453 protein-coding genes, 15 pseudogenes, 4 riboswitches and 4 other annotated features (2 of these 476 running past the window's edge) are annotated in these 461,373 nt (G+C 44.4%); of the genes and pseudogenes, 330 read left to right on the top strand and 138 right to left on the bottom strand.

Annotated elements, in window-relative coordinates; genetic code table 11:
* Positions 1-431 carry the 5' portion of an RDD family protein gene (locus MHB62_RS20665; protein ID WP_019712603.1) on the bottom strand. Its footprint begins 25 nt before the window's first position, so only the first 431 of its 456 coding nucleotides appear in the window; its start codon is at positions 429-431; the stop codon falls past the left edge of the window.
* A gap of 256 nt (positions 432-687) precedes the next feature.
* Between MHB62_RS20665 and MHB62_RS20660 the strand changes: the two genes are divergently transcribed.
* Both MHB62_RS20660 and MHB62_RS20655 read left to right on the top strand, forming a co-directional pair.
* Positions 688-1,113 carry a DUF5391 family protein gene (locus tag MHB62_RS20660; protein WP_003242533.1) on the top strand — a complete coding sequence of 142 codons (426 nt, stop codon included), beginning with the start codon at positions 688-690 and terminating at the stop codon, positions 1,111-1,113.
* Between the two features lie 100 nt (positions 1,114-1,213).
* On the top strand, positions 1,214-2,446 hold the full coding sequence (locus MHB62_RS20655) for a PQQ-binding-like beta-propeller repeat protein (protein ID WP_032722767.1): 1,233 nt from the start codon (positions 1,214-1,216) through the stop codon (positions 2,444-2,446).
* A gap of 43 nt (positions 2,447-2,489) precedes the next feature.
* On the opposite strand, the pseudogene MHB62_RS20650 reads toward MHB62_RS20655, so the two are convergent.
* Together MHB62_RS20650 and MHB62_RS20645 are read right to left on the bottom strand one after the other, a co-directional pair.
* Positions 2,490-2,956, bottom strand: a pseudogene (locus MHB62_RS20650) (RDD family protein).
* Between the two features lie 186 nt (positions 2,957-3,142).
* Positions 3,143-4,480 carry an aldehyde dehydrogenase family protein gene (locus tag MHB62_RS20645; RefSeq protein ID WP_029726142.1) on the bottom strand — a complete coding sequence of 446 codons (1,338 nt, stop codon included), beginning with the start codon at positions 4,478-4,480 and terminating at the stop codon, positions 3,143-3,145.
* Positions 4,481-4,622: 142 nt separating this feature from the next.
* On the opposite strand from MHB62_RS20645, the gene MHB62_RS20640 reads away from it, so the two are divergent.
* Positions 4,623-5,765, top strand: coding sequence for a TetR/AcrR family transcriptional regulator (locus MHB62_RS20640; protein WP_029726143.1), 1,143 nt, complete (start codon positions 4,623-4,625; stop codon positions 5,763-5,765).
* A 29-nt stretch (positions 5,766-5,794) separates the two neighbouring features.
* Here the strand turns inward: MHB62_RS20640 and MHB62_RS20635 are convergent, their stop codons facing one another.
* A complete protein-coding gene (locus MHB62_RS20635; protein ID WP_029318577.1) occupies positions 5,795-6,616 on the bottom strand; it encodes an SDR family oxidoreductase in 822 nt (273 codons plus the stop codon).
* A 116-nt stretch (positions 6,617-6,732) separates the two neighbouring features.
* Here MHB62_RS20635 and MHB62_RS20630 point away from each other — a divergent pair, with 116 nt between their 5' ends.
* Both MHB62_RS20630 and htpG read left to right on the top strand, forming a co-directional pair.
* Positions 6,733-6,984 carry a hypothetical protein gene (locus MHB62_RS20630; protein ID WP_014481429.1) on the top strand — a complete coding sequence of 84 codons (252 nt, stop codon included), beginning with the start codon at positions 6,733-6,735 and terminating at the stop codon, positions 6,982-6,984.
* A 167-nt stretch (positions 6,985-7,151) separates the two neighbouring features.
* A complete protein-coding gene (gene htpG, locus MHB62_RS20625) occupies positions 7,152-9,032 on the top strand; it encodes a molecular chaperone HtpG (RefSeq protein WP_003243561.1) in 1,881 nt (626 codons plus the stop codon).
* 41 nt (positions 9,033-9,073) lie between these two features.
* Here htpG and MHB62_RS20620 read toward each other — a convergent pair whose 3' ends face one another.
* The 5 genes from MHB62_RS20620 to iolR all read right to left on the bottom strand — a co-directional run bounded on the left by MHB62_RS20620 (position 9,074) and on the right by iolR (position 13,662).
* Positions 9,074-10,459, bottom strand: coding sequence for a sugar porter family MFS transporter (locus MHB62_RS20620; RefSeq protein ID WP_015715023.1), 1,386 nt, complete (start codon positions 10,457-10,459; stop codon positions 9,074-9,076).
* 237 nt (positions 10,460-10,696) lie between these two features.
* Entirely contained in the window at positions 10,697-11,005 is a 309-nt protein-coding gene (locus tag MHB62_RS20615; RefSeq protein WP_003227046.1) for a YxcD family protein, read from the bottom strand.
* Positions 11,006-11,008: 3 nt separating this feature from the next.
* Positions 11,009-11,659 carry a hypothetical protein gene (locus MHB62_RS20610; protein ID WP_029726144.1) on the bottom strand — a complete coding sequence of 217 codons (651 nt, stop codon included), beginning with the start codon at positions 11,657-11,659 and terminating at the stop codon, positions 11,009-11,011.
* Between the two features lie 261 nt (positions 11,660-11,920).
* The gene (locus MHB62_RS20605) at positions 11,921-12,853 is read right to left on the bottom strand and encodes an aldo/keto reductase (protein ID WP_003227049.1); all 933 of its coding nucleotides are present in this window, start codon (positions 12,851-12,853) and stop codon (positions 11,921-11,923) included.
* A 53-nt stretch (positions 12,854-12,906) separates the two neighbouring features.
* Entirely contained in the window at positions 12,907-13,662 is a 756-nt protein-coding gene (iolR, locus tag MHB62_RS20600; RefSeq protein WP_003227050.1) for a myo-inositol utilization transcriptional regulator IolR, read from the bottom strand.
* Positions 13,663-14,078: 416 nt separating this feature from the next.
* Between iolR and iolA the strand changes: the two genes are divergently transcribed.
* From iolA to MHB62_RS20525, 15 genes are all read left to right on the top strand, one after another.
* On the top strand, positions 14,079-15,542 hold the full coding sequence (gene iolA / locus MHB62_RS20595; protein WP_032676940.1) for a methylmalonate-semialdehyde dehydrogenase: 1,464 nt from the start codon (positions 14,079-14,081) through the stop codon (positions 15,540-15,542).
* Positions 15,543-15,616: 74 nt separating this feature from the next.
* On the top strand, positions 15,617-16,432 hold the full coding sequence (gene iolB, locus MHB62_RS20590) for a 5-deoxy-glucuronate isomerase (RefSeq protein ID WP_003243247.1): 816 nt from the start codon (positions 15,617-15,619) through the stop codon (positions 16,430-16,432).
* A gap of 23 nt (positions 16,433-16,455) precedes the next feature.
* The gene (gene iolC / locus MHB62_RS20585; protein ID WP_003243753.1) at positions 16,456-17,433 is read left to right on the top strand and encodes a 5-dehydro-2-deoxygluconokinase; all 978 of its coding nucleotides are present in this window, start codon (positions 16,456-16,458) and stop codon (positions 17,431-17,433) included.
* 32 nt (positions 17,434-17,465) lie between these two features.
* Complete coding sequence (gene iolD, locus MHB62_RS20580) at positions 17,466-19,379, top strand: 3D-(3,5/4)-trihydroxycyclohexane-1,2-dione acylhydrolase (decyclizing) (protein ID WP_003242642.1); 1,914 nt, start codon at positions 17,466-17,468, stop codon at positions 19,377-19,379.
* A 15-nt stretch (positions 19,380-19,394) separates the two neighbouring features.
* Positions 19,395-20,288 (top strand): myo-inosose-2 dehydratase, encoded by an 894-nt coding sequence (gene iolE, locus MHB62_RS20575; protein WP_019712599.1) that lies wholly within the window; start codon positions 19,395-19,397, stop codon positions 20,286-20,288.
* Positions 20,289-20,302: 14 nt separating this feature from the next.
* Positions 20,303-21,619, top strand: a complete 1,317-nt coding sequence (gene iolF / locus MHB62_RS20570) for a myo-inositol transporter IolF (RefSeq protein ID WP_026009840.1) — start codon at positions 20,303-20,305, stop codon at positions 21,617-21,619.
* Positions 21,620-21,641: 22 nt separating this feature from the next.
* On the top strand, positions 21,642-22,676 hold the full coding sequence (gene iolG / locus MHB62_RS20565; protein WP_014481414.1) for a bifunctional inositol 2-dehydrogenase/D-chiro-inositol 1-dehydrogenase: 1,035 nt from the start codon (positions 21,642-21,644) through the stop codon (positions 22,674-22,676).
* Positions 22,677-22,695: 19 nt separating this feature from the next.
* Complete coding sequence (locus MHB62_RS20560; protein ID WP_015250852.1) at positions 22,696-23,565, top strand: sugar phosphate isomerase/epimerase family protein; 870 nt, start codon at positions 22,696-22,698, stop codon at positions 23,563-23,565.
* An 85-nt stretch (positions 23,566-23,650) separates the two neighbouring features.
* Complete coding sequence (iolI, locus tag MHB62_RS20555; protein WP_019712597.1) at positions 23,651-24,487, top strand: 2-keto-myo-inositol isomerase; 837 nt, start codon at positions 23,651-23,653, stop codon at positions 24,485-24,487.
* A 20-nt stretch (positions 24,488-24,507) separates the two neighbouring features.
* Positions 24,508-25,380, top strand: coding sequence for a 6-phospho-5-dehydro-2-deoxy-D-gluconate aldolase (gene iolJ / locus MHB62_RS20550; protein WP_019712596.1), 873 nt, complete (start codon positions 24,508-24,510; stop codon positions 25,378-25,380).
* A 107-nt stretch (positions 25,381-25,487) separates the two neighbouring features.
* Entirely contained in the window at positions 25,488-26,177 is a 690-nt protein-coding gene (yxdJ, locus tag MHB62_RS20545; RefSeq protein ID WP_003243527.1) for a two-component system response regulator YxdJ, read from the top strand.
* Positions 26,174-27,151, top strand: coding sequence for a two-component system sensor histidine kinase YxdK (yxdK, locus tag MHB62_RS20540; RefSeq protein WP_019712858.1), 978 nt, complete (start codon positions 26,174-26,176; stop codon positions 27,149-27,151). Before yxdJ ends, yxdK begins: the two co-directional genes overlap by 4 nt.
* Positions 27,152-27,294: 143 nt before the next feature.
* Positions 27,295-28,068, top strand: a complete 774-nt coding sequence (gene yxdL / locus MHB62_RS20535; protein ID WP_003243557.1) for an ABC transporter ATP-binding protein YxdL — start codon at positions 27,295-27,297, stop codon at positions 28,066-28,068.
* Positions 28,043-29,911, top strand: a complete 1,869-nt coding sequence (gene yxdM, locus MHB62_RS20530; RefSeq protein ID WP_032722764.1) for an ABC transporter permease YxdM — start codon at positions 28,043-28,045, stop codon at positions 29,909-29,911. The genes yxdL and yxdM overlap by 26 nt, the downstream gene beginning before the upstream one ends.
* A gap of 13 nt (positions 29,912-29,924) precedes the next feature.
* Positions 29,925-30,272, top strand: coding sequence for a YxeA family protein (locus MHB62_RS20525; protein ID WP_003227084.1), 348 nt, complete (start codon positions 29,925-29,927; stop codon positions 30,270-30,272).
* Positions 30,273-30,312: 40 nt separating this feature from the next.
* Here the strand turns inward: MHB62_RS20525 and MHB62_RS20520 are convergent, their stop codons facing one another.
* Complete coding sequence (locus tag MHB62_RS20520) at positions 30,313-31,278, bottom strand: iron-hydroxamate ABC transporter substrate-binding protein (RefSeq protein WP_032722763.1); 966 nt, start codon at positions 31,276-31,278, stop codon at positions 30,313-30,315.
* 177 nt (positions 31,279-31,455) lie between these two features.
* On the opposite strand from MHB62_RS20520, the gene MHB62_RS20515 reads away from it, so the two are divergent.
* Positions 31,456-31,854 carry a hypothetical protein gene (locus tag MHB62_RS20515; RefSeq protein WP_003243293.1) on the top strand — a complete coding sequence of 133 codons (399 nt, stop codon included), beginning with the start codon at positions 31,456-31,458 and terminating at the stop codon, positions 31,852-31,854.
* A gap of 43 nt (positions 31,855-31,897) precedes the next feature.
* On the opposite strand, the gene MHB62_RS20510 is transcribed toward MHB62_RS20515, so the two are convergent.
* On the bottom strand, positions 31,898-32,251 hold the full coding sequence (locus MHB62_RS20510; RefSeq protein WP_003236356.1) for a hypothetical protein: 354 nt from the start codon (positions 32,249-32,251) through the stop codon (positions 31,898-31,900).
* A 246-nt stretch (positions 32,252-32,497) separates the two neighbouring features.
* Positions 32,498-32,863 carry an inner spore coat protein CotNE gene (gene cotNE / locus MHB62_RS20505; protein ID WP_003227093.1) on the bottom strand — a complete coding sequence of 122 codons (366 nt, stop codon included), beginning with the start codon at positions 32,861-32,863 and terminating at the stop codon, positions 32,498-32,500.
* Between the two features lie 89 nt (positions 32,864-32,952).
* Here cotNE and MHB62_RS20500 point away from each other — a divergent pair, with 89 nt between their 5' ends.
* From MHB62_RS20500 to MHB62_RS20420, 17 genes are all read left to right on the top strand, one after another.
* Complete coding sequence (locus MHB62_RS20500) at positions 32,953-33,387, top strand: DUF3255 family protein (RefSeq protein ID WP_032722762.1); 435 nt, start codon at positions 32,953-32,955, stop codon at positions 33,385-33,387.
* On the top strand, positions 33,368-33,925 hold the full coding sequence (locus MHB62_RS20495) for a hypothetical protein (protein ID WP_032722761.1): 558 nt from the start codon (positions 33,368-33,370) through the stop codon (positions 33,923-33,925). Before MHB62_RS20500 ends, MHB62_RS20495 begins: the two co-directional genes overlap by 20 nt.
* A 39-nt stretch (positions 33,926-33,964) precedes the next feature.
* Positions 33,965-34,777, top strand: a complete 813-nt coding sequence (yidA, locus tag MHB62_RS20490) for a sugar-phosphatase (RefSeq protein WP_003243315.1) — start codon at positions 33,965-33,967, stop codon at positions 34,775-34,777.
* Positions 34,778-34,931: 154 nt separating this feature from the next.
* On the top strand, positions 34,932-35,918 hold the full coding sequence (yxeI, locus tag MHB62_RS20485) for a penicillin V amidase (RefSeq protein WP_032722760.1): 987 nt from the start codon (positions 34,932-34,934) through the stop codon (positions 35,916-35,918).
* A 428-nt stretch (positions 35,919-36,346) separates the two neighbouring features.
* Positions 36,347-37,672 (top strand): LLM class flavin-dependent oxidoreductase, encoded by a 1,326-nt coding sequence (locus MHB62_RS20480; RefSeq protein WP_003227105.1) that lies wholly within the window; start codon positions 36,347-36,349, stop codon positions 37,670-37,672.
* A gap of 13 nt (positions 37,673-37,685) precedes the next feature.
* The gene (snaB, locus tag MHB62_RS20475) at positions 37,686-38,183 is read left to right on the top strand and encodes a sulfur-containing aminoacid acetyltransferase SnaB (protein WP_003227107.1); all 498 of its coding nucleotides are present in this window, start codon (positions 37,686-37,688) and stop codon (positions 38,181-38,183) included.
* Positions 38,184-38,207: 24 nt separating this feature from the next.
* Positions 38,208-39,002 carry an amino acid ABC transporter substrate-binding protein gene (locus MHB62_RS20470; RefSeq protein ID WP_003227109.1) on the top strand — a complete coding sequence of 265 codons (795 nt, stop codon included), beginning with the start codon at positions 38,208-38,210 and terminating at the stop codon, positions 39,000-39,002.
* Between the two features lie 22 nt (positions 39,003-39,024).
* Positions 39,025-39,699: an amino acid ABC transporter permease gene (locus MHB62_RS20465; RefSeq protein WP_024572311.1), complete on the top strand. Its 675-nt coding sequence runs from the start codon at positions 39,025-39,027 to the stop codon at positions 39,697-39,699.
* Positions 39,700-39,711: 12 nt separating this feature from the next.
* Positions 39,712-40,461, top strand: a complete 750-nt coding sequence (locus MHB62_RS20460) for an amino acid ABC transporter ATP-binding protein (protein WP_003243284.1) — start codon at positions 39,712-39,714, stop codon at positions 40,459-40,461.
* 16 nt (positions 40,462-40,477) lie between these two features.
* Positions 40,478-41,620 carry an N-acetyl-sulfur-metabolite deacetylase SndB gene (gene sndB, locus MHB62_RS20455; RefSeq protein WP_032722759.1) on the top strand — a complete coding sequence of 381 codons (1,143 nt, stop codon included), beginning with the start codon at positions 40,478-40,480 and terminating at the stop codon, positions 41,618-41,620.
* Positions 41,617-42,954, top strand: coding sequence for an MmgE/PrpD family protein (locus MHB62_RS20450; protein ID WP_032722758.1), 1,338 nt, complete (start codon positions 41,617-41,619; stop codon positions 42,952-42,954). Before sndB ends, MHB62_RS20450 begins: the two co-directional genes overlap by 4 nt.
* A gap of 69 nt (positions 42,955-43,023) precedes the next feature.
* Positions 43,024-44,136, top strand: coding sequence for an ethanolamine utilization protein EutH (gene eutH / locus MHB62_RS20445; protein ID WP_032722757.1), 1,113 nt, complete (start codon positions 43,024-43,026; stop codon positions 44,134-44,136).
* 72 nt (positions 44,137-44,208) lie between these two features.
* Positions 44,209-45,036 (top strand): DUF1206 domain-containing protein, encoded by an 828-nt coding sequence (locus MHB62_RS20440; RefSeq protein WP_032722756.1) that lies wholly within the window; start codon positions 44,209-44,211, stop codon positions 45,034-45,036.
* A gap of 133 nt (positions 45,037-45,169) precedes the next feature.
* The gene (gene deoR, locus MHB62_RS20435) at positions 45,170-46,111 is read left to right on the top strand and encodes a DNA-binding transcriptional repressor DeoR (RefSeq protein WP_014478458.1); all 942 of its coding nucleotides are present in this window, start codon (positions 45,170-45,172) and stop codon (positions 46,109-46,111) included.
* 105 nt (positions 46,112-46,216) lie between these two features.
* Positions 46,217-46,888, top strand: a complete 672-nt coding sequence (gene deoC, locus MHB62_RS20430) for a deoxyribose-phosphate aldolase (RefSeq protein ID WP_032722755.1) — start codon at positions 46,217-46,219, stop codon at positions 46,886-46,888.
* Positions 46,889-46,968: 80 nt separating this feature from the next.
* Complete coding sequence (nupC, locus tag MHB62_RS20425) at positions 46,969-48,150, top strand: nucleoside permease NupC (RefSeq protein ID WP_003244143.1); 1,182 nt, start codon at positions 46,969-46,971, stop codon at positions 48,148-48,150.
* 29 nt (positions 48,151-48,179) lie between these two features.
* The gene (locus MHB62_RS20420; RefSeq protein WP_032722754.1) at positions 48,180-49,481 is read left to right on the top strand and encodes a pyrimidine-nucleoside phosphorylase; all 1,302 of its coding nucleotides are present in this window, start codon (positions 48,180-48,182) and stop codon (positions 49,479-49,481) included.
* Between the two features lie 42 nt (positions 49,482-49,523).
* On the opposite strand, the gene MHB62_RS20415 is transcribed toward MHB62_RS20420, so the two are convergent.
* The 6 genes from MHB62_RS20415 to hutP form a co-directional block, all read right to left on the bottom strand.
* Positions 49,524-50,951, bottom strand: coding sequence for an amino acid permease (locus MHB62_RS20415; protein WP_032722753.1), 1,428 nt, complete (start codon positions 50,949-50,951; stop codon positions 49,524-49,526).
* A 75-nt stretch (positions 50,952-51,026) separates the two neighbouring features.
* Complete coding sequence (gene hutG / locus MHB62_RS20410; protein ID WP_003243908.1) at positions 51,027-51,986, bottom strand: formimidoylglutamase; 960 nt, start codon at positions 51,984-51,986, stop codon at positions 51,027-51,029.
* Positions 51,979-53,244 (bottom strand): imidazolonepropionase, encoded by a 1,266-nt coding sequence (gene hutI, locus MHB62_RS20405; RefSeq protein ID WP_032722752.1) that lies wholly within the window; start codon positions 53,242-53,244, stop codon positions 51,979-51,981. The genes hutG and hutI overlap by 8 nt, the downstream gene beginning before the upstream one ends.
* A gap of 12 nt (positions 53,245-53,256) precedes the next feature.
* A complete protein-coding gene (gene hutU, locus MHB62_RS20400; protein ID WP_032722751.1) occupies positions 53,257-54,915 on the bottom strand; it encodes a urocanate hydratase in 1,659 nt (552 codons plus the stop codon).
* Positions 54,912-56,438 (bottom strand): histidine ammonia-lyase, encoded by a 1,527-nt coding sequence (hutH, locus tag MHB62_RS20395; RefSeq protein ID WP_003243255.1) that lies wholly within the window; start codon positions 56,436-56,438, stop codon positions 54,912-54,914. Before hutH ends, hutU begins: the two co-directional genes overlap by 4 nt.
* 112 nt (positions 56,439-56,550) lie before the next feature.
* Positions 56,551-56,997, bottom strand: a complete 447-nt coding sequence (hutP, locus tag MHB62_RS20390) for a hut operon transcriptional regulator HutP (protein WP_003243875.1) — start codon at positions 56,995-56,997, stop codon at positions 56,551-56,553.
* A 317-nt stretch (positions 56,998-57,314) separates the two neighbouring features.
* Between hutP and MHB62_RS20385 the strand changes: the two are divergent.
* From MHB62_RS20385 to dbpA, 23 genes and pseudogenes are all read left to right on the top strand, one after another.
* Positions 57,315-57,478, top strand: a pseudogene (locus tag MHB62_RS20385) (hypothetical protein).
* A gap of 135 nt (positions 57,479-57,613) precedes the next feature.
* On the top strand, positions 57,614-59,023 hold the full coding sequence (gene abnB, locus MHB62_RS20380) for an arabinan endo-1,5-alpha-L-arabinosidase AbnB (protein WP_015714993.1): 1,410 nt from the start codon (positions 57,614-57,616) through the stop codon (positions 59,021-59,023).
* Between the two features lie 305 nt (positions 59,024-59,328).
* Entirely contained in the window at positions 59,329-59,694 is a 366-nt protein-coding gene (locus MHB62_RS20375) for a DUF5082 family protein (RefSeq protein WP_014478447.1), read from the top strand.
* 11 nt (positions 59,695-59,705) lie between these two features.
* On the top strand, positions 59,706-59,975 hold the full coding sequence (locus tag MHB62_RS20370; RefSeq protein WP_032722750.1) for a YwqI/YxiC family protein: 270 nt from the start codon (positions 59,706-59,708) through the stop codon (positions 59,973-59,975).
* A 19-nt stretch (positions 59,976-59,994) separates the two neighbouring features.
* The gene (locus MHB62_RS20365; protein ID WP_032722749.1) at positions 59,995-61,611 is read left to right on the top strand and encodes a T7SS effector LXG polymorphic toxin; all 1,617 of its coding nucleotides are present in this window, start codon (positions 59,995-59,997) and stop codon (positions 61,609-61,611) included.
* A 16-nt stretch (positions 61,612-61,627) separates the two neighbouring features.
* Entirely contained in the window at positions 61,628-61,966 is a 339-nt protein-coding gene (locus MHB62_RS20360) for a hypothetical protein (protein WP_015250873.1), read from the top strand.
* A 419-nt stretch (positions 61,967-62,385) separates the two neighbouring features.
* On the top strand, positions 62,386-64,215 hold the full coding sequence (bglP, locus tag MHB62_RS20355) for a PTS beta-glucoside transporter subunit IIABC (RefSeq protein WP_049140884.1): 1,830 nt from the start codon (positions 62,386-62,388) through the stop codon (positions 64,213-64,215).
* 21 nt (positions 64,216-64,236) lie between these two features.
* Entirely contained in the window at positions 64,237-65,646 is a 1,410-nt protein-coding gene (gene bglH, locus MHB62_RS20350) for an aryl-phospho-beta-d-glucosidase (protein ID WP_032722747.1), read from the top strand.
* Positions 65,647-65,748: 102 nt separating this feature from the next.
* Positions 65,749-66,195 carry a universal stress protein gene (locus MHB62_RS20345; RefSeq protein ID WP_015714985.1) on the top strand — a complete coding sequence of 149 codons (447 nt, stop codon included), beginning with the start codon at positions 65,749-65,751 and terminating at the stop codon, positions 66,193-66,195.
* Between the two features lie 151 nt (positions 66,196-66,346).
* Positions 66,347-67,282 carry a DMT family transporter gene (locus MHB62_RS20340; protein ID WP_032722847.1) on the top strand — a complete coding sequence of 312 codons (936 nt, stop codon included), beginning with the start codon at positions 66,347-66,349 and terminating at the stop codon, positions 67,280-67,282.
* A gap of 164 nt (positions 67,283-67,446) precedes the next feature.
* On the top strand, positions 67,447-74,451 hold the full coding sequence (wapA, locus tag MHB62_RS20335) for a tRNA nuclease WapA (protein ID WP_032722746.1): 7,005 nt from the start codon (positions 67,447-67,449) through the stop codon (positions 74,449-74,451).
* Positions 74,452-74,512: 61 nt separating this feature from the next.
* Positions 74,513-74,941, top strand: coding sequence for an immunity protein WapI (wapI, locus tag MHB62_RS20330; protein ID WP_003227169.1), 429 nt, complete (start codon positions 74,513-74,515; stop codon positions 74,939-74,941).
* 325 nt (positions 74,942-75,266) lie between these two features.
* Entirely contained in the window at positions 75,267-75,737 is a 471-nt protein-coding gene (locus MHB62_RS20325; RefSeq protein ID WP_003243092.1) for a hypothetical protein, read from the top strand.
* Positions 75,731-76,099 (top strand): hypothetical protein, encoded by a 369-nt coding sequence (locus MHB62_RS20320; protein ID WP_009968394.1) that lies wholly within the window; start codon positions 75,731-75,733, stop codon positions 76,097-76,099. The genes MHB62_RS20325 and MHB62_RS20320 overlap by 7 nt, the downstream gene beginning before the upstream one ends.
* Before the next feature lie 50 nt (positions 76,100-76,149).
* On the top strand, positions 76,150-76,566 hold the full coding sequence (locus tag MHB62_RS20315; protein WP_003227174.1) for a hypothetical protein: 417 nt from the start codon (positions 76,150-76,152) through the stop codon (positions 76,564-76,566).
* A gap of 122 nt (positions 76,567-76,688) precedes the next feature.
* Positions 76,689-77,015 (top strand): annotated as a pseudogene (locus MHB62_RS20310) (DNA-binding protein); the annotation flags it as partial.
* A 72-nt stretch (positions 77,016-77,087) separates the two neighbouring features.
* Positions 77,088-77,540, top strand: coding sequence for a hypothetical protein (locus MHB62_RS20305; RefSeq protein WP_003227178.1), 453 nt, complete (start codon positions 77,088-77,090; stop codon positions 77,538-77,540).
* A gap of 17 nt (positions 77,541-77,557) precedes the next feature.
* A complete protein-coding gene (locus MHB62_RS20300) occupies positions 77,558-78,046 on the top strand; it encodes a DUF2716 domain-containing protein (RefSeq protein ID WP_080265407.1) in 489 nt (162 codons plus the stop codon).
* Positions 78,047-78,072: 26 nt separating this feature from the next.
* On the top strand, positions 78,073-78,369 hold the full coding sequence (locus tag MHB62_RS20295) for a YxiJ family protein (RefSeq protein ID WP_029318612.1): 297 nt from the start codon (positions 78,073-78,075) through the stop codon (positions 78,367-78,369).
* Positions 78,370-78,384: 15 nt separating this feature from the next.
* The gene (locus MHB62_RS20290) at positions 78,385-78,837 is read left to right on the top strand and encodes a hypothetical protein (RefSeq protein WP_029318613.1); all 453 of its coding nucleotides are present in this window, start codon (positions 78,385-78,387) and stop codon (positions 78,835-78,837) included.
* Between the two features lie 17 nt (positions 78,838-78,854).
* A pseudogene (locus tag MHB62_RS20285) lies at positions 78,855-78,983 on the top strand (hypothetical protein); the annotation flags it as partial.
* Between the two features lie 351 nt (positions 78,984-79,334).
* Positions 79,335-80,483, top strand: coding sequence for a rhamnogalacturonan acetylesterase (locus tag MHB62_RS20280; protein ID WP_032722744.1), 1,149 nt, complete (start codon positions 79,335-79,337; stop codon positions 80,481-80,483).
* A gap of 82 nt (positions 80,484-80,565) precedes the next feature.
* Positions 80,566-82,005 (top strand): ATP-dependent RNA helicase DbpA, encoded by a 1,440-nt coding sequence (gene dbpA / locus MHB62_RS20275; RefSeq protein ID WP_032722743.1) that lies wholly within the window; start codon positions 80,566-80,568, stop codon positions 82,003-82,005.
* Between the two features lie 18 nt (positions 82,006-82,023).
* Here the strand turns inward: dbpA and MHB62_RS20270 are convergent, their stop codons facing one another.
* Complete coding sequence (locus MHB62_RS20270) at positions 82,024-83,310, bottom strand: MFS transporter (protein ID WP_080287638.1); 1,287 nt, start codon at positions 83,308-83,310, stop codon at positions 82,024-82,026.
* A 207-nt stretch (positions 83,311-83,517) separates the two neighbouring features.
* Here MHB62_RS20270 and MHB62_RS20265 point away from each other — a divergent pair, with 207 nt between their 5' ends.
* The 3 genes from MHB62_RS20265 to bglS all read left to right on the top strand — a co-directional run bounded on the left by MHB62_RS20265 (position 83,518) and on the right by bglS (position 86,151).
* The gene (locus MHB62_RS20265) at positions 83,518-84,198 is read left to right on the top strand and encodes a hypothetical protein (RefSeq protein WP_032722741.1); all 681 of its coding nucleotides are present in this window, start codon (positions 83,518-83,520) and stop codon (positions 84,196-84,198) included.
* A gap of 94 nt (positions 84,199-84,292) precedes the next feature.
* Entirely contained in the window at positions 84,293-85,126 is an 834-nt protein-coding gene (licT, locus tag MHB62_RS20260; RefSeq protein WP_003242598.1) for a transcriptional antiterminator LicT, read from the top strand.
* A 296-nt stretch (positions 85,127-85,422) separates the two neighbouring features.
* Positions 85,423-86,151 carry a beta-glucanase gene (gene bglS / locus MHB62_RS20255; protein ID WP_024571825.1) on the top strand — a complete coding sequence of 243 codons (729 nt, stop codon included), beginning with the start codon at positions 85,423-85,425 and terminating at the stop codon, positions 86,149-86,151.
* Positions 86,152-86,308: 157 nt separating this feature from the next.
* On the opposite strand, the gene citH is transcribed toward bglS, so the two are convergent.
* Complete coding sequence (gene citH, locus MHB62_RS20250; protein ID WP_003227205.1) at positions 86,309-87,589, bottom strand: citrate transporter CitH; 1,281 nt, start codon at positions 87,587-87,589, stop codon at positions 86,309-86,311.
* Positions 87,590-87,790: 201 nt separating this feature from the next.
* Between citH and MHB62_RS20245 the strand changes: the two genes are divergently transcribed.
* The 3 genes from MHB62_RS20245 (at position 87,791) to MHB62_RS20235 (ending at position 91,007) form a co-directional block, all read left to right on the top strand.
* A complete protein-coding gene (locus tag MHB62_RS20245; protein ID WP_032722738.1) occupies positions 87,791-89,851 on the top strand; it encodes a catalase in 2,061 nt (686 codons plus the stop codon).
* A 49-nt stretch (positions 89,852-89,900) separates the two neighbouring features.
* A complete protein-coding gene (locus tag MHB62_RS20240; RefSeq protein WP_014478421.1) occupies positions 89,901-90,191 on the top strand; it encodes a hypothetical protein in 291 nt (96 codons plus the stop codon).
* Between the two features lie 144 nt (positions 90,192-90,335).
* Positions 90,336-91,007 (top strand): DUF3298 and DUF4163 domain-containing protein, encoded by a 672-nt coding sequence (locus MHB62_RS20235; RefSeq protein ID WP_032722737.1) that lies wholly within the window; start codon positions 90,336-90,338, stop codon positions 91,005-91,007.
* Between the two features lie 41 nt (positions 91,008-91,048).
* Here MHB62_RS20235 and MHB62_RS20230 read toward each other — a convergent pair whose 3' ends face one another.
* Positions 91,049-92,242, bottom strand: a complete 1,194-nt coding sequence (locus tag MHB62_RS20230) for a NupC/NupG family nucleoside CNT transporter (RefSeq protein WP_032722736.1) — start codon at positions 92,240-92,242, stop codon at positions 91,049-91,051.
* Positions 92,243-92,369: 127 nt separating this feature from the next.
* Positions 92,370-92,471, bottom strand: a riboswitch (purine riboswitch).
* Between the two features lie 386 nt (positions 92,472-92,857).
* Between MHB62_RS20230 and MHB62_RS20225 the strand changes: the two genes are divergently transcribed.
* The 5 genes and pseudogenes from MHB62_RS20225 to MHB62_RS20205 all read left to right on the top strand — a co-directional run bounded on the left by MHB62_RS20225 (position 92,858) and on the right by MHB62_RS20205 (position 97,458).
* Positions 92,858-93,706 carry a methyltransferase domain-containing protein gene (locus MHB62_RS20225; protein ID WP_032722735.1) on the top strand — a complete coding sequence of 283 codons (849 nt, stop codon included), beginning with the start codon at positions 92,858-92,860 and terminating at the stop codon, positions 93,704-93,706.
* A 156-nt stretch (positions 93,707-93,862) separates the two neighbouring features.
* Positions 93,863-95,281 (top strand): annotated as a pseudogene (locus tag MHB62_RS20220) (GntP family permease).
* Between the two features lie 23 nt (positions 95,282-95,304).
* Positions 95,305-96,021, top strand: coding sequence for a succinyl-CoA--3-ketoacid CoA transferase subunit A (locus MHB62_RS20215; RefSeq protein WP_014481335.1), 717 nt, complete (start codon positions 95,305-95,307; stop codon positions 96,019-96,021).
* Entirely contained in the window at positions 96,018-96,668 is a 651-nt protein-coding gene (locus MHB62_RS20210) for a succinyl-CoA--3-ketoacid CoA transferase subunit B (protein ID WP_003243049.1), read from the top strand. The genes MHB62_RS20215 and MHB62_RS20210 overlap by 4 nt, the downstream gene beginning before the upstream one ends.
* A gap of 16 nt (positions 96,669-96,684) precedes the next feature.
* Positions 96,685-97,458 (top strand): 3-hydroxybutyrate dehydrogenase, encoded by a 774-nt coding sequence (locus MHB62_RS20205; RefSeq protein WP_029726181.1) that lies wholly within the window; start codon positions 96,685-96,687, stop codon positions 97,456-97,458.
* 52 nt (positions 97,459-97,510) lie between these two features.
* On the opposite strand, the gene MHB62_RS20200 is transcribed toward MHB62_RS20205, so the two are convergent.
* The 9 genes from MHB62_RS20200 to MHB62_RS20160 all read right to left on the bottom strand — a co-directional run bounded on the left by MHB62_RS20200 (position 97,511) and on the right by MHB62_RS20160 (position 105,321).
* Positions 97,511-98,647 (bottom strand): 5-methyltetrahydropteroyltriglutamate--homocysteine S-methyltransferase, encoded by a 1,137-nt coding sequence (locus MHB62_RS20200; RefSeq protein WP_032722734.1) that lies wholly within the window; start codon positions 98,645-98,647, stop codon positions 97,511-97,513.
* 77 nt (positions 98,648-98,724) lie between these two features.
* Positions 98,725-98,831: riboswitch (SAM riboswitch) on the bottom strand.
* 68 nt (positions 98,832-98,899) lie between these two features.
* Positions 98,900-100,033 (bottom strand): 5-methyltetrahydropteroyltriglutamate--homocysteine S-methyltransferase, encoded by a 1,134-nt coding sequence (locus tag MHB62_RS20195; protein ID WP_014481331.1) that lies wholly within the window; start codon positions 100,031-100,033, stop codon positions 98,900-98,902.
* 82 nt (positions 100,034-100,115) lie between these two features.
* Positions 100,116-100,222: riboswitch (SAM riboswitch) on the bottom strand.
* Between the two features lie 65 nt (positions 100,223-100,287).
* Positions 100,288-100,776, bottom strand: a complete 489-nt coding sequence (locus MHB62_RS20190; RefSeq protein WP_014481330.1) for an LURP-one-related/scramblase family protein — start codon at positions 100,774-100,776, stop codon at positions 100,288-100,290.
* Between the two features lie 128 nt (positions 100,777-100,904).
* Positions 100,905-101,168, bottom strand: coding sequence for a hypothetical protein (locus MHB62_RS20185; RefSeq protein WP_072173222.1), 264 nt, complete (start codon positions 101,166-101,168; stop codon positions 100,905-100,907).
* Between the two features lie 283 nt (positions 101,169-101,451).
* A complete protein-coding gene (locus MHB62_RS20180; RefSeq protein ID WP_003227241.1) occupies positions 101,452-101,580 on the bottom strand; it encodes a hypothetical protein in 129 nt (42 codons plus the stop codon).
* A gap of 104 nt (positions 101,581-101,684) precedes the next feature.
* Positions 101,685-102,917 (bottom strand): peptidase T, encoded by a 1,233-nt coding sequence (gene pepT, locus MHB62_RS20175; RefSeq protein ID WP_003244314.1) that lies wholly within the window; start codon positions 102,915-102,917, stop codon positions 101,685-101,687.
* Between the two features lie 49 nt (positions 102,918-102,966).
* Positions 102,967-103,623 carry a two-component system response regulator YxJL gene (yxjL, locus tag MHB62_RS20170; RefSeq protein WP_029318626.1) on the bottom strand — a complete coding sequence of 219 codons (657 nt, stop codon included), beginning with the start codon at positions 103,621-103,623 and terminating at the stop codon, positions 102,967-102,969.
* Positions 103,610-104,830 carry a two-component system sensor histidine kinase YxjM gene (gene yxjM / locus MHB62_RS20165; protein WP_032722732.1) on the bottom strand — a complete coding sequence of 407 codons (1,221 nt, stop codon included), beginning with the start codon at positions 104,828-104,830 and terminating at the stop codon, positions 103,610-103,612. Before yxjM ends, yxjL begins: the two co-directional genes overlap by 14 nt.
* Before the next feature lie 17 nt (positions 104,831-104,847).
* Entirely contained in the window at positions 104,848-105,321 is a 474-nt protein-coding gene (locus MHB62_RS20160; protein WP_032722731.1) for a DUF1453 family protein, read from the bottom strand.
* A 227-nt stretch (positions 105,322-105,548) separates the two neighbouring features.
* Between MHB62_RS20160 and galE the strand changes: the two genes are divergently transcribed.
* Positions 105,549-106,568 (top strand): UDP-glucose 4-epimerase GalE, encoded by a 1,020-nt coding sequence (galE, locus tag MHB62_RS20155; RefSeq protein ID WP_029318629.1) that lies wholly within the window; start codon positions 105,549-105,551, stop codon positions 106,566-106,568.
* A 71-nt stretch (positions 106,569-106,639) separates the two neighbouring features.
* On the opposite strand, the gene MHB62_RS20150 is transcribed toward galE, so the two are convergent.
* Positions 106,640-107,179 (bottom strand): DUF4352 domain-containing protein, encoded by a 540-nt coding sequence (locus MHB62_RS20150; protein WP_121549361.1) that lies wholly within the window; start codon positions 107,177-107,179, stop codon positions 106,640-106,642.
* Positions 107,180-107,567: 388 nt separating this feature from the next.
* A riboswitch (guanidine-I (ykkC/yxkD leader) is annotated at positions 107,568-107,670 on the top strand.
* A gap of 76 nt (positions 107,671-107,746) precedes the next feature.
* Here MHB62_RS20150 and MHB62_RS20145 point away from each other — a divergent pair.
* Positions 107,747-108,583 (top strand): YitT family protein, encoded by an 837-nt coding sequence (locus tag MHB62_RS20145; protein ID WP_019712849.1) that lies wholly within the window; start codon positions 107,747-107,749, stop codon positions 108,581-108,583.
* A gap of 41 nt (positions 108,584-108,624) precedes the next feature.
* Here MHB62_RS20145 and MHB62_RS20140 read toward each other — a convergent pair.
* A pseudogene (locus MHB62_RS20140) lies at positions 108,625-110,077 on the bottom strand (aldehyde dehydrogenase family protein).
* Positions 110,078-110,260: 183 nt separating this feature from the next.
* On the opposite strand from MHB62_RS20140, the gene MHB62_RS20135 reads away from it, so the two are divergent.
* The 3 genes from MHB62_RS20135 (at position 110,261) to MHB62_RS20125 (ending at position 113,315) form a co-directional block, all read left to right on the top strand.
* Positions 110,261-111,154: a CdaR family transcriptional regulator gene (locus tag MHB62_RS20135; protein ID WP_019712848.1), complete on the top strand. Its 894-nt coding sequence runs from the start codon at positions 110,261-110,263 to the stop codon at positions 111,152-111,154.
* Between the two features lie 120 nt (positions 111,155-111,274).
* Positions 111,275-112,372 (top strand): maltodextrin ABC transporter ATP-binding protein MsmX, encoded by a 1,098-nt coding sequence (gene msmX, locus MHB62_RS20130; RefSeq protein ID WP_003242648.1) that lies wholly within the window; start codon positions 111,275-111,277, stop codon positions 112,370-112,372.
* A 103-nt stretch (positions 112,373-112,475) separates the two neighbouring features.
* On the top strand, positions 112,476-113,315 hold the full coding sequence (locus MHB62_RS20125; RefSeq protein ID WP_019712847.1) for a polysaccharide deacetylase family protein: 840 nt from the start codon (positions 112,476-112,478) through the stop codon (positions 113,313-113,315).
* A 13-nt stretch (positions 113,316-113,328) separates the two neighbouring features.
* Here the strand turns inward: MHB62_RS20125 and MHB62_RS20120 are convergent, their stop codons facing one another.
* From MHB62_RS20120 to cimH, 3 genes are all read right to left on the bottom strand, one after another.
* Positions 113,329-113,529 (bottom strand): hypothetical protein, encoded by a 201-nt coding sequence (locus MHB62_RS20120; protein ID WP_019712846.1) that lies wholly within the window; start codon positions 113,527-113,529, stop codon positions 113,329-113,331.
* A 57-nt stretch (positions 113,530-113,586) separates the two neighbouring features.
* Positions 113,587-115,275, bottom strand: a complete 1,689-nt coding sequence (locus tag MHB62_RS20115) for a M56 family metallopeptidase (RefSeq protein ID WP_010886639.1) — start codon at positions 115,273-115,275, stop codon at positions 113,587-113,589.
* 121 nt (positions 115,276-115,396) lie between these two features.
* Positions 115,397-116,749, bottom strand: coding sequence for a citrate/malate transporter CimH (gene cimH, locus MHB62_RS20110; protein WP_003227271.1), 1,353 nt, complete (start codon positions 116,747-116,749; stop codon positions 115,397-115,399).
* Positions 116,750-117,304: 555 nt separating this feature from the next.
* Between cimH and cydA the strand changes: the two genes are divergently transcribed.
* From cydA to MHB62_RS20085, 5 genes are all read left to right on the top strand, one after another.
* Positions 117,305-118,711 carry a cytochrome ubiquinol oxidase subunit I gene (cydA, locus tag MHB62_RS20105; RefSeq protein ID WP_003243795.1) on the top strand — a complete coding sequence of 469 codons (1,407 nt, stop codon included), beginning with the start codon at positions 117,305-117,307 and terminating at the stop codon, positions 118,709-118,711.
* Positions 118,695-119,711, top strand: coding sequence for a cytochrome d ubiquinol oxidase subunit II (gene cydB / locus MHB62_RS20100; RefSeq protein WP_003244559.1), 1,017 nt, complete (start codon positions 118,695-118,697; stop codon positions 119,709-119,711). The genes cydA and cydB overlap by 17 nt, the downstream gene beginning before the upstream one ends.
* Entirely contained in the window at positions 119,711-121,414 is a 1,704-nt protein-coding gene (gene cydD / locus MHB62_RS20095) for a thiol reductant ABC exporter subunit CydD (protein WP_032722730.1), read from the top strand. The genes cydB and cydD overlap by 1 nt, the downstream gene beginning before the upstream one ends.
* A complete protein-coding gene (cydC, locus tag MHB62_RS20090; RefSeq protein WP_003244401.1) occupies positions 121,411-123,138 on the top strand; it encodes a thiol reductant ABC exporter subunit CydC in 1,728 nt (575 codons plus the stop codon). Before cydD ends, cydC begins: the two co-directional genes overlap by 4 nt.
* Positions 123,139-123,223: 85 nt before the next feature.
* Positions 123,224-124,054, top strand: coding sequence for an NAD(P)H-hydrate dehydratase (locus MHB62_RS20085; protein WP_003244033.1), 831 nt, complete (start codon positions 123,224-123,226; stop codon positions 124,052-124,054).
* A 14-nt stretch (positions 124,055-124,068) separates the two neighbouring features.
* On the opposite strand, the gene MHB62_RS20080 is transcribed toward MHB62_RS20085, so the two are convergent.
* Positions 124,069-125,442: a cytosine permease gene (locus MHB62_RS20080; RefSeq protein ID WP_003244111.1), complete on the bottom strand. Its 1,374-nt coding sequence runs from the start codon at positions 125,440-125,442 to the stop codon at positions 124,069-124,071.
* A 211-nt stretch (positions 125,443-125,653) separates the two neighbouring features.
* On the opposite strand from MHB62_RS20080, the gene sigY reads away from it, so the two are divergent.
* From sigY to MHB62_RS20050, 6 genes are read left to right on the top strand one after another with little or no spacing between them, the layout of a single operon-like run.
* Positions 125,654-126,190: an RNA polymerase sigma factor SigY gene (gene sigY, locus MHB62_RS20075; protein WP_032722729.1), complete on the top strand. Its 537-nt coding sequence runs from the start codon at positions 125,654-125,656 to the stop codon at positions 126,188-126,190.
* On the top strand, positions 126,183-126,503 hold the full coding sequence (locus MHB62_RS20070; RefSeq protein ID WP_032722728.1) for a YxlC family protein: 321 nt from the start codon (positions 126,183-126,185) through the stop codon (positions 126,501-126,503). Before sigY ends, MHB62_RS20070 begins: the two co-directional genes overlap by 8 nt.
* Entirely contained in the window at positions 126,500-126,706 is a 207-nt protein-coding gene (gene yxlD / locus MHB62_RS20065) for a sigma Y negative regulator YxlD (RefSeq protein ID WP_003242917.1), read from the top strand. The genes MHB62_RS20070 and yxlD overlap by 4 nt, the downstream gene beginning before the upstream one ends.
* On the top strand, positions 126,703-126,891 hold the full coding sequence (gene yxlE, locus MHB62_RS20060) for a sigma Y negative regulator YxlE (protein WP_003227293.1): 189 nt from the start codon (positions 126,703-126,705) through the stop codon (positions 126,889-126,891). The genes yxlD and yxlE overlap by 4 nt, the downstream gene beginning before the upstream one ends.
* A 6-nt stretch (positions 126,892-126,897) precedes the next feature.
* Positions 126,898-127,785, top strand: a complete 888-nt coding sequence (locus tag MHB62_RS20055) for an ABC transporter ATP-binding protein (protein ID WP_032722727.1) — start codon at positions 126,898-126,900, stop codon at positions 127,783-127,785.
* Positions 127,782-128,558, top strand: a complete 777-nt coding sequence (locus MHB62_RS20050) for an ABC transporter permease (protein WP_032722726.1) — start codon at positions 127,782-127,784, stop codon at positions 128,556-128,558. The genes MHB62_RS20055 and MHB62_RS20050 overlap by 4 nt, the downstream gene beginning before the upstream one ends.
* Here the strand turns inward: MHB62_RS20050 and MHB62_RS20045 are convergent.
* The gene (locus MHB62_RS20045; protein WP_019712845.1) at positions 128,555-129,757 is read right to left on the bottom strand and encodes an MFS transporter; all 1,203 of its coding nucleotides are present in this window, start codon (positions 129,755-129,757) and stop codon (positions 128,555-128,557) included. The two genes, MHB62_RS20050 and MHB62_RS20045, sit on opposite strands and share 4 nt — an antisense overlap.
* Positions 129,758-129,860: 103 nt before the next feature.
* The gene (katX, locus tag MHB62_RS20040) at positions 129,861-131,504 is read right to left on the bottom strand and encodes a catalase KatX (RefSeq protein WP_015250908.1); all 1,644 of its coding nucleotides are present in this window, start codon (positions 131,502-131,504) and stop codon (positions 129,861-129,863) included.
* 128 nt (positions 131,505-131,632) lie between these two features.
* On the opposite strand from katX, the gene MHB62_RS20035 reads away from it, so the two are divergent.
* The 7 genes from MHB62_RS20035 to licH all read left to right on the top strand — a co-directional run bounded on the left by MHB62_RS20035 (position 131,633) and on the right by licH (position 137,985).
* Entirely contained in the window at positions 131,633-132,223 is a 591-nt protein-coding gene (locus tag MHB62_RS20035) for a DNA-3-methyladenine glycosylase (RefSeq protein WP_003227303.1), read from the top strand.
* Between the two features lie 28 nt (positions 132,224-132,251).
* A complete protein-coding gene (locus MHB62_RS20030; RefSeq protein WP_009968374.1) occupies positions 132,252-132,410 on the top strand; it encodes a hypothetical protein in 159 nt (52 codons plus the stop codon).
* A gap of 162 nt (positions 132,411-132,572) precedes the next feature.
* Complete coding sequence (licR, locus tag MHB62_RS20025) at positions 132,573-134,498, top strand: transcriptional regulator LicR (protein WP_032722725.1); 1,926 nt, start codon at positions 132,573-132,575, stop codon at positions 134,496-134,498.
* A 128-nt stretch (positions 134,499-134,626) separates the two neighbouring features.
* Positions 134,627-134,935: a PTS lichenan transporter subunit IIB gene (gene licB, locus MHB62_RS20020; RefSeq protein ID WP_003218755.1), complete on the top strand. Its 309-nt coding sequence runs from the start codon at positions 134,627-134,629 to the stop codon at positions 134,933-134,935.
* A 15-nt stretch (positions 134,936-134,950) separates the two neighbouring features.
* Positions 134,951-136,309, top strand: a complete 1,359-nt coding sequence (gene licC / locus MHB62_RS20015) for a PTS lichenan transporter subunit IIC (protein WP_032722724.1) — start codon at positions 134,951-134,953, stop codon at positions 136,307-136,309.
* An 18-nt stretch (positions 136,310-136,327) separates the two neighbouring features.
* Complete coding sequence (gene licA / locus MHB62_RS20010) at positions 136,328-136,660, top strand: PTS lichenan transporter subunit IIA (RefSeq protein WP_003227313.1); 333 nt, start codon at positions 136,328-136,330, stop codon at positions 136,658-136,660.
* Complete coding sequence (licH, locus tag MHB62_RS20005) at positions 136,657-137,985, top strand: 6-phospho-beta-glucosidase LicH (protein ID WP_003244285.1); 1,329 nt, start codon at positions 136,657-136,659, stop codon at positions 137,983-137,985. The genes licA and licH overlap by 4 nt, the downstream gene beginning before the upstream one ends.
* Before the next feature lie 33 nt (positions 137,986-138,018).
* On the opposite strand, the gene MHB62_RS20000 is transcribed toward licH, so the two are convergent.
* From MHB62_RS20000 to MHB62_RS19970, 7 genes are all read right to left on the bottom strand, one after another.
* Entirely contained in the window at positions 138,019-139,110 is a 1,092-nt protein-coding gene (locus MHB62_RS20000; protein ID WP_003244231.1) for a branched-chain amino acid aminotransferase, read from the bottom strand.
* A gap of 140 nt (positions 139,111-139,250) precedes the next feature.
* Positions 139,251-140,009 (bottom strand): SDR family oxidoreductase, encoded by a 759-nt coding sequence (locus MHB62_RS19995; protein ID WP_029726191.1) that lies wholly within the window; start codon positions 140,007-140,009, stop codon positions 139,251-139,253.
* Positions 140,010-140,099: 90 nt separating this feature from the next.
* The gene (gene dltD, locus MHB62_RS19990; RefSeq protein WP_003227323.1) at positions 140,100-141,278 is read right to left on the bottom strand and encodes a D-alanyl-lipoteichoic acid biosynthesis protein DltD; all 1,179 of its coding nucleotides are present in this window, start codon (positions 141,276-141,278) and stop codon (positions 140,100-140,102) included.
* Positions 141,278-141,514 (bottom strand): D-alanine--poly(phosphoribitol) ligase subunit DltC, encoded by a 237-nt coding sequence (dltC, locus tag MHB62_RS19985; protein WP_003227325.1) that lies wholly within the window; start codon positions 141,512-141,514, stop codon positions 141,278-141,280. Before dltC ends, dltD begins: the two co-directional genes overlap by 1 nt.
* 16 nt (positions 141,515-141,530) lie before the next feature.
* Complete coding sequence (gene dltB / locus MHB62_RS19980) at positions 141,531-142,718, bottom strand: D-alanyl-lipoteichoic acid biosynthesis protein DltB (RefSeq protein WP_015250914.1); 1,188 nt, start codon at positions 142,716-142,718, stop codon at positions 141,531-141,533.
* Entirely contained in the window at positions 142,715-144,226 is a 1,512-nt protein-coding gene (gene dltA / locus MHB62_RS19975) for a D-alanine--poly(phosphoribitol) ligase subunit DltA (RefSeq protein ID WP_015250915.1), read from the bottom strand. The genes dltB and dltA overlap by 4 nt, the downstream gene beginning before the upstream one ends.
* Before the next feature lie 17 nt (positions 144,227-144,243).
* Positions 144,244-144,393, bottom strand: a complete 150-nt coding sequence (locus tag MHB62_RS19970) for a teichoic acid D-Ala incorporation-associated protein DltX (RefSeq protein ID WP_003227330.1) — start codon at positions 144,391-144,393, stop codon at positions 144,244-144,246.
* A gap of 149 nt (positions 144,394-144,542) precedes the next feature.
* Here MHB62_RS19970 and MHB62_RS19965 point away from each other — a divergent pair, with 149 nt between their 5' ends.
* The 6 genes from MHB62_RS19965 (at position 144,543) to MHB62_RS19940 (ending at position 149,169) form a co-directional block, all read left to right on the top strand.
* The gene (locus tag MHB62_RS19965) at positions 144,543-144,677 is read left to right on the top strand and encodes a hypothetical protein (protein WP_003227332.1); all 135 of its coding nucleotides are present in this window, start codon (positions 144,543-144,545) and stop codon (positions 144,675-144,677) included.
* Positions 144,678-144,839: 162 nt separating this feature from the next.
* Positions 144,840-145,775: a 1,4-dihydroxy-2-naphthoate polyprenyltransferase gene (locus MHB62_RS19960; protein WP_009968370.1), complete on the top strand. Its 936-nt coding sequence runs from the start codon at positions 144,840-144,842 to the stop codon at positions 145,773-145,775.
* Between the two features lie 141 nt (positions 145,776-145,916).
* Entirely contained in the window at positions 145,917-146,549 is a 633-nt protein-coding gene (gene ywaC / locus MHB62_RS19955) for a GTP pyrophosphokinase YwaC (protein ID WP_003244564.1), read from the top strand.
* A 129-nt stretch (positions 146,550-146,678) separates the two neighbouring features.
* Positions 146,679-147,872, top strand: coding sequence for an MFS transporter (locus MHB62_RS19950; protein ID WP_017697251.1), 1,194 nt, complete (start codon positions 146,679-146,681; stop codon positions 147,870-147,872).
* A gap of 6 nt (positions 147,873-147,878) precedes the next feature.
* Complete coding sequence (locus tag MHB62_RS19945; RefSeq protein ID WP_019712843.1) at positions 147,879-148,262, top strand: carboxymuconolactone decarboxylase family protein; 384 nt, start codon at positions 147,879-147,881, stop codon at positions 148,260-148,262.
* A 46-nt stretch (positions 148,263-148,308) separates the two neighbouring features.
* A complete protein-coding gene (locus tag MHB62_RS19940; protein WP_211197316.1) occupies positions 148,309-149,169 on the top strand; it encodes a helix-turn-helix transcriptional regulator in 861 nt (286 codons plus the stop codon).
* Between the two features lie 48 nt (positions 149,170-149,217).
* Here the strand turns inward: MHB62_RS19940 and ywaD are convergent, their stop codons facing one another.
* The 3 genes from ywaD to ywaE all read right to left on the bottom strand — a co-directional run bounded on the left by ywaD (position 149,218) and on the right by ywaE (position 152,748).
* Positions 149,218-150,585: an aminopeptidase YwaD gene (ywaD, locus tag MHB62_RS19935; RefSeq protein WP_015250921.1), complete on the bottom strand. Its 1,368-nt coding sequence runs from the start codon at positions 150,583-150,585 to the stop codon at positions 149,218-149,220.
* Between the two features lie 155 nt (positions 150,586-150,740).
* The gene (gene tyrS / locus MHB62_RS19930) at positions 150,741-151,982 is read right to left on the bottom strand and encodes a tyrosine--tRNA ligase (RefSeq protein WP_072692793.1); all 1,242 of its coding nucleotides are present in this window, start codon (positions 151,980-151,982) and stop codon (positions 150,741-150,743) included.
* A gap of 41 nt (positions 151,983-152,023) precedes the next feature.
* Positions 152,024-152,238 (bottom strand) — a binding site (T-box leader).
* The gene (ywaE, locus tag MHB62_RS19925; protein WP_019712840.1) at positions 152,233-152,748 is read right to left on the bottom strand and encodes a tyrZ transcriptional regulator YwaE; all 516 of its coding nucleotides are present in this window, start codon (positions 152,746-152,748) and stop codon (positions 152,233-152,235) included. (Overlaps the previous feature by 6 nt.)
* Positions 152,749-152,898: 150 nt before the next feature.
* Here ywaE and MHB62_RS19920 point away from each other — a divergent pair, with 150 nt between their 5' ends.
* Both MHB62_RS19920 and MHB62_RS19915 read left to right on the top strand, forming a co-directional pair.
* Complete coding sequence (locus MHB62_RS19920; RefSeq protein WP_019712839.1) at positions 152,899-153,612, top strand: TIGR02206 family membrane protein; 714 nt, start codon at positions 152,899-152,901, stop codon at positions 153,610-153,612.
* Between the two features lie 109 nt (positions 153,613-153,721).
* Positions 153,722-154,582 carry a glycosyltransferase family 8 protein gene (locus tag MHB62_RS19915; RefSeq protein ID WP_019712838.1) on the top strand — a complete coding sequence of 287 codons (861 nt, stop codon included), beginning with the start codon at positions 153,722-153,724 and terminating at the stop codon, positions 154,580-154,582.
* A 52-nt stretch (positions 154,583-154,634) separates the two neighbouring features.
* Here the strand turns inward: MHB62_RS19915 and sacY are convergent, their stop codons facing one another.
* From sacY to epr, 3 genes and pseudogenes are all read right to left on the bottom strand, one after another.
* Positions 154,635-155,477, bottom strand: coding sequence for a transcription antiterminator SacY (gene sacY, locus MHB62_RS19910; protein ID WP_003227349.1), 843 nt, complete (start codon positions 155,475-155,477; stop codon positions 154,635-154,637).
* 53 nt (positions 155,478-155,530) lie between these two features.
* Positions 155,531-156,910: a SacY negative regulator SacX gene (gene sacX / locus MHB62_RS19905; RefSeq protein WP_003227351.1), complete on the bottom strand. Its 1,380-nt coding sequence runs from the start codon at positions 156,908-156,910 to the stop codon at positions 155,531-155,533.
* 432 nt (positions 156,911-157,342) lie between these two features.
* Positions 157,343-159,279, bottom strand: a pseudogene (epr, locus tag MHB62_RS19900) (minor protease Epr).
* A 226-nt stretch (positions 159,280-159,505) separates the two neighbouring features.
* Between epr and celB the strand changes: the two are divergent.
* The 3 genes and pseudogenes from celB to MHB62_RS19885 all read left to right on the top strand — a co-directional run bounded on the left by celB (position 159,506) and on the right by MHB62_RS19885 (position 163,271).
* Positions 159,506-160,837, top strand: coding sequence for a PTS cellobiose transporter subunit IIC (gene celB / locus MHB62_RS19895; RefSeq protein ID WP_019712837.1), 1,332 nt, complete (start codon positions 159,506-159,508; stop codon positions 160,835-160,837).
* A gap of 81 nt (positions 160,838-160,918) precedes the next feature.
* Positions 160,919-161,597: pseudogene (locus MHB62_RS19890) on the top strand (DUF2711 domain-containing protein).
* 372 nt (positions 161,598-161,969) lie between these two features.
* Positions 161,970-163,271 (top strand): DUF1668 domain-containing protein, encoded by a 1,302-nt coding sequence (locus MHB62_RS19885; protein WP_223257631.1) that lies wholly within the window; start codon positions 161,970-161,972, stop codon positions 163,269-163,271.
* 249 nt (positions 163,272-163,520) lie between these two features.
* Here the strand turns inward: MHB62_RS19885 and glxA are convergent, their stop codons facing one another.
* Positions 163,521-163,901 carry a glyoxalase GlxA gene (gene glxA / locus MHB62_RS19880; RefSeq protein ID WP_003227362.1) on the bottom strand — a complete coding sequence of 127 codons (381 nt, stop codon included), beginning with the start codon at positions 163,899-163,901 and terminating at the stop codon, positions 163,521-163,523.
* 120 nt (positions 163,902-164,021) lie between these two features.
* On the opposite strand from glxA, the gene MHB62_RS19875 reads away from it, so the two are divergent.
* Positions 164,022-165,209 carry a class I SAM-dependent rRNA methyltransferase gene (locus MHB62_RS19875; RefSeq protein ID WP_019712835.1) on the top strand — a complete coding sequence of 396 codons (1,188 nt, stop codon included), beginning with the start codon at positions 164,022-164,024 and terminating at the stop codon, positions 165,207-165,209.
* A gap of 33 nt (positions 165,210-165,242) precedes the next feature.
* Here the strand turns inward: MHB62_RS19875 and MHB62_RS19870 are convergent, their stop codons facing one another.
* From MHB62_RS19870 to MHB62_RS19855, 4 genes are all read right to left on the bottom strand, one after another.
* Positions 165,243-165,440, bottom strand: a complete 198-nt coding sequence (locus tag MHB62_RS19870) for a YwbE family protein (RefSeq protein ID WP_003227367.1) — start codon at positions 165,438-165,440, stop codon at positions 165,243-165,245.
* Positions 165,441-165,473: 33 nt separating this feature from the next.
* Entirely contained in the window at positions 165,474-166,676 is a 1,203-nt protein-coding gene (locus MHB62_RS19865; protein WP_019712834.1) for a major facilitator superfamily domain-containing protein 6, read from the bottom strand.
* A 103-nt stretch (positions 166,677-166,779) separates the two neighbouring features.
* Positions 166,780-167,457, bottom strand: coding sequence for a CidB/LrgB family autolysis modulator (locus MHB62_RS19860; protein WP_003227371.1), 678 nt, complete (start codon positions 167,455-167,457; stop codon positions 166,780-166,782).
* Positions 167,439-167,825 (bottom strand): CidA/LrgA family holin-like protein, encoded by a 387-nt coding sequence (locus MHB62_RS19855; protein WP_003227375.1) that lies wholly within the window; start codon positions 167,823-167,825, stop codon positions 167,439-167,441. Before MHB62_RS19855 ends, MHB62_RS19860 begins: the two co-directional genes overlap by 19 nt.
* A 105-nt stretch (positions 167,826-167,930) precedes the next feature.
* Between MHB62_RS19855 and cidR the strand changes: the two genes are divergently transcribed.
* The 7 genes from cidR to MHB62_RS19820 all read left to right on the top strand — a co-directional run bounded on the left by cidR (position 167,931) and on the right by MHB62_RS19820 (position 175,043).
* Positions 167,931-168,836 carry a cidABC operon transcriptional activator CidR gene (cidR, locus tag MHB62_RS19850; protein WP_003227377.1) on the top strand — a complete coding sequence of 302 codons (906 nt, stop codon included), beginning with the start codon at positions 167,931-167,933 and terminating at the stop codon, positions 168,834-168,836.
* Positions 168,837-168,843: 7 nt separating this feature from the next.
* The gene (gene thiM / locus MHB62_RS19845; protein ID WP_015250932.1) at positions 168,844-169,662 is read left to right on the top strand and encodes a hydroxyethylthiazole kinase; all 819 of its coding nucleotides are present in this window, start codon (positions 168,844-168,846) and stop codon (positions 169,660-169,662) included.
* Positions 169,659-170,327, top strand: a complete 669-nt coding sequence (gene thiE, locus MHB62_RS19840) for a thiamine phosphate synthase (protein ID WP_029318655.1) — start codon at positions 169,659-169,661, stop codon at positions 170,325-170,327. The genes thiM and thiE overlap by 4 nt, the downstream gene beginning before the upstream one ends.
* Before the next feature lie 156 nt (positions 170,328-170,483).
* A complete protein-coding gene (gene efeU, locus MHB62_RS19835; protein WP_029318656.1) occupies positions 170,484-171,929 on the top strand; it encodes a ferrous ion permease EfeU in 1,446 nt (481 codons plus the stop codon).
* The gene (gene efeM / locus MHB62_RS19830) at positions 171,926-173,083 is read left to right on the top strand and encodes an iron uptake system lipoprotein EfeM (protein WP_032722722.1); all 1,158 of its coding nucleotides are present in this window, start codon (positions 171,926-171,928) and stop codon (positions 173,081-173,083) included. The genes efeU and efeM overlap by 4 nt, the downstream gene beginning before the upstream one ends.
* 18 nt (positions 173,084-173,101) lie before the next feature.
* Positions 173,102-174,352, top strand: coding sequence for an iron uptake transporter deferrochelatase/peroxidase subunit (gene efeB / locus MHB62_RS19825; protein WP_029318658.1), 1,251 nt, complete (start codon positions 173,102-173,104; stop codon positions 174,350-174,352).
* Positions 174,353-174,440: 88 nt separating this feature from the next.
* Entirely contained in the window at positions 174,441-175,043 is a 603-nt protein-coding gene (locus tag MHB62_RS19820) for a DsbA family oxidoreductase (protein WP_003227388.1), read from the top strand.
* Between the two features lie 30 nt (positions 175,044-175,073).
* Here MHB62_RS19820 and MHB62_RS19815 read toward each other — a convergent pair whose 3' ends face one another.
* The 3 genes from MHB62_RS19815 to slrA all read right to left on the bottom strand — a co-directional run bounded on the left by MHB62_RS19815 (position 175,074) and on the right by slrA (position 177,521).
* Positions 175,074-176,615 (bottom strand): cation acetate symporter, encoded by a 1,542-nt coding sequence (locus MHB62_RS19815; RefSeq protein ID WP_003227390.1) that lies wholly within the window; start codon positions 176,613-176,615, stop codon positions 175,074-175,076.
* Positions 176,612-176,920 (bottom strand): DUF485 domain-containing protein, encoded by a 309-nt coding sequence (locus MHB62_RS19810; RefSeq protein WP_032722721.1) that lies wholly within the window; start codon positions 176,918-176,920, stop codon positions 176,612-176,614. The genes MHB62_RS19815 and MHB62_RS19810 overlap by 4 nt, the downstream gene beginning before the upstream one ends.
* A 442-nt stretch (positions 176,921-177,362) precedes the next feature.
* On the bottom strand, positions 177,363-177,521 hold the full coding sequence (gene slrA / locus MHB62_RS19805) for a transcriptional regulator SlrA (protein ID WP_003243648.1): 159 nt from the start codon (positions 177,519-177,521) through the stop codon (positions 177,363-177,365).
* Between the two features lie 355 nt (positions 177,522-177,876).
* On the opposite strand from slrA, the gene slrC reads away from it, so the two are divergent.
* From slrC to galT, 4 genes are all read left to right on the top strand, one after another.
* Positions 177,877-178,548, top strand: a complete 672-nt coding sequence (gene slrC / locus MHB62_RS19800) for a transcriptional regulator SlrC (protein ID WP_003227396.1) — start codon at positions 177,877-177,879, stop codon at positions 178,546-178,548.
* A 17-nt stretch (positions 178,549-178,565) separates the two neighbouring features.
* Positions 178,566-178,949: a GtrA family protein gene (locus MHB62_RS19795; RefSeq protein WP_003227398.1), complete on the top strand. Its 384-nt coding sequence runs from the start codon at positions 178,566-178,568 to the stop codon at positions 178,947-178,949.
* Positions 178,950-179,029: 80 nt separating this feature from the next.
* Positions 179,030-180,202, top strand: coding sequence for a galactokinase (locus MHB62_RS19790; protein ID WP_003227400.1), 1,173 nt, complete (start codon positions 179,030-179,032; stop codon positions 180,200-180,202).
* Positions 180,203-180,205: 3 nt separating this feature from the next.
* A complete protein-coding gene (gene galT / locus MHB62_RS19785) occupies positions 180,206-181,747 on the top strand; it encodes a UDP-glucose--hexose-1-phosphate uridylyltransferase (RefSeq protein WP_032722720.1) in 1,542 nt (513 codons plus the stop codon).
* 70 nt (positions 181,748-181,817) lie between these two features.
* Here the strand turns inward: galT and MHB62_RS19780 are convergent, their stop codons facing one another.
* Positions 181,818-182,063: a GlsB/YeaQ/YmgE family stress response membrane protein gene (locus tag MHB62_RS19780; RefSeq protein WP_009968363.1), complete on the bottom strand. Its 246-nt coding sequence runs from the start codon at positions 182,061-182,063 to the stop codon at positions 181,818-181,820.
* Between the two features lie 515 nt (positions 182,064-182,578).
* Here MHB62_RS19780 and qoxA point away from each other — a divergent pair.
* Genes qoxA through qoxD form a run of 4 tightly spaced genes read left to right on the top strand, consistent with a single transcriptional unit; the run spans position 182,579 to position 186,525 of the window.
* The gene (gene qoxA, locus MHB62_RS19775) at positions 182,579-183,544 is read left to right on the top strand and encodes a cytochrome aa3 quinol oxidase subunit II (protein WP_010886637.1); all 966 of its coding nucleotides are present in this window, start codon (positions 182,579-182,581) and stop codon (positions 183,542-183,544) included.
* A 27-nt stretch (positions 183,545-183,571) separates the two neighbouring features.
* Positions 183,572-185,521, top strand: coding sequence for a cytochrome aa3 quinol oxidase subunit I (qoxB, locus tag MHB62_RS19770; RefSeq protein WP_003227407.1), 1,950 nt, complete (start codon positions 183,572-183,574; stop codon positions 185,519-185,521).
* 13 nt (positions 185,522-185,534) lie between these two features.
* A complete protein-coding gene (gene qoxC / locus MHB62_RS19765) occupies positions 185,535-186,149 on the top strand; it encodes a cytochrome aa3 quinol oxidase subunit III (protein ID WP_003227409.1) in 615 nt (204 codons plus the stop codon).
* A 1-nt stretch (position 186,150) separates the two neighbouring features.
* Positions 186,151-186,525, top strand: coding sequence for a cytochrome aa3 quinol oxidase subunit IV (gene qoxD / locus MHB62_RS19760; RefSeq protein ID WP_003227410.1), 375 nt, complete (start codon positions 186,151-186,153; stop codon positions 186,523-186,525).
* Positions 186,526-186,567: 42 nt separating this feature from the next.
* Here qoxD and ywcE read toward each other — a convergent pair whose 3' ends face one another.
* Positions 186,568-186,831 carry a spore morphogenesis/germination protein YwcE gene (ywcE, locus tag MHB62_RS19755; protein ID WP_003227411.1) on the bottom strand — a complete coding sequence of 88 codons (264 nt, stop codon included), beginning with the start codon at positions 186,829-186,831 and terminating at the stop codon, positions 186,568-186,570.
* A gap of 494 nt (positions 186,832-187,325) precedes the next feature.
* Here ywcE and rodA point away from each other — a divergent pair, with 494 nt between their 5' ends.
* The 3 genes from rodA to MHB62_RS19740 all read left to right on the top strand — a co-directional run bounded on the left by rodA (position 187,326) and on the right by MHB62_RS19740 (position 190,537).
* Positions 187,326-188,507, top strand: coding sequence for a cell shape-determining peptidoglycan glycosyltransferase RodA (gene rodA / locus MHB62_RS19750; protein WP_015250943.1), 1,182 nt, complete (start codon positions 187,326-187,328; stop codon positions 188,505-188,507).
* 105 nt (positions 188,508-188,612) lie between these two features.
* Positions 188,613-189,362 (top strand): oxygen-insensitive NADPH nitroreductase, encoded by a 750-nt coding sequence (gene nfsA / locus MHB62_RS19745; protein WP_017696211.1) that lies wholly within the window; start codon positions 188,613-188,615, stop codon positions 189,360-189,362.
* Positions 189,363-189,535: 173 nt separating this feature from the next.
* Entirely contained in the window at positions 189,536-190,537 is a 1,002-nt protein-coding gene (locus MHB62_RS19740; protein ID WP_032722719.1) for an LLM class flavin-dependent oxidoreductase, read from the top strand.
* 37 nt (positions 190,538-190,574) lie between these two features.
* On the opposite strand, the gene vpr is transcribed toward MHB62_RS19740, so the two are convergent.
* Positions 190,575-192,995, bottom strand: coding sequence for a serine protease Vpr (vpr, locus tag MHB62_RS19735; protein WP_032722717.1), 2,421 nt, complete (start codon positions 192,993-192,995; stop codon positions 190,575-190,577).
* A 529-nt stretch (positions 192,996-193,524) separates the two neighbouring features.
* On the opposite strand from vpr, the gene MHB62_RS19730 reads away from it, so the two are divergent.
* The gene (locus MHB62_RS19730) at positions 193,525-193,827 is read left to right on the top strand and encodes a hypothetical protein (RefSeq protein WP_003222155.1); all 303 of its coding nucleotides are present in this window, start codon (positions 193,525-193,527) and stop codon (positions 193,825-193,827) included.
* Between the two features lie 39 nt (positions 193,828-193,866).
* Positions 193,867-194,697, top strand: coding sequence for a sac operon transcriptional antiterminator SacT (gene sacT / locus MHB62_RS19725; protein WP_003227423.1), 831 nt, complete (start codon positions 193,867-193,869; stop codon positions 194,695-194,697).
* 38 nt (positions 194,698-194,735) lie between these two features.
* Here the strand turns inward: sacT and MHB62_RS19720 are convergent, their stop codons facing one another.
* Entirely contained in the window at positions 194,736-195,506 is a 771-nt protein-coding gene (locus tag MHB62_RS19720; RefSeq protein WP_003243563.1) for a formate/nitrite transporter family protein, read from the bottom strand.
* A gap of 301 nt (positions 195,507-195,807) precedes the next feature.
* On the opposite strand from MHB62_RS19720, the gene scrA reads away from it, so the two are divergent.
* From scrA to MHB62_RS19705, 3 genes are all read left to right on the top strand, one after another.
* Positions 195,808-197,193, top strand: coding sequence for a PTS system sucrose transporter subunit IIBC (gene scrA / locus MHB62_RS19715; RefSeq protein WP_003227426.1), 1,386 nt, complete (start codon positions 195,808-195,810; stop codon positions 197,191-197,193).
* Positions 197,190-198,629 carry a sucrose-6-phosphate hydrolase gene (sacA, locus tag MHB62_RS19710; protein WP_003227428.1) on the top strand — a complete coding sequence of 480 codons (1,440 nt, stop codon included), beginning with the start codon at positions 197,190-197,192 and terminating at the stop codon, positions 198,627-198,629. Before scrA ends, sacA begins: the two co-directional genes overlap by 4 nt.
* 93 nt (positions 198,630-198,722) lie before the next feature.
* A complete protein-coding gene (locus MHB62_RS19705; protein WP_003243437.1) occupies positions 198,723-198,971 on the top strand; it encodes a hypothetical protein in 249 nt (82 codons plus the stop codon).
* A gap of 89 nt (positions 198,972-199,060) precedes the next feature.
* Here MHB62_RS19705 and MHB62_RS19700 read toward each other — a convergent pair whose 3' ends face one another.
* On the bottom strand, positions 199,061-199,876 hold the full coding sequence (locus MHB62_RS19700; RefSeq protein ID WP_003242645.1) for a bifunctional hydroxymethylpyrimidine kinase/phosphomethylpyrimidine kinase: 816 nt from the start codon (positions 199,874-199,876) through the stop codon (positions 199,061-199,063).
* A gap of 190 nt (positions 199,877-200,066) precedes the next feature.
* Here MHB62_RS19700 and MHB62_RS19695 point away from each other — a divergent pair, with 190 nt between their 5' ends.
* Together MHB62_RS19695 and MHB62_RS19690 are read left to right on the top strand one after the other, a co-directional pair.
* Positions 200,067-200,873, top strand: a complete 807-nt coding sequence (locus MHB62_RS19695; protein WP_017696218.1) for a glycosyltransferase family 2 protein — start codon at positions 200,067-200,069, stop codon at positions 200,871-200,873.
* A 13-nt stretch (positions 200,874-200,886) separates the two neighbouring features.
* The gene (locus MHB62_RS19690; protein ID WP_015384978.1) at positions 200,887-201,564 is read left to right on the top strand and encodes a uracil-DNA glycosylase; all 678 of its coding nucleotides are present in this window, start codon (positions 200,887-200,889) and stop codon (positions 201,562-201,564) included.
* 24 nt (positions 201,565-201,588) lie between these two features.
* Here MHB62_RS19690 and MHB62_RS19685 read toward each other — a convergent pair whose 3' ends face one another.
* Positions 201,589-202,959, bottom strand: coding sequence for an aldehyde dehydrogenase (locus MHB62_RS19685; protein ID WP_032722715.1), 1,371 nt, complete (start codon positions 202,957-202,959; stop codon positions 201,589-201,591).
* 167 nt (positions 202,960-203,126) lie between these two features.
* On the opposite strand from MHB62_RS19685, the gene MHB62_RS19680 reads away from it, so the two are divergent.
* From MHB62_RS19680 to MHB62_RS19670, 3 genes are all read left to right on the top strand, one after another.
* A complete protein-coding gene (locus MHB62_RS19680) occupies positions 203,127-203,444 on the top strand; it encodes a YwdI family protein (protein ID WP_003243806.1) in 318 nt (105 codons plus the stop codon).
* 19 nt (positions 203,445-203,463) lie between these two features.
* Positions 203,464-204,786 (top strand): purine/pyrimidine permease, encoded by a 1,323-nt coding sequence (locus MHB62_RS19675; RefSeq protein WP_032722714.1) that lies wholly within the window; start codon positions 203,464-203,466, stop codon positions 204,784-204,786.
* A gap of 61 nt (positions 204,787-204,847) precedes the next feature.
* Complete coding sequence (locus tag MHB62_RS19670) at positions 204,848-205,219, top strand: DUF423 domain-containing protein (protein ID WP_003227446.1); 372 nt, start codon at positions 204,848-204,850, stop codon at positions 205,217-205,219.
* A 43-nt stretch (positions 205,220-205,262) separates the two neighbouring features.
* Here the strand turns inward: MHB62_RS19670 and gerQ are convergent, their stop codons facing one another.
* A complete protein-coding gene (gerQ, locus tag MHB62_RS19665; protein WP_014481253.1) occupies positions 205,263-205,808 on the bottom strand; it encodes a spore coat protein GerQ in 546 nt (181 codons plus the stop codon).
* Positions 205,809-206,127: 319 nt separating this feature from the next.
* On the opposite strand from gerQ, the gene spsA reads away from it, so the two are divergent.
* The 23 genes from spsA (at position 206,128) to bacF (ending at position 230,962) form a co-directional block, all read left to right on the top strand.
* On the top strand, positions 206,128-206,898 hold the full coding sequence (gene spsA, locus MHB62_RS19660; RefSeq protein WP_015250957.1) for a spore coat dTDP-glycosyltransferase SpsA: 771 nt from the start codon (positions 206,128-206,130) through the stop codon (positions 206,896-206,898).
* A 4-nt stretch (positions 206,899-206,902) separates the two neighbouring features.
* Positions 206,903-208,327 (top strand): CDP-glycerol glycerophosphotransferase family protein, encoded by a 1,425-nt coding sequence (locus MHB62_RS19655; protein WP_032722713.1) that lies wholly within the window; start codon positions 206,903-206,905, stop codon positions 208,325-208,327.
* A 20-nt stretch (positions 208,328-208,347) separates the two neighbouring features.
* Positions 208,348-209,517: a DegT/DnrJ/EryC1/StrS aminotransferase family protein gene (locus tag MHB62_RS19650; RefSeq protein ID WP_003243878.1), complete on the top strand. Its 1,170-nt coding sequence runs from the start codon at positions 208,348-208,350 to the stop codon at positions 209,515-209,517.
* Positions 209,518-210,387, top strand: coding sequence for a GNAT family N-acetyltransferase (locus MHB62_RS19645; protein ID WP_003243179.1), 870 nt, complete (start codon positions 209,518-209,520; stop codon positions 210,385-210,387). It begins immediately after the preceding gene.
* The gene (locus MHB62_RS19640; protein WP_003243135.1) at positions 210,387-211,508 is read left to right on the top strand and encodes an N-acetylneuraminate synthase family protein; all 1,122 of its coding nucleotides are present in this window, start codon (positions 210,387-210,389) and stop codon (positions 211,506-211,508) included. The genes MHB62_RS19645 and MHB62_RS19640 overlap by 1 nt, the downstream gene beginning before the upstream one ends.
* Positions 211,501-212,223 carry a spore coat polysaccharide biosynthesis protein SpsF gene (locus MHB62_RS19635; protein ID WP_003243421.1) on the top strand — a complete coding sequence of 241 codons (723 nt, stop codon included), beginning with the start codon at positions 211,501-211,503 and terminating at the stop codon, positions 212,221-212,223. The genes MHB62_RS19640 and MHB62_RS19635 overlap by 8 nt, the downstream gene beginning before the upstream one ends.
* Before the next feature lie 2 nt (positions 212,224-212,225).
* Positions 212,226-213,245, top strand: coding sequence for a PseG/SpsG family protein (locus MHB62_RS19630; protein ID WP_003244190.1), 1,020 nt, complete (start codon positions 212,226-212,228; stop codon positions 213,243-213,245).
* 24 nt (positions 213,246-213,269) lie between these two features.
* Entirely contained in the window at positions 213,270-214,010 is a 741-nt protein-coding gene (locus tag MHB62_RS19625; protein ID WP_003243368.1) for a sugar phosphate nucleotidyltransferase, read from the top strand.
* The gene (gene rfbB, locus MHB62_RS19620) at positions 214,010-214,957 is read left to right on the top strand and encodes a dTDP-glucose 4,6-dehydratase (RefSeq protein ID WP_003244201.1); all 948 of its coding nucleotides are present in this window, start codon (positions 214,010-214,012) and stop codon (positions 214,955-214,957) included. The genes MHB62_RS19625 and rfbB overlap by 1 nt, the downstream gene beginning before the upstream one ends.
* Before the next feature lie 13 nt (positions 214,958-214,970).
* Positions 214,971-215,822, top strand: coding sequence for a dTDP-4-dehydrorhamnose reductase (rfbD, locus tag MHB62_RS19615; RefSeq protein WP_003242585.1), 852 nt, complete (start codon positions 214,971-214,973; stop codon positions 215,820-215,822).
* Entirely contained in the window at positions 215,815-216,270 is a 456-nt protein-coding gene (locus MHB62_RS19610; protein ID WP_003242881.1) for a dTDP-4-dehydrorhamnose 3,5-epimerase family protein, read from the top strand. Before rfbD ends, MHB62_RS19610 begins: the two co-directional genes overlap by 8 nt.
* Positions 216,271-216,593: 323 nt before the next feature.
* Positions 216,594-217,058 (top strand): biofilm surface layer hydrophobin BslB, encoded by a 465-nt coding sequence (gene bslB / locus MHB62_RS19605; protein ID WP_003242493.1) that lies wholly within the window; start codon positions 216,594-216,596, stop codon positions 217,056-217,058.
* A gap of 176 nt (positions 217,059-217,234) precedes the next feature.
* Entirely contained in the window at positions 217,235-218,509 is a 1,275-nt protein-coding gene (rocG, locus tag MHB62_RS19600) for a glutamate dehydrogenase (protein ID WP_003227482.1), read from the top strand.
* 226 nt (positions 218,510-218,735) lie between these two features.
* Positions 218,736-220,283, top strand: a complete 1,548-nt coding sequence (gene pruA / locus MHB62_RS19595; RefSeq protein WP_003243454.1) for an L-glutamate gamma-semialdehyde dehydrogenase — start codon at positions 218,736-218,738, stop codon at positions 220,281-220,283.
* A 73-nt stretch (positions 220,284-220,356) separates the two neighbouring features.
* Positions 220,357-222,057 carry a M20 family metallopeptidase gene (locus MHB62_RS19590; protein ID WP_003227487.1) on the top strand — a complete coding sequence of 567 codons (1,701 nt, stop codon included), beginning with the start codon at positions 220,357-220,359 and terminating at the stop codon, positions 222,055-222,057.
* Positions 222,057-223,469: an amino acid permease gene (locus tag MHB62_RS19585; RefSeq protein WP_003244348.1), complete on the top strand. Its 1,413-nt coding sequence runs from the start codon at positions 222,057-222,059 to the stop codon at positions 223,467-223,469. The genes MHB62_RS19590 and MHB62_RS19585 overlap by 1 nt, the downstream gene beginning before the upstream one ends.
* Positions 223,470-223,678: 209 nt before the next feature.
* A complete protein-coding gene (locus MHB62_RS19580; protein WP_003242790.1) occupies positions 223,679-224,917 on the top strand; it encodes an MFS transporter in 1,239 nt (412 codons plus the stop codon).
* Between the two features lie 151 nt (positions 224,918-225,068).
* Positions 225,069-225,683 (top strand): prephenate decarboxylase, encoded by a 615-nt coding sequence (gene bacA / locus MHB62_RS19575; protein WP_009968341.1) that lies wholly within the window; start codon positions 225,069-225,071, stop codon positions 225,681-225,683.
* On the top strand, positions 225,673-226,380 hold the full coding sequence (bacB, locus tag MHB62_RS19570; protein ID WP_003244300.1) for a 3-((4R)-4-hydroxycyclohexa-1,5-dien-1-yl)-2-oxopropanoate isomerase: 708 nt from the start codon (positions 225,673-225,675) through the stop codon (positions 226,378-226,380). Before bacA ends, bacB begins: the two co-directional genes overlap by 11 nt.
* A 2-nt stretch (positions 226,381-226,382) precedes the next feature.
* Entirely contained in the window at positions 226,383-227,144 is a 762-nt protein-coding gene (bacC, locus tag MHB62_RS19565) for a dihydroanticapsin 7-dehydrogenase (RefSeq protein ID WP_003243359.1), read from the top strand.
* An 18-nt stretch (positions 227,145-227,162) separates the two neighbouring features.
* Positions 227,163-228,581 carry an alanine--anticapsin ligase gene (bacD, locus tag MHB62_RS19560; protein ID WP_032722711.1) on the top strand — a complete coding sequence of 473 codons (1,419 nt, stop codon included), beginning with the start codon at positions 227,163-227,165 and terminating at the stop codon, positions 228,579-228,581.
* Positions 228,578-229,762 carry a bacilysin exporter BacE gene (gene bacE / locus MHB62_RS19555; RefSeq protein WP_003227502.1) on the top strand — a complete coding sequence of 395 codons (1,185 nt, stop codon included), beginning with the start codon at positions 228,578-228,580 and terminating at the stop codon, positions 229,760-229,762. Before bacD ends, bacE begins: the two co-directional genes overlap by 4 nt.
* Entirely contained in the window at positions 229,763-230,962 is a 1,200-nt protein-coding gene (bacF, locus tag MHB62_RS19550) for a transaminase BacF (protein WP_032722710.1), read from the top strand.
* Positions 230,963-230,976: 14 nt separating this feature from the next.
* Here the strand turns inward: bacF and bacG are convergent, their stop codons facing one another.
* The gene (gene bacG / locus MHB62_RS19545; RefSeq protein WP_003227505.1) at positions 230,977-231,756 is read right to left on the bottom strand and encodes an NADPH-dependent reductase BacG; all 780 of its coding nucleotides are present in this window, start codon (positions 231,754-231,756) and stop codon (positions 230,977-230,979) included.
* A 132-nt stretch (positions 231,757-231,888) separates the two neighbouring features.
* Positions 231,889-232,653: a hydrogen peroxide-dependent heme synthase gene (hemQ, locus tag MHB62_RS19540; RefSeq protein ID WP_003242896.1), complete on the bottom strand. Its 765-nt coding sequence runs from the start codon at positions 232,651-232,653 to the stop codon at positions 231,889-231,891.
* Between the two features lie 269 nt (positions 232,654-232,922).
* Here hemQ and pta point away from each other — a divergent pair, with 269 nt between their 5' ends.
* The 4 genes from pta (at position 232,923) to MHB62_RS19520 (ending at position 236,892) form a co-directional block, all read left to right on the top strand.
* Positions 232,923-233,894 (top strand): phosphate acetyltransferase, encoded by a 972-nt coding sequence (gene pta, locus MHB62_RS19535; protein ID WP_003243393.1) that lies wholly within the window; start codon positions 232,923-232,925, stop codon positions 233,892-233,894.
* Between the two features lie 146 nt (positions 233,895-234,040).
* A complete protein-coding gene (cysL, locus tag MHB62_RS19530; RefSeq protein WP_029726229.1) occupies positions 234,041-234,940 on the top strand; it encodes a cysJI operon transcriptional regulator CysL in 900 nt (299 codons plus the stop codon).
* A gap of 48 nt (positions 234,941-234,988) precedes the next feature.
* Entirely contained in the window at positions 234,989-235,834 is an 846-nt protein-coding gene (gene ywfL / locus MHB62_RS19525) for an octanoyl-[GcvH]:protein N-octanoyltransferase (RefSeq protein ID WP_003227511.1), read from the top strand.
* A 167-nt stretch (positions 235,835-236,001) separates the two neighbouring features.
* Positions 236,002-236,892: a carboxylate/amino acid/amine transporter gene (locus tag MHB62_RS19520; RefSeq protein ID WP_029726230.1), complete on the top strand. Its 891-nt coding sequence runs from the start codon at positions 236,002-236,004 to the stop codon at positions 236,890-236,892.
* 143 nt (positions 236,893-237,035) lie between these two features.
* Here the strand turns inward: MHB62_RS19520 and rsfA are convergent, their stop codons facing one another.
* Positions 237,036-237,812 (bottom strand): prespore-specific transcription regulator RsfA, encoded by a 777-nt coding sequence (gene rsfA / locus MHB62_RS19515; RefSeq protein WP_029726231.1) that lies wholly within the window; start codon positions 237,810-237,812, stop codon positions 237,036-237,038.
* 214 nt (positions 237,813-238,026) lie between these two features.
* Between rsfA and MHB62_RS19510 the strand changes: the two genes are divergently transcribed.
* From MHB62_RS19510 to MHB62_RS19480, 7 genes are all read left to right on the top strand, one after another.
* Complete coding sequence (locus MHB62_RS19510; RefSeq protein WP_404978341.1) at positions 238,027-238,251, top strand: DUF1450 domain-containing protein; 225 nt, start codon at positions 238,027-238,029, stop codon at positions 238,249-238,251.
* Between the two features lie 161 nt (positions 238,252-238,412).
* Entirely contained in the window at positions 238,413-239,714 is a 1,302-nt protein-coding gene (locus MHB62_RS19505) for an HD domain-containing protein (protein ID WP_014665786.1), read from the top strand.
* 35 nt (positions 239,715-239,749) lie between these two features.
* On the top strand, positions 239,750-240,250 hold the full coding sequence (locus tag MHB62_RS19500; RefSeq protein ID WP_003227524.1) for a YwgA family protein: 501 nt from the start codon (positions 239,750-239,752) through the stop codon (positions 240,248-240,250).
* A gap of 111 nt (positions 240,251-240,361) precedes the next feature.
* Positions 240,362-240,832, top strand: a complete 471-nt coding sequence (locus MHB62_RS19495; protein ID WP_003227526.1) for an Rrf2 family transcriptional regulator — start codon at positions 240,362-240,364, stop codon at positions 240,830-240,832.
* The gene (locus tag MHB62_RS19490) at positions 240,832-242,232 is read left to right on the top strand and encodes an MFS transporter (RefSeq protein ID WP_003227528.1); all 1,401 of its coding nucleotides are present in this window, start codon (positions 240,832-240,834) and stop codon (positions 242,230-242,232) included. Before MHB62_RS19495 ends, MHB62_RS19490 begins: the two co-directional genes overlap by 1 nt.
* 54 nt (positions 242,233-242,286) lie before the next feature.
* Positions 242,287-242,515, top strand: a binding site (T-box leader).
* 33 nt (positions 242,516-242,548) lie between these two features.
* Positions 242,549-242,770 (top strand) — a binding site (T-box leader).
* Positions 242,771-242,801: 31 nt separating this feature from the next.
* Positions 242,802-243,023, top strand: a binding site (T-box leader).
* Positions 243,024-243,076: 53 nt separating this feature from the next.
* On the top strand, positions 243,077-244,993 hold the full coding sequence (gene thrS / locus MHB62_RS19485; protein WP_032676970.1) for a threonine--tRNA ligase: 1,917 nt from the start codon (positions 243,077-243,079) through the stop codon (positions 244,991-244,993).
* Between the two features lie 119 nt (positions 244,994-245,112).
* Positions 245,113-245,532, top strand: a complete 420-nt coding sequence (locus MHB62_RS19480) for a MarR family transcriptional regulator (RefSeq protein ID WP_003227535.1) — start codon at positions 245,113-245,115, stop codon at positions 245,530-245,532.
* Between the two features lie 42 nt (positions 245,533-245,574).
* Here MHB62_RS19480 and MHB62_RS19475 read toward each other — a convergent pair whose 3' ends face one another.
* The gene (locus MHB62_RS19475) at positions 245,575-245,763 is read right to left on the bottom strand and encodes a 2-hydroxymuconate tautomerase (RefSeq protein WP_003222038.1); all 189 of its coding nucleotides are present in this window, start codon (positions 245,761-245,763) and stop codon (positions 245,575-245,577) included.
* A gap of 108 nt (positions 245,764-245,871) precedes the next feature.
* Between MHB62_RS19475 and MHB62_RS19470 the strand changes: the two genes are divergently transcribed.
* Both MHB62_RS19470 and MHB62_RS19465 read left to right on the top strand, forming a co-directional pair.
* Entirely contained in the window at positions 245,872-246,531 is a 660-nt protein-coding gene (locus MHB62_RS19470) for a site-2 protease family protein (RefSeq protein ID WP_003227536.1), read from the top strand.
* A 13-nt stretch (positions 246,532-246,544) separates the two neighbouring features.
* Positions 246,545-247,063, top strand: a complete 519-nt coding sequence (locus tag MHB62_RS19465; protein ID WP_003227538.1) for a YwhD family protein — start codon at positions 246,545-246,547, stop codon at positions 247,061-247,063.
* A gap of 292 nt (positions 247,064-247,355) precedes the next feature.
* Here MHB62_RS19465 and MHB62_RS19460 read toward each other — a convergent pair whose 3' ends face one another.
* Positions 247,356-249,431 (bottom strand): transglycosylase domain-containing protein, encoded by a 2,076-nt coding sequence (locus tag MHB62_RS19460; RefSeq protein WP_003227540.1) that lies wholly within the window; start codon positions 249,429-249,431, stop codon positions 247,356-247,358.
* Positions 249,432-249,632: 201 nt separating this feature from the next.
* Between MHB62_RS19460 and speE the strand changes: the two genes are divergently transcribed.
* Positions 249,633-250,463: a spermidine synthase gene (gene speE, locus MHB62_RS19455; RefSeq protein ID WP_003227543.1), complete on the top strand. Its 831-nt coding sequence runs from the start codon at positions 249,633-249,635 to the stop codon at positions 250,461-250,463.
* Between the two features lie 60 nt (positions 250,464-250,523).
* On the top strand, positions 250,524-251,396 hold the full coding sequence (speB, locus tag MHB62_RS19450) for an agmatinase (RefSeq protein ID WP_032722706.1): 873 nt from the start codon (positions 250,524-250,526) through the stop codon (positions 251,394-251,396).
* Positions 251,397-251,427: 31 nt separating this feature from the next.
* On the opposite strand, the pseudogene MHB62_RS19445 reads toward speB, so the two are convergent.
* The 3 genes and pseudogenes from MHB62_RS19445 to rapF all read right to left on the bottom strand — a co-directional run bounded on the left by MHB62_RS19445 (position 251,428) and on the right by rapF (position 253,240).
* Positions 251,428-251,878: pseudogene (locus tag MHB62_RS19445) on the bottom strand (YbaK/EbsC family protein).
* Positions 251,879-251,991: 113 nt separating this feature from the next.
* Positions 251,992-252,111 carry a phosphatase RapF inhibitor PhrF gene (gene phrF, locus MHB62_RS19440; protein ID WP_009968329.1) on the bottom strand — a complete coding sequence of 40 codons (120 nt, stop codon included), beginning with the start codon at positions 252,109-252,111 and terminating at the stop codon, positions 251,992-251,994.
* On the bottom strand, positions 252,095-253,240 hold the full coding sequence (rapF, locus tag MHB62_RS19435; RefSeq protein ID WP_003227549.1) for a response regulator aspartate phosphatase RapF: 1,146 nt from the start codon (positions 253,238-253,240) through the stop codon (positions 252,095-252,097). The genes phrF and rapF overlap by 17 nt, the downstream gene beginning before the upstream one ends.
* A 2-nt stretch (positions 253,241-253,242) precedes the next feature.
* Between rapF and MHB62_RS19430 the strand changes: the two genes are divergently transcribed.
* From MHB62_RS19430 to MHB62_RS19420, 3 genes are read left to right on the top strand one after another with little or no spacing between them, the layout of a single operon-like run.
* Positions 253,243-253,473, top strand: coding sequence for a hypothetical protein (locus MHB62_RS19430; RefSeq protein ID WP_009968328.1), 231 nt, complete (start codon positions 253,243-253,245; stop codon positions 253,471-253,473).
* Positions 253,470-254,825: a YncE family protein gene (locus tag MHB62_RS19425; RefSeq protein WP_032722703.1), complete on the top strand. Its 1,356-nt coding sequence runs from the start codon at positions 253,470-253,472 to the stop codon at positions 254,823-254,825. The genes MHB62_RS19430 and MHB62_RS19425 overlap by 4 nt, the downstream gene beginning before the upstream one ends.
* A gap of 38 nt (positions 254,826-254,863) precedes the next feature.
* Positions 254,864-256,240 (top strand): YncE family protein, encoded by a 1,377-nt coding sequence (locus MHB62_RS19420; protein ID WP_032722701.1) that lies wholly within the window; start codon positions 254,864-254,866, stop codon positions 256,238-256,240.
* A gap of 5 nt (positions 256,241-256,245) precedes the next feature.
* On the opposite strand, the gene albG is transcribed toward MHB62_RS19420, so the two are convergent.
* Genes albG through sboA form a run of 9 tightly spaced genes read right to left on the bottom strand, consistent with a single transcriptional unit; the run spans position 256,246 to position 263,183 of the window.
* Entirely contained in the window at positions 256,246-256,947 is a 702-nt protein-coding gene (gene albG / locus MHB62_RS19415) for an antilisterial bacteriocin subtilosin biosynthesis protein AlbG (RefSeq protein WP_015250988.1), read from the bottom strand.
* Positions 256,944-258,224 (bottom strand): pitrilysin family protein, encoded by a 1,281-nt coding sequence (locus tag MHB62_RS19410; RefSeq protein WP_032722698.1) that lies wholly within the window; start codon positions 258,222-258,224, stop codon positions 256,944-256,946. Before MHB62_RS19410 ends, albG begins: the two co-directional genes overlap by 4 nt.
* 4 nt (positions 258,225-258,228) lie before the next feature.
* Positions 258,229-259,389: an antilisterial bacteriocin subtilosin biosynthesis protein AlbE gene (gene albE / locus MHB62_RS19405; protein WP_080287644.1), complete on the bottom strand. Its 1,161-nt coding sequence runs from the start codon at positions 259,387-259,389 to the stop codon at positions 258,229-258,231.
* Positions 259,379-260,689: an antilisterial bacteriocin subtilosin biosynthesis protein AlbD gene (gene albD, locus MHB62_RS19400; protein WP_019712818.1), complete on the bottom strand. Its 1,311-nt coding sequence runs from the start codon at positions 260,687-260,689 to the stop codon at positions 259,379-259,381. Before albD ends, albE begins: the two co-directional genes overlap by 11 nt.
* Entirely contained in the window at positions 260,682-261,401 is a 720-nt protein-coding gene (locus MHB62_RS19395) for an ATP-binding cassette domain-containing protein (RefSeq protein ID WP_032722693.1), read from the bottom strand. Before MHB62_RS19395 ends, albD begins: the two co-directional genes overlap by 8 nt.
* Positions 261,398-261,559: an antilisterial bacteriocin subtilosin biosynthesis protein AlbB gene (albB, locus tag MHB62_RS19390; protein ID WP_003222006.1), complete on the bottom strand. Its 162-nt coding sequence runs from the start codon at positions 261,557-261,559 to the stop codon at positions 261,398-261,400. Before albB ends, MHB62_RS19395 begins: the two co-directional genes overlap by 4 nt.
* Before the next feature lie 12 nt (positions 261,560-261,571).
* Positions 261,572-262,918, bottom strand: coding sequence for a subtilosin maturase AlbA (gene albA, locus MHB62_RS19385; RefSeq protein ID WP_032722691.1), 1,347 nt, complete (start codon positions 262,916-262,918; stop codon positions 261,572-261,574).
* Positions 262,919-262,942: 24 nt separating this feature from the next.
* Positions 262,943-263,095: a bacteriocin-like protein SboX gene (gene sboX, locus MHB62_RS19380; protein ID WP_010886632.1), complete on the bottom strand. Its 153-nt coding sequence runs from the start codon at positions 263,093-263,095 to the stop codon at positions 262,943-262,945.
* Positions 263,052-263,183, bottom strand: coding sequence for a subtilosin A (gene sboA, locus MHB62_RS19375; protein ID WP_003222002.1), 132 nt, complete (start codon positions 263,181-263,183; stop codon positions 263,052-263,054). Before sboA ends, sboX begins: the two co-directional genes overlap by 44 nt.
* 311 nt (positions 263,184-263,494) lie before the next feature.
* On the opposite strand from sboA, the gene MHB62_RS19370 reads away from it, so the two are divergent.
* The 4 genes from MHB62_RS19370 to fnr all read left to right on the top strand — a co-directional run bounded on the left by MHB62_RS19370 (position 263,495) and on the right by fnr (position 267,728).
* Positions 263,495-263,923: a DUF1934 domain-containing protein gene (locus tag MHB62_RS19370; protein ID WP_003243604.1), complete on the top strand. Its 429-nt coding sequence runs from the start codon at positions 263,495-263,497 to the stop codon at positions 263,921-263,923.
* Positions 263,920-265,590 (top strand): arginine--tRNA ligase, encoded by a 1,671-nt coding sequence (gene argS / locus MHB62_RS19365; protein ID WP_015250994.1) that lies wholly within the window; start codon positions 263,920-263,922, stop codon positions 265,588-265,590. The genes MHB62_RS19370 and argS overlap by 4 nt, the downstream gene beginning before the upstream one ends.
* Positions 265,591-265,725: 135 nt before the next feature.
* Positions 265,726-266,913 (top strand): nitrate transporter NarK, encoded by a 1,188-nt coding sequence (gene narK / locus MHB62_RS19360; protein ID WP_032722689.1) that lies wholly within the window; start codon positions 265,726-265,728, stop codon positions 266,911-266,913.
* A gap of 98 nt (positions 266,914-267,011) precedes the next feature.
* A complete protein-coding gene (gene fnr, locus MHB62_RS19355) occupies positions 267,012-267,728 on the top strand; it encodes a fumarate/nitrate reduction transcriptional regulator Fnr (RefSeq protein WP_003227573.1) in 717 nt (238 codons plus the stop codon).
* 31 nt (positions 267,729-267,759) lie between these two features.
* Here the strand turns inward: fnr and MHB62_RS19350 are convergent, their stop codons facing one another.
* Positions 267,760-268,479 (bottom strand): YwiC-like family protein, encoded by a 720-nt coding sequence (locus tag MHB62_RS19350; protein WP_003243773.1) that lies wholly within the window; start codon positions 268,477-268,479, stop codon positions 267,760-267,762.
* Between the two features lie 143 nt (positions 268,480-268,622).
* On the opposite strand from MHB62_RS19350, the gene arfM reads away from it, so the two are divergent.
* The 9 genes and pseudogenes from arfM to MHB62_RS19305 all read left to right on the top strand — a co-directional run bounded on the left by arfM (position 268,623) and on the right by MHB62_RS19305 (position 280,026).
* Entirely contained in the window at positions 268,623-269,099 is a 477-nt protein-coding gene (gene arfM, locus MHB62_RS19345; RefSeq protein ID WP_003243032.1) for a Crp/Fnr family transcriptional regulator ArfM, read from the top strand.
* 195 nt (positions 269,100-269,294) lie between these two features.
* On the top strand, positions 269,295-272,981 hold the full coding sequence (locus MHB62_RS19340) for a nitrate reductase subunit alpha (protein WP_032722688.1): 3,687 nt from the start codon (positions 269,295-269,297) through the stop codon (positions 272,979-272,981).
* Entirely contained in the window at positions 272,971-274,434 is a 1,464-nt protein-coding gene (gene narH / locus MHB62_RS19335; RefSeq protein ID WP_019712381.1) for a nitrate reductase subunit beta, read from the top strand. Before MHB62_RS19340 ends, narH begins: the two co-directional genes overlap by 11 nt.
* A gap of 25 nt (positions 274,435-274,459) precedes the next feature.
* The gene (gene narJ, locus MHB62_RS19330) at positions 274,460-275,014 is read left to right on the top strand and encodes a nitrate reductase molybdenum cofactor assembly chaperone (protein WP_003227586.1); all 555 of its coding nucleotides are present in this window, start codon (positions 274,460-274,462) and stop codon (positions 275,012-275,014) included.
* Positions 275,011-275,682 (top strand): respiratory nitrate reductase subunit gamma, encoded by a 672-nt coding sequence (gene narI, locus MHB62_RS19325; protein WP_003227587.1) that lies wholly within the window; start codon positions 275,011-275,013, stop codon positions 275,680-275,682. Before narJ ends, narI begins: the two co-directional genes overlap by 4 nt.
* Positions 275,683-275,825: 143 nt before the next feature.
* Positions 275,826-276,043, top strand: a pseudogene (locus MHB62_RS19320) (YitT family protein); the annotation flags it as partial.
* Between the two features lie 130 nt (positions 276,044-276,173).
* Complete coding sequence (gene cls, locus MHB62_RS19315) at positions 276,174-277,676, top strand: cardiolipin synthase (protein ID WP_003227591.1); 1,503 nt, start codon at positions 276,174-276,176, stop codon at positions 277,674-277,676.
* An 88-nt stretch (positions 277,677-277,764) separates the two neighbouring features.
* Complete coding sequence (locus MHB62_RS19310) at positions 277,765-279,492, top strand: ABC transporter ATP-binding protein (RefSeq protein ID WP_003227593.1); 1,728 nt, start codon at positions 277,765-277,767, stop codon at positions 279,490-279,492.
* A gap of 9 nt (positions 279,493-279,501) precedes the next feature.
* Positions 279,502-280,026 carry a dihydrofolate reductase family protein gene (locus MHB62_RS19305; RefSeq protein ID WP_003227595.1) on the top strand — a complete coding sequence of 175 codons (525 nt, stop codon included), beginning with the start codon at positions 279,502-279,504 and terminating at the stop codon, positions 280,024-280,026.
* 41 nt (positions 280,027-280,067) lie between these two features.
* Here MHB62_RS19305 and MHB62_RS19300 read toward each other — a convergent pair whose 3' ends face one another.
* The 3 genes from MHB62_RS19300 to cls (MHB62_RS19290) form a co-directional block, all read right to left on the bottom strand.
* Entirely contained in the window at positions 280,068-280,340 is a 273-nt protein-coding gene (locus tag MHB62_RS19300; protein WP_003227597.1) for a hypothetical protein, read from the bottom strand.
* Between the two features lie 80 nt (positions 280,341-280,420).
* Entirely contained in the window at positions 280,421-281,383 is a 963-nt protein-coding gene (uvsE, locus tag MHB62_RS19295; protein WP_003227599.1) for a UV DNA damage repair endonuclease UvsE, read from the bottom strand.
* Positions 281,384-281,395: 12 nt separating this feature from the next.
* Complete coding sequence (gene cls, locus MHB62_RS19290) at positions 281,396-282,592, bottom strand: cardiolipin synthase (RefSeq protein ID WP_032722687.1); 1,197 nt, start codon at positions 282,590-282,592, stop codon at positions 281,396-281,398.
* 154 nt (positions 282,593-282,746) lie between these two features.
* Here cls (MHB62_RS19290) and MHB62_RS19285 point away from each other — a divergent pair, with 154 nt between their 5' ends.
* The 4 genes from MHB62_RS19285 (at position 282,747) to pyrG (ending at position 288,553) form a co-directional block, all read left to right on the top strand.
* Positions 282,747-284,864, top strand: a complete 2,118-nt coding sequence (locus MHB62_RS19285; protein WP_029318706.1) for a heterodisulfide reductase-related iron-sulfur binding cluster — start codon at positions 282,747-282,749, stop codon at positions 284,862-284,864.
* Entirely contained in the window at positions 284,861-286,000 is a 1,140-nt protein-coding gene (gene acdA / locus MHB62_RS19280; RefSeq protein WP_032722686.1) for an acyl-CoA dehydrogenase AcdA, read from the top strand. The genes MHB62_RS19285 and acdA overlap by 4 nt, the downstream gene beginning before the upstream one ends.
* Positions 286,001-286,182: 182 nt before the next feature.
* Positions 286,183-286,704, top strand: a complete 522-nt coding sequence (gene rpoE / locus MHB62_RS19275) for a DNA-directed RNA polymerase subunit delta (protein ID WP_014665742.1) — start codon at positions 286,183-286,185, stop codon at positions 286,702-286,704.
* A 241-nt stretch (positions 286,705-286,945) separates the two neighbouring features.
* On the top strand, positions 286,946-288,553 hold the full coding sequence (gene pyrG, locus MHB62_RS19270) for a glutamine hydrolyzing CTP synthase (RefSeq protein WP_003227612.1): 1,608 nt from the start codon (positions 286,946-286,948) through the stop codon (positions 288,551-288,553).
* A gap of 81 nt (positions 288,554-288,634) precedes the next feature.
* On the opposite strand, the gene MHB62_RS19265 is transcribed toward pyrG, so the two are convergent.
* The gene (locus MHB62_RS19265) at positions 288,635-289,156 is read right to left on the bottom strand and encodes a DUF2529 domain-containing protein (protein WP_014481199.1); all 522 of its coding nucleotides are present in this window, start codon (positions 289,154-289,156) and stop codon (positions 288,635-288,637) included.
* Between the two features lie 165 nt (positions 289,157-289,321).
* Here MHB62_RS19265 and spo0F point away from each other — a divergent pair, with 165 nt between their 5' ends.
* The 11 genes from spo0F to MHB62_RS19210 all read left to right on the top strand — a co-directional run bounded on the left by spo0F (position 289,322) and on the right by MHB62_RS19210 (position 299,869).
* Positions 289,322-289,696, top strand: coding sequence for a sporulation initiation phosphotransferase Spo0F (gene spo0F, locus MHB62_RS19260; RefSeq protein ID WP_003227621.1), 375 nt, complete (start codon positions 289,322-289,324; stop codon positions 289,694-289,696).
* Between the two features lie 180 nt (positions 289,697-289,876).
* Positions 289,877-290,734, top strand: a complete 858-nt coding sequence (locus MHB62_RS19255) for a class II fructose-bisphosphate aldolase (RefSeq protein WP_003243339.1) — start codon at positions 289,877-289,879, stop codon at positions 290,732-290,734.
* A 119-nt stretch (positions 290,735-290,853) separates the two neighbouring features.
* Positions 290,854-291,492 carry a fructose-6-phosphate aldolase gene (fsa, locus tag MHB62_RS19250; RefSeq protein ID WP_003227626.1) on the top strand — a complete coding sequence of 213 codons (639 nt, stop codon included), beginning with the start codon at positions 290,854-290,856 and terminating at the stop codon, positions 291,490-291,492.
* A 378-nt stretch (positions 291,493-291,870) separates the two neighbouring features.
* On the top strand, positions 291,871-293,160 hold the full coding sequence (locus MHB62_RS19245; RefSeq protein ID WP_003227628.1) for a UDP-N-acetylglucosamine 1-carboxyvinyltransferase: 1,290 nt from the start codon (positions 291,871-291,873) through the stop codon (positions 293,158-293,160).
* A gap of 30 nt (positions 293,161-293,190) precedes the next feature.
* A complete protein-coding gene (glpX, locus tag MHB62_RS19240) occupies positions 293,191-294,156 on the top strand; it encodes a class II fructose-bisphosphatase (RefSeq protein ID WP_014481197.1) in 966 nt (321 codons plus the stop codon).
* Positions 294,157-294,370: 214 nt separating this feature from the next.
* Positions 294,371-294,532: a hypothetical protein gene (locus MHB62_RS19235; RefSeq protein WP_003227632.1), complete on the top strand. Its 162-nt coding sequence runs from the start codon at positions 294,371-294,373 to the stop codon at positions 294,530-294,532.
* Between the two features lie 30 nt (positions 294,533-294,562).
* Positions 294,563-295,846 carry a transcription termination factor Rho gene (rho, locus tag MHB62_RS19230; protein ID WP_003221939.1) on the top strand — a complete coding sequence of 428 codons (1,284 nt, stop codon included), beginning with the start codon at positions 294,563-294,565 and terminating at the stop codon, positions 295,844-295,846.
* Positions 295,847-295,964: 118 nt separating this feature from the next.
* Positions 295,965-296,165: a 50S ribosomal protein L31 gene (gene rpmE, locus MHB62_RS19225; protein WP_003151132.1), complete on the top strand. Its 201-nt coding sequence runs from the start codon at positions 295,965-295,967 to the stop codon at positions 296,163-296,165.
* 88 nt (positions 296,166-296,253) lie between these two features.
* Positions 296,254-296,841 carry a thymidine kinase gene (locus MHB62_RS19220; RefSeq protein WP_014478269.1) on the top strand — a complete coding sequence of 196 codons (588 nt, stop codon included), beginning with the start codon at positions 296,254-296,256 and terminating at the stop codon, positions 296,839-296,841.
* Between the two features lie 289 nt (positions 296,842-297,130).
* Positions 297,131-298,828: an oxaloacetate-decarboxylating malate dehydrogenase gene (gene malS / locus MHB62_RS19215; protein WP_003244309.1), complete on the top strand. Its 1,698-nt coding sequence runs from the start codon at positions 297,131-297,133 to the stop codon at positions 298,826-298,828.
* Between the two features lie 81 nt (positions 298,829-298,909).
* Positions 298,910-299,869: an AEC family transporter gene (locus MHB62_RS19210; protein ID WP_003242497.1), complete on the top strand. Its 960-nt coding sequence runs from the start codon at positions 298,910-298,912 to the stop codon at positions 299,867-299,869.
* Between the two features lie 33 nt (positions 299,870-299,902).
* On the opposite strand, the gene racA is transcribed toward MHB62_RS19210, so the two are convergent.
* Together racA and MHB62_RS19200 are read right to left on the bottom strand one after the other, a co-directional pair.
* Positions 299,903-300,457, bottom strand: a complete 555-nt coding sequence (gene racA, locus MHB62_RS19205; protein WP_019712586.1) for a chromosome-anchoring protein RacA — start codon at positions 300,455-300,457, stop codon at positions 299,903-299,905.
* A gap of 121 nt (positions 300,458-300,578) precedes the next feature.
* Entirely contained in the window at positions 300,579-300,965 is a 387-nt protein-coding gene (locus tag MHB62_RS19200) for a VOC family protein (protein ID WP_019712587.1), read from the bottom strand.
* A 125-nt stretch (positions 300,966-301,090) separates the two neighbouring features.
* Here MHB62_RS19200 and prfA point away from each other — a divergent pair, with 125 nt between their 5' ends.
* From prfA to MHB62_RS19185, 3 genes are read left to right on the top strand one after another with little or no spacing between them, the layout of a single operon-like run.
* Entirely contained in the window at positions 301,091-302,161 is a 1,071-nt protein-coding gene (gene prfA / locus MHB62_RS19195) for a peptide chain release factor 1 (RefSeq protein ID WP_003227645.1), read from the top strand.
* 1 nt (position 302,162) lies between these two features.
* Complete coding sequence (prmC, locus tag MHB62_RS19190; RefSeq protein ID WP_003227647.1) at positions 302,163-303,029, top strand: peptide chain release factor N(5)-glutamine methyltransferase; 867 nt, start codon at positions 302,163-302,165, stop codon at positions 303,027-303,029.
* Positions 303,030-303,088: 59 nt separating this feature from the next.
* A complete protein-coding gene (locus MHB62_RS19185; RefSeq protein WP_003244050.1) occupies positions 303,089-303,376 on the top strand; it encodes a DUF5316 family protein in 288 nt (95 codons plus the stop codon).
* A gap of 16 nt (positions 303,377-303,392) precedes the next feature.
* On the opposite strand, the gene MHB62_RS19180 is transcribed toward MHB62_RS19185, so the two are convergent.
* The gene (locus MHB62_RS19180; RefSeq protein ID WP_014478265.1) at positions 303,393-303,755 is read right to left on the bottom strand and encodes a UPF0715 family protein; all 363 of its coding nucleotides are present in this window, start codon (positions 303,753-303,755) and stop codon (positions 303,393-303,395) included.
* 140 nt (positions 303,756-303,895) lie between these two features.
* On the opposite strand from MHB62_RS19180, the gene spoIIR reads away from it, so the two are divergent.
* From spoIIR to MHB62_RS19090, 18 genes are all read left to right on the top strand, one after another.
* Entirely contained in the window at positions 303,896-304,570 is a 675-nt protein-coding gene (gene spoIIR, locus MHB62_RS19175) for a stage II sporulation protein R (RefSeq protein WP_003227654.1), read from the top strand.
* A 66-nt stretch (positions 304,571-304,636) separates the two neighbouring features.
* Positions 304,637-305,080 (top strand): GNAT family N-acetyltransferase, encoded by a 444-nt coding sequence (locus MHB62_RS19170; RefSeq protein WP_003244265.1) that lies wholly within the window; start codon positions 304,637-304,639, stop codon positions 305,078-305,080.
* Positions 305,081-305,236: 156 nt separating this feature from the next.
* Positions 305,237-306,277 carry an L-threonylcarbamoyladenylate synthase gene (locus MHB62_RS19165; protein WP_019712588.1) on the top strand — a complete coding sequence of 347 codons (1,041 nt, stop codon included), beginning with the start codon at positions 305,237-305,239 and terminating at the stop codon, positions 306,275-306,277.
* Positions 306,278-306,355: 78 nt separating this feature from the next.
* Entirely contained in the window at positions 306,356-306,913 is a 558-nt protein-coding gene (locus MHB62_RS19160; RefSeq protein ID WP_003227661.1) for a manganese efflux pump MntP family protein, read from the top strand.
* 75 nt (positions 306,914-306,988) lie between these two features.
* The gene (prpB, locus tag MHB62_RS19155; protein WP_015384897.1) at positions 306,989-307,441 is read left to right on the top strand and encodes a protein arginine phosphatase PrpB; all 453 of its coding nucleotides are present in this window, start codon (positions 306,989-306,991) and stop codon (positions 307,439-307,441) included.
* A 156-nt stretch (positions 307,442-307,597) separates the two neighbouring features.
* A complete protein-coding gene (gene rpiB / locus MHB62_RS19150) occupies positions 307,598-308,047 on the top strand; it encodes a ribose 5-phosphate isomerase B (protein ID WP_003221910.1) in 450 nt (149 codons plus the stop codon).
* 12 nt (positions 308,048-308,059) lie between these two features.
* Complete coding sequence (locus MHB62_RS19145) at positions 308,060-308,602, top strand: TIGR01440 family protein (protein ID WP_003227667.1); 543 nt, start codon at positions 308,060-308,062, stop codon at positions 308,600-308,602.
* A 206-nt stretch (positions 308,603-308,808) separates the two neighbouring features.
* Positions 308,809-310,056: a serine hydroxymethyltransferase gene (gene glyA, locus MHB62_RS19140; RefSeq protein ID WP_003227669.1), complete on the top strand. Its 1,248-nt coding sequence runs from the start codon at positions 308,809-308,811 to the stop codon at positions 310,054-310,056.
* 134 nt (positions 310,057-310,190) lie between these two features.
* Complete coding sequence (upp, locus tag MHB62_RS19135) at positions 310,191-310,820, top strand: uracil phosphoribosyltransferase (RefSeq protein ID WP_003227670.1); 630 nt, start codon at positions 310,191-310,193, stop codon at positions 310,818-310,820.
* Between the two features lie 422 nt (positions 310,821-311,242).
* Positions 311,243-311,626, top strand: coding sequence for an ATP synthase subunit I (gene atpI / locus MHB62_RS19130; protein WP_003243159.1), 384 nt, complete (start codon positions 311,243-311,245; stop codon positions 311,624-311,626).
* Positions 311,627-311,633: 7 nt separating this feature from the next.
* On the top strand, positions 311,634-312,368 hold the full coding sequence (gene atpB / locus MHB62_RS19125) for a F0F1 ATP synthase subunit A (protein ID WP_003242621.1): 735 nt from the start codon (positions 311,634-311,636) through the stop codon (positions 312,366-312,368).
* 45 nt (positions 312,369-312,413) lie between these two features.
* The gene (gene atpE / locus MHB62_RS19120) at positions 312,414-312,626 is read left to right on the top strand and encodes a F0F1 ATP synthase subunit C (RefSeq protein ID WP_003151167.1); all 213 of its coding nucleotides are present in this window, start codon (positions 312,414-312,416) and stop codon (positions 312,624-312,626) included.
* A 162-nt stretch (positions 312,627-312,788) separates the two neighbouring features.
* On the top strand, positions 312,789-313,301 hold the full coding sequence (gene atpF, locus MHB62_RS19115; protein WP_003244051.1) for a F0F1 ATP synthase subunit B: 513 nt from the start codon (positions 312,789-312,791) through the stop codon (positions 313,299-313,301).
* Complete coding sequence (locus tag MHB62_RS19110; protein WP_404978340.1) at positions 313,298-313,843, top strand: F0F1 ATP synthase subunit delta; 546 nt, start codon at positions 313,298-313,300, stop codon at positions 313,841-313,843. Before atpF ends, MHB62_RS19110 begins: the two co-directional genes overlap by 4 nt.
* Before the next feature lie 16 nt (positions 313,844-313,859).
* Entirely contained in the window at positions 313,860-315,368 is a 1,509-nt protein-coding gene (gene atpA / locus MHB62_RS19105; RefSeq protein ID WP_003227681.1) for a F0F1 ATP synthase subunit alpha, read from the top strand.
* A gap of 76 nt (positions 315,369-315,444) precedes the next feature.
* Positions 315,445-316,308 (top strand): ATP synthase F1 subunit gamma, encoded by an 864-nt coding sequence (gene atpG, locus MHB62_RS19100; protein ID WP_003244388.1) that lies wholly within the window; start codon positions 315,445-315,447, stop codon positions 316,306-316,308.
* 25 nt (positions 316,309-316,333) lie between these two features.
* On the top strand, positions 316,334-317,755 hold the full coding sequence (gene atpD, locus MHB62_RS19095) for a F0F1 ATP synthase subunit beta (RefSeq protein ID WP_003227686.1): 1,422 nt from the start codon (positions 316,334-316,336) through the stop codon (positions 317,753-317,755).
* A 23-nt stretch (positions 317,756-317,778) separates the two neighbouring features.
* Positions 317,779-318,177: a F0F1 ATP synthase subunit epsilon gene (locus tag MHB62_RS19090; RefSeq protein ID WP_014478254.1), complete on the top strand. Its 399-nt coding sequence runs from the start codon at positions 317,779-317,781 to the stop codon at positions 318,175-318,177.
* A 33-nt stretch (positions 318,178-318,210) separates the two neighbouring features.
* On the opposite strand, the gene MHB62_RS19085 is transcribed toward MHB62_RS19090, so the two are convergent.
* On the bottom strand, positions 318,211-318,684 hold the full coding sequence (locus MHB62_RS19085; protein ID WP_026009837.1) for a hypothetical protein: 474 nt from the start codon (positions 318,682-318,684) through the stop codon (positions 318,211-318,213).
* A 169-nt stretch (positions 318,685-318,853) separates the two neighbouring features.
* On the opposite strand from MHB62_RS19085, the gene MHB62_RS19080 reads away from it, so the two are divergent.
* The 20 genes from MHB62_RS19080 (at position 318,854) to MHB62_RS18985 (ending at position 333,779) form a co-directional block, all read left to right on the top strand.
* Positions 318,854-319,084, top strand: coding sequence for a DUF1146 family protein (locus MHB62_RS19080; RefSeq protein ID WP_003227691.1), 231 nt, complete (start codon positions 318,854-318,856; stop codon positions 319,082-319,084).
* 134 nt (positions 319,085-319,218) lie between these two features.
* On the top strand, positions 319,219-319,959 hold the full coding sequence (locus MHB62_RS19075) for a YwmB family TATA-box binding protein (RefSeq protein ID WP_032722683.1): 741 nt from the start codon (positions 319,219-319,221) through the stop codon (positions 319,957-319,959).
* 33 nt (positions 319,960-319,992) lie between these two features.
* Positions 319,993-321,303 carry a UDP-N-acetylglucosamine 1-carboxyvinyltransferase gene (murA, locus tag MHB62_RS19070; RefSeq protein WP_003227695.1) on the top strand — a complete coding sequence of 437 codons (1,311 nt, stop codon included), beginning with the start codon at positions 319,993-319,995 and terminating at the stop codon, positions 321,301-321,303.
* Between the two features lie 195 nt (positions 321,304-321,498).
* Positions 321,499-322,530, top strand: a complete 1,032-nt coding sequence (spoIID, locus tag MHB62_RS19065) for a stage II sporulation protein D (RefSeq protein ID WP_019712591.1) — start codon at positions 321,499-321,501, stop codon at positions 322,528-322,530.
* Positions 322,531-322,915: 385 nt separating this feature from the next.
* The gene (locus MHB62_RS19060; RefSeq protein ID WP_019712592.1) at positions 322,916-323,599 is read left to right on the top strand and encodes a VWA domain-containing protein; all 684 of its coding nucleotides are present in this window, start codon (positions 322,916-322,918) and stop codon (positions 323,597-323,599) included.
* Positions 323,600-323,729: 130 nt separating this feature from the next.
* On the top strand, positions 323,730-323,870 hold the full coding sequence (locus MHB62_RS19055; RefSeq protein ID WP_003227702.1) for a hypothetical protein: 141 nt from the start codon (positions 323,730-323,732) through the stop codon (positions 323,868-323,870).
* A gap of 52 nt (positions 323,871-323,922) precedes the next feature.
* Positions 323,923-324,597 (top strand): VWA domain-containing protein, encoded by a 675-nt coding sequence (locus MHB62_RS19050; RefSeq protein WP_003243553.1) that lies wholly within the window; start codon positions 323,923-323,925, stop codon positions 324,595-324,597.
* Between the two features lie 94 nt (positions 324,598-324,691).
* Positions 324,692-324,853, top strand: coding sequence for a hypothetical protein (locus MHB62_RS19045; protein WP_003227706.1), 162 nt, complete (start codon positions 324,692-324,694; stop codon positions 324,851-324,853).
* A gap of 232 nt (positions 324,854-325,085) precedes the next feature.
* A complete protein-coding gene (fdhD, locus tag MHB62_RS19040) occupies positions 325,086-325,874 on the top strand; it encodes a formate dehydrogenase accessory sulfurtransferase FdhD (protein WP_003227709.1) in 789 nt (262 codons plus the stop codon).
* Positions 325,875-325,889: 15 nt separating this feature from the next.
* Positions 325,890-326,915, top strand: coding sequence for a GTP 3',8-cyclase MoaA (gene moaA / locus MHB62_RS19035; protein ID WP_015483814.1), 1,026 nt, complete (start codon positions 325,890-325,892; stop codon positions 326,913-326,915).
* A gap of 191 nt (positions 326,916-327,106) precedes the next feature.
* Positions 327,107-328,240 (top strand): response regulator aspartate phosphatase RapB, encoded by a 1,134-nt coding sequence (gene rapB, locus MHB62_RS19030; RefSeq protein ID WP_003227715.1) that lies wholly within the window; start codon positions 327,107-327,109, stop codon positions 328,238-328,240.
* Positions 328,241-328,395: 155 nt separating this feature from the next.
* On the top strand, positions 328,396-328,875 hold the full coding sequence (locus tag MHB62_RS19025; RefSeq protein WP_003244390.1) for a hypothetical protein: 480 nt from the start codon (positions 328,396-328,398) through the stop codon (positions 328,873-328,875).
* A gap of 72 nt (positions 328,876-328,947) precedes the next feature.
* Positions 328,948-329,136 carry a stress response protein CsbD gene (csbD, locus tag MHB62_RS19020; protein WP_003227718.1) on the top strand — a complete coding sequence of 63 codons (189 nt, stop codon included), beginning with the start codon at positions 328,948-328,950 and terminating at the stop codon, positions 329,134-329,136.
* A gap of 296 nt (positions 329,137-329,432) precedes the next feature.
* Positions 329,433-329,615: a transporter substrate-binding protein gene (locus MHB62_RS19015; RefSeq protein WP_029318717.1), complete on the top strand. Its 183-nt coding sequence runs from the start codon at positions 329,433-329,435 to the stop codon at positions 329,613-329,615.
* A gap of 171 nt (positions 329,616-329,786) precedes the next feature.
* Positions 329,787-329,945: a hypothetical protein gene (locus MHB62_RS19010; protein WP_142395482.1), complete on the top strand. Its 159-nt coding sequence runs from the start codon at positions 329,787-329,789 to the stop codon at positions 329,943-329,945.
* A gap of 194 nt (positions 329,946-330,139) precedes the next feature.
* A complete protein-coding gene (gene ureA, locus MHB62_RS19005; RefSeq protein ID WP_003227724.1) occupies positions 330,140-330,457 on the top strand; it encodes an urease subunit gamma in 318 nt (105 codons plus the stop codon).
* Positions 330,454-330,828, top strand: coding sequence for an urease subunit beta (ureB, locus tag MHB62_RS19000; protein ID WP_015251023.1), 375 nt, complete (start codon positions 330,454-330,456; stop codon positions 330,826-330,828). The genes ureA and ureB overlap by 4 nt, the downstream gene beginning before the upstream one ends.
* Positions 330,825-332,534, top strand: a complete 1,710-nt coding sequence (gene ureC, locus MHB62_RS18995; RefSeq protein WP_003243090.1) for an urease subunit alpha — start codon at positions 330,825-330,827, stop codon at positions 332,532-332,534. Before ureB ends, ureC begins: the two co-directional genes overlap by 4 nt.
* A gap of 134 nt (positions 332,535-332,668) precedes the next feature.
* Positions 332,669-333,070, top strand: coding sequence for an Rrf2 family transcriptional regulator (locus MHB62_RS18990; RefSeq protein ID WP_003227734.1), 402 nt, complete (start codon positions 332,669-332,671; stop codon positions 333,068-333,070).
* Between the two features lie 67 nt (positions 333,071-333,137).
* Positions 333,138-333,779 (top strand): NAD(P)-dependent oxidoreductase, encoded by a 642-nt coding sequence (locus tag MHB62_RS18985; RefSeq protein WP_032722681.1) that lies wholly within the window; start codon positions 333,138-333,140, stop codon positions 333,777-333,779.
* A 34-nt stretch (positions 333,780-333,813) separates the two neighbouring features.
* On the opposite strand, the gene MHB62_RS18980 is transcribed toward MHB62_RS18985, so the two are convergent.
* Positions 333,814-334,197 carry a DUF5362 family protein gene (locus MHB62_RS18980; RefSeq protein ID WP_014478231.1) on the bottom strand — a complete coding sequence of 128 codons (384 nt, stop codon included), beginning with the start codon at positions 334,195-334,197 and terminating at the stop codon, positions 333,814-333,816.
* A gap of 142 nt (positions 334,198-334,339) precedes the next feature.
* On the opposite strand from MHB62_RS18980, the gene mta reads away from it, so the two are divergent.
* Positions 334,340-335,113 (top strand): transcriptional activator Mta, encoded by a 774-nt coding sequence (gene mta, locus MHB62_RS18975; RefSeq protein ID WP_032722680.1) that lies wholly within the window; start codon positions 334,340-334,342, stop codon positions 335,111-335,113.
* Between the two features lie 20 nt (positions 335,114-335,133).
* Here the strand turns inward: mta and cls (MHB62_RS18970) are convergent, their stop codons facing one another.
* Complete coding sequence (cls, locus tag MHB62_RS18970; RefSeq protein WP_003243311.1) at positions 335,134-336,582, bottom strand: cardiolipin synthase; 1,449 nt, start codon at positions 336,580-336,582, stop codon at positions 335,134-335,136.
* A gap of 242 nt (positions 336,583-336,824) precedes the next feature.
* Here cls (MHB62_RS18970) and MHB62_RS18965 point away from each other — a divergent pair, with 242 nt between their 5' ends.
* Positions 336,825-337,259, top strand: coding sequence for a DUF5392 family protein (locus tag MHB62_RS18965; RefSeq protein ID WP_003244359.1), 435 nt, complete (start codon positions 336,825-336,827; stop codon positions 337,257-337,259).
* On the opposite strand, the gene MHB62_RS18960 is transcribed toward MHB62_RS18965, so the two are convergent.
* The 3 genes from MHB62_RS18960 to MHB62_RS18950 all read right to left on the bottom strand — a co-directional run bounded on the left by MHB62_RS18960 (position 337,256) and on the right by MHB62_RS18950 (position 338,552).
* Complete coding sequence (locus MHB62_RS18960; protein WP_003227748.1) at positions 337,256-337,387, bottom strand: hypothetical protein; 132 nt, start codon at positions 337,385-337,387, stop codon at positions 337,256-337,258. The genes MHB62_RS18965 and MHB62_RS18960 overlap by 4 nt on opposite strands.
* A gap of 158 nt (positions 337,388-337,545) precedes the next feature.
* On the bottom strand, positions 337,546-338,064 hold the full coding sequence (locus MHB62_RS18955) for a DUF5362 family protein (protein WP_003227749.1): 519 nt from the start codon (positions 338,062-338,064) through the stop codon (positions 337,546-337,548).
* Positions 338,061-338,552, bottom strand: a complete 492-nt coding sequence (locus tag MHB62_RS18950; protein WP_010886629.1) for a GNAT family N-acetyltransferase — start codon at positions 338,550-338,552, stop codon at positions 338,061-338,063. Before MHB62_RS18950 ends, MHB62_RS18955 begins: the two co-directional genes overlap by 4 nt.
* A gap of 140 nt (positions 338,553-338,692) precedes the next feature.
* Between MHB62_RS18950 and spoIIQ the strand changes: the two genes are divergently transcribed.
* Together spoIIQ and MHB62_RS18940 are read left to right on the top strand one after the other, a co-directional pair.
* Complete coding sequence (gene spoIIQ / locus MHB62_RS18945; RefSeq protein WP_003227751.1) at positions 338,693-339,544, top strand: stage II sporulation protein spoIIQ; 852 nt, start codon at positions 338,693-338,695, stop codon at positions 339,542-339,544.
* A 110-nt stretch (positions 339,545-339,654) separates the two neighbouring features.
* Positions 339,655-340,077 (top strand): VanZ family protein, encoded by a 423-nt coding sequence (locus MHB62_RS18940; protein ID WP_003227753.1) that lies wholly within the window; start codon positions 339,655-339,657, stop codon positions 340,075-340,077.
* Positions 340,078-340,117: 40 nt separating this feature from the next.
* Here the strand turns inward: MHB62_RS18940 and bcrC are convergent, their stop codons facing one another.
* From bcrC to amtB, 3 genes are all read right to left on the bottom strand, one after another.
* The gene (gene bcrC, locus MHB62_RS18935; protein WP_003243362.1) at positions 340,118-340,699 is read right to left on the bottom strand and encodes an undecaprenyl-diphosphate phosphatase BcrC; all 582 of its coding nucleotides are present in this window, start codon (positions 340,697-340,699) and stop codon (positions 340,118-340,120) included.
* A 180-nt stretch (positions 340,700-340,879) separates the two neighbouring features.
* Complete coding sequence (locus MHB62_RS18930; protein WP_003221829.1) at positions 340,880-341,230, bottom strand: P-II family nitrogen regulator; 351 nt, start codon at positions 341,228-341,230, stop codon at positions 340,880-340,882.
* A gap of 11 nt (positions 341,231-341,241) precedes the next feature.
* On the bottom strand, positions 341,242-342,456 hold the full coding sequence (amtB, locus tag MHB62_RS18925) for an ammonium transporter AmtB (protein ID WP_003227757.1): 1,215 nt from the start codon (positions 342,454-342,456) through the stop codon (positions 341,242-341,244).
* A 281-nt stretch (positions 342,457-342,737) separates the two neighbouring features.
* Between amtB and MHB62_RS18920 the strand changes: the two genes are divergently transcribed.
* The 5 genes from MHB62_RS18920 to MHB62_RS18900 all read left to right on the top strand — a co-directional run bounded on the left by MHB62_RS18920 (position 342,738) and on the right by MHB62_RS18900 (position 348,476).
* Positions 342,738-343,202 carry a hypothetical protein gene (locus MHB62_RS18920; RefSeq protein ID WP_003227759.1) on the top strand — a complete coding sequence of 155 codons (465 nt, stop codon included), beginning with the start codon at positions 342,738-342,740 and terminating at the stop codon, positions 343,200-343,202.
* A gap of 183 nt (positions 343,203-343,385) precedes the next feature.
* Positions 343,386-343,955: an isochorismatase family protein gene (locus tag MHB62_RS18915; RefSeq protein ID WP_032722679.1), complete on the top strand. Its 570-nt coding sequence runs from the start codon at positions 343,386-343,388 to the stop codon at positions 343,953-343,955.
* Entirely contained in the window at positions 343,955-345,313 is a 1,359-nt protein-coding gene (locus tag MHB62_RS18910; protein ID WP_032722846.1) for an MFS transporter, read from the top strand. Before MHB62_RS18915 ends, MHB62_RS18910 begins: the two co-directional genes overlap by 1 nt.
* 178 nt (positions 345,314-345,491) lie before the next feature.
* Positions 345,492-346,964: an allantoin permease gene (gene pucI / locus MHB62_RS18905; protein WP_032722678.1), complete on the top strand. Its 1,473-nt coding sequence runs from the start codon at positions 345,492-345,494 to the stop codon at positions 346,962-346,964.
* Positions 346,965-347,069: 105 nt separating this feature from the next.
* Positions 347,070-348,476: a nitrous oxide reductase family maturation protein NosD gene (locus MHB62_RS18900; protein WP_032722677.1), complete on the top strand. Its 1,407-nt coding sequence runs from the start codon at positions 347,070-347,072 to the stop codon at positions 348,474-348,476.
* Positions 348,477-348,568: 92 nt separating this feature from the next.
* On the opposite strand, the gene MHB62_RS18895 is transcribed toward MHB62_RS18900, so the two are convergent.
* Together MHB62_RS18895 and MHB62_RS18890 are read right to left on the bottom strand one after the other, a co-directional pair.
* Positions 348,569-349,759: an MFS transporter gene (locus MHB62_RS18895; RefSeq protein ID WP_032722676.1), complete on the bottom strand. Its 1,191-nt coding sequence runs from the start codon at positions 349,757-349,759 to the stop codon at positions 348,569-348,571.
* A gap of 21 nt (positions 349,760-349,780) precedes the next feature.
* On the bottom strand, positions 349,781-350,194 hold the full coding sequence (locus tag MHB62_RS18890) for a MarR family winged helix-turn-helix transcriptional regulator (RefSeq protein WP_032722675.1): 414 nt from the start codon (positions 350,192-350,194) through the stop codon (positions 349,781-349,783).
* A 224-nt stretch (positions 350,195-350,418) separates the two neighbouring features.
* On the opposite strand from MHB62_RS18890, the gene MHB62_RS18885 reads away from it, so the two are divergent.
* From MHB62_RS18885 to flhP, 5 genes are all read left to right on the top strand, one after another.
* Positions 350,419-350,529, top strand: a complete 111-nt coding sequence (locus tag MHB62_RS18885) for a protein usd (protein ID WP_010886628.1) — start codon at positions 350,419-350,421, stop codon at positions 350,527-350,529.
* A 14-nt stretch (positions 350,530-350,543) separates the two neighbouring features.
* Positions 350,544-350,825: a sporulation transcriptional regulator SpoIIID gene (gene spoIIID / locus MHB62_RS18880; RefSeq protein ID WP_003221804.1), complete on the top strand. Its 282-nt coding sequence runs from the start codon at positions 350,544-350,546 to the stop codon at positions 350,823-350,825.
* Between the two features lie 165 nt (positions 350,826-350,990).
* A complete protein-coding gene (mbl, locus tag MHB62_RS18875; protein ID WP_003227776.1) occupies positions 350,991-351,992 on the top strand; it encodes a cell shape-determining protein Mbl in 1,002 nt (333 codons plus the stop codon).
* Positions 351,993-352,154: 162 nt separating this feature from the next.
* Entirely contained in the window at positions 352,155-352,967 is an 813-nt protein-coding gene (flhO, locus tag MHB62_RS18870; RefSeq protein ID WP_032722674.1) for a flagellar hook-basal body complex protein FlhO, read from the top strand.
* Between the two features lie 32 nt (positions 352,968-352,999).
* Positions 353,000-353,809 carry a flagellar hook-basal body complex protein FlhP gene (gene flhP, locus MHB62_RS18865; RefSeq protein ID WP_032722673.1) on the top strand — a complete coding sequence of 270 codons (810 nt, stop codon included), beginning with the start codon at positions 353,000-353,002 and terminating at the stop codon, positions 353,807-353,809.
* Between the two features lie 22 nt (positions 353,810-353,831).
* Here flhP and rapD read toward each other — a convergent pair whose 3' ends face one another.
* The gene (gene rapD / locus MHB62_RS18860) at positions 353,832-354,896 is read right to left on the bottom strand and encodes an aspartate phosphatase RapD (protein WP_014481149.1); all 1,065 of its coding nucleotides are present in this window, start codon (positions 354,894-354,896) and stop codon (positions 353,832-353,834) included.
* Between the two features lie 191 nt (positions 354,897-355,087).
* Here rapD and fabZ point away from each other — a divergent pair, with 191 nt between their 5' ends.
* Both fabZ and mscL read left to right on the top strand, forming a co-directional pair.
* Positions 355,088-355,513, top strand: a complete 426-nt coding sequence (gene fabZ / locus MHB62_RS18855) for a 3-hydroxyacyl-ACP dehydratase FabZ (RefSeq protein WP_003221796.1) — start codon at positions 355,088-355,090, stop codon at positions 355,511-355,513.
* Positions 355,514-355,584: 71 nt separating this feature from the next.
* Positions 355,585-355,980, top strand: coding sequence for a large conductance mechanosensitive channel protein MscL (gene mscL / locus MHB62_RS18850; protein WP_021445844.1), 396 nt, complete (start codon positions 355,585-355,587; stop codon positions 355,978-355,980).
* 47 nt (positions 355,981-356,027) lie between these two features.
* On the opposite strand, the gene MHB62_RS18845 is transcribed toward mscL, so the two are convergent.
* Positions 356,028-356,864, bottom strand: a complete 837-nt coding sequence (locus MHB62_RS18845) for a sensor histidine kinase (RefSeq protein ID WP_032722844.1) — start codon at positions 356,862-356,864, stop codon at positions 356,028-356,030.
* 33 nt (positions 356,865-356,897) lie between these two features.
* Here MHB62_RS18845 and MHB62_RS18840 point away from each other — a divergent pair.
* Both MHB62_RS18840 and MHB62_RS18835 read left to right on the top strand, forming a co-directional pair.
* A pseudogene (locus tag MHB62_RS18840) lies at positions 356,898-357,050 on the top strand (prealbumin-like fold domain-containing protein); the annotation flags it as partial.
* A gap of 73 nt (positions 357,051-357,123) precedes the next feature.
* A pseudogene (locus tag MHB62_RS18835) lies at positions 357,124-357,516 on the top strand (class A sortase); the annotation flags it as partial.
* Between the two features lie 139 nt (positions 357,517-357,655).
* Here the strand turns inward: MHB62_RS18835 and MHB62_RS18830 are convergent.
* On the bottom strand, positions 357,656-358,066 hold the full coding sequence (locus tag MHB62_RS18830) for a YwpF-like family protein (RefSeq protein WP_003227794.1): 411 nt from the start codon (positions 358,064-358,066) through the stop codon (positions 357,656-357,658).
* A 174-nt stretch (positions 358,067-358,240) separates the two neighbouring features.
* Here MHB62_RS18830 and ywpG point away from each other — a divergent pair, with 174 nt between their 5' ends.
* From ywpG to ywpJ, 4 genes are all read left to right on the top strand, one after another.
* Positions 358,241-358,624: a DynA interaction protein YwpG gene (gene ywpG, locus MHB62_RS18825; protein WP_014478204.1), complete on the top strand. Its 384-nt coding sequence runs from the start codon at positions 358,241-358,243 to the stop codon at positions 358,622-358,624.
* A gap of 76 nt (positions 358,625-358,700) precedes the next feature.
* Positions 358,701-359,042, top strand: a complete 342-nt coding sequence (gene ssbB / locus MHB62_RS18820; protein ID WP_029726038.1) for a single-stranded DNA-binding protein SsbB — start codon at positions 358,701-358,703, stop codon at positions 359,040-359,042.
* Between the two features lie 224 nt (positions 359,043-359,266).
* On the top strand, positions 359,267-360,043 hold the full coding sequence (glcR, locus tag MHB62_RS18815) for a transcriptional regulator GlcR (RefSeq protein ID WP_003244075.1): 777 nt from the start codon (positions 359,267-359,269) through the stop codon (positions 360,041-360,043).
* Between the two features lie 5 nt (positions 360,044-360,048).
* Entirely contained in the window at positions 360,049-360,906 is an 858-nt protein-coding gene (gene ywpJ / locus MHB62_RS18810; RefSeq protein ID WP_032722672.1) for a phosphatase YwpJ, read from the top strand.
* 125 nt (positions 360,907-361,031) lie between these two features.
* On the opposite strand, the gene MHB62_RS18805 is transcribed toward ywpJ, so the two are convergent.
* Both MHB62_RS18805 and MHB62_RS18800 read right to left on the bottom strand, forming a co-directional pair.
* On the bottom strand, positions 361,032-363,800 hold the full coding sequence (locus MHB62_RS18805) for a DEAD/DEAH box helicase (RefSeq protein ID WP_015714840.1): 2,769 nt from the start codon (positions 363,798-363,800) through the stop codon (positions 361,032-361,034).
* Positions 363,787-365,397, bottom strand: coding sequence for an SWIM zinc finger family protein (locus MHB62_RS18800; RefSeq protein ID WP_032722671.1), 1,611 nt, complete (start codon positions 365,395-365,397; stop codon positions 363,787-363,789). The genes MHB62_RS18805 and MHB62_RS18800 overlap by 14 nt, the downstream gene beginning before the upstream one ends.
* A gap of 203 nt (positions 365,398-365,600) precedes the next feature.
* On the opposite strand from MHB62_RS18800, the gene MHB62_RS18795 reads away from it, so the two are divergent.
* The 12 genes from MHB62_RS18795 (at position 365,601) to MHB62_RS18740 (ending at position 374,913) form a co-directional block, all read left to right on the top strand.
* The gene (locus tag MHB62_RS18795; protein WP_003242876.1) at positions 365,601-365,744 is read left to right on the top strand and encodes a hypothetical protein; all 144 of its coding nucleotides are present in this window, start codon (positions 365,601-365,603) and stop codon (positions 365,742-365,744) included.
* 233 nt (positions 365,745-365,977) lie between these two features.
* The gene (tkmA, locus tag MHB62_RS18790; RefSeq protein WP_003227811.1) at positions 365,978-366,724 is read left to right on the top strand and encodes a protein-tyrosine kinase activator TkmA; all 747 of its coding nucleotides are present in this window, start codon (positions 365,978-365,980) and stop codon (positions 366,722-366,724) included.
* Positions 366,714-367,430, top strand: coding sequence for a tyrosine-protein kinase PtkA (gene ptkA / locus MHB62_RS18785; RefSeq protein WP_032722670.1), 717 nt, complete (start codon positions 366,714-366,716; stop codon positions 367,428-367,430). Before tkmA ends, ptkA begins: the two co-directional genes overlap by 11 nt.
* 48 nt (positions 367,431-367,478) lie before the next feature.
* Positions 367,479-368,243, top strand: a complete 765-nt coding sequence (locus MHB62_RS18780) for a tyrosine-protein phosphatase (RefSeq protein WP_032722669.1) — start codon at positions 367,479-367,481, stop codon at positions 368,241-368,243.
* Between the two features lie 194 nt (positions 368,244-368,437).
* Complete coding sequence (uglF, locus tag MHB62_RS18775) at positions 368,438-369,760, top strand: UDP-glucose 6-dehydrogenase UglF (RefSeq protein WP_032722668.1); 1,323 nt, start codon at positions 368,438-368,440, stop codon at positions 369,758-369,760.
* Positions 369,761-369,959: 199 nt separating this feature from the next.
* Positions 369,960-370,745, top strand: coding sequence for a YwqG family protein (locus tag MHB62_RS18770; protein ID WP_029726030.1), 786 nt, complete (start codon positions 369,960-369,962; stop codon positions 370,743-370,745).
* Between the two features lie 49 nt (positions 370,746-370,794).
* A complete protein-coding gene (locus MHB62_RS18765) occupies positions 370,795-370,920 on the top strand; it encodes a hypothetical protein (protein ID WP_128441894.1) in 126 nt (41 codons plus the stop codon).
* Between the two features lie 216 nt (positions 370,921-371,136).
* Positions 371,137-371,559 carry a DUF5082 family protein gene (locus MHB62_RS18760; protein WP_010332155.1) on the top strand — a complete coding sequence of 141 codons (423 nt, stop codon included), beginning with the start codon at positions 371,137-371,139 and terminating at the stop codon, positions 371,557-371,559.
* A gap of 9 nt (positions 371,560-371,568) precedes the next feature.
* Complete coding sequence (locus MHB62_RS18755) at positions 371,569-371,829, top strand: YwqI/YxiC family protein (RefSeq protein WP_032722664.1); 261 nt, start codon at positions 371,569-371,571, stop codon at positions 371,827-371,829.
* Positions 371,830-371,847: 18 nt separating this feature from the next.
* On the top strand, positions 371,848-373,713 hold the full coding sequence (locus MHB62_RS18750) for a ribonuclease YeeF family protein (RefSeq protein ID WP_032722661.1): 1,866 nt from the start codon (positions 371,848-371,850) through the stop codon (positions 373,711-373,713).
* 12 nt (positions 373,714-373,725) lie between these two features.
* Positions 373,726-374,079, top strand: a complete 354-nt coding sequence (locus tag MHB62_RS18745; RefSeq protein WP_019712173.1) for a hypothetical protein — start codon at positions 373,726-373,728, stop codon at positions 374,077-374,079.
* A 120-nt stretch (positions 374,080-374,199) separates the two neighbouring features.
* Positions 374,200-374,913: an endonuclease V gene (locus MHB62_RS18740; protein ID WP_032722658.1), complete on the top strand. Its 714-nt coding sequence runs from the start codon at positions 374,200-374,202 to the stop codon at positions 374,911-374,913.
* Positions 374,914-374,999: 86 nt separating this feature from the next.
* On the opposite strand, the gene MHB62_RS18735 is transcribed toward MHB62_RS18740, so the two are convergent.
* A complete protein-coding gene (locus MHB62_RS18735) occupies positions 375,000-375,881 on the bottom strand; it encodes a LysR family transcriptional regulator (RefSeq protein WP_029726024.1) in 882 nt (293 codons plus the stop codon).
* Between the two features lie 122 nt (positions 375,882-376,003).
* Here MHB62_RS18735 and MHB62_RS18730 point away from each other — a divergent pair, with 122 nt between their 5' ends.
* Both MHB62_RS18730 and MHB62_RS18725 read left to right on the top strand, forming a co-directional pair.
* Positions 376,004-376,549 carry a flavodoxin family protein gene (locus MHB62_RS18730; protein WP_032722656.1) on the top strand — a complete coding sequence of 182 codons (546 nt, stop codon included), beginning with the start codon at positions 376,004-376,006 and terminating at the stop codon, positions 376,547-376,549.
* Positions 376,546-376,767 (top strand): hypothetical protein, encoded by a 222-nt coding sequence (locus MHB62_RS18725; RefSeq protein ID WP_032722655.1) that lies wholly within the window; start codon positions 376,546-376,548, stop codon positions 376,765-376,767. The genes MHB62_RS18730 and MHB62_RS18725 overlap by 4 nt, the downstream gene beginning before the upstream one ends.
* 26 nt (positions 376,768-376,793) lie before the next feature.
* Here MHB62_RS18725 and chrA read toward each other — a convergent pair whose 3' ends face one another.
* From chrA to chrS, 3 genes are read right to left on the bottom strand one after another with little or no spacing between them, the layout of a single operon-like run.
* Positions 376,794-377,330, bottom strand: a complete 537-nt coding sequence (gene chrA, locus MHB62_RS18720) for a chromate resistance efflux protein ChrA (RefSeq protein WP_014665634.1) — start codon at positions 377,328-377,330, stop codon at positions 376,794-376,796.
* Positions 377,327-377,920, bottom strand: coding sequence for a chromate efflux transporter subunit ChrB (gene chrB / locus MHB62_RS18715; RefSeq protein WP_014481123.1), 594 nt, complete (start codon positions 377,918-377,920; stop codon positions 377,327-377,329). The genes chrA and chrB overlap by 4 nt, the downstream gene beginning before the upstream one ends.
* Before the next feature lie 13 nt (positions 377,921-377,933).
* Positions 377,934-378,410 (bottom strand): chromate efflux transcriptional regulator ChrS, encoded by a 477-nt coding sequence (chrS, locus tag MHB62_RS18710; RefSeq protein WP_014478181.1) that lies wholly within the window; start codon positions 378,408-378,410, stop codon positions 377,934-377,936.
* Positions 378,411-378,623: 213 nt separating this feature from the next.
* On the opposite strand from chrS, the gene ggt reads away from it, so the two are divergent.
* A complete protein-coding gene (ggt, locus tag MHB62_RS18705; RefSeq protein WP_032722652.1) occupies positions 378,624-380,201 on the top strand; it encodes a gamma-glutamyltransferase in 1,578 nt (525 codons plus the stop codon).
* Between the two features lie 4 nt (positions 380,202-380,205).
* On the opposite strand, the gene MHB62_RS18700 is transcribed toward ggt, so the two are convergent.
* The 3 genes from MHB62_RS18700 to cotG all read right to left on the bottom strand — a co-directional run bounded on the left by MHB62_RS18700 (position 380,206) and on the right by cotG (position 382,096).
* Positions 380,206-380,541: a DUF4181 domain-containing protein gene (locus MHB62_RS18700; RefSeq protein WP_014481121.1), complete on the bottom strand. Its 336-nt coding sequence runs from the start codon at positions 380,539-380,541 to the stop codon at positions 380,206-380,208.
* A gap of 176 nt (positions 380,542-380,717) precedes the next feature.
* Positions 380,718-381,335: a flavin reductase family protein gene (locus MHB62_RS18695; protein WP_003227852.1), complete on the bottom strand. Its 618-nt coding sequence runs from the start codon at positions 381,333-381,335 to the stop codon at positions 380,718-380,720.
* 173 nt (positions 381,336-381,508) lie between these two features.
* A complete protein-coding gene (cotG, locus tag MHB62_RS18690) occupies positions 381,509-382,096 on the bottom strand; it encodes a spore coat protein CotG (RefSeq protein ID WP_080287634.1) in 588 nt (195 codons plus the stop codon).
* A 141-nt stretch (positions 382,097-382,237) separates the two neighbouring features.
* On the opposite strand from cotG, the gene cotH reads away from it, so the two are divergent.
* The 3 genes from cotH to MHB62_RS18675 all read left to right on the top strand — a co-directional run bounded on the left by cotH (position 382,238) and on the right by MHB62_RS18675 (position 385,334).
* Positions 382,238-383,326, top strand: a complete 1,089-nt coding sequence (gene cotH / locus MHB62_RS18685; RefSeq protein WP_032722649.1) for a spore coat protein CotH — start codon at positions 382,238-382,240, stop codon at positions 383,324-383,326.
* Positions 383,327-383,454: 128 nt separating this feature from the next.
* On the top strand, positions 383,455-384,597 hold the full coding sequence (gene cotB, locus MHB62_RS18680) for a spore coat protein CotB (protein WP_032722647.1): 1,143 nt from the start codon (positions 383,455-383,457) through the stop codon (positions 384,595-384,597).
* Positions 384,598-384,656: 59 nt separating this feature from the next.
* Positions 384,657-385,334: a DUF2642 domain-containing protein gene (locus MHB62_RS18675; protein WP_003242695.1), complete on the top strand. Its 678-nt coding sequence runs from the start codon at positions 384,657-384,659 to the stop codon at positions 385,332-385,334.
* Positions 385,335-385,390: 56 nt separating this feature from the next.
* Here the strand turns inward: MHB62_RS18675 and MHB62_RS18670 are convergent, their stop codons facing one another.
* Both MHB62_RS18670 and alsR read right to left on the bottom strand, forming a co-directional pair.
* Complete coding sequence (locus MHB62_RS18670; protein ID WP_010886626.1) at positions 385,391-386,719, bottom strand: arsenic transporter; 1,329 nt, start codon at positions 386,717-386,719, stop codon at positions 385,391-385,393.
* A 210-nt stretch (positions 386,720-386,929) separates the two neighbouring features.
* Positions 386,930-387,838, bottom strand: coding sequence for an acetoin biosynthesis transcriptional regulator AlsR (gene alsR / locus MHB62_RS18665; RefSeq protein ID WP_003227859.1), 909 nt, complete (start codon positions 387,836-387,838; stop codon positions 386,930-386,932).
* Positions 387,839-387,995: 157 nt separating this feature from the next.
* Between alsR and alsS the strand changes: the two genes are divergently transcribed.
* The 3 genes from alsS (at position 387,996) to MHB62_RS18650 (ending at position 391,164) form a co-directional block, all read left to right on the top strand.
* Positions 387,996-389,708 carry an acetolactate synthase AlsS gene (gene alsS, locus MHB62_RS18660; protein WP_014478171.1) on the top strand — a complete coding sequence of 571 codons (1,713 nt, stop codon included), beginning with the start codon at positions 387,996-387,998 and terminating at the stop codon, positions 389,706-389,708.
* 61 nt (positions 389,709-389,769) lie between these two features.
* Positions 389,770-390,537, top strand: a complete 768-nt coding sequence (gene budA / locus MHB62_RS18655) for an acetolactate decarboxylase (protein ID WP_003244457.1) — start codon at positions 389,770-389,772, stop codon at positions 390,535-390,537.
* A 99-nt stretch (positions 390,538-390,636) separates the two neighbouring features.
* The gene (locus tag MHB62_RS18650) at positions 390,637-391,164 is read left to right on the top strand and encodes an NAD(P)H-dependent oxidoreductase (RefSeq protein ID WP_032722645.1); all 528 of its coding nucleotides are present in this window, start codon (positions 390,637-390,639) and stop codon (positions 391,162-391,164) included.
* A 39-nt stretch (positions 391,165-391,203) separates the two neighbouring features.
* Here the strand turns inward: MHB62_RS18650 and MHB62_RS18645 are convergent, their stop codons facing one another.
* From MHB62_RS18645 to MHB62_RS18610, 8 genes are all read right to left on the bottom strand, one after another.
* Positions 391,204-391,500 (bottom strand): DUF3892 domain-containing protein, encoded by a 297-nt coding sequence (locus MHB62_RS18645; protein ID WP_003243460.1) that lies wholly within the window; start codon positions 391,498-391,500, stop codon positions 391,204-391,206.
* Between the two features lie 155 nt (positions 391,501-391,655).
* The gene (locus MHB62_RS18640; RefSeq protein ID WP_015251071.1) at positions 391,656-392,192 is read right to left on the bottom strand and encodes an SH3 domain-containing protein; all 537 of its coding nucleotides are present in this window, start codon (positions 392,190-392,192) and stop codon (positions 391,656-391,658) included.
* An 81-nt stretch (positions 392,193-392,273) separates the two neighbouring features.
* The gene (gene rbsB, locus MHB62_RS18635) at positions 392,274-393,191 is read right to left on the bottom strand and encodes a ribose ABC transporter substrate-binding protein RbsB (protein WP_024572245.1); all 918 of its coding nucleotides are present in this window, start codon (positions 393,189-393,191) and stop codon (positions 392,274-392,276) included.
* A gap of 12 nt (positions 393,192-393,203) precedes the next feature.
* Entirely contained in the window at positions 393,204-394,172 is a 969-nt protein-coding gene (rbsC, locus tag MHB62_RS18630) for a ribose ABC transporter permease RbsC (protein WP_032722642.1), read from the bottom strand.
* Position 394,173: 1 nt separating this feature from the next.
* Positions 394,174-395,655 (bottom strand): ribose ABC transporter ATP-binding protein RbsA, encoded by a 1,482-nt coding sequence (gene rbsA, locus MHB62_RS18625; RefSeq protein WP_014478164.1) that lies wholly within the window; start codon positions 395,653-395,655, stop codon positions 394,174-394,176.
* A 15-nt stretch (positions 395,656-395,670) separates the two neighbouring features.
* Positions 395,671-396,066: a D-ribose pyranase gene (rbsD, locus tag MHB62_RS18620; RefSeq protein ID WP_032722640.1), complete on the bottom strand. Its 396-nt coding sequence runs from the start codon at positions 396,064-396,066 to the stop codon at positions 395,671-395,673.
* Positions 396,063-396,944: a ribokinase gene (gene rbsK, locus MHB62_RS18615; RefSeq protein WP_024572787.1), complete on the bottom strand. Its 882-nt coding sequence runs from the start codon at positions 396,942-396,944 to the stop codon at positions 396,063-396,065. The genes rbsD and rbsK overlap by 4 nt, the downstream gene beginning before the upstream one ends.
* Position 396,945: 1 nt before the next feature.
* Positions 396,946-397,926 (bottom strand): LacI family DNA-binding transcriptional regulator, encoded by a 981-nt coding sequence (locus MHB62_RS18610; RefSeq protein WP_032722637.1) that lies wholly within the window; start codon positions 397,924-397,926, stop codon positions 396,946-396,948.
* Positions 397,927-398,709: 783 nt separating this feature from the next.
* On the opposite strand from MHB62_RS18610, the gene pgsB reads away from it, so the two are divergent.
* From pgsB to pgdS, 5 genes are all read left to right on the top strand, one after another.
* A complete protein-coding gene (pgsB, locus tag MHB62_RS18605) occupies positions 398,710-399,891 on the top strand; it encodes a poly-gamma-glutamate synthase PgsB (protein WP_003227883.1) in 1,182 nt (393 codons plus the stop codon).
* Between the two features lie 14 nt (positions 399,892-399,905).
* On the top strand, positions 399,906-400,355 hold the full coding sequence (gene pgsC / locus MHB62_RS18600; RefSeq protein WP_003227889.1) for a poly-gamma-glutamate biosynthesis protein PgsC: 450 nt from the start codon (positions 399,906-399,908) through the stop codon (positions 400,353-400,355).
* An 18-nt stretch (positions 400,356-400,373) separates the two neighbouring features.
* On the top strand, positions 400,374-401,516 hold the full coding sequence (gene pgsA, locus MHB62_RS18595; RefSeq protein ID WP_003243306.1) for a capsular polyglutamate synthetase PgsA: 1,143 nt from the start codon (positions 400,374-400,376) through the stop codon (positions 401,514-401,516).
* Between the two features lie 14 nt (positions 401,517-401,530).
* Complete coding sequence (edmS, locus tag MHB62_RS18590) at positions 401,531-401,698, top strand: extrachromosomal elements maintenance protein EdmS (protein ID WP_003227896.1); 168 nt, start codon at positions 401,531-401,533, stop codon at positions 401,696-401,698.
* A gap of 140 nt (positions 401,699-401,838) precedes the next feature.
* Positions 401,839-403,080 (top strand): gamma-DL-glutamyl hydrolase, encoded by a 1,242-nt coding sequence (gene pgdS, locus MHB62_RS18585; RefSeq protein ID WP_032722842.1) that lies wholly within the window; start codon positions 401,839-401,841, stop codon positions 403,078-403,080.
* A gap of 33 nt (positions 403,081-403,113) precedes the next feature.
* Here the strand turns inward: pgdS and ywtE are convergent, their stop codons facing one another.
* Both ywtE and tagT read right to left on the bottom strand, forming a co-directional pair.
* Positions 403,114-403,974 (bottom strand): 5-amino-6-(5-phospho-D-ribitylamino)uracil phosphatase YwtE, encoded by an 861-nt coding sequence (gene ywtE / locus MHB62_RS18580; protein ID WP_029318756.1) that lies wholly within the window; start codon positions 403,972-403,974, stop codon positions 403,114-403,116.
* Positions 403,975-404,129: 155 nt separating this feature from the next.
* A complete protein-coding gene (gene tagT / locus MHB62_RS18575) occupies positions 404,130-405,098 on the bottom strand; it encodes a polyisoprenyl-teichoic acid--peptidoglycan teichoic acid transferase TagT (RefSeq protein ID WP_032722634.1) in 969 nt (322 codons plus the stop codon).
* A gap of 332 nt (positions 405,099-405,430) precedes the next feature.
* On the opposite strand from tagT, the gene MHB62_RS18570 reads away from it, so the two are divergent.
* Complete coding sequence (locus MHB62_RS18570; RefSeq protein ID WP_015251080.1) at positions 405,431-406,804, top strand: sugar porter family MFS transporter; 1,374 nt, start codon at positions 405,431-405,433, stop codon at positions 406,802-406,804.
* A gap of 36 nt (positions 406,805-406,840) precedes the next feature.
* Here MHB62_RS18570 and gerBC read toward each other — a convergent pair whose 3' ends face one another.
* From gerBC to gerBA, 3 genes are read right to left on the bottom strand one after another with little or no spacing between them, the layout of a single operon-like run.
* Positions 406,841-407,965, bottom strand: a complete 1,125-nt coding sequence (gene gerBC / locus MHB62_RS18565) for a spore germination protein GerBC (RefSeq protein WP_032722632.1) — start codon at positions 407,963-407,965, stop codon at positions 406,841-406,843.
* Positions 407,962-409,068, bottom strand: a complete 1,107-nt coding sequence (gerBB, locus tag MHB62_RS18560) for a spore germination protein GerBB (protein WP_032722630.1) — start codon at positions 409,066-409,068, stop codon at positions 407,962-407,964. The genes gerBC and gerBB overlap by 4 nt, the downstream gene beginning before the upstream one ends.
* A gap of 5 nt (positions 409,069-409,073) precedes the next feature.
* The gene (gerBA, locus tag MHB62_RS18555; protein WP_032722629.1) at positions 409,074-410,525 is read right to left on the bottom strand and encodes a spore germination protein GerBA; all 1,452 of its coding nucleotides are present in this window, start codon (positions 410,523-410,525) and stop codon (positions 409,074-409,076) included.
* Positions 410,526-410,789: 264 nt separating this feature from the next.
* Between gerBA and manA the strand changes: the two genes are divergently transcribed.
* Together manA and lytD are read left to right on the top strand one after the other, a co-directional pair.
* A complete protein-coding gene (gene manA, locus MHB62_RS18550) occupies positions 410,790-411,740 on the top strand; it encodes a mannose-6-phosphate isomerase, class I (RefSeq protein WP_032722626.1) in 951 nt (316 codons plus the stop codon).
* A gap of 128 nt (positions 411,741-411,868) precedes the next feature.
* Positions 411,869-414,511, top strand: a complete 2,643-nt coding sequence (gene lytD, locus MHB62_RS18545) for a beta-N-acetylglucosaminidase LytD (protein WP_032722624.1) — start codon at positions 411,869-411,871, stop codon at positions 414,509-414,511.
* Positions 414,512-414,570: 59 nt separating this feature from the next.
* Here lytD and MHB62_RS18540 read toward each other — a convergent pair whose 3' ends face one another.
* From MHB62_RS18540 to tagA, 3 genes are all read right to left on the bottom strand, one after another.
* Positions 414,571-415,899 (bottom strand): major teichoic acid biosynthesis protein C, encoded by a 1,329-nt coding sequence (locus MHB62_RS18540; protein WP_003243411.1) that lies wholly within the window; start codon positions 415,897-415,899, stop codon positions 414,571-414,573.
* Between the two features lie 119 nt (positions 415,900-416,018).
* Entirely contained in the window at positions 416,019-417,164 is a 1,146-nt protein-coding gene (gene tagB / locus MHB62_RS18535) for a teichoic acid glycerol-phosphate primase (RefSeq protein ID WP_009968271.1), read from the bottom strand.
* Between the two features lie 32 nt (positions 417,165-417,196).
* The gene (gene tagA, locus MHB62_RS18530) at positions 417,197-417,967 is read right to left on the bottom strand and encodes an N-acetylglucosaminyldiphosphoundecaprenol N-acetyl-beta-D- mannosaminyltransferase (RefSeq protein ID WP_003227919.1); all 771 of its coding nucleotides are present in this window, start codon (positions 417,965-417,967) and stop codon (positions 417,197-417,199) included.
* Positions 417,968-418,366: 399 nt separating this feature from the next.
* On the opposite strand from tagA, the gene tagD reads away from it, so the two are divergent.
* The 5 genes from tagD (at position 418,367) to tagH (ending at position 425,785) form a co-directional block, all read left to right on the top strand.
* Positions 418,367-418,756 carry a glycerol-3-phosphate cytidylyltransferase gene (tagD, locus tag MHB62_RS18525; RefSeq protein ID WP_003227921.1) on the top strand — a complete coding sequence of 130 codons (390 nt, stop codon included), beginning with the start codon at positions 418,367-418,369 and terminating at the stop codon, positions 418,754-418,756.
* 160 nt (positions 418,757-418,916) lie between these two features.
* Positions 418,917-420,938 carry a poly(glycerol-phosphate) alpha-glucosyltransferase gene (gene tagE / locus MHB62_RS18520; protein ID WP_032722623.1) on the top strand — a complete coding sequence of 674 codons (2,022 nt, stop codon included), beginning with the start codon at positions 418,917-418,919 and terminating at the stop codon, positions 420,936-420,938.
* 11 nt (positions 420,939-420,949) lie between these two features.
* The gene (gene tagF, locus MHB62_RS18515; RefSeq protein WP_032722621.1) at positions 420,950-423,190 is read left to right on the top strand and encodes a teichoic acid poly(glycerol phosphate) polymerase; all 2,241 of its coding nucleotides are present in this window, start codon (positions 420,950-420,952) and stop codon (positions 423,188-423,190) included.
* Between the two features lie 164 nt (positions 423,191-423,354).
* A complete protein-coding gene (gene tagG / locus MHB62_RS18510; protein ID WP_003227928.1) occupies positions 423,355-424,182 on the top strand; it encodes a teichoic acids export ABC transporter permease subunit TagG in 828 nt (275 codons plus the stop codon).
* Between the two features lie 19 nt (positions 424,183-424,201).
* Positions 424,202-425,785: a teichoic acids export ABC transporter ATP-binding subunit TagH gene (tagH, locus tag MHB62_RS18505; RefSeq protein ID WP_003227930.1), complete on the top strand. Its 1,584-nt coding sequence runs from the start codon at positions 424,202-424,204 to the stop codon at positions 425,783-425,785.
* Positions 425,786-425,823: 38 nt separating this feature from the next.
* Here tagH and MHB62_RS18500 read toward each other — a convergent pair.
* A pseudogene (locus tag MHB62_RS18500) lies at positions 425,824-426,455 on the bottom strand (UTP--glucose-1-phosphate uridylyltransferase); the annotation flags it as partial.
* 490 nt (positions 426,456-426,945) lie between these two features.
* On the opposite strand from MHB62_RS18500, the gene MHB62_RS18495 reads away from it, so the two are divergent.
* The 4 genes and pseudogenes from MHB62_RS18495 to ggaB all read left to right on the top strand — a co-directional run bounded on the left by MHB62_RS18495 (position 426,946) and on the right by ggaB (position 432,140).
* Positions 426,946-427,047, top strand: coding sequence for an adenylyltransferase/cytidyltransferase family protein (locus tag MHB62_RS18495; RefSeq protein WP_009968268.1), 102 nt, complete (start codon positions 426,946-426,948; stop codon positions 427,045-427,047).
* A 556-nt stretch (positions 427,048-427,603) separates the two neighbouring features.
* A pseudogene (locus MHB62_RS18490) lies at positions 427,604-427,933 on the top strand (CDP-glycerol glycerophosphotransferase family protein).
* Positions 427,934-427,973: 40 nt separating this feature from the next.
* Positions 427,974-429,314, top strand: a complete 1,341-nt coding sequence (locus MHB62_RS18485; protein WP_009968267.1) for a glycosyltransferase family 2 protein — start codon at positions 427,974-427,976, stop codon at positions 429,312-429,314.
* Between the two features lie 123 nt (positions 429,315-429,437).
* Positions 429,438-432,140: a poly(glucosyl N-acetylgalactosamine 1-phosphate) glucosyltransferase gene (gene ggaB / locus MHB62_RS18480; protein ID WP_032722619.1), complete on the top strand. Its 2,703-nt coding sequence runs from the start codon at positions 429,438-429,440 to the stop codon at positions 432,138-432,140.
* Between the two features lie 149 nt (positions 432,141-432,289).
* Here ggaB and MHB62_RS18475 read toward each other — a convergent pair whose 3' ends face one another.
* On the bottom strand, positions 432,290-432,508 hold the full coding sequence (locus MHB62_RS18475) for a hypothetical protein (protein ID WP_119123078.1): 219 nt from the start codon (positions 432,506-432,508) through the stop codon (positions 432,290-432,292).
* Positions 432,509-432,728: 220 nt separating this feature from the next.
* Between MHB62_RS18475 and MHB62_RS18470 the strand changes: the two are divergent.
* Positions 432,729-432,803: pseudogene (locus MHB62_RS18470) on the top strand (hypothetical protein); the annotation flags it as partial.
* A 38-nt stretch (positions 432,804-432,841) separates the two neighbouring features.
* Here the strand turns inward: MHB62_RS18470 and galU are convergent.
* A complete protein-coding gene (gene galU, locus MHB62_RS18465) occupies positions 432,842-433,720 on the bottom strand; it encodes a UTP--glucose-1-phosphate uridylyltransferase GalU (RefSeq protein ID WP_003227944.1) in 879 nt (292 codons plus the stop codon).
* A 245-nt stretch (positions 433,721-433,965) separates the two neighbouring features.
* On the opposite strand from galU, the gene wecB reads away from it, so the two are divergent.
* Positions 433,966-435,108, top strand: a complete 1,143-nt coding sequence (gene wecB / locus MHB62_RS18460; RefSeq protein WP_029726000.1) for a non-hydrolyzing UDP-N-acetylglucosamine 2-epimerase — start codon at positions 433,966-433,968, stop codon at positions 435,106-435,108.
* Between the two features lie 39 nt (positions 435,109-435,147).
* On the opposite strand, the gene lytR is transcribed toward wecB, so the two are convergent.
* Positions 435,148-436,068 (bottom strand): transcription antiterminator LytR, encoded by a 921-nt coding sequence (lytR, locus tag MHB62_RS18455; RefSeq protein ID WP_014478144.1) that lies wholly within the window; start codon positions 436,066-436,068, stop codon positions 435,148-435,150.
* A 183-nt stretch (positions 436,069-436,251) separates the two neighbouring features.
* Between lytR and lytA the strand changes: the two genes are divergently transcribed.
* The 12 genes from lytA (at position 436,252) to MHB62_RS18395 (ending at position 450,721) form a co-directional block, all read left to right on the top strand.
* Entirely contained in the window at positions 436,252-436,560 is a 309-nt protein-coding gene (gene lytA / locus MHB62_RS18450; RefSeq protein WP_003242772.1) for a membrane-bound protein LytA, read from the top strand.
* A 23-nt stretch (positions 436,561-436,583) separates the two neighbouring features.
* Positions 436,584-438,701, top strand: coding sequence for a SpoIID/LytB domain-containing protein (locus MHB62_RS18445; protein WP_015714810.1), 2,118 nt, complete (start codon positions 436,584-436,586; stop codon positions 438,699-438,701).
* 38 nt (positions 438,702-438,739) lie between these two features.
* A complete protein-coding gene (gene lytC, locus MHB62_RS18440) occupies positions 438,740-440,230 on the top strand; it encodes an N-acetylmuramoyl-L-alanine amidase LytC (RefSeq protein WP_014478142.1) in 1,491 nt (496 codons plus the stop codon).
* A 226-nt stretch (positions 440,231-440,456) separates the two neighbouring features.
* On the top strand, positions 440,457-441,116 hold the full coding sequence (locus MHB62_RS18435) for a sugar transferase (protein ID WP_003242561.1): 660 nt from the start codon (positions 440,457-440,459) through the stop codon (positions 441,114-441,116).
* Positions 441,117-441,171: 55 nt separating this feature from the next.
* Positions 441,172-442,623 carry a teichuronic acid biosynthesis protein TuaB gene (gene tuaB / locus MHB62_RS18430; protein WP_015483771.1) on the top strand — a complete coding sequence of 484 codons (1,452 nt, stop codon included), beginning with the start codon at positions 441,172-441,174 and terminating at the stop codon, positions 442,621-442,623.
* Entirely contained in the window at positions 442,620-443,789 is a 1,170-nt protein-coding gene (gene tuaC / locus MHB62_RS18425; protein WP_019712701.1) for a teichuronic acid biosynthesis protein TuaC, read from the top strand. The genes tuaB and tuaC overlap by 4 nt, the downstream gene beginning before the upstream one ends.
* A gap of 61 nt (positions 443,790-443,850) precedes the next feature.
* Positions 443,851-445,236, top strand: coding sequence for a UDP-glucose 6-dehydrogenase TuaD (gene tuaD, locus MHB62_RS18420; RefSeq protein ID WP_032722841.1), 1,386 nt, complete (start codon positions 443,851-443,853; stop codon positions 445,234-445,236).
* A gap of 84 nt (positions 445,237-445,320) precedes the next feature.
* Positions 445,321-446,787: a teichuronic acid biosynthesis protein TuaE gene (tuaE, locus tag MHB62_RS18415; RefSeq protein ID WP_032722617.1), complete on the top strand. Its 1,467-nt coding sequence runs from the start codon at positions 445,321-445,323 to the stop codon at positions 446,785-446,787.
* 28 nt (positions 446,788-446,815) lie between these two features.
* A complete protein-coding gene (tuaF, locus tag MHB62_RS18410) occupies positions 446,816-447,496 on the top strand; it encodes a teichuronic acid biosynthesis protein TuaF (RefSeq protein WP_017695313.1) in 681 nt (226 codons plus the stop codon).
* A 23-nt stretch (positions 447,497-447,519) separates the two neighbouring features.
* Positions 447,520-448,278 (top strand): teichuronic acid biosynthesis protein TuaG, encoded by a 759-nt coding sequence (gene tuaG / locus MHB62_RS18405; RefSeq protein ID WP_003242619.1) that lies wholly within the window; start codon positions 447,520-447,522, stop codon positions 448,276-448,278.
* A gap of 28 nt (positions 448,279-448,306) precedes the next feature.
* Positions 448,307-449,500, top strand: a complete 1,194-nt coding sequence (gene tuaH, locus MHB62_RS18400) for a teichuronic acid biosynthesis protein TuaH (protein ID WP_080287643.1) — start codon at positions 448,307-448,309, stop codon at positions 449,498-449,500.
* A 144-nt stretch (positions 449,501-449,644) separates the two neighbouring features.
* Positions 449,645-450,721, top strand: coding sequence for an MraY family glycosyltransferase (locus MHB62_RS18395; protein WP_003227975.1), 1,077 nt, complete (start codon positions 449,645-449,647; stop codon positions 450,719-450,721).
* A 72-nt stretch (positions 450,722-450,793) separates the two neighbouring features.
* Here MHB62_RS18395 and tagV read toward each other — a convergent pair whose 3' ends face one another.
* Together tagV and MHB62_RS18385 are read right to left on the bottom strand one after the other, a co-directional pair.
* A complete protein-coding gene (gene tagV, locus MHB62_RS18390; RefSeq protein WP_015714802.1) occupies positions 450,794-451,969 on the bottom strand; it encodes a polyisoprenyl-teichoic acid--peptidoglycan teichoic acid transferase TagV in 1,176 nt (391 codons plus the stop codon).
* On the bottom strand, positions 451,969-452,622 hold the full coding sequence (locus MHB62_RS18385; protein ID WP_003227979.1) for a YigZ family protein: 654 nt from the start codon (positions 452,620-452,622) through the stop codon (positions 451,969-451,971). The genes tagV and MHB62_RS18385 overlap by 1 nt, the downstream gene beginning before the upstream one ends.
* A gap of 216 nt (positions 452,623-452,838) precedes the next feature.
* Here MHB62_RS18385 and degS point away from each other — a divergent pair, with 216 nt between their 5' ends.
* The 11 genes from degS to flgL all read left to right on the top strand — a co-directional run.
* On the top strand, positions 452,839-453,996 hold the full coding sequence (gene degS / locus MHB62_RS18380; protein WP_003227983.1) for a two-component sensor histidine kinase DegS: 1,158 nt from the start codon (positions 452,839-452,841) through the stop codon (positions 453,994-453,996).
* Positions 453,997-454,078: 82 nt separating this feature from the next.
* The gene (degU, locus tag MHB62_RS18375; protein ID WP_003219701.1) at positions 454,079-454,768 is read left to right on the top strand and encodes a two-component system response regulator DegU; all 690 of its coding nucleotides are present in this window, start codon (positions 454,079-454,081) and stop codon (positions 454,766-454,768) included.
* A 97-nt stretch (positions 454,769-454,865) separates the two neighbouring features.
* Positions 454,866-455,711 carry a DegV family protein gene (locus MHB62_RS18370; protein ID WP_003244125.1) on the top strand — a complete coding sequence of 282 codons (846 nt, stop codon included), beginning with the start codon at positions 454,866-454,868 and terminating at the stop codon, positions 455,709-455,711.
* A gap of 105 nt (positions 455,712-455,816) precedes the next feature.
* The gene (gene comFA, locus MHB62_RS18365; RefSeq protein ID WP_089172669.1) at positions 455,817-457,208 is read left to right on the top strand and encodes an ATP-dependent helicase ComFA; all 1,392 of its coding nucleotides are present in this window, start codon (positions 455,817-455,819) and stop codon (positions 457,206-457,208) included.
* Positions 457,209-457,267: 59 nt separating this feature from the next.
* On the top strand, positions 457,268-457,564 hold the full coding sequence (gene comFB, locus MHB62_RS18360; RefSeq protein WP_015483764.1) for a late competence protein ComFB: 297 nt from the start codon (positions 457,268-457,270) through the stop codon (positions 457,562-457,564).
* Positions 457,528-458,250 (top strand): comF operon protein ComFC, encoded by a 723-nt coding sequence (gene comFC / locus MHB62_RS18355; RefSeq protein WP_014481051.1) that lies wholly within the window; start codon positions 457,528-457,530, stop codon positions 458,248-458,250. The genes comFB and comFC overlap by 37 nt, the downstream gene beginning before the upstream one ends.
* A 72-nt stretch (positions 458,251-458,322) precedes the next feature.
* Positions 458,323-458,742 (top strand): TIGR03826 family flagellar region protein, encoded by a 420-nt coding sequence (locus MHB62_RS18350; RefSeq protein ID WP_003227995.1) that lies wholly within the window; start codon positions 458,323-458,325, stop codon positions 458,740-458,742.
* Positions 458,743-458,822: 80 nt separating this feature from the next.
* Complete coding sequence (gene flgM / locus MHB62_RS18345) at positions 458,823-459,089, top strand: flagellar biosynthesis anti-sigma factor FlgM (RefSeq protein ID WP_014478128.1); 267 nt, start codon at positions 458,823-458,825, stop codon at positions 459,087-459,089.
* 15 nt (positions 459,090-459,104) lie between these two features.
* Entirely contained in the window at positions 459,105-459,587 is a 483-nt protein-coding gene (flgN, locus tag MHB62_RS18340) for a flagellar protein FlgN (RefSeq protein WP_032722609.1), read from the top strand.
* Positions 459,588-459,605: 18 nt separating this feature from the next.
* Entirely contained in the window at positions 459,606-461,129 is a 1,524-nt protein-coding gene (flgK, locus tag MHB62_RS18335) for a flagellar hook-associated protein FlgK (protein WP_003228001.1), read from the top strand.
* Positions 461,130-461,139: 10 nt separating this feature from the next.
* Positions 461,140-461,373 carry the 5' portion of a flagellar hook-associated protein FlgL gene (flgL, locus tag MHB62_RS18330; protein ID WP_003228004.1) on the top strand. Its footprint extends 663 nt past the window's final position, so only the first 234 of its 897 coding nucleotides appear in the window; the start codon lies at positions 461,140-461,142; its stop codon lies beyond the right edge, outside the window.

Below are 461,373 nucleotides of genomic sequence, written 5' to 3'. Positions count from 1 at the left end.
CAAATGATGTCATGCAGGCCTTTTTTCTCTCCAAAGGCGATCATGATAAACCCGATATAAAAGATGATTCCAGATAAGATATAGGCAAAGTAACGGCCAATTGCCTGTCCGACAGAAACCCGTTCGCCTTGTTCATTGACCACTTTCAGGCCAAGAATTTTTTTGCCAAGTGTGCCTTGCATTTTAGAAGCTGTGAGCAGCCCGTAATATAACACACTGATGACGATCATGATCAGCATAGTAGGCAAAAATGCAAGCGTCATGTATTTTACTAAATACTCTTCTTCCGTCATGTAAGGGTTTGTTGCCACAGCCCCAGCTACAAAAACAGAATTGATCACAAATAGAATAATATAACTAGGAACAGATACAATAATGCCATCAATAAAATAAGCTAAAAAACGAATCCAAAATCCTGCTGGTTTTTCCATGTATTTTTCTCTCTCCTCTGAATTAATCTGGAATAGTATACTTTGAAAAACAAGTACATGCAATATGGTATGGTGATAAAATCCTGATATTACAGAAAAATGAGTCTTTTATCCTTTGTTTTTTACTATATAAATATACTAGAAAGAAGCATAGCATTTGTGTATGTATTCTGGAATTTTTTAAAAATATAATGAATATAACATTCAACTTACTTATAATAAAAAAGGTTAATATTTCTATTAAAGGAGGAGTTTGATGTCAAAAAAAAATAGCGTGGCGATCATGACAACCATTTCTGCGTTTCTTTTTTGCGCCGTGATTGTGGCGGCTTCACTTTCGCCGCTGGCCGGAACGGGAGCGGCGGCCAATCAGTTTAATTCAGCTGGCATGTGGTCAGCTGTCGGTATGATCCTTGTCTTGTATTTCATTCCATTTCTCGTTTATATGCTCGGAGTCGATGCAATGAGGTATGTCATGGCGGTGCTTTGCGGCTTCGGGCTTTTGATTCATTTGTCTTCGGCCGGTTTTATCTTGATGTTTAGTTTCTTTAGTGACCATCTGCTTTCTGAGGTGATCTTTGTTTTGGGAGTTAGTCTCGCTGCGGCTGCTGTCAACGTCATTTGGTTTGTGGCTGCATTTCGATCGGGTGCTGAAAAAACGTCCGTGAATACTCTTACATAGTTTTCTAGTTTGTGATGTTTTTGTGAAATAGATTTATAAAATGGATGAATATGTTATGATGGTCACAAATTAGAAGTTACATATAATGGGGGTCTCAATGATGGTCAAGTCATTTCGTATGAAAGCTTTGATTGCGGGAGCTGCGGTGGCGGCGGCTGTTTCGGCCGGCGCTGTTTCTGATGTGCCCGCTGCCAAAGTGCTTCAGCCGACAGCTGCTTATGCGGCGGAAACGGTGTTTTCTCAAAATAATGGAGCATCTGGCTTTTTGCCAGGAAGATATGATGTACAAGCGATGGCGCCTGCCATGTTTAACTGGTCACGCGAAAGCCGGTTCGCCGGAAATACAGACGGGACGCTGAAATGGCAAAACGACATCAGAACGACTCCGCAAAATGGAGCGGGGGCTGTGATTGACGGAGACGGCACAGTATATTTTCATTCCAGAGACGGGGAAATGAAAGCCTTTAATCCAGACGGCTCAGTCAAATGGGTGACTGGCAATCTTGGAAAAACATATACGCAATCTCCTGTACTTGGGACCAACGGCGTTATCTATTTGGCATCCTATGACAAAAAGATTTATTTTATTGACAAAGAAACGGGAGAAATTTTAACAACGGTTCCGTTAAGCGGCGGGCCAAGCTCTGAAACGGTGATCGGTTCAGACGGGACGTTGTATTTCTCAACACTTGATAATTATGTTCACGCGATCAAACCGACGTCAAAATCAACCTGGACAGAGCGCTGGAAGTTGAAAACAAATGGTGTCGTCAGCTCTGTGCCGGTGCTTGCCAAAAACGGCACCGTGTATGTCGGCACATATAATTACGTGTTTTATGCGATCAACTCCGGAACCGGACAGGTGAAATGGTCCAGAACGACGTCAAATGCGTTTAAAGGATATCCGGTGATTGATAAGGACGGAAACATTTATGCCGGCAACCAAGATGGACAGCTGTATGCCTATACATCAACAGGCAGTTTGAAATGGACATTCCCGTTAAACGGGTTCTCCAGCTCATCTCCTGCGATTGATCATAATGGCAATATCTACATCGGCTCAGGAAGCGGCGAGCTGTTTTCCATCAGCAAAAACGGGGATATGAACTGGTCATTCTATACAGACGGTCCTGTCAGAACGGCGCCGCTGATTGACGCGAAGGGAACGGTGTATTTCGGGTCAGATGATATGAAGGTTTATGCGGCAGACGCAAACGGCAATGAATTATGGAGCTATCAAACCGACAGCAACGTCGTGTCTTCTCCTCAGCTCGCTGAGGACGGAACGCTTTATATTGGAAGTTATACGAAGCTGATGGCTTTTGGGAAATAGTAAAACAGGCTGGCGAGGTTAACTCGGCAGCCTGTTTTTTTGATCAATCAAGATATTTATTTTTATAGACAACCTTTGTCCCGCAAATATAATCATGTAATGCCAGTTTAGAGGGAAAGGCCGCCATGATAAAACCGATATATAAGATCTTAGATAATGTGTAAGCGAAGAAACGGCCGAAGCTGTGCCAAAAAGAAATACGCTCGCCATACTGATTGACAACGATGATGCCCATGAGTTTTTTCCCAATGTTGCTTGCATGTTTGAGGAAGTCAGCAAGCTATAGTAAAGAATAGCGAAAATAAATATGATGGCCAAAACAGGGATTGTGCCAATGATCAACATGAAAAACTCATATTGGGCTTCTGACATGTGTGTACCTGCTGCATCAATGAGTGGCAACACAATGAAGGTGTTAATGAAAATCATAATGAAAGAGAATATAGCTATAATAAATACATCAATAATCGAGGCGGCTGCCCGAATCCAAAATCCTGCTGGTTTTTCCATGTATCATTTTACTCCTTTAAAGTTTTCTGGGTATTATACGTTAGGGGCTGCAGGGTTTCAATGAGATAGACTAGAGGAATTTTGTCTCGTTTGAAAATTGTATTTTATCACTTTTAATCTCTTTATTTAGGTGATATAAAGATAAAAAAAGAACCTGCAAGATGATGCAGATTCTCTTCATTACGATTATTTAGAGGCCTGAATAAATACACCCTTCTCATGAGAAAACTCTTTGAATCCGTATACACCATGATAGGAGCCGATTCCGCTTGTGTTTACGCCGCCGAATGGCAGGTTGACGTCACTGAAATGGACGACGACATCATTGATGGCGGCATTTCCTGATGTCGTGTGCTGAAGGACGTTGTCAATCAGGTCTTGGTTTTTGCTGAACACATAAAGTGCAAGCGGTTTATCGCGGTCATTTACGTAATCGATGACCTCGTCGATGTCTTCATAGTTCATCATTGGCAGAATCGGTGCGAAGATTTCCTCCTGCATGATTTTCATGTCAGACGTGACGTTTTTCAAAACGGTTGGCGAGATCGTGCGGTCGCTGGCATCAAATACGCCGCCGAACACCACTTCCGCCCCTTTTTCGATGGCATCGTCGAACAGATCTTTGACGCGGTTGAAGTTGCGGTCATTGACGATCTGCGTAAATTTGCTGCGGTCTGGGGTATGATCATCCTCCATAAATCCAGCGTTGACGACTGTTTGTAAAATCCCCGCGAACCTGTCCTGAACGTCTTTTTTAATGAACAGGTAATCAGGTGCGATGCAGGTTTGGCCGGCGTTTACGAATTTCCCGACGGCGATCTTTTTCGCTGCGTCCATCAGATCGTATTCACTGTCAATGATCGTCGGGCTCTTGCCGCCAAGTTCAAGTGTGACAGATGCCAAGTGTTTGGCAGCCGCTGTCATGACAATTTTCCCGACATTTGTGCTTCCAGTGAAGAAAATATGGTCGAACGGCTGATCAAGTAGTTCGGTTGCCACCTCAACCTCTCCTTCAAAAATCGCGACTTCTTTTTCATCAAAAGCGTCTCTTATCACTTTAGCGGCAATGTTGCTCGTGTTCATCGTGAAATCGGACAGCTTCACAATCGCGCTGTTTCCGGCTGCGAGAGAAGCGGCAAGCGGCGCCATCGTCAGCATAAACGGATAGTTCCACGGGCCGAGAATGAGTGTGACGCCTTTAGGCTCGTACATAAGAATTCCGTTTGCGTCAGGGCTTAACGATGAACCGACTTCTTTAGGCGCCATCCATTGTTCCAGGTTATTCATATTATCTCTAATCGCTTTTTTTGTTCCTTCAATTTCCGCTTTTTTGACTTCATGATATGGTTTGCGGACGTCTTTACGGATCGCTTCGATGATTTCTTCTTCATGGGCGATGACGGAATCTAAAAAGCGCTGAAGCTTTTCTCTGCGCTGTTCCGCTGTTGAAGCACGCAAGGCTTTTTGCTGTTTTTTCTGAAGCAGAAAGACACGCTGGATGTCGTCCTTTACTTGCTGTTCCATTGTAAAATCCCCCTCATTTGCTTTCTTCTTTTCTCGGACCTATTATAAGGTGGTACCTTTTCTGTAAGAAAGACAACGGTGAACCATCTATACGTTACCGTACATATATCGAACATTTGTCTAATGATTGGGGGTGTCTTTTGTGCCGGAATCTGCCGAAGCTCAAGTGAAAGAGGCGCTGCTGGCCTTATTGAAAGAAAGAGATATTCAACACATCACAATGAAAGAAATCGCTGAGAAGGCCAAAGTGAGCCGCGGATCGCTCTACCTTTATTATGAGGATAAGTTTTCAATCATTGAGGATTTAATCGAAGACAAGAAGGAAGGGCTGGGCAAAGCGCTTTTTGACGCCTTCAGTCATATGGATACCCTCCATTTGAACAAAAAACGGCAAACGGTGCATCCGACGCTGTCCTTTGTTCATGAGCATCGATCCTTTTTTTCTGTGATGATGAACAGAGAGCATTTCCATCGTTTTTTTAAGGATGTGTTTCAGCAGGATGTGCTGCTGACTCCGGTCCATGTGAATTTGACGCCGATCGAACGGGAAATTTACGGACATTACCGGGCCTTGTACACGTACGCGATTATCCTGTATTGGCTGAATGAGGATGCGGCCGCGACTCCGGAAGCTATCAGCCAAAAGGTATGGGAGCTTGTTTCTCAAAAGAGATTTTATTGGCTGTTTGGACAGGCTGTGCCAGGAGAGCGAGAGAAGAACAAGCAAATCGACAGGCGTGTGATTCGAACGAGAGAGGCGCTCCAGAAGGCATTTCTGGACGTGCTGGCGGAGAAAAAAGACTACGCAGCCATCACGATTTCGGATATTACCCGGAAAAGCAATATCCGCCGTGCAACCTTTTATGATCACTATGCCAATAAGGAGGAATTGCTCCAAACCATGATACAGCGATCATGTGCGGGGATCATTGATCACCTGACGATTGCCTCCAGCCCGAATGAATTTCCCTTAAAGGAAGCGGAGAAGGCGCTCGCCAGTCTGCTTTCTGCTTTGTCAAATATGCCCATTGTCCATTTTCTCAATCGGGAATGGGGTGTTCCTCATGTGATACCTGATATGTTCAAAGCGCTGGAATCGTTTTATCTGCATCAGCAAACTGATATTCACGCAGAGAAAAAGCTTTATGCCCATTATGTATCCGCAATGATTATCGGGTTGCTTTTGTATCGGCTGGATGAAGGAAAGGTGCATCCGCCTGAAGTGCTGGCGAGGGAATTTTTGCAGTTTTTGGATGTGAAAAAGTATAAGGTTGTATTGCTTTGAAAGACAAAAAGAGAGGGATATCCCCTCTCTTATTTCGTTTCTTTCTTCCATTTCTCATCAATCAGCATTTTCCCTGGCCATGTGTATGCCATGATGCCGCCGTCTGCGGTGATGTCCTCTCCTGTGACATATGAGCTGTCGTCTGACGCGAGGAACAGGGCCACTGTCGCCATTTCCTTCGGCTGGCCGAGGCGGCCGAGCGGTGTGATCCATTTGTTGGCTTCGCGGAATTTTTCACCCATTTCCTGTTCTTTGGTGCCTGCTAATTTGTCAATCAGCGGGGTTTCGATCGTACCCGGTGAAATGGAATTGACGCGGATGCCGTTTCGTGCGTAGTCGATTGCCATTGCCTTTGTCAGGTTGGTGATACCGCCTTTTGCGGCGTTGTAGCCGGAGCGGTCAAGGTCCGCGGCACGGCCTGACATGGAGGAGGTGTTGATGATGGAGCCTCCATTTTCGAGCATGAGCGGAATCAAATATTTGCTGCAAAGGAACGTGCCGCGCAGGTCGACGGCGATAATGCGGTCAAACAGGTCAACCGGATATTCGTGTACCTTTCCGCCTTCCTGATCAACGCCGGCATTATTAAACAGAATATCAATCGTTCCGCATGCATCCTTGATTTGATCAGCAAATGCTTTCACACTGTTTTCATCTGACACATCGAGGTGAAAGGATTCGGCCTGTCCTCCGTTTTTTCTGATTGCGTCAACTGTTTCTTCCATTTGATCTTTATTGATATCTCCGATGATCACACGCGCGCCTTCATTGGCAAAAACCTCTGCCGTCGCTTGCCCAATGCCTGTCGCGGCGCCTGTGATCACTGCTGTTTTGTTTTCAAGTCTTCCCATGATACGAGACCTCCTTTTTCTATTTGTCTTCCCGCTATGTGCAGTGATAAACATGCGAGAAAAGAAAGGCCAGCATATGTTAAGATGAATTAGAAATTGTTGGGAGGTTTGTATGTTTGAAGGTACAGCATAAGAAGGAGCTCAAGTTTTATTGCTTTATTACCATTCCATCTGCATTTGTTGTGCTGACTGTCATCTCTTTTTTATTGCAAGAGATTACGTTTCCGGTGACTGCAAGCGCATTTCTGAATGCTTCATGGCATAATCTATTGTTTTTGATACCGTTCGGTTTGTTTTTCTACCCGGTGCATATATGGATGAAGCGGGAGTTTGGCCGCTGGAATGACACAGAAAAAAAGAGAGGATGATGAAGCCTCTCTTTTTTATGAGAATGAGTGAGAAAAAGAGTGAAAACAAATCCAACTAATGTTAAATTTACATATATATGCATCTATCAATCTAATTGACAATTGTCATCTTATGTGATAAATAGATGCTGAAAAGGGTTTACATAATGGTAAAGGAGCGATCAAGAGTGGCGAAAAAAGAGTTTAAAGCAGAGTCTAAACGCTTGCTGGATATGATGATTAACTCCATTTATACCCAAAAAGAAATTTTCCTGCGCGAGTTAATCTCCAATTCGAGTGATGCGATTGACAAAATCTATTACAAAGCGCTTACGGACGATGCGCTTACGTTTGATAAAGACAGTTACTACATAAAGGTCGCAGCTGACAAAGATGCGAGAACATTAACCATCTCTGATACGGGGATCGGAATGACAAAGGATGAGCTTGAACAGCATCTTGGAACAATTGCAAAAAGCGGTTCCCTCGCGTTTAAAAAGGAAAACGAGCTGAAAGACGGACATGACATTATCGGGCAGTTCGGTGTCGGTTTTTACGCGGCATTTATGGTTGCCGATGTCGTGACAGTCATCAGTAAAGCGCTTGGCAGCGAAGAGGCTTATAAATGGGAGTCTGCGGGTGCAGACGGCTATACGATTGAGCCGTGTGAAAAGGATTCTGTCGGTACAGACATTATCCTGAAAATCAAAGAGAACACAGAAGATGACAGCTATGACGAGTTTTTAGAGGAATATCGTTTAAAAGCGATCATCAAGAAGTACTCCGACTTCATTCGCTACCCGATCAAAATGGATACAACCATTAATAAGCCGAAGGAAGGCAGCGAAAATGAATTTGAAGAGGTGCAGGAAGAGCAGACGGTCAACAGCATGGTGCCGATCTGGAGAAAAAACAAAAGCGAGCTGACAGATGAGGATTATGAAAAATTCTATGCTGAAAAGCATTACGGGTTTGATAAACCGCTGACACACGTTCATATCAGCGTGGATGGAGCGGTTCGCTACAACGCGATTCTATTCGTCCCTGAAAACATGCCGTTTGACTACTATTCCAAGGAATATGAGAAAGGCTTGGAGCTGTATTCCAATGGCGTGCTGATCATGAATAAGTGCGCAGACCTGCTACCGGACCACTTCAGCTTTGTGAAGGGCATGGTCGATTCTGAGGATCTGTCGCTGAATATTTCCAGAGAAATGCTGCAGCATGACCGCCAGCTGAAGCTGATCGCGAAAAACATCAGCAAGAAAATCAAAAGCGAGCTGCAAAGCCTGTTGAAAAAAGACCGCGAGAAATACGAGACGTTCTACAAGTCGTTCGGCAGACAGCTGAAATTCGGCGTGTACAATGATTTTGGCGCGAATAAGGATCAATTGAAGGATCTCCTCTTATTCTACTCTTCAAAAGAGAAAAAACTGGTCAGCTTAGACGAGTATGTTTCCAGAATGCCAGAGGAGCAGAAATTCATTTATTACGCGACCGGTGATTCTTACGACCGCATTGAGAAACTGCCGCAAACGGAAATGGTGGCGGACAAAGGCTATGAAATCCTCTACTTTACTGAGGACATCGATGAGTTTGCAATTAAAATGCTGGCTTCTTATCAGGAAAAAGAATTCAAGTCCGTATCAAGCGGAGACCTTGGCATAGACACGGATGAGGATCAAAAGCAGTCCGAGGAAGAGGAAAGCAAGTATAAGGATCTGTTTGAGGAAATGAAAAACATTCTGTCAGACAAAGTGAAAAACGTCAGAATCTCAAAACGGCTTAAATCACATCCAGTCTGCCTTGCTGCTGACGGCGAAGTGACAATTGAGATGGAAAAAATCTTAAATGCGATGCCTGACAGCCAAAATGTGAAGGCGGAAAAAGTGCTGGAAATCAACCCAAATCACGAGGTATTCCAAACACTGCAGGACGCGTTTGAACAAGATAAAGAGAAGCTGAGCCTGTACACAAACCTTCTGTACAATCAGGCGCTCCTCATCGAAGGCCTGCCGATTCAGGACCCTGTGGAATTTACGAACAATATTTGCAAGGTCATGGTGTAAACAGAAAAAGGAATCGTCTCATAAGGAGACGATTCCTTTTTTTATAATGTACGCTCATTCAGCACTTGGTTTTGGGTGCTTTTCTTCTTTTTAAACCGTTTTTTCAGGCTTGCTTCAATTTCCTCCAAGCTTTTCCCTTTGGTTTCCGGTACCATGTAGAACGCGAAGAAAAATGAGAGAAGACAAATGACTGAGAAAACCATAAAGACCCATGCGATGCCCATCGCGCTTAGCATCAGCGGGAAGACAAGCGACACGATCAGGTTAGCTGCCGATAACACCAAAGTCGTGAACCCTGTCGCGGCTCCGCGTGCTTTGGACGGGAAGAGCTCAGGCATGAGCACCCACACTACCGGACCCCATGTCGCCTGGTAAAAGACGATATAGACACCGAGAAAGACTACTGTCATCCACGCTGTTGATGCGGAAAGCCCCAGTGTCAGGAGCACGCCTGATAAAGCAGCAAGGCTCAGTGTGATGCCGACACTTCCCCAGATCAGAAGTTTTTTGCGTCCGACACGGTCAATTAAAATCATGGCAGTGATACACATGATGACGTTAAGGACGCCGATTCCCATTGTGCCGAGTGCGGAAGCTGACGTGCCAAGACCGGCCTTCGTAAAAATGGTCGGCGCGTAGTAGATGACCGTGTTAATGCCGACAGCCTGCTGAAAAATGGCAAGACCGACGCCAATCAGAAGCATAGGGCGAATCCATTTGGCTTTTAGGACGCTGAGTGTTGTTTCTTTTTTCTCTGCTTCTCCTTGCTTCATCTCTGCCAATTCCATTTCGATGTCTTTGGGATCATGAGTGATGTTCATGATTCGTCTCGCTTCTTCTTCACGGCCGCGCTTCACGAGCCATCTTGGCGATTCCGGCATGAATGCGATGCCGATTAATAAAAGCACGGCAGGCACCGCGGCCAGACCGACCATCCAGCGCCACGCTTCAAACGGTGTGAACAGGTAGTTCACGATATAGGCGAGCAAAATTCCTGTGACGATCATTAAGTTGTTCATTGTGCCGAGTGTACCGCGAATTTTTGTCGGTGCCATTTCTGAAAGATATACGGGCACAAGCGCCGTTGAACCGCCGACGGCCAATCCGAGAATCACCCTAGATGCAATCAGCATGCCGATTGTTTGAGAAAATGCGCAAGCGAGCGCTCCGATAATGAAAATGATGGAAAGGACAAATACAACCTTTCTCCTGCCCCAGCGGTCTGAGCATGTACCGCTCAAGGCCGAACCGAAAATCGCGCCAAGGAGCAACATGCTGACAACCAATCCTTCTGTCAATGTCGTTAAAGGAATATCGTTATTGATAAACAGGAGTGCCCCGGAGATAACGCCTGTATCGTAACCGTAAAGCAGTCCCCCTAAAGCGCCGAAAAAGTAGATCATATATTTCCTTGTGTCTTTCTTCACAAATGTCTCCTCCTCAGTTGTTGAGCCAATGAGTATCTAAAATGTATAACAAAGTTAATAGATTAGTACCCATTTCCTATCTCATTTGAAACATTTGTTTTGAACAAACGGAAACGTTAAAGCCAAAAGAGATGATCACAGATCCGCTGAGTTTAGGAAAAACGAAATAACTTTATGCTCAGAGAAACCATTAAAAAAACCTTACCCGCGCGGAGTAAGGTTTTGATTAAGACATTTTTATTCTTCTGCTTCGTTGACGAAAACCAAGGCGGAGAAGCCTTTTTTCTTATCAAATTGCAATTCAACGACGGTAACGTCCGGATTGAAGTTGTGGTATTCCTCTAAGAACTGAATAATGCCTTCTGAAATGTCATCTGACATAAGCTGCTTGTGGTGCAGGCCAAATGTAGCTTCAGCGAAGAACCCTGTACGCTTGTTATAAGATAGCTCCTTTACTTCAACGTCTTCAGGGTAGATATCTTCTTCATTGGAAATATACACGCAAATTCCGTCTACAATTTCTTGCTCATTTAATATTAATCTCATCGCCTAAAATCTCCTTCTGTACGTCTTCGGTGCTTTAAATGCGCGAATCAATGCGATGACAATGATTAAAATAATGATCAAAGCGATGATATCAACGATCCAGGCAATGGGTGAAGCGCCATAAGAAACATAGCCTGGTCCTCCGACTGGATGATAGGTGTAACCCCATGGGTGCATCATGCTGATCATGAACATACCCATTGTAAATCCGCTATAATATCCAAACCATCCTGATGGTGCGAAACCTGCGTGATAGTAATGATTCACTGAAACATAACGTCCGCCAACATAAGCTTTAGACGTTTTTCCGCTGTATGTCTTTCCGCTTACTTTTGATGTAGCGCCGGAAAAGGTCCCTGACGATTTTTTAGAGCTTGATGAGCTTGCCTTTTCCGAAGGCTTCTTTTTAAGCGAAATCGATGATGATGAATCGTCAGGCGTCTTGGATTTTTTGCTAGAAGAGCCTGATCCTGAGCTGTAGCTTGATTTCGGGCTTGATTTATAGCTTCCGCTGTATGACGAGCTTGAACTTCGGCTGCTGTAACTAGATGATGAGCGGCCGCTAAAGCTCTTTGCATGAGAAATCGTTGATGGCAGCAGTACACCTAAAGCAACGGTTACTGCAACTAAGGCTTTTACATATTTAAGTTTCATTCTGTTTCCTCCATAGACCGCCGAAAAGGTCCGCTATTCTGACCAGCAAATAAAAGAAGCTGGGTCAGCTTTATTTCATATGAGCTAGATGATATGAACGTTTCATACTTTTGCTTTCTCAATCACTTTCTTTCTGAGATAAACTACCTTTATTTTATCGGATTTATGGCTCATTTTGTAAGGTTTTGCTTCAAAATCAGTTATTTAGGAATTTATCGCACAAAAAAACAGCCTTCTCCAATGGAGAAGGCTGTTTTCTTCTTATGCGAACAGCTTATCAATAAATGAAATATCCTCTTGAGAAAGCGTCACGTCGGCTGTTTTGATGTTATCAATCAGCTGATCGGCACGTTTTGCTCCCGGGATTAAAATATCAATTTCCGGTCTTGCTAAATACCAGGCCAATACGATGTGAGGGATATCCACGTTGTGTTTTTCGGCAATCGGCGCAAGCTTGTTGACCTTTCTGATATTTTCTTTGAAACGCTCGCCCTTGAAGTGTTCCTGTTCGTTTCGCAGGTCGCCTTCTGGGAACGTTGTATCTTCTGTATACTTTCCTGCCAATAAACCTGATACGAGCGGGAAGTAAGGGATAAATGAAATATTATGCTCCTTCGTATACGGGAAGAATGTTTTTTCCGCTTCACGGTTTAACAGGTTGTATTCGCCTTGCAATACATCTACCAAACCGTCTTTGTTTGCTTCTTTCAATTGCTCTAAAGAGAAGTTGGATACACCGATGGAGCGGATTTTTCCGGCTTTCTTCATCTCATTCAGCGCGTTAACAGCTTCATCCTTAGGCGTATGTTCGTCAGGGAAGTGAATGTAGAACAAATCGATATAATCGGTATTCAAGCGCTTCAGGCTTTCATCAACTGATTTTTTAAGAAATTCTGGTGAATTATCAAAGACAAAGTCATTGCCTTGTTTTCTGTGAGCGGCTTTTGTCGCGATGACAACATCTTCACGGTTGAATTCACGCAGCACTTCACCAATTAATTCTTCGGAACGGCCGATCCCGTAAATATAAGCGGTGTCTAACATTGTCACGCCATTACGGATCGCCTCGCGCACCAATTCTTTTCCGGTTTCTTCATTTAGGTTCGGATAGAGGTTATGTCCTCCGACAGCATTTGTTCCTAATCCGATAGGGAATACCTGCAAGTCTGATTTTCCGAGCTTCGCTTTTTTCATGATCTGCCTCCTAGAATAAAATGGATGATAGACTCTCAACACTATTGTAAACGTTAGGCTAGATGAATGCCGATTTGATGCTCATTGCAGTACTGCGTGTACTCGTCGTCTAATGGCTGAGAGGTTACAATGCAATGCAGCCTGTCAAACGGTGCATACGTCAGAAGCGTTGATTTTCCGAATTTAGAATGGTCAGCCAATAGATACACTTCTTTTGCTTTTTCCGAAATCCTCTTTTTAATTTCATACTCCAGCAGATCCGAGTTGGTCAATCCGTGTGTCAGCGTCGTTCCGGTAGCGGACATAAAGGCTTTGTTGATATTGTACTTATCAAGCATAGCCGGGTCGTCCATGCCGACAAAGGAGCGGGTTTTTCTCTTATAGTTGTTTCCGATAATGATTAAGTTGATATTCTTCAAAGCTGACGCCGCATTGATAATGTCTAAACTGTTGGTTAAGATGGTGACATTTTTGGCTGGATCAAGCGTATCAAGAATAGACTTTGTCGTCGTTCCTGAATCAATGAAGACCAAATCGTGATCTTCAATAAATCGGGAAGCATAATGAGCGATTTTTGTTTTTTCATCCTGGTGCTGAATGGTGCGATTTTCAAAAGGAACTAATGCGGTTTTTTCAATAGATGTTACGCCGCCGTATACTTTTTCAATCGCACCCTTTTCTGTTAGCTTGTTGATATCACGTCTGACTGTGTTTTTGGAGACATTGAACACCTGGCACAGCTCATCTAAGGAAACAGTGCCATGCGATAAAATGTACTCCTCCATTTCCTGAATCCGCATCAGTTTCATATAAAAAACTCCTTCTTGAATCTTTACGTAACATAAATATATAATAAAAACCAAAAGTTAATCAATAGTTGCTTAAAAAATGATAACATCGGTGTATATCTTTTGCAAGATTGGACGGCCTTCTCTTACCTCTCTTACTTGATTAAAAGATTAATATAATAAAAATAATGAAAAAATGTAGTGTTTATGATTGACTTATGGGTATTATGCGATTAGAATATAACCAAGAAATGACCAAAAAGTAACCTGTTGTGCATGAAATGGTTGCTTGTATGTAAATATGCATCCGCCATTTATTTTTTTGGTTTTTTTGAAAGCGTTTAATTCTTGGCTTACTGAAAAGTGGATATTGATATGAATCTATCCGGAACCATCCATACAAGTGTATGTGTTTACTAATGAAGGAGGCAATAAGAATGGCAGAAATCAGAAAATTAAAAAACTATATCAACGGTGAATGGGTTGAAAGCAAAACAGATCAATATGAAGATGTCGTCAATCCGGCGACGAAAGAAGTGCTATGCCAAGTGCCGATTTCTACAAAAGAGGATATTGATTACGCAGCGCAAACGGCGGCTGAAGCATTTAAAACATGGTCAAAGGTGGCGGTTCCGCGCCGTGCCAGAATTCTATTTAACTTTCAGCAGCTGCTGTCCCAGCATAGAGAAGAACTGGCTCATCTAATTACCATTGAAAACGGAAAAAACACAAAAGAAGCTTTAGGTGAAGTGGGACGCGGGATTGAAAACGTAGAGTTCGCCGCTGGAGCACCTTCCCTGATGATGGGTGACTCGCTTGCTTCCATCGCAACGGACGTTGAAGCGGCGAACTACCGTTACCCAATCGGAGTTGTCGGCGGAATCGCGCCATTCAACTTCCCGATGATGGTTCCTTGCTGGATGTTCCCGATGGCGATCGCGCTCGGCAACACATTTATTTTAAAGCCATCTGAGCGGACTCCGCTGTTAACAGAGAAATTGGTTGAGCTTTTTGAAAAAGCGGGCCTTCCGAAAGGGGTATTCAACGTCGTATACGGTGCGCATGACGTTGTAAACGGGATTCTCGAGCATCCCGAAATTAAAGCGATTTCATTTGTAGGCTCCAAGCCAGTAGGCGAATACGTCTACAAAAAAGGAAGCGAAAACTTAAAACGCGTTCAATCTCTGACTGGCGCGAAAAACCATACGATTGTCTTGAACGATGCGAATCTTGAAGACACGGTTACAAACATCGTTGGAGCTGCCTTCGGTTCTGCCGGTGAACGCTGCATGGCTTGTGCGGTTGTGACAGTTGAAGAAGGAATCGCCGATGAATTTATGGCGAAGCTGCAGGAAAAAGTGGCGGACATTAAAATCGGTAACGGCCTTGATGACGGCGTGTTCTTAGGACCGGTGATTCGCGAAGACAACAAGAAGCGCACGCTCAGCTATATCGAAAAAGGTCTTGAAGAAGGTGCCAGACTCGTATGTGACGGACGTGAAAATGTGTCTGACGACGGCTACTTTGTCGGCCCGACGATCTTTGACAATGTCACAACAGAAATGACGATCTGGAAAGATGAAATTTTCGCTCCGGTCTTATCTGTCATCCGTGTGAAAAACCTGAAAGAAGCGATTGAAATCGCCAATAAGTCTGAGTTTGCGAACGGCGCCTGCTTGTTCACATCCAACTCAAACGCAATCCGCTACTTCCGTGAAAACATTGATGCGGGAATGCTAGGCATCAACCTTGGTGTGCCGGCTCCAATGGCGTTCTTCCCATTCTCAGGCTGGAAATCTTCATTCTTTGGAACGCTGCATGCGAACGGAAAAGACAGCGTCGACTTCTATACACGTAAAAAAGTGGTGACGGCAAGATATCCGGCACCTGATTTCAACTAAACGACGAACAGCCGAACGGCGTCCATGTGCGCTGTTCGGACTCATTCTGCCAATAGAAAGAGGAGGGCTTCTCTATGAGTTATTTGTTGCGTAAGCCGCAGTCGCATGAAGTGTCTAATGGGGTCAAACTCGTGCACGAAGTAACGACATCCAACTCTGATCTCACTTATGTAGAGTTTAAAGTGTTAGATCTTGCATCAGGTTCAAGCTATACAGAAGAATTGAAAAAACAAGAAATCTGTATTGTGGCGGTAACGGGGAAAATTACAGTGACAGATCATGAGTCGACTTTTGAGAATATCGGCACGCGCGAAAGCGTATTTGAACGAAAACCGACAGACAGCGTCTATATTTCAAATGACCGTGCATTTGAGATCACAGCGGTCAGCGACGCAAGAGTGGCGCTTTGCTATTCTCCATCGGAAAAGCAGCTTCCGACAAAGCTGATCAAAGCGGAAGACAACGGAATTGAGCATCGCGGGCAATTTTCAAACAAACGTACTGTTCATAACATTCTTCCGGATTCAGACCCTTCAGCTAACAGTCTATTAGTAGTTGAAGTCTATACAGACAGCGGCAACTGGTCCAGCTACCCGCCTCACAAACATGACCAAGACAACTTGCCGGAAGAATCTTTCTTAGAAGAAACGTACTACCATGAGTTAGACCCGGGACAGGGCTTTGTGTTTCAGCGCGTATACACAGATGACCGTTCTATTGACGAGACAATGACTGTGGGAAATGAAAACGTTGTCATCGTTCCTGCGGGATACCACCCGGTAGGCGTTCCGGACGGATACACATCCTACTATTTAAATGTCATGGCAGGGCCGACGCGAAAATGGAAGTTTTATAACGACCCGGCGCATGAATGGATTTTAGAACGCTAACAAGTGAGGAGTGGCTGTTTACGATGAAGTATACATTCAATGAAGAGAAGGCTTTTGATATTGTTGCCATCGGCCGGGCATGTATTGATCTGAACGCAGTCGAATACAACCGCCCAATGGAAGAAACGATGACATTTTCGAAATATGTCGGCGGTTCACCTGCGAATATCGCGATCGGCAGCGCGAAGCTTGGCTTAAAAGCGGGCTTCATCGGCAAAATTCCGGATGACCAGCATGGAAGATTCATAGAGTCCTATATGAGAAAGACCGGCGTGGATACTACACAGATGATTGTTGATCAAGATGGACACAAAGCAGGCCTTGCATTTACAGAAATCCTCAGCCCTGAAGAATGCAGCATCTTAATGTATCGCGATGATGTGGCGGATCTTTATCTTGAGCCTTCAGAGGTAAGTGAGGACTATATCGCAAATGCGAAAATGCTGCTTGTCTCCGGGACAGCGCTCGCCAAAAGCCCGTCACGGGAAGCGGTGTTAAAAGCTGTTCAATACGCGAAAAAGCATCAGGTTAAGGTGGTATTCGAACTGGATTACCGGCCATATACGTGGCAGTCATCAGATGAAACAGCCGTTTATTATTCTTTGGTTGCCGAGCAGTCTGATATCGTCATCGGCACACGCGATGAATTTGATGTGATGGAAAACCGCACAGGCGGAAGCAATGAAGAATCCGTCAATCATTTATTTGGCCATTCAGCCGACCTCGTTGTCATCAAACACGGCGTCGAAGGCTCTTACGCATACAGCAAATCCGGCGAGGTATTCCGCGCTCAAGCGTACAAGACAAAAGTGCTGAAAACCTTTGGGGCCGGTGACTCCTATGCGTCAGCCTTTATCTATGGCCTTGTCAGCGGAAAAGACATTGAAACGGCATTGAAATACGGCAGTGCTTCAGCCTCCATTGTGGTGAGCAAGCACAGTTCGTCAGAAGCGATGCCGACTGCGGAAGAAATCGAACAGCTTATTGAAGCACAGTCATAATTGAAAAAGATCGAGTAAAGGTGGGATCGTTTGTGGGTAAGAAAATTCGCTTAACAACTGCGCAGGCGCTGATTAAATTCTTAAACCAGCAGTACATCCATGTAGATGGAAAGGAAGAGCCTTTTGTCGAAGGGATCTTCACGATTTTCGGTCATGGAAACGTATTAGGGATCGGGCAGGCGCTTGAGCAGGATGCAGGCCATTTGAAAGTCTATCAAGGGAAAAATGAACAAGGAATGGCGCATGCGGCCATGGCGTACAGCAAGCAAATGCTGAGAAGAAAAATATATGCGGTGTCTACATCCGTCGGACCTGGAGCGGCTAACTTGGTGGCGGCAGCCGGCACTGCATTGGCAAATAATATCCCAGTTCTCTTGATTCCGGCAGACACATTTGCGACAAGACAGCCAGACCCTGTACTGCAGCAAATGGAGCAAGAATACAGTGCGGCGATTACGACAAACGATGCATTGAAGCCTGTATCGAGATACTGGGACCGCATTACGCGCCCTGAGCAGCTGATGAGCAGTTTGCTGCGCGCGTTTGAAGTCATGACTGATCCGGCAAAAGCAGGTCCGGCAACGATTTGTATTTCTCAGGATGTTGAAGGGGAAGCATACGATTTTGATGAAAGTTTCTTCGTCAAACGGGTTCACTATATTGATCGCATGCAGCCGAGCGAGCGCGAGCTTCAAGGTGCGGCGGAGCTGATTAAATCCAGCAAAAAACCTGTGATTCTCGTCGGCGGAGGCGCAAAATATTCCGGTGCGCGCGATGAATTGGTTGCCATTTCTGAAGCCTATAACATTCCGTTAGTTGAAACGCAGGCAGGAAAGTCTACCGTTGAGGCAGATTTTGCGAACAACCTTGGCGGAATGGGCATCACAGGTACACTTGCGGCAAACAAAGCGGCCCGCCAAGCTGATTTGATTATCGGCATAGGCACAAGGTATACAGATTTTGCGACATCCTCTAAGACCGCTTTTGATTTTGATAAAGCGAAGTTTTTGAACATTAACGTCAGCCGAATGCAGGCGTATAAACTTGATGCATTCCAAGTGGTGGCGGATGCGAAAGTGACGCTTGGCAAACTGCACGGCTTGCTTGAAGGCTATGAGAGCGAGTTCGGCACAACGATCCGGGAGCTGAAGGACGAATGGCTAGCTGAACGCGAGCGTCTCAGCAAAGTGACGTTTAAGCGGGAAGCATTTGATCCGGAAATCAAAAATCACTTTTCTCAAGAGGTCCTGAATGAATATGCTGACGCGTTGAATACGGAGCTTCCGCAAACAACGGCATTGCTGACAATCAACGAGACGATTCCTGAAGACAGCGTCATCATCTGTTCAGCAGGCTCACTCCCAGGAGATTTGCAGCGTCTGTGGCATTCTAATGTTCCGAATACGTATCACCTGGAGTATGGATATTCTTGCATGGGCTATGAAGTGTCCGGGACACTCGGTCTTAAACTGGCCCACCCTGACAGAGAAGTGTATTCAATCGTCGGAGACGGCAGCTTCCTGATGCTTCATTCTGAATTGATCACGGCGATTCAGTACAACAAGAAAATCAATGTGCTGCTCTTTGACAACTCAGGATTCGGATGCATCAACAACCTGCAAATGGATCACGGCAGCGGCAGCTACTATTGCGAGTTCCGCACAGATGACAACCAAATCCTGAATGTCGATTACGCGAAAGTCGCTGAGGGATACGGCGCGAAAACCTACCGCGCAAACACAGTAGAAGAATTAAAAGCGGCGTTAGAGGATGCGAAGAAACAGGATGTATCAACATTAATTGAAATGAAGGTGCTGCCTAAAACAATGACGGACGGCTATGATAGCTGGTGGCATGTCGGGGTGGCAGAGGTATCTGAACAAGAAAGCGTTCAGAAGGCATACGAAGCAAAAGAGAAAAAGCTGGAATCTGCGAAGCAGTATTAGAGGGGAGGCACCAAGATGGGCAAAAATGAAATCCTGTGGGGAATCGCTCCCATTGGGTGGCGGAATGATGACATGCCTGAAATTGGAGCGGGAAATACACTTCAGCATTTGTTAAGTGATATCGTTGTCGCACGTTTTCAAGGCACGGAAGTCGGGGGCTTTTTCCCCGAACCTGCCGTCCTGAACAAAGAGCTGAAGCTTCGGAACTTACGCATTGCAGGAAAATGGTTCAGCAGTTTTATTTTGCGTGACGGACTTGGTGAAGCGGCAAAGACATTTACCCTGCATTGTGAGTATTTGCAGCAAGTAAACGCGGATGTCGCAGTTGTCTCTGAACAAACGTACAGCGTGCAAGGCTTGGAGAAAAACGTGTTCACAGAGAAGCCGCACTTTACGGATGATGAATGGGAGCGGCTTTGCGAAGGGCTGAATCACCTTGGCGAAATTGCCGCTCAGCATGGCTTGAAGCTTGTCTATCATCATCATCTCGGCACTGGTGTCCAAACAGCGGAAGAAGTGGACCGCCTGATGGCAGGAACAGACCCTGCGCATGTACACCTCCTCTATGATACAGGGCATGCGTATATTTCTGACGGCGATTACATGGGGATGCTTGAGAAGCATATCGGCCGCATTAAGCATGTGCACTTTAAGGATGCCCGCCTGAATGTCATGGAACAATGCAGGCTCGAAGGACAATCGTTCCGGCAATCATTTTTAAAAGGCATGTTTACGGTTCCCGGTGACGGCTGCATTGACTTTAGAGAAGTATATCAGCTGCTGTTGAAGCACAGTTATTCCGGATGGATTGTCATTGAAGCTGAACAAGACCCCGATGTTGCAAACCCGCTGGAGTATGCATTGATTGCGAGAAACTATATTGATCAGCAGTTGTTGGATATGGCTTAATGGGGAATGAACATATGGGCAATACCAATGGAGATTCAGCCTTCAATAAACGGACAATCGCGGCAGCATTGGCCAACTATATTGATGCCGGTTCAATTGTGGCAGGCTCCGCCGGTTTATCATTATGGGTCAGTTACCTTAAGCTATCCGATACACAAATCGGGCTGCTCGGCGCGCTGAGCGCAAATGCGATTTCTGCAGCTGTCGGCGCGCTGCTTGGCGGGTTTCTGGCTGATAAAGTCGGACGGAAGGCTGTTTATACCAATAGTATGCTGGTTTATGCACTAGGGATTTGTTTGGTTTTGTTCGGGGTTAATTTCCCCATGTTGTTAAGCGGTTACATCATTATCGGTTTATCAGTAGGAGCTGATATAACCGCGTCATGGACCATTATTGCGGAAAATGCGCCAAAGAAGAATCGGGCCAGGCATTGTGGCGTAGCACAAGTCGCTTGGGCCGCGGGCGCTGTCGTTGTACTGCTCCTCTCCGTACTGGCCGGTGACTTGGGACTCTTGGGGAATAAAATCGTATTTGCCCATCTGCTTGTGATTGCGCTGATTACATACATCCTGAGAATCAGGCTTCCGGAATCAGACGCCTGGCAGACAAAAAATCAGCCGGAGGATGCTCAGGCAGCAAAGCCGGCTGTATTGAATAAGACATCGTATTTTGATTTGCTCAAGCCTATGTATCTAAAAAGCATCCTGTTTTTGATGGGTGTGTACTTGGTTTGGAACTTAGCCGCCGGGGTCATGGGCTTCTTTATGCCATACATTTATCAGCAGGTCGGCGGTGTATCTGCCAACATGGCCAACCTTTTGCAAATGGGGCTGTTTATCTTCACAGGATTGGGGGTCGCTTTGATCTTCATGCCCTTTGCCGACAAATATAGAAAAACCGTATTTGGAATTGCCGCTTTCATGGCGGTGATCGGGTGGACACTGTTTCTGCTGCCAGTTGAAGGCCTGCCGATTCTGCTCCTGTTTATTGTCGTGATCGGCATCAATAACGGAGCCGGGCAGCAAGCGAACTATCAGTTATGGGCCAGCGAAATCTTTCCTACGCAATATCGTGCTTCCGCACAAGGACTGATGTTTTTCCTTGTCCGTATTTCAATAGGGATTTGGAGTCTGTTTGTCCCAATGATTATCACCAATTTCGGCATTGGAACGATGGCTGCAATTCTTCTCGGATGTGTGACGGCCAGTATGATCATCGGGCTGCTCTTTGCGCCGAATACGTCTGGCAAGTCGCTTGAACAAATTCAAGAGGAACTCTACGGATCTCCTCAGAGCCAAGTAAAGCAAGAAACAGAAAGCAAAATTATGTAATCAACAGAAGGAGTGGCTGTCAATGAGTTTACGTATTGGCGTAATTGGAACTGGAGCAATCGGAAAAGAACATATTAACCGCATCACCAACAAGCTGTCCGGCGCAGAAATTGTAGCTGTAACGGATGTCAATCAAGAAGCTGCACAAAAGGTCGTTGAGCAATACCAATTAAACGCGACGGTTTATCCGAATGATGACAGCCTGCTTGCAGACGAAAATGTAGACGCTGTCTTAGTGACAAGCTGGGGGCCTGCGCATGAGTCAAGCGTGCTGAAAGCCATTAAAGCCCAGAAATATGTGTTCTGTGAAAAACCGCTCGCGACAACGGCTGAAGGATGCATGCGAATCGTCGAAGAAGAAATCAAAGTGGGCAAACGCCTTGTTCAAGTCGGATTCATGCGCCGTTATGACAGCGGTTACGTACAGCTGAAGGAAGCACTCGATAACCATGTGATTGGCGAACCGCTTATGATTCACTGCGCGCACCGCAACCCGACTGTAGGAGATAACTACACAACCGATATGGCCGTAGTCGACACGCTTGTTCATGAAATTGATGTGCTGCACTGGCTCGTCAACGATGACTACGAGTCCGTTCAAGTCATCTACCCGAAAAAATCGAAAAACGCGCTGCCGCATTTAAAAGATCCGCAAATCGTCGTAATTGAAACAAAAGGCGGTATCGTCATCAATGCTGAAATCTATGTGAACTGTAAATACGGCTATGACATTCAATGCGAAATCGTCGGAGAAGACGGCATCATCAAGCTTCCCGAACCATCAAGCATCAGCTTGAGAAAAGAAGGCAAATTTAGCACTGATATTTTGATGGATTGGCAGAGACGCTTTGTCGCTGCGTACGATGTGGAAATCCAAGACTTTATTGATTCGATTCAAAAGAAAGGCGAGGTCAGCGGACCGACGGCATGGGATGGCTATATTGCTGCTGTCACGACTGACGCGTGTGTAAAAGCCCAGGAATCTGGACAAAAAGAAAAGGTTGAATTGAAGGAAAAACCGGAATTCTATCAATCTTTTACAACAGTTCAAAACTAAAAAACAGAGGAGTGAAAATATGAAGTTAGCATTGGATCCATCCATGTATCGTGATGATTTAACTTTAGAGGAAACGGTCTATAAAACGGCGGAGCTTGGCTATGAATATATCGAATTGTCTCCGCGCGAGGATTTTTGCCCGTTTTATAAATATCCGAAAGTCGATTCAGCAAAGATCAAACAATTAAAGCGTCTTTTAAGAGATACAGGTGTTAAGCTTTCATCGCTTCTTCCTCTTTACCACTGGGCGGGACCCGATGAAGACCGCCGCCAGGCAGCAGTGCGCAACTGGAAACGGGCAATCGAAATTGCGGTTGAACTTGAAGTCGATTTGATGAACAGCGAATTCAGCGGTTCAAAATATGATCCTTTAACAAGTGAAGAAAAATTTATCAAATCCATGGATGAGCTTCTGCCAGTCTTTGAAAAAGAAGGTATTAAACTCAATCTTCAAGCCCACCCATACGATTTTATCGAAACGCACAAGGGTGCGATGGATATGATCCGCGCGCTTGACAAGGATTGGATCAATCTTGTCTACTCGACTGCGCATACGTTCTTCTATGATGACGGCAAAGGCGACATCGAGACCATGTTTGACGAAGCCGGCGACCGCCTCACACATGTTTTATTTGCAGATACCTATAATCATAAAGCGGCTCATGGCCTTCGCTACATCGTCAATCCGCCTGACGCAAAAGTAACGGTTCACCAGCATTTGGACATTGGCCAAGGCGAGGTTGATTTTGATACGATTTTCAGAAAACTGAGAGAGATGAAGTTCGACGGAATTGCGACGAATGCCGTATTTGCTTGGGTCGATGAAAGAGCGGATGAATCAAGCCGATTTATGCTTAAGAAAATGAAAGAAGAATTAGGTCTGGCATAAGCTGAGCATGGAGTTCGGCGGGATATGACGACAGCCTTCCTGCCGAACTCCCTTCATATCTAAAACGCAGATGGGGGAGTCTGGCATGAAACTTTGTTTTAATGAAGCGACAACATTGGAAAACTCAAACCTTAAACAGGATTTAGAACTATGCGAAAAGCACGGCTATGATTATATTGAAATCCGCACAATGGATAAGCTGCCCGAGTACTTAAAAGATCATTCATTGGCAGATCTTGCGGAATATTTTCAAACCCATCACATCAAACCGCTTGCTTTAAACGCGCTTGTTTTCTTCAACAACCGTGATGAAAAGGGCCACAACGAGATCATCACTGAATTTAAAGGCATGATGGAAACATGCAAAACCCTCGGTGTGAAATATGTGGTGGCCGTTCCGCTTGTGACAGAGCAGAAGATTGTAAAAGAAGAGATCAAAAAGAGCAGTGTAGACGTGCTGACTGAGCTGTCAGATATCGCGGAGCCGTACGGCGTAAAAATCGCGCTTGAATTTGTCGGCCATCCGCAATGTACGGTCAATACGTTTGAACAGGCGTATGAGATCGTAAACACAGTTAACCGTGACAATGTCGGGCTTGTCTTTGATAGTTTTCACTTCCATGCAATGGGTTCAAATATTGAGAGCTTAAAGCAGGCGGACGGAAAGAAAATCTTCATCTATCATATCGATGATACAGAAGATTTCCCAATCGGCTTTTTAACAGATGAGGATCGTGTATGGCCGGGACAAGGGGCAATTGACTTAGATGCCCACTTATCAGCACTGAAGGAAATCGGCTTCTCTGATGTTGTATCGGTTGAGCTCTTCCGGCCTGAATACTATAAGCTGACTGCTGAGGAAGCCATTCAAACAGCGAAAAAAACAACAGTGGACGTCGTATCAAAATACTTCAACATGTAATGGATAAAGGAGGGGTGGACATGGCTTTTGTATCGATGAAAGAGCTTCTTGAAGATGCAAAGCGGGAGCAATATGCAATTGGCCAGTTTAATATCAACGGCCTGCAATGGACGAAGGCGATTTTGCAGGCGGCGCAAAAGGAGCAATCAGCGGTCATCGCCGCGGCTTCCGATCGCCTGGTCGACTATTTAGGCGGATTTAAAACGATTGCCGCCATGGTAGGCGCGTTAATGGAGGACATGGCGATTACCGTTCCGGTCGTGCTTCATCTCGATCACGGCAGCAGTGCGGAACGCTGCAGACAGGCCATTGATGCCGGATTCAGCTCAGTGATGATTGACGGCTCCCATCAGCCGATTGACGAGAATATCGCGATGACAAAAGAAGTCACCGATTATGCCGCAAAACACGGCGTGTCAGTAGAAGCCGAAGTCGGCACGGTCGGCGGAATGGAAGATGGACTGGTCGGCGGGGTCCGCTATGCCGATATCACGGAATGTGAGCGGATCGTTAAAGAAACCAATATCGACGCGCTGGCCGCCGCCCTCGGCTCTGTACACGGCAAATATCAGGGTGAGCCGAATCTCGGATTTAAGGAAATGGAGGCTATCTCCCGCATGACTGATATTCCCCTCGTTCTTCACGGGGCATCCGGGATTCCGCGGGATCAGATCAAAAAAGCCATCACGCTCGGCCACGCGAAGATCAATATCAATACGGAATGTATGGTAGCGTGGACAGACGAAACACGCCGCATGTTTCAGGAAAACAGCGATCTGTACGAACCGCGCGGCTATTTGACACCCGGCATTGAAGCCGTGGAAGAGACAGTGCGAAGCAAAATGAGAGAGTTCGGATCAGCCGGTAAAGCAGCTAAGCAGCAGGTCGGCTAAAGAGACCAGAAACCGCCGAGATGGCGGTTTTTTTGTGCGGTGTTGCGTCCATACGCCCAAAACGATTATGATGATGGCAGCAGTGTAAGAAACGGGAGTGGTTCAGTTTGAATAAAATCATGATTGTGGAAGACAGTGAAGACATTCGCGGACTATTGCAGAATTACCTTGAAAAATACGGATATCAAACAGTGGTCGCCGCGGATTTTACAGCTGTTCTTGATGTCTTTTTGCGGGAAAAGCCCGATGTGGTGCTGCTTGATATCAATTTGCCGGCATATGACGGATATTATTGGTGCCGGCAAATCCGCCAGCACTCCACAAGCCCGATCATCTTTATTTCTGCCAGAAGCGGGGAAATGGATCAGGTGATGGCGATTGAAAATGGGGGAGACGATTATATCGAAAAACCGTTTTCTTATGATATTGTGCTGGCGAAAATCAAAAGCCAGATCCGGAGGGCGTACGGGGAGTACGCCGCAAAGCAGGGAGAGAAAGTGGTTGAATATGCCGGCGTTCAGCTCTTTGTGGAACGGTTTGAACTGCGTTTTCAGGATGAAAAAAGCGAGCTTTCTAAAAAAGAAAGCAAGCTTTTGGAAGTGCTGCTTGAGCGGGGAGAAAAGGTGACGAGTCGGGACCGTCTCATGGAAAAGACGTGGGACACCGACATATTCATCGATGATAATACACTTAACGTGTATATCACGCGGCTCAGAAAAAAACTGCGGGAGCTGAATGCGCCTGTTTCTATTGAAGCGGTGCGGGGCGAAGGCTACCAGCTGAGGGCGCAGTCATGAAGCTGTTTCTCCGGTCTCATGCAGTGCTGATTCTGCTTTTTCTCCTTCAAGGGCTGTTTGTCTTCTTTTATTACTGGTTTGCGGGTCTTCATTCTTTTTCTCACTTGTTTTACATATTGGGCGTGCAGCTTCTTATTTTGGCGGGCTATCTTGCCTATCGCTGGTACAAAGACCGCGGCGTGTATCATTGGCTCAGCTCGGGGCAGGAAGGGACGGATATCCCGTATCTCGGTTCTTCAGTGTTCTGTTCAGAGCTGTATGAAAAGCAGATGGAGCTGGTCCGGCTGCAGCACCAGAAGCTCCATGAGACCGAAGCCAAGCTTGACGCGCGGGTGACGTATATGAATCAATGGGTGCACCAAGTGAAGACACCGCTGTCGGTCATTAATTTAATCATTCAAGAAGAGGATGAGCCCGTTTTTGAACAAATCAAAAAAGAAGTCCGGCAGATTGAATTCGGGCTGGAGACGCTTCTTTATTCTTCAAGGCTCGACCTGTTTGAACGGGATTTTAAAATCGAAGCGGTTTCCCTGTCCGAGCTTCTCCAATCAGTCATTCAAAGCTATAAACGATTTTTTATTCAATATCGCGTTTATCCGAAAATGAACGTTTGCAATGATCATCAGATTTACACCGATGCCAAATGGCTCAAATTTGCGATTGGCCAAGTGGTCACAAATGCGGTCAAGTATTCAGCGGGCAAGAGTGACAGACTTGAGCTGAATGTCTTCCGCGATGAAGACAGGACGGTGCTTGAAGTTAAAGATTACGGTGTCGGGATTCCCTCACAAGACATCAAGCGGGTGTTTGACCCTTATTACACCGGTGAAAACGGGCGGCGTTTCCAAGAATCTACGGGAATCGGCCTCCATCTCGTCAAAGAAATTACAGATAAGCTCAATCATACGGTGGACATCAGCTCGTCTCCCGGTGAAGGGACATCAGTTCGATTTTCATTTCTTACAAAAATGTAAGGCTGCGTTAAGAAAACAACATAGCCCGCTTTGTTTCCCCTTGATAACATGGATTTATGTCAAGGGGATTTTTATGTTGAACGTCCCGGCACTACATGAAAGCAGCCCAGATCAACAAGAATAAAACCATAAGGAGGATTTTCATGGCGAATATGCTTGAAGTCAAACATATAAATAAAACCTATAAAGGACAAGTGTCCTATCAGGCCTTAAAGCAAATTTCATTTTCAATAGAAGAAGGCGAGTTCACGGCGGTGATGGGGCCGTCCGGGTCCGGAAAAACAACGCTTTTGAATATCATTTCAACGATTGACCGTCCAGATTCAGGCGATATCCTGATTAACGGAGAAAACCCGCATCGCCTGAAGCGGACAAAGCTCGCTCATTTCCGCCGCAAGCAGCTCGGATTTGTGTTTCAGGATTTCAACCTTCTGGACACGCTGACGATCGGTGAAAATATCATGCTGCCGTTAACGCTTGAAAAAGAAGCGCCGTCTGTCATGGAAGAAAAACTGCACGGCATCGCGGCAAAGCTCGGTATCGAAAACCTGCTCAACAAACGGACGTTTGAAGTATCCGGAGGCCAGCGCCAGCGGGCCGCCATCGCAAGAGCGGTCATTCATAAGCCGTCACTCATTCTGGCCGATGAACCAACTGGAAACCTTGATTCCAAAGCGACAAAAGACGTCATGGAAACGTTGCAGAGCCTGAATCGGGATGATCATGTCACGGCTTTGATGGTGACCCACGATCCGGTTTCGGCAAGCTACTGCCGCCGCGTCATCTTTATAAAAGACGGCGAATTGTTTAATGAGATTTACCGCGGGGAAAACCGCCAAGTCTTTTATGAACAAATTCTTGATGTGCTGTCTATGCTGGGGGGAAACGCAAATGACCTTTCTTCAGTTCGCTTATAAAAACGTCACGAGAAACAAAAGGGCCTATCTTGCATTCTTTTTAAGCAGCGCCTTTTCCGTTTTGATTTTCTTTACCTTTGCGATGTTCCTGTTTCATCCGGCATTAAAGGAAGGCTACCTGAATAACATCGCCAAAAAAGGCTTAACCGCCGCGGAATGGATGATCTTTGTTTTTTCTTTCTTATTTGTTCTGTATTCGGTTAATGCATTTTTGAAATCGAGAAATAAAGAATTCGGCATTCTGCTCATGCAGGGCATCACGCCGGGGCAGCTGAGAAAGCTCATTACGGCGGAAAATATGATCATCGGCGTCATGTCAATTGCAGCCGGCATTATCGGAGGGTTCATTTTTTCAAAGACGTTCTTTACGGTCGGCGCTTATATTTTAGAAATGGACGCGCTGCCTTTGTATATGCCTTGGAAAGCGCTCGGTATTACGGCCAGCGGATTTCTGCTCTTATTTTTCTTTTTATCGCAGTTTACGATCCTTTTTGTCAGATCAAATACGGTTATCAAATTAATAAAGGGCACTGGCAAGGTTAAACCGGAGCCTAAGCCGTCCGTGCTTCTGTCCTTATTCGGCATCGCCTGTCTGTGCGGCGGGTACGGCATGGTCCTTAAAGGCAATGTCCACGGGGCCGAACCGTTTATCATTTTACTGCTCACCGTCATCGGAACATATTTCTTTTTCAGCCAAAGCAGCATATGGATTCTGCGCGCGCTGAAGAAGTGGAAAACCTTTTATCTGCGCGGGAAAAACGTCATTTGGGTTTCTGACCTTGTCTATCGTTTAAAAGACAACGCCCGCCTGTTCTTTATTGTCAGCATTATTTCCGCGGTTGCGTTTACTGCGACAGGCGTGCTCGCAATGTACAAATCGACCGTCGGAGCGGAAGAGTCCGCTTATGAAATGGAGTATTTATCTTACAGCAACAATCCAAAAGAACAGACTCATTTGAAAGATATTGACCATGAATTGAAAACACACGGCTTTACGTATAAGAAAGACAAAATAGATGTTTCCTATGTTCGCTATCAGGAAGGAGAAACTGTTCCCCCTGTTTACATGATCAGTGAATCGGATGCGGCAAAATACTTCCATGTCAAAGTGAACGGCCTGAAAGAAGACGAGGCTGTCTATTTCCCGGGAACGTATGACCGCAATTTCAAAAACGAAGCGCCGGATCAGCTGAAGCTGCTGAACCAAAAAGGGGAGCTGTCTGATCAAAAACTGTCGGTAAAAGAAGTCAAAAAACCGCTGATCTCATTGAATGCTATCATCGCGGTGAATGATCAAACCTTTGATCAGCTGAAATCACTCGGTGATAAAGCGTCATTATACGGCTACAGCTATGATCATTGGAAAGACAGTCTTGAGATCAGCCAATCCTTGCAAAATGAGATTTACGGCAATTATATCGACGTGCATTCTGATTTTGCTTCAAAAGCGGGGACTTACTATGATACGGTGCAGCTGCCGAGCCTGAGTTTATTTATCGGCCTGTTTATCGCAATTGTATTCTTTGTCGCGGCAGCAAGTTTCTTATATTTCAGGCTGTTCACTGATTTAGATGAAGACCGGGAGCGCTACCGTTCACTGGCCAAAATCGGCCTGAGTGAGCGTGAAATGGCACAAAGCGTGACAATACAATTGGCCATTCTTTTCTTCTTTCCATTTGTCATTGCCGTCATGCATACACTGTTTGCCTTGAGAACATTGGCTGTGGAAGGCTATTCCGATGTCGCGGGGCCGCTCAGTCTCACCATCGGAGGGTTTTTCATTTTTCAGCTTCTATTCTTCCTCGCGGTGCGGTCAAGCTATTTGAAAAAAATGAACAAGTAAGGGGAGTGCAAAGATGAAAAAAGCAATGGCAATCCTGGCCGTCTTGGCGGCTGCTGCCGTAATATGCGGGCTTCTCTTTTTTCATAACGATGTTACAGACAGATTTAATCCGTTTATTCACCAGCAAGATGTCTATGTTCAGATTGATCGAGATGGCAGACATCTTAGTCCGGGCGGTACTGAATATACATTAGACGGATATAATGCATCCGGAAAAAAAGAAGAAGTGACCTTTTTCGCCGGCAAAGAGCTTCGGAAGAACGCGTATTTGAAGGTGAAGGCGAAAGGAAAGTATGTCGAGACTTGGGAAGAAGTCAAGTTTGAAGATATGCCGGACTCCGTACAATCAAAATTAAAGTGAATCATAAAAAACGGCACAGCGTCATGACTGTGCCGTTTTTTTATTTTTTATTTTCTTCGGCCCGTTTGATCAGCATGTCGGTGATGATATCCACCTGTTTGCTGACAGAAATCGGGTCGTACGGGTAGAACGAGTCAAAGTCATTGATAAACACGCGATTATGTTTAACAGCGTCAAGATTTTTCCAAATGGAGGAATTCTCCAGCTTGTCGAGTGTTTTGCTTTCGCCTTTCGGGTTGTAATCCGTAATGAACATATAATCTGCGGCATACTCAGGAATAACCTCTTGAGAGAGCTGTTTCATCTCTCCTTTTTTGATGACATCTTGCTCAATTTTTTCAGGCGCTTTTAACCCAAGTGCATTGTATACAGCTTGGCCGCCGCGTCCGCCATTGTCATTGAACACCCAGAATTCGCCCTTGTCTGTGTTTTCATAAATGCCGAAGGTTGCATCTTTGTCGATGACGCCGGCAATTTTCTTCTTAGCTGCTTCCGCTTTTTTGTTAAAGTCAGCCATAAAGGATTTTGCTTGGTCTTTCGCTCCGGCGATATCTCCGAACATGCTGACTGTGTCTTCTACGTTTTTCGCTGTGTTATAAGGTATGACAACAGTCGGAGCGATTTTCTTTAATTTATCAACATTCTCTTCATTCATGACAACAATTAAGTCAGGCTGAAGCTCCATCACTTTTTCAACGCTTATTGGATCACCAACATCCTTCACATTTTTCAGCTTTGATTTTAAAAACGGATTATCAAATGACCATGAGCCTGAGCCGACCACATTGGCCCCGACAGACAGCAATTCACCGGCATAAAAATCAGTAACGATGCGTTTCGGATGTGCAGGAATGTTGACGTTCCCTTTTGGTGATTTGTATGTTCTCATTTCTGTTTTTTCGGAAGCAGAATCGCTTGAGCTCCCTTTAGAAGCCGTGCCGCTGCAAGCGCTGACAAACATGAGAAGCAGCACAAGCAAGCCCACGAGCAATATGTTCTTTTTCATCAAGAACCCTCCCACTATGTATCTCAATAGATTAGTAATGATTATCATTATCAATTAATAATATAGCAAGAAACCTGTTCTCCGTCTATCACTATTTTTAAGGGAGAAAGTTTTTCCCGTTTATGGGTGACGCGGTATGCCTAATCGATTATTATAGGTAAATAGGAGGAGAAAAATATGGGAATTACAAAAAGAGGTGCCGCTTGGGAATGGCTGCATAGCTGGTGGATGCTGTTTATTTTCATGCCTTTTGCCATTACCAGTTTTTTTGCCTTTTTATTTATTGGCATCAAGGTTAGAAATAGAAAGTGGATCATGTACGGCATCATTTATTTTTTCATTTTTGCATTTGGTTTTGTTTTGCCCGATCTGCCCGGTGTTTTTATTGTGGTCCCGTTATGGGCGGTGACCATTATTCATGGATTTAAAGTGCGCCCGCTGTATTTGATTCAGCTGGATGTCTACAAAGATCATGTGGAGGCGCGGGCTTTTGCCGAGGCAAGAAGTGAAGCCGAGAGCAGATTTCATGCACCGAAACAGTCTATTCAGGATATACATATTCGCAAAGAACAGTAAGAAAAAAAGCTCAACACTCGCATTGTGTTGAGCTTTTTATATGTTACTGCTGGTAGGATTGCTGCTGAAATGGCGTGTTTTGGCCGAATGGAAGTGTAGACACATTCGTATTCATGACGCTGGATTGTCCAGTAAGTTCCTGTTGCATTTGGTTGCACATGTTGACAACCTGCTGGCACTTTTGAATCGCCATATCATGCCCGTGCAGTGCTTGCTGAATGGTATGTGCAGCTTGTTGTTCGTGGTTTAGAATCTGCTGCAGCATTTGGATGTTTTGCTGTTCCTGATGAAGCATTTGGCGATATTGCTGGCTGCTTTGCTGTGTCTGCTGAATGAGCTGCTGAGCAGTTTGGCGGCATTGGTTCAGCTGCTGCAAGCCGTGTTGTGTATTATGCATGAATGATCCCTCCATGTATCGATTGACGTGAGTCGGTATTATCATGCAACTTGAATGAAAAGAAATTCCGTCAAAGAGGAACTACAATTATTTTCCTCAGCCCCTCTATCTTTGAATGAAAACGGTAAAGATTGTATACTGGGTACAAACCCTTTTTATGTAAATGTTCCGTTTTAACATATAAGAATTGCGGAAAACGAAACCCTGAAATGGGAGAATCGTATTCCGCTTTTTTTCTTTGTTTGCTCAGAAACCGCCTTCCCCTGCAGTAAATGGGATATTCAGCCTGTTTTCTACTGTGCGGAGGCGCTGATTGAGCCGATTTAGGCGGCGTGTATGGCGTTCAACAGCCTGGCTTAACTGATTGACCTGTTCGGCAATCCGTGCAATTTCCCGATTTTGACGGCGGTCTTCGTTTGTCAGACGGGTTAATTCTCTTGACTGCTGTTCATTTTGCCGTTCAAGTGCTGCGATTCTTCTTTCCAATGCCGGTTGTCTGTCCATTTGGTATGGATCGTATACATCCTGCTGCGGATAAGGATTGTACTCATAGTGGCTATAGTAAGGTTCCTGCTGAGGCAGCTGAGGGCTGTAATATTGATAAGGGTTCATTATGATCAATCTCCTTGTGGGTGAATTCCTTATAACTTATGTAGTCATTGGCACAGTGGCACGGCATTTGCCCAAAAAAGGAGGAAAGAATGGTGATCCCCTTGAGAAACAAATATGGCATTTTGTTTTTAATTGCTGTATGCATTATGGTATCGGGCTGCCAGCAGCAAAAAGAAGAGACGCCGTTTTATTACGGAACGTGGGATGAGGGACTTGCCCCCGGGCCAGCGGATGGCGTGAAATCAGCAACAGTCACATTTACCGAAGACGAGGTTGTGGAAACGGAAGTGATTGAAGGAAGAGGAGAGGTACAGCTGCCTTTTATGGCATACAAGGTGATTTCCCAAAACACTGACGGGTCTATCGAGATTCAGTACCTCGGCCCCTATTATCCGCTCAAAAGCACGCTGAAAAGAGGAGAAAACGGGACATTGATATGGGAGCAAAATGGCCAGACAAAAACGATGACAAGAATCGAATCAAAGACCGGCAGGGAGGAGAAAGATGAGAAATCAAAAAGCTGAAAGACTGGTGGCAGCGGGGCTTGTTTTACATATTATTCAGTGGATATTTATATTATGGGCTTTTCTCAAAGTCAAACATTTATTTAGTGACTATACGATCTATAACCCCAATGTCATCAGCGGCTCCATGCAGTCCTTATCGTTTATACAAATGATGCGCGCTATGATGTACTCAGGGGCAATCGTGAATTATGTATTGTTTTTTGCCCTTGTATTGCTGATTTATGGCATAGTGCTTCATGCCATCCTGATTGTTCTGGAAATGGCGGCTTACGTCATGATCAGACGGAATCCATCATCTTCATGGGGGTTCTTTTTCATCGCGGCGGGTGTGAAGCTTGCCATCTTGAATATAACCGGCATTCCTTTTCTAGCTGCCGGCTTTCTGCTGATGAAACAGAAAAAAGCAGAAAACGGCGTCAAGGCAGAAAGAAAGCGGAAACCGCGCTTTCGTATCCGAAGACAAGGGCGGCGTCTAAACAGAATCCGGAGAAAACCATCTCTTCCGGTTGAATATCAAAAAGAAAAAACGATATGATGGGACTATAGCCTGAAAACGACATGAAGGAGATGCAGGATGTACAAACTAATTGCAATTGATATGGATGGAACACTTTTAAATGATCATCATGAAGTAACAGAGGAGGTCCGCGACGCCCTTCACGCGGCAAAAGCGGAAGGTGTCAAAATTGTGCTTTGCACCGGCCGGCCTATCGGGGGTGTGCAGAGATATTTAGATGAACTGAATTTAATTGAAGAAGGCGACTATGTTATTGCGTATAATGGAGCACTTGTTCAAAATACGCATACAAATGAAGTGGTCTCGGAGCTGTCTCTCGGTTATGATGATTTGACTTCATTATATGACCTGAGCTTAGAGCTGAAGACGCCGATGCATTTCTTTGACTCATCTAATTTGTATACGCCTAACCGGGACATTAGCGAATTTACCGTATACGAATCCTATGTGACACAGGTGCCGCTTCATTTCCGCAAGATTGACGAGGTGCCAAAAGATATCCTCATCCCGAAAGTGATGTTTATTGATAAACCGGAGAACTTAAGCCGCGTCATTACATCGATTCCAAAAGACGTGAGAGAAAAATATACAATGGTCAGAAGCGCGCCTTTCTTTTATGAAATTCTGCACTCGGAAGCCAGCAAAGGAAATGCTGTACGCCAGCTGGCTCAGCTGCTTGGAATTGAACAGGCGGAAGTCATGTGCATAGGCGACAACGGGAACGACCTGACAATGATCGAATGGGCGGGCTGCGGGGTTGCCATGGCAAACGCCATCCCAGAAGTATTGGAAGCAGCAAACTTTCAAACACGCTCCAATAATGAACATGGCGTTGCACATGCGATTCACGAGCTTGTTTTGGCTAAATAATAAAAAATCCAGCCTTCTAAAGGCTGGATTTTTTCGTTTTATTTGATGTAATGTCAATTCTTTGACGAATCGATTTGACTTTCGTTATGCTGATAAAACCAATTCGTTCACAATATGTATGATATTAATCTGAATTGAAAAGGGGACTGATCAAATGTGCACAAGTCTTACATTGGAAACTGCTGACCGTAAACATGTATTAGCAAGAACAATGGATTTTGCATTTCAGCTGGGGACAGAGGTGATTCTCTATCCGCGCCGTTACAGCTGGAACAGTGAAGCTGACGGAAGGGCCCATCAGACACAGTACGCGTTTATCGGTATGGGGAGAAAACTTGGAAATATATTATTTGCCGACGGCGTTAATGAAAGCGGTTTATCTTGTGCGGCGCTTTATTTTCCGGGCTATGCGGAGTACGAAAAAACGATACGGGAAGATACCGTTCACATTGTCCCGCATGAGTTTGTGACATGGGTGCTGTCAGTCTGTCAGTCTTTGGAAGACGTAAAAGAAAAGATTCGATCTTTAACGATTGTAGAGAAAAAATTAGATCTATTGGATACAGTTTTACCGCTTCACTGGATATTGTCAGACCGGACGGGCCGAAGCCTGACGATAGAACCAAGAGCAGACGGCCTCAAAGTCTATGATAATCAACCTGGTGTCATGACGAACAGCCCCGACTTTATATGGCATGTAACCAATCTGCAGCAATATACAGGAATCAGACCGAAGCAATTAGAGAGCAAAGAGATGGGCGGATTAGCCCTTTCTGCTTTTGGCCAAGGCTTAGGAACTGTTGGTCTGCCGGGGGATTACACACCGCCTTCCCGGTTTGTCAGAGCTGTTTATTTGAAAGAACATCTAGAGCCGGCGGCCGATGAAACGAAAGGTGTAACAGCCGCTTTTCAAATTTTGGCAAATATGACGATACCAAAGGGCGCAGTGATAACGGAAGAAGACGAAATTCATTATACGCAATATACTTCCGTGATGTGCAACGAAACTGGAAACTACTATTTCCACCACTATGACAATCGGCAAATCCAAAAAGTGAGTTTATTTCATGAAGACCTAGACCGCCTTGAGCCTAAAGTGTTTTCTGCTAAAGCAGAAGAGAGTATTCTAGAACTTAATTAAGATTCAAGTAGCTGATTTCGGTATGAATCCGGGATCAGCTTATTTTTTTATGTGATGTCTCAGCTTCTGAATGAGTGGGAAAATGAACCGTTCTACGACGGCGATCACGCGCGTTTATTAGCAAAGAGCAAAAGCGGCGGCAAAATGCGTATGGTCGGAAGTAGAGATAAGGTGCAAGCTACATTTATATAAAACTTTGGATCAAAACGAGTCTCAGCATCAGACTGGTTTTGCCAGTATACAGGTTGCACAAATGCCGCCCCATGATCCCGCGAGTTTTCAGCTTAAAAAGAAAAATTTAATCTTAACTCATTGACAAACGTCCAAGACAAAGGTACATTTTGATTTATTCATATTAAACGACTAGGAATATAGGAGTTTATTTTTCGGATTATTCAGCCTAAAAACATGATAAAAGGAGTATCGTCATGACAAGCAAAAAGAAACAAATCAAATTAGGGGTATTTTTAGCAGGTACAGGCCATCATGTTGCGTCTTGGCGGCACCCGGACGCGCCGTCAGATGCGAGCATGAATTTGGATTATTTTAAAGAGCTTGCGAAAACAGCGGAGCGGGGCAAGCTGGATATGCTGTTTTTAGCGGACAGCCTTTCAATTGACAGCAAATCACATCCAAATGTATTAACAAGGTTTGAGCCATTCACCCTGCTCTCTGCTTTGGCGCAGGTCACATCAAAAATCGGACTGACAGCAACAGCCTCCACTACATACAGCGAGCCATTCCATATTGCCAGACAGTTTGCGTCATTGGATCATCTCTCCAATGGCCGTGCCGGATGGAACGTCGTCACTTCATCTATTGAATCAACAGCACTGAATTTCAGCGGTGAAAAGCACCTTGAACACCATTTGCGCTATCAGCGGGCAGAGGAATTTGTCGAGGTTGTAAAGGGGCTTTGGGATTCATGGGAAGAGGACGCCTTTATCCGTAATAAAGAAACGGGTGAATTCTTTGACAAAGAAAAAATGCACGAGCTGAACCACAAAGGAGAATATTTCTCGGTTCGCGGACCTCTGAACGTTTCAAGAACCCCGCAGGGCCAGCCGGTCATTATCCAGGCAGGATCATCAGGAGACGGAAAAGCGCTGGCTGCCAAAACAGCCGAAGTGATCTTCACAGCACAAAACCACCTGGAATCAGCTCAAGAATTTTATCAATCCATTAAAGAACAGGCTGCGGAATTCGGACGTGATCCAGAAAAAATTGCCATCATGCCGGGTATTTTCCCAATCATTGCCGATACAGAAGAAGCAGCGCAAGCCAAATACAAGGAGCTTCAAGATCTGATTATCCCATCTGTCGGTCTGCAAATTCTCCAAAATTACTTAGGCGGAATTGATTTGTCGGCATATCCGCTTGATGGGCCGCTGCCGAAGCTTGACGCAGAAGCTTCCAATGCGGTGAAGAGCCGCTTCAAGCTTGTTCAGGAGATGGCTGAACGTGACAATATGACGATACGAGAGCTTTACAAATACGTTGCAGGCTCCAGAGGCCACCATATCTTTGTCGGCACGCCGGAGCAGCTCGCCGACAAGATGCAGGAATGGGTGGATACGAAAGCGTGTGACGGGTTTAACATCATGCCTCCGCTTCTTCCAGAAGGAATTGAAGTGTTTGTTGATCAAGTGGTTCCGATTTTACAGGAGCGCGGCGTGTTCAGAAAAGAATATGAAGGCACAACATTACGAGAGCACTTCGGTTTGGAAAAGCCGGTAAACCGCTATGCAAAGTAAGGAGGAACGCTAGATGAAGCCACAATACCGCCTTGCAGTTGAACGTGATGCCGAACAGCTTCTCGAGCTGACATTGCGGGCTTATGAACCGATTCGAAAGCTCGGCATTCGTTTTGCTGCCGCTCATGCGGATTTGGATTTGGTGCTGAAAAATATTCGGGAAAATGCTTGCTACGTCATGGAAGAAGACGGGCGGATCATCGCGACCATCACCTTGAGAATGCCTTGGGGAAAACAGCCGGGACCGTATGGCGTTCCGCATATCTGGTGGTTTGCTGTGGACCCCGACACCGGAAAAAAAGGAATCGGAACAAAGCTGCTTCAATGGCTGGAGGAAACAATCCTTCGCGATACGTTAAAGGTTCCGTTTGTCTCACTCGGAACAGCGGATAAGCATCCGTGGCTGATTGAGATGTACGAACGAAAAGGATATGTCCGCTCAGGTGAACAAGACCTTGGAAAAGGGCATATCACAGTCTATATGAAAAAACAATTGCGACATGATCTATAAAAATAGAAAAGGCGGGAAAATCAAATGAAGATGAAAAAATGGACAGTGCTGGTCGTTGCTGCATTATTAGCGGTGCTCTCAGCTTGCGGCAATGGAAACAGCAGCAGTAAAGAGGATGACAATGTGCTTCATGTCGGTGCGACAGGACAAAGTTACCCATTTGCTTATAAAGAAAACGGAAAGCTGACAGGTTTTGACGTGGAAGTGATGGAAGCAGTCGCTAAGAAAATTGACATGAAACTGGACTGGAAGCTGCTTGAATTCAGCGGGCTGATGGGAGAGCTTCAAACAGGCAAGCTTGACACCATTTCTAACCAGGTAGCTGTGACAGACGAACGTAAGGAAACGTATAACTTTACGAAACCATACGCTTATGCGGGAACACAGATTGTCGTCAAAAAAGACAATACAGACATCAAATCAGTAGACGATTTAAAAGGCAAGACAGTCGCAGCCGTTCTCGGTTCAAACCACGCGAAAAACCTTGAAAGCAAAGATCCTGATAAAAAAATCAATATCAAAACGTACGAAACACAAGAGGGTACGCTGAAGGATGTTGCGTACGGCCGTGTAGACGCTTATGTCAACAGCCGAACTGTATTGATCGCGCAAATCAAGAAGACCGGTTTGCCATTAAAGCTTGCAGGAGATCCGATTGTTTACGAACAGGTTGCATTCCCATTTGCCAAGGACGATGCGCACGACAAGCTCCGCAAAAAAGTCAATAAGGCGCTAGATGAATTGCGTAAAGACGGAACACTGAAAAAACTCTCTGAAAAATACTTTAATGAAGATATCACAGTAGAACAGAAGCATTAAGAAACGGCGGTGACTCACCAGAATGAACACGATTGATTGGGAATTCATGATATCAGCGTTCCCGACTTTAATTCAGGCCCTTCCGATCACGTTGTTTATGGCTATAGCGGCTATGATTTTTGCCATTATCGGAGGACTTATTCTCGCACTCATCACAAAGAACAAAATTCCAGTGCTTCATCAGCTGTCAAAGCTGTATATATCCTTTTTCCGAGGCGTGCCGACACTGGTGCAGCTGTTCTTAATCTATTACGGGCTGCCGCAGCTGTTTCCAGAGATGAGCAAAATGACAGCTCTCACAGCTGCCATCATCGGGTTAAGCTTAAAAAATGCAGCATATTTGGCAGAAATCTTCCGGGCTGCCCTCAATTCTGTTGATGACGGGCAACTGGAGGCGTGCCTGTCTGTCGGTATGACAAAATTTCAGGCATACAGACGGATTATTTTGCCGCAAGCGATCCGAAATGCGATTCCGGCAACGGGCAATACATTTATCGGGCTCCTGAAAGAAACGTCACTGGCCTTTACATTAGGGGTCATGGAGATGTTCGCCCAAGGGAAGATGTACGCTTCAGGAAACCTCAAATATTTTGAGACGTACTTGGCGGTTGCGATCGTCTATTGGGTTCTTACCATGATCTACAGCATTTTGCAGGACTTGTTTGAACGTGCCATGAGCAAGCCATACCGGACTTAGAGGTGAAATCAGTTGATAACAGTAAAAAATATTCGCAAAGCGTTTAAAGATCTCGTCGTGCTCGACGGAATCGATCTAGAAGTGAAACGCGGAGAAGTGGTGGCAATCATCGGTCCGTCCGGTTCCGGAAAATCAACGCTTCTCCGGTGCTTAAATCTATTAGAGCGTCCGGATCAAGGCCTTATTGAAATCGGAGAAGCCAAACTGAATGCGGAAAAGTTTACACGCAAGGAAGCACATCGGCTTCGCCAGCAAACGGCCATGGTCTTTCAAAACTACAATCTGTTTAAAAATAAAACGGCTCTGCAAAACATTACAGAAGCTTTAATCGTGGCTCAACATAAACCACGCGACGAAGCGAAACGTATTGGAATGGAGATTCTGAAACAAGTCGGTCTGGAGCATAAGGCTGACAGCTATCCAATCACAATGTCCGGCGGCCAGCAGCAGCGAATCGGCATTGCGCGGGCGCTTGCGGTCAATCCGCATGCGATTTTGCTGGATGAACCAACGTCAGCGCTTGACCCTGAGCTCGTCACAGGGGTGCTTCAGGTCATCAAGTCCATTGCGGAAAAACAAACAACGATGATCATTGTTACACACGAAATGGCGTTTGCAAAAGAGGTTGCTGATCAAGTGATTTTTATGGCAGACGGCCATATTATCGAGCAGGGAACGCCAGAGGAATTGTTTGACCATCCGAAAAACGAACGGACGAAACGATTTATCAAGCAGGTGGGAGAGCCTGCAGAGCTTATATAAGAAGGAGAGAAGAACAATGGCCGACAAAACGTTTCATACCCGTTTAATCAATATGCGGCGTGATCTTCATGAACATCCTGAACTGTCATTTCAAGAGATTGAAACGACGAAAAAAATCCGCCGCTGGCTTGAGGAGGAGCAAATCGAAATACTTGATGTTCCTCAATTGGAGACTGGCGTGATTGCAGAAATCAAAGGACGGGAAGACGGCCCCGTGATAGCAATACGAGCGGATATTGACGCGCTCCCGATCCAAGAACAGACGAATCTCCCATTTGCATCTAAGGTTGATGGCACAATGCATGCATGTGGACACGATTTTCATACTGCTTCTATTATTGGCACAGCGATGTTGCTGAATCAAAGAAGGGCCGAGCTGAAAGGTACAGTCCGCTTTATCTTTCAGCCGGCCGAAGAAATTGCCGCAGGAGCAAGAAAGGTTCTAGAAGCTGGCGTACTTAATGACGTTACTGCGATTTTCGGCATGCACAATAAGCCGGATCTGCCTGTCGGAACCATTGGTGTAAAGGAAGGTCCGCTTATGGCAAGTGTTGACCGGTTTGAGATCGTCATCAAAGGGAAAGGCGGACACGCCGGCATCCCGAATAACAGTATTGATCCAATCGCTGCAGCCGGACAAATCATCAGCGGGCTGCAATCTGTGGTCAGCCGCAATATCAGCTCACTGCAAAACGCAGTCGTCAGTATCACAAGAGTACAGGCGGGCACCTCGTGGAACGTAATTCCAGACCAAGCTGAAATGGAGGGGACGGTTCGAACCTTTCAAAAAGAAGCGCGGCAGGCTGTTCCGGAGCATATGAGACGAGTGGCTGAAGGAATTGCAGCGGGCTATGGGGCACAAGCAGAATTCAAGTGGTTTCCTTATTTGCCTTCCGTTCAGAATGACGGCACATTTTTGAATGCGGCATCCGAAGCTGCGGCACGGCTTGGCTATCAAACCGTTCACGCTGAGCAGTCTCCGGGCGGAGAAGACTTCGCTCTGTATCAAGAGAAGATTCCGGGATTTTTTGTCTGGATGGGAACGAACGGGACGGAGGAGTGGCATCATCCGGCCTTTACACTGGATGAAGAAGCCCTTACGGTTGCCTCTCAATACTTTGCGGAGCTGGCGGTTATTGTATTGGAGACCATCAAATGAGCAAACAAGGGCTGACAGCAGGTCTTGCAGCGGCTGTGAGAACGTCACAACCTGAGTATTCAGTTGACGCGATTCGCGAAGCAAAAAAAGGATTACTTGATTTTATTGCCGCTTCATTCGCAGGAAGAGAAGATAAAGGCATTCAAAAGCTCCTCCGTCTGATAGAGGATGAAGGAGGCCGGCCCCTTGTTCCTATTATCGGACAGGGCAAAAAGGCCGCGCCATTACAATCCGCGATGCTGAATGGATTTATCGCCCATGCATTGGATTTTGATGATGTCCACTCCGATGTAAGAGGACACCCCAGTGCAGTCATTGTACCGGCCCTTATTGCTTCTGCCGCTCGCGGACATGACGAGCGGCTTCTTGGCGCTTATATTGTTGGTATTGAAGTGATGGCACGGCTGGGAGAATCAATTGGCAGCCGCCACTATGAAAAGGGCTGGCATAATACAGGAACGCTTGGTGCCATCGCTGCTGCCTGCGCCGTAGGTTATGCTGAGGAGCTGACTCAGGAAGAGCTGGAAAAAGCAATTGGTTTTGCGGCTACGCAATCTGCTGGGATGAGGGTGCAATTTGGAACAGAAATGAAACCGCTGCACGCCGGTTTGGCGGCTCAGGCTGGCTTGCTGGCCGTTAAGCTGGCCCAATCAGAATTTGGCGGGTCCCGCACGGCATTTGATGGAGAAACTGGTTTCTTCAGTCTGTACGGTGACGTTGAGAAAGCACAACACACTTTGCTAAACGATTGGGGGGCACCGTGGAGAATTGTGCAGCCGGGTCTATGGTTTAAAATCTATCCATTTTGTTCCGCGGCACACCATGCTGCAGATGCGGTACGACAGCTTATCTCCGAAGAAACCATTTCTGCTGCCAATACCGAACGTATTGAAGTGATATTTCCGCCAGGCGGAGATGCTGCATTGACGGAAAGATCTCCAAAAACTGGAGAGGAAGGCCGTTTCAGCGTTGAATATGTGATTGCTCTTGCTTTGCATGGACACGGCCTGACCGTTGAACATTTCAGCAGCCAGCCGATCCCAAGCGGGGTTCAAACGACAATGGGGCGAATTCAGCGCGTATATGACAATGCTATTCAGCCGGCTCCTCATGCCGTTCCAAAAGGCCGTTTCACGATTGTCCGGGCCTATTTATCAGACGGCCGGATTTGCGAAGCGCGTGTGGACTGCCCAAAAGGGGCGCCAGGAAATGAGCTGTCTGAAGAAGACATAAAAGAAAAATTGACATTAACGGTCCCGCAAGAAAAAGCGCGGAGAATCATAACAGCCGTTGAAAAAGCCGATATAACAGAATTTTTAGCTCATATTGAATAAGATCAACTCTATTCGGTGATTTCAGATGATATGATAAAACCAATCATACGTTTGAAAAAGGAGAAAACCATGACGGTGAATGACGCGGTTGTATTCATTTTGGCTGCCTTTTTACTATGGGGAGCGGCGGATTATTGTTTGGGAAACAGATGGGGGCTAGGCGAGCGGTTTGCGGACGGCTTTAAGGCTATGGGGCCGCTGGCGCTGTCCATGATCGGAATTGTGTCGCTGGCGCCCGTGCTGGCAGCAATCCTGATTCCCATTGTTGCTCCGTTTTACACAGCGATTGGCGCGGATCCTTCTTCCTTTGCGAACACCATTTTGGCGATTGATATGGGAGGATATGCGCTGGCTGGAGAAATGGCGAAAGATCCGCAGGCCGGGCTGTTTTCATGGGTGTTTTTAGGAACAATGATGGGGCCGGCAATCGTCTTCACGATTCCCGTCGCTCTTGGCATCATCGAAAAAGAGGATCATCCGTATTTTGCGAAAGGCATATTAATCGGGCTGTGCACAGTGCCGATCGGTTGCTTAATCGGCGGATTATGCGCAGGCTTTGACATCGGCATGATAGGTAAAAATCTTCTGATCCCGAGTCTGTTATCTGCTGTCATCGCTTTTGGGTTATGGCGATACACCGACAGAATGATTCAGTTGTTTCATCTCTTCGGGAAAGCGGTCAGTGTTGTTGCGATTATCGGGCTTGCAGCTGTTTCTGTTGAAACGATGACCGGCATTGTGCTGATTCCGGGAATGGAGAATGTCGAGACAGGGATACAAACGACAGGGACCATCGCCATTGCTCTGGCAGGGGCGTTCCCGATGACGGCATTTATTACAAAAACCTTTAAAAAACCGCTTCATGCTCTGGGGAAATGCCTTCATTTAGATGAGACAGCAACAGCAGGCTTAGTGACCTCTTTGGCGCATCATATCCCAATGCTGGCTTCATTAAAGGATATGACGCCGAGAGGAAAGGTCATCAATGTCGCGTTTGCGGTCAGCGGCGCCTTTGTACTCGGCAGCCATCTCGGTTTTGTAGCTGGAATGAAAAAAGAAATGGCGGCGGCCATGATCATTGGGAAATTAGCAGGCGGAGTCACAGCTGCCGCAGCGGCTGCTTGGATGACACCTGCACAATCAGCTAAACAGCAAAAACGTATCTCAGCCAGCCATAGCTGAGGCAGAAGCTGTTTCAACTTTGTCCAATCGGGAATGTTACAGTAAAGATTTCTGTGAAAGAGGGTTGGACACATGGCGGTGAAAGACCGGTACATGTCAAAAATAAAACAGGAAACCAAGCCTTGGATCAAACGATTCGGGAGGCTTGGTTATTTTGCATTCGGCGGCGTTTTTATTCTGCTTGGGGTTTTGGCTTTTCTGACGGCTGCCGGGGCAGGCCGCGCCAAAGATTCGAGCGGAGCTCTCCAAACGCTATCACGCATGCCGTATGGGTCACTATTGCTTTTTTTTATAGGCATCGGCCTTATCGGCTATGTGATCTGGATGGTGTTAAGCGCGATCAAGGACACGGAGGGGCACGGAAACAGCAGGCGAGGCCTGTCGCGGAGAATAGGAAACTTTTTCAGTGCCGCTGTTTACACATCCATCGCTTGGAATGCCTTGCGATTTGTGTTTGGCCAAGGGGACGGCGGCACTTCAGAACAGACGTGGTCCGCTTATGTATTGGCGCAGCCGTTCGGCCAATGGCTCACAGGGCTTACGGGTGCGGGTTTTATCGTATTTGCGATTGTTCAATTTATGAAAGGCGTTCGGGCTGCTTTTATGAAAGAATTCGATACATCAAAAATGAACAAACAGATGATATGCATCACGAAAAACACAGGACGCGCAGGCAATATCGCCCGGGCCATTATTTTCTCGGCTATCGGCTATTTTCTCATCAAGACAGCCATGACCGCTGATCCCGACGACACAAGAGGCTTTGACGGCGCGCTCGCCGAACTCGCGCAGCAGCCGCATGGCAAATTGATTCTGTCTATATTGGCATTAGGCCTGATCCTATATGGAATGTACGCCATTATGAAAGGCATTTATCAGCATATGACCTGGGAGAAGTAAGCTCTGGGCAGGTCCGCGCCCAGAGCGTTTTTCAGTTTCTTAGAAATCAGGTGGATGAAAGCCGGCGCCAGCCTGTATAATAAAAGCAAATCAAAAGCAGTTTTATCAGGACTGATCCACAGGGAGGTGCAGAATGGATCGGGAAAAACAACAATTAAGCATAGAAGCGGCAAGGCTTTACTATCAGTCTGACTACAGTCAGCAGCAAATTGCTGAGCAGCTCAACATTTCAAGGCCAACCGTTTCCCGGCTGCTGCAATATGCAAAGGAAAAAGGGTATGTCCAGATTCGCGTCATGGACCCTTTTGAGGATTTGGATGCGCTCGGTTCCATACTTGAAGAGAAATACGGGCTCCTTGAGGCGCATGTTGTGTTTTCCCCGACACCCGATTATGCAGGAATTACACATGACCTAAGCCGCTATGGTGCAGAATATATGCATGAAACGGTAAAAGACGGCGACATTGTCGGCGTCAGCTGGGGAACCACCATGTATCAAATCGCGCAAAACATGCAGCCGAAGCAGGTAAAAGGCGTCGAGGTCGTCCAGCTGAAAGGCGGTATCAGCCATTCCCGGGTAAACACGTATTCGGCTGAAACGATTCAGCTGTTTGCGGAGGCTTTTCAAACGATGCCGCGCTATCTCCCGCTTCCCGTCGTGTTTGATAATGCGGATGTGAAGCGAATGGTGGAGAAAGACCGTCATATTGAGCGGATTATTGAGATGGGCAAGCAGGCGAATATCGCTCTCTTTACGGTCGGGACTGTCCGTGATGAAGCGCTGTTGTTTCGGCTCGGATATTTTAACGAAGAAGAGAAAGCCCTGCTGAAAAAACAGGCCGTCGGGGATATTTGTTCACGCTTTTTTGATGCGAAAGGGAATATTTGCAGCAGTGCCATCAATGACCGGACCATCGGTGTTGAGCTTGAAGACCTCAGGCTGAAGGAACGCTCCATTTTAGTTGCCGGCGGAAGCAGAAAAGTATCTTCCATTCACGGAGCATTAACCGGAAAATATGCCAACGTTTTAATCATTGACCAGCATACCGCGAGGGCGCTTGTTAATGATTTGTGACACGTTCAAACCTTTCGTTGAACAAAATTTCAATTACCAATTTACATATGTTCAAAAGTCGGTTATGCTAAAAAATATCTTAACAAAAAAGGAAGTGTGCGAAGGATGTCATTAGCCAACATAATTGATCATACAGCTTTGAAACCGCATACACAAAAAGCGGACATTCTAAAACTAATTGAAGAAGCGAAAACATACAAATTTGCTTCAGTATGTGTCAATCCGACATGGGTGGAGCTTGCTGCAAAAGAGCTTAAGGGAACTGGAGTCGACGTTTGTACGGTCATCGGCTTCCCGCTCGGTGCCAATACAACTGAAACAAAAGCGTTCGAAACAAAAGACGCCATTTCAAAAGGCGCCACTGAAGTGGATATGGTCATTAATATTGCCGCTTTAAAAGACAAGGAAGACGATGTGGTGGAAGCTGATATCCGCGGTGTAGTGGAAGCTGCAGCCGGAAAAGCGCTTGTCAAAGTCATTATCGAAACGTGCCTTCTGACTGATGAAGAAAAAGAACGTGCATGCCGTTTAGCGGTGTCTGCGGGAGCGGATTTCGTAAAAACATCAACAGGCTTTTCTACAGGCGGCGCAACGAAGGAAGATATCGCCTTAATGCGCAAAACAGTAGGACCTGATATCGGCGTGAAAGCATCTGGCGGCGTCAGAACGAAAGAAGATGTAGACATAATGGTAGAGGCCGGAGCAAGCCGAATTGGCGCCAGCGCAGGCGTTTCTATCGTAAAAGGAGAAAATGCATCAGGCGGAGACAACTATTAAGAGCTGACGGAAGGCAGACTGCTTTCCGTTTTCTGAGGAAACAGTGATTGTAAGCGAATACAAATAAAGGAGAAACACATATGAAGTATTTGATTGGGATTATCGGTTTAATCGTGTTTTTAGGCCTCGCGTGGATCGCGAGCAGCGGCAAAAAAAGAATTAAGATCCGCCCAATTGTTGTTATGCTCATTTTGCAATTTATTCTTGGCTACATTCTCCTCAATACCGGGATAGGGAATTTCCTCGTAGGAGGATTTGCAAAAGGTTTCGGTTACCTGCTTGAATACGCGGCAGAGGGAATTAACTTTGTGTTTGGCGGCTTGGTGAATGCGGACCAAACGACATTCTTTATGAATGTTCTCTTGCCGATCGTGTTTATTTCCGCTCTGATCGGGATTCTGCAAAAGTGGAAAGTCCTCCCGTTTATTATTAGATATATCGGCCTTGCCCTCAGCAAGGTAAACGGTATGGGAAGATTGGAATCGTATAACGCAGTGGCTTCTGCGATTTTAGGGCAGTCAGAAGTATTTATCTCCTTGAAGAAAGAACTCGGTCTTTTAAATCAGCAGCGCTTGTACACGCTTTGCGCATCTGCGATGTCAACTGTATCAATGTCGATTGTCGGCGCGTATATGACAATGCTGAAACCGGAATATGTTGTAACAGCGCTGGTCTTGAACTTATTTGGCGGTTTCATAATTGCTTCTATTATTAATCCGTACGAGGTTGCAAAAGAAGAGGATATGCTTCGTGTTGAGGAAGAAGAAAAACAATCTTTCTTCGAAGTGCTCGGAGAATACATCCTTGACGGTTTCAAAGTAGCGGTTGTCGTCGCTGCGATGCTGATTGGATTTGTCGCGATTATTGCATTGATCAATGGCATTTTTAATGCAGTATTCGGTATTTCGTTCCAAGGCATTCTTGGATATGTGTTTGCTCCATTCGCTTTTCTTGTCGGTATCCCATGGAATGAAGCTGTTAATGCGGGAAGCATTATGGCAACAAAAATGGTATCGAATGAATTTGTCGCCATGACGTCGCTTACGCAAAACGGTTTCCATTTCAGCGGCCGTACAACAGCGATCGTATCGGTATTCCTTGTGTCATTTGCGAACTTCTCCTCAATCGGAATCATTGCCGGTGCCGTAAAAGGACTGAATGAAAAGCAAGGAAATGTCGTCGCTCGTTTCGGCTTGAAATTATTATACGGTGCTACGCTTGTCAGCTTTTTATCAGCAGCAATTGTGGGCTTGATTTACTGAACTTAATCGAAAAGGATCGGTGACCAAACATGAGAATGGTAGATATCATCATCAAAAAACAAAACGGAAAAGAACTCACCACTGAAGAAATTCAATTTTTCGTGAACGGCTATACAGACGGAAGCATTCCTGATTATCAGGCAAGCGCGCTTGCTATGGCGATTTTCTTCCAGGATATGAGTGACCGTGAACGCGCGGACTTGACGATGGCTATGGTGAACTCCGGTGAAACGATTGATCTTTCTGCCATTGAAGGAATTAAAGTGGATAAACACTCCACTGGCGGCGTCGGCGACACGACAACACTCGTTCTCGCTCCGCTTGTTGCGGCTCTTGACGTGCCGGTTGCCAAAATGTCCGGCCGCGGCCTCGGCCATACGGGCGGCACGATTGATAAGTTAGAGGCAATCGACGGCTTCCACGTGGAACTGACGAAGGATGAATTTATTAAACTTGTGAACCGCGACAAGGTTGCGGTCATCGGCCAAAGCGGCAATTTAACGCCGGCTGATAAAAAACTGTACGCGCTTCGTGATGTAACGGGAACGGTCAATTCCATTCCGCTCATTGCAAGCTCGATTATGAGCAAAAAAATCGCTGCCGGGGCGGACGCCATCGTGCTTGACGTAAAAACGGGAGCGGGCGCCTTCATGAAAACAGAAGAAGACGCAGCTGAACTTGCCAAAGCGATGGTACGCATCGGAAATAACGTCGGCCGTCAAACAATGGCTGTCATTTCAGACATGTCCCAGCCGCTCGGCTTTGCGATCGGAAATGCGCTTGAGGTCAAAGAAGCGATCGACACACTCAAAGGCGAGGGGCCTGAGGATCTTCATGAGCTTGTCTTAACGCTCGGCAGCCAGATGGTTGTGCTTGCGAAAAAAGCCGATACATTGGACGAAGCGAGAGCGAAGCTGGAAGAAGTCATGAAAAACGGCAAAGCACTTGAGAAATTCAAGGATTTCTTGAAAAACCAAGGCGGCGACAGCTCAATTGTTGACGATCCGTCTAAGCTTCCGCAAGCCGCATATCAAATTGATGTGCCTGCCAAAGAAGCGGGTGTCGTCTCTGAAATCGTTGCGGACGAAATCGGCGTCGCGGCGATGCTGTTAGGTGCCGGTCGCGCCACAAAAGAAGATGAGATCGATTTAGCCGTCGGCATCATGCTCCGCAAGAAGGTCGGCGACAAAGTAGAAAAAGACGAACCGCTCGTGACGCTTTACGCCAACCGCGAAAATGTTGATGAAGTCATTGCAAAAGTCTATGACAACATCCGCATTGCCGCGGAAGCGAAGGCGCCGAAGCTGATTCATACGTTGATTACTGAATAAAAATAAAGCACATCCCATCCTGAGTGGGGTGTGCTTTTTTGATTACAGGATGTGATCAGCCTGATATTCCTCTTGGCTGATTTTTTTCGCTTTTGTAACATTTCTTTTGATATGATAGATCAGATAGCAAAGGATGATACAAGGAACTCCGCAGAAAAGTGCGATTCTTTGATTGGGATCAAAAGCAAGACCGATACAAGAAGCAGAACATAATAAGAGAGCGGCTATAGGCATAAGAGGATAAAGCGGCGTGCGAAATGTCAGATCTTTTACATTCCCCCCTTTTTTCAGAAATCTCTTTCGAAACAAGAGCTGGGACAAGGCAATGCTCATCCAGACCACGACTCCTGCAAATCCAGCAATTGCTACCATCACCACATAGACAGTTCCAGGGGCCACGATACTGGAAACGAGAGATAAACAAGATACAGCCATACTGATCATTAAGGCATTTAAAGGAATGCCTTTAGATGTCACTTTCTTAAAACGGGAGCTGATCATGTTTTCATTTGCTAAAGACCACATCATACGGGTCGAAGCATATAAGCCTGAGTTGGCGACAGACAGCAAGGCTGTTAATATCACGAAATTCATAATATCAGCAGCGTAAGGGATTCCGATCTCCGCAAATACGGCTACAAACGGGCTTTCAATCACGCCTGCGTCCTTCCATGAAATCAACCCGGATAATATGAAGACAGCGCCAATGAAAAAAATCACGGTTCTCCATGCGACATTACGGATGGATCGCGGTATATCCTTTTGAGGATTTGCTGATTCTCCTGCTGTAACGCCGATTAACTCTGTACCAGAAAAGGCGAAGCTCACAGATATCATCGCGATAAAAACGGCGAGAAAGCCATTTGGAAACAGCCCGCCATGATCTGTGAAGTTTGACAACATAGGAGCATCCGCCGTTCCGTTTAAAGAGATCAGGCCAAACATGGCGGCTCCTCCTAAAATGATAAATAAAATAATGGTGACAATCTTTACGCTGGAAAACCAAAATTCAGTTTCCGCAAATAACTTAACTGAAAATGCGTTGCATATAAAAAGAAGGGCTGCAAAAATCGCACTCCACATCCATACACTGCTGTCAGGGAACCAGCGCTGCATGAGAATACCGGATGCGGTAAACTCAGAGCCTACCGTCACCACCCAATTGATCCAGTACATGATGCCGACCATAAAACCGGTAGATGGACCGATAAATGTTGTAGCATATTTTTGAAAAGAGCCGGTCACCGGCATGGCAACCGACAATTCGCCGAGACATTGCATGACGAGGTACATCATCAACCCGCCGATTACATAAGCGAGTATCGTACCGCCGGGTCCGGCTTGATGTAGCGTATAGCCGGTACTGAGGAAAAGTCCTGTGCCTATGACGCCTCCCAATGAGATCATAAATAGGTGCCTGCTTTTCATTGTGCGTTTTAGCTGTTGGCTGCTGTTCTCCTGAAGATTCACTGTCTCGCCCTCCTTTTAACTGCCATTCATTAGGCAGATGAGTTTCCTATACCCAAAATACAACCTGCCAGAAGATCACTTGAATGGGGAGAGTTTCATTCCTTTTAATGCGTGTAACAGAACATGAGCTGCAGCTCTGCTTGTCATATCTCGAAAATCGAGGGTAGGGTCGACTTCAACAATTTCAATCCCGGCAACATTGGGCTGTTGTGCGATGTACTTGACTGCTTCAAGCAATTCGTCTGTATAGAGGCCGCCCGGGCCAATCGCTGGACAGCCGGGTGCATGGGACTGGTCTAAGACATCCATGTCAACAGATATAAAAATGAAATCTGTTTTATCTTGAACAACAGGCAAAATCTCTTTTATCGTTGGGATTAGTCCTTTTTCCCGGATCATGTCCATCGTGTGAATGTTCACGTTATGTTTTTTTGCATATGCTTCATAGGCCTGGCTGTTGCTGAATTCTCTGATACCCAGCTGGATCAAATGTTGACCTTCAATGATCTCTTCATCCAAAAGGCGGCGGAAGGGGGTGCCGTTTGTCGGCCCCCCGTCCTCCGTATTGCGAACATCGTGATGGGCATCAAATTGAATCACCGCTGTCGTTCCTTTTGTTTGTGCTATCGCTTTTATGGTGGAGTAGCTGATAGAGTTATCTCCCCCAAGTATGAGCGGCACCCAATCCGGATGATCCGAAAGCAGAGCGTGCATGGTTTGGAAAATGTGATGATGTGACTTTACGATATCAGTGACATGAATATCGATATCCCCCAGGTCATATAGAAGCTCTGATACGACGTGCTCTCCAAGCTCAGCAGAATAGGCTGATGAATGTTTCAGAGCCTGGCGTATTGTTCCGGGTGCAAAGGAAGCGCCTGAATGACTGATGGAGGATTTTGATAGGGGGACACCTATCAACGCCGGTCCCTTAATGTCCTGGCCGTCCCATGTTGCGATCAGGTCGCTCATTTTTGTGACATCCCGGTCTTTAAACGAAGATCCGGCCTCTCTGAGAAAAGGGTACTTATCCAAGAATGGCTCCCTCCCTGTTGACAACAATTGTTCCATTTTTCATGACTTGATGTACATGATTGACCCCGTAGTGATACGGAATATACATATAGTTCGGGGCTTGCCAAATGACAAGATCAGCTGAGCGGCCAGCTTTGAGCTGACCGGCTTCTTCTCCTTTTCCTATGGCATATGCGGCATTGACTGTGACCGCGTGCCATATTTCTTCTGCAGTCATCTTCAGATGAAGCGCGGCAATCGACATGATCAGCTGGATATTTTCAGTCGGCGAGCTGCCAGGGTTAAAATCCGTTGCCAAGCTGACACATACCCCTTCATCAATCATAGCTCTTGCCCTGGCGTATGTGCTTTTGCCAAGATAAAATGTCGTGCCCGGCAAGAGGACGGCGATCGTTCCTGCCTCAGCCAATTTCTTTATGCCTTCGTCCGATGCCCCTACCAAATGGTCGGCTGAGACGGCCTTTAGCTCACCTGCTAATTCAGCACCTCCAAGCGGATCGATTTCATCTGCGTGTATTTTTAATCCGAAGCCTGCCTCAGCTGCTTTTTGTAAATAACGGCGGGATTGGCTGACTGTAAAAACGCCTGTTTCTGTAAAAATATCAGCAAAGCTGGCGAGCTCCTGCTCTTTGATTTCCGGCAAAAGGGAAAGCATTTGATCCAGAAATTGATCTGGATCGTTTTGATATTCGGGAGGAATCGCATGGGCTCCCATAAATGTGGAAACAAGATCAACAGGCTGGCTTTCATGCAGTTTTTTTGCGACACGCAATTGTTTGAGCTCTGTCTCTTTTTCCAAGCCGTAGCCGCTTTTCACTTCTGCTGTGGTTGTGCCGTAGGACAGCATTCTTTGCAGATGAAAATGGGCTTTTTGCAGCAGCTCTTCTTCTGAAGCCGCCCTGGTATCCTTGACTGTAGACAGAATCCCGCCGCCCTGCGCCAGAATATCCAAATATGAAATGCCCTGAAGCTTAAGGTTCATCTCCTTTTCACGAGATCCGCCAAATACAAGATGGGTGTGCGGATCAACGAGGCCAGGCGTTACAAGGCGTCCCGAACAGTCAATGATTTCGTCTGCCTCGTAACCGGCTTCAGCCCCTTTTTGTCCGGCGAACACAATTTTCTGTTCATGGATGCCGACAACAGCGTCTTCGATCACATGAAGATCCTGCATGCTTTTGCCTGCCCGCGGACCGTTGCTTTCCATCGTCAAAAGCTGACCGATGTTGATGAGAATCGTATCAATTTGCTTTGGCATGTCATCACTCCTTTATTTTTGCATCGGCACGATAATGTCCTGTTCCTTCGCTACTTCAACGGCACGTTCATAACCCGCATCCGCATGACGGATAATGCCCATTCCTGGGTCGCTCGTTAAGACCCGCGCGAGCCGCTCGTCAGCCAGCTCACTTCCATCGGCCACTGCAACCATGCCGGCATGCAGGGAATAGCCCATTCCGACGCCGCCGCCATGGTGGAAGGAAACCCAGCTTGCACCCGCCGCCGTGTTGACAAGCGCATTTAGCACAGCCCAGTCACCAACAGCGTCACTTCCGTCCTTCATCGCTTCTGTCTCCCGGTTTGGAGAGGCGACAGACCCGCAGTCCAAATGATCTCTCCCAATAACGACAGGCGCTTTTAGCTCCCCGCTTCTAACCAGCTCGTTAATGGCGAGGCCCATCTTTTTTCGTTCTCCATATCCAAGCCAGCAGATACGGGACGGCAAACCTTGGAAGGTGACTTTTTCCTGTGCCATATCAATCCAGCGGTGAAGGGCTTTATTTGTCGGGAACAGCTCTTTTAATAACGCATCCGTACGGTAAATATCTGCCGGATCTCCGGAAAGCGCCGCCCAGCGGAACGGCCCTTTTCCTTCACAGAATAAGGGGCGGATGTAGGCAGGGACAAAACCCGGAAAATCGAAGGCATTCTCCAGCCCTTCATCCTTTGCAACTTGCCGGATATTGTTGCCGTAGTCAAATACAATAGAGCCCTTTTGCTGAAAGGCCAGCATGGCTTCGACATGTTTTTTCATGCTTTGCTTCGCAAGGCGCACGTAAAGCTCTGGATTGTCTTGACGCAAACGGTCAGCTTCATCAAGGGAATAGCCCTCGGGAACATAACCGATTAAAGGGTCATGGGCAGATGTCTGATCTGTCACAATATCAATTTTGACGCCTCGGTTCAATAGTGTGTGATGCACCTCAGCTGCGTTTCCGAGAAGTGCAATGGACAAAGGTTTTCCTGCCAGCTTTGCCTCTTCAGCCCAAGCTAAGGCTTCCTCAATCGATGCAGTTTTTCGATCGCAGTATTTTGTTTCGATCCGCTTGTCGATGCGTTTCTCGTCAACCTCGACGGCAATCACGACGCCTTCATTCATCGTGACTGACAGCGGCTGGGCGCCTCCCATTCCGCCGAGACCCGCTGTCAGCGTCAACGTTCCTTTTAAGCTGCCCCCGAAGTGCTGTCGCGCCAGCTCAGCGAAGGTTTCATAGGTTCCTTGCAATATGCCTTGTGAGCCAATGTAAATCCAGCTGCCAGCCGTCATCTGTCCGTACATCATTAACCCTTTTTTCTCAAGTTCGTGGAAATGCTCCCAGTCTGCCCACTTCGGAACAAGAACAGAATTTGCTAGGAGCACGCGCGGGGCCTGCGGGTGTGTACGGAACATGCCAACGGGCTTTCCGGATTGCACGAGCAATGTTTCATCATTTTTTAATGTTTTCAAGGAATGCTCAATGGCGTGAAAAGCGTCCCAATCCCGTGCGGCTTTGCCAATCCCGCCATATACGATGAGGTCCTCCGGCTTCTCGGCGACTTCTGGATCAAGGTTGTTTCGAAGCATCCGAAGCACTGCCTCTTGCTCCCATCCTAAGCATTCAAGCTCTGTTCCTCTGTTGGCACGGATTGATTTTTTTACATCAGTCATATGTTCATCCCCCTTAGTTCTTTATTCTGATGATCAGGTATTAAAGATTCTTTCTTCAGCCAGTCAGTCAAGCGTTCAATGTCATAGGAAAAAACACGATCCTGCTGAATGGACGGCACGACTTTTCTCATTTCTTGAAAAAGCTGTTTCGTATAGGACGCTGCATGTTCTATGCCTCTGTATTCAACCGCCTGTAATGCGCAAATCGCTTCGATCGCAATGACTCTCCTTGTATTTGCGATCACCTGATAAGCATGCCGAGCGGCGATGGTTCCCATGCTGACATGGTCCTCTTGGTTGGCGGATGACGGAATGGAATCCACACTTGCAGGATGGGCCAGTGTTTTATTTTCAGAAACGAGTGAGGCCGCGGCGTACTGCATGATCATTGCACCGGATTGCAGACCGGGATGAGGGCTCAGGAACGGCGGCAGGTCATTCAGCTGCGGATTCACAAGTCGTTCGATCCTACGCTCTGCGATATTCGCAAGCTCTGATATTGCGATTTTCAGAAAATCCATGGCAAAGGCGATTGGCTGTCCGTGAAAGTTTCCGCCGGAAATCACTTTGTCACCGTCATTGAAAATGAGTGGATTGTCTGTAGCTGCGTTCATTTCAATCTCTAATTTTTCTTTGACATATCCTAGTGTCTGCCAAGTCGCACCGTGTACTTGCGGAATACAGCGCAATGAATAGGCATCCTGTACCCGCAGTTCTCCCTGGGAGGTTGTCAGGCCGCTGTCAGATAGATAAAAGCGAATTCGTTCTGCGACATCGATCTGCTCCTGATAGCCGCGGGCTAAGTGAATATCCTCGTCAAATGCATCGATAATTCCCTGCAACCCCTCAATCGTTAAGCTGGCAATTCGTTCTGTTTGATAGGCTAGTTTCTCAGCTTCGATGTAGGCGACCACCCCCATTGCAGTCATGGCCTGAGTCCCGTTAATCAAGGCAAGCCCTTCCTTGGATGTCAGCGTTACCGGTTGAATACCTGCTTTTTTCAAGCCTGTCATTGCCGGCATTCTTTCCCCCTCAAAAAAGACTTCTCCTTGTCCGATCAGCGCAAGCGCCAGGTGGGAAAGCGGCGCCAGATCTCCGCTTGCGCCAAGTGATCCTTGCTGAGGGATGACAGGATGGACGCGTTTATTTAAAAAAGCAAGCAACTGTTCGATCAGCTCAGCGCGGACACCGGAAAAGCCTTTTAACAGCGCATTGGCGCGCAAAAGCAGCATTGCCCTGGAAACACACTCGGGAAAAGGATCGCCGACTCCGCAGGCATGAGAAAGGATTAAATTCAGCTGCAGCGCCGCCGAGTCTTCTTTCTGAATCAGGACATCGCTGAATTTGCCAAATCCGGTGTTGATGCCGTAGATTGTCTTTTCGTCGCGTACAATCCGTTCCACTGCCGCTCTGCTTTTTTTCACGCGCTCCATACTTTCCTCAGAAGCCGCTGCCTCCTCAAAATCAAACAGCACACGAGCGACGTCGGCTGTTGTCAATGAAGAACCGTCTAAAGTCACCATAAGCCCAACTCCTTTTTCTTTACTTTGGTAAAGCGCCCATACAAAAAGGAGCTATGCTGTGAAAATTTGATTTCACGCATAGCCCCCTATCGTCTAAGATCTATGGGCTGTTTCATATGTGATTAATCCCAACACCGAATGTCTCGTGCTCAAGACCTTTAATCGGCGCCCCGATTGTTCCGTAAAGCGAGACAGCAATCCAATCGCCTTCCGCTTCACTTTCATAAGGATTTCCCCTCAAAACGGCAAACCTCAAGCCCACCGTCCGAAGCAGCGATCCCAGCAGCATTTCACCTCTGGTCACGCCATGCAAAGCTTCCATCGTCGCATGATAAAGCGCATGTGACTCCCGATAACCCTCAGATTGAATGACACCGCTCTTTTTGGAAGCGGTTTCAATTGCGGCTACTACTTTATGCGCGTCCATTGATCCTACCTTGCCAAGACAGACCTTCCATCCGTCTCGCTCCAGCTCCTCAACCTGCGTACTTTCTTCCGCCTCATTCAGCAGCAGGAGAACAGACAGCCGGCCGATCCGACGCTCTTTATGCAGTGTCATATGAATCACTCAATTCCTAAAAATTCTGATAACTATTAACTGAGTATTATATTAATTGGTTCAGCAGCAGAAGTCAAAAGGTTTTTTACAGTCTTTAACAAGTTAGATTGCTATTGTAATAGCGTGACGCAGAAAGCAGAACAGGTTTTTTCAGCGATTGCACACGATATCCAGACAAGGAGGCAAGCGCCGCTGTCTAACTCTCAATATGCGTTTACTAAGTCGTATTTTTCGCAAGGCGTTTTATAAAGAGCCAGCCGAATGACTCTGGTGTTGACGGGCAATCAGGCATCATCTTAAAAAACGCCGACAACGAAATGGCTGTATCACAGTTGATGCAAAACCTGACAAAGCAGTTATTACATGTACGCGAAAGAAAAACAGACGTGATGCAAGAAGGAGAAACAGCAAAAGAGTTGAACTATGAAGGAGAGGATATGCAAGCAGCAGTTCCGCGCAAAACAGACAGACATCAGTCTGACAATGTAAGAGAACAGTGAGAAATCACCTATCTGTTTGAATATGAAAACATTCGGCTGTTTTAATAGGCCGGGGTATCTTCATAGAGAAATGTAAGCGTTTAAAATTTAATAAAAAAGAGAGGCGGATTGTTTAGATGTTCAACCGATTGTTTCGTGTATGTTTTCTTGCAGCTCTTATCATGGCCTTCACCCTCCCAAACTCCGCCAATGCACAAAAACCTGTATTTAAAGAAGTCAGCGTCCATGACCCTTCCATCATTGAAACAAATGGCACTTTTTATGTTTTTGGATCTCATCTCGCTTCAGCTAAATCGAATGACCTCATGCAATGGCAGCAGCTGACCACCAGCGTAAGCAATGACAACCCACTTATCCCGAATGTCTATAAAGAATTAAAAGAAACCTTCGAATGGGCGCAATCCGATACTCTTTGGGCGGCTGACGTCACGCAGCTGGCGGACGGCAAATACTACATGTACTACAACGCCTGCCGCGGCGATTCGCCAAGATCCGCCATGGGTGTTGCCGTTGCTGACAACATCGAAGGCCCATACAAAAACAAAGGCATCTTTTTGAAATCAGGAATGGAAGGCACAAGCAACGATGGAACACCGTATGACGCAACCAAACATCCGAATGTCGTCGACCCGCATACCTTCTTTGATAAAGACGGCAAGCTGTGGATGGTGTACGGATCATACTCAGGCGGCATTTTCATACTTGAAATGAATCCGAAAACGGGCTTCCCGCTTCCTGGACAGGGATACGGGAAAAAACTGCTCGGCGGCAACCATAGCAGAATCGAAGGCCCGTATGTTCTCTACAATCCAGACACCAAATACTACTACTTATACCTATCATATGGCGGTCTTGATGCAACAGGCGGCTATAACATCCGTGTGGTCCGCTCCAAGAAACCAGACGGCCCTTACTATGATGCAGAAGGCAATCCAATGCTTGACGTCCGCGGCAAAGAAGGCACATTCTTCGACGACCGTTCCATCGAACCATACGGCGTCAAACTCATGGGCAGCTACACTTTTGAAACAGAAAATGAAAAAGGCACCGGGTACGTCTCACCAGGCCACAACTCCGCATACTATGATGAAAAAACCGGGCGTTCCTATTTAATCTTCCACACCCGCTTCCCGGGCAGGGGTGAAGAACACGAAGTCAGAGTCCACCAATTGTTCATGAACAAAGACGGCTGGCCGGTAGCAGCACCATATCGTTATGCGGGCGAAACATTGAAAGAAGTAAAACAAAAAGACATCACAGGAACATACAAACTTATCCAGCACGGAAAAGACATCTCAGCCGACATCAAACAAACCATCATTATCCAGCTCAACAAAAACCACACCATTTCCGGGGAAATGACCGGAACATGGCAGAAAACCGGAAAAAACACAGCCGACATCACGTTAGCTGGCAAGAAGTATAACGGGGTATTTTTACGCCAGTGGGATTCGGTGAGAGAGAAGAACGTCATGACGTTTAGTGTTTTGAATGGCAACGGTGAGGCTGTATGGGGATCTAAATAAGATGGAGAAGGCGCCTTCTAGAGAAGGCGCTTTTTTATGAGCTTTATTGACTATAAGAAATGGTTGAGCGAGAGAAAAAACAGAAGTGATTGCGGGGTTCAAGACCTAAACGAAAAGTCCCCATTATGATGATTCTCCCTCTTACAAAGTTATGAAATTGAATTTTTAGCTATTTAGAACCGGTATAAAGTTCCTCAAGGCAATCCTTTTTACCTATTTATCCAATATGACCCATCATGTAATATGAAAATAGTCTGTATTGTAAAGAATTGACACAGTTTGATAGAAACACGAGGTGTTGCGGCATGCATAGTGAAATGTTGTTACATTCGGTCAAAGCCGACTTACATGAAAAGCAGGAACAGATCCATCAATTAAAACGAGTGCTGCACGAAATTAGGCAAATCAAACACGATTTCTCTGAGGCCCAGCATCTCATTCACCGGCCTCATCTTAACCGGGAGGCATGGAGAGGAACACATGCTCAGCGGTTTGAAGATATTCGTGAAGGAATGAACAAAGCATATCAGCAAATCAAAAGCGATCAAGTCAGCGGAATCATCGAAAGCATAGAAGGAAAAATCCACTCATTAGAGGGCGATGTCTATTCCATAAGACGCCAAATTACGAGGATAGAGCATGAAATAGAGAAGGAAAAACATAAAAAGTGAGGTGAGCACAAATGGCACAGGAAATCAAAATGGTCTATGGCACAGTGAAGCAAGGGCTTTCTCAGCTTAAGAATTCAGCTGAACTCAAATCCTCCTTGCCCGGTCATCTCTCAGGCAGAAACCATTTGAATATTGTGAAGACCATCGAGCAATTAAATAAGGACATCAAAGAGCTCACTGAAGCATATGCGTCTGTTCTGGCCAAGCATATCGCACAAACGGAAAGCGCGGTAAACGCCATGAAGGAAACGGACGAAAACATATCATCTTCCATGAAATAAAGCGCGGGAGGACAAGGGATTGAAAACATTAGATGTCCACGCTCTTCACGAGGGCATTCAGCATACGATTGAGAAACTGGACAAGCAAAAACAACAGCTGGAGAAGCTGGAAAAAAGCGTTGAGCATCTGGCAGGCATGAAGGATGCGCTAAAGGGAAAAGGCGGAGATGCCATCCGGACCTTTTACGAGGAGTGCCACAAGCCTTTTCTCCTTTTCTTTGGCATGTTTATCGACGAATACAAAAAAGTGCTGAAACAAACACAGCATGCGATTTCCTCTGTAGAATCTGACTCTCACGGCATGATTGCAGAGGCTTTTCTCTCACACGATGCGAGACATGGGGTCAAGCATGCACGAGAAGTGACAGAGCAGCTCACTGATGCAGTCAATCGCCAGACGTCGGCCATAGATCACATCGTCAGCCTGCCGACAGTCAATGATTCCTTTTTTCGGATGGAAACAGAACAGGCTGAGCGGCTGATTACAGACACCCTGCATAAGCTCTTTCAATTTGACGGCCAGCAAACCCAAGCACTAGAAACCGCAAAATCAGATTTTCAAACGATGAAAAAATATATAGACCAGCTCGAAACCATGTACACCGATCCGAAAATTGAAATCACAGGCTACAAAAGCGGCTCCATCCTGAAATCACAGGAAGAAGAAAACATCAACCAAACCTTCGGCGCGATTAACCCGCAAATGAAGCAGTCGGATGATTCACCGATGGAGATGATGCTGAAGAAACTAGCCGAGAATGAAAAGTCTAAAGTGGATTCAGTTGTCAAAACGGGTCATTCTAAAAAGGTAAGTAAAAATATCATCGTTATCAATGGTAAAGTGTATAATACGAGTGAACATAGAGAACATATAAAAACTGATTTCTCAAATGCAGAGGTTAAGCAAGTCGTTTATAATGATACACTTTACAATGTATACATATCTGGTAATGACATGAAGCTTGAACCTGTCGTCTCGCTTTCGGACATTAAAGTGGATGAGAATGGATATGTGAAAATTTTGGAGACGGCTGTAGAACTTACCGGCGTGTATGATCTTTTTAAGGCAGCCACGGGCAGAGATCCGGTATCAGGCGAAAAAGTCACAGGGAAAGACCGTGTTGTTGCCTCCATAAACTCAGTACCATTTGCCAAAATAGCTAAGTTAGAAAAGTTAATATATATTAATAAACTTATTAATGATGGGAAAAAGGCTAAGAAGGCTGCGGAAGTTAAAAACGTTGCTAAGGATACGGGTAATGGTGTACCTTCTTATGGAAAGAAGTCAGTACCTAAAGGACCTTACAGAGAAGTACATGGATTCCCAGTTAAAGTAAAGCCAGGTGCTCAAGAGAAACATATTCCTAATACGCCAAATTACAAACAAGAAATAGCAAATGGTAAAAACAAGAGTATTTTCTATGGTGATAATAAAACAGCACAGGAATTGCTTGATAAGTTTGCAGGAAAAGGTCAACTACTACCAAACGGTAAAAAAGAAAGAGTAGACTTTGGTAAACCAATTGGAAAATACTATGATCGTGATACTGGTGAATACATTGAAACTACTAGAGGAATGATTCATTACGGAAAAGACGGAGCGCATATAGTGCCTTCAGAACCATTAAAGAAGTAATAAGAGGAGGATATACATGGAATATGATCCTTTAATAAAAGCGTTAAAAGAGTATAAAGATAGTGACTTGATAATAGAGTGGGATAGTGGATTAAAGATTATTGGTGAACCAGACACACTCTTTGAAACAGACAATGGGTTGGATGACGATGATGTGAATTTTATCGAATATTATGCAGTTACATTTCAAGTAAATGATATTTTAGCTCATCCTACTAGTGAAGAAAGTAGTTTATATAATTGGTTAATACAAAAGAAAGGTTCATTAGTTGAAATTTCACTTTATGATGATCCGCCAAGTGCAGTTTTTTTAACTGACGGAGAAAGTATATGGAAAAGGGATAGTCAAAAATAAAACATATACCTTGATGGGCTAATGCCTTTCAAGGTTTTTTACTTTTATATTAAGTCAGCTGATATATTTGATAGTATTTTCGGAAAAATAAAACAAAATATACAAAATGGCTTACCGTTATAAAAAATAGTCCTTATTGAGCAATCACCTTAGTCAACACCAAAAATGAAAGCGTTGACATCCCGCAAATCTAGTGCTAAAGTATACCTACAAACAAATAAAACGACCCGTCAGGATTGTTACTGTGAAAGCAGGCAAAACCTAAATGGTGCAGGTGCAGGAGGAGACTCTCGCAATCTGTGTCATTTAGGTTTTTTTTATTCTCTTTTAGGAGGTGATGCGGCATTTGATACAAAAAAAGCTGGTGAAAGGCGGCCACCTTTCATCCAGCAGTCCCCCCATAAAAAGGAGGTATACACATGGATTATGATAAATTATCGAAGGACATATTACAACTCGTAGGCGGTGAAGAAAACGTTCAGCGCGTGATCCACTGCATGACGAGGCTGCGTTTTAATCTTCATGACAACGCGAAGGCGGATCGCAGTCAGCTGGAGCAGCTGCCTGGAGTGATGGGCACCAATATCAGCGGCGAGCAGTTTCAAATCATTATCGGAAACGATGTGCCGAAGGTGTATCAGGCGATTGTGCGGCACAGCAATCTCAGTGATGAAAAGAGCGCTGGTTCATCCTCTCAGAAAAAGAATGTGCTGAGTGCGGTCTTTGATGTGATTTCTGGTGTGTTTACCCCGATTTTGCCTGCGATTGCGGGAGCGGGGATGATCAAAGGGCTTGTTGCGCTGGCAGTTACGTTTGGCTGGATGGCGGAGAAGAGCCAGGTTCATGTCATTTTAACGGCTGTCGGTGACGGCGCGTTCTACTTCCTGCCGCTCCTGCTAGCGATGAGTGCGGCGAGAAAATTCGGAAGCAATCCGTACGTAGCGGCAGCCATTGCGGCGGCGATTCTGCATCCGGATTTGACAGCCCTGCTCGGTGCGGGGAAACCGATTTCCTTTATCGGGCTTCCTGTAACCGCTGCCACTTATTCGTCAACGGTCATCCCGATTTTGCTGGCGATTTGGATTGCTTCATACGTGGAAAAATGGATTGACCGTTTTACACACGCATCTCTCAAATTGATTGTGGTTCCGACATTCACGCTATTGATTGTCGTGCCGCTGACATTGATTACAGTCGGTCCGCTTGGCGCTATTTTAGGAGAATACTTGTCTTCTGGAGTCAATTATTTGTTTGATCATGCAGGGCTTGTGGCGATGATTTTGCTGGCGGGTACATTCTCTTTAATCATTATGACGGGCATGCACTATGCCTTTGTGCCGATCATGATCAACAACATCGCTCAAAACGGCCACGATTATTTACTGCCGGCTATGTTTTTGGCGAATATGGGGCAGGCGGGAGCATCATTTGCCGTCTTCCTTCGCTCCAGAAACAAAAAATTTAAATCACTTGCGCTTACCACAAGCATCACGGCGCTGATGGGGATTACAGAACCTGCGATGTACGGCGTGAATATGCGATTGAAAAAGCCGTTTGCGGCCGCTTTGATTGGCGGTGCAGCCGGTGGCGCGTTTTACGGCATGACGGGTGTTGCTTCCTATATCGTCGGGGGGAATGCAGGTCTCCCGAGCATCCCTGTCTTTATCGGCCCAACGTTTATTTACGCGATGATCGGCCTTGTGATTGCGTTTGCGGCGGGAACAGCAGCTGCGTATTTGCTTGGATTCGAGGATGTGCCTTCTGACGGCAGCCAGCAGCCGGCAGTGCATGAAGGCAGCAGAGAGATCATTCACAGCCCGATTAAGGGAGAAGTGAAAGCCTTAAGTGAAGTCAAAGATGGAGTATTTTCTGCCGGGATCATGGGAAAAGGATTTGCCATTGAGCCTGAAGAAGGAGAAGTTGTGTCGCCTGTTTGTGGAAGCGTTACCACCGTTTTTAAAACAAAACACGCAATTGGCATTACGAGTGATCAGGGAGCTGAAATACTCATACACATTGGATTGGACACGGTAAAGCTGGAGGGACAATGGTTCACGGCTCACGTCAAAGAAGGCGACAAGGTCGCACCGGGAGATCCGCTCGTGTCCTTTGATCTGGAGCAAATCAAAGCAGCGGGATATGACGTCATTACCCCGGTGATTGTGACCAACACAGACCAATATTCGTTTTCGCCGGTGAAAGAGATCGGTAAAGTGCAGCCAAAAGAAGCGCTGCTTGCTTTATCTTAAAAAACTGATGGGGTGATCAATATGAGTTCAAATGCAAAACGATTTCCAGAAGGATTTTTATGGGGCGGCGCAGTTGCTGCCAACCAAGTGGAGGGTGCTTATAACGAGGGTGGTAAGGGGCTTTCGACAGCTGACGTATCGCCGAACGGGATCATGTCTCCATTTGATGAATCAATGACTTCCTTGAATCTGTATCACAACGGGATTGACTTTTATCATCGTTATAAAGAGGATATCGCCTTATTTGCAGAAATGGGATTTAAGGCGTTCCGCACATCGATTGCGTGGACGAGAATTTTTCCGAATGGCGATGAAGAGGAGCCCAATGAAGAAGGCCTCAGATTTTATGATGATCTGTTTGATGAGCTGTTAAAGCATCATATTGAGCCTGTCGTAACCATCTCTCATTATGAGATGCCGCTCGGTTTAGTGAAAAATTATGGCGGCTGGAAGAATCGCAAAGTCATAGAGTTTTATGAACGCTACGCCAAAACGGTTTTCAAACGCTATCAACACAAAGTGAAGTATTGGATGACGTTTAATGAAATTAACGTAGTGCTCCATGCGCCATTTACCGGAGGCGGTCTTGTTTTTGAAGAAGGAGAAAACAAATTAAACGCGATGTACCAGGCGGCACACCACCAATTTGTGGCCAGTGCTCTTGCTGTCAAAGCGGGTCACGACATCATTCCTGATTCGAAAATCGGCTGTATGATAGCGGCAACGACAACCTATCCGATGACTTCTAAGCCGGAGGATGTCTTCGCGGCAATGGAGAATGAGCGCAAAACACTTTTCTTCTCAGATGTTCAGGCAAGAGGCGCATACCCGGGATATATGAAACGCTATCTGGCAGAAAACAATATTGAAATTGAAATGGCTGAAGGCGATGAAGAGCTCTTGAAAGAACATACGGTGGATTATATTGGATTCAGCTACTACATGTCGATGGCGGCGAGCACAGATCCGGAAGAGCTTGCAAAATCAGGGGGCAACCTGCTGGGCGGAGTCAAAAACCCTTACCTCAAATCATCAGAATGGGGCTGGCAAATTGATCCGAAAGGCTTGCGCATCACGCTCAACACCTTATACGACCGTTATCAGAAGCCGCTGTTCATTGTTGAAAACGGCCTTGGCGCTGTAGACAAGGTTGAAGAGGACGGCACGATTCAGGACGATTACAGAATCAACTATCTGCGTGATCATTTAATTGAAGCGCGCGAAGCCATTGCGGACGGCGTTGAATTAATCGGATACACATCATGGGGGCCAATTGACCTTGTCAGCGCATCTACTGCGGAAATGAAAAAACGCTACGGTTTCATTTATGTGGACAGGGACAATGAAGGAAATGGAACATTTAACCGCATCAAGAAAAAAAGCTTCAACTGGTATCAGCAGGTCATCGCCACAAACGGAGAGAGTATCTGACAAATTTTTGAAAACTCATGCGCTTCAATTGACAATAACAAAATGCAGGCGGACAATAAAAGAGAAAGATGAACCACCCACAGTCCGAAAGGCGGGAAGAGCATGTTTAACAAAATGTTAGTAGCGATTGACGGATCAGACATGAGTGCAAAAGCGCTTGATGCCGCAGTGCATTTGGCAAAAGAGCAGCAAGCGGAACTAAGCATTCTTCATGTGGGGAGAGAAGCCGTCGTCACGACTTCTTCTCTGACGGGAATTGTCTATGTGCCTGAACACTTTATTGATGAAATCAGGAACGAGGTTAAAAAAGAGGGCCTGAAAATCCTTGAGAATGCAAAAGAAAAAGCAGCCGAAAAAGGCGTTCAAGCTGAAACCATTTACGCGAATGGCGAGCCGGCGTATGAGATACTAAATCACGCAAAAGAGAAAGGCGTCAGCCTGATTGTAGTTGGCAGCCGGGGGATCAGCGGCCTGAAAGAAATGATGCTTGGAAGCGTCAGCCATAAAGTGTCTCAATTATCAACATGCCCGGTTTTGATTGTTCGATAGATTTGTAAAAAAAGCGCCCAAGGGCGCTTTTTTTTATTTAGAATAGAAGTGTTATAATATCTACATGTAAAAAAGAGGAATTCTATGTGTAGATTTCTGAATTCATAAAAAACAGTTTAAGCTATGCAGTACTGGAGGTAGAATACGTTTGATGCAACAGGATCTTTCCATATCGTCAAAACAAAAATCAACAGCCGTAATCAAAATGGTCATCTCTATGGTGATTTTCGGTTCTATCGGCTTTTTCTCAGAGCATACCAATCTGCCGTCATTTGAATTGGTCTTTGTCCGCTGCCTTTGCGCGACGCTGTTTTTAGGTCTTTGCTGGCTGGCGTCCGGCCAGTATAAAACTGAAAAATGGAGCAAGAGAGACGTGCTGCAAACATTGGCGTGCGGTTTCTTTCTTGTATTCAACTGGGTGTTTTTATTTAAGTCTTTTGAAGAAACGTCCGTTACAATTGCCATCTCCGTTTATCATCTAGCGCCGGTGCTTGTTCTTCTTCTGGGGAGCTTCTTCTACAGAGAGAAATTAAATGTGATCTCCGTCAGCTCCATTATCATCTGCTTTCTGGGAACTGCGCTGATTTCCGGGATTAACGGCAGCACTTCATTGACACAGCTGATGGGATCAGGGATCATATGGGCCGTTCTCGCCGCGCTGTTTTATGCGTTCACTACTTTATTGGGAAAAGGCATTCAAAACCTCAGTCCTTATACGACCACCTTCCTGCAAACGGGTTTAGGGGTTATCATCCTGATTCCGTTTATTCGCTTTGGCGCTTTTGCTGACCTATCTCAGGGAAACTGGATTATGGTGGTATCTACCGGCATCATCCATACGGGTATTGTATATTTGTTGTTTTTTGACAGTTTACGATTTTTATCAACGAAATTTATTTCAATCATTGTATTTCTCGACCCCGCTGTCGCGATCGTGCTCGATACCGTCTTCACAGGCTTCCGCCCTGACCTCTATCAAACGCTTGGCATCGTGCTGATCTTTGCGGGCATGGCCTTGACGCTTGTCAGGAGGCAGGGGAAGGCGAATGTGGCAGCTGAGGGTACGGATATTGAACAAATGCAATAATGGAAAAAGTAAAAAGGCCTATGCGGCCTTTTTTTATTTTAGGTCAATAGACTCTCGTTAATCCTTAAAATAAGATAAATTTTCTAGAAAAATATTGTAATAATATTTCAGTCTAGTTAAGATTATTGAGTGAATATTACTTTTATTACAAAAGGAGAGAGAAAATGAAAAAAAGAAAGAGGCGAAACTTTAAAAGGTTCATAGCAGCATTTTTAGTGTTGGCTTTAATCATTTCATTAGTGCCAGCAGATGTACTGGCAAAAACCACAGAAGAAGAGAATGGAAATCGTATTGCTGCCGATGATCCAGAAGAAACTCTTCAGAAAGAACAAACTGAGGAAGCTGTACCTTTTGATCCAAAAGATATAAACAAAGAGGGTGAGATCACCTCTGAAAGAACAGAAAATACAAAACTCTATTATGAAGGTGACGGTGTCTATAAACAGGAAGTATATCTTGATCCTATTCATACAAAGGAAACACCTGATGCCGACTGGGAAGACATTTCTCCTGAGTTAAAAGAGTCGACAAGCAAACAAGTCGAGACAGAGAACGCCATTTTGAATTCAGATTTTCAAAAGCAAATGAAGAACGGGCTTTACGCGACTTTTGAGCATAATGACCATAAGGTTACATATTCACTTGTAGAAGCGAAAGGCCCGAATAAAACTTCACTTACTCCGAAAGATACCTCAGCAGATTATAAGACTGACAGTAATGAGATTGTGTATCCGGATGTGTTTCCGAATATTGATCTCCAGACTTTCACATTCAATGAAAACATAAAAGAAGATTTAGTCCTTCATCAGTATAATGGATACAACACATTTACATTTCAGTTAAAAACCGATTTGCAGGCTAAAGAACAAGAGGATGGATCCATTGATTTTTCTGATGAAAAAGGCAAAGTTGTTTTTTCTGTGCCTAAGCCTTTTATGACGGATTCAAAACTAGATGAGCTTTCCGGCGAGGTTGAACGGTCAGACAAAGTCAGCTATAAGCTGGAAAAGAATGAAGAAGGGTATTTGCTTCATCTTACGGCAGACGAGAACTGGCTGAAAGACCCAGAACGCGTATATCCAGTATCTATCGACCCGTCAACTTCTTTATCTGTTTCATCGGATACGTTTGTCATGAGTGCCTACCCGACGACGAACTATTCGGCCTCCTCACAAAAATGGGATGCTAATTTAAAGGCCTATGTACTGAAAACGGGCTATTATGACAAAACAACAGGCACAAACTATGCGTTCATGAAATTTAACAACCTAAAGCCAATTCAAAATATGACTGTCACTAAAGCTACATTAAAAACATACGTAGCCCATTCCTATTATGGAACAAAGGCAACCGGTCTTTGGCTGGATACGGTCAACAGCAATTATGATAATGCAAAAGTGACATGGAACACCAAACCGGCATCTAAAAATATCGGAAAAGCCGACGTCCATAAAGGACAGTGGGCGAGTTATGATGTGACCGCTGCTGTAAAGTCATGGAACTCCGGCGGGGCCAACTATGGATTTAAGCTTCATACAAACGGAAACGGCAAGGAATATTGGAAAAAACTAATTTCTTCAGCGAACTCCGCCAATAAACCATATATTGAAGTGACGTATACCATTCCAAAGGGAAACACACCTACAATCAAAGCCTATCACAACGGCGATTCCACTGGTTATTTCGATATCAGCTGGAAAAAGGTTGAAGGCGCAAAAGGATATAAGGTATGGATTTACAATGGTAAGGAATATCAAGCGATTTCTGCAGGCAACGTCACGTCGTGGAGCACAAAAGGGAAAAAAATCTGGCCTACGAGCGCAGAAATTGCCTCCAAGAGATATAAACTGCATCTGGACGGCAAGGATGGAGCTGAATTGGCATTAGATCCATCCCCGGTCTATAAGAATTCCGGCGGAAGCTATGCTACAAGCAAAAACTATTGGATTGGCGTCAGTGCGATATTTGACCAAGGTGAAGGAGCGATGTCCGCACCGGCAAAGCCCGTTATCCCTAATGTAGGAAAAGCACAAGCACCGTCTGCAAAGGGCTACAATAATGGGAATGCCACAGGATACTTCGACCTTTCTTGGAAAGCTGTATCTGGTGCAACCGGCTATAAGGTTCAGGTGTTCAATGGGAAAGGCTTTGAGACACTTGATCTCGGAAATCAGACGTCTTGGACCACAAAAGGGAAAAAGATCTGGCCGACAAGTGCAGAAATCAAGGCGGGAAAATATGCTCTTCACCTAAAGGACGGAAGCGGAGCAGAGCTGCCGATCAATCCCGGACCAACCTATAAAAACGCCGGGGGAGATGGAGCCAAAAAAAATTACTCGTTTAAAATTATCGCATACAACAAAGATGGCGAAGCCATTGCATCCCCGGCTGCTAACCCGGCACTTCCTGATATCGCTAGGCCAAAGAATGTAACTGGCTATTTGTATACAAATACAAAATCGAGTCAAACGGGTTATGTGAATTTGATATGGGAAAAGGTTCAAAATGCGAAAGGCTATAAAGTTAACATTTACAACGGTAAGGAATATCAGTCCTTTGATGTGGGTGACGCGGATCATTGGACAACCCAAAATAAAAACATTTGGCCGACTTCTGAGGAAATCAAAGCCGGAAGCTATAAGCTTCATACAGATGGAAAAGGCGGGGAATTAGCCCTCGATCCATCACCTGTCTATAACAATGCAAATGGGAATTACAAAGGGAAGAAGAATTATTCTTTCACGCTTGTCGCCTATGATGCGAATGGTGAAACGATTCCAACGGCGCCCTTTAACCCAACGTTCCATGAAGGCGCAGAATTCCTTGGGACAGAAGAATACTGGTCTATCATTGATATCCCAAGCGGCCAGTTAAATGGTGCGACAGGCAATGTCATTGTGAATGAAGAAGATTTGTCAATTGACGGACGCGGTCCGGGACTTGGCTTATCGAGAACCTACAACAGTCTTGACAGCTCTGATCACTTATTTGGACAAGGCTGGTATGCTGATGCAGAAACATCTGTCATCTCAACGGATGGCGGGGCAATGTATATCGATGAAGACGCTACGACACATCGATTCACGAAAAAAGCCGATGGCACGTATCAGCCGCCGACCGGTGTATATCTTGAATTAACAGAAACAGCTGATCAGTTCATATTAAAAACAAAGGATCAAACCAATGCTTATTTCAATAAAAAAGGCGGTAAGCTTCAAAAGGTAGTGGATGGCCACAACAATGCAACCGTCTACACTTACAACGACAAAAATCAACTGACCGCCATTACAGATGCATCAGGCCGCAAGCTTGCATTTACCTATGATGAAAACGGCCATGTGACTTCCATCACCGGACCTAAGAATAAGAAAGTCACCTACTCATATGAGAATGATTTGCTGAAGAAGGTTACAGATACAGACGGGACTGTCACAAGCTATGACTATGATGGCGAAGGGCGCCTTGTCAAACAATATTCAGCCAACAGTACCGAAGCAAAGCCTGTCTTTACCGAATATCAGTATAATGGACACCGTCTCGATAAAGCGATTAACGCTAAGAAAGAGACATATGTCTATAGCTATGATGCTGATAAAAAGACGCTTCTCATGACACAGCCGAATGGCCGGAAAGTACAGTACGGCTATAATGAAGCGGGAAATCCGATTCAGGTCATTGATGATGCGGAAGGGTTAAAAATTACAACGAATACAAAGTATGAAGGCAACAATGTTGTAGAAGATGTCGATCCAAACGACGTCGGCACCGGAAAAGCAACGGAAAGCTATCAATATGACAAAGATGGCAACGTTACGTCTGTTAAAGACGCATATGGAACTGAGACATACGAATACAACAAAAACAACGATGTCACAAAAATGAAGGATACCGAGGGCAATGTCACGGATATTGCTTATGACGGACTGGATGCTGTATCCGAAACCGATCAGAGTGGAAAATCATCGTCAGCAGCCGTTTATGATAAATACGGAAATCAGATTCAATCCAGCAAAGATTTATCAGCTTCAACTAATATTTTGAAAGATGGAAGCTTTGAAGCACAAAAATCCGGCTGGAATATGACTGCTTCTAAAGACAGCGGCAAAATCTCAATTATCACCGATAAAAGCGGGGTTCTTTCCGGATCAAAGGCATTGGAAGTCTTGAGCCAATCAACGTCTGCCGGAACAGATCATGGGTATTCGTCAGCAACACAAACAGTTGAGCTGGAGCCGAATACAACCTATACATTAAGCGGGAAAATCAAAACAGATCTTGCGAAATCAAGAGCCTACTTTAACATTGATTTGCGAGACAAAGATCAAAAACGAATTCAATGGATTCACAATGAATACAGTGCATTAGCCGGAAAAAATGACTGGACAAAACGGCAAATCACTTTTACGACTCCAGCGAATGCAGGAAAAGCTGTTGTGTATATGGAAGTCGATCATAAAGATAAAGATGGCAAAGGAAAAGCATGGTTTGATGAAGTCCAGCTGGAAAAAGGCGAAGTATCATCGAGCTATAACCCAGTTCAAAACAGCAGCTTCACATCAGCAACGGAAAACTGGAATGTAAGCGGGACATCCGTTGATTCTGAAGAAGGCTTTAATGATGATGTATCGTTAAAAGCTGCCCGGACCAGTGCGTCCCAAGCCGGATCAGTAACAAAACAAACCGTTGTCTTAGGGCAGAGCGCAAATGACAAACCGGTTTATCTCACACTGACAGGCATGTCGAAAGCAAGCAGTGTCAAGTTTACAGATGAAAAAGACTATTCTCTGCAGGCTAATGTCACTTACGCGGACGGCAGCACAGGTGTATACAATGCCAAATTCCCTTCTGGAACACAGGAATGGAACCGGGCTGCAGTTGTTATACCGAAAACAAAGCCGATTAATAAAGTGGACGTTAGCATTCTGTTCCAAAAGAGTGCGACAGGCACAGTCTGGTTTGATGATATCCGTCTGATTGAAGGAAGCCTTCTGACAAAAAGCACGTACGACAGTAATGGCAACTATGTGACCAAGGAAGAGGACGAACTAGGTTTCTCCACTTCAACTGATTATGATGAAACTGGTAAGAAAACGTCTGAAACGGATGCAAAAGGTGAAAAAACAACCTATACGTATGATCAGGCAGACCAATTGACAAACATGACGCTCTCTAACGGCACGTCTATCCTTCACAGCTATGATAAGGAAGGCAATGAGGTAAGCAAAACCATCCGGGCGGGAGCAGATCAAACCTATAAATACGAATATGATGTGATGGGCAAGCTTGTCAAAACAACTGATCCTCTGGGCAATGTGTTGGCAAGCGAATATGATGCCAACAGCAACCTGACCAAAACCATTTCACCAAATGGCAACGAAGTGTCTCTTTCTTATGATGGAACAGACCGGGTGAAATCAAAGTCGTATAACGGTACAGAAAAGTACAATTTCACGTATGACAAAAATGGAAATGAAACGTCGGTCGTTAATAAAGAGCAGAACACCACAAAGAAACGGACATTTGACAATAAAAACCGTTTAACCGAATTGACTGACCGCGGCGGCAGCCAAACTTGGACATATCCTAGTGACTCCGATAAGCTGAAAACCTTCTCGTGGAGCCATGGGGATCAAAAAGGAACGAATCAATTTACGTATAACAAGCTGGACCAAATGATTGAGATGGAAGACAGTACATCTTCCTATTCATTTGATTATGATGAAAATGGAAACGTCCAAACCTTTATTACGGGCAACGGCGGTGGAACAAGTTTTTCATATGACGAAAGAAACCTTGTAAGCTCGCTGCATATCGGCGACAAAAATGGCGGAAGCATTCTGACAGAAAGCTATGAATACGACGCCAACGGCAATCGCACAACGATAAACAGCTCAGCAAGCGGCAAGGTGCAATATGAGTATGGGAAGCTGAATCAGCTTGTCAAAGAAACCCATGAAGACGGTACTGTTATTGAATACACATATGATGGATTCGGAAACCGGAAAACCGTTACAACTATAAAAGACGGTTCGAGCAAAACGGTGAACGCCTCTTTCAACATCATGAACCAGCTGACAAAAGTCAATGAAGAAAGCATCTCGTACGATAAAAACGGCAACCGCACATCCGACGGCAAATTCACATATACGTGGGATGCAGAAGACAACCTGACCGCCGTTACCAAAAAAGGCGAAGACAAGCCATTCGCAACGTATAAGTATGATGAAAAAGGAAACAGAATCCAAAAAACGGTCAACGGAAAAGTCACGAATTACTTCTACGACGGAGACAGCTTGAACGTCTTGTATGAAACAGACGCAGACAACAACGTCACAAAATCATACACGTACGGAGACAGCGGCCAGCTGTTTTCCTACACAGAAAATGGCAAGAAATATTTCTATCACTACAACGCACACGGCGATGTCATCGCGATCTCAGACAGCACTGGAAAAACGGTTGCCAAATATCAGTACGACGCATGGGGAAATCCAACAAAAACCGAAGCAAGCGACGAAGTGAAAGACAACCGCTACCGCTACGCAGGCTACCAATACGACGAAGAAACCGGCCTGTACTATCTCATGGCCCGCTACTACGAGCCAAGAAACGGCGTGTTCCTATCGCTCGACCCAGACCCAGGCAGCGACGGAGACTCATTGGATCAGAATGGGTATGCTTATGGAAATAATAACCCTGTGATGAATGTTGACCCGGACGGGCATTGGGTATGGCTTGTGGTAAATGCCGGATTTGCAGCCTATGATGGATATAAGGCATATAAATCAGGTAAAGGATGGAAAGGTGCTGCTTGGGCAGCTGCTTCTAATTTTGGTCCTGGGAAGATATTTAAGGGTGCTAGTCGCGCCTATAAGTTTACGAAGAAGGCAGTTAAAATCACAGGTCATACAAGACATGGACTTAATCAATCTATAGGAAGAAATGGAGGCCGTGGAGTCAATTTAAGGGCCAAACTGAATGCTGTGCGAAGCCCTAAAAAAGTAATAAAACAACCTAATGGGGCAACGAAATATGTTGGAAAAAAAGCTACAGTTGTTTTAAATAAAAGGGGTAAAGTAATCACAGCTTATGGAAGTTCAAGAGCTAAGGGTTCTAAACACGTATTCCATACACACGGAAAAGGAAATAAATCTAAGAGAAGGCGTTAATAAGGTTAAGCGAGGGGGGGATGACAACTACCCTCACTTAAACTTTAAATGAGGAGGAAATATGGCCAAAATAAAAGATGATTGTATAGAACTTGAATTAACACCGAGAAGGTATCAAGAGTTGGACGATGATCCATTTATTTTATCTGTATTTGAATTGTTGGAAAATAAGAAAGCCGTCGTTCGCGATTTTTCTGCTGTTTTATTAGAAAGTGAATATAAGGTGTTGATATCTGGGATCGAAACTATGATAAAAGGAAATCAAGACAGTATCAGTTTAGAGACTATTGAACCATTCTTATTTCTTAGTATTGATCAAGAAAACGGAAATTACAGAATTAAGATTAAAATTATATTTGATGATTATAAAGAAAGTAAGTCGAACTCCAACTTGTTCGAAATTAATTGTAATGAAGAAAAGCTAGAGTCTTTTGTGACCGCTTTAAAATTAAATCTTGAAAATACAAAAAATCCTTCTAAACTTCCTTAATTATAAATAATTTCTGCATTGGATAAAAATGGGGCATTTATTGATGGAACATTAAATAAGAGATGTTACCATCCTCTCTTATTTGTATGACAAAAGAATCTAAAAATATAGAATTGATTGGGATGAAGAGGATTTGCCAAAAAGGTTCCCAGCGTTTTGTGAAAAGCCCACTGGGTGAGTTTTAAGCAGTTGAAGATAAAGCTTGTATCGATAAGCGATACAAGCTTTTTTAGAACAAATCTAAACATGAACGACAACGAAAACAAGAGAATGATGAATCAATTTAAAAGAACTTGAGAAATTGACAGCGGAGGGAATGCGGCTCATGCAAAAAAGATTGATCGAAAAACTCGCCGAGAATAAAAGACGTTTATTGATGAGCGAAATCAAAGAAAAACTAGTCCCTTGTGCAGAAAGAGGCTTCACTTATCGTTTTGCTGATCTGGCGCAAAGCAGGCAATTGCTTGAGCTGGTTTTATCAAATTCAATACCAGCCAACACCCGTGAGGTTGATGCCCTCGAAAAAACGGAAGCGAAACAGCTGATCTGGAAAATATCTCAGTCATATGTTGCTTACGATGACCGGGACGTTCTGCTGTTTCATCAATACAGCAGCGAAATTGGTGCGTTAGTTTGTTCTTTTGGAAAATGTCTCGAGCACCTTGACTGCTTATTGGAGTGTATTGAGTTCGATGAAGGGATTCTCAATCATAGTTTTATTTTGGTTGAGCCTAAGTGCCAGTTTGGTTTATGTATATTGCACACGGAATACGGATGTGAGCTTGTTTATTGGTAGATTGGAAACCTTTTGGAACATATCTTTTACGGAAAAAGCTTCAATATCTAAATATCAGTACGGTGCTTTGCATACTAATAAAAAATCATTTAGTACTTGAATACGTGGTGATCAAATTGAGCGAGACAAATCTAATAGAATGCATAAATAAAATCAAAAGTGTCTTAAATGGACAAACAACAAGAGAAGAAGTGTCGGATTGGGCTGGAACTTATGTTTATGCGGATGACCCCGAAGTAGAAGACGATAGAGTCTGGGATATGTTAATCCTTCTAAGTGGGATTGATTTGAAAGATTCATCAGAAACTTATTTGCATTCAACAGATGATTTAAATGATTGGATCAAACAATATACGGAGTAATTTGTTTTCTGCTTGGTGGCAAGGCGTTATTGTTTAAAAAGAGGCAGGGGATGACAATGTATCAAACGATTAATGAATGGGTTGATTATATAGATAAGGGGTGCAGTGTCCTTCATTTAGATTTTAATGTGTTTAAAAAAGAACTCTCACTTGATATTAAGGTTTTTGAAGATGAAGGTGAATATACGCATAAAATTTCATTTCAAAATGTGGCATCCGCTTATTATAGTGCAGATGTTGGCGACATGAGATTGGAAAAAATAGATCCGGAAGAATACAATTGGCAAGTATTTGAGATGAGTTATCATCCAGAAGGAATCGGGAATCTATCAAATTCTATAATTCCGGAGTATCAATCAAATGCTAACTTTCTTATTGACATGAACAGAATGCTGATTGCTATAGAAGCTGAAACAGTTCGCTTTGATGATCAATCGTTTTATGCATACCAATTAAACACTAAATGATTTAAGGCTGAATTGGAAAGTAGATTTATCCCAAAACGATTAATGAAACTAGGCTGTCCGTTACTAATAGCTAATAAATGGTTTATTCTTATCATTTCATTTCGAACCTAGGAGCATAACCAATGAAAAAATTAAAATTGAATAAAATCATCAACGAGAACACCCAAGATTGTTTTTTCCATGCTGATCCACAGGGGCGTGTCTACATTGGAAAAGGGTTGAAAGGTGGTATCACCATTACAATCTATGATCCTTCCGGTGATGTTCGGGATTTTAGAGTGAAAGAGCAGATTTCATACAGTGATATTCTGCTCTTTCAACAATGTGCAGATGGCTATGTCTTCGTTTATTACGAATCGTACGAGCCGAAGGTAAAGGTTTTTTCAGAAGAGGGAAGGGTGAAAAGTGTTTTTCACTTGCCTTCAGGGGTTTCCTGCTGTCTTTTGGATGAGAAACAACAGCTTTGGGTCGGTTTATGTGATGAAGGGATTTATCATGATGAGAATCCCAACGGCCATAGTGTGTGGTGTTTTACGTTAGATGGTCAGCAGAAGGAAATACACATTGATAGAAAGCTTGAAGAAATGGATGCGCCTGCTGTAGATGATTGTTATGGACTTGCAGAAAAAAACGGCTTGATTTATATGCTGTATTACGGAGATGCAGTCATTGCCGCATTTGATGAAACGGTCGTGAGACGGGTGTGGATTCTGTCGGATAAAGAGCCGGACTCAGAAGCATTTGATCAGCTCGCGATATCCGAAGAAGGTTTTTTGGTTGGGACGTTCAATTGTTACAGTGCAGACCTTAAGTCGTCTCTTTATTTGATTTCTGCCGATGTGAGTCAAGAGATGGAAGAGATAACATGCTGTGATTCGAACGGTGAAGGCCTAGATGTTCAACAGCTGAAACTGACAAGTTACGCTGTTTACGCAGTGGCCTCTTCTGGTGTTTATAAGCAGGATATCCAATAAGGTGTAGGGATGAGATTATGATGAATTGGCGCGCTTTAAGTCAGACAAAACAAGACCGCATCTGGTCAGAAGTGAACAAGATCATAAAATGGAAGCCCGGAAGCAGATGTCATCACATCATCCCGCCTGATCCATATCGAGTGTTTGATATCTCAAGCGCGATGAGCAGTAAAGCTGGTCATAATGATGTGAGCGGAGTGCTAAGTGATTTAGAGACTTCTATTTTAAAAGCATTTCAATTAGGTACTGGAAAGAACGATGTAATGTACGCACTAGATTGGCAGCATGACGGATATACCTTTAGTCCTCATCAGGCAATGCCTAAGGATGAATTTGGCGAATGGCCTGTTCCCGTATTTCCAAATGGAGACTATTATTTCTTTTTTCATCAGGACTTCTCCTGGGGACTTTTGGGAGACCCGTGGAAATTGACAATCACTGTGTTTGGTGAAGAGCTGTTGGAGGCGATAGATAATGATCCGCCTATCCTGTTTCAAGATAAATGAGTTTGTTGCGGAGGGAGAGGATCAACGTGCTTCAAAAGCTGAGAAAAAGACAGCGAGAGCTTGAAGAAAAGCAGTACCCTGATGAATTGTACGGCTTTGAAGCGGAAATCTATGAGTTTTTTATGCTTGTTGCTGGCAGTTTGGATTATGTGCTGGCGAATAAAAGGATACCCCGGCACCAGCGGCGTTTGTTGGAGAAAAGCTTTTTTGAGCTGTATCCTGACATACTTCCGGATATGATCAAAAACGATAAGGGTCTGTATCATCACATTCTCTTGTATGAACAAGTCAGACAAGAGATTTCCGTTGCGCTATCCAACTGATAAGGGGAAGATTTTATGGAAATAACCGCTATAAGCAGTATCGGCAATTTGGACATGATCGCTCTTAAGCCTTACCAAGTTGTTATGTCATGTGAGCTTGAAGATGCAGAGTCATTTTATCGTATTTGGCAAGGGCTTGACTATGAGCAAATCATGATACAAGTGATAACGACTGGTTCATTTATAGAAGACCTGTCCGAGTACTTTGAAGGTTATGCTTACAAGGTGACGAAGTTGGCGAAACGAGAATTCCATTTCCAATGCATATTACATGATGCAGACCGGGACATTGCAGGCTTTCTCTTTCTGTTAGCTTCTATAAATGACGATGTTTTTCTGATCACTGATCCTCAACCGGATAAAAGCTATTTTTCAGAAGGGAAGCTCCATTGTCTAACGGACTCAGGCGAAGGGATCATGTGGTTTGAATATGATGCTGTTGACATCTATATGGTTAGCGGTAACTAAAAATAGGAGGAATCCATTTGAATATCACACAATACGAAAAAGTGAAAAAACATCTTTCTGATGCGGATACAGGTCCATTTACATTCAACGAGTTTTCTTTCTATATGAAAGAAGATGATCGTTATATTCATATTCCTGTGTTTGAATTAAAACTATCTGCTCAAACCTGTGACATTCATTTGCGGTTTGAAGACATTAGTGCATCAAGGCTGGATGACCTTGAATCCATCGATGCGGTTGAGTTGGAGATTGAACCGACTGACGATCAATGGGAAAGACTCCGTTATTATGTGTATGACGAAGCAGATCAAATAAGCTTCTATTGCGGAGGTTGGGATGTGATCAAGTGTGACAAGAAGTCACACTGATTTTCCCCTTCTTGAGACTCTCCCCTCATTTTTATTCCTCAACGCCATTTTTTTCTCCCTTCAGCCATCATAAAGAAACAATCACCGAGTATGCATTAATGTATGCGTTTTCATAGAGGGGGAGTCTTGATGAAAAAATGGATGGCAACGGTTTTTGTGATGATGTTGATGTTGGGTTTTGACGGGATTGAGAGTGTGAAGGCAGTGGAGCCGAAGGTGTATCAGTTTGACTTTGGAAGCGGTTCGGTGGAGCCTGATTATATTGGTGTCAGGGCGTCTGATCGGTATGACCGATCAAAGGGCTACGGTTTTCAAACACCGGAGAATATGAAGGATGTGGCGGCATCCGGGACTGGTGTGAAGAGTGATGCGGTTCAGTTTTTAGCGTATGGGACGAAAAGCAATAACACGTTTAATGTGGATCTCCCGAACGGCCTTTATGAGGTGAAGGTGACGCTTGGCAATACGGCAAGGGCCAGTGTGGCAGCGGAGGGCGTGTTTCAGGTCATCAATATGACAGGGGATGGCGCGGAGGATACGTTCCAAATTCCCGTCACCGACGGGCAGCTGAATCTGCTGGTGACAGAGGGGAAAGCTGGCACCGCTTTTACGCTTAGCGCCTTGAAAATAAAGAAATTGTCTGATCAGCCGGTGACGAACCGAACCATTTATATCGGCGGCGACTCGACGGTGTGCAATTATTATCCGCTCAACAGCAGCAAGCAGGCGGGCTGGGGGCAGATGCTGCCTCACTATATCGATAAACACACCTTTCAAGTGAGAAACATGGCGTCTGGCGGGCAGATCGCGAGAGGGTTCAGAAATGATGGACAGCTTGAGGCGATCTTGAAGTACATCAAGCCGGGGGATTATTTTATGTTGCAGCTCGGCATTAATGACACAAATCCGAAGCATAATGAATCTGAAGCGGAATTTAAAGAGATGATGCGTGATATGATTCGTCAGGTGAAAGCGAAAGGAGCGGACGTCATCCTATCAACACCCCAGGGCCGGGCGACCGATTTTACTTCTGAGGGCATCCATTCGTCTGTAAACAGATGGTACAGGGCTACTATTTTAGCTTTGGCCGAAGAGGAAAAAACACACCTCATTGACTTAAATGTCCTCAGCTCGGCATACTTTACATCGATCGGTCCGGAAAAAACACTTGGGCTTTATATGGATGGAGATACGCTGCACCCGAACCGCACGGGGGCCGACGCACTGGCGCGATTGGCTGTTCAAGAGCTAAAACGCCAGGGAATCGATGGCTTTTAACACGTCATTTTTTCGACAAAACACATACGCCTTCGTCAATTAGAGTATAATGAGAACATCTGCAAGAGACAGGAGTTTATACATGAGTCATTTTAAAAACTATCAAATCAGTCATGACATTTTACGAGCACTGGAAGGACTAGGATATACAGAACCAACCAAGGTGCAGCAGAGCGTGATCCCCGCTGCCCTTGAACGAAAGGATCTTGTCGTCAAATCACAGACGGGAAGCGGGAAAACGGCTTCGTTCGGGATTCCTCTCTGTGAGCTGGCGGATTGGGATGAAAACAAGCCGCAGGCGCTTATTTTAACTCCAACCCGTGAGCTTGCGGTGCAAGTAAAGGAAGATATCACGAATATCGGACGATTTAAACGGATCAAAGCGACAGCCGTATTTGGAAAATCCTCCTTTGATAAACAAAAAGCTGAGCTTAAGCAAAAAAGCCACATTGTTGTCGGCACGCCGGGACGTGTTCTGGATCATATCGAAAAAGGCACGCTGCCGTTGGATCGTCTCTCTTATTTGGTCATTGATGAAGCGGATGAGATGCTGAATATGGGCTTCATTGAGCAGGTGGAGGCGATTATCAAGCATCTGCCGACTGAGCGTACGACGATGCTGTTTTCAGCGACGCTTCCGCAGGATATCGAGAAGCTGAGCCGTCAATATATGCAAAAACCGGAGCATATCGAAATCAAAGCGGCCGGGCTTACCACAAGAAATATTGAACATGCGGTGATTCAAGTAAGAGAAGAGAATAAATTTTCATTGCTGAAAGATGTGCTGATGACGGAGAATCCTGACAGCTGCATCATTTTCTGCCGAACGAAGGAGCACGTCAATCAGCTGACCGATGAATTGGATGACTTAGGATATCCATGCGATAAAATTCACGGCGGAATGATTCAGGAAGACCGATTCGACGTCATGAATGAATTTAAACGTGGCGAGTACCGTTACTTAGTGGCGACGGATGTCGCCGCGCGCGGGATTGATATTGAAAATATCTCCCTTGTCATCAACTATGATCTGCCGCTTGAAAAAGAAAGCTATGTCCACCGCACGGGCCGAACGGGACGCGCAGGGAACAAAGGGAAGGCCATTTCGTTTGTCACGGCCTTTGAAAAACGGTTTTTAGCCGACATTGAAGAATATATCGGATTTGAAATTCAAAAAATAGAAGCACCTTCTCAAGAGGAAGTAGCAAGGAAAAAACCTGAATTTCTAGCTAAAATGAATGACCGTCCGAAAAGCAAAAAAGACAAAAGCGAAGAGCTGAATAAAGACATTATGAAGCTGTATTTTAACGGCGGAAAGAAAAAGAAAATCAGAGCCGTTGATTTTGTAGGAACGATTGCCAAAATTGACGGTGTGTCAGCTGACGACATCGGCATCATTACGATCATGGATAACGCCTCATACGTTGAGATTTTAAATGGTAAAGGCCCTCATGTTCTCAAAGTGATGAAGAACACAACCGTCAAAGGGAAACAGCTGAAGGTGAATAAAGCGAATAAATGATGAATGACCTGCTCCCAGTTAAAGGGGCAGGTCATTTTGCTGCTGGCTGACATTGGCGCTGGTCTCCTCCGGAACAAAGGCAAGAATCACAATACCAATTACAAACAAAATGATCAGACTGAACACCGCAGTCGAGGATTTCCCGGTCAGCTGGGCGGTAACGGCAATGAGCAGCGGCCCCATAATTGAGGCGAATTTTCCGAAAATGTTGTAAAAACCGAAGAATTCATTAGCGTGGTGCTTTGGCACAAGCTTGGCGAAATAGGAACGGCTCAGGGCTTGAATACCGCCTTGCGAGGTGGCGACAAGCATAGCCAGTATCCAGAAATCAAGCGTTGTCTTCATAAAATAGGCATACACGCAAACGATCATATAAATGACGATCCCGACGTACAGCATGGTCTTCCCCGTGAAGCGTTCTGCCAGTTTTCCGTATATAATCGAAAACGGTGCAGCGACCACCTGAGTGACAAATAGGATGATCAGAAGGCTTGAGGAGCCGATCCCTAAATCTGATCCATAGGATGTCGACATCGTAATAATCGTGCCGACTCCGTCGATATAAAAGAAATAAGCGAGCAAGAAGAGGAAAAGTGCCCGGTATTGTCTGATCCGTTTCATCGTTTGGCCGAGCCGCTTAAAGCTGTTGATGACAATATGAGGTTCTTTTTTGATGTAATAGCGTTGATGGACATGTTTAATCATTGGGATGGTGAACAGCCCCCACCAGGCAGCCGTTATGAAGAAGGACAGCTGGCTTGCGGCCGATACAGACACTGGAATCGTCTCTGCTTGTGCGAGCAGGATGACAGCAATACTGATGATAAATGGAATCGTGCTTCCAATGTATCCTAAGCCAAAACCCCGTGCCGAGACGAGATTCATCCGCTTCTCAGGCGTAACGTCCACGAGAAAGGCATCATAAAACACATTGGCGCCGGAAAAACCGATAGCCGATATCGTATAAAACAGCAACAATAGCAGCCAATGTTCACTAGGGATAAAGGCGAGCATCGCGGTGCTGGCGACACCGGCTGACACAAAGAAACCGAAGAACTTTTTCTTGCACCCTTCATAGTCGGCGATTGTGCCTAAAATAGGGCCGAGCATCGCAAGAATAAACGTTGAAATCGCAATGGTATAGCCCAAATAGGCAGTCGATTGAGCGGCGCTGACACCGCTTTCCGCAGCAGCTGATTTATAAAATAACGGAAATACCGCGGTGGTCACGACAATTGAGTAAGCAGAATTTGCCCAGTCATATAATACCCAGCTGTTTTCTTGTTTCGTAAAACGTTTCATCATCAGAGCCCCCTCTCCGGTAACGATACTTCTATTGTACGAGAATTGGGCCTGAAAAGAATGGAATGCACGTCAATTTTTACAAAATATTTATGCTTTTGCGCTTCAAATCATACTTTTGATTTATTGCTGGGGTTAGGTGAATCTGGTACCATTTAACTATATTTTATGGTATTTTCCAGAAGGGATTCAGCAGAGAGGAGACAGAGCATGAGGCGAATAGGCTTGTGTATAAGCCTGCTGGTCACAGTTCTTGTGATGAGCGCATGCGAAAGTGAAGGTGAGGCTCAGATGTTCGCAGACTGTGATCAAAAGACAGTAAAACAAACCGAAGCCAAACCGATGAGCAGTAAGAAAAAGCAGGATTTCCAAGCCCTCGCAAGCGACAGGCAGCTGGCCATTGTGTTCAGTTCCATGATACAAGTGAGCGAAGCATTTGATTATGGAATCGGCAATCCAGAATACTTCGTGCGAAGCAGCATGACTGAAGAAGAAGCAGACATTGCGAAGGAGAATCTCGAATCGATTAAGCTTGAGAACAAATCGCTCAAAAAACAAAACAGCGAGGCGGTCGCCTTGCTTCAAAAAACGCGTAATCAAGACATGAGCCGCATCGAAATTCAGCAGCTGACAGAAAATAGAGCCGCTTTTTTTGAGACCGCAGACAATATGATCAAACTCATCGGCCAAGTCACACCGAAAAACGCGAAGAAGACAAGACAGCAGCTGGATCAGCTGAAAAAACAATATACACAATACAGCGCCGAAAGCGTCAAAATCATGAACAGCATTGTCAAAAAGCAGAAAGCTGACAAGGCATCATTTGAACGCCATCTGGAGGCGCTGCTTCAAAAACAGCCCGGGCAGCAGGTACGGAGTGAATTGTACTGATCAGCTTCCGTCTTTCCCTGATGATATTGACCTAGTACAAAAAGAATGTACAATCAAGATATAGTCTGTTCTTAGTTGATTGGAGGGACATGTCATGAAAATTGCGAAGGTGATCAACAATAATGTGATCAGCGTGGTCAATGAACAAGGGAAAGAATTGGTCGTCATGGGCAGGGGGCTCGCGTTTCAGAAAAAGTCCGGCGATGATGTCGATGAAGCCCGCATTGAGAAAGTGTTCACGCTCGATAACAAGGATGTATCAGAAAAGTTCAAAACCCTTTTGTATGATATACCGATCGAGTGTATGGAAGTATCCGAAGAGATTATCAGCTACGCAAAATTACAGCTCGGCAAAAAGCTCAACGACAGCATCTATGTGTCGCTGACCGACCATATTAACTTTGCCATCCAGCGCAACCAGAAAGGGCTTGATATCAAAAACGCCTTGCTGTGGGAAACAAAACGGCTGTACAAAGACGAATTTGCGATCGGCAAAGAAGCGTTGGTTATGGTAAAAAATAAGACTGGTGTGTCTCTGCCAGAGGATGAAGCAGGCTTTATTGCTCTGCATATTGTAAATGCCGAGCTGAACGAAGAGATGCCCAATATCATCAACATTACAAAAGTCATGCAAGAGATTTTGAGTATTGTAAAATACCATTTTAAGATTGAATTCAACGAAGAATCGCTTCACTATTATCGGTTCGTCACCCACTTAAAGTTTTTCGCGCAACGTCTATTTAACGGCACTCACATGGAAAGCCAGGACGATTTTTTGCTGGATACAGTGAAAGAAAAGTATCATCGCGCGTATGAATGCACGAAGAAAATCCAAACCTACATTGAGCGGGAGTATGAGCACAAGCTCACAAGTGACGAGCTGCTGTATTTAACCATTCACATAGAAAGGGTAGTTAAACAAGCATAATGAGAGCGCTGACATTTTTATTTTCGTGTGTTCGTTTTTTTCTTACATTTCCATATGATAATGTTAGGATTGTTACTGATAAAGCAGGCAAAACCTAAATTACAATGAGTGCGGATCATCTCTGTCTGTGCTGATGGTAATTTAGGTTTTTATTTTTTTCAGGGGGAAGATGAAGATAGTTACAGGATTCAAGTAAGTAAGATTCGGTATTATCATTATTTTGACCGATGTTCCCTTTTAAAAGAATCATGTAAGATCAACATAGAAAACGCTTTCAATGAAAGGGGAATGCCAATATGCCTTATCTGAAACGAGTGTTGCTGCTTCTTGTCACTGGATTGTTTATGAGTTTGTTTGCAGTCACTTCTACTGCCTCGGCTCAAACAGGTGGATCGTTTTTTGACCCTTTTAACGGCTATAACTCCGGTTTTTGGCAAAAAGCAGATGGTTATTCGAATGGAAATATGTTCAACTGCACGTGGCGGGCTAATAACGTATCAATGACGTCATTGGGTGAAATGCGTTTAGCGCTAACAAGCCCAGCTTATAACAAGTTTGACTGCGGGGAAAACCGTTCTGTTCAAACATATGGCTATGGACTTTATGAAGTCAGAATGAAACCAGCTAAAAACACAGGGATCGTTTCATCGTTCTTCACTTACACAGGTCCAACAGATGGAACTCCTTGGGATGAGATTGATATCGAATTTTTAGGAAAAGACACAACGAAGGTTCAATTTAACTATTATACAAATGGTGCAGGAAACCATGAGAAGATTGTTGATCTCGGGTTTGATGCAGCCAATGCCTATCATACGTATGCATTCGATTGGCAGCCAAACTCTATTAAATGGTATGTCGATGGGCAATTAAAACATACTGCAACAAACCAAATTCCGACAACACCTGGAAAGATCATGATGAACTTGTGGAACGGCACGGGTGTCGATGAATGGCTTGGCTCCTACAATGGTGTAAATCCGCTATACGCTCATTATGACTGGGTGCGCTATACAAAAAAATAATGCCAAATGTGAAAGAGCCTGCTGCAATATAGCAGGCTCTTATGATTGTAATGAGAAGTTGTTGGCGTGAATCTTCTATTCACTCATAATATCCTATTTGATCTTCTCCCCTCTGTAAATCACGTACTCACTCAATGCTACGATCAAGCTCATACATTTAGAAAGAAATAATCCCAATCAAAAGTGCGGCAATCGTCATCACAATCGTTGTTCCCACGGCCCATTTAATAGTGAATTTTTGATGGTCGCCAAAGCTGACGCCTGCCATTCCTACCAATAGATAGGTGGAAGGCACAAGTGGGCTGAGCAGATGCACAGGCTGCCCCAGCAAGGAGGCCCTTCCGATTTCAGCGGCGTCTATTCCGTAAGCGGAAGCGGCTTCGGCGATGATGGGAAGGACACCGAAGTAAAAGGCGTCATTCGACATGAAAAAGGTGAATGGCATGCTGACGATCGCAGTGATCAACGGCAGGTGCGGGCCCATGGCATCAGGGATGAGTGAAACGAGAGAATGCGCCATGGCATCGACCATTTTTGTGCCGGAGAGAATGCCTGTGAATATGCCCGCAGCAAACACCATTGAGACAACGTTTAACGCATTACCCGCATGCGCCGAGATTCGTTTCTGCTGCTCTTTGACATTTGGATAGTTGACCATCAAGGCGACGGCGAACGCAGTCATAAAAAGAACAGGGAGCGGCAGCAGGCTGGTGATCAGTGCGGCCATCAGAGCGACAGTCAGCAGCAGGTTAAACCATTGAAGAGCGGGGCGCTTGAGCGGTGCGGCCTCCGGATCGGAAGACGGTGCGTGATCAATCGAAATGACGCCGAGCCGCTTCCGCTCTTTCTTTCCGAGGATATAAGCAACGGCGATCACCCAGAGAATGCCGGCGATCATAGCGGGAATCAGGGGCGTGAAGACCTCTGACGTGTCCAATTTTAAGGAAGCCAAAACCCTCGCAGTCGGCCCGCCCCACGGGATAATATTCATAACCCCCGAACCGAGCATCGCTATTCCCGCTAACACCAAACGGTTCATGCCGAGCCGTTTGTAGAGAGGCAGCATCGCTGCAATGGTAATCATATAGGTTGTTGTCCCATCTCCGTCCAGCGAAATGGTCATGGTCAGAACCGCTGTGCCTACGGCGATTTTTAACGGATCTCCTTTGACAAACGATAAGATTTTGGCAATGAGAGGATCAAACAGGCCTGAGTCAATCATAATGCCGAAATACAGGATGGCGAATAACAGCATGATACCGGTAGGGGCGAGGTCTGTAACGCCCTGAATCATCATCTCGCCGAGATCTTTGCCAAATCCGCTGATCAGGGCGAACACAATAGGAACGACAATCAAGGCAATAAGAGCGGAAAGCCGGTTAGACATAATAAGGTACATAAAGACAATCATCATCACAAAACCGAGTATGGCAAGCATGATATGACCTCCCCTATTCAACAGCTTTTTTTGGTAAGCGCTTCCATCCTTTCTTTCTGTGAAGAAGGCTTATTTCAAATGTGTATGACCGCATATTTATATGTAGACCAAAAATCCTAATGAGCGGATTAGCAGTTTATATGAAGAACGCCACGGGTAAATGTGCTGTAGAATGTTTCGTTTTAAAAAGGGGGAGCAGACATGAGTGATGACCAAAACAAACGTGTAAATGAACACTCAAAGGACGAGCAGCTTGAGCAGTACAGGACCGATAACAGCGGGAAGAAAATGACGACAAATCAAGGCTTGCGAGTATCAGAGGATGAGCATTCGTTAAAAGCCGGGGTTCGCGGCCCGACGCTGATGGAGGATTTTCACTTTCGGGAGAAAATGACGCACTTTGACCATGAGAGGATTCCGGAGCGCGTTGTGCATGCACGCGGGTATGGCGTGCATGGCTTTTTTCAGGTTTACGAACCAATGACAGAATATACACGGGCCAAATTTCTTCAGGACCCTTCGGTGAAGACACCGGTATTTGTCCGTTTCTCTACGGTTGCGGGTTCTAAAGGCTCCGCAGACACGGTGCGGGATGCCAGAGGCTTTGCGACAAAATTTTATACTGAAGAAGGAAACTATGACCTTGTGGGAAATAACATTCCGGTGTTTTTCATTCAAGACGCAATCAAATTTCCGGATTTGGTTCATGCGTTTAAGCCTGAGCCACACAATGAAATGCCTCAGGCCGCGACTGCCCATGATACGTTTTGGGATTTTGTCGCCAATAACCCTGAGTCTGCCCACATGGTGATGTGGACGATGTCTGACAGAGGCATCCCCCGCAGCTACAGAATGATGGAGGGCTTCGGCGTGCACACGTTCCGTTTTGTCAATGAACAAGGAAAGGCACGTTTCGTGAAATTTCACTGGAAGCCGGTGCTCGGCGTGCATTCTCTCGTATGGGATGAAGCGCAGAAAATTGCAGGGAAAGATCCGGATTTCCATCGCCGTGACCTGTGGGAAACAATTGAAAACGGCGGCAAGGTTGAATACGAGCTTGGCGTGCAGATGATTGATGAGGAAGATGAATTCAAGTTTGATTTTGATATTCTTGATCCGACTAAGCTGTGGCCGGAAGAGCTTGTGCCGGTGAAGATCATTGGGAAAATGACGCTGAACCGCAACCAGGATAATGTGTTTGCGGAAACAGAACAAGTCGCATTTCACCCGGGAAATGTCGTGCCGGGCATCGACTTTACAAATGACCCGCTCCTGCAGGGACGGCTTTTCTCTTATACAGACACACAGCTCATCCGTCTTGGCGGTCCGAACTTCCATGAACTTCCGATTAACCGGCCGGTATGTCCATTCCATAACAATCAATACGACGGCTATCACCGGATGACGATCAATAAGGGACCTGTCGCTTATCATAAAAACTCACTGCAAAACAATGATCCGTCGCCTGCGACAGCTGAAGAAGGCGGCTACGTCCACTATCAGGAAAAAGTCGAGGGCAAAAAAATCCGACAGCGAAGCGACAGCTTCAACGATTATTACTCACAGGCGAAGCTTTTCTGGAACAGCATGTCTCCTGTGGAGAAACAGCATATCATTTCTGCTTTCTGCTTCGAGGTCGGGAAGGTCAAAAGCAAAGACGTACAGCGGCAGGTCGTTGATGTCTTCAGCAATGTCGATGCAGATTTAGCAGAAGAAATCGCCAAAGGAGTAGGCGTGGCGGCGCCCGCGAAGCGTAAAGCATCTAAAGAAATTCTTACTTCGCCTGCGTTAAGCCAAGCCCGTACAGTGAAAACCGCGTCAACAAGAAAAGTCGCTGTACTCGCCGGAAACGGATTTCATGAAAAAGAGCTGCAAACAGTGCTGGAAGCCTTAAAGCAAGAAGGAATCACAGTAGATATCATCAGTCAAAATCTGGGGTATATGACAAGCGGCAGCGGACAGCAGCTTGAGGCCAGCGGCACGTTCCTGACGGTTGATTCTGTTCTGTATGATGCCGTCTATGCCGCAGGAGGGCCGGGGTTAAAAGACAACAAACAAGCGATGGCGTTTATCAGAGAAGCTTACAATCACTACAAGGCGATCGGTGCGGCAAATGAAGGAATTGACCTTCTTCAATCCTCTGTCGGGACAACAGAGGGGCCAGGCATCGTAACGGCTAAAGATGAACCTGACTACACCGCTTTCAGCAAGGCATTTATCGATGCGGTTTCTGCTCATCGCCATTGGGATAGACGAATTTGATCGGCTCCTGTATCTTTAAGGAAGATACTTTTCATAAGGAGCATGACAAATGAACGAAAAACAGCTCGCTGAAGCTTACGAACGCGATGAAAATATGATGATTTTGGTGTTTGCCCAGTGGTGCGTGAACCATGATCTTGATCCGATGGAGCTGTACGCCAAAGCGTATCCGCAGCAAAAGCTGAATGAAAGCTTGAAAAAAACCATGGACGATCTGGTCGTGCCAAAACACGAAGCAGAGCACATTCCGGACCAGACTGTCATTGCGGTATTAGAAATGTTCGGAAATACAGATTTGGCACAGGCCGTTCATGAAGCGATTTCTGGGCGCAAACAGTAAAAAAAGAGACATCCTGTGTCTCTTTTTTTATTGGAAAAATCATGCTGTTAGACCTAGAAACTTCTTTCGATTTAATCAGTCTATAAAAGTGTGTATTGCTTAAATAAGGGAATGATAAACAACGACATCAAAGGAGGAGATTGTATGAAATGGAATAAAATGCTGAAAGCCGCGGGGATTGCAGTCTTGCTTTTTTCCGTAGTTGCATATGCGGCCCCATCTTTAAAAGCAGTTCAAGCGAAAACACCGACTGTCAGCACCCATACGTACAAAAAGATCAAGGAGTTAACGTATCCACAAGTGCATCACGTCGGGAATGCCGCGTTTGAAAAGAAAATCAATCAAGAGCTGAAAGTCTACATTGAACAATCGTATCAGGAATATCTGAAAAACAAAAAAGCAGGCGAACAGCAGGGCTTTAAAACGGAATATCAAACATCCTTCAGCGTCAAATACAATGCGGCAGGCAAGCTCAGCATTCAAACACTCAATTATATCTATTCAGGGGGCGCCCACGGTTTAACGTCTGTCCAGTCCTTCAACTATGACTTGAAAGCACAAAAGCGGGTGACGCTGGATCAGATTCTGAACACCAAAACAAAAGTCAGCAAAACGAGAGATTACCTATATAGCTATATCAAAAAACACGATGAGCTGTTTTTCCCTGATGTAAAGAAAGAGGATATAACCCTAAACAAAGACACAATGTTTTACTTTACGGCAAACGGGATCGCCATCGTCTTCGGCCAGTATGACTTGGGGCCTTATGCAGCGGGAATCCGGGATGTGCAGGTGCCAGCCTCTATTTATCAATAATGAAAAGAGCCATATCCGAAAAGGGATATGGCTCAATGTTTCTACCACACAAACAGGCCGACAATCGCAGCACTTAATAAAGATACCGCAATTCCGCTGACGAGCAGCTTCCACACGTTTTTCCCGATGACCGTTGACTTTTCTCCGTCAAGGATCGAATTGTACGTGCCGTAAATCATGCCGACCGTACTGAAGTTTGCAAAGGACGTCAGGAATGTCGTCGCCACCGCAACGGTGTGAGGCGGAAGGGATTTGAGATTGTTTTTCAAGTCAAGCATCGCAACAAACTCGTTCGTTGCTAATTTCATGCCCATCAGCTGAGCAACATACATCGCATCGTGCAGCGGCAATCCAAGCAGGAATGCGAACGGACTGAACAGATAAGCAAAAATCGTCTGGATGGTCAGGCCGTGTACGAAAACGCCAAGAATGCCATTAACTGCTGACGTTAATGCGACATATCCGATCACCATTGCCAAAATAACGATAACCATGTTCATACCGACAAGCATACTGTTAGAAATCGTAGAGAAAAAGTCTTTCTTCTCTTCTTTAGGCGGTGTATAGATGATATCTTCATCCTCCGGCACGTGAACAGGATTCAGCAGGTTTGCGATAATCAGCGCGTTTAAGCAGTTCAAAGGAATGGCTGTAAACACGTATGTCGCAGGCACCATTGACAGATAAGATCCGATAATGGAGCCGCTGATGCTGCTCATGCTCATTAAGCCGAATGTGAGCAGGCGGTTGTTGCTTAAAACCGTTAGCTGCTGGCGGATAACCGCAAGTGCTTCGGTATTTCCAAGAAACATCATTTGAATAGAGAAAAAGCTTTCTAATTTCGGCAAGCGGGAAGCCTTTGAAATCACCCATCCGATTTTATCAATCAGCCAAGGCAAAATGCCGAAATACGTTAAAATATCAAAGAATGTGACGATAAAAATAATTGGAAGAAGCGCACTAAAGAAAAAGTCTACTGTTTCATTCGCCATCACTGACGGAAAGGCAAACGCGATACCGTCACTGGCGCAAGCAATCAGCCAAGTGAAGAAATCACCTATTTTACCGATGGCCCAGCTTCCGACTTTTGTTCCCAGCATAAACCAAGTAATCAGCAATTCCAGAACAATTAACGTCATGATCGGGCGCCACTTGATTTTCTTTTTCTGCGGAGAACATAGGAATACAACTGCCATAATCACAATGAGACCGACAAGGTTTAGTAAAAAGTACATGATAGCAACTCCTATGAGGGTTATTATGGAAACAAAAAAAGCTCTTATCCTTCACAAATTCTGGAAGTGCAGAAAGTGTGAAAAATAAGAGCAAACAGAAAAGAACTTGTCCTTTTCAACTCGTTCAAATTTATTCAAACTTTCTTGTAGTCTAGTTTTTTACGGTTACTAGGTAGAAACAATCAGACCATATTACTGATCATATACAAGAATGTCTTTTTCTAAGATGATAGCAGTATTTTATCCTTTCACTTTTTGAAAATCAACCTTTTTAACTATTTTCACAATAATAAAATTTATATTCTAAAATGAGAAAATAAAGGAAAAACATGCTGGATTGCTATGCTGATATGATGTTGGCGGGATACCAGCATGTCAGTACTGATTTTTCTTCACTATAAGGTTCCAGCTCCTGGATATTTGTTGTATGATGGAAACGGGGAAACCCATACAGCAGAAAGGGAGTTTTTTTCATGATTATCCAATTCATTCGTTATAGATAATGACAGGTGTAGACAAACTGCCAGACCTGGCCAATTTTTGAGATAGGCCTAGGTTTATTTGTCTATGCCTTTTTCATTTAACTAAAAATGAATGAATGGGGTGTTTTTTATCATGAAGCGAACAGTTGATTTCAGCATGTTTCGATGCCCGCTCTGCGATTCTTCTATGGATGCGGCATCAGGGAAAAGCTTGATTTGTACAGAACGAGGACATACATTTGATCTATCTCGGCACGGCTACGTGAACTTTCTGACGAAGCCGGTCAAAACCAGTTACGGTGCCGAGCTTTTTGAAGCGAGGAGCAGGCTGATTGGAGAATGTGGTTTTTTTGACCCGCTCCATGATGCGATTGCAGAACTCATCAGTCATCCCAAATCTGGTCATGAGGCATTCACCATCCTGGACAGCGGTTGCGGTGAGGGTTCTCATTTGAATGCGCTTTGCGGGTTTGATTATGCAGGGAAAGCAGCGATAGGAACCGGCATAGATCTTTCGAAGGATGGGATCTTAAAAGCTTCTAAGGCATTCAAAGATCAGATGTGGGCGGTTGCCGATGTGGCGCGTGCTCCTTTTCATGATCGCCAATTTGATGTTGTGCTGTCTATTTTTTCGCCGTCCAATTATGCAGAGTTTCATAGACTGCTGAAGAATGATGGCATGCTCGTAAAAGTAGTGCCGCGAAGCGATTATTTAATAGAATTAAGGCAATTTTTATATACTGATTCACCAAGGCGCACGTATTCCAATGCGGCAGCTGTTGAGCGTTTTACAGCAAATGCAGCACACAGCCGTCCTGTCAGGCTGCGCTATGTTAAAACGCTTGACCAGCAGGCGATCCACTGGCTTCTCAAGATGACGCCGCTTGCCTGGTCGGCGCCGAAAGATCGAATCAGCCTGCTGAAAGAGATGAAAACAGCCGATATTACGGTTGATGTTGATATCCTAATAGGAATGAAATGAATGGCAGAGGAAAGCTCCGAAAAAAGGGAGCTTTCCTTTTTTAATCGGAATAGTTGGCCCACGCTTCTCGTACATATATGGAAAGGGGACGGAAACAGCCGATGCGGACAGGTTTATGTAAACGCTTTCTAGTTCGCGGAAACGGGGGATGTGTGTGTGGAACTGATCATCATTCTATTGGCGTTAGGTTTGCTGATGTTTACGGCGTATCGGGGATTTTCTGTCATATTGTTTGCGCCGATTTGCGCGTTATTCGCGGTGCTGCTGACAGATCCAAGCCATGTGCTTCCTTTTTTCTCATCAATTTTTATGGAGAAGATGGCGGGTTTTATTAAACTGTATTTCCCAGTGTTTTTGCTCGGTGCCATTTTTGGAAAGGTCGTTGAAATGGCCGGGCTTGCGGCATCAATCGCGAAAACAATTGTCCGGCTTGTCGGGGCAAAAAGAGCGATACTTGCCATTGTGTTGATGGGTGCTGTCTTGACGTACAGCGGTGTCAGCCTGTTTGTTGTCGTATTTGCCGTATATCCTTTTGCGAAAAACATGTTCCAAGAAGCAAACATACCAAAACGCCTCATCCCGGGAACGATTGCTTTAGGGGCTTTTACGTTTACGATGGACGCACTTCCGGGAACGCCGCAAATCCAAAATGTCATTCCGACGTCGTTTTTCAAAACAGACATTTATGCCGCCCCTTGGCTGGGCTTGATGGGCGCAGTGATTGTGCTGGCAGCTGGGATGCTCTATTTGGAATCAAGGCGGAAAAAAGCGCAGGCATCTGGCGAAGGCTATGGCGGTTTTGATTCGCAGAATGCTCCTGCTCCTGAATCGATTGAGTCCGCGGCTGAACTGGACAAAAGCCCGATTCGGCACGCGCTTGCCTTTGTCCCGCTTATTCTCGTCGGTGCAGTGAATAAATATTTCACCATTTACCTGCCAAAGTGGTATCCGAATGGATTTGATTTTTCTTCCATAGGATTAAAGGAGTTCGGCAGGCTTGATATTTCTTCAGCGGCTGCTATTTGGTCGGTGGAGATTGCTTTAGTGATTGGCATCATCACAACGATTTTATTTGATTGGAGAAGTGTGTTTGCCCAAATGAAGGAAGGGCTGAATGAAGGGATCGGCGGCGCCTTGCTGGCATCTATGAATACGGGTGCCGAGTACGGGTTCGGCGGCATTATCGCCGCGCTGCCGGGGTTTCATAAGCTGAGCAGCGGAATTTCACATACTTTTACCGATCCTCTTGTAAATGGCGCCGTTACGACAACTGCGCTGGCGTGAATCACCGGCTCGGCTTCAGGAGGAATGGGCATTGCGTTAAGCGCGATGTCAGAACAATACTTACAGGCGATTCAGGCTTATAATATTCCGCCAGAGGTGATGCATCGGGTCATTTCAATGGCATCAGGCGGGATGGACACACTGCCGCATAATGGCGCTGTTATCACGCTTCTGGCCGTGACGGGTTTGACACACCGGCAATCCTATCGCGATATTTTTGCGATCACGCTCATTAAAACGGCTGCCGTATTTGCTGTGATCGCGATTTACAGCCTGACTGGTCTAGTGTAGAAGAAAACGAAAGGGGCATCAATATGGGAAAAGTGCTGTCATCAAGCAAGGAAGCTGCGAAACTGATTCATGATGGGGATACGCTGATCGCGGGAGGATTTGGGCTGTGCGGCATCCCTGAACAGCTTATTTTGTCTATAAGAGATCAGGGAGTAAAGGATTTAACCGTTGTCAGCAATAACTGCGGAGTCGATGACTGGGGGCTTGGTTTGCTTCTGGCTAACAAGCAAATCAAGAAAATGATCGCTTCCTATGTCGGTGAAAATAAAATTTTTGAGCGGCAGTTTTTAAGCGGAGAGCTTGAGGTCGAGCTTGTTCCCCAAGGAACGCTCGCTGAGAGAATTCGTGCAGGCGGTGCAGGCATACCGGGATTTTATACGGCGACAGGCGTCGGCACCTCCATAGCCGAGGGAAAAGAACATAAAACATTCGGCGGCCGGACTTATGTGCTGGAGCGAGGCATTACCGGCGATGTGGCGATCGTCAAAGCGTGGAAAGCGGACACCATGGGCAATTTGGTTTTTAGGAAAACGGCGAGAAATTTCAATCCCATTGCCGCCATGGCAGGCAAGATCACGATTGCCGAGGCGGAAGAAATCGTGGAAGCAGGAGAGCTCGATCCAGATCACATCCATACGCCGGGAATTTACGTACAGCATGTCGTGCTTGGCGCGAGCCAAGAAAAACGGATTGAAAAACGAACAGTTCAGCAAGCATCGGGAAAGGGTGAGGCCAAGTGAAGGAAGCGAGAAAACGAATGGTCAAACGGGCTGTACAAGAAATCAAGGACGGCATGAATGTGAATCTCGGGATTGGCATGCCGACGCTTGTCGCAAATGAGATACCCGATGGCGTTCACGTCATGCTTCAGTCGGAAAACGGCTTGCTCGGAATTGGCCCCTATCCTCTGGAAGGAACGGAAGACGCGGATTTGATCAATGCGGGAAAGGAAACGATCACTGAAGTGACCGGCGCCTCTTATTTTGACAGCGCTGAGTCATTCGCGATGATAAGAGGCGGGCATATCGATTTGGCTATTCTCGGCGGAATGGAGGTTTCGGAGCAGGGGGATTTGGCCAATTGGATGATCCCGGGCAAAATGGTAAAAGGGATGGGCGGCGCCATGGATCTCGTCAACGGGGCGAAACGAATCGTTGTCATCATGGAGCACGTCAATAAGCATGGTGAATCAAAGGTGAAAAAAACATGCTCCCTTCCGCTGACAGGCCAGAAAGTCGTGCACAGGCTGATTACGGATTTGGCTGTATTTGATTTTGTGAACGGCCGCATGACACTGACGGAGCTTCAGGATGGTGTCACAATTGAAGAGGTTTATGAAAAAACAGAAGCTGATTTCGCTGTAAGCCAGTCTGTACTCAATTCTTAATGGGAAGGTGTTTGACATGAGAAAACAAGTCGCCTTGGTGACAGGGGCTGCCGGCGGAATCGGATTCGAAATGGCAAGAGAATTCGCCCGTGAAGGCGCTAGCGTCATCGTTTCAGACCTCCGTCCGGAAGCATGTGAAAAAGCAGTCTCCAAGCTTGCAGAAGAAGGCTTTGACGCGGCGGCCATTCCGTATGATGTGACAAAGGAAGCGCAAGTTGCTGATACGGTGAACGTCATTCAAAAACAATACGGCCGCTTGGATATTCTGGTGAACAATGCCGGTATTCAGCACGTCGCTCCGATTGAAGAGTTTCCGACAGACACCTTTGAACAGCTGATCAAGGTCATGCTGACGGCCCCCTTTATTGCAATGAAGCATGTTTTTCCGATCATGAAAAAACAGCAGTTTGGCAGAATCATTAATATCGCGTCTGTTAATGGATTAGTCGGCTTTGCAGGGAAATCCGCTTATAATAGCGCCAAGCACGGCGTCATTGGACTCACAAAAGTAGGAGCGCTGGAAGGCGCGCCCCACGGCATAACAGTCAATGCGCTCTGTCCGGGTTATGTCGATACCCAGCTTGTACGCAATCAGCTTAGCGATCTATCGAAAACTAGAAATGTCCCTTACGACTCTGTACTTGAACAAGTCATTTTTCCGCTTGTGCCGCAAAAGCGACTGCTTTCCGTCAAGGAAATTGCGGATTATGCCGTGTTTTTGGCAAGCGAGAAGGCGAAGGGCGTCACTGGGCAGGCTGTCGTCCTTGATGGGGGCTACACCGCACAATGACATAAAAAACACACTTGCTCCGCTAGGGAATCAAGTGTGTTTTTTTCTTTGCTTATTTCCAAACATCATTAGCGATCTCAACCACATGGCGGAGCTTCGCCCATTGCTGTTCTTCAGTCAGCTTGTTGCCTTCCTCAGTTGAAGCAAATCCGCATTGAGGGCTGAGGCAAAGCTGGTCTAAGCTTACATAACGGGATGCTTCTTCGATACGGCGTTTCACGTCATCCGGATTTTCAAGCTCACCGAATTTAGATGTCACTAAGCCAAGAACAAGCTGAAGATCAGACCGTTTTACATAACGGAGCGGCTCAAATCCGCCTGAGCGTGAATCATCATACTCTAAGAAAAGTCCGTCAAGATTCAAGCCGTCAAAAATGGTTTCGGCTGCTGCGTCATAGCCGCCTTCCGCTGTCCAAGTGGACTGGAAGTTGCCGCGGCAAATATGCATGGTTACCGTCAAGTCATCAGGGCGGTCTGCAATCGCGTCGTTAATGGATTTCGCAAACAGCTGGCGAAGCTCGTCAGGCGTTGTTCCGAACGCTTCGATTTGTTTTAAGCCTTTTTCAGATAAGAAAACGGCCCACGCTGTATCATCAAGCTGGAGGTAGCGGCAGCCTCTGTCATAAAACGCTTGAATCGCTTTTTTATATGCTTTGGATACATCATGCTGGAAAAGGTGATAATCTTTTTTATACGTATCCTTTTCCAGTTTTCCGCGGAAAAACAGCATATTCGGGCTTGGAATCGTCATCTTTGGCGTCGCGTCACCGGCAATGCTATGGAGAAATGAATAATCTTCAAGCATTGGGTGAGTTGAAAAGTCGATATCGCCTGTGACTTTAATGCCGCGTGCTTTTGTTTGTACGTTATGGAATTGAATGCCTTGCTCAGGAGTAAACGGCTCAACGCCATCCAGGTTCTCCAGGAAATCAAAGTGCCACCATGCTCTGCGAAATTCACCGTCTGTCACGACGTTCAGGCCGGTTTCCTTCTGTTTTTCCACAATGCGGATGATTTCATCGTTTTCAATTTGGCGAAGCTGCTCAGCGGTCATATCGCCGGCCGCTTTTTGCAGCCGCGCTTTTTTGACGGGCTCAGATCTTAGCAGGCTTCCGACTTGATCCGCGCGAAACGGCGGTTTTTTTCTTTGAAGTGATTTTTGTTCTGCGGGTGTTGTTTGTTGTGACATGTTGTCCATTCCTTCTTTCCATTCAAATGTAAAAAAGCTCTTCCTTTGGATAAGGAAGAGCTTGCGTGACAATCTCAACCTTATCTTCAAGAGCAATCATTGCTCTAAAGGATTTAGCACCATTCTGTTAAACAGCGGTTGCCGGGTATCGCAGGGCCAGTCCCTCCACCTCTCTTGATAAGGAAAACCTTTTTATGAAATTTTCTGATAGTATCTATTATTCACACATTTTCTATTTCTGTCAATGATAGATTATCTCCACACATCGTTGGCAATGTCGATGACATGGCGAAGCTTTGCCCATTGCTGCTCCTCTGTCAGAAGGTTGCCTTCTTCTGTAGAGGCGAAACCGCACTGCGGGCTCAGGCATAGCTGGTCCAAGCTGACAAAACGCGCGGCTTCATTGATACGGCGTTTCACATCCTCAGGATTTTCAAGCTCGCCGTATTTCGATGTGATCAAGCCGAGCACAATTTGCAGATCCTTGCGCTTCACAAAACGGAGCGGATCAAAGTTTCCGGAGCGGTCATCATCGTATTCCAAGAAAAGGCCGTCAAGGTTTAAGCCGTCCAAAATCGTTTCCGCTACAGCGTCGTACCCTCCTGATGCCGCCCAGGTTGAGCGGAAGTTGCCGCGGCAAATGTGCATTGTGATCGTTAAATCGTCAGGCCGGTCTGCGACGGCATCGTTAATTGTTTTGGCAAATATGGCTGGCAATGTTTCTGGATCGCCGCCGAGCGCCCGGACAACCTCTCTGCCTTTTTCCTCAAAGAAGAGAGACCATGACGTATCATCGAGCTGGAGATAACGGCAGCCAGCATCATAGAAGGCTTTGATTGCTTTTTTGTACGCTTGGGCCAGATCATGAAAGTATTCCTCTTGATCGTCATAAATCCCTTTATCCGCCTTTTCGCCAAAAAACAGCATATTTGGGCTGGGAATGGTCAATTTTGGCGTCGCGTTACCAGCAATCTCATGTAAAAATTGATAATCAGCAAGCGCTGGGTGGCTCGTAAAATCGAGTTTTCCCGTCACTTTGATGCTGCGCGCTTTCGTTTTTGTGTTATGGAACTGAATTCCCTCAGCCGGGATGAACGGTTCCACACCGTCAAGCCCTTCCAGGAAGTCATAATGCCACCAGGAACGTCGGAATTCCCCGTCTGTTACCACATCGAGACCGATTTCTTTTTGTTTTTCCACGATGCGGGTGATCTCTTGATTTTCGATATCACGAAGCTGTTCCGCTGTCATCTCACCAGCCGCTTTTTTTTGCCGGGATTCCTTCACCGGAACGGAACGAAGCAAACTGCCGACATGATCGGCGCGGAAAGGTGCTTTGCGTTGTTTTTCTGTTTTTTGTCCTGCAACATTCGTTTGTTGAGCCATGTTATTCGCCTCTTTTCTGAAATATTGAGCATGTAAAAAGCTCTTCCTTTGTGTAAGGAAGAGCTTGAACGATCAAATCTCCGCCTCATCTGCAAGAACGCAATGTTCTTAAGGATTTAGCACCATTCTGTTTGAAACAGCGGTTGCCGGGTATCATAGGGCCAGTCCCTCCACCTCTCTTGATAAGGTACAACTTCATATTCAGATTTCAATTATCTTAATATTATTACTTTTGGATCAATTGTCAATGCTTTTTAGAAAATACTTTCATCTTCATCGTTATATAAAACCATATCAAGCACGATAGCGATGGCAGTGCAAATCAGAACATCTCCCTCGTTTGCAATCTGCAAGTGATAGGAATCACCCCAACTGAGCCACTTTTTGCTCACTGACATCCGGACATTTTCCCCGTCCGTCAGCTGGAATTCATCCCTCCATAAATCACCATCGATTTCCCAGTTAAGCCCGGAAATCACAAATTTCGGTTTGAAAAACGTTACTTTCTTCGTTACCTCACAAACTGTTTTCCCGCCAATTGAAATCTCATAGCGCGGCAATAAAGACATTAGTTTTTGTTCTATGGAAACGAGCGTTTTCCCAGATGAGTCTGTCATTTGTAATGAGTCTCCTAACGAGAAAAAACGCCCCTCCACCTTGAATGTTTCTTGTTCATCCCGGTCATAAATGTGAAATGCATCTTTAAATGAGAACATTTTTTGTTTCATAAATAACTCGATCATTGCTGAAGTCTCCTTTGGGTTTGCCTTGTATGAAATTACGGATAGGTGGCGAAAAGGTTTCAGGCTCTAAATCAAACCAATTTTAAAAGGCTGCGTGATTCAGCAGCCTTTTCGTTTGAAATATAGAATTAGGAAAGATGCATCCGGCGTTTTTGGCGGATGGCGTCAAGGTCGATTAGGTTGTTGTGATGAGGTGCGGCTGCTGGCAGAGGGCTTGTCTTTTGCGGTTTGCGGCGATTGTCCTTGCTGAAAGAAAAAAGAAGATAGCCGCATAATGCGATGATAATAAATAGGATCATATTACATACCTCCCAAAAAAAGTTTTGGTACTCTCTATTGTACGGATAAAAAGTCAAAAAGTATTCAAAAAATTCTAAATCAATAAATAACAAGAAACTGTCCCTCTAAAACAGTATAACCTGATGACCTGAAAATAGTCTTGAATCACGCTGTTTGCTCTTGTTGATGATTGGTTCTATAGTTACTATCGACGATAAAATAAATTCCTTTATATAACTTTTAACCTAAGTTTTCGTAATTCAAATCGCCTGTTTTTGGGTGCTGTTTTCTTGCTTGTTTGGTTTATACCCTATTTTGCGGAATTGAACACAAAAAACCCAAATTTCGGAGCATTTGGGCGGTACGGGTGAATTGAATTTTGGGGATTTGAATGTTTTATTTGAAGAAGCGTTTGAACATTTTTCTGATTTTTTGAAATGGGCTGGATTTCTTTTGCATGTTAAGCGGCCTGGAAATGATCCATTTTTTCAAGAGACTCTTTGCAGCGATTGCATGTTTTGTCATTGTTTTTCCTCCTCATTTGTTGATACTTGTTTTACGGAGGACGTGTTTAAAATGTTTCATTTTCACACAAAAAAGCCAGTCCTTTTTTGGACTGGCTTTTGGCATTATGCTTGCGCTTCAAACTGCTTTGCAATCTCAACGATGACATTTACGGCTTTGACCATGTTATCAACTGAGATGTATTCAAATTTGCCGTGGAAGTTTTCCCCGCCTGTAAAGATGTTTGGCGTCGGAAGCCCCATGTAGGACAGCTGTGATCCGTCGGTGCCGCCGCGGATGGGGGAAATCTTCGGTTCGATGCCGAGGTTTTCCATCGCTTGCTTGGCAATGTTGACGATTTCGATGACAGGTTCAATTTTCTCTCTCATGTTGTAGTATTGGTCGTTCATATCCAGCAGAATCCGGTCTTGCCCGTATTCGTTTTGAAGTTCTTCAACGGCACGCTTCATTGTTTCTTTTCTGTTTTGGAAATTCTCTTTGTCAAAGTCTCTGATAATGTAGTGGAGCTTTGTTTCCTCTACGTCTCCTTGAATCGACAGCAGGTGGTAGAATCCTTCATAACCTTCCGTATATTCAGGCGCTTCGTCTGCCGGCAGCAGGCTGTTCAGCTTCATCGCGATTTTCGCAGAGTTGATCATTTTTCCTTTAGCTGTTCCGGGATGTACGTTGTTGCCTTTAATCGTAATTTTTGCGGCAGCGGCATTGAAGCTTTCATATTCAAGCTCGCCGAGCGGCCCGCCGTCAACCGTGTAGGCAAAGGAAGCATTGAACCGTTTCACATCAAATTTGTGCGGCCCTCTTCCGATTTCTTCATCAGGCGTAAAGGCGACTCTGATTGTGCCGTGCTTGATTTCAGGGTGTTTGATGAGGTAATCCATGGCTGTCATGATTTCAGCGATACCGGCCTTATTGTCTGCGCCGAGAAGGGTGGTGCCGTCTGTGGTGATGAGTGTATGGCCCTTATAGCCAGACAGCTCAGGGAATTGATCAGGTGACAGGGTGACCTGCAGCTGTTCGTTAAGAACAATGTCTTTTCCATCATAGCTTTCGATGATTTGCGGATTCACGTTTTTGCCGGTAAAGTCTGTAGCGGTGTCGACGTGAGCGAGAAAGCCGATTGTCGGCACGTCTTTTTCAGTATTGGAGGGAAGAGTTGCCATGACATAGCCGTTTTCATCAATGGCTGCATCCTGCATGCCGATGGACTTCAATTCATCAACGAGCATGTTTCCTAATGTCAATTGGCCGGGTGTGGAAGGACACGTGTCAACGGATTCATCGGACTGTGTGTCGACTTTTACATATGTAGTAAACCGTTCAATGATTTCTTCTTTCATTTCCAATCATCTCCTTTGTCTTATTTTAGCATGACGGGATGAGAGATTTCTATTGCACAATACCGTTTCGAATGGCAAATACGACTGCCTGTGTCCGGTCTTGGGCATTGCATTTTTGCAGGATGCGGTGCACGTGGGTTTTCACAGTGCTTTCACTGACGAAAAGCTTTTCAGCAATATCCTCATTTCTCAGTCCGTAGGCCATTTGCTGAAGAACCTCAAGCTCTCTTTTGGTGAACGGCTCTGCCAGTTCTTCGGCATGAGTTTGCTGTTTCGCCCGAAATGTCTCACTGATGATTTTAGCAGCTGTGACTGTACGGAAAATCGCCTCGCCTCTCGCCGCAGCGCGAATCGCATCTATCAACTCTTCAGGAAGTGTATCCTTCAGCAGATAGCCGACTGCGCCCGCACGGATGCCTTCAAATACGTATTCTTCCGTGTCAAAGGTGGTTAAAATGACTATCTTTGTATCTGGAAGTGCGGACATAATGTCTTTCGCCGCTTCGATGCCTGAGCAATGCGGCATCTGGACATCCATGAGGATGACATCGGGTTTTGTTTGTTTTGCGAGTGCTATAATATCGTGACCGTCGCCGGCCTCACCAAAAACCGTCATATCCGTCTGTGCGTTGATGACGTAGCGGAAGCCTTCACGCACAAGCGGCTGATCATCGGCAAGCGCTACGCGTATTTTATCTTTGTTCATCTTTTTGCTCCTTATTCGTTGTCGTGAGCGGCAATGACAGCTCAACTTTCAGGCCGCTCGGCTGTACGGCACTGAAAGTAAGGGAACCGCCTGCTTTTTCTGCGCGCTCTTTCATTCCTGTCAGGCCAAATCCATAAGTAAGGCTGCCGGTGAATTGTCCGTCGTCGGTGATTGTGATATAGAGATGGGACTTGTCGTTAGAAATGACGGCCGCCGCATGGGAAGCGTCAGCGTGACGAATGATATTGGTCAGCGCTTCCTGCAAGATGCGGTAGATCGTTTCGCTCACGTTTGGAGGCCAAGACTCTTCTGACAGTCCGGCAGTATCTAAAGAAACGTGCAAGCCGCTCCGTTCCTCCACTTGATGAATGAGCCCCCGCAAAGCGGTAAGCCCCACCATCGATTCACTACGGCCCATTTGGTGAACGACAGACCGTACTTCTTGAAGACATTCCCTGGCGACACTCAGTACATTTTGAATGACTTTTTCTGAATCCTCCTTGCTGCTTTTAAGGATATAGGGAAGGGATTGAAGCTGAACAATCACAGAAGTCAGCTCGTGACCGATGCTGTCATGAATGTCGCGGGCAATTCTTGTACGTTCCTCAAGGACCGCGTACCTTAATGAAAGAACAGAAGCCTCCTGCAGCTCTGCATGCGCTTTCTGGAGTTCTTTATGAGCATGTTCCAGCTGCACATGCATTTTTGCCAATTCAGCATGATTCCGTTCAGCCTCCCTTCTCGCTTCTCGTCTGAAACGCATGGAGGAGAAGAGGACGTACAGCCCGAGCATGATCGAGATGTTGCTAATGATGGTATTCAAGCTTCCCCCTTGTGAGGATAGGAGTAATATGTTGCCTCCAATTAAACATGCTGTGAAGATCAAGGATAGCCGTGAAGGGAGTCTAAAGGCGGCATATATCATTAAAAATACAATCAAAAAATAGGCGGCACTCTGCTCTTGGCCGGAAACAGCCCAAAAGAAATCGGTCAGGAGCCAAAGTCCGATGAATATGCTCAAACTAACAGCAGCGGATGCCACATAGGGAATGATCCAAATGAATGCTAAGTATACCGCAAATACAAATGCTAACAAAATGGGATCAGCCTTAGTTGGATGAGATAAAAATTGTATGCAATTCAAAATGAGAATAAGGCTCGGCACAAGCTTCTTGTAGTAATGCCGAGCCGGAGATTGTCCGTTCATGCTGGTCCTTCTTTCGGTTATTGAATGGATACTTTGCCGGCGGTCAGCCGTCTGTATGCTTTGTAAAGCATGATGTTACGGGCTGTAATGGTGCCTAGGGGAACGAAGAACATAGAATGAATAATGGCAATAAACATCTCGTTGCTCTCAGGCAGCCATGTTCTCGCGGCTATGCGCAAAGAAAGTATCACTAGAATGAGGATAACACTCCCAAGTGAGCCGCGTGAAGTGACCTTTCCTGTTTCCGGGTGAATCCGCACATTTACCATCTTCCCAATGCCAAACCCGCAGGCCAGCCCGATCAGTAATAAAATGCCGCTGATCGCCACATGTAATACGGAATGAAAATACGCCGGCTGAAACGATGCTGATACGCCCCATAAGAGCAGCAGCGGAATGATCAGCAACTTCCCGGGCTTTACCGTTCTTTCTCGATACATCGATAAAATAATAAGAATCAATACAATAAAAATATAAGGGCTCATCGCCATGTCATCAAATCCTTTCTGCATTAAGCATAGCGAAAATAGGAAAGAAAAACGTCAACCGGCAGATTGATTTTTCAGCTGCTATACTTGTTCACGCTGCATAAAGGTATGAAAATGCTGATAATATATGAAAAAACTATTAATAAACGATTAAACTTCTTAAAAATGGATGTGGACCGGTTTTAAACACTATATAATGAAAACAGGTCATTTTTTAGGAGGGTTACATCATGGCAATACTTGTTACTGGCGGGGCCGGGTACATTGGCAGCCACACATGTGTTGAATTATTGAACAGCGGATACGAGATTGTTGTTCTTGATAATCTGTCCAACAGTTCGGCTGAGGCGCTGAACCGTGTCAAGGAGATTACGGGAAAAGATTTAACGTTCTACGAAGCAGATTTATTGGACCGGGAAGCGGTAGATTCCGTTTTTGCGGAAAATGAAATCGAAGCTGTGATTCATTTTGCGGGGTTAAAAGCAGTCGGTGAATCTGTGGCGATTCCGCTCAAATATTATCATAACAATCTGACAGGAACGTTTATTTTATGCGAGGCCATGGAGAAATACGGCGTTAAGAAAATCGTATTCAGTTCATCTGCGACAGTGTACGGCGTTCCGGAAACATCGCCGATTACGGAGGACTTTCCATTAGGTGCGACAAATCCTTATGGGCAGACGAAGCTCATGCTTGAACAAATATTGCGTGATTTGCATACAGCCGACAATGAGTGGAGCGTTGCGCTGCTTCGTTACTTTAACCCGTTCGGCGCGCATCCAAGCGGACGGATCGGTGAAGACCCGAACGGAATCCCAAATAACCTTATGCCGTATGTGGCACAGGTAGCAGTCGGGAAGCTCGAGCAATTAAACGTATTCGGAAATGACTATCCGACAAAAGACGGGACAGGCGTACGCGATTATATTCACGTCGTTGATCTCGCAGAAGGACACGTCAAGGCGCTGGAAAAAGTATTGAACTCTACAGGAGCCGATGCATACAACCTTGGAACAGGCACAGGCTACAGCGTGCTTGAAATGGTCAAAGCCTTTGAAAAAGTGTCAGGGAAAGAGGTTCCGTACCGTTTTGCGGACCGCCGTCCGGGAGACATCGCCACATGCTTTGCAGATCCTGCGAAAGCCAAGCGGGAACTGGGCTGGGAAGCGAAACGCGGCCTTGAGGAAATGTGTGCTGATTCCTGGAGATGGCAGTCTTCTAATGTGAATGGGTATAAGAGTGCGGAATAAGAATGGAGGCCTTCTCAATAGAGAAGGCCTTTAAAGAACAAGGGTGCCTGAACAGGCACCCTTTTTAGCTGTTATTTGATTTTCACAATAACATCATTACTGAATTTTAGTTTCCAAGTGCCTTTTGCATAAGCTTCCTTGTCAACTTCAAATGCTTTTACACCTGTTACTTTAATATTAGGATTTAGATCACTCAAAATTTTAGAGTTATCAACTTTTGTCTCAGTTGCATAGTTTACAGAAGCATCAATATCAGAATCATAAGAAGTACCATCAGCATCAACTAATTTAACAGTTGGAATTGAAAAAGAGCTAATCGGTTTTTTAGATACGTTTTTAATTGTATATTGAACAGCTACAATAGTACCTCCCTCAGATGCTTTCTTTTCAACATATTGAGTACCGACAGTATCTCTGTCCTCTACCTTCGTAACTGTCACTTCAGTTTTTTCAGTTTTTACAGTATCACCGATATTGTATGTTTTTTCAGTTTCTGCTTTGCTGCTGCTTGATGTTTTGGAAGTGGCTTCTGAACCGCCTCCGCCAATCATATTACCGATAATAATGATGACAACAACTGCGAGAATAAACGTAATGATTTTATGTCGCATAAAAAAGTTACGTTGATCCTTACCGCAGTTAGGACATTTTTTTACACCCTTTGCAATTTCTTGACCGCAAGCTTTACAGGGTACTAGTTTTCCTGCCATTATATTTCCTCCTATGTAATAAAATGTACGAAACATATGTACTATAATGCCTATATTATTTCACTTAGTCAATATAAAATTATGAATTTCTCATAATTATTATCATTTATAGTTAAATTTACTTGTAAAATATATGCTTTTTTTCTTATCGGTTATATCTGTTCTTTTTTAATAGATAAATCATTTTTTCTTCCAGCTTATCTGATGAAAACTCCGCAAATACCCCTTGAACCAATTCGAACCGTCCCTTATAATGCTAATATTGGAAAGTGAAAAGGATATGATAAAAACAGTGGTTTTCTAGGGTTCCGCAATGCAAATTGGACTGTGACCGAGAGAAAACACATAGCAGCTTGGCTGTTATGACACGGTGGGATAAAAGCCCAGGAGTTTCTGCTCTTTTTCGAGAGCGTTCTCCTGGGTTTTTTTATTTGCTAGAACAGAACAATGAGAAGGAGTGTTTTCGTGATGAAAAAGAGAATGTTGGATGTACTTATGCTTGTGATTGGCGCTTTTTTCTTCGCGCTTGCGGTTAATTTATTTGCGATTCCCAATGATCTTGGGGAAGGCGGAGTCACTGGGATTACGCTGATATTGTATTATCTGTTTCAATGGTCTCCTGGTGTCACGAACTTTATCTTAAATGCGTTTTTGCTTTTAATCGGCTACAAGTTTCTGGATGGAAAAACAACGGTTTATACGATCATTGCGGTTGCGGCAAATTCGCTTTTTCTTCATCTGACACATGGGTGGAGCATTCCGTCTGATGAATTGATCATTAATGCGATTTTCGCAGGTGTATTTGCGGGAGTCGGGATCGGCATGATTATCCGGGTCGGCGGGACGACAGCCGGTTCCGCAATTTTGGCCAGAATTGCTAATAAATATTTAGACTGGAATATCAGCTATGCACTCTTGTTTTTTGATTTAATCGTAGTATTCAGCTCTTATTTTATTATTGGTGCAGAAAAAATGATGTTTACGATCGTGATGCTGTATATCGGTACCAAAGTGATGGACTTCATTATTGAAGGTTTGAATACGAAAAAAGCCATTACGGTCATTTCAGAAAATAAGAGTGAGATTGCAGAGCAGGTAAATACCTTGATGGATCGGGGCGTGACGATTTTATCAGGGAAGGGAAATTATACGGGCCAGTCAAAAGAGATTTTGTATATCGTCATTAACAAACAGGAGCTGTCTATGCTGAAAAAAATCATTAGAAGCTGCGACAAAAAAGCGTTTGTGATCGTACATGACGTACGCGATGTGTTTGGCGAAGGGTTTGTGGATATATCTAAATAAAGAAAAATCCCTCTGTACTTGAAACAGAGGGATTTTTTCATTTAGAACGGATATTTGCGGTATTGCTTCTGTATCGAAATCCATTTCGTCACGGTAAATTCCTCGACGACCCACGGATTGCCGAAACGGCCGACACCGCTTGCTTTGTTTCCGCCAAAGGCAATATTCGGCGAATCATTGACGGACTGGTCGTTGACATGTGCCGCTGTCAATTTGCAGGGCGAACTTTTCGCCTTTTTCTAAATCAGAAGTGAAAACCGCAGAGCTGAGGCCGTATTCAGTATCATTTGCCATGTCAATCGCTTCCTGGTCGCTGCCAGCTTTAATAATGGTTGCGATTGGGGCAAACAGCTCCGTTTGGGCAATTTTGCTGTTGTTGTCCGCACCGACAAAGACGTACGGCGTCAGCACGTTTCCGACGCGTTTTCCTTCAACCGCAAGCTCAATGCCGTCTGTCTTTGCCTGCTCAATGATCTCCAGTGCTTTCTTGATTTGGCGCTCGTTGATCAGCGGGCCGACAACGGTTTTCGGATCGGTTTGATCGCCGTACGGAAGCTGTTTGACACGGGCGGTGAATTTTTCTACAAACTCATCGTATACATCTTGATGAACGATGATCCTGTTGATAATCATACAGATTTGTCCCTGGTGAATAAATTTTCCGAAAATCGCGGCATCCACAGCACGATCGACATCCGCATCTGAAAGAACGGCAAATGGATTGTTGCCGCCGAGCTCAAGTGCCATTCGTTTGAAGGCGCGACCGGCGATTTCACCGATGTGGCGCCCGACTGCTGTTGACCCTGTAAAGCTGATTAATCTCGGGATTGGATTGGTGAGCATGCCGTCCCCGATTTCCTTTACATCCGTCAGCATGACGTTAAGGACACCGGCAGGAAGACCGGCGTGTTCAAACGCTTTCGCAATGATGGTCCCGCCGGAAATAGCAGTTTGGATATCAGGCTTGTGAACAACGCTGTTACCCAGCGCAATTGCGGGCGCAATGGATCTCATGGATAGATTCATTGGGAAATTAAATGGAGAAATCGATGAAATGACACCTAGCGGAAGGCGGTAAATCTTATTGGTTTTCCCTTCAATGTCGGATGGCACCTCTTTGACGCCGCCTAATTCACCAGTATACGTCATGGCTTCATCTAAAATCGCAATCGTTTGTTCCAGCTCGATTGTTGATTTAATGATCGTTCCGCCAGTTTCGCGGGCGATCATCATAATGATGTCATCACGGTTTTCGTGTAAATAGCCGCGCGCTTTTTGCAGCACGGCTTTTCGGTCTTCCGTCGTGCTCTTGGCCCACTCTTTTTGGGCTTTCTGTGCAATGTCAAACGCATCCTCAAGCTGTTTGCCCGTTGCCAAAGATGCTGTTGTGATCACAGACTGGTCATACGGATTCAAAATGTCCTCCGTACGTCCGCTTTCTCCCCCAGTCCATTTTCCGTTGATAAAACTTTTGTTTAACGTTTCGAAACTCATAAGATGACCCTCCTTTGGTCCTGCATGTCTTCTTCTATTTCCGCTGAAGCCAATATGTAAACGAATGAGGTTTCCCTTTCAGTTTCTCGTCTATCTATACCGGATATACTCTTTTTTAGTGGAGAACATGTGTGTTTCGCCTTATACTGAATATACAGATCCTTACATAAGAGAGGAGACTCTATGAAATCGCTGCTGGCTATTTATCCCGGTTCGATTGTGTCTGAGGAGCTTTGCATAAGGGAAGGCTGTCTATGTTTTTTTGATGAGAGCAATCAGAGATATATCTCCATTCCGAAAACAGAGATCAGTGAAAAAGAAGTATTGGTGCTGCAGGCATTTTTGACGCCTGCGGATGAGGGCAATCAAATGTCTATGAAATCACCTGAGGAAAACAAGTGGTTTTCGTTCCTTTTTTCCAGAGGGGAATTGCCGGCGTACATAAAGAAACGGACGAGATTTGTTCACTTTCATTTGTTCGGCAAAATAGAAAGGACGTCCTTTACGGAAGCGGTTCGCCATTTTTGGCCGGTGTCTTTTGTGATTGTGTGGATCCATGAGGACAGAGGCGTGATTGTCGAGCAGGAAAGTGAAGCGGCGGCGGAGAAGGGCGAACTGGAATCGCTCGCAAAGGTTCTTGAAAGTGATTTCTACTTCAGTGTCCGTTTTTACGCCGGAAGATTTTACGAGCCGGATGAGTGTCTGCGAAAACATTACGCTCGTGAACAGGCGTATTTCCTGTTTGCTGAAAAACGGCTGCCTCAGGTGCAGAGTGTGACCTTTGAGATGATCTTTCCTTTTCTATTATTAGAAACAGAAAAAGAAAAACTGGAAACGCTGCTCTCTGAAGAAGCTGAGCTTTTATTTGGAAGTGAAGCTGAGCTAAGGAAGACCATTAAGCTGTTTATTGAAAACAACTCAAACGTCACATTAACAGCGAAAAAGCTGCATCTGCATCGCAACAGCCTGCAATATCGGATTGATAAATTTATTGAGCGGTCAGGGATAGATATCAAATCGTACAAAGGCGCGCTTCTTGCCTATTTTATCTGCCTGCAAAATGAAAGTTCAGAATAAATTGGAAATATGCACGAAAAATGGCTGGGTGATTTTATGAACGCTGCCCATTTTAGCGAGAGGGAATTGCTGTTACACTCAATATAAGAAAGCGTTTACAATAACAAAGGGGGATGTTAGATGGCTGAATTGCGGATGGAGCATATTTATAAATTTTATGATCAAAAGGAACCGGCGGTTGATGACTTTAACCTTCATATTGCCGATAAGGAATTTATCGTATTCGTCGGCCCGTCCGGCTGCGGGAAATCAACGACGCTGCGAATGGTCGCAGGACTTGAAGAAATTTCGAAAGGCGATTTTTATATTGAAGGAAAACGGGTCAATGATGTAGCGCCAAAGGACAGGGATATCGCGATGGTATTTCAGAACTACGCGCTCTATCCGCATATGACGGTCTACGATAATATCGCGTTCGGGCTCAAGCTTCGGAAAATGCCGAAGCCTGAAATCAAAAAAAGAGTCGAAGAAGCCGCTAAAATTCTCGGGCTGGAGGAATATTTGCACCGTAAACCGAAAGCGCTGTCAGGCGGACAGAGACAGCGGGTTGCGCTGGGCCGGGCAATCGTGCGGGATGCAAAGGTGTTCCTGATGGATGAGCCTTTGTCAAACCTGGACGCGAAGCTGAGGGTGCAAATGCGGGCGGAAATCATTAAGCTCCACCAGAGACTGCAGACTACTACGATTTATGTGACACATGACCAGACAGAAGCGCTAACGATGGCGACACGGATCGTAGTCATGAAAGATGGGAAAATTCAGCAGATCGGGACGCCGAAGGATGTATACGAGTTCCCTGAAAACGTCTTTGTCGGCGGGTTTATCGGATCACCAGCGATGAACTTTTTCAAAGGGAAGCTCACGGATGGCTTAATCAAAATCGGTTCTGCGGCATTAACCGTCCCGGAAGGAAAAATGAAAGTGCTGCGTGAAAAAGGCTACATCGGCAAAGAGGTCATCTTCGGCATCCGTCCTGAGGATATACATGATGAATTGATTGTCGTGGAATCATATAAGAACTCTTCGATTAAGGCCAAAATCAATGTTGCAGAGCTGCTCGGTTCTGAAATCATGATTTATTCGCAGATCGACAACCAAGACTTTATTGCGCGGATTGACGCCCGCCTCGATATTCAATCGGGCGATGAACTGACGGTTGCATTTGATATGAATAAAGGCCATTTCTTTGACAGTGAGACAGAAGTGAGAATCCGATAAGATCAAAAAAACCGGACATGGGATGTCCGGTTTTTTGCTATTGAAAATCTCAGAATCAAACCGATGAAAAAGGAGGAAGAAATAGACAGAAAGCAGGAGAACGATGAAACGATTGTTTTTAAGCATCTTTCTTTTGGGCAGCTGTTTGGTTCTTGCGGCTTGCGCTGATCAAGAGGCGAATGCAGAGCAGCCGATGCCAAAAGCGGAACAAAAGAAACCGGAAAAAAAGGCAGTACAAGTTCAGAAAAAAGAAGACGATACATCCGCATGGATCAAAACAGAGAAACCGGCAAAGCTGCCGATTTTGATGTACCACAGCATTTCTTCAGGAAACAGCCTCCGTGTGCCAAAGAAAGAATTCGAGGCGCATATGAAGTGGCTTCATGTTAACGGCTATCAGACATTAACGCCGAAAGAGGCATATCTCATGCTGACGCAGGATAAAAAACCGAGTGAGAAGTGCGTGCTGATCACATTTGATGACGGGTACACCGACAATTATCAAGATGCGTATCCGGTGCTGAAAAAGTACGGGATGAAGGCAACGATTTTTATGATCGGCAAATCGATCGGACATAAGCACCATCTGACAGAGGACCAAATGAAGGAAATGGCACAGCACGGCATATCGATTGAAAGCCATACGATTGACCACCTTGAGCTGAACGGATTAACGCCTCAACAGCAGCAAAGTGAGATGGCTGATTCGAAAAAGCTGTTTGACAACATGTTTCATCAGCAAACCACCATCATCAGCTATCCGGTAGGGCGCTACAATGAGGAGACGCTGAAGGCCGCTGAAAAAACAGGCTATCAAATGGGCGTGACGACAGAACCGGGCGCGGCTTCGAGAGACCAGGGAATGTATGCCCTCCATCGTGTGCGCGTGTCCCCAGGCATGTCGGGCTCGGCTTTTGGTGCGTACATCGAATCAATGAAATAAAAAAAGGCGGCGTTTAATCGCCGCCCCCTCCGCCGCCACAGCCGGAATCGCTGAAACCTCCGTCACTGCCGCATCCATCATGGTGCGAGCCGTTGTCTGAATAACCGAAAAAACCGCTGTCCGCCTGCTGGCGGCTTTTGTTTTTCGAGGGCTGCGGCTGAATGACTGAAAGAAAAACAATAATAGATATAAACAATAAGATGATCACAATCACTTCGCGTCACTCCCTTTTTTCACCATATCTGTTATACGGATGAAACGCTGACCGGTTTCATTTCAAAGTGATCGATTCTTTCAGTCGGTCTCTGAGCCAGCGCTTTAGCACCCCATGTCCTTTGTTTGACAATAAAGTGCCGACACGCCAATACATAGGAGGATGAGGAGCGAACTGAAAATCAATCAATCTGAAAAACCAGCTTTTATCACGGGTGAGAGAATCAATTTGAAGCTCGTCTTCACCTGCTTCAGAGCTATAGGCACTTTGTTTCTGTATATCCTCATCTTGCCGAACCGCCAAGATTCTCAAGGCTTCAGCCATTTGTTTGTAACCGCCGTCCAGCAATGATGCGCCAAGGTTGTCAGCACGCACCTCCATCCATTGTGAACAAAAGGATTGATAGAGCTGGAATAGGATAATGATTGCCATAATGAAAGCCCAAAGCGCAATTTTGTGGGCCTCGGGATGGGTGATATGCTGCTCAAACAAGAGGAAAATCCCCACGACAGCTCCAAGATATAGAAAACGCAAAAGCTGTGATGACAGAACGTCACGTTTTTTGATATGAATCGCCTCATGGGCCAGAATGCCTTCAATGACACGCTGTGGAAGTGTTAGTGTGGCGCTTGTCAGGATGACCATTGACCTCCCGACATTCATGCCTACTGCCATTCCGTTGTAATCATCACTCTCCGTTTCGTATATGCGGACATGGGAAATGCCGGCCGATCTGAAAATCTTATCGGCCGCGGCCTGTACATGCGGATGATGACAAGACTTGGCGTCCATCGCCGCCCGCAACACACGGTCTGACATATACATGTTGAATACCCAATATAGGATTACGGCAACAGCCATGACCCATGGAGAGGCGTGTAATGCGTATAACGCGAGCACCAATAAGGCGTAAGCGGATACCCCTTTTACGCTGGCGGCAAAATAAAGCTTACCGAGCAGCCGCTTCACATTTTTTCGATGATAAAACGGCAAAACAGAAATCACATTGTCCACATTGTTTTCTGCATCTGTGTATTCCTGAAGAATTGTTTTCCATTTTTGCGGTTCCTTCACCGTCAGAAACAGTGTTTCGCCGGGAAGAGACAGTTTAATGACTTGCTGAAAGCTTGTTGTCAAATCTAAACGGGATGAATACATCGTCAGAAGCGGATGGAGCTTTAAGAGATCTGCTGTTGATTCAAGCTGAATGTTCTTCAAATCGGAAAGCGGGTATGTACGGGTTTCATAGTGTGAGCTGATATGCAATTTTTCTAAGGCTGCTGAATAAAAAACCTTTACGCTAAAAACATTCAGTATTCGCTTCACAAGTGCCCCTCCGCCGGAGATCATTCCGAGAAGGATCACATATTTGAGAGGGCTTGTGTCAGGTCCATAGATGAAAAAAATGACAGCCCCTGCAAACACAATGGCGGTCAGCGTAATGTCTGACAGGAGGCGTGTTTTGTTTTTGGCAAGCTCGATTTCCTGCCAGTCTCCCGAAGGTTTTTCCACACGCTCTGAAACAATGAGATCCATTGCGGTCCAATAGCAGTAGAACATTGTCGCGAGTGAGACAATGCCGTCCATGAATGAGAGATGAGAGAAGATGTAAGCCGCAGCGCCGACCCATAGAACAATATCAATCCAGAAGTCTATGGCCGGAATGAGTTTTGCAGCTAGGGCTGATATCAAATAAAATCCCAGCCCGAGAAGCATAAAGAGAAATAGATGAGTTCCCATAGGCATGCCAGATTCCTTTCTATCTAGTATTTCCAACTATTACTATAGCATGGGATGGGAACTTGCAAAAACATGGACATGCAAAAAAGCAAGCTCTTTCGTTTGACGAAGAACTTGCTTGCGGGGATCAATAAAACTGGTGCAGCAGCAATAAGGTTAAGGATACTGTAATCGCGCCCCCGATGCGGGTAGACACCTGGGCGAAAGGCATTAGCTCAAGCCTTTCAGCGGCGCTTAAAATGGCAACGTCACCCGTGCCGCCTTGCCCAGAATGGCATGCATTAATAATGGCGGTTTCAATCGGATACATGTTCAGCCATTTTCCAGTGAAGAAGCCAACGGCCATCATGGTCACAACGACAGACAGAATCGTGATAATATTGCTGAGGTTAAAAGCGGCGACAAGCTTGTCCCACGGCGTCATGGATACCCCAATCGCAAAGAGAAGCGGGTAGGTCACAGCTGTTGAAAAGAAGCGGGACACTCCAAACGCGCCATTTTCAATTGAGGCAGGCACCAATCTGAACAGCTTGATTAGAACAGCCAGTAACAGCATGGCAACGGGTGCCGGAAAACCGAAAAAATCGTGAGCGAGCATGCCGACTAAGTATAAAGAAACAGCAAGGATACCGCCTGACGCAAATAAAGAAAGGTTGAACATTTGCTGTCCGCTTTGAGATTCCTCCAGCGCAGGGGACTCTTCTTCGGAGCGGTCCACTTTGCCGTTGCCTGTCCATTCCGGTTTTTTCTTTCCGATTCGGTTCAGCAATCCCGCTAGAATAATCGCGCACAAGCTGCCCAGCATAATCGATGGCAGAACAAGTGCAAACGCTTCCCCTTGAGAAATGGGCATGATGTCAGAATATCCGATGGACAGCGGGATAGCGCCTTCTCCGACTCCTCCAGCCATGATCGGAATGACAATGTACAGCAGGGTATGCTGAAATCCGAGTCCGAGCAATGTCCCGACAGCCAGTCCGACAATAGCGGCTGTGACAGAACCGACAATAAGCGGAATAAAGATTTTCATGAATGCTTTTACGAGTGTTTCTCTTTTCATGCCGAGAATGCTTCCGACGACAATACCGGCGATAAACAAATATAGAAAGTTTGAGTTTTCTGTAAATTCTGTGGTGGATTTGACGATATCATTAGGCAGCAGGTGATAGTACACGACAGCGGACGGAATAAAAGTAGCTAGGATGGCCGGGCCGCCGATAGAACGAACAATCGGTATCGATTTGCCGATTTGGGCAAAGGTAAACCCGAAAAACGCCATGACGGCAATGGATGTCAAAATGTCACTTTTTACATCGTGATGCATAACAAAAACAGTGATTAATATAAACAGCAAGGCATACACAGGAAGCGGTATGATGCCTACTTTTATATTCATGGCTTTCGCAAACCAATTCTCTTTTCGAACCCCTTCGTGAATTGTATCCGTTTGCAATTGCATGTGTGTTTGAAGCTCTCCCATTGAAAAACCTCCCCTATTCTTGATGCAGTGAAATTGTTCACTATGTTAAGTATACTAAAAAATTGAAATTATTAATATATTAAAAATTTACTATTCAACTTTTCTCCTCTTACCGGTTCAAATGAAAAGAGGCATTCTGACTAAAATCGGTTTAAGACGGAATGCTGAGACTCGAGTGCTGGGGCGGGGGCAAGCATTTTGTTCGCAAGGAACGATGTGTTGATGTACGATAATAAAGGGTCATTTATCCTAGCAGCCGACATAAATAAGCAACAAAATAGACAAAAATCCGTCACATAGTGCGGGACTTTTTAGGTATTTTAGGCTTTATTTTTGAAATGAATCGTTGTAAAGTACTTAATATGAACCAGTCAGAGATTGTGTCATTTGGTCAGTCTGGCAATCTTGCATCATATTGGATGACTTTTTGACACATTTGTGAAATATTGAGCAATATTTTTTTCGTCTATTTTGTGAATTACTGATCAAAGTCTCGGTTCTATTTGTGAAGTAGTGAGCAAATTAACAGTTTTAACCGGAAATGGAGGAGAAAGCATGAGTGAATTGGTATTAGCCCGCATACAATTTGCATCAACAACGTTGTTTCACTTCTTGTTTGTGCCGATGTCTATCGGGCTTGTGTTTATGGTTGCGTTGATGGAGACTCTTTATCTTGTAAAGAAAAATGAGCTGTATCTCAAAATGGCAAAGTTTTGGGGACACTTATTCTTAATAAATTTCGCAGTCGGTGTTGTAACGGGGATTTTGCAAGAATTCCAGTTTGGACTGAACTGGTCAGATTACTCCCGTTTTGTCGGAGATGTATTTGGCGCTCCGCTTGCGATTGAAGCATTATTGGCGTTTTTCATGGAATCTATTTTTATCGGATTATGGATTTTTGGCTGGGACCGCCTGCCGAAGAAAATTCACGCGCTCTGCATATGGCTCGTATCATTCGGAACGATCATGTCATCTTTCTGGATTTTAACAGCAAACTCCTTTATGCAGGAGCCGGTCGGCTTTACGATCAAAAACGGCCGCGCGGAAATGAATGATTTTGGCGCGTTGATTACAAACCCTCAGCTTTGGGTTGAATTCCCGCACGTTATTTTCGGTGCGCTTGCCACTGGAGCTTTCTTTATTGCCGGAGTGAGTGCTTTTAAACTGCTGAAGAAAAAAGAAGTGCCGTTCTTTAAGCAATCTTTTAAACTCGCAATGATCGTCGGTCTTTGTGCCGGTCTTGGCGTCGGCCTTAGCGGACACATGCAGGCTGAGCACTTGATGGAATCACAGCCGATGAAAATGGCTGCCAGTGAAGGCCTATGGGAAGACAGCGGTGACCCTGCTGCTTGGACCGCTTTTGCGACGATCGATACAAAAAATGAAAAAAGCTCAAATGAAATCAAAGTTCCTTATGCCTTGAGCTACTTGGCTTATCAGAAATTCAGCGGAAGTGTCAAAGGGATGAAAACCCTTCAGGCTGAGTACGAAAAAATATACGGAAAAGGCGACTACATTCCGCCAGTGAAAACGACATTCTGGAGCTTCCGCATCATGGTAGGAGCAGGTGTTGTCATGATTCTTGCTGCGTTAGGCGGCCTTTGGTTAAACCGCCGTAAAAAGCTTGAAAACAGCAAATGGTATTTGCGCATCATGATCGCGTTGATTTCCTTCCCGTTTCTTGCAAACTCCGCGGGCTGGATTATGACAGAAATCGGACGTCAGCCTTGGACGGTTATGGGGTTAATGACAACCGCTCAATCTGTGTCGCCTAACGTAACAGCGGGTTCCTTGTTATTCTCAATCATCGCATTCGGTGTGATGTACATGATTCTTGGTGCACTGCTTGTCTTCTTGTTTATCCGTGAGATTAAAAAAGGTGCGGAGCATGATAATCATCATGATGTGCCTGTATCAACAGATCCATTTAGTCAGGAGGTATACCATGGCATCTCTTCATGATCTTTGGTTTATACTCGTTGCTGTATTGTTTGTAGGATTCTTCTTTTTGGAAGGCTTTGATTTCGGGGTCGGCATGGCGACCCGTTTTCTTGGCCATAATGAATTAGAACGCAGAGTGCTGATCAACACGATCGGGCCGTTCTGGGACGCGAATGAAGTGTGGCTTTTGACTGGCGCAGGCGCCATTTTCGCGGCATTCCCAAACTGGTATGCAACGATGCTGAGCGGTTATTACATTCCGTTTGTCATAGTGCTGCTTGCGTTAATGGGCCGCGGGGTCGCGTTTGAGTTCCGCGGCAAGGTGGATCATTTAAAATGGGTAAAGGTTTGGGACTGGGTCGTTTTTTTCGGCAGTCTAATTCCTCCGTTTGTGCTTGGTGTGCTGTTCACGACATTATTCCGCGGGATGCCGATTGATGCCGACATGAACATTCACGCACATGTATCTGATTATATCAATGTATATTCTATACTTGGCGGTGTGACGGTAACGCTTCTTTGCTTCCAGCATGGATTAATGTTTATCACGCTGCGTACGATTGGTGATTTGCAAAACCGCGCCCGGAAAATGGCGCAAAAGATAATGGGTGTTGTTTTTGTAGCGGTTCTTGCCTTCGCGGCCCTTTCTGCGTATCAGACAGACATGTTTACACGCCGCGGCGAGATTACCATTCCGCTCGCTGTTTTGATTGTCATCTGCTTTATGCTCGCGGCTGTATTTATTCGTAAGAAAAAAGACGGCTGGACATTTGGGATGACAGGCGCTGGTCTGGCGCTGACCGTGGGAATGATCTTTATTTCCCTATTCCCTCGTGTAATGGTCAGCTCGCTTCATAGCGCATACGATTTAACAGTAGCTAACGCTTCTTCTGGAGATTATTCGCTTAAAGTCATGTCAATTGCAGCATTAACGCTATTGCCGTTCGTCATCGGCAGCCAGATCTGGAGCTATTATGTCTTCCGGAAGCGCGTCAGCCATAAGGAGCCTATGACTTATTAATGGGAAAAGACCTGTTTCGATATAAAGGAATGAAGCGGATTCTCACCTTGATTACTTGTTTAACGATGATTCAGACAGCCGCCATTATTATGCAGGCAGAGTGGCTGAGTGAGGCCGTAACCGGACTGTTCAACGGGAAGGGCATTACCTCCCTTTTTCCGATGATCGGCTTTTTCCTCATCGCTTTTATCGCCCGGCACGGGGTGACGGTGGCGCGACAGAAAATCGTCTATCAATACGCCGCCCGGACAGGAGCAGATTTGAGGAAAAGTTTTCTTGATCAGCTGTTCCGATTAGGCCCCCGCTTTGCAAAGAAAGAGGGGACGGGGCAAATGGTGACGCTGGCGATGGAAGGCATCAGCCAGTTCCGCCGCTACCTGGAGCTGTTTCTGCCGAAAATGGTCAGCATGGCGATTGTGCCTGCGGCAGTTGTCATTTATGTGTTTTTTCAGGATCGGACATCAGCCATCATTTTAGTCGCTGCTATGCCGATTCTGATCATCTTTATGATTCTCCTCGGCCTTGTCGCGCAGAGAAAAGCGGATCGTCAGTGGAAATCCTATCAGAGACTTTCCAATCATTTTGTTGATTCTCTTCGCGGGCTGGAGACATTGCGTTTCCTAGGTTTGAGCAAGTCACACATCAAAAATATTTTCTATGTGAGTGAGCGGTATCGCAAGGCAACGATGAGCACACTCCGGGTGGCGTTTTTGTCATCATTCGCCCTCGATTTTTTCACGATGCTGTCGGTGGCGACAGTCGCAGTATTTCTGGGCCTGCGCCTCATTGACGGCGATATTTTGCTTGGCCCTGCTTTAACGGCGCTTATTCTGGCGCCTGAGTATTTTTTGCCGGTGCGGGAAGTGGGGAATGATTATCATGCAACGCTGAACGGCCAGGAAGCAGGAAAAACCATTCAAGAGATTTTGTCGCAGCCTGGTTTTAAAGAAGAGACGCCGCTTCAGCTCGAAGCTTGGTCCGATCAGGATGAGCTGAAGCTGTCAGGCGTGTCAGTCGGCCGTTCGGTGTCTGATATTCATCTCTCATTCAAAGGCAAGAAAAAAATCGGCATTATCGGTGCAAGCGGCGCCGGAAAATCAACATTAATTGATATTCTCGGCGGATTTTTAGAGCCGGATGGCGGGATGATTGAGGTTAATGGTACAAGCCGGTCCCATTTGCAGGACGGCAGCTGGCAGAAGAACCTTCTTTACATTCCCCAGCATCCGTACATTTTTGATGATACGCTTGGCAACAACATTCGCTTCTACCATCCAAGCGCTTCGGCAGAGGATACAACACGTGCTGCTGCCTCAGCGGGACTGACGGAGCTGGTGAACAACCTTCCTGACGGATTAGAGGGGCGGATCGGGGAAGGCGGCCGGGCGCTCAGCGGCGGCCAGGCACAGCGTGTCGCGCTGGCCCGCGCCTTTTTGGGAAACCGTCCGATCCTGCTGCTGGATGAGCCGACCGCCCATCTTGATATCGAAACAGAATATGAAATAAAAGAAACGATGCTGGATTTATTTGAGGATAAGCTCGTCTTTCTCGCGACTCACCGCCTTCACTGGATGCTCGATATGGACGAAATTATCGTGCTTGACGGGGGCAGGGTTGCGGAAATTGGGACTCACAATGAACTGCTGGAGAAAAACGGTGTGTATACCAAACTCGTGAAGGCACAACTGGGGGAAAGAGCATGAAGAAAGAAGAATGGATTTTGCCGTATATCAAGCAAAATGCCCGCCTGTTCGTTCTGGTTATCTTTTTGGGTGCGGTGACGATTTTTTCTGCTGCTTTTCTCATGTTCACCTCAGGTTTTTTGATTTCTAAAGCGGCGACAAGGCCGGAAAACATTCTGCTCATTTATGTGCCGATTGTCGCTGTGCGCACCTTTGGGATTGCGCGCTCTGTGTCGCGATATGTGGAACGGCTCGTCGGCCATCACATCATTTTGAAAATCGTATCTGACATGCGCGTCCGCCTTTACAATATGCTTGAGCCGGGTGCTTTGATGCTGCGTTCCCGTTTTCGCACGGGGGATATGCTCGGCATTTTGTCTGAGGATATTGAGCATTTGCAGGATGCTTTCTTAAAAACGATTTTTCCTGCGATCTCAGCCTTGCTCCTGTATGCTGTGTCAGTGATAGCGCTCGGCTTCTTCTCTTGGCCGTTTGCCATATTGCTTGCGCTGTATTTGTTTGTTCTTGTTGTATTGTTTCCGGTTGTGTCTTTGCTCGTGACGAGAGCGAAGAATGCGAAGCTGAAAAGCGGACGGAATGTGCTGTACAGCCGTCTGACAGATGCTGTGATGGGTGTCAGCGACTGGATGTTCAGCGGACGCCGGCATGCTTTTATTGATGCTTATGAAAAAGAGGAACGTGATTGGTTTGAGCTTGAACGGAAAAAACAACGCTTTACAAGATGGCGGGACTTTGCTGCGCAATGCCTTGTCGCTGGCCTTATTTTGCTGATGCTGTTTTGGACAGCGGGACAGCAAGCGGACGGCGAGCTCGCTAAAACGATGATTGCCGCTTTTGTGCTAGTGGTGTTTCCGTTGACGGAAGCCTTTTTGCCGCTTTCGGATGCCTTAGGCGAAGTGCCGGGCTATCAGGATTCTATCAGACGCATGAACAATGTGGCTCCTCAGCCGGAGGCGTCACAAACTGAATCAGGGGATCAAATTCTCGATCTTCAAGATGTCACCTTGGCCTTTCGTGATGTGACGTTTTCTTATGACAACAGCAGCCAAGTGCTGCACAACTTTTCCTTTACGCTGCGCCAAGGAGAAAAAATGGCGCTGCTCGGCCGAAGCGGCTCTGGGAAATCAACATCGCTTGCATTAATCGAAGGCGCCTTGAAACCGGACTCCGGTTCTGTGACGTTAAACGGAGTGGAGACAGCGCTGTTAAAGGATCAGATTGCGGATGCGGTGGCCGTGTTAAATCAAAAACCGCACCTGTTTGATACAAGCATTTTGAACAACATCAGGCTCGGAAACGGAGAAGCAAGCGACGAGGATGTGCGCCGCGCCGCAAAGCAGGTCAAGCTGCATGACTACATTGAGTCATTGCCTGACGGATATCATACCTCTGTACAAGAAACCGGCATCCGTTTTTCCGGTGGAGAGCGCCAGCGGATCGCACTTGCGAGGATTTTGCTGCAGGATACACCGATCATCATCCTCGATGAGCCAACAGTCGGCCTCGATCCTATTACCGAACGTGAATTGATGGAAACGGTGTTTGAGGTGCTGAAAGGAAAAACGATTTTATGGATTACACACCATCTCGCGGGAGTGGAAGCAGCCGATAAAATCGTATTTCTCGAAAACGGCAAAACAGAAATGGAAGGAACCCATGAGGAGCTGCTGGCGGCAAACGAACGATATCGCCGCCTGTATCACCTTGATGTTCCTGTAAAATAAAAGACAGCCCTAAAAGGCTGTCTTTTTTGTTTGAAAAAGAAAAGGGACAGGAAAAATAGGAAAAGAAAGCAGAGGAGGGATAGAGATGAATGTTCCATTTTGGACGGAAGAGCATGTAAGGGCCACGCTTCCTGAAAGAGATGCGGAGAGCCATAAAGGCACGTACGGTACGGCTTTGCTGCTGGCTGGAAGTGACGACATGCCGGGAGCAGCGCTGCTTGCAGGGCTTGGGGCCATGCGGAGCGGTCTCGGCAAGCTTGTCATCGGTACATCAGAAAACGTAATCCCGCTAATTGTTCCTGTTTTGCCCGAGGCGACCTATTGGCGTGACGGCTGGAAAAAGGCGGCGGATGCTCAGCTTGAAGAGACGTACCGGGCCATTGCCATCGGACCGGGCCTTCCGCAAACGGAAAGCGTACAGCAGGCAGTCGATCATGTGCTTACGGCTGATTGTCCTGTTATTTTGGATGCCGGAGCGCTGGCGAAGCGCACATATCCGAAACGGGAGGGCCCCGTCATCCTCACGCCGCACCCGGGCGAGTTTTTCCGAATGACAGGGGTGCCCGTGAACGAATTGCAGAAAAAAAGAGCGGAATATGCAAAGGAATGGGCGGCTCAGCTGCAGACTGTCATTGTGTTAAAAGGAAACCAAACCGTCATCGCGTTTCCTGATGGAGACTGCTGGCTCAATCCAACCGGAAACGGGGCGCTCGCCAAGGGCGGAACCGGTGACACGCTGACGGGCATGATATTGGGGATGCTCTGCTGCCATGAAGATCCAAAGCACGCCGTATTAAACGCGGTCTATTTGCATGGTGCGTGCGCCGAGCTCTGGACGGACGAGCACTCCGCTCATACGTTGCTCGCTCATGAGCTATCTGACATCCTGCCCCGCGTGTGGAAACGATTTGAATGATAAAAAAGCTGTCTTCAGAGAGAAGACAGCTTTTCTTGATACCCCGCCCGTTTTTTCAGACGCGGTTTCATTAATACATAGTAAAGCACAGAAGGCACGGCCAAGCCGATAATCCATGCGATGTCTCCGCCGCCAAACATTTTGGCAAGCGGTCCGATGTAAAAGCTTGTGTTGATAAACGGAATTTCCAGCAAGATAGACAGAACGAACGCAATTGTGGTGATCCAATTGACCTTTCCATAAGGCCCGTTTACGTCGAACATGGCTTTGACTTGATACTTTCCGTGGCGAACGAAGTAGTAATCGACTAAATTGATTGCCGTCCACGGAATTAAGAAATAACTGATGAAAAAGATAAAATTCAAAAACAGCTCCATAAAATTGCTCTGTCCCAGTAGGCTTAAGACTGTGCCGACAAGCGTGACACCCAGGATCATGATGATTCTGACTTTGGGCGTGACTTTTAATTTCAGAAACGGCTCCAGCGTTGTTGTCGTGGACATGAAGGCCCCATACAGGTTAAAAACATTGATTGCCATTTGCCCAAATAACACAATGATCAGCATAATAAACGAGAAGGGACCGAACAATTGGACAATCTGGCTGCCTGAGTTTGCCGTAAAGTCAGGAAGTGAGGTTGTCAGCAATGCGCCGAGCAGCATCATCCAGATGGAGCTGACAGATGTACCTGCATAGCTGTACCAAAATGTTTTTGAAGCCGGTGTTTTAACTGGCAGATATCTTGAATAATCGGCAACATACGGCGCGTAGGCAAGCTGCCACGTCGCAACTGCGCTGACTGCCACCAAGAAAATTGGCAGATCAATCGCTCCGGGAATCCAGCTGCCTGCTGGAATCGGCAATTGAAAAATGAGAATCGTTGCAGCAAAAAATACAGCAAAAGAGGTCCAAGAAAGGATTTTTTGCATTTTGTGAATCAAATCATGGCCGAAAATGGTGAGTAAAAAACATACGGCGCTTAAGCCTATAATGCTCCATGATCCCGGGATGGGAACAAAGCTGCTTAAGGTTCCGGCCGCCAGAATCGTACTGCTTGCGAAGAAACCAAGGTAGATAAACATGACTAAGAAGAGGGGAAGAATCGCTCCGATTACGCCGAATTGGGCACGGCTTTGAATCATTTGCGGGATGCCTAGCTGAGGGCCTTGCGCGGAATGAGACGCCATAAATATGGCACCGATTAAGGTTCCGCAAATAATAGCGGCAACACTCCAAAACAGATTAAGTCCCATTGCAACGGGAATCGTGCCGGTCACTAACGTGGTGATATGCATATTAGCCCCGAACCATACGGGAAATAAATCTTTCGCTTTACCATGTCTTTCTTCATTCGGAATATATTCAATCGTTCGCCTTTCTACTTTCAATGCATCGTCCTCCATATTGGATGTTTTTTTGAAATCGACATAAAGTCATAGCTTAACAGACTATAAGAGGGTTTACAAATAAGGATATGCAGCCAAACGGCCGGGAAGCCTGATCTGTCAATGGCTGAAAAGAATTGTAAAAAAGATGAACGCTTTTGAATCCGGTGTCGTCTCATAAGGCAGAAAAACAAAAAAGGGGGGATCACGGTCATTGGATACACATGAAGAACAGCGGCTGATCCAGCAGGCGAAAGAGGGAAACGACGAGGCGTTTACAGCCCTTTTCCAATATCACTATTCTTTCTTATATAAATACTTGTTAAAGCTTTCCCTTCACCCCGATCTCAGCGAGGAACTTGTTCAGGAAACCTTTCTGAAAGGGTACATCCATTTAAGAAGCTTTCAGGGCCGTTCAAAATTCTCCACATGGCTGATCTCCATTGCATCGCGGCTCTATCTCGATCACCAGAAAAAGAGAAAGAGAGAATGGAAACGGAATCAGACAGTTACGGAGGAAACAATCCGCAAGATCAAGTGGGACGTGTCGGCGAAAGGGGCAGAGTGGAGCGAAACGCTCGATCTGTTTTCAAAGCTGGACCCTAAACTGCGCACACCGGTTTTATTAAGGCATTACTACGGCTATACCTACGCTGAAATCGGGGTGATGCTTCAAATCAAAGAAGGCACTGTAAAGTCCAGAGTTCATAAAGGGCTCCAGCAAATCAGAAAGGAGTGGGACGATGAATAAAGAAAAGCTTTCTGATCATTTAAAGTCAGAATGGAAAAAAATTGATCAAACAGCCAATCCCTCTATACCGACTCAAAAAGAACTGCTTCACCAGCTGTCACAAATGAAAGCTGAATATAGAAAAAAACTTCTTCAAGAGATCATTTTATTTGTATTCTGCGCGCTGATGGTTGTGAGTGCTGCAATCTTAGCTTTCACTCAAGCTCCTGCTGTGTTTATTGTGCTTCAGGTTTGTGTGCTTGCGGTGCTGCCGATTTTGATTGCGGCTGAGAAAAAAAGGCATCTCGGCGAATGCGAGGTGAAACGCGGATGACACAAACAGAAATTATCATAACGGTTGCGGCTTGTCTCATCGTATTGGCGCAGGGAATCTTTTTATTTATTGATGCGAAAAAACGTAATCACATGGCATGGGTTTGGGGGATTGTCGGATTGATTCAAGCACCGATGCCTCTGATTTGTTATTACTTTTTTGTCATTAGGCCGGATCGGAAGAAAAGGGGGATCAAGCAATGAATATTTCTTGGGAAATGATTTTGCCGCTGATTGTATTACAGCTGGCTTTGGCGGTGTTTGCCCTTATCAGCTGTATAAAAGAAGAGCGGACGAACGGGCCAAAGTGGATGTGGGCTGCAATCATCGTATGTATCAATATTATCGGGCCGATTTTATTTTTCACCGTCGGCAGAAAGCAAAGGTAAGCCGATATGCTGTCTATTGAATCATTATGCAAATCGTACAGGCATCATGAAGCTGTAAAGAATATCAGTTTTCACGTGAATGAAAACGAGTGTGTCGCGCTATTAGGTCCCAATGGAGCCGGCAAAACCACGACTCTGCAAATGCTGGCCGGTCTGCTTTCGCCAACCTCCGGAAACATTAAGCTGTTAGGAGAAAAAAAGCCGGATCGGCGTTTGATTGGGTACCTCCCGCAGTATCCAGCTTTTTATTCCTGGATGACCGCAAATGAATTTTTGACATTTGCGGGGAGACTGTCCGGCCTTTCGAAGAGAAAATGCCAAGAGGAAATCGGCGAGATGCTGGAATTTGTGGGTTTGCACGAAGCGGCGCACAAAAAGATCGGGGGCTATTCAGGAGGCATGAAACAAAGACTCGGTCTGGCACAGGCACTGCTCCATAAACCGAAGTTTTTGATATTGGATGAACCGGTGTCTGCCCTTGATCCGACAGGACGGTTCGAGGTGCTGGACATGATGCGGGAGCTGAAAAAGCATATGGCCGTTCTGTTTTCTACACATGTTTTGCACGATGCAGAACAGGTGTGTGATCAAGTGGTGATTATGAAAAACGGTGAAATTTCATGGAAAGGCGAGTTACAGGAGCTGAAACAACAGCAGCAAACGAACGTTTTTACCCTTTCAGTGAAAGAGAAGCTGGAAGGCTGGCTTGAAGAGAAGCCTTACGTCTCAGCTATTGTCTATAAGAATCCGTCCCAAGCGGTTTTCGAGCTGCCTGATATAAACGCTGGCCGGTCATTATTAAGTGACTGTATCCGAAAGGGATTGACCGTCACCCGATTTGAACAGAAAACGGAGTCTCTAGAAGACGTCTATCTAAAGGTGGTGCACGCATGAAGGTGATGATGGCGCTTTTGCAGAAGGAGTGGCTGGAAGGATGGAAAAGCGGCAAGCTGATTTGGCTGCCGATTGCGATGATGATCGTCGGGCTGACACAGCCGCTGACCATTTATTATATGCCGGAAATCATCGCACATGGAGGGAACCTTCCTGACGGCATGAAAATTAGTTTTACGATGCCCTCCGGGTCTGAAGTGATGGTCAGCACGCTTTCTCAATTCAACACGCTTGGCATGGCTCTGGTCATCTTTAGCGTGATGGGCAGTGTAGCCAATGAAAGAAATCAAGGGGTAACAGCGCTGATTATGTCGCGGCCTGTGACGGCAGCCCATTATATCGTGAGTAAATGGCTCATCCAAAGCGTGATCGGCATTATGTCGTTTGCAGTTGGATACGGGCTTGCTTATTATTACGTTCGGCTGCTGTTTGAGGACGCATTATTCAGCCGCTTTGCCGCAAGCCTTGGCCTTTACGCTCTTTGGGTGATATTTATTGTGACCGCCGGCCTTGCCGGAAGTACGATATTCCGGTCTGTCGGAGCAGCTGCGGCTTGCGGGATCGGGCTCACAGCAGCTGTTTCCTTTGCTGTTTCACTATTTCCAGATGGTGCGAAGTGGCTTCCGGCCGAGATTTGCAAGCAGGCGGAGCATATCCTTCTTCATGGAGAGCGGGCAGATTTTTTCGGATGGTCACTCACTTTCTCCATTCTGTGCATCATGCTTCTGGCCGTGTTTTCTGTGTGGCGCTTCCGGCGGTATGAAAGCTATTAATTGATCATGTTACGTTTTTGCGCGAGCATCACAAAAAAGGCGGCAAATGCCAGAGACCCGGCTCCATAAAAAACTCCCGCAAGCCCGACAAGCTGTGCGATTTTTCCGGCAAGAAGGGGCCCGAGGAAGATGCCTAGCGCATAAAATGATTGATAAAACCCCATCACTGACATTTTTAAACGGGCAGAACTGATTTCGACGACATGGCTTAGCAGCAGAGGAAAAACGAAGCCGAGCGCCAGCCCGATACAGGCGTGTGTGATGCAAACCGTGAACAATGCAGCTGAAAAAGGAACATATAGCAAACAGACCCCGGTGACAGCGAAACTAATGAGCATCACGGAGTAAGCGATAAGGCTTGTAAAGCGCAGAAACACAAAGCTTAATGTGGCGGCTGCGTGTGGGAGGAAAAAGGCGCTCATCACCCAAAGAAGCTCCGCGTCGCCCATTCCGAGCTGATTCATGTAAAGCGGCGTAAAACCAAACACTGTGATAAATAATACGGCATGGGCCGTCATAGACAGGATGGTGAAAAGCTTCAGCTTTGGCAGCCGCAATGTATCTTTGATGTACTGATTGACACGAATGGTGTCACGGTTTGCGGGAGGAGCAGACGGATCCTTAATAAAGCAGCAGATCACCAGACCTGCGGCAGAAGCTGCCAGCGCCATCCAAAAAGGAACCTGCCTCCCTAAATGGGCTGCGGCGAGCCCGCAGAACACAATGCTGGCAAACTGAGGCATGACGGTAAAAAACTGCATGATGCCCATTGCTTTTGATGCATTGCCATTGTTGAAATAATGTGCGTATAAAATGGTCGCCATCACCCACATAGAAGCAGTGATTCCCGCGAAAAGCCGGGCGGCCAGCACGAAGAAGAAAGAATCAAACATCAGAAAAAGCAGGCTGCTGAAGACGGAAAAGCCGAACCCGGCAATTAACAATTGCTTGCGCAAGGAAAACAGGATGTCTGACAAAAGGCCGAGCGGGAATCGCAGAAGGATTTGCGTGACCCCGTAGCTGCCGAGAATGATGCCGATTGCGCCATATGAAAAGTGCAGATCCTCCAAATACAGACTGAATACAGGAACGTAAATATAGCCTGAAAACCAGAAACAAAATACCATGCATAAAAAAACGGCGTGATCTAAGGCGCCGATTGTTTTTTTCTGAGGAATCAAGTCCTGCTGTAATTCCATCGTATCTCTCCACCCCTTTCCTTCCAGTACAACACAATTGTTGAAAACGTTTCAATAGAAAAATAAAAAAACAGGGCTTCAAAAAAAGCCCTGTTCGCTTTTGTTAATACGGATCAGATGGATGGCTCTCCTGTTCAGCCTGCTTTGCAGCCTGTTCCGTTTCAGTTGTGCCGATCGGCCCGTTGCTGTTGTTTTCGGAAACCTTTTTTAGCCCTTCTGCTACACGTTTTCCGTAGTCAGGATCAGCTTTTGTGAAATTCTCAATCATTTGATCCTGAATTTCTTTTCGGCACGTAGAAAGCGTATTCACCAAATTCGTAATCAATTCGTTCCGCTCAAATTCAGTAAATCTCCGGTACGTTTCTCCAGCCTGTCCGAAGTTGTTTGTTCTGTCAATCGCTTCACGCTTTACATCACCTTCGACATGCGGCGTATGGTCTTTTCCGTCCTGCTTCGCTTCCTTCAGCCCGCCCATAATGGATGGCTCATAGTTGACGTGCGGGTTTTGTCCTTCTGCTCTATCGACCCGATATTGCATCTGCCCGCCTTCCTGGTTGGTGGCGACATGCTTTTTCGGCGAGTTGATCGGAAGCTGCAGGTAATTTGCGCCTACACGGTAGCGCTGCGTATCAGAGTAGGCAAACGTACGCCCCTGGAGCAATTTGTCGTCTGAAAAATCAAGCCCGTCGACAAGCACCCCCGTTCCAAATGAAGCTTGCTCCACTTCCGCATGGTAGTTTTCCGGATTTTTGTTCAGAACCAATTTGCCGATCGGTTTCCATGGAAAATCGTCTTTATACCACAGTTTTGTCGGATCAAGAGGATCAAAGTCCAGTTCAGGATGCTCATCATCGCTCATGATTTGTGCATACACTTCCCACTCTGGATAATCGCCATTTTCAATCGCGTCATATAAATCCTGTGTGGCATGGTTAAAGTTTTTCCCTTGAATCTCTTCTGCTTCCTTCTGTGTCAGGTTGCGGATGCCCTGCTTCGGTTCAAAATGGTATTTCACGAGAACGGCCTTGCCCTCCTCATTCACCCATTTATAGGCATGTACGCCTGAACCCTGCATTTGCCGGTAGTTGGCCGGAATGCCCCAAGGCGAAAACAAGAAGGTGATCATGTGTGTCGCTTCAGGAGATTGAGAAATGAAATCGAAGATACGTTCACCATCCTGGATGTTTGTCACTGGATCAGGCTGAAATGCGTGTACAAGATCCGGAAATTTCAGCGGGTCGCGGATAAAAAAGATTTTTAGGTTGTTCCCGACCAAATCCCAGTTTCCGTCTTCTGTATATAGCTTTACAGCAAAACCGCGCGGGTCTCTCAATGTTTCAGGCGAGTGTTTTCCATGATTCACAGTTGAAAAACGGACAAATGCCGGTGTTTTCTTGCCTTTTTCCTGAAAGAGCTTGGCCCGTGTGTATGTTGAAATCGGTTCGTCTCCGAAGCTTCCGTACGCTTCAAAATACCCGTGTGCACCTGCTCCCCTGGCATGAACAACCCGCTCAGGGATGCGTTCCCGGTCGAAGTGGCTGATCTTTTCGAGAAAATCATAGTTCTCAAGTGTTGTAGGCCCTCTATTCCCGACGGTTCTCACATTCTGGTTGTCAGTAACAGGATGCCCCTGCCTATTCGTTAAGGTATCCTCTGACTCGTTTTTCCCGGATGTCTTATGGGAAAGCGCTTCCTCGCTTCCTTGGGCATTTGTTTGGTGCTGCTTGTTTTGATGATCATCTTTCAATGGTTGGCCCTCCTTTTTTGAACGGTAACAATATTCCCTGAATGGAAAGATTTTAAAACAGCCGTTTTTTTTGATCTGCTTCGGGAATGGTACAATGTACAAAAATCGGTAAAAGGAGAGGTCGATTCGTGACGAGAGAAAAAAATCCGCTGCCCATCACGTTTTATCAAAAAACCGCTCTTGAGCTTGCCCCATCGCTTCTGGGCTGCCTTCTTGTAAAAGAAACAGACGAAGGCACAGCGTCAGGCTATATTGTGGAAACAGAGGCCTATATGGGGGCTGGAGACAGAGCGGCCCACAGCTTTAACAACCGCCGGACGAAGCGGACTGAGATCATGTTTGCAGAAGCTGGGCGGGTATATACATACGTGATGCACACCCATACATTGCTGAATGTCGTTGCCGCGGAAGAGGATGTCCCGCAAGCGGTATTAATCAGGGCGATTGAGCCGCATGAAGGCCAGCTGTTAATGGAGGAGAGAAGGCCGGGCAGGAGTCCGAGGGAATGGACAAACGGACCAGGAAAGCTGACGAAAGCGCTTGGCGTCACGATGAATGACTACGGACGCTGGATCACGGAACAGCCGCTTTACATCGAAAGCGGGTACACACCGGAAGCAATTTCAACCGGCCCGCGCATCGGCATTGACAACAGCGGGGAGGCACGCGATTATCCATGGCGTTTCTGGGTGACGGGAAACAGGTACGTGTCGCGTTAGCATGTTTAAGGAAGAGGCAATCAGGGGAATGGTTGAGAAAAAAGAAGGGAGAATCGGAGCTTTGAAAAAGATGATCAAAACCGTTATCAAATGGGCGCCGGTCATTTACCCGATTGTTCGAAAAATCATGAAGGATCGCAAGGCGTCTAAACAAAAGAATATGTCCGCATCTAGAACAGCCGGCTGATCCCGGCTGTTTTTTTATAGGTCAGTTTTCCCTCTAGTCCTCCGGATGTTCATTGACTTGCCATTCTCTCCATTATAGAATTTATATACATTTCGCATCCCTTCATCATCCTTTCTGCCTATTCACTGAATCCCTGCATCTACTAGATAGGAGGTTTTTCTCATGCTTCATGGGCGACTTCGTGATATTCTGTGCTTGCTGATGGCGGCTGAAGCCCCGGTGACAAGTTCGTTTTTTGCCGCGCAATTAAACGTAACGACGCGGACAGTCCGCAATGATATAAAGGAACTGCAAGGTGTGCTAAGCGGCCACGGTGCCTTTGTACAATCTGTAAGAGGCTCCGGCTACAAGCTCCGCATTGATGACGAGCAAGTATTCAGAACACTGCTGCAAGATGTATTTCAGCAAAAAAAGGGCCTGCCGGTATTGCCGGAGGAGAGAATGGCCTATCTTATGAAACGTCTGCTGCTGGCGGACCATTATCTCAAGCTCGATGAACTTGCTGAAGAACTATTTATCTCAAAATCTACACTCCAAACGGATTTAAAGGAAGTCAAGAAACGTCTGCTGCCTTACCGCATCGTCATGGAAACACGTCCGAATTACGGCTTCAAGCTGCGCGGGGACGAGGTGCAGATGAGGTACTGCATGGCGGAGTACATTGTTGATGAAAGAGAAACGGAGATAGATGTTTTAAATGAAAAGGCTGATATTTTGCCAAAAGAAGAAATTGAGATCATCCGTTCCGCCATCTTGAAAAAAATGAAAAACGACCGCATCCCTCTGTCCAACATGGGACTGAATAACCTCATTATCCATATCGCTATCGCCTGTAAACGGATCAGAACGGAAAACTATGTTTCTCTTTTCCCGAAAGATATGGATCATATCCTGCATCAAAAGGAGTACCAGGCTGCAGAAGCCATCGTAAAAGAGCTGGAATCAAAGCTTGCCGTTACGTTTCCGAAAGACGAGACGGCCTACATCACCATGCATCTCCTTGGCACAAAACGAATGACACAATCACAATGCGGAGAGGACACATTTTCAATAGAAGAGGAAACCGATCAGCTGACACTTGCCATGATCAAAGCTGTTGATCGTGAACTGAAGCTTGGCATCCTGCATGACAAAGAGCTGAAAATCGGCTTGGCACTGCATATGAAGCCGGCGATCAGCCGCAACCGATACGGCATGAATCTTCGAAATCCGATGCTGGCAGCGATCAAGGAACATTATCCACTCGCTTTTGAAGCCGGGATCATTGCCGGAATCGTGATAAAGGAACAAACGGGTATTGAGATTCATGAAAACGAAATTGGATATTTGGCTCTCCACTTTGGCGCCGCGATTGAACGAAAAAAAACAGAAAGCCCGCCGAAACGCTGTATCATTGTATGCGCATCGGGAGCCGGAAGCGCCCAGCTTCTGCGCGAAAAACTGCGTTCCCATTTCGGCAAGCGGCTCGATATTCTTGGAACGGCTGAGTATTATAGTCTTGATCAAATGTCCTACGAATCAATTGATTTTGTCATCAGCACTATTCCGATTAAAAAAGAGCTCCCTGTACCAGTACTGAAGGTTAACACCATCTTAGGCGGAACTGACTTTACAAAAATAGAATCTATTCTGAGTGATGAAAAGGAAAAAGCCAATCGCTACCTAAAAAAAGAACTCGTTTTTTTTCAGGAGGATCTGCGCTCAAAAGAAGAAGTGATTCAATTTTTAGGGCAGAAAGCGGTCGAATGCGGCTTTGCCGATGAAGAAATCATAGATTCCATTTTTGAAAGAGAAGACATGTCGCCAACGTGTTTTGGCAATCTTGTTGCCATCCCGCACCCGCTTGTTCCGCAGACGAAAACAACGTTTTGGGCCGTTTGTACGCTCAAAAAACCGATCGATTGGGAGAGTCAGCGAGTTCAATTTGTCTGTCTGCTTTGTGTCGAAAAGGAGAACAAAGCGGATTTGCAAAGCATGTATAAACTGCTTGGCAGCATTTTGGATGACCCGGCGGCGGTGAACCAGCTGATCAAATGCCGTTCATATCAAGAGCTTTCGGATGTGTTTGACCAAAAAATGCTGAGCTGACAGCCTGTATATACCTTTTTTCCGTTGCCTGCGGAAAAACCCTGAGTGTTTATGAAAGCGATTTCATAATATGATGATAGCAACAGCAGGACATTACAAAATTGATCAAACTCTAGGGGGTCTTTTACATGAATATATTACTCGTTTGTGCAGCAGGCATGTCTACTAGTTTACTGGTGAGCAAGATGGAAAAAAGTGCGCAGGAACAGGGAAAAGACTATACCATTTGGGCAGTTTCAGGCGATTCTGTACAAAATCATATCGATAAAGCGGATGTATTGCTTCTCGGTCCGCAAGTCCGTTACATGCTTCCGCAGCTCAAAAAATTAGGAGAGTCAAAGGGGGTTCCGGTAGACGTCATTAATACCGTCCATTATGGCACGTGCAACGGGGCGGAAGTGCTGAAATCAGCTGAACAGCTTGGACATGTGTCATAGAGAGGGGCGGGCTATGTGAATAAAGTCAATCAGATCTTAGAAGAAAAGGTCATGCCTATAGCGGGAAGAATTGCGGGACAGCGTCATTTGCAGGCGCTGCGTGATGGTATCATCCTCACGATGCCCCTGATTATCATCGGTTCCTTTTTCCTCATCATTGGCAACCTCCCGATCCCGGGATACGCTGAGTTTATGGCAAAAACGTTTGGCAGCTCCTGGTCTGAAAAACTGGCCTACCCAGTCGACGCGACCTTTGAAATTATGGGTCTTGTCGCCGCGTTCGGCATCGCCTACCGGCTCGCCGAGAAATACGGCGTTGATGCCTTGTCGGCCGGAGCCATTTCCCTTGCGGCATTTTTATTAGCAACACCTTATCAAGTGCCGTTTATGCCGGATGGCGTGACGAAAGAAATCATGGTTGGCGGCGGGATTCCGCTTTCGCTCATGGGAAGCAAAGGCCTGTTTGTCGCCATGATTATCGCAATGGTGTCCACAGAGATTTACCGCCTCATTATCCAGCGCAATTTAGTCTTCAAAATGCCGGACGGTGTTCCGCCGGCGGTAAGCAAGTCATTTGTCGCGTTAATCCCCGGCTTTGCGGTCATCTTCCTGATTTGGGCAGCCCGGCTGATTGTTGAAGCGACACCGTTTGAAAGCCTTCATAATATTGTAAGCGTTTTATTGGGGACTCCGCTTTCCATTCTTGGAGGAAGCCTTGGAGGAAGCCTTGTCGCCGAAGCCGTCAAAATGCTTTTATGGGCCTGCGGCCTTCACGGTGCAAACATTGTCGGCGGCGTCATGGCACCGATTTGGTACGGCGCAATGGATGCCAACCGGATCGCATTCCAAGCCGGTGAGGAGCTTCCTAAGATTTTCACCCAGCAATTTTTCGATATCTGGGTCAATATCGGCGGAAGCGGCGCCACATTGGCACTGGTTGTCACGATGTTCCTGCGCGCCCGAAGCAAACAAATGAAGCAGCTCGGGAAGCTTGCGGTCGGCCCGGCCATCTTCAATATTAACGAACCGATTATATTCGGAATGCCGATCGTCATGAACCCAATGCTCTTACTTCCGTTTATCATCACACCGCTTGTCACAGTGACACTCACGTACATCGGAATGAGCACCGGCCTTGTCGCCAAACCGGCGGGTATCGCAGTGCCGTGGACCATGCCGCCGATCTTTTCAGGCTACTTGGCGACAGGAGGAAAAGTCTCAGGCGCGGTCATGCAAGCCATTAATATTGTCGTATCCTTTGTTGTCTACTACCCGTTCTTCAGAATGTGGGATAAGCAGAAGCTGAAAGAAGAAAACGATCTGGAGCTGGTTCAAACGCCTGCAGCATCAGATGACAAAGAAGCGGCTCTGTAGAGAAAGGAAGTGAATCGCGTGAATGAGGAAATGGAACAAATCATTTTTCAAATCATCCTTCACGGAGGAAACGGTAGGAGCTCCGCAATGGAGGCCATTGCCGCTGCGAAAAGCGGTGACGCAGAAGAAGCGCGGAAAAAGCTTCAAGACGCTGCTGAAGAATTGTCAAAAGCCCATCATTATCAGACAGAGCTGATCCAAAATGAAGCGGGCGGAGAAAAGACGGAAATGACGCTTCTGATGGTTCATGCACAGGATCATTTAATGAATGCAATGACAGTGAAGGATATGGCTGCAGAGATCATTGAGTTATATGAAAAAATCACCGAGCAAAGGGGAGCAAGCATATGACAAAAGGATTGAAGATTGTAACGATTGGCGGAGGTTCAAGCTATACGCCCGAGCTAGTGGAGGGGTTCATTAAACGGTATGATGAGCTGCCTGTCCGTGAATTATGGCTTGTCGATATCCCCGAGGGCGAAGAAAAGCTGAATATTGTCGGCACACTCGCCAAACGGATGGTTGAAAAAGCTGGCGTCCCGATTGACATTCATCTTACGCTCGACCGGAGAAAAGCGCTGAAAGACGCAGACTTTGTCACGACCCAATTCCGCGTCGGACTTTTGCAGGCAAGAGCAAAGGATGAGCGCATTCCGCTAAAATATGGTGTAATTGGCCAGGAAACAAACGGCCCGGGAGGCCTGTTTAAAGGATTGCGCACAATTCCGGTCATCCTTGAGATCGCAAAGGACATAGAAGAGCTTTGCCCGAACGCTTGGCTTGTTAACTTCACAAACCCTGCCGGCATGGTAACAGAAGCCTTGCTTCGCTACTCCAACCTGAAGAAAGTCGTCGGTCTCTGTAATGTTCCAATCGGCATCAAAATGGGCGTAGCCAAAGCGCTTGATGTAGATGTGGACCGCGTAGAAGTCCAATTCGCCGGACTGAACCATATGGTATTTGGGCTGGATGTTTTCTTGGACGGCGTAAGTGTGAAGGAGCAAGTCATCGAGGCGATGGGCGACCCGAAAAACGCGATGACGATGAAAAATATCTCAGGCGCCGAATGGGAACCGGATTTCTTAAAAGCGCTCAATGTCATCCCTTGCGGCTATCACCGTTACTATTTCAAAACAAAAGAGATGCTGGAGCACGAACTGGAAGCATCACAAACGGAGGGCACCCGCGCTGAAGTCGTACAGAAGGTCGAAAAAGAGCTGTTCGAGCTTTATAAAGATCCGAACCTTGCGATTAAACCGCCGCAACTGGAAAAACGGGGCGGAGCTTACTACAGTGATGCAGCATGTAACTTAATCAGCTCCATTTATAATGATAAACATGACATTCAGCCGGTGAACACGATCAATAATGGTGCAATAGCGAGTATTCCAGACGATTCCGCAGTTGAAGTGAACTGTGTGATGACGAAAACCGGCCCTAAGCCAATTGCTGTCGGCGACTTGCCGGTGTCTGTCCGCGGCCTTGTCCAGCAAATCAAATCCTTTGAACGTGTCGCGGCAGAAGCGGCAGTTACAGGTGACTATCAAACTGCGCTCCTTGCCATGACGATTAACCCGCTTGTCCCGTCCGATACTGTGGCCAAACAGATTTTAGACGAAATGCTGGAGGCGCACAAAGCGTATCTGCCGCAGTTTTTCAACAAAATTGAAGCGTAAAAAAAGCCGGCCTGTAATGGGCCGGCTTTTTTCTTATTTGCTTTCAGTCAGCGCTGCGACTTCGGTCGTCCATCCGAATTCGTCTGCGACAGCGCCTTTTTGAATGCCTGTAATCGTGTCATATAGTTTTTTTGCGATTTCCCCTGTTTCACCGTTGTTGATCGAAAGTGTTTCATCCTGCCAAATCAGCTCGCCGACTGGGGAAATAACAGCTGCTGTACCAGTTCCGAAGGCTTCTTCAAGGATGCCGTCTTTATGGGCTTGGATGACCTCATCGATCGCAATTTTTCGTTCTGAAACTTGAAGGCCCCAATGCTTAAGCAAGGCGATGACTGAATTGCGCGTAATGCCTTCCAGGATGCTTCCGTTCAGCATCGGCGTTACGATTTCACCGTTGATTTTGAAGAAGATGTTCATGCTTCCTACTTCTTCGATGTATTTCTTCTCAATGCCGTCCAGCCAAAGCACTTGGGAAAATCCTTTCTCTTCGGCCACCTGCTGCGCTTTTAAGCTTGAAGCATAGTTCCCTGCGGTTTTGGCATTTCCTGTTCCGCCTTTTACCGCACGGACAAATTCACTTTCAACAGCGATTTTGACCGGCTTAATGCCTTCTTTGTAATAAGAGCCGACCGGAGAAAGAATGATCAAGAGCTTATACGTATGAGATGCCGCAACACCAAGGAAAGGCTCGGTTGCGATGATGAACGGACGGATGTAAAGGGACGTGCCCTCCGCATTTGGAATCCAGTCTTTATCAATTGCGACAAGCTGCTTTAAGCCTTCAAGAACCTGTTCTTCATCAATTTGCGGGATGCAGAGGCGGTCGTTTGATTGATTCAGGCGTTCCATATTTTTTTCCGGTCTGAAAAGCAGAACATGGTCATCCTCTGACACGTAAGCCTTTAACCCTTCAAACACGGTTTGGCCGTAGTGATAGACCATTGCAGCCGGATCCATTGATAAGGGTTGATAAGGAATGATTCTTGGATCGTACCAACCTTTATCTGCCGCATAGTCCATTACAAACATGTGGTCTGTAAACACTCTTCCGAACGAAAGCTGATTTGGGTCTGGTTTCGGTTTTTTTGTTGATGTTAATTCAACGCGAATCGTTTGTTTAGTCATGGTCAATCTCCCTGCTGTTAAATTGTTTATATTATCAAACTTATTTGAAAATAATTATATTCTATTGTATACCTTCAACAAATAATCGCAATAGGTTTGCTCAAATTTGTAAGAAATTCATATGAAAAAAGCAGGAGAAATTAATTCTCCTGCGTGTTCATATGCTCGAATAACCTGTCATAATCGGCGCGAGTGGCATCCCGAAGACCTTCAACACGTTCATTTGTAATCTCCTGTTTGCCTTCCTTCAAGCCGTCCAAGAAATATTGAACATATTCTTCAGATGAAATGCCCCGGTACGTCAGGCCTTGTTTATCGCGTGATTTTTGGTTTAAGCCCGTGTCCACCATAGGCGGTGCCATTTCAATCACTTCCACGCTCGTGTCGCGGAGCTGGTGTCTGAGCGTAAGCGAGAACGAGTGAAGTGCCGCTTTTGTTGCGCAGTACACCGGATAAACAGCTAACGGGTTAAACGCAAGCCCGGATGTGACCTGAACGATTGCCGCCTCGGGCTGCTTCATCAAATGAGGTGTGAAAAGGGCGGATAAATGGACAGGCGCTTGGAAATTAAGTTCAATTTCATCACCGTCCACAAAAAGCTCCTCTGTCCCTTTTTTAAAGTCAATTTCCTTTTGAATGCCGGCGTTGTTGACGAGAACATTCAAGTTCGGATATTCCTTTAAAGCCCATTCATACAATGCTTCCCGCTGCGAACGGTCTGCAACATCACATTGCTTTGTATGGATGTTTGGGAGCTGCTGCTTCGCTTCTGCAAGACGTGCTTCGCTGCGTCCGCAAATGATAACTTCATTGCCGAGCTCCAGCAGGCGCTTGGCCAGTTCAAGCCCGATGCCAGCAGAACCCCCTGTGATTAAAACCGTATTGCCTGTCATCTTCATTGGATGTAACACCTCTTAATTAAGTTGGCTGTGATTCCTTTACTATTTCAAATCTTAGCAGGAAATATGCAGCCGCGTCCTATGAGATGCTCAGGATGAAGTGACTTTTCCGGTTTTATAAAATTCGTCAATTGCTTTATCGACATACACCCAGCCTTTCCAGCCGATGTGAATGGTGTCTTTCATGAAATACGGGTCATATTCATGCCCTGAGAAATCAGCAACCTGGAAGCCCTTCGCTCTGATTTGTTTATTTACCTTTTTGTAATAGTCAGTGCGTCCTTTTTTCGGGAAGCCCGTGTAATCGTACCATTTCCCGTTAACAGGAATGGTGACAAACATAGGCTCTGCGCCCGCATCCTTCAGGATATCGAGCATCATTTCAAAGTCGCCATATTCCGGTGACACCGCATACGATCTTCCTTTGTTTTTCCCTTTCAGCTTAGGCACTTTCGGCTTCAGCTTTTTATAGACAGGGTTGTCGATGTGAAAATCGTTAGAACCGGAGTGGCGTTTGCCCGATTGATCCGCTAGTTTATTCAATTCAGACCATGACTTATCCTTTACTGACTGCGAGATATAGCGCTTTGGCCCGGATGATTCTGTCGTTGAATAATACAGATCTTTCTTTTCCAGCATGCTGTAATACACTTTCGCCGCCGGCTTCAGCGCGTTCACTTTCCACGTCTGGCCGTTTACCATTGCTTTGTACAGCTCAGAAAGAATGGCATCGTTTTGCACAGCCTTAAAGCGCAGCATGCGTTTCATCATTTTCTTTTTAATTTCAGGGTCGATCTGATCGTTAAATGCCAAATCAAGCCCTTGCAGCGCAGAATAGTTCGGCGCGAAATGCTGTTCATCAGACCCGCGCTTAATAAACCATTGCGGAGACACGATGAATACGATTTTTTTGCCCTTCAGCTGATCCATATGGGCAGCGAAGTTTAAAGAATGAATCAATGACTGGGATCCGCCTTTGCCGACAAGGTATGGCGTGAATCCCTCATTGTTTACTTGAAAATAATTAGATGGGTGGAACTCGTCCAGCCGGGAAAGCTCAGAAGACCCGTAAATCGGAAGATATGTCGGATCTTTGAGCATCTGATCTTGTAAATATAGCCCTTGAAACATACTCGGATTCAAGGCTGTTGCTGACTCTTTCACACGCTTATCGGTGATGAAGCCTGTCAGCCATGAAGATGGAATTGCGATGGCGCCTGCGAATAGAATAAACGCCAAAATAATTGGACCGAAAAAACGCTTTTTCATTATTTCAACTCAGACAGCTGATTTACAATGTTGTTAGGTGTATTCCAAACGTCCCGGTCAAATTCAGTGATCGGCACTAAAATATCAAAACGGTTTTCAATCGCAAGCAGCAATTCTACTGTTCCAAAAGAATCAAGCAAACCTTCTTCAAAAATTTCAATATCAGGATTTTCCTTTACGATGTCATCCTGGCAAACCTCTGCTAAAACGTCTAATACCTCTTGTTTAAAATCCATAGCTTTCTAATCTCCTTTAATGGTGGTGATGAAATGGTTTTCCTGAGAAAATATAAAACCCGAAGCAAACGAAATGGAATGTGATCACAATCGCGAGAATGGTTGTCCAGCAGTTGGACGGCAGCCATTTATATTTCTTATTCCACTTCTCGAAAAAGTTGTAACACGTCATCAGAACGGCATGATAGAGGCCGTAAATGATATATTGCGGCGCGAGCCCGTGCCAAACCCCCATCAGCATAAACAGCAGGAAATACCCGATGTTTGAGACGGCCATACGGTTTTTGATCCACTTTTTCTTAGTCATCCAAAATACGAATCTCATAAACACATAATCTCTGAACCAAAATGACAGAGACATATGCCAGCGATTCCAGAAATCTTTAATATTTTTACTGATAAACGGTTTATTAAAGTTTTCTGGTGATTTAATGCCCATAATGTAGCTGACCCCGACGGCAAACATCGTGTAGCCGGCGAAATCAAAGAATAAATACATGCTGTAGCCGTACATGTACAGCAGGTTCCCAAGAATCTTATTGTGCGTGATTGCGGGAAGATTCATGATGAAGTACGTATTGATCGCGTAGCCGATAATAAATTTATACAGGAAACCGATGAAGATTTTATGGATTCCCGTATACAACAGGTCGGCGTATTCTTCTTTCGTCCAAGCCTTCTGTTCATCCTTGACGAACCGGCGGTATCTGTCGATCGGGCCGGAGGAAATCGTCGGGAAAAACAGGATGAAATACAGCAGGCGGTGCAATGGCAGCTGTTCTTTCAGCAGTCCGTCTCTTGCTTCCATAATCAGCTGAACGCCTTTAAAGGTTAAATATGAAATCCCTAAAAAGCTGATCAGGTTATGCGGCGGATGATGCGGCTGCGGGTGTGAAAGAAACGGCCATATTTTTGACAGAAATAAAGGCAGAATAGACGCGATAACAGCTCCGCAAAAGACAAAGCCGCTGTTCGCTTTCTGCCGGTATGCCAGATAGCCGCTGATCAGGAGCACCTGCCATATTGTAAACAGGCACAGCGCGATGACCCCGTGTAAGTCGTGCGAAAAAATTAAAGCCAATATAATGATAGATATGAACATGTTGTATGCTTGAAATCTTTTTCCGTTTAAGCCGAGAATGATCGTCGGCAGAAGAAGAATGCCAAGCAGTATAAAGAATAAAAACGAGCTGTAGGGCGTCATACAAGAACCTCTTCGCCAATGCGTTTTCGGTCAATTTTGCCGTTAGCCGTCATTTGAATGTGATCCTGATAGATAAATTTTCTTGGGATCATATATGCCGGAAGAGAAGCGGCAAGCTCTTTTTTAATAGCGCTTGTCAGCTGGAATTCCTTCTCGAACTCATGCTCCTCAGGCACAATAGCAGCGATCAGGTACTCAACTGTTCCGTTTGGCTGATAAGGAATCACGACAGCAGAACGAACGTACTGTGACTGTCTGACATGGAACTCGATTTCCTCCAGCTCCATTCGATAGCCGTGAAGTTTAATCTGAAAATCCAAACGTCCTTGGCAGAAAATCTGACCGTCTTGAATAAAGCCGGCATCGCCAGTTCGGTATGCCCACTGGCCTTCATGAGAGAAAAACGCTTTTTCCGTCAGCTCTGGCTCACCAAGGTAGCCTCGGCTTACACTCGGCCCTGCAATGACGATTTCTCCTTTTTCTCCATCAGGAAGCGGCTGTCCCTCTTCATCCATAATAAAAATGTTCATATCTGGTTTGGCGAAGCCCACTGGAAGCGATTCGCTGCGGCTGATGACGTCATCCGTAATTTCAACCGATGTGACAGCCACTGTCGCTTCAGTCGGGCCGTACGTATTAAAAATCTTCGCTTTCGGAAAACGCTCAAGCAGCGCTTTTGCCACAGAAACCGGAAGAACCTCTCCGCAAAACATAAATGTGTCCGCATGAGGCAGCAGATCCTGTGAAAAACCTGGATCCATCAGGCACATTTGCACAAAGGAAGGTGTTGATGTCCACACATTCAGCCCGGACTTCTTCAGCTCTTCAAATAAGACTTTCGGCTTGTTCACAGCATCCTTTGTCACGCAATGTAAAGTCCCGCCTGATTGAAGGCACGGATATAGGTCCATGACAGACAAATCAAATGAGAACGGCGCTTGGTTTAAAAATATTTTTCCTCCGCTGACTGGAAAGTCTGCACAAATCCAGTCTGTGAAGCTTTGAAGATTCGCAGCGGAAATCTGCACGCCTTTCGGATTTCCTGTGCTTCCGGAAGTGTAAATGATATAAAACGTTTCGTGTTCTTTGACCCATTGATCTTGGCTGACAGAGCCGCCTTCGTTTTCCAGCAGTTCTTCCGCAGAAACTGTCTGAATCTGCTGGCCGACTGCATCAATTGAGAGTCCTGCTGCATGGATCAGCAATTCTGCTCCAGAGCTTTCGATAATTTTCGCAATCCGTTCGGACGGAATAGAAAGGTCAACCGGAATATAAGGATGTCCCGCTTTGACACTTCCCAAGAAGGAAACGATCATGTGCGGCTCCATGTGGCCGTACACAAGGATAGGAGATTTCTTTTCCCCAGAAATGCGTTTTTGGATCGCGGCAGCCGCGCGGTCAGACTGCTCCCATAATTCCTGATACGTGAGCGACTGGCCTTGAGAGCGGAAGGCATCGGTTTGCGGATAAGTTTCCGCATGTGTTTGAATAGCATGTAAAAGTTTCATAGTTATTCTCTCTCCAATTAGAAATCGTTATAAATATATGAACCGGTATTCGCGGTGTGAAAACCATACATAAAAAACAAAACAAGCAGTATCATCAAATAAAAGCCTGTATGACATGTCCACTTGACAGCGGGTTTTTCATACAGCTGTTTCATTAATTGCAGCATATCAAAAATTCCCTTCCCGTTTTTTCGACAATCACATGATTATTTGACGATCAGATGCTCAAAAAGTTTCATTTTTTCCCTAATCTCCCTCAAATTAATATATCGGCGTATGTTTTTGAAAATGAATCTTTATACCTGCAAGGGCAAGAATGGAATGTTTCGAGCTGATTCATAATAAAGGAAAAGATACCTGGAGTCAAAAGATCTTTTTAACTTTTAAAAAGTGTAATGTACTTAAAAAAATTTTTCTGTACCTGTTCGTTCAAGTGAAAGCAGAAACCTAATGAAATCAGGGCGAGAAGCGTATAATAAGAAAGAAAACGCCTTCTTGCGGTATCTTGTGAAATAAGGGAGAAGTCATTATGATAGATAAGGAAGCAAAAGGAGTTTTTTATTAAGCTGCCGGCTGAAAAAAAGTAAGCCTTTTAATAGAAAGGAAGAGGAAGATGAACCAAACAAATAAGGGTGAGGGTCAGACAGCGCCGCAAAAAGAAAGCATGGGGCAGATCCTTTGGCAGTTAACCCGTCCTCATACGTTAACCGCGTCGTTTGTGCCTGTGCTGCTCGGAACCGTTTTGGCGATGTTTTATGTGAAGGTTGATCTGCTGCTGTTTTTGGCTATGCTGTTTTCTTGCCTATGGATCCAGATCGCGACGAACTTATTTAATGAATACTATGATTTTAAACGCGGATTAGATACAGCAGAATCAGTCGGAATCGGAGGGGCCATTGTACGCCACGGAATGAAGCCTAAAACGATTTTGCAATTAGCTCTGGCCTCATACGGGATTGCCATTTTGCTCGGTGTCTATATTTGTGCGAGCAGCAGCTGGTGGCTTGCGCTGATCGGCCTTGTCGGCATGGCGATCGGCTACCTGTATACAGGCGGGCCGCTCCCGATTGCGTACACGCCGTTCGGTGAATTATTCTCAGGCATTTGCATGGGTTCGGTGTTTGTGCTGATTTCGTTTTTCATTCAGACAGATAAGATCAATATGCAGAGCATTTTGATTTCCATCCCGATTGCGATTCTTGTCGGCGCGATTAACCTGTCGAACAACATTCGTGATATTGAAGAGGACAAAAAAGGCGGACGCAAAACATTGGCGATTTTGATGGGGCATAAGGGAGCTGTTACTCTGTTAGCTGCGTCGTTTGCCGTCGCTTATATCTGGGTTGTCGGCTTGGTTATTACCGGTGCCGCAAGCCCATGGCTGTTTGTCGTCTTTTTGAGCGTGCCTAAGCCGGTTCAGGCAGTGAAGGGCTTCGTCCAGAACGAAATGCCGATGAATATGATTGTCGCAATGAAATCAACAGCCCAAACAAATACATTTTTCGGATTCCTGCTCTCGATCGGATTATTGATCAGCTATTTCCGATAATAAAAAAGACCGCTCGTTTCATGCGGTCTTTTTTTGTTACAATCGACCGCATTTTGTAAAAAAATTCATAGAACCTTGCAGCAGACAGGGACGTCTAGTACATGGACAGCGGATAAAGTTCCGTTAAAGGAGATGACGAACATGGATTTATCTGTAACACATATGGACGATTTAAAAACAGTAATGGAAGATTGGAAAAATGAGTTATTAGTTTATAAATTTGCGCTAGATGCGCTCGATACAAAGTTCTCAATTATCAGCCAGGAATATAACCTCATTCACGGACACAACCCGATTGAACATACAAAATCCCGTGTCAAAAGCTTTGAAAGCATCGTGAATAAGTTAATGAGAAAGGGCTGTGAGATTACGACGAAGGAAATGAAGGAGCATATTCACGACATTGCCGGCGTGCGCATCATCTGTTCCTTTATTTCTGACATTTATAATGTCGTGAATGTGTTGAAGCAGCATGAAGATTTGAGAATCGTAAAGGTAAAGGATTATATCCAGACACCCAAACCGAATGGCTATCGAAGCCTGCATTTAATCATTGAGATGCCTGTGAATTTAACGAACCGTGTGGAATACGTCAAAGCAGAAATTCAAATCCGGACAATCGCGATGGATTTCTGGGCGAGCCTTGAACATAAAATTTATTATAAATTGAACAATGACGTTCCTAAGCAATTAACAGATGAGCTGAAAGAAGCCGCGGAGATTGCCCATTACCTAGATGAGAAAATGCTGGGGATTAAGAAAGAAGTGGATTGATAACAAAAGCGAAGCCTGACAGGGTTTCGCTTTTTTTCTTTGCTTGCTAGTACTTTTTATACCAGTATAAACTCACTTCTGTTTCCAGGATTGAACCTGCTTTATCATGCATGAAGAAAGGGGGTAAACATGAACCATTCCATTTCATTATCGAGAGGTTTGATTTTTCTTATCGCGGTGACTAGCGGGTTTACGGTAGCTAATGTCTATATCAATCAAACATTGCTTGTCAGCATGGCAGGCACGTTTCATGTGACGCCGGCACAAGCTGGGATGATTGCTACATTGGCGCAGATTGGCTATGCGGCGGGGAACCTTCTGCTTGTTCCATTGGGAGATCTTTTTGAACGCCGCCGCTTAATTGTGAGCCTGCTATTCTTAGTGGGGGTTTGTTCGGCCGCTTCAGCGTTAGCTGTAAGCTTTCCATGGCTAGTCATCACAAATTTATTATTGGGATTCTTCACGATTATTCCTCAAATCCTTGTGCCGTTTGCGGCAGGTTTAGCAAATGACAGGAACAGAGGAAAAGTACTCGGAAACGTAGCCATCGGCTTGGTTTGCGGAATTTTAGGGGCGAGAGTGGTCAGCGGGGCGATAGATGCCCATTATGGCTGGCGCGTGATGTATTGGATTGCCTGTGCAGCAGCCGTCATCATTATGTTGATCATTCACTTCTGCTTTCCGAAAAGCAAAGGGACACATGCATTTCATTACGGAAAACTCATTTCTTCATTATTTCCGCTTTTGATCAAGGAGAAAGTGTTAAGAAAAGCATGTGTAAACCAAGGCTTCATGTTCGGCGCCTTCAGTTTATTTTGGACGACGTTAGTGTTTATGGTGAGTGAACCTCCATTCTCGTTTGGCAGCCAGACTGCCGGAACAATCGGTTTGGTGGGAATTGGCGGGGCTTTTGCAACTCCGCTGATCGGCCGGATTATTGATCAAAAAGGAGCTGCTTTTTCCAACAAGCTTTGTATGTCTTTTACCTTATTGTCATTTGTTTTATTAATGGCAGGCCAGACTTCATTGATTGTGATTGTATTGGGCGCTTTATTCATCACCATGGGCATTCAGGCGAATCAGGTGGCGTGTCAGGCGGAGATTTTCCAATTGTCGGCTGAAATGAGAAGCAGATTGAATGGCCTCTTTATGGTCAGCACGTTTTTAGGCGGCGCCTTGGGATCGTATGCAGGAGGTGCAGTCTGGATGCTGTTTCATTGGAACGGTGTTTGTATTCTGGGGATGATCATGGTCGGTATTGCCTTCAGTTCAAGGATTACCATAAATCGTACTACTAAAAAAACGATATTGGAAGGGAGATAGAAGCTGGTGCGAACAAGTGAACGTTATAAAAAAGGGTTAGATATTCTGAAACAAATTGATGAGGAGAACTATGAAGCGATCGTGGACAATTTTAAACATTCCATCGCTCCGGACCTTGGTGTGCTTGCCGTGGAGTTTAACTATGGTCAGATTTTTTCAAGACCAGGTCTTGATCTGAAATCCAGATTATTAGCAACCGTTGCTGGATTGACTGCATTGGGCAATACCCAGCAGCTAAAATTCTATATTAACGGAGCCCTGAATGTCGGATGGACACAAGAAGAACTCATAGAAGTCATGATGCAGATGATTATTTACTCAGGTTTCCCGAATGCACTCAATACCATTCTTCCTGTGGCCGCGGAAGTATTTGCAGAACGAAACAAATAATATAAAAACCTTCTCCTTTTTATGTAGAATACTAATAGGAAATTCTATGCAGAAGGAGAGTGTGTATGTGGACAGTATGGCAGAAAAACGGAAAGAGCTAGGGGAGTTTTTAAAACTTAAAAGGGCACAGCTTTCTCCGCAAGAGTTTGGATTGCCTATGGGCACCAGAAGGAAAACAACAGGCTTGAGAAGAGAGGAATTAGCCCAGCTGTCCGGTATAGGTGTCACATGGTACACATGGCTGGAGCAGGGAAGGGATATTCGGGTATCAACACAGGTACTGGAAAGCATATCGAGAGTGCTCAAATTGAATTATGAGGAAAAACGTCATGTCTTTCTGTTGGCTGGCCATCATGTTCCTTTAGATGATCAGGATGAAGATAATAAGAGCCTTCCTCTAGCTGTGCGGCACTTTATTGATCATTTAACCAATTGCCCTGTTTATGTGACTGACGAAAAGTGGGACGTTATTGCTTGGAACACAGCAGCTTGTGCTGTGTTCGGCAATTTTGGCCAAATGGGCAGTAAGGAAAGGAATGCCATATGGCGATGTTTCACCTCGAAGGAGTATCGGGATCTGCTTGACGACTGGGAAAGCCACGCCAAAAAACTTATCGCACAGTTTCGATCGACAGCCAGCCGGTTTCTTGGGGAAGCATGGATAAAAGAGCTGATCGATGAGTTAACTGAAAGAAGCCCGGAATTTAAAAAATGGTGGAACCACCACGAAGTATTAGGCACACACGCAGGAGAAAAAGTACTTCATCACCCGGCAGCCGGAACAATGGTGATGGAGCATATGACATTACAAATATATGACTCTCCTGATTTGAAACTGACCATTTATCGCCCGTTAGAAAAAGAAAATACAGTTGATAAACTGAAAGCTTTACTTATAGACGGCTAAACAGCTGATCATTATAAAAAAAAGACGGCACCCAAGTGCCGTCTTTTTTTATTTGATATCTTCAAAAATGTCAGATGCTTTCGCCTTCATTTGTTTCTTAATGGTTTTCGGTTTCTTCTCTTTTTTCACAGCCTCATAGACAGCGGCTGTCACAAGATCGCCTGCTTGCTGGAGGCGTTCTTTGCTGATATGTTCGATCGAGTCTTCAGGGGTATGATACCACGGCTCAACTTCTTCTGTTTCCGGGTCTCCCCAAATAAAGTTGGCGGAATCAATGCCGGCTTCGTGGAATGGCACATGATCAGATGATCCTCCCTGTGTCAGAGACAGGCTGTCAAATCCAATTTTTTCAGCAGCCGTATGACTGGATTCCCAAACATAGTTAGATTGGCCATCCAATGTGTTGACATACAGCTCAGACGCTTTTTCCCAGCTTGTGCCTACCATGTCTAAGTTGAAGTTCACTTCACTTCGTTTCAGCTCTTTTTCCGATAGATGATCTACATAGTGAGAGGAGCCGAGCAGGCCGAGCTCTTCGGCGCCGAAAGCGATAAAGCGGATTTCTTTATCAGATGGAACGCTTTTTAAGACACGCGCCATCTCCAGCATAACAGAGGTTCCTGAGCCGTTGTCATTTGCCCCGGGTGAAAAAGGAACACTGTCGTAATGGGCCGTCACGTACACAATGTCTGGATGTTTGATGTTCTTTGGTTTTTTGATTCCGATGATATTCTGGGAGGTTTGGTTTGTGAATGCTTTTAGTTTTAAGGTGGCTTCTTTTTGCTGGGTAAGTGCTTCGCCGTCTTCTTTCTTAATGCCGACGACCGGAATGCCGACTTTATTTCCCGACAGGTTTGGCGTCATAGGCACGAGGCTTTCTTTGTTGTTATAAATGATGACAGCTTTTGCTCCGGCGGCTTCGGCATTTTTGGCTTTCTCGTAATAAGTCAGGTCTCCTCTGGAAATCAAGGCGATTTTGCCCTTGACGTCAGCGGTAAAGTCCTTTTGATAGCCCAATCCCGCATTGTAAAGCGGGGCCGTCAGCCCTTGTTCCTCAGTCGGAGCTGAGCCGGACGCCGCTTGGAGAAGAATATCGCGTCCTGCTGAAGACAGTGTTCCCTCAAGCCGGTCAGGAATGTTGAATCGTTGAACCTTCACATCAAGCTTTAATTTTCTCAAGGATGAGGCGATCAATAGGGCGCTCTTTTTTTCAGCTGCAGTTCCGGCTATTCTGGGGCCGATTGCTTCACTTAGCTGAGAAATGGTAGAGTACGCATGCTTTGCTTTGAATGGAAGCTCGCGCTCGCTATTTGATATTTGTAAAGCGTGCGCGGCAGGGGTGACACTCTGTGCCGGCAAGAGCAGTGTGCCGGCAGTTAAAACAGCCATCGTCATGACAGTCAAAAGCTTTTTCATCAAAAATAAACCTCCCCTAAATGTATGGTTGGGGAATATTTCGGGATGCTAAAGGAGTTTCCTGCAAGATGAAGAGCGTTTTTGAAAAGACAGTGCTTTATACCTGCAAAAAAACGCTTATGAATGAAGGGTCATAAGCGTTTCGGAATATCAAACTATTGGAGCTTTAAAAACTTGCGTTTGCCGACTTGGATGATCATATTCTCTCTTATCTCTGCTTTGGCGTGAATATCTGTTATTTTCTCTCCGTCGATGCGTACACCGCCGTTTTGAATCATGCGGCGCGCCTCGCTCTTTGAAGAGAGGAGCTTTAGCTTGACGAGCAGATCAATCATCGCTATCGTTTTTTCGCCTTTCCAGTTTACGGCCGGTATATCTTCCGGCAGGCTGTTTTCCTGAAAGACTGTTTTAAACGAGTGTTCGGCAGCTTCTGTTGCTTTCTCTCCGTGATACATTCGGACGATTGTTTTGGCTAAAAGCATTTTGGCATCACGCGGATGAACGGCGCCGGTTTCTAAGTCTTTTACGAGCTGTTTTTTCTCTTCAAGCTCTAAGTCTGTCGCCAAGTGGATGTATTTTTTCATCAGGCTGTCGGGCAGTGACATCGTTTTTCCGTACATGTCGTTTGGATGTTCGTTAATGCCAATGTAGTTGTGTTTCGACTTCGACATTTTCTCGACGCCATCCAAGCCTTCCAAGAGCGGCATAAGGATGACGACTTGTTTTTCTTTGTTGTATCGTTCTTGGAAATGCCGTCCCATGAGAACATTGAAATGCTGATCCGTTCCGCCTAGTTCAATATCACTTTCGAGAACGACAGAATCATATCCCTGCATCAATGGGTAAAAGAATTCATGCAGTGAGATTGGTTTTTGCATGGCGATGCGTTCTTCAAAGTCGTCGCGCTCCATCAGGCGGGCTACCGTTATTTTCCCTGCTAATTCAATGACATCTTCCAGATTCAATGTTTTCAGCCATTTTGAGTTATAGTGAAGCTCGACTTTTTCTGGATCAAGCACTTTTCCGAATTGCTCAAAGTAGGTTTTGGCATTGTGCTGAACTTCTTCATCAGTCAGTTGCTTTCTGTCTGCCGATTTTCCGGTCGGATCACCAATTTTTCCTGTGAAATCCCCAATTAACAGCTGGACAATGTGGCCGTTTTCTTGAAATTGGCGAAGCTTATTTAACACAACCGTATGGCCCAAATGTACATCCGGTGCAGACGGATCTAATCCGAGCTTAATTTTAAGCGGCGTGCCCGTGGAAATTGATTTCACGAGCTTTGCCTTTAATTCCTCCGGCGGTATGACTTCGTGGGCGCCTGTCATGTATAGCTGAAGCTGTCTTTCTACCTCTTTTTGCTGTGACGCTGTGAGCTGCTCAAATGTTCTCATCATTTTTCCTCCTTTTTTACAAACACAAAAAAGAGCCCATCCCGATAAGGGACGTGGCTCAATGCACGCGGTACCACCCTGGTTGAAGACATCGTCTTCCGCTCATTCGAATAACGGTTTCCCGTTCTTTGCTACCTTTAAGGTTCACAAAGAAAGCTCGGGGAGGTAATTCACGTTTGCTGTGTGCCGGCTCGCACCTTCCGCCGGCTCTCTGAAACAGGGAGACAAACCGCTACTGGATTCCCGTCAAAGCTTATGTTGTATGAAGATTGTCAGCTACCTTTCTAAGCAGCCCTGTCAATATTTTCTGTTCGTCCTTCGTCATTCCCGCAATGAGCTCTGTTTCCCCTTTGTGAAACTCCGGGTAGAGTTCTTCGATCGCTTGTTTGCCGGAATCGGTGATAGAGACAAACACGAGTCGCCGATCTCTTGTGTCGATGCTTTTACGGCAAAAATTCTTTTTTTCGAGCGTTTTGATCACGTTGCTTGCTGTAGCTGTAGATATCCCTGACAGCTCAGCGATTTTTCTCGTTTCGAGCGCTCCCCATACCCATAGATCATAAAGAATGGAGAAAGCGGTCCAAGAAAGGTTATAGGAAGAAAGAACCTCAGTCTCCATTTTGACACGGAGCCTTTGTGCAGACCGATACAGATTCGTAGCGATCGAAATGGCTTCCAGGTTGAGTGACTCGACGGGCATTTGTTTGAGCTTAGAAAGTGTATCGTGTTCTTCCTTCCGAAGCTGCTGATGTTGATGTGAACGTTCCATTTTTTAGGCCTGCCTTAAATTATCAGAATCATTAGCTATGAAACGAATTGTAACAGAGTCTGATGTGAACTTCAAGCCCATATATCGGTTGAATAAAAAAAGCCCAAACAACGCCAAAATAAACAAAAACCCGCAAACGGGGGTGCAGTTTTGCAAAAATATGTTCAATCCGTCTATAAGCATGATCCGTTTCATCTGTTTTCGACAGAGCACGTAGTGACGTTAGCGATTATCGCCCTTTTGGCCATTCTGTTGTTTTTGTTCCAAGAGGGGGTCAAGCAGCCGAGGGCCAGCCGGTTTTTGCGTTCTCTGTTTGTGTTTCTTTTGCTTGGTTCGCAAATCGGCTATCAAATATGGATGGTCGCCACGGGCAGGTGGTCGGTGCGCACTTCATTGCCTCTCCAGCTTAGTGACCTGTCGGTGTATTTGTCAGCTATTATGTTAGTGACAAAAAGCAGAAAGCTGTTTGTGTTTTTGTTTTTTGCCGGCATCGGCAGTTCGATTCAGGCTCTTGCCACTCCTGACCTCGGAATGTTTTCATTTCCGCATATCCGATATATCCTCTTTTTTATTTCTCACGGGTCTGTGTTTTTATCCTGTCTGCTGATGGCTGTGATTGGCACCTACAGAATGGGCCAGCGCTCGTTATGGGTGACAGTCCTGCTTGTTAATGTGTACGGCGTCTGTATTTTCCTGATTGATCGCTGGCTTGGCGCGAATTATATGTATTTGACGAAAAAACCGGGCGGATCCTCTCTCTTAGATGTTCTCGGGCCATGGCCGTGGTATATCGTCTCGGCTGAAGGCATCACAATCGCAAGCTTTTTCATTCTTTATTGGCTTTATCGCATCTTCAAAAAATGACACCTTTTTTGTTGTATCACACATTCTGTTTAAAAAAATGTCGGAGAACGTGTTTATTTTTTTGAAAAAGGGTATGTAACTTGTACAACAAAAAGGGAGATGAATACCATTGAGGAAAGATGAAATCATGCATATCGTATCATGCGCAGATGATAATTATGCTCGTCATTTAGGTGGGATGTTCGTTTCTTTATTGACTAACATGGATCAGGAGAGAGAGGTAAAATTATACGTCATTGATGGCGGAATTAAGCCTGATAACAAAAAAAGACTGGAAGAAACCACTTTGAAATTCGGAGTGCCGATTGAGTTTTTAGAAGTGGATACCAAAATGTATGAACATGCGGTAGAGAGCAGCCATATTACAAAAGCCGCGTATTACCGCATTTCGATTCCCGACATAATTAAGGATGAAAGCATCAAACGAATGATTTACATCGATTGTGATGCGCTTGTCCTAGAGGATATTTCTAAGCTATGGGACTTAGACATTGCGCCATACACCGTAGCCGCTGTTGAGGATGCGGGGCAGCATGAACGCCTGAAAGAAATGAACGTCACTGATACAGGGAAGTATTTTAACTCAGGTATCATGATTATTGATTTTGAGTCTTGGAGAAAGCAAAACATCACAGAAAAAGTCATCAACTTTATCAATGAACACCCAGACGAAGACTTTCTTGTGCTGCATGACCAAGATGCACTGAATGCGATCTTGTATGATCAGTGGTATGAACTTCATCCGCGCTGGAACGCTCAAACCTATATCATGTTAAAGCTGAAAACCCCATCTACTCTGTTAGGGCGGAAGCAATATAATGAAACAAGAGAAAACCCGGCAATCGTGCACTTCTGCGGCGGAGAAAAGCCTTGGAACTCCAATACAAAACATCCGTATCGCGATGAGTATTTCCATTACATGTCCTATACGAAGTGGAATACGATTGGGAATCCGGCGATCAACCAATAATACAGATATAAAAAAACGCTTTTGAGATGATCAAAAGCGTTTTTTGTTTGTCTCAGCGTGCGACTGACCGTTGGTAGAACCGCTGAATATGCATGGCGATGTAGCACAATTCTTTTTCAGGAAATTCAAAGCCGTATTCCTTCTTCACAAAGGTGCCGATGCTTAGGGCACACAGGAAGGCATCCTTAAACTTCTCTTTAATGATGTCGATCATTTCTGCGTCCAGCTCGTAAATGGATTCGCCTGCTTTGATATGCTGAATGGCAAAGCGGAGATGGGTCACAAGCCGTTCATAAGAGATGGTATCTTCAACGATATTAATAGACAGTTGAATTTCGATAATCTCGATAATATCACGGATCATTGTTGTAATATCAAGCGTTTGTGTCATATCGCCGGCATTGTTTCTTGCTGTGTGGATATGCATGGCGATATTGCCGATTTCATCATCAGGAATGTGAATCCCCAGTTTATCTTTAATCAGTGTTCTGGCCCATAAGCCGATCTGGAACTCCTTTGGATAAAGGACTTTGATTTCATTCAGCAGCGGATTTTTGATAACCATCCCATTGCTCAGGCGTTCAATCGCAAAAGAAAGATGGTCTGAAAAAGCGACATGAATGCGCTCGTTGATTTTGATGTTCAGCTCTTTTTCGGCATGAGAGATAATTTGCTCAGAAATCTGAATGTGGTCTTCAGGCAATGTTTCTAAAATCTCTTCGAACTGCTTATAGTCAGGTGTATCTTTTCTGATAAAGGTTTTTTCTATTTTTGACGGATCGACAATATCATTCTTCTTTTTGTTAAACGCAATTCCTGCACCTAAGAGAATCTTCTCTTCATTTTGATCCTTTACGACGATAGCATTATGATTTAAGATTCTTTTAATTTTCATAGCTTTTTTGTCCTTTCATCCCCCGTTTTATGAATGAAATCGAATAAATCCAGTTATTCTGTCTCTTCTTTAAACCCGAGAAACAATGTAGCTATAAAAGCAGAGACGGCTGCGATCAAGAAACCGATCATATAATGAACAAAATTCGCGGCGCCAAACGGCAGCACAATTGAAATCATCGGAATGCCTGTCAGCCCGTAGGAATTTGCCACAACTTGTACCGCAACCACGTATGCTCCGCCAATAGCACCGCCGATGGCTGCTCCGATAAAGGGACGGATCAATTTGAGATTTACCCCGAATACAATCGGCTCAACAATGCCTAAAAACGCGGTCAGAGAAGCGGGGAGCGCAATTTTCTTCAGGCTTGATTGTTTCGTTTTGAGGAATACCGCAAGCCCCGCTCCGCCTTGGGCCACATTCGCCATCGACCATATCGGCACTAAAAAGTTGACACCGACATGCGGATTAGCAAGCAGCGTTGCCTCAATTGCATAAAAGCTATGATGCAATCCAGATAGGACGATGGTGGAGTAGATGCCGCCGAAAAGGGCTCCGGCGGCAATGCCGGCGTGATCATAAATATAGACGATCGATTGTGTCATGATCTGGCCGATGATGGACGCGACGGGATTCATCACAATCAGCGCGAGGCATCCTGTCACCATGACCGTAATAAAGGGAATGATCACGACATCAAGCGACTTCGGCACAATCGATTTTAATAGCTTCTCAATTTTGCTCATGACAAAAACGGAGAGAAGAATCGGTATAATGGAACCCTGATAGCCCATCATTGGGATATGAAGCCCCCATATGTCTAAAGAAGACGGGGTTTTGCTGCCGAGCATAGACGGGTCCAGCAGATCAGGATGCGTCAAAAGCCCCGCGATCACTGCCCCTAGGTATGGGTTGCTGCCAAATTGCCGTGCGGCACTGAAGCCGACTAAAATCGGCAGTAAAATAAAGGCTGTGCTGGACACGAGGTCGAGCATTTTAATCCATGGGCTGCCGGCAGCGAACCAGTGAAACACCTTAATCATGCCGATCAGCCCCATGAGCAGGCCGCTTGCTGTTATTGCCGGAATAATCGGCACAAAAATATCGGACAGTGTTTTCGCAAAAGCTGCGGCAGGGTTCAGCTTCCGGCTGGCTTTTTTCTGGTGGACAGGTTCTTCAGAAGGCGCGTTCTCCCATACATGAACGACTTCTTTATATATTTTGTTGACGACGCCTGCTCCGAAGATAATCTGGAAAAGCCCATAACGGAAAAAGGTGCCCTGCACACCTTGCAGGTTCTCAATGGCATGTATATCAATTTTCGTCTCGTCCTTTACATCAAAACGAAGACGGGTCGTACAATGGCTGATGCTGATAATATTGTTTTTTCCTCCTGCGAGCAGCAGTAATTCTTTTGCAATCTCTTTATGCAAGCAATCAAAACCTCCTTTGCTGAAGAAAAGTCGGCTTGTTCATCGTATCAAATGAAAAGTTGACAATCAAAATGAAAAAAGTGAGAAATATCGGCTGAAAATGACAAAAATGCCCGCGTCGACGCGACGACGGAGCATGAGAATAGGGGGTTGTCCAAGGCGCCGTTATGAGCCCAACACGAAAAGAAGAGTTAAAATGTCCTGCTTTTTAGGCATTAATACTCCCTTTGCATCATTGGGTCTTGCCTGCCTGCCCAGTCACAATCCCGCCATATGTGGTGATAACTGTAATAACGTTCATTTTATGCTGTTCATGGCTGTATAGCAATAGTATGAAAAGCCTGTGAGGCGGATGGGAAAAAGGTTGTATACGATTTTCTTAGAATGTAAAAAACCTTTAAGACCTGGAATGCAAGTCTTAAAGGTTTTTGGTTACTTTTTCGGTTTGACGGCGTTCAGCCGTTTTTGCAGCTTTGTTTTTTCATTGGATGCTTTTAATTGATTCACTGCAGACTGAGCGGATGCCTTTGATTTCTTTGTTTTGTCTTTTTCCGCTTTCTTCACTTTTGCCTTGGCAGTTTCCACTTTTTTTGCTTCAGCCGCCGCCACCTTTTTCTTCACTTTGTCTAACCGTTTTTGCAATGCCGTTTTGTCCTTGCCTGCTTGAAGCTGATTGACGGCTGATTGTGCTTTTGCCGCATTTGCATCAGTTGATTTCTTTTCAGCCGCAGATACGGATTGCTTTGCCGTCTTCAAATTGGTGCTCTTCACTTTGTTAAGGCGCTTCTGCAGGAACGTTTTTTCTGAACTTGCCGGCAGCTTGCCAATTGCTGATTGTGCGCTGTCCACATCTGTTTTCTTTTTGCTTTTTTCCGCTTTCGCAACTTTGTCTTTCGCTTGCTTTGACGCGATGTAGCGTTTTACTTGGTCTAAGCGTTTTTGAAGGTTCTTTTTGTCTGTTCCGTTCGGCAGCTTGTTGATGGCAGTTTGTGCTGTATCAACGGTTTGTTGTGTTTTATATTTTTCTGCCTTTGCGACTTTGTCTTTCGCATCTTTTACATTTCTGTATGACTGTACTTTATCCAGTCTTTTGTGCAGGGCAGTTTTGGCGTCGGAGCCCGGCAGCTGGCTGATGAGTTCTCGCGCTTTGTTGATATCGATTTGTGCTTTTGTTTGTTCCGCTTTTTTCACCGCTTGCTCTGCTGCCGCGTACGCTGAATTTGTTGTCTGTGCTTTATACTGGATTAAGCCGTAGCCAAATTGCTGATCGCGGCCTGCGGTACCAAGATCAACGATGTTTTTCCGCATTTCCTCGCGAAGCTGGACGTTTGTCTCGGCAGGATCACGCTGTTTTAATAAAGCAAACATGGCAGCGGCGTGCGGTGTCGCTTGGGATGTTCCGCTTCCCGTTGCATAATACTGGTTTAAGTAAGTGCTTGTGATGTTTGTCCCCGGCGCTGAAAATTCAACTTCATCTCCAGTTGTTGAGAAGGAGGCAAGCTGATTCTTTTCGTTTGTTGCTGAAACAGCAACGACACTGCTGTATGCCGCCGGATAATTCACTGGCTTGCCGTTTCCGTCGTTACCGCTTGCGGCAACAAGCAGAACACCTTGTTCATATGCTTTGTCCACGGCGTCATGAAGGATTTTGCTGTCTGACGTCGTGCCAAGGCTCATATTGACGATGTCCATCCCGTTTGCGATCGACCAGTCAATTCCTTGGAGAAGACTTTGAAGATCCCCCGAGCCGTTCTGATCAAGCGCTTTAACCGCGTATATTTGTGCTTCCGGTGCGATGCCGTCAATTCCGTAGCCGTTATGCTTGGCTCCGATAATCCCTGCGACATGTGTTCCGTGGCCGTTATCATCTTTGTAAGAAGAGGTATAACTGACAGCTGAATACCCGCCGGCAATCGACAGGTCATCGTGGGGGGAGATCCCGCTGTCAATGACGGCAATTTTGATATTTTTTCCTGTCAGTCCTGCCTTCCAAGCCTGTTTCACCTGAATGGGCTCAAGGTTCCATTGCTCAAAGTTGTCAGAGGTGTCAGTGCCGTCTGACAGCACTTTGAAATCCGTGCTGTCTGCTGCGGTAAATGATACGTTGTTTTCTACATACAAAATATCAGGATCCTGCTTTAATTCTTTTACTGTCTCCTGGTCTGCTGTGACCGCTACCGCGGGAAGATGCTTATACTGCTGTTCAACATCAGCATCACTATCCAGGATGTTTCCTTTCCGGCCTTGTTTTTATAAACCACAATAACCTCTTTCTCGCTGCTGTTTTGCGCATGAGCGAGAGGGCCTACGGCGAGAAAACTGAAAAACAGAGTGACTGATACAACAAGTTTGCAAGACATGTTTTTCATGATTCATCTCCTTTTTCTATGATGTTTGATATATATATCGGAGAAAAAAGAGAGATTAATAGTTAGAAGGAAAAAATTTTTCATAGACAGGATTGTTTGGCAAAATGCAGATTTTTTCCGCAGGAAGAGGAAATTTTCCAAATGAATTTGTAAGCGTTTTCAAAATAAGATAAAGAAAACATTGCGGAGGTTGTTCACAAAGCAATGAGAAAAGGGGGCTTTTAAGATGAGCACATTCACTCGGGTGATGGAGGAAAAAATAATGCCTGTCGCCGGGAAAATTGCCGGGCAGCGGCATCTCAGCGCTTTGCGTGACGGAATTATCCTGACCATGCCGCTGATTATTATCGGGTCTGTCTTCTTGATTTTAACGAGCCTGCCGATTCCGGGGTATGCTGATTTCATGGCGAGTGTGTTTGGGAACGAGTGGGCTGATAAGCTCGGATATCCTGTTAACGCTTCGTTTGATATTATGGCGATGATTGCCGCTTTTGGGATCGCCTATCGGCTGGCAGAAAGCTATGGTGTCGATGCCCTTTCTGCCGGAGCGATTTCAATTGCCGCATTTCTGCTGGCAACGCCGTTTGAGGTGCCGTTTACACCGCATGGCTCAACGGAGTCCATCATGGTAGGGGGCGGAATCCCGATCACGCTGCTCGGCAGCAAGGGCTTATTTGTCGCCATGCTGATCGCCTTGTTTTCAACCGAAATCTATCGGTACATTATTCAAAAAAATATCGTCTTCAAAATGCCAGACGGTGTGCCGCCTGCGGTAAGCAAATCGTTTGTCGCACTGATTCCCGGCTTTATCATTGTGTTTCTCGTGTGGCTGGCGCGCCTTCTGATTGAAATGACACCTTTTCAGAGTCTGCACAATGTCGTAGGAGACCTGCTTGGCACACCGCTTTCCATCCTTGGCGGCAGTCTCGGCGGAAGCCTGATCGCTGAATTTGTGCAGATGCTGCTTTGGTCGTGCGGGATTCACGGGGCTTCCATCATTGGCGGAATCATGGCGCCGATTTGGTACGGCGCGATGGATGCCAACCGTCTTGCCTTCCAAGCGGGCGAGGCGCTGCCGAGTATTTTTACGACTCAGTTTTTTCAAATTTGGATCAATGTCGGCGGAAGCGGGGCGACGCTGGCGCTTGTGTTGACGATGCTTGTGCGCTCCCGGAGCAAACAAATGAAGCAGCTTGGACGATTAGGAATCGGCCCTGCGCTATTTAATATCAACGAGCCGATCATTTTCGGCATGCCGATTGTCATGAATCCGCTCCTTATTGTCCCATTTATCATCGCACCGCTCCTCACGATTACCGCGACTTATATCGGCATGAGCACCGGGCTGGTGGCAAGACCGGCCGGAATCGCGGTGCCGTGGACGATGCCGCCGCTCATATCAGGCTACCTGGCGACAGGCGGAAAGGTGTCGGGCGCCGTTATGCAGCTGGTAAACCTGCTGATCACCTGTGCTATCTACTATCCGTTTTTCAGAATATGGGATCATCAAAAATGGCGGGAAGAGAGTGCGGTTGAATCTGGGGATAAAAATGTGTAGTGATAGATGATCAGCCTGTCATAGGGCTGATCATCTCCTTTTAAACGAAAGAGAATGTTAGAATATGTAAAGGAGGTGCGCATGCTAGATTATATATGGTTAGATGACGAATCACCAATCTTACAACAAGTACCAGTTGAGTACTCATCTGCTGCACTTATCTTTTCTCCTTTTATCCAAATGCCTGAAGGATGGGAGAATGCAAAAAGAAAAAATGATTACGAGCATATTTATCCAAACGATGATGAAATAAGAGGAATAGGCAAGGCTGTTTCCTGGAAGAAGGTTATGTCTTCTTGCGGCTTTCAAACACATGCTGAGCTGGCGCTGGCTTTAATGATGTTCGATAGGCGCTTTAAGGGACGAGTTCGCGAGAGAGGATTTGGCTGAGGTGTTACATGAAAACATAAATGGAGACCTCTATTATCCCAGTGAGGATCATATTTCAAATTTTCATATTCCGAGTTTGGTAAAGGTGTTAGGTGCGAACGGATCTAATCGGTTTTATTACGCAGAACCGATTGTGGAAAACCGCGGCGTTTTGGACATAACTGAGGCCAACTTGCGGACGGTTCTTGATGAAGCCGCAGCAGAGCTCGTTTTGACTGATGAGAAAATGGACTTTGTGTTTATGAGTGTATATGACTCATTCATTAATGTCTTTTTAGCAAAAGATAAAAACATCAATGACCTGGTTCAGCGTATGGGCTGGGAAGCCATGATTTGCGATGAGTCAACGTATATCAGTTGGTATAGATAAAAAAGAACGTACATCACAAAATGTACGTTGGATATGTTGAATTTTCCCTATTGTTTTGCTCTGTGCGAAGGTCTATAGCGGTTTCTTGAATATGAAAGTATATATAAATAGACGCCAGTTTTTTTTCTGTAGATTTTCTTTCTAAGCTCTTAACTGATAAAGAAAGTACTACTCGATGATATCCTGATACAATATCTGTAAATCATCAATTCCTTGATGTATAATGTCAGCTAGTTTTGATTTTATTTCAATTTATAAAAAGACACTCCTATAATAGAGCGAGAACAATGCATTTTAACATAAATTTCAATAAAAGCTATAAAAAATTGGTAAACGAAGTCGATATTTGTTAAGTGCACCTATTAAAAAGGAGTGTTTAATTTGAGGAAATACTTAATTATGTTACTTTTGTTGATCATTTCAGTGACTCAATCGTTCCAGACTGCGAGTGCGGCTGAAGAAATTGGATGGAAAAAAAAGGCGGATTTACCAGAGGCTAGGGTTCATGCAAGTAGCAGTGTTGTCGATGGAAGAATTTACATAATTGGTGGTGGGAGCACTGCGAACTATGCTGAAAATCAAACATTTATGTATGATCCAAAAACAAATGAATGGACGAGGAAAGCTAACATGCCTACAGCGAGAGCGGGTGCTGCTACTGTTACCGTTGATAATAAGATCTATGTAATGGGGGGCAGATCGTTAGAGGGGTATGTCAATACAGTAGAAGTGTATGATACCAAAACTGATACTTGGGAAAAAATGGATGATCTTCCGTTTGAGTTGAAAATTCCAGGGAATAGTTTATACGCAGGGGTCATCGGAAAGAAAATATATGTAGTCGGATCTGGGAATACTTTAGCTCATAAAGATTATGGGAATACTTATAGTTATGACTTGGAAAATAAAAAATGGGAAAAGAAACAAAGATTTAATTATGAGGTAACTGATGGAACCTCGGCGGTAATCAATGATAAATTATATATTTCTGGCGGCAGACAAGCATCGAATCAAAGTATGTATGAATATAATCCAGTGAGTGATAGCTGGAAAGTAAAAAAGGGAGGATTTTCAGGACATTATCTTTCGTCGGTGGTTTATAATGGTAAGATGTTGGTAACAGGGAATGTCTATACAGTTAGGGTTTATGATCCTAACTCGGAAACATTTACAACTCTATCTGTTCCTAAAACAGACTATTACAAAATGGCGCATTCATCTGTAATAGTTGATGATACTCTTTACATGATAGGCGGAAGGGAGCAAAACGGCGGTTTTGCTGAAAAAGCGTTCAAATATAAATCAGTTGATGCAATTTCATTAAAAGATTTAGGTATAAAATCAGATAGTAGTACAGAAGGTGAAAAAGATAAGCCTTCTGGTGGTGATACGACAATACCAGGAGATAAAGATAATGATGATGTAACATCTGGCTCAGATGAGGGGCAAGCTCTTCTTGTAGTCACGATGACCAACGGTCTACAAAAGGAATATGAGCTTTCCATGAAGGAAGTGAATGATTTCATCAAATGGTACGGAGCACGTGATAAAGGGGAAGGACCTGGTTTTTATGTAATTGATGAGCATGACAACAACAAAGGGCCGTTTGAAAGCAAAAAAGATTATGTTGTATTTAAGAATATTTTAATGTTTGAGGTTAACAAATATAAGTAAGCCTGTCAGCCATTCAGTGAACTGAATGGCCTTTTTATTTTACACTAATTTTTTTATTCTGCTTAAAGAGATTTTTTTCTCATCCTTCCCTTCATGCATAGGATGCGCGCCTAGATACGGCTTCGCCACACCTTCAAGTAATTGCGGAATTCATACGGAAACTGATGTAGTGTTGCTGGCCTTCCGGATATGACATACTCTCTGTTAATCAGGCTCGAACGTACATCACAAAATGTACGTTCTTTATTTTTACCGCTGAAAGAACTCAATCCACTCACCGTCAGGGCCTTCGATATAGAAATAACGGTATCCGTTTGGAAGTGTTGTGATCTCCTCGTCGATAAATTTTGCGTTCATTTTTTCCGCTTTTGTATATTCAGCCGCGATGTCATCAGTCAGCAGGGCAATGTGGTGCACTTTTCCTTCAGCGGGAAGCTCGCTGCTGTAGCCTTGAATCAGTTCAATTTCTGTTTCCGGGCCGTCTTCAAAGCCAAGAAATGCAAGCTCGATTACACCGTTCGTGTGTGTGATGCGATCCTTCAATTTCATGCCGAGTACCTCTTCATAAAATGTGATGGACGCGTTAATATCTCTTACCATGATGCCTGTATGGTCAATTCGTTTTGGCATGCTGCTCCTCCTCGAAACTCTTTTTGTCTATCGTAGAAAAACCTTTCCTTTCTGTCAATGCAGACATCTTGGCGTTTTGTGGTACGATAAGAGAAAGCAAACGGAAAGAGGACGACATATATGAAGCTACTCACCCTAAAAAAAGCACACGCTGCCAAAATCAAAAAAGGCTATCCCCTTATTGAAAAAGAAGCTCTCGTAGGGACTGCGGGGCACATGAAAGAAGGAGACCTCGTTGATATCGTGTCTGAGAGCGGCGAGTTTCTCGCGCGGGGCTATTATGGCCTGCAAAACAAAGGGGTCGGCTGGACGCTTACCCGCAATAAACATGAACAGGTTGACCAGGCATTTTTTCTCACCAAATTAACAAAAGCGGCCCAAGCGCGCGCCAAACTATTTGAGGCTCAAGATACAACAGCTTTCCGCCTGTTCAACGGTGAGGGCGACGGTGTCGGCGGCGTCACCATCGACTATTATGACGGCTACCTGCTGATTCAATGGTACAGCAAGGGGATTTACACCTTTAAAGACATGCTGATTTCCGCATTGGATGAGATGGATCTTGATTATAAAGCGATTTACGAGAAGAAACGCTTCGACACGGCTGGACAATACGTTGAAGATGATGACTTCGTGAAAGGGAGAAGGGGCGAGTTCCCGATCATCATCCAGGAGAATGGCATTCAATACGCGGTGGATCTGAATGAAGGCGCCATGACGGGCATCTTTTTGGATCAAAGACACGTGCGCAAGGCGATCAGAGACCGCTATGCAAAAGGGAAAACCGTTTTAAATACATTTTCTTATACGGGTGCATTCTCCGTGGCAGCGGCGCTTGGCGGAGCGGAGAAAACAACAAGCGTCGACGTGGCAAACCGAAGTCTGGCCAAAACGATCGAGCAATTCAGCGTGAACAAGCTGGATTACGAAGCGCACGACATTAAAGTGATGGACGTGTTTAACTATTTTTCATATGCTGCAAAAAAGGATTTGCGCTTTGATCTGATTATTCTCGATCCGCCTTCCTTTGCGCGCACAAAAAAACGCACCTTCAGCGCGGTCAAGGATTATAAAAACCTGCTGAAGGAAACGATCGCCATCACTGCTGACAAGGGTGTCATTGTTGCCTCTACAAACAGCAGCGCCTTTGGCATGAAGAAATTCAAAGGCTTTATCGATGCCGCATTTAAAGAAACAAACGAACGCTACACCATCATTGAGGAATTTACGCTGCCGGAGGATTTCAAAACGATTTCGGCATTTCCGGAAGGCAACTACCTGAAAGTGGTCCTTCTGCAGAAAAAATAATGAAAAAGCTGCCCTGTTCAGGGGCAGCTTTTTTTATGTAGAAATGATCTGCTGGACGCGGCCAATGCGGCCATCTTCAAGACGGACTTTAATGCCATGCGGATGAAAGTTTGATTTCGTCAAAATATCCTTCACTGTCCCTCTCGTCAGTTTTCCTGTTTTTTGATCTGCTTTCAATACAATATCAACCTGCAACCCTTTCGAAATGCTGTTTCGCTCTTGCCCGTTCATAACGCACATCCTTTCTTTTGTTCATTATAGTCATTATGGTTTAAAAGTAACAGCCGGCTGATGAAGTGTATGTTTGTTTTTTTCAGCCTTCATTAAATATAATGTCAGGCCAAAGCCTGCTATGCTCAGAATGCCAAAAAGCAAGTAGACTGCGAAAATCGACACGTAGTCAAAAATGTACCCGCCTGCAAATGTGCAGAACCAGTTGCCGAACCCGTTGCCAATGGCGGCGTACATGGTCAGCGCCGTCGCTTCAACGTGTCTTGGGGTAATCTTTTTCACATATTGAAGCGCCGCCGGGATAAATAAACCGATGGCCACTCCCTGAAGAAAGACCGTCGCATAAATGATCCATAGTGAAGGCGCCGTGAAATAGAGCGCCCACCTGAATAATGAGACTCCGCCTGACAGCATAATGACGTTGAGCAGCCCCATTTTATCTATAAATGTTTGGGCGAATCTCATAAATGGAATTTCTGAAATAACGCCGATGAAAAATAAAATGCCGATAGCGGAAAGTGACGCGCCGCTTTTGTCCAGAAAAAGACTGAAATACGTATTGTTCGCTAAGTTTGGAGCAAATGTCGTAAAGGTGATGATCATAAAGATGAGGAAGGTTTTGTTGCTGATAAGCTCCCGGAATCCTTTGCGGATATTGACCTTTGTTTTCGTTTTCTGCTGGCCCGGCATTTGAGAAGCCAATATGGCGGCAATGCACAGAAAGGCACAGCCAAAGATAAAGATCACGTGAATGGGGTACAGCTGGTTCGTCACCTGTCCCATGGCAAACACCGCGACGCCGAAGCCGAGAGAGCCAAACAGGCGGATTCCGCCGTAGTTGCCGTTTGTTTCTTGTGTGTACCTTAGTGAAATGCTGTCCGAAAGTGGAATAATCGTGCTTTGAAAGGCTGCAAAACAGGCCGCAATCAAAATAAACAGAGGAAAGCTGTCAAATGCAATATAGCCTAGTCCAATGATGCCTGTGATTGATGTGCAAACCGCCAGCAGGCCTTTCGTTTTTTGCGTATAGTCGCTCAGCATGCCCCAAAACGGCTGAAAGAAAATCATCACAATCGGGCCCAGTGACATGATCAAGCCGACCTGTGATCCGCTTAAATGCTGTTCCTTCGTTAAATACATACTGAGTAGGGGAATCATGCTGCCCGTACCGAGAAAAGCAAACAAATAAAATCCTTTTAACGCGGCATAATGCCGTCTCACCTGCAAGTTGTGCATGAGGGTGCCTCCTTTGGTATCCACAAATACATTATATTGGAATTCGTCAGCTTTTCAATAAGGGGAAGCACATAAAAAAAACTGCCCTCGAGAGGACAGTTTTTTACATAAATGAAAGCAAAAACGGCGCCGCGCAAAGCGTCATAATCGCAGCTAAGATCATCGATACGCTTGAAATCGTGCCGGACACAGAGCTAAGCTCAAATGCCTTTGACGTTCCCGCTCCGTGTGCGCTTGTGCCGAGCAGCACGCCCCGCGCGATTTCGTTATCAATACGGAAATAGCGGATGACCATCGGGCCGATCACTGTGCCGAGCAAAGCGGTTAAAATCACAAACACGGCTGTGACGGCAGGCATTCCGCCGATCATTTCAGATACGTTCATCGCGATCGGCGTTGTCACTGATCTCGGGACGAGGCTGTCAATTAAGCCGGTGCCGAGGTGAAGCCATTTCGCAATAAGAGCGGTAGAAATAATCGCGATGCATGAACCGACGGCCACATTCAAAATAATTTCCACTGCGTATTTCTTTAAAACAGGGAAATATTTATATAGCGGGATCGCGAATGCCACGGTGGCCGGCTGTAGCATATCGGTCAGCAATCCGCCGCCGAGATTATAGGACTCGTACGGGACATTCACCAGCAGCAGCAGACCGACTAACACAGCGGGCGTCACCAATAGCGGCGACGTATAAACACGCGGAAAGCGTTGATAGACCTTTTTTGCTCCTAAATACACCAAAACCGTTAAAAACAAACTTACAATTCCGATGAACACGTATGCTTTTTCTCCTTTCTTTTTGCAATGAGTTGTGTAAGCGTACCTGTAGACACCATCACGACAAACGTGCTGATGATGACAACGAGCAGAATGCTGACACCAAATTTCGACATAATGTCTCCGTATTCAATCACTCCGACGGCAGACGGGATAAAAAATAAAAGCAGCTCCCCGAGAAGCCACGCTGCACCAAGCTCGATCCATTCAAGCTTGATAATGTTAAAGTGTAATAATGTGAAAAGAATCACAATCCCTATTATACTGCCGGGAATATTTATATGAAGAAGGGCTGTCACCCAATTAATCAGACGAGCAAATATAAATAACAGAGCGATTTGAATAACGGTTAGCAACAGTTTTTTCATATTGATGCCTCCCTTATATACTTATTGTACATAAGGTCTCGCTATAGGTAAAATATATATTAAGAATAAGGAGTATTCCTTTTGTCTATAGAAAGGGTGAAGCACATGGATATCCGCCATTTAACATATTTCTTGGAAGTCGCCCGTTTAAAAAGTTTTACGAAGGCTTCCCAATCCCTTTATGTTTCTCAGCCGACGATATCAAAAATGATCAAAAATTTAGAAGAAGAGCTAGGAATTGAACTGTTTTACCGAAACGGCAGGCAGGTGGAACTGACTGATGCCGGTCATAGCATGTATGTGCAGGCGCAGGAAATCATTAAATCATTTCAAAACCTGACGTCAGAATTAAATGATATTATGGAAGTCAAGAAAGGGCACGTACGGATTGGACTGCCGCCGATGATCGGATCGGGGTTTTTCCCGAGAGTGCTCGGCGATTTCCGTGAAAACTATCCGAATGTCACCTTTCAGCTAGTCGAAGACGGTTCTATAAAAGTCCAAGAAGGTGTCGGGGACGGCTCTCTTGATATCGGCGTTGTGGTCCTTCCCGCAAACGAAGATATCTTTCATTCGTTTACAATCGTAAAAGAAACCTTAATGCTTGTCGTTCACCCTTCCCACCGGCTGGCTGATGAGAAAGAATGTCAGCTGCGTGAGTTGAAGGACGAGCCTTTTATTTTCTTCAGAGAGGATTTTGTCCTGCACAACCGAATTATGACGGAATGTATCAAGGCTGGGTTCCGGCCCCATATCATTTATGAAACATCACAATGGGATTTTATTAGTGAGATGGTATCCGCCAACCTTGGGATCGGGCTTTTGCCGGAACGGATCTGCCGCGGCCTTGACCCGGAAAAAGTGAAAGTCATTCCGCTTGTCGATCCGGTCATCCCTTGGCACCTCGCCATTATTTGGAGAAAGGACAGGTACTTGTCGTTTGCCGCCAGAGCTTGGCTCGAACATACGAAATCGTATTTATGGGACCCGAAAAAAGATAGTAAAGGATGATGCAAATATGGATGCACAATCAGCAGCAAAATGTCTTACGGCTGTCCGCCGGCATAGCCCACTGGTGCATAGCATAACCAACAATGTCGTAACGAATTTCACAGCAAACGGCCTGCTCGCGCTCGGCGCATCGCCCGTTATGGCGTACGCAAAAGAAGAGGTCGCCGATATGGCGAAAATTGCGGGTGCACTCGTTTTAAATATCGGAACACTGAGCAAGGAGTCAGTCGAAGCGATGATCATCGCGGGAAAATCAGCTAATGAACATGGCGTTCCCGTCATTCTTGATCCTGTCGGTGCCGGAGCAACACCGTTCCGCACTGAATCGGCACGTGACATCATTCGTGAGGTGCGCCTTGCTGCAATCAGAGGAAATGCGGCGGAAATTGCCCATACCGTCGGCGTGACCGATTGGCTGATCAAAGGTGTTGATGCGGGTGAAGGCGGAGGCGACATCATCCGGCTGGCTCAGCAGGCGGCACAAAAGCTAAACACGGTCATTGCGATAACTGGTGAAGTTGATGTCATAGCCGACACGTCACATGTATACACCCTTCATAACGGCCACAAGCTGCTGACAAAAGTGACAGGCGCCGGTTGCCTGCTGACTTCAGTCGTCGGTGCGTTTTGCGCTGTGGAAGAAAATCCATTGTTTGCTGCTATTGCGGCCATTTCCTCGTATGGGGTCGCCGCTCAGCTTGCCGCACAGCAGACGGCTGACAAAGGCCCTGGAAGCTTTCAGATTGAATTGCTGAACAAGCTTTCAACTGTTACTGAACAAGACGTCCAAGAATGGGCGGCTATAGAAAGGGTGACTGTCTCATGACTCGTATTTCTCGGGAAATGATGAAAGAGTTATTATCTGTATACTTCATTATGGGGTCAAACAATACGAAAGCCGATCCTGTTACAGTTGTACAAAAAGCGTTAAAAGGCGGTGCCACCCTGTACCAGTTCCGTGAAAAAGGCGGGGATGCGCTGACAGGAGAGGCTCGGATTAAATTTGCTGAAAAAGCGCAGGCAGCTTGCCGTGAAGCTGGTATTCCGTTCATTGTCAATGATGATGTGGAAATGGCTCTGAAGCTGAAAGCTGATGGTATCCACATCGGCCAGGAAGACGCAAATGCGAAAGAGGTAAGAGCTGCCATAGGTGATATGATTCTCGGCGTTTCTGCCCATACGATGTCTGAGGTGAAGCAAGCTGAAGAAGACGGAGCCGATTATGTCGGGCTTGGGCCGATCTATCCGACTGAAACGAAAAAGGATACGAGAGCGGTACAGGGTGTATCACTTATCGAAGCAGTGCGCCGCCAAGGCATCAGCATTCCAATTGTCGGCATCGGCGGCATCACAATAGAAAATGCCGCACCTGTTATCCAAGCGGGGGCCGATGGCGTCAGTATGATCAGCGCCATCAGTCAGGCGGAAGATCCTGAGAGTGCTGCACGCAAGTTTCGTGAGGAAATTCAAACATATAAAACAAAAAGATAATCGTTCATCTTCCTTCAAAAGGCTGTTCTGTAAAAGGACAGCTTTTTTGCTTTCCATCAAGGTTTTCAGACCTTCAAATTTTAATTGACAAAGGACAGGAACTGGCTATGATTATGTTATACAATGATAATCATTTTCAATTATAGGAGGAACATGATGGCTCGGGGGCTGGCACTTATTCTATTCAGCTTGTTGATGGTTTTCGGTTCTGCGGCACATGCGGAAGATGATCCGATCGCCGCATTAATTCAATTAAACAAGCAAATGATCAAATCCGTAAAAGACGGGGATATGGATTCGGCACAACAAACGTTTGAAACCTTCAAAGCGAAGTGGAAAAAAGAAGAACCTTCTATTAAGAAAGAAAACCTTTCTTCTCACAGTGAAATGGACGCGAATATCGCGATGATTTCTCTTTCTTTTATCAATCAAGACGCAGGCAAGCTCAAAACACAGCTTGAAGAGCTTGCGTCTCATTTAGAAACCTATCAGCAGGCTGTCGTGCTGAAAAAGACATCCTCAGGTCAATCAAGGGCGTCCTTAACAGCCTATATACAAAGCTTGAAAGACACAAAACAGTTCATAGAAAAAAAGCAATTGGATGAAGCGTCATCCGCAATCGACAATTTAGTTACATCCTGGCTCGCTGTTGAGGGGGACGTCGTTTCCCAATCGAAAGAAGCCTATACGACATCGGAGGAAAATCTGGCGCTGATGAAGGCGGAGATCGGCAGCCATCCTGAAAAGGTATCAAAGCAAATTGACGAAATGATTCAATTGCTCGAGCCGATCGCTTCAAGCAGCTACAGCTGGTGGGATGCGGCGCTGATCCCGATTCGTGAAGGAATGGAGGCCCTCCTTGTCATCGGAGCGCTATTAACCATGACAAAAAAAGCGCGGGTTACGCGTTCCTCGACATGGATCTGGGGCGGGGCGTCCGCCGGCATGGCTGTTTCCTTAGCAGCCGGCATCGGTGTCACGGTTCTGTTCTCCTCCAGTGTATTCGGAGAAAACAATTTCTTGCTTGGCGGCGTTACCGGCGTACTGTCTGCTGTCATGCTTTTGTATGTCGGGGTGTGGCTGCACAGAAACGCCTCAATGGATAAATGGAGAGAAAAAATCAATATCCAGAAGTCACAGGCACTAAAAAAACGAAGCCTGCTTTCCTTTGCGCTCATTGCATTTCTGGCAGTTGTAAGAGAAGGTCTCGAAACGGTCATCTTTTTCATCGGGCTTGTCGGGAAGCTCCCGCTCACTGAACTGATCGGCGGAACTGCCGCAGGGCTTATCGTTCTCGTCATCGTCGGTGTTCTGATGATCAAGCTCGGAATGCGCATTCCATTGAAGCCGTTTTTTCTTCTATCAATGGCGGTTGTCCTGTATATGTGCGTGAAATTTCTCGGAACCGGCGTTCACAGCCTTCAACTGGCGGGCATTCTTCCGTCTGATGCAGAAAGCTGGCTGCCGTCTGTATCGGTGCTAGGAATTTATCCGTCTGTGTACAGCACGATTCCGCAAATGTTGATTTTCCTCTTTTTACTGATTGCGCTTGTTTCAGAAGCGGCAAAACATTTTACAAACGGAAAGGAACTGACAAAATGAATTTCACAAAAATCGCTGTATCAGCCGGATGCATCCTTGCGCTGTGCGCAGGCTGCGGAGCCAATGACACATCTTCAACCAAAGAAAAAGCTTCATCTGAAAAAAGCGGGGTCACTAAAGAAATCACCGCATCCGTAAATAAAATGGAAACCATCATTTCTAAGCTGAATGACTCAGCGGAAAAAGGAGACCAAAAAGAGATTGAAAAGAAGGGGAAAGAGTTAAACAGCTACTGGCTTTCCTTTGAAAACGATATTCGCAGCGACTATCCATTCGAATATACAGAAATCGAAAAGCATCTTCAGCCAATCTACACAGAAGCGCAAAAAGACAAACCGGATGCAGCAAAAATCAAGACAGAATCCGAGTCATTGAAAGCATCCTTAGAAGACCTGACAGAAGCGAAGAAGAGTGGCAAAAAGGCTAGCGATCAGCTGGCAAAAGCAGCGGATGAGTATAAAGGCTATGTCAAAGAGCAGAGTGACCAGCTTGTCAAAGCGACTGAAGCATTTACGAGTGCTGTGAAATCCGGCGATATCGAAAAGTCCAAAACGTTATATGCGAAAGCGCGTGTTTACTACGAGCGAATCGAACCGATCGCTGAAAGCCTCGGAGATCTTGATCCGAAAATTGACGCACGAGAAAACGATGTTGAAGAAGGAGACAAATGGACAGGCTTCCACAAGCTTGAGAAGGCCATTTGGAAGGATCAAGATATTTCCGGGGAAAAGGCAACAGCTGACCAGCTTCTCAAAGATGTAAAAGAGCTTGACGGTTCAATTCAATCACTGAAATTAACCCCTGAACAAATTGTTGCAGGCGCGATGGAGCTTCTGAACGAAGCCGGAATTTCGAAAATCACGGGAGAAGAAGAGCGCTACTCACGGATTGATTTAGTTGACCTTATGGCAAATGTGGAAGGCTCCGAAGCCGTTTATCAAACAGTGAAAAGCGCGCTTGTAAAAGATCACTCCGACTTGACGGAAAAACTGGATACGGAGTTCAGCGAATTTGAAGTTTTAATGGCAAAATACAAAACAAGTGATCAGTCCTATACGTCTTATGATAAATTAAGTGAAAAGCAAATCAGAGAGCTGAGCACAAAGCTGACGACTCTTTCTGAAACCATGTCGAAGATTGCGAATGTGCTATAAAAGGAGTTTTGTAACATCATGAGCGATGAACAAAAAAAGCCAGAACAAATTCACAGACGGGACATTTTAAAATGGGGAGCGATGGCGGGGGCAGCCGTTGCGATCGGTGCCAGCGGTCTCGGCGGTCTCGCTCCGCTTGTTCAGACTGCGGCTAAGCCATCGAAAAAGGATGAAAAAGAGGAGGAGCAGATTGTTCCGTTTTACGGAAAGCATCAGGCCGGAATCACAACTGCCCATCAGACGTATGTCTATTTTGCTGCCCTGGATGTAACAGCAAAAGACAAAAGCGACATCATTACGTTATTTAGAAACTGGACAAGTCTCACACAGATGCTGACATCTGGCAAGAAAATGTCAGCGGAGCAGAGAAATCAATATCTGCCGCCGCAGGATACAGGTGAGTCTGCTGATTTATCCCCTTCCAACTTAACGGTCACATTCGGATTTGGGCCTAGCTTTTTTGAAAAAGATGGAAAGGACCGCTTCGGGCTGAAAAGCAAAAAGCCGAAGCACCTAGCCGCTCTTCCAGCGATGCCCAATGACAACCTGGATGAAAAGCAGGGAGGCGGGGACATCTGCATTCAAGTATGTGCAGACGACGAGCAAGTGGCGTTTCACGCGCTGCGTAACCTGCTAAATCAAGCGGTCGGCACTTGTGAGGTCCGCTTTGTGAACAAAGGCTTTTTAAGCGGAGGAAAAAATGGCGAAACACCGCGCAATCTCTTCGGGTTTAAAGATGGAACAGGCAACCAGAGCACGGAGGATGACAGCTTGATGAACTCGATCGTGTGGGTTCAGTCCGGTGAGCCTGACTGGATGACGGGCGGCACCTATATGGCTTTCCGGAAAATCAAAATGTTCCTTGAGATATGGGACCGCTCTTCCCTCAAGGACCAAGAGGATACCTTCGGCCGCAGAAAAAGCTCAGGGGCGCCTTTCGGACAGAAAAAGGAAACAGATCCCGTGAAGCTGAATCAAATTCCGTCTAATTCACACGTCAGTCTAGCGAAATCTACGGGAAAACAAATTTTGCGAAGAGCTTTCTCTTACACAGAAGGACTTGATCCGAAAACCGGCTATATGGATGCAGGTCTCCTGTTTATCAGTTTTCAAAAAAATCCCGACAATCAGTTTATCCCGATGCTGAAGGCTCTTTCAGCAAAGGATGCGTTAAACGAATATACACAAACAATCGGTTCTGCTTTATATGCATGCCCAGGCGGCTGCAAAAAAGGAGAATATATTGCCCAGCGTTTGCTGGAATCATAAAAGAAGCCTTATCGGCTTCTTTTTTAAAAAAACAGTTGTAACTTTAATTGTTACAGTTTAAAATCAATTTATACGAAAGGAGATTATCATGACAGTACACATTAAAGTTTATTCAGATTACGTCTGCCCATTTTGTTTCGTTGGAAAAGCCGCTTTTGAAGAAGCGATAAAAGGAAAGGATGTTGAAGTCGAGTGGATGCCGTTTGAACTGCGTCCAAGCCCATCTCCTCAGCTTGATCCGGTCAAGGACCCTTCCAAACAGTACATGTGGCAGACATCAATTCAGCCAATGGCGGAGAAATTAGGGGTTGAGATCAATTTTCCAAACGTCTCGCCCCATCCGTATACAGACCTCGCGTTTGAAGGCTTCCATTTTGCGAAGGAATACAATAAAGGACATAAATACAACACCCGTGTCTTTCAGGCGTTTTTCCAGGAGGGCCAAAATATCGGCGACATTGACATCTTGACGAAGCTCGCCGAGGAAGTGGGATTAGACGGTGCATCATTCAAATCAGCACTGGAAACAAGAACATATCAGGACGTGCAGCGCCAAGCCTTGAAGCACGCCTATGAAGAGGCTGACATCACAGCCGTTCCAACCTTTATTATCGGCGACACTGTAATTCCGGGTGCTGCCGGCAAGGATGTATTTGAAAAAGCGATTTCTGACGAGCAGAAGAAAAAGTAAGGAAAAAGCTCTCTATAAAGAGAGCTTTTTTTATTCCTGTTCCATATGGACGCCAGTATGCGCCTTCACCTGAATTTCTGCAAACGTATCTTCATCAATTGTTTTATCAGACGACAGCACCGTTCCGAGCCACGCGCCGAGAAAGCCGAGCGGGATGGAAATAATTCCTGGATTAGATAGCGGAATGAGCGGATCACCGGTAAAAATAGCACCTCCGGCCGGGTCCCACACACTAGGGCTCATCGATACCAGCACAAGCGCGCTGATCAGGCCTGTCAGGCTGCCCCATAAAGCGCCTGAGGCATTGAATCGTTTCCAGAAGACTGTAAACACAATCAGCGGAAGGTTTGCGCTGGCGGCTACCGCAAACGCGAGTGCAACAAGGAACGCCACATTTAAGGATTGTGCAAAAATCGCAAGGAGAATCGAGAGCACTGACACGGCGACAGAAGCCCATCTGGCCGCTTTCATTTGTTCTTTTTCAGTTGCTTCTCCCTTTCTGATGATCTGGCTGTAAATATCATGGGCAAATGCTGAGGCGGCAGACAGCACCAACCCTGTCACGACAGCCAAAATGGTGGCAAAGGCGATGGCTGATACAAACGCGAACAGAAAGTCTCCTCCGAGCGCTTTTGCTAAAAGCGGAGCCGCCATATTTCCCGCTTGATCAGCCGCCGTAATCGCGTCAAAACCGACAAATGCCGCGGCACCAAAGCCGAGAAATACCGTCATAATGTAAAACACACCGATAATCCATGTCGCTGACACAACGGATGTACGGGCCGTCTTGGCATCCTTAACGGTATAAAACCGGATCAATATATGCGGAAGCCCGGCGGTTCCCAGCACGAGTGCCAAGTTTAACGACAAGGTCTCAAGCGGCACCTTGTATTTATTTCCGGGGTTCAAAAAATCAGCGCCAAGCGGAGTAGCCGTTTTCATCTGTTCAAACATGGTATTAAGGCTAAAGCCGAATTTCGAAAACACGATAATCGAAATCACGAGTGTGCCGGCCATCAGCAAAACAGCTTTAATAATTTGAACCCAGCTTGTCGCGATCATGCCGCCAAACACGACATAAATGGTCATCAGCACTCCGACGATGAGGACAGCCGCGGTATAATCCAGCCCTAGAAGCAGTTTGATCAGCGCGCCCGCCCCCACGAGCTGGGCGATCATATAAAAAGTAGAGATGGCAATGGTATTGAGAGCCGCGACACCGCGGATTTTCTTTTCTTTAAAGCGAGCGGCAATCATGTCTGCCATCGTGTACTTTCCAAGATTCCGAAGCGGCTCCGCCACGATGTACAAGACAACGAGATAAGCCACCAGAAAACCGATGCTGTAAAAGAAGCCATCAAATCCATATAACGCAATCATTCCGGCAATCCCGAGAAACGAGGCGGCAGACATGTAGTCACCGGCAATTGCCAGTCCATTCTGAACGCCGGTGAGCCCGCCGCCCGCCGTATAAAACTCACTCGTCGTTTTCGTCCGCTTCGCGGCAAAATACGTGATAATAAGCGTCAGGCCAACAATCGCCAAAAATAATAAAAAAGCAGTCATATTCATGTCTGTTCACCCTTCAGATCCTCTTTTAAAGCGCTTACATACTTATCGAAATGGGTGGCTCTCCGGGAATACACAGTACTCAGTATCCAGGTCATAGCGAATTGGGCGATGGCGAACAGCCAAGCCCATGAAACAGCTCCAATGGCCGGTGCATTCAAAAAGGTGAAATAAGATGTCAAAACAGGGAGTGAAAAATAAAAAACAAAAAAGAAAATCGCAGAAGGAACAATAAAAGCGCGTTTCTGCTTTAAAAAAGCTTGAAAAGACGGCGTTGCAGCAATCTGTTTATAATCAGCTTTGTACATGGCTTTCCTCCTTTTATTCGCTAAACGTAAGCAAAAAGGTACACCAATAGGTATGTACTGAAAGTCCGATTTATGCGTTGTACAATAGCTGGAGGATGAAAAAAGAAGGAAGTCGTGAAGAGGTGAACACAGTGGTCTAAAGACAGGCGAAGGTTTTCAAGCTCGGCCGTGTATAAACGAGTTTGCTTTCAAAACCTCACCGAATGCAGCTTGTTCTCAGCAAAGCTGCTGTTTACCAGAGCACGGTTATCATGTTCGCATCACCTCTTTATGACAATGCATGTGCCAAGAGGTGATCGCATCACCGGCTGTCTGTCGTAGTTAGCTGACACACCGTTTGTCCTCAAGCTCAGCGCAGCGATTTGCTTTTGAATAGAGGATATGGTGAAAACTCAGATCAGGTGATAGAAAAGCCAGAGGTAAATAGATCCGCCTGTTCGGACTAGTCTTGCCGGACGGTTTTTTTGTGGTTTTTCTTTCTTGATGCTGTCTCAGATTCTAAAAACTGCCTCACATCATGAATGCCTAATCCAATGGATCTAGCTTCTTGAATTAACATATGCCAACCTTTGTCCAAATCTTTTTTAACATGAGTTTTCATAGTAACCTCCAATTGTATAAAATGTTTTCCTGCAACATGCGGGCAATAAAAGACAAGCCAGCGCGATGATGGAGGCGAGTACAACAAATTTCACACATAGTTGCTCGGTGTTCACAAACTGAAGGAAAAACCACCTACCTATTCCCTAAAAAAATGACTAATATAACCAATGGACCTTATTTATAATAATAAACAATTAAATACTGACTGGATAGTATGTAAATGAAAATAAATCATTTAGCCTATTAAAAATGACCCCTGGGAAACCGAATAGCATAACCGTTTAAAGAAATAAATACCGCTAAAGATTGATCCGGTGTAAGATAAGGGTAATCATTACCGCCAGGAGAAAAATATGAAAAAAAACAAATTTCAAATTAAAAGAGAAGCAACATTTGAAAGTTTTATAGACGCTGGCGTGAATTTGTTGATTGACCGAGCGTATGATCCGGTTTCTGTAGAAGATATCAGCAGAGCCGCCGGGTACAGCAAAGGAGCATTTTATGTTCATTTTGTCAGCAAGGACGATTTTCTGCTGTACCTTCTCGAAAAACGTCAGATGAAAAAAAAGATCATTATAGGGTATCTTGATCAAATGGAGCGGGAGTCAGTGAAATCGCTGACATTGGACGAGGCTGCAAAACACGCTGCAGAACTGCTTTATTCCTATTACATAAATAAGCCGTCGTGGGACATCACCTCGTTTGCCATGAACATGCCGACATATAAAGTCTTAAAGAAATGCAAGGCCTATGTCCGGCTGTACGAATTGTGGGTGGAAGAAAATGTGTTATATATTAAGTGGCTGAAGGAGAGAAAGCTGATTGACGCCTGTATTGATCCTGAATATACGGCTAAAATAATATGTGCAGTCCTCGACGGAATCATCAAACAATCATATGTATTGGGCCAGCCAGCCACCTTCCGCAGCTTTTTAGACGCACTCTCGGTATTTTTTACTTTAGACAGAGAGCACGAGAGGCCAAGAATTTTGAAAAGTTTTTCAGAAAGCGAGGAACATCAGTGAAGTATAGAGAAATAATTATGTATATCATTATGGGGGTTTTCACAACCATTGTGAATATCGCCAGCTTTTATATATTGGTAGAGATCATGAATGTGGATTACAAAGCCGCCACTGTTGCCGCTTGGATTTTGTCCGTGCTGTTTGCTTACATAACAAATAAATTATATGTGTTTCAGCAAAAAACACATGATCTGCAGAGCCTGCTGAAAGAGCTCACTGCTTTTTTCAGCGTTCGGGTCCTGTCTCTCGGCATAGATTTAGGCATGATGATCATTCTTGTCGGCCAGTTCAATACAAATGAAACCTTGGCCAAAATACTCGACAACGCGGTCATTGTTGTCGTCAACTATGTTGCGAGCAAATGGCTCGTCTTTAAAAAAACAAAAGAAGAAGGGGTATGAGAGGACTGCAGCATATGATCTGCCGTTTTCTATGAAGAAATAAGGGGAATAAAAAATAAAAACCAGAAAGGTGATTGCACATGCGGGAAGAGCTAAAGGGGATATTTGCAAGTGTATTCGGAGAAAAAGAGGGGTTACGGTTTTTTTTCGCACCTGGAAGAGTGAATCTGATTGGAGAACATACAGACTATAACGGCGGGCATGTCTTTCCGTGCGCGCTGACAATGGGTACATATGCTGCTGTTGCAGAAAGAAACGACGGGCTTGTCCGGATGTATTCAGATAACTTTAGAAACGCAGGCATCAAGGAATGCAGCCTTGACGACATTCGCTATCAAAAAGAAGACGACTGGGCGAACTACCCAAAAGGCGTGATTTATGAATTTCAACAGAGGGGATATGCAGTTCCCCATGGCTTTGACATTGTATTTTCAGGGAATATTCCAAACGGGGCGGGACTGTCGTCTTCCGCTTCTATTGAACTGCTGATGGGGGTCGTGCTCCAAAGTTATTTTCATCCTGAAGTAGATGCGCTTGAGCTTGTGAAAATGGCGCAGCATGCGGAAAACCATTTTATCGGCGTCAATTGCGGAATTATGGACCAATTTGCAATTGGAATGGGGAAAAAACATCATGCGATGCTGCTGAACTGTGACACGCTTGACTATGAATATAGCAAACTCAATGTCTCAGGCCTCGCGCTGGTCATCGCGAACACGAACAAAAAAAGGACATTGGCTGACTCCAGCTATAATACGAGACGCCAAGAATGCAATGATGCATTGCTTGATCTGAAAAAAGGCCTCGATATTGCCGCACTGGGCGACATCAAGCCTTCTGATTTCGATGCGCATTCCAGCCTGATCCAAAATGAAACGAACAGACGCCGGGCAAAGCACGCTGTATACGAAAATCATCGTGCTATTAAGACGGCCCATATGTTCAAAGAGAACAATATAGATGAAATCGGGCAGTTAATGAAGGAATCCCACCTTTCATTGAAGGATGACTATGAAGTAACATGCCCTGAACTTGATGAGCTTGTGTTTGCGGCATGGGATCACGAAGGTGTAATTGGATCAAGAATGACGGGAGCAGGCTTTGGCGGCTGCACCATCAGCATTGTAAAAGATGAGTTCGTTGATGATTTTATTCAGAAGGTTGGAGACAGATATCAAGAAAAAACAGGGCTCCGAGCGGACTTTTATGTCGCGGATATCGGAGAGGGAGCGAGAGAACTAAAGGGGGAGTGACATATGAGTATTATTGAACATCTGGAACAGCTGCTTGAGTATGGCCTGGAACGAAAATTGATTTCGATCTGGGATCGGGAATATACGAGAAACCGTCTTTATGAAGCGCTGGGCATCACACATCCCGAGCCGGTCTCCGGCATCTGCATCAAGCAGTCACAAAGCCTGCCGGACTTGCTCGCTCCCATCTATAAATGGGCTGCCGAAACCGGCCGAATGGAAGCGGATACAGATACGTACCGTGACCTGCTCAGCGCAAAGCTGATGGGCTGTTTTGTACCTGCTCCGTCAGAGGTCATTCGCAAATTTGAAGAGACAAAAGCATTATACGGCCCAAAACAGGCGACAAAGGAATTCTATCAATATTCAGAGGATGTCTATTATATACGGACTGACAGAATCGCCAAAAATGTTCATTGGACGGTGCCGACCGAATATGGCGAACTGGAAATGACCATTAACCTATCAAAGCCTGAAAAGGACCCGCAAGCGATTGCGGCTGCAAAAGAGCAGGAACAGACAAATTATCCGATGTGTTTGCTGTGTAAAGAAAATGTCGGGTTCGAGGGTAGCGTGAATCATCCAGCCCGGCAAAATCACAGAATCATTCCGGTCACCCTTGAGGACGAACAATGGTTCCTGCAATTCTCGCCATATGTCTATTATCCAGAGCACTGCATTGTCTTAAAAGGTGAACATGAACCGATGGAGATCAGCAAAAAAACATTTGAAAGGCTGCTGTCATTTCTCGGGCAGTATCCGCATTATTTTATCGGTTCAAACGCGGATCTGCCGATTGTCGGCGGCAGCATCCTAAGCCATGATCATTTTCAAGGCGGCGCGCATGATTTTCCAATGGCACGTGCAGAAGCAGAAGACGTTTATGGATTAAATGATTATCCCGGCGTGTCGCTGGGCTTAGTGAAGTGGCCGATGTCTGTGCTCAGGCTCCAAGGAGACGAACCGGGTCATGTCGCCGAAGCTGCTGACCATATCTTCCGCACGTGGCAGACGTATTCCGATGAAAAAGCCGGCATTGCCGCCTATACAGGCGATACGCCCCATAATACGGTCACACCGATTGCGCGGCGCAGGGGAGACTTGTACGAACTCGATATCGTACTGAGGAACAACCGGACGGATGAGGAGCATCCATTAGGGATATTTCATCCCCATAAAGAAGTTCACCATATTAAAAAAGAAAATATCGGCCTGATTGAGGTCATGGGATTGGCGATATTGCCGGGCCGCTTACAGGAGGAAATGAAAGAAACGGCAGCGGCGCTATGCTCTGCTGATCCGAAAACAGCTTTAGAACAAAATCCGCTCACGGCAAAACATAGTGAGTGGGCTAATCGGATGATGGAAAAAAGAACCATAACAAAAGAGAATGCAGATCTAGTCATAAAAGAAGAGCTGGGACATGTATTCGCGCGCATCCTTGAACACGCCGGTGTGTTTAAACAGACAACAGAAGGAAAACAGGCCTTCAGAAGGTTTATCGACCAGTTGGGCGCCAAACCAGTCAAAAGCCTCAACCGCTAGGGTTGAGGCTTTTTCGATTTTTATGGCAAAACAAACACCCAAAGCGCTGACGCTTCGGGTGCTGCTGCTTTTATCCTCTTTTTCTGGTTAACAGGCTTACTAGAAAGACAACAATGGCTGCACCGATTACCGCTGGAATAATGGCAAATCCGGCTAGGTGCGGCCCCCATGTTCCAAGCAGCCCGTGTCCGATCCAGGCGCCAATAAGACCTGCGATCATAGACCCGATAATTCCTCCGGGCATATCTCCTTTTACAAACAGGCTTCCAAGCCATCCGATAATAATAGCGACGATAAGTGAAATAAGAAAACTCATCATGCAACACATCCTATTTTTTATTTATTTGCTTATATCATTCCTCTTTTTTGTATAAGATAAACAACTGGATGCTCTCATTAAAAAATACGGACAATTCAGAGCATATTGGCTCTTCATTGCGCCTTTTCTTTCAATATTTGATGCGTTAAAATGGTAACCGTGTGAAAAGATGCTAGACAAGGAAAAAATAATTCCTATCTAGAAAGTTTAACAAAATGAAATTTTTGATTGACCTAAGTTTTTTATTGTGGTAAACCTTTATTTGTCAGAATTAGTTCTTCATCATCTTTTCTTTACTTATATGCGGAAATAACTAGAAACTTTTCATCTTAAGCGATAGATGTGAATAAAGTTGGAGCAATTTTTGTCGATTTTATGACATTTAAGCGAAAATGGGATGAAGTTTATAAAAAAATAAAGCTAATAAGTGAAGTTTTTGATAGCATAACAAAGTAGAGAAAAGATTTTGAGGAAGTATGCACTTCAGATTTATTACATCAATAGGAAGGATGGTGATCTTCTTGTTCAGAGCATTAAAACCGTTGCTTGTATTAGCGCTGTTAACTGTGGTTTTCGTCCTTGGGGGATGCAGCAATGCTTCAGTACTAGATCCGAAAGGACCTGTAGCTGAACAGCAAAGTGATTTAATCCTGTTATCTATCGGATTTATGCTGTTTATCGTCGGGGTCGTCTTTGTTCTATTTACCATTATTTTAGTAAAATACCGCGACCGTAAAGGCAAAGATAATGGATCTTATAACCCAGAAATTCACGGTAACACGTTTTTAGAAGTAGTCTGGACAGTGATCCCAATTTTAATCGTCATTGCACTTTCTGTGCCAACAGTACAGACGATATATTCGTTAGAAAAAGCTCCTGAAGCAACAAAAGATAAAGAGCCTCTTGTTGTTTATGCTACTTCGGTAGACTGGAAATGGGTATTCAGCTACCCTGAACAGGATATTGAAACGGTCAACTACTTAAACATTCCTGTCGACCGCCCGATCTTGTTCAAAATCTCATCTGCAGATTCAATGGCTTCGCTATGGATTCCTCAGCTTGGAGGGCAAAAATATGCGATGGCAGGAATGCTGATGGATCAATACTTACAGGCTGACAAAGTGGGTACTTACGAAGGCCGCAACGCGAACTTCACAGGTGAACATTTTGCAGACCAAGAGTTTGATGTGAATGCAGTTACAGAAAAAGACTTTAACAGCTGGGTGAAAAAGACTCAGAACGAGGCTCCTAAGCTGACAAAAGAGAAGTATGATGAATTGATGCTTCCTGAAAATGTGGACGAATTAACGTTCTCTTCTACTCACTTGAAATACGTTGATCACGGACAAGACGCTGAGTACGCGATGGAGGCGCGCAAACGCCTTGGCTATCAAGCCGTTTCACCGCACTCTAAAACAGATCCGTTTGAAAACGTAAAGAAAAACGAATTTAAGAAGTCTGATGATACAGAAGAATGATATTGATCAGGAAAGGAGGAAGCCTGCATGAAATTCAAATGGGACGAATTTTTCGTAACTGGTGACCCATTAATTCTGGGCGCACAAGTTTCCATTGCGCTTTCAACCATTGCCATTATTTTTGTACTGACTTACTTCAAAAAGTGGAAATGGCTGTGGTCTGAATGGATAACTACTGTTGACCATAAAAAACTCGGAATCATGTACATTATATCTGCTGTAATTATGTTATTCCGCGGCGGTGTCGACGGTCTGATGATGCGTGCCCAGCTAGCGCTTCCGAATAACAGTTTTTTAGACTCAAACCACTATAATGAAATTTTTACAACTCACGGTACAATCATGATCATCTTCATGGCGATGCCGTTCTTAATCGGTCTTATCAACGTTGTTGTGCCTCTTCAAATCGGTGCCCGCGACGTTGCGTTCCCTTACTTGAACAACCTGAGCTTCTGGACGTTCTTTGTAGGGGCGATGCTTTTCAATATTTCTTTCGTTATCGGAGGTTCTCCGAACGCAGGCTGGACGAGTTATATGCCGCTTGCAAGTAACGACATGAGCCCTGGGCCGGGTGAGAACTACTACCTCCTCGGACTTCAGATTGCCGGTATCGGTACCCTGATGACAGGGATCAACTTTATGGTAACAATCTTAAAAATGAGAACAAAAGGCATGACATTAATGCGTATGCCAATGTTCACATGGACAACACTGATCACAATGGTTATTATCGTGTTTGCTTTCCCTGTACTTACAGTAGCATTAGCACTTTTATCATTTGATCGTTTGTTCGGCGCTCACTTTTTCACATTGGAAGCAGGCGGTATGCCGATGCTTTGGGCTAACTTGTTCTGGATTTGGGGACATCCTGAAGTATATATCGTTATTCTTCCGGCGTTTGGTATTTTCTCAGAAATCATCTCAAGCTTTGCAAGAAAACAATTGTTTGGTTACAAAGCGATGGTTGGTTCTATTATCGCCATCTCTGTATTGAGTTTCTTAGTTTGGACTCACCACTTCTTCACAATGGGGAACAGTGCGTCCGTTAACTCATTCTTCTCAATTACGACAATGGCAATCTCAATCCCAACCGGGGTTAAAATCTTTAACTGGCTCTTTACAATGTATAAAGGCCGAATCAGCTTTACAACACCTATGCTGTGGGCGCTTGCGTTCATTCCTAACTTCGTTATCGGCGGGGTTACAGGGGTTATGCTTGCGATGGCAGCAGCGGATTATCAATACCATAATACGTACTTCCTTGTATCTCACTTCCACTATGTGCTGATCGCGGGTACTGTATTTGCTTGTTTCGCCGGATTTATTTTCTGGTATCCAAAAATGTTCGGCCACAAGCTGAACGAAAGAATCGGAAAATGGTTCTTCTGGATCTTTATGATCGGGTTCAATATTTGTTTCTTCCCGCAATATTTCTTGGGGCTTCAAGGCATGCCTCGCCGTATTTACACATACGGACCGAATGACGGCTGGACAACATTGAACTTTATCTCAACAGTCGGAGCTTTCATGATGGGTGTAGGATTCTTAATCCTTTGCTATAACATCTACTACAGCTTCCGTTACTCTACTCGTGAAATCAGCGGAGATTCATGGGGTGTGGGACGTACGCTTGATTGGGCGACTTCTTCTGCGATTCCGCCGCATTACAACTTTGCGGTGCTTCCTGAAGTCAAATCTCAAGATGCATTCCTGCATATGAAAGAAGAAAAAACTGAATTATACCCTGAAAGCAAATTCAAGAAAATCCATATGCCAAGCAACTCAGGCAGACCGTTCTTTATGTCTGTTGCCTTCGGTCTTGCAGGCTTTGGACTTGTCTTTGAATGGTACTGGATGGGCGTAGTCGGATTGATCGGAGTCCTGCTCTGCATGGTTCTGCGTTCATTCGAATACGACAACGGCTACTACATTAGTGTTGATGAAATAAAAGAGACGGAAAGAAAGATTTCCGAATAAGGAGGCGTGAGTTATGGAACATGCAGAACACGGCAATTCTAACGCGCCTATGGAATATCAATCTGAAACCGGCAGACTTAATATTCTCGGGTTTTGGATCTTTTTAGGGGCAGAAATTGTGTTGTTCTCAACACTATTTGCAACCTTCTTCGTTCTTAAAAACAGAACAGCTGGAGGTGTCTTGCCAGACGAACTATTTGAAGTCAATCTGGTAATGATTATGACGTTCTTGCTGCTGATCAGCAGCTTTACCTGCGGGATCGCTGTTCATGAAATGCGCCGCGGAAGTTTAAAAGGCGTAGTCATTTGGACAATTATCACTCTTCTTCTCGGTGCCGGCTTCGTCGGTTGCGAGATCAATGAGTTTGTTCACTATGTACATGAAGGAGCGGCTCTCAGTACAAGTGCGTTCTGGTCTGGATTCTTTGTTTTACTTGGAACTCACGGAACTCACGTAACAATCGGGATTTTCTGGATCACAGGAATTCTGATTCAGTTGAAGAAACGCGGCTTAACTCCGCAAACTTCATCTAAAATCTTTATCTCAAGCTTGTACTGGCACTTCTTAGATGTTGTATGGATTTTCATCTTTACAGGTGTCTATCTCATGGGATTGGGGGGTCTGTAAAATGGCAAACAAATCTGCTGAACACAGTCACTTTCCATGGAAACACATTGTAGGTTTTATCCTGTCTATCGTTTTGACCCTGCTGGCTCTATGGGTTGCAGTGTATACTGACCTGAGCTCATCAGCAAAACTTTGGATAATCTTCGGCTTCGCCTTCATTCAGGCGGCGCTGCAGCTTCTCATGTTCATGCATATGACAGAGAGCGAAAACGGCACGATCCAAGTCGGAAACACGCTGTTCGGATTCTTTGGCGCGATCGTTATCGTACTTGGATCCATCTGGATTTTCGCGGCTCACTATCACCATGGTGACCATATGGATGGAAATCCTCCTGGAGGCGCTGAACACTCAGAGCATTCAGGCCATAACGAATAATACAAAAAACCCTCTTCATTGGAAGAGGGTTTTTTGCTGTCTTCAGCTGCTTCGCTTTCTGCGAAGATACGGAAGGCCGTAAATGATAAATGCGGCGATATGAGCGACTATGACATTGACGGCAAACAAGATAATCATGAGAGTGTGTCCAAGTGGAGAAAGGCTTTCTGTTGCGTAAAAGAAGAAGAATACCCACATTAAGATGATTGGCGGAATAGCTGAGAGTGCGACTTTTTTGTTATCAAGCCAAATAAAGAGAGGCGTTGCGCTGGCAACCAATAAGTAAGCAAAAAACATGTCCATCATACCCGTCTCCTTTCATTTTGTGATAACGTTTACAAAAATGAAATAGAGGAACTGAGTTGTGTCTGTTTTGTGATTGTTTTTTGAACATTCTGTTACAATTATTATACCATGTTTTCCAGAAATTGATACGTGTTTTTGCAGAAATGGACTGGATCTATCGTCTTATTTTTTCGTTTAATGTGCTAGGAGAATGTATGGGCATGGGGCTCTGAATTTTTAGCTGTTTCTTATGAGGTATCACATTATTTGGGAACATAACACATTATCGCATTCGTTTTTTAACAAATTCTTTTGGTATGGCGTTTTTTTCATTTGAAAAGTTTTGTGTCAATCGAAACATTTCGGTTTATGATACGTCATATTTCGTGTAGCTGAAAAAGCACCGCAAATGCTGAAAAAACATAAAAGGAAGCGAGCTTCACGTGTCATCTTGAACGTGGTTCATGTATAATAAACATTAGTGATTTTCCGATGAAAATGTAAGGCGGGATAGAATGAGTCGATATAAGAAACAGCAAAGCCCCTTTTACCAGGGGGATTTGATTTTTATATTTGGTGTGTTTTTTATTATAAGCGTAGTATCAATTTATGCTGCCGGTCAGTTTGGGCAGTATGGGAACACGGATTGGATTCAGCAAATTGTGTTTTATTTTTTGGGGGCTGTTGCCATTACAGTTCTTTTGTACTTTGATTTAGAACAGCTTGAAAAGTTAAGTTTATATATTTTTATCATTGGTATTTTATCTTTGATTATTCTTAAAATCAGTCCCGAGTCTATTGCACCTGTTATTAAAGGGGCAAAAAGTTGGTTTAGGATCGGTAGAATAACAATACAGCCGTCAGAGTTTATGAAGGTTGGTTTGATTATGATGCTTGCTTCAGTTATTGGAAAAGCTAATCCTAAAGGAGTTCGGACGCTTAGGGATGATATCCACTTGTTATTAAAGATTGCGGGTGTCGCAGTTATTCCTGTAGGTCTTATCCTGATGCAGGATGCTGGGACTGCGGGAATATGTATGTTTATCGTTCTTGTAATGGTTTTTATGTCAGGTATAAATTGGAAATTGATTGCGATCATAGCTGGTTCAGGTATCTTACTCATTTCATTAATTTTATTAGTAATGATAAACTTTCCTGACGTTGCTAAATCAGTTGGAATACAGGATTATCAAATTAAGCGGGTCACTTCTTGGGTGTCTGCTTCAAATGAGACACAGGAAGATTCAAATGACAGCTGGCAAGTTGACCAGGCCATCATGGCAATAGGATCTGGTGGTATTTTAGGTAATGGTATTTCTAATTTGAAGGTTTATGTTCCAGAGAGTACGACTGACTTTATCTTTTCTATAATAGGTGAGTCATTTGGCTTTATAGGCTGTGCAATTGTTGTCATCATGTTCTTCTTTTTAATCTACAGGCTTGTTGTTCTGATAGACAAAATACATCCGTTTAACCGTTTCGCTTCTTTCTTTTGCGTTGGCTATACGGCGTTAATTGTGATCCACACATTCCAGAATATCGGAATGAACATCGGCATTATGCCTGTTACCGGGATTCCGCTACTGTTTGTCAGCTATGGGGGAAGCTCGACACTTTCCACGTTAATCGGATTTGGGATTGTATATAATGCAAGTGTGCAGCTGACGAAATACAGAAGTTATCTTTTTAATTCTTAATATGCAGACAGCCTTTACAGAGGCTGTCTTTTTTTGTGCAGAGCATTTCGCTTTTGAGATCACTTTTTTTCGGATATGATAAAAAGTGATAAGGAGGTTTTTGTGATGAATAACACAATCGAAACCATTTTGAATCATCGGTCAATCCGGTCTTTTACTGATCAGCTTTTGACAGCTGAAGAAATTGATACATTAGTGAAAAGTGCGCAGGCTGCGTCTACATCCAGCTATGTGCAGGCATATTCGATTATCGGGGTTTCTGATCCTGAGAAAAAACGTGAGCTGTCCGTGCTTGCTGGGAATCAGCCTTACGTTGAGAAGAACGGACACTTTTTTGTATTTTGTGCGGATTTGTACCGCCATCAAAAACTGGCTGAGGAAAAAGGTGAACATATTTCTGAGCTGCTCGAGAATACAGAAATGTTTATGGTTAGTTTGATTGATGCGGCGCTGGCAGCGCAAAATATGAGCATTGCCGCTGAATCCATGGGGCTTGGCATTTGCTATATCGGCGGCATTCGGAATGAACTGGACAAGGTGACAGAGGTGCTGCAAACGCCTGACCATGTGCTCCCGCTTTTCGGACTGGCAGTAGGCCATCCTGCGAACCTTTCCGGCAAAAAACCGAGATTGCCAAAGCAGGCCGTTTATCATGAGAATACGTATAATGTGAACACAGACGATTTCCGTCATACTATGAATACGTATGACAAAACCATTTCTGATTACTATAGAGAAAGAACAAACGGGCAGCGGGAAGAAACGTGGTCCGATCAAATACTGAACTTTATGAAGCAAAAGCCGCGTACGTATTTAAATGACTACGTGAAAGAAAAGGGCTTTAATAAAAACTAAAGCAAACCTCTCCGTCTGGAGAGGTTTTTATGTTTCACGTGTAACATATTCCGACAAATAGGGACAGGCTTTCACAAATAAATGGCGAATGATAGGGGACACTGATAAGCAATGTGAGCGGCTTTGGAGAAAAAGTAGAAGATCAGTGATACGATGAGGATGAGGTGGTAGGGATGGTTTCATTAAGTATATTAGATCAATCTCCAGTATCAGAGGGCAGCAATGCAGAAACGGCCTTACAGCAAACCGTTGCGCTTGCCCAAGCTGCTGAGGACCTTGGATATAAGAGATTTTGGGTTTCTGAGCATCACTTTTCAAAACGGCTGGCAGGGTCCAGTCCTGAGGTGCTAATCAGTCATATAGCGGCGAAAACAAAGCGAATCCGTGTTGGATCAGGAGGAGTCATGCTGCCGCATTACAGTGCTTATAAAGTAGCTGAAAACTTTCGTGTTCTGGAGGGGCTGACACCAGGAAGAATTGACCTGGGGCTTGGCAGAGCACCGGGGGGAATGCCGATTGCATCATGGGCGCTGAATGACGGCGGAAAGCGCAATGCTGATCAGTATCCGCAGCAAATCAAGGAGCTGACCATGTATTTGCATGATTTGGCGGATGATAAACACCGTTTTCCGAATCTGACGGCTGCGCCGCATATTTCAACGGCTCCGGATGTGTGGCTGCTCGGCTCATCTGGAGAAAGCGCGCTGCTCGCAGCTGAATCTGGCGCTGGCTATATGTTTGCCCATTTTATCAATGGAGAGGGCGGAGAGGGTACTGTCAGACAGTATAAGAGGCGATTCAAACCATCTGTGTTAGGAGATACGCCTCGAGCGGCAGTTGCTGTTTTTGTTCTTTGTGCTGACACGGAGGAGAAGGCAGAGGAGCTTGGGGCTGTGCTTGATTTTACACTTTTGGCGGGAGAGCAGGGTATTCCTTTAGAGGGAGTTCCTTCGTATGAAGCTGTTCGGAAAAATACGTATTCTCCTTATGAACAGAGACGAATTGCTGATAATCGAAATCGAATGATTGTCGGTACGAAAGAACAGGTTAAGGAGCGGCTGCTAGCTTTGAGTAAAGCGTATGAAACAGAGGAAATCATGGTGGTGACCATCACACATCATTTTGAAGATAAGCTCCGATCGTATCGATTATTGCAGGAGGCGTTTGCTGACTGATCTTTAAAAAGCCCTGCCGATTCGGCAGGGCTTTTTCTTATTCAACAGTGAAAGGTTCTTCGGTCAAAACCTGGCTTGACTTGCCTTTGTTCGCGGCATATGCGAGCAAGTAATACTCTCCGGCCGGAAGTTTGGTTCCGCCATTAATCGTGCCGTCCCAGTCAAAGTACTGGTAACCTTTATCTTGGTTTTTATAAATGCCGGCTTGGCCTGCGAAATCAAGGTTGCTGTCATAGACGAGGAACGCCAGCTCTTCCGCTCCCGCAGGAAGGTAGGTTTCAATTTGATAGGTGCCTTGTACAGACCCTTCGCTGACAGAGACAGATGTGACTCTCGGATAATCGGGTTCTTTCACAATCAGCAATGTAGGTACCTTAGCGACCGTTTTTCCGCCTTCTCTGACGATAACCGTTCCTTCATAGGTGCCAGCTTTTGTTTTCTTCGTATTGACCTTTACTTTTGCAGTGGCTTTCCCGGTTTGATGTGCCGGAATCACAACACGGCTTGTGCCGGATGTGGAGATGCCGCTGCCATTAAATGAGTATTCCAGTGTGTATGATTTTCTAATGGAAGATTGATTTTCAATCGTAAACGTTTCTTTTTTCGTTTCGTTTCCGTTTTCCTTCAAGAACGTGCCGTATGAATAGCTTCCAGGTGAGACGAGCGAATCTGCTTTGATTGCGTTCATGATTCTTGCGCTGCCTGCGCCTTGAGCGTTATGCGGATATACTTCCCCATCGCTATCCTTTAAAGTGACAGCGGTATTCATGATGGCGGCTTTAATCTGTTCAACGCTCCACTTTGGTTTGGCTTGTTTAATAACGGCAACCGCTCCGGCAATATGAGGCGATGCCATGCTTGTTCCTTGTTTTGATCCGTAGCCGTATGGATGGTCAGGATCGTGTGTTGGGATCGTGCTCACGATATTGACCCCTGGCGCGGAAATATCAGGCTTAATCATCCACGTATCCATAACAGGGCCGCGTGATGAGAAATCAGCGACTTGTTCACCGAGCGCTTTTGAGACCGTCAACTTGAATGTTGTTTTTGTCTCACCAGCTTTCAGGGCGCTGACGAGTTTTTCGCCGTCTTCTAATGAAAGCTTAATCGTTGGGACAGACATGCCTGGCACATTGGCTTCAATTTCTCCAGAGAGGTTGTTATACACAACCATGCCGATTGCACCGGCTTTTTTAGCGTTATCCGCTTTATCCACAAATGCAATGCTGCCTCGTTTGACAACGGCGACTTTGCCTGTCAGGTCTTTCCCTTCAAAATCCTTTGCTTCGCCGATTCCCGCTTCGACAAGCTCAACTTCTTTGTTATTGAGCGCTTTGACGTCGTCCTCTTTGTTGTAGCCCATCACTTTTGCTGAAGAGTAGGAGCCGAAAGTGACGGCGTATTCATTGAGCGGCAGCTGAGTCGCACCGACAGAAATCGCTTCTCTTGATGTGCCCGGCGATCCGACTGTCCAGCCGTTCGGTCCGCTGTTGCCGTTTGAGGTAACAGCGACAACGCCTTCTGACATGGCCCAGTCAAGCGCTGTGCTTGTCGCCCAGTCCGGGTTGTTTAAAGAGTTTCCGAGAGACAGGTTCATCACATCTGCCCCGTCCTGCACTGCACGTTCCACGCCCGCGATGACGTTTTCCGTTGTGCCGCTTCCGCCAGGCCCTAACACACGATAAGCAAGAAGTGTGGCATCAGGCGCTACGCCTTTAATCGTTCCGTTTGCAGCCACAGTTCCGGCTACGTGTGTGCCATGGTCAGTTGCCTCGCCCCTCGGATCGCCGGTTGGTGTTTCTTTTGGATCGTAATCATTGTCCACAAAATCGTATCCTTTATATTGTCCAAAGTTTTTCTTCAGATCTGGGTGATTGTATTCAACCCCAGTGTCAATAATCGCCACCTTGATGCCTTTTCCTGTGTAGCCTAAATCCCATGCATCGTTTGCTCCGATATAAGGCGCACTGTCATCCATTTGCGGAGATACGGCGTCTTCGGAGATTGTGACGTCTTTATCCTTCATATTGTCTGTTTTATATGTGACGTTCGGGTACACTGCCTTAACGTCTTTTACCGCTAGAAGTTTTGGAATCTCATTAGCTGGAAGCTTCATAGAGAAGCCTGAGAATACCTGCTCATATTCCCGGTTTACTTTTCCGTTTTTCACTGCTTTGATTGCTTTGTTTTTTGCTTTGGTGCGAGCGGTTTTCAGCTTGCTTTTCGATTGGCTTTCTCCCGCTTCCTTCGCTTCTGCCAAGGATTTTTCTTTTAATTCCACTATAACGGTTGTTTTTTTGCTTGTCGTCATATCGATATCACCGAATACCTCGGCTTTTTCCAGATCAGCCGACGTTTTTGAAGAAGCCGGAGCTGCCTGAACGCCCGTAATGCCTGTGGATAACGCAAAAAATAAGACGAAACTTACAAGCAGAAAGCGAATGATCCCCTTTTTCAATGTGTTTCCCCCTTTGTATTTAGAAAAAATGTGAAAGATCTAGTATATATTTCTTGAAAATTCAAAAAAATCCTTGTGTCATTTGGACCATTTATTGGATTTTGTTTGTGTATAACGAAGGAGTTATACACAGAACCCTGTGTATAAGTGAATAAACCTGTGTATATATATAGTTAGGAATATACGTTCGTATACAAAATATAGATAGAGTTTGTGGACATGTGGATATCTCTTGTGATTAAGTTGTTCTTATCTTTGGGATAACTTGTGTATAAAGTTTTCAAAGCGGTTCTCCAATTTTCATTTCAATTCTTTCAGCTTTCAACAAAACTTCTAAAAACTAGTTGGTTTTTTCACTCATATTGTGACAAAGAATTCTCTTTCCACGGTCTATCATAGAGTCATGAGTTTTGCTAGAGCCGCTAGTTTGCGAGAAAAGAAATCGGCCGTCTTTTCTTGCGGGCTGCGGCTGAGAAAACGGGCTGCTAAAAAGGCTGCCTGCCAAAAAGAAGCGGAGGGATGTTTTTCTATGAAACGTTTGCTTGTATCTTTACGGGTGTGGATGGTCTTTTTGATGAACTGGGTGACGCCGGACAGAAAAACTGCGGCTGCCGCGGTCTATTCGGCTCAGCGTACATACCAAAGAAAGGCGGCTGTGCAGGCCGCAGGACTCGTTTCGTTTTATGAATGGCGGATGGCTGTGAATGAGGAAGAAAAGCAGAAAGCGAAAGCCGCCGCGCTTTATAAAAGAAGATGTTTGCAAGCCTTCAAGGAATCGCCAAAGCAGGAGAGAGCGGGCCCGCATCTTTACATGGCGGTCAAAAGGAGGTAAAATCCCAGTCAAAAGCAAATTGGCGGGAGAGATAACCTCTTGAAAATCTATAAAGTATTAAACAACAATGCGGCTTTAATAAAAGAGGATGATCAGGAAAAAATCGTGATGGGACCGGGAATCGCTTTTCAAAAAAAGAAAAATGATCTCATCCCTATGAATAAAGTGGAAAAGATCTTTGTCGTGCGCGACGAGAATGAAAAGTTCAAACAAATCCTGCAAACACTGCCGGAGGAGCATATAGAAATAGCTGAGGATATCATCAGCTATGCGGAAGGAGAGCTCGCGGCGCCGCTGAGCGATCACATTCATATCGCGCTTTCCGACCATTTGTCCTTTGCGATCGAAAGGATTCAAAATGGGCTGCTTGTGCAGAATAAATTGCTGCATGAGATAAAGGCGCTCTATAAAAAAGAATATGAGATCGGCCTGTGGGCGATCGGACATGTAAAAGAGACATTGGGCGTGTCTCTGCCTGAAGATGAAGCGGGTTATATTGCCCTTCACATCCATACGGCGAAGATGGATGCGGAGAGCATGTATTCAGCGCTGAAGCATACGACCATGATCAAAGAAATGATAGAGAAAATAGAACAATACTTTAATCGAAAGGTGGATGAAAACAGCATTTCCTATCAACGCCTTGTCACGCATTTGCGATACGCGGTCAGCCGGTTGGAATCAAATGAAGCGCTCCATCGTATGGACGAGGAGATGCTTTATTTCATCCAAAAAAAGTATTCATTCGCCTATCAATGTGCGCTGGAGCTGGCGGAGTTTTTGAAAAATGAATATCAATTACATTTGCCGGAATCCGAGGCCGGCTATATCACGCTGCATGTCCAGCGTCTTCAAGATCTCTCGGAATAACCGCTTTGACTTGCAGGGAGTGATCTCTGGAAGTTTTTTTATTGATCAGGATTCAGTGTGTAGTACATCCAGCCCATCATAACTATTCCCGCGGTCAGATTGCCGAGCGTAACGGGGATTAAGTTTCTGACTGCTCCCATCAGTGTCACTGTATCAGGGTGCTCGATCAAAAGCGAGATGGCGAATGTGCACATATTGGCAATGCTGTGTTCAAAGCCGGAAATAAAGAAGCAGAAAACGAAAAGCATCATGGTAAAAAGCTTTGCTCCTTCCCCTTTGAGAGACATTGGAATGAAAAAGGCGAGGCACACAAGCCAATTGCACAGCATTCCTCTGAAAAACAATTCGGAAGCCGGCGGCTCCATTTTGTGCTCTGCCAAATGAATCAAAAAGGAATGAACAGAAGGCTCCTCAAAAAGTCCCGTCGCGCTGATCAGGATGGCAAACAGAATGGCGCCGATTAAATTGCCGGCATAGCTTGACATCCACAAGTATAGGGTGTCGCGCCAGCTGATTTTTTTCCGGAGCGCGGTATAGGTGAAATAAAAGGTGTTGCCGGTAAATAAATCTCCGCCTCCGTAAGCAATCATCAGAATAGCGGCCCCGAAAGTGACAGCGGCTGCCGGAAAGGCAAACGGAGAATCAGCCATAAAGAAATAGCTGCCTGTTTTGCTTGCGGCTGTAATGCCAAAACCAATAAATATACTGGCCAAAATGGACCGAAGCACATAACGGATTTTGCTTGAAGCGAATATGTTTTGTTTTTTCAAAGCATACTGTTCAACCTTTTGTAATGCTTGAGTTTCCATTGTCTTTTCCTGCTTTCTTTCATGATTGAGCATAGTATAGCACGATATTGTGAAGTATTTCACAATTAATTTTTACGAATTTTTGTCTACATGTTATATCAAACTATTTAACTAAAAAAATAGTTGACGAAAACGCTATCATGATTTATGATGAAAGCGTATTCTTAATCTGAATAAGCGGGATTGTGACTGGTAAAGCAGGCAAGACCTAAAATTTGCGTAAATGAAAAAGGATCGCTGTGTCCTTTATTCGTTGGCGAATTTTAGGTCTTTTTTGTTTAAATAAAAGGGGGAGAAATAGATGGATTACAAAGAGACTGCAAAACGCCTCATTGAGCTTCTCGGAGGGAAAGAAAATATTATCAGCGCGGCTCATTGTGCAACAAGACTGCGTTTAGTGATGAAAGATGAATCAAAGATAGATCAAGCACAAGTAGAAGAGCTTGATGGCGTTAAAGGGGCTTTCAGCAGCTCTGGCCAGTACCAGATCATTTTCGGAACAGGCCTTGTGAATAAAGTATTCGATGCCTTTTCTAAAGAAGCTGATATCGAGCGTGAAGAACACGTCAATCATCAGGATGCGGCAAAAGAAAAGCTGAATCCCGCTGCGAGATTTGCGAAAACGCTTTCTAATATTTTTGTTCCAATCATCCCAGCTATTGTAGCCAGCGGCCTATTAATGGGATTGCTGGGTATGATCAATGCGTTTCATTGGATGAGCAAGGATTCTGCGCTTTTGCAGCTGCTTGATATGTTTTCAAGTGCAGCATTCATTTTCTTGCCGATTCTAATCGGGGTCAGCGCTTCAAAAGAGTTTGGCAGCAATCCATACTTGGGAGCGGTCATCGGGGGAATCATGATTCATCCGAATCTTTTAAATCCATGGGGATTGGCGGAAGCGACACCTGATTACATGCATCTTTTCGGATTTGATATCGCTCTTCTCGGCTACCAGGGAACTGTTATCCCTGTCCTGCTTGCGGTGTATGTGATGAGCAAGGTAGAGAAATGGACGAGAAAAGTGGTTCCACATGCGGTGGATTTGCTTGTTACACCATTTGTTACTGTGATTGTCACCGGGTTTGTTGCTTTTATCGCGATTGGCCCTCTAGGCAGAGCGCTTGGCTCCGGCATTACGGTTGCTTTAACTTATGTATATGACCATGCCGGTTTTGTCGCAGGTCTGATTTTCGGGGGCACGTATTCACTCATCGTGCTGACAGGCGTTCATCACAGCTTCCATGCGATTGAGGCAGGGCTAATTGCAGATATAGGCAAAAACTACTTGCTGCCGATCTGGTCAATGGCGAATGTCGCACAGGGCGGGGCAGGTCTTGCCGTCTTCTTTATGGCGAAAAAGGCAAAGACAAAAGAAATCGCGCTTCCGGCAGCATTTTCCGCTTTTCTCGGCATTACTGAGCCCGTCATATTCGGAGTCAATCTGCGCTACCGAAAACCGTTTATCGCCGCGATGATCGGAGGCGCATTGGGTGGGGCATATGTCGTCTTTACACATGTAGCTGCAAACGCTTACGGGTTAACGGGAATTCCGATGATCGCCATTGCGGCTCCGTTTGGCTTCAGCAACTTGATTCACTATCTGATTGGCATGGCGATTGCGGCAGTGTCAGCGTTCATTGCAGCATTTGTCATGAAGATTAATGAGGATGAGGAGAGGAAAAAATGACAGCACATGACCAGGAGCTTCGTCGCCGGGCTTATGAAGAAGTGGAGAAAAAAGAGCCCATCGCTAACAGCGATCCGCACCGCCAGCATTTTCATATCATGCCGCCGGTTGGGCTGCTGAATGACCCGAATGGCGTGATTTATTGGAAGGGCAGCTATCATGTATTCTTTCAGTGGCAGCCGTTTCAGACGGGGCACGGCGCAAAATTTTGGGGGCATTATACGACACAGGATGTTGTGAATTGGAAGCGGGAAGAGATTGCGCTGGCTCCGAGTGATTGGTTTGATAAAAACGGCTGCTACTCGGGCAGCGCTGTCACGAAAGACGATCGGCTCTATCTTTTTTACACAGGAAATGTCAGGGATCAGGATGGAAATCGGGAAACGTATCAATGCCTTGCTGTTTCTGACGACGGGCTGTCCTTTGAGAAAAAGGGTGTCGTCGCCCGCCTTCCGGAAGGATATACGGCGCATTTTCGCGATCCGAAGGTATGGGAGCATGAAGGCACATGGTATATGGTGATTGGTGCGCAAACAGAGAATTTGAAAGGGCAGGCTGTGTTGTTTGCTTCTGATAACCTGACAGAGTGGAGATTTCTTGGCCCGATAACCGGCGCGGGCTTCAACGGGCTGGACGATTTTGGATACATGTGGGAATGCCCTGATTTGTTTTCCCTTCAAGGATCGGATGTGCTGATTGTTTCGCCTCAAGGGCTTGAGGCTGACGGTTTCCGTTATCAGAACGTATATCAATCAGGTTATTTTGTCGGCCGCCTCGATTATAACAAGCCTGAACTGAAGCATGGTGAATTTACGGAGCTTGATCAAGGTTTTGATTTTTACGCGCCGCAAACACTTGAAGACGATCAGGGAAGGCGGATTTTATTTGCATGGATGGCGGTGCCTGATCAGGATGAAGGGTCCCATCCGACCATTGACTGCCACTGGATTCACTGCATGACGCTGCCGAGACAGCTGACGCTTTCAGGACAGAAGCTGATTCAGCAGCCGCTGCCTGAGCTAAAAGCCATGCGCAGAAATGAGAAAAAAATACACATCAACATGCATGGATCATCTGGTGCGCTTCCAGTGGAAAAACCTGAAAGAACTGAGATTCTACTGGAAGACATTCATACGGAGTCTGGCTTTTCAATCAGTATCCGCGGAACGGCTACGTTTTCCTTCCATAAAGACGAGGGGATTGTTACGCTGGAACGAAAGAGCTTTGACGGAAAAAGAACAGAAGCGAGACATTGCCGCATCAAGGATTTGCATACCGTACACATGTTTCTCGACGCGTCATCTGTGGAAATCTTTATCAATAACGGAGAAGAGGTCTTTAGTGCAAGATATTTTCCTTTCCCGGGAAATCATGAAGTAACAGCCAGTGCGACCGGGAAATCTGAAATGAATGTCGGAATTTGGACACTTATGTAGAAAATCCTTCTATTTTCTTATGTGAAATCTGAGCCATCTGTGCTATTCTTCAACGATAACCTACTATTTTTTTCTGTAAAAGGAGTTGTTTTCTTGAATATACATGAACAGAAGATAACACCGGAATGTTTGGAAAAGGCTGCTAACCAAGTTGAAGATAAGCGAGAAGAATATAAGGATGTGCTGCTTCAGCTGAAAAAAATGCTTGGCGGAACAACGCCGCACAGTGAAACGGCGGAAATTCTCACGCGGGCATATGAACAAATGAAGGAATATGCACTTTTTGTTCAGTCGATAGAAACATTTTTGAGGAAATCTGCAAACAATTTAAAAATCAAATAAACAGGCTGCCGATGGGATCGGCAGTTTTTTCTGTGAAAAGTCTTCGGTGATTTAAAAAGGGCTGCCTCTCTGTAAGGCAGCCCCTTTTTTTATGATTGTTGATTCAGGCGCAGTGCAGAATGCTTCGTAGGACCAACATACTGGTTTAGCGGGAAGGATTCTTTAATGGCCGCTGTGATGAATTCTTTCGCTGCGTAAATGGCTTCTTTGACTTCCGCACCTTTGGCAAGCTCCGCTGTCACGGCTGCTGAGAATGTACAGCCTGCGCCATGTGTATAAGGCGTATCGATCATTTCGCTTTCAAGGACTTCCGCTGTTTCTCCGTCATAGAGAACATCAACGGCTTTCTCGTGTTTGAGTTTGCCTCCGCCTGTAATGACGACATATTGAGCGCCGAGTGCGTGAATTTTTTTCGCGGCTTCGATCATATCGTCAACTGTTTTTAGTTCATCCATGCCGCTGAGCTGGCTGGCTTCAAACAAGTTTGGCGTAATGACAGTGGCTAGCGGAGCCAATTGCTCACGCAGGGCTTGGGCGTGCTCCGGATAAAGGACTTCATTAGCACCTTTGCAAACCATAACCGGGTCAATTACCACATTTTTTAATTGTTTTTCTTTGATCGTTTTTGCCGCAAGCTCGATAATGTCAACGGTTGGCAGCATTCCTGTTTTCATGGCGTCCACGCCGATGCCGTCCGTAATTGTTGCAAGCTGGGCGCGGATTGTATCAGTATCGATCGGGAATACCTGATGGTTCCAGCTGTTGTTTGGGTCCATCGCAACGATCACCGTTAAGGCGGTCATCCCGTATACGTTTTTTTCTTGAAATGTTTTTAAATCAGCTTGAATCCCAGCACCGCCGCTGGAATCTGAGCCGGCAATGGTGAGTGCTTTATGCATAGACATGTCTTGAACCTCCATCATGTTTTGTCTTTCATTATAGTTAGATTTTCTCTGTATCACAATATAGAAGGCTTAGCAAATCATCTGGTATTCTCAAGGTCTCCTTTCCTGTTTCAGTAGGATATTCCCACTGATCTCCCGTCCAATATATGTTTTAATAGTACATGACTATGAAAATGAGAAGGAGAGCATCATGAAGATTTCTATCGTAATTGTGACCTATAATCGGATTCCGGCTCTGTGTGAGCTTTTGGAGTCGATTTCCCGCCAGACCTTGAAGCCGTATGAAATTATTATTGTGAATGATGCCGGGGAATCGGTCGTGCCGGTCAAAGCACTGTATCCGGAGCTGCCGATTGCTGTCATCAATTTAGAAAAGAACTCGGGGCATGTGGCTGCGAGAAATGCCGGTGTAAAAGAGGCGTCTGGCGATTGCATTATGCTGTGTGATGACGATGATTTCTTTACGCCAGGGCATGTCGAGAAAATGGCAAAGGAAATAGAAACGGCAGACTTCGTTCATTCTGATGCGGAAATAGTTTCGTTTGAAGAGAAAAACGGAACAAGGTATCCAGTGTCACGGAAATTGTTTGCTTATACCGCTGACTATGAGGATATGAGAGTGTTTTCTACATACGTGCCGTCGGGCAGCATGTACAGACGTTTTCTGCATGATGAAATCGGGTATTTCGATGCTGATGTGCACAATTACTGGGATTGGGATTTTTATTTACGCGCGGCCAAGGATTACCGGGTGAAGCGTGTCCCTTGCGCCAGTGTGATTTATGCCTTCAGTGACGCGGGAGACAATCAGTCTGCGGACCTTGGCGCCAAGCGGAAGCAATATTTGGATCGTTTAAGTGAAAAGCACGGACTCGGGGAGCTGCCGACGAAAAACTTTGCCGTCCTGCTTGAAGAGCCTGAGATGAAGAGGCGGGAAGCAAAAAGTGAAATGGTTTGGGATGGCGAGCCTGTCTATTCCAGACTTCATCGTTCGTAAGGGGGCCTGAATCTTGAAACAGCTTTTACAAGACAGCTGGTGGAATCAGCTAAAGGAAGAGTTTGAGAAACCGTATTATCAAGAGCTCAGAGAAATGCTGAAGCGGGAATACGCGGAGCAAACGATTTATCCGGACAGCCGGGATATTTTCAACGCGCTGCATTATACATCATATGATGATGTCAAGGTCGTCATTCTGGGACAAGATCCGTATCACGGGCCGGGACAGGCTCAAGGTTTAAGCTTCTCTGTCAAGCCCGGTGTAAAGCAGCCGCCTTCGTTAAAAAATATTTTTCTTGAACTGCAGCAGGACATCGGGTGCAGCATCCCGAATCACGGGTCGCTTGTGAGCTGGGCAAAGCAAGGTGTTCTTTTGCTGAATACTGTGCTGACAGTAAGGCGCGGACAGGCGAATTCCCATAAGGGAAAAGGCTGGGAGCGACTGACGGACCGAATTATTGACGTGCTGAATGAAAGGGAGCAGCCGGTTATCTTTATTTTATGGGGCCGGCATGCCCAAATGAAAAAAGAACGGATCGACACGTCCAAGCATTTTATCATTGAATCGACGCATCCCAGCCCGTTTTCGGCGAGAAACGGATTTTTCGGGAGCAGACCGTTTTCCCGGGCGAATGCCTATTTGGAGAAAATGGGAGAGGCGCCGATTGATTGGTGTATTAAGGATTTGTAAAAAGCGCAGATACTCTGCGCTTTTTTATTTGAGTATTTTTCGAATCATTCGCAGCCCATTTTTGGAGGAAGGATAACGAAATGCGAAGTCGAAGCGGTTCGTTTGTTTGACGACGCTTTTTTTGTGCGTGAATGTGTTAAAACTGTCAAACCCGTGATAGCTGCCGATGCCGCTTTCCCCGACGCCGCCGAATGGCAAATACGGCGTCGCCACATGCATTAACGTATCATTGACACAGCCCCCGCCAAACGACAGATTTCCTAAAACAGCGCGCTCAATTTCTTTGTTTGTGGTGAAGAGATACAGGGCGAGCGGCTTAGGGCGCGATTGGACTTTTTCAATGACTTCCCCGATATTCCGGTATGTAAAGAGCGGAAGAATCGGCCCGAAAATCTCCTCCTGCATCACTTGAGAGTCATCTCTCACTTGTTCGAGAATGGTCGGCGCAATTTTGTGATGATCGGGATCAGATTGTCCGCCTGTGAGCAGGATGCCGTCATTCAGAAAGCTGAGCAGCCGCTGATAGTGGCGCTCACTGACGATTTTGCCGTACTGTGAATTCTGTTCCGGCTGAGGGCCGTAAAATTCTCTGATCGCACGCTTCATTTCTTCTGTGAGCTTCGTTTTGATGTCCTCGTGGACAAATAAATAATCCGGTGCGATGCAGGTTTGTCCCGCATTTGTAAATTTCCCGAAGACGATGCGTTTGGCGGCAAGCTGAATGTCAGCATCTTTATGGACGATGCAGGGGCTTTTGCCGCCGAGCTCCAAGGTTACGGGAATTAATTGTTTGGCGGCGGCCTCCATGACGATTTTTCCTACAGCTACACTGCCTGTAAAGAAAATGTAGTCAAAGGGCTGCTGTAATAATGCTGTGCTGACATCGGGCCCGCCTTCTGCCATAGCGACATAATCAGTAGGAAAAACGCTGCTGATGAGTTTGGAAAGAATAGCAGAAACAGCCGGCGTATATTCTGATGGCTTGAGAACGACCGTGTTCCCCGCCGCAATGGCTCCAATCAACGGAGAAAGCGCCAGCTGCAAGGGATAGTTCCAAGGTGCAATCACCAAAACGGTTCCATACGGCTCAGGAATGATGATGCTTTTGGAGCCTAGATGAGTCAGCGGCGTTTTGACTCGTTTCGGCTTGGACCATTTTTTCAGCCGTTTCATGACAAAGCTGATTTCCTCCAAGACGATTCCGATTTCTGTTGAGTATGCTTCTTGCTCGGATTTGTGGAGATCCTGGTAGAGAGCGGCTATGAGATCGGCTTCATGAGTTCTGACGGTTTGTTTCAGCTTTCGCAAAATGTTCAGTCTCGATTCAAGCGGTCTCGTATGTCCCGCCGCAAAATAGGCTTTATGCTTACTGATGATAGAGGGGATGCTGTTCATTCCGTTTCTCCTTTTTGTAATGTATGGTGATTTATTATGTGAAAAATCTCTTCTGCTTGTCAATCGCGCAAGGTTTGTCAGAAAAAATAACAAACTCATATCTGCGTTTACAGCAGGAATTTGATAAAATGCAGGAAGACAACATTTATTTTTTTGGAGGGTGCTTCATGAACATTCATATATCTGCATTAATTCAAAAGATGGAAGAGGAGCTGAAAAAAGCAAAAACAGCTGAACGGGATGAGGAGCTGAAGCGTTATGTAGCGGTTGTCCGTTCTCTGTGTGATGTCGTGCTTGATCAGCCGGAGAACGCGAGCGCGCCCCGCATACAGCCGAGCGTTACGCCAAGTCCCGCCGCGCCGCCATCGACAGACCAGCTGATGATGGAAAAAATGATGGGGAGCGCGGGATTAAACAAATATCGAAAGCAAGAAAAAGAGAAGCAGGAAGAGGATGGAAACGGAGAGTCTTTATTTGATTTTTAAAGAGAGAGGTTGAGCTTACGTGAAATTGGTTCTTGGCGCGCTGCAATGGACAGCGTTTATTATTGCTGCGGCGATTGTTGTTCCGGTGGCGGTTGCCCAGTCGTTTCATCTGGATCACTCAGATTCTGCAAGATTGATTCAAAGCACTTTTTTTGTACTGGGAATTGCCGCCGTCATTCAGTGTTTGAAAGGCCACAGACTGCCGATCAATGAAAGCCCAGCCGGCTTGTGGTGGGGAGTGTATACGATCTACGCAGGGCTGACGGGAACTGTGTTTGCGACATATGGAGACACACTGCGGGGGTTGCAGGGAGCTCTTCTTGTAAGCGCTGTATGTTTCTTTTTGTTAAGTGTTTTCAAGGTCATTGACAGACTTGCAAAATTGTTTACTCCGGTTGTAACGGGCGTCTATTTATTGCTTCTTGTCATGCAGCTGAGTCAGCCCATTATAAAAGGAATTCTCGGAATCGGTTATCGACAGGACGGGGTGGACGGTCTTGTATTTGGCCTGGCGCTTGTTGTGATCGCTGCCGCTTTTATAATGACAAATTCGAACATCATGTTTTTTAAGCAATATTCTATTTTATTAGCCTTGTTCGGCGGGTGGGTGCTGTTTGCGGCTGCCGGAGCGGCAAAGCCGATTGAAATGCCGGACCGGCTGTTTCAGCTGCCTTCCCTGTTTCCTTTTGGGACACCGTTATTTAACAGCGGCCTGATCATCACTTCTATTTTTATTACCATCTTGCTGATTGTGAATATGCTGGCGAGCATGAAGGTTGTGGACATCGCCGTGAAAAAATTCAGCAAACAGCCTGATGGAAAGCATCATGAACGCCATGCCGGTTTTGCCGCTTCATTCAGCCATCTGCTTAGCGGTTTGACGGGAGCTATTGCGCCTGTTCCGATTTCGGGAGCCGCGGGTTTTATTGAAACGACCAAAATGCCTTCTAAAAAACCGTTTATGCTCGGCAGTATTCTGGTTATCGTGATCAGCGTAATCCCGTTTTTTATGAATACGTTTGCGAGCCTGCCGTCACCCGTTGGATTTGCGGTGAATTTTGTTGTGTTCTCCGCAATGGGCGGTCTGGCCTTTGCCGAATTTGATTCATATGAGAAAGAAGAATCAAAAAGGGTGAGGTCTATCATCGGTATCTCACTGCTGACAGGGGTCGGTATCATGTTTGTTCCTGAAACTGCGTTAAAGGGATTGCATCCGGTATTTATTTCTCTATTAAGCAACGGGCTCGTATTAGGGACGCTTGCTGCAATAGCAGCTGACCAGTTCCAGTTTTGGCGCAGGAGAAAATCCGACAATCTCGTGTCAACGGAGAACAAACATTGAATTTTGGTGCAGGTGCGATAAGATAAATGATATGAGTTTAACGAAAAGGCGGGAGAGATAGATGAAAGTTTTTATCATATTAGGGGCTATTAACGCCCTGCTTGCCGTGGGACTCGGAGCATTCGGCGCTCACGGATTAGAAGGGAAAATACCTGATAAATATCTTCAGGTTTGGCACACAGGCGTGCAGTATCATATGTATCACGCCCTTGGGTTATTCGTTGTCGCGTTTCTGGCTGATAAATTATCCGGCATAGGCAGTGTCACGACAGCCGGCTGGCTGATGTTTGCGGGAATTGTGCTGTTTTCCGGAAGCTTATATATTCTAAGTGTGACGCAAATCTCCATTCTTGGAGCGATCACCCCGCTCGGCGGTGTGGCGTTTATTATTTCTTGGATTATGATCGTTGTCGCAGCCGTCAAATATCTATAATCAAAAAAGCCAATCCTCATCATATGAGTGATTGGCTTTTTTCTTATCTTGGCGAATAGGACGCCATGGAATATGGATACGTATAAGCAATTTCTTCATCAAATGTAATGTAATCGAGGTAGATTGTCAGGAGCAGGTAGCGTGTTCCTGATTTCGGGTCGCTGATAATAATGTGATCCCGGCCCGCAGCTTCGATGACGCCGCGAAAAATCTTCGAGCCCCATTCCTTGCTGTTTTCAAATGTCATATAAATGGTGGCCGTTTTTCCCCGATTCAGGCGCAAAATATTCTCGATGTAAGATTCCTCAACAGGCAGCATGCCGGGAACGCTTTGGCCCGGTCCTGACGGTGTAGGCCCCGATGGAATTTGAAAACCGCCGCCCTGCTGCTGGCCCGGGAATCCAAATCCCTGCTGTCCTTGTTGTCCTTGCTGTCCCTGCTGCATTGGCATCATTGGCTGCATCCCCATTGGCTGCATTTGTGAGCCTTGGCCTTGCTGCGGGTACGGGTTGGCGCCAAACTGAGGCTGATACCCCTGCATATTATCAAATGCCTGCATTTGCTGATATTGATTTTTTTTCGGTTTCATATCGTTCCTCCTTTTTATGAAAACCATTCAAAACATGTTCTGGATGTATAGGTGAACGCTCCGCGATGACTCACCTCCGATGGAAAACGATCTTAGTCGCTGGTGCGATTTTTATCTCTTTCACCTTATGAGGCTGATGCTTGGATTATGCTGAAAAAGAACAGCGGACCGATCAGATTTCGCTCTGGGCAGCCGCTGTTTTTCAGAGACATACACAAACTTTTCGCATATTGGTTTGTATCCCTAGCGCAACTTGAGCATAAGCAACATAAGATAACGATAGTTTCAGGTGTGAAGTTCCAAGAAGGAGGTGTAGGATTTGCCTAAAGTATCAGTCATTATGACGAGCTATAACAAAAGCGATTATGTGGCAAAGTCCATTTCTAGCATACTCTCACAAACGTTTTCAGATTTTGAATTGTTTATTATGGATGACAACTCCAATGAAGAGACGCTGAATGTAATCCGTCCTTTTTTGAATGATAACCGAGTGCGTTTTTATCAAAGCGATATATCTGGAGTGAAGGAAAGAACAGAAAAAACGAGATACGCGGCACTGATCAATCAGGCGATTGAGATGGCGGAGGGTGAATATATCACCTATGCGACGGATGACAACATCTATATGCCGGACCGCCTCCTGAAAATGGTGCGGGAGCTCGATACCCATCCTGAAAAGGCTGTGATTTACTCAGCCTCCAAAACCTATCATTTAAACGAGAATCGCGACATTGTAAAAGAAACTGTCAGGCCTGCCGCTCAAGTGACATGGAACGCACCGTGCGCAATTGATCATTGCTCGGTGATGCACAGGTATTCGGTGCTTGAGAAGGTAAAGGAGAAGTTTGGCTCCTATTGGGATGAAAGCCCGGCGTTTTACCGTATAGGAGATGCGCGATTCTTTTGGAGAGTCAATCATTTTTATCCGTTTTACCCACTGGATGAGGAGCTGGACCTGAATTATATTACCGACCAATCGATTCACTTTCAGCTGTTTGAATCAGAAAAAAATGAATTTGTCAGGAACCTTCCTCCGCAGCGAAATTGCCGAGAGCTGCGTGAATCATTAAAAAAGCTTGGAATGGGGTGAGAGCTTGTCGGCCTATTTAAGCAATTATTGGGTGCTGTACCGGAAGTACGTGGAGCTTTTTGACAAACTTCGCTACAAAGGGATTCCGCTTGGGCTTATCAGTAATTTTTATCAATACATCAGCCCTGAGCTGAGGGTGATGATGGAAGAAGAACCGGAATTATTCGGATCGGTGGATCAGCATATCGATGAGGGACAGATTCAGCCGTTTTTTGAAGAAAGAATCCAAAACATCGTTAAAACAAATGTCAAACCTGTTAAAGGGAAAGTCATTTTGCACTTTGATTACCTGCGTTTTTCAAACGAAAATTACTATCAATTTGATCCTGAAAAAACGGCTGTTTTGGCCAGATGGAGTTTGCCGCATTATTGTGATCTGCCTGTAATTAGCAAGCGGGAGATTGCGGATTCATGCCAAAAAGGCGATTCGAAGCAGTATCTCGAAACAGCCTGTTCGCTTCTCGCCCCTTATGATGATCACCCGGCATTTGGTGATCAAGCGTTTCGCGACCGGCTTTTCAAAGATATTCCTTTATTTATAGAGGCCATTGATACAGTTGATGCGCTGTTTGAACAGGAAAAGATTTCAGCTGTTATTGTCGGAACGGCAGAAGACATTTACAGCAGGGTGCTCGCTCTCATGTGTCAAAGAAAAGGGGCCGTCAGCATTTGTCTTCAGCATGGCGCATTGATGGGAGATGAAGCCTTCATTCCTGTTTTTACAACCTATCAAGCTGTTTTTGGTGCGTATGAAGCAGAGTGGTTCATACGAAAAGGCTGTAAACCCGAGCAGATTCTCGTAACGGGACATCCCCGCTTCGACCAGATTTTTAACAGAACGCCTATGGATATGTCCATATTCTATCGAAAACTTGCTTTTCAGCCGACTAAAAAAATTGTGCTCATTGCCACTCAGCCCTTTTCAGAAGACTTTTATTCCGGTGTGCTGCAGGGGCTTTCTGATCAGAAGCAGCTGCAAATTATTATCAAACCCCACCCGTGGGAAATCGGAAAAAACAAGCTTGATCTGTATCACGCTGCGGCGAAAAAACATAAAGCATGCAGAGTCATCAAAAAGGAGCTGGAGCTTTATGATTTGCTGCCGTATGTTGATGCCGCAGTGACGCAAACCTCGACAGTCGGTCTTGAAGCCATGCTGTTTCAAAAGCCTGTGCTGATCGGAAAATCGTCCGGAAATCGCTCGTATCCGTATTATGAGTCTCTTGGCGATTTTATGTTTGACCAGCCGGATGAACTGGCGCACACCTTGGTTGAAGTTCTTCGAAGGCCCGACGTGCATCAAAAAGCAGAAGAGGCGCGATTGGCATTCATAGCGGCTAATTATCCGGTGGCAGAATCAACAAATGCTTTATTTGCGGAACTGAAAGCAAAAACAGGGGTTGATTACAGGCGGGAAGATACTGAATAAAATGATAGGAGCGCAAAGAAATGGTGCAAAAGAGAAATCATTTTCTCCCTTACTCATTGCCGTTAATCGGTAAGGAAGAAATTCAGGAGGTTACAGAAACGCTTGAATCGGGATGGCTCTCTAAAGGCCCGAAGGTTCAGCAGTTTGAAAAAGAGTTTGCCGCGTTTGTCGGGGCGAAGCACGCCGTGGCGGTGAATTCATGTACCGCAGCTTTATTTTTGGCTTTGAAAGCAAAAGGGATTGGGCCCGGGGACGAGGTCATTACCTCTCCGCTTACGTTCAGCTCGACCGCCAATACGATTATTCATACGGGAGCGACGCCTGTGTTTGCGGATATTGACGAAAACACGCTCAATATTGACCCGGTAAAGCTTGAGGCGGCCGTCACACCGCGAACGAAAGCAGTTGTGCCCGTCCACTTTGGCGGGCAGTCCTGCGATATGGATGCAATATTGGCTGTTGCCCAAAATCATGGTTTATTCGTGCTGGAGGATGCGGCACATGCGGTATATACGACTTATAAGCAAAGAATGATCGGTTCTATCGGGGATGCAACGGCATTCAGCTTTTACGCCACCAAAAACCTCGCGACAGGGGAAGGCGGCATGCTGACGACTGATGATGAGGAGCTTGCCGATAAGATACGGGTGCTAAGCCTTCACGGCATGAGTAAAGCCGCATGGAACCGTTATTCTTCAAATGGCAGCTGGTACTATGAAGTCGAATCGCCCGGCTATAAGATGAATATGTTTGATTTGCAGGCGGCCCTCGGACTTCATCAGCTGAAACGGCTGGATGATATGCAGAAACGGAGAGAAGAGATTGCCGGCCGCTATCAAACCGCTTTTCAGCAGATTCCTGGGCTGATCACGCCGTTTGTCCATGATGACGGCAGGCACGCCTGGCATCTATATGTTCTGCAAGTTGATGAAAAAAAGGCCGGGGTTACGCGCAGCGAAATGATTACGGCTTTAAAGGATGAATACAATATCGGCACTAGCGTTCATTTTATTCCAGTACACATTCATCCGTATTATCAAAAGCAATTTGGATATAAGGAAGCGGACTTTCCGAATGCCATGAATTACTATAAACGAACCCTTTCTCTCCCGCTCTATCCATCAATGTCTGACGATGATGTAGATGATGTCATTGAAGCTGTGCGGGATATCGTAAAAGGGGCTGATTAAGTGTATACGGTAAAAGAAAATGTCTCCAAAGAGGCAATTGAGGAATTTCTCCAAAGCAGAAAGCTTACATTGGATGTTCCGTATCAATTTTCCCTCGGCCTTTTTGAAAACAGCAGGCTCCAAGGCGTATTGCTTTACGAAGATTCTTTGTGGGAAAGCAAGGTGCTTCAGAAGAAAGTCATGAACGTCAAACTTCTTGCGGCAAATAGTACCGGGCAGCTAAAGAGGCTGTTTGAAGCTTTTTATACTGTACGCCAAATGGATGAAACGGATTTTATCTTTGTCCGTGTTCCGGCTGAAGATATCGGAGCCGCGCATGTGATACAACAGCAGCCATCCTCTTACTTTGTCGGGAGTTTGCTGAAGCTGGCGATGCCTCCGTCTTTTTATGACAAAACACCGCCATTTTTTGAACTGGGCCCGCCTGAGCCCGGAGACACAGAAGCGATATGTGAGCTGGCCCGAGACTCGTTTACAAAAAGCAGATATTTTCAGGATCCTCATCTCAGCCGCGATGCAGCAAACGAAATATTTCAGGAGTGGACACGAAACAATCTGAATGGAAGGGCGGCGGTCAATATTGTCGCTAAACACAATGGCGAGGTCATCGGCTATCTTCAGGGCTTATCAAGAGATGATGAGTGCATTCTCGATTTGATGGCTGTAAAGCCGGGATTTGAAGGGAAACGTATTGCGTTTCATTTATTGGCGAATCTCATAGAACAACCGGAGACCCAGAAGCATAGAACGGTAACAGCGGGGACGCAGCTTCACAATGTAAGGGCGATCCGCCTTTATGAACGAATGGGCTTCACCGCTGAACAATCGTATTACTATTATCATATTTGGCCGGGCAAGGAGGCGAAATAATGGCAGCGTTTCAGATCGCGAATAAAACTGTAGGCAAAGACGCTCCTGTTTTTATTATTGCTGAGGCGGGGATTAATCATGACGGGAAGCTTGATCAGGCTTTTGCGCTGATAGACGCCGCGGCGGAAGCGGGAGCGGATGCCGTGAAATTTCAAATGTTCCAAGCTGATAGGATGTACCAGAAAGATCCTGGTTTGTACAAGACGGCAGCGGGCAAGGACGTCTCTATTTTTTCTTTGGTTCAATCTATGGAAATGCCTGCTGAGTGGATTTTACCGCTATTGGATTACTGCCGCGAAAAGCAGGTGATCTTTTTAAGTACGGTATGTGACGAGGGGTCAGCTGATCTGCTTCAGTCTACCTCGCCGAGCGCTTTTAAAATCGCATCCTATGAAATTAACCATCTCCCGCTGCTTAAATATGTCGCCCGGCTGAACAGGCCGATGATTTTCTCGACAGCCGGAGCTGAAATCTCTGATGTTCACGAAGCTTGGCGCACCATCAGGGCAGAGGGAAACAATCAAATTGCCATAATGCATTGTGTGGCGAAATACCCAGCACCGCCGGAGTACAGCAACCTCAGCGTCATTCCGATGCTTGCCGCCGCTTTTCCTGAGGCGGTAATCGGCTTCTCCGATCATAGCGAGCATCCGACAGAAGCGCCGTGTGCCGCGGTTCGGCTCGGAGCAAAACTGATAGAAAAGCATTTTACGATCGATAAAAATCTGCCGGGTGCTGACCACTCGTTTGCATTAAATCCGGATGAATTGAAAGAAATGGTCGATGGCATCAGGAAAACGGAAGCTGAGCTGAAACAGGGGATCACAAAGCCGGTCTCTGAAAAACTGCTTGGCAGTTCATACAAAACAACGACCGCCATCGAAGGAGAAATCAGAAACTTTGCATACAGAGGCATTTTTACAACAGCTCCGATTCAAAAAGGTGAAGCCTTTAGTGAAGACAATATCGCAGTGCTTCGGCCCGGACAAAAGCCGCAGGGGCTGCACCCGAGATTTTTTGAACTGCTGACCAGCGGTGTTCGGGCTGTAAGAGACATTCCAGCCGACACAGGCATTGTCTGGGATGACATTTTACTGAAGGACAGCCCGTTTCATGAATGATATTCTCTTTATCATTCAAGCAAGAATGGGTTCAACAAGGCTTCCGGGAAAAGTGCTTCGGCCGCTCGGATCGAATCGTTTACTTGATATTCTCGTTCACCGTGTCCGGCAAAGCGCGTTTTACCAAAAGGATCGGGATAATCTTGTCATCGCCACGTCTGACAAAGAAACTGACGACATATTAGAGGCGCACTGTATCAAACAAGGCTTTCGTGTTTTCCGCGGGAGCGAAGAACGTGTCCTCGATAGGTTTGTGAAGGTCATAGAAGCTGTTAAACCGTCAGTCATCATCCGGTTAACAGGTGATAATCCGTTTGTCGATCCTGAGCTGCTCGATGTAATGATTCAGGCGCATTTTGATCAAGGCTCGGATTATACGTATATCCTGAATGCCCCATTAGGGATTTGCGGCGAAGTGGTCAACGCCAACCTGTTAATTGACATCAGCCGTATTCAGGCTTTGGAGGATCAATATCAGGAGCATGTCACGTTATATATAAGGAATCATCCAGCTCTTTATCGTGTTCAGTTTTTAGAGGCGCCGGAACGATTTCGCGCCCCTCAATATCGGCTGACCATTGATACAAAGGAAGACTATGAATCGATAAAGGCCCTCTATCAAAAAGCAGGCGAGCGCCCCGATGTATCCGCCTCAGAGCTTATCACCCTTCTGAACCGGAACCCCGATGCGGCAACCGAACGAGAGGCTGACTAGCCATGCATGTTGGGATCTTCGCAGACGGCGGCTATGAAAAGGGAATGGGCCATGTTGTCCGGATGAAGAGGCTTGCGGAGGGGCTCAAACAGCGATGCTTGATTACGTTTTATACGAATCAGGATTCTGAAGCGTTTCTTCATGAAGAGCATTGGCAGGTCATCGTAAAGCCGGAGCTGCAGCAGCACGAATTTATTCTCCGGGAAATAAAAAGCAAGAAGCTTGATTTGCTTTTGTTTGATATTCTAGGCGCGCCTGCAGAGCTGTTAAAGAAAATAAAGACGGAGACAGATGCGAAAATTGTTCTTTTTGAAGAGAAAAACGGTAAATCGATTCAATATAGTGACGCAGTCATTAACGGAATTTACGGTGACATCAGAAGCAGGGTGTACGTTCAGGGAAACACACGCATCTATGAAGGTCCGGACTATCTTATTCTTCACCCCGCCTTTCAGGCCGCAAGAGAGGATTACACACTTAAGAAAGACTGCCGCAATATCCTTGTTGCATTAGGAGGAAGTGATCCGAAGCAGCTTATTTTTAAAGTGCTGGCTGCCGCTGATCAAGTCCCCGACATAAAAGACAAAAACATGATGTTTGTGATGGGGAGCGCTTCACCGCATCAAGAGGCAGTCCGAAGGCGGATCGAAAAGAAGCCGCAGTACAAGATGATCGAACAGACAAATGATATGGCAGGTTTGATGAAACAAGCGGACGCAGCCATTGTCGCTGGCGGCATCTCTCTATATGAAGCCATTTGCATCGGCGTGCCGTGCCTTGTTCTTTCTCAGGTTGAGCATCAAACGGCTACAGCCAAAACATTTGCTGACCAAGGCGCCGCTCTTGATCTTGGATTGGGTGAGCTTGTACCGGATGAAACACTCATCTATCAGATGTCACGCATTATGAGCAGCTATCCTCTTCGCCTTTCTTTGCACAAGGGAGGAAGGCCGCTCGTGGATGGCAAAGGCATTATACGGGTAACAGCTATTCTTCAAGATTTATATGAACAAGAGATATAAAAATGCATGTAAGGAAGTGTTAATGTGAAAGGTGTTATTTTAGCCGGAGGAAACGGCTCACGCCTTATGCCCTTAACGAAAGCCGTCAACAAGCATTTGCTTCCTGTAGGCCCGTATCCGATGATATACTGGTCGATTATGAAGCTGCAGGAAGCCGGAATAAAAGACATTTTACTCATCAGCCAAAAGGAGCATATGCCGCAATTTTACAAACTGCTTGGGAACGGGGAAGAGCTTGGCGTTACTATCACTTATCAAGTACAGCCGGCAGCATCGGGCATTTCGGATGGGCTGTCTTATGCAAAGCGCTTTACGAAAAAAGAGTCTTTCATTTTATTATTAGGTGATAATATATTTGAAGATTCATTAAAGCCTTATACAGAACGCTTTGAACAGCAGGGGAAAGGAGCAAAAGTGCTTCTGAAAGAAGTTGATGACCCGGAACGTTTCGGGATTGCTGAGATTGATGAGAAAAACAAGCGGATTCGTTCCATCATCGAAAAGCCCGAACAGCCACCGACCAACCTTTGTGTTACCGGCATTTATATGTATGATGCAGAGGTGTTTTCATATATTGAACAAATATCACCATCAAAGCGCGGCGAGCTGGAAATCACCGATGTGAATAATCTATACATCGAAAACAGCCAGCTTACGTATGATGTGTTATCAGGCTGGTGGGTAGATGCCGGAACTCACGAATCGCTTTATCTCGCTTCCCAGCTTGTACACCAGGCTTTACGGAAAGGACAGGACGAAAAGTGATGGCAAAATCATATTTAATTACAGGCGGGGCCGGCTTCATCGGGCTCACGTTTACAAAGCTCATGCTGAGGGAAACGGATGCGCGCATTACCGTTTTAGATAAACTGACGTACGCCAGCCACCCGGAGGAAATGGAAAAATTAAAGCAAAACAGCCGTTTTCGCTTTGTAAAAGGGGACATCAGCGTTCAGGAGGATATCGACCGCGCTTTTGACGAGACCTACGATGGCGTCATTCACTTCGCAGCAGAATCGCATGTGGACAGAAGCATTTCCCAAGCGGAGCCGTTTATCACCACAAATGTCATGGGGACATACCGATTGGCGGAAGCGGTCTTGAAAGGAAAAGCCAAGAAGCTGATTCATATTTCAACAGATGAGGTATACGGGGATTTAAAAGCGGATGATCCCGCGTTTACAGAAACGACGCCGCTTTCTCCTAATAACCCATACTCAGCCAGCAAAGCAAGCTCTGATTTGCTCGTGTTGTCTTATGTGAAAACCCACAAGCTTCCGGCCATCATTACACGATGCAGCAACAATTACGGACCTTATCAGCACAGCGAAAAAATGATTCCGACGATTATCCGTCATGCGAAGCAGGGCCTGCCTGTTCCGCTGTATGGCGATGGACTCCAGATCCGAGACTGGCTGTTTGCGGAGGATCATTGCCGCGCGATCAAGCTGATTTTAGAAAAAGGGACCGACGGCGAGGTGTATAACATCGGCGGCGGAAATGAACGCACGAATAAAGAGCTGGCGAGTGTCATTTTGAAGCATCTGGGCTGTGAGGAATTGTTCGCCCACGTGGAAGACCGAAAAGGGCATGACCGGCGCTATGCGATCAATGCATCAAAGCTGAAAAACGAACTGGGCTGGCGGCAGGAAGTGACGTTTGAAGAAGGCATTGCGCGTACGATTCAGTGGTATACAGACAATGACCGATGAGAAGGTGATCTGATTGACAAAGGTATTGGTGACTGGGGCGGGAGGACAGCTTGGCTTGGAACTATGCCGCCAGCTGAAGCAAGCCGGATATGAGGTCATTGCGTTAACAAAGAAGATGATGAACATTGCTGACCAGCGCTCAGTACGGCATTCGTTTGGCCATTATCAGCCGGATATCGTGGTCAATAGCGCCGCGTTTACGTCGGTTGATCAATGCGAGAAAGAGCTTGATAAAGCGTACTTGATTAACGGAATCGGCGCTTATTATACAGCGCTTGAGTCAACCCGCATCGGAGCTCAATATGTTCATATCAGCACGGACTATGTATTCAATGGGAAAGGAACCCAGCCATATAGGGAAGACGATCCCCTCGATCCGAAAACCATTTATGGCAAAAGCAAAAGGCTCGGAGAAGAACTGATACGATTAACGACAAAAGACAGCACGATCATCAGGACATCGTGGGTGTACGGACATGGCGGCAGTAATTTCGTTGAAACCATGCTGAAACTTGCTGAAACGAAACAAGAGCTTCGGGTTGTCAGCGATCAAATTGGTTCGCCGACTTATACGAAGGATTTAGCAGAAGCGGTCATCAAGCTGTTCAGCCATCCGCCGGGCATCTATCATGTCAGCAATTCAGGCATATGCAGCTGGTATGAGTTTGCGACGGCAATTATGGAAGAAAGCGGGCTGGAAACAGCCATTTTGTCTGTAACGACAGAGGAATACGGGAACAAAACGCCCCGTCCGGCATACTCTGTGCTGAGCCATCGGGCTATTGAAGAAGCCGGCATCCGCCCCCGCCACTGGCGGGAAGCGTTACGAGAGTATTTGCAGGAAAGGAGCAGTGCGTGTGATTGATGGAGTCAAGGTGAAAAAATTGATGAAGCATAGCGATGACAGAGGCTTTTTTGCTGAGCTGGTCCGGGACGATGAGAATCTCCTTGAGCATTTTGGGCAGGCCTCTTGGTCGAAAAGCTATCCGGGTGTGATTAAGGCATTTCATTATCATGAGAAGCAGGATGATCTCTGGTTCTTCCCAACCGGCCACGCTCAGGTTGTCCTATACGATCTTCGAGAGGATTCAAAGACAAAAGGAGAAACGGACGTCTATTATATGGGCGAAGACAACCCGATGCTGTTATTAATCCCAAAAGGGGTGGCTCACGGATATAGAGTGCTGGGAGAGACGCCGCTGACAATTATCTATTTTACCACCATGTCGTATAACCCGGATCAGCCTGATGAAAAAAGAATTCCGTGGGATGATGAGACGATCGGTTTTAACTGGAACACTGAATTCAGATAAAAATAGGAACGTGATCAATCGAAGAGCAGAGGCATCTTCGACTTTTTTTGCCCTTTTTTAAAATAGGATAAAAGATATAAAATGTCAGGCAGATGTTACTAGAAAAAGAGAGGGAAATCGTCCATTTGAACCTTGTATAAACAGGAAGGAATTCTCATTGAATTCCAAGTGTTAATATTCCTTAAAAAACATTTACTTCCATGGAAAATGATGATAGATTAATTTTTAAGAAAAAGAACTGGTAATTCGCGAATTATGAAAAAGCGCTTTTTCTGCAGAGGACGCTCTGGCCAAATTTCAACAATCAATTAGGGGGAAATGTCATGCTAAAAAGAACTTCATTCGTATCTTCATTATTCATCAGTTCAGCTGTTTTACTATCAATCTTACTTCCTTCGGGCCAAGCTCATGCACAGTCTGCATCAATCGAGGCAAAAACAGTTAACAGCACGAAAGAGTGGACCATTTCTGATATTGAAGTGACATATAAACCAAATGCGGTGCTTTCTCTTGGAGCGGTAGAATTTCAATTTCCTGACGGGTTTCATGCTACGACAAGAGATTCAGTGAATGGAAGAACACTGAAAGAAACACAGATTTTAAACGATGGAAAAACAGTCAGACTCCCGCTTACGCTTGATTTGTTAGGCGCATCCGAATTTGACCTTGTCATGGTGCGTAAAACTCTTCCTCGCGCAGGCACTTACACGATTAAAGGCGATGTAGTAAACGGTTTGGGAATCGGCAGTTTTTATGCTGAAACGCAGCTGGTGATTGATCCCCGTTAATCGATAGATTTGTAGTCAGAGACTGAGATGTTTTCAGTCTCTTTTTTTGTGGATTCAAAAGCTGGTACGGATCTTGCATGATGATAAGGGTGAATCCAATGAAGAAAGGAATTGGCGGGCTGATTTTTTAAAGCGCTTACATTACAGCCGGCCAAAAAAACAATGAGGTGAAAAAGATGTCAGCAAAGCAAGTCTCGAAAGATGAAGAAAAAGAAGCTCTTAACTTATTTCTGTCTACCCAAACAATCATTAAGGAAGCCCTTCGGAAGCTGGGTTATCCGGGAGATATGTATGAACTCATGAAAGAGCCGCAGAGAATGCTCACTGTCCGCATTCCGGTCAAAATGGACAATGGGAGCGTCAAAGTGTTCACAGGCTACCGGTCACAGCACAATGATGCTGTCGGTCCGACAAAGGGGGGCGTTCGCTTCCATCCAGAAGTTAATGAAGAGGAAGTAAAGGCATTATCCATTTGGATGACGCTCAAATGCGGGATTGCCAATCTTCCTTACGGCGGCGGGAAGGGCGGTATTATTTGTGATCCGCGGACAATGTCATTTGGAGAACTGGAAAGGCTGAGCAGGGGGTATGTCCGTGCCATCAGCCAGATCGTCGGTCCGACAAAGGATATTCCAGCTCCCGATGTGTACACCAATTCGCAGATTATGGCGTGGATGATGGATGAGTACAGCCGGCTGCGGGAATTCGATTCTCCGGGCTTTATTACAGGTAAACCGCTTGTTTTGGGAGGATCGCAAGGACGGGAAACAGCGACGGCACAGGGCGTCACGATTTGTATTGAAGAGGCGGTGAAGAAAAAAGGGATCAAGCTGCAAAACGCGCGCATCATCATACAGGGCTTTGGAAACGCGGGTAGCTTCCTGGCCAAATTCATGCACGATGCGGGCGCGAAGGTGATCGGGATTTCTGATGCCAATGGCGGGCTCTACAACCCAGACGGCCTTGATATCCCTTATTTGCTCGATAAACGGGACAGCTTTGGTATGGTCACCAATTTATTTACTGACGTCATCACAAATGAGGAGCTGCTTGAAAAGGATTGCGATATTTTAGTGCCTGCCGCGATCTCCAATCAAATCACAGCCAAAAACGCACATAACATTCAGGCGTCAATCGTCGTTGAAGCGGCGAACGGCCCGACAACCATTGATGCCACTAAGATCCTGAATGAAAGAGGCGTGCTGCTTGTGCCGGATATCCTAGCGAGTGCCGGCGGCGTCACGGTTTCTTATTTTGAATGGGTGCAAAACAACCAAGGATATTATTGGTCGGAAGAAGAGGTTGCAGAAAAACTGAGAAGCGTCATGGTCAGCTCGTTCGAAACAATTTATCAAACAGCGGCAACACATAAAGTGGATATGCGTTTGGCGGCTTACATGACGGGCATCAGAAAATCGGCAGAAGCATCGCGTTTCCGCGGATGGGTCTAATTTGAGAAGCCTCCGCAAAATAATTTTGCATTTGTTTTTTGCGTAAAGAGCAAAAAACGCAAAATAAATTTGCGTTCAAGATCGGAAAAAGAGAAAGGTGATCACCTGTTAGACAAATTTCTGTTCGATTCAACAAGTTTTTTCAGCAAAAGACAAGAAAATGGCATGATTCTTGCATTTTTATTCATATGCGAAGATATATTTCATAACACGAGGGGGACTACATATGACAGTCACATACGCGCACGAACCATTTACCGATTTTACGGAAGCAAAGAATAAAACTGCATTTGGGGAGTCATTGGCCTTTGTAAACACTCAGCTCGGCAAGCATTATCCGCTTGTCATAAATGGAGAAAAAATTGAAACGGACCGCAAAATCATTTCTATTAACCCGGCAAATAAAGAAGAGATCATTGGGTACGCGTCTACAGCGGATCAAGAGCTTGCTGAAAAAGCGATGCAAGCCGCATTGCAGGCATTTGATTCCTGGAAAAAACAAAGACCGGAGCACCGCGCAAATATTCTCTTTAAGGCAGCGGCTATTTTGCGCAGAAGAAAGCATGAATTTTCAAGCTATCTTGTGAAGGAAGCAGGAAAACCGTGGAAGGAAGCAGATGCGGACACGGCTGAAGCGATAGACTTTTTAGAGTTCTACGCGCGCCAAATGTTAAAGCTCAAGGAAGGGGCTCCGGTGAAGAGCCGTGCTGGCGAGGTCAATCAATATCATTACGAAGCGCTTGGCGTCGGCATCGTCATTTCTCCATTTAACTTCCCGCTCGCGATTATGGCGGGAACAGCGGTGGCAGCGATTGTGACAGGAAATACGATTCTCTTAAAACCGGCTGACGCAGCCCCGGTAGTGGCAGCAAAATTTGTCGAGGTCATGGAGGAAGCGGGTCTGCCAAACGGCGTTCTGAATTACATTCCGGGAGATGGTGCGGAGATCGGTGATTTCTTAGTTGAGCATCCGAAGACACGGTTTGTCTCATTTACAGGTTCCCGTGCAGTCGGCTGCCGGATTTATGAGCGAGCTGCCAAAGTGCAGCCGGGCCAAAAATGGCTCAAACGGGTAATTGCAGAAATGGGCGGAAAAGACACAGTGCTTGTCGACAAGGACGCTGATCTTGACCTTGCTGCATCCTCTATCGTGTATTCAGCATTTGGATATTCAGGACAGAAGTGTTCTGCGGGCTCCCGCGCGGTCATTCATCAGGATGTGTATGATGAAGTGGTGGAAAAAGCTGTGGCGCTGACCAAAACGCTGACTGTCGGCAATCCAGAAGATCCTGATACGTATATGGGTCCCGTGATTCATGAAGCATCCTACAACAAAGTGATGAAATACATTGAAATCGGCAAATCTGAAGGCAAGCTATTGGCCGGCGGAGAAGGCGATGATTCAAAAGGCTACTTTATTCAGCCGACGATCTTTGCAGATGTTGATGAAAACGCCCGCTTGATGCAGGAAGAAATTTTCGGCCCGGTTGTTGCGATTTGCAAAGCGCGTGATTTCGATCATATGCTGGAGATTGCCAATAACACGGAATACGGATTAACAGGTGCGCTTCTGACGAAAAACCGTGCGCACATTGAACGGGCGCGCGAGGATTTCCATGTCGGAAACCTATATTTTAACAGAGGATGTACCGGAGCAATTGTCGGCTATCAGCCGTTCGGCGGTTTTAATATGTCAGGAACAGACTCAAAAGCAGGCGGTCCCGATTACTTAATTCTTCATATGCAAGCCAAAACAACGTCCGAAGCTTTTTGATTTGAGAGAAATAAAATCGTGCGATTCTTTAGCGGATCGCACGATTTCAACTTTTTGATCAGGAGGACAATTTATGCAGTATACAAAAATCAGTCACATGAATCCGGCTGAAAGAGTGGAGGCGCTGACAGCATCTCTGGTCAGCCTCAGCAGCGTGAACGGCACCGTTGGAGAAGGGACAAAAGCAGATTTCATCAAAGAAGTGATCACGAGCTATCCTTATTTTCAGGAAAACCCCAGTCATGTGTGGGAACAGGCCATTCCCAATGACCCATACAAACGCAAAAATATTTTTGCGTTTATTAAAGGACATGGAGAAAGCCGAAATACAGTCATTTACCATGCCCATCTGGATACAGTTGGAATTGAAGATTTCGGCCCTTTAAAGGATATCGCTTTTGATTGTGAGAAATTGGCCGAGTATTTCAGCCGCTATGAGTTCGATCAGGATGTTCAGCGGGATGCCAAATCAGGCGAGTGGATGTTCGGAAGAGGATCTGTCGATATGCAAAGCGGCATCGCCGTGCATTTAGCCAATCTCCTGCATTTTTCGGAGAACCTTGAGACGTTGCCGGGAAATGTATTGTTTATGGCCAATCCCGATGAGGAGAGCCAGCATTCGGGCATTCTCGCCAGCATTTCAGAGCTGAACCGGCTAAAAAAAGAAAAACAGCTTCACTATTTGGCTGCTATTAATACGGATTTTATTACCCCGCTTTACGATGGTGATCAGACAAGATATATCTATACCGGAGCCGCGGGAAAACTGTTGCCTTGCTTTTACATTTACGGGCGTGAAGTCCATGTTGGCGATACACTGGCAGGGATTGACCCAAATTTCATTTCATCTGAAATCACAAGCCGTCTCCACAATAACATCCATCTGGCAGAAAAGGTTGAAGGGGAGTTGGTTCTGCCCCCATCCTGTTTGTATCAGCGTGATAACAAGGAATCCTATAATGTGCAAACGGCTGTCAGCACCAGCTTGTATTTCAATTGTTTTATTTATGAAAGAACAGCAAAAGAAATGATGGATTTGCTTATTGAAGTCACTGAGGAAGCATGCCGGGAGACAGAACAAAAATTATCAGATTATTACGAAGAATATGTAAAAAGAGCCAACCTGCCAAAGAAACATTTATCATGGGGCATTCAAGTGTATAGCCTGGAGCAATACTTAGAAAAGCTGAGAAACCGGGGAATAGATCCCGAGCAGTGTATCGAGCAGACATTCAAAGCCAACGAGCACCTTGAACTTCGCATGAGATGCTTTCAGGCAATCGAAGAGCTTCAAAAGCTTGACCCCGATCAAGGCGCAAAAGTCATTCTATTTTACGCACCTCCTTACCTGCCGCATAACTATTTGAAAGAAGATAGCGCAAGAGATCAGCTTTTGCAGCATGTGATTAAAGAAGCGGCTGACAAAACCGCTGAATCGACAGGCGAAACATTTGTCTTCAAAAAGTTTTTCCCCTACTTGGCAGACGGCAGTTTTTTATCACTGCACGAAACCGATGGCGAAATTGATTCTTTTATCAGGAACTTCCCTGGGTGGAATATGATTGGGACCATTCCGTTCAAAGACATACGCAAGCTGAATATTCCATCCATTAATATGGGCGTGTACGGAAAAGACGGCCATAAATGGACAGAACGAGTCTATAAACCGTACACATTTCATGTATTGCCTCTCCTCATACAGCAAACCACCGTTCATCTTTTGCAAAGCTACCGGATGACCATCACGGCAAAAGAACCAAAGGGGGAAGGATGATGCAGAATCATAAAAATGAATTGCAGCGCAGCATGAAAAGCAGGCATTTGTTTATGATTGCTTTGGGAGGGGTGATTGGCACTGGGCTGTTTCTAGGCTCTGGCTTTACCATTAGCCAGGCGGGACCGCTCGGCGCCATTGCCGCGTATATCATCGGCGGATTTTTAATGTATCTCGTCATGCTTTGTTTAGGAGAATTGGCTGTTGCCATGCCGGTGGCCGGATCGTTTCAGGCCTACGCCACTAAATTTCTGGGACAGTCGACAGGCTTTATGATTGGCTGGCTGTATTGGTTCAGCTGGGCCAATACAGTAGGGTTAGAGCTGACGTCAGCAGGCATTTTGATGCAAAGGTGGCTGCCCTCCGTTCCGATCTGGATATGGTGCCTCGTGTTCGGCATCGTCATCTTTTTGATTAATGCGCTCTCTGTCAGAAGCTTTGCGGAAATGGAATTTTGGTTTTCAAGCATCAAAGTGGCGGCGATCATATTATTTATTGTGATTGGCGGAGCCGCTGTGTTTGGCTTGATTGACTTTAAAGGCGGACAGGAGACACCCTTTTTGTCTAACTTTATGACTGATAGAGGGCTTTTCCCTAATGGGGTGCTGGCCGTTATGTTTACGCTGGTCATGGTAAACTTCTCGTTCCAGGGAACGGAGCTTGTCGGCATTGCGGCAGGGGAAAGTGAAAGCCCGGAAAAAACACTGCCAAAATCCATTCGAAATGTTATTTGGCGCACGCTGTTTTTCTTTGTGCTCGCTATGTTCGTCTTGGTTGCCATCCTTCCGTACAAAACGGCGGGGGTGATTGAAAGCCCGTTTGTAGCAGTACTCGATCAAATCGGCATCCCATTTTCGGCAGATATCATGAACTTTGTCATCTTAACGGCCATTTTATCTGTTGCTAATTCGGGATTGTATGCGGCGTCGCGTATGATGTGGTCACTTTCATCAAATCAAATGGGTCCCTCCTTTCTCACCAGACTGACAAAAAAAGGCGTGCCGATGAATGCCCTGCTGATTACGCTAGGCATTTCAGGCTGTTCGCTGCTGACAAGTGTCATGGCTGCAGAAACAGTGTATTTATGGTGTATCTCAATCTCGGGCATGGTGACAGTTGTCGCGTGGATGTCCATTTGTGCGTCGCAATTTTTCTTTCGCAGGCGTTTCCTGGCAGAAGGCGGAAATGTGAATGATCTGGAGTTCAGAACGCCGCTTTATCCGCTAGTCCCGATTCTCGGATTTTGTTTATATGGCTGCGTGTTGATCAGCCTTATTTTCATTCCGGATCAAAGAATTGGCTTATACTGCGGTGTGCCGATCATTATTTTCTGTTATGCATACTATCATCTAAGCATCAAAAAGCGTATAAATCATGAAACGATTGAAAAAAAGCAGACAGAGGCGCAATAGAAAAAGCTCTCCGGGAGGCCGGAGAGCTTTTTTTACGTGTTACATCCTCATGTATTTTTAGAATGAAATATAGAAATATATAATGGGATTTAAATGAAAATAATAAAACTTATAAATATTTCGTTCGAATTGTAAATAGAGAAAAAACAATGCTAAACTATAATACAACTTTATGATAAGAAGATTATGGAAGAGGTGTTTGAGAAAGAATGAACAGCAATCAAAACAATGACATCAAAACAAAACATCATTTTCCGTTATTGTTGGCACTGGCTTTAACGATGGGGGTATTTGCAGCCGGATCTGAAGAGCTTGTGATCTCACCGCTGCTGCCGGATTTAGCAAAAGCCTTCAGCTCAGATGTCAGCGTCCTTGCGTTATCTATCAGTATTTACGGCGTTATGATTTTTATCGGTGCGCCGCTTTTGGTTCCATTAGGCGATAAATACTCCAGAGAACTGAGCTTATTGGCCGGGCTTATGATTTTTATCATAGGAACGGTGATATGCGCTTTAGCTCAAAATATTTTTTTCTTCTTTTTAGGCCGGGCGCTTTCGGGATTGGCTGCGGGAGCGTTTGTTCCGACCGCTTACGCAGTTGTCGGTGATCGTGTTCCTTATACATACCGGGGCAAGGTGATGGGACTGATCGTTTCAAGCTGGTCGCTGGCGCTGATTTTCGGAGTGCCGCTCGGATCATTTATCGGCGGCGTCCTGCATTGGAGATGGACGTTTTGGATTTTCGCCCTGATGGGTGTTTTAGTTGTTCTGCTGATTCTCCTTGAAATGCGCCGCCATGCCCAACATAAAAACAGCGGCAAGGAAGAAATAGAAGAGCCCGCAGGAACATTCCGGGATGCGCTGAAAGTCCCTCGTGTACCTGTTTATATCACAATAACCTTTTGTAATATGATTGGTTTTTACGGTATGTATTCCTTTTTAGGCACCTATCTTCAGGACGTTTTTACCGGAGGAAACACGGCTGCGGGCTTATTTATCATGATTTATGGAATCGGGTTTTCCATGAGTGTGATTACAGGAAAGATAGCCGACCGCATCGGAAAAATGCGCTCCCTTTTGATTGCGCTGGGGGTCATCAGCGTTCTGCTGGCGTGTTTACCATATGCGCCGGCGTCTATGTTTCTGTTAATCGCCAGCCTATTTATTTGGGGATTAATGCAAAGTTTGACGGTGACGCTGCTCAGCACCATTTTGAGTGACTGCTCAGAGCGTCATCGAGGAAAAGTCATGGTGTTTTACAGTCTCGCCTCGAATCTGGCCGTGACATTAGGTTCTGCTTTAATGGGACCCGTCTATGTGGCATACGGCTATGCAGCTGTCGGATTGATTTGCGCCGCCATCACAGTCCTCGGATTTGTGCTCAGTGTATTCGCATATAAAAAGTACGGCAAACTTGAGCAGAAGGCCGATCAGTCCTTATCTCAATAAACAAAGTTTCTAAATTCCTATAATTAAAAACCCTTTTTAAAGGGTTTTTTTGTTTGTATGGGAATAATTATCAATATTTTCAAAAAACATTGACAGTTCAATTTCCACTGGATAAAATTTACTTAAAATTTTAAAAGATTGGTTGGTGCTCATGATTATATTGGATAATAGCATTCAGACAAAAAAAAGAACTGATTCACTATCCAAACTCATTACAGTCAACACGCTCGGCCCTGAGGGGACAAGCAGTGAGTACGCAGCAAAGCATTTCATTTCCAATTTTACTCTTCTACAAGGGCTGAACAGTAAATTGTCCTTGCATGATACTTTTGAATCGTGCATCGAAAGGACGCTCCAAAGCCCGCTGGAATATACCATCGTCCCACATGCTTACGATGGCATTAAGCATTTCTACATGAGGCCGGATTTGCAGCTATTGCAGATCTTCAGGTGCGATACACCGATGTACGGCCTGGCTGTTCGTCCTGATTTTGAATTCAGAGACGATATGCTTGATACATCTGTTATTGTTTCACATCCTTCACCTATTAATTTAATAAAATATTTTACCCGCAAAGATGTTCGTTTCAAACTAGTCAATTCAACCAGTCAAGCCGCAAGAAAAGTAAAAGAAGGTTTGTATGACATTGCCTTAACCAATGAGCTTGCACGGCAAAAGTACGGGCTAACCTTTGTAAAAACATTCAAAAGCATTCCAATGAGCTGGTCATTATTTGGAAAAGGAGACGTTGATGATGAAAACTAAAGAAGATATGCAGGAGCTTTATTTCCCGACACCGAAATTAATTGAATGGGAAAACGGAGTGAGGCAGTATTCAACCGTACGAGGGGATACTGAAGTATTAATGTCTTACGTCCCGCCGCATACCAATGTTGAACCCCATCAGCATAAGGAGGTCCAAATCGGCATGGTCGTTTCTGGCGAGCTGATGATGACTGTCGGAGATGTGACAAGAAAAATGACAGCCTTGGAATCTGCCTATATCGCGCCGCCGCATGTGCCTCACGGGGCAAGAAACGACACAGACCAAGAAGTGATTGCTATTGATATCAAGCGGCTGAAAGCTGATGAAACATATACAAGTCCTGAGGACTACTTTTTGGATATTTTCAAAACAAGAGACCTGCTGCCGGGCATGGAAGTCACGTTCTTTGTTGAGGATTGGGTAGAAATTATGCTTGCCAAAATCCCTGGAAATGGCGGAGAAATGCCTTTCCATAAACATCGGAATGAACAAATAGGCATCTGCATCGGCGGCGGCTATGACATGACGGTCGAAGGCTGCACAGTCGAGATGAAATTCGGCACAGCCTATTTCTGTGAGCCTCGCGAAGATCATGGTGCCATCAACCGTTCAGAAAAAGAATCAAAATCGATTAATATCTTCTTCCCGCCGCGCTATAACAGGGCAAAAGCAAAAAAAATGAAGGCGGATGAATGATCATGAACCTCACCGATAAAACCGTCCTCATCACAGGAGGCGCATCAGGCATTGGTTATGCTGCGGTTCAGGCTTTTTTGGGCCAGCAGGCCAATGTGGTTGTGGCGGATATTGATGAAGCGCAAGGAGAAGCAATGGTACGAAAAGAAAATAATGACAGGCTGCACTTTGTGCAAACGGACATCACAGACGAAGCTGCCTGCCAGCACGCAGTTGAATCGGCGGTTCATACATTTGGCGGGCTCGATGTCTTGATTAATAATGCAGGCATCGAAATCGTGGCGCCTATTCACGAGATGGAGCTCAGCGATTGGAACAAGGTGCTGCAAGTCAATTTGACCGGCATGTTTTTAATGAGCAAACATGCACTCAAGCATATGCTGGCCGCCGGCAAGGGCAACATCATTAATACGTGCTCTGTCGGCGGACTCGTGGCATGGCCTGATATTCCTGCTTATAACGCCAGCAAAGGCGGGGTTTTGCAGCTGACTAAATCAATGGCCGTTGATTATGCGAAACATCAAATTCGGGTGAACTGCGTATGCCCGGGGATCATCGACACACCGCTGAATGAAAAATCATTCCTTGAAAATAATGAAGGCACACTTGAAGAGATCAAAAAAGAAAAGGCGAAGGTAAATCCGCTGCTGAGGCTTGGGAAACCTGAAGAAATCGCAAACGTGATGCTGTTTTTAGCCTCGGATTTATCAAGCTATATGACCGGAAGCGCCATCACCGCAGACGGAGGATACACCGCACAATAGAGAAGGAGTGTTTTACATATGGAGAGAAAAACAGTATTGGTCATCGCTGATCTTGGAGGCTGCCCGCCGCACATGTTTTATAAAAGCGCTGCTGAAAAATATAACCTGGTCAGCTTTATTCCAAGACCTTTTGCAATTACAGCCTCCCATGCAGCATTGATTGAAAAATACTCGGTCGCGGTCATAAAAGATAAAGACTATTTTAAGAGTTTAGCTGATTTTGAGCATCCTGATTCCATTTATTGGGCGCATGAGGATCATGACAAGCCTGAGGAAGAGGTCGTCGAGCAAATCGTCAAGGTTGCCGAAATGTTTGGGGCGGATGCCATCACAACAAACAATGAATTATTCATTGCTCCGATGGCGAAAGCCTGTGAACGTCTGGGCCTGAGAGGTGCCGGCGTGCAGGCAGCCGAAAATGCCAGAGATAAAAATAAAATGAGGGACGCTTTTAATAAGGCCGGAGTCAAATCGATCAAAAACAAACGAGTCACAACTCTTGAAGATTTCCGTGCTGCTCTTGAAGAGATCGGCACACCTCTTATCTTAAAGCCTACATACTTAGCGAGTTCAATCGGTGTAACGCTGATTACGGACACTGAGACGGCAGAAGATGAATTTAACAGAGTCAATGACTATCTGAAATCAATTAACGTGCCAAAGGCGGTTACGTTTGAAGCGCCGTTTATCGCTGAAGAATTTTTACAGGGTGAGTACGGAGACTGGTATCAAACAGAAGGGTACTCCGACTATATCAGTATAGAAGGCATCATGGCTGACGGTGAGTATTTCCCGATCGCCATTCATGATAAAACGCCGCAAATCGGGTTTACAGAGACATCCCACATTACGCCGTCCATTCTGGATGAAGAGGCAAAAAAGAAAATTGTCGAAGCTGCCAAAAAGGCAAATGAAGGGCTTGGCCTGCAAAATTGCGCAACACATACAGAGGTCAAGCTAATGAAAAACAGAGAACCGGGTTTAATAGAATCAGCAGCCAGATTTGCCGGCTGGAATATGATTCCTAACATTAAAAAGGTTTTCGGCCTTGATATGGCGCAATTATTATTAGATGTCCTCTGTTTCGGAAAAGACGCCGATCTGCCTGACGGATTATTGGATCAAGAGCCTTACTATGTCGCCGACTGCCATTTGTACCCGCAGCATTTCAAACAAAATGGCCAAATTCCAGAAACTGCTGAGGATTTGGTCATTGAAGCGATCGATATTCCGGACGGGCTTTTAAAAGGGGATACTGAAATCGTTTCTTTTTCGGCCGCAGCACCAGGCACTTCAGTTGATTTGACATTGTTTGAAGCTTTCAATTCCATTGCTGCATTTGAACTGAAAGGCAGTAATTCACAGGATGTGGCTGAATCAATCAGACAAATTCAGCAGCATGCGAAGCTGACGGCAAAGTATGTGCTGCCAGTATGAAACAGCTGAAACCCAACTCTAAATACTTGCTTTACGGGCAGGCGCTATCGTTCATGGGAGACTATTGTGTTCTCCCTGCCCTGCTCATTTTGTCTACATATTATCACGATTATTGGGTGACGTCCGGGGTCATCGTGGTCAGAAGCATTCCGATGGTGTTTCAGCCGTTTTTGGGGGTTCTGGTCGACCGGTTAGACAGAATTAAGATCATGCTGTGGACGGATATCATCAGAGGCATCATCTTTTTGGGGCTCACATTTCTTCCAAAAGGCGAGTATCCGCTGATTTTTCTGGCCCTGCTGTTTATTTCTTATGGAAGCGGCGTGTTTTTTAATCCCGCCCGTCTCGCTGTCATGTCGTCCTTGGAATCAGATATTAAAAGCATCAACACGTTATTTGCAAAAGCGACAACCATCTCCATTATCGTCGGGGCGGCTGCCGGAGGGCTATTTCTGTTAGGCGGATCTGTAGAGCTGGCTGTTGCCTTTAACGGTGTGACATACCTGGTTTCGGCCTTTTTTATCAGCCGCATCAAGCTGCAGTTTGTGCCGATTCAATCTGAAAACATAAAAGAGGCCTTCCAGTCTTTTAAAGAAGGACTCAAAGAAATCAAAACCAATGCATTCGTATTAAACGCCATGTTTACGATGATTACGATGGCTTTGCTGTGGGGAGTTGTGTACAGCTATTTTCCGATTGTCAGCCGCTTTCTGGGTGACGGGGAAATCGGCAACTTTATTCTCACGTTCTGCATCGGCTTCGGCGGCTTTATCGGAGCGGCGCTTGTCAGCAAATGGGGCTTTAACAACAATAGAGGCCTGACGTACTTTACCGTTTTATCCATTGTCTCGCTGGCGCTGTTTTTATTTACGCCGATTTTCGCTGTTTCTGTCATCGCGGCGATCCTCTTTTTCATCGCGATGGAATACGGGGAAGTGCTTGCAAAAGTGAAGGTTCAGGAAAATGCGGCAAACCAGATTCAAGGGCGCATTTTTTCAGTGGCCGAAGCGTCTATCGGATTATGCATTTCTATTGGTTCAATGCTCATTAACATCCTAAGCGCTCCGGTCATTATGGGGCTGATTGTCGTGATCGTATGCGGTTTGTTTCTGCATACGAAGCTCGTCAACAAATCGTTTTTGGAACGGGATAACAAAACGGAGCAAAAAGGAGTCTTTTAGATGGAAATAACACCGTCCGATGTCATCAAGACACTTCCAAGGCAGGAGTTTTCTCTCGTTTTTCAAAAGGTAAAGGAAATGGAAAAAACGGGAGCCCATATCATTAATCTCGGACAGGGGAACCCTGACCTTCCCACTCCGCCGCATATTGTGGAGGCTTTGCGGGAGGCTTCTCTGAATCCTTCGTTTCATGGATACGGCCCTTTCAGGGGCTATCCTTTTTTAAAGGAAGCGATCGCTGCTTTCTATAAAAGGGAATACGGAGTGACAATCAATCCTGAAACGGAAGTCGCGCTTTTCGGAGGCGGGAAAGCCGGATTGTATGTGCTGACACAATGCCTGCTCAATCCGGGAGACATCGCTTTAGTCCCGAATCCAGGCTACCCTGAATATTTATCAGGGATTACGATGGCGCGAGCTGAGCTTTACGAAATGCCGTTGTATGAAGAAAATGGCTATCTGCCGGATTTTGAAAAGATTGATCCAGCCGTGCTGGAAAAAGCGAAGCTTATGTTTTTAAACTATCCGAACAACCCCACTGGAGCTGTGGCTGATGCGGCTTTTTATGCAAGAGCTGCTGCTTTTGCGAAAGAGCATAACATCCATTTGATTCATGATTTTGCATACGGGGCGTTTGAATTCGATCAAAAACCGGCCAGCTTTCTTGAGGCAGAGGATGCCAAAATTGTCGGAGCAGAGCTTTATTCATTTTCAAAAACATTTAACATGGCCGGCTGGAGAATGGCGTTTGCGGTTGGGAACGAAAAGATCATTCAGGCCGTCAATGAATTTCAGGATCATGTATTTGTCGGCATGTTCGGCGGGCTGCAGCAGGCAGCGAGTGCGGCGCTTTCTGGAGATCCGGAGCATACGGAATCGTTGAAACGAATTTATAAGGAACGAATTGACTTTTTTACGGCGCTTTGCGAAAAGGAACTGGGCTGGAAGATGGAAAAGCCAAAAGGAACCTTTTACGTATGGGCTGAAATTCCGAATACGTTTGAGACATCTCACCAATTTTCCGATTACTTGCTGGAGCATGCCCATGTCGTAGTCACACCGGGCGAAATTTTTGGAAGCAACGGAAAAAGGCATGTCAGAATCTCAATGGTGTCGAAGCAGGAGGATCTGCGGGAATTTGTCACGCGGATTCAAAAGCTGAACCTGCCGTTCGGGTCATTACAAGAAACATCCCGCTAAAAAGCGGGATGTTTTTATATGCTTTTCATGCTGCCGCCATCAGCGGAAATTTGCTGTCCCGTGATGTAGGAGGCTTCCTCAGAGGCAAGAAACGCGGCGAGCGCTGCGGTTTCTTCGGCTGATCCGACCCGTTTCATCGGAATCCCGGAAGCAATCTGTTCCTCTGCTTTCTGTTTGGATATGCTGTTCTTTTTCATCACATTTTCCACAAATTGATGATAACGGTCTGTAGCGATAAAACCAGGATTCAGACAGTTGACAGTAATGTTGTGAGGAGCAAGCTGGATGGAAATATTTTTACTGGCGTTAATTAAAGCGGCATTCATCATACTGTTTGTGAACATGTTGGCGCCGGGTTCTTTCCACAGATTTCCGACAATGTTGATGATTCTGCCAAACTCGTTTTGTTTCATCAGTGAGGAAGCACGCTTGATAGCGTCAATATAGGCAACGGTCTTTTGAGTGAACGTGGCCGTCATATCGTCTATATTGCAGTTATCAAATGTGTCAGGCGCGCCGCCCGGGATATTATTAATCAGAACATCAAGCCGTCCGCATTGAGATTCGATTTTCTGAAAAATGCCCGCTCTCGTATGCCGGTCAGACATATCCCCCGCAAGGGCAATGACGGTCGCATCAGGATGCTTGGCCAAAATGTCTTCTTTGACAGATTCAATATTATCCAAACTTCGCGAATTAATGACGAGGGAAAAGTGCTGGTCTGCTAATTTCAGAGCGATTGCTTTCCCGATCCCTTGACTGGCTCCCATAACAAATGCGGTTCGTTTTGACAAATCACTGCACCCCTTTGAAAAAATTGGATTATTATCTACATCGTAAGAAAAAACGAAGAAAATAGCAAATTTTATTTAAATTCTGATAAAGGAGAATTGAAAAACTCCCGCCGGATAGGGCGGGAGGGGATATTATACATATAAGAATTGAGGAAGTGTATCAAGCGAAAGGTGATTGCCGACAAAGAATGAACCAAATTCGCCATAGCGAGCGCTGACTTCGTCAAAACGCATTTCGTACACTAGCTTCTTGAATTGAAGGACATCATCGCTAAATAATGTAACGCCCCACTCGTAATCGTCAAAGCCGACAGAGCCGGTGATGATCTGTTTGACTTTGCCCGCATAGCTGCGGCCGATTAAACCGTGGCTTCTCATCAAGTTTCTGCGTTCTTCCATTGAAAGCATATACCAGTTGTCGTTGCCAGATCTTCTTTTATCCATTGGATAGAAGCATACATATTTAGATTCCGGCAGTTCAGGGTAAAGGCGAGCGCGCACATGCGGATTTTCATAAGGATCGCCGTCACCGCTTGCCAAGTAGTTGCTCAGCTCTACCACTGATACGTAGGAGTATGCCGGAATGGTGAACTCAGCAAGTCTTGATTTGTTGAATTCAAGCTCAATTTGATTTAATTCTTCCATTGTAGGACGAAGGATCATCAGCATAAAATCAGCTTTTTGGCCGACGATGCTGTAAAGAGTTTGCGATCCTTTTCCTTCTTTTTGGGCTACGCCCCATTTTTCAAGCAACCCGGTGAATTCATGTATGATAGATTGGCGCTCATCACTGGACAGAAGCTTCCAGGAAGCCCAATCCATTGTGCGGAAATCATGAAGCGCATACCAGCCGTCAAGCGTTTTTGCCGCTTCATTCGTCATTTGCTGTTCACTCATTTATCTTCACTCCCATTATCTTTTCATGATTGCCTTCACTATACCATAGTTTATCCGATTCTACTGTGGAGAAACCTTGAACATCCCTTCCGTATAACTCCATCAAAATAGAAGAACCTATAAGGGAAGATTGAGTCACTTAAATTAGTTAGAAAAATAAGATTTTTTTATGAAAGCGCTATAATGAAAGTTGGCTGTTTGAATTTGATTGGAAGAAGAGTATGCTAGTAAAAGAAAGCGTTTTTGTAACTTTTTGAGGAGGTTTTATTGTGGCAGATTTATTTTCAACAGTGCAAGAAAAAGTAGCTGGAAAAGACGTTAAAATTGTATTTCCTGAAGGCTTAGACGAGCGTATTTTAGAAGCGGTCAGCAAGCTTGCAGGAAACAAAGTGCTGAATCCGATTGTGATCGGCAATGAAAATGAGATCCAAGCAAAAGCAAAAGAATTGAACCTTACGCTGGGCGGCGTTAAGATTTATGATCCTCATACATATGAAGGCATGGAAGACCTTGTACAAGCATTCGTAGAACGCCGCAAAGGCAAAGCGACTGAAGAACAGGCTCGTAAAGCATTATTAGACGAGAACTACTTCGGTACAATGCTGGTGTATAAAGGACTTGCAGACGGACTTGTAAGCGGAGCTGCTCACTCAACTGCTGACACTGTCCGCCCGGCTCTTCAAATCATCAAAACAAAAGAAGGCGTGAAAAAGACTTCAGGCGTGTTCATCATGGCTCGCGGAGAAGAGCAATACGTATTCGCAGATTGCGCGATCAACATTGCACCTGACAGCCAAGATCTTGCCGAGATTGCGATCGAAAGTGCCAATACGGCAAAAATGTTCGACATTGAGCCTCGCGTGGCAATGCTCAGCTTCTCTACAAAAGGCTCAGCAAAATCTGATGAAACAGAAAAAGTAGCGGATGCAGTGAAAATCGCGAAAGAAAAAGCGCCTGAACTGACACTTGACGGCGAATTCCAATTTGATGCTGCATTTGTTCCATCTGTAGCTGAGAAAAAAGCGCCGGATTCCGAGATCAAAGGGGACGCTAACGTATTCGTATTCCCAAGTCTTGAAGCAGGAAACATCGGCTATAAAATCGCTCAGCGTTTGGGCAACTTTGAAGCGGTAGGACCAATCCTGCAAGGTTTAAATATGCCTGTAAACGACCTTTCAAGAGGATGTAACGCTGAAGATGTTTACAATCTCGCATTAATTACAGCGGCGCAAGCACTGTAATAAAATTGAAGACAATGGCAGCTCTCGACCGAGGGCTGCCTTTTTTGCGCTTCTGTATAGCCCTTCTTTACCAAGACGGATGATATGAGTACAATAAAGAAAACTAATCATAACCATATATTTCATTAATGACAGGGGTGGGGTTTTTGTATTACGACGTGCTGAAAACGTTTATAGCGGTGGTAGAAGAAAAAAACTTCACAAAAGCGGCGGAAAAGCTGATGATCTCCCAGCCCAGCGTCAGTCTGCATATCAAAAATCTTGAGAAAGAATTTCAAACGGCTCTTCTGAACAGGTCGCCAAAACACTTTACGACAACGCCGACAGGAGACATTTTATATCAAAGAGCAAAGCAAATGGTGTTTCTCTACGAACAAGCCAAGGCTGAAATCTATGCGCATCATCACTATGTGAAGGGTGAATTGAAAATAGCTGCAAGCTTTACAATCGGTGAGTATATTCTTCCGCCGCTATTGGCCCAGCTGCAAAAGCTGTATCCAGAGCTGAATCTAGATGTCATGATTGGCAATACAGAGGAGGTCAGCGAGCGTGTGCGGATGCTTCAGGCTGATATCGGGCTGATTGAAGGACATACAAACGAGAATGAGCTGGAAATTGAACCGTTCATGGAGGATGAAATGTGCATTGCCGCTCCAAATCAGCATCCGCTCGCCGGGCGGAAAGAGATTTCGATCAGCGATTTGCAGAACGAAGCGTGGGTGACAAGAGAGAAAGGCTCCGGGACGAGAGAATATCTTGATCATGTACTCAGTTCAAATGGACTTCGGCCGAAATCAATGTTCACCATCAGCAGCAATCAAGGTGTAAAGGAAGCGGTGATCAACGGCATGGGACTTTCGGTTCTATCCAGAAGCGTACTGCATAAGGATTTGATCCACCGCGAAATCTCAATTCTGCATATTAAAGATTTCTCGTTAAAACGCAAGCTGTCTTACATTTATTCTCCTCTCATGGAGAATACAAAAAATAAAGAAATTTTTATTACGATGCTGAAAAGCAATTATCAATCACACCTGCTGAAATGATATAATAGTTTTCGTTCAATAAGCCTAACATGAAAGGGTTTTACATAGATGGCAAACCAACCGATTGATTTACTGATGCAGCCGAAATGGAGAGTCATTGACCAATCCAGTCTCGGCCCTTTATTTGATGCGAAGCAATCCTTCGCAATGGATGATACGCTGTGCATGTCCGTCGGAAAAGGCGTGTCGCCGGCGACAGCGCGCTCATGGGTGCACCACGATACAATTGTCCTTGGAATACAGGATACACGCCTCCCGTTTTTGCAGGATGGCATCTCCTTGCTGGAGAGTGAAGGATACCGTGTGATCGTACGCAATTCCGGCGGTCTTGCCGTCGTATTGGATGACGGTGTTTTAAATATCTCTCTCATATTCGAGGACGAAAAGAAAGGCATCGATATAGACAAAGGATATGAAGCGATGGTCGAGCTGATGAGACGAATGCTGAGACCGTACAACGCAAAGATCGAAGCCTATGAAATTGAAGGGTCTTATTGTCCCGGCAGCTATGACCTCAGTATAAATGGCAAAAAGTTCGCCGGCATCTCTCAGAGACGCGTTCGCGGCGGAGTCGCTGTTCAAATTTATCTCTGTGCGGATAAAAGCGGCAGTGAAAGGGCCGACTTGATCAGACGATTCTATCAAGCGGCGCTGAAAGACAAACAAAACGATAAAAAAGGCGTCTATCCGGAAATACGTCCGGAAACGATGGCGTCCTTAAGTGAGCTTCTGCAAAAAGACATCTCCGTACAAGACTTAATGTTCGCTTTATTGACGGAATTAAAAGCGTTAAGCACTCATCTTTACTCTGCCGGACTGTCCATTGATGAGGAAATGGAATTTGAGAAAAATCTCGTCCGGATGGCTGAGCGGAATGCAAAGGTATTTGGGTGAACGTTCTTCGCATGCCGGCTGTATATGCCGGCATGCATTTTTTATGACAAGCGGCATTTTACCCCAATAATCTTATTTTCAGATAAATCCTTCTTACATACAGATAACCACGGCAAAAAGAAAAACGATAAAATGACATCAGCATCCATATTAAAGGGGAGAGGCAGATGAAAGGGAATATTTACAGCCTTTTTGTATTGATTGCGGCTTTTTTCTGGGGGACCACGGGAACCGTTCAGGCATTGGCTCCAGAAAGCGCCACACCGCTGGCATTTGGAGCGTTCAGGTTATTAATAGGAGGAAGCGCCATGCTGCTTGCGGTTTGGGTCAGCCGGGAGCTTCACGTGAAAAATTGGTCATGGCCGCTCGTATTTTTAGCCGCTGTTTGTATGGCGTGTTACCAGCCGCTGTTTTTCACAGCGGTTAAAGAAACGGGAATTGCAGTGGGAACTGTGATTGCCATCGGCAGTGCGCCTATCATTGCCGGGACCCTCGAATGGGCTGTATTGAAGAAACGCCCGCGAAACTCCTGGTGGATTGCGACTGTGCTGGCTTTAGCGGGTTGCTGGCTTCTGTTTTCCGACAGTTCCAATGTTCGGATTGATGTGGCTGGTGTTCTTATGGCGCTTGGAGCGGGTGCTTCTTTTGCAGGCTATACGCTCATCAGTAAAGCGATGATGAAAACCCAGCCTCCGCGAGCGACCTCCGCCGTTGTATTCATGATCAGCGCCATCTTGCTGACGCCGCTATTATGGCAGTTAGATATCTCGTGGATATTGACCCCTAGAGGACTGGGAACAAGCCTTTACATCGGGTTAATTGCAACATGTGCCGCATACTTTTTGTTTGCGAAAGGGCTTACCGGGGTTCCGGCCTCGGCGGCGGTCACGCTGTCTTTAGCTGAACCGCTGACGGCTTCATTGCTTGGCGTGTTTTTCATAGGGGAAATGCTTTCGCCTTCCTCGTGGCTGGGCATTGCGCTTATGATGCTGGGGCTTTTGGTCATTTCTGCTGCGCCTCGGAAACAAAAAACGGCCGAGGCAGCTCACATGTCTTAATAGATTCACATAAGCTTGGCCTCATTTTACAAGAATAGCTGATCCGGCTGCAAAATGAGGAAATTCTCTTTTCTCAATAGAAAAGGGGATTTTGCACATGCCGAAAATCCCAAAACAGCTGCCCGTTTTGGGATTTTTCTATGTCATTCCGCTAATTTTTCTAAATTGCCGTTCCGGTCCATTTTGAAGGACGGAGAGGCATGTTCATCTTCTTCAAATAAAACTAGCTTTCTGGCTCTGTTCATAATTTTCACCAAGGTTTCATAATCTTCTTGGATCGTTTTTTGGTCTTTTTCAAGCTTTTGAACTTCTGCCTCTAGCTGCTCTGTTTTGTTTTGCAATTCCTGATTTTCTTTCTTTAAACGCTCGTTTTCCATTTTTAATGCTGATGATTGCTCGTTATTGCCTTTGTAATTCTGCAGGAAGCGGATCACATCATTCATCGTCATCTCAGGCGCAGCTGCAGGCGTTTGAGGAGACAATAAGTGTGATAGACTAGCTAACTCTTCCTTAAAGCTTTCATCAACAAAAGGCATATGTTCGCCAGACATTAAAGGTTGCTCATTTTCGACAGAAGGTGTTTCCGTTTTAACCGGCTCTTCTGCAGCGGTTTCTTGAATGATTTCAGGATCAACGGCAGGAGGCTGATATAATAATCTTTTTTTCGCGGGCTGCCCGTTTCCGAGCGCTCTCATCCGCTGTTTTCGTTGTTTCTTCGCAAGCTGAAGCGCTTTTTCATATTGATGGCGGACCACTGCGTTCCATCTGAATCCGCAGGCTGCGGATGTCCGGTTTAATTTATCGCCGACTTCTTCAAAGGCGTTCAGCTGAGTGCTGCCCTCCCTCACATGCCGAAGCACTGTTTCGGCTAAAAGCAGATCGTTTTCCTCTGACCAAGCGTCTTGTCGCTGTTTTGTCATTTATCTCAACTCCCATTTTTCTTTTCATGGTATTAGAATGTCCAGGTTGGAAAATATTTATACAAATTGGCTGAAAGAATAGGAGATACGAAGGATGGAGCGGCTTGCAGGAACAGTCGAATCCTTGTAAAATGAAGAGTGATGTGATTTTTTTTGAAACGTGATTTTAGGTTATTCACATAGATGAACATAGAAATGAAGGGAAGCGTACGTCATGGCTAATGAATTTCGAGTGTGTGATGATTGCCAAGCCACTAATATCAAAACATTGCTGCCGCGTTTGAAAGAAGTGGACCCGGACGCAAAGGTTGAGGTAGGATGCCAATCTTATTGCGGGCTCGGACGGAAAAAATCATTTGCTTTTGTGAACAATCGCCCGCTGTCAGCTCCGACAGAGGATGAGCTGATTGACAAAGTAAAAAAGAAAATAAAAAAGTAAAAACATATTTTTTCTTAGCCTCGGCCCTCAGGTCAGGCTTTTTTGCTTCACAAGATGTGTTTTTCATGAAGATGGAACAAATCGCCGGGCAAATTCAAGGATGTTTTCAAAGAATAGAGTCGATATAATAGAAACACGGCTAAAAAAAAGAGGGAATGACGATGGCGTATCCAAATGGAAAATTATCAGAAGAAAAAGTGTTTAAAGATCCGGTGCACCGCTATGTTCATGTTCGGGACAAGCTGATATGGGATTTAATCGGAACCCGTGAATTTCAGCGTCTCCGCAGAATTAAGCAGCTCGGCACGACCTATTTGACGTTCCATGGGGCTGAGCACAGCCGGTTCAACCATTCTCTCGGTGTCTATGAAATTGTCAGGAGAATGGTTGATGACGTCTTTAAAGGCCGCCCTGAATGGGATGACAGTGAGCGCGAACTCTGTTTGGCCGCGGCGCTGCTTCATGATCTCGGGCACGGGCCGTTCTCGCATTCATTTGAAAAGGTCTTTCACCTTGACCACGAAGATTTTACAAGAGGTATCATTTTGGGAGACACGGAGGTTAACCAGGTACTCAGAAAGGTGAGCCCGGATTTCCCCCAGGATGTTGCTGAAGTCATTGCCAAAACATATAAAAACAAGCAAGTGGTCAGCCTCATTTCGAGTCAAATTGACGCAGACCGGATGGATTACCTGCAGCGTGACGCCTATTATACGGGCGTCAGCTACGGCCATTTTGATATGGAGCGGATTCTTCGTGTGATGCGGCCGCGCGAGGATCAGATCGTCATTAAAGAAAGCGGAATGCATGCTGTCGAAGACTATATCATGAGCCGTTACCAAATGTACTGGCAGGTCTATTTCCATCCTGTGACCAGAAGTGCAGAGGTCATTTTAACGAAGATTCTTCACAGGGCGAAGCAGCTGCACGATGAAGGCTATGTCTTTACTCACGCTCCGGTTCATTTCTATTCTATTTTTGAAGGGAAATTGACACTGGAGGATTATGTAAAGCTGGATGAATCTATTATTTTGTATTACTTCCAGGCCTGGGAGGATGAAGAAGACGCGATTTTATCCGACTTGTGCCGCAGATTCATTAACCGCCAGCTGTTCCAATACGTTGAATTCAATCCGAATGAAGAAATGTCGGCTTATTTTGAGCTGACGTCATTGTTCAAAGAGGCGGGGATCGATCCGAGCTATTATTTGGTCGTTGATTCTTCTTCAGATCTGCCATACGATTTTTACCGGCCGGGAGAGGAAGAGGAGCGTCTGCCGATCCATCTCTTGACGCAAAACGGCCAAATTAAAGAGCTGTCCAGGCAGTCGGCTATTGTGGAATCCATCTCCGGTAAACGGCGGACGGACCACAAGCTGTACTATCCAAAGGACTTGATTTGTGACGGCTCTAAACATCCGGAAGCGAAAATGAAAATCCGGCAGCTGCTGGGACTGACATAGAAATTGGAAAGAAGGAAAAAGGAGATGTCGGGAATTTGTTGAAAGAACATGCAAAACTGATGAAGGTGTTCTCGGATTCTGGAGAAATCATCGGGCGAAAGAAGCTGCAGAAAATGATTTATATCGCCAAGAAAATGCAGTTTCCTTTTTATGAGAAATATGATTTTCACTTTTACGGACCATATTCAGAGGAACTGACGCTCCAGATTGAAGAGCTGTGCAACCTTGGATTTCTGCATGAGGTGAAGGAAAAAAAGGGCGGCTACTTTCAATACCGGTATTCGCTGACTGAGACAGGCTCCGCATTTTTAGACCATGCTGATCTGGACATGCCGGATATGAAAGGCTATATCGACAGTGTAAACAGCCGTTCATCACGGTTTTTAGAGCTGGTTTCCACGATCCTTTACTTTGACGGGCTTGAGGATGAGGAAAAGAAAGAAAAAGTCTTTACCATCAAAAGCAAGCAAAAATATACAAATGAAGAATATGACGAAGCGCTTCAATACATAGAGGAACTGAAGCAGATTTGTTAACCATACCAAGCAAAAGAAATGATCCGTTTCTTTTGCTTTTTTTATTGACAAAAGCTGCTAAGAGATTCATTATGGATAATAGTTATCCACAATGAATCAGGAGTGAATAGGATGAAAATGAAATCAGGAATGGAGCAGGCGGTTTCTGTGTTGCTTTTACTGTCACGGCTGCCGGTACAGGCTTCTTTGACGTCAGAGGCAATAAGCCAGCGATTGCGCGTGTCTCCGTCTTATTTGAAGAAGCTGATGAGAACATTGGTTCAAGCAGGTTTGGCAGAATCCTTGCCAGGGACGAAGGGCGGTTTTACCCTGACGAAGCCTTTGGCTGACATTACGCTTTATGATGTTTATCAAGCGGTCGAAGGCAGAGGTTCGATGTATCAGGGGAAAGGCCTGCTGCAATCTGTATTCGAGGGTGAAAGTCAATGTGTGCTGGAGACAGTCATGGCGGAAATCGAGGATAAATGGGCTAATCTCATGAAAGAAGAGTCCTTGCAGCATGTCATGGACAGGGTCGGGGAATTGTATGATCTTGAAAAAATAGATGATTGGGTAATCAAGCAAGTGAAAGGGCAATTGTAATGAAAAATAGCGGGTCTATACAAGAATCAACATCATCAACAGGCATATCCGTGCTGATCGTGCTCGCACTTGGTTTCCTCATGGCAACTCTTGATGTGACCGTTGTGAATGTGGCGATGGCTGATATGAAAAACACTCTTTCAATGTCACTTTCAGGTGTAACGTGGGTTGTGGACGGGTACATTCTTACTTTTGCGTCGCTTCTGCTGGCGGGCGGAGCCTTGGCTGACCGTTTCGGCTCGAAGACGATCTATATCTTGGGTCTAGCCGTTTTTGTTCTGGCCTCCTGTTTATGCGCTGCATCTATAAATGGACAGATGCTGATTGCCGGACGCCTTATACAGGGAATTGGCGCAGCTTTGTTTATGCCAAGCTCACTCAGCCTTTTGGCTGCCTCTTACCCTGATGAGCGGGCGCGGGCGAGAATGTTTGGACTGTGGGCCGCGCTTGTTTCCGCCGCTTCAGGCCTTGGGCCCTTTATCGGGGGCGTGCTGGTAGAGTTGGCAGGCTGGCAGAGTATTTTTCTGATCAATGTGCCGTTGGGGGCTGCTGCGCTCATTTCAGCTTACCGAATCCTCAGCCGCGTTCCGGGAAAAAGCAGCCGCGTGAACATCACCGGGCATCTGCTTGGCATGATGGCTCTCGGGTTTCTTTCCTATGCTTTGATACAGGGGCCTTCAGCGGGCTGGCGCTCGCCAGTGATTCTTGTAGCATTTACTGCAGCGATTTTGGCATTTGTGCTGCTTTTGCTGCGGGAAATTTCTGCAAAAGCACCCATCCTGCCGGCGTCCTTATACAAAAACGGCCGCTTCTCAGCTGCCCAATTTATCGGGTTTTTGCTGAATTTCGCCCTTTTTGGCGGCATGTTTATGCTCAGCCTTTTTTTGCAGGAAGCAGGAGGGGCAAGTTCCTTTATGGCTGGAGTGGAGCTGCTGCCGATGATGGCCGTCTTCGTGATCGGCAATCTGCTGTTTGCCCGTCTGGCGAATCGGTTTGAAGCCGGGCAGCTTATGTTTGTATCAATGGCGGTCAGCTGTATCATTGCATTGCTGTTGTTTGTGCTGATTTCTCCGGATTTTCCTTATTGGCAGCTGGCGGTGTTGATGTCTGTTATGAACCTCTGTACCGGTATTACAGTTCCTGCCATGACAACTGTGATCATGCAGGCTGCCGGGCAAAGACATGCGAATATCGCCGGTGCGGCGTTAAATGCAAACCGGCAAATCGGAGCCTTGGTCGGCGTAGCGATAACCGGGGTGATCATTCATCTGTCCGCCACTTGGTATGCTGGTGCCGGGTTTACGTTTTTGATGATGGGAGCGGCATACAGCCTCGCTGCATTGCTTGTATGGCTGTTTCTGGCTGCCCATAACGGGACTGCCGCGTCAGAAAAAATGTAAATCACTGATTGCACTTTGTGGGAATATATAGTAAGATATAAAAAATTATTGAAACAACAGGCACTGATAAGGACACGAGATGCTTTTTACGGTTTCCAGAGAGGGAAGGACAGCTGAGATCTTCCTAACGCAGGGAAAGCAGCTTACCGCCTTTGAGCCGTATCGGGGAAAACAAGTATCTGATACCGTCATGCTGCGTTACAGCATCTTTAAGCCGATCACCATGTGTAATTGATCGGGAATTTGGGTGGAACCACGGATGATCAACACATTCGTCCCTTTTAGAGGGATGGGTGTGTTTTTTTATATGAACTACATAAATGCGTTGAAAAGGACACGAATGATAGTTACGGTTTTCAGAGAGGGAAGGAAAGGTGAGAGCTTCCCAGCTTAGGAATATCATTTACCGCCTTGGAGCAGCATTGGGGAACTGAAGTAACCAATGCCGTCTATGCTGCGTTACAGCACCGAGCCGACAACATAGTATTTGTCGGGAACTTGGGTGGAACCACGGGTTAATCACACACTCGTCCCTATCTGTGGGACGGGTGTGTTTTTTTATGAATTGAATACATGCGATGAAAAGGACATGAATGATAGTTACGGTTTTCAGAGAGGGAAGGAAAGGTGAGAGCTTCCCAGCTTAGGAATATCATTTACCGCCTTGGAGCAGCATTGGGGAACTGAAGTAACCAATGCCGTCTATGCTGCGTTACAGCACCGAGCCGACAATATCGTATTTGTCGGGAACTTGGGTGGAACCACGGGTTAATCACACACTCGTCCCTATCTGCGGGACGGGTGTGTTTTTTTATATACAACAATGAATAAGGAGTGTTTTAAAATGAGTAAACATGTACACATTCAGCTTCCGGACGGACAGATCAAGGAATATCCGAAAGGCATCACAATCAAAGAAGCGGCTGGTTCTATCAGTTCCAGTCTGCAAAAGAAGGCGGCTGCAGGTCAGGTCAATGGCAAGCTTGTTGATCTCAGTTTCAAGCTGGAGGAGGATGCTGAGCTTTCGATTGTTACACTCGATTCACAAGAAGGCTTGCAGGTGCTTCGCCACACATCAGCGCATGTGCTGGCCCAAGCAGTAAAACGGCTGTACGGCGAAGTGTCATTGGGGGTAGGGCCTGTGATTGAAGACGGCTTCTACTATGACATGAAGCTGGGGAAAAGCTTGGCATCAGGAGACTTAGAGGCCATCGAAAAAGAAATGAAAAACATAATAAATGAGAACCTTGAAATCAAACGTATAGAGGTTTCTTACGAAGAGGCTGAAGAGCTGTTTGCACAAAAAGGCGAGCGGCTTAAGCTTGAGATTTTAAAGAATATTCCGCGCGGGGAGGATATCACACTGTACCAGCAAGGGGAATTCGTTGACCTGTGCCGCGGGCCGCATCTTCCTTCTACAGGGATGATCAAGGCGTTCAAACTGACAAGAGTATCAGGCGCTTATTGGCGCGGAGACAGCAAAAATGAAGTCCTGCAGCGGGTGTACGGGGTTGCGTTTCAAAAGAAAAAAGATTTGGATGCGCACCTGCATATGCTGGAAGAAGCGGCAAAACGAGACCATCGCAAGCTCGGCAAACAGTTAGGGCTGTTTATGTTTTCTGAAGAAGCGCCGGGGATGCCGTTTTATTTGCCGAAAGGGCAGATTGTCCGCAATGAGCTGGAGCGCTTCTCGCGTGAGCTGCAAACAAATGCCGGCTACGATGAGGTGCGTACGCCGTTTATGATGAATCAGCGGTTATGGGAGCAGTCAGGCCATTGGGACCATTATCGCGACAATATGTACTTTTCAGAAGTGGATGATACAAGATTCGCAATGAAGCCGATGAATTGCCCCGGCCACATGCTCATCTTTAAAAACAGCCTGTATTCTTATCGGGATCTGCCGATTCGCATGGCGGAATTCGGACAGGTGCACCGCCATGAATACAGCGGCGCTTTAAACGGAATGCTTCGCGTTCGGACGTTCTGTCAGGATGACGCCCATATTTTCGTTCGGGAGGATCAGATTGAGAGTGAGATCAAAGAAGCGATTCGGCTGATTGATGAGGTATATCGGACATTTGGTTTCGAGTATTCAGTTGAGCTTTCGACTCGCCCGGAGGATTCATTAGGCGATGACAGCCTTTGGGAAGCGTCGGAACGTGCCTTAGCACGCGTCCTTGAGGAGCTTGGCCTCTCTTATGAGATCAATGAAGGCGATGGGGCGTTTTACGGGCCGAAAATTGATTTCCACATAAAAGATGCCCTGAAACGGAGCCACCAATGCGCGACAATTCAGCTTGATTTTCAAATGCCGGAAAAATTTGATTTAACATATATCAACGAACACAATGAAAAGGTTCGTCCCGTTGTCATCCACAGAGCGGTTTTCGGCTCAATCGACCGTTTCTTCGGCATTTTGATCGAGCATTACGGCGGGGCTTTTCCAGTCTGGCTCGCACCGCTCCAGGTTCAAATTATACCGGTTTCGCACGTTCACTTAGACTATTGCAGAAAAGTGCAGGCGGAGCTGAAGCAGGCGGGGATAAGAGCCGGCATTGATGAGCGCAATGAGAAGCTGGGCTATAAAATCAGAGAATCGCAGGTGCAAAAAATTCCGTACGTGCTGGTGCTTGGAGATCATGAGGAGCAGGAGAATGCGGTAAACGTCCGCCGATTCGGACATCAGCAGAATGAACACGTTTCTTTTCAGACATTCAAAGATAAGCTTGTGAAACAGGTGGAAAATCGAGGCATGTAGGATAAAAGCTGTGAATTCACATTTTGCTTTTTTGACTTTCCCTATTCGGAATCAGTAAAATAATAAGTAAATCATATCGTTCGTATGTTATGAATGCATCTCGAAATGGGGAAATTGACATGGACCATGACAAACTGGAAGCAAATTTGCTGGATCACGCACTTACAAAATATTTGAAAAGCACGAAGCAATTAGATGAAGCCACCGTTCCGAAACACGTGAATAATGTAAGAGGATTTATTCTGCGGATCATATACAGACATGGGAGCTGCACCATAAAGGATATTTTGAAGGAGGTCACACTGTCTCCCTCTGCCACGACCACAGCTCTGAATCATTTAGAGCAGGAAGGGTTTATTGAGAGATCCAGAAATAATAATGACCGCCGCACTGTATGGATTACGCTTTCTGAATCGGGCCGGGGAGCGGCTGAACAAATGATCGAAAACCGCCAGCAGCTGATTGACGGCATGTTTGAACGTTTAACAGCCGAAGAGAAAGAGACGTTCTTGGCGATTATTGCGAAGCTGGCTCAATAGGGATAATAAAAGCCGGTGCGCGAAGCGCCGGCTTTATAGAGATTATTCCATATCGCTCAGGCGTTTGCCTGCGACGGCATAATGGTCTTTTCTCATTTCTTCTATAAAGACAACAATTTTTTCTTCAGAAGCACCGGTTGTTTCCTTTACGGCTTCTGTTACTTTCTCGACAAGATTGCGTTTTTGCTCGTCTGTACGGCCTTCGAGCATTTTGACAGTTACGTATGGCATGGGTGCTGAATCCTCCTTTATCTCGTTTCCTCTCTTTAGAAAAAGAGGCTTCTTATAGTATACTGAATAAAGTAAATTCTTGCATTTTGAGAAAGAGGGATATCTCACTTGGACCGTTTTTTATATTATCCGTTATCTTTAATGCCATATCTCGTCATCACGCTAATTGTGTCGTTTACGATGCACGAGCTTGCCCACGCTTATGTCGCATACAAATTCGGTGACGATACGGCGAAAAAACAAGGAAGACTGACGCTGAATCCCATTAAACACCTTGATCCGTTCGGAACCATTTTGATTTTGGTGGCCGGCTTCGGGTGGGCGCGCCCCATTCCCGTGAATCGACGCCTCTTTAAGAAGCCTCGGCTTGCCGGTGTGCTCGTATCTATAGCCGGGCCCGTCAGTAACCTGATTCTTGCGTTTATTGGTTTCTTTTTGTTAGTGTTGATGCATGCGTACGGAATGGAAATGCTTGCGGCGTTCAGCACGGGGCTGGATCAGTTTTTTTCTATTTGGATACAGCTGAATCTTGTCTTGTTTTTATTTAATCTGCTGCCGCTTCCTCCGCTCGATGGCTATCGAATTATAGAAGATCTCGTTCCGCCGGGCGTGCGTGCCAAAATGACGCAGGCGGAGAGCTACGGCTTTATCGTATTTTTGGTGCTGTTTGTGACACCGCTAGGATCTTACGTGCTGTGGCCGATGCTCAATGCAGGAAGAGATTCGATTTTAAAGCTGTTTTCAGCGATATTTCAACCGCTTTTGTAGGAGGTAGAACTTCATGGAAGAAAAAAAGAAAAAATCAATCGGGTTTAATATTATCAAAAGTGATCCGACAGACGGACACGGCGGTTTTGGCGTAGGGGCACTCAGCCTTGATAACATTTCTCCAGTATTCGTCGATGTAGAGGAAAAAGAAGCGTTCGTAGACATCGGTGCCATGCATGCCCGCAGCACCGTTGAAAAAGGAATTAAATTTCTCCCGAATAAAGAAGAAGTTCCGAACGGAAAACCATACTGGCTTGTGTGGGTGACGATTGACAGAAGAGAAGAGGGGCCTTATTACGCTGGTGTGACAGCCTGTGAAATGACGGTCGACAGAAGCATCAGAAGAGGCTACAAGTCACTGCCTGAGCATGTGAATCTGATGGATAAATCCATGAAACGGAAAATCATCGTTGATAAAATGGACGACAGCTCGAAGCGTGTACTAGGCGAATTTCTGAAAAAGCATGATCAGGGCCTATGGGACCGTTCCTCAGATGAGTTAAAAACGAGCCTGCTTCCAGAAAATAATTAATTTATGAATTTTCTGTGAACTTTTAAAGTATTTGAGATATTTTTCGTAAACATTGAGTAAACTGGTGATACAGAAATAGGACATGGAAAATCCCGAGCCGAAACAAGACTCGGGGTTTTTCATTTTTAGGGGGATATGAGTCGGCGACTGGGAGATGAAAGCCAGCGCCGAAGAAATGAGAAATTCACCACTTTATCCCAAAACTGATTGTTCAGCTCGATTGTCTAACATTCTTCCATCGATTATGAAGGAACCATACGAATAACCCGGCCTCCGAGGAGCCGGGTTATTTTCAATGATGTCGCCCCAGCCATTTGTCCCACCACTTTTTCTCGGAAGCGGGCTTTTCTTTGGATGGAAGCCGGTCTTTTGTTTGTTTTGCGGGTTCTGCCCCGTAGCACACGTTTGCGGGTTCTGTCCCTTTCACAAAATATGTGTAATGCTTAGCGGCGCAGCCGGGACCTGATGAGTAGCCTGTTTCCGGATCAATGTACACACCGGTTACGCCTTTTGGCGGCTTGAACGCGGTTTCCGGTTCGCCTTTGAGCGCGTCCTCCATGAAGTCCGCCCAAATGGTTTTAGCATAGCTTTTTTCTTCGACCGAGTCGATGGTGCTGTTTTTGTCATAGCCGGTCCAAACACCGGCGGCCAGCTTCGGATTGAAGCCGATCATCCAGCTGTCTGCGCTGGTGGTTCCTGATTTTCCGGCATACGTTCTTGTCAGGCGGTTGGCTATCGTTCGCCCCGTAACCGACGTATATCCATTTAAATCGATATCAAACATGCCTGTCATCATACTCGCTGTGACAAAAGCGGCTTTTTCATCAAGCACCTGTTTATGCTGATTCGGGTTTTCGTACAGCACGTGGCCGGCTGCGTCCGTTACTCTTGAAATAAAAGTCGGTTCGATTTTCTTTCCGCCATTTGCGAGCATGGCATAGGCGTTGACCATCTCAATCGGACGTACGGGTTCGGTGCCGAGTGCCAGGGACGGCAGTGCTTGAAGATGGGCGGTAATGCCGAATTCCTTTGCCGTCTTTACAAGTTTGTTCGTGCCGAGAAAAAGATGCGTTTTCACAGCGTAAATATTGTCGGAAAGCGCCAGCGCCTGCAGAAGCGTAATCGGCTTGTTGGCATAGTATCCGTTATAGTTGCTTGGAGAATAGGTTTCTCCCTTTGCATCAATTTGAAACTCGGTTTCTTCGCTTTTCATCAAAGTGACTGGCGTAAATCCGCTCTGAATCGCTTTATAGTACAGCAACGGCTTGATCGTCGAAGCAGGCTGGCGCTTCGCCTGTGTCGTCCGGTCAAACGGGCTTTTTTGATAATCCCTGCCGCCGACAAGGGCGAGAACGTTTCCGGTGCGGGGATCAATGGCTGAAAACCCGACTTGAATGTCAGAGCCCGCGTTAACCGTTTCGGTAATGGTCTCCTCGGCGATGCGCTGCATCCGTTTATCTACCGTTGTATAGACGTTTAACCCGCTCGTTTCAATTTGCTCCCGTGTCATGCCGAGCTTTTTTTCCAGCTCTCTCATCGCATTGTCGTAGAAATAAGGAGCCTTTCTCTTGGAAACTTGTTTATTCAAAGGCTGATAGGAAAGAGGTTCCTTGATCAATTCATCCGCTTTCTTTTGGCTGATCATCTGCTGCTTTTCCATCATCCGCACAATCGTTTTCTGGCGTTCCTTGGCCTTCGTCTCATTGACATACGGTGAATAGCCGGAAGGGCCTTTCGGGATTCCTGCCAAAAGCGCCGCCTCCGCATCCGTCAGGTTTTTGGCATGCTTGCCGAAATACAGGCGGGAAGCTGCTTCAATGCCGTAGGCGCCGTGGCCGTAGTAAATCGTATTTAAATAGCCTTCTAATATCTCGTCCTTAGAATAGTTTTGTTCCAGACGGATCGTGTAGAACGCCTCATTCCATTTCCGTTTCCACGTTTTGTCGTGTTCAAGGTATAAATTTCTGGCATATTGCTGGGTGATGGTGCTTGCACCCTGAACCTTGGCAAATGCTTTCAGGTCAGCAAGCGCCGCGCCGGCCATGCGTTTATAATCAAAGCCGTGATGATCGTAGAAATTCTGGTCTTCAATTGCCACTGTCGCTTTTACGATCGTCGGATTCATGTCCTTTAAGGGGACCCAATAGCGCTTTTCGCCGTAGTTCGTTTCCCCGAGCTTTGAGCCGTCACTCGCATACAAAATCGTGGATTGCGGCACTTGCACCGAGGGAGCGCCCTGGTATTTGGCTATCAAAATGACAGTCATAAACACGGCAGCTGCCGCCAAGGCCGCAAAAGCCCCTAAAAAGATAAAGGCGCGAACGGTTTTCAGCGTCAGTCTCAGCCGTTTATTTGTCATTGCATCCACAACGGGTTCCCCCTTTTTTTATGTTTCTACTATTATGAGAAAAAAAGATCGTTTTTAAACATCGCAGAACAGGACGCATCTTTACTTTTTCCCCGCCATCCTCTATACTTTTTCCTTAGGTGAAAATGAGATTTCAACCGAGAATAAAAGCTGATTAGACGCTTACAATAAATGAATACAGCCTCGAAAGGGAGATGACAATTGAGTGAACTTTGGTATACAGAGAAGCAGACGAAAAACTTTGGCATTACGATGAAGGTTAACAAAACGTTACATACAGAACAAACGGAGTTTCAGCATTTAGAAATGGTGGAAACAGAAGAGTTCGGCAACATGCTGTTTTTGGACGGCATGGTGATGACATCTGAAAAAGACGAATTCGTTTATCACGAAATGGTGGCGCATGTGCCATTATTTACGCACCCAAATCCGGAGCACGTTCTTGTAGTCGGCGGCGGTGACGGCGGCGTTATCAGAGAAATCCTGAAGCACCCAAGCGTGAAAAAAGCGACACTTGTAGATATTGACGGCAAGGTTATCGAATACTCTAAAAAGTTCCTTCCTTCTATCGCAGGCAAACTGGATGATCCGCGCGTTGACGTGCAAGTAGATGACGGATTTATGCACATTGCAAAATCTGAAAATCAATACGACGTCATCATGGTAGATTCAACTGAACCAGTCGGACCGGCTGTAAACCTGTTTACAAAAGGATTCTACGCAGGAATCGCAAAAGCGCTGAAAGAAGACGGTATTTTTGTTGCGCAGACGGACAACCCATGGTTTACACCGGAATTAATCACAAATGTACAGCGCGACGTGAAGGAAATCTTCCCGATTACGAAGCTGTATACGGCGAACATTCCGACATATCCAAGCGGTTTGTGGACATTTACAATTGGCTCGAAAAAATATGATCCGCTTGCAGTGGAAGACAGCCGTTTCTTCGATATTGAGACGAAATATTACACAAAAGATATTCATAAAGCGGCGTTTGTTCTGCCGAAATTTGTGAGTGACCTGATTAAATAATGAAGGTATGGCGCAGGAGCGAATCTTGCGCTTTTTTACAGGAAAGCGAGGGTATTATAGATGAGATTTGATGAAGCTTATTCAGGAAAAGTATTTATCGCGAGCCGTCCCGAGTGGGAAGAGGCGGACGCCATTCTTTACGGCATGCCGATGGACTGGACAGTCAGCTATCGCCCGGGCTCACGCTTTGGTCCAAGCAGAATCCGTGAGGTGTCAATCGGCCTTGAGGAATACAGCCCATATTTAGACCGCGATCTGGCTGACTTGAACTTCTTTGACGCCGGCGACATTCCGCTGCCGTTCGGAAATCCGCAGCGAAGCCTGGATATGATTGAGGAGTACGTGGACAGCATTTTAGAAAAAGGGAAGTTCCCAATGGGTATGGGCGGGGAGCACCTCGTGTCATGGCCTGTCATTAAAGCGATGTACAAGAAATACCCAGACCTTGCGATCATCCATTTTGACGCACATACAGATCTTCGTGTTGATTATGAGGGAGAACCGCTTTCTCACTCCACGCCGATCCGTAAGGCGGCAGAATTGATCGGACCGCACAATGTGTATTCATTCGGAATCCGTTCCGGCATGAAAGAAGAGTTTGAATGGGCGAAGGAAAACGGCATGCACATCTCAAAATTTGAAGTGCTTGAACCGCTGAAAGAGGTGCTTCCGAGGCTGGCGGGCCGTCCGGTTTATGTCACAATTGACATTGACGTATTAGACCCTGCACACGCACCGGGTACAGGAACGGTTGACGCCGGCGGCATCACGTCTAAAGAACTGCTTGCATCCGTCCATGAAATTGCGCGTTCAGAGGTAAACGTAAAGGGCGCTGATTTAGTGGAAGTCGCACCGGTGTATGACCACTCAGAGCAAACGGCAAACACAGCCAGCAAAATCATCCGTGAAATGCTGCTTGGTTTTGTGAAATAAGTAAACATCCAGACGATGTCTGGATGTTTTTTTATTCCCAGTCTTTACAAACATCAATCCACGCTTTTGAGAAAGAAAATTCGGATAATCCTCCTCGATAGCGGAGTTTCTGCTGCCGCATGCGGGGAAAACAGTCTCAAAACGTTTCAGCGATACATCAAGATAAACCTCAGGATCATGAGCCGATCCAAATGGGCAAACTCCTCCAATTTCATGGCCTGTCTGCTCCAGTACCTCATTAGGAGAGAGCATTCTTGCTTTAAAGCCAAATGTTTGCCTGAACTTTTTGTTATTAATCTTGGCATCGCCGGCTGCCACAATCAGAATCGCCTGATCTCCTTCCCCTCTGAAGGACAGGGTCTTGGCGATTCTAGTCGGGCTTACGCCGATCGTCTCAGCTGTCTGTTCAACACTGTCGCGCTCGACGTTTCGAACTCCGTCACATCATTTTCTCGATTCCACTGTGTAAAGTGGGTTCTCACACTTTACAGAGACATGCTGCATTTCCACTCTCTTCAAGATTATTGAAAAAAATTATAGCATGAATTGGGAGATTGGGTAAAGAGGGGACAAAAAAACCGCCGATGGACGGCGGTTAAATCATTCCTCGTTGTGCAACTTCAATTTGGTGTGTAGGTGCATTTGCAATAGTTGTTGCCACGAACACAGTGCTTAGAGCCAGACAAGAGAGTAATAGTTTAGACTTCAATTTCATACAAACTCACTCCTCCTTGAATAAGTTGCCTTACTTGTTCCACCTTCAAAAAATAAGCAGAAGCTTTTTGAAAATTTTTACGTTCATGATAATATTTTGCCACATCAATAGCGAAATCTTCAAGATCAGCATACAACATTTTACTTTCGAGAAAATCAAAAAATCCTTGAATTGCTTCTTCATCCGGGCCTGATAAGTATAAAGATTTCAAAAATTCAAACTCTGATAAATATATTACATCTCCGGCCTTTTGTGAATAAGCCATTCCCTTACTATGATATTCATGAGCTTTATCTATTTTTCCTAATTTATAATGGATCTGTGTAATTAAAAAATACGCTTGAGGTAAGGAAGGAAGAATATTTGATTCTTCAAAAACAGCTATTGCTCTTTTGAAATAAGGTATGGCATCCTCATATTGGCTTTGGCTGTTTTTACAAAGCCCGATATTGTACAAAGTTCTCCCCATTAATTGGGGCTGCTTTTCAGCTTCTGCCATAGAATAAGCTTTTTGAAAATGTGAGATGGCATCCTCATACTGTTTTAAATCTAAAAAATTGGTGGCAAATAAAGAATGACACTGCAGCAATCTTATATTATAAGCTTCATGTTCTTTGTATATTTCATATGCTTGCCGTGCATAGTCCATTGAAAAATACGTTTGTTTCATATAGTAATAAGATTCAGACATCTTAAAGAAAAACTCAGCTTTCTCTATCCGATCCTTAACGAATATCAGCTTGCTTTCGGCCTTTTTGAAAAATTTAATAGCCGACAGATATTCCCGCTGGTCCAGCTCGTACATGCCTCTGAAGAAGTTAAAATAGTACTCAAGCAGACCAGTTAAACGAGCCTGTTTTTTATCAATCTCAAGCAGCAGATCAGACAGTCTCGGCTGTTCCTCAATCCTCATTTTTTCTAACGGTTCAAGGTACTCAAGCATTAGGTTGTGCCGAAACTCCATCAGTGAATAGTACAAATGAAGGTCTTGATCTTCTTCCATTTGATCCAGCTCTTGCTTGATTTCTCGTCGCAAATATTCTGCATCGGGTATGCTGAATCGGCGTATGTACATATACCATTCGTTAATCTTTTCTCCGATGGAAGAAGAAGATATGACACCTGTCACGTTTGCAAATCCCTCCCTTCATAATTCTATATATGTCATATTTTATCATCAACATTCTTGTGAGAAGCGCAAAAAAACCGCAATTTTTTCTTTCGTTACACCGCATGTTTGGAGATATATTTTCAAAAAGAAGCGTTTACCCTCAGCAATTTGTACAAGCAAACACGTTACCCTTCCATATTCTGTTATATCTGCGTGAGCAGTGTATGTCTGAAAAGGAAGTGAAGGAATGAGAAAAAACAAGCTTTCCTTTAAAGAAAAAGCAGGAGCAGAACAAGAAGAGTGCTTATGTTTTTGTGAGGGAGAAGCAAGCCGAGAAGCCATGTTTCAAGCACCGATTGAATTACCTGAAGGGTTTGTCGTTGATCCGGCTGAAGCTGTTGCAAACGTGACGTGGAATGCAGACAGCCTTTCTTGTGTCAGTGACCGTTGCTTAATTCAAACGGGGCCTGAGCCTGATGAGGTCGGTGTTCAATTTGCAGTGCGCCTGCAGGGAACCGTTACGCTACTCGTCAGTGTCTCACCTGTCCGAAATCAATATGGACAAGGGGACGGGGCTGTTTCCGTCATTCACAATGCAGAAATCGATCAAGTCGTCTATTATTCCGATGAATCGGATGATTGCCCGGATATCAGTGACATCACGATTGAGAACCTTGTTGTTGTTCCGCCGTTTTACGGCAGTCCTTTATCGGTGACGGGGACAATTGTGCTTGTACCGGAGCCGGAACCCGTCTACGCGTTTACAGCGAATCCAAATGATCAATCAGTTTCTGTGATTGATACAAACACCCATACTGTTGTGACAACGATTGCTCTTCCGTACAATCCGGCAGGTATTGAAATTACGCCAGATAAAAGCGCTGTGTTTGTCTTACATCCCAACAATAATGTGATTTCTGTCATCGATTATGACACATTAACAGTGACAGCAACTATATTGCTGGATCAGCCGCCTCGATTGATTAGATTTATCCCTAATCATGAGTTTGCTTATGTTTTCACCGGTACTGCCATTTATGTGATTGGAATTGATACGTTGACTGTTGAGAGGTCTATTCCTGTAGAAGGTTTTGATATTGCAATTGACCCCAATGGGTTGTTCGCCTATGTTCTTAATTTTGGGTTAGTGCAAAAAGTGGACTTATCTACCGGTGAAGTCTTAGGAACGATTGAACGAGAGCTTATCGTATCATCCATAGAAACAGATTCTACGGAGCGGTATGCGTATGTATTAGAACAAGAATTCTTATTCAATTATTTGACGGTTATTGATTTAAATACGTTTACGATCAGGGATACCCAAGAGCTGGAGCCTGACGGGCTATATGTAATGTTTACGAGTGGATCAGAGGTGTATTTACATGACAGCTTCACTGGCAATTTATATTCTGTCAGTCCGAATGGAGCAGGTGTAATTGGAAATCTTCCGCAATCAGCAACAGACTATGCGTTTACCCCGAATGGCGATTTTCTGTATGCAACTCGTTTTATAGAGCAGAGCATCATTGTTTACAACACAGATGATTATTCTGAGGAAACTGTGATATCTCTTGGGGTTTCACCGGGTGCCATTACGATTTAACCGCTGCATGTTGTGCATTTCTAAAAGGACGTGAAATCATGAAAAAGAATGATCTTTCTGCTTTACAGGAAAATTGTTTCTGTTTTTGTGATGAGGAAATTAGCCGAGAAGCGCCGTTTCAAGTGCCGATAGATATCCCTGAGGGCTTCAAGGTTGATTCGGCCGAAGCGTCAGCGGCTGTTACATGGAGTACAGACAATGTGTCCTGTATCAGTGAGCCTTGCTTAATCCAGACTGGGCCGGAACCAGAAGATATCGGTGTTCGATATGCTGTGAGAGTACAAGGGACCATTACGCTTCTTGTCAGTGTGTCGCCTGTACGAAATCAATATGGACAAGGCAATGGGGCGGTTTCTGTGATTCATACTGAAGAGATTGATCAAGTTGTTTATTATGCAGCACAGTCTGACCGCTGTCCTGATTTTAGTCAAATGACAGTGGAAGATCTGCTCATTGTACCGCCTTTCTACGGCAGTCCGCTTACGGTGACCGGGACACTTGTTTTACCGCCATCACCAGACCCTCAATCGTATGTGTTTACTGCCAATACTGGAGACAGCACGGTTTCGGTTATTGATGCAGATTTAAACACTGTTGTAAAAACAATCCCTTTTTCTGACGTGCCAACTAATCTAGGCGTTACTTTCGATAAAGCATTCACGTATGTCCTCCATGGAAATACCAACCTTGTCTCAGCGATTGATAATAAAACATTAACCATCATAAATACCATTACTGTTGGAGGAGGGCCGAGAAAGATCGAATTTGATCCAACAGATGGGTTCGCATACGTGATGGCCGCCGGATCTATATATGTGATTAACACGGCCTCTCAATCGGTCATTGATGTCATTCCGATACCCGGCGCTTTAGACTTTGCTCTTGATCCGAATGGACAGTATGTCTATACCGCTAATGGAAGCAGTTGGTCGGTTGATAAATATGATGCAAATACTGGGCAGTTGGTAGAAAGTATCATAGATTCATTTGAATTTCCCAGTTTAATTGCAACTCCTTACGCTGGAAATTTTGCGTACGTGTTGAATGGTGAGCTGTGGCCGAAAGGTGTAACGGAGATTAGTTTGTCTCCATTAAGCAGGGGAGGGGACTTCAGCCGTTTATTTGAAACGCTGAGGACGATTGTATTTTCTCTCGATAGCACTAGAGCTTATTTTCTAGAGCCATATAGTGAACCGTTTCTTATTAATAACTTATATGTAGTTAATACGGCCAGACAGAGGATCATTGCAAACGTGTCTCTCCCCGGCGCTTTTGACCTCGCCGTAACGCCGGACAAACAGTATATTTATGCGGCACAGCCCAACGACAATGCTGTGACCGTGTACCGCACAAGTGATTATACAGCCGTGACGGTGATTCCGGTTGGCGCGGGTCCGTCTGCGATTGCGATGTAGCTATTTTATAGATCAAGAGAAGCGGTGCTGCGATAAGAGAATCGTTTATAAATAAATGATCCGATTTGCTGAATGGTAGCCAGGATAATCAGAAACAGCAGTTCACTTATAGAGAAACTGAGCATCCACCAAATCCCGGCTGCTGCCAGCGCTCCCGCAAACACTTTTCTGAACAGGCTGCCGTGCCGGAAAAGCTGCCGCAAATACGTTCGCATGCAAAACAATAAATACAGGATCAGTAGCATCGCAAGTCCCATTGAAAGGGCAGGGGGCGTGTGAAGGCGGAAAGGGACGGCTTTAACGATTTCGAACATGCAGCCGAATATGATGACTTGGCACAACACGGCAGCCATCACGTATGTTTGGCGGACGTTTTTATAGCTGTCACGCAGCGATTTGACGTCTTCTGCATATCGGCTGCACAAGTTGTGTTGCTGAAAGTCACAGCAGCTTTGATGAGACTGTGTGAGTTTCTGAAAAGCTGCTGTCATGTTTTTCACGGATTGGGTGACATAATGAAGATAGAGAAAAGCAGGCAGCATCAGGAGGGCAGCGGTACAAGCCAGCAGCCCGAGCCGCACAGCATCATTGTTGATCATCTGTACATATTGGGCGGCGGCTTCGGCAACGGCCTGAACCCAGCCGAAGGAATAAGCCGCCATACCTATAAGCAGCAATAAAAGGGTAAAGACAGTGTTTTTTTTCATTGTCTGATCGCCTCTTTCTGAGAAATGTGAATGATCGCTTTGTTAGAAGATGCCATTGCATCAATGAGAGACAAGAAAACCTGCGCATCCATATCTTGAATGATGTGGTACATGTCAAGAAACGAGCAATCGCACCTGTCACACTCGGCTGCCCACTCGAAGCATTTACGCACATAATCGCTGTCATAAATGATCGCGTCTGTCAAAGAGTCCTTGCCGTATTGAAGCCAGGCGGCAACCTGTTCTTTCTTCTGTGTGACATAGTATGAAGCCACATCGATATAAGCTGAAGAATGGGTCCCTTGACTGTGAAGGATCAAGAAACCGCCATCCTCATAGATATAAGTCTCGGCTGACAAACGATCGATTTCTAGGCGGTACGTTTGCTGAATCTCTTGAAAAAACGGTGAATCTAATTGAAATAGAATACGAGCCGCGATATCCCAATAAAGCTTTATCGCCAACAGATCGTTTTGCCCGGGAAGTGCGCCGATCTGTAATCCGGTCCATGTATCTTCCATCCGCTCCTCATCACCCAGCACCATTTTTTGTGAGAGGGCTGGAGGGCATGCCGGGATGATTTTTCTTTCAGCATGATAATCCGGACGCTTTTCCAGCTGGAGGTGAGGAGGCAAAAGCGTTTCTGTATTTTCTGAGCCCCCAATCAAAAACAGCGTCATCCGATGGGCTTGGTAGGCAGCCTTATAGGCTTTTTGTAAATCACTGATGTCCAGCGCCTCAATATCTTCGATTCTGCCTGCGGGGAAAACGGCAGCTGGTGAGGAGGGAGAAAGCATGCTGATCAGCTGATAATGATATGAGAGCTGATGGTTAAGGTGTGCTGTTTGAATTTCGCTTGTAATCACAGCTTTTTCCTGAGCGACAATCTTCTTGTCAAATGAGTGGTTCCATAAAGCATCAAGCAGGATGGGGATCGTTTGTCTGAGCCGATCCGGTAATGAGGTAAACATGAAATTGGTATCGGTGTAGGTAGTGAATGCGTTTAAAAGCGCGCCATGCGCAAAAAAATCACTGTACAGATTGCGGCCGTTATGCCAGAAGAGAAGATGCTCTAAAAAATGCGCTGTGCCATACGGAAGCAGTGTATCACCGGATTCTGCCCGTATACATACATCCCGGCTTCCAAAATCGATTTTTACATTGCACAGCCGCAGGTGGGCGCGGGGGAATTTCAATCTGAATATTTTTAGTCCGCTGTCTGTGTATCTGATATCGGTTCGTTCATCCAGTTGTTGAAAAAAGGCTTTCTTTTCCATCTCTTCATCCCCTTACTACATGAGCTCCGATATAATTGATGGTCGCTATGAATTGCAATACATCACGGCATGTAACCGCTGAGATGCCATCCAGCAAGGCTTCTTTCGTGCAGGAGAAGCGGCGCAGGATCCCCATATAGGCCAATAGACCTTCGGGAGAATCGAATTGCAGCAGCAATTCATTGCGTAAAAACTGCTTTGCCTGTTCTAGTTCCCGCTCATCTGTATGAAAAGCTGAGACAGCTTCCAAAACGCGCGGGGGAATGTCTATCTCATGAAGCTGATCTGTACATATTGAAACAAGCAGCAAATTGTTCATGACATCGTAACGGGTGATAACGTGATAGACTGCCAGATCCTTCTCTCTGAAGTGCTTGAATAAAGCGGAATGGCCGTACTTTCCCAGTAATCCGTCTATTAGCTGTATTTTGATATAATCGCTGGCATCTTTCATCTCTCCGCAGTCAAATCCGAGTGTCAAGACGGAAGGACCTGCAGCGCTGCGTGTCTCTGTTTCAAAAACATGCCGGTTTACGGGTATTCTTCCGGACGTTACAGCGGACGTTTGCGGGGCATGTCCCCGAACATCACATGCTTGTACTTGTCCCAATATGTTCAGCTGTTTTTGCTGGGACACTAAATCAACGATAAAGTCCGTTGCGTCGAGAAACCGTTTAGGATGAATCGCCTCTATCCTGTCTTTCCGGCCAAACATGCCTGTGCCGTACATCGGGTTTCCGAAGACCTCCTCAGCCAAGCGAGCCGCCGAGTAGGAGAAGGGATCAGTGAATTTCTTTTCGATTTTCAGCAGCAGCTCATTCCTGGCCTTTTCAAATGCTTCGAATGAAAGAGAAGAAGGGAAAGACAAGTCTGCAAAAGTTTTCATCAGGGCGTCAACATGAAGATTCCCGTTATATAATGGGTGAATCAAACGGGTCCCGCAGGTTTTCAGCTGCTGATCAAAAAAGAGATTCGCTGAGTACATGAAACGGCTGCCGGCAGCATAACCAAAAGCGTCAATGATTTGCTCCTTCAGGTATGCGGCGGCGCCGTAAAAATAAATCGTTTCTTCCTCAGGTTCCGCCGCGCTTTCGATCGGTTTCAGAAAGCTCGCGGCGATTGAAATAGTTGAAAATTGATGAGTCTTCAGCAGGTTAACTTCCAAGCCGTTCTCTTTTGCTTGTATCAAAGAAACCACCATCCTGTTTTTGCAGGTAATAGACTATGACCAGACCGGCTATCGGAATGACCGCCAAGGATACAGCGGTGCCGGCTAATGTGGCTAAGAATAGGGGAAGACAAAACAGATAAGACCGATATTTTGAGAAACCGCTCCATAGCTGCTGCTCCGTCTGCCAGCTGAAGGAGGGCCTTTTTTCATCTGCAGTTAACCTGATAAAAGCTCCCGCCAGCAGCAACTCAATGCACTGCAAAAAAGTGAGAACTGAAATCGGACGGCCGCTGATGAAACCCACAATCATCACGACAAGGAGAAATCCGCCTGCCAATAGGCCTGAATAAAAGCGATATTTCGCCCAAAACATCGTTTTCCGCTTGATCGGAAGCGTGATAAGCAGCATCCGGTCGTTTTTTTCAATCGAATACAAAAGGGCGATTGGTGAGCTGATGAGCAAAAGCGCGGAAATCACGATATAAATCACTTGCTGATTGAAGATGCCGGTATTCATCATCTGGAACGAAAAGAAGCCGCTGAACGCCGCCATCACCGCGTAATTTAACAGCATCGCTTTAGAAGAGATAAATCGGTTCCATTCTCTTTTGTAAAACGAAAATTCAGATCGCCGCATAAATGAATGCATCTTGCTCTGCTGCGGAGGCGCCTGCAGAAAGACAGGAAAGTCAATGATCACCGCCCACAGGATATGAACCGCGCAAAGCGGAAGCGTGGCGGCCGGCATCAAAGCGGCGCTGATACATACACAGGCGAATATCGCCGCATGCAGCAGAAACATCAAGTTCTTCTTTTTGACGAAGTGGTTGCTTAGCACAACTCCGAAAATAATGGAGTAAACGGTAAAAAACGAAAACCTGCCGAGCCAAAACAATGTTTGCGCCCCTGACAGCGTTCCGTTTCCAAATAAGAACAGCGGTAAAATAAAAAAGAATAAAGTTCTTCTCAAACAGGTATCGACAAACAAAACGACACTCTGGGCGAGCCAAAAGCTCCGTGAAGAAATCGGCAGCAGGCAGCTCAGTTTCATATAAGATTCCTTCCATTGAGATGTCACAGAAAGAAACACCATATATGCGTTCATTAAGAGAAGCGCGAGTATGATATACGTTTTGCGCAACACCGATTCATCAATGCCGGCCTGGCGGATCAGCCCGATTTCAAACACGGCCAGAATGACAAGGCCTGCGGCAATGCGGATGGCGTCCTTTTTCCCTTGCCGGCTGTAAAGCTGTTTGAACAGCAAAGACATGATGGGGATTATGTTATTCATGGCCGATCACCTCAAAAAATTCCCGCCGCAGATCGGTCTCCTCTCCAATCGGAATGACCTTTTGGATCTGTTTGTTGTGAAGAATAGCCGCATAATCACAAAATCTTTGCACGACATCGAGCAGATGAGAAGAAAACAAAATGGTCCCGCCTGCTTCACAGTACTCGCGCATTTTCTGATAAAAGACCTCTATCGATTCCACATCCAAACCGACGAGCGGCTCATCCAAAATAAACAGGGGAGCGCGCAGCAATAAGCCTGTCATCAATACAACCTTTTGCCTGTTCCCCAAGGAAAGCTCCGAAATTCTCCTGTTGATGTATTTCGAAAAATGAAAGGCCTCGGCCAAACTGGTAAACTGCTGCTCTGAAAAATCCTTTTGATAAAGCGAATGGACGAAAGACACATAGTCCTTCGCCGTAATTTCTGTAAATAGCAGCGGATAATCGGCGGCGAAGTAACGGTGAGTCTTCAGCTGATCTGATGTTTTCTGCGGCATGCCGGCCTCCGCTTCAATTCCGCACAGGGTAAAGCGCCCGCTGAAATTGCGGTTCACGCCTGTCAGCGTATTAATCAGTGTCGTTTTTCCGGCGCCGTTTACCCCAAGCAACCCGTAAACGGCGCCTTTTTCTAAATGTAAATCCACTTGTTCTAAGATGACGTTGTCCCGTTCATACCAAACGGATACATCGTGTATATCCAAAATGCTCATCGCGAGTCAGCCTTCCGCGCGCGCATCCCGAACAGAATGGCAATGGCAATGAAAATCAGCGTAAATAGATAGTCGCTTTTGACAAAATAGACGACTGCGCCGATGACAAAGATAAATGAAAGGATATACAGTAAAATTCTTCTTTGTGCTGGTGACAAATCGTTTCCCTCCTAAATAAGCTGGACCACGTCTTCTAATTGTTCATTTTTCGCCCAAGAGCAAATGTTTTTTCGGTGATATTTGTTAGAGTTCAGCCCTTTTAAGTAACAGCCTCCGCAATAGCCGCTGAACGGGCATTTGTCTTTCATGCAATGTTCGCTGAACCGCGGCGCCTGCGCTTGCCACAGTTTATGGACGAGAGGGGAGTTAAAGATGCTTTCATAGGAATCATGAAAAATATTTCCCAATGAAAATTCCTTTGGAAAGAGGGCGCATGGACGTACTTCGCCGAACGGGCTGATCACAATGGACTTCCAGCCAGCGCCGCAATTTGCCGCGCGTTTTCTCTCATAGGGAATAATCGGAATCAGATCTTTAAACTCATCAATCACATTTTGCTCGTATTCCATAAATTTGCGGTGCTGCTCGGCGTCTTTCGTTGGATGGACAATATCTCTGCCTCTTCCGAAATCATCAACCCAATTGTAAGAAAACGCCTTCGCCCCGAGATCCCGAACCTTTTGGGCCATATCGTGGATTTCCCACATGTTTTTTTCGAAGACAGACATGGCGACTCTGACAAATATACCGTGGTCACTCAACAATTTTATCGTTTTACAAGTTTGGGCAAAAGAGCCTTTTCTCCCTCTAAAGGAGTCATGGACCTCGGAATTGACACTATCAAGAGAAATGCCGACGATGATTTTTTGCTTGTAAGTCTTCAAAAGCTCCAGGCTCTCTTTTCGCATGAGTGTTCCGTTTGTTAAGACAGCGACTTTTTTGAACTTTTTACACACATAGTCAAGAATCTCATTGGCGTTTGGATGGACAAAAATTTCTCCGCCTGTGATTTCGCATGTCAATACACCGTTATCAAACAGCATATCAGCCGTTTTTTTGAATTGCTCAATCGACACGGTGCCGAGCGCTTCAGGTGAGCTTTCCAAATAACAGTGGGCGCATTTCAAATTACAGCGGTGCGTCAGTTCAAAGGTGGCGTGCAGGGGCATCGGAAATTCATTGCTTCCGCTCGTGGTGATGGTATGGCGGCTGGCCCGGTTTCCAAACTGGATCACCTGCTTGTTCTGGAGCATGTTGAGCATGTCGTAATACCAATCTTTATGGTCTTCCGGTGATTCATCATACACTGCACATTGCTCAGCTAAAATCTGCTCAGCTGTTTTTTGGCCATCCATGCGCATGCAGAGCTCGTAAGCCGTTTTGTTAAGATCCAAATACTCAAAGTCAGAAATGGAGACATTATCGCGCAAGTAGTCGATTTCTAACACGCCGCCCTCAGGAAGCTGGTGAACTCTTACACTTTCATTAATAAATGGAAACATCTGCTCTATAAACAAAATACCATCCCCTATACATATGATTCAAATGAAAAACGGTTGTGTATGTATATCCAAGAGGTAGATTTTAGTTAAAAATTGTAATTTACTTAAAAAGGGCATAGTAGAATGACTATGCCCTTTTGGGAGATCCTTACCCCCATAGACCGAATAGACCTGTTGCACCGGCAATTTCAAAATCAGGGATAGGACCGTCCACTAGACAAGCGGCTCCGATCGAGCATGTTGCACAACCTTTGTTTTCTACAATGACAGCTTTTTTCATAATTGAATCCTCCCTTTTTTGTTTTTCTAGCAGATCTATGTTGTACTTTTATCTTAAAACTATCAAATTACTAATTCAATACATATAATTTGAAAAAAATGTGAAAAGAAAATGATAGATTTCGGAAAAATGTAACATTTCCTAAAGGTAATTAGTGATATGATTTTCTCTTCTATATAAGGAAATGCTTTTTATGAGGTTTATCTTCAAATCTGATGAGCAATGATGGTAAGATAGAAGCAGTTGAAGTTTACAAACCGAATGATTATACTATTCAAGTCAAAGTGGAATGATGAAAAGGACGTGTCAGAATGAAGCAAGAGACACCGATAACACTCCATGTGAAGTCTGTGATCGAGGATGACGGAAACCAAGAAGTCATCGAATTCCGCACCACCGGATTTTACTATGTAAAACAAAATAAAGTGTATCTATCTTATTATGAAGAACACGACTTAGGCAAAGTCAAAACGATTGTGAAAGTAAGCGAAGGCGAAGTCCTGGTCATGAGGTCAGGCGCTGTCAAAATGAATCAGCGTTTCGTAACGGGAGCTTCCACAATTGCTAAATATAAAATGTCATTTGGTGAGCTTGAGCTGAAAACAAGCACAAAATCGATTCAATCTGATCTCGATGAAGAAAAAGGCCGTATCAGCATCGCATATGACATGCATGTCGGAGACGAGCAGGAGCATTTACATAATATGACGATCACGTATGAGGGAGGAACTCACGCATGAACATTGCGGAACAAATGAAGGACGTGCTGAAAGAAGAAATTAAAGCGGCCGTTCTGAAAGCGGGACTGGCTGAAGAAAGCCAGATTCCCAATGTTGTTTTAGAAACACCGAAAGATAAAACACACGGCGACTACTCAACGAATATGGCGATGCAGCTGGCAAGAGTGGCAAAAAAAGCGCCGCGCCAAATCGCTGAAGAGATTGTCGCCCATTTTGATAAAGGAAAGGCTTCGATTGAAAAACTGGATATCGCCGGCCCGGGTTTTATCAATTTCTATATGAACAATCAATATTTAACAAAGCTGATTCCGTCTGTACTGGAAGCAGGGGAAGCATACGGGGAAACGAACATCGGAAACGGTGAACGAGTTCAGGTAGAATTCGTATCAGCGAATCCGACGGGAGACCTTCACCTCGGGCATGCGCGCGGGGCGGCTGTCGGCGATTCCTTGTGCAACGTGCTTTCAAAAGCGGGTTACGATGTAAGCCGCGAATACTACATTAACGATGCGGGAAACCAAATCAACAATCTGGCGCTTTCTGTTGAAGTCCGTTACTTTGAAGCGCTCGGATTGGAAAAACCGATGCCGGAGGATGGCTACCGCGGCGAGGATATCATTGCGATCGGAAAGCGTCTCGCTGAGGAATACGGTGACCGTTTCGTTAACGAAGAGGAAAGTGAACGCCTCGCGTTTTTCCGTGAATACGGCCTGAAATACGAGCTGGACAAGCTTCGCAAGGACTTGGAAAACTTCCGTGTGCCGTTTGATGTGTGGTATTCCGAAACTTCACTGTACCAAAATGGAAAAATCGACACGGCGCTTGAAGCGCTCCGCGAAAAAGGCCATGTCTATGAAGAAGACGGCGCGACTTGGTTCCGTTCCACGACGTTCGGCGATGATAAAGACCGCGTATTGATCAAGAAGGACGGCACGTACACGTACCTGCTTCCTGATATCGCGTATCATAAGGACAAGCTTGACCGCGGCTTTGATAAGCTGATCAACGTTTGGGGCGCCGATCACCACGGCTACATCCCGCGTATGAAAGCGGCAATTGAAGCGCTGGGCTATGAAAAAGGAACGCTTGAAGTAGAAATCATTCAGCTCGTTCACCTTTACAAAAACGGCGAGAAAATGAAAATGAGCAAACGGACCGGTAAAGCCGTAACGATGCGTGACCTGATAGAAGAAGTCGGCTTGGATGCCGTTCGTTACTTCTTTGCGATGCGAAGTGCGGACACCCATATGGATTTTGACTTAGATCTTGCTGTATCAACATCTAACGAAAACCCTGTGTATTATGCACAATACGCGCATGCCCGTATTTGCAGCATGCTTCGCCAAGGGGAAGAGCAGGGACTTAAACCGGCGGCAGATCTTGATTTCAGCCATATTCAATCAGAAAAAGAATACGATCTGCTGAAAACGATCGGCGGCTTCCCAGAGGCAGTGGCGGAAGCAGCGGAAAAACGAATTCCGCACCGTGTCACAAACTATATTTATGATCTGGCTTCTGCTCTGCACAGCTTCTACAACGCAGAGAAAGTCATCGACCCTGAAAATGAAGAGAAAAGCCGCGCGCGCCTGGCTTTAATGAAGGCAACGCAAATTACGCTGAACAATGCGCTTCAGCTGATCGGCGTATCGGCTCCGGAAAAAATGTAATTACGATCAAAAGGACAAAGTCTTCGGGCTTTGTCCTTTTTTTATGAGAAAAACGTGTGATGTAATTCACAATCCTGTTTGCCGAGTTTTTGTATGATAAGACTGATTATTGAATCATTGAAAGGGGCAAGCCAAATGATCAACCGTCAACACATTCAATTATCGTTACAGTCATTAAGCTTGGTGGCAGGGTTTATGGTTTGGGTGCTGATTTCATCACTCATTTCCCAAATCACATTAGATATTCATTTAAGCAAGGGTGAGATTTCTTTGGTGACGGCAATTCCTGTGATCCTCGGGTCGCTTCTCCGCATTCCTTTAGGGTATTTAACGAACAGGTTTGGCGCGCGGCTCATGTTTATGGTCAGCTTCATCTTGCTTTTATTTCCTGTATTTTGGATCAGTATCGCGGATTCTCTGTTTGATTTAATCGCAGGCGGCTTTTTCTTAGGGATCGGGGGAGCGGTGTTTTCCATTGGGGTGACCTCCCTCCCGAAATATTATCCGAAAGAAAAGCACGGTGTCGTCAATGGGATTTACGGTGCAGGAAATATCGGGACAGCCGTTACGACATTTGCAGCGCCGATTATCGCTCAAGCCGTCGGGTGGAAATCAACCGTGCAAATGTATCTGATTTTGCTGGCTGTCTTTGCCTTACTGCACGTATTGTTTGGCGACAGGCATGAGAAGAAGGTCAAAGTTTCTGTTAAGACTCAAATCAAAGCTGTTTACCGAAATCATGTGCTATGGTTTCTGAGCCTGTTTTATTTTATTACGTTCGGTGCCTTTGTCGCCTTCACTATCTATCTGCCTAACTTTCTGGTGGAGCATTTTGGGCTGAATCCTGCAGATGCCGGCTTGCGGACGGCTGGCTTTATTGCGGTTTCTACGCTGCTCAGGCCTGCGGGCGGATTCCTGGCTGATAAAATAAGCCCGCTCCGCATCTTGATGTTTGTTTTTGCCGGGCTTACATTATCAGGCATTATCCTATCGTTCTCGCCGACAATCGGCCTTTATACGTTTGGATCATTAACCGTGGCCGTCTGCTCAGGCATAGGAAACGGAACTGTTTTTAAACTGGTGCCTTTCTATTTTTCGAAGCAAGCGGGGATTGCCAATGGGATTGTGTCTGCCATGGGCGGTTTAGGCGGCTTTTTTCCTCCGCTCATATTGGCGAGTGTATTTCAGGCAACAGGCCAGTACGCGATCGGGTTTATGGCGCTTTCAGAGGTGGCGTTAGCCAGTTTTGTCCTTGTCATATGGATGTATTGGCAGGAAAGAATGAAAACACACACGGAGAGAAACAGCCAGAGCATCAACTAACACTGGGGCATTCACAAGATTGTTAGTTTTTTCTCGATGGGTACAAATCAATTCACGTTACAATAAACACACAACGTGACTTTCTTCGAGGTGAGCTCATGAATTTTCTCTCTGTTCGACCATCTGATAGTGATCTTATATCCAGCGATCTGCATGAATTGCTGGAATCGATCAGCACGAAAAGAAAAATGGAAAAACACACGTATTTGTTTCGAGAAGGAATGGATGCAGAAGAGCTTTATCTGATTCAATCAGGACTCATTGAAATCGGCAAGCTGACATCTGACGGAAAAGACCTGACGCTTAGAATCTGCCAAAAGCATGATATCGTCGGAGAATTAACACTTTTCACTGAAGAACCAAGGTATATGCTCAGTGCAAAAGTGTTAGAGGATGGCGAGGTGCTCGTCATTAATAAAAATAAGCTGGAAAAAGAATTAATCCAAAATGGCGCTTTGACATTTGAGTTCATGAAATGGATGAGCACGCACCTCCGGAAGATTCAGTCCAAAATCAGGGATCTGCTTCTTCATGGCAAAAAGGGGGCGCTCTATTCCACCCTTATCCGTTTATCAAACAGCTACGGAGTGGAGCGAAGCGACGGCATTCTGATTAACATTGTCCTGACAAATCAGGATTTGGCAAAGTTTTGCGCGGCTGCACGGGAAAGCGTCAATCGTATGCTCGGAGATCTCCGCAAAAAAGGGGTTATTTCGATAGACGAATCCGGAAAAATTATTTTGCACAAGCGGGACTATTTACGATGTGAGATTGAGTGTGAAAATTGCCCGCTGGAGATTTGCAATATTGACTGAAAAAAACAAGGACAGCGGTGTCCTTGTTTTTTTACCTTGTGATAAACAGGCACATGACGGCAAGAAAGAAGCAGGCATTCACGATTTCCAGAATGCCAATCGTTTTTACGGGCCAATCCCTTCCATGAAAAAACCATGCCCGCAAGCTGCTCGGGATAAAAGCGAGAAACGCCCATCCTGCTCCGAAAAGAGCGGATAAAAAGGGGAGCAGCAGGTGATATCCCCATGACCAGTATGCAAATGCCCTGTTTTTTCTCTCGCGGATCACCGATTTCACATAAAAGGAACTCCCGATAAAAAATAAAGCAGACTGCAAGAAAATAAACCAAGCCCAGCCGTCAAGGGTTCCCATCCCCAGCCAGCAGCTCGCAAACCCGCCCGAACAAAAGAACAAGACACCTGCAACATCATTCAATAAGGCTCGTTCGTTTTTTCTGCGGGCAAAATACATATGTATGAGAAACAGCGGCAGTAAAGAAACGCCCACCCAGATGAGAGGCGGCTTATGAAAGACCGAGATCATCAAAAAGCAGCAGGTGGGAAAACCGTAATAACACATCCACTTTTGATATGGTTTGCTTTGTTTCTTTTTTAAGGCAAGCGTAACGGGATAAACCGCTAAGTATAGGAAAAGCCAACCAAGGAAGAGCGGAATATGCCAAATAACGGGGCCTCCCTTGACCATGCCGAGTAAAAATGGGATCAGCAGCATCGCCCACGCCCCGTGCTGCTTCGGAATCAGCGCCTTCATCGAAATCCTCCTTTTTTCTTTCATTATAAATGCATTCACCCTCCTGATAAGTGACATTCATCATACAGGCTGTGAAATACATCACTGCTGTACAGGCTCAGTCGAGCTACACTAAAGCTATCCTTAGCACAGGAGGTTTTCCTATGAATCAGTGTGACTATTTATTATTTCTGAAACAACTTCCTATGTTTAATGAAGTGCCTCTATCCATTGTCGAAACCTTGCTGAAAAACGGCACGTTTATCCGCGGTTCATGTGATCAGTCTCCATCTTTTCTTCATTCTCAATCTGTTTATATTGTATTAAAAGGCAGTGTCCGTTTTATGGACACAAGGCTCCCTGAAGGGTCGAAAACCGTTGCGCTGTGGGAAAAAGGCGATGTGTTTCCGATTGATGAAAAAGGCGGGCTTTATTTATCGCCCTTTATCTCAGTCAATGCCACTTCAGACATTCTGATTCTCAACATCCCATATTACATATTTAAGAAAATGATGTCTTATCATCCGCAGCTGCAAATGAACTTTTTGGCTATGCTTCAGCAAAATGTTTTTTGTTCCTATCAATTATTTTTGCGGTATCTGCATACATCACAGGATGAAAACGCTGAGCCCGGTTCTTAAATAGAGCCGGTTTTTTTTGATCTTTGAATGAAAGGCAGCTAATGACCCAAGCGTCCTGCCTGAACGCAGCCTTCCTTCTCCTTTGTGTGAACATTTTGTGAAAAAAGCAGAGTGTGTGACATAGTTCACAAGGAAACACGCTGTCTCTGTTTATAGTGAACTTAGCATCACCTGACTCGGAAGGAGTGAACTCTCATGAAGAAAAAGAAAAGGAGTCCGTTGTTTAGGAGATTGAATTATTTCTCTCCTATCGAACACCATTCAAATAAACATAGCCAAACCACCCGCGACGATCGCGATTGGGAGAATGTATACAGAAACAGATGGCAGTACGACAAAGTCGTTCGCTCCACCCACGGCGTTAACTGTACAGGGTCTTGCAGCTGGAATATTTATGTGAAAAACGGAATTGTCACGTGGGAAGGGCAAAATTTGAATTATCCATCAACAGGCCCGGATATGCCTGATTTTGAACCGAGAGGCTGCCCGCGGGGGGCCAGTTTTTCATGGTATATCTACAGCCCGCTGCGTGTGAAATATCCATACGTGCGCGGTGTACTGATTAATTTATGGCGGGAGGCACTGCAAGAACATCAAAATCCATTGGAAGCCTGGAAATCGATCGTCAAAAACCCTGAAAAAGCGAAGTCCTATAAACAGGCGAGAGGGAAAGGCGGTTTTGTGCGCGCTGAATGGCCGGAGGTGCTGAAGCTGATTTCAGCCTCTCTGCTGTATACAGTGATGAAATACGGGCCTGACAGAAACGTCGGTTTTTCTCCGATTCCGGCCATGTCCATGATCAGCCATGCATCAGGCTCCCGGTTTATGTCGTTAATCGGAGGCCCTATGCTCAGTTTTTATGACTGGTATGCGGATCTTCCTCCGGCATCCCCGCAAATTTGGGGTGACCAGACGGACGTTCCGGAAAGCAGTGATTGGTACAATTCCGGCTATATCATCACATGGGGCTCCAACGTTCCGTTAACGAGAACGCCTGACGCGCATTTTTTGGCGGAGGCCCGCTATAAAGGCGCTAAGGTCATTTCGATCAGTCCGGATTTTGCGGAATCCTCAAAGTTCGCGGATGACTGGCTGAGTATTCGCCAAGGGACTGACGGGGCGCTTGCGATGGCGATGGGTCACGTCATTCTGCAGGAATTTTACGTGAACCAAGAAACTGAACGTTTTATTGAGTACGCGAAGCAATACACTGATTTTCCATTTCTCGTCACCCTGTCAAAAGAAAATGGCGTATACACAGCGGGACGGTTTCTGCATGCGAAGGACATCGGGCGGAAGACAAAGCATGATCAGTGGAAGCCTGCGGTTTGGGATGAACAGACAAGTTCATTTGCCATACCCCAAGGGACAATGGGCTCGCGCTGGGACGGGCAGCAGAAATGGAACCTGCACATGATTGATGAAGAAACCGGGGAACCGATTGAACCCCGTCTCTCTGTGCTGGGAATAGAGGACGAAATCGGCACGGTGCGCATCCCGTATTTTTCAAATGACGGAAACAAAGTGCTCGAGCGGGATCTTCCTATTAAAAAAATGAACCTGAACGGTGAAGAAACGTACATCACGACCGTGTTTGACTTGATACTGGCTAACTACGGCGTGAACCGGGGTATCGGCGAACGATCGGCTGTCTCCTATGATGATCCTGAGCCGTTTACGCCTGCCTGGCAGGAACAAATGACAGGAATCAAAAAAGAAGCTGTCGTTAAGATTGCCAGAGAGTTTGCCCAAAATGCGATCGATACAGACGGCCGGTCCATGATTATCGTAGGGGCCGGCATTAACCACTGGTTCAACTCCGACACGATCTACCGAGCGGTGTTAAATCTTGTTTTACTTGTAGGCGCCCAAGGCGTAAACGGCGGAGGCTGGGCCCATTACGTGGGGCAGGAAAAGCTCCGACCTGCTGAAGGGTGGCAGACGATTGCAACTGCAAAGGACTGGGAAGGCGTGCCCAAGCTGCAAAATGGCACCTCATTTTTCTACTTTGCGACAGATCAGTGGCGTTATGAGGACCAGCCGATCAGTGATTTGGCATCACCGATTGCTGCTTCATCCCGCTACAAGCACCACGCTGATTACAATGTGCTGGCGGCGCGGCTGGGGTGGCTTCCGTCTTACCCGACTTTCAATCAAAATGGCATCGATCTGTATAAAGAAGCTGAAAAAGCAGGGGCAGCAACACCTGAAGACGTTGGTGCGTACGTGGCCTCACAGCTCCAAGAGAAAAAACTGAAATTCGCGATTGAAGATCCTGACAATGAAGTGAATTTCCCAAGGAATCTCTTTGTATGGCGGGCAAATCTGATCTCAAGCTCAGGAAAAGGGCATGAATATTTTCTCAAGCATTTGCTGGGGACAACGAACGGTTTAATGAATGACGACAGCGACAGCATCCGCCCAGAAGAAATCAAATGGCGGGAGCAGGCGCCGGAAGGAAAGCTCGACTTATTAATCAATCTTGATTTTCGAATGGCGGGTACGGCGCTGTATTCCGATATCGTGCTGCCGGCGGCGACATGGTATGAAAAACACGATCTCAGCAGCACAGATATGCATCCGTTCATTCATCCATTTGCTCCGGCGATCTCAGCTCCGTGGGAATCGAAGTCAGACTGGGATATTTTCAAGGCGCTGTCAAAAGCCGTTTCCGATCTGGCAGAAGAAGTCAATATGGAGCCGGTGAAAGAAGTGGTTGCGACGCCGCTCCTCCACGACACCATGCAGGAATTGGCCCAGCCATTCGGCAAAATCAATGACTGGAGCAAGGGCGAATGTGAAGCCATTCCGGGAAAAACGATGCCGAACATCCAAGTCGTTGAACGGGATTACAAACACATTTTTCATAAAATGACCGCACTCGGTCCTAACGCTGCTTTAAAGCCGAGCGGAACAAAAGGGATGAGCTGGTCAATAGCCGATGAATATGAATCACTCAAACAGAGACTGGGAGAAATCACCTCAGACAGCGTGGCAAAGGGATGTCCAAATATAAGTGAAGCAAAGCAGGCGGCAGAAGCGGTTTTAACCCTATCATCCACTTCGAATGGAAAGGTCGCCGTAAAAGCATGGGAATCACTTGAAAACATCACAAACCTGAAGCTGAAAGACCTGGCGGAAGAGCGCGAGGAAGAATGCTTTACGTTCGAACAAATTACAGCCCAGCCGAAAACGGTTATCACGTCTCCGGCATTTACCGGCTCTGAAAAAGGAGGCCGCAGGTATTCGCCGTTTACAACGAATGTTGAAAAATTAATTCCGTGGCGGACGCTGACAGGCAGACAAACCTATTATGTCGATCATGAACTGATGATGGAATTCGGTGAAACGATGGCGACATTCAAACCGATCCTCCAGCATCGCCCGTTTCTGAGCAAGCGGCCTGATCAAGAGGGAAAAGAAATCGTCCTCAATTATTTGACGCCGCATAATAAATGGTCTGTCCACAGCATGTATTTTGATTCTCTGCCGATGCTGACGCTGTTCCGCGGCGGGCCGACCGTGTGGATGAATAAAGATGATGCAGAGGACACGGATATCAAAGACAACGATTGGATTGAATGCTTCAACCGAAACGGTGTTGTCGTCGCAAGAGCGGTTTTGTCTCATCGGATTCCTAAAGGAATGGCGTTTATGCACCATGCCCAGGACCGCCACATCAACGTGCCAGGCACAAAGCTGACGAATAACCGCGGAGGCACCCATAACAGCCCGACAAGGATTCACGTCAAGCCGACACAGATGATCGGTGGCTACGCCCAGCTCAGCTACGGCTTTAACTATTACGGTCCAACGGGGAATCAGCGCGACCTGAACGTCGTCATCCGCAAGCTGAAGGAGGTCGATTGGCTTGAAGATTAAAGCGCAAATCGGTATGGTCATGAACTTGGATAAATGCATCGGCTGCCACACGTGCAGCGTCACTTGCAAAAACACGTGGACAAACCGTTCCGGTGCGGAATATATGTACTTCAATAATGTAGAAACAAAGCCGGGCATCGGCTACCCGAAGCAATGGGAGGACCAGGACAAATATAAAGGCGGCTGGACATTGAAAAAAGGAAAGCTCGAGCTGAAATCGGGCTCGAAAACCAATCGGCTTGCAGGCCTTTTCTATAATCCGAATCAGCCGTCAATTGATGATTACTATGAACCTTGGAACTATGATTATGAAACATTAACGAACAGCCCGCAGAAAAAACACCAGCCGGTAGCACGCCCGAAATCGTCCTTGACGGGGGATTTCATGAATATCGAATGGGGACCGAACTGGGAGGATGATCTCGCGGGCGGCCACATAACGGGACTTGAAGATCCCAACGTACAAAAGATGGAGGAATCGATCAAAACAGAATTCGATGAGGTTTTTATGATGTATTTGCCCCGTATTTGCGAGCACTGCATCAACCCGGCGTGCGTCTCATCCTGTCCATCCGGCGCCATGTACAAACGCGAGGAGGACGGCATTGTGCTTGTGGATCAAAACGCATGCCGTTCATGGAGATATTGCGTCTCATCCTGTCCTTATAAAAAAGTCTATTTTAACTGGCAAACGAACAAAGCGGAAAAATGCACACTCTGCTTTCCGCGTTTGGAGGCGGGACTGCCAACCATCTGCTCTGAGACGTGTGTTGGCAGAATCCGCTACCTCGGCGTCATGCTGTATGACGCGGACAAAGTGGAGGAAGCGGCATCTGTTGAAAATGAAAAGGATCTCTATCATTCCCAATTGGACGTTTTTCTTGATCCAAATGATCCTGAGGTTGCCAAACTGGCAAAAGAACAAGGCATTCCGGCTGAATGGATAGAGGCTGCGCAGCAATCGCCGATCTATAAAATGATCATTGACTGGAAGATTGCGCTGCCGCTTCACCCAGAGTACCGCACGCTGCCAATGGTGTGGTACATTCCGCCGCTCAGTCCGATTATGAATCTCTTTGAAGGAAAAGGCAGCCGGCAATCCGCAGAAGATATTTTTCCGGCTATCGACCAAATGAGAATCCCGATTGATTATTTGGCGCAGCTGTTAACAGCCGGTGATACGGATCATATTCGGTCAACGTTGAAGAAAATGTCTGTCATGCGCCAGTATATGAGAGCGATCCAGACGAATAAATCAATCGACCCGGAACTGGTCTCCAGTGTCGGCTTAACAGAACAGCAAATTGAAGATATGTATCGGCTGCTTGCGATTGCCAAATATGATGACCGCTTTGTGATACCGAGCAGTCATCGAGAAGAAGTTTCAGATTTATATGCTGAACAAGGGAGCTGCGGCTTATCATTTTCAGGCGGCCCCGGCTCCTGTTTCTAACTTTTGATAAATGAGGTGTAACAAGATGAACACCACAGACCGGCAAATGACGTTCTCCGCTCTTTCCTCTCTTCTCTCTTATCCGGATGAAGAGTGGAGAGCCGAGATTCCCGATTGGAAGGCTCTTATCCATGAAATCAGCAACCGGCAAATCCGGGAGAAGCTGCTGCACTTTTTCGAGGCGTCAGCCAGCTTTTCACCGGAAGCGCTGATTGAACACTATGTCTATACGTTCGACTTTGGGAAAAAAACAAATATGTATGTCACCTACTTTAACTCGGGCGAGCAAAGGGAACGCGGCATTGAATTGCTGCATTTAAAAAACGCATACGAGCAATCCGGTTTCCTGCCGACAGAGAAAGAGCTGCCTGATTATCTGCCGCTGATGCTGGAATTTGCTGCGGCTGCAGAAATTGAAGCAGCGAGAAGCGTGTTTGAGAAATATCTGTCCAATGTGAGGGAGCTGGCATCCCGTCTCGAAAAAAATGACAGTATATACGCTGAACTGCTGCACGTGCTGCTGGCCGCGCTTGAAAACATTGGCGTACGTGAAAGCGTTGAAGGGGCTGTTCAGGCATGAGCGGGCAGATCCTCTGGGGTATTATGCCATACATTGTATTGACAATCTTTATCGGCGGCCATATTTACCGCTATCAGCATGACCAATTTGGCTGGACGGCGAAATCAAGCGAGATGTTAGAAAAGAAAAAACTCGCCGCGGGCAGCACACTTTTTCACTGGGGACTGCTGTGCGTTGTCGGTGGGCATGTCATGGGGATTCTGATCCCGGAAGGCGTGTATGCTTCCCTTGGCATTTCAGAGCATATGTATCACAAAATGGCCATTGGCGCTGGCTTGCCGGCGGGCATTGCGGCATGTACCGGACTTGTCATCCTGACGTACAGAAGGCTGTTTGACAAAAGGATCCGCAAAACGAGCTCGCCGTCCGATATCCTTACGCTCCTCCTGCTGCTGTTTATGATGCTGTCAGGCGTTGCGGCCACGTTTCTCAACATTGATTCGAAAGGATTTGATTACCGGACCACAGTCGGGCCGTGGTTCAGGGAAATCGTTTTGTTCAGGCCTGACGCCTCTTTGATGGAGAGTGTCCCGCTATGGTTTAAGTTTCATATTGTGATAGGCTACGTCGTTTTTATCCTGTGGCCGTTTACAAGATTGGTTCATGTGTTCAGTCTGCCGCTCAAGTATCTGACCCGCAGCTACGTTGTATATCGGAAACGCTCGTGAAAATCCCCCTTGCAAGAGGGGGTTTTTTCTGCCAAGGTAATGGCTGGGCGGCCGGGAATCCTGGAAATAACATCAAGAATAAAACGGATTTTACTCATTTTAAACCGGCGGAACAGCAGATTATGACTCAGCCTGACTAACTCCTTATTTTCTTTCTGATCAATATCCCGTTTTATGTATTTTCTCTCATCAGAATGGGTATCAAATTTACTCTATCCACCGTATTTGCAGTCACAGCGCCGCCTCTTTTTCGGCGCGTGCCGGAGTGCTGAGCGGGTTCGGCCTGCCGTTCATGTTGTAGCATCAGGCTTCACTCGGCGTTGTCAATAGTCTTGCTTTATTTCTGCAGAAACGATGCGGATGAACCCCTTGACAATTAGTTTTCTCTAAACCTCTCCTCCTTTGGCGGAGAGGTTTTTTGCTTACAAGGTTTATCGATTAGAAAAAAGAGGTAATACAGAGGTAATTGAATCAGATTGGAGAGAATCAGGATGCTGAAAAGGAGACTGGAATTTTTCTTTTTATATATGATGCTCATCGGGGCATATGTCATTTGGTTTTTTCCGGTTTCCAGGCTTGAGTTTTACGGAGGATTGCTTTGCTATATAAGCATTATTTTGTTCAGCATCTATTCATTAATTCTTGAAAACCGCACCTCGCAGCACACGCTGCTATGGATCCATATTCTTGTCTTTTTTCCAATCGTCGGCTACGTGTTTTATCTGTTTTCGGGACAGCTTTATGTAAAGGGAAAGCTGTTTAAGACAAAACGAATGTACAACAGGGAAAAGCTCAGGAAGCTGTTTGACAAGGAGGAAACGCCCGAAGTGACAGGGCTGAAGGACAATCAAGAGAGGTTCTTTACATATTCCATCAGGGCTGCCCATATGAATATCAATACGAAAAGCAACATCAAAGTGCTGAAAAACGGCGAAGAAACCTTCCCGGACATTTTCAAAGCAATGAGAAAAGCGGAATCTTACATACATATTGAATACTACATGTTTAAATCAGACATGCTCGGACGCGGCATGATGGATATTATGATGGAGAAAGCGCGCCAGGGTGTCGAGGTGAGGTTTTTATACGATGCGGCAGGAAGCATGAAGCTGGCAAGAAGAGATATTATGAGAATGGAACAAGCGGGGGTGGACATCGTCCCGTTTTCTCCGCTGAAATACGGGTTTTTCAACCAGAAGCTGAATTTCAGAAATCACCGAAAAATCGTGATCATCGATGGGAAAACCGGTTTTGTGGGCGGATTAAATGTTGGGAAGGAATATATCAGCAGAGATCCGTACATCGGATTTTGGAGAGATACACACCTGCGGCTTGAGGGGGAAATTGTGCAAACGCTCCACGCTATCTTTATGCTGGATTGGGAATATGTCTCCAATGAAGTGCTAATTGATCAAGAGGAGTACAATACCCCGGTTCCCGTGGAAGGAGGAGGCATTTATCAAATTGTCGCGACAGGCCCTGACATGAAGGAAAGCATGAGCGACCTTTATTATGAAATGATTTCTTCAGCGCAGAAATCAATATGGATCGCCACGCCCTATTTTGTCCCCAATGAATCCATTCGCACGGCGCTAAAAGCAGCGGCGACAAAGGGGGTAGAGGTAAGGGTTATGGTGCCGGAGAAGAACGACAGCTTTTTGACCCAATACGCGTCGAGGTCCTATTTCCCGGAGCTGCTCCTTGAGGGCATTGAAGTGTACTCCTACCAAAAAGGCTTCATGCATCAAAAAGTCATGATCATTGATGGCGATCTCGCCTCCGTCGGTACCGCGAATATGGACATGCGCAGCTTTCAGCTCAACTTTGAAGTGAATGTGTTCTTCACGGATGCCGAAGCGATCCGAACCCTTGAGGCCCATTTTGAAGAGGATATGCAGGAAAGTGAAAAGCTCAGCCCTGTCGGCTTTTATAAAAGAGGCGTGGCTGACCGGACAAAAGAGTCGTTTGCCCGCCTGTTTTCAGGTGTTCTGTAAGAAAAAAGAAATCTGATCTTTCAAAACAGCCCGTGTATAGTATAATTGAGAAATATTATCAGTTATTTATACATTGGGGGAAGATAGGGTGCTGCGGCAATTTTTTTCATACTATAAACCATATAAAACGTTGTTCTTTCTCGACTTTTTCTCAGCGATCGCGGGAGGTTTAATGGAGCTGAGTTTTCCTTTGATTGTTAATTATTTTATTGATACCTTGCTGCCGGGCAGGGACTGGGGGCTGATCATCGCGACCTCAATCGGGTTATTTGCGGTGTACGCGCTCAGCTCGGCTCTTCAGTATATCGTGACCTACTGGGGACACATGCTTGGTATCAATATTGAGACTGATATGAGAAAGTCGCTTTTTGACCATTTGCAAAAGCTCTCGTTCAAATTTTACGACAACAACAAGACGGGAACGCTGATGTCGAAGCTCACGAACGATTTAATGTATATCGGTGAAGTCGCCCATCACGGTCCGGAAGACTTATTCATTGCGGTCATGACCATTCTCGGGGCGTTCGGAGTGATGCTGTTTATTAACTGGCAGCTTGCTTTATTAACGTTTATCATTATGCCGATCGTCATTTGGCTAGCGCTTTATTTCAACAAAAAAATGACCAAAGCATTTACCACGCTGAACAAGGATATCGGAGACTTCAGCGCGCGTGTAGAAAATAACATCGGCGGCATCCGGCTTGTGCAGGCGTTCGGAAATGAAGCGTTTGAAAAAGAACGCTTCGCCGTCAACAACCAGCGTTTTCGTGTCACAAAGCTTTCTTCCTACAAAATCATGGCGAAAAACGGGTCAATCAGCTATATGCTGACCCGGTTTGTCACGCTGTTTGTCCTTTTGTGCGGGACGTGGTTTGTCATTCGCGGCTCCTTATCGTACGGGGAATTTGTGGCGTTTGTGCTCCTGACAAATGTGCTGTTCAGGCCTATTGACAAAATTAATGCCATTATCGAAATGTATCCGAGGGGGATCGCGGGTTTCAAAAGCTATATGGAGCTCATGGAGACAGAGCCGGACATTCAGGATTCACCTGATGCGAGAGATGTTTCCGGCCTGAAGGGCAATATCCGCTATAAACATGTTTCGTTTGGCTATGATGACCATCACAATGTCCTCAATGACATCAACCTATCCATTCAAGCGGGGGAAACGGTGGCGTTCGTCGGTCCGTCAGGTGCTGGGAAATCAACGCTTTGCAGTCTGCTTCCGCGTTTTTATGAAGCATCGGAGGGCGACATTACGATTGACGGCATCAGTATAAAAGACATGACGCTTTCTTCGTTGCGCGGGCAGATTGGCGTCGTGCAGCAGGACGTTTTCTTATTCTCGGGCACGCTTAGAGAAAATATCGCCTACGGCCGACTAGGCGCATCAGAAGAAGACATTTGGCAAGCTGTGAAGCAGGCGCATCTGGAAGAGCTCGTCCATAACATGCCCGATGGGTTGGATACTATGATTGGCGAACGCGGCGTGAAGCTTTCCGGCGGGCAAAAACAGCGTCTGTCAATTGCAAGGATGTTCTTGAAAAATCCGTCGATCTTGATTCTCGACGAAGCCACCTCAGCCCTTGATACAGAGACGGAAGCGGCGATCCAAAAGGCGCTTCAAGAGTTGTCTGAGGGGCGCACGACGCTTGTCATCGCCCACAGGCTGGCAACAATCAAAGACGCGGACAGAATTGTAGTCGTCACAAACAACGGTATTGAAGAACAAGGCCGTCATCAAGACCTGATCGAAGCCGGAGGCCTATACAGCAGGCTGCATCAAGCGCAATTCGGGCAAATGGTGCATCGATAGGAGGAGAACATGGAAAGAAAAACTGTGCTGTACATTGCTGTTTCATTGGACGGGATGATCGCAAAAGAAGATGGAAGCATCGATTGGCTGGATGAATTTGAAGGTGAAGGTGACAACGGCTACAGTGATTTTTATCAGACTGTTGATACAGTCATTTTAGGGCGGAGCACATATGAGCACGTTAAAGTGCTAACACCGGTTTTCCCGTATCAGGATAAAACCTGCTATGTTTTTACAGGATCGCCCGACAGTTATCAAGATGAACATGTGACGTTTATCAATGAGGGAGCCAGAGCCTTCACTGCCCGTTTGAAACAGGAAAAAGGCTCAAACATCTGGATAGCTGGCGGGGCAGAGCTTGTGAATGACTTTATGAAAGAAGATGCCATCGACGAATTCATCATCACTGTTATTCCCGTCGTTTTAGGAAGCGGCATCCCGCTGTTTCACGAACTAACAAATGAAACAAAACTGCGGTTAAAAGGGACAAAACAATTTGGACAAGCGGTTCAGCTCCATTATGTAAGAGCATAAGAAAAAGGATAGACAGATGTCTATCCTTTTTTGTATGTAAGTTAGAGCGCTTCTCTCTCAGCAGGCTCGATGAGATTTTGGAATTTTTCAATGAGCTGTGATGCTTTTGTTCCTTCAACTACGATCAGATATTCCTTTTCATTATGAGCCATGCGGAACGTTTCAAGCTCAATTAAGCTTTTGATTTTGCACATCGTTTTCTTTGAATAAATATAAACCTCGTGGCTTCCGGAATGGCACATTTTATAAAGATGAATCAAATTTCTTAAAGTAAAGGCCTGTGCGGCTACTTTCAGAGACTTGATATTTTTCATGATCTTTCTCCTCCATCGATTGTTGTCTTATATAGCCTAAGTTCCCAAAGCTGACAAGTCGTAAACCTATTTTTGCACATTTATGACTTCCATTGCAGCGCACCGCCCCCGATGCGTTTGACACCGCGGATGGAGCTTAATTCATCCATCAAGCGGAGAAGCGCCTTGTCTTTCTGCTTTGCTTCAATCATGAAATCAATATTAGTTCCCCATTGCCTAAAGCGTTCCAACAGTGGCAGCAAAAAGTTGGCGTCAACATAATCGGCGTGGCTGCGTATCGCTTGCTCCGATTTTGGGGAAGACAAGTGAACCTTTGGCTGAAGGCCGATCCGCTCCCACGTTTTGATCATGCGGGGCAGTGCTACATTCAGGTCGGCGTGATCGTCTGGATTGGCGTAAAAATGATGAAAGTCAAAGACAAACGGAACATCCTCCTGCTCACAGACCTGAAGCGTTTCTTCCGTTGTATATGTTTTATCATCATTTTCAAGTGTCATCCGCTCTTTGATCTCCTGCGGCAGCTGTTTTATATTTTGATGAAATTGTGCAGTGGCGGTGTCTTTATTTCCGTAAGCGCCGCCAATATGAATGTTGATAACGGAGCGATCAGCAATGCCCATGGCCTCAAGCATGCGGTAGTGATACGCCATATCTGTTACCGCATTTTTTGTGACGGATTCCTTCGGGCTCGTAAACAGAGTGAATTGATTTGGATGAAAGCTTGTTCGCAGTTGATGGGTTTTAACAAGCTCTCCAATCTCCCGAAACTCTTTTTGAAACGGTGTTACAAAATCCCACATCACGTCGGGATGCGTAGCCAGCGGCACAATCGAACTGGAAAAACGGTACAAAGGAATGCCGTGGCCGATGATATAGTGAAGGGTTCTCATCGTATTGCGCAAATTGGCTTTTGTCACAGTCAGAAGCGCTTCTTTTCTTTCAGTCTTTGAAAGCTTTGAATAACGCGCGAATGTCAATGTTTTAGCGGGAGACGCATCCCAAAGGCTCATCGCATTTGAAACGAACCCGAATCTGAAAATCATAGGAACTCTCCTTTATAAGAAATAAGATAATGCCCTGCCGAGCCATTCCGCCGGGCGCTGCCTGAATGTGCGCTTGCTGAAATCCTCCATCGTCAGCAGCTCCGACTTTTTCATATCCTCCTCAATCGTGGCATAGACTTCACTTGTAAACGCTTCGTCATCAATTTCAACATTCACCTCTTCATTTAAGAACAGGCTTCGTTTATCGAAGTTGGCTGTTCCGATAATGCTGAGATGGTCGTCTATGATGAGGGCTTTTACATGATAAAACCCTTGATAATAACGATAAATAAGACAGCCGGCATCCAAGAGCTCCGAATAATACGTAAAAGCTGCTTCTCGTACCAGTGGATGGTCTGATTTCATCGGTACAATGATTCTCACGGATACGCCGTTTTTTCTTGCGTTAATAAGGGCCTCTTGAAGCGGTTTTGATGGAATGTAATAAGGCGTGCAAACCGTAAGGCGATTCTTCGCTTGGGCAATGTTGGCCAAGTATATGTTTTCAAGGGAATAACCGTCAGTCGCATATATCTTGTGAGAAATAGTCCCTTGCTGAAGCTTTGGCCAAACATCCGAACCCAGTTGGATTCCGGTATTACGTTTTAGATCAGAAGCAAAAAGCGTTTGAAGATCATGTACGCCTTCTCCGATCATGCGCAGATGATAATCCTCCCAATTGCCGAACTTCGCTTTCTTTCCAAGATATTCTTCGGCGATATTAAACCCGCCGATATAACCGATTTTTCCGTCTATCACCGTAATCTTCCGGTGATTCCGTTTTTGCATGTGAAAAAAGAAAAAAGGAAAACGGGGACGATTCATCACATGGACATGGACGCCGGCATTTTTCATCGTCTGCAGCGCAGTTTTTTTAATTGCCCGGCAGCCCGCCCAATCCAGAAGCAAATAAACGGATACGCCAGCTTGGGCTTTTGTTTTCAGCAAGGTATACATATTGTGGCTGACCTCATCATTTTTCATAATAAAAAACATCATGTGAACAGAAGAGGCGGCCTGGCGAATATCATTCATCATCCGCTCAACGAGATCAGCGCCGCAGTGGATCAATTCGATGTCACTCTTCTTTTTTGAAAAAACAGGCTCGTACGCCTTTTTTCTGTATCCGGCACGGCCCATGAAGATATCAAGCAGAATCAAGGCAAAGAAAATAACGACAATGATCATAATCACGATAAATACCTTCATACCGGCACTCCTTTCCGTAGTAAAGGTAGTGTGCCCGAACAGCAGGAATTTAATTATTGACTGAACACTCATTCATTATTTATCATAAAGATAATCTTATACAGATTCGGGGGTAGGGGATCGCGGTCTTTATCAGTAAAAAGGGGGAATTGGAATGAGCGGCTTTCTCATCGCAAATGCATTATTATTTCTGATTGTAACCGCTTACGCTGTCTATTTGTTTGTGTACTTGGTCAAAACGAGACTGGCCTACATCAAGCTCGGCCAGAAAGAACAATTTGATCAACGGTTCAAGGAAAGGCTTCACGCCATATGGGTGAATGTATTCGGACAGAAAAAACTGCTCAAGGACAAGAAAAGCGGAATCATTCACGTCATGTTTTTCTACGGATTTATATTGGTTCAGTTCGGAGCAATTGACTTTATCATCAAAGGACTGGCTCCCGGCCGGAATCTGCCGCTTGGCCCGGTCTATCCCGCCTTCACCTTTTTTCAGGAAATTGTTACGTTTCTCATTTTAATTGCTGTTGGGTGGGCATTCTACAGACGTTATATCGAAAAGCTCGTGAGGCTGAAACGCGGTTTCAAAGCCGGACTCGTTCTCATTTTTATCGGAGGATTAATGCTGACCGTTCTGCTTGGGAACGGGATGAATCTGATTTGGCATGAGCATGGGCTTTCTTGGAGCGAGCCAATTGCCTCAGGTATTGCGTTTATGCTTAGCGGTGTCGGGAAAACAGGCGCGGCGGTGATTTTCTATATCGCATGGTGGATCCATCTTCTGTTCTTGCTTAGCTTTTTAGTGTACGTGCCTCAGTCGAAGCATGCCCATTTAATCGCCGGCCCGGCAAACGTCTTTTTCAATCGAATGGAATCTGCCGGAAAACTTGAAAAAATTGATTTTACCGACGAAACGAAAGAAAGCTACGGAGCGGGAAAAATTGAGGATTTCAGACAGTCTCAGCTGCTTGATCTATACGCGTGTGTCGAGTGCGGCCGCTGTACCAATATGTGTCCTGCAACAGGCACCGGAAAAATGCTGTCTCCGATGGACTTGATTTTGCGTCTCAGAGACCATCTCACGGAAAAAGGCGCTGCCGTCACCTCGCGCTCCCCATGGGTGCCCGCAGCAGCGTTTCGGCATACGAGAGGCAATCAGCTGGCTGCGGCGTCAGCGGGCAGCGGATCGCAGGAAGCCGCAGCGGCGCTTGATTACAATCCAAGCTTGATCGGCGACGTCATCACAGAGGAAGAAATTTGGGCATGCACCACTTGCCGGAACTGTGAGGATCAATGCCCGGTCATGAATGAGCACGTGGATAAAATCATCGATCTCCGCCGCTACCTCGTACTGACAGAAGGAAAAATGGACAGTGACGCCCAGCGCGCAATGACTAGTATTGAGCGGCAGGGGAATCCGTGGGGCCTCAACCGCAAGGAACGTGAAAATTGGCGTGACGAGGCGCCGGATGCTGAGATTCCGACTGTAAAAGAAATGAAAAAAGAAGGAAAAGAATTTGAGTACCTTTTCTGGGTAGGCTCCATGGGGTCTTACGACAACAGAAGCCAGAAAATCGCAATTTCCTTTGCTAAGCTGCTTAATCACGCGGGCGTGTCCTTCGCGATCCTCGGCAATAAAGAAAAAAATTCAGGAGACACGCCGCGCCGCCTCGGAAATGAATTTTTGTTCCAAGAGCTGGCTGAGAAGAATATTTCTGAATTTGAAAAAAATGATGTCAAAAAAATCGTTACGATCGATCCTCATGCATACAATTTATTTAAAAACGAATATCCGGATTTCGGATTTGAAGGCGAGGTTTATCATCATACAGAAGTGCTGGCCGAGCTTGTGAAAAACGGAAAATTAAAGCCGCAGCACCCGCTTCATGAGACGATTACCTTCCATGATTCGTGCTATTTGGGCCGGTACAATGAAGTCTATGATCCGCCGAGAGAGATTTTGAAAGCCATTCCGGGCGTGCAGCTTGTTGAAATGGAGAGAAACCGGGAAACCGGCATGTGCTGCGGAGCCGGCGGGGGATTAATGTGGATGGAGGAAGAAACAGGCAACAGGATTAACGTCGCCAGGACAGAGCAAGCGCTCGCAGTCAACCCATCGGTGATCAGTTCCGGCTGTCCGTACTGTCTCACAATGCTTGGGGACGGCACAAAGGCGAAGGAAGCCGAAGACCAAGTCAAAACGTACGACGTCGTCGAGCTTCTGGCTCAATCCGTTTTAGGCGCTGATCTGAAAATGGGGGAGAAGCAATGAATTTTTCATTATCAGAAGAACATGAGATGATACGAAAATTGGTGCGCGATTTTGCGAAGCATGAGGTGGCCCCGACAGCGGCAGAACGGGACGAACAAGAACGCTTCGATCGCGAGCTGTTTCGGGAAATGGCAAATCTGGGGCTGACGGGAATTCCGTGGCCTGAAGATTACGGCGGAATCGGAAGTGACTATTTAGCCTATGTCATCGCGGTGGAGGAACTGTCAAAAGTGTGCGCCTCCACCGGAGTGACGCTTTCCGCCCATATCTCTCTCTGCAGCTGGCCGCTGTTTGCCTTTGGAACAGAGGAGCAGAAGACAGAGTACTTAACACAGCTGGCTCTCGGAGAGAAAATCGGCGCATTCGCTTTGACCGAAGCATGGTCTGGGTCTGACGCCGGCAGCATGAAAACAACTGCTGAACGAATCGGCGATGACTATGTGTTGAATGGTTCAAAAGTGTTTATCACAAACGGCGGCGTTGCTGATATTTACATTGTTTTTGCCGTCACCGATCCCGAGAAAAAGAAAAAAGGCATTACCGCTTTTATAGTAGAAAAGGATTTTGAAGGATTTTTTACAGGCAAGAAAGAAAAGAAGTTAGGCATCCGTTCTTCACCGACAACGGAAATCATGTTCGAAGATTGTGTAGTGCCCGCATCAAAGCGTCTCGGAGAAGAAGGAGAAGGCTTCAAAATCGCGATGAAGACGCTTGACGGAGGCAGAAACGGCATAGCCGCACAAGCCGTGGGCATCGCCCAAGGAGCACTTGATGCGGCACTTCAATATGCAAAAGAGCGAAAGCAATTCGGAAAATCGATCGCCGAGCAGCAGGGCATCGCTTTTAAACTCGCGGATATGGCGACAATGATAGAAGCTTCAAGGCTATTGACCTATCAGGCTGCGTGGTTAGAATCATCGGGCCTTCCATATGGAAAAGCTTCCGCCATGTCCAAACTGATGGCTGGGGATACGGCGATGAAGGTAACGACCGAAGCCGTGCAGATTTTCGGCGGCTACGGCTATACAAAAGATTATCCGGTAGAACGCTATATGCGTGATGCAAAAATCACGCAAATCTATGAAGGCACTCAAGAAATTCAAAGACTGGTCATCTCCAGAATGCTCGCGGATTAACGGAAAACATCTCTCAGTCGGATCACTCTTGTAAAATTATTTAAATTAACGCTGTTAAGGGTAGCATATTCTGTTTTATTTTGTTTATAATGAGAGGTATGGTTTGTATAAGAACGATACAAAATCGCTTTCATTATTGATAAAACAGATACATATAAGTAATAGAAAGGGAGTGTCCGACCTTGGGTATCAAACAATATTCACAGGAAGAGCTAAAGGAAATGGCTTTAGTTGAAATCGCTCACGAATTATTTGAAGAACATAAAAAACCAGTTCCTTTTCAGGAGCTTTTAAATGAAATCGCATCTTTGCTCGGCGTGAAAAAAGAAGAGCTTGGAGACCGCATCGCTCAATTTTATACAGATTTAAACATTGACGGCCGCTTCCTGGCGCTTTCTGACCAGACGTGGGGGCTTCGCAGCTGGTATCCGTATGATCAGCTTGATGAAGAAACTCAGCCGACAGTCAAGGCGAAAAAGAAAAAAGCGAAGAAAGCAGTCGAAGAAGATCTTGATCTTGACGAGTTTGAAGAGATCGACGAAGACGACCTTGATTTGGATGAAGTTGAGGAAGAACTCGATCTTGAAGCCGACGATTTTGACGATGAAGATCTTGACGAAGACGACGACGATCTTGAGATCGAAGAAGATATTGTTGATGAAGATGATGAAGACTATGATGATGAAGAAGAGGAAATTAAATAGTATCAGATTTCATCTTCAAAACGATCTTGACTTTCATAGTCGAACTAGGTAGTATGTATTTTGGGCTCTTCAAAAACGAAGAGAGAACATAGTACGTTATGCTCCCTTTCAAGAAATTGAAAGGGAGCTTTCTTATTTTCACCCCTCATTTTTCTTATAAATCATTTAAAAGGCTAAATGATTTTTTATAAAATAGTACATTTTAAAAATGTAGCTAAGAGCGAAGAGAGGAGCAAACGAAATGACGAAATATATTTTTGTAACCGGGGGAGTTGTATCCTCACTTGGAAAGGGTATTGTAGCAGCTTCATTAGGGCGTTTGCTGAAAAACCGCGGACTGAACGTGACGATTCAAAAATTCGATCCATACATCAACGTTGACCCGGGAACAATGAGCCCGTACCAGCACGGTGAAGTATTCGTAACGGATGACGGCGCTGAAACAGACTTGGACCTTGGTCACTATGAGCGTTTTATCGACATTAACCTGAATAAATTCAGCAACGTGACAACAGGTAAAATCTATTCAACAGTTCTTAAAAAAGAACGCCGCGGAGATTACCTTGGCGGAACCGTACAGGTCATTCCGCACATCACAAACGAATTGAAAGACCGTGTTTACCGCGCAGGGAAAGAGACAAACGCAGATGTTGTCATTACAGAAATCGGCGGTACTGTCGGAGACATCGAATCACTGCCATTCCTTGAAGCGATCCGCCAAATGAAGAGCGATATCGGCCGTGAAAACGTAATGTACATCCACTGTACGCTCGTACCTTACATTAAAGCTGCTGGCGAATTAAAAACAAAACCGACACAGCACAGCGTAAAAGAATTGCGCAGCTTGGGCATTCAGCCAAACATCATCGTCGTTCGTACAGAAATGCCGATTTCTCAAGATATGAAAGATAAAATCGCGCTTTTCTGCGACATCGATACAAAAGCGGTTATTGAATGTGAAGATGCGGACAACCTTTACTCCATTCCGCTGGAGCTTCAAAAACAAGGGCTTGATAAGCTTGTTTGCGAGCACATGAAATTGGCATGCAAAGAAGCGGAAATGTCCGAGTGGAAAGAGCTTGTTAACAAAGTCAGCAACCTGTCTCAAACGATTACAATCGGCCTTGTCGGCAAATACGTTGAGCTTCCTGACGCATACATTTCTGTTGTCGAGTCTCTCCGCCATGCGGGCTATGCGTTTGACACAGATGTAAAAGTGAAGTGGATCAACGCGGAAGAAGTGACAGAAAACAATATCGCAGAACTCACAAGCGGAACAGACGGCATCATTGTGCCGGGCGGATTCGGAGACCGCGGTGTTGAAGGAAAAATCGTCGCCACAAAATACGCGCGCGAAAACAACATTCCGTTCTTGGGCATTTGCTTGGGCATGCAGGTGGCGTCTATTGAATACGCACGAAACGTATTGGGCTTAAAAGGCGCTCACTCAGCGGAAATTGATCCGTCAACTCAATACCCGATCATTGATCTTCTTCCTGAACAAAAGGATGTTGAGGATCTTGGGGGAACGCTTCGTCTCGGCCTTTACCCTTGTAAGCTTGAAGAAGGCACGAAAGCCTTTGAAGTGTATCAGGATGAAGTGGTGTACGAGCGCCACCGCCACCGCTATGAGTTTAACAATGAATTCAGACAGCAAATGGAAGAGCAAGGCTTCGTATTCTCAGGCACAAGCCCTGATGGACGCCTTGTTGAAATCATCGAGCTGAAAGACCACCCTTGGTTCGTGGCTTCTCAGTTCCACCCAGAGTTCAAGTCAAGACCGACAAGACCTCAGCCTCTATTCAAAGGCTTTATCGGAGCGTCTGTCGAAGCTGCAAATCAGAAGTAATAAAAAAGACTTGCCGTTTGTCAAAAGCGGGCAAGTCTTTTTTATTTGTTTCCGGCAAGTTCCAGCATGTACAATAAGATATTATGCATACTCTTGCAGAATTTCTTTTAGTGTAAACGATAAAGCGTGATAGACATACAGTGCTGTCATTAAAGAGGGAAACCCGTAACGGGTGCCGTCTTCATCCGGAACAAGCGGCATTTTTAGTTTAGAATCAATATGCACATCACAATACTGTTCTATTCCCGCACTGTCTTTGGCTGCGGGCGATACGCATACGACTCCCGCACCTTTTTCATAAAGCTCTTTTGCGAGCGCCTGTTCTTCGGCTGTGCCCGTCCCTGAGCAAAACATCAGCACCCTGTCGCTTTCTGTCACTTCCTCAGCGCTTTCTGGAAAGGCTTTGACAGATGGGAAGGGTTCTTTGCTTTCAGTGGCCTCAAAAAAGACGCCCTGCAGCTCATTTGCTCCGTATAAATAAATGGAATGCCCGCTGATCACCGCTTGAGCAAGCAGCCGCGCCCCATCTTCAATCGCGTCAGATTCCTTATCCTGAATGCGTGAAAAAATACCTGTTAACTGCGTCGTGAATATTTTCAACATAAGTGAATCCTCCTTTATAACGTACAATATCAGTATACAACAAAAGAGAAAATGCTCAGAAAATGTCGTAAAGTAGACTATTATAATTAAAGGAAATAGGAAAATCAAACAGAATACATACAATACTGCTTACTTTTGACGAAAATCATAATATTGGGGTGTAAAATGATGAATGAAAAAATTTTAATCGTTGATGATCAATACGGCATTCGTATTTTGCTAAATGAAGTGTTCAATAAAGAAGGCTACCAGACGTTTCAGGCTGCGAACGGCCTGCAGGCGCTTGACATTGTGACAAAAGAACGGCCCGACCTTGTGCTTTTGGACATGAAAATTCCCGGCATGGACGGAATCGAAATCTTAAAACGGATGAAGGTCATTGACGAAAACATCCGGGTCATTATCATGACGGCATACGGAGAGCTCGACATGATCCAAGAATCGAAGGAATTGGGCGCTCTGACGCACTTTGCCAAGCCGTTTGACATCGACGAAATCAGAGACGCCGTCAAAAAATATCTGCCCCTGAAGTCTAACTGACAAAAAGAAGAAACAAATGAATCATGTCATTATGTTGCCGATTTGTCGAAAAGTTGGTATCCTAGTTATGGAGAAAAAGCGATCTGAGTATTTACATATGACAGCAATATATGGGTCATGCTAGGGTGGAAAGCTTTTTTCGCTAGAAGACAATCAGGCTACATAAGGAGGACATTCGACATGCCTTTAGTTTCTATGACGGAAATGTTGAATACAGCTAAAGAAAAAGGGTACGCTGTAGGACAATTTAACTTAAACAACCTTGAGTTTACTCAAGCGATTTTACAAGCAGCTGAAGAAGAAAAATCTCCAGTGATCCTTGGTGTTTCCGAAGGTGCGGGACGCTACATGGGCGGCTTCAAAACAGTCGTTGCTATGGTAAAAGCACTTATGGAAGAGTACAAAGTGACAGTTCCTGTTGCGATTCACTTAGACCATGGTTCAAGCTTTGAATCTTGTGCGAAAGCGATTCATGCAGGTTTCACATCTGTAATGATCGACGCTTCTCACCATCCATTTGAAGAAAACGTAGCAACAACTGCTAAAGTTGTTGAGCTTGCTCATTTCCACGGAGTATCTGTAGAAGCTGAGCTTGGAACAGTAGGCGGACAAGAAGATGACGTTATCGCTGAAGGCGTAATCTACGCTGATCCTAAAGAGTGCCAAGAGCTTGTTGAGCGCACTGGCATCGACTGCCTTGCACCAGCATTAGGTTCTGTTCACGGCCCTTACAAAGGTGAGCCAAACCTTGGCTTCAAAGAAATGGAAGAGATCGGAAAATCAACTGGTCTTCCGCTAGTTCTTCACGGCGGTACTGGAATTCCGACTGCTGACATCAAAAAATCAATTTCACTTGGTACAGCTAAAATCAACGTGAATACTGAAAACCAAATTTCTTCTGCAAAAGCTGTTCGCGAAACATTGGCAGCTAAGCCTGACGAGTACGATCCACGTAAATACCTTGGACCAGCTCGTGAAGCGATCAAAGAAACAGTTATCGGTAAAATGCGTGAATTTGGTTCTTCAAACCAAGCTTAATTCAATTGGAACTTTTTATAGCCGCCTGACAGCTTGACAGGCGGTTTTCCGTCTATCTTTAGAAAGCGCAATCATATTCGCAGTTCAGAAAATTTCTTAATCAGGGAGGCTTTTTGAAAATGTTATTCTTTGTTGATACAGCCAATATCGATGAAATTAGAGAAGCGAATGAATTAGGAATTCTCGCCGGTGTAACGACGAATCCTAGTTTAGTAGCAAAGGAAGCTAATGTATCATTCCACGACCGTCTTCGCGAGATCACAGACGTCGTGAAAGGCTCTGTAAGTGCAGAGGTTATTTCTTTGAAAGCTGAGGAAATGATCGAGGAAGGAAAAGAACTGGCGAAAATCGCACCGAACATTACGGTGAAAATCCCGATGACGTCTGACGGTTTAAAAGCGGTAAGAGCACTTACTGACTTAGGCATCAAAACAAACGTCACATTGATCTTCAATGCAAACCAGGCGCTTCTTGCTGCCAGAGCGGGGGCAACATATGTATCTCCATTCCTGGGACGTTTAGATGACATCGGCCACAACGGGCTTGACCTGATTTCAGAAGTTAAACAGATTTTTGACATTCACGGCCTTGACACGCAAATCATTGCAGCGTCAATCCGCCACCCGCAGCACGTGACAGAAGCTGCTCTTAGAGGGGCTCATATCGGCACAATGCCGCTGAAAGTCATTCATGCGCTCACTAAACACCCGTTAACAGACAAAGGAATCGAACAATTCCTGGCAGACTGGAACAAATAATGAAAGGGGCGGCAAACAGCTTTATGCCTGTTTGCCGCGGCCTTTGTATTTCACCGACCTGATACAGCGGATCTTCAGATGCTGACGCCGCTTTACAGAGAAGGAATCATTGGGCTGCAGAAGCTGATATCGGAATGAAGGGTATGCGTACTGCTTTTGCCGGATGACGACGATGTCTCTCGAGCCGGCGGGTCTCTGTGCATCTTTTGAAACCTGTACCCCCCAAAGCTTCGCTATTTTCTTCCTGATATTTTACAATGTGTTGTATTCTTTCTCTTCGAATTGGCTAGATTTTGGACATGAGCTTTATTTGCAGAGACAGAATAAAATGACATTTTATTTAGCTCCGCAGCTATCTTCTTATGGAAGGAGACTATCATGGAAAAGTTGAATATTGCCGGCGGTGACTCGTTAAACGGTACAGTACATATCAGCGGCGCTAAAAACAGCGCTGTTGCGTTAATACCTGCAACCATTTTGGCAAATTCCGAGGTGACAATTGAAGGGCTTCCAGAGATTTCAGATATTGAAACGCTGCGTGACCTGTTAAAGGAAATCGGCGGCAACGTGCATTTTGAGAATGGGGAAATGGTTGTTGACCCTACGTCGATGATCAGCATGCCGCTCCCTAACGGGAAAGTAAAAAAGCTTCGCGCGTCATATTATTTAATGGGGGCGATGCTCGGCCGCTTCAAGCAGGCGGTCATTGGATTGCCTGGCGGCTGTCACTTAGGGCCCCGTCCGATTGATCAGCATATCAAAGGCTTTGAAGCACTCGGAGCTGAAGTAACCAATGAACAAGGCGCCATTTATTTGCGAGCTGAAAGGCTCAGAGGCGCACGGATTTATTTAGATGTCGTAAGCGTTGGGGCAACGATTAACATTATGCTCGCCGCTGTTTTGGCAGAAGGGAAAACGATCATCGAAAACGCTGCCAAGGAGCCTGAGATCATTGACGTCGCGACATTGCTTACCAGCATGGGCGCCAAAATCAAAGGTGCGGGCACCAATGTGATTCGAATCGACGGCGTGAAGGAACTGCACGGCTGCAAGCATACGATCATTCCGGACAGAATTGAAGCCGGGACATTTATGATTGCAGGGGCTGCAATGGGCAAGGAAGTCATTATCGATAACGTCATCCCTACTCATCTTGAGTCGTTAACGGCAAAGCTGAGAGAAATGGGCTATCATATCGAAACAAGCGACGACCAGCTCCTCATTGTTGGCGGGCAGAAGAACTTAAAGCCGGTTGACGTCAAAACCCTCGTATACCCGGGGTTTCCGACTGATTTACAGCAGCCGATGACGGCGCTCCTGACAAGGGCGAAAGGGACGAGTGTCGTCACAGACACCATCTACTCGGCAAGATTCAAGCACATTGATGAGCTGAGACGAATGGGTGCCAATATGAAAGTAGAAGGCAGATCTGCCATCATCACAGGTCCTGTCGAGCTTCAAGGCGCAAAAGTGAAGGCAAGTGATCTGCGTGCCGGAGCCTGCTTGGTGGTAGCCGGACTGATGGCTGATGGCGTCACGGAAATTACGGGACTGGAGCATATTGACCGCGGATACAGCAGCCTTGAGAAGAAGCTTGAGGGGCTTGGAGCGACAATTTGGCGTGAAAGAATGACTGACGAAGAAATAGAACAGCTTCAAAATTCATAATGGTTTCTTGTGAGAGGAGATCGTGTTGAAATGGAAAGAAGTTTATCAATGGAATTGGTACGTGTGACAGAAGCTGCGGCATTGGCATCAGCAAGATGGATGGGCCGGGGAAAAAAAGATGAGGCTGATGAAGCGGCAACAAGTGCAATGAGAGACGTTTTTGATACAGTGCCGATGAAAGGGACCGTTGTAATCGGTGAAGGGGAAATGGACGAAGCGCCAATGCTGTATATCGGGGAAAAACTCGGAAACGGGTACGGACCTCGCGTTGATGTCGCAGTTGACCCTCTTGAAGGCACAAACATCTTAGCAAGCGGCGGCTGGAACGCGCTGACGGTGATCGCGGTCGCAGACCACGGCACTCTGCTGAATGCTCCTGACATGTATATGCAAAAAATCGCAGTCGGTCCGGAAGCGGTGGGCTGCATTGACATCGAAGCACCTGTCATTGACAACCTTAAAGCGGTGGCAAAAGCGAAAAACAAGGACGTTGAGGACGTCGTTGCCACAATTTTAAACCGTGAAAGACACGAAAAAATCATTTCCGAGCTTCGTGAGGCCGGCGCCAGAATCAAATTGATCAATGACGGCGATGTCGCAGGCGCCATCAACACGGCTTTCGACCACACGGGCGTTGATATCCTGTTCGGATCAGGCGGCGCTCCTGAGGGTGTGCTTTCAGCTGTTGCGCTGAAAGCACTCGGCGGAGAAATCATTGGTAAACTTCTTCCGCAAAGCGAAGAAGAAATCACTCGCTGTCACAAAATGGGCCTTGATTTAAGCAAAGTCCTTCGCATGGAAGACCTTGTGAAGGGTGATGACGCGATTTTTGCAGCTACAGGGGTTACTGACGGCGAGCTGTTAAAAGGAGTTCAATTCAAAGGCTCTGTCGGTACAACTGAAAGCTTAGTTATCCGTGCAAAATCGGGCACTGTTCGTTTCGTTGACGGCAGACACAGCTTGAAAAAGAAACCAAATCTTGTAATCCGTCCATAACAAACAGAAAAAGCGGGTGTGAGCCCGCTTTAACTTTTGCAGAAAAGCGTCAACTCTATCAATTCCGTGTCAAAACCTTATTTCAGTTGAATAATTTTTTGAAATAAGGTAAAAATAAAGAGTGCTGCGAATTTTACTGCGTAATACCTTCTTTTAAGCACTAGGAAAGTTTCAATTTCTACCGCATACAGACGATATAAGTATTGATCTTCTCATGTTTTTGTCCTCGCTTCCTTCAAAACTCATTAAGACAATCCTTTTAACAAAAGCGCCGATCATGGGTGGAAGTGTTACCGATAGAAGTTCCTTTATGTTAAAAAAAGAATGTGCTTTGGCGGATGTTGTGCAAAAGCAGCAGATGACATGTTCAGAGTAAGATATTGACTATGAAAAGCGTGGTGTTTTTATGAAAGACGTATCTATTTCCTCTTTGGAAAATATGAAATTGAAAGAGCTTTATGAACTTGCAAGACATTATAAAATCTCCTATTACAGCAAACTGACAAAAAAAGAACTCATTTTCGCCATTCTGAAAGCGAATGCAGAACAGGAAGATCTGCTGTTTATGGAAGGCGTTCTTGAGATCATCCAGTCTGAAGGTTTCGGATTCCTGAGACCGATCAACTACTCTCCAAGCTCAGAAGACATTTACATCTCAGCTTCACAAATCCGCCGTTTCGATTTGCGGAACGGAGACAAAGTATCAGGCAAGGTTCGCCCGCCAAAAGAAAATGAGCGTTACTATGGACTTTTGCACGTTGAAGCAGTAAATGGGGATGATCCCGAATCTGCAAAAGAGCGTGTGCATTTCCCGGCTCTTACGCCACTTTATCCGGATCGTCAAATGGTGCTTGAAACAAAGCCGAACTTCTTGTCTACAAGAATTATGGACATGATGGCGCCGGTTGGATTTGGGCAGCGCGGATTGATTGTTGCGCCGCCGAAAGCCGGAAAAACGATGCTGCTGAAGGAAATTGCCAACAGCATTACAGCGAACCAGCCCGAAGCAGAGCTGATCGTGCTTTTAATTGACGAAAGACCTGAGGAAGTAACCGATATCGAGCGCTCTGTAGCTGGGGATGTCGTCAGCTCAACGTTTGATGAAGTGCCGGAAAACCATATCAAAGTGGCCGAGCTTGTGCTTGAACGTGCAATGCGTCTCGTGGAACACAAAAAAGACGTCATTATCCTGATGGACAGCATCACACGGCTTGCCCGCGCCTACAACTTAGTGATTCCGCCAAGCGGAAGAACGCTTTCCGGGGGGATTGACCCAGCGGCGTTCCACCGTCCGAAACGCTTCTTCGGGGCTGCGAGAAATATCGAAGAGGGCGGCAGCTTAACCATCCTTGCTACGGCTCTGGTCGATACAGGTTCACGTATGGACGATGTCATTTATGAAGAATTCAAGGGAACAGGCAACATGGAGCTCCATCTTGACCGCTCTCTTGCCGAGCGCCGCATCTTCCCTGCCATCGATATCCGCCGTTCAGGAACGCGCAAAGAAGAGCTGCTTGTGCCTAAAGAGCATCTTGATCGTTTATGGTCTATCCGCAAAACGATGTCTGATTCACCTGATTTCGCAGAAAAGTTCATGAGAAAAATGAAAAAAACCAAAACAAACCAGGAATTTTTCGATATTCTCAATCAAGAATGGAAACAGGCAAATCTATCATCCGCAAGAAGGTAAATTGTATTTGCAAAAGAAGTAAATCACTGATATAATTTTCTCATATGCGTTTCGGACAATGCTCCGAAATAATAACTCTGTTTCCACACGGGATTCAGGGCGGAAGGAGATGGATACAATGAAAGCAGGAATTCATCCTAATTTCAAAAAAGCAACAGTTAAATGCGCTTGCGGAAATGAATTTGAAACAGGCTCAGTAAAAGAAGAGGTACGCGTTGAGATTTGCTCTGAATGCCACCCATTCTACACTGGCCGTCAAAAATTCGCTTCTGCTGATGGTCGTGTTGATCGCTTTAACAAAAAATACGGTCTTAAGTAATAATAGATTTCTCAACAGGCAAGCAGCAGTCTTGCCTGTTTTTTATATTGTCTAAAACACAGCTGGCAGAGAGAGGGGAGCGAAGCCTATGTACATAATGAAACAAAGCGGGTGGCTTGAGCTGATTTGCGGCAGCATGTTCTCGGGGAAATCTGAAGAGCTGATCAGAAGAGTGAAGAGAGCAACTTATGCCAAGCAGGAAGTCAGGGTATTTAAGCCTGTAATTGATAACCGATACAGCGAAGCTGCTGTTGTCTCCCATAATGGAACATCGATGACGAGCTATGCCATTTCGTCTGCTGCAGACATTTGGGATCACATCAGTGAAAGTACAGATGTGATTGCGGTTGATGAAGTGCAGTTTTTTGATCAGGAAATTGTTGAGGTTTTATCATCTCTTGCCGATAAAGGCTACCGTGTGATAGCAGCAGGCCTTGATATGGATTTTAGGGGAGAGCCGTTTGGTGTCGTCCCGAATATCATGGCGATTGCGGAAAGTGTGACAAAGCTGCAAGCCGTCTGTTCTGTTTGCGGATCACCGGCGAGCAGAACACAGCGCCTCATTGACGGCAAACCTGCTTCTTACGATGATCCGGTCATTTTGGTTGGTGCATCTGAATCATATGAAGCAAGATGCAGACATCATCACGAAGTCCCAGGTAAATCTAAAAAATAGTCCAAAACATGGGTATAAAGATAGAATGCACCGGCTAAAAACACCGGTGTTTTTTTTATATTCTGATAATATGCAATTAAAAAATTTAAATAAGTATATTAAAAAATTAAGTAATTTTCTTCCCTTGAATTTTGATTTTGACAGGCATACAATAGCTTACGTAATGTAAATAGTTTTGAGACATTGTTCGAATAATTGTCACAAAGTCGCATAAAGATCATGATCGGTCATATTTTAGATGGGTTATTACTTAACTTGGTTAACTATTTCAAGAAAGAAGGAGATTTGCTTGAATAACATAAAAAAAACGAAAGAAGGCCACTTAGAAACAACTCTTAGAGGAAAAGAAGTTTTATCTATTCCTACTTTAAATAAAGGCGTTGCTTTTTCACTAGAAGAAAGACAAGAACTCGGCTTAGAAGGGCTTCTGCCGCCAACTGTACTTTCTCTTGATCAACAAGCACAACGCGCGTACGAGCAATTCCAAGCGCAGCCTGACCGCCTTCGTCAAAATGTTTACTTAAGTGATCTTGCAAACCGTAACGAAGTTCTTTTCTATAAATTGCTGAAAAACCATCTTCGCGAAATGCTTCCTGTTGTGTACACGCCAACAGTTGGTGAAGCGATTCAGGAATACAGCCATGAATATAGAAGACCTCAAGGAATCTACTTATCAATCGATAACATTGACGGTATTGAAAAAGCGTTTGAAAACCTTCATGCGACAGCAGGCGATATTGATCTTATCGTTGCTACTGACTCCGAAAGCATTCTCGGTATCGGTGACTGGGGTGTAGGCGGTATTAATATCGCAATCGGTAAATTGGCTGTTTACACTGCTGCAGCTGGTATTGATCCTAGCCGTGTTATCCCGGTTGTGCTTGATGTCGGTACGAACAACGAAAAACTTCTAAACGATCCTTTATATATTGGTAACAAGCATGAACGTGTTCAAGGTGAACGCTACGAAGCTTTCATTGACGCTTATGTAAAAGCTGCATTGAAATTCTTCCCTAAAGCGCTTCTTCACTGGGAAGACCTTGGCAACAAAAATGCACGCAACATCATGAAAAAATACAATCATGAAATCCTGACATTTAATGATGATATTCAAGGTACTGGCGCGATTACACTTGCAGGTGTGCTTGCTGCTATGAAGAAAACCGGCGCTTCTATTAAAGATCAGCGTGTTGTTATCTTCGGTGCTGGTTCTGCTGGTATCGGTATTGCTGACCAAATCCGTGACACAATGGTGCTAGCCGGATTATCTGAAGAAGAAGCTAACAAACGTTTCTACACACTTGATTACAGAGGCTTGCTGACTGAAGACATCGAAGGCATCCTTGATTTCCAAAAACCTTACCTTCGCAATGCGGATGAAGTGAAAGACTGGAAGCGCGATGAAAAAGGTCAAATTCCATTCGATGAAGTGGTTCGTCAAGCGAAACCAACGATCTTGATTGGTACTTCTGGGGTTTCAGGTGCATTCACAGAGGAAATTGTAAAAGAAATGGCATCTCACGTAGACCGTCCGGTTATCATGCCGATGTCTAACCCGACTCACCTTGCTGAAGCTGTTCCTGAAGATCTGTTCAAATGGACTGACGGAAAAGTGCTTATTGCAACAGGAAGCCCATTTGACAATGTAGAATACAACGGTGTTTCTTATGAAATCGGACAATCTAACAACGCATTCGCGTTCCCTGGTCTTGGACTTGGTTCAATTGTAGCTGAAGCGCGTATCATTACACCTGCTATGTTTGCTGCAACTGCTGATGCGATTGCTGAAATGGTTGATCTTGAAACACCTGGAGCAGGATTGCTTCCAAGCATTGATAAGCTTCAAGAGGTTTCTATCCAAGTTGCGATTGCCGTTGCTGAAGCAGCAATTAAAGATGGCGTGGCAAATCGTCAGCCTGAAGATGTGAAACAAGCGGTACTTGATGCAATGTGGACACCTGAATACAAAAAAGTCATCGCGAAATAATTAGCGAGTAAATTTTTCTGTCCGAGGGAAAGCTTTTTGTAAAGCTAAAGTATACGGACATAGGATTTGGAGGAGAATATTTTGAGCATCTTAGATATCTTAATCCTCCTGGCGCCGATCTTCTTTGTTATCGTGCTGGGTTGGTTTGCAGGACATTTTGGAAGTTATGATGCCAAGTCGGCAAAAGGGGTAAGTACGTTAGTAACGAAATACGCACTTCCAGCTCACTTTATCGCTGGTATTTTGACAACTTCCAGAAGTGAATTTTTATCACAAGTACCTTTAATGATTTCTTTAATTATTGGGATTGTTGGTTTCTATATCATCATTCTTTTGGTTTGCAGATTTATTTTCAAGTATGATTTAACGAACTCATCTGTATTTTCTTTGAACTCTGCACAGCCGACATTCGCATTTATGGGTATCCCGGTATTGGGAAGCTTATTCGGAGCGAATGAAGTTGCGATTCCGATCGCGGTCACAGGTATCGTGGTTAACGCGATTCTTGATCCGCTCGCGATCATTATCGCTACTGTTGGTGAGTCTTCTAAGAAAAACGAAGAGAGTGGCGACAGCTTCTGGAAGATGACAGGAAAATCAATCCTGCATGGTCTTTGTGAGCCGCTTGCAGCTGCTCCGTTAATCAGTATGATCTTAGTGCTGGTTTTCAATTTCACTCTTCCTGAGCTGGGTGTTAAAATGCTTGATCAGCTTGGAAGCACAACATCTGGTGTTGCTCTCTTTGCTGTTGGTGTTACCGTTGGTATTCGTAAAATTAAACTCAGTATGCCGGCTATCGGTATTGCGTTACTAAAAGTTGCGGTTCAGCCTGCGTTAATGTTCCTGATTGCTCTTGCTATCGGACTTCCGGCTGACCAAACAACAAAAGCAATCCTTCTTGTTGCATTCCCTGGTTCTGCCGTTGCAGCCATGATTGCGACTCGTTTCGAGAAACAAGAAGAAGAAACTGCAACTGCGTTTGTGGTCAGTGCGATTCTGTCATTGATTTCACTTCCAATCATTATCGCGCTTACTGCGTAACAAAAAAAGCTCCCTTTACGGGAGCTTTTTGCTTTAGGTTTGAAATTTGAACAGTGACAGCAGCGGTTTTTTTCTCGTTTTGGTTTTTTCAGAAGCAGCAGCGGTCTCGGGGATCGGCTGAGCGGTGAATTCTTTCATTAGTGAGGTCAGTGATTGCAGATCTGCAAGAATATCATCGATTTCTCTGCGGTGCTGAAGCAGCTGGTAAGATACACCTTCATCGGCTTTTTGTTTCAGCTGGCGTTCCAGCTCCGACATCCTTGCCATCAATTCGCTTTCGTCCTGCCTTTGCTGTAAAAGGGTGTCCAGCTTTTGTTCAAGCTGCTCGATTCTTCGTTCTGTGTCGCTACTTGTTTTTTGGACAAGGAAGCCTGTGCGCTTTTTAGCGCTTTTCGGCAGATGAATATCCTGAATCGCCGTGCCTTCAGAGATTTGTTTTTGAACGGATTTTAGAACCTTCACGTCTTCTGCCGTGAACGAATAGTGTCCGAGCTCATTGCGTTCGGCCGGAAGATTCAGCTGCTTCACCCACCGCTGCACCGTTTTTGCGGAGACGCCGAGTTCACTTGCTACCATATTTGTATTCATGATCCCATACCTCCTTTTAAGCTAGGTATTCGACCATAGAATGCGGTTCCCTTCCCGTTAGACAAAACAAGAAAAGATTCGGCAAAGAAAGTGGGTATCTCCTTTTTTTCTTCAAAAACTGTTATTGTTCATACAGTTCTAATGGAAGCTGGTCAGGATCAAAAAAGAAGGTGAAACGCTTGCCGGTCAGCGGATCTGTTCTGATTGGCTCTGTTTCGATTCCTTTTTCATGAAGCTCTTGAACCGCTTTATCCAAGCTGCCGACTGTAAAGGCGAGGTGGCGCAGGCCTGCGGCTTCAGGCCGGGTTTGTCGTTCGGGCGGATCGGGAAACGAGAACAGCTCAATGACATACGAGTCGTTAAGCGACAAATCAAGCTTATAGGAGCCGCGCTCTTCGCGGTACGTTTCTTGAATCACCTGAAAACCAAGCTTATGTACATAGAAAGCTTTCGACTTTTCGTAATCTGAACATATGATTGCAATATGATGTATGGATTTCAGCAACATCATCCCTCCTCGAATTCCAGTATAGCAGAGGGAGCTTTTCCAGCTGGGATTGAAATGCTTTTGACTGGGGTTAATCACTATACTATAATGAGAATGTTACGCACAGGAAAACAGAGGTGAAGACCGTGTTAGACCGTTTAAAATCAATTGAAGAACGATACGAGAAATTAAATGAGCTTTTGAGCGATCCAGAAGTAGTCAACGATCCGAAAAAGCTAAGAGAATATTCAAAAGAGCAATCTGATATACAAGAAACAGTTGACGTATATAGACAATACAGAGATGCGTCAGAACAGCTGGCTGATGCAAAAGCGATGCTTGAAGAGAAGCTGGATGCTGAGATGCGCGACATGGTGAAGGAAGAGATTTCTGAACTTCAGAAGGAAACGGAAACACTGTCCGAACGCCTGAAGGTGCTCCTGATCCCGAAAGATCCTAATGACGACAAAAACGTTATTATGGAGATCCGCGGGGCTGCGGGAGGCGAGGAAGCCGCTTTATTCGCGGGCAACCTGTACAGAATGTATTCCCGTTATGCTGAGCTTCAAGGCTGGAAAACAGAGGTCATGGAAGCGAATGTAACCGGAACGGGCGGCTACAAAGAGATCATCTTTATGATTACGGGAAGCGGCGCGTATTCTAAACTCAAATATGAAAACGGCGCCCACCGCGTGCAGCGTGTTCCGGAAACGGAATCCGGCGGCCGTATCCATACATCTACTGCAACAGTGGCATGTCTTCCTGAGGCAGAAGAGGTAGAGGTTGACATTCATGAGAAGGATATCCGTGTCGATACGTTTGCTTCAAGCGGACCGGGCGGACAAAGCGTTAACACAACAATGTCTGCGGTTCGTCTGACTCATTTGCCGACAGGTGTTGTTGTATCATGCCAAGACGAAAAATCTCAAATTAAGAACAAAGAAAAAGCAATGAAGGTTCTCCGTGCCAGAATCTATGATAAATTTCAGCAGGAAGCCCAGGCTGAATATGATCAAACACGGAAATCAGCAGTCGGATCTGGTGACCGCTCTGAACGTATCCGCACATACAACTTCCCGCAAAACCGTGTGACGGATCACAGAATCGGTTTGACGATTCAAAAGCTTGATCAGATTCTTGAAGGAAAACTTGACGAAGTGGTTGAAGCGCTGATTGTTGAAGATCAGGCAAGCAAGCTTCAGCAGTCGGAAGGTTAAGATGAAGACGATATTCGAAGCCCTGAAATGGGCTTCTTCTTATTTAACCGAAGCGGGAAGAGAAGAAAATGCGGCCGAGCTCCTATTGCTTTATGATACCGGAATGGAGAGAAGCAAGCTGCTCGCAAGCTTACAGGAACCGATTGGTGAAGACGAACTGTATCGCTTTAAGCGTCACGTTGAGATGCATAAAGAGGGCGTGCCGGTTCAATACATTATAGGAAAAGAGTTTTTTTATGGACGGGAATTTATGGTGAATGATGATGTGCTGATCCCGCGGCCGGAAACTGAAGAAGTTGTCTTTCATTTGCTTGAAAAATATCGGAGTGTTTTTTCTGAAGACGGCAAGCTCGAAGTTGTTGACGTTGGTACAGGGAGCGGTGCAATAGCCGTCACGCTTGCGCTTGAAAACCAAAGCTTTTCTGTGTCGGCGGTCGATATTTCGAAAGAGGCGCTGCAAGTCGCCTCTGCCAATGCAGAAAAACTCGGAGCGAATGTGCGCTTTTATCAGGGCGATCTGCTTGAGCCTTTTATTAAGGCGGGAAAAAAAGCGGATATCATTGTCTCAAACCCGCCATATATTTCAGAGGAAGAAATGGCTGATTTATCGGAAATTGTCCGTTTTCATGAGCCGCTGCACGCACTCACCGATGGCGGAGACGGGCTGAAATTTTATAAGCGGTTTATGGAAGACATTCCGCTTGTTATGAAGGATAAAGTATTTGTCGTTTTTGAAATCGGCTGGAAACAGGGAGCGGCGGTCAAAGACCTGATCCTCAAGGCGTTTAAGGGGGCGGAAGTGGAAGTGCTGAAAGATATTAATGGAAAAGACAGAACCATATGCGCTCTGATTCATAAAAATAAATAAGCAGCTTGCTGGCGAGTGAATGGATCAAGCTGTTTAACACCAGCAAAGGGGATGTAAACATGAAAAAGGCCCTGACAGCAGGAATCCTGCTCATTGCGATTGAGAGCATGATTGGCACCATTTTTCCGCAGGCTCTTTCATATGAAGCGATTTTTGGCGTTGCGTCTCTCGTTTTAGTGGGGCTCGCGATCATTACATCGGGTTTGGCTGTAAGCGGAAGCGATCAGCGGGCAAACTACCATTCAGAAACCAAAGAAGGCCGTACATCTCGCATGAAAATGGCGGCCGCTTTCTTTGTTGCGGCGATACCTTCCATTCTATGTTATTTACTGACGATTTTGTTTTAATAAAAAAGGAAGCCTCTTAGGCTTCCTTTTTTTGCAGTAAAACAGAATCCCATATCCAATAGATAAGAGCTGTTAATACAGCGAAAAGATAAAAGGCTGTATTTTGAAACAGAGATTGTCCCGAAGGCTGAAGCACGCCGAAAATGATCGCGTTGGCAATAAAAGCAGCGGCAAGGTAATACAGCAGATACAAAGGGCTGAAACGTTTCGGCTTTTTATTCATCATGATTTGAAGCGGCAGTGCGAAGATCAAATAAGGAAACAGAAAATAAAATGCCATTGTGATGAGAGCGGCAATGATAAATGAATGAATATAAATTACTGAATAAAGAACGGACATCGTGAATGCTGATAACAGCACTGTATAATTGTATTTCATCTTAAACCTCCTAAAACACTATCGTACCATAAATAAGATTAACAGCTTGCTAGATTTTTTTCACCCTGCACGTTTATCCCAGGCTCTCCTTGTCCATAATAGGGCTAGAAACAAAGCACGGAGAGGAACGGTGGGGACCGATGAAAAAAACAGTAATCATTTGTATATATATCTTTCTTTTATTATCCGGAGCGCTCGTAGGGCTGGCAAAAGAAGAGACGGCACAAAAATCGGAAAATCAGCCGGTGGTCATACCTGATCAGGCGATTCGTTTGAGAATACTGGCAAACAGCGATAGTGATCAAGACCAGCAATTAAAACGTCATATAAGAGACGCGGTGAATAAAGAAATCACAACTTGGGTAAAGGATATTACTTCTATTGAAGAAGCGCGTCGCGTGATTCGTTCAAAGCTGCCTGAAATCAAAGCAATTGCAAAGGAAACAATGGAGAAAGAAGGAGCGAATCAGTCGATATCCGTTGATTTTGACAAAATCTCGTTTCCGACAAAGCTTTACGGCAACATGGTATATCCCGCTGGTGAGTATGAAGCGATTTTGATTACGCTTGGAAACGGAGACGGCGCCAACTGGTGGTGTGTGCTGTTCCCGCCCCTCTGCTTTCTTGATTTTTCTAACGGGGAAGCCGTCAAAGAACAAGAAGATAAAGAAGCCTCAAAAAAGCAGACTGAAAAAGTGCTTGAGGACGTAACCGCTAAAGCGGAAAAAGCCAAAAAAGAAGAGAACGAAGAAAAAGAAGACGGCACAGAAGTGAAATTCTTTTTAGTCGAATGGATTTCCGACCTTTTTTCCTAATCATCTGGTCTAAAAATAGATTTGCCTCATAGATTGGAAGAAAGAACGCAAAAACGGGGTGAACGGATGTTTTATCAACTGCGGGTGGCAAGGGAAAAAGACGGAGATGTGCTCGAGGCATTTTTAAAACAGGCGAAAACCAGCTATGAAGGCGTGAAAGAAGGCTTCACTCAATTTCTTATGCTGGAGGACAGTGAGAAAAACATTGCCGGATGCCTCGGTATTGAAAAAATAAGCTGTGACCAGGGGCTGCTGCGATCACTTGTCATATCGGACAAGCTTCACCAAGGCCATATCGTCACGCTTTTTCAAAGCATGGAGGTGCTGTGCGAAAAGCATCAGATCAAAACCGTGTACCTAGTAGCAAATCAGCATTCCTCTGCGGATTTTCTGACGGCCATGGGTTTTGAAAGAGCTGAGAGTGTACCGGAGGAGCTGTTTTCTTCTGATCACTTCTGTGAATCGCGGCAAACAGAAGGAGCCGTTTTGATGAAAAAAGCGTCTGGATAAGTGCAGTTTATACACATACTTATCCACTTCTTTATTAGCGTTGTCCACAATTTGTGGATAACGCTTGTTTTATTACAGGACATCTTTTATACTTTCAAAAGGATTACACGCGTAAAACAATCGTTTTATTGTTGTGAATAAGGAGTTTGGTCAGAAATGAAAACGAAAAGATGGTTTGTGGATGTAACTGACGAGTTATCCACAAATGATCCACAAATTGCACAAGCAGCCGCTTTGCTCCGAGAAAATGAGGTCGTTGCCTTTCCGACAGAAACAGTATATGGCCTAGGCGCAAACGCAAAAAATACGGATGCCGTCAAAAAAATATATGAGGCGAAAGGGCGGCCGAGCGATAATCCCCTGATTGTCCACATTGCGGATATCAGCCAGCTTGAGGATTTAACGGGCCCAGCGCCGGAAAAGGCGAAAACATTGATGAAACGGTTTTGGCCGGGAGCACTTACGCTCATTCTGCCTTGCAAACCTGATGCGCTTTCACCTCGTGTAACGGCAGGTCTTGAAACGGTTGCCATTAGAATGCCGGATCATCCGCTTGCCCTTGCATTGATTCGCGAATCGGGACTGCCGATTGCAGCACCGAGCGCCAATCTATCAGGCAAGCCAAGTCCCACAAAAGCGGAGCATGTGGCTCACGACTTGGATGGCCGCATAGCCGGTATTATGGATGGAGGCCCTACCGGAATCGGGGTCGAATCAACTGTGCTTTCATGTGCGGACGACATCCCTGTTCTCCTGCGTCCGGGCGGCATTACGAAGGAACAAATTGAGGCCGTGATCGGGCCGATCCATGTGGATAAAGGGCTCAGCGATCAAAACGAGAAGCCGATTTCTCCAGGGATGAAATATACACATTATGCGCCGACAGCGCCGCTTGCCATTTGCGAAGGCAGCCCAGAGCGCATTCAGCATCTCATTCAAGAATATCAACAGGGCGGAAGACGGGTCGGTGTCCTGACGACAGAAGAAAACGCGGGCGTTTATTCCGCTGATTATGTGAAGAGCTGCGGAAGACGGGCTCAGCTTGAGACTGTTGCGGCAGGGCTGTATGATGCTTTGCGCAGCTTTGATGAGAATAAGGTGGACTTTATTATTGCGGAATCCTTTCCGGACACAGGTGTCGGTCTCGCTATTATGAACAGGCTGATGAAAGCCGCCGGAGGAAGAGTGATTCGCTGAAAGCAGTCAGATGTTCTAACCCTTTTTGGACACGCATAGGCTAAAAAAGCGGGGCGTGTCCAAGGGGGTTATTTATGTATGTCGGATTTGTTTATAGGCGAACTGATTACATTAAGCATCATGGCGTTTGCTTTAGGGATGGATGCTTTTTCTGTCGGCCTTGGAATGGGCATGGTCAAACTTAGAAAGAAGCAGATATTCTATATTGGTTTCATCATCGGCCTCTTTCACGTCATCATGCCTCTCGCAGGGATGGCGGCCGGTAACATGCTGTCAGGGCTCCTCGGCGTGTTAGCGGTTTATATCGGTGGGGCGCTGCTTTTTGTTCTTGGGGTTCAAATGCTTATGGCCTCTTTTAAACAGTCAGAAGAACGATTCATGTCACCGGCAGGGCCGGGCTTATTGCTGTTTGCCATCGGCGTCAGCCTTGACAGCTTTTCCGTCGGCTTGAGCTTGGGGATATACGGCTCGCATCCGCTCCTCACAATTACCCTGTTCGGGCTGTTCAGCATGATGTTGACATGGCTGGGCCTGCTGGTCGGAAAACAAGTGCAGTCATGGCTTGGCACATACAGCGAAGCGCTCGGGGGCATCATATTAATCGTGTTTGGATTAAAGCTGCTTTTGCCAATTTAATATACCAATAAAAGAAACGAAGTCGCCGTTTCTTTTTTCTTCATATATAATAGAGAAAAATAAGGGGTGACTGACATGGATATTATTTTTGTCTGTACTGGAAATACGTGCCGCAGCCCAATGGCTGAGGCGCTTTTTAAATCAATTGCAGAAATGGAAGGGCTGAATGTCAATGTCCGCTCGGCAGGCGTGTTTGCTTCACCTAATGGGAAAGCGACGCCTCATGCAGTCGAAGCGCTGTTTGAAAAACACATTGCCCTTAATCATGTGTCTTCTCCATTAACTGAAGAACATATGGAGTCGGCTGATTTGGTTCTGGCTATGACCCATCAGCACAAACAGATCATTGCCAGCCAATTTGGACGTTATCGTGATAAAGTGTTTACGTTAAAAGAATATGTCACAGGCAGCCATGGTGATGTCATCGATCCGTTCGGCGGCTCAATTGACATCTATAAACAAACGCGAGATGAGCTTGAAGAGCTTCTTCGGCAGCTGGCAAAACAGCTGAAAAAAGACCGTAGATAAGTTGTCAGAAAATCTGCAAACAGGTCATTTGCAAATCCTGCGTGAAGGAGTAGAATATAGTGAAAAGCACATCATATGGTGTGAATCAAAGAGCGGACAGGCTGCGCGGTCAATAAAGCGGGCGGGCCGCATCACACACGCTGGGAGGAAAAGCAGATGAAAGTAGCCATTGCATCGGATCATGGCGGCGTTCACATTCGAAATGAAATCAAAGAGTTAATGGACGAATTGCAAATTGAATATATTGATATGGGCTGTGACTGCGGCAGCGGCTCTGTCGATTATCCGGATTATGCTTTTCCGGTGGCCGAAAAAGTGGTTAGCGGCGAAGTTGACAGAGGCATTTTAATTTGCGGGACAGGCATCGGCATGAGCATTTCCGCTAATAAAGTAAAAGGGATTCGCTGTGCGCTTGCGCACGATACCTTCAGCGCGAAGGCGACGAGGGAGCATAATGACACAAACATCCTTGCGATGGGTGAACGGGTGATCGGACCTGGTTTGGCTCGGGAAATCGCAAAAATCTGGCTGACTACTGAGTTTACCGGGGGAAGACACCAAACGCGTATTGGAAAAATCTCAGATTATGAAGAGAAAAACCTGTAGGGGTGCTGTTTAATGAATGAGTTGAAACAAACGTGGAAGACGATGCTGTCTGAGTTTCAGGACCAAGCGGAATTGAAACAAGATCAGCTCTTCGTCCTTGGATGCAGCACGAGCGAAGTGGCCGGCAGCCGGATCGGCACATCGGGCAGTGTAGATATCGCTGAAAGCATCTACAGCGGACTTGCCGAGCTTCGGGAAAAAACGGGAATCCATCTGGCGTTCCAATGCTGCGAGCATTTGAACAGAGCGCTTGTCGTCGAAGCAGAAACAGCCAAGCTGTTCAGGCTTCCAACCGTTTCTGCCGTGCCCGTTCCAAAAGCGGGCGGAGCGATGGCGTCTTATGCGTTTAAGCAGATGAAGTCTCCTGTTCTTGTTGAAACCATTCAGGCTGACGCCGGAATTGATATAGGCGATACGTTTATCGGCATGCATCTGAAGCCGGTGGCTGTCCCTGTGCGTGTCTCTCAAAACAGCCTCGGTTCAGCTCATGTGACATTGGCGCGTACACGGCCGAAACTAATCGGCGGAGTGCGGGCGGTTTATGAGTGCGAATGAAAGGACTGCATAGCCAGTCTTTTCTTTTATTTTAAGACAGTGAAATAAATTCCGAACTTTAAATTAAATTTAAGTTATTAATATTCGTTTTTACCAATAAAAATTTAGATTTTTTAAAAATAATCTTTTACATCGGCCTTAAAAACCATGTACAATAGTGATGGTAAAAACAAAGAACAGGATACGGATAGGAGAGGATCTCGCTGATGAAACATTTACCTGCGCAAGACGAACAAGTGTTTAACGCCATTAAAAATGAGCGTGAGCGCCAACAGACTAAGATCGAATTGATTGCTTCTGAGAACTTTGTAAGTGAAGCGGTTATGGAAGCACAAGGATCTGTTTTGACAAATAAGTACGCAGAAGGATATCCGGGCAAACGCTACTACGGCGGATGCGAGCACGTCGATGTCGTTGAAGATATCGCCCGTGACCGCGCGAAGGAAATCTTTGGAGCGGAGCATGTAAACGTTCAGCCTCATTCAGGCGCACAAGCAAACATGGCAGTGTACTTCACGATTTTGGAGCAAGGCGATACTGTACTTGGGATGAACCTCTCCCACGGCGGCCATTTAACACACGGAAGCCCAGTCAACTTCAGCGGTGTTCAATATAACTTTGTTGAGTACGGCGTAGATAAAGAAACTCAATATATTGATTACGATGACGTGCGTGAAAAAGCCCTCGCTCATAAACCGAAGCTTATCGTAGCAGGAGCAAGTGCGTATCCTCGTACAATCGACTTTAAGAAATTCCGTGAAATTGCTGATGAAGTCGGCGCTTACTTCATGGTGGATATGGCACATATCGCAGGACTTGTTGCGGCAGGCCTTCATCCAAACCCGGTTCCTTACGCTGATTTCGTTACAACAACAACACATAAAACACTTCGCGGTCCTCGAGGCGGTATGATCCTTTGCCGTGAAGAGTTTGGCAAGAAAATTGATAAATCGATCTTCCCTGGAATTCAAGGCGGCCCGCTGATGCACGTTATTGCCGCAAAAGCTGTTTCATTCGGTGAAGTATTGCAGGACGATTTCAAAACATATGCACAAAACGTCATTTCAAATGCGAAACGTCTGGCTGAAGCCTTAACGAAAGAGGGCATCCAGCTCGTTTCAGGCGGAACAGACAACCACCTTATCCTTGTTGATCTTCGTTCGCTCGGACTGACTGGTAAGGTTGCGGAGCATGTACTTGATGAAATCGGTATTACGTCTAACAAAAACGCGATTCCATATGATCCTGAAAAACCTTTCGTAACAAGCGGCATCCGTCTTGGGACAGCTGCTGTAACCAGCCGTGGTTTTGACGGAGACGCATTAGAAGAAGTCGGTGCTATCATTGCGCTTGCATTGAAAAACCACGAAGACGAAGGAAAACTTGAAGAAGCAAGACAGCGTGTAGCTGCTCTGACTGATAAATTTCCTTTATATAAAGAATTAGATTATTAAGATCCTAAAACCCGCTTGGGCTTATGCCCGGCGGGTTTTTTGACGATGTTCTTGAAACTCAATGTCTTTTTTTGTAGAATCAATAGAAGTGTGTAATTGTTGATGGGACAATAAAAAAGGAGCTGAAACACAGTATGGGAAAGGTTTATGTATTTGATCATCCTTTAATTCAGCACAAGCTGACATATATACGGAATGAAAATACAGGTACGAAGGATTTTAGAGAGTTAGTAGATGAAGTGGCTACACTCATGGCATTTGAAATTACCCGCGATCTTCCTCTGGAAGAAGTGGATATCAATACACCGGTTCAGGCTGCGAAATCGAAAGTCATCTCAGGGAAAAAACTCGGAGTGGTTCCTATCCTCAGAGCAGGATTGGGAATGGTTGACGGCATTTTAAAGCTGATTCCTGCGGCAAAAGTGGGACATGTCGGCCTTTACCGTGATCCAGAAACCTTAAAACCCGTGGAATACTATGTCAAGCTTCCTTCTGATGTGGAAGAGCGTGAATTCATCGTGGTTGACCCGATGCTCGCTACAGGCGGTTCCGCAGTTGAAGCCATTCACAGCCTTAAAAAACGCGGTGCGAAAAATATCCGTTTCATGTGTCTTGTAGCAGCGCCGGAGGGTGTGGAAGAATTGCAGAAGCATCATTCGGACGTTGATATTTACATTGCGGCGCTAGATGAAAAATTAAATGAAAAAGGATATATTGTTCCAGGTCTCGGAGATGCGGGTGACCGCATGTTTGGAACAAAATAAAAAATGAAATCCCCAAAAGGGGGTTTCATTTTTTTATCCAGTTTTTTGCTATTCGGTGAATCTGTATACAATTATAGGTGAAAATGTGAACATTCTGTGGAGACGTAAAGTATAAAAAGTTTTTTAACTTTAAACAGATTGACACATGTTAGGGGCTATTGTATGCTAAACGAGGGTATTATGAGAAGGTTTTCATAGCTTTCATTATAGTCCTCATCCTCAATGTAAATCCTCTCAGCAAACCCGTATTATGAGGATTTATTTAAGCGAATGAAACAGCATCCCTGCAAGGCTTGCGGATGAATGATTTTTTCGAACAGGCCCGTTTTGCCGGTCAAAAAAGGTCTTCTACTAAGGGTTAACCGCTGATTTTTGCCGTATCCAAGCTATACATTATTTTTTCATCAGGAGACAGATAATTGATGGACGATCCCAAGCTTACATTTAGCAGACAACGCAAATATTTATTGTTCATTTTGGCAGTGTATGTACTGGGTTATGGTTTAACAGCGTATAAAACCGTTTTTTTAGGCCTTATTCTGGGAACTGTTTTCAGTTTGTTTAATTTTTTACTGCTCGTCAGAAGAATGAATGCTTTTGACAGAGCTGTTGAGAAAGGAAAGTCCATACGATCTCTCGGGAGCGCAGCGCGGTGGTGCAATGCGATTCTTGCTGTGGCTGTTGCCTATAAAAATCCCGAATACTTTCATATGGCAAGTACAGTTATTGGATTAATGACAATATACCCTGTCATTATGATAGATTCCTTTATCCAGCTTAAACGTTCATCAATGGAAGAGAGGTGAAAACCCTTTGAATCATGGTTACAGAACTATAGAATTTCTAGGTCTTACTTTTAATCTGACAAACATTCTGATGATTACTGTGGCGAGTGTGATTGTTTTATTGATTGCTATATTGACGACAAGAACGCTTTCGATCCGTCCCGGAAAAGCCCAGAATTTTATGGAATGGATTGTTGATTTCGTCCGCAATATTATTGGCAGTACAATGGATTTAAAAACAGGGGCTAACTTCTTGGCACTTGGTGTCACATTGCTGATGTACATATTTGTGTCGAATATGCTGGGGCTGCCGTTCTCTATTACAATCGGACATGAGCTCTGGTGGAAGTCTCCGACAGCCGATCCTGCCATTACATTAACGCTAGCCGTGATGGTTGTTGCTTTAACCCACTACTATGGTGTGAAGATGAAAGGGCTCAAGGAATATTCCAAAGACTATTTAAGACCTGTTCCATTCATGCTCCCGATGAAAATCATCGAAGAGTTTGCGAATACGCTGACTCTAGGTTTGCGGCTGTATGGTAACATCTTCGCCGGTGAGATTCTTCTCGGCCTGCTTGCGGGATTAGCAACAAGCCATTATTCGCAAAGCGTGGCTCTCGGTCTTGTCGGTACAATCGGTGCCATTCTGCCGATGCTGGCATGGCAAGCATTCAGTTTATTTATTGGTGCTATCCAGGCATTTATCTTTACAATGCTGACGATGGTGTACATGTCTCATAAAATCAGTCATGATCATTAAAACATTATATCCAAACGGATAACATTTTAAAGGAGGAACTTTTTCATGAATTTAATAGCAGCTGCGATTGCAATTGGTTTAGGCGCACTTGGTGCAGGTATTGGTAACGGTTTGATTGTTTCACGTACGGTAGAGGGGATTGCCCGTCAGCCGGAAGCAGGTAAAGAACTGAGAACTCTTATGTTCATGGGTATCGCATTAGTTGAAGCCCTTCCTATTATCGCTGTCGTTATCGCATTCTTAGCGTTCTTTGGCTAAGCATAAAAGCCTTATATGAACTAAAAATGGCGAAGATCATTCCAAGAGAACCTTCGCCATTGCTTTATGTCTGATAAGCATCCCGCCTTGCCGGCTGAAAAGAGACAAGTGCGGCTGCTGGATCAGCAAAGAAAAACCTGCAGAAGGGAGTTGCCGTAGTAGATGTCTCAATTACCACTTGAACTAGGATTGTCGTTTAACGGCGGAGATATCCTGTTCCAACTGTTAGCTATGTTAATCTTATTAGCGCTTCTGAAGAAATACGCTTTAGGGCCGCTATTAAACATAATGAAACAGCGTGAAGACCACATCGCTGGAGAAATTACGTCTGCTGAAGAAAAAAATAAAGAAGCGCAGCAGCTGATTGAAGAGCAGCGCGTTCTTTTAAAAGAAGCAAGACAAGAATCCCAAACTCTTATCGAAAACGCAAAGAAACTGGGAGAGAAGCAAAAAGAAGAGATTATTCAGGCTGCACGTGCAGAATCTGAACGTCTGAAAGAAGCAGCAAGAACTGAAATCGTGAAGGAAAAAGAACAGGCGGTTTCTGCTCTCCGTGAGCAAGTAGCGTCTCTTTCTGTCATGATTGCGTCGAAAGTGATCGAAAAAGAACTGGATGAACAAGCGCAAGAGAAATTGATCCAGGACTATCTTAAAGAGGTAGGAGAAAGCCGATGAGTGGATCAGCTGTCTCTAAACGATATGCATCAGCTCTTTTTGATATAGCCAATGAGTCCGCTCAGCTGAATCAAGTAGAAGAAGAGCTAACTGTTGTAAAACAAGTATTTCAAAATGAAAAAGCGCTTAATGATGTGTTGAACCATCCGAAGGTGTCGGCTGCGAAGAAAAAAGAGCTGATCCAAAATGCATTTGGCTCTTTGTCACAGTCCGTGCTTAATACGATTTTTCTTTTGATTGACCGCCATCGTGCCGCGATTGTGCCTGAGCTCACAGATGAGTTTATCAAACTCGCAAATGAGGCCCGTCAAACAGAAGACGCAATCGTATATTCAGTGAAACCGCTGACGGATGCTGAAATTTTACCATTATCACAAGTGTTTGCAAAAAAAGCCGGAGTCGCTTCACTGAGAATCAGAAATGAAGTGCAGACGGATTTAATAGGCGGCATTAAAGTCCGCATTGGAAACCGGATTTATGACGGCAGCGTAAGCGGGAAGCTTCAGCGCATTGAACGTCAATTAGCCGGGGAAAATCGATAGAAGGGGTGAAACCTAAGTGAGCATCAAAGCTGAAGAGATTAGCACGCTGATAAAACAGCAAATACAAAATTATCAATCTGATATTGAAGTTCAAGACGTAGGTACAGTCATCCAAGTCGGTGACGGTATTGCACGTGTGCACGGCCTTGACAACTGTATGGCCGGTGAACTTGTCGAATTTTCAAACGGTGTTTTGGGTATGGCTCAAAACCTTGAAGAATCAAACGTAGGTATCGTCATCTTAGGACCTTTCAGTGAGATCCGTGAGGGAGACGAAGTAAAAAGAACAGGCCGCATCATGGAGGTTCCTGTTGGTGAAGAGTTAATCGGCCGTATTGTAAATCCGTTAGGCCAGCCGGTAGACGGACTTGGCCCGATCCTGACAAGCAAAACTCGTCCGATTGAGAGCCCTGCACCAGGCGTTATGGACCGTAAATCCGTTCATGAACCGCTTCAAACCGGTATCAAAGCGATCGATGCACTGATTCCAATCGGCCGCGGCCAGCGTGAGCTGATCATCGGTGACCGTCAAACAGGTAAAACATCTGTTGCGATCGATGCGATCCTGAACCAAAAAGACCAAGACATGATCTGCGTATATGTTGCGATCGGTCAAAAAGAATCAACAGTCCGCGGCGTAGTAGAAACATTGCGTAAACACGGCGCGCTTGATTATACAATTGTTGTAACGGCGTCTGCGTCACAGCCGGCACCGCTTCTGTACCTGGCACCGTATGCTGGGGTTACAATGGCAGAAGAATTTATGTACAGCGGCAAGCACGTTCTTGTTGTATACGATGATCTTTCTAAACAAGCGGCTGCTTACCGTGAGCTGTCCTTGCTTCTTCGCCGTCCGCCAGGCCGTGAAGCGTTCCCTGGGGATGTATTCTATCTTCATTCCCGTCTGCTTGAGCGTGCAGCAAAGCTTAGCGACGCGAAAGGCGCAGGATCAATTACAGCTCTGCCGTTCGTAGAAACACAAGCCGGAGATATCTCTGCTTATATTCCGACGAACGTCATTTCCATCACCGACGGACAGATCTTCCTGCAATCTGATTTGTTCTTCTCAGGCGTACGTCCAGCGATCAACGCCGGATTGTCTGTATCCCGTGTCGGCGGCTCAGCGCAAATCAAAGCGATGAAAAAAGTATCAGGTACTTTGCGTCTTGACCTTGCGTCATACCGTGAGCTGGAAGCATTCGCTCAATTCGGTTCTGACCTCGACCAAGCGACTCAGGCAAAACTGAACCGCGGTGCACGTACAGTTGAAGTGCTGAAGCAGGATCTGAACAAGCCGCTTCCGGTTGAAAAGCAAGTAGCCATTCTTTATGCGCTGACAAAAGGATATCTCGATGATATTCCTGTGGCGGATATCAGACGTTTTGAAGATGAGTACTACATGTACCTTGACCAAAACCATAAAGACCTGCTTGACGGAATTGCGAAAACAGGAAACCTTCCTGCTGATGAAGACTTCAAAGCTGCAATCGAAGGCTTCAAACGCACATTTGCACCAAGCAACTAACTCGAATGCTGATGAGAGAAAAAGGTTCTCTTTTTCTCTCTTTTTACGCAGATGAAGAGAAAAGGTGGTGAAATCTTTGGCCTCATTACGCGATATTAAGTCAAGGATCACGTCAACGAAAAAAACAAGTCAGATTACAAAAGCCATGCAGATGGTATCTGCGGCTAAGCTGAATCGTGCTGAAAACAATGCAAAATCATTTGTGCCATATATGGATAAAATCCAAGAGGTTGTGTCAAACGTCGGAAGAGTTTCCGGCAACGTGAAGCACCCGATGCTTCTCAGCAGAGAAGTGAAAAAAACGGCATACCTTGTCATTACGTCTGACCGCGGTCTTGCCGGCGCTTTTAACAGTTCGGTTTTACGGAGTGCTTATCAGGCCATGCAAGAACGTCATCAGTCTAAGGATGAGTATGCGGTGATTGCCATCGGAAGAGTGGGCCGTGATTTCTTTAAGAAACGGGAGATTCCGATCATTTCCGAGTTAACAGGACTTGGGGATGAAGTAACGTTTACAGAAATTAAAGATCTTGCCCGTCAAACGATTCAAATGTTTATAGACGGTGCGTTTGATGAATTGCACCTTGTTTATAACCATTTTGTCAGCGCCATTACTCAAGAAGTAACGGAGAAAAAACTTCTGCCGTTATCTGATTTGGGCAGCGGCGGCGGAAAAAGAACGGCGTCTTATGAATTTGAACCATCTGAAGAGGAGGTTCTGGAGGTTTTGCTTCCTCAATATGCAGAAAGCTTAATCTTCGGTGCGCTTCTTGACAGTAAAGCAAGTGAGCACGCTGCAAGAATGACGGCGATGAAAAATGCGACAGACAACGCGAAGGAACTTATCGATTCACTTTCGCTTTCTTACAACCGCGCTCGCCAAGCAGCCATCACACAAGAAATTACGGAAATTGTCGGCGGAGCAGCCGCTTTAGAATAGAAAGATTTTGTCAGGAGGGATAGCGATGAAGAAAGGACGCGTTAGCCAGGTATTAGGACCGGTCGTCGACGTGCGTTTTGAAGACGGTCACTTGCCTGAAATTTATAATGCGATTAAAATTTCACAGCCAGCTGCAAGTGAAAACGAAGTAGGTATTGATTTAACGCTTGAGGTCGCTCTTCATTTAGGTGATGATACAGTCCGTACAATCGCAATGGCATCTACAGATGGTGTTCAGCGCGGTATGGAAGCTGTAGATACAGGAGCGCCAATCTCAGTACCGGTTGGTGATGTAACACTTGGACGTGTATTTAACGTTCTCGGAGAAAATATTGATTTGAATGAGCCGGTTCCTGCGGATGCAAAAAAGGATCCGATTCACAGACAGGCGCCTTCATTCGATCAGCTTTCAACAGAAGTTGAAATTCTTGAAACAGGTATTAAGGTTGTTGATTTGCTTGCTCCTTACATTAAGGGCGGTAAAATCGGATTGTTCGGTGGTGCCGGTGTAGGTAAAACCGTATTAATCCAGGAATTAATCAACAACATCGCGCAAGAGCACGGCGGTATCTCTGTATTCGCCGGCGTAGGAGAGCGTACTCGTGAAGGGAACGACCTTTTCTACGAAATGAGTGACTCTGGCGTAATCAACAAAACAGCCATGGTATTCGGACAAATGAACGAGCCGCCGGGCGCACGTATGCGTGTTGCTTTGACAGGCCTTACAATGGCTGAGCACTTCCGTGATGTACAAGGACAGGACGTACTGTTCTTTATCGATAACATTTTCCGTTTCACACAAGCGGGTTCAGAGGTTTCAGCCCTTCTTGGCCGTATGCCTTCAGCGGTTGGTTATCAGCCGACGCTTGCAACTGAGATGGGTCAGCTCCAAGAGCGTATTACGTCTACGAACGTTGGATCAGTTACATCTATCCAGGCGATCTACGTGCCTGCCGATGACTACACTGACCCGGCGCCGGCAACAACGTTCGCTCACTTGGATGCGACAACAAACCTTGAGCGTAAATTAACTGAAATGGGTATTTACCCTGCGGTTGATCCGTTGGCATCTACATCACGCGCCCTTGCTCCTGAAATTGTCGGAGAAGAGCATTATGCGGTTGCGCGTGAAGTACAGTCAACGCTTCAGCGTTACAAAGAGCTTCAAGATATCATTGCGATTCTCGGTATGGATGAACTAGGCGAGGAAGACAAACTTGTCGTTCACCGCGCACGCCGTATCCAGTTCTTCCTTTCTCAGAACTTCCACGTGGCTGAACAGTTCACTGGACAAAAAGGTTCTTACGTGCCTGTAAAAGAGACGGTACAAGGCTTCAAAGAAATCTTAGCCGGTAAATACGACCATCTTCCAGAAGATGCGTTCCGTCTTGTAGGCCGTATCGAAGAAGTTGTTGAGAAAGCAAAAGAAATGGGTGTAGAAGTTTAATCTGGTCCTAGGAGGGTAAAAGCATGAAGACCGTTAAAGTCAATATCGTTACTCCCGACGGCCCAGTATACGATGCGGATATCGAAATGGTGAGTGTGAGAGCCGAAAGCGGCGATCTCGGTATTTTGCCAGGCCATATTCCAACCGTGGCTCCTCTTAAAATCGGCGCTGTCCGTCTGAAAAAAGACGGGCAGACTGAAATGGTTGCCGTCAGCGGCGGTTTTGTAGAAGTCCGTCCTGATCAGGTCACCATCCTTGCCCAGGCTGCCGAGACAGCGGAAGGCATCGATAAAGAGCGCGCTGAAGCTGCACGCCAGCGGGCGCAGGAGCGTTTGAATTCTCAATCAGATGATACTGACATTCGTCGGGCTGAGCTTGCGTTACAGCGGGCTTTGAACAGATTGGATGTAGCAGGGAAATAAGAAAAAATCCTTCTCTTTATGAGAAGGATTTTTTTATGAACGAACAAGAGAATCAAACAGCGACAGCAGCGGGCGATCCTCTTTTTGGCGCAGGTATAAACCATCACAGGCATTCATTGTATGCCACGATTTGCGATGTCTTCTAAAGCCAAGTGTATAAGCGCCGTCTTTATAGGGATAAGGTTTTACAACCCATTCAGCATCTTCATGGCGGGCAATCACGCAATCTATAAGATAAACACTGATCATTTTCTCGATTTCTTCAATAGGAAGATTCCAATCAGCAAGCAAAAGCTCTTGTATACTTTGAAAATAAAGGTTTTCAAGCTCTTCAAGGCTTTCTCTCGTATAGGTAAGAGAAATGTTAAAAAACTGACACAATTCATTCAGTTCTTCAATCTGTGACTGTCTATAATCATAATAGAATGCAATTGCTTCCCATTCCTGATCAAAAATTGGCAGGTCCTCACCATATTGCTTTTCAGGCTGAAAAAAAGAATGATTCACATTTGTCAGCTCCTTTCCAATAAAGTATACCATGTAAAAGAATCGCACTTTAAGCGGGGATTAGCCCTAGATTTGGGTGATTATTCCGTTCTGTATAAAATGTATCATCTTTATCTGTGCTTCTTATATAATAAGAAAGGGTATGAACGCAGAGAAAGGAGTGTAATAGATGAGTGTATTGGGACAGCAGGCTGCAATCGGCATTGTCGTTCACCTGATTTTTATAGCAGTGACTTGGTGGGCGTTGCAAGCAGTCAATATAGATCCGTTAATCAAAAAAGGCAAAGTCGTGCAGGCAAGACTCCTGATGATTTTGCTGACAATCGCCATTGGAACGGCCGTTGCCAATTTCTTTTTAGATTATCTCAATTATTCACAGCAGCTTCCCTATCTATTTTAATAGGTTTTGAACATTATTCTCATTAAATGGTTGGGAGAAGCGGGTTGAAGCGAATAGCTCGAGTTTTGACGAAGATTTTTACGTATGGCGCCTCTTGCCTCCGGTAAAACTGGGGATAAGGGGGAGAGATGAACATGAAGAAAAAACAAGTAAGCCGCGCTATTATCATTTCCGTCATGTTAAGCTTCGTCATTGCTGTTTTCCATACCATTCATGCGAGTGAATTAACGCCGTTAGCACAAATGGCAGAGGGGATGGAACGCCAAGATGTATCAATAGATAAGTGGACATTGCATGCAAAACAAAACATGTCACTGACCGAAAAAGAATTTTATCAAAAAGTGCAACGTTTAAAATCAGAGTATCGTCAATATGATTGGACGATTGCACAGGAAGATAAAGTCGTAAAGGCAATTGGCACATATACTGACAAAAAAAATCGTACTTCTTTTAGACTGCAGCTTGTCACAACCCTCAAAAAACACAATCCAACTTCGTATTTATTATATGAGCAAATGAGTCTAGAGACACCGGATAGCTGGAATGATACATATGAACAGTTTGAACGGGAGACACTTGGGATATTCCAAGAAAAAGTAGTTATTTTTACTTGTCTAAATGGTCACTTAGATGATAATATGAATATTGTTTTGCAAAAAAAAGCAAATCAGTTATTAAATGAATTTCAAGCAAGATCAGTAGAACATGTAGTTGAGCCAAATTTCGTTTCTATTTCTGCGTTTACAGATGAGTGGGAAGAGTACATTATGACCTCGAAACATAAAATGAATTTGCAAATTGCACTTAGAAGTGCAGGAATGGGCGGAAAACATACCGTTACGGTTGGCACACCAATCGTTACGACTGAATATTAATATAGAGAATTTAGGGACGCGGAGGGGAATACCTTGGAAAAAATCATCGTCCGCGGCGGTCAGAAGTTAAACGGCACAGTCAAAGTTGAAGGCGCTAAAAATGCCGTTTTACCTGTTATCGCTGCATCTTTATTAGCAAGTGAAGAAAAAAGCGTAATTTGTGATGTACCTACGCTCTCCGATGTATATACAATTAACGAAGTGTTGCGTCATTTAGGAGCAGATGTGCATTTTGAAAATAATGAAGTGACTGTAAATGCTTCATACGCTTTGCAAACTGAAGCACCTTTTGAATATGTTCGTAAAATGCGTGCGTCTGTGCTTGTCATGGGGCCGCTTCTTGCGCGTACAGGTCATGCAAGAGTTGCACTTCCGGGCGGATGCGCAATTGGTTCCAGACCGATTGATCAGCATTTAAAAGGTTTTGAAGCAATGGGCGCAGAAATCAAAGTCGGTAATGGCTTCATTGAAGCTGAAGTAAAAGGCCGACTGCAAGGCGCAAAAATTTATCTGGACTTCCCAAGTGTAGGAGCTACAGAGAACCTGATTATGGCAGCCGCTCTAGCTGAAGGAACAACAACGCTGGAAAACGTGGCAAAAGAACCCGAAATCGTTGATTTAGCAAACTATATCAACGGCATGGGCGGAAAAATCCGCGGAGCTGGCACCGGCACCATCAAAATTGAAGGAGTCGAAAAGCTTCACGGCGTAAAACACCATATTATTCCTGACCGTATTGAAGCGGGCACATTTATGGTTGCTGCTGCAATCACTGAAGGAAACGTATTAGTAAAAGGAGCGGTTCCTGAGCACCTCACCTCTTTAATTGCAAAAATGGAAGAGATGGGTGTAACAATTAAGGATGAAGGTGAAGGTCTGCGTGTCATCGGCCCGAAAGAACTTAAACCGATTGACATCAAAACAATGCCTCACCCGGGCTTCCCGACTGATATGCAGTCACAAATGATGGCGCTTCTGCTTCGTGCAAGCGGCACAAGCATGATTACAGAAACCGTTTTTGAAAACCGTTTTATGCATGCGGAAGAATTCCGCCGTATGAATGGTGATATCAAGATTGAAGGACGTTCTGTCATCATTAACGGTCCTGTACAGCTTCAGGGAGCTGAAGTTGCAGCGACTGATTTGCGTGCAGGTGCAGCGCTGATTCTTGCGGGGTTAGTGGCTGAAGGTCACACACGTGTTACTGAATTGAAGCACTTAGACCGCGGTTACGTTGATTTCCATCAGAAGCTTGCCGCTCTGGGCGCAGACATCGAACGTGTAAATGATGAGTCTGCTTCTGAGCAAGAGAATAAAGAAGTCGTTTCTGACTTAAATGCATAAACTTACTTGAAAATCAGTATGTCACTCTGGCATACTGGTTTTTTATTTTTTGTGTATTATCATCATTATGCGCAAAATAGCAAAAAAGAATACGTAAATGACAAATAAAGTTTCTGTCCAAAACGAGAGTCATATTAGCTTGTCCCTGCCCATAGACTAGACTAGAGTCGAATCCCGAGCAGGAGGCAGCTGAATATGAAACAATTCGCAATCACACTATCCGTACTATGTGCATTGATTCTCTTGGTTCCCACACTCTTGGTTATACCATTCCAGCATAATAAGGAAGCGGGGGCCAGCGTAGAATCAGAAAAGACAGCAGTCAGCACGAAACCAGCATCGAAAGGAGCAGAAACATTGAAAGCATCACCTGTTTCTATTCCCGTCTATCGAACCGCAAATCAATCCGTAGAAGACATTCCGCTTGAAGAGTATGTGATTGGAGTCGTCGCCTCCGAAATGCCGGCAACCTTTGAATCTGAAGCACTGAAAGCCCAGGCTCTCGCCGCCAGAACATTTATTGTCAGACTGATGGTGTCAAATTCAGCGGTTGAGGCTCCTAAAGGCTCACTGGTGGATGATACACAGATGTTCCAGGTGTATAAAAACAAAGCGGAGCTGAAAAAACAGTGGGGCACAAGCTATGAGACAAAACTGAAGAAAATCACAGATGCGGTAGCCAGTACGCAAGGCAAAATCTTAACGTACAACAACCAGCCGATTGAAGCATCCTTTTTCTCCACAAGCAACGGCTACACAGAGAATGCAGAAGCTTATTGGACAAGTGCTATCCCATATTTAAAAAGCGTCAAAAGCCCATGGGATAAAAAGTCTCCGAAATATAAGGCAACGAAAACCTTTACAGCGGCAGAATTTCAGCAAAAGCTTGGCGTCAAGCTGGATGGATCTAGCGCAGTAGGGAAGATTACTGGCGAGACACCGGGCCACCAGGTCGCAACTGCCGTCATTAACGGCAAGACGCTGAAAGGAAGAGACATACGTGAAAAGCTGGGTCTCAACTCCGCCGATTTTGAATGGAAGCGAAATGGAGACACAATTACAGTCACGACGAGAGGATTTGGCCACGGTGTGGGGATGAGCCAATACGGAGCGAATTTTATGGCCAAAGAAGGCAAAACGGTTGATGACATTGTAAAGTACTATTACCAAGGCACACAAATTTCTGAGGCAGATGCGTTTTTGAATAAATATATGGCGAAAAAGTAGAAAAAGACGCTCATTGGGCGTCTTTTTCTGTTCCTGAATATCTTTTATCTAAGAGCAGCTGAAACGGTTTAGAGGAGCTTCTGACCGTCTTTAAGGATCAGTCCTTTTTTCCTGATTTCAGGCTTTGAGATTGTGGTAAAGTCATCCACATTTGTCGACAGACTTCGACAGACTCATATAACGAAAGCCGAAAGGCGGACAATCTTCTCTTTTCATAGGGGCGTTAGGTGGAAATCACTAATAAAAACATAGGTTTCTATGCAAAAGTAAACAACAGCAATGGGGAAGCCCGCCCTATTTATTTCTCGGTTTTTGTTGATTACGATAGATTATGTTCAGCGTTGAACATCTGCACGCAGAAACAAATTGGTAAAGGGGTACGAACATGAAGAAAAGATTTTCACTGATCATGATGACAGGATTGCTTTTTGGATTAACTTCACCTGCTTTTGCAGCTGAAAAGTCAGAAACGGAGGCTAAAGCGCCGGCGAACGTGGCGGTCTTGCTTGATGCCAGCGGAAGTATGGCGAAAAGAATAGATGGTGTATCTAAATTTAATTCAGCCAAAAAAGAAATTTCAAAGTTTGCGAGCTCATTGCCAGAAGGAACTCAGGTGAAAATGAGCGTGTTTGGTTCTGAAGGAAACAATAAAAATTCCGGAAAAGTTCAGTCATGCGAAGCCATTCGCAACGTATACGGCTTCCAAAGCTTTAACGAGCAAAGCTTCCTTAATTCTCTCAATACAATTGGGCCGACTGGCTGGACGCCAATTGCCAAAGCGCTGAACGAGGCGAAATCTTCTTTTGACCAGCTTGATGCAAAAGGGGAAAAAGTGGTGTATCTGTTGACAGACGGTGAGGAAACGTGCGGAGGAAACCCGATTAAAACAGCAAAGGAACTGCAAAAAGAGAATATCACTGTTAATGTGATCGGCTTTGATTATAAAGAGGGATACAAAGGCCAGCTGAACGCAATTGCGAAAGTAGGCGGCGGTGAATACTTCCCGGCTTATACCCAAAAAGATGTTGAGAAAATTTTCACTCAGCAATCACTAATGTTATCTAAATAAGAAAAAAGAGGCTGGTGATGGTCAGCCTCTTTTTGTATGTAACAAAAACTTCAAAACTAATTAGCTGTCTGCCTGTAGCATAGTAGCAGATTTCCGTTTTTCTGTCATAATCAAGGCGAAAAAAGAATGAATGATCACACAAGCTGTTTATGCTTTCTGGGCGGAAATGGCTAAAAATGAACGGCATTTCAAGCGATTTTGGACAGATCGTGAAAGCAGCACAAAAGGCAGCATGTCCTATATCTTTTTGCATTTTCGTATTCTAGCATAAAGAAGAATCCAACATATAGTTGGAAAATATGAAAAAGAAAGGAAGTAATCATATGAAAAAATTGCTGGCTGCCGGTATCATTGGATTGTTGACTGTTTCCATTGCCTCCCCGTCTTTTGCCGCTGAGAAACAGGCTGATACAAATGTAGCTGTTTTGTTTGACGGAAGCGGAAGCATGGTTCAAAAAACAGGAGGAGAGCGCAAAATAGACATTGCCAAAAAATCAGTAAAATCTTTTGCCGAACTCCTTCCGAAGGATACAAATCTTATGCTTCGCGTTTTCGGGCATGCAGGGAATAATAAACTGTCCGGTAAAGCCCTTTCGTGCAGTACGACGGAAACCATTTACGGCCTTCATCCATATGAAGGGTCTCTGTTTGACAATTCATTGAGTGAGCTCAAGCCGACTGGATGGACACCGATTGCCAAAGCACTTGCAGACACAAGAAAAGAATTTGAAGCATTTGACGCAGACGGGAAAAACGTGGTGTATTTAATCACTGACGGTGAAGAAACGTGCGGCGGAGACCCTGCGGCAGAAATCGAAAAGCTCCGTGCATCAAATGTGGATACGATTGTAAACATCATTGGCTTCAACTTTGATGTCAAGGGTAATGAAGAGATGAAACAAGCAGCTGTCGCTGGCGGTGGAGAATATATTTCAGCGAACAGTGCGGATGAGTTCGAACAGGCTTGGGAAAAAGAAGCACAAAAATTTACTGAGTAAGGAACCTAAAGATCAGGCGCTCCCCCAGGCGCCTTTTTTTATTGGTTTAAAAACAATTTGGGCGGGAATGATACCCTAAAAAGGGGTTGAACATATGAAATTATTCGGAATGATTTTTCTTATAGCCACCGTTGCATTCATATTGCTTGGTGTTCTTCTAAAACTGGCAGCCTTCTTTTTTGTCAGCATTCTCACCTTGATCGCAGCTATTGTGCTGTTTACGGTTCTGAAAAAGAATCAGCATAATCAAACATAGAGTCCTTTATATAGAGGGCTCTCAGCGTGTCGACAAACCCCGCGTTCGTTGTCAATGCACATTGGTAAAAGGAACGGCGGCTAAATGCTTAGGCGCCCTGCCTAAACACCGCCGTCATCACATCCTGTGAAAGCCCTTTATATAGAGGGCTCTTTTTGTGTCTCAGAATTCGACAAAATCCGAGGAGTGTGAAAAAATATAAAGGCAGGAACATTGCGGAGGGGAAGAGACATTGAACGATAAAGTAACTGCGGTCAGGGATGTATGGCGCTATGAACAAGGGGAAATAAGCAAAGTAGAAGACCGGATGGTGACGGAATTCCCTTTGACAGTAATACTGAATGGCAGTGAATTTGTGACGCTCGTTTGTACGCCTGAGCATATCGAAGAGCTTGTCATCGGATTTCTCGCATCAGAGGGTGTTATACGATTTCAAAAAGAAATTAAAAGGTTTACAATAGATGAAAGTCTCGGTTTTGTATATGTCGACCTCGTTCACCCTGAGACATTGGATCAAAAGGATTATACGAAACGGGTGATCGGCTCATGCTGCGGAAAGGGCCGTCATTTTTATTTTCAGCAGGATGTCAAAACAGCCAAGACGGCTGTCAGCCAAATCAAGATATCGCCTGAGGCATGTCTGGCGCTTATGAAAGACATGCAGCAAGGGAGCGGGACGTTTCAGGATACGGGAGGCGTCCATAATGCGGCGCTTTGCGACACAGAGAAGCTTCTGTTGATGCGCACCGATATCGGTCGGCACAACGCACTTGATAAACTATACGGACACTGCCTTCTAAACGGGATGTCCGTACGCGACAAACTGATTGTGTTTAGCGGCAGAATCTCATCAGAGGTCCTGTTAAAAGCGGCCAAAATCGGCGTGTCGATTGTCATTTCCAAATCGGCCCCGACGGAGCTTGCGATTCAAATGGCTGAAGAATTGAATATCACAGCGATTGGATTTGTCAGAAACGGATCATTTAATGTATATACACACCCTGAGAGAATCAGGGAGTAGGAAGGGGCTGTAGCTATGATTACAGAGTCGCGTCAGATGTTGGATAAAAGAAACAGACCGCTGAGAGACCTTCGCATTTCTGTTACAGACCGCTGCAACTTCCGATGCACGTACTGTATGCCCGCCGAATTATTCGGTCCGGATTATCCTTTTTTAAAGAAAGAGGAGCTGCTTTCATTTGAGGAGCTGGAACGGCTTGCGACATTGTTTGTCACAAGATTTGGCGTTGAAAAAATCCGCTTGACCGGCGGAGAGCCCCTCATGAGAAAGGATATGCCGGAACTAATCAAAAAACTGGCCCGCATACCGGGTATTCGTGACATCGCGATGACGACAAACGGATCACTGCTGCCTGTTTATGCAAAGAGGCTCAAGGAGGCTGGGCTGAAAAGGGTTACGATCAGCCTTGATTCTTTAGAAGACGAGCGTTTTAAGAAGATAAACGGGCGCGGTGTTTCTGTCAGCAAGGTGCTGGAAGGCATTGAAGCGGCGAAGCAAGCGGGGCTCGGTGTTAAAATCAATATGGTCGTTCAAAAGGGCGTCAATGAAAAAGATATACTGCCTATGGCCCGTTATTTTAAAGAAAAAGGGCATATCCTGAGATTCATAGAATTTATGGACGTAGGCAACACCAACCAATGGGAAAAGAAAGACGTCATGACAAAGGCGGAAATCATAGATTTAATCAATGAACACATGCCGGTTGAGCCGATAGCTCCTAATTATATAGGCGAAGTGGCTTCCAGATTCCGCTACTTGGACGGCTCCGGAGAAATCGGCGTCATATCATCTGTATCTGATGCGTTCTGCGGATCTTGCAACAGAGCCCGTCTTTCTGCGAGAGGAGAGCTGTTTACCTGCTTATTCGCTTCAAGCGGATTTGACCTCAGAGCTCCGGTTCGCCAGGAATTAAGTGATGACGAACTATCAGAAATGATCGGGACAGTATGGAAAAATCGGATCGATCAGTATTCAGTCGATCGTACGCTATCAAAAGCATCTGGCAAAAAGAAAGTGGAAATGTCTTATATTGGCGGGTAAAATGAAGTCAAAAGCTTATCGGCACTGTCCGGTAAGCTTTTTTATTAGAATCCGAGTGCAAAAAATACGTATAAAAACCGAAATATATAAGGATAGGCATAAAGAAGGAATCATTGTAAGAAAATTTAATTCCAAAGCCATACATTATGATAAAATATAACCAATTAGAAAATAGAAAGGGTTGGAGGGGCATGGCCGCGTACGAGATCCCGTCATCTCAAGTAGGAGTGAAAATCAATAAGTGGTATAAGCACATTTTAGCATTTCAAGTGGCTGATGCCGTAAAACTGAAAGAAGAAATTGATCTAGATATCGAACAGATGGAAGAGGATCAGCTGCTTCTCCTGTATTATCAGCTGATCAGCTACCGGCACCAAATTATGCTGGATTATGTAAAGCCTGACCTGCACGAGGAATCTCAGCTTCAATATCGTGAATTGATCAAAACGCTGGAAAGCAATCAGGACAGCATCTCCGGATTATCTGAGTATTATTTTCACTTGTTTAGAGGAATGTACGAATTTGAACAGAACAATTACATCTCGGCTATATCCTTTTATCGGAAAGCTGAGAAGATGCTTGCGTTTGTAGAAGATGAAATTGAAAGAGCGGAATTTCATTTTAAAGTGGCGGAAGTCTTTTATATTATGAAGCAGACGCACTTTTCCATGAACCATGCCGTACAGGCGCTGGAGACGTATAAGGCTCACGATTTTTACAGAGTCAGAAGAATTCAATGCCATTTCGTCATATCAGGAAACTACATTGACTACAGAAATTATGAAAAAGCGCTTGAACATTTAGATGACGCGTATCGCCTTGCTTTATTGGAAGGACAGCCCCGTTTGATCGGATCAGCCCTTTATAATATTGGTAATTGCTATGATGACAAGGGGGAGCTGGATCAGGCCGCCGAATACTTTGAAAAAGCGCTTCCTGTCTTCGAGGATTATCAGCTGGAACAGCTTCCAAAAGCGCTCTTCAGCCTGACTCGCGTTCTTTTCAAAAAACAAGATAGCGAAGCCGCGATACGGTACTATGAAAAAGGGATTGCCATTGCCCAAAAACGAAACGACTTCTTCAGTCTGGCAAAATATAAATTTCTGCAGGCATTATATGTGGAATCTGTCAATTTGAATATGATTCAAGAAGTATTTGATTATATGGAAGAAAAGGGCCTGTATGTATATATTGAAGAATTTGCTTTAGATGCTGCCTCTTATTTCAGTCATCGCGAACAATATAAAGAAGCGGTGTATTTTTATGAAAAAGCGGTCAGCATGAGAGAGATGATTCAAAGGAACGATTGTTTATATGAAGTATGAGACAAAACCATCTGCTGGCAGATGGTTTTTTTTTATGCAAAAAAAGGGGAGCATCGGAACGTTTATTTCCGGGGAGAACAGGAAAAATCGCTACAGCACTGTTTTTTGAACAAAAGCCGTTTTGGGATGCAGATATGCATGTGAGGGGGAATTCAATGTTTGGTTTTAATGATATGGTGAAGTTTCTGTGGTCTTTCCTCATTGTTCTGCCGCTTGTACAGATTATACATGTTTCAGGGCACAGCTTTATGGCTTTTATTTTTGGCGGAAAGGGATCGTTGGATATAGGCATGGGAAAAACGCTGCTTAAAATTGGACCCATACGGTTCAGAACGATTTATTTTATCGATTCTTTTTGCCGGTACGGGGAGTTGAAAATTGACAATCGATTCTCAAATGCACTCGTGTATGCAGGGGGCTGCTTGTTTAACCTCATCACGATTTTTGCAATCAATCTGCTGATTATACACAGTGTATTAAAGCCGAATGTGTTTTTCTATCAGTTTGTCTATTTTTCTACGTATTATGTGTTTTTTGCCCTGCTGCCGGTCCGATATTCGGAGAAAAAGTCATCAGACGGGCTGGCGATATACAAGGTGCTCCGTTACGGAGAGCGCTACGAAATCGATAAATAACATTAGAATGTTTATTGCCTCTCAGATCGGGAAGTTAACAAGTACACACATAATTGAGAGGGGAGAATTAACATGGGTAACGATAGTGTAAAAGACAAAATGAAGGGCGGCTTCAATAAAGCCAAAGGAGAAGTGAAGGATAAAGTCGGAGATATGGCTGACAGAACGGACATGCAGGCTGAAGGCAAAAAAGATAAGGCGAAAGGCGAAATCCAAAAGGATATCGGGAAAGCCAAGGATAAATTTTCAGATAAAGATTAATCGTACGGAAGAGGCAGGAAACGAAATGTTTCTTGTCTTTTTTTGTTCGATTTTTCTGATGTAAATAAATATAACAAAAAAAGAAGCTGATTTGGTCAAGGTAACTAAATTTTTTAAATATTCTTTGAATTAATAGACCTCTTCTATATAATAATGACATAAGTTGTAAACTTTTATTACATCATTTGAGAAATCAAACAAAGGGGTTTTGATGACGGAATGTACTGCACCGAAGAAAGTGTCGGAAGCCACGGGAGTGCGAAAAAACAGTTGATATCGACACAAGCGGGGATTCAGTGAAGGCCGGAATTCTTCACTCGTTAAGAGGAACGGTGGCGATCAGCGAAGTGACCGTCCATGATGCGGAGTTAATGGCAATAGTCGGGTTCTCGGTATCGTGGAGGGCGGCGCCTCAGACTGGCCTGCATGCCATGCTTCCGGTTGCGGAGCAAAACAACGGGCTGCCATCAGGAATGTAACGTCTGGTTATGATCAATCGATGGTTTTGCACAGCCTTAGCTTCGCCCGGGGCAGATTGTCGCTGTATTAGGCCGACTCCGGCTAAACAGAGGGGGCTATTTGTTTTAATCAAACGTTTGTTCAAAACGAAAAGGCGTCAACAGCAACAGCTTGCAATCGTCAGAGCGCTGATGGTAAATCTGAAAAATATTTTACTTAATAAACAATTGGAAGGAATTCAGATTTTAATTGTCGAACTAGTCAGACAAGTTATTATAGAAATTTCCAAAAAAAAAGACATTTGTTATCTTAGTCGAGCGCAGTCTGGAAAACGCGTTAATCTGTGCTGACTATCTTTCTGTGATCGACAGGGGAACGGTTGTTGACCATGGCAAGGCTGATGAAGAAACGGCATGCCGCTTTGAAAGGCATCTTACCGTATGACCCCCATTCTCGAAGAAAGGGAGGTGATGTCCCGCCTGACTGTTCCGCAAATTCGTAGTAGCCGCATCTGCTTTATATGACAAAAGAAGGAGGACTACAGATGAAACTGACACCGGTTGAACAAGAGAAATTGCTCATTTTTGCAGCGGGGGAATTAGCCAAACAGCGAAAGGCGCGGGGCGTTCTGCTGAACTATCCTGAGGCTGCTGCTTATATCACCTGCTTTATTATGGAAGGCGCACGTGATGGGAAGGGAGTAGCAGAGCTGATGGAAGCCGGCCGCCATGTATTAACGGAAAAAGATGTGATGGAAGGAGTGCCTGAGATGCTTGACAGCATTCAGGTGGAGGCCACATTTCCGGATGGAGTAAAGCTTGTTACGGTACATCAGCCAATTTCTGCGGAGGTGAAGTCATGAAGCCGGGAGCATTTCAAATTGCTGAGGGAACCATTACGATTAATGAAGGCCGTGAGATACGGGAGGTAACGGTAAAAAACACCGGATCACGCTCCATTCAAGTCGGTTCGCATTTTCATTTTGCGGAGGCCAACGGGGCTTTATTATTTGACCGTGAGCTGGCGATCGGCATGCGTCTTGATGTTCCATCAGGCACGTCGGTCCGTTTTGAGCCGGGAGAGCAGAAAACGGTCTCACTAGTGGAAATCAGAGGACGCAAGACAATTAAAGGGCTGAACGGAATGGCCGACACGTTTATCGATGAACGCGGCAAAGAAAAAACGTTGGCCAACTTAAAACAAGCCGGCTGGATGGAGGGTGTAATCCGATGAAAATGTCACGGGAGGAATATGCGGAACTGTTTGGCCCGACAACGGGCGATAAAATCAGATTGGGCGACACGGATTTATGGATCGAAGTCGAAAAGGATTTCACAGTATATGGTGAAGAAATGATCTTTGGCGGCGGAAAAACAATCCGCGACGGCATGGGCCAAAACGGCAGAATCACAGGGAAGGATGGCGCTTTGGATTTGGTTATCACCAACGTCGTGCTATTGGATTACACAGGCATTGTCAAAGCGGATGTCGGTGTGAAAGACGGCCGGATTGTCGGTGTCGGAAAAAGCGGAAATCCTGATATCATGGATGGAGTCGATCCGCACATGGTCATCGGAGCGGGGACAGAGGTGATTTCCGGTGAAGGCAAAATTTTAACAGCCGGGGGAGTGGACACGCACATTCATTTTATTTGTCCTCAGCAGATGGAAGTTGCGCTTTCTTCAGGTGTGACAACCCTTTTGGGAGGCGGAACAGGACCCGCAACAGGCAGCAAAGCGACAACATGTACATCCGGCGCGTGGTATATGGCAAGGATGCTGGAAGCGGCCGAGGAGTTTCCGATCAATGTCGGCTTCTTAGGAAAAGGGAATGCATCCGATAAAGCGCCGCTGATCGAGCAGGTGGAAGCAGGCGCCATCGGCCTTAAGCTTCATGAAGACTGGGGCACGACGCCAAGCGCCATTAAAACGTGTATGGAAGTCGTGGACGAGGCTGATATTCAAGTTGCCATCCATACCGATACGATTAACGAAGCGGGCTTTTTGGAAAACACGCTCGACGCGATCGGGGACCGGGTCATTCATACTTATCACATTGAAGGAGCAGGCGGCGGCCACGCTCCGGATATTATGAAGCTCGCTTCTTACGCGAACATTCTGCCGTCATCTACAACGCCAACCATTCCTTATACCGTTAATACGATGGATGAGCATCTTGACATGATGATGGTCTGCCACCATTTAGATGCGAAAGTGCCTGAAGATGTGGCTTTCAGCCATTCCAGAATCAGGGCTGCGACGATTGCCGCGGAGGATATTCTCCATGATATCGGTGCGATCAGCATGACATCATCGGATTCCCAAGCGATGGGGCGGGTCGGTGAAGTGATCATCCGAACATGGCAGGTAGCCGATAAAATGAAAAAACAGCGCGGCGCTCTTGCCGGCGAAAACGGGAATGACAATGTGCGCGCAAAACGGTACATTGCCAAATACACGATTAATCCGGCAATTACGCACGGGCTCAGCCATGAGGTCGGCTCGGTGGAAAAAGGGAAGCTTGCTGATCTCGTTCTGTGGGACCCGGTATTTTTCGGCGTAAAACCGGAACTGGTCTTAAAGGGCGGTATGATTGCACGTGCGCAAATGGGAGATCCGAACGCGTCCATCCCGACTCCTGAACCGGTTTTCATGCGTCAAATGTATGCGTCTTACGGAAAAGCCAATCGCTCAACCTCGATTACATTTATGTCTCAGGCAAGCATAGAGCGTGGTGTGGCGGAAAGCTTAGGGCTGGAAAAAAGGATTTCTCCAGTCAAAAATATCAGAAAGCTGAGCAAGCTGGATATGAAGCTGAATTCGGCTTTGCCGAAGATTGAGATTGATCCAAAAACCTATCAGGTCTTTGCTGACGGGGAGGAGTTGTCTTGCCAGCCTGTCGATTATGTCCCACTTGGACAAAGATATTTCTTATTCTGATAAGACGCGGCCGGAGTGCATCCGGCCGTTCTATTGACTAAAAACGGTGCACAAAACCCGTGTATTTAGTGTATATTAGATGTTGACAAACGAATCAAATGTAACTATTATAGTTACAACGGTGGTGAAAAAACATGATTAACAGCCGTCTTGCTGTTGCCATTCATATTTTATCCCTCATCTCGATGGATGAAAAAACATCTTCAGAAATCATTGCAGACAGTGTCAACACGAATCCGGTAGTTGTGCGAAGAATGATCAGCCTGCTGAAAAAAGCTGATATTCTCACATCACGCGCCGGGGTGCCGGGTGCAAGCCTCAAAAAAGATCCTGCTGATATTTCTCTTTTAGAAGTGTACCGGGCTGTCCAAAAGCAAGAAGAACTCTTTGCGGTTCATGAAAACCCGAATCCGAAATGTCCGGTAGGGAAAAAAATTCAGAACGCTCTGGATGAAACGTTTGAAAGTGTGCAAAGAGCGATGGAAAATGAACTGGCGAGCAAGTCATTAAAAGATGTTATGAATCATCTCTTTTAATCAAAAGGGATGACTTCTCACCGCTAACATGTAACTGAAATTGTTACAAATAAGGAGGAAATGAAAAATGAAAATTGGTATTATAGGCGCAAGCGGGAAAGCGGGAAACGAGATTTTGAAAGAAGCGAAAACAAGAGGCCATGAAGTGACAGCCATCGTCAGAAACGCTTCAAAAGTGCAGGGGCAGGACGTAGCGGTTTTGGAAAAAGATGTGTTTGAACTGACTGCGGAAGACATCAAGCCTTTCGACGCAGTCGTAAACGCTTTTGGAGCAGCACCCGGCCAAGAACATCTTCATGTTGAAGCAGGAAGAGCACTCATCAACATCTTAAAGGACGCGAAGCACACAAGATTGCTTGTTGTTGGCGGAGCGGGAAGCCTGTTTGTTGATGAAGCCAAAACAACCCGTTTAATGGATACGCCGGAATTTCCGAAAGAATATTTGCCAACTGCATCAAATCAAGGCGAGAACCTGAAAGATTTGCAGCAGACAGACTCCATTTCCTGGACGTTCCTCAGTCCTGCGGCATTTTTTGATCCGGCAGGAAAACGGACTGGCTCTTACCAAAAAGGAAAAGACAATGTCATCGTAAATGCAAAAGGCGACAGCTATATCAGCTATGCAGATTATGCCATTGCCGTGTTGGACGAGCTTGAACATCCCGAATACAAAAATGAACGCTTCACAGTGGTAAGCGAAGCGGAATAATAAAAAACCCGGAGCCAGCTCCGGGTTTTTCTCATTAATAAGTGCTGTACGTATCGCTGAAAAGGCCGTCAGCAATCCCAAGCATTAAAAAGATGAAGAAGGCGATAATCGCAAGAATGGATACAGCAATGCTTACGATCAAATAAATCCCTTGCATCTTTACGAATTTCGCGTAATTCTCCAGCATTAAGTCTTCAGACTGTCCGCTATTGTGTTCAGCCATTTGGCCTGCTTCCCTAGCTGACCTCATCAAAAAGATACCGGAAATAATTTGCAGTACGCCTGGCACGGCACCGATTAGAAAAATGAACGCGCCTGAAAGCGCGGTAATTGCGCCCATAATAATAAATAAAATGCCTGTAGCTTTTCCCCATTTCGAAATGCTGATGAGGGTTTTGTTCATTGTTTCAGGATTCATGTATACTGGCTCCCCTTTACAAAAAAATACTCACTTTTCATTTATACACTATTTGTGAGAAGTTTTGTATAGAAAATAACATTTTGGGGATTGACCCTAACGTTGCGTGATTGTTTACGATAAAAAAGAGGAGGTGTTATGTATGAAATATCAAGTTAAACAAGTGGCGGAGATATCAGGCGTTAGCATTCGGACGCTTCATCACTATGACAATATTGAGCTTCTGAATCCTTCAGCGCTTACTGATGCTGGGTATCGTTTGTACAGTGACGCAGACCTGGAAAGACTGCAGCAGATTTTATTTTTCAAGGAAATCGGGTTTCGTCTGGATGAGATTAAAGAGATGCTGGATCATCCGAATTTTGACCGGAAAGCGGCACTTCAGTCGCAAAAGGAGATATTGATGAAGAAAAAACAAAGAATGGATGAGATGATTCAAACAATTGACAGGACGCTTTTGTCCGTTGATGGAGGGGAAACGATGAATAAGAGGGATTTATTTGCCGGATTAAGCATGAAAGACATTGAAGAGCATCAGCAGACATACGCTGATGAAGTCAGAAAGCTGTATGGTAAGGAAATCGCAGAAGAAACAGAGAAAAGGACATCTGCATACTCGGCAGATGATTGGCGCTCGATCATGGCTGAATTTGATTCGATTTACAGACGAATTGCGGCGCGAATGAAGCATGGGCCCGATGATGCAGAGGTTCAGGCCGCAGTGGGGGCATTTCGCGATCATATTTGCCAATATCATTACGATTGCACACTCGACATTTTCAGAGGACTTGGGGAAGTGTATATCACTGACGAGCGATTTACCGATTCAATCAATCAATATGGAGAAGGTCTTGCCGCTTTTTTGCGGGAGGCGATCATCATTTACTGTGACCATCAGGAAAATCCCCGGCCGTAAAGGCCGGGGGTTTTCGCATCTTATAAGATCGGCGACAACAGCCGCGAGACGGATTCTTTTATTCGAATCCACAACGGGCGCTGCAGATACTCCTCATAGGTGAATTTTCTGGATACTAGCAAATCTTCTTTAAAAGTTGAAACCAGTTTTTTAGCAATGGTGATATCGTAAATAAATGCATTAACCTCAAAATTCAGCCTGAAGCTTCGGACATCAATGTTCGCTGTGCCGACTGAAGCGATTTCGTCATCCACCACGATGGTTTTCGCGTGAATAAAGCCGTTATCGTAAATATAGACAGTGGCTCCGGCTTTCAGCAGATCGCCGATATACGAAAGTGTCGCCCAGTATACAAAGGCGTGATCGGGCTTGTTCGGAATCATAATGTTAACGTCAATGCCCGAAAGGCAAGCGATCCTTAAAGCATCCAGCAGGCTTGCATCTGGGATAAAATAAGGTGTTTGTATCAAAATGGAACGCTTGGCGTTCGAAATCATTTTGATGTAGCCATTTTTAATTTGTTCCCATTCCGAATCAGGGCCGCTTGTGACAATCTGCATCCCGACGTTGCCTTTTGGGCCGTAATCAGGAAAGTGATTTGGAATATATGTCAGCGTATGGTGATGAGAAGCTTGGTTCCAGTCAAGGATGAATCGTGTTTGGATGGCGTGCACGGCCGTTCCTTGCAGCCGGATATGCGTATCCCGCCAATAACCGAATTTCGGATTAAGCCCTAGATACTCATCTCCGACGTTAAAGCCTCCGACATAACCGGTCATACCGTCTATGATCACAAGCTTTCGATGGTTCCGGTAATTCAGCCGCAGGTTAATCGGCCTGAGCTTTGACGGGAAAAAGACCTCCACATGCCCGCCAGCCTCGCGAAGCTCTTTAAAAAACTTTTTTCTCAGCGTTCTGGACCCGAGTTCATCATAAAGCACTCTGACCTGAACACCTTCTTTCGCCTTTTGGATGAGAGCGTCCCGCAATTTTTTGCCTAATTCATCGCCTTTATAAATATAATACTGTAAATGGATATGATCCTTAGCCTTTGAAATGTCACTCAGCAGCCGCTGAAATTTATCCCGTCCATCTGTAATGACGTCAACTGAATTATCCTCTGTAAACACAGCATGGTTATTCATAATCAGCATATAAATTAAATCTTTGTTATCAAAGGTTGCCCGGTTGTTAAACTGAAATTGCTTGGTTTCTAAATCTTCAAGCTGATGCTTCAGCAGCCTTTCAATTCCAATCTTTTTCCGGTCTTCCCATTGAAACAAATGCTTGCGTCTGAGATTATGGCCGAATAATAAGTATAAAATAAAGCCTAAAACGGGAATAAAGAAAAGAACAAGCAGCCACGCCCAAGATGCACTGGCATCGCGCCGTTCTTTGAAGATGACAATGATGGCCAAAAGAATATTTAAAATGAAAAAAAGTGATAAAAGGATGGAAGAAATACTCACTTTGTAACCCCGCTCATTCATATTTATCAAGAAGATTGCCATTAGTATTCCATGAATAACAGTGATCTGATTCCCATTACAAATTATAACACTCACATTTTAAAAGAATAAAGAGCTGCGATCCAGATTCTTCGTGAAAAATACGGGCAGATTTCTTTAAAACCAGCTTGCACCTGCGTTAAAATAAACACATATGATAACGTTCGTGAAGCTTGAAACATCAAATAAAGGGGGAGGATTATATGAACTTTTACAGAGTCGAACAAATGCCGGGGTTCATCAAAACAGAAATGCAAAAAATTCAAAAGGCCGTACAGCCTTTCATGAAAAAAACCGTCATTTACCGTTTTCTTGCTATTCCGCTTGCTGCATTCTCTCTCTTTAATTTAGCTGCTTTTCTATTTCATGCTTCAGCTGACAGGGAGTCCCTGATCAGCGCAGGCATATTCGCCCTTTTGGCGGCGCTCGGGCTCGCATTTTTTAAAGAGGCAGGCTATCAGCATAAACAAATCCAAAAAACGGTTCACATCTATATGCTGAACAGGATCAAAAAGAGCGAAATCCTTTCAGAAGAGCGGAAAAGCTCCTACGCACGACAAATAAAGGAAGAGCCTTTTGCGATGCGGAGTTTTGTTGAATTTTTGACTGAGGAAGACAGACGCAAAAAAATGTATTAAAGAAGATCTGCACCCGGATTGTTGAGATTTTCCAGACGATCCGGGTGTGTTTTTTTGCATGCAGACACCCGAAATAAAAAGTGCGGTTTCGGATTGATTCCGACTTCATCCGTTTTTTTGATATTCATTTCTGGGTAACAGCGTTGCTTTGTTGATTTCCTCTACTAGAGATGTCTATTGTATGCTTGCTTCAGGATTTGGTGTTTACGCCGGCCTGCTTTGAATAGTCAAATAAAATAGGCATGGTTCCGTTTATATGGAACTCATGCCCTGTCCTGTCTCATCATTATTCAAACACCGGATCATCCTCATAATAATAAGAATCCGGATCATCATACGAAGGCGTGTTCTCAAAAGCAGCAATGCCGATTACCACCAGCACGAAAATGGCTACAATGATCCCGATCAGGACAGTAACGATACTGGATGCTGCATAAAACAGCTGCATTTTTATAAATGTCCCGTAATTTTCAAGCATGCTTTCGCCAGCGCTGCCGGTTAGATTTCCTTCGGCTTCCGCGGCTGCTTTTGCTGAGCGCATCAAAAATACGCCTGAAATAATGAGCAGTACGCCCGGGATGGCGCCAATCACTGTCATCAAAACAGACAGAGTGACAAGCGATCCCATAATGATTAACAAGATGCCAGAAATTTTGCCCCACTTGGCAATGTCGGATAGCGACTTGACAGCGGAGGCGCTCAGCTGGCGGCTCTCCTGTCCAACAGGTGCAGTCTCCTGTTCAACAAGGCTATTTTCTTCATTATGATGTTCAATTTCGTTTTCATCTTTATCCAGACTAATCATGAAAGCTCTCTCCCTAAAATTTTTAAATCGTATCTTTTCCCGTCCATTTCGGCGATGCCGGGGAATAGTCCCCATTCTGCAAACCCGTGCTTTTCAAACAGCTTCAGGCTTGGTTTATTATGCCCGAAAATGAAGGCCATAAGTGAGCGGATGCCAAGATTCGGGGCAATGCGGAGCGCTTCTTGAAGCAAATATGATCCAACACCTTTGCCGCGGCATGCTTCGTCAATGTATATGCTGACTTCCGCTGTTTTATTATAGGCTGGCCTTCCATAAAATGTTTCAAAGCTGATCCAGGCAGCGACGTTTCCGTTTTCATCCTCGGCCACATAGAGCGGACGTGACTCTGTATGTCCCGAAAACCATTCCATCCGGTCTTCAGGAGTTACCGGTTCGGTATCGGCTGTTACCATTCGAGAAGCAATCGTTGAATTATAAATCGCCACAACAGCCTCCAAGTCTCTATGTTCAGCAAGACGCAATGTCATGTTCATACGTTTTTGGCACTCCTCTCAAAAAAATACATATTTTCGTTCAGTCTGTGCAAACTACATCTAAAAAAGTTTTTTTGGATAGGTTGTATATATTTTCAGAAAAGTGTTCAGAATGTTGCTGAGGTGATGAAACAATGAGAGAGGAAGAAAAGAAAACTTCTCAAGTCAAAAAACTTCAGCAGTTTTTTCGTAAACGCTGGGTGTTCCCTGCAATTTACTTAGTCAGTGCGGCCGTCATTTTAACAGCTGTCCTTTGGTATCAATCAGTATCAAATGATGAGGTAAAGGATCAGTTGGCTGATAACGGCGGAAACTCCGCATATGACAACAACGACGATGCAGTTGAAGTAGGAAAGTCAATGGAAAATGTCGCAATGCCGGTTGTTGATTCTGAAAACGTTTCTGTTGTGAAAAAGTTCTATGAAACCGATGCCGCAAAAGAAGAGAAAGAAGCAGCACTCGTTACCTATAATAACACGTACAGCCTAAGCAAAGGAATTGACTTAGCTGAGAAAGACGGAAAAGATTTCGATGTCTCTGCTTCTCTGAGCGGTACGGTTGTTAAAGCTGAAAAAGATCCAGTGCTGGGATATGTTGTGGAAGTAGAACATGCCGACGGTTTATCGACTGTGTATCAATCTCTTTCCGAAGTAAGCGTAGAGCAAGGTGACAAAGTAAAACAAAATCAAGTGATCGGAAAATCTGGCAAGAACCTTTACAGTGAAGACAGCGGAAACCACGTGCACTTTGAAATCCGTAAAGATGGGGTTGCAATGAATCCGTTAAACTTTATGGACAAACCAGTTTCTTCTATTGAAAAAGCTGCCACCCAAGAAACAGAAGAATCCATTCAGCAATCTTCCGAGAAAAAGGACGGATCAACTGAAAAAGGAACAGAAGAAAAATCCGGTGAGAAAAAGGATGATTCAACTGACAAATCTGGTTCTAAAGAAAGCAGCACAACAGAAGACACTGAACAGTCTTAATGAAGAAAACGTCTATCCTTGTGATGGGCGTTTTTTTCTGTTACTTTTTGCTTTGTTTTACCGTCTATGTAGTTACATGTAGGCACGTACGTTATAAAGGAGGTTATGTCATGAACCGCCTATTGCTCGCAGGCTGGATCTTTTTTATCCTGCTTTCTGTCTGTACGGAAAGCTTCAGCGGCATGGTCGTATCGCAAACGGTGGCTTTTCATTTTCAGCCGCACCCTGATCTGTCTCAATTTTTAGTTATGGATTTTACTGAGCTTACTGTACCTGAAGCGTTTATTCAAAAAATCGGACACGCGTTTTCCTTCTTTGTGCTGACATATTTGCTGTGGAAACAGCGGGGCAGCATAAGATCAGCTGCAGCCGGCTCATTTGCGTTTGCTTTTTTCACAGAAGTTCTTCAGCTCTTCTTCAGCAGGAATGGTTGTATCCGGGATGTGCTCATCGATGCTGTTGGAATTGGGTTGTTTTATGGTTTATATGTGTTGGCGAAGCGAAGAAAACAAGAGATGTATGAGAAATATTAAAGCCGGCTGTCTTGATTTCAGACGCCGGCTTTTGTCTTTCTTAGAAATTTTGATCGGTTGGTTTTTTCGTCAGTTTATTGATAATGGCTTCGTAGATCCTCACGACCAAATCGACGAACGGGCGAAGCAGATCTGAAAATCTAAAGAAAAGGAACCCGATAATGATGGCGACAACGAGGCTGCCCAATACATCTACCGGATAGTGATGTCCCACCCAAATTCTCGAAAAGCCTGTCAAAAGCCCAAAAATGACAAGCGGCCAGCCGATTTTGCGGTTTCTGAAAAGCATCGCAATAGAAATCGCTAATGCACCTGTCGTATGGTCACTTGGAAATGAAGCATCCGCAGCATGCGGAATCAGTGTATGCACTGTATGCGCAACGAACGGGCGCGGTTCGAAATAAACAAGCGTAATCAAATAGTTGATCACAAGGCCTGCAATTCCTGTGATGCCTGCGTATAGCACATGTTTTCTGCTTTGTGTGTTCCCAAACAGCCAGATTGCCAATAGGATAAGGGCATAGGCGACAATGGCATATTCCGTGATGAAGACCATAATGGAATCGAGAACTGAATTGTGATGAGATAGTCCATGGATTGCTTTAAAAATTTCGTAGTTCAAATAATCACCTTTTACATTTTTATATTTAGTAGACTAATCTTACTCATGAAAAGTTTCAAATAAAAATAGAGATTGTCTGAAATAACGGCGCTTGAAGAGAATTCGAAGAGGAATCGCGGTTTCTGGGGGGATTCTGTGCACAAAAAAAGAGATCCGGAGTGTCCGAATCTCGTACCGATATTAAAGTGCTTCAGGTCCTTCTTCGCCTGTGCGGATGTTGATCGTATTGCTGATTTCATAGACAAATATTTTACCGTCACCTGGTGATCCCGTTTTCAGCACCCTTTTAGCGGTCTCTGTCACTTGATCAACAGGAACCTTGCTGACCACAATTTCTATTTTTAAACGCTCGTATACATTGCTTTCTATTTTTACCCCTCGATAGAGCTCCGTATGTGCTTTTTGAAGGCCGCAGCCGTGTACATTGGAGAAAGTCAGAGAGGTCACTCCGATTTTTCCGAGTTCCTGCTTCAGCTTTTCAAAATTTGCCGGACGCGTTACAATTTCTACCTTGAACATTTGACCGCTCATAGCGTCACTCCTCACATAGAATCTTGATATGCTTTTTCCCCGTGCATCGTTAAGTCAAGCCCAAGTGACTCTTCTTCTTCAGTTGCGCGAAGGGGAAGGAAGAGGCTTACAATTTTAATAATAACGAAAGTGACAATAAATACAAAAACATAAGTGGCGGCGATGGCGACGATTTGTTTCCAGATTAAGCTTGCATCACCGTAAAATAACCCATCTGCGCCCGCTGAGTTAACAGAGGTTGTTGCGAATAATCCTGTTGCGATTCCGCCCCATGTGCCGCCGATCCCGTGCAGGCCAAAGGCGTCAAGCGCGTCGTCGTATCCGAATTTCTTTTTAAGCGAGAATACTCCCCAGAAACAAACAGCTCCGCCGATGATGCCGATAATAATGGAAGCGAACGGTGTGACAAATCCGGCAGCCGGCGTAATGGCGACAAGCCCGGCGATTGCCCCAGATACCGCTCCGAGCATTGTCGGTTTTTTGTTAATGATCCATTCTACTAAGATCCAGCCGGCGATCCCGGCTGCAGCCGCGGTGTTTGTGTTGATGAACGCGTACATGGCTACACCATCTAAAGTCAAAGCGCTGCCGACGTTAAAGCCGAACCAGCCGAACCAAATCAAAGCTCCTCCTAAGAAGGTGTAAATGAGGTTATGCGGAGAAGACGCTGTACCGTCTTTCCGTTTGCCGAGCACAATGGCAAGAACAAGTCCTGCCACACCGGAGGAAATATGAACAACATTGCCGCCAGCAAAATCGAGCGCTCCAAGCTGGCCGATCCAGCCGCCGCCCCATACCCAGTGCGCTACGGGTGTGTAAACCAAAGAGGCCCATAAAACCGAGAATAAAAGAAAAGCGCCGAATCGCATCCGCTCTGCGAAGGCCCCGGAAATAATCGCTGTAGTCAGAACGGCGAACGTCATTTGGAACATCATAAATAACGAGTGGGGGATGGTATCGCTGTAATCTCCCGGATCAAATCCGACCCCTTTGAGGCCGGCCCACTCCAGCCCGCCGATGATTGAATTGCCTGGTGCGAAGGCAAGTGTATATCCGAACAGCACCCAAACGATGGAAACGATGGCAATGGAAGAGAAACTGTGCATGGCAGTGCTCAGCACATTTTTGCTCTTTACCATTCCTCCATAAAATAACGCTAATCCCGGGGTCATCAGCCACACGAGTAAAGCGCAAAAGAACATAAAAACTGTATCGCCCATTTGCATGTCTCATTCCTCCGTATCTTTCAGAATAAAAAGCAATTATTATATTTCTTCATTATAGAGAAAAAAGAATGATAAAACATTTTCATGTAAGATTTCCTGACATGGTTTTTAAGGAATGTTATCGAGGGACGGAAAGAAAGGAGAACGGCATTTTTTACGATATAAGACTTTGTATCTATAAAAGAAGCTATTCATATGAGCTGAAAAGGGAATTGACATTAATTAGAATACTCTATACTGTATTAAGTGTACTATATCAAATAATACACTGAGGGGGATGTATGATGAAGAAAGGCGGCAGGCTGAGGAAAGCGGTACGCAAGTCGATTCCCGCGACGTTCCGATTGTTTTTAGCCTTTAATTTTTTCGTGTACGGTCTGGCGAAAGTGGTAATTGGCCAGTTTGGCGAGGTGACGCCTGAAATCGAGGCGGCTGCCGGGAAGGGGTTTACGATCGTGTGGACATTTTTCGGTTATTCTCATGTCTATGAACTGTTTATAGGTTTTGGTGAAATCCTGGCAGCTGTTTTATTACTGATTCCGCGAACGGCTGCATTAGGGGCGGTTATTTTTATGCCCATTATTGTGAACATCGTCTTGATTAACTATTGTTTTGATATTGGCGTGCAGGATCTTAGCACGATATTAATGGTTATGTGTCTTATCCTGCTTTGGATGGACCGCCGCAAATTCATGGGCATTTTCAGGCAGGAACCGATAGACAGCAGGCAGGTGATGAAGCGATGACGCCCCTTATGATTACAGTGCTTGCCGGTTTGTTCGTATGCACAACCTGTTACTACTACATAAAAGAAAAATCATGAGAAAACGTTCCTTCTGAGAATTTCACAAGCATCATAAAAGAACTTAGGCAGTGTGAAGAGTAAAATATGCAATGTGAGAAACACTAACAGTATCAGGAGGAGACGTATGATGAATACACTCAACATTGATTTTCAAAAAACAGCATTGGTTATCATTGATTTACAAAAGGGGATTGTGCCGATTGATCAAAGCGGCCAGGTTGTCCCGAACGCGAAAAAGCTCGTAGATGAATTTCGGAAACATAACGGGTTCATCAGCTTTGTAAATGTAGCCTTTCATGATGGAGCGGACGCCCTGAACCCGCAAACGGATGAGCCTGCGCAGGGAGGTTCAGGGGAAATGCCGGCGGACTGGGCCGAATTTGTTCCGGAAATCGGTGTGCAGGATGGCGATTATACTGTGACAAAACGGCAATGGGGTGCTTTTTTTGGCACAGATTTAGACTTGCAGCTGAGACGTCGCGGCATTGATACGATTGTATTGTGCGGCATCGCAACGAATATCGGGGTGGAAAGCACAGCACGGGAGGCATTTCAGCTTGGCTATCAGCAGATTTTTATTACAGATGCCATGTCCACATTTAGCGATGAAGAGCATGAAGCCACACTGCGCTTTATTTTCCCGAGAATCGGTAAATCGCGGACAACGGAAGAGTTTCTGGAACAAGTGAAATGATGTTATCGAAAAAAAGCCGAGCTGTTTTTTTAACAGCTGTGGCTTCGGGAACAATGCTGAATCCGCTGAACTCGTCTATGATCTCTCTTGCGCTCCATAGCATCCAGCATGAGTTTCACCTCTCGTTTACAACGGTTTCCTGGCTGATTTCCTCGTTTTACTTGGCGAGTGCCGTAGCGCAGCCCGTAACGGGAAAGCTCGGTGATTTGATTGGGCGGAAACGCTTGTTTTTATTCGGGCTTATTCTTGTTGCGGTTTCTGCCATCGGGGCGCCGTTTGCGCCGACGTTTATGACATTATTGGTCATGCGGCTGTTTCAATCGGTGGGGAGCAGTGCGATTTATCCGTCAGGTGTCGGCTTGATTCGGAATCATATTCATGAGCGCCAAGCTTCAGCCTTGGCTGTACTCTCTATTTTTGCGTCCGCCATGACGGCGCTGGGGCCGACAGCCGGCGGGTTTTTGATTGTATGGGGAGGCTGGCCGGCGATCTTTATCGTTAATTTGCCGTTTATTATCCTCAGCTTCTTATTGGGCCTGTATATGTTCCCGAAAGATCAGAAAAAAGGGGCAGGAATCAAAACCATTATTCGGCAGCTCGATATTCTTGGAATTGTTTTATTTGCCGGGGGAATCATTTTCCTTCTATCCTTTTTGCTGTCGTTCAGCACGTCGCCGCATGCGGTTGAAGGTGTGCTTGGCTTGCTTCTGCTCTGTGCGTTTGTCTGGCGCGAGCTGAAAACGGATAAGCCGTTTATTGATGTCCGTCTGTTTAAAACACAGCGAAACCTGTCAGCCGTGTATGTTCAGTTTATTTTATTGAATGTTTTCTTCTATTGTTTATTTTTTGGTTTGCCAAGTTACTTTCAGGATGAAATGCATCTTTCTGTTCAAACGAGCGGCCTGTTTATGCTGTTTATGTCTGGAATGAGCATCGTTGTGTCACCTCTAACCGGCAAATGGATCGACCGATCTGGTGTCGTCAAGCCGATCTTTGCGGGAGCGCTTTTGATGACGGCTGGAGCCGTGCTCTTAACCATCTTTTTTATCAATGTCCAGACCATCGGTAAAGGGCTCATTCTGTCGCTCTTGGGTATAGGCTACGGACTGAGCAATGTCGCGCTTCAGGCAGCGATGCTGAAAACGAGTCCTTCCAACATGGTAGGAACGACTTCAGGCCTGTTTCAAACCTGCCGTTACCTAGGATCGATTTTGTCTTCGGTGATCCTTGGCATTCTTTTTGGTAAAGAAATCACGGCAGCCCATTTTGATATGATGGGAATCATTATGATCATAGCGGGCGGAGCAAGCCTGTTAATGGCTGTGAGGTTTGCTGCATTAATGAAAACTGCATCTTAAGAAAGAGGCGGGCTCTGAGGTCTGTCTCTTTTTCTTGTTTAAGCTGTTCAAATACAAACGGGAAAATTGTATATCATAGCCAGTGTTATTGTCTGACTCTTCAGTTATATTAAGTGACATCTAATGTCAAAAAACATAACGTGATGACATATAGACAATATGGAAAGGGGAGCCGGCTATGAAATTAAAAGAGAGTCAGCAGCAATCCAACAGGCTGAGCAATGAAGATCTGGTGCCTTTGGGACAGGAAAAACGGACGTGGAAAGCAATGAACTTTGCCTCCATTTGGATGGGATGTATACATAACATACCGACCTACGCGACGGTGGGAGGATTAATTGCGATCGGCCTTTCGCCTTGGCAGGTGCTGGCGATCATTATTACGGCATCACTTATCCTATTTGGCGCTCTTGCCTTAAACGGCCATGCGGGGGCAAAATACGGGCTGCCGTTTCCCGTGATCATTCGGGCTTCTTACGGGATATACGGCGCGAATATCCCCGCGCTTCTAAGGGCGTTTACAGCTATCATGTGGCTTGGCATCCAGACCTTTGCGGGTAGCACGGCACTGAACATTTTGCTTTTGAATATGTGGCCAGGCTGGGGAGAAATTGGCGGCGAGTGGAACATTCTCGGCATTCACTTGTCCGGTTTGCTTTCCTTTGTATTCTTTTGGGCCATTCATTTACTCGTATTGCATCACGGCATGGAGTCGATTAAACGTTTTGAGGTGTGGGCAGGGCCTTTAGTGTATCTGGTATTTGGAGGCATGGTATGGTGGGCCGTTGATATTGCCGGAGGATTGGGCCCGATATACTCTCAACCAGGAAAGTTTCATACGTTTTCAGAAACATTCTGGCCGTTTGCTGCCGGAGTTACTGGCATCATCGGCATCTGGGCGACATTGATCTTAAATATACCTGATTTTACACGGTTTGCTGAAACACAAAAAGAGCAAATCAAAGGACAATTTTACGGCTTGCCGGGAACGTTTGCGCTGTTCGCATTCGCAAGTATTACGGTGACCTCCGGCTCGCAGGTCGCGTTCGGAGAGCCGATTTGGGATGTTGTCGATATTTTGGCGCGGTTTGATAACCCTTATGTCATCGTCTTGTCCGTGATCACACTCTGCATCGCCACGATCTCTGTAAATGTCGCGGCGAACATCGTATCGCCCGCTTATGATATAGCGAATGCCCTGCCGAAATATATCAATTTCAAACGTGGCAGCTTTATCACAGCGTTGCTCGCTTTATTTACGGTTCCATGGAAGCTGATGGAGAGCGCGACAAGCGTGTATGCGTTTCTTGGCTTAATAGGCGGCATGCTTGGACCGGTGGCAGGCGTGATGATGGCCGACTATTTTATCATTCGCAAACGTGAGCTCTCGGTAGATGACCTGTATTCCGAAACAGGACGGTATGTGTATTGGAAGGGCTACAATTACCGTGCGTTTGCAGCCACAATGTTAGGAGCGCTGATTTCGCTGATTGGCATGTATGTTCCTGTATTGAAGAGCTTATACGATATTTCTTGGTTTGTAGGTGTGCTGATTTCCTTTCTTTTCTACATTGTTCTGATGCGTGTTCACCCGCCTGCATCATTGGCAATTGAAACAGTTGAACATGCGCAGGTCCGCCAGGCTGAATAAGATCTATTTAGACGGTATATTTTCATATTTTTGAAATGGTTTTCCATAAATAGAACATTTATAATGGTTTTAGAAATCTATTCTAAAACGAAATGGGAATCGAAAATGAGAAAATGGTATTTTATTCTTTTGGCGGGTGTTTTAACGTCTGTCATCCTCGCTTTCGTTTATGATAAGACAAAAGCGAATGAGGAAGGATCTGGGGATTATCTGTATGTTTCGCCAAATGGCAGTGATCAAAATGAAGGAACAAAAGAAAAGCCGTTTCGTACATTGGCACACGCATTTGAGAAGGCTGCTGCCGGCACAACTGTCATGATTCGGGAGGGCACGTATCATGAGACCCTTGATGTAAAGCACAGCGGTACGGACGGAAAGCCTATCACATTCCGAAACTATGAAAATGAAAACGTCGTGATTAGCGGTGAATCCGTTGCGAACGCTGAATATGAAACACCGCTTATTCGTATTCACGATAAACATGACATTGCCATCAGCGGTTTAACAATTCAAGATCTTTCTGTTTCATCTGAGGAAGCAACTGCTATAGGGATTTATGTATCAGGGTCCAGCAGTCATATCGCCATTAAGGATAATCACATCCGGGGTATTAAGACAACTGCGGATGAAGGAAATGCTCACGGAATCGCAGTTTATGGGACTGGCAGCATGAAAGACATCCGAATCGAGGACAATACAGTTGAGAAACTGACGCTTGGAGCGAGTGAAGCAGTTGTGCTGAACGGTAATATCGACGGCTTCACAGTTGCAGGCAATGTGGTCCGCAACAATAACAACATCGGGATTGATCTAATTGGTTATGAGGGAACCGCGGATAAAAACGATTACGTGCGAAACGGAGTCGTAGAAAACAATACAGTTTATCAAAACTCGACTTACGGCAATCCTGCTTATGGAGATGAATACTCAGCGGGCGGGATTTATGTCGATGGAGGACACGATATCGAAATTAAGAACAACACAGTTTACGATAACGATATTGGGATTGAAGCAACGTCTGAACACAAAGGAAAGTATGCAAATGCCATTCAGATCACTGACAACAAAGTGTACAACAATGCGTACACCGGTATTTCAATCGGAGGATATGACAAAAAGCGGGGCGGCACCAGCAATTCTCTGATTGCCCGCAATATTATGTACCGGAATGACACAAAGGGACTGTACGGCGGACAGCTGCTGCTGCAGTACGATACGAAAAACAACACAATTGAAAAGAATATATTGACGGCCGGTGATTCCAGATTATTTATCGGAAACGATTTTACAGAAAATGAAGGAAATACGGTCAATCATAACGTGTACCACAAGGAAGCGGATCAAGACGGCATATGGATGTGGAAAAAGAAAGAATATGATTCATTTTCTTCGTATCGAAAAGCAACAAAAAACGATCAGCAATCCATTTATGCCGATCCGATGTTTCGTGATGAAGCGTCCTATGATTTTTCGTTAGATCCTGATTCACCTGCGCGGCCTGTCATTGAATAATTGCCATAAGCGGCGTTCTCTCGTTCAACTGAGAGGGACGCCGTTTTTTATATGTAAAAAAGACTGCCGGGATTTCCCGGCAGTCTGACAAGTTATTCTGCAATAGACACTTTTCCTTCAGTCTCAGCAGGTTTTTTCTGGCTCCACGTGTAGAGAAGCAGGGCAATTAAAACGAACAGCCCCGCTGTTAAATAAATGGCAGAGAAGCCGGCAGATGCTACAAACAATCCGAATACATAAGATCCTACAGCAATTCCGCTGTCAAAGAAGGTAAAGAACGTTGCCGTTGCAAAACCGGAGCGGTGAGCCGGAGATTTCTGAATCGCCAATGTTTGCATGCAAGGAACGATTGATCCGTAGCCAAGACCGATAACCGCCCCTGAAAGCAGAAGCATTAAGCCGCTATGTGTGAAGGACAGCATGCAGAGTCCAACAGAGAAAATCAGGATTGATGGATAAATGACAATGCCCGGTCCGACTTTGTCGAACAATTTCCCTGTGAACGGGCGTGCAATCATCATTGTCACCGCAAAACAAACAAAGAAATATCCGCTGATATCCGAAAGGTCAACTGATTTGGCGAATACAGACAGATATGATGTGACTGTTGAATAACAGAAAGAAATAAACAAACCGACCGTCGCAATTTTGAGTGCGCCCTTTTCAAACATATCCGAGAACGCAAAACGGAATACAGTCGTACCGCTGTCCTTACTTTGCGGCACTTTTATCAAGAACGAAACAAGTAAGCCCGCAACCATAAACAGCGCAAAGGCTGTAAAGAATACAGGAAAGCTTACCACTCTCATCAAATTCAGACCAAGGAAAGGCCCGATCGCCATAGCGAGGTTCATAGACATGGCAAAGTATCCAAGCCCTTCACCGCGCCGTTTGGCTGGAATAATATCAGCGGCAATTGCACCTGTAACAGTCGTTAAAATGCTGAACCAAATTCCTTGGAAGAACCGCAATCCGAGCAGCAGGGAAAAGTTATGAATCGGCATATACAGAAAAGATGATAGGGCGAAGAGCGCCATTGATACAATCGCCATTCTTTTCTTCCCGAAACGCTCAACGATGGCTCCGGAGAAAGGCCGTGTAATGATCGCAGACAGAAGGAACAGGCTGATTAAAAGCCCGCCTTGTGATTCTGTGCCGCCAAGCTCTTGCAGCGTATAGATCGGCAATACAGTTAAAAATGTATAAAAGAACACAAACACAAATAAATTGACAAGCAGGACCATAATAAAATCCTTGGTCCATATCGCATCCGCTTTTTTCAAATGTATGTCACTTCCTTATTTTCATTGTTGTAAAAACATGCGGAAAAAATGAGAAAAAGCTTCTTTATCTTCATCCCGGAAATCTGCAAGCAGCTCTTCCTCGAATTTCAGCATTTTCACATTGATTTCTTCGTATTTTTTCTCGGCTTCTTTTGTGAGGACAACAAGTTTTTCCCGTTTGTCTTCACCTTGCCGTCTCTGAACCCAGCCGTTCTCCTCCAGGCGTTTGATCGTCCGAGTCACAGTCGGCGCTTCCACATTTAAATAGGACCAAATCTCTTTTTGAGTCATTGGTCCGATCGTACGCAAACAATATAAAACTGACCATTGAGATGAATAAAGGCCGAATGGCTCTAGCTGTTCATTGGCTTTCTTGGCAATCAGGCGGGCGCTTTGGTTGATTTGATGAATGAGGTGTCTGTTGACGTAGGACATGTCGGTCTCCTTCTAAAAAACTTACCTAAGTAACTAATTGCTTATTTCATTTTACAGGAGCGATCAATAGTTGTAAAGATGAAAATTTAGTGACGCGAAATAGTTTGCTGAATCTGAAAAAGTTTGTTTCACCCCTTGTCCTTATTGAGTTTTTAGCATATTCCCAAAAGAATGCTAATACACTGTTACAAACCTAACAAAGAGAGTGTTTGAGGTGAGGGATCGTGGGCATATTTCACAAACTTACTTTTAAAACCATACAACGAAGAAGCGGCATAATGAACGACTCTTTACAGAATACGGATCTCATTTCACACTTCTCACATCCATTTTAGGGAGGTCGAGTGGTGTGCACGATTACATCAAAGAGCGAACAATCAAGATAGGGAAGTACATCGTGGAGACAAAGAAAACCGTTCGTGTCATTGCGAAGGAATTTGGTGTTTCCAAAAGTACAGTACACAAGGATTTAACAGAGCGTCTGCCTGAAATTAACCCCGACTTGGCAAACGAAGTGAAAGAAATACTCGATTATCATAAATCCATCAGGCATTTAAGAGGAGGAGAAGCGACAAAGCTCAAATATAAAAAAGATGAAATTCTCGAAGGAGAGCCTGTTCAGCAATCGTAATCACCTGGCATTGCCTTCTTGAAATCGTTCATAAAACATCCGCAAAAATTTGTAAAGAACTTATTGTGCTTCCAACTTTTTTTCTATATTTTATGATAATATATATAATTAGGGCACAATGTGGATATTTACTGTGAAACAGATTTTCAAGGAGGATATAAATAGATGTTTGCAAGGGATATTGGTATTGACCTCGGTACTGCAAATGTACTGATCCATGTTAAAGGTAAAGGAATTGTTCTGAATGAACCTTCCGTTGTTGCACTTGATAAAAACAGCGGCAAAGTGCTGGCGGTTGGAGAAGAGGCAAGACGAATGGTTGGACGTACACCTGGGAATATTGTTGCGATTCGCCCGCTGAAAGACGGAGTTATTGCTGACTTTGAAGTAACAGAAGCAATGCTGAAACATTTTATTAACAAGCTGAATGTAAAAGGCCTGTTCTCAAAGCCGCGCATGCTCATTTGCTGCCCGACGAATATTACATCCGTTGAGCAAAAAGCAATTAAAGAAGCTGCAGAAAAAAGCGGCGGGAAACATGTGTACCTTGAAGAAGAACCTAAAGTTGCCGCTATCGGCGCGGGTATGGAAATATTCCAGCCAAGCGGTAACATGGTTGTAGACATCGGAGGCGGGACGACGGATATCGCGGTTATTTCAATGGGCGATATTGTCACCTCCTCTTCTATTAAAATGGCTGGGGACAAGTTTGACATGGAAATCTTAAATTATATCAAACGCGAGTACAAGCTGCTGATCGGCGAACGTACTGCGGAGGATATTAAGATTAAAGTCGCAACTGTTTTCCCAGACGCACGTCACGAGGAAATTTCCATTCGCGGACGGGACATGGTTTCCGGTCTTCCAAGAACAATTACAGTAAACAGTAAAGAAGTTGAAGAAGCCCTTCGTGAATCTGTCGCTGTTATTGTTCAGGCTGCGAAACAAGTGCTCGAAAGAACACCGCCTGAACTTTCTGCTGATATTATTGACCGCGGCGTTATTATTACCGGCGGAGGCGCGCTCTTAAACGGCCTTGACCAGCTGCTTGCTGAAGAGCTGAAGGTACCGGTCCTCGTTGCTGAAAATCCTATGGATTGCGTAGCCATCGGCACAGGTGTCATGCTTGATAATATGGACAAGCTTCCTAAACGCAAACTAAGCTGATTTCACAAACCTCATTCTGAAAAAGAATGAGGTTTTTTTATGAAAAAGCCTTCACGAAAAGATGTTAAATGACGATAATAGGATAAAATACTGAGTTTTTATTATAGAACGAACGTTCCTATATGACAACTGGAAAAAATGCCATTTTTAGAGGTGGGAAATTTGTTAAAAGGATTATATACAGCAACATCCGCAATGATTGCCCAGCAGCGAAGAACGGAAATGCTTTCAAATAATATTGCTAACGCAAATACATCAGGATATAAAGCTGATCAAGGCTCGATGCGCGCGTTCCCTGAGATGCTGCTCAGCAGAATAGAATCAAAATCTCCGGCCGGGACATCAAGGACGGAAATCGGTTCCGTGAATACCGGAGTATATATGCAGGAGCTCAAGCCTCTCTTTACACAGGGAAGCCTGAAGTCCACAGACCAGCCTACAGACATTGCATTGATCGAAAATCAAGTTCCGATGAATGCGGAAACCAATGAAAAAGCTGCTCTTTTTTATCCGGTTCAAACAGCGGATGGAATCCGTTATTCAAAAAGCAGCACATTTTCACTAAATGAGAACAATCAGCTGACGATCAACGGACGCCCTATTTTATCGACGGATCGCCAGCCAATCACTGTTGATAATGAGAATTTCACTGTGTCTGAAAACGGTACTGTGACAACGAACGGACGCACAGCCGGCCAGATTGATGTCAGAATGGCGGAAGATGTCCGCAATCTCAAACGGGACGGAAATGATTTGTACAGCACGGCGGACGGTAATGATCTGCCAAGCGCAGCCGGAAATAATCAGGTATCCTATTTATTAAAACAAGGCGTCTCAGAGCTTTCAAACGTGGATGTGACAAGCGCCTATACAGAAATGACTGAAGCGTACAGATCGTTTGAGGCGAATCAGAAGGTTATTCAGGCTTACGATAAAAGTATGGATAAAGCAGCAAATGAAATTGGAAAAATTTAAGATAACGGAAGAAAAAACGGGGGACATCAACTATGCTCAGGTCAATGCTAACGGCATCAACAACCTTAAACCAGCTGCAGCAGCAGATTGACACAATCAGCAGCAACCTTTCAAACAGCAACACAACCGGCTATAAGGCAAAAGATACGAATTTTTCTGAGCTTGTCAGACAGCAATTCGATCAGGTTGATGAAAAAAACGAGGAAGTGGCAAAAGCCCGAAAAACGCCGCCCGGCTTGCGCCTTGGCGTCGGAGCGATGATGAATTCACGCCTGGTCTCTGATCAAGGAAGCATTCAGAAGACCGATCGCGATCTGGATATCGCATTTACGTCTCCATACCAGTATCTTCAGGTAAATGTAAATGGAAACCGCCAGTATACGAGGGACGGGGCGCTGTATGTAACGCCGTCCGCTGCGAATGCCAACCAGCTGCAGCTCGTCACTGGAAATGGGTATCCCGTACTTGATGAGAACGGCAATACAGTGAACATCGACAGCTCAATGAAGAATATCACCATCAATAAGAACGGTACCTTAACCGCATCTGACGGAAACGCGGTTCAGCGGTTTAATCTTGGCGTTGTCCAAGTGAATAACCCTCAAGAGCTGAAATCCGAAGGGAATAACCTTTTCTCTATTGATAATGCGGTAGCTTTTGAAGAGCTAAACGGCGCTAATAGACAAAACATCGGCATGCAGCAGGGCTCACTTGAGATGTCCAATGTCGATATTTCAGAACAAATGACAGATTTGATCACGTCCCAGCGTTCATATCAGCTGAACAGCAGAACGATCACAATGGGAGATCAAATGCTCGGTTTAATCAATTCAGTCAGATAATAAGAAAATGGGCGTTTTTCAATCAGCCGCGCATGATAAAAAAAGCGGCTTTTTCGAAATCGTCCTTTTTTTTGTAGTATTCCGTAATATCTTCTAACAGCACTTCTAAATCCACCCACGCCTCGATTTTTTCTAATTCAAGCACATATTCGAGCAGCTGCTCATAGGGATCTTCCACTGAGGTGTAGAGGGCTTCAAGCGTTTTTAATTTTAAATAAATGGTTTGAATGTCTACCTTTTCAGATAATTCTTTTCCTTTTTGAAGGACGGCTTTAGCTTCTGTGATGTTCCCTGTTTTAAAAAGCGCTCTGACAGACTCGTACACACAATGAAGATATGAGACTGGTGAATTCATTTCAAATTCTTGATTCTTTAATACTTTTCTAAAGTAAAGAAGCGCTTCCTGGTCTTTTTTCTCGGTCGCTTTTAAAAAGCCAAGGTTATAATAAGCGTGGCATAGCAGGTTTTCGTCATGTAGTTGCTGGGTTTTCTTAATGATTTCTTTGAAAAGCTGTTCAGCTTTTTCATAGCGTTCTTGATCAATATAATTCACGGCGAGCAAAAGTTTACAGGTGATTACCTTTTTGATATAGCCGAATTGGTGCAAATAGATGTGTAATGCTTTTTTGACGTATTGGATGGAAAGCGGCGGTGATTTCATCAAGTAATAGGCGCCGGCGGTTTGATAATATAAATCAGCGGCTTCAAACGTATTTTGAATGGCGGCCAGGTACTGTTCAGCTTTTTTAAAATGATGTACTGCATGTTTCGGAGCTGTTTTTACCATCTCATATAACCCAGAGAAAAAATACAGATAATATTTCAATTCATCATCCATTTTGTCTTCCAGGCCATATAGGTCATCGAACAATGAATCGAGTCCGTTCTGGTTTTCAAAAAGCAGCTGATGGCGGGCCTGAAACAATTGATAACGCATCCAAAGTTTTGTGTTCTTTTTGATCTTTGGAAGGTGCTGATCAATTTTCTCTTTCAGTGTGCAAACGTGATTCATTTTGCGTTTGCTCATTGCGGAATACCACTCGTCTAACATGTTTAGCATTCTTTTTTCAATAAACTTCGAAATCATTTTCCTACCTCTTTGCTATTGGTAAAATCTATAATTATCATATCATAACTTTTGACGGCTCTCATTGACAGTTGGTTACATTTTAGCGCGGTTGAAAAAGAGATTAATTCATAATATACTTTTCAAATGTACAGATTGGATCTTTGATGATTGCTATACATACTAATGCAGATGAAGGAGATGTCAAGACAATGCTTGATACTCAGCAAATTAAAGAAATTATTCCTCACCGTTATCCGTTTTTGCTTGTGGATCGGATTACGGAAGTTGAAGAGGGCAAACGGGCAAAAGGCTATAAAAATGTAACCGCTAATGAAGAGTTCTTTAACGGACATTTTCCTCAGTACCCGGTTATGCCCGGCGTATTAATCGTAGAAGCACTCGCTCAAGTCGGAGCTGTTGCGATGTTGATTAAAGAAGAAAACCGCGGCAGACTGGCTTTTTTTGCAGGCATTGATAACTGCCGCTTTAAAAAACAAGTCAAGCCTGGTGACCAGCTTCACCTTGAGGTTGAAATCATTCGTGCCCGCGGCACAATCGGGCGCGGAAAAGGCGTTGCCACAGTTGATGGCGAAGTCGTTTGCGAAGTAGAACTGACTTTTGCCCTCGGAGAATAATTGAAAAAAGGCAGATGGCCAGCGGCACATTTGTCTTTTTTCTTTACAAATATAGAAAAGCAGGTGATTGTATGTGGAATGAATTTAAAGCCTTTGCCATGCGGGGGAATATCGTAGACCTTGCGATTGGTGTTGTGATAGGCGGCGCTTTTGGAAAGATCGTCACATCTCTAGTAAATGATATCATTATGCCTTTGGTCGGTTTGCTGCTGGGAGGGCTTGACTTTTCAGGCCTGTCGTTTACGTTTGGCGATGCTGTAGTGAAGTATGGCAGCTTTATACAGACGATTGTGAACTTCTTAATTATATCGTTCTCCATTTTTATCGTCATTCGGACTTTGAATGGGTTAAGGCGCAAAAAAGAAGCAGCAGAAGAAGAGGCTGCGGAGGAAGCTGTGGATGCGCAGGAGGAGCTGCTGAAAGAAATCAGAGACCTGCTGAAGCAGCAAGCAAAGTCGCCGGAATAAAAAAGATGCCGTTAGAAACGGCGTCTTTTTTTTATCTCAATTTTCGTTTAGGTTCGTTCTATGTCCTTCAGTCCCGCGGGGCTTTCTGTTGTTTCAGCGAGATGAATGAGCATTGAGACAGAGGTGCCTGCATCCGGAGTGCTGATGATCATCAACTCGCTTCCGCAAAAATGTTTCAGCCGCTGATTGATATTTTTCAACCCGACGCTGCGATCGAAATCCGCAGATAAGAGATCTTTTTGTTTTTCCGGAGGCATCCCCGCACCGTTATCCTCTACTTTGATGTGATACTCATTTTTGCTTTGTTTTTTAGCTGTCAGTTTGATCCATCCTCCGCCTCTTTTCTTGCTGACACCGTGAAGAACGGCATTTTCCACCAAGGGCTGAATCATTAAAGGCGGAAGGATAAAGTCAATGTCTTCATCTATATCGAAAAGAACCTCAAGCCGATTACCGAATCGCGTCTTTTCTATAGAAAGATAGGAATTGATAATCGAAAGCTCATGTCTGAAGGAACTGATGGCTGATGTATTTTGAAAGTCAAAACTCATTCTTAAATAGTTGGTAAATTCCTCTGTTACCTCCCGGGCCTTTTCAATATCCAAATGAGTGAGAGAAATAATCGTGTTTAATACATTATAAAGAAAATGAGGCTTGATTTGCGACTGGAGAAACGCCATTTCCATTCTTGTGGCTTGATTTGCTGTATGTTTCATCATGATCAGGTTTTGAATACGCGCCATAAATTCAGAGTAATGATAAGGTTTTTGCAAAATGTCATTCGCTCCGGCATGAAAAGCCTTGTATTTGTCATGGCCGATAATGGCAGCTGTAATGATCAGAACCGGAAGATCCACCATGCTGAATCGTTCGCGAATTTTCATACAGACTTCGAAACCAGTCATATCCGGCATCATAAAGTCACAGCTTCAGGCCTTGCACCGGGACAATACGCTTTTGTTGAAACGAAAGCGCCAGCCGGTTATGTGCTGAACACTGAGAAAATAGAGTTTGAGATTTCTGATTCCTCTGAAGGAAAGCCTGAAGCTACAGATGCCGGGATCGCCATTAAAGCATTCCAGTCAAGTGGAGAACGTCGAAAGCACGTGAAATATACTTATTTTTACTTCACAATCAAGGCGGCAGATAACAATTAAAAGTGTCGATCTGGAGCTTCCGATCGTAAAAGGCACAACCAATGAAAATCTTTTGATAGGGGCGGCAACAATGCGCCCGGATCAAAAAATGGGTGAGGGAAATTATCCGTTGGCGGGCCATCATTTGAAGCAAAAGAATCTTCTGTTCGGACCTCTGGAGAATATAAAAACAGGTGCCCAAATTGTCATCACGGATTTTAAAAAGGATTATATCTATTCTGTAACATCTAAAGACATCATATCGGAAACGGATGCAGATGTAGTTGAGGAGACAAACAAAAAAGAGATTACGCTAATCACATGTGACAAGGCTGTCAAAACTGAAGGGCGCCTTGTTGTGAAAGGGGAATTGGTTGATTCTTTTGGCCATACAAATTAAATATGCAAGGGTGAAAGCACGAAGAGAAAAGCTGCCGTTCAAAACGGCAGCTTTTTTCATGCAGAACATATCTATTCAAAATGTCTATTGTGATGCTCTTCGGTTCTGTGTCTGTTTTGGGGAACATGCCCCCTCATATTTATAATTTTTGCTTAAATGCCTCAATGAGTTTTGTTCCTGTATAGCCCTCTTTTACAAGGGACTCGAGAATGGTTTCAGTGCCCTGCTGTTTTCTTGTGACCATTTGTCCGTAGAGTAAAACCTGGATGCTTTCTTCCAGCTTGACGATATTTTTCACTGCTGCTGTCAGCTGGGCGGGGCGATTGCTTTTTTTCGTGATCGTTACAAATACTTTGGCTTCAGATTGGCTGTTTTGAAGCTGTTCAAAAAAAGACAGATGTTCTTTCTGTACAAGCGCCTCAATCAGCCAGTGATTTTCACCGTCTTCTTTATTTATAATCAGTCCGTCAATAAGGGGAAACTGTTCGATTGATTGTTCTTCCTTGTCCACTCGTTCCACATTCAGGTCAACCAGTTTAAAGGTTTTCATTTCTTCTCACCCCGATTACTTCCAAAGTTTTCTTGCCTTCCATTATAACATAAACGTTTTCGAGGAAAAAATCCTGCAATGCTGGGGCTAAAGAATTTTGTATGAGCGAAACATTTAATAATTTCTATTTTTTCATTATACTGTAACTGACTATGGATTACGGAGAGATGTGGTATGAATCAATTTCGTTTAAAAGAAATTTATATTGACGGCGCTCCTTCTGAAAGCCATTTGATTCAAAAGGAAGTAACATATATGTTAAGCCGTAAAGAAGTGTTTGAGGTTCATCTGAACAAAAAAGGAAGAATAAGTTTTTTATACGAAACACAAGATGGCATGGAGCAGTATAAAATCAAGCTGTCAATGCCGGAAAAAAAATTGAGCTTTCAGTGGTTTGCGTGGGATGGCTCTTCCTATGTGCGCATGAATACGCAAAACTGGCTGACAAAGCAAATCTTTTTCCGTTTTTTAAAAAGTACATATTTCTTCAAAGGGAAAAAGCAAAAGATGTTTTTAGCTGAAGGAAAAATGAAAACGAAAGATAAAAACAGAGGCTGAAAGCCATTTTTAAGCGTTTTTCTTTTCTTGTTGCATCATTTACAATACATACAACCGCAAGGAGAGGAGGAATCGCATGTTCAATCATGTCATGCTTGTCGGACGTCTTACAAAAGATCCTGATCTTCGCTACACTTCCGCCGGTGCGGCAGTTGCACATGTTACGCTCGCGGTGAACCGCAGCTTCAAGAATGCTTCAGGTGAAATCGAAGCTGATTACGTCAATTGCACACTTTGGAGAAAAACAGCTGAAAACACGGCGTTGTATTGCCAAAAAGGTTCTCTCGTCGGCGTAAGCGGACGGATTCAGACACGAAGCTATGAAAACGCGGAAGGCGTTAACGTGTATGTAACAGAAGTGTTGGCTGACACTGTTCGTTTTATGGACCCTAAACCCCGGGAAAAAGCTGCTGATTGACACCCCTTGCTCCTCCCGTTATCTATCCATTCACCATTATCCGAATCTTCGCATCATCCCCTCAAAATTGACCAGTCGACCAGACTGGTTCTTTCTTTTTGTCCACTTAGGAAAAATTGGTTCTCTCGACGCATTTTTACTTAAAATCACTTATTAATGTTGAATAGAATTAAATAAAAACTTATAATTACTTATAAATGATTGCTGAGAAAAGGAATGAGGGCGTGTACCAAGAAGAAAGATTAGTAGCGATTTTGGATTTTTTAAAACAGCATAACCGAATTACAACGGAGCAGATCTGTACGCTCCTGCAAGTGTCAAGGGATACAGCGCGACGAGATCTTGTGAAACTTGAGGAACAGAATGCCATCATCCGCACAAGAGGCGGCGCCATTTTGCCGACTGTGCATCAGAAAATTCAAAGCTATTCCGGCCGCCTGAAAACAGTGTCTGAGGAAAAAAATAAGATCGGCAGGCTTGCAGCATCGCTTATTCATGATGGAGACCGGGTGATTTTAGACGCCTCTACAACTGTTCAGGCATGTGCAAAGCATTTGAATGCGGTTGATTGTACGGTAATCACCAATTCGATTAATCTTGCGGATGTGCTGTCCGATAAAGAGGGAATTGAAATTTATCTGCTGGGAGGCAAGCTGGAAAAGGAGCACCGCTTTCTGTACGGGTCCTCTGTGATTGAAAAGCTCTCAAGCTACCATGTTGATAAAGCGCTGATTGGTGTGGTCGGTATTTCCGAACATGGCATTACAATTGCGCATGAAGAGGATGGCATGGTGAAGCGGAAAATGATACAGCAGGCAAAGCAGGTCATCGCGCTTGCAGACCATTCGAAGCTGGGCAGCACCAGTTTTTATCAGTATGCGGAGCTGAATGAAATCGACCTTTTGATTACAGACAGGCTGCCGAATCAGGCATTTTGTGACTTGCTTGACCGAAACGGCGTTGAGCTTCTCGTGACAGAACAGGATGAAGGAAAGGACTGACAAACGTGAAATTAATTGCGATTGATTTAGATGGAACCTTACTCAACAGCAAGCATCAGGTAAGCTTGGAAAATGAAAACGCACTGCGGCAGGCGCAGCGGAACGGTATTGAGGTGGTGGTGTCAACTGGGCGCGCTCATTTTGACGTCATGTCAATCTTTGAACCGCTGGGGATCAAAACATGGGTCATCAGTGCAAACGGCGCCGTCATTCACGATCCCGACGGCAGGCTTTATCATCACGAAACGATTGATACGAAACGGGCGTATGACATTCTCTCATGGCTTGAGTCGGAAAACTATTATTATGAGGTATTCACAGGTTCAGCGATTTATACGCCTCAAAACGGCAGAGAACTTCTTGATGTTGAGCTGGACAGATTCAGAAGCGCAAATCCGGAAGCGGATCTTTCTGTCCTTAAGCAGGCGGCCGAGGTGCAATACAGCCAATCGGGCTTTGCTTACATTAACTCCTTTCAAGAGCTGTTTGAAGCCGATCAGCCAATCGATTTTTACAATATTCTCGGCTTTTCTTTCTTCAAAGAAAAGCTTGAGGCAGGCTGGAAAAGATATGAGCATGCCGAAGATTTGACGCTTGTCAGTTCGGCTGAGCACAACTTTGAGCTTTCTTCCCGCAAAGCTTCCAAGGGGCAGGCGCTGAAGAGGCTTGCGGAACAGCTGAATATTCCGCTCGAGGAAACCGCTGCTGTAGGTGACAGTTTAAATGACAAATCGATGCTGGAGGCTGCGGGAAAAGGTGTAGCGATGGGCAATGCCCGGGAAGATATCAAATCGATAGCCGATGCGGTCACCTTAACCAATGACGAACATGGTGTCGCACATATGATGAAACATTTGATGTAGGTATATGTGCTGCTCCAAAAGCGCATTCTGTTGATAACCGGCGTAACGGATTTTTTGGAAATTCGGCGTGACGGCTATGAACGGAAAAAAGCTGGCTCTTTTAGAGCCAGCTTTTTTAGTCATGATTATTGCGCTGTTGCGCTTAATGTAAACAGTTCTTCAAGCTCCTGTGTGGAAAGCTCGGTAATCCAGTTTTCACTTTGGATAATTTGATCGTTCAGGGTTTGCTTGGATTCAAGCATGACATCAATTTTTTCCTCGATTGTTCCCGTCGTAATCATTTTATGAACGTGGACAAAGCGCTCCTGGCCTATGCGGTATGCACGGTCAGTCGCTTGATTTTCAACCGCCGGGTTCCACCATCTGTCATAATGGATGACGTGATTGGCGGCGGTCAAATTAAGTCCGGTGCCTCCAGCTTTGAGTGAAAGAATCAGTGTCGGATATTCTTTCCTTTGAAATTTCTCAACGAGTGTATCCCGCTCTTGCTTGGAGAGACTCCCATTTAAAAATTGCACAGGTTCCCCGAACGTTTTTTCAAGCAGCCGCTTCATCATGTTCCCCATCTGAATGTATTGCGTGAAAATCAGGCAGCTTTCGTTTTGGGCGCGAATCGCTGTCATCAGTTCCAGCAATTTTTCGAGCTTGACTGATCTGCCGGCCAGCAGCTCGGTTTGCTCTTCCTTTAAATAAAGCGCGGGATGATCGCATATTTGCTTGAGCCGTCCAAGCATGCTGAGGATCAGCGCTTTTCGCTGCATGCCGGTCAGGGATGTCATATGGTCAAAAGTGTCTTTGACGAGCTGCTCATAAAGGGATGCCTGCTCGGCTGACAGCGGGATAAATTCTTTTTCTTCCAGCTTCTCAGGAAGATTAAGCGCGACCTCTTCATCCCGTTTCGTCCGGCGGAGAAGGAATGGCCGGATTAATTGCTGAAGCTGTCCGATTCTCTTTTCGTCCCGGTCTTTTTCGATCGGCAGCACATAGCGTTTATGGAAGCCGGTCAAACTGCCGAGGTAGCCTTTATTCATGAAGTCAAAAATAGACCACAGCTCAGTCAGTCGGTTTTCCATCGGCGTGCCGCTCAGCGCGATATGGTGAAGCCCCTTCAGCTTCCTGATTGCGCGTGATTGCTTCGTATGCGCGTTTTTAATATTTTGCGCTTCATCAAGGCAGATCGTGTTCCATGTCACAGAAGAAAGCTCTTCAGTATCGGCATGTGACAGACCGTATGAAGTGAGCACCACGTCTGCGTTTTCATAATGCGCGGCGAAATCATCACCCTTTGGCCGGCGCGGCCCATAATGGAGCGCGACAGACAGATCAGGGGCAAAGGTTTGAAGCTCCCGCTGCCAGTTGCCAAGTACGGATGTCGGCGCAATAATCAAATGAGGCGTTTTTTGCCGGCCGCTTTCCTTCACGTGAAGGAAATAGGCGATCATTTGAATCGTTTTCCCAAGCCCCATATCGTCAGCCAGACAGGCGCCAAAACCGCTTTCCCGCAGAAACAGCAGCCAGTTCATGCCGTATTTCTGATAAGGGCGGAGCGTTCCTTTGAAAGAAGGACTGACTTCGTGCTCCGGCAGGTTTTCCGCGGCAGTGAGCTTTCGAATCAGTGACCTGAGCTGTTTAGACAGATCAAACTGAATGCCGGCGAAAGCGGATGTATCAATCAGATCCGAATCCTCAAGTCCGCCCTCCTGCTGATCCATTAGCTCGCGTGCCAGAATATCAGACATGTGGAGTCCCTCTGATTCTGCTTTTTCCATCAGGCGTTTCATCTGTTTGATAAACTGCGGATCGATTTTAACCCATTGCCCGCGGATATTAACAAGGCGCCTGTTGCTGGCGACAAGCTCATTAAATTCAGCCTCAGTCAGTTCAATTCCATTTGTCGCAAACCGCCAGTTGAAATCAAGCAGTGCATTCATGCCGACAAATGACTCGCCGCGCGGGGAGGACGACACCTTTGCTTTCAGCATCATGTTGCTGTCTCTGACAATCTGCCACCAGGACGGCAGGAGGATTTCTACCCCCATATCGACAAGCGTCTCACTTGCTTCTGACAGGAAGATCCAGGCTTCTTCCTCCGAGATCAGCGTTGTCCCGGAATCAAACGACAGCCACGGAACCGTTCTGTGAAAGCGGTCCTGCTCACGCGCGATTTTATCGCTGTACGCCTGCCACGATTTTTTGAGGCTTTTCAGTCCGTCAAAGAATTCTACAGCACCGCTCTTTTTATCGCGTAAAAACATCTCGATCTTCCATTCGTCTCCGTCAAAGTCCGGTTCATTTAAGCGCAAGCCGACAGTAAATGGAGATTGATCGTCAATCCAGCCAATGCCTTCCAGAAAATCCTCTTCATCAAGAAAATGGCCGCGGAATGTCGTAACCGCAGGCGATTTCTCCTTGATATGTTCCCATTTCTCCCGCAGGTCATCGTCGTACTGGATGTAATCCTGTACGGCAGCGGAAAACCATTCCGCAGTAAAGCCTTCCAGTATATTATCGCGGTCTTTCCAGCGAAAAACACCATTTGTCCATGCGTCATAGTCAGGCAGAAAATCGCCGTCCGCGATAAATTCATAGATGGTCGATGCCGCCTCGATCAGCGGCTCCGTTTCTTCTGTAAGCTGCACGGAGCTGAATGAGTTGAACGAGTTTTTGCCGAGAAGCTCTACAGTCATCCATGGAGATAGCAGGACAGCAGTCGTCCCGATGAAGCTGACATCCTCTAGAAAGGTTCCGTAAAATGAGGATTCATGCCATTGGAACAAATGCTTTTTCATATGGTTGTAGGGAAGAGGCTGCTCATTCTCATCAAAGGCTGACAGCGTAAATGACCCATCTTCCATTTGTTCAACGTGGATGAGAATTTCTTTAAGACTCGCCATCAATCAACTTTCCTTTCTGCAGTTCTTCTTGAAGCGCACGCAGGCGCTTGTAATGCGAGCTCAGCAGCTGAATATACCGCTCCCACACCTTCTGCTTTTTCGCTTTTTTGTACAGGGTGCGCAATTTTTTCAAATACCGGGCGGCTTCCTTGTACGAGCTGCGGTTCTTCTGATCAATGAAAAAAGCCACTTCTCTATGGTAAGCCGGTATAAGCGCCTCAGGGTCGCTCGCTGCAATTTCCTTGAGCATCATTTTATCCATTTCATTGATGGAAAAGCCGACAAGGCTATGAATTTCAATCCACTCAGCATAGCGTTTTTTTTCATATAAATGATGGCTGTATTCTGTGAACGTATACGGCAGACAGCCCGCGGCAAAGCGCTCAAACAGCGCTTGATCATTGGTTTGCTGCACATAGGCATTCAACAGAAGGAACAGCTCGCCGATCACATCGCGAATCTCTTTAAACGGCTTATCCAGCTTCGTATAACCCATCGCAATTGGTTCAATTTGCTGGTACCATGTTTTAAGCCGTTTCCAGTCCTTCTTGGGAGTCATTTCACTCAGCCATTGGAATGTATAAGGGAGCGCTTCCGGCGGGAATTGATCCGCTTCCGCAAAAATAACGTCATCATTCTTTTGCAGGAATTCCAAATGCAGGCGCCCGAATTGCAATTCGGGAGAAAAACGCCGTCCAGCTTCTTTTTTCAATATCTCCTGTTCGCGTGCCACCCATTTTGGCCGCGACAGCAGCGCACTCCAAATTTCACCGAAGACGCGGATGCGTTCATATTGGAAAATTTCTTCTTTCAACAGCAAAGGTCGGATAACATCCGGTGTTTTATCCAAAAACGGATCAAGCGCAAAAGACAGCGCGTACGTTTTTAATTTATCAATAGAGCTGTAGATTGTATCCATCAGCTGTTCAACGTACGGATTGAGGGAATAAAAATCTTGTTCGGGGTTTAGCTTGCCCGCTTCAATCAATGTGAACATGCGAAGCCAAACCGCAATCGCGGAATGAATCTGATACAGGTTTTTCAGCTCCGGCTTGTTCGGCGCATGTTTTTTTAATGCGGACAGGTAGCCGTAATAGAGGCCCTGCATGTTTTGGCTGCCTTCTGGCGTACGTGCCTGCCAGAGAGAAAACTCTGAATCAAAAAAAGCAAGCCAGCTTGAAAGTGATTCTTCATTAGGCAGCACCTTTTCCTGAAACTGGCGGCGGACGAGCTCTTTGCTTTCCTCAAGCTTTTCCCTCTCCAGCCAATACTCTGTAAAAGTACCCACTCGCTCGAACATTGCATATACATATAAAAACACAGCCAGCATATGGCGGCAGATTCTTCCGGACGGACATGAACAGCCGCTTTTGACTATGACAAACAAGTTCAATGTGACCCGCACAGGCACAACATCCTGCACGTAAGCCGTAACTTCCGTCGGACTCACTGCTTGTAAACGATAGACTGAATCCTGCCGATATAAAATAAGGGCTTTTTTGATCAGCTGAACATTTTCCTCATTGTAAGGAAGAAGTTCTTTTAACTGTTCAGCAGATGCCAGCACATCGTCTTTGGAAATCATATTCTGAAGCATGATTATCGCTCCTAACCGAGTCACGTAATAAAAAGATCCAATTTCTCTATTATATCGCAACACATCGGCCTTAAAAAGTTTTTCCTAAAAAAGGACATAAAAAATAGGATGTGTCGAATGATGTATTAGAGATTGCAAATTGATAACCAGCATCATATAATAATCGTGTTTTCAACTTAATGGAAGCTGAAAGGAAAAAAAAGATGAGTGAAAAGAAATTGAATCAAGAAGAATTTCTGAAAATTTTGATGCATGCACATGAAATTGGTGAGCAGTCATCTGAGATGACGACGAAGGAAATGCTTGAAAATTTGATTTCTCATATTAAAAATGGATATGCAACATAAAAATCCCGCACGCCTTTTGCGGGATTTTTTTATGCGAGGTTACGTGACTGCACGAATAAGAGAAAATGAGACAGCGCTGTCAACACAGTAAATATAGCGCTTACATAAAAAAGAGTAACATTTCGTTTTGTGAAAAAATGTCGAATTATGTCACGTGAAAAGCTGGAGAAATGCGGTTTCAACGTTGTATAATCGTAGATGGAAAAGGATGTTATAAGAGATTTGGAGGTATCATGGGAGAATCTACAAGCTTAAAAGAGATATTATCAACGTTAACAAAACGCATACTTTTGATTATGATTGTAACCGCAGCTGCCACTGCTGCCGGCGGACTCATTAGTTTCTTCGCACTTACACCCATCTATGAAAATTCAACTCAGATTCTGGTCAACCAATCGAAAAATGAACGAAAAGAAGTTCAATTTAACGATGTCCAAACCAATCTTCAGTTAATCAATACGTACAATGTCATCATTAAAAGTCCTGCCATCTTAGATGAAGTCATTAAAGAAATGGGCCTGTCGATGACATCCCAAGAACTGAATGACAAAATTACCGTATCCAGCGAACAGGACTCCCAAGTGGTCAACATATCAGTCAGGGATGAAAACGCGGAAACAGCGGCTCATATTGCCAATACTATAGCATCTGTTTTTCAAGACAAAATCACATCCATTATGAATGTTGACAATGTCAGCATTCTGTCAAAAGCCGAGGTTTCAGAACATCCGTCCCCTGTATCGCCAAAGCCGCTACTAAACATTGCCATTGCGTTTGCGGCCGGATTGGCGGGAAGCATCGGACTGGCCTTCCTGCTTGAGCATTTGGATAATACGATCAAATCGGAAGAGCAGCTCGAATCCTTGCTGGACATACCTGTTTTAGGGACAGTTTCCACCATTGCGAATGAGCAGAAAACAGCAAAGACCTTACAGGGTTTCCAATCTGAAAAAACGGGGAGTGGACATTTTGGCGCTTAGAAAAAACAGAGACTCGCGGATGCGGAGAAATGTCATTGCAATGACAGAGCCGAAATCCTTGAACTCTGAACAATATCGGACGATTCGCACGAATATAGAATTTGCTTCAGTGGACCGGCAAATGAAATCAGTCATGATTACATCGGCTTGTCCAGGGGAAGGAAAATCAACAACGGCCGCCAACCTGGCTGTCGTATTCGCCCAACAGGGAAAAAAAGTGCTCCTGATTGATGCTGATTTGCGAAAACCAACAGTACATACGGCCTTTTTTCTTGAAAATACGGTTGGCTTAACATCTGTTTTATTAAAAAAAAGCTCTATGGAGCAGGCTGTACAAGCATCGAATGAAAAACATCTTGACGTGCTGACGAGCGGCCCGATCCCGCCAAACCCGGCCGAGCTTCTCTCCTCGAAGTGGATGAAGGAGCTTGCATACGAAGCGTGTGCGGCATATGATATGGTCATTTTTGATACGCCGCCTATTCTTGCCGTAGCAGATGCACAGATTTTAGGCAACGTGGCAGACGGTTCTGTTCTGGTTATTTCAAGCGGGAAAACAGAAAAAGAACAAGCCGCAAAAGCGAAAGAGGCGCTTGAAACGTGCAAAAGCAAGCTTCTTGGGGCGATTATGAACGGCAAAAAGCTTTCGAAGCACTCTGAATACGGATATTACGGAAACAAGGACAATTTCATGCAAAATAAATAACGTGCATCGTGCCCGTTATTTATTTTTGCGAAAAAAGGAGGCTAGGACATGATCGATATTCACTGTCACATTCTTCCCGCAATGGATGACGGGGCAGGTGATTCGGCCGACAGCATAGAAATGGCAAGAGCCGCTGTTCGTCAGGGAATCCGGACGATCATTGCGACACCTCATCATAACAACGGTGTGTATAAAAACGAGCCAGCTGCAGTCAGAGAAGCAGCAGATCAGTTAAACAAACGTTTAATCAAAGAAGACATTCCTTTACATGTGCTTCCGGGACAGGAAATCAGAATCTACGGCGAGGTGGAACAAGACCTTGCCAAACAGCAGCTGCTTTCGCTGAATGATACAAAACACATCTTGATTGAGTTTCCGTTTGATCACGTTCCCCGATATGCGGAGCAGCTTTTTTATGATTTGCAGCTGAAAGGATATATTCCGGTTATCGCCCATCCTGAACGCAACAGGGAAATTCGCGAAAACCCGTTCTTGCTGTATCATCTTGTGGAAAAAGGAGCAGCATCTCAGATTACTTCAGGAAGTCTTGCGGGGACCTTCGGCAAGCAGCTGAAAGCATTTTCTCTCCGGCTGGTTGAAGCCAATTTGATCCATTTCGTAGCCTCAGATGCCCATAATGTGAAAACGAGAAATTTTCACACTCAAGAGGCCCTTTATGTTCTAGAGAAAGAATTCGGCTCGGAACTTCCTTATATGCTGACGGAAAATGCAGAGCTTCTCTTGCGGAATCAGACCATCTTCAGACAGCCTCCGCAGCCGGTCAAAAGAAGAAAATTGTTTGGTCTTTTTTAACAGCCGATTCTCATTTCACCACTTTCTTTTTGAGAGCGATATAATAGTGTATTGTATGGTTGAATCACATTTCAGAAATCTGTACAGGCTGTACCCGACAGGCTATGCGGGAGATCATTCGCATTCATGATAGGATGTTCTCATACGATATTACGGAAGCTGCAAAGCAGCAATTTAACTGTTGGAGGGAAACAATGAATATAACAGTCATCGGAACAGGCTATGTCGGTCTTGTGACAGGTGTTTCTCTTTCTGAGATTGGACATCATGTAACCTGCATTGATATTGACGCTCACAAGATTGATGAAATGAGAAAGGGCATTTCCCCCATATTTGAACCAGGTCTTGAAGAGCTGATGAGAAAAAATACAGCTGATGGACGACTGAACTTTGAAACGAGCTATGAGAAAGGCTTGGCACAGGCAGACATCATTTTTATAGCGGTCGGCACACCGCAGAAAAGCGACGGGCACGCCAATCTGGAGCAAATTACAGATGCGGCCAAACGCATCGCAAAGCATGTCAAACGAGATACAGTCGTGGTAACGAAAAGCACAGTGCCCGTTGGGACAAACGATTTGATTAATGGACTGATCACTGAACATCTAGCGGAGCCTGTCAGTATTTCGGTCGCATCCAATCCAGAATTTTTGCGTGAGGGGTCGGCGATCTATGATACCTTTCATGGTGACAGGATCGTGATCGGGACGGCCGATGAGAAAACAGCAAATACGCTGGAGGAGCTCTTCCGTCCGTTTCAAATCCCGATTTACCAAACGGATATCAGAAGCGCCGAGATGATCAAATATGCCTCAAATGCTTTTCTGGCCACTAAGATCAGTTTTATAAACGAAATTTCGAATATATGTGAAAAGGTCGGCGCCGATATTGAAGCAGTCGCGTACGGGATGGGACAGGATAAGCGGATCGGGAGCCAGTTTTTGAAAGCGGGCATAGGCTACGGCGGCTCTTGTTTTCCAAAGGACACAAACGCCCTCGTGCAAATTGCCGGCAATGTCGAGCATGATTTTGAACTGCTGAAATCGGTTATCAAAGTCAACAACAATCAGCAGGCGATGCTGGTTGATAAAGCGCTGAACAGGCTCGGCGGGGTGACGGGAAAAACGATTGCCCTTTTAGGCCTGTCATTTAAACCGAATACGGACGATATGAGGGAAGCGCCGTCAATTGTTATTGCAGACCGTCTCGCTGCGCTCGACGCCCGTATCAGAGCCTACGATCCCATTGCAGTTGGTCATGCAAAGCATGTTCTCCCGCAAGCTGTTGAATATAAAGAGACGATCGAGGAAGCTGTCAAAGGTTCTGACGCCGTCATGATTTTAACCGACTGGGCTGACATTAAACAATTCCCGTTAGCGGCTTATCAGGATTTGATGGAAACGCCGCTCATATTTGACGGCAGAAACTGCTACACATTGGATGAGGCTTTGGCTGCAGGAGTGGAGTATTATTCTGTCGGACGGAAGGCGGTTGTTCCGTCAGGTGCAATTCAATAGTTGAAAAAGAAAGGCTGGTTGCGCACCAGTCTTTTTTTCATCTATTGCGGGGGGCTGAATACATTTGCTACTATTTAACTATTGTTTGGAAAATTATACAGAAGTAGGGCTTCTTTAAACAATCGTTTGAAAAACATTAGAAGAAACGAAGAAAACCAGAAAATAAAACCTTGGAGATGCCGGAAAAGGAGAGAATCTGATGAATCATCTACCCGAAAAAATGAGACCGTACCGCGACTTGCTGGAGAAATCAGCGAAAGAATACGTGAAACTGAATGTGAGAAAAGGGAAAACAGGACGATATGACAGCAAAATTGCCGGTGATCCCTATTTCCCCAAGCATGAAACATATCCGACTGACGAATATGGACAGCCGATGAAGCTTCTGGCGCAGATTAATTTCTCGCAAATTCCCCAGCTTGACGGCTATCCTTCTTCAGGTATCCTGCAGTTCTACATTTCTCTTCATGATGACGTCTATGGATTGAATTTTGACGATCGATGTGAACAAAAGAATTTCAGAGTGATTTATTTTGAAAATATCATAGAAAACGAAGACGACCTTGTTTCTGATTTTTCATTTATTGGCACAGGCGAATGTGATTTTCCAATTTTATCAGAAGCGGCAGTCGAGCCTGTGAAATCTTCGGAATGGGTGCTACCTACAGATTTTCAATTTGAGCAGTATACGGGCATGGAAACAATGGAGTTCTTTGGTCAGTTCGGCGAGGATGAAGAAGACATTTATAATGAACTGGCTGAAAACGGATTTGGCCATAAAATCGGCGGATACGCTTCTTTTACCCAGCATGATCCACGGGAATACGCATATAAAGAACACACCATCATGCTTTTACAAATTGATTCAGACGATGATATCGATTCAATGTGGGGAGACGTCGGCATCGCCAATTTTTTCATCACACCTGACGATCTAAGGAAAAAAGACTTTTCAAACGTTCTGTATAACTGGGACTGCAGCTAATACAAGCTTTTGATCCAAAGGGTCAGAAGGGGGGAATAATAGAAGCCAAATGACAAAATCAGACATGGCCGACCAGATGAAGAACATAAACATGAACAATAAGCTCAGCGCCGAAAGAGGCAGATCAACAGCATCTGTCTCTTTCAAGTGCCTTTTTAACTATGACTTTAGGTGATTTTATTTTGTAAAACGTTTTCATTAACTGTATAACGAACAAAAACAAGATCAAATACCTACATTCCAAGAGTGTTATAAGCCTAAATTAAGCCATTTACCCTATTTAAGCCGCCCTCTGGCTATTTTAAAATATAATATATGGAAATAAAGTATGGAAAAGTCTATCTTCATCAGCCCCTCCATACGACTTTTTGAGTATTAAGAGGTGATTCAGATGGGTTATGAAAGTATGCTGGCGGATATCAAAAGTTCGCTCAACGGAAAAATTTCCGACGTGGAAGACAAGATCGAAAAGCTGAAAAAAGCAAAAAAGGACATAGACACACTGCAAGAAGAGGCAATCACTGAAATCAAAGAAATTGTGAAACCGGAATTGGGCAAGCATTGGACGGGAACAAAAGCCGATGATTTCGACAAGGGAAGAGAAGAGGCGAAATCGGAAGCATCTAAGATTGTGAATGATAAATATAACGAGTATATGGCTTCGATTCAAAGCAAAATATTCTGGCTTGAGACAGAGAAATTTGAGCTTAATTTGACAAAAAGTGCAGCGAATGCCGCAGGCGACCTTCTTGCTAAAGGAGAAGATTTCGTAGAAGAAGCAGGAAGACAAATTAGTAAACTAAAATGGTGGTGATCTTTTTTTATGTCAGAAATTAAGCTGAAGTACGACACAGTCATCAAAACATTAGATTCTGTCAAAGATGCGCTTGCTGACGTAACAATCGGCGCCGCGGGGTCCAATGGAAAAAATAAACTCGATTATACGAAAAAATATCATGAGCGTGAGGAGAACATCAAAACCATGCTCGGAGATTACAAAAAAGCGGTACAGAAAAATATCGAGGATACAAAGGATAACGTAGATTCACTCAAAGAGCAGGACGCGGCGATAGCGGTAAAATAGAACAGAAAGGGCAGTGCGATGAGTAAAGTATTTGAATCAAAATCTTTAATCGAAGAAGCGAAGAGCAGAAAAAAGCAATATGAGACGCTTGAAGAGCAGCTGAATACGCTGAAAAAAGCGTTTCAGGGAGTTGCAGATTTAGGCGACAATTTTAAAGGAAAAGGCGCGGACAATATTAAAGATTTTTTTCAGGGGCAGGCGGAAATCGTAGACAGCTGGCTGACGCTTGTCTCTGCTCAAATTGCGTTTTTAAACGGCATTTCAGGAGATATTAAAGATCAAGAACTCAATGATTCATATGTGGAAACTTCATTTTTGGATCATGAGCTGCCCAATGGAGACCTGAAAGCCTCAGAGATAGTCTCCGCTCATAAAGAAGAAATCGATTCTATTTTGTCAGGCATCAGCGATATTATTGATCTCGACATGTACACGCTTGACGAGTATGCAGATAAGATGGGCGATGCCCAAAAAGTCAGACGTGACACGATCACAGCTGTCGATAAGCTTGATGAATCCCTGACCACTGAATATCAAAATTTAGAATCTCTGGACAACGCAGTGCTCACCAAATATTCTGTTCTCATGCAGGCCACCAGCAATGGGAAGAGCGCATCCCCTATGTACTATGACAAAAAAGCCTTCCACAGCAATGAAGTCTACAAAAGCGTCATTGAAGTAGAAAATCAAGGAACAACCTATATTGATGCAAAAGCCCAGCAAGCAGAAGCAAGACGTCTCCAGGAAAAAGCCGAGGAAGAAGCAAACAAACCATGGTACGAAAAAACATGGGATGGAGTTTGCAACTTTACTGGAGAAGTCACTGGCTATTATGATTATAAAAGAGCAACTGAAGGCATTGACCCGGTTACCGGAGAAAAACTCTCCACCGCAGAACGTGTGACAGCAGGAGCTATGGCCGCAGCCGGATTTATACCAGTCGTCGGCTGGGCAGGCCGCGCCTTCAAAGGCGGAAAAGCCATCTACAAAACCGGAAAAGCTGCTATCGCGGCTGAACACGCTTTAGATGCCTACAAAACAGGCAAATCCTTAGACATTCTCAAAATGACAGAAATGGGCGCATACGGCCTTGTTGCGTCAAACGGATTCTCAGAAGCCGTCACGGGACGGGATATGTTTGGAAACAAAGTGTCTGAGGAGAAGCGGAAGCAGGGGGCGCTCGAAGCGGCATTGAGCTTGGTTGGAGCCGGTGCACTGGCGAAACATATTGATAAAGGCATCCCGCTTGCAACCCATTCAAAAGTCCAAAAAGCAAACAAAACACTAGAGAAAGTAAAACAATTCAAAGTCCCAACAAACGTCCGCGTGTACGCAGAACGCCCTGTAACTCCGGATGGCTTTACATTCGGAATCCCGACAGTACGTGTCGATGTGGAAAAGACGGCTGTTAAGGATCTTGGGATTGTGAAGATGGTTAGTGATGGCGGTCGTAAGGGAAGCTCTCATAGTCCTAACATTTCTAAAAATCACGATAAAGTAGCGCACGATGGATATTATGGTCGTAAAGAATTTAGAACGATGCTTAATAATGCTTCGTTTACTCCGCATGGCCATAAACATGTTAAGGCTAAAACACCTGAAGAAGCAAAACGTTTTAGTATGACAGGTAAAAAAGCTGCTCAGTACTTACCAGATGTGAATAACAAAGCTTTAGAAAAAGAGGCACTTCTAAAAGGTCATATTATTGATAATGGAAATAACAACTATTATTTCATTTATGATGCAGGAAAAACAGTCGGTTATGATCTAGGTACACCAACAAGCTGGATTAGAGCGGAGTTTTCTGGTGGTGAATATCATGGTCATCCGATTGCTGGAAGTCGATTAGATAAGTATTTAAAACAACTTGGTATTGATAAGTAATAGGAGGCTTTTATGAGAAAGATAAAAAAAATGCCAGAAATAAGTTTACAACCCTTAAGGATTCCAAAAGGATGGACCATAAATCAAAACAGTTTTAGAGAAATTGATCCGAAAAACCTAGCACCAGACGATGAAAAATGGTTGTTTTTTTCACAAGATTTAATGCAATTAACATACTCTCGTAAAAATTACTTACTTGATTTAGGTTGGTATCCAGATGCGGATGCTAATGGATTTTATCAACTAGTTATGATGCAAAATGAGGATTGGGATCAACCCATATATGAATTTCAGACAAATAGCCATATTGAAATAGTTAAAAATATAGAATTTATATTAAACAAAGTTATGAATAATGAAATGTAGTTAAACATTTAATTAGAACTATTAATAAAGTTTGCAGAACCTGGAGTTGTAAGTTTTCAAAGTAAAAATGAATACAAAGAAAAACAGACACTAGTTAACAGGAGGTAGGATTGATTTTAGATGCATGTTAAACAAATACATTCTTTCAACCTAAACAGAGAAGAATTTGTAAAAATACAACAATCCCTTATCCATAAAATCAACCTATCCACCTCCATCAACCTAGACTCCATCAACACCTGCGCAGGCGTCGATCTCGCCTATTGGGAGCAGAACGGAGAACCATACGGAGTGTGCAGTATTATCGTGATTGACGCTGATACAAAAGAAGTCATTGAAAAAGTGCACAGCATGGGGAAAATCAGCGTGCCGTATGTTTCCGGTTTTCTTGCGTTTCGTGAGCTGCCTTTGATTATCGAGGCGGCGAAAAAGCTGGAGACGGAGCCGGATGTCTTCTTGTTTGATGGCAACGGATATCTGCATTACAATCATATGGGCGTTGCCACCCATGCGGCTTTTTTTCTGGGCAAGCCGACGATTGGGATTGCGAAAACCTATCTCAAAATCAAAGGCTATGATTTCGTGATGCCTGAAAATGAAGTCGGTGCATACACCGATATTCTCATTGACGGCGAGGTATATGGCCGGGCGCTGCGAACGCGGCGGGACGTGAAGCCTATTTTCTTGTCTTGCGGTAATTATATTGATTTAGACAGCAGCTATCAGATCACGATGAGCTTGATCAATCAAGAAAGCAGATTGCCAATCCCTGTCCGCCTGGCTGACCTTGAAACGCATGTTTTGCGAACGTTTTATCAGAAAAATCACATGTAACACTTGGGGCTCTAAGTCATCAAGTGTTTTTTTGTATGTGTGTGCTTTCCTGGTCTCAAAAACCTTGTCGTCCTTGTGGAGAGGTTTTATTTGAATGTTTTCCGTGTCAAATCGATAAAAGCCTTTAATGGCGCAGACATCCATTTGTCCTTATGCCATGCTAATTGAGTGAAAACGGGGCAATCGCTCTGCCAATTGAGTTCTTTCATCCGGCCTGCTGCAATATCATCTTTTACTGTCATTTCAGGCAAGATTCCAATCCCAAGTCCGGCCATCACGCATTGTTTGATGGCTTCTATGCTGACGAATTCCAATTTGTTAGGATAGACACCGGAGTCATGCAAATTGTTCTCAAAGAGCGTGCGGTACGAGCAGCCGTCCTCTGTCAGCAGAAGAGTTTCGTTTTGAAGATCCTTCAATGTTATTGGTAAATCCGCAGGAAAAGGATGGTCATTAGCAGCCACCATTTTGATCTCATCCTGAATCAAAGATTCAACGTGCAGTGCGTCTTCCATCCGGTTTACATCCAAGATGAAGGTGATATCAAGCTGGCCCTGTAAGAGCTGTTCTTTCGCTTGTTCATTGGAGATATATGGTTTGAATATGAGCTTTACTTGGGGAAAAGCCTGTTTAAATTCTTTTATGATAGGCGGCAGGCGGTATGTGCACTGGCTTTCCGTCGCCCCGATTTTTAAGGTTCCGGTTGTTTCTCTTACTTGATTTGTGGCCATTTTCGCTTCTTCTGTTAACGCAATGATCTTCTGTGCATAAGATTTGAACGTTTTTCCTGCTTCTGTCAAGATAAGCCGCTTGCCGAGCCGTTCAAATAAAGGCGTCCCAATTTCTTCTTCAAGTGATTTGATCTGAGAGGTAACGCTTGATTGTGCATAATTAAGCATTTTGGCGGTTAGGGTGAAGTTTACATGTTCTGCCGCCGTAATAAAGGTGATCAGCTGCTTCAATTCCACTTGTTCTCTTCCTTTCTAAATCGGTTTTAGCGATTGGATTAATCGAAATAATCATCTGTATTGATTGATGAATCCATTATAAGATGAAGAAAATCATTCGTAAACAAAGGAGCAGATGCATCATGAAAATTGCGGTTATTAACGGCGGAACTCGGTCTGGCGGAAATACGGATGTTCTTGCGGAGAAGGCTGTTCAAGGATTCGATGCGGAGCACATTTATTTGCAGAAATATCGAATTCAGCCAATTGAAGATCTGCGTCACGCCCAAGGCGGCTTTCGTCCTGTTCAAGATGACTACGATTCTATCATTGAACGGATATTGCAGTGCCATATTCTTGTATTCGCCACCCCAATTTATTGGTTTGGCATGTCAGGGACATTAAAGCTGTTTATTGATCGCTGGTCACAGACGTTGAGAGATCCGAGATTTCCTGATTTTAAACAGCAAATGTCAGTGAAACAGGCATATGTAATAGCAGTGGGCGGAGACAATCCAAAAATAAAAGGGCTGCCGCTGATTCAGCAATTCGAACATATTTTTCATTTTATGGGAATGTCCTTTAAAGGCTATGTGCTGGGAGAAGGCAATCGTCCAGGCGATATTCTTCGTGATCATCAGGCGCTGTCCGCTGCGGGCCGCTTACTGAAAAGAAGCGATGCGATATGAAGTTTTTGCTGTCGGTCATTGCTGGCTTGCTGATTCTTGCACTCTATTTATTTTGGAAGGTCCAGCCTCCTGTTTGGATACAAGTTGAAACCAATTCGTCCGAGTTGAAGCAATCTGTGAGAATGGCAGGAACCACGCTGCAAGTCAAGCACATCATCAAGAGTGACGCAGGAGAAGAAACAGCTGTCATATCAAACGGCATTTCTGGGCCAAAATAAAAAAGCACCTGTCCAGGTGCTTTTTTCTATAAATGAGGGATCACAAGGCCCCCATATAAAAACGCCGCGATAATCAAAAATGCCGGATGCATTTTGAATTTTGTCATGGCAAGGAGCGAAATTCCCGCAATCACGATCGATTGGATCCAGCCGATCGCTTTGATGCCGTCTGCGCCGATTTGCCAGGTAAGAATGAGCATCATGACCGCGATGACAGGCTGGACGGACAGCGTCATGCCTTTGATGACAGGTGATTGGCGGAAGCGCTGGATGATGCGCAGCAGGACGATCAATGCGAGCGCCGACGGTACGACGGTTGCGATCAGGGCAATCAGGAAGCCGGGCCACCCGCCTGCGCTGTAGCCGACATACGCAGCGATTTTCGTGGCGATCGGGCCCGGCAATGCGTTCGCAAGTGCGAGCATATTTGAGAATTGATCGTTTGAGAGCCAGCTGTATCTGTTTACGACTTCTTCAAACATTAGCGGGATAGACGCAGGTCCGCCGCCATATCCCAGTAGGTTTGCGATAAAAAACGCCATAAATAAATAGATCGATATCATGAGGCTGACATTCCTTTATCTTTTGAATGTTTATTTGTGATTTTGTCTTTCAGTTTAAAATGAAACGCCCCGTACGCTAAGAAAATGATAATGACAAGGCCGGGATTAATCTGTAAAGTTTGCAGGCCGATAAAAGCGATGATAAAAAACAGGATGCCGGTGACCCAGCCGAAACCTTTAAGCGCTTTTTGGCCAAACTCGTACGCCATGATTCCGAGCATGACCGCAATTACCGGCGTGACGGCACCAATCATACCTGCAACAATTGCTGAATGGCTTAACACATTTACAGCCGCAAACAAGCCCACCATCGCAAGACATGTAGGCAGAATGTGGGCGAGGGTCGCCACAACTGCACCTATTGTGCCTTTTAGCTTAAAGCCCAGATAAGCAGCCATTTTGGTGGCAATCGGTCCGGGAAGCGCATTAGCGATTGCTAATATTTCTCCGAATTCATCATCGTCAATCCATTTATATTTATTGACCGCTTCATGGCGGATCAGCGGAATCACGGAAGGTCCGCCGCCGAACCCTAATATGCCGGTGCGAACCATTGCGGCCGTCATATCCCGATAAGGATGGTTTTTCATTCGTTTCTCTCCTTTACAGCTTCATTCCCATACGGCTTTTGTATCGTTTGATCAGCATCTGGCAATCAACACTGACGACGCCTCGCAATGGATACAGCCGTTTTGTTAAGAATTCTTCCATTTCTTGATCGTTGGCAAAGATCCCATGCATATGCAGCTTGCTCGGGCCTGTCATGTGATAAAGGCTGGTGACCGCAGGCTCTTCCTCAAGCTTAAGAGCGACCTCTTCTAAAAATTGCGGTTCTACCTCGACATTGAAAAACACGGAAACATGAATGCCGATTTTAGCGGGATTGATGACAGCGGTGAATTTTTCAATAACACCGGCTTCAATTAATTGGTTGATACGGGCCTGGACGGCGACCCGTGACAAATCGACTCTTTTGCCAAGATCCGTATAAGAAATTCTGCCTTCTTCATGCAAAATCGTGAGAATTTGTTTATCAGTCTCATCAAGTACAAGGTTGGGGATTTGATATTCATGACTCAATTGCTCCACCTGCTTTCGTAGCCTTTTAGCAATCATTTTATCATAAAAGTTACGTATCGAAATAATGATTTTTTATTTGTTTTCGAAATGAATGCAAAAATATCTTGTTATTTGCGAAAAGTAGAAAGTTCGTCAGTTTTTCTGCCGGATCAGTAGATGTGAAAAATCAGGCTCCCTATACTGAAGAAAATTTCTTAAAAAAGGGGACTTGTGATGAACAAATCTGTCATCGGTACAAAGCAAATGATCGTCAGTCCGCATTACCTCGCTTCTCAAGCCGGAAACCGCATACTGGATAAGGGAGGCAACGCGTTTGACGCCGCTGTTGCGGTGAGTGCTTGTCTTGCGGTTGTGTACCCGCATATGACCGGACTTGGCGGGGATTCCTTTTGGCTAACCTTTCACCAGGAAACAAAGGCAGTAAAAGTCTACAATGGCAGCGGCCGTTCAGGAAAAAACGTAACGAGAGATGTATATAAGGGAAAAAGCGCGATTCCGCTGCGGGGAATTGACAGTGCCATTACCGTGCCGGGAATGGTTGATAGCTGGGATGCGGTCCTGAAGGAGTACGGGCGTCTGTCTCTTGCAGATGTATTGGAGCCCGCACGCGATTATGCCCAAAATGGGTTTCCTGTATCAGCTGATCAGTGTCGTCACACAGAAAAGAATATTGAACTGCTGGCTTCCACGCCTTACACGGCTGACATCTTCACGAGAAGGGGCAAAGCACCTGTCCCGGGAGAGCGGTTTGTGCAAAAAGAGCTTGCAGACAGTCTGAACTTGATTGCTGAAAAAGGAAGAAGCGCATTTTATGAAGGAGATCTCGCTCAGCGAATTGTCTCACATTTACAGAATAACGGCAGTTACATGACAATCGATGATTTTAAAGCGCATCGGGGTGAGTGGGCAGAGCCTGTATCAAGTAATTATCGAGGGTACAGTGTGTATCAGGCGCCGCCGAATTCTCAGGGATTTACCGGTTTATTAACACTGAACATTTTGGAAAACTATGATTTCACCCAAATCGAGCACGGTTCATTTGAATATTATCATGTGCTTGTGGAAGCGCTGAAAAAGAGTTTTGTAGATCGGAATGCCTTTTTGACTGACCCTGCGTTTGCTGACATTCCGCTTGAAAGGCTTTTGGATAAAAATTATGCGAAACGATTGGCGGGAGAAATCGGCTATCTGGCAGAACCGGCAGAAAGCAGGCCGGTGGGAAGTGATACGGCATATGCGGCCGTAATTGATGCGGATGGCAACGCAGTGTCATTCATTCAAAGCCTGTACTTTGAATTTGGCTCGGCAGTCACTGCCGGTGATACAGGCATATTACTGCAAAACCGCGGATCATTTTTCTCACTGGATGAAAATCATGTCAACACGCTTGAACCGAGAAAGCGCACCTTCCATACGTTGATGCCGGCTATGGTCTGTAAAGGCGGAAAGCCAAAAATTCTGTACGGCACACAAGGCGGCGAAGGCCAGCCGCAGACTCAGACGGCCATCATTACCCGAATGCTGGACTACGAAATGCATCCACAACAGGCAATCAGCGAACCGCGCTGGGTATGGGGCAGAACGTGGGGAGAGGAATACGAAGGTCTCAGAGTCGAGGGCAGATTCACAGACAAAACAATCCAAAAACTGAAAGACAGCGGGCATCTCGTGGAGGTTGTCGGTGACTATGATCCGCTGATGGGACAAGCGGCTGCAATCAAAGTTGATGAAGAAGGCTTTCTCCAAGGCGGAGCCGATCCTCGGGGAGACGGAGCGGCTGTGGGGATTTAAATAACTATAGGGTACAAATATAAATCAAAAGCATAAACATAAGGGAGACCTCTACAATGTGGTACATATACTGTTTATCTTCAGGTCTATAATGCCACTCCATAAAAATACGTATTGAGTCAATCACAATAAAAAATAAAAGAAGCAAATATTCAACTGGAAAAAAGGAGAGTGAAAACACAAACAAAATAAGTAAAGTGATTTCGATCCATTTGTGTGTATTGCTGACATGCTTATATCGCCAGCCGGATTTATCAATACCGTATTTTTTCTTTATAAAAAATTGAGAGGCGAGACTGATGGTAATAGCGATCAGCATTAAAATCCAAAAGTTTGTCATTCCAATTCCTCCTAATCTATCTTTATACGAAGAAAAAGGAAAAACGTTTCATAAAAGAACACCCCGAGCTTACTCTGGGTGTTCTTTTTTTGATATTTTTTCATTTATTTACAGGCGATATTTTGTAATCATAAGGTCTTTTTGACTAGTTTCTTCTATTTAAATAGTCCTTCTCTTCAGCTGGGACGAATCAGTGTGAATTCTTCCCCCAGCTTGGCATAGTGATTTCCCGCCAATCGTGAGGCAGGCTTTAATTCATCCGTTAAAATATATCCCTTTTCTGCATCATACACCTTTTCATCTAGGTGGAAGCAGACAACTCTTCCGATGAGCAGATCTGCTGTAGTGATGCCTTGATCATTGTCAAAGGTAATATGCCGCTCTAATTTGCACTCAAAGCGAACGCGGGCTTCCTTAATGCCGGGAACTGAAACAGCTTTGCTTTCAACAGGATGAAGCGAGGTGCGTGTAAGCTCGCTTTCATCCGGCCTTAAGCTTGCAGCTGTTTCATTGATATCTTCAATGATGGCTTCATCACTGACATGAACGACAAATTCTCCGTTCTCCACTGCGTTTCGCGCTGTATCTTTTTGGCGTCCTTCCGTCCTGTTAACAGAAATACTGAGAAGCGGAGGATCTGAGCTGACGACGTTATAAAAACTGAAAGGCGCGGCATTGACCGCTCCTCCTGAAGAAAGTGTTGTCACAAATGCAATGGGGCGGGGAATAACGGTACCTGACAATAGCTTGTATGTGTCTTTGGCACTAAGCTGATCAGCTTGAAATATGTACATAGCAACAACCGCCTTTATCGTTAGGATACCTTGATTATAACGAAATGGTTTAAAGGAAACCAAATGATGCGGGTTGCATATGTTATGTCATGACATATATCTAATACAGGGCAAATAAAAAAATAGGCTTCCGTACCTCCGCCGGCAGCCTATTGAAACAATGAAAACTTAGATTATTTGTATTTCTTTTTGACTACCCAGCAATTGCCGTCTTTCCAGTATTCTTTTTTGCTGTCATAATCATCGTGTCTTTTGTAGTCGTCGCAGTGGTGGTACGGTTTTTTGTAGTATTTCTTATGGGAACGATAAGATTTTTTGTGAGTGCGGCATGACTTTTTATAGCTGCGAGATTTTTTCTTGTGAGAACAGTATGACTTTTTGTAGCTGCGAGATTTTTTGTAAGAACGGCAAGATTTTTTATAGCTGCGAGATTTTTTGTAAGAACGGCAAGATTTTTTATAGCTGCGAGATTTTTTGTGAGAACGGTACGATTTTTTGTGGCTGCGTGATTTCTTGTGAGAGCAGTATGATTTTTTGTGGCTGCGAGATTTTTTGTGAGAACAGAATGATTTTTTGTGACTGCGAGATTTTTTGTGAGAGCAGTATGATTTTTTATGGCTGCGAGATTTTTTGTGAGTGCGGTGCGACTTTTTATGACTGCGTTTTTTTCCATGAGGCTCTTGGTATAAATAATCCTTTAAACCTTCTTTTTTTGCGGATTTCACCGCTTCTTTGATGTCAGAATGGGAATAGTGGCCCAATTTGAAATCCTCCTTTTAAAAATGATGTTAAGGATGAAGATCCTTACTACCCTCATAGTACGCGCGGTTTTAAAAAGTGTATAAGTGTTCCGCTGAGATCTTATAAAAATAAAAGCCTAAAATTTGTAAGGAGGATTATGGATGAAGAATCAATCCAATTTACCGCTTTATCAGCTGTTTGTTCATCCAAAAGATTTACGTGAATTAAAAAAGGATATATGGGACGATGATCCGGTGCCAGCTGTGATGAAGGTAAATCAAAAAAGGCTGGATATCGATATCGCTTATCGGGGATCACATATCAGAGACTTCAAAAAGAAGTCATACCATATTGCCTTTTATCAGCCGAAAACATTCCGCGGCGCGCGAGAGATTCACTTAAATGCGGAGTATAAAGACCCGTCCTTGATGAGAAACAAATTGTCTCTGGATTTTTTCTCGGAGCTAGGGACACTGTCTCCAAAGGCAGAGTTTGTGTTTGTAAAGGTGAATGGGAAGAATGAAGGGGTTTATCTTGAACTTGAATCCGTAGATGAATATTATTTGGCGAAAAGGAAGCTGGCTGATGGCGCGATTTTTTACGCGGTGGATGATGATGCTAACTTTTCTCTGATGAGCGATTTGGAAAAGGAAACGAAGACGTCGCTGGAGCTTGGATATGAAAAGAAGACAGGGACTGTGGAAGATGATTTTTATTTACAGGATATGATTTTTAAAATTAATACTGTCCCTAAAGCTCAGTTTAAGTCAGAAGTGACAAAACACGTGGATGTCGATAAGTATTTGCGCTGGCTTGCCGGTATTGTATTCACCTCGAACTATGACGGGTTTGTCCACAACTACGCATTATACAGAAGCGGGGAAACCGGATTATTTGAGGTGATTCCTTGGGATTATGATGCGACCTGGGGCAGGGATATCCATGGAGAGCGGATGGCTGCCGATTATGTAAGAATTCAAGGATTTAATACACTAACCGCCCGGATATTGGATGAATCCGAGTTTCGCAAGTCCTACAAGCGCCTGTTAGAAAAAACGCTCCAATCTCTTTTTACGATAGAATATATGGAACCGAAAATCATGGCGATGTATGAGCGGATTAGGCCTTTTATCTTGATGGACCCATACAAAAAGAATGATGTTGAGCGTTTTGACCGGGAGCCGGATGTGATTTGTGAATATATTAAAAACCGTTCACAATACCTCAAAAATAATTTAAGTATTTTATGAATGTGTGAAAATAGGTATTCTGCTGAAAAAGCGACAATTAGGCTATTGAATTAGTTCAACAAATAAACGTGACACGTATATATGCAATATGTTTATCATCTATGTATAAGTGACTAGGAGGAACTTGAATGAGCAAGAGGAGAATGAAGTATCATTCAAATGATGAAATATCTTATTATAACTTTTTGCATTCAATGAAAGATAAAATTGTTACTGTATATCGTGGAGGTCCGGAATCTAAAAAAGGAAAATTAACAGCTGTAAAATCAGATTATATAGCTTTACAAGCTGAAAAAAAAATAATTTATTATCAGTTGGAGCATGTGAAAAGTATTACTGAGGATACCAATAATAGCACCACAACAATTGAGACTGAGGAAATGCTCGATGCTGATGATTTTCATAGCTTAATCGGACATTTAATAAACCAATCAGTTCAATTTAACCAAGGGGGTCCGGAATCTAAAAAAGGAAGATTGGTCTGGCTGGGAGATGATTACGCTGCGTTAAACACAAATGAGGATGGGGTAGTGTATTTTAATATCCATCACATCAAAAGTATAAGTAAACACGAGCCTGATTTGAAAATAGAAGAGCAGACGCCAGTTGGAGTTTTGGAAGCTGATGATTTAAGCGAGGTTTTTAAGAGTCTGACTCATAAATGGGTTTCAATTAATCGTGGAGGTCCGGAAGCCATTGAGGGTATCCTTGTAGATAATGCCGACGGCCATTATACTATAGTGAAAAATCAAGAGGTGCTTCGCATCTATCCTTTTCACATAAAAAGCATCAGCTTAGGTCCAAAAGGGTCGTACAAAAAAGAGGATCAAAAAAATGAACAAAACCAGGAAGACAATAATGATAAGGACAGCAATTCGTTCATTTCTTCAAAATCATATAGCTCATCAAAATCATCTAAACGATCACTAAAATCTTCAGATGATCAATCATCCAAATCTGGTCGTTCGTCACGTTCAAAAAGTTCTTCAAAATCATCTAAACGATCACTAAAATCTTCGGATTATCAATCATCCAAATCTGGCCGTTCGTCACGTTCAAAAAGTTCTTCAAAATCATCTAAACGATCATTAAAATCTTCAGATTATCAATCATCAAAATCATCTAAACGATCACCAAGATCTTCAGATTATCAATCATCAAGATCACCAGGCTATTCAAGTTCAATAAAAAGTTCAGGAAAACAAAAGGAAGATTATAGCTATGAAACGATTGTCAGAACGATAGACTATCACTGGAAACGTAAATTTTAATAGATAATGGAGGAGCATCAGATAAAGTGATGCCCTTTTTCAGTTAAAGGAGGAGAATCGTGAAAGGTTTGAATCAATTCCTTAACACAGATGTTGAGGTTGTCATTTCAGGAGATACAAGGTTTGTCGGCACCCTCATAGATATCGGACAGGATATTTTTGTTATTTTTGATGGCTGCAATTATCTTTATATTCCCTTGTTGCATCTTCATCAAATAAACAAGGCGAAAATAGTGACCAGTACTGAGAAGCCATTTTTGATCAATCCGGAAGATCCAATGATAGAGGCAGAAACTCAAGCTTTTTCATATAGAAATACATTAAACAAGGTCAAAGGCCAGTTTATTGAAGTTTATGTAACTGGGGGTCGATCGATCCATGGATATGTTACAAATGTTTTAAACGATTATATTGTATTTTTCTCACCCGTATTTAAAATACTTTTTATATCTATGCATCATTTAAAATGGTTTACCCCTTATTCAACTGAACAAACACCGTATACTCTTGACAACTCACAATTGCCGGTCGTGCCTTCCAAAGTTCCTCTTGTGCGTAATTTTGAGGAGCAGATCAAAAAAAATATTGGTGAATTGGTCATATTTGATATGGGAGAGGTGCCAGAAAAAGTCGGACTATTAAAGGGTGTCTCTAATAATATCATTGAGCTTATTAACGCAAGTGGAGAGCCAGTCATTTGGAAGTTAAATCATCTAAAGACAATGCATCTTCCCTAGTGTATACAAAACTGCCCTCTTGAAAAGCAGAAGGCAGTTTTTCGTTTCATACTGTGCTAAAGAAATAACCAACTGATCCAAAAATATAAACATGTTAACGTAAAAAGAACAGTCAGCGGAATGATGATAATGGTCGTTTTTATATATTCGCCCCATGAAATACTTTCATCATGCTGTTTTAATATATGCATCCAAATAAGCGTTGCTAAGGTTCCCATAGGTAATAATAATGAACCGATATCACTGCCGATAATATTTGCCAAGTAGATGATTTTTGTTGTTGAAGGATTCAGGGTCATTTCAGTTAAGGTAAAAGTACTGATCATTAACGCTGGATGGTTGTTAAAGAGATTAGAAAAAACTGAAGTAGAGATACCTGATGCGAAAGTTGCATGGGCGAGGCTTCCAGAAACCACAGGTTCAAAATAACTCACAAGTAACTCTGTGAATCCAATATTATGCAGACCATAAATTAAGACATACATAGTAAAAGCGAATATAAAAATGTGCCAAGGCGATTTATATAACAAGTCTCTTGGGGAGGTTTTGAAATAAATCCATCTCCAGCTCAACAGGATAAAAGATCCGATGACAGCGACTAGAGGAACAGAAATACCGGTATATGATGCTGCAAATAGACTCATTCTGACGAGAAAAACAAATGCAAGCACAAACAACATGATTTTTGTTTGATTTCGTTCTGGTAAAGGAGCTGATGGCGAATGAAGAGGATGGTACCTTCTATGCCGCAGAGACTGAAAATGGCCCGGTATATCTGGCAGGCTTTTGGGAAGACGTTTATAAAAGAACATAAACAGTAGACAAGTCATAAAAATGAGTCCCATCATACTAGGGACAAACATCATGGCGGTGTGAAGATATAGATCCATTCCAATGATTTTGAGAGAAATTAAATTAACAATATTACTTACGCCAATCGGTGCGCTAGAGGCTGTGGCTATTAAAACACCGCTTAATAAATATGGGGCTTTTTGATGTTTTTTTAAACCTAAATATTTTAGTACAAGCAAAAGGATTGGAGTTGTGATCAAAATGCTCCCATCATTATTCAGGAAAATGGTCATGAGAAAGCAGAGCAAATTGGTTAGCCAAAAAAGCTTGATGCCTGAACCCTTGGATTGTTGGAGCAGTTTTGCAGCCACCCAATAAAAGAAACCAAAGCTTTCTAGTGCAATGGCCATAATCATAGTGGCAAGGATTGTAACCGATGCACCCGTGACTTTTGTTCCGATTTCCCCTAAGTCTGCCAATGACACACTTCCGCACAATAAAACCATTAAAGCGCCAAATGTGGCGGGGATAGCTTCATTTAGTCCTTTTGGTCTCCAGAAAATAAAAATCATTGTTACGAAAAAAGCGAGCAATGTGAATATGCCGGTGAACTCAATAATTTACTTCACCTCTCTATCTTTCATTTTTAAAATCAAACTAATGTCCTGCGCTTACTGATGTCCTTGCCAACTATTTGTACTGTATGTATACGTATACTGATATAAAGTTGTACTAAGCGATTATATTAAATTAATAAAAATTCCATAAGAATCCCAAAAGAAAAAAGAGATTGCAAGTATTGTTCATGTACCTGCATCACTCTCTTTAGTTCTTGTCTGCTGACAATTTGAAATATGAATAAAATGCTTTATAAGCGGATTATGATTGTCTTTGCGGTAAGCGATAACCCATTCTGCATTAAGCTGTATTTGGTCCATTTTTCGATAAGTAACATCCAAATTAAATAATTTTTTGGCTGAGGAAGGAACAAATGTCATACCAATTCCGGCACTGACTAAACCAATCACCATTTGATATTCTGTGGCTTCCTGGACAATGTTGGGTCTGAAGCCCGCTTGTTCACAGAACTGAATAAAATCCATGTATAGAGTAGGCCATGCTTCTTTAGCAACAGTAATAATTGGTTCATCTCTTAAATCCTCAATCGTAATTGATTCCTTAGAAGTCAATGGGTGTTGCTTAGGCAAAGCTAAAACACAAGGGCTGCTTTGGGCGGTTTCGATATGTAAAGCTGTATGCTGTAAGGGAGGATGAAGTATACCAATATCAATGTTGCCCTTTAGTAGCTCCTCCTGCTGCCTAGACGAGGATATTTCACGCAGTTCTATTTTCACAGATGGGAATTTTTTACGATATTCCCGGACAATCGGCGGCAGAAATTCATATGTAGCTGATCCGACAAAACCGATTACGAGAAGGCCTTGCTCGCCGCGGGCCGTCCGCTGTGCCAGTTCAATTCCTTGTCCGATTTGCATCAATGCCATGCGGCAATGATTTAAAAAGATTTCTCCTGCTGCGGTAAGCTCGACAAATCGTTTTGTCCTTTTCAGAAGCGTAACTCCGACTTCTTCCTCCAGCTGTTTGATCTGCTGGCTGAGAGGAGGCTGCGTCATGTTCAGCCGCCGGGCAGCCTTTCCGAAATGAAGCTCTTCGGCTACTGCGATAAAGTATTGAAGATGGCGAAGCTCCATTCAATATGCATTCCTTTCCATAGGTTAATAATTCGTATTACATATTAATCATAAGGCGAATCGATATTGGAGGTCAATTTCCAAAGAGTGTATAGTGAAACTTATCACAAGATATTTAAAATTTTACGTTTAAAATGCATAATAAGGAGTGAGGGTGTTGACAAAAGCAACAAAAGAACAAAAATCCCTTGTGAAAAACAGAGGGGCGGAGCTTGTTGTTGATTGCTTAGTGGAGCAAGGTGTCACACATGTATTTGGCATTCCAGGTGCAAAAATTGATGCGGTATTTGACGCTTTACAAGATAAAGGACCTGAAATTATCGTTGCCCGGCACGAACAAAACGCAGCATTCATGGCCCAAGCAGTCGGCCGTTTAACTGGAAAACCGGGAGTCGTGTTAGTCACATCAGGACCGGGTGCCTCTAACTTGGCAACTGGTCTGCTGACAGCGAACACTGAAGGAGACCCTGTCGTTGCGCTTGCTGGAAACGTGATCCGTGCAGATCGTTTAAAACGGACACATCAATCTTTGGATAATGCGGCGCTATTCCAGCCGATTACAAAATACAGTGTAGAAGTTCAAGATGTAAAAAATATACCGGAAGCTGTTACAAATGCATTTAGGATAGCGTCAGCAGGGCAGGCTGGGGCCGCTTTTGTGAGCTTTCCGCAAGATGTTGTGAATGAAGTCACAAATACGAAAAACGTGCGTGCTGTTGCAGCGCCAAAACTCGGTCCTGCAGCAGATGATGCAATCAGTGCGGCCATAGCAAAAATCCAAACAGCAAAACTTCCTGTCGTTTTGGTCGGCATGAAAGGCGGAAGACCGGAAGCAATTAAAGCGGTTCGCAAGCTTTTGAAAAAGGTTCAGCTTCCATTTGTTGAAACATATCAAGCTGCCGGTACCCTTTCTAGAGATTTAGAGGATCAGTATTTTGGCCGTATCGGTTTGTTCCGCAACCAGCCTGGCGATTTACTGCTAGAGCAGGCAGATGTTGTTCTGACGATCGGCTATGACCCGATTGAATATGATCCGAAATTCTGGAATGTCAATGGAGACCGGACAATTATCCATTTAGACGAGATTATCGCTGACATTGATCATGCTTACCAGCCTGATCTTGAATTGATCGGTGACATTCCGTCCACGATCAATCATATCGAACACGATGCTGTGAAAGTAGAATTTGCAGAGCGTGAGCAGAAAATCCTTTCTGATTTAAAACAATATATGCATGAAGGTGAGCAGGTGCCTGCAGATTGGAAATCAGACAGAGCGCACCCTCTTGAAATCGTTAAAGAGTTGCGTAATGCAGTCGATGATCATGTTACAGTAACTTGCGATATCGGTTCGCACGCCATTTGGATGTCACGTTATTTCCGCAGCTACGAGCCGTTAACATTAATGATCAGTAACGGTATGCAAACACTCGGCGTTGCGCTTCCTTGGGCAATCGGCGCTTCATTGGTGAAACCGGGAGAAAAAGTGGTTTCTGTCTCTGGTGACGGCGGTTTCTTATTCTCAGCAATGGAATTAGAGACAGCAGTTCGACTAAAAGCACCAATTGTACACATTGTATGGAACGACAGCACATATGACATGGTTGCATTCCAGCAATTGAAAAAATATAACCGTACATCTGCGGTCGATTTCGGAAATATCGATATCGTGAAATATGCGGAAAGCTTCGGAGCAACTGGCTTGCGCGTAGAATCACCAGACCAGCTGGCAGATGTTCTGCGTCAAGGCATGAACGCTGAAGGTCCTGTCATCATCGATGTCCCGGTTGACTACAGTGATAACATTAATTTAGCAAGTGACAAGCTTCCGAAAGAATTCGGGGAACTCATGAAAACGAAAGCTCTCTAGCACTCTGCGCATCACGACACTGTTTTATGAACAGCACTAAATAAAAGGAGTGAAGGGAAATATGAAACGAGAAAGCAACATTCAAGTGCTCAGCCGTGGTCAAAAAGATCAGCCTGTGAGCCAGATTTATCAAGTATCAACAATGACTTCTCTATTAGACGGAGTATATGACGGAGATTTTGAACTGTCAGAGATTCCGAAATATGGAGACTTCGGTATCGGAACCTTTAACAAGCTTGACGGAGAGCTGATTGGGTTTGACGGCGAATTTTACCGTCTTCGCTCAGACGGAACCGCGACACCGGTCCAAAATGGAGACCGTTCACCGTTCTGTTCATTTACGTTCTTTACACCGGACATGACGCACAAAATTGATGCGAAAATGACACGCGAAGACTTTGAAAAAGAGATCAACAGCATGCTGCCAAGCAGAAACTTATTTTATGCAATTCGCATTGACGGATTGTTTAAAAAGGTGCAGACAAGAACAGTAGAACTTCAAGAAAAACCTTACGTGCCAATGGTTGAAGCGGTCAAAACACAGCCGATTTTCAACTTCGACAACGTGAGAGGAACGATTGTAGGTTTCTTGACACCAGCTTATGCAAACGGAATCGCCGTTTCTGGCTATCACCTGCACTTCATTGACGAAGGACGCAATTCAGGCGGACACGTTTTTGACTATGTGCTTGAGGATTGCACGGTTACGATTTCTCAAAAAATGAACATGAATCTCAGACTTCCGAACACAGCGGATTTCTTTAATGCGAATCTGGATAACCCTGATTTTGCGAAAGATATCGAAACAACTGAAGGAAGCCCTGAATAAAAGAAAAAAAGAAAGCCCCTTTTAGCAGGGCTTTCTTTTTATTTGGCTCTTTTCCTGATTTTAGATAAAATAACATCAAAACAGTAAAGGTGTGGTCTGATGAAAATATTGGTTTTGACAGTGCATCCTCATATGGAGACCTCAGTTGTTAATAAGGCGTGGGCTGAGGAATTGAGTAAACATGACAATATCACAGTACGGGATCTTTATAAGGAATACCCGGATGAAGCGATAGATGTTGCGAAGGAACAGCAGCTGTGCGAGGAATACGATCGGATTGTCTTTCAATTCCCGCTATATTGGTACAGCTCTCCGCCGCTCTTGAAAAAATGGCAGGATCTTGTGCTGACTTATGGCTGGGCTTTTGGTTCAGAAGGAAATGCCTTGCATGGCAAGGAGCTGATGCTGGCTGTATCAACAGGGAGCGAAGCGGAAAAATATCAAGCGGGCGGAGCAAATCATTACTCGATCAGTGAGCTATTGAAACCATTTCAGGCCACGAGTAATCTGATCGGCATGAAGTATCTGCCTCCATATGTGTTCTATGGCGTGAATTATGCAGCTGCAGAGGATATTTCTCACAGTGCAAAACGGTTAGCCGAATACATCCAGCAGCCTTTTGTTTAAAATACAGCCCTGTCCAACATACGGCAGGGCTGTATTTGTTTAAAAATCCGGCAGCTCAGACAGGTTATTTTCCTTGATGCCGTCCGGTTCACTTCGCAAAATGTCACGCCCGTATTTATGGAAGACATCAACATGAGCGAGTTTTCCTGATTTTGCTTCTGACAGCGCAGTAGGGTAGTCGAGCTCTCTTCCTGTATTGGTTTTCACTGCGATAATATTGTCTTCCTCATTTCTTCTAACCGCAATAATTTCTTCTTTTCCAGATGGAACATTTTCTTGATCGGCAGTTGTTTGCCGGGCTTTATACGATTCATATGCTGCTTCAAATTGATCCATATTTACACCTCCGCTTTTTAGCGTGAACAAAAATGTCGATGATCATGTAAGGTTTCGACACAGCATACGACAATATTTCCTGAGAAATATCTTGGGAATGTGACAAATCAATTCATAATAAAAGGGATTCCGCATTTATGCGGAATCCCTCTCAGTTATTTTGTCATGTGTAAATCCTTTGTTTTCATATAACCTGTCGCACCGCCGTAATCAACGAATACCCAATCAAAATCAAAACCGCCTTTATTCGTTTTACTCCAGCCTAAAAAAGAAACGCTTGTGTCTGCTGGAAGAGTCTTAATGCTCTTTCCGTCAGCGGATGTATACACTTTTGTTTTTGTTTTGGTTTTTACCGTTGTCGCTGCTTTAACAATGTAATGAGTGGATACAAATCCTGTTTTTCCATTTTTATACTTAACCTTTGCCCAGTCAGCATTTGAGAAGGAAATCAGCTTTAGGCTATCTCCTAAGTGCAGCGTATCGGCTTTCTGGCTTGATGCGGAAGGCTTCGTTCTGACATTTAGAGCCTCTGCTGATACCAAATAAGAATCAATCGGATAACTGTATAAATCATCAATGCTTACAGTTGTTTCTGGCTGTTGAGCATGGATCGTTCCAGCGCCCCCTGCAGCAGCCGCAGTCATTCCAGCCGCAAGTGCTAAAGTTGAAAATAGTTTTGTTGGTTTGTTCATGCCGTTCCTCTCCTCACGTAAGAGAAATAATTCATTCTATAACTCTATTCACGTTATCGCAGGTTCCTAAACATCAGACAATTATTTTTGTGTTTCTAGTTTGAGAGGCGCGGATATTGTTTTTTGCACTTTTTTTCCGTGCAAAATATCATCTGCTGCTTCTGTAGCCAGTTTACCGATTAACTCAGGCTGCTGAGCGACGGTTGCTGACAGCTTTCCGTCTTTAATGGAAGCGAGCGCGTCTTTATTGCCGTCAAAACCGATCACCAATATGTCTTTCCCCGAGCTGTTAATTGCCTCGAGAGCACCGAGCGCCATTTCATCGTTGTGAGCAAAAACAGCTTGGATATCAGGATGTCCCTGCAACAGGTTTTCCATGACAGTCAGGCCTTTCGTGCGGTCAAAGTCAGCTGATTGTTTTGTGACAACTTGGAGCTTTTGGTCTGCGATGTTATGGAATCCTGAGCCGCGTTCCCGTGTGGCAGATGCGCCGGGGACGCCTTCAAGCTCTGCCACCTTTGCTCCTTTTCCAAGTTTGTCGGCAATAAACGCCGCGGCCATTTCACCGCCTTTTACATTATCGGAAGCAACGAGGGTTTCAACTTTTCCTTGTTCGGCAGATCGATCGATTGTTACGACGGGCACACCGACTGCGTTTGCAGATTCTACTGCCGTTGAGATCGCCGAAGAATCAGTCGGGTTGATTAATAATGCATCAACACCTTGCTGAATTAAATCTTCCACGTCACTCGTCTGTTTCGATGAATCATTTTGTGCATCAACAATGATGACTTTCATTCCCCGTTTTTTAGCTTCTTTTTCGATACCCTTTTTTAATGAGACAAAAAAAGGATTATTAAGCGTTGAGACGGACAAGCCAATGGTGAATTCCTTTTTGTTCCCCGAGTTTGACGGCTTTGCCCATTGGGGAGGCTCAAGCGAACAGGCGGTTAACAAAAATAATGATAACGTTAAAATGACGGATACAGCCTTTTTCATGTGAAAACCCTCCTAAGCTGACTTCTTGCGGTCTAATAATACCGCAATTAAGATAACAATCCCTTTGACAACCAGCTGATAAAATGATGAAACGCCAAGCAGATTAAGCCCGTTATTAAGTGTGCCGATGATCAGGACCCCGATCAAAGTGCCGACAATGCGTCCGCGGCCGCCAGAAAGACTTGTCCCTCCTAAGACGACTGCCGCGATAGCATCAAGTTCGTACGATTCTCCCGCAGTCGGCTGGGCCGAATACAGGCGGGAAGTCAATATGGCACCTCCAAGAGCGGATAAAAGCCCGGCTAAAGAATAGATCATCACTTTCACGCGCGTCACTTTGATGCCTGAAATGAGCGCGGCTTTTTCGTTGCCGCCGATAGCGTACGTTCGGCGTCCGAATGGTGTTTTATGAAGAAGCACCCAAAGGATGACAAAGGCAAGAACCATCGTAATTGCCGGTACAGGAATGCCTAAAAAGTAACCGCGTCCGAACATCTGAAAAGCGTAGTTTGTGCCAAGTCCGGTAATCGGATTTCCATCTGTATACACTAGCGTCAGTCCGCGAAACACAGTCATGGTCGCAAGCGTGGCGATAAAGGGCGCCATTTTTCCTTTAGTAATCAATAATCCGTTGATCATGCCTAGTACGGCACCAATGATACAGCCAAGGATGATCGCGAGAACCGGATCGACACCGGACACAATCATCCCCGCAACTAAAGCACTGGACAGGGCAAGAATAGCGCCAACAGAAAGATCAATGCCGCCTGTCAAAATGACAAAGGTCATCCCGAACGCGATTAATCCGTTAATGGCGACCTGGCGAAGCAGGTTTAAAATATTCAGCGGTTCAAGAAAGCTGGGATTTAAAATAGATACAATGATAACGAGAATAAATAAACCAAGAAACGGGCCGAGTTTTTGCATGACTCCGTCGAAGTGAATCCGTTTTTGTTCTGTTTGCAGTTGTTCCGTTTTCATATTACCGCCCTCCCGTGGCAAGTGTCATAATTCGTTCTTGTGTTGCTTCTCGCGCATGGATTTCTCCGCTGATTCTGCCTTCATGGACAACGATAATCCGATCGCTCATTCCCAGAATTTCAGGCAGCTCTGATGACACCATGATGATAGCGACGCCGCGTTCGGTCAGCTCATTCATCAGCGTATAAATCTCTCGTTTGGCGCCAACATCCACACCTCTGGTTGGCTCATCCAAGATAAGCACTTTCGGTCCGATGCCGATCCACTTGGCTATCACCACTTTTTGCTGGTTTCCTCCTGATAAATGGCGTGCGTGCGTTTCCGGTGATGCTGTTTTGATAGTGAGGCGTTTGATTAACAGATCGACAAATTCAGCCTCCCGCTTATGATCAATGAGACCCTTTGGTGAGAAGCTGGACAGATTGGGCAGGGCAATATTTTCGCGGATCGAGGTGTCGAGCAGGAGCCCTTCATCCTTGCGATTCTCTGTAATAAAGCCGAGACCTTTTTTCACGGCTTCCTGCGGGTTCTTAATAGCCGTTTTTTTCCCAGCGATCCATATCTCACCCGTGTCCAGCCTGTCAACGCCGAACAGCGCTCTCATCATTTCTGTCCGGCCGGCTCCCATCAATCCTGAAACACCGACGATTTCACCGGAACGAACATAAAAGCTGACGTCCTCAAAACTCCCTTTTACGGAAGCATTTTTCACCTCGAATACTTTGTCACCGAGAGAAGGAGTGCGTTTTGGATATCGTTCAGTCAGCTCCCGTCCGACCATTTTTTTGACGACTTCATCAAAATCAGTTTCTGAGATGTTTGTTGTATCTACCGTTTTTCCGTCACGCATGATGGTAATTCTGTCGCAAATCGCAAAAATTTCTTCCATGCGATGCGAAATATAGACAATGGAGACGCCGTTCTTTTTTAACGCTGTAATGACCTCAAAGAGCTTGCTGATTTCACGTTCAGTCAACGCTGCGGTCGGTTCATCCATAATGATTACCTCGGCATTTGTCATAAGCGCTTTTGCGATTTCGATCATTTGCTGCTGTCCGACGGAACATTCGCCGGCTTCTTGATCAAGAGAAAGAGAGACGGAGAGTTTGTCAAATTGCTCTTTTGCTAGCGCTTTCATTTTTCTTGTTTGTAAAACGCCCAGCTTGGAGGATATCTCCTTACCGATAAATAGATTCTCAAGAACGGTCATTTCCGGCCAGATATTCAATTCCTGATGGATAAAGGCTATTCCATGCTGTTCCGCTTCTTTTGGATTGGAAAAATACGTTTCGTTTCCGTTTATGCTGATTTGACCTTTATCTGCTTTGTGCAGGCCTGTCAAAATGTTCATAAGCGTGGACTTGCCGGCGCCGTTTTCTCCCATTAATGCGTGAACCTCGCCAGGCATGAGCTGAAAGGAAACACCTGACAGCACCTGGTTTTTTCCGAATGCTTTATGAATGTCTTTCATTTCAATCTGCATGTTTCATCCTCCTTTCTAGAAAAGCACACCCGCCTGCAGAATGCAGTTGGCATATGGTGTGAATTCTCCTGTTCTTATGACTGCCTTTGCTTCTTTTGTCAGCAGCTTAAACTCCTCGTGAGAAAGGTATTCAATCTCTTGTTCAGAGAAAAGATTTTTTAGAAATTTCGCATTCTCCTGATTGGATGCTTTTATTTCAGCTGCAGCAATGACTTTTTCGATGACCATCTCGTCAGCGAGCACTGCCGCTGTATCTTGGAAAGCCGGAAGGCCCGGCTTCAGTGAAAGATCAATTTTCAAAACGCCGTCAGGAACCGGCAGTCCGGCATCCGCGATGACAATTTTATCAGTGTGGCCAAGGTCGGCTAAAATCTTGGCAAGATGGCTGTTCAGTATACCGTGTTTTTTCATGACAGCAGCTCCTCTACTTTATTTCTTGTCGGCATTCCGCCTTGGGCACCGAAGGAGCAGACAGAAAGGGAAGCGGCACGATTGGCAAACCGCAATGCGGCTTCAATGTCTTTTCCCTCAGCCAGGGCCACGGCAAATGCTGCGTTAAACGTATCACCGGCTCCGGTTGTATCAACGGGTTCTACAGGGAAGGACGGGATGAGCACCTCTTTGCTGCCAGCCGAATAGCGGACGCCTTGTTTTCCTTCCGTAATAAAGAGCTTTGCCGGATAAAGCGCCAGAGCTTCGGAAATGGTAAGATCAGGGAATAAAATCGAAGCCTCGTGTTCATTCGGCGTCAGATAGGTAGCGTGATCAATTGTTTCCTGCTTGAGCGGGCGGGCCGGTGCTGGGTTTAGTATGATCGGGATATCGTGAGAATGGCAGTATTTGCACACCTCATCAACCGTTTCTTCTGGGATTTCCTGCTGAATCAGCACCATATCGACCTTTTCAATCTGTTCGAGCGCGTTTAACGCATACGCTGGGGTGATGTCATCGTTCGCGCCTTTGACAACGACAATGCTGTTGTCGCCTTCAGCAAGCACAATATGAGCGGTTCCGCTTTCCGTATGTGTAACCGGTTCCATATAATCAGTGCGAACGCCGTTAGCTTTGAGATTATTCAAAATAGCTGTTCCATAATGATCGTCTCCAACTTTGCCGACCATAAACACTTGCGCCCCAAGTCTGGCTGCGGCAACGGCCTGATTTGCTCCTTTGCCGCCCGGCACAGTCTGAAATGACGTGCCAAGAACCGTTTCACCGGCTTTTGGGCGTTTGTCCGAGGTGACCACTAAATCCATAGAACAGCTACCAATCACACAAATATTACGCATCTTAATCTTCCTTTCTTGTCGTCTTTCTTCCTATATAGGTGACAGGCATTTGAATTGCCGTTTCTGCCAGCGGCTGTTTTTTGATGATACCCAAAAGCAGTTTGGCAGCTTCTTTCCCCATATCATATGCGGGCTGTTTAATTGTAGAAAGTGGCGGGAACAGAAGTCCGCTTTGCGGAATGTCATCATAGCCGATAATTTGAATGTCCTCCGGCACATTTTTTCCGCGCCGCAATGCTTCATGTAAAACGGCAGCGGCTTGAATATCATTACTCGCGATCACACCATCTGTCGCTGGATAAGCGGCAAACAGCTCCTTCGCCATTGATTGTGCATCTTTAATTGAAAATGAAGCCGTCTCAATGACCTGAAAATCAACTTCAGCCTGCTTTAAGATTTCCAAAGCGCCGTTAAAGCGGTCTTGAGCGGTCGGCAGGTGAGCGGGTCCTCTCAAGAGCGTAATGCGCTGGCTTTTTCCGTGAATGATAGCCTGGGCGGCTAACTTTCCTCCTGTATAGCCGTCACTGGACACAGAAGGAGCCCCTTCCAGTGTTCTGTCCAGAAAAACAACTGGATAATTCATGCCGCTGTATTCCTCGAGATCCGGGTAATTTGTTGCGGCAATAATGCCTGCGACATGATTTTGCTTAAAGGTTTGAAGGTATTCAAGTTCTTTTTTCAATTCCTCGTCACTGTTGCCGAAAATAAGACGATAGCCTTCCCGGTTCAATTCATCCTCCGCACCGCGGGCAAGCTGGGGGAAGAAAGGGTTTGTGATATCCGGGAGCAAAAGTCCGATCAGTCGGGATTCTCTTTTATATAGAGATCTGGCGACTTCATTCGGGTAATAGTTCAGCTTCGCCATCGCCGCTATGACACGCGTTCGCGTTTCTTCGTGTACATAGCCATTATCATTCAGGACGCGAGAAACCGTCGCAACTGAAACGCCCGCCGCTCCGGCGACATCTTTAATTGTAGCCAAAACAGCTCCTCCTTGTTTATGTAACCGTTTACATATATAGATTATCATGAACAATCCGAAGTTAGCAATAAAAATATCAAAAGAAATCTACTTGTAAATTGTATATATAATTGAAAAATTTAAGGTTTTCACTCTTTTTTTGACAAAGTCTTCACAAATATGGATGAAGATTTCTTGAACAAATATTAAGTTTTATTAAAATTGTTTCAAAGTCATGCGTTTAGACCTGTAAATGGTGAGAAACAGAAAAGACTATCATCCCAGAAAATGTTTAATTATGTTAGAGAATTCGGACTCGTATGTTTAGCGTTTTCATCTCGAACCTCCTTAGTCATTTTGGAATGGGCCTAATATTGCTTATTCCATGCAGAAAGGATGACATTATGACCTTGTCCTTAAGAAACAGGATAAAATTATTTTGTGTTCATAAGAACCGGAAACACGCATGATAGCAGGAAATGCTTGATAACAAAGGCTGAAAAAAAGATTGATTTGAAATGCATATTAAATACAAACAGCAGGGTGTGACTATACGTCCAGAAGGATATCAGGAGAAAAATGAAAGCGCATTCTCTTTGATTTTTTTAAAAAGTGATAAGGTATAAGTCCTGCTGTTTTCCAAAAATAGAAAACAGTTTGTAGGTATAAAATCTCTTTCAAAAGAGAAGTTTGGCTTAGTCGATTAGGGAAGATTATGTTACATAATGCCGATTGAGAATTCATAGTGATTCTATATACTGATGAATGAATTTACAACAATATAGAAGGAGATGTCGAAAAGCAATGTGGTTACTCATTATAGCCTGTGCTGTCATACTGGTCATCGGAATATTAGAAAAACGACGACATCAGAAAAACATTGATGCCCTCCCTGTTCGGGTGAATATTAACGGCATCCGCGGAAAATCGACTGTGACAAGGCTGACAACCGGAATATTAATAGAAGCCGGTTACAAGACTGTTGGAAAAACAACAGGAACAGATGCAAGAATGATTTACTGGGACACACCGGAGGAAAAGCCGATTAAACGGAAACCTCAGGGGCCGAATATCGGAGAGCAAAAAGAAGTCATGAGAGAAACAGTAGAAAGAGGGGCTAACGCGATTGTCAGTGAATGCATGGCTGTTAACCCAGATTATCAAATCATCTTTCAGGAAGAACTTCTGCAGGCCAATATCGGCGTCATTGTGAATGTTTTAGAAGACCATATGGATGTCATGGGGCCGACGCTTGATGAAATTGCAGAAGCGTTTACCGCTACAATTCCTTATAATGGCCATCTTGTCATTACAGATAGTGAATATACCGAGTTCTTTAAACAAAAAGCAAAAGAACGAAACACAAAAGTCATCATTGCTGATAACTCAAAAATTACAGATGAGTATTTACGTAAATTTGAATACATGGTATTCCCTGATAACGCTTCTCTGGCGCTGGGTGTAGCTCAAGCACTCGGCATTGATGAAGAAACAGCATTTAAGGGAATGCTGAATGCGCCGCCAGATCCGGGAGCAATGAGAATTCTTCCGCTGATCAGTCCGAGCGAGCCTGGGCACTTTGTTAATGGGTTTGCCGCAAACGACGCTTCTTCTACTTTGAATATATGGAAACGTGTAAAAGAAATCGGTTACCCGACCGATGATCCGATCATCATCATGAACTGCCGCGCAGACCGTGTCGATCGGACACAGCAATTCGCAAATGACGTATTGCCTTATATTGAAGCAAGTGAACTGATCTTAATCGGTGAAACAACAGAACCGATCGTAAAAGCCTACGAAGAAGGCAAAATTCCTGCAGACAAACTGCATGATCTAGAGTATAAGTCAACAGATGAAATTATGGAATTGTTAAAGAAAAGAATGCACAACCGTGTCATATATGGCGTCGGCAATATTCATGGTGCCGCAGAGCCTTTAATTGAAAAAATCCACGAATACAAGGTTAAGCAGCTCGTAAGCTAGGGGGAAATGCAAACATGTTCGGATCAGATTTATACATCGCACTAATTTTAGGTGTACTACTCAGTTTAATTTTTGCGGAAAAAACAGGGATCGTGCCAGCAGGACTTGTTGTACCGGGATATTTAGGACTTGTGTTTAATCAGCCGGTCTTTATTTTACTTGTTTTGCTAGTGAGCTTGCTCACTTATGTTATTGTGAAATACGGTTTATCCAAATTTATGATTTTGTACGGACGCAGAAAATTCGCTGCCATGCTGATAACAGGGATCGTCCTAAAAATCGCGTTTGATTTTCTATACCCGATTGTACCATTTGAAATCGCAGAATTTCGAGGAATCGGCATCATCGTGCCAGGTTTAATTGCCAATACCATTCAGAAACAAGGTTTAACCATTACGTTCGGAAGCACGCTGCTATTGAGCGGAGCGACCTTTGCTATCATGTTTGTTTACTACTTAATTTAATGTAAGGTGTGTCAAACGATGAAAAAAGAACTGAGCTTTCATGAAAAGCTGCTAAAGCTGACAAAACAGCAAAAAAAGAAAACCAATAAGCACGTATTTATTGCCATTCCGATCGTTTTTGTCCTTATGTTCGCTTTCATGTGGGCGGGAAAAGCGGAAACGCCGAAGGTCAAAACGTATTCTGACGACGTACTCTCAGCCTCATTTGTAGGCGATATTATGATGGGACGCTATGTTGAAAAAGTAACGGAGCAAAAAGGGGCAGACAGTATTTTTCAATATGTTGAACCGATCTTTAGAGCCTCGGATTATGTAGCAGGAAACTTTGAAAACCCGGTAACCTATCAAAAGAATTATAAACAAGCAGATAAAGAGATTCATCTGCAGACGAATAAGGAATCAGTGAAAGTCTTGAAGGACATGAATTTCACGGTTCTCAACAGCGCAAACAACCACGCAATGGATTACGGCGTTCAGGGCATGAAAGATACGCTTGGAGAATTTGCGAAGCAAAACCTTGATATCGTTGGAGCGGGATACAGCTTAAGTGATGCGAAAAAGAAAATTTCGTACCAGAAAGTCAACGGGGTAACGATTGCGACGCTTGGCTTTACCGATGTGTCCGGGAAAGGTTTCGCGGCTAAAAAGAATACGCCGGGCGTGCTGCCCGCAGATCCTGAAATCTTCATCCCTATGATTTCAGAAGCGAAAAAACATGCGGACATCGTTGTTGTGCAGTCACACTGGGGCCAAGAGTATGACAATGATCCAAACGACCGCCAGCGCCAGCTTGCAAGAGCCATGTCTGATGCGGGAGCTGACATCATCGTCGGCCATCACCCGCACGTCTTAGAACCGATTGAAGTATATAACGGAACCGTCATTTTCTACAGCCTCGGCAACTTTGTCTTTGACCAAGGCTGGACGAGAACAAGAGACAGTGCACTGGTTCAGTATCACCTGAAGAAAAATGGAACAGGACGCTTTGAAGTGACACCGATCGATATCCATGAAGCGACACCTGCGCCTGTGAAAAAAGACAGCCTTAAACAGAAAACCATTATTCGCGAACTGACGAAAGACTCTAATTTCGCTTGGAAAGTAGAAGACGGAAAACTGACGTTTGATATTGATCATAGTGACAAACTAAAATCTAAATAATCGGAGTGATAAAGATGAAATTTGTCAAAGCCATCTGGCCGTTTGTTGCCGTAGCCATCGTGTTCATGTTTATGTCAGCTTTTAAATTCAATGATCAGCTGACAGATCAGGAAAAACAGAAGATTGATATGGAAATGAATAAAATCCAGCAGCAGGAAGAACCGGTAAACGCCAATAAATAATTCAAAAAAGAGAGTGTCTGATGAGACACTCTCTTTTTATTTGCCCAGCATATTCATTCTGTAAAAATATTAAAAAGTCTCTTAACATATTCAAAAAAATACCGATGTTAAAACTGCAAAAAGAGGAGGAGATAATAAAAGTGAACACACTGGCAAACTGGAAGAAGTTTTTGCTTGTGGCGGTTATCATTTGTTTTTTGGTTCCAATTATGACAAAAGCGGAGATTGCGGAAGCTGATACATCATCAGAATTGATTGTCAGCGAAGCAAAAATCCTGCTTGGATATCAGTATAAATATGGCGGGGAAACGCCGAAAGAGGGTTTCGATCCATCAGGATTGATACAATATGTGTTCAGTAAGGCTGATATTCATCTGCCGAGATCTGTAAACGACCAGTATAAAATCGGAACAGCTGTAAAGCCGGAAAACCTGAAGCCGGGTGATATTTTGTTTTTCAAGAAAGAGGGAAGCACCGGCACTGTTCCGACACATGACGCCCTTTATATCGGAGACGGCCAAATGGTTCACAGTACACAGTCAAAAGGGGTTATCATCACCAATTACAAAAAAAGCAGCTATTGGAGCGGAACTTATATCGGGGCGAGACGAATCGCTGCCGATCCGGCAACGGCTGATGTTCCTGTCGTTCAGGAGGCCGAAAAATATATCGGTGTCCCATATGTGTTTGGCGGAAGCACGCCGTCAGAGGGCTTTGATTGCTCGGGGCTTGTGCAATATGTGTTTCAACAGGCACTTGGCATTTATCTGCCGCGATCAGCCGAACAGCAGTGGGCAGTGGGCGAGAAGGTAGCCCCTCAGAACATAAAGCCTGGTGATGTCGTCTATTTCAGCAATACGTATAAAACGGGAATTTCACATGCAGGCATTTATGCGGGCGCAGGCAGGTTCATTCAGGCAAGCCGGTCAGAAAAAGTAACCATTTCCTATTTGTCAGAGGATTACTGGAAATCGAAGATGACGGGTATTCGCCGATTTGACAACCTGACAATCCCGAAAGAAAATCCGATTGTTTCCGAAGCGACGCTTTATGTCGGAGAAGTGCCTTACAAACAGGGCGGAGTAACACCTGAGACAGGATTTGATACAGCTGGATTTGTCCAATATGTCTACCAGAAAGCAGCCGGTATTTCCCTGCCTCGATACGCAACAAGCCAGTACAATGCCGGAACTAAGATTGAGAAGGCGGACCTGAAGCCGGGAGACATTGTGTTCTTTCAATCAACAAGCTTAAATCCCTCCATCTATATCGGAAACGGACAAGTTGTTCATGTCACATTATCAAACGGCGTGACCATCACCAATATGAACACGAGCACCTATTGGAAGGATAAATACGCAGGAAGTATACGGGTGCAATAAAAGAAAAAGACTCCAATCTCTGGAGTCTTTTCTTTATGCATATTGCCCTGAAAGAAGCTGGTCTATAAAGTAGGCCACACCATTTTCGTCATTGCTTTTTGTGACAAAGGTGCTTTTTTCTTTTAATTCATCAATCGCATTTTCCATGGCGATACGGTGTCCGGCGACTTCAAACATGGACAAATCGTTTGGACTATCGCCGATCGCATAGATATCCTGTGTTTCAATTCCGTATAGGTCAGCGAGCTTTGTTAACGCGCGTCCTTTTCCTGACGAGGCCGGCAGGATTTCGATAATATGTTTTCCTGAAGAGGTTTGCGCCAGTTTTTTATGATGCTTCAGTTCTTCCTTCGCTTGTTTCAGCTTGTCCATATCAAAGGAGAAGCAAAGAAGCTTATAAATGTTTTCACTCCCGTCAAAAACCGATTCGATATGAGGGATTGGTTTAATGCCAAACTGTTTGAATTGAGTCATGGCTCCTTGCCACAATTCATCCGTCTGCTCGTTTGGGTTTGCGCTCTTTAGAATGTCAAGCTCCGCGTGCAGCTTAGCTTCGCCGTCAAAAGGAGAAAGCAGATGGTCATCTGTATATACCTCAAAATAAATGTTTTTTGAAAGTAAGTAATCAGCAATCGCTTTACCGGCTTCCTGATCCATTAATGTCCGGCTGATCAAACGGTAACCCGTGTCATGGATCGTGCCGCCATTAGCTGCAATGATAGGGATGTCCAAGTCATCCAGCAGCGCTTTTACATCAAATGTCGCTCTTCCCGTGCAAATGGTGACGAGGATGCCGGCATCAACGGCCCGCTTGATCGCCTCTCTGTTTTCCGCAGAAATGACGCTTTCTTTATTCAGTAATGTTCCGTCTAGATCAATCGCAATACATTTCATATGTAGGGGAACCTCCTTAAAAATGAAGCTGCTTCGTGTAGTATGTTCAGCTTGCCTGTGAAACATAATCCATATAAATTAAGGCTAATCGTTACTTTGATAATTTTCAACAAGGAAATATGTAAAACGGGATGGCGTAATCGCCATCCCGTTCATTATACACCTAAATCGTTTTGCAGCTCTTTTTTAACTTCCTGCAGCTTTTGCTGATTCAATTTGAAATAATAGACTCCGGCAGGTTCATAATCATAACCCGTCAGCTGAATAGACTCAACTGATTTCAATGAAGTGATGAACGGGAACAGGCCGATGGCATCTTTAAGAGATAAGTTCATTTTTAAATTTTGCCCCATCGTATCCACAATATCATCATAAGCCGGAATTGAGCTCAATGATTTTGATTTATCTATAATGGCGCTCAGCACTTCCATTTGTCTTTGCCCGCGTAAAAGGTCACTGTCCGCTTTACGTGTTCTTACGTAAGCGAGCGCTTCTTCCCCATCAAGCGTATGTGTTCCTTTTTGAAGAACGACTTTACCTTTTGTATCTTTTTTGATTTGCTGAATGACTTTATCGCTTTTTACAGTTACTTTGACGCCATTTAACTCGTTTACGACGTCTTCAAAAGCCGTGAAATTGCTTTCTACGACATAATCGACGGGAATATCCAGCATTTCTTCAACTGTTTTCACAGTTAAGTCAACGCCGCCGTAAGCGTGAGCATGTGTGAATTTATCATACCCGTGGCCTGGGATGTTTACATAGGCGTCACGCGGAATGCTCAGCATTTTAGCTGTTTTTTCTTTCCGATTAAATGTAACCAGCACATTCGCGTCACTTCTTGCCTGATCGACGGTCTCGCCGTTTTTCTCCCTGGCATCAATTCCTAAGAGCAATACAGAAAAAGAATCTTTTCCAGGATCAAATTCTTTGATCCGTTTTACAGATTGTTCTCCGCGTGCAAGGCTGACGTGAGCTTCCTTAGAAGCATTGTTCAGCTTTACAAAAGCATAGGCGCCGACAGAGCCTGCCGCAATGATTAAAAAAGCCATTAATCCGGCAACAACTTTCACCCATTTTTTTAGTTTTCTTTTTTTCTTTCTGCGCTGTGATCGTTCTTCCATATATCAATACCTCACGTTTCTTTAATATTTGAAGCGTACCATTCTATTTGCCATGGGGCAACTACTCGAAAGACATTTTTCGATAAATATTCCTATATTTATAAGTTCTTGTTTTTGAAAATTGATAACGATGATGTACTGAATCACCTTATATTGGACGCCGCAGCAGGTAAAATGTTTCGGCGACATTGAAAAAAATACAAGTAAATGATTGGAAAACTTATGATCAGCAAAATAAAAAGGTTTAATGGCCGGAAAAAGAGGCTAAAAGATTTCTAAAAAAATCCCACAGACAATGTCATTGCAGCTGATGGAGAAAGGGAGTCATCTTTATGAAAAAGCAGTCAAATATATGGCTTTATTTTTTCGGAGCTCTTGGAGGCGCGTTATATGGCTATGATACCGGAGTGATTTCCGGAGCTATTTTATTTATGAAAAAGGAGTTAGGCTTAAACGCGTTTACAGAAGGTCTTGTTGTCAGCTCCTTGCTGGTTGGGGCGATATTGGGCTCAGGAGCGGCCGGCAAGCTGACTGACCGTTTCGGAAGAAAAAAAGCAATTATGGCAGCCGCGCTGCTGTTTTGTATAGGCGGTCTTGGTGTGGCACTGGCCCCAAATACAGGAGTCATGGTGCTGTTTCGCATCATTTTGGGACTTGCAGTCGGAACATCGACGACAATCGTGCCCCTTTATTTATCTGAACTGGCGCCAAAACATAAACGCGGGGCGCTGTCATCACTGAATCAGCTGATGATCACGGTCGGCATCCTTCTTTCTTACATTGTCAATTACATATTTGCCGATGCCGAAGCGTGGCGCTGGATGCTTGGATTGGCTGCTGTGCCGTCATTGCTCTTGCTTATTGGCATTTTGTTTATGCCGGAGAGCCCGCGCTGGCTGTTCACGAATGGCGAAGAAAGCAAAGCGAAGAAAATTCTTGAAAAATTGCGTGGCACAAAAGATATTGATCAGGAAATACATGATATAAAAGAAGCGGAAAAGCAGGATGAAGGCGGTCTGAAGGAGCTGTTCGATCCATGGGTGCGCCCAGCGCTTATTGCAGGTTTGGGACTCGCTTTTTTGCAGCAATTTATCGGAACGAATACGATCATCTACTATGCGCCAAAGACCTTTACAAACGTCGGATTCGGAAACTCCGCTTCGATTTTAGGCACGGTCGGAATCGGCACAGTCAATGTTCTCATGACATTAGTAGCGATTAAAATTATCGACAAGATTGGAAGAAAGCCGTTACTGCTATTCGGGAATGCGGGCATGGTGATCAGCTTGATCGTTCTCGCTTTAGTAAATCTCTTTTTCGATAACACTCCGGCTGCCTCATGGACGACCGTCATTTGTTTAGGCGTGTTTATCGTTGTCTTTGCGGTCAGCTGGGGACCGGTTGTGTGGGTGATGCTTCCTGAATTGTTCCCGCTTCACGTCAGAGGAATCGGGACCGGTGTTTCGACCTTAATGTTGCACGTTGGGACACTGATTGTTTCATTAACCTATCCAATATTAATGGAAGCGATCGGAATCAGTTATTTATTCCTGATTTATGCCGCGATCGGTATCATGGCGTTCTTATTTGTCCGATTTAAAGTGACAGAGACAAAGGGAAAAAGCCTTGAAGAAATTGAGCAGGATTTACGGGACAAAAACGGACAGGGAGGATCGGCCGGAAAACAGCAGACTGTCGGAACATAAAAAAGGGTGCGCAATCATGCGCACCCTTTTGATTGCTTACTTTCCCACCGTGCCAAAGTTAATGATTTTAAAAGAAATATCGTACTTAAAATCAGTCTCGGAAAATATTTCCTCCCAATGCCCTTTTACTTTATTCCAGTAGTCAGGGTGTTGAATCCTTATGTGGTCTGATAAAAAGACCGGATCGGTTTTATACTCGTGCTGCAGTTTATCCATCACCTGCTTTACATCTCGTTCAAGCTTTTTTTCAAAAATGTTTTCCAGCCTGTGCAAATAACTTTTGCTAAAGGAGTTTTCATTCGGGTTTTGGTCTTCTGTCAGGATGCCCTTCGTTTTAACAGAAATATGAAAGATAGGCTTTCCGTTTTCAATGATAGGCTTAATTTTGGTTTTCGACTTTTTGATTTCAAACGTAATCGGATGTCCTTTATCTGTCGTCGGCATGACACCGCCTTGGATCGTCCCCATGACCCATGACAGTGTTTGGGTTTCATCAGCTGAAAGAAACCCAACGAGTTTATTGCTGCCCCTTTTGATAATGCCTGCTCCGTCATACTTGGCTTTTCCCTTTTCGTTTTTCACGGCTTGAATAAGATAACTGTACCCGTTCTGAGAGTAGACAGAAGCTCTTCCGATGCGCAGCGGTATCATAATCTTACCGTTATATCCGCTGTGAGTTGTCAAATCAATCAGTTTTTCGGAGGGCATCGGCTGCTGCTGATTGGGGTTTCCTTTTGTGAGAACATCAGCTGCATTCCCTCTGGCTGCCATCAAATAGCTGCTTCGCCGCAGCTCATCATCTCGGATAAAGTGGTTGAGGACTTGGTCTACATTTTGATTCCTCATCAGTTTTTCTCCCAGAAGAATGACTTTTAAATGATCGCTATAAACAGGAGGGTCCTTGATGGATACATCACTGACTGCTTCCAGAATCGTTTTCCCGTGGGACGTCACATTGACAAATTCGGGTTTTCCGGATGCTTGGCTGTCTTCGCTTTGGGGAAGAAGGTTTTGATACGTCAGTTTGTACTGGTGATCATCTGTCTCATCGATCGCCAGCCCTCTGGCGAAGGATAGTTGCTCGATATCTTTGACATCCCAGCACCCGCAGAGGACCAGCAGCATAAAAAACATGACGGAGAATTTTGTTGCTGTTTTCATTGTAGCTGCCCCCTCCCTAATTTTTTCTGTATCCAGCTTAAAAACCAGACGAAGAATGGAATTGTAATCACAATTAAGAAAGCATATCCAAGAAGCGTCCCGTAATAAAACACGTCATTCAAGTCCTTGGGATACATCGTTATGAAAAACGTCGCAGCCAGCATTGCAGTCAGCAGCCATGCATTGTTTTTATTTTTCAGATGAAAGATTTCCGTTAACCCGATATGGGCGCCTTTAAAGGATCCGAGCATACAGGCAAATTGCTGGACTGTCCAGGTCAGCTGTAAGAACAAATCAAATCGTTCAATAAAAATACCCGGAACCTCTAATGCGTGAATAAGGGAAATGGTCGGCCATGTCACCGTTTTTGCCTCAGCCACAGTCATACAGCCAATCACAATGAGCAAAGTAATGCTGTAGAACAATGTGGAAGTCGCGATGCCCAGAGCAACAGCCTTTTTCACTTGCTTTGGATCTCTCATAAAGGGGACCAGGTAAAAAATGATTTCAAATCCGGAGAAATATAATAATGTTTTTGGGAATAAAGAGAAAAAGCTTTGATAGCCTCCTTCAAATACCGGCCGGATAAAATCAAGCTGGAACAAGCGAAAGCTGAACATCAGAAGCATCATAAAAATAATAAGGGTTATAGGAAAAATATAAGCGTATACTTTTGCAATTGAATAAACGCCTCCGCCTACATGATAGATGGCAACTGCAAGAAATATAAACACCACAACTGCCATTGGCGTATTTTTCAACAAAAAGAATCCGACAACCTCTCCCAAAATCCGAGCTTGAAAGCAAACAATCCCAATGAAATATAGACAGATATATAAATTCAATAGAAAGCCGATGAATGTTCCAGCTACAATGCTGTTGAGCTTAAAAAGAGTTTTTCCGCTGTTTTTTTGAAGAAAAGGCAAAAAAAGCAGAGCGATGATAATAAAAATAACGCCCTGGAGCAGTATCATTAGCCATCCGCTCGGACTGCCGGTTTCGGCGGCTGAGCGGGGAAGGGTCAGCACCCCGGCACCAATCAATGTGCTGCTGATCATAATGAGCGTCTGCATAAATGTCAGTTTATGCTCTGATTTCCTCATAGCCATCACCTTTGTCTGATGTTATCTTCGGGATCGTTTCGTGTCGGTCTTCTTTTTAAAAACATCGTGGGAATACGGATGACTGTGTCTTTCAAATCCTGTCCAGGCTGCGCCATGATCGGGATAATGTAATCCTGTCCAAAGCTTTTCAGGCGCATGAGATGGCCGATCACAAACAGATAAACCATTATAGCGCCATACATGCCAAGCGCTGTTGCACTTATCATAACCCCGATCCGAATGATCCGCAGCGGAAAGTTATAGGCGTATGAAGGAACGGTAAAGGATGCCAGTGCTGTGACAGAAACGACAATGACCATAAGCGCACTGACAATTTGCGCCTGAACAGCTGCCTGTCCGATGACAACGCCACCGATAAGGCCAATTGTCTGTCCAATCGGCTTAGGCAGCCTTAATCCGGCTTCTCGTATCAATTCGATCGTAAAGATCATGATAAAGGCCTCTACAAAAGGCGGGAATGGTACGTTAAGCCTGCTGCCTGCAATGGAAATGGCCATTCTAGTCGGCAATAGCCCGGTGTGAAAAGAAACGAGAGAAATATACAGACCGGGCAAATAAATGGTGATCAGGATGCTGGAATAACGAAGAAGGCGTACAAGTGACATTGGGATCCAGCGCTGGCTGTAATCATCGGGCGAATGAATAAATTCGTCAACCGTAGCCGGTACAATCAAAGCAAACGGCGTACCATCCACTAATATGGACACTCGCCCTTCTAATAGAGAACTTTCGACCCGGTCCGGTCGTTCTGTGCTTAATATTGTGGGGAAAATTGAAAATGGTTCGTCTTCAATCAGCTGTTCAAGCGTCCCCGATTCCGGCAAATTATCTATTTTGACTGATTTCAGCCTTTTAAACACTTCTTTGACGACATAAACTGGGGCGATATCCTGAATATAAGCGACAGCGATTTTCTTTTTGGTCCTTTTTCCGAGTGTCATTTCTTTGATGACGAGATTAGGATCACTCGTCCGTTCACGCAAAAGCGCCGTGTTTGTCCGCAGTTTTTCAATAAATCCTATTTTAGGGCCGCGTTCCACGACTTCGGAGGAGGGTTCATCAAGACTGCGTGTTGCGACTGACTTTGTGTCGAAAGCTAATCCTCCGCGATAGCCATCAGCGAGCAAAATGGCTTGCCCTGAAAAAACGAGCTGCTCTATTTCTTTCATTGTAGAAACAACGCTGTGGTGAAAGCCGAAAAAAAAGGCGGATAAGTCTTCAATCGAGCATTCCTTATGGGCCAACGCCTCTTTTTGTAAAGGAGAAATGACGTATTGTGCCAGCATTTTATTCTCTGTCAGACCGTCAATATACAGTAAACACGCCTTTTGTCTGCTATCTCCGAAAGCAAATGTATAAAACATCATATCGTCGTTTTGTCCCAATGTTTTTTTCAGTGTGTCTAAATTGTTCTGGAGATCAGAGTCGATTTGCATAGTTTCTCTCCTTCGTAAACAGTTTGACGGTTTTTATTAATTTGTATCAAAAAAGGAGAATTATTCTTATCGAGGAAAAGGCTGAAACAAAGCTTCTTTTCGACGTGATATAATAGATAGGAAGCGTTTTCTTTGAAGGGGTAATGAAAAGATGATGCTTTGTACATATGTTGTCATCGGAAAAAGGCAGCTTATACGGGCGTTTGTAAGAGGGGCGCACCGGGAAAATGATGATCAGTTATTTACAGGGGAGGGGTACGGATCATGACGCAATCACCGATTTTTCTAACGCCTGTGTTTAAAGAAAAAATCTGGGGCGGAACCGCTTTACGAGATAGATTTGGATACAGTATTCCTTCAGAATCAACGGGGGAATGCTGGGCCATTTCCGCTCATCCAAAAGGACCGAGCACTGTTGCAAATGGCCCTTATAAAGGAAAGACATTGATCGAGCTTTGGGAAGAGCACCGTGAAGTATTCGGCGGCGTAGAGGGGGATCGGTTTCCGCTTCTGACAAAGCTGCTGGATGTGAAGGAAGATACGTCAATTAAAGTTCACCCTGATGATTACTATGCCGGAGAAAACGAAGAGGGAGAACTCGGCAAGACGGAATGCTGGTACATTATCGACTGTAAGGAAAACGCAGAAATCATTTACGGGCATACGGCCCGCTCAAAAACCGAACTTGTCACAATGATCAACAGCGGTGACTGGGAGGGCCTGCTGCGAAGAATCAAAATTAAACCGGGTGATTTCTATTATGTGCCGAGCGGAACGCTGCACGCATTGTGCAAGGGGGCCCTTGTTTTAGAGACTCAGCAAAATTCAGATGCCACATACCGGGTGTACGATTATGACCGTCTTGATAGCAACGGAAGTCCGAGAGAGCTTCATTTTGCCAAAGCGGTCAATGCCGCCACGGTTCCCCATGTGGACGGGTATATAGATGAATCGACAGAATCAAGAAAAGGAATAACCATTAAAACATTTGTCCAAGGGGAATATTTTTCGGTTTATAAATGGGACATCAATGGCGAAGCTGAAATGACTCAGGATGAATCCTTTCTGATATGCAGCGTGATAGAAGGAAGCGGTTTGCTCAAGTATGAGGACAAAACATGTCCGCTCAAAAAAGGTGATCACTTTATTTTGCCGGCTCAAATGCCCGATTTTACGATAAAAGGAACTTGTACCCTTATCGTGTCTCATATTTAAACTTAATCTCACTTCGAGGTTAAGTTTTTTTATTAGAAAATGGAAGTGATTCACCTATAAATGAAGCATGCGCGTGCCGATAAATAAACTAGTTTTATATACTCATAGAATAAGAAAGAGGAGAAGGAATGAAAAAGAGACTAATCGCACCTATGCTTCTATCCGCCGCGTCCCTTGCCTTTTTTGCCATGTCTGGTTCTGCCCAGGCAGCCGCGTATACCGACTACTCACTATATCAAGTAGAGCCGTCGAATACATTCAGTACAGAAAGCCAAGCCTCACAAGCTGTCGCCAAACTGGAAAAAGATACTGGCTGGGATGCATCCTATCAGGCTTCAGGCACAACAACGACCTACCAAATTTCCGCCTCAGGCATTCATAGCGAATCAGAAGCGAAAGCAATACTGAGCGGACTCGCCAAACAGACATCGATTACAGGAACGTCAAGTCCTGTTGGAAGCAAACAGCCATATGTCACCATCTCGTCAGGTGCCATCTCCGGAGAAAAACAGGCCAACACTATCCTAGCAAAGCTGAAACAGGAGACGGGAGTGGCTGGCGCTGTAAAAGCTTACGGAGCAGCTCAGCCCTATATGAACGTCATGACATCAGACATTGCTGATGAGACAAAAGTCAAGGCGCTTATCCAGAACCTGGCCAAGCAAACGGGGATTAAAAGCTCGTATCAGCCCATCACACACACGGTGTCTGTCACAACCATTCAGTCTGGCACAATCGTGGGAGACAGCAGAGCTGCGCAGATCAAAAATGCCTTCCAAAAGGAATCCGGGCTGCATGCATCATTAAAGGAAACGGTGAAAGGACAAGCCTATTATACGTTCACAACTGCCGCCATTTCAGGTGAAGCGAATGCCAAGACTCTATTGCAGCAGCTGAAACAGAGCACTGGCATCACAGGCAGCTACAAGTCCATCAATCAAAAAACAACCGTTGAGTCATACAATGTCCAATCAGCTTATTTCAAAGGGCTGAATACAGTAAAGGACGCCATCAGCCAGATCAAGAAAAACACCGGTGTATCCGGCAGTTATCAACAGGTTGGAAAAAGCACATCATATACCGTGAATATGAAGGGTATAACAAAACAGCAACTCCAAAAAATAGACACTTTCTTTAAAAAGAAAAAATGGCATTACACGTCATCCAGCGTCAAAAAAACGACAACGTCTGCAGCTTATCAAATCACGACAGCCAAGATGTTAGGCGAGCAGCAAGCGAACAAAGCAGCAGCCTTCTTTGCTCAGAAAAAAGTAAAAGCTGCAAAAACAGCAGTTGGATCAACAGCAGAAAATCAATATCAGCTCATCTCAGAAGAAACATCAGATCAAGCAAAAGTCACAAAGGGCTTGAACATATTAAAGAAAAATCAGCTGAGTGCTTCTGCGAAATCCGTCAAAAAACAAATAGCTGACACGTTTAAAATCACAACCGAATCTCTGCTTGATCAAACGAAAGTCAATCAGGCACTCACGTTTTTCAAATCGAATCATATATCAGCAGCAAGCCAGAAAACCGGTCAGACAGCTGCGAGCAGCTATCAAATCACAACTGAAGCTATCATCAGCCAAGAAGAGATTGACCGCGTTTTAACATTTTTCAAACAAAATCATATCGCAGTCACAACATCAAAAACAGGCCAGACAGCATATACACAATACAAAATCGTGACAACACAGCTCAGCAGCAAAACCGCATTGAACAATGGGTTAACCTATCTTAAATCGAAAAGTGTAACCCCGAGCTATACAACGAAAAGCAATACGCTTTATAAAATCAGCGTAAATGAGCAGTTCACAGGCAATGATACAGCTGCTGCGGCATCAACGAAGCTAAAACAATTATACGGATGGACATCATCTATCGTGAAGATCAAAAACGGCCCGCAAATCATGAAAACAAACTACAATCTCTCGCTTCGTGATATGGTCCAAAAACAAATGACAGTAAGTCCGCAAACAGACGGAGCGGCTTACGTATCGCTCACGTACATTAATACAGCAACATCAACTGTTACGGCTGATGTACTAAATATCCGGTCAACGCCGGAAGTCAGCCCGACAAACGTGATCGGCCAGTTTAAAAAAGGCGATAAAGTGAAAGTCATCGGACAGATAAACGGCTGGGCTAAGATCAATTTGGGCTGGCGAAACGCAAGCAGTGATGAAGTAGTTCAATACGTGGATCCGAATAACTTTTCCAGAGACAGCAAATACTACTTCCAATTTCTCAAGCTGTCACAGACAGCGGGTCTCAGCGTTACTGAGGTAAATCAGAAAGTGCTTGCGGGTAAAGGCATCCTGACAGGGAGAGCAAAGGCATTTATCGATGCCGCCAATCAATATAGCATCAACGAACTGTATTTAATCTCACACGCTCTTCTGGAAACAGGAAACGGGACATCCGCTTTAGCCAATGGATTAACCTATAACGGAAAAACCGTATACAACATGTATGGAATTGGAGCATACGACAGCAATCCGAATTACTACGGAGCCAAATATGCGTACGAGCAGGGCTGGTTCACACCAGAAGCGGCCATTATCGGCGGAGCTAAATTCATAGGCTCATCGTATATCCACAACACAGCTTACAATCAAGACACACTGTACAAAATGAGATGGTCAGCTACAGCGACACATCAATACGCAACAGACATCGGCTGGGCGTACAAACAAGTAAACCGCATGTACAGCCTGTATTCATTGCTGGACGGTTATACACTTTATTTTGATGTTCCGGAATATCGATAAAAAACTTAGAAAGTTGCAAATAGGCTGTAGCTATTAAATAGCTACAGCCTATTTGATTATCACACCTCAATCTTGTCCGCAACAATCATAAAAATACTCATTCTTGAAGCATTTGAGATGGCTGCATCATCGGGTCTGATTTTTGTACTCCCTTTCATAAAACCTATTTCAAGCACATTTGATTTTTCTCCGCCGGCAAAATACCAGGATCCCATTCGGATATCCTTTTGTTTTAAGCGGAAATCTCCTTCTATCGATTGATGCAGTAAACTAATATAGCGTTCATTTAATGTGACTTGCAAGTTTCCATCTGCATTGATAGTAATATTTCGGACTAAATTTGATGTGTAAGATGGTAAATAACCTGAAGTCGGAACCATCCATTTTTTGTTTTGAGCATTATACTCTAAAATGAAGGTTTGAATAAATGGTTGAAATCTTTCTGGAGGTGTATCTTGGTGCCCCACGGTTTTTAATAAAGGGGATCGAAGCATAGGTACATGATTCATGAAGTTTTCATAAGAATGGTATGCATAAATTCTGCTTATACGATTTCCTTCTTTTCCACTTGTAATTCCCACCATTAATGATTTTGCCCCAGTTTCAGGATTGGTGTACATACAGATCCCTTCCGGTTCACGGAAGTTATTCTCATATCTGGTGGACAAGTCTTTGCCAACAGTAATTTCTTTTTGCAGCACTATTTTATTATCGGAATCAAATACAGTTATGAGATTCGGATAGCTTTTGCTGTTTGTATCTCCTGTATACCAATATAAATAACCGTCATCTAAAAAGAAACCTTGTAAATAATGAAGTTCGTCAGGAATGTTAATAGTATAAAGAGGATTGTTTTTATTTGCTATTGCATCGTCCAGGTTAAAGATTGTCACCCACTGTTTATTATTATTATTTTTTGTATCGTATTGTCTAATTGCCAACTGTCTATTCTTCATATCAAGAGCAGGTGTAACCCTATGATCGAAAGGCATATTCGAGAATCGCTGAAGTTCTTTAGAATTTTCATCTAAAGTCGCGCCTGCTTTATATGGGAAACAAACTAATTCACTTTTATCTGTTTCGTTTGGTTTATCGTATAGAGACCAAATATAAATGGTGCCATTACGGTTTTCAATTCCAATATTTGTACCATGACCTCCATGTTTCAACAGCATGCTGTCTAATTGTAAACCTTCAAGAGATAGACGAGTTATGCGATAGCTTTGGGTGTTGTCTTTTCCTAATCCACTTGCGACTTGGGTTGTATAAATTTGGTGGTTTTTCTCATCGAAATTGAATGATTGAAGTACGGTTTTGTCTGCTACACGTAGTTCAGTAAATAATTTTGGCGTGATGTTGGTGAAATCAAACAGTTCTTTTTTTCTCATAAATTTACCACCTCTATTATTATTTGCTGCCATAAGCAACTAATTACATTAAAGCAAACATACGTTCGGTATCCAATAGAAAAAAGAACACTTGTTCTGTTTTGAACAAGTGTCATCATTTAGCTTATTAAATTTTCGATGAAATTCAATAAATTTTGGCTTGAATTCCCATCAGAATACTTATTCCATCTATCGGAAAAAACTTTTATTTTGGAATAATTAAATGGGGTTTGAATTTCATTTATTAATGATTCACTGTCATAGCAGGCTCTTCCAGGTATTATGGAAAGATAATTATCAACCAATCCCCGCTTCTGTTGATAAAGTTTTAAATCGTAAGTATAAAAAAGAATGGGTTTATTTAAAATCGAAAATTCAAAGGGAACAGAAGAATAGTCAGTGATTAATATGTCTGCAGCCATGAGTAGATCAAACAAGGCATAGTTAGAAACATCTTTAATATAATCACTGGAATATTTAATATCAATATTGTTCTGAATGGCGGGATGCAGCTTAACAAATAAAACATATTCTTCTTTTAACTGATGAATTAATTGTTCTTCTGTAAAAGGCAATTGAATTGATTGCATATTATAATCTCTAAACGTCGGTGCATAGAGGATTATTTTTTTTCTTTGTATGTTTAGAGTATCTGAAATTTTTTTCTTGTTTTCTCGGTAATAAGGGTCTGTTAAAGGTACACCTATTTTTAATAATTGGTTATCCTTTATTCCAAATGATTTCTTGAAGATATTTGCCATCTCTTCTGAGCCAACAGTTAAATAATCATACGAACTGTATACTTTTTGGAACCTTTTAATATCAGTTTTCGTCCGTTGCATGTTTGTAATGTCTTCCAAACCAAATTTTTTGAGTGAGCCATTTGCGTGCCATACTTGGATACATTTCGTTTGCTTCCGCTTATTTAACACACTTGTTAATAGAAAGTAATTATCTGTTATGATCACTTTACTGTTAAACATTAGGTATACAGCTTTAATGAGATGGATAGGGTTTTTTTCTTGTAATAAATATGCATCTACATTCGGGAAGCTCTCGGCAATAGCAGAGGCCTGCTGGGTATACAGGATGTTAAGTTTATAAGAGTATTGTCCTTGTTCATATTCCTCAAGAATCGCTTTTGCGTTTGCTTCGAATGAGATCAGGAGGGTCACTTTGCTTTCAGGTTTCACCCATTGCAGAAAAAAGGCGATTGCTGATAAAAAATACAAATAGCAATTCGCCAGTAGTGATCTTATTTTCATTTTTATCATCCATTTATTTGAAAGTTTTGTTTTTAAATCTGTTTTGTATGATCTTTTTCAGGCTTTGGATAGAAAGTTTTTTTGTTTTTTTCTTCTTTTAAAACCGTTAAAGCATATTTTGGGATGCTAAGCATTCTTTTCCATCGCCATGGATTCAAGATTAACCGGTAGAACCATTCTAAATTTAAACGTATCATCCAGGAAGGGGCCCGTTTGACATTACCGCTAAATACATCAAAGCTTCCTCCTAGACCTATAGATACGGCTTTAGGGAACAAGTGTCTGTAGTTATGAATGAATTTCTCTTGATGAGGATACCCTAAAGCTACGAATACCATGTCAGGATTTGCTCTTGCAATTTGTTTTGCCACTAGGGTGCGATCTTGAACATAACCGTCTGAATAACCTGCGATTTTAATGTTTGGGTATTCAGAAGAAATTTTGGATACAACACCTTTTATAACATCTTTCTTCGCACCGTACAGAAATATGCGTTTTTTCTTTTTGTTAGCAACGCCCAGAAGTTCTTTAAAAACATCGTAACCTGCGATTCGGGACTGAAGCCTGTTGTTAGTCAAACGTGACATCATGACTACACCGATCCCATCAGGCAAAATGAAGTTTGAAGAAGATAGTACATCAAAGTAGTCCCGATCTTTAATAGCTGCAAATGCAATTTCAGGGTTGACTGTGGAAATGACAGCACCAATCTTTTGATCAATATAATGTTTCTCTAGGTAATCGATAAATGATGTTAAGTTACTGTTAACATAAGGAATATTGTGAATAGTCTCTGTTTGCATGTCTGGCTCCTCCTTCCTTTAAGATTCTATTTATATAGTTAAAAACCGAGAGTTTCTAAAAGCAAAATCAAGCTACCTTATATTTTAACATAAATCTTCAACAAAGGATTAACATTATCTTTACATTAAATTTAAATATGTTTCCAATTTTACAATTGAATGAACGAATGAACAACAGACCTTGGTGCCAATGGAGTCTGAGTGTAATTACATATTTTGGAATGTTTTTCTCCTCATGAGTACTTAACCTTTTTTAGGCGGTATGCTATAATTAATGTTCAGTGAAGACATACGAGAAATATGTCGATATAAGGAATACAAACAGGTTTTTAGAATTTAATCGCTAACGTCAGTAGTGTTTTTAATAGTGTTTAACATTAGGAAGGAGCGTTTCTTTAAATGAAAAAAGTTATCACATATGGAACTTTTGATTTACTGCATTGGGGTCACATTAAATTGCTTGAGCGTGCAAAGCAGCTTGGTGATTATTTAGTTGTTGCTATTTCAACGGATGAATTCAATTTACAAAAGCAAAAAAAAGCTTATCACAGCTATGAGCACCGTAAATTAATTTTAGAAACCATTCGATATGTGGACGAAGTAATTCCTGAAAAGAATTGGGAGCAAAAAAAGCAAGATATTATTGATCATAATATTGATGTTTTTGTTATGGGGGATGACTGGGAAGGTAAATTTGACTTTCTCAAAGATCAGTGTGAGGTTGTTTACCTCCCAAGAACAGAAGGCATCTCTACAACAAAGATCAAAGAGGAAATTGCTGGTTTATAATTTAGGATCCTGATATCATTGGTTCAATATCTAATTAAAGTACTTCTTATTGAAATAAGAAGTACTTTTTGATGCTTACATTGATTTTTGTGACTAAAGTATCCGGGTAGATATAAATTTCAATGATCATATATTCTAGATGCCGAAAGGGAGTAAAAAATTGTCTTTACATGCGGTGAGTGAATCTAATATAAAACAAATTCCTGACATGGATTATTATTTTATCTCTGGTGGACTGCCAAGTAATTATGGCGGTCTGACGAAATCATTATTATTGCGTTCAAAATTATTTGGAGAAGAGTGTAACCAAAACACCTTTTTCTTAACGTTTCGTTTTGATTTAGAGTTGTCTTCAAAAATTGATGAATTGTACAGCAACGGTAAGATTGATAAAAAATTCACAAGTGTTATTAATCTATTCGATGATTTTTTAAGTGTTAGAACAAATGGGAAAAGATCATACGAAGAAAGGATAGGCCTTGACCAGATAAAAAAGCAAGTTGGAATGGGAAAATTTGCAAAAACTGTGTCGAGATTGTTTGGTAAGAAGAACAATGAAATGTCTGTAGTTTACTACGGAGATGGAGAAACTATCCGGTACGTCGACTATTGGAATGATAAAAACCAGCTCATAAAGAGAGAGGAATATACGAAGAACGGAAACTTAGTTCTCGTTACTCATTATGATGTGCAGCTAAACAAGATGTATCTGCAGGAATATATTAATGACCAAAATCAAGTATATTTAGACAAACTCTATGTATGGAACAATGAAGAAAAAGATGTTCAATTATCTCATATTATTTGGTACTCCCTTGAGGGTGAGATAAAAGTAAAAGATGAATCGGAACTGCGTCAATATTGGATAGAATATCTGCAAAAACAAAATGATAAACCTAAGTTGTTTTTAGTGGACAGCAGACCGCAAGACAAACATGTCTTTAAAGTGAAAAAATCACCTTCTTCCTATTATGGAGCAATTATTCATAACAAGCATTACGGCAGCAATAAATATCAAATTAAGGGTCGCTATAAAGAAGTATTTAGTCAGATGTATAATTTGGATGCTGTCTTTTTTATAACTGAGGAGCAGCTAGAAGATTTTAAATTGATTTCAGGGGAACAAGAGACGTTTTTCTTTACTCCGCATACAATTGATAAGCCTCTTGATCCCGCTGTATTGAATGTGCCGAGTGAAAAATACAAAGCTGTCATTATTTCAAGACTTGCATCTATGAAAAATCTGATACATGCAGTAAAAGCATTTAGTTTAGTCGTGAAAGAAATTCCTGAAGCAAAACTTGATATATTCGGATCGGGTGAAGATTTCGAAAAAATAAAAAAAGAAATTGAAGATACCAAACTGCAGAATAATGTCTTTTTGAAAGGCTATACGGATAACCCTGACTCAGAGTTTCAAAAAGCTTGGCTAACCATCTCAACCTCTCATTTTGAAGGGTTCGGTCTATCAAATATGGAGGCACTGAGCAATGGATGTCCAGTTGTAACATACGATTATGATTACGGAGCAAGGAGCTTAGTTACTGACGGAGCAAATGGATATGTCATTGAACAGTATAATATAGAGAAATTGGGTCAAGCTATTATCTCTTTGATGAAAGATGAAAGTACTCATCAAAAATTTTCAGAACAAGCTTTTAAAATGGCTGAAAAATATTCAAGACCCAACTATATTGAAAATTGGGCTTTTGCTCTTAATCAGATGATTGAGGTGCGAATAGAAAGAGAGAAGTTCTCTAAAAAGGTTGGAAAAAAAGATCCTTCTATTAGTTCCTATACTGAGGATTTTGATAAAACTAAAATAGAAATTGACATTGAGAATTTTGATCATAATGATATTAAAAAAATACGTTTAGTGGGCTTGGACAGAAAGAATAAGGCTGAAATTATTTCAACAAACTTACAAAATGATCAACTGTTTGTAATTGATCTCGAAAAAGATGTAAATATTGAAAAGATAGCTGCTAATAAAACCCAAGTTATTGATTTTTATATTGTTTTCAATGCAAATGGCCATATTAAAACAATGCGAAGACTTTCGAGTGAAGAAACAAAATTGTCAGGAAACAGTATAGATACTAATAATGGCTATAGAGTAGAGCCCTATACAACAGTTAAAGGCAATTTCTCTTGGAGGGTCACGGAAATAAAAGAGAGTTAATATTTTGGGTAATGTCCTTAGTAGTTGACACTAATAAAAGGAAGCAAAAAGGAAAGAGCTTTTATACAGAGGAGCAGAAAAAAGTAATGATTGAAAACACTGTGATTAAATGTATTTTGAAAAGCTTGAAAAACAATTTAGGAAGTCTTGAATTGTTAATCTCAATTGATTCAGAACACCAATTTTTAGAGGATTACCAGTTATTTTTAAAGCTGAAAGAGAGACGTTCAGGAACGGAATCTGAATTTCCGCTTCAAAACACTGGCTCATTAGAGTATAAAACTGAGATAAATGCTCATGTTTTGCCTATGCCTGTTGAAATGGGACAAACATATGATTTTTATGTCGAATTTCGAAAAAAATATGAAGATGCGGAGCAGGAACCACTCTTGAAGCGTCTTTCTGCTGAAGTAAATTCAATTGAGCGCGCCTTTCATGTCGATCAAACCACAGAACTTTTGATTTTACCTTATACAACTGATAAAGGCAACTTTTCTATTAAGGTGAAAAGAGAGGCCAAAATCATCAGATTTGATCAAATCGAGATTAGCTCTGAAGAAATAAGCATAACAGGTTATGCGGGGTACCTGAGTTCCGAAAATCAATATCGGATAAAAAACTTGAACCTTATTTTAAAAAAGGGTGGAGAAACACCTATTGAGGAAAAATTTCCAATCAAGCTAGAAAGAAAAACACATGGCCTGGAAAACATGAGAGCAGATGGTTTTGTTCCGGAACTGTATGATTTTGAAGTGAAAGTGCCTTTGAAAGAAATTCCTTTCTCAAATGAAAAACGTTATGTTTATCGTCTTTTTATGGAGTATATATGCAATGACGATGAAGGAACGGATATTCAGTTCAACAGCACTGCTCTTGTTTTAGGAGATCGAAAAAACAAATTAAAAGGATTAGTAAGTATTATTAAAACAAACAACGCACCAGTTCGTTATGAAGTCTTTAAGAAAAAGAAAAAGCAGACTCTAGGTATCAGAGTAAACGACTATAGCCTGAAAACAAGGATTAAATACTTTATTAAAGGAAAGAAGAAGAGATTAGTATCAAAAATAAAAAAGATCACAAAAATGAGAAACAAGTTAATCACTAAAACATACAAATCTCTATTCATGATGGCTAGCAGAATGCCAGTTAAAAGGAAAACAGTCATTTTTGAAAGTTTTAATGGGAAACAATACAGTTGTAATCCGAGAGCGATTTACGAATATATGCGGGAAAACCACCCTGAGTATAAAATGTATTGGAGTGTAAATAAACAATATTCAGCGCCTTTTGATGAAAAGGGAATTCCTTACATTAATCGCCTCTCATTAAAATGGCTCTTCGCTATGGCAAGAGCTGAGTATTGGGTTGTTAACAGCCGGCTTCCATTATGGATTCCGAAACCTAGTCATACAACATATTTACAAACATGGCATGGCACACCTTTAAAAAGACTTGCAATGGATATGGAAGAAGTCCATATGCCTGGTACAAACACCAAAAAATATAAAAGGAATTTTATCAAGGAAGCTTCTAATTGGGATTACTTGATTTCCCCAAATGGTTATTCAACTGAGATCTTTACACGGGCGTTTCAGTTTAACAAGACAATGATTGAATCTGGATATCCTAGAAATGATTTTCTTCATAATGATAATAATGAGGAAACAATATCATTGATAAAGAGTAGGTTAAATATTCCTCGTGATAAAAAGGTTATTTTATATGCCCCTACATGGAGAGATGATCAGTTCTATGCAAAAGGGCGTTATAAGTTCGATCTCGATTTAGATTTGCATCAACTTAGACAAGAGCTTGGAAATGAATATATCGTAATCTTAAGAATGCATTATCTGGTAGCTGAGAATTTTGATTTAGGTCCTTTTGAAGGATTTGCATATGATTTTTCTGCTTATGAGGATATTCGAGAATTGTATATGGTTTCTGATTTGCTGATTACTGATTATTCTTCAGTATTCTTTGATTTTGCAAATTTAAAACGGCCAATGCTATTCTTTGTCCCTGACATCGAGACCTACCGGGATAAGTTGCGTGGTTTCTACTTTGATTTTGAAAAAGAAGCTCCTGGTCCTTTGGTAAAAACTACTGAAGAAACGATTGAGGCTATCAAGCAGATCTCATCGCCTGATTATAAGCTTCCGGTTTCTTTTGGTCCTTTCTATGATAAGTTTTGCTATTTAGAGTCAGGACGTTCATCTGAAAAGGTTGTTAATACTGTATTTAAAGCTGAATAATTTAGGTTATTTTATAAAATGTATAGCTGTCGATATTTCGGCAGCTTTTTAGATACTTGTTGAGAAGTGAAAAAAAATGCAGGATCTGTTACAATAATCAGCGGTGCTTTCAAATTTTAAACAGAAAGATTCCCAAAAACAATTAAGTCTAAGGAAGATAAAAAATGAATGATTTGTTGCGTATACTCAGAGAGCAAATAACGTCATTTCCTTTAATTTTAAGATTGGCGGCTTATGAAACCAAGTCTAAATATCAAATGAATTATTTAGGTGTCTTATGGCAGTTCTTAAATCCGCTTATCCAAATGCTGGCCTACTGGTTCGTATTTGGTATGGGGATTAGAAAGGGCGGTCCTGTGACAACCGGAGCGGGCGAAGTGCCTTTTATTATTTGGATGCTGGCAGGATTAATCCCATGGTTTTTCATCAGTCCAACTATACTTGATGGATCAAATAGTGTATTTAAGCGCATTAATATGGTGGCTAAAATGAACTTCCCGATTAGTTCTCTACCGTCCGTGGCCATTGCATCTAACTTATTTAGTTATATGATCATGATGGTGATTTATATCATTGTACTCCTAGTTAATGGTGTGTTCCCGAGTGTGCATTGGTTACAATATATTTATTACTTCATCTGTATGATTGCTTTTATGTTTTCGTTTAGTTTGTTTAACTCAACGATCAGTGTGCTGATTAGAGATTATCAATTTTTGCTGCAGGCCGTAACAAGACTTTTGTTTTTCTTGTTGCCAATTTTTTGGGATGTTAATGCGAAACTCGGTCAAAGCCACCCCGAATTAGTGCCTGTTCTGAAGTTGAATCCACTATTCTATATTATTGAAGGATTCCGGAACAGCTTCTTAGATGGAGCATGGTTTTTCCATGACATGAAGTACACGCTGTACTTTTGGTTGTTCACATTCCTTTTATTGTTAGTAGGTTCTATCCTGCATATGAAATTCAGAGACAAGTTTGTTGACTTTCTTTAATACGTAAGGAGATTTTACGATGAAACTAAAAGTTTCGTTTCGAAATGTTTCAAAGCAGTATCATTTGTATAAAAAACAATCGGACAAGATTAAAGGATTGTTTTTTCCGGCTAAGGATAATGGTTTTTTTGCTGTGCGGAATGTCTCCTTTGACGTGTATGAAGGGGAGACAATCGGCTTTGTAGGAATAAACGGGTCAGGAAAATCGACCATGTCTAACCTGCTGGCTAAAATTATTCCGCCGACCAGCGGTGAAATTGAAATGAACGGCCAGCCGTCGCTGATTGCGATTGCTGCCGGTTTGAATAACCAATTAACGGGCCGGGACAATGTCCGGCTCAAGTGTTTGATGATGGGGTTAACCAATAAAGAAATTGATGATATGTATGACAGCATCGTTGAATTTGCCGAGATTGGCGATTTTATTAATCAGCCGGTTAAAAACTATTCCAGCGGGATGAAGTCGCGTCTCGGTTTCGCGATCTCCGTGCATATTGATCCTGACATTTTAATTATTGACGAAGCTCTTTCTGTGGGGGACCAAACGTTTTATCAGAAGTGTGTAGACAGAATAAATGAGTTTAAAAAGCAAGGAAAAACGATTTTCTTTGTCAGCCACTCAATCGGTCAGATTGAAAAGATGTGTGACCGTGTTGCTTGGATGCACTATGGCGAGCTTCGTATGTTTGATGAAACAAAAACGGTTGTGAAAGAGTACAAAGCGTTTATTGACTGGTTTAATAAGCTATCGAAAAAAGAAAAAGAGACATATAAAAAAGAGCAGACAGAAGAGAGGAAGAAAGAAGATCCTGAAGCGTTTGCCCGTTTCCGCAAAAAGAAGAAAAAGCCGAAATCACTGGCCAATGCCATTCAAATTGCTATTTTGTCTATTCTGACTGTCTTCATGGCGGGAACGATGTTCTTTAATGCCCCGCTTCGTACAATTGCTTCGTTTGGCGCTATTCCGCAAAATGAAGTGAAGAACCATCATGGCGATGCAAAGGGCAAGTCAGAGGAACGCTTAACTGCAATCAATAAGCAAGGGTTTATAGCAAATGAAAAAGCGGCTGCTTATAAGGATCAGGGTTTGAAACAGAAGGCTGACGTTACACTGCCATTCGGTACAAAAGTAACGGTAGCTGCAAAAGGCAAACAAGCAGCGAAAATAAAGTTTGACGGGCACTCTTATTATGTGAAACAGAGCGCTGTTGCAACTAACATGAAACACGCTGAATTGCATGCCACTGCATTTACGTCTTATGTCTCGCAAAACGCAGCATCTTCCTATGAATACTTTCTGAAATTCCTAGGAGACAGCAGCACCAGCATTCAATCGAAATTGAATGGTTATACTGAAGGAAATAAGGCTGACGGCAGAAAAACGCTGAATTTTGATTATGAAAAAATCAGTTATGTACTGGAGAATGATAAAGCAACAGAGCTTATTTTTCATAACATTTCTCCTATCAACCCGGCGTCACTATCCTTAAGTGATAGCGATGTATTGTATGACAGCAGCAAGAAGCGTTTTCTTGTGAATACAGATGATCAGGTTTTTGCAGTTGATAATGAAGAGCATACACTGACTTTGATGTTGAAATAAAAAAAGGCTATTGGATGAATGTCCAATAGCCTTTTTGTTTAGATTTCTTCTTTGTTTAGTAAACCTTCCATAAATGGAACGAGCTGATCGCGAAGCTCTTTATCCTGCATCGCAAATTCAAGAGTTGTTGTGATGAAGCCGAGCTTTTCACCAACATCATAACGCTTGCCTTCAAAATCGTAAGCAAACACTCTTTGAATTTCATTCAGTTTTTGAATGGCGTCTGTAAGCTGAATTTCTCCGCCGGCGCCAACCTGCTGCTCCTCTAAATACATGAAAATCTCAGGCGTGAATACGTAACGGCCTAAGATGGCAAGATTAGAAGGTGCTGTGTCTTTAGGCGGTTTTTCAATGAAGTTTTTCACCTGATAACGGCGGCCTTCACTTGTCAGCGGGGCGATGATGCCATAACAGTGTGTTTCATCTTCAGGCACTTGCTGAACACCGATAATAGAAGAAAGTGTTCTTTCATATTCATCCGTTAATTGGCGCAACCCTGGTGTGTCAGCCTGAACAATATCGTCTCCAAGCAGAAACGCAAACGGCTCATCGCCGATAAAGTTAGGCGCGAACCAGACAGCATGTCCAAGACCTTTAGGTTCTTTTTGGAGGATATAGTGAAAGAAACTTATCACTTTTTTCAGAAGTGTTCAGTTTTTCCTTTATCTAATTGATTTTCGTTTATATCATATCAACCCTCCTTTTCATCTATATATCTCCATATGTAATTCGTAGTTTAGATAAAGTCCCTTAGCCTGATAAAGACTTCACTAAATTTTACCACGAAAATTTTTAGGAACTACGTATTACAATTCCTTCACGTTTTGACGATGAAGTAATATGAGGAGGGCGTACAAAATAAATGACGCAGCAGAAAGAAAATCATTACACTTGAAAACGCGACAAAAAGAATTGACTCTTCCGGAATAGAAAACTTGTTGTAATGAGTATAGATAAGATATCAGATCTGTAAAAAATACACATCAATGCAACGATATTGTCAAAAAGTGCTGATGATTTACATTTTTAAAGAGCCTTAACTTTTATAGGAACATATGCTATTATTGTTTATTATTAATGGAACGTAAAAAATATGTCGAAATGATAAACAATCAGTTAAGGATTTTTGTTTTTTCTAAGTTGGAAAAGGTTGGAAGGTGATGTTATCTAATGAAGAAAGTGATACGTACGGAATGTTTGATTTATTTCACTATGGACATATGAAGCTACTGGAAAGAGCAAAAGAACCTGGGATTACTTAATCGTACGATTGTCTACAAAGGAATACTATGAGGCCATTTACCTTACAAGAATAGCAGGCATTTCAACTACCCAAATCAGAAAAGATATGGCTAGTTTATAGAAGCACTAACTAAAAGAGGCTTGAAGTAAATTCAGTTGCTTCTTTTTTTCTTGTTTGCGTAAATATTAATCTTCACTCTTTAAGGAGTTCACTGATGAAATTTTTATTATAACCAATTGCAGAAGTTTACTAGTTAGAGTTTATTCAGTTTTGTTTAAAATTTTTGTCCTTCTGCCAAGAAACAATAAATTAATTTTATTTGAAAGCTATTCTGGAAACAGTTTAGCTACAATCCCCTACCAATTCTACATTATCAAATAAGGAATTAAAGAAAAATAATTTTATATGCACCAACTTTGCGGGATAATGAATTTTAAGAAAGCTGGCCAGTATAAATTTAACTTTAATTTGATTAGAGGAAATGAAGAGGGAACCTTGGAGACTCTATGGTTATTCTTGTAAGAATGGTATTATCCAGTTTCAGAACAATTTAATTAGGGAAATATAAATATTTTGTGAACGATGTTTCTTTAAATAAAGATATTCGAGATTTATATTTAATTAGTGATTTATTGATTATGGATTATTCTTCTGTCTTTTTTGATAATATGAATTTTTAAAAAAACCTTGTATTTTTTGTGTATGATCTCCCGGCTTATAGAGACTGTATCAGAGGTTTTTACTTTAATTTTCAGCAAAAAACGCCAGGAAACTTGCTTCAAACAAGTGAAGAACTTATAGATACGGTAAAAGAGTTGTTACATAATCCTTATATAGATCATAACTATGAGGATTTTTATAATAAATTTTGTAATTTAGAAGAGGCAAGGCTTCTAAAAGAGTAATTGAAACGATCCTTTAACTTCTAAATAAAGAGGTACAAACATGTTTTCTATAATTATACCAATATATAATTCTGAAAATTATTTAAGATATTCAATAGAGAGTGTCCTTAACCAGTCAATTGGATTTAAGGAAAATATAGAACTGATATTAATAGATGATGGTAGTGTTGACAGCAGTCCTCAAATTTGTGAATCCTTTAAAAATCTATATCCTAATAATATTAAAATCATGAAAATTGAAAACTCTGGACCTTCTGCTGCAAGAAATTGTGGATTATCAAATGTAAGCGAAAGATCTAAATTTATTGGTTTTCTTGATTCTGACGATGCATTCTCTCAAAATGCGCTGCAAAGTGTTTATGATTTTTTTTGTGATTCCGAACATGTAAATATTGCGGTATTACCTGTTTATTACACAGGTGAAAAAGAAGGGGGACATAAATTAAATAATAGATTTGAAAAAGGAACAAGAGTTATAAATATTCTCAACGATTATAAAGCTATTCATTTTTATATTGGCGGCACTTTTTACAGAAGACATACACTAACTAGTACCGTCCTTTTTGATGAATCTATAAAGTTTTGGGAAGACGCTATCTTTTTTAACCAGTTATTACTGAAAGAAAAAAGATACGGAGCAGTTGCAGAAGGAAAGTATTTTTATAGAAAACGGAAAGAACAGGATTCTTTAGTTGATCGTTCATGGTTTAACAAAAAAAGGTACACATATTTGTTGAATGAATGTTACATGACTTTGTTGATGGATTCATTCAACAAATATGATATAGTTTTGCCTTATTTGCAATTTTTAATTGTATATCATATAAAACTGTTTTTATATCCGAACTATAGAGATGTTTATAAGTCTGTTTTAGATCAACAAGAACAAAGAGTTTTTGTTGATGATTTTATTAAAGTTTTAAAATTTATTGACCCGCAATTTATAAAAGAACAAGATATGCCGATGTACTATAAAGAATTTATGTTTCACTTATTAAAAGAAAATACAGAAGCTCTTGAAAATATAAAAAAAGAAAGAGTACTGCATAGTTCATGTACTGTTACTTCGGCAAAAATAAAAGGGCTTAGACTTGAATTAACAGGGCACTTTATTAACCAGTATTATGAGATGAAAGAAAATGACAGAATATATATAAAATATTTTAAAAGATTAAAAAAATGCAAACGAAAAGAACTGAAAAAAACAATTGAAGTATGGGGATATAAATTAAGAGATTTTAGATATGCTGGTTTTGTTGTCGAAATACCGATTTGGGCCTTTGCATTTGACTTTGTACTAAAAACACCAAATGATTCTTTAGAACTTAACCATGTGAACATTTTTAAAAGTTTGCTTACAAGGGTTTTTAAAAAAAGGTAAGGAATGCTTTTCATACATTTTACTAAATTAAAATTGTTTTGCAAAAATTAGTACTCTCTTGTTTCTTACTTTTATTTACCCGAATTCTTATTCATATAAACATTATGTTAGGAGTAATCTTTTATGAACGAAAAAAGTTTTAACTATGATTTCAGTGTTATAATGCCGATTTATAATGTTGAGTTGTATCTCACTGAAGCTATAGAAAGTATCATTAACCAAACTGTTGGTTTTGAGAATATTCAGTTAATACTGGTGAATGATGATAGCCCCGATAAAAGTGAAATCATTTGTAAAGAATATGCTCAGAAATATCCCAATAACATTGTCTATGCAAAGAAACAGAATGGCGGAGTGAGCAGTGCTCGAAATTATGGTTTAAAGTATGCTGAAGGTAGATATATTCAATTTTTGGATCCGGATGATTTAGTTTCAGAAGGAACATTCGAAAATGTTTTAAACTTCTTTGACGAACATAAGAATGAAATTGATATTGTAGCAATCCCTATTTTTTTTGCAGAAGGAAGAACTGGAGAACATAATCTAAATAATAAGTTTTCTTCTACAAGAATTTTGGATGTAGAAAAAGAACCGCATCATATATTAACTCATTGTTGTTCTACATTTATAAAAAAAGATGCCTTGAAAAATATCAGGTTTGATGAAAATTGTAAAATAGGTGAAGATGCCAAACTAGTTAATTTAATCATATCGCAAAAGAAAAAGTATGGTCTGGTTAAAGAGGCAAAATACCATTATAGAGTTAGAGAAGATGGATCATCTGCCATGCAGACTGCTAAAGCAAATAAGAATTGGTTTAACCATTCACTTATCACTTTCTCAAAGAATTTAATCGATATTATAAAAAATCATGAACAGAAAATACCTTTATTTCTTCAATATATGGTTATGCATGATTTGAAGTGGAAATTATTGATTAAGGATATCAGTGAAACACCTTTAGACGAAAATGAATACAGTGAATTTTTAACATTGATTCGAGAAGTATTGTCGTATATTGACGACGATGTCATCATTGAAACAAAAAGTGTCAGCCATTTCTATTTATATCATGCTTTAAAAATAAAGCACGGTGAAAATTATAGTAGGTATGTATATGAAAGAGAAACTGAACAGGATTATTATTTATACAGAGAAGGTAAAATTGTTTCGAAATTATCGGATCAAACTTTAACTATTGAAATTTTAGAAGAAAATGAGGATTCCATTCACATAGAAGGCTTTTGGAGCTCGCTGTTTAATTCTAAAGGTTTTAAGTTTTATGCTAAAATTGGCGAAACAAAAATAAAAGCAAAGAATATAAAAAGACAGCATAATGATTATATAAGTTTAGGAGAAGTAATAAAAAAATATCCCGGTTTTTCAATAGATATTCCCAAAGGTCATCTAGCAGATAATCATCATATTGAGTTTTTTATAACTAAGGGTAAAAAAAGGAAGTTGACAAAACTTCGTTTTTTCAAGTATTCAGGTTTGTCAAACGATTTATATAATACTTATGTGGCTAAAAAAGATTATATTTTTTATTATAATTATAAAAAATTAATGTTCAAAAAAAACAATTTTAAAAATAGATTTATAAAAGAGTTTCGTTTCTTAAAATCCCTACATAAATCAGGGGAAAAATCAAAAAAACGAAAATCAGCGATTAAGAAGGCACTGATGGCAAGAATGGTACACCATGTTTTCACTATTTTTAATAGAAAACCAGTATGGTTATTCATAGACAGACAAGACAAAGCTGATGATAATGCCGAGCACCTCTTTAAATATGCAATCAACAAGAATGATGGGGTAAAAAAATACTTTATAATAAAAAAAGATAGCAAGGATTACGACAGAATCAAAAAATATGGAAAGGTCATACCATACAGATCTTTTAGACATAAAATTTTAACCTTATCCTCTTCCAAAGTAATATCGACACATGCAGATATATGGGTTGTAAATCCATTTTTTAATATGGAGATTTATTTTAGAGATTTATTTAACTTTGAGTTTATCTTTTTACAGCACGGAATAACAATGGCAGATCATTCTGAATGGTTAAACAAATACAACAAGAATATCAAATTATTAGTCACTTCTGCCAAACCTGAATATCGGTCTATTGTGAAAGGGAATTACAACTATAAAAAAGAGAATATTTTGTTGGGTGGATTTCCGAGATACGATAATCTTAAGAAGAGTGAGGGAGAAAAGCAACTTCTAATAATGCCGACTTGGAGAAAAGATATTGTATTACCGAAAGATCAGGCAAAAGGAGTAAGACCGTACAACCCGAAATTTAAAGATAGTGAATATTTTTCTAGGTATAATGCTTTGATTAATGATGAACGGCTAATCGAATTTGCTAAGAAAAATAATTATAAAATAACTTTTTTTCCTCACCCAGATATTCAGCAACAGATTGTAGACTTTGAAAAGCATGACTATGTGGAATTTGCCGACTATAACAGCAGCTATCAAATGCTATTTAATTCTTCTAATATAATGATTACTGATTTTTCATCTGTTGCGTTTGATTTTGCATATGAGAAAAAACCTGTTATTTATTATCAATACGAAAAGTCATACCATTTTAAACTTGATTATTATGATTATAAAAAAATGGGGTTTGGGGATGTATTAGAAAATCATAATAGCTTAGTGGATAAAGTTATCTATTATATGAAAAACAATAGTCGTATGGAAGATAAGTATAGAAAAAGAGTAGATAACTTTTTTGCATATACTGATAAAAATAATAGGAATCGTATTTATAATGCTATTTTGGAATTAGATAATAATAAAGTTGCTAAATGAGGTTGGTTTGTTTTATATTGACACTTCAAATGTTGGGAGAAGTTCTGCGAGACTTCTCTTTACTTTTTAAAAGTGAAAAAAACTCAACATTTGTTACAATATTCACTGGTACTTTTAAATTTCTTTAACCGAAAGATCCAAAAAATCAATTATTTTGGTGTATTATGGCAGGTTTTAAATCCCCTTATTCTAATGATGGCGTACTGGTTTGTATTTGGGATGCGCAACAGTAAGCTGGTCATAACAGGTATCGGAGAAGTGCCTTTTATCGTTTGAATGCTGGCTGGTTTGATTCCGTGGTTTTCTATTAGCCCGACAATTCTTGATAAATCCAACAGCGTAGTTAAAGGGATTAATATGGTAGCCAAAATGAACTTTCCGACAGTTCACTGCCTTCTGTTGTAATTGCTTCAAATTTATTTAATTATTTTGTAATGCTGGTTGTTTAGTCATTGTTCTTTTAGCAAGTGGTGTTTACTTAGCTTGCATTGAATACAAGATATTTACTATTTAATCTGCATGTTTGTATTTATGTTTTCATTTAGTTTGTTTAACTCTACAATCAGTGTGTTTGTCTGGGATTATTAATTTTTGCGGCAGGCCGTTGATCAGGTCTTCGCAGTTGATAATGAAGAGCATACATTGACTTTGATGTTGAAATAAAAAAAGGCTATTGGATGAATGTCCAATAGCCTTTATGTTTAGATTTCTTCTTTGTTTAGTAAACCTTCCATAAATGGAACGAGCTGATCGCGAAGCTCTTTATCCTGCATCGCAAATTCTAGAGTTGTTGTGATAAAGCCGAGCTTTTCACCAACATCATAACGCTTGCCTTCAAAATCGTAAGCAAACACTCTTTGAATTTCATTCAGTTTTTGAATGGCGTCTGTGAGCTGAATTTCTCCGCCGGCGCCAACCTGCTGCTCTTCTAAATACATGAAGATCTCAGGCGTGAATACGTAACGGCCTAAGATGGCAAGATTAGAAGGTGCTGTGCCTTTAGGCGGTTTTTCAACGAAGTTTTTCACCTGATAACGGCGGCCTTCACTTGTCAGCGGGTCAATAATGCCGTAGCGGTGTGTTTCTTCTTCGGGCACCTGCTGAACACCGATAATAGAAGAAAGTGTTTTTTCATATTCATCCATTAATTGGCGCAACCCTGGAGTTTCAGCCTGAACAATATCGTCACCAAGCAGTACCGCAAACGGCTCATCGCCGATAAAGTTGCGTGCGCACCAGACAGCATGTCCGAGACCTTTAGGTTCTTTTTGGCGGATATAGTGAATGTCAGCCAGGTTAGAAGCCTTTTTCACTTTTTCAAGCAGCTCAGTTTTTCCTTTTTCTTCTAGGTTTCTTTCAAGCTCAGGAGAGTAATCAAAATGATCCTCAATCGCACGCTTGCTTTTTCCTGTTACGATAATAATATCTTCAATACCGGCTTCAACAGCTTCTTCAATTATGTATTGAATGGTAGGTTTATCAACGATAGGAAGCATTTCTTTCGGCATTGCTTTCGTAGCCGGAAGAAAACGTGTTCCTAAGCCTGCTGCTGGAATTATGGCTTTACGTACTTTTTTCATTTAAAAGGCACCTTCCTTATGATCGAAAAAATTTATGGTTAAACTATTCTCTATTTACCCTTTTCAATATGTTTTTACACATTTTTATGATATCGGATAAACCATTTTTAAACAAGCTTTATCCTTAATATTAAAACTTATATCATTTTATTTGAATCAAGAATGAAATGATTTAAAATGATGCATTTTCATGTAGAATATGTAGTATGAATTTATTTACTATAGCAGAAAACCAGGTGACAAATATGAAAAAACTAAAAGTTATGACCGTTTTCGGGACCAGGCCTGAAGCGATCAAGATGGCACCGCTTGTGCTTGAATTGAAAAAATATCCTGAAATAGATTCCTATGTAACGGTAACTGCACAGCACAGACAGATGCTCGATCAGGTGTTAGATGCGTTTCATATCAAGCCTGACTTCGATTTGAACATTATGAAGGAGCGGCAGACACTGGCAGAGATTACGTCTAACGCACTTGTAAAATTGGATGAGTTGTTTAAAGATATCAAACCCGATATTGTGCTTGTCCATGGTGATACAACGACGACGTTTGCCGGAAGCCTAGCCGCTTTTTACCATCAAATTGCTGTCGGTCATGTGGAGGCGGGGCTCCGTACAGGGAATAAGTATTCCCCGTTTCCGGAAGAGCTCAATCGACAGATGACAGGGGCGATTGCTGATTTGCATTTTGCTCCGACAGGCCAGGCGAAAGACAATTTATTAAAAGAAAACAAAAAGGCCGACTCTATTTTTGTAACGGGCAATACAGCGATTGACGCACTCAACACAACGGTTAGGGATGCTTACTCACATCCTGTTCTCGATCAGGTGGGTGAGGATAAAATGATTCTCTTGACCGCTCACCGCCGGGAAAATTTGGGTGAGCCAATGGAAAATATGTTCAAGGCTATCCGCAGAATTGTAGGGGAATTTGAAGATGTACAAGTCGTTTACCCTGTGCACCTGAATCCTGTTGTCCGGGAAGTGGCTCATAAGCATTTTGGTGATTCTGACAGAGTGCATCTGATTGAACCTTTAGAGGTGATCGATTTCCATAACTTTGCAGCGAAATCGCATCTTATATTGACAGATTCGGGCGGCGTGCAGGAGGAAGCCCCATCTCTCGGGAAACCGGTGCTTGTTCTGCGTGATACGACGGAACGGCCTGAAGGAGTGGAAGCGGGAACGCTGAAACTTGCAGGGACGGATGAGGAAAACATTTATCAGCTGGCAAAACAGCTGTTAACTGATCATGATGAGTACGAAAAAATGTCCCAGGCTTCTAATCCGTATGGAGATGGAGAGGCTTCCCGCCGGATTGTGGAAGAATTGCTGTTTCATTACGGGTACCGGAAAGAACAACCGGATTCATTTACAGGCAAATAAAAAAGAAGCTTTGCACATTGTGCGAAGCTTCTTTTTGTTTTACTTTTCGAGGCTTTCCTTCAGCTCTTTTGTAATATCGGAAAGGGCGCTTTCATCAGCTTGGTAGTAGTAAATTCCATTGATTTTCGTGCCTGTACCTTTTAGTTCGTGCTGTTTAATATGTTTCCGTGCACCTTTGTAATCGGACTGGATATCCCACATGTTATCGAAGGTCAAGTTCGTTTTCACATTATCTTCAACAACTTTAAACATATCTCCGAATTTCGTGATGGAAGAAATATTAGCGCCTTTATTAATAATACCTTGGATGACTTGGCGCTGGCGGTCCTGGCGTCCGAAGTCGCCTCTCGGATCTTCTTTTCTCATCCGGGTATAAGCGAGCGCTTCTTTTCCGTTCAGCGTGATTTCTCCTTTGCCGAACGAATAACCGTCATAACTGAACGCGAATGTGCTGTTAACTGTAATGCCGCCAAGTGTATCAACAACGTCTCTAAAGCTTTCCATGTTCACTTTCACAAAATAATCAACCGGAACATCGAGGAAGTTCTCAACAGTGTCTACCGTCATCTGCGTACCGCCGAAAGCGTATGAATGGTTGATTTTATCCATTGTGCCTTTTCCGATAATTTTTGTATACGTGTCACGCGGAATGCTGACCATGTCGGTTGTATTCGTTTTTGGGTTAACGGTCATATAAATGAGCGTATCGGCACGGCCCTTGTCGCCGTCGCGTTCATCCACACCCATGATTAAGACGGAAAAAGGATCTTTTTTATTGATACTGACCTCTTTATCCCTCTTTTTAGATTTATCAATGCTTTCATGAATACTTGCCACGGTTGAAGCTGCTTTATGCCATAAGTAGTATGCATAGCCGCCAGTTCCGAGTACAAGAAGTCCGATTATCGTTAAAATTGTCAGTAATAAAGTTTTCTTCTTTTTTCTGCGTTCGTTTCTCATCCTTTGCACCTCGTCTGTTAAATTACTTTCATTATGAGTTAAATTTCCAATAAATACAACTCTATTTAATACAAGAATGAAATCCTAAAATAGTCGTTTTTTATAAAAAAAAGTTTCATTGTTTCTTAATTTTTCTTTAAAATATAAAATAGGTTGACGATAAAATATAATGAGGTGAAAAAAATGAAAAAATTTATAGCTTTACTGTTCTTTATATTGCTTCTTTCGGGTTGCGGGGTTAATAGTCAAAAGAGTCAAGGTGAAGATGTATCGCCAGACAGTAACATTGAAACAAAAGAAGGTACTTATGTAGGGTTAGCTGATACTCATACAATAGAAGTAACAGTAGATAATGAGCCGGTTAGTCTTGATATCACTGAAGAATCGACAAGTGATCTTGATAAGTTTAACAGTGGAGATAAGGTCACGATTACATATGAAAAAAATGATGAGGGTCAGCTTCTGTTAAAAGATATTGAACGTGCCAACTAAGATATAGGGAGGAACCTGAAATTTTGAAATCTTGCAAACGATTGATAGTGTGTTCACTTGCTGCAATCTTATTATTGATTCCATCAGTTTCTTTTGCAGCAGACTCAAACATCTCAGTTAAATTGTCAAATTATATTGGAAATAAATCTAGCATCAGTCTATCGCCAACAGGATTTTATAAAGTAACTGGAGATAATGTTGCTGTTACGGATCGTTTTGCAGGCGCTTCACGATACGAAACTGCGACTCTTGCATCCAACAGCCAGTGGAAAAATCCTAATACAGTGATATTGGTGAACCGAGATATTTTTATTGATGCATTGCCTGTTATTCCATTGGCGAAAAAACTGAACGCACCAGTTTTATTTACTCAGCCTGACACGTTAACAAAAACTACTGAAAGACAAATTGCTAAGTTTAACCCTGATAATATTTTAATCATTGGGGGAGCGCGAAGCATTTCAAAAGATGTAGAAAACAAGCTGAAATCATATGGCGCTGTGAAAAGGATAAGCGGAAAAAATAGATATGTCTTATCAGAAAATATTGCAAAGCAAATGGGCAGCTATGATAAAGCGATCGTTGTAACCGGAAGAGTATTTCAAGACGCTTTAGCCATTGCTCCATATGCAGCAGCACACGGATACCCTATTTTGCTTACAGAGAAAGACAAGCTTCCGGATTATAATTTGCCAAAACAAGTCATCATTATAGGCAGTTCATTTAGCGTCAGTGATAGTGTAGAAAACCAAATTAAAAAAACTTCAACTGTGCAAAGGATTCCTGGATCAACCAGATATGAACTTACGGCAAATATAATTAAGCAACTAAAGTTGAAGGCTGATAAAGTCGTAATGACGAACGGGACAAAATATGCAGACGTACTGATAGGCGCTTCGCTTGCCTCGAAGAAAAACAGCCAAATTTTATTTATTAAACAAGATAGCGTTCCGGCTGCGGCTAAAAGTATAACGAAAGATAAAGCCACATATGCATACGACTTTATTGGAAGTACCAGTTCAATTTCTGCTGAAGTTGAGAATTCACTTGCTGATGAATTTTATTTAGCTGACGGTAGCACCTATAATCTAAAAATCAACAGCGGAAAATTAAACCTTGAAAACATCAAAACTTACGGAAACTCCCTAAGAATTAAACCAGAAAACTATTCTACTTCAAACAGAATTAGTCTTGATGGAAAGCAGTATCTTGGCACGGTTAATTTCTCTATTGAGTCTACTAAATATATCCGACCGGTAAATGAGAATATTCCATTTGAGGATTACTTAAAAGGAGTAATTCCGAATGAAATGCCTGCTAGCTGGTCACTTGAGGCTCTTAAAGCACAGACTGTCGCTGCAAGAACCTACTCAATAACAAAAACAGGAACTACTGTACCTGATACAACCGCTTTTCAAGTTTATGGTGGCTACAGTTGGAATTCGAATACCAATAAAGCGGTAGAGCAAACGAAGGGGAAAGTTCTGAAATATAATGGATCTCTTATAACTGCAGCTTATTCTTCCAGTAATGGTGGTTACACAGAAGCTAGTAATGAAGTGTGGTCATCAAGTGTACCTTACTTGATTGCAAAAAAAGATACAAAGGATCCTCAAATAGGCTGGACGCTTACTTTGTCAAAACAACAGCTAGATACGAAATCTTTGGACTTAACGAAGCCTTCTTCTTGGTGGTCTTCAGCGACTGAAACTGATTCTGCAAGACTTTCCGGAGTTAAGAACTGGATCTTGAAAAATAAAGAAACAAGCGCTGATTCTGTCAAAATTGCAAGTATTGACGATTTAAGCTTTAGTGGAACGACACAAGGGCAGCGTGCAAAAACAGCATCGATGAAAGTGAAGTATTTTGTTAAAAGCAGTACTGGCTCCTATAACTTGAGCAAAATTACAACCATTAGTGTACCAACAAGTGAGTTAAGAACAATGATTGGAGCGACTGTATTTAAAAGTACTTATGTGACTGTAAAAAAAGATACTTCAAAGTACACAATCAGCGGTAAAGGATATGGTCACGGGATCGGAATGAGTCAATATGGAGCAAAAGCAAGAGCAGAAGCTGGAGATTCATATAGTTCAATTTTGAAATTTTACTATCCAGGTACAACTCTGACAAGTTATTGATTATTTTAGGATATAACGCCATTTAAGGAGGAAATCAATTGCGTTCTTATATAAAAGTCCTAACAATGTGTTTTCTGGGGCTCATACTTTTTGTGCCAACAGCTTTGGCCGATAATTCAGTGAAAAGAGTCGGGGGAAGCAATAGATACGGCACTGCTGTACAAATATCAAAGCAAATGTATTCAACAGCAAGTACAGCTGTAATTGTTGGTGGGAGTTCCTATGCAGATGCTATTTCAGCAGCACCCCTTGCTTACCAGAAGAATGCGCCATTGCTTTACACTAATTCTGATAAGCTTTCATATGAAACGAAAACAAGATTGAAAGAGATGCAGACTAAAAATGTAATTATTGTAGGCGGAACACCTGCTGTTTCATCTAACACTGCTAACCAGATTAAAAGTTTAGGGATAAGTATTAAACGAATTGCAGGAAGCAACCGTTATGATACGGCTGCACGGGTGGCAAAAGCGATGGGTGCGACTTCAAAAGCTGTTATTTTGAATGGCTTCTTATATGCAGACGCTCCGGCCGTCATTCCTTATGCAGCGAAAAACGGGTATCCAATTCTTTTTACAAATAAAACATCTATAAATAGTGCGACAACGTCTGTGATAAAAGATAAGGGAATTTCGAGTACCGTTGTTGTAGGAGGCACTGGAAGTATCAGCAATACGGTATACAACAAGTTACCTTCTCCTACAAGAATTAGTGGTTCAAACAGATATGAGCTTGCTGCAAATATCGTACAAAAACTTAATTTATCAACAAGCACCGTATATGTAAGCAATGGATTCAGCTACCCTGACTCTATTGCAGGAGCTACACTGGCAGCTAAGAAGAAGCAATCTCTTATCCTTACAAATGGTGAAAATTTATCTACAGGAGCCCGTAAAATTATTGGAAGTAAAAACATGTCAAACTTTACGATTATCGGAAACACTCCTGCCGTAAGCACCAAGGTTGCTAATCAGCTAAAGAATCCAGTTGTAGGTGAAACAATCTTTATTGATCCGGGTCACGGTGATCAAGATTCAGGAGCAATCGGCAATGGACTCCTTGAGAAAGAAGTCAACCTTGATATAGCGAAAAGAGTCAATACAAAGCTAAATGCTTCAGGTGCTCTTCCAGTACTGTCAAGATCTAATGATACTTTTTATTCTTTACAGGAGAGAGTAAATAAAGCAGCTTCTGCACAAGCAGATTTATTTATCAGTATACATGCAAATGCTAATGATAGCTCATCACCAAATGGAAGTGAGACGTACTACGATACAACATATCAAGCTGCAAATAGCAAGAGACTGGCTGAACAAATTCAACCAAAGTTAGCGGCTAATCTTGGAACGAGAGACCGGGGAGTAAAAACAGCTGCTTTCTATGTTATTAAATATTCTAAAATGCCGAGTGTTTTAGTTGAAACTGCCTTTATCACTAATGCATCAGATGCAAGTAAATTGAAGCAAGCGGTTTATAAAGATAAAGCTGCACAAGCTATTCATGACGGCACAGTATCTTATTACAGATAATCGAAAGAGACAAATCTAATCACAGATTTGTCTCTTTTTTATATGAAATGATTAAAACAAATAGGACTTGTATATAAAATAGTAAAAGAGTATTAACAACATTTATCAGAAAAAACACGTAATTCACACTTCTTAACATACCATTTACATCCAATTAACATCCGTCTGCTAAACTGACTGGCATAGGTCATCATAACATCCCAAACAAATCGTGAGGTGTGTGTCAGTGAGTGCAGAGAAAAGCATGAATGTGAGTCGTGAATTCTCAGTTCAGCAAATACATTCTTTTACATTATCTGAAAAGACGGCTCGTTATTTGGCAATAAAGCGCGTAATGGATATTTGGTTTGCGCTCATTGGGTTGGCGATTGCGCTGCCAATGATTGCGGTATTTTCAATTTTGATTTGTTTGGAGACGCCGGGGCCTGCCATTTATACGCAGGAACGCGTAGGGAAAGGCGGGAAACCATTTAAGCTTTATAAGCTTCGTTCCATGAAAATAGATGCCGAGAAGTCTGGGGCGGTTTGGGCACAGAAGCAAGATCCGCGGGTGACAAGGATCGGAGCTTTTATCAGAAGAACGAGAATTGACGAGCTTCCTCAGCTGTTTAATGTGCTGAAAGGCGATATGAGTATGATTGGCCCTCGTCCGGAACGGCCCGTATTTACGGAAAAATTCCAGAATGAGATTCCAGGCTTTACACAGCGTCTGGCTGTTAAACCGGGATTGAGCGGCTGGGCTCAGGTGAACGGCGGTTACGATATGACGCCGAAGGAAAAGCTGATATTTGATTTATATTACATTCGCAATCTGACTTTCACTTTAGAATTAAAAATTATGTTAAAAACTTGTAAAGTAGTTTGGACGGGTGATGGTGCAAGATAAAACAGAATGCCATTATTCACCATCAATCTGAGCTTAAAAAGAAGTAGGGAATATGATGCCAAGTATTACAAAACAAATCATGAGCGGTGCAAAGTGGACAAGTATTTCAACCATGTGTATTACAATCATACAAATTGTTCAGTTTGCCCTGCTTGGAAATATGATGACCTTAACAGAATTTGGGCTTGTCGGCATGATCACAACGGTTACAGTTTTCGCCCAGATTGTGCTCGATATGGGTTTTGGCGCAGCATTAATTCAGAGAGACGACGCGACGGAGCGCCAGCTGTCAACATTGTATTGGCTTAACATTATGACGGGCGTTTTGCTGTTTGTTCTTTTATATGTGAGCAGTCCTGTCATTGCGGGATTTTATCAAAGAGAAGAGCTGGTGTTTCTGGTTCGGATTCTGGCGATTATGTTTTTGATCGCGCCAATTGGACAGCAATATCAGTATATGCTGCAAAAGCAGCTGCATTTTAATACGTTAAGCAAAATAGAGATTTTTTCAAATGTATTGTCATTCGGATATTTAGCGATAGCGGTTTTTATGATGGATGCGATTTTGGCGTACGTGATTTCTCAAGTCCTGCTGCAGTCCAGTAAAGGGATTTTATATTGGGCTGTATACCGAAAAAAGTGGCATCCTGCTTTTGTTTTTGATTTGAGAGGCATGAAGGATTTCTTTTCTTTTGGAGCCTTTCAGCTTTCATCCCGTCTTGTGAACAGACTGGGAGCAAATATCGACATGATTTTGATCGGCCGGTTTATTGGTGCTGAAGCATTGGGGATTTATAACCTCGCTTATCAGATTGTCACCATTCCGGTTTTGAAGATCAATCCGATTGTCACACGGGTGGCATTCCCTGTTTTCGCAAAAAACAAATATGAAAACAGCGTGATCAGAGAAGGCTTTCTGAATATGACAAAAATGCTGGCGCTTGTTTCGTTTCCGCTGCTAATCGGGCTCGTGTCTGTGTCAGACGCCTTTATCACAGCGGTTTTCGGAGAAAAGTGGCTTGCTGCTGTTCCGATCCTAAATGTTCTGGCGATTGTCGGAATACTAAGAGTGCTCATGAATCCAAATGGATCTGTGTTGCTGGCTAAAGGAAGAGCTGACTTAGCGTTTTATTGGGATTCCGGCGTGCTGCTGCTGTACGGATTATCACTGTTTGCAGCTGTACAGACGGGAAGCCTGCTGACAGTCGCATGGGTGTATGCCATTATCAGCGTTGTTAATTTCCTTATTGGGCGCTGGCTTTTGGCATATGTCATCAAGCTTAACCTTTCAGCTTATTTCCAGTCGATTATGAAGCCATTTCTGATTACTGCGGCGATGGGCATCATCGCGTTTGGTGTAAGCCTCAGTACCGAACACTTCAGTATGCAGGCAGAAATGCGGCTGGCCATTTCAGTTGCAGCCGGGGCGCTGTGCTATCTCTTTCTTTTGGTAAAAGCGTACCCTCAAACGAAAAACAAACTACTAAGAAAAGGACGTTTGTCATGAAGATTTTGTGGATCACAAGCGTATATCCGAGCAGTATGAAACCCGGTGAGGGTGTGTTTCATGAGACACAGGTGCAAGAGCTGCAAAAACTCGGGCTTGATATCACTGTGATATGCCCACGGCCTTTTCATTCAGCGCCTGTCCGCATGCTGAAAAAGACATATCGAAAAAAGGATGCCAGACCGGAGTATGAGATTAGAAAGGGAATACCGGTTTACCGGCCTTTCTATCGGGCAGTTCCCGGCCAGCTGAAGTGGGCGCAGCCTCATCGGAGAATCGCATCAGCCGTTTTAAAAACCATGAAACAATGCGACCTATATCCGGATCTGATCCATGCGCATTTTGCCATGCCATCGGGCGGGGCTGCGGCAGTCGTGTCAGAGTCAGCGCAAATTCCTTATGTCCTGACCTTGCATGGCAGTGATGTGAATGTCTATCCGCATTACAGCAAAGGTGCGTTTAAAGCCTTCAAGCGTGCCGTAGGTTCTGCATCAGTTGTTTTAGCAGTCAGCCACAAGCTTCAGGAAGAAGCCAAAAAGCTTTCGGGCTTTGACAGCTCGGTTTTGCCAATCGGCATACAGCTCAGCCGTTTTCAGGAGAATGAGGAGACGAAAGAGGAAATCAGAAAAAGACTCGGACTCCCGCTCGATCAGCGTCTGGCTGTCTATGTCGGCCGGCTGGTCAGAGAGAAAGGCATTTTTGAACTGTCTGAAGCGATCGAATCGCTGCAGGACTCTCCTAAGGCAGTCTTTGTCGGGGATGGTCCCGCAAAATCGACGCTGACGCAGAAGGGGCATATCGTCACAGGCCAAGTGCCGAATCATCAGGTAAGAGACTATTTACTTGCGGCAGATCTATTTGTACTTCCTTCTTACAGTGAGGGGATGCCGACTGTTGTGATTGAGGCGCTGGCGCTAAGGGTTCCTGTTATTTGTACGGATGTTGGCGGAGTGTCGTCTTTGTTCGGAAAGCACCAACATCTGCTGATTAAACCGAAATCCGCTCAAGCCTTGGCAGAAGCGATCACTCGGTACGAACATGAGCAAATATGGAAGCCGGAAGTAGCAGATGACTTGTATGAAACCGTGCAGGCTCAATTTGACGCAGGAAAAAACGCCAAGGCCTTGCATCATCAGTATCAGACGGTCACGAAAACATCCGTTTAATCATAAGACACTGCGACCATTATAAATAGGAAGATCATTTTACAGGAGAGGGTTGAGCGCTGTGAAAAAAATAGCTGTCATTGGAACAGGTTATGTAGGACTCGTATCAGGCACTTGCTTTGCGGAGATTGGCAATAAAGTTGTTTGCTGTGATATCGATGAATCAAAAATCAGAAGTCTGAAAAATGGGGTAATCCCAATCTATGAACCAGGGCTTGCAGACTTAGTTGAAAAAAATGTGCTGGATCAGCGCTTGACCTTTACGAACGATATCCCGTCTGCCATTCGGGCCTCAGATATTATTTATATTGCAGTCGGAACGCCTATGTCCAAAACAGGTGAAGCTGATTTAACGTACGTCAAAGCGGCGGCGAAAACAATCGGTGAGCATCTTAACGGCTACAAAGTGATCGTAAATAAAAGCACAGTCCCGGTTGGAACAGGGAAACTGGTGCAATCTATCGTTCAAAAAGCCTCAAAGGGGAGATACTCATTTGATGTTGTATCTAACCCTGAATTCCTTCGGGAAGGGTCAGCGATTCATGACACGATGAATATGGAGCGTGCCGTGATTGGTTCAACAAGTCATAAAGCCGCTGCCATCATTGAGGAACTTCATCAGCCATTCCATGCTCCTGTCATTAAAACAAACCTAGAAAGTGCAGAAATGATTAAATACGCCGCGAATGCATTTCTGGCGACAAAGATTTCCTTTATCAACGATATCGCAAACATTTGTGAGCGAGTCGGCGCAGACGTTTCAAAAGTTGCTGATGGTGTTGGTCTTGACAGCCGTATCGGCAGAAAGTTCCTTAAAGCGGGTATTGGATTCGGCGGTTCATGTTTTCCAAAGGATACAACCGCGTTGCTTCAAATCGCAAAATCGGCAGGCTATCCATTCAAGCTCATCGAAGCTGTCATTGAAACGAACGAAAAGCAGCGTGTTCATATTGTAGATAAACTTTTGACTGTTATGGGAAGCGTCAAAGGGAGAACCATTTCAGTCCTGGGATTAGCCTTCAAACCGAATACGAACGATGTGAGATCCGCTCCAGCGCTTGATATTATCCCAATGCTGCAGCAGCTGGGCGCCCATGTAAAAGCATACGATCCGATTGCTATTCCTGAAGCTTCAGCGATCCTTGGCGAACAGGTCGAGTATTACACAGATGTGTATGCTGCGATTGAAGACACTGATGCATGCCTGATTTTAACGGATTGGCCGGAAGTAAAAGAAATGGAGCTTGTAAAAGTGAAAAGTCTCTTAAAACAGCCAGTCATCATCGACGGCAGAAATTTATTTTCACTTGAAGAGATGCAGGCAGCCGGATACATTTATCACTCTATCGGCCGTCCCGCTGTTCGGGGAACGGAACCCTCTGACAAGTATTTTCCGGGCTTGCCGCTTGAAGAATTGGCTAAAGACTTTGGAAGCGTCAATTTATAAAAAGAAAAAGTGTTACTTGGTTGAAGCTGCCGGCTGCTAGGCTCGGCCGCCGGCTCCTGAAACATCAGGAAAGGGGTTAAACATGTGAGTATCAAACGATCAGCGGTCCATACGCTAGCGTTACTGACCGCTGCTATATTTGGAGTCGTCCTATTGCTGGGAGCCATCCATAAAGATATAGGTTTCATGCAGATGGCTGCTGTGCTTGCGGTGTTGGCAATTGGCCTGTTTTTACTGACGCTTGCAACCGCATTTACAACAAAAGAACGGCTCTTTATGGCTGTAATCTATATTTTGATCGCCTGCACTTTTTTAAATAATGCATTTTTCGCTATTCATCTTGGATTTTTCAGTTTGTTCCTTTACCGGCTTCTGCTCATTGCAGCGGGTTGCCTTCATATTTTCGGCATGGTTCGGAATCGAACCCATATTGAAAGATGGCATGGGCTGCAAGTAAAAGGGATTTTACTCTTTTTCGCCTTTTGGTTTATATATGGCCTTGTTTCTCTGCTGTGGGCCAAGTCGGTAACAGTTGGCCTCAAGTATTTAGCCTTATTGGCAATGGGAATTTTCTTCATTTATCTTATTGTCATGTACGTGCAAAAAATGGAGCGGCTGATGATTATTTATGCCATTTGGCTGGTGATGACGGTATTTCTGATGATCATTGGTTTTTACAATCATATCACCCACCATCATCTTGCGAGTTCCACATTGTACAGCGGACCGGAGTATAAGCAGCATTATCCGACATCGGTCTTTTTTAATCAAAATGACTTTGCGACCTTTTTATCCATCAGCTTCTTTTTTTACATCACGATGATGAAAAACATTAAGAATGGATACATCAAGGCGGTTGGCCTTGTGCTCTCGCTCTGTGCGTTGTATTTAATTTTTGCCACTGGTTCAAGAGCCAGCCTTCTGGGCATTTTTGCAGGTATTGCTGTCTACATCTTCATTGTATTGCCGCCTGTTTTAAAGAAAATGGCTATATGGCTGTCGGCGGCGGGAATTGCTCTTTTCGCAGTTCTTTTCGCCAGCAAAATCTATTCAAAGTTTTGGGAGCTGTTTCTGGCCCCGCAGACGCTGCATTCATTTCATGACAGGCTTCCATCAAATGTGGCTCGGGCAAATCTGCTGAAAAACGCTTGGCATTTTTTCCTTGATTCATACGGATTCGGAGTCGGGGCAGGAAATGTATCCTATTATCTTGAGCATTATGCTGTATATGATACTGACAATGTGGCAGAGGTGCATAACTGGCTTGTTGAAATTCTGGCTAATTTTGGCTTGTTCATCATGCTGGGATATCTGTCCATTTATGCCTACCTCATATGGGTGTTTTACAAGTTTTATGAAAGAAAATTAGAAAATCAGTCAAAACTGATCACAGAAGGACTTATTACCGCTATGGTCAGTTTCCTGGTATCAAGTATCAGCCCAAGCTCTGTTTCAAATTTATTTTTCCATTGGGTGTTTATGGCGCTCGTCATCGCAGCCGTGAATGTGTTAAGGCGATCCAGACAAATGCCTGAGCCGATGTACAGATAAACAGACTACAAAAAGCAGGGAGACTTATATGAACGATATATTGATAAGAATAGCCCGTCGCATAAAAAAAAATATCATTTGGATCATAGCGGTGCCAATTATATTAGGTGCGGCGGGGTATATCCTGCCGTCACAGATCGCTGATCAAAAGAGCTATACAGCTGAAGATACTTTGGCTGTGGGGAGCTATGATCATCCGGTTTATAACAGCACAGAAGAGATTCCGCTTCTGCTAAAGAGCGACTCTTTTTTGAAGGAGGCGCTTCCTGATGAAAAGGATGAAGATGTAGCAGAGATCAAAGAGAAGCTTACAATCAAAACGGAATCCAAATCGTTACTGACTTTAAGCTATAGTGACGAGGATAAGGATAGAACGGAATCTGTCTTAAACGCCATATCCTCCACCTTCCTCAAAAATGATCAAAAGCTGTATGCAGAAAGAGAAGCCGTCATCCGCAGCAGCATAGACGCGCTTGAAGGCGAGTCGGTGAGCGAGGATTCCAAAGTGGATAAAGAGAGATTTTTATATGAACTCAAAAACACACAGCTTAACCTGAAAGCGGCAAGTGTTACTGATTCCGAAACCGTAAGTGAGACAGCAGGCGGCGGTATGTCTCCGAAAAAGAAAGCAGTTCTCGGCGTTATGATTGGCCTTACGATTGCCTTTATGTTCGTTGTCATTCCTGAATTTTTCAGAGAATCCTTTTAAAATCATACGATGGAGATGTGATCATGACCAATTGGAAACCTCTCGTATCTGTCATTACACCTTCCTATAATGCGCGTGACTATATTGAAGACACGGTTCATTCGGTATTAGATCAGAGCCATCCTCATTGGGAAATGATTATCGTGGATGATTGCTCAACGGATGGGACCCGCGACATTTTACAGCAGTATGAAAAAATAGACGAAAGAATTCATGTGGTGTATTTGGAAGAGAACTCCGGAGCTGCGGTTGCTCGCAACAAAGCGTTGGAACGCGCTCAAGGGCGCTACGTAGCATTTTTGGACAGTGATGACAAATGGAAAAAAGACAAACTGGAAAAGCAGCTTGAGTTTATGATGGAGCGCTCCTGTGCGTTTTCTTTCACGGGCTACAGCTTAATGGCGCAGGACGGGACCCCACTCGATAAATTTATTCATGCGCCGGAAAGCCTGACGTACGATGACGCCCTGAAAAATACAATTATCGGCTGCTTGACGGTGATGATTGACAGGGAGCAAACGGGACAGATCCAAATGCCGAATATCAGAACGAGACAGGACTTAGCCACATGGCTGTCTCTTTTAAAAAAAGGATTTACTGCCTATGGAATGAATGAATGCCTGGCTGAATATCGGCTTGTCAATAACTCAATTTCCAGCAACAAATGGAAGGCTGCGAAAAAAACGTGGTTTGTCTACAGGGAGATCGAACGGCTTCATTTTATGAAAGCAACATGGTGTTTTGTTCAATATGCAAAAAACGCGGTGAAAAAAAGATTATAGCCGCAAACAGAGAGAAAAGGTGATGAAGGTGGAAACAAAAGAAGCAATCATTCATGTCATCGTTGCCACTGCTGAATGGGGAAAAGACCAATTGAGATACAGAAGGCACCGGCTGGCAGAATTTTTAGCTGCTCAGGAGGAAACGAAGGAAGTTATTTGGGTATGCCCGGCTCCGCGTGCCCAAGGGAAAGAGTTTCAGGAAATCCATTCTGGCATCAGGCAATTCGCTGTCAAAGACCTGCTGCAGAAAAAAATGTTTCGTTTCGGACGATATACAGATGTCTTTTACAGACATAAGCTCTCCCCATTACTCGATGAGCTTACACCTGCTTCTGCAAACGGTGAACGCTGCTGTTTATGGTACACGTTTCCTGGATTCCCGCTGCTGTCTTCGCTGTATCCTTGGGATCAGGTCATTTATGACTGCAGTGACTTATGGGCGGCGCCGATCAGCGGCCGATCAAATCTGCTGTCTGAATTCCGGCGAAAAGTCATTAAAACGGCAGAGCTGAGAATTATACAACGAGCAGATTCAATAACCTGTTCATCAGATTATCTTCACAAGGAAGTAGACAAAAAACTGACTGCAGGACGAGAAAAGGTTCATACAGTGGAAAACGGTGTGGAGTATGAGCTGTTTTCTGCAAATAAACAAGCTCCCGATCGCAGTATACTGCAGGGGAGAGAAGGAACAGTGTTAGGTTTTATCGGCGGAATTAAACCGAAGCTCGATTTTAAAATGATTGAAGAAGCCGCCCTGCAAAAGCCTGATTGGACATTTTTATGGGTTGGCCCGGATGCCACCAATGGTGACGTTTCGTTTCAAGAGCTGCTGAGGCTTCCAAATGTCATATGGACCGGCCCGGCGGATCCGAAAGAAGTTCCGCATTTTATGGAGCTTATCGACATTGGCATCATGCCTTATAAAAAATCACCGTATAATCAAGCTGTGTTTCCACTGAAACTATTTGAATTTTTAGCGGCAGGAAAACCTGTCGTCGGCTCTAATCTTCCGTCAACCTCAAAAATGCAAAAGCCGTATGTATACGAATATGTAGAAGGTGATCATCCAATTGATTTTATAGCAGCTTGTGAAAAAGTTCTCGAACAAAACGGAGACGAAACCTATAAAGAAATGCGCCGAAACATCGCTCGCACACAAGATTGGAATTGCTTATTTAGACAAATTATGAAATATACAGGGATTCAAAAACATGCGTAGTCCTATAAATTGGGATGCGCGTTTTTTGATTATACGTGTTTCTTTTTGATGAAGCTTGTTATAATAACTAAGGAGAAGGTATAATGGAAGGAACGGTTCTCTATATAAATAAAGACTTCATTTAATTCCAAAGGAGACTTCTTTATGCTTGACGAACGCATGATTCGCATTGTTGTTGCGTTTATTGTCTCGCTGCTGACAGTTTTAATCATAACCCCAATCGTAAAAAGGATTGCGATTAAAATAGGTGCAGTTGACCAGCCCAGCAATCGAAAAGTACATGACAAAATCATGCCCCGCATGGGCGGGCTGGCCATATTTATCGGGGTGGTTGCAGGCGTGCTTGCATCCGGTATTTACACAGAAACAAGGATGACGGCAATTACAGTCGGAGCATTCATCATTATTGTGTTAGGTATTCTTGACGATAAATATCAATTAAGTGCAAAAGTTAAGTTTTTGATTCAATTAGGTGTAGCCATTATGATTGTAAGCACTGGCTTAAAAATGGACTTTTTCTCAGTACCTTTTTTAACAGAACGATTTGAGTTAGGATGGATGGCTTATCCGCTGACGGTATTATGGATTGTCGGCATCACGAACGCAATTAACCTGATTGATGGATTGGATGGCCTTGCTGCCGGTCTTTCTGTTATCGGCCTGTCAACGATTGCTGTCATGGCGCTATCCGGCGGAAAAGTGCTCATTCTGTCACTCTCATTAGTCGTTATTGCCAGCACGCTGGGGTTTTTGTTTTACAACTTCCATCCGGCAAAAATCTTTATGGGAGATACGGGATCACTGTTTTTAGGGTATAGTATTTCGATTCTTTCATTATTAGGCCTGTATAAAAGTGTCACATTGTTCAGTATCGTTATCCCGATAATTATATTAGGCGTACCGATTTTTGATACAACATTTGCTATCATCAGAAGAATATTAAACAAACAGCCGATTTCAGCGCCGGATAAGTCGCATATTCACCATAGACTGATGGCCTTTGGCCTTTCACATCGGATGTCGGTCTTAGTTATTTATTTAATTGGATTTATTTTCAGTATCAGTGCGATTGTACTTAAAAGTGCCACAATTTGGCTTTCTTTGTTTATTATCTTCATTTTGATTATTTTTATGCAAATCATAGCAGAAGTGACAGGACTCGTGAATGAAAAATTTAAGCCGTTTACAAAGTTTTATAAACGGCTGGTGAAAAGGAATTAAAAACTCCGGCTTATGTGCCGGAGTTTTTTTCTGCGCAAAAATGCCCGATCCTCTAAAAGGACCGGGCATTTTTTAATAGGATGAATCAGTTGTTGAATTCGTTGTACTGTTGTTTGAGCTTGTGCTGCTGTCATTCGAATAGCTGTTTCCGCTCGTCGTCCCGTCAGTTGTTGTGCCAGTGCTGCCAGAACTGCTTGAGCTGTCAGTCCCGTCTGTTGCATTTCCGGTACCGGAAATGCCAGTGCTTGTATCAGGAGTATAATCTAAATGCTCTTGAAGCGTTTTTCTGACTTTCTCGAGATTTGTAGCATCAGGTTCAAAGTAATATGTGTTGTTAGGCCCTAAATACAAATCAGAACCTGTAATGCTCAATGTGTCGATTTTTTTGCTGGTAAAGCCGCTGTAAATCTGCTGAAGCGCTAAACCTTCAGTAATGCGAATATTGGTTTCAACATTTTCGCTGGCTTTTTCTGCGATTTTATCAATTTTAGCAATGTTGCTTGCACTTGACATGCGGTCAATCAGCGCGTTTAAGATTTGTTTTTGTCTGTCATTACGGCCAAAGTCTCCGCGTTTATCCTGTTTTCTCATCCGGGCATATGCTAATGCTTCTTCGCCGTTCAAATGCATCTCGCCTTTTTTGAAGTAAATCCGTTTGCTTTCGTCTACATCACTTTTTTCATCGAAATCGAAAGGCACGTCAACATCAATACCGCCGACTTCATTAATCACATCTTTAAATCCGTCAAAATCAACTGTGACATATTTATCAATCGGGATTTGCAAGAAGTTTTCAACAGTTTCAACTGTCTCATCTTTACCGCCTTTGCTGTAAGCGGCATTGATCTTCGTCTTGCTTCCCGTTGTGTCACCAGCTAATTGCACACGTGTGTCACGCGGAATGCTCAGCATTTTCATGGTTTTATTTTTGGGATCCAGGGTAACAACAATAAGAGAGTCTGATCTCCCTTTTTGTCCTTTAGTCGCGTAATCCTCTATTCCCATAAATAAAATAGAAAATGGTTTTTTCTTCATGTCTACAACTTCGTTGCGAAGATTTGATTTATTCCCGCGGGATAGGGCATCGTACGATTCATCCGCAGCGTTAATGGTTTTATAAAGTTTATACCCGCCAAGCCCTACAACTACCAATAGTGCAAGGGCGAACAATAACATTATTCTTTTTAAAATTTTCCTGCGTTTGCTCTTTTTCTTTTTTCGCACACGCACTCTAACGCGTTCAGCCATTATTCAGTCTCCTTTATGTGATTGACGGCTTTTTCAAGATACGTCAACTCTCCCTCTTTAATATCACTCTTTCCATTTGTCAGTTCTGTCATCCATTCAGAAAAAGCATTTGTTTCCTTTTCTTCCACGTATGTTTCGAATTCAACATTTTCTGAATAATGGATTTCCTTTAACAGAAATTGTGACTCCCTTAATTCATTTTCAATCTTGCCAAGCCATGTGTAATCTGCAGAAGTATGCATGATTCGCATAAGCTTCCGTTCTACAACACCTATATGATTTAATCCTTCAGACACTGATTTCCCATAAGCGCGAATTAATCCGCCAGCACCAAGCTTAATGCCTCCGAAGTAGCGTGTAACGACGGCGCAAGTATCCTTCAGCCTGCGTTTTTTTAAAACCTCGAGCATCGGCACTCCCGCTGTACCGCTTGGTTCCCCGTCATCATTGGCTTTTTGGATATGATCATTCTCGCCAATAACATAAGCCGAGCAATTATGAGTCGCATTCCAGTGCTGTTTCTTTATTTTCTGTATAAATTCCTGTGCCTCTTGTTCGGTAGAAACACGGCTTAAATGACAGATAAAACGCGATTTTTCTATAACAATCTCGTGTTCTCCTGCTTCTTTCACAGTAAAATAGCTGTGCAGCATGCTAGCTGACCCTCCTGCTAAGCATAAAAGACTGCCTATACAATTTCGTACAGTCTTTAGAATTTTTGTGCGTATTTTGGTATCATAAAGAGTAGAGAGTATATAAAAATGTTTTTTTCTAGAATATACGCATTCTTTCATTATAATTCGACATAATTTGCAGATCAATTACATTTATAATAAAAATATATGACAACGCCGTGACGGAGGGAAATTATGAATAAAACAAAGATGGATTCCAAAGTGCTGGATTCTATTTTGATGAAGATGCTGAAAACCGTTGACGGGAGCAAGGACGAAGTTTTTCAAATCGGGGAGCAGTCACGCCAGCAGTATGAACAGCTGGTCGAAGAACTGAAACAAATTAAACAGCAGGTGTATGAAGTGATTGAGCTTGGCGATAAACTTGAAGTGCAAACTCGCCATGCGAGAAACCGTTTATCCGAGGTCAGCCGTAATTTTCATAGATTCAGTGAAGAGGAAATCCGCAATGCTTATGAAAAAGCCCATAAGCTGCAGGTAGAATTGACGATGATCCAGCAGCGTGAGAAGCAATTGCGCGAACGGCGGGACGATTTGGAGCGCAGATTGCTAGGGCTTCAGGAAATCATTGAGCGGTCAGAATCATTAGTAAGCCAAATTACAGTTGTGCTCAACTACTTGAATCAGGATTTGCGCGAAGTTGGACTGCTTCTTGCTGATGCTCAGGCAAAACAGGATTTCGGCTTAAGAATCATTGAGGCGCAGGAAGAAGAGCGAAAAAGAGTCTCAAGAGAAATCCATGACGGACCCGCTCAAATGCTGGCGAATGTTATGATGAGATCGGAATTAATCGAGCGGATTTTCCGTGACCGGGGCGCAGAGGACGGATTCCAAGAAATTAAAAATCTACGCCAAAATGTTCGGAATGCCCTTTACGAAGTGAGAAGGATTATATATGATTTAAGACCGATGGCCCTTGATGACCTAGGCCTGATTCCAACTTTAAGAAAATATCTATATACAACCGAGGAATATAACGGGAAGGTCAAAATACATTTTCAGTGCATTGGAGAAACAGAGGATCAGAGGCTAGCGCCTCAGTTTGAGGTTGCGCTCTTCAGGCTCGCACAGGAAGCTGTGTCTAATGCGCTAAAGCATTCTGAATCTGAAGAAATTACAGTCAAAGTTGAGATCACAAAGGATTTTGTGATTTTAATGATAAAAGATAACGGTAAAGGGTTCGACCTGAAGGAAGCGAAAGAGAAGAAAAACAAATCATTCGGCTTGCTGGGCATGAAAGAAAGAGTAGATTTATTGGAAGGAACGATGACAATAGATTCGAAAATAGGTCTTGGGACATTTATTATGATTAAGGTTCCGTTATCTCTTTGACTATGATTTGTAAAATAGAGCCAAAAGGCATATTGACCGAATGCTAGAGTATATAGAACAATAATACAAGGAGGCGTGGCTTGTGACTAAAGTAAACATTGTTATTATCGACGACCATCAGTTATTTCGTGAAGGTGTTAAACGGATATTGGATTTTGAACCTACCTTTGAAGTGGTAGCCGAAGGTGATGACGGGGACGAAGCGGCTCGTATTGTTGAGCACTATCATCCTGATGTTGTGATCATGGATATCAATATGCCAAACGTAAATGGTGTGGAAGCTACAAAACAGCTTGTAGAGCTGTATCCTGAATCTAAAGTAATTATTCTATCAATTCACGATGACGAAAATTATGTAACACATGCCCTGAAAACAGGTGCAAGAGGTTATCTGCTGAAAGAGATGGATGCTGATACATTAATTGAAGCGGTTAAAGTAGTGGCTGAGGGCGGATCTTACCTCCATCCGAAGGTTACTCACAACCTCGTTAACGAATTCCGCCGCCTTGCAACAAGCGGAGTTTCTGCACACCCTCAACATGAGGTTTACCCTGAAATCCGCAGACCATTACATATTTTAACTAGGCGGGAATGTGAAGTGCTGCAGATGCTTGCAGACGGAAAAAGCAACCGCGGTATTGGTGAATCATTGTTTATCAGTGAGAAAACCGTTAAAAACCATGTCAGCAATATTTTACAAAAAATGAATGTAAACGACCGGACGCAAGCCGTTGTGGTCGCCATTAAAAATGGCTGGGTAGAAATGAGATAGTATAATAGGAGACTTGCCTTTTACTAGGCAGGTCTTTTTTTAGGCTGCCGTTTCCCTTACAATAGAGTTATAAAGCAATAAGGCAGGTATCGAAGCTATGAATATTGCAGTCGTAACAGACAGCACGGCATATATTCCGAAAGAAATGCGTGAACAACATCAGATACATATGATCCCTCTCCAGGTTGTTTTTAGGGAGGAGACTTACCGTGAAGAAATTGAGTTGGACTGGAAAAGCTTTTATGAAGAAGTGAAAAAACATAATGAGCTCCCGACGACTTCTCAGCCGCCAATCGGCGAGCTGGTTGCGTTGTATGAAGAGCTTGGCAAGTCTTATGATGCGGTTATCAGTATCCATCTTTCCAGCGGGATCAGCGGAACATTCAGCAGTGCAGCAGCGGCTGATTCGATGGTCGACAATATTGATGTGTATCCATTTGACTCAGAGATCAGCTGCTTGGCTCAAGGCTTTTATGCCCTTAAAGCTGCTGAATTAATCAAAAACGGAGCATCATCGCCGGAAGATATTATAAAAGAACTGGAAGAAATGAAAAAAACAGTTCGAGCTTATTTTATGGTAGATGACTTAGCCCATCTTCAGCGCGGCGGGCGATTAAGCAGCGCCCAAGCCTTCATTGGTAGTCTTCTAAAGGTAAAGCCTATCCTTCATTTTGACAATAAGGTAATTGTGCCTTTTGAGAAGATTCGCACACGTAAAAAAGCAATTTCGCGAATTTATGAGCTTTTAGACGAAGATGCGAGTAAAGGGTTGCCTATGCGAGCTGCTGTTATCCACGCTAATCGAGAGGAAGAAGCAGCGAAAATCATTGAAGAGCTTTCTGCAAAATATCCTCATGTTGAATTTTATAACAGCTATTTTGGCGCGGTAATCGGCACTCATTTGGGTGAAGGTGCGTTAGGAATTTGCTGGTGTTTTAAATAAGGCCAAATCTCCGTTTTTAGAGCGGAGATTTTTTTATATTCTTATTTTAATAGTTGGACAGAAAATATTCATTCAGGCATACTGTTTCGAAAGGAGGCGTGCTATGTGAATGTGCCAGTTGAAAAAAACGGTTCCTTTTCAAAAGAATTGCAGCAGACGCTTCGAAGCCGTCATTTGCTCAGGACTGAGCTCTCATTTTCCGATGAGATGATTGAATGGCATATCAAGAATGGATATATCACTGCTGAAAATTCTATATCCATAAATAAACGGAGATATAGATGTAATAGGTGCGGACAAACTGATCAGCGGTATTTTTCTTTTTATCACTCATCTGGAAAGAATAAGCTGTATTGCCGTTCCTGTGTCATGATGGGCAGAGTGAGTGAGGAGGTTCCTTTATATTCATGGAAAGAGGAAAATGAATCAAACTGGAAGTCTATTAAGCTGACATGGGATGGCAAGCTTTCAAGCGGACAGCAAAAAGCCGCCAATGTTTTAATTGAAGCAATATCAAAAAAAGAAGAGCTCCTCATCTGGGCGGTTTGCGGCGCTGGCAAAACAGAAATGCTGTTTCCTGGTATAGAATCAGCGTTAAATCAAGGACTGCGTGTATGTATTGCAACACCTCGCACCGATGTTGTATTAGAGCTTGCTCCAAGACTCAAGGCTGCCTTTCAGGGTGCTGACATTTCAGCGCTTTACGGAGGAAGCGATGACAAAGGGCGGCTATCTCCGCTTATGATTTCCACTACGCATCAGCTTTTGCGATATAAAGATGCAATCGATGTTATGATCATTGATGAAGTTGACGCTTTTCCATATTCTGCTGATCAAACCCTTCAATTCGCTGTTCAAAAAGCAAGAAAGAAAAACAGCACCCTCGTTTATTTAAGTGCAACACCTCCTAAAGAATTAAAAAGAAAAGCACTGAACGGACAGTTACATTCAGTTCGCATCCCCGCAAGACACCACCGGAAACCTTTACCCGAACCGCGCTTTGTATGGTGTGGAAACTGGAAGAAGAAATTAAACCGAAATAAAATTCCGCCAGCGGTGAAAAGATGGATAGAGTTTCATATAAAAGAAGGGAGGCCTGTTTTTTTATTCGTTCCTTCCGTTTCTATTCTGGAAAAGGCTGCTGCGTGCTTTAGAGGTGTTCATTGCCGAACCGCATCTGTGCACGCGGAAGACAAGCATAGAAAGGAGAAAGTGCAGCAATTCAGAGATGGTCAGCTCGATTTATTAATCACAACAACAATACTGGAAAGAGGCGTCACAGTCCCCAAGGTGCAAACGGGTGTACTAGGAGCGGAATCACCTATCTTTACGGAAAGCGCACTTGTTCAAATTGCAGGAAGAACCGGCCGGCATAAAGAATATGCGGACGGCGATGTCATTTACTTTCACTTCGGCAAAACAAAGAGTATGCTCGATGCAAGAAAGCATATAAAAGAAATGAATGAATTGGCAGCAAAAGTTGAATGTACAGACTAGCCATTATTTGAAAACGTGGTACAGTATACTCATATAACCGATGATGAGGAGCTGTAAAAATGCTTGTCAATTCAAAAGAAATCGTAATGAAAGAACTGCTCGACCGATATATGGACCAGCTTCATATGGCCTGTACTTGCCAAGTATGCCAAAACGATGTATTGGCACTTTCTTTAAACAAAGTGAGTCCATCCTACGTTACTGATCTTAAAAAGATCGCATATACGAAAGCTGAGCTGGTAGATAAACAAAAAAACACAGCAATGCTTGTCATTTTGGCTGAATCTGCTGCAGTAGTTTCAGAGAGTCCAAGCGATTTATGTCAAACGAAGCAGGAGGAGGCATTCATAAACTGATCTGTTTATTATGTGATTCGCAATTTTCTCAAGATGTTACATGGAGAGCCCTTTTTTTACTAAAGCCTGATGAAAAGGTTTGTTATTCTTGCAGAAGCAAATTAAAGAAAATCACAGGACATATCTGCCCCCTGTGCGGCAGACCTCAATCTGTTCATGCCGTATGCAGGGATTGCGAGGTGTGGAGAACAAGGATCAGAGACAGTTTGCTATTGCGTCAGAACCGTTCAGTTTACACATATAATGATATGATGAAAGAAACGCTCTCCCGTTTTAAATTTAGAGGAGATGCAGAAATCATAAATGCATTTAAAAGTGATTTTTCTTCAACCTTTTCTAAGGTTTACCCCGATAAGCATTTTGTTCTTGTACCTATTCCGCTGAGCAAGGAACGGGAAGAAGAGCGCGGATTTAACCAGGCACAGCTCTTGGCAGAATGTTTAGACCGGCCTTCCCACCATCCCCTCATTCGCCTGAATAATGAGAAACAGTCAAAGAAAAAGAAAACAGAACGCCTGCTGTCAGAGCGCATTTTTGATACAAAAAATAATTCAGCAGAAGGTATGAATATCATTTTAATAGACGATCTTTATACAACAGGCGCCACCTTGCACTTCGCAGCCCGCTGCTTATTAGAAAAAGGAAAAGCCGCTTCAGTGTCATCTTTTACCTTGATCAGAAGCTAAATGATTCTGTTTTTATGCCGATATAATCACTAGAAATTGACACAGGCATATTATCTAATAAGGAGAAAAAAGATGGGAGAACTGGCTAATTGTCCGAAATGCAATGCTTTATTTTTAAAAACAAAGCTGCAAACCGTATGTCAGGCGTGTATTAAGGAAGAAGAAAAATCATTTGAGACTGTCTATAAATTTTTAAGAAAACAGGAAAACCGGCAATCAACTTTGAGCCGGATAACTGAGGAAACAGGTGTGGAAGAAGAGCTGATATTGAAATTCATCAGGCAGAAGCGAATTCAGATCACTCATCTTCCTAATTTGGCATACCCTTGTGAAAGGTGCGGGACATCGATTAGAGAAGGCAAATTCTGCAAGGCTTGCCAGTCCGATATTAAGGATCAAATGGATCATTTGAACCACGAGGATGCTCTGAAAATCGAGAAAGAAAATAGTAAAAAAGACACATACTATGCCTATAATACCAAAAACAGCTGATTCCCTAAACTAACTGAAAACGCAGTCGATAAAAGGGTTAAGATTGTTTAAAGACTGCAACGGAAAGCGAGAGGAATCCTATGAAAATCAATCAATTTGGAACACAATCCGTTAATCCATATCAAAAAAATTATGATAAGCAAGCGGTGCAAAAAACTGCTGCACAGCCTCAAGATAAAATTGAAATTTCATCACAGGCTAAAGAAATGCAACATGCATCCGACGCAGTCACTGGTTCACGACAGGAAAAAATTGCGCAGCTTAAAGCGCAAATTGAAAACGGGTCATACAAAGTAGACGCAAATCATATCGCGAAAAATATGATTAATTTTTATAAAAAGCAATAAAAAAGGAGAAAGCCCATGTCAGCGAAGGCAATTATTGAACAATTGAAGCGACTTTGCGTTCTGCATGAGCACCTGCTCACGCTGTCTGAAGAAAAGACGGAAGCGCTCAAAGCCGGCAAAACAAAAGAGCTTTCTAACATTTTGACAAAAGAGCAAAAATATATTCAAGCAATCACGCAGACAGAAGATGACCGGATCAAAACAACTTCGGCCTTTCTCGGATATAGCGAAAATAATACTATTTCCGCATGTATCACCAAAACCTCAGGCAGTGAAAAGGAAGAGCTGGAACAACTATACGAATCTCTTTCTCAAGTTCTCGGACGTCTGAAAAAAGTAAATGAGATGAATAGGCAGCTGACAAGAGACGCGCTGCAATTCATCTCTATTTCGTACGATATGCTGGTTCCTAAGGAAAATAACTTCAATTACAGCAAATCAATTAAAGCTGAGCTGCCGAAAAGCAGCAAAATGAAACTGTTTGATTCAAAAGCTTAGCAGAAAGGAATTCAGAAAATGACATCTACCTTTATGGGGCTTGAAACTGCAAGGCGGGCGTTAAGCGCTCAGCAGGCAGCGTTAAGCACGACTGCAAATAACGTGGCAAATGCCAATACTGATGGTTATACAAGACAGCGGGTCTCATTGGAGGCAACTGACTATTTCCCTGCTGTATCTAAAAACGCAGAAAAAACAGCGGGACAAATGGGTACGGGCGTTCAAGGAAAATCAGTTGAGAGAATAAGAGATATCTTTCTTGACTACCAATACCGTCTTCAAAACAACAGTGCCGGATACTATGACACGAAGGCCAAAGCGCTGTCCCAAATGGAAGGCGTTTTAAATGAAACGGATGACAGCGGCTTGAACAGTGTGCTCAATTCGTTTTGGAATTCTCTGCAGGAATTATCGAATAATACAAATGAAGAAAGTGCACGTTCTGTTGTTGCTCGAAAAGGACAAGCTGTAGCTGAAACGTTTAATTATATTTCTGAATCACTTACAAATGTCCAATCGAATTTAAAAGCAGAGCTAAATACAACTGTGTTGGATGTCAATTCTCTGCTTTCTCAATTAAACAGTTTAAATAAGCAAATTGCACAAGTAGAGCCGGTCGGGCTTCTTCCGAATGGTTTATATGACCAGCGAGATTTGCTGATCGATAAATTATCCTCAATGGTTGATATCAAAGTCAGCTACAACAAATCAGGCGGGAATGCACTTGCATCTGCTGAAGGAACTGTATCAATTGAAATCCTTGATAAAAATAAACAGTCGCTAGGAACTGTTTTGGACGGTAAAAATTACGAGGTTTCAGAACTTGCAGCCAACTATGATAATGAAACTGGATTAGTATCAAGTATTTCAATCGGGGATACAGCTGTGCAGGCGGAGTCCTTTAGCAGCAAGGGATCCCTTTTAGGATTTATAGAGTCTTACGGGTATATAACAGCAGACGGCCAAGAAAAGGGCGTATACCCGGAAATGCTTTCTGATCTTGACAATATGGCGCTTGAATTCGCGAAAGCTTTCAATGAAGTGCACAGAAATGGTGTGACCAAGAGCGGTGAACAAGGCGGAGACTTTTTTGATTTTACTGGCGGTGAAACTGAACCTGCCAAGGGCGCGGCGGGCAAGATCAAAGTGGCTGACAGCATAATAGATTCAAAAGGCGCAAACATTGCTTTCTCACTGACTGGCGCAGCCAACGATAACGCAAATGCTACAAAATTAGCAAATGTTTTAACCGGTAAAATAACCATTAACGGTAAAGAAACTAGTGTTTTAGATTATTATGCGGGTCTGATTGGCGAGCTAGGGATCGAAGCTCAAGAGGCTAATCGACTGGCGTCTAATACAGAAACACAGCTGAATGATGCTGACATAAACCGTCAGCAAATGAGCGCAGTTTCTTTAGACGAAGAAATGACGAATATGATTCAATTCCAACACGCATACAATGCAGCTGCAAGAATGGTGACTTTACAAGACGAATTGCTTGATAAAGTGATCAACGGCATGGGTGTTGGAGGAAGGTAGGTAGAGTCACATGAGAGTAACACAAGGCATGATACAGCAAAACTCACTGAGATATATCGGTTCGAGCTACTCGAAGCTGGATAAACTCCAGTCGCAGATTTCTTCAGGAAAAAAAATCTCAAAAGCTTCCGACGATCCTGTAGTAGCAATGAAAAGCTTAAAGTATAATACGCAACTGTCTCAAGTGCAGCAGTACAAAAGCAATGCTTCTCAAGCCTTTACCTGGCTCGAAAACACAGAAACA

This window comes from Bacillus sp. FSL K6-0255, from assembly GCF_045040725.1.
Classification (GTDB): Bacteria; Bacillota; Bacilli; order Bacillales; family Bacillaceae; genus Bacillus; species Bacillus subtilis.
The sequence above is the reverse complement of the archived record's forward strand: the minus strand, read 5'-3'. Positions and strand labels throughout refer to the sequence as shown.

Bases quoted from the DNA above. Each gene is read 5' to 3' on its own strand.
- MHB62_RS20660 (WP_003242533.1), top strand. From the start codon at position 688: ATGTCAAAAAAAAATAGCGTGGCGATCATGACAACCATTTCTGCGTTT.
- MHB62_RS20655 (WP_032722767.1), top strand. From the start codon at position 1,214: ATGGTCAAGTCATTTCGTATGAAAGCTTTGATTGCGGGAGCTGCGGTG.
- MHB62_RS20645 (WP_029726142.1), bottom strand. From the start codon at position 4,480: ATGGAACAGCAAGTAAAGGACGACATCCAGCGTGTCTTTCTGCTTCAG.
- MHB62_RS20635 (WP_029318577.1), bottom strand. From the start codon at position 6,616: ATGGGAAGACTTGAAAACAAAACAGCAGTGATCACAGGCGCCGCGACA.
- MHB62_RS20615 (WP_003227046.1), bottom strand. From the start codon at position 11,005: ATGAGATTAATATTAAATGAGCAAGAAATTGTAGACGGAATTTGCGTG.
- MHB62_RS20610 (WP_029726144.1), bottom strand. From the start codon at position 11,659: ATGAAACTTAAATATGTAAAAGCCTTAGTTGCAGTAACCGTTGCTTTA.
- MHB62_RS20605 (WP_003227049.1), bottom strand. From the start codon at position 12,853: ATGAAAAAAGCGAAGCTCGGAAAATCAGACTTGCAGGTATTCCCTATC.
- iolR (WP_003227050.1), bottom strand. From the start codon at position 13,662: ATGAAACTGATGCGGATTCAGGAAATGGAGGAGTACATTTTATCGCAT.
- iolA (WP_032676940.1), top strand. From the start codon at position 14,079: ATGGCAGAAATCAGAAAATTAAAAAACTATATCAACGGTGAATGGGTT.
- iolB (WP_003243247.1), top strand. From the start codon at position 15,617: ATGAGTTATTTGTTGCGTAAGCCGCAGTCGCATGAAGTGTCTAATGGG.
- iolC (WP_003243753.1), top strand. From the start codon at position 16,456: ATGAAGTATACATTCAATGAAGAGAAGGCTTTTGATATTGTTGCCATC.
- iolE (WP_019712599.1), top strand. From the start codon at position 19,395: ATGGGCAAAAATGAAATCCTGTGGGGAATCGCTCCCATTGGGTGGCGG.
- iolF (WP_026009840.1), top strand. From the start codon at position 20,303: ATGGGCAATACCAATGGAGATTCAGCCTTCAATAAACGGACAATCGCG.
- iolG (WP_014481414.1), top strand. From the start codon at position 21,642: ATGAGTTTACGTATTGGCGTAATTGGAACTGGAGCAATCGGAAAAGAA.
- MHB62_RS20560 (WP_015250852.1), top strand. From the start codon at position 22,696: ATGAAGTTAGCATTGGATCCATCCATGTATCGTGATGATTTAACTTTA.
- iolI (WP_019712597.1), top strand. From the start codon at position 23,651: ATGAAACTTTGTTTTAATGAAGCGACAACATTGGAAAACTCAAACCTT.
- iolJ (WP_019712596.1), top strand. From the start codon at position 24,508: ATGGCTTTTGTATCGATGAAAGAGCTTCTTGAAGATGCAAAGCGGGAG.
- yxdK (WP_019712858.1), top strand. From the start codon at position 26,174: ATGAAGCTGTTTCTCCGGTCTCATGCAGTGCTGATTCTGCTTTTTCTC.
- yxdL (WP_003243557.1), top strand. From the start codon at position 27,295: ATGGCGAATATGCTTGAAGTCAAACATATAAATAAAACCTATAAAGGA.
- yxdM (WP_032722764.1), top strand. From the start codon at position 28,043: ATGACCTTTCTTCAGTTCGCTTATAAAAACGTCACGAGAAACAAAAGG.
- MHB62_RS20525 (WP_003227084.1), top strand. From the start codon at position 29,925: ATGAAAAAAGCAATGGCAATCCTGGCCGTCTTGGCGGCTGCTGCCGTA.
- MHB62_RS20520 (WP_032722763.1), bottom strand. From the start codon at position 31,278: ATGAAAAAGAACATATTGCTCGTGGGCTTGCTTGTGCTGCTTCTCATG.
- MHB62_RS20515 (WP_003243293.1), top strand. From the start codon at position 31,456: ATGGGAATTACAAAAAGAGGTGCCGCTTGGGAATGGCTGCATAGCTGG.
- MHB62_RS20510 (WP_003236356.1), bottom strand. From the start codon at position 32,251: ATGCATAATACACAACACGGCTTGCAGCAGCTGAACCAATGCCGCCAA.
- cotNE (WP_003227093.1), bottom strand. From the start codon at position 32,863: ATGAACCCTTATCAATATTACAGCCCTCAGCTGCCTCAGCAGGAACCT.
- MHB62_RS20500 (WP_032722762.1), top strand. From the start codon at position 32,953: ATGGTGATCCCCTTGAGAAACAAATATGGCATTTTGTTTTTAATTGCT.
- MHB62_RS20495 (WP_032722761.1), top strand. From the start codon at position 33,368: ATGAGAAATCAAAAAGCTGAAAGACTGGTGGCAGCGGGGCTTGTTTTA.
- yidA (WP_003243315.1), top strand. From the start codon at position 33,965: ATGTACAAACTAATTGCAATTGATATGGATGGAACACTTTTAAATGAT.
- yxeI (WP_032722760.1), top strand. From the start codon at position 34,932: ATGTGCACAAGTCTTACATTGGAAACTGCTGACCGTAAACATGTATTA.
- MHB62_RS20480 (WP_003227105.1), top strand. From the start codon at position 36,347: ATGACAAGCAAAAAGAAACAAATCAAATTAGGGGTATTTTTAGCAGGT.
- snaB (WP_003227107.1), top strand. From the start codon at position 37,686: ATGAAGCCACAATACCGCCTTGCAGTTGAACGTGATGCCGAACAGCTT.
- MHB62_RS20470 (WP_003227109.1), top strand. From the start codon at position 38,208: ATGAAGATGAAAAAATGGACAGTGCTGGTCGTTGCTGCATTATTAGCG.
- MHB62_RS20465 (WP_024572311.1), top strand. From the start codon at position 39,025: ATGAACACGATTGATTGGGAATTCATGATATCAGCGTTCCCGACTTTA.
- sndB (WP_032722759.1), top strand. From the start codon at position 40,478: ATGGCCGACAAAACGTTTCATACCCGTTTAATCAATATGCGGCGTGAT.
- MHB62_RS20450 (WP_032722758.1), top strand. From the start codon at position 41,617: ATGAGCAAACAAGGGCTGACAGCAGGTCTTGCAGCGGCTGTGAGAACG.
- eutH (WP_032722757.1), top strand. From the start codon at position 43,024: ATGACGGTGAATGACGCGGTTGTATTCATTTTGGCTGCCTTTTTACTA.
- MHB62_RS20440 (WP_032722756.1), top strand. From the start codon at position 44,209: ATGGCGGTGAAAGACCGGTACATGTCAAAAATAAAACAGGAAACCAAG.
- deoR (WP_014478458.1), top strand. From the start codon at position 45,170: ATGGATCGGGAAAAACAACAATTAAGCATAGAAGCGGCAAGGCTTTAC.
- deoC (WP_032722755.1), top strand. From the start codon at position 46,217: ATGTCATTAGCCAACATAATTGATCATACAGCTTTGAAACCGCATACA.
- nupC (WP_003244143.1), top strand. From the start codon at position 46,969: ATGAAGTATTTGATTGGGATTATCGGTTTAATCGTGTTTTTAGGCCTC.
- MHB62_RS20420 (WP_032722754.1), top strand. From the start codon at position 48,180: ATGAGAATGGTAGATATCATCATCAAAAAACAAAACGGAAAAGAACTC.
- hutI (WP_032722752.1), bottom strand. From the start codon at position 53,244: ATGCCAAAGCAAATTGATACGATTCTCATCAACATCGGTCAGCTTTTG.
- hutU (WP_032722751.1), bottom strand. From the start codon at position 54,915: ATGACTGATGTAAAAAAATCAATCCGTGCCAACAGAGGAACAGAGCTT.
- hutH (WP_003243255.1), bottom strand. From the start codon at position 56,438: ATGGTGACTTTAGACGGTTCTTCATTGACAACAGCCGACGTCGCTCGT.
- hutP (WP_003243875.1), bottom strand. From the start codon at position 56,997: ATGACACTGCATAAAGAGCGTCGGATCGGCCGGCTGTCTGTTCTCCTG.
- abnB (WP_015714993.1), top strand. From the start codon at position 57,614: ATGTTCAACCGATTGTTTCGTGTATGTTTTCTTGCAGCTCTTATCATG.
- MHB62_RS20375 (WP_014478447.1), top strand. From the start codon at position 59,329: ATGCATAGTGAAATGTTGTTACATTCGGTCAAAGCCGACTTACATGAA.
- MHB62_RS20370 (WP_032722750.1), top strand. From the start codon at position 59,706: ATGGCACAGGAAATCAAAATGGTCTATGGCACAGTGAAGCAAGGGCTT.
- MHB62_RS20360 (WP_015250873.1), top strand. From the start codon at position 61,628: ATGGAATATGATCCTTTAATAAAAGCGTTAAAAGAGTATAAAGATAGT.
- bglP (WP_049140884.1), top strand. From the start codon at position 62,386: ATGGATTATGATAAATTATCGAAGGACATATTACAACTCGTAGGCGGT.
- bglH (WP_032722747.1), top strand. From the start codon at position 64,237: ATGAGTTCAAATGCAAAACGATTTCCAGAAGGATTTTTATGGGGCGGC.
- MHB62_RS20345 (WP_015714985.1), top strand. From the start codon at position 65,749: ATGTTTAACAAAATGTTAGTAGCGATTGACGGATCAGACATGAGTGCA.
- MHB62_RS20340 (WP_032722847.1), top strand. From the start codon at position 66,347: ATGCAACAGGATCTTTCCATATCGTCAAAACAAAAATCAACAGCCGTA.
- wapA (WP_032722746.1), top strand. From the start codon at position 67,447: ATGAAAAAAAGAAAGAGGCGAAACTTTAAAAGGTTCATAGCAGCATTT.
- wapI (WP_003227169.1), top strand. From the start codon at position 74,513: ATGGCCAAAATAAAAGATGATTGTATAGAACTTGAATTAACACCGAGA.
- MHB62_RS20325 (WP_003243092.1), top strand. From the start codon at position 75,267: ATGCAAAAAAGATTGATCGAAAAACTCGCCGAGAATAAAAGACGTTTA.
- MHB62_RS20315 (WP_003227174.1), top strand. From the start codon at position 76,150: ATGACAATGTATCAAACGATTAATGAATGGGTTGATTATATAGATAAG.
- MHB62_RS20300 (WP_080265407.1), top strand. From the start codon at position 77,558: ATGATGAATTGGCGCGCTTTAAGTCAGACAAAACAAGACCGCATCTGG.
- MHB62_RS20290 (WP_029318613.1), top strand. From the start codon at position 78,385: ATGGAAATAACCGCTATAAGCAGTATCGGCAATTTGGACATGATCGCT.
- MHB62_RS20280 (WP_032722744.1), top strand. From the start codon at position 79,335: ATGAAAAAATGGATGGCAACGGTTTTTGTGATGATGTTGATGTTGGGT.
- dbpA (WP_032722743.1), top strand. From the start codon at position 80,566: ATGAGTCATTTTAAAAACTATCAAATCAGTCATGACATTTTACGAGCA.
- MHB62_RS20270 (WP_080287638.1), bottom strand. From the start codon at position 83,310: ATGATGAAACGTTTTACGAAACAAGAAAACAGCTGGGTATTATATGAC.
- MHB62_RS20265 (WP_032722741.1), top strand. From the start codon at position 83,518: ATGAGGCGAATAGGCTTGTGTATAAGCCTGCTGGTCACAGTTCTTGTG.
- licT (WP_003242598.1), top strand. From the start codon at position 84,293: ATGAAAATTGCGAAGGTGATCAACAATAATGTGATCAGCGTGGTCAAT.
- bglS (WP_024571825.1), top strand. From the start codon at position 85,423: ATGCCTTATCTGAAACGAGTGTTGCTGCTTCTTGTCACTGGATTGTTT.
- citH (WP_003227205.1), bottom strand. From the start codon at position 87,589: ATGCTTGCCATACTCGGTTTTGTGATGATGATTGTCTTTATGTACCTT.
- MHB62_RS20245 (WP_032722738.1), top strand. From the start codon at position 87,791: ATGAGTGATGACCAAAACAAACGTGTAAATGAACACTCAAAGGACGAG.
- MHB62_RS20240 (WP_014478421.1), top strand. From the start codon at position 89,901: ATGAACGAAAAACAGCTCGCTGAAGCTTACGAACGCGATGAAAATATG.
- MHB62_RS20235 (WP_032722737.1), top strand. From the start codon at position 90,336: ATGAAATGGAATAAAATGCTGAAAGCCGCGGGGATTGCAGTCTTGCTT.
- MHB62_RS20230 (WP_032722736.1), bottom strand. From the start codon at position 92,242: ATGTACTTTTTACTAAACCTTGTCGGTCTCATTGTGATTATGGCAGTT.
- MHB62_RS20225 (WP_032722735.1), top strand. From the start codon at position 92,858: ATGAAGCGAACAGTTGATTTCAGCATGTTTCGATGCCCGCTCTGCGAT.
- MHB62_RS20215 (WP_014481335.1), top strand. From the start codon at position 95,305: ATGGGAAAAGTGCTGTCATCAAGCAAGGAAGCTGCGAAACTGATTCAT.
- MHB62_RS20205 (WP_029726181.1), top strand. From the start codon at position 96,685: ATGAGAAAACAAGTCGCCTTGGTGACAGGGGCTGCCGGCGGAATCGGA.
- MHB62_RS20200 (WP_032722734.1), bottom strand. From the start codon at position 98,647: ATGTCACAACAAACAACACCCGCAGAACAAAAATCACTTCAAAGAAAA.
- MHB62_RS20195 (WP_014481331.1), bottom strand. From the start codon at position 100,033: ATGGCTCAACAAACGAATGTTGCAGGACAAAAAACAGAAAAACAACGC.
- MHB62_RS20190 (WP_014481330.1), bottom strand. From the start codon at position 100,776: ATGATCGAGTTATTTATGAAACAAAAAATGTTCTCATTTAAAGATGCA.
- MHB62_RS20180 (WP_003227241.1), bottom strand. From the start codon at position 101,580: ATGACAAAACATGCAATCGCTGCAAAGAGTCTCTTGAAAAAATGGATC.
- pepT (WP_003244314.1), bottom strand. From the start codon at position 102,917: ATGAAAGAAGAAATCATTGAACGGTTTACTACATATGTAAAAGTCGAC.
- yxjL (WP_029318626.1), bottom strand. From the start codon at position 103,623: ATGAACAAAGATAAAATACGCGTAGCGCTTGCCGATGATCAGCCGCTT.
- yxjM (WP_032722732.1), bottom strand. From the start codon at position 104,830: ATGAACGGACAATCTCCGGCTCGGCATTACTACAAGAAGCTTGTGCCG.
- MHB62_RS20160 (WP_032722731.1), bottom strand. From the start codon at position 105,321: ATGGCGATGAGCCCTTATATTTTTATTGTATTGATTCTTATTATTTTA.
- galE (WP_029318629.1), top strand. From the start codon at position 105,549: ATGGCAATACTTGTTACTGGCGGGGCCGGGTACATTGGCAGCCACACA.
- MHB62_RS20150 (WP_121549361.1), bottom strand. From the start codon at position 107,179: ATGCGACATAAAATCATTACGTTTATTCTCGCAGTTGTTGTCATCATT.
- MHB62_RS20145 (WP_019712849.1), top strand. From the start codon at position 107,747: ATGAAAAAGAGAATGTTGGATGTACTTATGCTTGTGATTGGCGCTTTT.
- MHB62_RS20135 (WP_019712848.1), top strand. From the start codon at position 110,261: ATGAAATCGCTGCTGGCTATTTATCCCGGTTCGATTGTGTCTGAGGAG.
- msmX (WP_003242648.1), top strand. From the start codon at position 111,275: ATGGCTGAATTGCGGATGGAGCATATTTATAAATTTTATGATCAAAAG.
- MHB62_RS20125 (WP_019712847.1), top strand. From the start codon at position 112,476: ATGAAACGATTGTTTTTAAGCATCTTTCTTTTGGGCAGCTGTTTGGTT.
- MHB62_RS20115 (WP_010886639.1), bottom strand. From the start codon at position 115,275: ATGCCTATGGGAACTCATCTATTTCTCTTTATGCTTCTCGGGCTGGGA.
- cimH (WP_003227271.1), bottom strand. From the start codon at position 116,749: ATGGGAGAGCTTCAAACACACATGCAATTGCAAACGGATACAATTCAC.
- cydA (WP_003243795.1), top strand. From the start codon at position 117,305: ATGAGTGAATTGGTATTAGCCCGCATACAATTTGCATCAACAACGTTG.
- cydB (WP_003244559.1), top strand. From the start codon at position 118,695: ATGGCATCTCTTCATGATCTTTGGTTTATACTCGTTGCTGTATTGTTT.
- cydD (WP_032722730.1), top strand. From the start codon at position 119,711: ATGGGAAAAGACCTGTTTCGATATAAAGGAATGAAGCGGATTCTCACC.
- cydC (WP_003244401.1), top strand. From the start codon at position 121,411: ATGAAGAAAGAAGAATGGATTTTGCCGTATATCAAGCAAAATGCCCGC.
- MHB62_RS20085 (WP_003244033.1), top strand. From the start codon at position 123,224: ATGAATGTTCCATTTTGGACGGAAGAGCATGTAAGGGCCACGCTTCCT.
- MHB62_RS20070 (WP_032722728.1), top strand. From the start codon at position 126,183: ATGAATAAAGAAAAGCTTTCTGATCATTTAAAGTCAGAATGGAAAAAA.
- yxlD (WP_003242917.1), top strand. From the start codon at position 126,500: ATGACACAAACAGAAATTATCATAACGGTTGCGGCTTGTCTCATCGTA.
- yxlE (WP_003227293.1), top strand. From the start codon at position 126,703: ATGAATATTTCTTGGGAAATGATTTTGCCGCTGATTGTATTACAGCTG.
- MHB62_RS20055 (WP_032722727.1), top strand. From the start codon at position 126,898: ATGCTGTCTATTGAATCATTATGCAAATCGTACAGGCATCATGAAGCT.
- MHB62_RS20050 (WP_032722726.1), top strand. From the start codon at position 127,782: ATGAAGGTGATGATGGCGCTTTTGCAGAAGGAGTGGCTGGAAGGATGG.
- MHB62_RS20045 (WP_019712845.1), bottom strand. From the start codon at position 129,757: ATGGAATTACAGCAGGACTTGATTCCTCAGAAAAAAACAATCGGCGCC.
- MHB62_RS20030 (WP_009968374.1), top strand. From the start codon at position 132,252: ATGGTTGAGAAAAAAGAAGGGAGAATCGGAGCTTTGAAAAAGATGATC.
- licR (WP_032722725.1), top strand. From the start codon at position 132,573: ATGCTTCATGGGCGACTTCGTGATATTCTGTGCTTGCTGATGGCGGCT.
- licB (WP_003218755.1), top strand. From the start codon at position 134,627: ATGAATATATTACTCGTTTGTGCAGCAGGCATGTCTACTAGTTTACTG.
- licH (WP_003244285.1), top strand. From the start codon at position 136,657: ATGACAAAAGGATTGAAGATTGTAACGATTGGCGGAGGTTCAAGCTAT.
- MHB62_RS20000 (WP_003244231.1), bottom strand. From the start codon at position 139,110: ATGACTAAACAAACGATTCGCGTTGAATTAACATCAACAAAAAAACCG.
- MHB62_RS19995 (WP_029726191.1), bottom strand. From the start codon at position 140,009: ATGAAGATGACAGGCAATACGGTTTTAATCACAGGGGGTTCTGCTGGC.
- dltD (WP_003227323.1), bottom strand. From the start codon at position 141,278: ATGAAAAAGCGTTTTTTCGGTCCAATTATTTTGGCGTTTATTCTATTC.
- dltC (WP_003227325.1), bottom strand. From the start codon at position 141,514: ATGGATTTTAAACAAGAGGTATTAGACGTTTTAGCAGAGGTTTGCCAG.
- dltB (WP_015250914.1), bottom strand. From the start codon at position 142,718: ATGACGCCCTACAGCTCGTTTTTATTCTTTATACTGCTTGGCATTCTT.
- dltA (WP_015250915.1), bottom strand. From the start codon at position 144,226: ATGAAACTTTTACATGCTATTCAAACACATGCGGAAACTTATCCGCAA.
- MHB62_RS19970 (WP_003227330.1), bottom strand. From the start codon at position 144,393: ATGCTGCAATTAATGAAACAGCTGTATGAAAAACCCGCTGTCAAGTGG.
- MHB62_RS19965 (WP_003227332.1), top strand. From the start codon at position 144,543: ATGGAATGTTTCGAGCTGATTCATAATAAAGGAAAAGATACCTGGAGT.
- MHB62_RS19960 (WP_009968370.1), top strand. From the start codon at position 144,840: ATGAACCAAACAAATAAGGGTGAGGGTCAGACAGCGCCGCAAAAAGAA.
- ywaC (WP_003244564.1), top strand. From the start codon at position 145,917: ATGGATTTATCTGTAACACATATGGACGATTTAAAAACAGTAATGGAA.
- MHB62_RS19950 (WP_017697251.1), top strand. From the start codon at position 146,679: ATGAACCATTCCATTTCATTATCGAGAGGTTTGATTTTTCTTATCGCG.
- MHB62_RS19940 (WP_211197316.1), top strand. From the start codon at position 148,309: ATGCAGAAGGAGAGTGTGTATGTGGACAGTATGGCAGAAAAACGGAAA.
- ywaD (WP_015250921.1), bottom strand. From the start codon at position 150,585: ATGAAAAAGCTTTTGACTGTCATGACGATGGCTGTTTTAACTGCCGGC.
- tyrS (WP_072692793.1), bottom strand. From the start codon at position 151,982: ATGATGAGAACATTTGAGCAGCTCACAGCGTCACAGCAAAAAGAGGTA.
- ywaE (WP_019712840.1), bottom strand. From the start codon at position 152,748: ATGGAACGTTCACATCAACATCAGCAGCTTCGGAAGGAAGAACACGAT.
- sacY (WP_003227349.1), bottom strand. From the start codon at position 155,477: ATGAAAATTAAAAGAATCTTAAATCATAATGCTATCGTCGTAAAGGAT.
- celB (WP_019712837.1), top strand. From the start codon at position 159,506: ATGAGCACATTCACTCGGGTGATGGAGGAAAAAATAATGCCTGTCGCC.
- glxA (WP_003227362.1), bottom strand. From the start codon at position 163,901: ATGCCAAAACGAATTGACCATACAGGCATCATGGTAAGAGATATTAAC.
- MHB62_RS19875 (WP_019712835.1), top strand. From the start codon at position 164,022: ATGAAGCTACTCACCCTAAAAAAAGCACACGCTGCCAAAATCAAAAAA.
- MHB62_RS19870 (WP_003227367.1), bottom strand. From the start codon at position 165,440: ATGAACGGGCAAGAGCGAAACAGCATTTCGAAAGGGTTGCAGGTTGAT.
- MHB62_RS19865 (WP_019712834.1), bottom strand. From the start codon at position 166,676: ATGCACAACTTGCAGGTGAGACGGCATTATGCCGCGTTAAAAGGATTT.
- MHB62_RS19855 (WP_003227375.1), bottom strand. From the start codon at position 167,825: ATGAAAAAACTGTTGCTAACCGTTATTCAAATCGCTCTGTTATTTATA.
- cidR (WP_003227377.1), top strand. From the start codon at position 167,931: ATGGATATCCGCCATTTAACATATTTCTTGGAAGTCGCCCGTTTAAAA.
- thiM (WP_015250932.1), top strand. From the start codon at position 168,844: ATGGATGCACAATCAGCAGCAAAATGTCTTACGGCTGTCCGCCGGCAT.
- thiE (WP_029318655.1), top strand. From the start codon at position 169,659: ATGACTCGTATTTCTCGGGAAATGATGAAAGAGTTATTATCTGTATAC.
- efeU (WP_029318656.1), top strand. From the start codon at position 170,484: ATGGCTCGGGGGCTGGCACTTATTCTATTCAGCTTGTTGATGGTTTTC.
- efeM (WP_032722722.1), top strand. From the start codon at position 171,926: ATGAATTTCACAAAAATCGCTGTATCAGCCGGATGCATCCTTGCGCTG.
- efeB (WP_029318658.1), top strand. From the start codon at position 173,102: ATGAGCGATGAACAAAAAAAGCCAGAACAAATTCACAGACGGGACATT.
- MHB62_RS19820 (WP_003227388.1), top strand. From the start codon at position 174,441: ATGACAGTACACATTAAAGTTTATTCAGATTACGTCTGCCCATTTTGT.
- MHB62_RS19815 (WP_003227390.1), bottom strand. From the start codon at position 176,615: ATGAATATGACTGCTTTTTTATTATTTTTGGCGATTGTTGGCCTGACG.
- MHB62_RS19810 (WP_032722721.1), bottom strand. From the start codon at position 176,920: ATGTACAAAGCTGATTATAAACAGATTGCTGCAACGCCGTCTTTTCAA.
- slrA (WP_003243648.1), bottom strand. From the start codon at position 177,521: ATGAAAACTCATGTTAAAAAAGATTTGGACAAAGGTTGGCATATGTTA.
- slrC (WP_003227396.1), top strand. From the start codon at position 177,877: ATGAAAAAAAACAAATTTCAAATTAAAAGAGAAGCAACATTTGAAAGT.
- MHB62_RS19795 (WP_003227398.1), top strand. From the start codon at position 178,566: ATGTATATCATTATGGGGGTTTTCACAACCATTGTGAATATCGCCAGC.
- MHB62_RS19790 (WP_003227400.1), top strand. From the start codon at position 179,030: ATGCGGGAAGAGCTAAAGGGGATATTTGCAAGTGTATTCGGAGAAAAA.
- galT (WP_032722720.1), top strand. From the start codon at position 180,206: ATGAGTATTATTGAACATCTGGAACAGCTGCTTGAGTATGGCCTGGAA.
- MHB62_RS19780 (WP_009968363.1), bottom strand. From the start codon at position 182,063: ATGAGTTTTCTTATTTCACTTATCGTCGCTATTATTATCGGATGGCTT.
- qoxB (WP_003227407.1), top strand. From the start codon at position 183,572: ATGAAATTCAAATGGGACGAATTTTTCGTAACTGGTGACCCATTAATT.
- qoxC (WP_003227409.1), top strand. From the start codon at position 185,535: ATGGAACATGCAGAACACGGCAATTCTAACGCGCCTATGGAATATCAA.
- qoxD (WP_003227410.1), top strand. From the start codon at position 186,151: ATGGCAAACAAATCTGCTGAACACAGTCACTTTCCATGGAAACACATT.
- ywcE (WP_003227411.1), bottom strand. From the start codon at position 186,831: ATGATGGACATGTTTTTTGCTTACTTATTGGTTGCCAGCGCAACGCCT.
- rodA (WP_015250943.1), top strand. From the start codon at position 187,326: ATGAGTCGATATAAGAAACAGCAAAGCCCCTTTTACCAGGGGGATTTG.
- nfsA (WP_017696211.1), top strand. From the start codon at position 188,613: ATGAATAACACAATCGAAACCATTTTGAATCATCGGTCAATCCGGTCT.
- MHB62_RS19740 (WP_032722719.1), top strand. From the start codon at position 189,536: ATGGTTTCATTAAGTATATTAGATCAATCTCCAGTATCAGAGGGCAGC.
- MHB62_RS19730 (WP_003222155.1), top strand. From the start codon at position 193,525: ATGAAACGTTTGCTTGTATCTTTACGGGTGTGGATGGTCTTTTTGATG.
- MHB62_RS19720 (WP_003243563.1), bottom strand. From the start codon at position 195,506: ATGGAAACTCAAGCATTACAAAAGGTTGAACAGTATGCTTTGAAAAAA.
- scrA (WP_003227426.1), top strand. From the start codon at position 195,808: ATGGATTACAAAGAGACTGCAAAACGCCTCATTGAGCTTCTCGGAGGG.
- sacA (WP_003227428.1), top strand. From the start codon at position 197,190: ATGACAGCACATGACCAGGAGCTTCGTCGCCGGGCTTATGAAGAAGTG.
- MHB62_RS19700 (WP_003242645.1), bottom strand. From the start codon at position 199,876: ATGTCTATGCATAAAGCACTCACCATTGCCGGCTCAGATTCCAGCGGC.
- MHB62_RS19695 (WP_017696218.1), top strand. From the start codon at position 200,067: ATGAAGATTTCTATCGTAATTGTGACCTATAATCGGATTCCGGCTCTG.
- MHB62_RS19685 (WP_032722715.1), bottom strand. From the start codon at position 202,959: ATGAACAGCATCCCCTCTATCATCAGTAAGCATAAAGCCTATTTTGCG.
- MHB62_RS19680 (WP_003243806.1), top strand. From the start codon at position 203,127: ATGAACATTCATATATCTGCATTAATTCAAAAGATGGAAGAGGAGCTG.
- MHB62_RS19670 (WP_003227446.1), top strand. From the start codon at position 204,848: ATGAAAGTTTTTATCATATTAGGGGCTATTAACGCCCTGCTTGCCGTG.
- gerQ (WP_014481253.1), bottom strand. From the start codon at position 205,808: ATGAAACCGAAAAAAAATCAATATCAGCAAATGCAGGCATTTGATAAT.
- MHB62_RS19650 (WP_003243878.1), top strand. From the start codon at position 208,348: ATGGTGCAAAAGAGAAATCATTTTCTCCCTTACTCATTGCCGTTAATC.
- MHB62_RS19640 (WP_003243135.1), top strand. From the start codon at position 210,387: ATGGCAGCGTTTCAGATCGCGAATAAAACTGTAGGCAAAGACGCTCCT.
- MHB62_RS19635 (WP_003243421.1), top strand. From the start codon at position 211,501: ATGAATGATATTCTCTTTATCATTCAAGCAAGAATGGGTTCAACAAGG.
- MHB62_RS19630 (WP_003244190.1), top strand. From the start codon at position 212,226: ATGCATGTTGGGATCTTCGCAGACGGCGGCTATGAAAAGGGAATGGGC.
- rfbB (WP_003244201.1), top strand. From the start codon at position 214,010: ATGGCAAAATCATATTTAATTACAGGCGGGGCCGGCTTCATCGGGCTC.
- bslB (WP_003242493.1), top strand. From the start codon at position 216,594: ATGCTAAAAAGAACTTCATTCGTATCTTCATTATTCATCAGTTCAGCT.
- rocG (WP_003227482.1), top strand. From the start codon at position 217,235: ATGTCAGCAAAGCAAGTCTCGAAAGATGAAGAAAAAGAAGCTCTTAAC.
- pruA (WP_003243454.1), top strand. From the start codon at position 218,736: ATGACAGTCACATACGCGCACGAACCATTTACCGATTTTACGGAAGCA.
- MHB62_RS19590 (WP_003227487.1), top strand. From the start codon at position 220,357: ATGCAGTATACAAAAATCAGTCACATGAATCCGGCTGAAAGAGTGGAG.
- MHB62_RS19585 (WP_003244348.1), top strand. From the start codon at position 222,057: ATGCAGAATCATAAAAATGAATTGCAGCGCAGCATGAAAAGCAGGCAT.
- MHB62_RS19580 (WP_003242790.1), top strand. From the start codon at position 223,679: ATGAACAGCAATCAAAACAATGACATCAAAACAAAACATCATTTTCCG.
- bacA (WP_009968341.1), top strand. From the start codon at position 225,069: ATGATTATATTGGATAATAGCATTCAGACAAAAAAAAGAACTGATTCA.
- bacB (WP_003244300.1), top strand. From the start codon at position 225,673: ATGAAAACTAAAGAAGATATGCAGGAGCTTTATTTCCCGACACCGAAA.
- bacC (WP_003243359.1), top strand. From the start codon at position 226,383: ATGAACCTCACCGATAAAACCGTCCTCATCACAGGAGGCGCATCAGGC.
- bacD (WP_032722711.1), top strand. From the start codon at position 227,163: ATGGAGAGAAAAACAGTATTGGTCATCGCTGATCTTGGAGGCTGCCCG.
- bacE (WP_003227502.1), top strand. From the start codon at position 228,578: ATGAAACAGCTGAAACCCAACTCTAAATACTTGCTTTACGGGCAGGCG.
- bacF (WP_032722710.1), top strand. From the start codon at position 229,763: ATGGAAATAACACCGTCCGATGTCATCAAGACACTTCCAAGGCAGGAG.
- hemQ (WP_003242896.1), bottom strand. From the start codon at position 232,653: ATGAGTGAACAGCAAATGACGAATGAAGCGGCAAAAACGCTTGACGGC.
- ywfL (WP_003227511.1), top strand. From the start codon at position 234,989: ATGGCAAACCAACCGATTGATTTACTGATGCAGCCGAAATGGAGAGTC.
- MHB62_RS19520 (WP_029726230.1), top strand. From the start codon at position 236,002: ATGAAAGGGAATATTTACAGCCTTTTTGTATTGATTGCGGCTTTTTTC.
- rsfA (WP_029726231.1), bottom strand. From the start codon at position 237,812: ATGACAAAACAGCGACAAGACGCTTGGTCAGAGGAAAACGATCTGCTT.
- MHB62_RS19510 (WP_404978341.1), top strand. From the start codon at position 238,027: ATGGCTAATGAATTTCGAGTGTGTGATGATTGCCAAGCCACTAATATC.
- MHB62_RS19505 (WP_014665786.1), top strand. From the start codon at position 238,413: ATGGCGTATCCAAATGGAAAATTATCAGAAGAAAAAGTGTTTAAAGAT.
- MHB62_RS19495 (WP_003227526.1), top strand. From the start codon at position 240,362: ATGAAAATGAAATCAGGAATGGAGCAGGCGGTTTCTGTGTTGCTTTTA.
- MHB62_RS19490 (WP_003227528.1), top strand. From the start codon at position 240,832: ATGAAAAATAGCGGGTCTATACAAGAATCAACATCATCAACAGGCATA.
- thrS (WP_032676970.1), top strand. From the start codon at position 243,077: ATGAGTAAACATGTACACATTCAGCTTCCGGACGGACAGATCAAGGAA.
- MHB62_RS19480 (WP_003227535.1), top strand. From the start codon at position 245,113: ATGGACCATGACAAACTGGAAGCAAATTTGCTGGATCACGCACTTACA.
- MHB62_RS19475 (WP_003222038.1), bottom strand. From the start codon at position 245,763: ATGCCATACGTAACTGTCAAAATGCTCGAAGGCCGTACAGACGAGCAA.
- MHB62_RS19465 (WP_003227538.1), top strand. From the start codon at position 246,545: ATGGAAGAAAAAAAGAAAAAATCAATCGGGTTTAATATTATCAAAAGT.
- speB (WP_032722706.1), top strand. From the start codon at position 250,524: ATGAGATTTGATGAAGCTTATTCAGGAAAAGTATTTATCGCGAGCCGT.
- phrF (WP_009968329.1), bottom strand. From the start codon at position 252,111: ATGAAATTGAAGTCTAAACTATTACTCTCTTGTCTGGCTCTAAGCACT.
- MHB62_RS19425 (WP_032722703.1), top strand. From the start codon at position 253,470: ATGAGAAAAAACAAGCTTTCCTTTAAAGAAAAAGCAGGAGCAGAACAA.
- MHB62_RS19420 (WP_032722701.1), top strand. From the start codon at position 254,864: ATGAAAAAGAATGATCTTTCTGCTTTACAGGAAAATTGTTTCTGTTTT.
- albG (WP_015250988.1), bottom strand. From the start codon at position 256,947: ATGAAAAAAAACACTGTCTTTACCCTTTTATTGCTGCTTATAGGTATG.
- MHB62_RS19410 (WP_032722698.1), bottom strand. From the start codon at position 258,224: ATGGAAAAGAAAGCCTTTTTTCAACAACTGGATGAACGAACCGATATC.
- albD (WP_019712818.1), bottom strand. From the start codon at position 260,689: ATGAATAACATAATCCCCATCATGTCTTTGCTGTTCAAACAGCTTTAC.
- MHB62_RS19395 (WP_032722693.1), bottom strand. From the start codon at position 261,401: ATGAGCATTTTGGATATACACGATGTATCCGTTTGGTATGAACGGGAC.
- sboA (WP_003222002.1), bottom strand. From the start codon at position 263,183: ATGAAAAAAGCTGTCATTGTAGAAAACAAAGGTTGTGCAACATGCTCG.
- MHB62_RS19370 (WP_003243604.1), top strand. From the start codon at position 263,495: ATGAAGCAAGAGACACCGATAACACTCCATGTGAAGTCTGTGATCGAG.
- argS (WP_015250994.1), top strand. From the start codon at position 263,920: ATGAACATTGCGGAACAAATGAAGGACGTGCTGAAAGAAGAAATTAAA.
- narK (WP_032722689.1), top strand. From the start codon at position 265,726: ATGATCAACCGTCAACACATTCAATTATCGTTACAGTCATTAAGCTTG.
- fnr (WP_003227573.1), top strand. From the start codon at position 267,012: ATGAATTTTCTCTCTGTTCGACCATCTGATAGTGATCTTATATCCAGC.
- MHB62_RS19350 (WP_003243773.1), bottom strand. From the start codon at position 268,479: ATGAAGGCGCTGATTCCGAAGCAGCACGGGGCGTGGGCGATGCTGCTG.
- arfM (WP_003243032.1), top strand. From the start codon at position 268,623: ATGAATCAGTGTGACTATTTATTATTTCTGAAACAACTTCCTATGTTT.
- MHB62_RS19340 (WP_032722688.1), top strand. From the start codon at position 269,295: ATGAAGAAAAAGAAAAGGAGTCCGTTGTTTAGGAGATTGAATTATTTC.
- narJ (WP_003227586.1), top strand. From the start codon at position 274,460: ATGAACACCACAGACCGGCAAATGACGTTCTCCGCTCTTTCCTCTCTT.
- narI (WP_003227587.1), top strand. From the start codon at position 275,011: ATGAGCGGGCAGATCCTCTGGGGTATTATGCCATACATTGTATTGACA.
- cls (WP_003227591.1), top strand. From the start codon at position 276,174: ATGCTGAAAAGGAGACTGGAATTTTTCTTTTTATATATGATGCTCATC.
- MHB62_RS19305 (WP_003227595.1), top strand. From the start codon at position 279,502: ATGGAAAGAAAAACTGTGCTGTACATTGCTGTTTCATTGGACGGGATG.
- MHB62_RS19300 (WP_003227597.1), bottom strand. From the start codon at position 280,340: ATGAAAAATATCAAGTCTCTGAAAGTAGCCGCACAGGCCTTTACTTTA.
- uvsE (WP_003227599.1), bottom strand. From the start codon at position 281,383: ATGATTTTCAGATTCGGGTTCGTTTCAAATGCGATGAGCCTTTGGGAT.
- cls (WP_032722687.1), bottom strand. From the start codon at position 282,592: ATGAAGGTATTTATCGTGATTATGATCATTGTCGTTATTTTCTTTGCC.
- MHB62_RS19285 (WP_029318706.1), top strand. From the start codon at position 282,747: ATGAGCGGCTTTCTCATCGCAAATGCATTATTATTTCTGATTGTAACC.
- acdA (WP_032722686.1), top strand. From the start codon at position 284,861: ATGAATTTTTCATTATCAGAAGAACATGAGATGATACGAAAATTGGTG.
- pyrG (WP_003227612.1), top strand. From the start codon at position 286,946: ATGACGAAATATATTTTTGTAACCGGGGGAGTTGTATCCTCACTTGGA.
- MHB62_RS19265 (WP_014481199.1), bottom strand. From the start codon at position 289,156: ATGTTGAAAATATTCACGACGCAGTTAACAGGTATTTTTTCACGCATT.
- spo0F (WP_003227621.1), top strand. From the start codon at position 289,322: ATGATGAATGAAAAAATTTTAATCGTTGATGATCAATACGGCATTCGT.
- MHB62_RS19255 (WP_003243339.1), top strand. From the start codon at position 289,877: ATGCCTTTAGTTTCTATGACGGAAATGTTGAATACAGCTAAAGAAAAA.
- fsa (WP_003227626.1), top strand. From the start codon at position 290,854: ATGTTATTCTTTGTTGATACAGCCAATATCGATGAAATTAGAGAAGCG.
- MHB62_RS19245 (WP_003227628.1), top strand. From the start codon at position 291,871: ATGGAAAAGTTGAATATTGCCGGCGGTGACTCGTTAAACGGTACAGTA.
- glpX (WP_014481197.1), top strand. From the start codon at position 293,191: ATGGAAAGAAGTTTATCAATGGAATTGGTACGTGTGACAGAAGCTGCG.
- MHB62_RS19235 (WP_003227632.1), top strand. From the start codon at position 294,371: ATGTTTTTGTCCTCGCTTCCTTCAAAACTCATTAAGACAATCCTTTTA.
- rho (WP_003221939.1), top strand. From the start codon at position 294,563: ATGAAAGACGTATCTATTTCCTCTTTGGAAAATATGAAATTGAAAGAG.
- rpmE (WP_003151132.1), top strand. From the start codon at position 295,965: ATGAAAGCAGGAATTCATCCTAATTTCAAAAAAGCAACAGTTAAATGC.
- MHB62_RS19220 (WP_014478269.1), top strand. From the start codon at position 296,254: ATGTACATAATGAAACAAAGCGGGTGGCTTGAGCTGATTTGCGGCAGC.
- racA (WP_019712586.1), bottom strand. From the start codon at position 300,457: ATGAATACAAATATGGTAGCAAGTGAACTCGGCGTCTCCGCAAAAACG.
- MHB62_RS19200 (WP_019712587.1), bottom strand. From the start codon at position 300,965: ATGTTGCTGAAATCCATACATCATATTGCAATCATATGTTCAGATTAC.
- prmC (WP_003227647.1), top strand. From the start codon at position 302,163: ATGAAGACGATATTCGAAGCCCTGAAATGGGCTTCTTCTTATTTAACC.
- MHB62_RS19185 (WP_003244050.1), top strand. From the start codon at position 303,089: ATGAAAAAGGCCCTGACAGCAGGAATCCTGCTCATTGCGATTGAGAGC.
- MHB62_RS19180 (WP_014478265.1), bottom strand. From the start codon at position 303,755: ATGAAATACAATTATACAGTGCTGTTATCAGCATTCACGATGTCCGTT.
- spoIIR (WP_003227654.1), top strand. From the start codon at position 303,896: ATGAAAAAAACAGTAATCATTTGTATATATATCTTTCTTTTATTATCC.
- MHB62_RS19170 (WP_003244265.1), top strand. From the start codon at position 304,637: ATGTTTTATCAACTGCGGGTGGCAAGGGAAAAAGACGGAGATGTGCTC.
- MHB62_RS19165 (WP_019712588.1), top strand. From the start codon at position 305,237: ATGAAAACGAAAAGATGGTTTGTGGATGTAACTGACGAGTTATCCACA.
- MHB62_RS19160 (WP_003227661.1), top strand. From the start codon at position 306,356: ATGTCGGATTTGTTTATAGGCGAACTGATTACATTAAGCATCATGGCG.
- prpB (WP_015384897.1), top strand. From the start codon at position 306,989: ATGGATATTATTTTTGTCTGTACTGGAAATACGTGCCGCAGCCCAATG.
- rpiB (WP_003221910.1), top strand. From the start codon at position 307,598: ATGAAAGTAGCCATTGCATCGGATCATGGCGGCGTTCACATTCGAAAT.
- MHB62_RS19145 (WP_003227667.1), top strand. From the start codon at position 308,060: ATGAATGAGTTGAAACAAACGTGGAAGACGATGCTGTCTGAGTTTCAG.
- glyA (WP_003227669.1), top strand. From the start codon at position 308,809: ATGAAACATTTACCTGCGCAAGACGAACAAGTGTTTAACGCCATTAAA.
- upp (WP_003227670.1), top strand. From the start codon at position 310,191: ATGGGAAAGGTTTATGTATTTGATCATCCTTTAATTCAGCACAAGCTG.
- atpI (WP_003243159.1), top strand. From the start codon at position 311,243: ATGGACGATCCCAAGCTTACATTTAGCAGACAACGCAAATATTTATTG.
- atpE (WP_003151167.1), top strand. From the start codon at position 312,414: ATGAATTTAATAGCAGCTGCGATTGCAATTGGTTTAGGCGCACTTGGT.
- atpF (WP_003244051.1), top strand. From the start codon at position 312,789: ATGTCTCAATTACCACTTGAACTAGGATTGTCGTTTAACGGCGGAGAT.
- MHB62_RS19110 (WP_404978340.1), top strand. From the start codon at position 313,298: ATGAGTGGATCAGCTGTCTCTAAACGATATGCATCAGCTCTTTTTGAT.
- atpD (WP_003227686.1), top strand. From the start codon at position 316,334: ATGAAGAAAGGACGCGTTAGCCAGGTATTAGGACCGGTCGTCGACGTG.
- MHB62_RS19090 (WP_014478254.1), top strand. From the start codon at position 317,779: ATGAAGACCGTTAAAGTCAATATCGTTACTCCCGACGGCCCAGTATAC.
- MHB62_RS19080 (WP_003227691.1), top strand. From the start codon at position 318,854: ATGAGTGTATTGGGACAGCAGGCTGCAATCGGCATTGTCGTTCACCTG.
- MHB62_RS19075 (WP_032722683.1), top strand. From the start codon at position 319,219: ATGAAGAAAAAACAAGTAAGCCGCGCTATTATCATTTCCGTCATGTTA.
- spoIID (WP_019712591.1), top strand. From the start codon at position 321,499: ATGAAACAATTCGCAATCACACTATCCGTACTATGTGCATTGATTCTC.
- MHB62_RS19060 (WP_019712592.1), top strand. From the start codon at position 322,916: ATGAAGAAAAGATTTTCACTGATCATGATGACAGGATTGCTTTTTGGA.
- MHB62_RS19055 (WP_003227702.1), top strand. From the start codon at position 323,730: ATGATCACACAAGCTGTTTATGCTTTCTGGGCGGAAATGGCTAAAAAT.
- MHB62_RS19050 (WP_003243553.1), top strand. From the start codon at position 323,923: ATGAAAAAATTGCTGGCTGCCGGTATCATTGGATTGTTGACTGTTTCC.
- MHB62_RS19045 (WP_003227706.1), top strand. From the start codon at position 324,692: ATGAAATTATTCGGAATGATTTTTCTTATAGCCACCGTTGCATTCATA.
- moaA (WP_015483814.1), top strand. From the start codon at position 325,890: ATGATTACAGAGTCGCGTCAGATGTTGGATAAAAGAAACAGACCGCTG.
- rapB (WP_003227715.1), top strand. From the start codon at position 327,107: ATGGCCGCGTACGAGATCCCGTCATCTCAAGTAGGAGTGAAAATCAAT.
- MHB62_RS19025 (WP_003244390.1), top strand. From the start codon at position 328,396: ATGTTTGGTTTTAATGATATGGTGAAGTTTCTGTGGTCTTTCCTCATT.
- csbD (WP_003227718.1), top strand. From the start codon at position 328,948: ATGGGTAACGATAGTGTAAAAGACAAAATGAAGGGCGGCTTCAATAAA.
- MHB62_RS19010 (WP_142395482.1), top strand. From the start codon at position 329,787: ATGGTAAATCTGAAAAATATTTTACTTAATAAACAATTGGAAGGAATT.
- ureA (WP_003227724.1), top strand. From the start codon at position 330,140: ATGAAACTGACACCGGTTGAACAAGAGAAATTGCTCATTTTTGCAGCG.
- ureB (WP_015251023.1), top strand. From the start codon at position 330,454: ATGAAGCCGGGAGCATTTCAAATTGCTGAGGGAACCATTACGATTAAT.
- ureC (WP_003243090.1), top strand. From the start codon at position 330,825: ATGAAAATGTCACGGGAGGAATATGCGGAACTGTTTGGCCCGACAACG.
- MHB62_RS18990 (WP_003227734.1), top strand. From the start codon at position 332,669: ATGATTAACAGCCGTCTTGCTGTTGCCATTCATATTTTATCCCTCATC.
- MHB62_RS18985 (WP_032722681.1), top strand. From the start codon at position 333,138: ATGAAAATTGGTATTATAGGCGCAAGCGGGAAAGCGGGAAACGAGATT.
- MHB62_RS18980 (WP_014478231.1), bottom strand. From the start codon at position 334,197: ATGAATCCTGAAACAATGAACAAAACCCTCATCAGCATTTCGAAATGG.
- mta (WP_032722680.1), top strand. From the start codon at position 334,340: ATGAAATATCAAGTTAAACAAGTGGCGGAGATATCAGGCGTTAGCATT.
- MHB62_RS18965 (WP_003244359.1), top strand. From the start codon at position 336,825: ATGAACTTTTACAGAGTCGAACAAATGCCGGGGTTCATCAAAACAGAA.
- MHB62_RS18960 (WP_003227748.1), bottom strand. From the start codon at position 337,387: ATGAATATCAAAAAAACGGATGAAGTCGGAATCAATCCGAAACCGCAC.
- MHB62_RS18955 (WP_003227749.1), bottom strand. From the start codon at position 338,064: ATGATTAGTCTGGATAAAGATGAAAACGAAATTGAACATCATAATGAA.
- MHB62_RS18950 (WP_010886629.1), bottom strand. From the start codon at position 338,552: ATGACATTGCGTCTTGCTGAACATAGAGACTTGGAGGCTGTTGTGGCG.
- spoIIQ (WP_003227751.1), top strand. From the start codon at position 338,693: ATGAGAGAGGAAGAAAAGAAAACTTCTCAAGTCAAAAAACTTCAGCAG.
- MHB62_RS18940 (WP_003227753.1), top strand. From the start codon at position 339,655: ATGAACCGCCTATTGCTCGCAGGCTGGATCTTTTTTATCCTGCTTTCT.
- MHB62_RS18930 (WP_003221829.1), bottom strand. From the start codon at position 341,230: ATGAGCGGTCAAATGTTCAAGGTAGAAATTGTAACGCGTCCGGCAAAT.
- amtB (WP_003227757.1), bottom strand. From the start codon at position 342,456: ATGCAAATGGGCGATACAGTTTTTATGTTCTTTTGCGCTTTACTCGTG.
- MHB62_RS18920 (WP_003227759.1), top strand. From the start codon at position 342,738: ATGATGAAGAAAGGCGGCAGGCTGAGGAAAGCGGTACGCAAGTCGATT.
- MHB62_RS18915 (WP_032722679.1), top strand. From the start codon at position 343,386: ATGATGAATACACTCAACATTGATTTTCAAAAAACAGCATTGGTTATC.
- MHB62_RS18910 (WP_032722846.1), top strand. From the start codon at position 343,955: ATGTTATCGAAAAAAAGCCGAGCTGTTTTTTTAACAGCTGTGGCTTCG.
- pucI (WP_032722678.1), top strand. From the start codon at position 345,492: ATGAAATTAAAAGAGAGTCAGCAGCAATCCAACAGGCTGAGCAATGAA.
- MHB62_RS18900 (WP_032722677.1), top strand. From the start codon at position 347,070: ATGAGAAAATGGTATTTTATTCTTTTGGCGGGTGTTTTAACGTCTGTC.
- MHB62_RS18890 (WP_032722675.1), bottom strand. From the start codon at position 350,194: ATGTCCTACGTCAACAGACACCTCATTCATCAAATCAACCAAAGCGCC.
- mbl (WP_003227776.1), top strand. From the start codon at position 350,991: ATGTTTGCAAGGGATATTGGTATTGACCTCGGTACTGCAAATGTACTG.
- flhP (WP_032722673.1), top strand. From the start codon at position 353,000: ATGCTCAGGTCAATGCTAACGGCATCAACAACCTTAAACCAGCTGCAG.
- rapD (WP_014481149.1), bottom strand. From the start codon at position 354,896: ATGATTTCGAAGTTTATTGAAAAAAGAATGCTAAACATGTTAGACGAG.
- fabZ (WP_003221796.1), top strand. From the start codon at position 355,088: ATGCTTGATACTCAGCAAATTAAAGAAATTATTCCTCACCGTTATCCG.
- mscL (WP_021445844.1), top strand. From the start codon at position 355,585: ATGTGGAATGAATTTAAAGCCTTTGCCATGCGGGGGAATATCGTAGAC.
- MHB62_RS18845 (WP_032722844.1), bottom strand. From the start codon at position 356,864: ATGAAAATTCGCGAACGATTCAGCATGGTGGATCTTCCGGTTCTGATC.
- MHB62_RS18830 (WP_003227794.1), bottom strand. From the start codon at position 358,066: ATGAAAACCTTTAAACTGGTTGACCTGAATGTGGAACGAGTGGACAAG.
- ywpG (WP_014478204.1), top strand. From the start codon at position 358,241: ATGAATCAATTTCGTTTAAAAGAAATTTATATTGACGGCGCTCCTTCT.
- ssbB (WP_029726038.1), top strand. From the start codon at position 358,701: ATGTTCAATCATGTCATGCTTGTCGGACGTCTTACAAAAGATCCTGAT.
- MHB62_RS18805 (WP_015714840.1), bottom strand. From the start codon at position 363,800: ATGGCGAGTCTTAAAGAAATTCTCATCCACGTTGAACAAATGGAAGAT.
- MHB62_RS18800 (WP_032722671.1), bottom strand. From the start codon at position 365,397: ATGCTTCAGAATATGATTTCCAAAGACGATGTGCTGGCATCTGCTGAA.
- MHB62_RS18795 (WP_003242876.1), top strand. From the start codon at position 365,601: ATGAGTGAAAAGAAATTGAATCAAGAAGAATTTCTGAAAATTTTGATG.
- tkmA (WP_003227811.1), top strand. From the start codon at position 365,978: ATGGGAGAATCTACAAGCTTAAAAGAGATATTATCAACGTTAACAAAA.
- MHB62_RS18780 (WP_032722669.1), top strand. From the start codon at position 367,479: ATGATCGATATTCACTGTCACATTCTTCCCGCAATGGATGACGGGGCA.
- uglF (WP_032722668.1), top strand. From the start codon at position 368,438: ATGAATATAACAGTCATCGGAACAGGCTATGTCGGTCTTGTGACAGGT.
- MHB62_RS18770 (WP_029726030.1), top strand. From the start codon at position 369,960: ATGAATCATCTACCCGAAAAAATGAGACCGTACCGCGACTTGCTGGAG.
- MHB62_RS18765 (WP_128441894.1), top strand. From the start codon at position 370,795: ATGACAAAATCAGACATGGCCGACCAGATGAAGAACATAAACATGAAC.
- MHB62_RS18760 (WP_010332155.1), top strand. From the start codon at position 371,137: ATGGGTTATGAAAGTATGCTGGCGGATATCAAAAGTTCGCTCAACGGA.
- MHB62_RS18755 (WP_032722664.1), top strand. From the start codon at position 371,569: ATGTCAGAAATTAAGCTGAAGTACGACACAGTCATCAAAACATTAGAT.
- MHB62_RS18750 (WP_032722661.1), top strand. From the start codon at position 371,848: ATGAGTAAAGTATTTGAATCAAAATCTTTAATCGAAGAAGCGAAGAGC.
- MHB62_RS18745 (WP_019712173.1), top strand. From the start codon at position 373,726: ATGAGAAAGATAAAAAAAATGCCAGAAATAAGTTTACAACCCTTAAGG.
- MHB62_RS18740 (WP_032722658.1), top strand. From the start codon at position 374,200: ATGCATGTTAAACAAATACATTCTTTCAACCTAAACAGAGAAGAATTT.
- MHB62_RS18730 (WP_032722656.1), top strand. From the start codon at position 376,004: ATGAAAATTGCGGTTATTAACGGCGGAACTCGGTCTGGCGGAAATACG.
- MHB62_RS18725 (WP_032722655.1), top strand. From the start codon at position 376,546: ATGAAGTTTTTGCTGTCGGTCATTGCTGGCTTGCTGATTCTTGCACTC.
- chrA (WP_014665634.1), bottom strand. From the start codon at position 377,330: ATGATATCGATCTATTTATTTATGGCGTTTTTTATCGCAAACCTACTG.
- chrB (WP_014481123.1), bottom strand. From the start codon at position 377,920: ATGAAAAACCATCCTTATCGGGATATGACGGCCGCAATGGTTCGCACC.
- ggt (WP_032722652.1), top strand. From the start codon at position 378,624: ATGAACAAATCTGTCATCGGTACAAAGCAAATGATCGTCAGTCCGCAT.
- MHB62_RS18700 (WP_014481121.1), bottom strand. From the start codon at position 380,541: ATGACAAACTTTTGGATTTTAATGCTGATCGCTATTACCATCAGTCTC.
- MHB62_RS18695 (WP_003227852.1), bottom strand. From the start codon at position 381,335: ATGTACATATTTCAAGCTGATCAGCTTAGTGCCAAAGACACATACAAG.
- cotH (WP_032722649.1), top strand. From the start codon at position 382,238: ATGAAGAATCAATCCAATTTACCGCTTTATCAGCTGTTTGTTCATCCA.
- cotB (WP_032722647.1), top strand. From the start codon at position 383,455: ATGAGCAAGAGGAGAATGAAGTATCATTCAAATGATGAAATATCTTAT.
- alsR (WP_003227859.1), bottom strand. From the start codon at position 387,838: ATGGAGCTTCGCCATCTTCAATACTTTATCGCAGTAGCCGAAGAGCTT.
- budA (WP_003244457.1), top strand. From the start codon at position 389,770: ATGAAACGAGAAAGCAACATTCAAGTGCTCAGCCGTGGTCAAAAAGAT.
- MHB62_RS18650 (WP_032722645.1), top strand. From the start codon at position 390,637: ATGAAAATATTGGTTTTGACAGTGCATCCTCATATGGAGACCTCAGTT.
- MHB62_RS18645 (WP_003243460.1), bottom strand. From the start codon at position 391,500: ATGGATCAATTTGAAGCAGCATATGAATCGTATAAAGCCCGGCAAACA.
- MHB62_RS18640 (WP_015251071.1), bottom strand. From the start codon at position 392,192: ATGAACAAACCAACAAAACTATTTTCAACTTTAGCACTTGCGGCTGGA.
- rbsB (WP_024572245.1), bottom strand. From the start codon at position 393,191: ATGAAAAAGGCTGTATCCGTCATTTTAACGTTATCATTATTTTTGTTA.
- rbsC (WP_032722642.1), bottom strand. From the start codon at position 394,172: ATGAAAACGGAACAACTGCAAACAGAACAAAAACGGATTCACTTCGAC.
- rbsA (WP_014478164.1), bottom strand. From the start codon at position 395,655: ATGCAGATTGAAATGAAAGACATTCATAAAGCATTCGGAAAAAACCAG.
- rbsD (WP_032722640.1), bottom strand. From the start codon at position 396,066: ATGAAAAAACACGGTATACTGAACAGCCATCTTGCCAAGATTTTAGCC.
- rbsK (WP_024572787.1), bottom strand. From the start codon at position 396,944: ATGCGTAATATTTGTGTGATTGGTAGCTGTTCTATGGATTTAGTGGTC.
- pgsB (WP_003227883.1), top strand. From the start codon at position 398,710: ATGTGGTTACTCATTATAGCCTGTGCTGTCATACTGGTCATCGGAATA.
- pgsC (WP_003227889.1), top strand. From the start codon at position 399,906: ATGTTCGGATCAGATTTATACATCGCACTAATTTTAGGTGTACTACTC.
- pgsA (WP_003243306.1), top strand. From the start codon at position 400,374: ATGAAAAAAGAACTGAGCTTTCATGAAAAGCTGCTAAAGCTGACAAAA.
- edmS (WP_003227896.1), top strand. From the start codon at position 401,531: ATGAAATTTGTCAAAGCCATCTGGCCGTTTGTTGCCGTAGCCATCGTG.
- ywtE (WP_029318756.1), bottom strand. From the start codon at position 403,974: ATGAAATGTATTGCGATTGATCTAGACGGAACATTACTGAATAAAGAA.
- tagT (WP_032722634.1), bottom strand. From the start codon at position 405,098: ATGGAAGAACGATCACAGCGCAGAAAGAAAAAAAGAAAACTAAAAAAA.
- MHB62_RS18570 (WP_015251080.1), top strand. From the start codon at position 405,431: ATGAAAAAGCAGTCAAATATATGGCTTTATTTTTTCGGAGCTCTTGGA.
- gerBC (WP_032722632.1), bottom strand. From the start codon at position 407,965: ATGAAAACAGCAACAAAATTCTCCGTCATGTTTTTTATGCTGCTGGTC.
- gerBB (WP_032722630.1), bottom strand. From the start codon at position 409,068: ATGAGGAAATCAGAGCATAAACTGACATTTATGCAGACGCTCATTATG.
- gerBA (WP_032722629.1), bottom strand. From the start codon at position 410,525: ATGCAAATCGACTCTGATCTCCAGAACAATTTAGACACACTGAAAAAA.
- manA (WP_032722626.1), top strand. From the start codon at position 410,790: ATGACGCAATCACCGATTTTTCTAACGCCTGTGTTTAAAGAAAAAATC.
- lytD (WP_032722624.1), top strand. From the start codon at position 411,869: ATGAAAAAGAGACTAATCGCACCTATGCTTCTATCCGCCGCGTCCCTT.
- MHB62_RS18540 (WP_003243411.1), bottom strand. From the start codon at position 415,899: ATGAGAAAAAAAGAACTGTTTGATTTCACCAACATCACGCCAAAATTA.
- tagB (WP_009968271.1), bottom strand. From the start codon at position 417,164: ATGAAAATAAGATCACTACTGGCGAATTGCTATTTGTATTTTTTATCA.
- tagA (WP_003227919.1), bottom strand. From the start codon at position 417,967: ATGCAAACAGAGACTATTCACAATATTCCTTATGTTAACAGTAACTTA.
- tagD (WP_003227921.1), top strand. From the start codon at position 418,367: ATGAAAAAAGTTATCACATATGGAACTTTTGATTTACTGCATTGGGGT.
- tagF (WP_032722621.1), top strand. From the start codon at position 420,950: ATGTCCTTAGTAGTTGACACTAATAAAAGGAAGCAAAAAGGAAAGAGC.
- tagG (WP_003227928.1), top strand. From the start codon at position 423,355: ATGAATGATTTGTTGCGTATACTCAGAGAGCAAATAACGTCATTTCCT.
- tagH (WP_003227930.1), top strand. From the start codon at position 424,202: ATGAAACTAAAAGTTTCGTTTCGAAATGTTTCAAAGCAGTATCATTTG.
- MHB62_RS18495 (WP_009968268.1), top strand. From the start codon at position 426,946: ATGTTATCTAATGAAGAAAGTGATACGTACGGAATGTTTGATTTATTT.
- MHB62_RS18485 (WP_009968267.1), top strand. From the start codon at position 427,974: ATGTTTTCTATAATTATACCAATATATAATTCTGAAAATTATTTAAGA.
- ggaB (WP_032722619.1), top strand. From the start codon at position 429,438: ATGAACGAAAAAAGTTTTAACTATGATTTCAGTGTTATAATGCCGATT.
- galU (WP_003227944.1), bottom strand. From the start codon at position 433,720: ATGAAAAAAGTACGTAAAGCCATAATTCCAGCAGCAGGCTTAGGAACA.
- wecB (WP_029726000.1), top strand. From the start codon at position 433,966: ATGAAAAAACTAAAAGTTATGACCGTTTTCGGGACCAGGCCTGAAGCG.
- lytR (WP_014478144.1), bottom strand. From the start codon at position 436,068: ATGAGAAACGAACGCAGAAAAAAGAAGAAAACTTTATTACTGACAATT.
- lytA (WP_003242772.1), top strand. From the start codon at position 436,252: ATGAAAAAATTTATAGCTTTACTGTTCTTTATATTGCTTCTTTCGGGT.
- tuaB (WP_015483771.1), top strand. From the start codon at position 441,172: ATGCCAAGTATTACAAAACAAATCATGAGCGGTGCAAAGTGGACAAGT.
- tuaC (WP_019712701.1), top strand. From the start codon at position 442,620: ATGAAGATTTTGTGGATCACAAGCGTATATCCGAGCAGTATGAAACCC.
- tuaF (WP_017695313.1), top strand. From the start codon at position 446,816: ATGAACGATATATTGATAAGAATAGCCCGTCGCATAAAAAAAAATATC.
- tuaG (WP_003242619.1), top strand. From the start codon at position 447,520: ATGACCAATTGGAAACCTCTCGTATCTGTCATTACACCTTCCTATAAT.
- MHB62_RS18395 (WP_003227975.1), top strand. From the start codon at position 449,645: ATGCTTGACGAACGCATGATTCGCATTGTTGTTGCGTTTATTGTCTCG.
- tagV (WP_015714802.1), bottom strand. From the start codon at position 451,969: ATGGCTGAACGCGTTAGAGTGCGTGTGCGAAAAAAGAAAAAGAGCAAA.
- MHB62_RS18385 (WP_003227979.1), bottom strand. From the start codon at position 452,622: ATGCTGCACAGCTATTTTACTGTGAAAGAAGCAGGAGAACACGAGATT.
- degS (WP_003227983.1), top strand. From the start codon at position 452,839: ATGAATAAAACAAAGATGGATTCCAAAGTGCTGGATTCTATTTTGATG.
- MHB62_RS18370 (WP_003244125.1), top strand. From the start codon at position 454,866: ATGAATATTGCAGTCGTAACAGACAGCACGGCATATATTCCGAAAGAA.
- comFB (WP_015483764.1), top strand. From the start codon at position 457,268: ATGCTTGTCAATTCAAAAGAAATCGTAATGAAAGAACTGCTCGACCGA.
- comFC (WP_014481051.1), top strand. From the start codon at position 457,528: ATGTCAAACGAAGCAGGAGGAGGCATTCATAAACTGATCTGTTTATTA.
- MHB62_RS18350 (WP_003227995.1), top strand. From the start codon at position 458,323: ATGGGAGAACTGGCTAATTGTCCGAAATGCAATGCTTTATTTTTAAAA.
- flgM (WP_014478128.1), top strand. From the start codon at position 458,823: ATGAAAATCAATCAATTTGGAACACAATCCGTTAATCCATATCAAAAA.
- flgN (WP_032722609.1), top strand. From the start codon at position 459,105: ATGTCAGCGAAGGCAATTATTGAACAATTGAAGCGACTTTGCGTTCTG.
- flgK (WP_003228001.1), top strand. From the start codon at position 459,606: ATGACATCTACCTTTATGGGGCTTGAAACTGCAAGGCGGGCGTTAAGC.